Annotated in this window: 326 protein-coding genes, 1 other RNA gene, 6 pseudogenes and 1 riboswitch; of the genes and pseudogenes, 45 read left to right on the forward strand and 288 right to left on the reverse strand. The window is 41.9% G+C overall.

Translation table 11 applies throughout. The features are described 5' to 3' along the window. Positions 1 to 324, reverse strand: a pseudogene (locus AB5N96_RS00005) (transposase); the annotation flags it as partial. A gap of 6 nt (positions 325 to 330) precedes the next feature. On the opposite strand from AB5N96_RS00005, the gene AB5N96_RS00010 reads away from it, so the two are divergent. Both AB5N96_RS00010 and AB5N96_RS00015 read left to right on the forward strand, forming a co-directional pair. After that, positions 331 to 561, forward strand: coding sequence for a hypothetical protein (locus AB5N96_RS00010; protein WP_204589196.1), 231 nt, complete (start codon positions 331 to 333; stop codon positions 559 to 561). 339 nt (positions 562 to 900) lie between these two features. Then, positions 901 to 1,199, forward strand: a pseudogene (locus AB5N96_RS00015) (JAB domain-containing protein). Positions 1,200 to 1,741: 542 nt separating this feature from the next. Here AB5N96_RS00015 and AB5N96_RS00020 read toward each other — a convergent pair. Together AB5N96_RS00020 and copZ are read right to left on the reverse strand one after the other, a co-directional pair. Further along, positions 1,742 to 3,766, reverse strand: coding sequence for a heavy metal translocating P-type ATPase (locus AB5N96_RS00020; protein WP_499704351.1), 2,025 nt, complete (start codon positions 3,764 to 3,766; stop codon positions 1,742 to 1,744). Between the two features lie 133 nt (positions 3,767 to 3,899). Continuing rightward, a complete protein-coding gene (gene copZ / locus AB5N96_RS00025; protein ID WP_094942858.1) occupies positions 3,900 to 4,103 on the reverse strand; it encodes a copper chaperone CopZ in 204 nt (67 codons plus the stop codon). A 345-nt stretch (positions 4,104 to 4,448) separates the two neighbouring features. Here copZ and AB5N96_RS00030 point away from each other — a divergent pair, with 345 nt between their 5' ends. Further along, a complete protein-coding gene (locus tag AB5N96_RS00030; protein WP_203331975.1) occupies positions 4,449 to 4,781 on the forward strand; it encodes a four-helix bundle copper-binding protein in 333 nt (110 codons plus the stop codon). Between the two features lie 59 nt (positions 4,782 to 4,840). Here the strand turns inward: AB5N96_RS00030 and AB5N96_RS00035 are convergent. The 17 genes and pseudogenes from AB5N96_RS00035 to AB5N96_RS00115 form a co-directional block, all read right to left on the reverse strand. Beyond that, positions 4,841 to 4,942, reverse strand: a pseudogene (locus AB5N96_RS00035) (response regulator transcription factor); the annotation flags it as partial. A 9-nt stretch (positions 4,943 to 4,951) separates the two neighbouring features. Continuing rightward, a complete protein-coding gene (locus tag AB5N96_RS00040) occupies positions 4,952 to 5,860 on the reverse strand; it encodes a F510_1955 family glycosylhydrolase (RefSeq protein ID WP_499704352.1) in 909 nt (302 codons plus the stop codon). Positions 5,861 to 6,184: 324 nt separating this feature from the next. Further along, positions 6,185 to 6,729 (reverse strand): annotated as a pseudogene (resA, locus tag AB5N96_RS00045) (thiol-disulfide oxidoreductase ResA). Then, the gene (locus AB5N96_RS00050; protein ID WP_499704353.1) at positions 6,693 to 6,884 is read right to left on the reverse strand and encodes a hypothetical protein; all 192 of its coding nucleotides are present in this window, start codon (positions 6,882 to 6,884) and stop codon (positions 6,693 to 6,695) included. Before AB5N96_RS00050 ends, resA (AB5N96_RS00045) begins: the two are co-directional and overlap by 37 nt. 44 nt (positions 6,885 to 6,928) lie before the next feature. Further along, complete coding sequence (gene merA, locus AB5N96_RS00055; RefSeq protein ID WP_499704354.1) at positions 6,929 to 8,569, reverse strand: mercury(II) reductase; 1,641 nt, start codon at positions 8,567 to 8,569, stop codon at positions 6,929 to 6,931. A 2-nt stretch (positions 8,570 to 8,571) separates the two neighbouring features. Next, positions 8,572 to 8,973, reverse strand: a complete 402-nt coding sequence (gene merR / locus AB5N96_RS00060; RefSeq protein ID WP_499704355.1) for a mercury resistance transcriptional regulator MerR — start codon at positions 8,971 to 8,973, stop codon at positions 8,572 to 8,574. A 331-nt stretch (positions 8,974 to 9,304) separates the two neighbouring features. After that, a complete protein-coding gene (locus tag AB5N96_RS00065; RefSeq protein WP_499704356.1) occupies positions 9,305 to 10,663 on the reverse strand; it encodes an IS1182 family transposase in 1,359 nt (452 codons plus the stop codon). Between the two features lie 121 nt (positions 10,664 to 10,784). Beyond that, a complete protein-coding gene (rlmN, locus tag AB5N96_RS00070; RefSeq protein ID WP_204589191.1) occupies positions 10,785 to 11,852 on the reverse strand; it encodes a dual-specificity RNA methyltransferase RlmN in 1,068 nt (355 codons plus the stop codon). A gap of 71 nt (positions 11,853 to 11,923) precedes the next feature. Next, a complete protein-coding gene (locus AB5N96_RS00075) occupies positions 11,924 to 12,727 on the reverse strand; it encodes a sulfurtransferase (RefSeq protein ID WP_204589190.1) in 804 nt (267 codons plus the stop codon). A 10-nt stretch (positions 12,728 to 12,737) separates the two neighbouring features. Next, positions 12,738 to 16,280, reverse strand: coding sequence for a dynamin family protein (locus tag AB5N96_RS00080; RefSeq protein WP_499704357.1), 3,543 nt, complete (start codon positions 16,278 to 16,280; stop codon positions 12,738 to 12,740). Between the two features lie 13 nt (positions 16,281 to 16,293). Further along, positions 16,294 to 18,180, reverse strand: coding sequence for an ATP-dependent DNA helicase (locus tag AB5N96_RS00085; protein ID WP_499704358.1), 1,887 nt, complete (start codon positions 18,178 to 18,180; stop codon positions 16,294 to 16,296). 24 nt (positions 18,181 to 18,204) lie between these two features. Continuing rightward, a complete protein-coding gene (locus AB5N96_RS00090; protein ID WP_499704359.1) occupies positions 18,205 to 19,329 on the reverse strand; it encodes a THUMP domain-containing class I SAM-dependent RNA methyltransferase in 1,125 nt (374 codons plus the stop codon). 80 nt (positions 19,330 to 19,409) lie between these two features. Beyond that, an RNA gene (rnpB, locus tag AB5N96_RS00095) (RNase P RNA component class B) lies at positions 19,410 to 19,788 on the reverse strand. A 48-nt stretch (positions 19,789 to 19,836) separates the two neighbouring features. After that, on the reverse strand, positions 19,837 to 20,124 hold the full coding sequence (gene gpsB, locus AB5N96_RS00100; RefSeq protein ID WP_239584750.1) for a cell division regulator GpsB: 288 nt from the start codon (positions 20,122 to 20,124) through the stop codon (positions 19,837 to 19,839). A 66-nt stretch (positions 20,125 to 20,190) separates the two neighbouring features. Beyond that, the gene (locus AB5N96_RS00105) at positions 20,191 to 21,453 is read right to left on the reverse strand and encodes a ribonuclease H-like domain-containing protein (protein ID WP_499704360.1); all 1,263 of its coding nucleotides are present in this window, start codon (positions 21,451 to 21,453) and stop codon (positions 20,191 to 20,193) included. A 1-nt stretch (position 21,454) separates the two neighbouring features. Next, the gene (locus tag AB5N96_RS00110; RefSeq protein ID WP_499704361.1) at positions 21,455 to 23,713 is read right to left on the reverse strand and encodes a DEAD/DEAH box helicase; all 2,259 of its coding nucleotides are present in this window, start codon (positions 23,711 to 23,713) and stop codon (positions 21,455 to 21,457) included. Continuing rightward, entirely contained in the window at positions 23,688 to 24,068 is a 381-nt protein-coding gene (locus AB5N96_RS00115) for a YppE family protein (protein ID WP_204589184.1), read from the reverse strand. Before AB5N96_RS00115 ends, AB5N96_RS00110 begins: the two co-directional genes overlap by 26 nt. A 148-nt stretch (positions 24,069 to 24,216) precedes the next feature. On the opposite strand from AB5N96_RS00115, the gene recU reads away from it, so the two are divergent. Together recU and AB5N96_RS00125 are read left to right on the forward strand one after the other, a co-directional pair. Next, positions 24,217 to 24,834: a Holliday junction resolvase RecU gene (gene recU / locus AB5N96_RS00120; protein ID WP_204589183.1), complete on the forward strand. Its 618-nt coding sequence runs from the start codon at positions 24,217 to 24,219 to the stop codon at positions 24,832 to 24,834. A gap of 4 nt (positions 24,835 to 24,838) precedes the next feature. Further along, positions 24,839 to 27,442, forward strand: coding sequence for a PBP1A family penicillin-binding protein (locus tag AB5N96_RS00125; RefSeq protein ID WP_499704362.1), 2,604 nt, complete (start codon positions 24,839 to 24,841; stop codon positions 27,440 to 27,442). 209 nt (positions 27,443 to 27,651) lie between these two features. On the opposite strand, the gene nth is transcribed toward AB5N96_RS00125, so the two are convergent. The 15 genes from nth to AB5N96_RS00200 all read right to left on the reverse strand — a co-directional run bounded on the left by nth (position 27,652) and on the right by AB5N96_RS00200 (position 40,788). Then, the gene (gene nth, locus AB5N96_RS00130) at positions 27,652 to 28,308 is read right to left on the reverse strand and encodes an endonuclease III (protein ID WP_204589181.1); all 657 of its coding nucleotides are present in this window, start codon (positions 28,306 to 28,308) and stop codon (positions 27,652 to 27,654) included. A gap of 1 nt (position 28,309) precedes the next feature. Beyond that, positions 28,310 to 29,014: a DnaD domain-containing protein gene (locus AB5N96_RS00135; protein WP_499704363.1), complete on the reverse strand. Its 705-nt coding sequence runs from the start codon at positions 29,012 to 29,014 to the stop codon at positions 28,310 to 28,312. 12 nt (positions 29,015 to 29,026) lie between these two features. Beyond that, the gene (gene asnS, locus AB5N96_RS00140) at positions 29,027 to 30,322 is read right to left on the reverse strand and encodes an asparagine--tRNA ligase (RefSeq protein WP_204589180.1); all 1,296 of its coding nucleotides are present in this window, start codon (positions 30,320 to 30,322) and stop codon (positions 29,027 to 29,029) included. 13 nt (positions 30,323 to 30,335) lie between these two features. Then, positions 30,336 to 30,818: a cell wall elongation regulator TseB-like domain-containing protein gene (locus AB5N96_RS00145; RefSeq protein ID WP_392456467.1), complete on the reverse strand. Its 483-nt coding sequence runs from the start codon at positions 30,816 to 30,818 to the stop codon at positions 30,336 to 30,338. After that, the gene (locus AB5N96_RS00150; RefSeq protein WP_204589178.1) at positions 30,815 to 30,985 is read right to left on the reverse strand and encodes a YpmA family protein; all 171 of its coding nucleotides are present in this window, start codon (positions 30,983 to 30,985) and stop codon (positions 30,815 to 30,817) included. The genes AB5N96_RS00145 and AB5N96_RS00150 overlap by 4 nt, the downstream gene beginning before the upstream one ends. A 26-nt stretch (positions 30,986 to 31,011) precedes the next feature. Further along, entirely contained in the window at positions 31,012 to 33,687 is a 2,676-nt protein-coding gene (locus AB5N96_RS00155) for a helicase C-terminal domain-containing protein (protein WP_499704364.1), read from the reverse strand. 82 nt (positions 33,688 to 33,769) lie between these two features. Continuing rightward, positions 33,770 to 34,153: an aspartate 1-decarboxylase gene (panD, locus tag AB5N96_RS00160; RefSeq protein ID WP_204589176.1), complete on the reverse strand. Its 384-nt coding sequence runs from the start codon at positions 34,151 to 34,153 to the stop codon at positions 33,770 to 33,772. Further along, positions 34,146 to 34,991 (reverse strand): pantoate--beta-alanine ligase, encoded by an 846-nt coding sequence (panC, locus tag AB5N96_RS00165; protein WP_499704365.1) that lies wholly within the window; start codon positions 34,989 to 34,991, stop codon positions 34,146 to 34,148. Before panC ends, panD begins: the two co-directional genes overlap by 8 nt. Then, positions 34,988 to 35,824, reverse strand: a complete 837-nt coding sequence (panB, locus tag AB5N96_RS00170) for a 3-methyl-2-oxobutanoate hydroxymethyltransferase (RefSeq protein ID WP_499704366.1) — start codon at positions 35,822 to 35,824, stop codon at positions 34,988 to 34,990. The genes panC and panB overlap by 4 nt, the downstream gene beginning before the upstream one ends. A 193-nt stretch (positions 35,825 to 36,017) precedes the next feature. Continuing rightward, positions 36,018 to 37,010 carry a biotin--[acetyl-CoA-carboxylase] ligase gene (locus AB5N96_RS00175; RefSeq protein WP_499704367.1) on the reverse strand — a complete coding sequence of 331 codons (993 nt, stop codon included), beginning with the start codon at positions 37,008 to 37,010 and terminating at the stop codon, positions 36,018 to 36,020. Further along, a complete protein-coding gene (locus tag AB5N96_RS00180; protein ID WP_499704368.1) occupies positions 37,000 to 38,139 on the reverse strand; it encodes a CCA tRNA nucleotidyltransferase in 1,140 nt (379 codons plus the stop codon). Before AB5N96_RS00180 ends, AB5N96_RS00175 begins: the two co-directional genes overlap by 11 nt. After that, entirely contained in the window at positions 38,129 to 39,277 is a 1,149-nt protein-coding gene (gene bshA, locus AB5N96_RS00185; RefSeq protein WP_204589171.1) for an N-acetyl-alpha-D-glucosaminyl L-malate synthase BshA, read from the reverse strand. Before bshA ends, AB5N96_RS00180 begins: the two co-directional genes overlap by 11 nt. After that, positions 39,264 to 39,674, reverse strand: a complete 411-nt coding sequence (mgsA, locus tag AB5N96_RS00190) for a methylglyoxal synthase (RefSeq protein WP_204589170.1) — start codon at positions 39,672 to 39,674, stop codon at positions 39,264 to 39,266. Before mgsA ends, bshA begins: the two co-directional genes overlap by 14 nt. A gap of 11 nt (positions 39,675 to 39,685) precedes the next feature. After that, on the reverse strand, positions 39,686 to 40,456 hold the full coding sequence (gene dapB, locus AB5N96_RS00195; protein ID WP_499704369.1) for a 4-hydroxy-tetrahydrodipicolinate reductase: 771 nt from the start codon (positions 40,454 to 40,456) through the stop codon (positions 39,686 to 39,688). Then, positions 40,453 to 40,788, reverse strand: a complete 336-nt coding sequence (locus tag AB5N96_RS00200; RefSeq protein ID WP_499704370.1) for a nucleotide pyrophosphohydrolase — start codon at positions 40,786 to 40,788, stop codon at positions 40,453 to 40,455. Before AB5N96_RS00200 ends, dapB begins: the two co-directional genes overlap by 4 nt. Positions 40,789 to 40,878: 90 nt before the next feature. On the opposite strand from AB5N96_RS00200, the gene AB5N96_RS00205 reads away from it, so the two are divergent. Further along, positions 40,879 to 41,748 (forward strand): YitT family protein, encoded by an 870-nt coding sequence (locus AB5N96_RS00205; RefSeq protein ID WP_204589167.1) that lies wholly within the window; start codon positions 40,879 to 40,881, stop codon positions 41,746 to 41,748. Positions 41,749 to 41,958: 210 nt separating this feature from the next. Here the strand turns inward: AB5N96_RS00205 and AB5N96_RS00210 are convergent, their stop codons facing one another. The 30 genes from AB5N96_RS00210 to prsW all read right to left on the reverse strand — a co-directional run bounded on the left by AB5N96_RS00210 (position 41,959) and on the right by prsW (position 65,642). Next, positions 41,959 to 42,636, reverse strand: coding sequence for a zinc metallopeptidase (locus AB5N96_RS00210; protein WP_204589166.1), 678 nt, complete (start codon positions 42,634 to 42,636; stop codon positions 41,959 to 41,961). Between the two features lie 33 nt (positions 42,637 to 42,669). Beyond that, on the reverse strand, positions 42,670 to 43,278 hold the full coding sequence (gene lhaT, locus AB5N96_RS00215; RefSeq protein ID WP_392456442.1) for a lipoprotein heptaprenylglyceryl N-acetyltransferase LhaT: 609 nt from the start codon (positions 43,276 to 43,278) through the stop codon (positions 42,670 to 42,672). Between the two features lie 65 nt (positions 43,279 to 43,343). Continuing rightward, the gene (locus AB5N96_RS00220) at positions 43,344 to 44,123 is read right to left on the reverse strand and encodes a menaquinol-cytochrome c reductase cytochrome b/c subunit (protein WP_204589165.1); all 780 of its coding nucleotides are present in this window, start codon (positions 44,121 to 44,123) and stop codon (positions 43,344 to 43,346) included. Positions 44,124 to 44,162: 39 nt separating this feature from the next. Then, positions 44,163 to 44,837, reverse strand: a complete 675-nt coding sequence (gene qcrB / locus AB5N96_RS00225) for a menaquinol-cytochrome c reductase cytochrome b subunit (RefSeq protein WP_204589164.1) — start codon at positions 44,835 to 44,837, stop codon at positions 44,163 to 44,165. An 18-nt stretch (positions 44,838 to 44,855) separates the two neighbouring features. After that, on the reverse strand, positions 44,856 to 45,362 hold the full coding sequence (locus AB5N96_RS00230) for a QcrA and Rieske domain-containing protein (protein ID WP_499704371.1): 507 nt from the start codon (positions 45,360 to 45,362) through the stop codon (positions 44,856 to 44,858). A 174-nt stretch (positions 45,363 to 45,536) separates the two neighbouring features. After that, complete coding sequence (locus tag AB5N96_RS00235; RefSeq protein ID WP_499704372.1) at positions 45,537 to 45,977, reverse strand: DUF2487 family protein; 441 nt, start codon at positions 45,975 to 45,977, stop codon at positions 45,537 to 45,539. Beyond that, on the reverse strand, positions 45,978 to 46,529 hold the full coding sequence (locus AB5N96_RS00240) for a ReoY family proteolytic degradation factor (RefSeq protein ID WP_204589161.1): 552 nt from the start codon (positions 46,527 to 46,529) through the stop codon (positions 45,978 to 45,980). It abuts the gene before it with no gap. A 12-nt stretch (positions 46,530 to 46,541) separates the two neighbouring features. Continuing rightward, positions 46,542 to 47,786: a tetratricopeptide repeat protein gene (locus AB5N96_RS00245; RefSeq protein ID WP_499704373.1), complete on the reverse strand. Its 1,245-nt coding sequence runs from the start codon at positions 47,784 to 47,786 to the stop codon at positions 46,542 to 46,544. Between the two features lie 64 nt (positions 47,787 to 47,850). Further along, complete coding sequence (gene aroA / locus AB5N96_RS00250; RefSeq protein ID WP_392456430.1) at positions 47,851 to 49,140, reverse strand: 3-phosphoshikimate 1-carboxyvinyltransferase; 1,290 nt, start codon at positions 49,138 to 49,140, stop codon at positions 47,851 to 47,853. Between the two features lie 12 nt (positions 49,141 to 49,152). Then, a complete protein-coding gene (locus AB5N96_RS00255) occupies positions 49,153 to 50,241 on the reverse strand; it encodes a prephenate dehydrogenase (RefSeq protein ID WP_204589158.1) in 1,089 nt (362 codons plus the stop codon). A gap of 5 nt (positions 50,242 to 50,246) precedes the next feature. Continuing rightward, complete coding sequence (gene hisC / locus AB5N96_RS00260; protein WP_499704374.1) at positions 50,247 to 51,344, reverse strand: histidinol-phosphate transaminase; 1,098 nt, start codon at positions 51,342 to 51,344, stop codon at positions 50,247 to 50,249. 9 nt (positions 51,345 to 51,353) lie between these two features. Continuing rightward, positions 51,354 to 51,719 (reverse strand): chorismate mutase, encoded by a 366-nt coding sequence (gene aroH, locus AB5N96_RS00265; protein ID WP_204589156.1) that lies wholly within the window; start codon positions 51,717 to 51,719, stop codon positions 51,354 to 51,356. Next, on the reverse strand, positions 51,716 to 52,783 hold the full coding sequence (gene aroB, locus AB5N96_RS00270; protein WP_499704375.1) for a 3-dehydroquinate synthase: 1,068 nt from the start codon (positions 52,781 to 52,783) through the stop codon (positions 51,716 to 51,718). The genes aroH and aroB overlap by 4 nt, the downstream gene beginning before the upstream one ends. 1 nt (position 52,784) lies before the next feature. Beyond that, complete coding sequence (aroC, locus tag AB5N96_RS00275) at positions 52,785 to 53,957, reverse strand: chorismate synthase (protein WP_204589154.1); 1,173 nt, start codon at positions 53,955 to 53,957, stop codon at positions 52,785 to 52,787. A gap of 125 nt (positions 53,958 to 54,082) precedes the next feature. Next, positions 54,083 to 54,529: a nucleoside-diphosphate kinase gene (ndk, locus tag AB5N96_RS00280; protein WP_204589153.1), complete on the reverse strand. Its 447-nt coding sequence runs from the start codon at positions 54,527 to 54,529 to the stop codon at positions 54,083 to 54,085. A gap of 67 nt (positions 54,530 to 54,596) precedes the next feature. After that, a complete protein-coding gene (locus AB5N96_RS00285) occupies positions 54,597 to 55,571 on the reverse strand; it encodes a polyprenyl synthetase family protein (RefSeq protein WP_499704376.1) in 975 nt (324 codons plus the stop codon). 16 nt (positions 55,572 to 55,587) lie between these two features. Then, positions 55,588 to 56,286: a demethylmenaquinone methyltransferase gene (locus tag AB5N96_RS00290; RefSeq protein WP_204589151.1), complete on the reverse strand. Its 699-nt coding sequence runs from the start codon at positions 56,284 to 56,286 to the stop codon at positions 55,588 to 55,590. 16 nt (positions 56,287 to 56,302) lie between these two features. Continuing rightward, complete coding sequence (locus AB5N96_RS00295) at positions 56,303 to 56,950, reverse strand: heptaprenyl diphosphate synthase component 1 (protein WP_204589150.1); 648 nt, start codon at positions 56,948 to 56,950, stop codon at positions 56,303 to 56,305. A 15-nt stretch (positions 56,951 to 56,965) separates the two neighbouring features. Further along, positions 56,966 to 57,190: a trp RNA-binding attenuation protein MtrB gene (gene mtrB, locus AB5N96_RS00300; RefSeq protein ID WP_204589149.1), complete on the reverse strand. Its 225-nt coding sequence runs from the start codon at positions 57,188 to 57,190 to the stop codon at positions 56,966 to 56,968. Positions 57,191 to 57,243: 53 nt separating this feature from the next. After that, entirely contained in the window at positions 57,244 to 57,813 is a 570-nt protein-coding gene (gene folE, locus AB5N96_RS00305; protein WP_499704377.1) for a GTP cyclohydrolase I FolE, read from the reverse strand. 123 nt (positions 57,814 to 57,936) lie between these two features. Then, a complete protein-coding gene (gene hbs / locus AB5N96_RS00310; RefSeq protein WP_094941762.1) occupies positions 57,937 to 58,209 on the reverse strand; it encodes a non-specific DNA-binding protein Hbs in 273 nt (90 codons plus the stop codon). Positions 58,210 to 58,530: 321 nt separating this feature from the next. Further along, positions 58,531 to 58,761, reverse strand: a complete 231-nt coding sequence (locus tag AB5N96_RS00315; RefSeq protein WP_499704378.1) for a hypothetical protein — start codon at positions 58,759 to 58,761, stop codon at positions 58,531 to 58,533. A gap of 58 nt (positions 58,762 to 58,819) precedes the next feature. Beyond that, on the reverse strand, positions 58,820 to 59,533 hold the full coding sequence (locus AB5N96_RS00320) for a YphF family lipoprotein (RefSeq protein WP_338032421.1): 714 nt from the start codon (positions 59,531 to 59,533) through the stop codon (positions 58,820 to 58,822). Beyond that, a complete protein-coding gene (locus tag AB5N96_RS00325) occupies positions 59,530 to 59,733 on the reverse strand; it encodes a DUF2768 domain-containing protein (RefSeq protein WP_204589146.1) in 204 nt (67 codons plus the stop codon). Before AB5N96_RS00325 ends, AB5N96_RS00320 begins: the two co-directional genes overlap by 4 nt. A 15-nt stretch (positions 59,734 to 59,748) precedes the next feature. Beyond that, positions 59,749 to 60,768 (reverse strand): NAD(P)H-dependent glycerol-3-phosphate dehydrogenase, encoded by a 1,020-nt coding sequence (locus tag AB5N96_RS00330; protein ID WP_392456411.1) that lies wholly within the window; start codon positions 60,766 to 60,768, stop codon positions 59,749 to 59,751. 15 nt (positions 60,769 to 60,783) lie between these two features. After that, complete coding sequence (der, locus tag AB5N96_RS00335; protein ID WP_204589144.1) at positions 60,784 to 62,094, reverse strand: ribosome biogenesis GTPase Der; 1,311 nt, start codon at positions 62,092 to 62,094, stop codon at positions 60,784 to 60,786. Between the two features lie 89 nt (positions 62,095 to 62,183). Continuing rightward, positions 62,184 to 63,326, reverse strand: coding sequence for a 30S ribosomal protein S1 (rpsA, locus tag AB5N96_RS00340; protein WP_204589143.1), 1,143 nt, complete (start codon positions 63,324 to 63,326; stop codon positions 62,184 to 62,186). Between the two features lie 114 nt (positions 63,327 to 63,440). Further along, a complete protein-coding gene (locus AB5N96_RS00345) occupies positions 63,441 to 64,022 on the reverse strand; it encodes a lysophospholipid acyltransferase family protein (RefSeq protein ID WP_204589142.1) in 582 nt (193 codons plus the stop codon). Continuing rightward, the gene (gene cmk / locus AB5N96_RS00350; RefSeq protein WP_204589141.1) at positions 64,019 to 64,696 is read right to left on the reverse strand and encodes a (d)CMP kinase; all 678 of its coding nucleotides are present in this window, start codon (positions 64,694 to 64,696) and stop codon (positions 64,019 to 64,021) included. Before cmk ends, AB5N96_RS00345 begins: the two co-directional genes overlap by 4 nt. 205 nt (positions 64,697 to 64,901) lie before the next feature. Next, positions 64,902 to 65,642 carry a glutamic-type intramembrane protease PrsW gene (prsW, locus tag AB5N96_RS00355; protein ID WP_499704477.1) on the reverse strand — a complete coding sequence of 247 codons (741 nt, stop codon included), beginning with the start codon at positions 65,640 to 65,642 and terminating at the stop codon, positions 64,902 to 64,904. Positions 65,643 to 65,657: 15 nt separating this feature from the next. Here prsW and AB5N96_RS00360 point away from each other — a divergent pair, with 15 nt between their 5' ends. Next, on the forward strand, positions 65,658 to 66,644 hold the full coding sequence (locus AB5N96_RS00360; RefSeq protein WP_499704379.1) for an asparaginase: 987 nt from the start codon (positions 65,658 to 65,660) through the stop codon (positions 66,642 to 66,644). Between the two features lie 507 nt (positions 66,645 to 67,151). Here the strand turns inward: AB5N96_RS00360 and AB5N96_RS00365 are convergent. The 5 genes from AB5N96_RS00365 to AB5N96_RS00385 form a co-directional block, all read right to left on the reverse strand. After that, positions 67,152 to 68,129 (reverse strand): YpdA family putative bacillithiol disulfide reductase, encoded by a 978-nt coding sequence (locus AB5N96_RS00365; RefSeq protein ID WP_499704478.1) that lies wholly within the window; start codon positions 68,127 to 68,129, stop codon positions 67,152 to 67,154. A gap of 9 nt (positions 68,130 to 68,138) precedes the next feature. Further along, on the reverse strand, positions 68,139 to 68,861 hold the full coding sequence (locus tag AB5N96_RS00370) for a metallophosphoesterase (RefSeq protein WP_392456404.1): 723 nt from the start codon (positions 68,859 to 68,861) through the stop codon (positions 68,139 to 68,141). A gap of 57 nt (positions 68,862 to 68,918) precedes the next feature. Further along, the gene (locus tag AB5N96_RS00375; RefSeq protein ID WP_204589137.1) at positions 68,919 to 69,497 is read right to left on the reverse strand and encodes a LysM peptidoglycan-binding domain-containing protein; all 579 of its coding nucleotides are present in this window, start codon (positions 69,495 to 69,497) and stop codon (positions 68,919 to 68,921) included. A gap of 67 nt (positions 69,498 to 69,564) precedes the next feature. Next, a complete protein-coding gene (locus tag AB5N96_RS00380) occupies positions 69,565 to 70,968 on the reverse strand; it encodes a RecQ family ATP-dependent DNA helicase (RefSeq protein WP_204589136.1) in 1,404 nt (467 codons plus the stop codon). Beyond that, positions 70,961 to 71,974, reverse strand: coding sequence for a YpbB family protein (locus tag AB5N96_RS00385; protein ID WP_499704380.1), 1,014 nt, complete (start codon positions 71,972 to 71,974; stop codon positions 70,961 to 70,963). The genes AB5N96_RS00380 and AB5N96_RS00385 overlap by 8 nt, the downstream gene beginning before the upstream one ends. A gap of 94 nt (positions 71,975 to 72,068) precedes the next feature. On the opposite strand from AB5N96_RS00385, the gene AB5N96_RS00390 reads away from it, so the two are divergent. Continuing rightward, complete coding sequence (locus AB5N96_RS00390) at positions 72,069 to 72,317, forward strand: ferredoxin (RefSeq protein WP_204589134.1); 249 nt, start codon at positions 72,069 to 72,071, stop codon at positions 72,315 to 72,317. Between the two features lie 44 nt (positions 72,318 to 72,361). Here the strand turns inward: AB5N96_RS00390 and AB5N96_RS00395 are convergent, their stop codons facing one another. The 13 genes from AB5N96_RS00395 to AB5N96_RS00455 form a co-directional block, all read right to left on the reverse strand. Further along, a complete protein-coding gene (locus AB5N96_RS00395) occupies positions 72,362 to 72,946 on the reverse strand; it encodes an ECF transporter S component (protein WP_204589133.1) in 585 nt (194 codons plus the stop codon). Between the two features lie 154 nt (positions 72,947 to 73,100). After that, positions 73,101 to 73,227: riboswitch (FMN riboswitch) on the reverse strand. A 77-nt stretch (positions 73,228 to 73,304) separates the two neighbouring features. After that, positions 73,305 to 74,522, reverse strand: a complete 1,218-nt coding sequence (locus AB5N96_RS00400; RefSeq protein WP_499704381.1) for a hypothetical protein — start codon at positions 74,520 to 74,522, stop codon at positions 73,305 to 73,307. After that, complete coding sequence (sigX, locus tag AB5N96_RS00405) at positions 74,506 to 75,048, reverse strand: RNA polymerase sigma factor SigX (protein ID WP_392456394.1); 543 nt, start codon at positions 75,046 to 75,048, stop codon at positions 74,506 to 74,508. The genes AB5N96_RS00400 and sigX overlap by 17 nt, the downstream gene beginning before the upstream one ends. Before the next feature lie 47 nt (positions 75,049 to 75,095). Then, a complete protein-coding gene (locus AB5N96_RS00410) occupies positions 75,096 to 76,862 on the reverse strand; it encodes an ATP-binding protein (protein ID WP_204589130.1) in 1,767 nt (588 codons plus the stop codon). Further along, positions 76,855 to 77,571, reverse strand: a complete 717-nt coding sequence (locus tag AB5N96_RS00415; RefSeq protein WP_392456390.1) for a response regulator transcription factor — start codon at positions 77,569 to 77,571, stop codon at positions 76,855 to 76,857. The genes AB5N96_RS00410 and AB5N96_RS00415 overlap by 8 nt, the downstream gene beginning before the upstream one ends. 111 nt (positions 77,572 to 77,682) lie before the next feature. After that, positions 77,683 to 78,867, reverse strand: a complete 1,185-nt coding sequence (gene ccsB, locus AB5N96_RS00420; protein WP_499704382.1) for a c-type cytochrome biogenesis protein CcsB — start codon at positions 78,865 to 78,867, stop codon at positions 77,683 to 77,685. Next, positions 78,864 to 80,522 carry a cytochrome c biogenesis protein ResB gene (resB, locus tag AB5N96_RS00425; RefSeq protein WP_499704383.1) on the reverse strand — a complete coding sequence of 553 codons (1,659 nt, stop codon included), beginning with the start codon at positions 80,520 to 80,522 and terminating at the stop codon, positions 78,864 to 78,866. Before resB ends, ccsB begins: the two co-directional genes overlap by 4 nt. 12 nt (positions 80,523 to 80,534) lie before the next feature. Then, entirely contained in the window at positions 80,535 to 81,071 is a 537-nt protein-coding gene (gene resA / locus AB5N96_RS00430; RefSeq protein ID WP_204589126.1) for a thiol-disulfide oxidoreductase ResA, read from the reverse strand. A gap of 140 nt (positions 81,072 to 81,211) precedes the next feature. Next, positions 81,212 to 81,949, reverse strand: a complete 738-nt coding sequence (locus AB5N96_RS00435) for a pseudouridine synthase (RefSeq protein WP_499704384.1) — start codon at positions 81,947 to 81,949, stop codon at positions 81,212 to 81,214. A gap of 53 nt (positions 81,950 to 82,002) precedes the next feature. Then, entirely contained in the window at positions 82,003 to 82,146 is a 144-nt protein-coding gene (locus AB5N96_RS00440) for a hypothetical protein (protein ID WP_499704385.1), read from the reverse strand. Positions 82,147 to 82,165: 19 nt separating this feature from the next. After that, positions 82,166 to 82,510, reverse strand: coding sequence for a serine hydrolase (locus tag AB5N96_RS00445; RefSeq protein WP_204589124.1), 345 nt, complete (start codon positions 82,508 to 82,510; stop codon positions 82,166 to 82,168). An 88-nt stretch (positions 82,511 to 82,598) separates the two neighbouring features. Continuing rightward, a complete protein-coding gene (scpB, locus tag AB5N96_RS00450) occupies positions 82,599 to 83,198 on the reverse strand; it encodes an SMC-Scp complex subunit ScpB (RefSeq protein ID WP_499704386.1) in 600 nt (199 codons plus the stop codon). Then, positions 83,140 to 83,943, reverse strand: coding sequence for a segregation and condensation protein A (locus tag AB5N96_RS00455; protein WP_499704387.1), 804 nt, complete (start codon positions 83,941 to 83,943; stop codon positions 83,140 to 83,142). The genes scpB and AB5N96_RS00455 overlap by 59 nt, the downstream gene beginning before the upstream one ends. Before the next feature lie 53 nt (positions 83,944 to 83,996). Here AB5N96_RS00455 and AB5N96_RS00460 point away from each other — a divergent pair, with 53 nt between their 5' ends. Further along, positions 83,997 to 84,491 (forward strand): DUF309 domain-containing protein, encoded by a 495-nt coding sequence (locus AB5N96_RS00460; RefSeq protein WP_392456373.1) that lies wholly within the window; start codon positions 83,997 to 83,999, stop codon positions 84,489 to 84,491. 460 nt (positions 84,492 to 84,951) lie between these two features. Here the strand turns inward: AB5N96_RS00460 and lysA are convergent, their stop codons facing one another. The 7 genes from lysA to AB5N96_RS00495 all read right to left on the reverse strand — a co-directional run bounded on the left by lysA (position 84,952) and on the right by AB5N96_RS00495 (position 91,876). Beyond that, positions 84,952 to 86,274: a diaminopimelate decarboxylase gene (gene lysA / locus AB5N96_RS00465; protein ID WP_499704388.1), complete on the reverse strand. Its 1,323-nt coding sequence runs from the start codon at positions 86,272 to 86,274 to the stop codon at positions 84,952 to 84,954. A gap of 72 nt (positions 86,275 to 86,346) precedes the next feature. Then, positions 86,347 to 86,478 carry a sigma factor-like helix-turn-helix DNA-binding protein gene (locus AB5N96_RS00470; RefSeq protein WP_392456369.1) on the reverse strand — a complete coding sequence of 44 codons (132 nt, stop codon included), beginning with the start codon at positions 86,476 to 86,478 and terminating at the stop codon, positions 86,347 to 86,349. Positions 86,479 to 86,672: 194 nt separating this feature from the next. After that, the gene (locus AB5N96_RS00475) at positions 86,673 to 87,977 is read right to left on the reverse strand and encodes a pyrimidine-nucleoside phosphorylase (RefSeq protein WP_204589119.1); all 1,305 of its coding nucleotides are present in this window, start codon (positions 87,975 to 87,977) and stop codon (positions 86,673 to 86,675) included. A gap of 14 nt (positions 87,978 to 87,991) precedes the next feature. Further along, complete coding sequence (gene deoB / locus AB5N96_RS00480; protein ID WP_392456366.1) at positions 87,992 to 89,173, reverse strand: phosphopentomutase; 1,182 nt, start codon at positions 89,171 to 89,173, stop codon at positions 87,992 to 87,994. Positions 89,174 to 89,251: 78 nt separating this feature from the next. Then, positions 89,252 to 90,151, reverse strand: coding sequence for a site-specific tyrosine recombinase XerD (xerD, locus tag AB5N96_RS00485; RefSeq protein WP_392456715.1), 900 nt, complete (start codon positions 90,149 to 90,151; stop codon positions 89,252 to 89,254). Between the two features lie 445 nt (positions 90,152 to 90,596). Next, positions 90,597 to 91,037: a ferric iron uptake transcriptional regulator gene (gene fur, locus AB5N96_RS00490; protein WP_204589117.1), complete on the reverse strand. Its 441-nt coding sequence runs from the start codon at positions 91,035 to 91,037 to the stop codon at positions 90,597 to 90,599. Between the two features lie 296 nt (positions 91,038 to 91,333). Next, positions 91,334 to 91,876, reverse strand: coding sequence for an NUDIX hydrolase (locus AB5N96_RS00495; protein ID WP_392456363.1), 543 nt, complete (start codon positions 91,874 to 91,876; stop codon positions 91,334 to 91,336). Between the two features lie 66 nt (positions 91,877 to 91,942). Between AB5N96_RS00495 and AB5N96_RS00500 the strand changes: the two genes are divergently transcribed. Then, on the forward strand, positions 91,943 to 92,845 hold the full coding sequence (locus AB5N96_RS00500; protein ID WP_499704389.1) for an aldo/keto reductase: 903 nt from the start codon (positions 91,943 to 91,945) through the stop codon (positions 92,843 to 92,845). Between the two features lie 16 nt (positions 92,846 to 92,861). Here the strand turns inward: AB5N96_RS00500 and AB5N96_RS00505 are convergent, their stop codons facing one another. Further along, positions 92,862 to 93,116, reverse strand: a complete 255-nt coding sequence (locus tag AB5N96_RS00505; RefSeq protein WP_499704390.1) for a YqkE family protein — start codon at positions 93,114 to 93,116, stop codon at positions 92,862 to 92,864. 3 nt (positions 93,117 to 93,119) lie between these two features. Continuing rightward, complete coding sequence (locus AB5N96_RS00510; RefSeq protein WP_499704391.1) at positions 93,120 to 94,307, reverse strand: acetyl-CoA C-acetyltransferase; 1,188 nt, start codon at positions 94,305 to 94,307, stop codon at positions 93,120 to 93,122. Between the two features lie 74 nt (positions 94,308 to 94,381). Here AB5N96_RS00510 and AB5N96_RS00515 point away from each other — a divergent pair, with 74 nt between their 5' ends. Together AB5N96_RS00515 and AB5N96_RS00520 are read left to right on the forward strand one after the other, a co-directional pair. Continuing rightward, positions 94,382 to 95,239 carry a hydroxymethylglutaryl-CoA lyase gene (locus tag AB5N96_RS00515; protein ID WP_499704392.1) on the forward strand — a complete coding sequence of 286 codons (858 nt, stop codon included), beginning with the start codon at positions 94,382 to 94,384 and terminating at the stop codon, positions 95,237 to 95,239. Positions 95,240 to 95,286: 47 nt separating this feature from the next. Then, positions 95,287 to 96,231 carry an alpha/beta hydrolase gene (locus AB5N96_RS00520; RefSeq protein ID WP_392456354.1) on the forward strand — a complete coding sequence of 315 codons (945 nt, stop codon included), beginning with the start codon at positions 95,287 to 95,289 and terminating at the stop codon, positions 96,229 to 96,231. Between the two features lie 8 nt (positions 96,232 to 96,239). Here the strand turns inward: AB5N96_RS00520 and AB5N96_RS00525 are convergent, their stop codons facing one another. The 5 genes from AB5N96_RS00525 to yneA form a co-directional block, all read right to left on the reverse strand. Continuing rightward, entirely contained in the window at positions 96,240 to 96,476 is a 237-nt protein-coding gene (locus AB5N96_RS00525) for a YneF family protein (RefSeq protein WP_094941717.1), read from the reverse strand. Between the two features lie 130 nt (positions 96,477 to 96,606). Further along, entirely contained in the window at positions 96,607 to 98,592 is a 1,986-nt protein-coding gene (gene tkt, locus AB5N96_RS00530; protein ID WP_499704393.1) for a transketolase, read from the reverse strand. 71 nt (positions 98,593 to 98,663) lie between these two features. Next, the gene (locus AB5N96_RS00535; RefSeq protein WP_392456350.1) at positions 98,664 to 98,897 is read right to left on the reverse strand and encodes a DUF896 domain-containing protein; all 234 of its coding nucleotides are present in this window, start codon (positions 98,895 to 98,897) and stop codon (positions 98,664 to 98,666) included. Positions 98,898 to 98,979: 82 nt separating this feature from the next. After that, positions 98,980 to 99,630, reverse strand: coding sequence for a YneB family resolvase-like protein (locus AB5N96_RS00540; RefSeq protein WP_204589108.1), 651 nt, complete (start codon positions 99,628 to 99,630; stop codon positions 98,980 to 98,982). Then, positions 99,627 to 99,938: a cell division suppressor protein YneA gene (gene yneA, locus AB5N96_RS00545; RefSeq protein WP_499704394.1), complete on the reverse strand. Its 312-nt coding sequence runs from the start codon at positions 99,936 to 99,938 to the stop codon at positions 99,627 to 99,629. The genes AB5N96_RS00540 and yneA overlap by 4 nt, the downstream gene beginning before the upstream one ends. A 162-nt stretch (positions 99,939 to 100,100) precedes the next feature. Here yneA and lexA point away from each other — a divergent pair, with 162 nt between their 5' ends. Beyond that, positions 100,101 to 100,724, forward strand: a complete 624-nt coding sequence (gene lexA / locus AB5N96_RS00550) for a transcriptional repressor LexA (protein ID WP_204589106.1) — start codon at positions 100,101 to 100,103, stop codon at positions 100,722 to 100,724. A gap of 120 nt (positions 100,725 to 100,844) precedes the next feature. On the opposite strand, the gene glnA is transcribed toward lexA, so the two are convergent. From glnA to rny, 21 genes are all read right to left on the reverse strand, one after another. Further along, the gene (gene glnA, locus AB5N96_RS00555) at positions 100,845 to 102,179 is read right to left on the reverse strand and encodes a type I glutamate--ammonia ligase (RefSeq protein ID WP_499704395.1); all 1,335 of its coding nucleotides are present in this window, start codon (positions 102,177 to 102,179) and stop codon (positions 100,845 to 100,847) included. Between the two features lie 19 nt (positions 102,180 to 102,198). Continuing rightward, positions 102,199 to 102,591: a MerR family transcriptional regulator gene (locus AB5N96_RS00560; protein ID WP_100352677.1), complete on the reverse strand. Its 393-nt coding sequence runs from the start codon at positions 102,589 to 102,591 to the stop codon at positions 102,199 to 102,201. 86 nt (positions 102,592 to 102,677) lie between these two features. Further along, complete coding sequence (locus AB5N96_RS00565; protein WP_499704396.1) at positions 102,678 to 103,916, reverse strand: methionine gamma-lyase family protein; 1,239 nt, start codon at positions 103,914 to 103,916, stop codon at positions 102,678 to 102,680. Positions 103,917 to 103,974: 58 nt separating this feature from the next. After that, complete coding sequence (gene hfq, locus AB5N96_RS00570) at positions 103,975 to 104,202, reverse strand: RNA chaperone Hfq (protein ID WP_204589102.1); 228 nt, start codon at positions 104,200 to 104,202, stop codon at positions 103,975 to 103,977. A 29-nt stretch (positions 104,203 to 104,231) separates the two neighbouring features. Further along, on the reverse strand, positions 104,232 to 105,161 hold the full coding sequence (gene miaA / locus AB5N96_RS00575; protein ID WP_392456343.1) for a tRNA (adenosine(37)-N6)-dimethylallyltransferase MiaA: 930 nt from the start codon (positions 105,159 to 105,161) through the stop codon (positions 104,232 to 104,234). Next, the gene (locus AB5N96_RS00580) at positions 105,162 to 106,064 is read right to left on the reverse strand and encodes an alpha/beta hydrolase (protein ID WP_499704397.1); all 903 of its coding nucleotides are present in this window, start codon (positions 106,062 to 106,064) and stop codon (positions 105,162 to 105,164) included. It lies immediately after the preceding gene. Next, the gene (locus AB5N96_RS00585) at positions 106,061 to 107,695 is read right to left on the reverse strand and encodes a glycerol-3-phosphate dehydrogenase/oxidase (protein WP_204589099.1); all 1,635 of its coding nucleotides are present in this window, start codon (positions 107,693 to 107,695) and stop codon (positions 106,061 to 106,063) included. The genes AB5N96_RS00580 and AB5N96_RS00585 overlap by 4 nt, the downstream gene beginning before the upstream one ends. Continuing rightward, positions 107,692 to 109,203 carry a glycerol kinase GlpK gene (gene glpK, locus AB5N96_RS00590; protein WP_499704398.1) on the reverse strand — a complete coding sequence of 504 codons (1,512 nt, stop codon included), beginning with the start codon at positions 109,201 to 109,203 and terminating at the stop codon, positions 107,692 to 107,694. The genes AB5N96_RS00585 and glpK overlap by 4 nt, the downstream gene beginning before the upstream one ends. A gap of 12 nt (positions 109,204 to 109,215) precedes the next feature. Further along, on the reverse strand, positions 109,216 to 110,997 hold the full coding sequence (mutL, locus tag AB5N96_RS00595; RefSeq protein WP_499704399.1) for a DNA mismatch repair endonuclease MutL: 1,782 nt from the start codon (positions 110,995 to 110,997) through the stop codon (positions 109,216 to 109,218). 7 nt (positions 110,998 to 111,004) lie between these two features. Beyond that, positions 111,005 to 113,503, reverse strand: a complete 2,499-nt coding sequence (gene mutS, locus AB5N96_RS00600) for a DNA mismatch repair protein MutS (RefSeq protein WP_204589096.1) — start codon at positions 113,501 to 113,503, stop codon at positions 111,005 to 111,007. Continuing rightward, positions 113,445 to 113,879, reverse strand: a complete 435-nt coding sequence (gene cotE / locus AB5N96_RS00605; protein WP_499704400.1) for an outer spore coat protein CotE — start codon at positions 113,877 to 113,879, stop codon at positions 113,445 to 113,447. The genes mutS and cotE overlap by 59 nt, the downstream gene beginning before the upstream one ends. A gap of 74 nt (positions 113,880 to 113,953) precedes the next feature. Continuing rightward, a complete protein-coding gene (locus AB5N96_RS00610) occupies positions 113,954 to 115,969 on the reverse strand; it encodes a TRAP transporter permease (protein ID WP_204589094.1) in 2,016 nt (671 codons plus the stop codon). Next, positions 115,956 to 116,471 (reverse strand): DUF1850 domain-containing protein, encoded by a 516-nt coding sequence (locus AB5N96_RS00615; protein WP_499704401.1) that lies wholly within the window; start codon positions 116,469 to 116,471, stop codon positions 115,956 to 115,958. The genes AB5N96_RS00610 and AB5N96_RS00615 overlap by 14 nt, the downstream gene beginning before the upstream one ends. 118 nt (positions 116,472 to 116,589) lie before the next feature. Then, complete coding sequence (locus tag AB5N96_RS00620; protein ID WP_204589092.1) at positions 116,590 to 117,564, reverse strand: TAXI family TRAP transporter solute-binding subunit; 975 nt, start codon at positions 117,562 to 117,564, stop codon at positions 116,590 to 116,592. Positions 117,565 to 117,665: 101 nt separating this feature from the next. After that, the gene (locus AB5N96_RS00625; RefSeq protein ID WP_204589091.1) at positions 117,666 to 118,097 is read right to left on the reverse strand and encodes a YlbF/YmcA family competence regulator; all 432 of its coding nucleotides are present in this window, start codon (positions 118,095 to 118,097) and stop codon (positions 117,666 to 117,668) included. Beyond that, entirely contained in the window at positions 118,094 to 119,632 is a 1,539-nt protein-coding gene (gene miaB / locus AB5N96_RS00630; protein ID WP_499704402.1) for a tRNA (N6-isopentenyl adenosine(37)-C2)-methylthiotransferase MiaB, read from the reverse strand. Before miaB ends, AB5N96_RS00625 begins: the two co-directional genes overlap by 4 nt. A gap of 343 nt (positions 119,633 to 119,975) precedes the next feature. Continuing rightward, entirely contained in the window at positions 119,976 to 120,842 is an 867-nt protein-coding gene (locus AB5N96_RS00635; protein ID WP_204589089.1) for a 2-oxoacid:ferredoxin oxidoreductase subunit beta, read from the reverse strand. Further along, positions 120,843 to 122,582, reverse strand: coding sequence for a 2-oxoacid:acceptor oxidoreductase subunit alpha (locus AB5N96_RS00640; RefSeq protein ID WP_204589088.1), 1,740 nt, complete (start codon positions 122,580 to 122,582; stop codon positions 120,843 to 120,845). Positions 122,583 to 122,757: 175 nt separating this feature from the next. Beyond that, entirely contained in the window at positions 122,758 to 123,024 is a 267-nt protein-coding gene (locus AB5N96_RS00645; protein ID WP_204589087.1) for a stage V sporulation protein S, read from the reverse strand. Positions 123,025 to 123,097: 73 nt separating this feature from the next. Then, on the reverse strand, positions 123,098 to 123,892 hold the full coding sequence (locus AB5N96_RS00650) for a TIGR00282 family metallophosphoesterase (protein WP_204589086.1): 795 nt from the start codon (positions 123,890 to 123,892) through the stop codon (positions 123,098 to 123,100). A gap of 60 nt (positions 123,893 to 123,952) precedes the next feature. Continuing rightward, the gene (gene rny, locus AB5N96_RS00655; RefSeq protein WP_204589085.1) at positions 123,953 to 125,509 is read right to left on the reverse strand and encodes a ribonuclease Y; all 1,557 of its coding nucleotides are present in this window, start codon (positions 125,507 to 125,509) and stop codon (positions 123,953 to 123,955) included. 254 nt (positions 125,510 to 125,763) lie between these two features. Between rny and AB5N96_RS00660 the strand changes: the two genes are divergently transcribed. Continuing rightward, entirely contained in the window at positions 125,764 to 127,122 is a 1,359-nt protein-coding gene (locus AB5N96_RS00660) for an IS1182 family transposase (RefSeq protein WP_499704403.1), read from the forward strand. Positions 127,123 to 127,272: 150 nt separating this feature from the next. Here AB5N96_RS00660 and recA read toward each other — a convergent pair whose 3' ends face one another. The 72 genes from recA to AB5N96_RS01020 form a co-directional block, all read right to left on the reverse strand. Next, positions 127,273 to 128,331 carry a recombinase RecA gene (gene recA, locus AB5N96_RS00665; RefSeq protein ID WP_204589084.1) on the reverse strand — a complete coding sequence of 353 codons (1,059 nt, stop codon included), beginning with the start codon at positions 128,329 to 128,331 and terminating at the stop codon, positions 127,273 to 127,275. A gap of 170 nt (positions 128,332 to 128,501) precedes the next feature. Next, on the reverse strand, positions 128,502 to 129,755 hold the full coding sequence (locus AB5N96_RS00670; RefSeq protein ID WP_499704404.1) for a competence/damage-inducible protein A: 1,254 nt from the start codon (positions 129,753 to 129,755) through the stop codon (positions 128,502 to 128,504). A 12-nt stretch (positions 129,756 to 129,767) separates the two neighbouring features. Next, a complete protein-coding gene (gene pgsA / locus AB5N96_RS00675; RefSeq protein WP_204589082.1) occupies positions 129,768 to 130,346 on the reverse strand; it encodes a CDP-diacylglycerol--glycerol-3-phosphate 3-phosphatidyltransferase in 579 nt (192 codons plus the stop codon). A gap of 57 nt (positions 130,347 to 130,403) precedes the next feature. Next, positions 130,404 to 131,258 carry a helix-turn-helix domain-containing protein gene (locus tag AB5N96_RS00680; protein WP_499704405.1) on the reverse strand — a complete coding sequence of 285 codons (855 nt, stop codon included), beginning with the start codon at positions 131,256 to 131,258 and terminating at the stop codon, positions 130,404 to 130,406. Positions 131,259 to 131,276: 18 nt separating this feature from the next. Further along, a complete protein-coding gene (locus tag AB5N96_RS00685; RefSeq protein WP_204589080.1) occupies positions 131,277 to 132,077 on the reverse strand; it encodes a DUF3388 domain-containing protein in 801 nt (266 codons plus the stop codon). Between the two features lie 26 nt (positions 132,078 to 132,103). Beyond that, the gene (locus AB5N96_RS00690) at positions 132,104 to 132,829 is read right to left on the reverse strand and encodes an SDR family oxidoreductase (RefSeq protein WP_499704406.1); all 726 of its coding nucleotides are present in this window, start codon (positions 132,827 to 132,829) and stop codon (positions 132,104 to 132,106) included. Continuing rightward, complete coding sequence (gene yfmH / locus AB5N96_RS00695; protein ID WP_499704407.1) at positions 132,816 to 134,111, reverse strand: EF-P 5-aminopentanol modification-associated protein YfmH; 1,296 nt, start codon at positions 134,109 to 134,111, stop codon at positions 132,816 to 132,818. Before yfmH ends, AB5N96_RS00690 begins: the two co-directional genes overlap by 14 nt. Next, the gene (gene yfmF / locus AB5N96_RS00700) at positions 134,108 to 135,373 is read right to left on the reverse strand and encodes an EF-P 5-aminopentanol modification-associated protein YfmF (RefSeq protein ID WP_499704408.1); all 1,266 of its coding nucleotides are present in this window, start codon (positions 135,371 to 135,373) and stop codon (positions 134,108 to 134,110) included. The genes yfmH and yfmF overlap by 4 nt, the downstream gene beginning before the upstream one ends. A 103-nt stretch (positions 135,374 to 135,476) precedes the next feature. After that, complete coding sequence (locus AB5N96_RS00705; protein ID WP_204589076.1) at positions 135,477 to 136,439, reverse strand: ABC transporter permease; 963 nt, start codon at positions 136,437 to 136,439, stop codon at positions 135,477 to 135,479. Then, complete coding sequence (locus AB5N96_RS00710) at positions 136,440 to 137,489, reverse strand: ABC transporter permease (RefSeq protein ID WP_204589075.1); 1,050 nt, start codon at positions 137,487 to 137,489, stop codon at positions 136,440 to 136,442. After that, positions 137,479 to 139,026, reverse strand: coding sequence for an ATP-binding cassette domain-containing protein (locus AB5N96_RS00715; protein WP_204589074.1), 1,548 nt, complete (start codon positions 139,024 to 139,026; stop codon positions 137,479 to 137,481). Before AB5N96_RS00715 ends, AB5N96_RS00710 begins: the two co-directional genes overlap by 11 nt. 143 nt (positions 139,027 to 139,169) lie before the next feature. Then, a complete protein-coding gene (locus tag AB5N96_RS00720) occupies positions 139,170 to 140,252 on the reverse strand; it encodes a BMP family ABC transporter substrate-binding protein (protein ID WP_204589073.1) in 1,083 nt (360 codons plus the stop codon). Positions 140,253 to 140,297: 45 nt separating this feature from the next. Next, positions 140,298 to 141,026, reverse strand: coding sequence for a UTRA domain-containing protein (locus AB5N96_RS00725; protein ID WP_204589072.1), 729 nt, complete (start codon positions 141,024 to 141,026; stop codon positions 140,298 to 140,300). A gap of 146 nt (positions 141,027 to 141,172) precedes the next feature. Further along, positions 141,173 to 143,407: a DNA translocase FtsK gene (locus AB5N96_RS00730; protein ID WP_239584786.1), complete on the reverse strand. Its 2,235-nt coding sequence runs from the start codon at positions 143,405 to 143,407 to the stop codon at positions 141,173 to 141,175. A gap of 116 nt (positions 143,408 to 143,523) precedes the next feature. Beyond that, entirely contained in the window at positions 143,524 to 145,188 is a 1,665-nt protein-coding gene (locus AB5N96_RS00735) for a ribonuclease J (RefSeq protein WP_499704409.1), read from the reverse strand. A gap of 107 nt (positions 145,189 to 145,295) precedes the next feature. Continuing rightward, positions 145,296 to 146,204 (reverse strand): 4-hydroxy-tetrahydrodipicolinate synthase, encoded by a 909-nt coding sequence (gene dapA, locus AB5N96_RS00740; RefSeq protein WP_204589069.1) that lies wholly within the window; start codon positions 146,202 to 146,204, stop codon positions 145,296 to 145,298. Beyond that, complete coding sequence (locus AB5N96_RS00745) at positions 146,201 to 147,241, reverse strand: aspartate-semialdehyde dehydrogenase (protein ID WP_499704410.1); 1,041 nt, start codon at positions 147,239 to 147,241, stop codon at positions 146,201 to 146,203. The genes dapA and AB5N96_RS00745 overlap by 4 nt, the downstream gene beginning before the upstream one ends. Positions 147,242 to 147,346: 105 nt before the next feature. Continuing rightward, positions 147,347 to 147,463 (reverse strand): YlmC/YmxH family sporulation protein, encoded by a 117-nt coding sequence (locus tag AB5N96_RS00750; protein WP_499704411.1) that lies wholly within the window; start codon positions 147,461 to 147,463, stop codon positions 147,347 to 147,349. Positions 147,464 to 147,515: 52 nt separating this feature from the next. Continuing rightward, positions 147,516 to 148,733, reverse strand: a complete 1,218-nt coding sequence (locus tag AB5N96_RS00755) for a M16 family metallopeptidase (protein WP_204589067.1) — start codon at positions 148,731 to 148,733, stop codon at positions 147,516 to 147,518. Between the two features lie 59 nt (positions 148,734 to 148,792). Further along, complete coding sequence (gene pnp / locus AB5N96_RS00760; protein WP_204589066.1) at positions 148,793 to 150,907, reverse strand: polyribonucleotide nucleotidyltransferase; 2,115 nt, start codon at positions 150,905 to 150,907, stop codon at positions 148,793 to 148,795. A gap of 144 nt (positions 150,908 to 151,051) precedes the next feature. After that, positions 151,052 to 151,321, reverse strand: coding sequence for a 30S ribosomal protein S15 (gene rpsO, locus AB5N96_RS00765; protein WP_204589065.1), 270 nt, complete (start codon positions 151,319 to 151,321; stop codon positions 151,052 to 151,054). A 115-nt stretch (positions 151,322 to 151,436) separates the two neighbouring features. Then, positions 151,437 to 152,387 carry a bifunctional riboflavin kinase/FAD synthetase gene (locus AB5N96_RS00770; protein ID WP_499704412.1) on the reverse strand — a complete coding sequence of 317 codons (951 nt, stop codon included), beginning with the start codon at positions 152,385 to 152,387 and terminating at the stop codon, positions 151,437 to 151,439. Further along, the gene (truB, locus tag AB5N96_RS00775; RefSeq protein ID WP_499704413.1) at positions 152,384 to 153,316 is read right to left on the reverse strand and encodes a tRNA pseudouridine(55) synthase TruB; all 933 of its coding nucleotides are present in this window, start codon (positions 153,314 to 153,316) and stop codon (positions 152,384 to 152,386) included. Before truB ends, AB5N96_RS00770 begins: the two co-directional genes overlap by 4 nt. 50 nt (positions 153,317 to 153,366) lie before the next feature. Beyond that, the gene (rbfA, locus tag AB5N96_RS00780; RefSeq protein WP_204589062.1) at positions 153,367 to 153,702 is read right to left on the reverse strand and encodes a 30S ribosome-binding factor RbfA; all 336 of its coding nucleotides are present in this window, start codon (positions 153,700 to 153,702) and stop codon (positions 153,367 to 153,369) included. Positions 153,703 to 153,716: 14 nt separating this feature from the next. After that, the gene (locus AB5N96_RS00785) at positions 153,717 to 153,995 is read right to left on the reverse strand and encodes a DUF503 domain-containing protein (protein WP_204589061.1); all 279 of its coding nucleotides are present in this window, start codon (positions 153,993 to 153,995) and stop codon (positions 153,717 to 153,719) included. Next, the gene (infB, locus tag AB5N96_RS00790) at positions 153,992 to 156,301 is read right to left on the reverse strand and encodes a translation initiation factor IF-2 (protein ID WP_499704414.1); all 2,310 of its coding nucleotides are present in this window, start codon (positions 156,299 to 156,301) and stop codon (positions 153,992 to 153,994) included. Before infB ends, AB5N96_RS00785 begins: the two co-directional genes overlap by 4 nt. A 4-nt stretch (positions 156,302 to 156,305) precedes the next feature. Further along, positions 156,306 to 156,626, reverse strand: coding sequence for a YlxQ family RNA-binding protein (locus AB5N96_RS00795; protein ID WP_392456284.1), 321 nt, complete (start codon positions 156,624 to 156,626; stop codon positions 156,306 to 156,308). Then, positions 156,623 to 156,901: an RNase P modulator RnpM gene (rnpM, locus tag AB5N96_RS00800; protein ID WP_204589058.1), complete on the reverse strand. Its 279-nt coding sequence runs from the start codon at positions 156,899 to 156,901 to the stop codon at positions 156,623 to 156,625. Before rnpM ends, AB5N96_RS00795 begins: the two co-directional genes overlap by 4 nt. A 20-nt stretch (positions 156,902 to 156,921) precedes the next feature. Next, positions 156,922 to 158,043: a transcription termination factor NusA gene (gene nusA, locus AB5N96_RS00805; RefSeq protein WP_204589057.1), complete on the reverse strand. Its 1,122-nt coding sequence runs from the start codon at positions 158,041 to 158,043 to the stop codon at positions 156,922 to 156,924. 30 nt (positions 158,044 to 158,073) lie between these two features. Then, positions 158,074 to 158,547, reverse strand: coding sequence for a ribosome maturation factor RimP (gene rimP, locus AB5N96_RS00810; RefSeq protein ID WP_204589056.1), 474 nt, complete (start codon positions 158,545 to 158,547; stop codon positions 158,074 to 158,076). Positions 158,548 to 158,671: 124 nt separating this feature from the next. Beyond that, positions 158,672 to 162,991 (reverse strand): PolC-type DNA polymerase III, encoded by a 4,320-nt coding sequence (locus tag AB5N96_RS00815; RefSeq protein ID WP_499704415.1) that lies wholly within the window; start codon positions 162,989 to 162,991, stop codon positions 158,672 to 158,674. 58 nt (positions 162,992 to 163,049) lie between these two features. Continuing rightward, a complete protein-coding gene (gene rseP / locus AB5N96_RS00820) occupies positions 163,050 to 164,303 on the reverse strand; it encodes an RIP metalloprotease RseP (protein WP_204589054.1) in 1,254 nt (417 codons plus the stop codon). A 30-nt stretch (positions 164,304 to 164,333) separates the two neighbouring features. Continuing rightward, the gene (gene dxr, locus AB5N96_RS00825; protein WP_499704416.1) at positions 164,334 to 165,479 is read right to left on the reverse strand and encodes a 1-deoxy-D-xylulose-5-phosphate reductoisomerase; all 1,146 of its coding nucleotides are present in this window, start codon (positions 165,477 to 165,479) and stop codon (positions 164,334 to 164,336) included. 24 nt (positions 165,480 to 165,503) lie between these two features. Then, on the reverse strand, positions 165,504 to 166,295 hold the full coding sequence (locus AB5N96_RS00830) for a phosphatidate cytidylyltransferase (RefSeq protein WP_499704417.1): 792 nt from the start codon (positions 166,293 to 166,295) through the stop codon (positions 165,504 to 165,506). After that, on the reverse strand, positions 166,292 to 167,050 hold the full coding sequence (uppS, locus tag AB5N96_RS00835) for an undecaprenyl pyrophosphate synthase (protein WP_499704418.1): 759 nt from the start codon (positions 167,048 to 167,050) through the stop codon (positions 166,292 to 166,294). The genes AB5N96_RS00830 and uppS overlap by 4 nt, the downstream gene beginning before the upstream one ends. Positions 167,051 to 167,212: 162 nt before the next feature. Then, complete coding sequence (gene frr, locus AB5N96_RS00840; RefSeq protein ID WP_204589050.1) at positions 167,213 to 167,770, reverse strand: ribosome recycling factor; 558 nt, start codon at positions 167,768 to 167,770, stop codon at positions 167,213 to 167,215. Then, positions 167,770 to 168,495, reverse strand: a complete 726-nt coding sequence (gene pyrH, locus AB5N96_RS00845; protein ID WP_204589049.1) for a UMP kinase — start codon at positions 168,493 to 168,495, stop codon at positions 167,770 to 167,772. The genes frr and pyrH overlap by 1 nt, the downstream gene beginning before the upstream one ends. Positions 168,496 to 168,570: 75 nt before the next feature. Further along, positions 168,571 to 169,455 carry a translation elongation factor Ts gene (gene tsf, locus AB5N96_RS00850; protein ID WP_204589048.1) on the reverse strand — a complete coding sequence of 295 codons (885 nt, stop codon included), beginning with the start codon at positions 169,453 to 169,455 and terminating at the stop codon, positions 168,571 to 168,573. A 77-nt stretch (positions 169,456 to 169,532) separates the two neighbouring features. Next, positions 169,533 to 170,255: a 30S ribosomal protein S2 gene (rpsB, locus tag AB5N96_RS00855; RefSeq protein WP_204589047.1), complete on the reverse strand. Its 723-nt coding sequence runs from the start codon at positions 170,253 to 170,255 to the stop codon at positions 169,533 to 169,535. Between the two features lie 200 nt (positions 170,256 to 170,455). Next, complete coding sequence (codY, locus tag AB5N96_RS00860; RefSeq protein WP_204589046.1) at positions 170,456 to 171,232, reverse strand: GTP-sensing pleiotropic transcriptional regulator CodY; 777 nt, start codon at positions 171,230 to 171,232, stop codon at positions 170,456 to 170,458. An 81-nt stretch (positions 171,233 to 171,313) separates the two neighbouring features. Next, entirely contained in the window at positions 171,314 to 172,690 is a 1,377-nt protein-coding gene (hslU, locus tag AB5N96_RS00865; protein WP_204589045.1) for an ATP-dependent protease ATPase subunit HslU, read from the reverse strand. After that, complete coding sequence (gene hslV, locus AB5N96_RS00870) at positions 172,668 to 173,231, reverse strand: ATP-dependent protease subunit HslV (protein WP_204589044.1); 564 nt, start codon at positions 173,229 to 173,231, stop codon at positions 172,668 to 172,670. The genes hslU and hslV overlap by 23 nt, the downstream gene beginning before the upstream one ends. Before the next feature lie 12 nt (positions 173,232 to 173,243). Next, complete coding sequence (gene xerC, locus AB5N96_RS00875) at positions 173,244 to 174,134, reverse strand: tyrosine recombinase XerC (protein ID WP_204589043.1); 891 nt, start codon at positions 174,132 to 174,134, stop codon at positions 173,244 to 173,246. Positions 174,135 to 174,195: 61 nt separating this feature from the next. Continuing rightward, on the reverse strand, positions 174,196 to 175,506 hold the full coding sequence (gene trmFO / locus AB5N96_RS00880) for an FADH(2)-oxidizing methylenetetrahydrofolate--tRNA-(uracil(54)-C(5))-methyltransferase TrmFO (RefSeq protein WP_204589042.1): 1,311 nt from the start codon (positions 175,504 to 175,506) through the stop codon (positions 174,196 to 174,198). Between the two features lie 18 nt (positions 175,507 to 175,524). Further along, entirely contained in the window at positions 175,525 to 177,600 is a 2,076-nt protein-coding gene (topA, locus tag AB5N96_RS00885; protein ID WP_204589041.1) for a type I DNA topoisomerase, read from the reverse strand. Positions 177,601 to 177,696: 96 nt separating this feature from the next. Continuing rightward, positions 177,697 to 178,392: a DNA-processing protein DprA gene (dprA, locus tag AB5N96_RS00890; protein ID WP_499704419.1), complete on the reverse strand. Its 696-nt coding sequence runs from the start codon at positions 178,390 to 178,392 to the stop codon at positions 177,697 to 177,699. A gap of 206 nt (positions 178,393 to 178,598) precedes the next feature. Then, entirely contained in the window at positions 178,599 to 179,501 is a 903-nt protein-coding gene (sucD, locus tag AB5N96_RS00895) for a succinate--CoA ligase subunit alpha (RefSeq protein ID WP_204589039.1), read from the reverse strand. Between the two features lie 18 nt (positions 179,502 to 179,519). Continuing rightward, entirely contained in the window at positions 179,520 to 180,680 is a 1,161-nt protein-coding gene (gene sucC / locus AB5N96_RS00900) for an ADP-forming succinate--CoA ligase subunit beta (protein WP_204589038.1), read from the reverse strand. 94 nt (positions 180,681 to 180,774) lie between these two features. Next, on the reverse strand, positions 180,775 to 181,545 hold the full coding sequence (gene rnhB, locus AB5N96_RS00905) for a ribonuclease HII (protein WP_499704420.1): 771 nt from the start codon (positions 181,543 to 181,545) through the stop codon (positions 180,775 to 180,777). A 33-nt stretch (positions 181,546 to 181,578) separates the two neighbouring features. After that, a complete protein-coding gene (gene ylqF / locus AB5N96_RS00910) occupies positions 181,579 to 182,442 on the reverse strand; it encodes a ribosome biogenesis GTPase YlqF (RefSeq protein ID WP_204589036.1) in 864 nt (287 codons plus the stop codon). 10 nt (positions 182,443 to 182,452) lie between these two features. After that, positions 182,453 to 183,010 (reverse strand): signal peptidase I, encoded by a 558-nt coding sequence (gene lepB, locus AB5N96_RS00915; RefSeq protein ID WP_204589035.1) that lies wholly within the window; start codon positions 183,008 to 183,010, stop codon positions 182,453 to 182,455. Positions 183,011 to 183,145: 135 nt separating this feature from the next. Beyond that, positions 183,146 to 183,490 (reverse strand): 50S ribosomal protein L19, encoded by a 345-nt coding sequence (gene rplS, locus AB5N96_RS00920; protein ID WP_204589034.1) that lies wholly within the window; start codon positions 183,488 to 183,490, stop codon positions 183,146 to 183,148. A gap of 132 nt (positions 183,491 to 183,622) precedes the next feature. Continuing rightward, a complete protein-coding gene (trmD, locus tag AB5N96_RS00925; RefSeq protein ID WP_204589033.1) occupies positions 183,623 to 184,351 on the reverse strand; it encodes a tRNA (guanosine(37)-N1)-methyltransferase TrmD in 729 nt (242 codons plus the stop codon). Further along, positions 184,348 to 184,866 carry a ribosome maturation factor RimM gene (rimM, locus tag AB5N96_RS00930; protein WP_392456248.1) on the reverse strand — a complete coding sequence of 173 codons (519 nt, stop codon included), beginning with the start codon at positions 184,864 to 184,866 and terminating at the stop codon, positions 184,348 to 184,350. The genes trmD and rimM overlap by 4 nt, the downstream gene beginning before the upstream one ends. Before the next feature lie 65 nt (positions 184,867 to 184,931). Further along, positions 184,932 to 185,165, reverse strand: coding sequence for a KH domain-containing protein (locus tag AB5N96_RS00935; protein WP_204589031.1), 234 nt, complete (start codon positions 185,163 to 185,165; stop codon positions 184,932 to 184,934). Between the two features lie 14 nt (positions 185,166 to 185,179). After that, entirely contained in the window at positions 185,180 to 185,452 is a 273-nt protein-coding gene (gene rpsP, locus AB5N96_RS00940; protein WP_053590001.1) for a 30S ribosomal protein S16, read from the reverse strand. A 93-nt stretch (positions 185,453 to 185,545) separates the two neighbouring features. Beyond that, positions 185,546 to 186,901: a signal recognition particle protein gene (gene ffh, locus AB5N96_RS00945; RefSeq protein ID WP_204589030.1), complete on the reverse strand. Its 1,356-nt coding sequence runs from the start codon at positions 186,899 to 186,901 to the stop codon at positions 185,546 to 185,548. An 11-nt stretch (positions 186,902 to 186,912) separates the two neighbouring features. After that, a complete protein-coding gene (locus AB5N96_RS00950; RefSeq protein ID WP_204589029.1) occupies positions 186,913 to 187,242 on the reverse strand; it encodes a putative DNA-binding protein in 330 nt (109 codons plus the stop codon). A gap of 64 nt (positions 187,243 to 187,306) precedes the next feature. Further along, entirely contained in the window at positions 187,307 to 188,329 is a 1,023-nt protein-coding gene (ftsY, locus tag AB5N96_RS00955) for a signal recognition particle-docking protein FtsY (RefSeq protein ID WP_204589028.1), read from the reverse strand. A gap of 13 nt (positions 188,330 to 188,342) precedes the next feature. Further along, positions 188,343 to 191,888: a chromosome segregation protein SMC gene (gene smc / locus AB5N96_RS00960; RefSeq protein ID WP_499704421.1), complete on the reverse strand. Its 3,546-nt coding sequence runs from the start codon at positions 191,886 to 191,888 to the stop codon at positions 188,343 to 188,345. Between the two features lie 2 nt (positions 191,889 to 191,890). Further along, positions 191,891 to 192,625: a ribonuclease III gene (gene rnc, locus AB5N96_RS00965; protein WP_392456237.1), complete on the reverse strand. Its 735-nt coding sequence runs from the start codon at positions 192,623 to 192,625 to the stop codon at positions 191,891 to 191,893. Positions 192,626 to 192,741: 116 nt separating this feature from the next. Continuing rightward, positions 192,742 to 192,981: an acyl carrier protein gene (gene acpP, locus AB5N96_RS00970; protein ID WP_204589025.1), complete on the reverse strand. Its 240-nt coding sequence runs from the start codon at positions 192,979 to 192,981 to the stop codon at positions 192,742 to 192,744. Positions 192,982 to 193,033: 52 nt separating this feature from the next. Continuing rightward, entirely contained in the window at positions 193,034 to 193,777 is a 744-nt protein-coding gene (fabG, locus tag AB5N96_RS00975) for a 3-oxoacyl-[acyl-carrier-protein] reductase (RefSeq protein WP_499704422.1), read from the reverse strand. Continuing rightward, complete coding sequence (gene fabD / locus AB5N96_RS00980; protein WP_499704423.1) at positions 193,774 to 194,718, reverse strand: ACP S-malonyltransferase; 945 nt, start codon at positions 194,716 to 194,718, stop codon at positions 193,774 to 193,776. The genes fabG and fabD overlap by 4 nt, the downstream gene beginning before the upstream one ends. Beyond that, on the reverse strand, positions 194,715 to 195,707 hold the full coding sequence (gene plsX / locus AB5N96_RS00985) for a phosphate acyltransferase PlsX (protein WP_499704424.1): 993 nt from the start codon (positions 195,705 to 195,707) through the stop codon (positions 194,715 to 194,717). Before plsX ends, fabD begins: the two co-directional genes overlap by 4 nt. Continuing rightward, positions 195,704 to 196,282, reverse strand: coding sequence for a transcription factor FapR (gene fapR, locus AB5N96_RS00990; RefSeq protein ID WP_204589021.1), 579 nt, complete (start codon positions 196,280 to 196,282; stop codon positions 195,704 to 195,706). Before fapR ends, plsX begins: the two co-directional genes overlap by 4 nt. A gap of 87 nt (positions 196,283 to 196,369) precedes the next feature. Beyond that, the gene (gene recG / locus AB5N96_RS00995; protein WP_499704425.1) at positions 196,370 to 198,418 is read right to left on the reverse strand and encodes an ATP-dependent DNA helicase RecG; all 2,049 of its coding nucleotides are present in this window, start codon (positions 198,416 to 198,418) and stop codon (positions 196,370 to 196,372) included. Continuing rightward, the gene (gene sdaAA, locus AB5N96_RS01000; protein ID WP_499704426.1) at positions 198,408 to 199,307 is read right to left on the reverse strand and encodes an L-serine ammonia-lyase, iron-sulfur-dependent, subunit alpha; all 900 of its coding nucleotides are present in this window, start codon (positions 199,305 to 199,307) and stop codon (positions 198,408 to 198,410) included. Before sdaAA ends, recG begins: the two co-directional genes overlap by 11 nt. A gap of 11 nt (positions 199,308 to 199,318) precedes the next feature. Further along, positions 199,319 to 199,981 (reverse strand): L-serine ammonia-lyase, iron-sulfur-dependent subunit beta, encoded by a 663-nt coding sequence (gene sdaAB / locus AB5N96_RS01005; RefSeq protein ID WP_204589018.1) that lies wholly within the window; start codon positions 199,979 to 199,981, stop codon positions 199,319 to 199,321. A 103-nt stretch (positions 199,982 to 200,084) separates the two neighbouring features. Next, positions 200,085 to 200,297 carry a hypothetical protein gene (locus AB5N96_RS01010; RefSeq protein ID WP_499704427.1) on the reverse strand — a complete coding sequence of 71 codons (213 nt, stop codon included), beginning with the start codon at positions 200,295 to 200,297 and terminating at the stop codon, positions 200,085 to 200,087. Positions 200,298 to 201,044: 747 nt separating this feature from the next. Continuing rightward, entirely contained in the window at positions 201,045 to 202,688 is a 1,644-nt protein-coding gene (locus AB5N96_RS01015) for a DAK2 domain-containing protein (RefSeq protein ID WP_204589016.1), read from the reverse strand. 13 nt (positions 202,689 to 202,701) lie between these two features. Then, complete coding sequence (locus tag AB5N96_RS01020) at positions 202,702 to 203,064, reverse strand: Asp23/Gls24 family envelope stress response protein (RefSeq protein ID WP_204589015.1); 363 nt, start codon at positions 203,062 to 203,064, stop codon at positions 202,702 to 202,704. Positions 203,065 to 203,270: 206 nt separating this feature from the next. Between AB5N96_RS01020 and rpmB the strand changes: the two genes are divergently transcribed. Beyond that, entirely contained in the window at positions 203,271 to 203,459 is a 189-nt protein-coding gene (gene rpmB / locus AB5N96_RS01025; protein WP_010301642.1) for a 50S ribosomal protein L28, read from the forward strand. Between the two features lie 152 nt (positions 203,460 to 203,611). Here rpmB and AB5N96_RS01030 read toward each other — a convergent pair whose 3' ends face one another. The 12 genes from AB5N96_RS01030 to gmk are packed head-to-tail and all read right to left on the reverse strand — an operon-like array spanning position 203,612 to position 215,773. Beyond that, a complete protein-coding gene (locus AB5N96_RS01030) occupies positions 203,612 to 204,256 on the reverse strand; it encodes a thiamine diphosphokinase (RefSeq protein WP_499704428.1) in 645 nt (214 codons plus the stop codon). A gap of 1 nt (position 204,257) precedes the next feature. Next, entirely contained in the window at positions 204,258 to 204,905 is a 648-nt protein-coding gene (gene rpe / locus AB5N96_RS01035) for a ribulose-phosphate 3-epimerase (protein WP_499704429.1), read from the reverse strand. 2 nt (positions 204,906 to 204,907) lie between these two features. After that, entirely contained in the window at positions 204,908 to 205,783 is an 876-nt protein-coding gene (gene rsgA / locus AB5N96_RS01040; protein WP_204589012.1) for a ribosome small subunit-dependent GTPase A, read from the reverse strand. Between the two features lie 11 nt (positions 205,784 to 205,794). Next, positions 205,795 to 207,750: a Stk1 family PASTA domain-containing Ser/Thr kinase gene (pknB, locus tag AB5N96_RS01045; protein ID WP_204589011.1), complete on the reverse strand. Its 1,956-nt coding sequence runs from the start codon at positions 207,748 to 207,750 to the stop codon at positions 205,795 to 205,797. Between the two features lie 2 nt (positions 207,751 to 207,752). Next, entirely contained in the window at positions 207,753 to 208,499 is a 747-nt protein-coding gene (locus tag AB5N96_RS01050) for a Stp1/IreP family PP2C-type Ser/Thr phosphatase (RefSeq protein ID WP_204589010.1), read from the reverse strand. A gap of 15 nt (positions 208,500 to 208,514) precedes the next feature. After that, positions 208,515 to 209,846, reverse strand: coding sequence for a 16S rRNA (cytosine(967)-C(5))-methyltransferase RsmB (rsmB, locus tag AB5N96_RS01055; RefSeq protein ID WP_392456206.1), 1,332 nt, complete (start codon positions 209,844 to 209,846; stop codon positions 208,515 to 208,517). Next, positions 209,843 to 210,781, reverse strand: a complete 939-nt coding sequence (gene fmt, locus AB5N96_RS01060; protein ID WP_499704430.1) for a methionyl-tRNA formyltransferase — start codon at positions 210,779 to 210,781, stop codon at positions 209,843 to 209,845. The genes rsmB and fmt overlap by 4 nt, the downstream gene beginning before the upstream one ends. Next, positions 210,778 to 211,266: a peptide deformylase gene (gene def, locus AB5N96_RS01065; protein WP_392456202.1), complete on the reverse strand. Its 489-nt coding sequence runs from the start codon at positions 211,264 to 211,266 to the stop codon at positions 210,778 to 210,780. Before def (AB5N96_RS01065) ends, fmt begins: the two co-directional genes overlap by 4 nt. A gap of 16 nt (positions 211,267 to 211,282) precedes the next feature. Then, on the reverse strand, positions 211,283 to 213,682 hold the full coding sequence (gene priA / locus AB5N96_RS01070) for a primosomal protein N' (RefSeq protein ID WP_499704431.1): 2,400 nt from the start codon (positions 213,680 to 213,682) through the stop codon (positions 211,283 to 211,285). Further along, complete coding sequence (coaBC, locus tag AB5N96_RS01075) at positions 213,670 to 214,869, reverse strand: bifunctional phosphopantothenoylcysteine decarboxylase/phosphopantothenate--cysteine ligase CoaBC (protein ID WP_499704432.1); 1,200 nt, start codon at positions 214,867 to 214,869, stop codon at positions 213,670 to 213,672. Before coaBC ends, priA begins: the two co-directional genes overlap by 13 nt. Positions 214,870 to 214,927: 58 nt before the next feature. Continuing rightward, positions 214,928 to 215,152 carry a DNA-directed RNA polymerase subunit omega gene (gene rpoZ / locus AB5N96_RS01080; protein WP_204589004.1) on the reverse strand — a complete coding sequence of 75 codons (225 nt, stop codon included), beginning with the start codon at positions 215,150 to 215,152 and terminating at the stop codon, positions 214,928 to 214,930. Then, positions 215,153 to 215,773 (reverse strand): guanylate kinase, encoded by a 621-nt coding sequence (gene gmk / locus AB5N96_RS01085; protein ID WP_204589003.1) that lies wholly within the window; start codon positions 215,771 to 215,773, stop codon positions 215,153 to 215,155. It abuts the gene before it with no gap. A gap of 85 nt (positions 215,774 to 215,858) precedes the next feature. Here gmk and AB5N96_RS01090 point away from each other — a divergent pair, with 85 nt between their 5' ends. After that, positions 215,859 to 217,514, forward strand: coding sequence for an Rqc2 family fibronectin-binding protein (locus AB5N96_RS01090; protein ID WP_499704433.1), 1,656 nt, complete (start codon positions 215,859 to 215,861; stop codon positions 217,512 to 217,514). 241 nt (positions 217,515 to 217,755) lie between these two features. Here the strand turns inward: AB5N96_RS01090 and pyrE are convergent, their stop codons facing one another. The 43 genes and pseudogenes from pyrE to AB5N96_RS01305 all read right to left on the reverse strand — a co-directional run bounded on the left by pyrE (position 217,756) and on the right by AB5N96_RS01305 (position 257,968). Beyond that, entirely contained in the window at positions 217,756 to 218,373 is a 618-nt protein-coding gene (gene pyrE, locus AB5N96_RS01095; protein WP_499704434.1) for an orotate phosphoribosyltransferase, read from the reverse strand. Further along, entirely contained in the window at positions 218,370 to 219,071 is a 702-nt protein-coding gene (pyrF, locus tag AB5N96_RS01100; RefSeq protein WP_499704435.1) for an orotidine-5'-phosphate decarboxylase, read from the reverse strand. Before pyrF ends, pyrE begins: the two co-directional genes overlap by 4 nt. Next, positions 219,068 to 219,979: a dihydroorotate dehydrogenase gene (locus AB5N96_RS01105; protein ID WP_204588999.1), complete on the reverse strand. Its 912-nt coding sequence runs from the start codon at positions 219,977 to 219,979 to the stop codon at positions 219,068 to 219,070. The genes pyrF and AB5N96_RS01105 overlap by 4 nt, the downstream gene beginning before the upstream one ends. Further along, positions 219,976 to 220,743, reverse strand: a complete 768-nt coding sequence (locus AB5N96_RS01110; protein WP_499704436.1) for a dihydroorotate dehydrogenase electron transfer subunit — start codon at positions 220,741 to 220,743, stop codon at positions 219,976 to 219,978. The genes AB5N96_RS01105 and AB5N96_RS01110 overlap by 4 nt, the downstream gene beginning before the upstream one ends. Next, positions 220,740 to 223,937: a carbamoyl-phosphate synthase large subunit gene (gene carB / locus AB5N96_RS01115; RefSeq protein WP_499704437.1), complete on the reverse strand. Its 3,198-nt coding sequence runs from the start codon at positions 223,935 to 223,937 to the stop codon at positions 220,740 to 220,742. Before carB ends, AB5N96_RS01110 begins: the two co-directional genes overlap by 4 nt. Next, positions 223,930 to 225,018 carry a carbamoyl phosphate synthase small subunit gene (locus tag AB5N96_RS01120; protein WP_204588996.1) on the reverse strand — a complete coding sequence of 363 codons (1,089 nt, stop codon included), beginning with the start codon at positions 225,016 to 225,018 and terminating at the stop codon, positions 223,930 to 223,932. The genes carB and AB5N96_RS01120 overlap by 8 nt, the downstream gene beginning before the upstream one ends. Further along, on the reverse strand, positions 225,015 to 226,286 hold the full coding sequence (gene pyrC / locus AB5N96_RS01125) for a dihydroorotase (RefSeq protein WP_499704438.1): 1,272 nt from the start codon (positions 226,284 to 226,286) through the stop codon (positions 225,015 to 225,017). The genes AB5N96_RS01120 and pyrC overlap by 4 nt, the downstream gene beginning before the upstream one ends. Further along, complete coding sequence (locus AB5N96_RS01130; RefSeq protein ID WP_392456180.1) at positions 226,283 to 227,164, reverse strand: aspartate carbamoyltransferase catalytic subunit; 882 nt, start codon at positions 227,162 to 227,164, stop codon at positions 226,283 to 226,285. The genes pyrC and AB5N96_RS01130 overlap by 4 nt, the downstream gene beginning before the upstream one ends. Before the next feature lie 125 nt (positions 227,165 to 227,289). Beyond that, positions 227,290 to 228,570 (reverse strand): solute carrier family 23 protein, encoded by a 1,281-nt coding sequence (locus AB5N96_RS01135; RefSeq protein ID WP_392456178.1) that lies wholly within the window; start codon positions 228,568 to 228,570, stop codon positions 227,290 to 227,292. Between the two features lie 15 nt (positions 228,571 to 228,585). Then, positions 228,586 to 229,122, reverse strand: a complete 537-nt coding sequence (gene pyrR / locus AB5N96_RS01140; protein ID WP_204588992.1) for a bifunctional pyr operon transcriptional regulator/uracil phosphoribosyltransferase PyrR — start codon at positions 229,120 to 229,122, stop codon at positions 228,586 to 228,588. A gap of 206 nt (positions 229,123 to 229,328) precedes the next feature. Then, positions 229,329 to 230,237 (reverse strand): RluA family pseudouridine synthase, encoded by a 909-nt coding sequence (locus AB5N96_RS01145; protein WP_204588991.1) that lies wholly within the window; start codon positions 230,235 to 230,237, stop codon positions 229,329 to 229,331. Next, positions 230,234 to 230,725, reverse strand: a complete 492-nt coding sequence (gene lspA, locus AB5N96_RS01150) for a signal peptidase II (RefSeq protein ID WP_204589368.1) — start codon at positions 230,723 to 230,725, stop codon at positions 230,234 to 230,236. The genes AB5N96_RS01145 and lspA overlap by 4 nt, the downstream gene beginning before the upstream one ends. Positions 230,726 to 230,804: 79 nt before the next feature. After that, positions 230,805 to 233,558, reverse strand: a complete 2,754-nt coding sequence (ileS, locus tag AB5N96_RS01155; RefSeq protein ID WP_499704439.1) for an isoleucine--tRNA ligase — start codon at positions 233,556 to 233,558, stop codon at positions 230,805 to 230,807. Between the two features lie 290 nt (positions 233,559 to 233,848). Next, on the reverse strand, positions 233,849 to 234,358 hold the full coding sequence (locus tag AB5N96_RS01160; protein ID WP_204588989.1) for a DivIVA domain-containing protein: 510 nt from the start codon (positions 234,356 to 234,358) through the stop codon (positions 233,849 to 233,851). Between the two features lie 81 nt (positions 234,359 to 234,439). Beyond that, positions 234,440 to 235,225: a YlmH family RNA-binding protein gene (locus AB5N96_RS01165; RefSeq protein ID WP_392456167.1), complete on the reverse strand. Its 786-nt coding sequence runs from the start codon at positions 235,223 to 235,225 to the stop codon at positions 234,440 to 234,442. Positions 235,226 to 235,291: 66 nt separating this feature from the next. Then, positions 235,292 to 235,561, reverse strand: a complete 270-nt coding sequence (locus tag AB5N96_RS01170) for a YggT family protein (RefSeq protein WP_204588987.1) — start codon at positions 235,559 to 235,561, stop codon at positions 235,292 to 235,294. Between the two features lie 19 nt (positions 235,562 to 235,580). Next, positions 235,581 to 236,036 carry a cell division protein SepF gene (locus tag AB5N96_RS01175; RefSeq protein ID WP_499704440.1) on the reverse strand — a complete coding sequence of 152 codons (456 nt, stop codon included), beginning with the start codon at positions 236,034 to 236,036 and terminating at the stop codon, positions 235,581 to 235,583. 4 nt (positions 236,037 to 236,040) lie between these two features. Then, positions 236,041 to 236,703 (reverse strand): YggS family pyridoxal phosphate-dependent enzyme, encoded by a 663-nt coding sequence (locus AB5N96_RS01180; RefSeq protein WP_499704441.1) that lies wholly within the window; start codon positions 236,701 to 236,703, stop codon positions 236,041 to 236,043. Between the two features lie 52 nt (positions 236,704 to 236,755). Further along, positions 236,756 to 236,989, reverse strand: coding sequence for a hypothetical protein (locus AB5N96_RS01185; RefSeq protein WP_204588984.1), 234 nt, complete (start codon positions 236,987 to 236,989; stop codon positions 236,756 to 236,758). A 326-nt stretch (positions 236,990 to 237,315) separates the two neighbouring features. Next, complete coding sequence (gene ftsZ / locus AB5N96_RS01190) at positions 237,316 to 238,467, reverse strand: cell division protein FtsZ (protein WP_204588983.1); 1,152 nt, start codon at positions 238,465 to 238,467, stop codon at positions 237,316 to 237,318. A gap of 32 nt (positions 238,468 to 238,499) precedes the next feature. Further along, positions 238,500 to 239,795, reverse strand: coding sequence for a cell division protein FtsA (gene ftsA, locus AB5N96_RS01195; protein ID WP_204588982.1), 1,296 nt, complete (start codon positions 239,793 to 239,795; stop codon positions 238,500 to 238,502). Between the two features lie 91 nt (positions 239,796 to 239,886). Then, positions 239,887 to 240,243 (reverse strand): small basic family protein, encoded by a 357-nt coding sequence (locus AB5N96_RS01200; RefSeq protein ID WP_204588981.1) that lies wholly within the window; start codon positions 240,241 to 240,243, stop codon positions 239,887 to 239,889. A gap of 2 nt (positions 240,244 to 240,245) precedes the next feature. Continuing rightward, entirely contained in the window at positions 240,246 to 240,962 is a 717-nt protein-coding gene (locus tag AB5N96_RS01205; protein ID WP_499704442.1) for a DUF881 domain-containing protein, read from the reverse strand. Between the two features lie 13 nt (positions 240,963 to 240,975). Continuing rightward, positions 240,976 to 241,680 carry a DUF881 domain-containing protein gene (locus tag AB5N96_RS01210; RefSeq protein WP_204588979.1) on the reverse strand — a complete coding sequence of 235 codons (705 nt, stop codon included), beginning with the start codon at positions 241,678 to 241,680 and terminating at the stop codon, positions 240,976 to 240,978. Further along, the gene (locus AB5N96_RS01215) at positions 241,658 to 242,446 is read right to left on the reverse strand and encodes a cell division protein FtsQ/DivIB (RefSeq protein ID WP_239584744.1); all 789 of its coding nucleotides are present in this window, start codon (positions 242,444 to 242,446) and stop codon (positions 241,658 to 241,660) included. Before AB5N96_RS01215 ends, AB5N96_RS01210 begins: the two co-directional genes overlap by 23 nt. Then, positions 242,434 to 242,610, reverse strand: a complete 177-nt coding sequence (locus tag AB5N96_RS01220; protein ID WP_239584743.1) for an FtsW/RodA/SpoVE family cell cycle protein — start codon at positions 242,608 to 242,610, stop codon at positions 242,434 to 242,436. The genes AB5N96_RS01215 and AB5N96_RS01220 overlap by 13 nt, the downstream gene beginning before the upstream one ends. A gap of 22 nt (positions 242,611 to 242,632) precedes the next feature. Beyond that, positions 242,633 to 243,028, reverse strand: a pseudogene (locus tag AB5N96_RS01225) (FtsW/RodA/SpoVE family cell cycle protein); the annotation flags it as partial. Positions 243,029 to 243,175: 147 nt separating this feature from the next. Further along, the gene (gene murD / locus AB5N96_RS01230) at positions 243,176 to 244,534 is read right to left on the reverse strand and encodes a UDP-N-acetylmuramoyl-L-alanine--D-glutamate ligase (RefSeq protein WP_499704443.1); all 1,359 of its coding nucleotides are present in this window, start codon (positions 244,532 to 244,534) and stop codon (positions 243,176 to 243,178) included. Then, entirely contained in the window at positions 244,531 to 245,505 is a 975-nt protein-coding gene (gene mraY / locus AB5N96_RS01235; RefSeq protein ID WP_499704444.1) for a phospho-N-acetylmuramoyl-pentapeptide-transferase, read from the reverse strand. Before mraY ends, murD begins: the two co-directional genes overlap by 4 nt. 16 nt (positions 245,506 to 245,521) lie before the next feature. Further along, positions 245,522 to 245,884, reverse strand: a pseudogene (locus tag AB5N96_RS01240) (penicillin-binding transpeptidase domain-containing protein); the annotation flags it as partial. A 192-nt stretch (positions 245,885 to 246,076) separates the two neighbouring features. Then, a complete protein-coding gene (locus tag AB5N96_RS01245; RefSeq protein WP_499704445.1) occupies positions 246,077 to 248,290 on the reverse strand; it encodes a penicillin-binding protein in 2,214 nt (737 codons plus the stop codon). Continuing rightward, positions 248,287 to 248,643, reverse strand: a complete 357-nt coding sequence (ftsL, locus tag AB5N96_RS01250) for a cell division protein FtsL (RefSeq protein WP_499704446.1) — start codon at positions 248,641 to 248,643, stop codon at positions 248,287 to 248,289. Before ftsL ends, AB5N96_RS01245 begins: the two co-directional genes overlap by 4 nt. Next, positions 248,644 to 249,594 (reverse strand): 16S rRNA (cytosine(1402)-N(4))-methyltransferase RsmH, encoded by a 951-nt coding sequence (rsmH, locus tag AB5N96_RS01255; RefSeq protein ID WP_392456149.1) that lies wholly within the window; start codon positions 249,592 to 249,594, stop codon positions 248,644 to 248,646. Positions 249,595 to 249,611: 17 nt separating this feature from the next. Beyond that, a complete protein-coding gene (mraZ, locus tag AB5N96_RS01260) occupies positions 249,612 to 250,043 on the reverse strand; it encodes a division/cell wall cluster transcriptional repressor MraZ (RefSeq protein ID WP_204588971.1) in 432 nt (143 codons plus the stop codon). A gap of 143 nt (positions 250,044 to 250,186) precedes the next feature. Then, positions 250,187 to 251,806: a bacillithiol biosynthesis cysteine-adding enzyme BshC gene (gene bshC, locus AB5N96_RS01265; RefSeq protein ID WP_499704447.1), complete on the reverse strand. Its 1,620-nt coding sequence runs from the start codon at positions 251,804 to 251,806 to the stop codon at positions 250,187 to 250,189. Positions 251,807 to 251,869: 63 nt separating this feature from the next. Continuing rightward, complete coding sequence (locus AB5N96_RS01270; RefSeq protein WP_204588969.1) at positions 251,870 to 252,259, reverse strand: DUF3397 family protein; 390 nt, start codon at positions 252,257 to 252,259, stop codon at positions 251,870 to 251,872. Continuing rightward, on the reverse strand, positions 252,256 to 253,098 hold the full coding sequence (locus tag AB5N96_RS01275) for a ketopantoate reductase family protein (RefSeq protein ID WP_499704448.1): 843 nt from the start codon (positions 253,096 to 253,098) through the stop codon (positions 252,256 to 252,258). The genes AB5N96_RS01270 and AB5N96_RS01275 overlap by 4 nt, the downstream gene beginning before the upstream one ends. Positions 253,099 to 253,150: 52 nt before the next feature. Further along, complete coding sequence (locus AB5N96_RS01280; RefSeq protein ID WP_204588967.1) at positions 253,151 to 254,689, reverse strand: acyl-CoA carboxylase subunit beta; 1,539 nt, start codon at positions 254,687 to 254,689, stop codon at positions 253,151 to 253,153. 22 nt (positions 254,690 to 254,711) lie between these two features. Beyond that, positions 254,712 to 254,924: a biotin/lipoyl-containing protein gene (locus tag AB5N96_RS01285; protein ID WP_499704449.1), complete on the reverse strand. Its 213-nt coding sequence runs from the start codon at positions 254,922 to 254,924 to the stop codon at positions 254,712 to 254,714. Next, positions 254,921 to 256,279 carry an acetyl-CoA carboxylase biotin carboxylase subunit gene (locus AB5N96_RS01290; RefSeq protein ID WP_499704450.1) on the reverse strand — a complete coding sequence of 453 codons (1,359 nt, stop codon included), beginning with the start codon at positions 256,277 to 256,279 and terminating at the stop codon, positions 254,921 to 254,923. The genes AB5N96_RS01285 and AB5N96_RS01290 overlap by 4 nt, the downstream gene beginning before the upstream one ends. Positions 256,280 to 256,375: 96 nt before the next feature. Beyond that, the gene (locus AB5N96_RS01295; protein ID WP_499704451.1) at positions 256,376 to 257,134 is read right to left on the reverse strand and encodes an enoyl-CoA hydratase/isomerase family protein; all 759 of its coding nucleotides are present in this window, start codon (positions 257,132 to 257,134) and stop codon (positions 256,376 to 256,378) included. 114 nt (positions 257,135 to 257,248) lie between these two features. After that, positions 257,249 to 257,422 (reverse strand): 50S ribosomal protein L32, encoded by a 174-nt coding sequence (gene rpmF, locus AB5N96_RS01300; protein ID WP_094941571.1) that lies wholly within the window; start codon positions 257,420 to 257,422, stop codon positions 257,249 to 257,251. Positions 257,423 to 257,443: 21 nt separating this feature from the next. Then, positions 257,444 to 257,968: a YceD family protein gene (locus AB5N96_RS01305; RefSeq protein ID WP_204588963.1), complete on the reverse strand. Its 525-nt coding sequence runs from the start codon at positions 257,966 to 257,968 to the stop codon at positions 257,444 to 257,446. A 125-nt stretch (positions 257,969 to 258,093) separates the two neighbouring features. Between AB5N96_RS01305 and AB5N96_RS01310 the strand changes: the two genes are divergently transcribed. After that, on the forward strand, positions 258,094 to 259,287 hold the full coding sequence (locus tag AB5N96_RS01310) for a nucleotidyltransferase (protein ID WP_499704452.1): 1,194 nt from the start codon (positions 258,094 to 258,096) through the stop codon (positions 259,285 to 259,287). Here the strand turns inward: AB5N96_RS01310 and AB5N96_RS01315 are convergent. Next, positions 259,277 to 260,317 carry a SepM family pheromone-processing serine protease gene (locus AB5N96_RS01315; protein ID WP_204588961.1) on the reverse strand — a complete coding sequence of 347 codons (1,041 nt, stop codon included), beginning with the start codon at positions 260,315 to 260,317 and terminating at the stop codon, positions 259,277 to 259,279. The genes AB5N96_RS01310 and AB5N96_RS01315 overlap by 11 nt on opposite strands. A 347-nt stretch (positions 260,318 to 260,664) precedes the next feature. Between AB5N96_RS01315 and AB5N96_RS01320 the strand changes: the two genes are divergently transcribed. Then, positions 260,665 to 261,060, forward strand: a complete 396-nt coding sequence (locus AB5N96_RS01320) for a hypothetical protein (protein WP_499704453.1) — start codon at positions 260,665 to 260,667, stop codon at positions 261,058 to 261,060. Positions 261,061 to 261,070: 10 nt separating this feature from the next. Here AB5N96_RS01320 and coaD read toward each other — a convergent pair whose 3' ends face one another. Both coaD and rsmD read right to left on the reverse strand, forming a co-directional pair. Beyond that, positions 261,071 to 261,559: a pantetheine-phosphate adenylyltransferase gene (gene coaD / locus AB5N96_RS01325; protein WP_204588959.1), complete on the reverse strand. Its 489-nt coding sequence runs from the start codon at positions 261,557 to 261,559 to the stop codon at positions 261,071 to 261,073. Next, the gene (gene rsmD, locus AB5N96_RS01330) at positions 261,556 to 262,122 is read right to left on the reverse strand and encodes a 16S rRNA (guanine(966)-N(2))-methyltransferase RsmD (protein ID WP_392456127.1); all 567 of its coding nucleotides are present in this window, start codon (positions 262,120 to 262,122) and stop codon (positions 261,556 to 261,558) included. The genes coaD and rsmD overlap by 4 nt, the downstream gene beginning before the upstream one ends. Before the next feature lie 74 nt (positions 262,123 to 262,196). Here rsmD and AB5N96_RS01335 point away from each other — a divergent pair, with 74 nt between their 5' ends. Continuing rightward, positions 262,197 to 262,583 carry a DUF7147 family protein gene (locus tag AB5N96_RS01335; RefSeq protein ID WP_499704454.1) on the forward strand — a complete coding sequence of 129 codons (387 nt, stop codon included), beginning with the start codon at positions 262,197 to 262,199 and terminating at the stop codon, positions 262,581 to 262,583. Here the strand turns inward: AB5N96_RS01335 and AB5N96_RS01340 are convergent. Then, positions 262,578 to 262,850 carry a YlbG family protein gene (locus AB5N96_RS01340; protein WP_204588956.1) on the reverse strand — a complete coding sequence of 91 codons (273 nt, stop codon included), beginning with the start codon at positions 262,848 to 262,850 and terminating at the stop codon, positions 262,578 to 262,580. The two genes, AB5N96_RS01335 and AB5N96_RS01340, sit on opposite strands and share 6 nt — an antisense overlap. A 104-nt stretch (positions 262,851 to 262,954) precedes the next feature. Here AB5N96_RS01340 and AB5N96_RS01345 point away from each other — a divergent pair, with 104 nt between their 5' ends. Further along, on the forward strand, positions 262,955 to 263,863 hold the full coding sequence (locus AB5N96_RS01345) for a glycerophosphodiester phosphodiesterase family protein (protein ID WP_499704455.1): 909 nt from the start codon (positions 262,955 to 262,957) through the stop codon (positions 263,861 to 263,863). A 22-nt stretch (positions 263,864 to 263,885) separates the two neighbouring features. Here AB5N96_RS01345 and AB5N96_RS01350 read toward each other — a convergent pair whose 3' ends face one another. After that, entirely contained in the window at positions 263,886 to 264,335 is a 450-nt protein-coding gene (locus AB5N96_RS01350) for a YlbF/YmcA family competence regulator (protein WP_204588954.1), read from the reverse strand. A 52-nt stretch (positions 264,336 to 264,387) separates the two neighbouring features. Here AB5N96_RS01350 and AB5N96_RS01355 point away from each other — a divergent pair, with 52 nt between their 5' ends. Continuing rightward, the gene (locus tag AB5N96_RS01355) at positions 264,388 to 264,879 is read left to right on the forward strand and encodes a PaaI family thioesterase (protein ID WP_204588953.1); all 492 of its coding nucleotides are present in this window, start codon (positions 264,388 to 264,390) and stop codon (positions 264,877 to 264,879) included. A gap of 361 nt (positions 264,880 to 265,240) precedes the next feature. Here AB5N96_RS01355 and AB5N96_RS01360 read toward each other — a convergent pair whose 3' ends face one another. After that, the gene (locus tag AB5N96_RS01360) at positions 265,241 to 266,314 is read right to left on the reverse strand and encodes a CAP domain-containing protein (RefSeq protein WP_392456117.1); all 1,074 of its coding nucleotides are present in this window, start codon (positions 266,312 to 266,314) and stop codon (positions 265,241 to 265,243) included. Between the two features lie 132 nt (positions 266,315 to 266,446). Here AB5N96_RS01360 and AB5N96_RS01365 point away from each other — a divergent pair, with 132 nt between their 5' ends. Then, positions 266,447 to 266,812 carry a YugN family protein gene (locus AB5N96_RS01365; RefSeq protein WP_499704456.1) on the forward strand — a complete coding sequence of 122 codons (366 nt, stop codon included), beginning with the start codon at positions 266,447 to 266,449 and terminating at the stop codon, positions 266,810 to 266,812. Between the two features lie 62 nt (positions 266,813 to 266,874). Then, the gene (ytvI, locus tag AB5N96_RS01370; RefSeq protein WP_338032417.1) at positions 266,875 to 267,936 is read left to right on the forward strand and encodes a sporulation integral membrane protein YtvI; all 1,062 of its coding nucleotides are present in this window, start codon (positions 266,875 to 266,877) and stop codon (positions 267,934 to 267,936) included. Positions 267,937 to 267,976: 40 nt separating this feature from the next. Here ytvI and AB5N96_RS01375 read toward each other — a convergent pair whose 3' ends face one another. The 7 genes from AB5N96_RS01375 to cyoE all read right to left on the reverse strand — a co-directional run bounded on the left by AB5N96_RS01375 (position 267,977) and on the right by cyoE (position 274,932). Then, the gene (locus tag AB5N96_RS01375) at positions 267,977 to 268,438 is read right to left on the reverse strand and encodes a DUF420 domain-containing protein (RefSeq protein ID WP_204588949.1); all 462 of its coding nucleotides are present in this window, start codon (positions 268,436 to 268,438) and stop codon (positions 267,977 to 267,979) included. A 20-nt stretch (positions 268,439 to 268,458) separates the two neighbouring features. Then, positions 268,459 to 269,364, reverse strand: coding sequence for a cytochrome c oxidase assembly factor CtaG (gene ctaG, locus AB5N96_RS01380; protein ID WP_342525933.1), 906 nt, complete (start codon positions 269,362 to 269,364; stop codon positions 268,459 to 268,461). Positions 269,365 to 270,012: 648 nt separating this feature from the next. Beyond that, on the reverse strand, positions 270,013 to 270,348 hold the full coding sequence (gene ctaF, locus AB5N96_RS01385) for a cytochrome c oxidase subunit IVB (RefSeq protein ID WP_342525934.1): 336 nt from the start codon (positions 270,346 to 270,348) through the stop codon (positions 270,013 to 270,015). 1 nt (position 270,349) lies between these two features. Next, positions 270,350 to 270,982 carry a cytochrome (ubi)quinol oxidase subunit III gene (locus AB5N96_RS01390; RefSeq protein WP_204588946.1) on the reverse strand — a complete coding sequence of 211 codons (633 nt, stop codon included), beginning with the start codon at positions 270,980 to 270,982 and terminating at the stop codon, positions 270,350 to 270,352. After that, a complete protein-coding gene (locus AB5N96_RS01395; RefSeq protein ID WP_499704457.1) occupies positions 270,982 to 272,847 on the reverse strand; it encodes a cytochrome c oxidase subunit I in 1,866 nt (621 codons plus the stop codon). The genes AB5N96_RS01390 and AB5N96_RS01395 overlap by 1 nt, the downstream gene beginning before the upstream one ends. A gap of 18 nt (positions 272,848 to 272,865) precedes the next feature. Continuing rightward, positions 272,866 to 273,945, reverse strand: coding sequence for a cytochrome c oxidase subunit II (gene coxB, locus AB5N96_RS01400; RefSeq protein WP_204589366.1), 1,080 nt, complete (start codon positions 273,943 to 273,945; stop codon positions 272,866 to 272,868). A gap of 69 nt (positions 273,946 to 274,014) precedes the next feature. Continuing rightward, on the reverse strand, positions 274,015 to 274,932 hold the full coding sequence (gene cyoE / locus AB5N96_RS01405; RefSeq protein WP_204588944.1) for a heme o synthase: 918 nt from the start codon (positions 274,930 to 274,932) through the stop codon (positions 274,015 to 274,017). 302 nt (positions 274,933 to 275,234) lie between these two features. On the opposite strand from cyoE, the gene AB5N96_RS01410 reads away from it, so the two are divergent. Next, positions 275,235 to 276,155, forward strand: a complete 921-nt coding sequence (locus AB5N96_RS01410) for a COX15/CtaA family protein (protein ID WP_338032416.1) — start codon at positions 275,235 to 275,237, stop codon at positions 276,153 to 276,155. 261 nt (positions 276,156 to 276,416) lie between these two features. On the opposite strand, the gene pyc is transcribed toward AB5N96_RS01410, so the two are convergent. The 3 genes from pyc to AB5N96_RS01425 form a co-directional block, all read right to left on the reverse strand. Then, the gene (gene pyc, locus AB5N96_RS01415) at positions 276,417 to 279,857 is read right to left on the reverse strand and encodes a pyruvate carboxylase (RefSeq protein ID WP_499704458.1); all 3,441 of its coding nucleotides are present in this window, start codon (positions 279,855 to 279,857) and stop codon (positions 276,417 to 276,419) included. A gap of 21 nt (positions 279,858 to 279,878) precedes the next feature. Continuing rightward, positions 279,879 to 281,045 carry an FtsW/RodA/SpoVE family cell cycle protein gene (locus AB5N96_RS01420; protein WP_204588942.1) on the reverse strand — a complete coding sequence of 389 codons (1,167 nt, stop codon included), beginning with the start codon at positions 281,043 to 281,045 and terminating at the stop codon, positions 279,879 to 279,881. An 85-nt stretch (positions 281,046 to 281,130) separates the two neighbouring features. Continuing rightward, positions 281,131 to 281,415 carry an Fpa/YlaN family protein gene (locus tag AB5N96_RS01425; RefSeq protein WP_204588941.1) on the reverse strand — a complete coding sequence of 95 codons (285 nt, stop codon included), beginning with the start codon at positions 281,413 to 281,415 and terminating at the stop codon, positions 281,131 to 281,133. Between the two features lie 161 nt (positions 281,416 to 281,576). Here AB5N96_RS01425 and AB5N96_RS01430 point away from each other — a divergent pair, with 161 nt between their 5' ends. Both AB5N96_RS01430 and AB5N96_RS01435 read left to right on the forward strand, forming a co-directional pair. Continuing rightward, positions 281,577 to 282,074, forward strand: coding sequence for a peptidyl-prolyl cis-trans isomerase (locus tag AB5N96_RS01430; RefSeq protein ID WP_499704459.1), 498 nt, complete (start codon positions 281,577 to 281,579; stop codon positions 282,072 to 282,074). A 1-nt stretch (position 282,075) separates the two neighbouring features. Continuing rightward, positions 282,076 to 282,279: a YlaI family protein gene (locus AB5N96_RS01435; protein WP_499704460.1), complete on the forward strand. Its 204-nt coding sequence runs from the start codon at positions 282,076 to 282,078 to the stop codon at positions 282,277 to 282,279. Between the two features lie 35 nt (positions 282,280 to 282,314). On the opposite strand, the gene AB5N96_RS01440 is transcribed toward AB5N96_RS01435, so the two are convergent. Then, positions 282,315 to 282,638 carry a YlaH-like family protein gene (locus AB5N96_RS01440; protein ID WP_338032415.1) on the reverse strand — a complete coding sequence of 108 codons (324 nt, stop codon included), beginning with the start codon at positions 282,636 to 282,638 and terminating at the stop codon, positions 282,315 to 282,317. Positions 282,639 to 282,654: 16 nt separating this feature from the next. After that, a complete protein-coding gene (gene typA / locus AB5N96_RS01445) occupies positions 282,655 to 284,502 on the reverse strand; it encodes a translational GTPase TypA (protein ID WP_204588938.1) in 1,848 nt (615 codons plus the stop codon). A gap of 104 nt (positions 284,503 to 284,606) precedes the next feature. Here typA and AB5N96_RS01450 point away from each other — a divergent pair, with 104 nt between their 5' ends. Beyond that, positions 284,607 to 284,795: a YlaF family protein gene (locus tag AB5N96_RS01450; protein WP_204588937.1), complete on the forward strand. Its 189-nt coding sequence runs from the start codon at positions 284,607 to 284,609 to the stop codon at positions 284,793 to 284,795. Positions 284,796 to 284,823: 28 nt separating this feature from the next. On the opposite strand, the gene AB5N96_RS01455 is transcribed toward AB5N96_RS01450, so the two are convergent. Further along, positions 284,824 to 285,612, reverse strand: a complete 789-nt coding sequence (locus AB5N96_RS01455) for an inositol monophosphatase family protein (protein ID WP_204588936.1) — start codon at positions 285,610 to 285,612, stop codon at positions 284,824 to 284,826. Positions 285,613 to 285,708: 96 nt separating this feature from the next. Then, positions 285,709 to 285,900, reverse strand: coding sequence for a YkzI domain-containing protein (locus tag AB5N96_RS01460; RefSeq protein WP_204588935.1), 192 nt, complete (start codon positions 285,898 to 285,900; stop codon positions 285,709 to 285,711). An 87-nt stretch (positions 285,901 to 285,987) separates the two neighbouring features. Between AB5N96_RS01460 and AB5N96_RS01465 the strand changes: the two genes are divergently transcribed. After that, on the forward strand, positions 285,988 to 286,602 hold the full coding sequence (locus AB5N96_RS01465; RefSeq protein ID WP_499704461.1) for a YktB family protein: 615 nt from the start codon (positions 285,988 to 285,990) through the stop codon (positions 286,600 to 286,602). 14 nt (positions 286,603 to 286,616) lie between these two features. Here AB5N96_RS01465 and AB5N96_RS01470 read toward each other — a convergent pair whose 3' ends face one another. Next, positions 286,617 to 286,898 (reverse strand): UPF0223 family protein, encoded by a 282-nt coding sequence (locus AB5N96_RS01470; RefSeq protein WP_204588933.1) that lies wholly within the window; start codon positions 286,896 to 286,898, stop codon positions 286,617 to 286,619. Continuing rightward, a complete protein-coding gene (locus tag AB5N96_RS01475) occupies positions 286,898 to 287,857 on the reverse strand; it encodes a nitronate monooxygenase (protein ID WP_204589363.1) in 960 nt (319 codons plus the stop codon). Before AB5N96_RS01475 ends, AB5N96_RS01470 begins: the two co-directional genes overlap by 1 nt. Before the next feature lie 100 nt (positions 287,858 to 287,957). On the opposite strand from AB5N96_RS01475, the gene AB5N96_RS01480 reads away from it, so the two are divergent. After that, the gene (locus tag AB5N96_RS01480) at positions 287,958 to 289,427 is read left to right on the forward strand and encodes an aminotransferase class I/II-fold pyridoxal phosphate-dependent enzyme (protein ID WP_204588932.1); all 1,470 of its coding nucleotides are present in this window, start codon (positions 287,958 to 287,960) and stop codon (positions 289,425 to 289,427) included. A gap of 543 nt (positions 289,428 to 289,970) precedes the next feature. Here AB5N96_RS01480 and AB5N96_RS01485 read toward each other — a convergent pair. The 6 genes from AB5N96_RS01485 to AB5N96_RS01510 form a co-directional block, all read right to left on the reverse strand. Next, positions 289,971 to 290,789, reverse strand: coding sequence for a polysaccharide deacetylase family protein (locus tag AB5N96_RS01485; protein WP_499704462.1), 819 nt, complete (start codon positions 290,787 to 290,789; stop codon positions 289,971 to 289,973). A 67-nt stretch (positions 290,790 to 290,856) separates the two neighbouring features. After that, positions 290,857 to 292,269 carry a dihydrolipoyl dehydrogenase gene (gene lpdA / locus AB5N96_RS01490; RefSeq protein ID WP_392456099.1) on the reverse strand — a complete coding sequence of 471 codons (1,413 nt, stop codon included), beginning with the start codon at positions 292,267 to 292,269 and terminating at the stop codon, positions 290,857 to 290,859. A 5-nt stretch (positions 292,270 to 292,274) separates the two neighbouring features. Continuing rightward, the gene (locus AB5N96_RS01495) at positions 292,275 to 293,651 is read right to left on the reverse strand and encodes a dihydrolipoamide acetyltransferase family protein (protein WP_499704463.1); all 1,377 of its coding nucleotides are present in this window, start codon (positions 293,649 to 293,651) and stop codon (positions 292,275 to 292,277) included. Between the two features lie 20 nt (positions 293,652 to 293,671). Then, entirely contained in the window at positions 293,672 to 294,649 is a 978-nt protein-coding gene (locus tag AB5N96_RS01500) for an alpha-ketoacid dehydrogenase subunit beta (protein ID WP_204588928.1), read from the reverse strand. 3 nt (positions 294,650 to 294,652) lie between these two features. Beyond that, entirely contained in the window at positions 294,653 to 295,765 is a 1,113-nt protein-coding gene (gene pdhA / locus AB5N96_RS01505) for a pyruvate dehydrogenase (acetyl-transferring) E1 component subunit alpha (protein WP_499704464.1), read from the reverse strand. 258 nt (positions 295,766 to 296,023) lie between these two features. Then, a complete protein-coding gene (locus tag AB5N96_RS01510) occupies positions 296,024 to 296,653 on the reverse strand; it encodes a YkyA family protein (RefSeq protein WP_204588926.1) in 630 nt (209 codons plus the stop codon). A 107-nt stretch (positions 296,654 to 296,760) separates the two neighbouring features. Between AB5N96_RS01510 and def (AB5N96_RS01515) the strand changes: the two genes are divergently transcribed. The 3 genes from def (AB5N96_RS01515) to rnjA all read left to right on the forward strand — a co-directional run bounded on the left by def (AB5N96_RS01515) (position 296,761) and on the right by rnjA (position 299,475). Next, positions 296,761 to 297,339, forward strand: coding sequence for a peptide deformylase (gene def / locus AB5N96_RS01515; protein WP_499704465.1), 579 nt, complete (start codon positions 296,761 to 296,763; stop codon positions 297,337 to 297,339). A gap of 258 nt (positions 297,340 to 297,597) precedes the next feature. Further along, positions 297,598 to 297,804 (forward strand): DNA-dependent RNA polymerase subunit epsilon, encoded by a 207-nt coding sequence (locus tag AB5N96_RS01520; RefSeq protein WP_204588924.1) that lies wholly within the window; start codon positions 297,598 to 297,600, stop codon positions 297,802 to 297,804. A 3-nt stretch (positions 297,805 to 297,807) separates the two neighbouring features. Further along, on the forward strand, positions 297,808 to 299,475 hold the full coding sequence (rnjA, locus tag AB5N96_RS01525; RefSeq protein WP_499704466.1) for a ribonuclease J1: 1,668 nt from the start codon (positions 297,808 to 297,810) through the stop codon (positions 299,473 to 299,475). A gap of 42 nt (positions 299,476 to 299,517) precedes the next feature. On the opposite strand, the gene AB5N96_RS01530 is transcribed toward rnjA, so the two are convergent. Next, positions 299,518 to 300,177, reverse strand: a complete 660-nt coding sequence (locus tag AB5N96_RS01530) for a potassium channel family protein (RefSeq protein WP_499704467.1) — start codon at positions 300,175 to 300,177, stop codon at positions 299,518 to 299,520. Positions 300,178 to 300,291: 114 nt separating this feature from the next. Between AB5N96_RS01530 and AB5N96_RS01535 the strand changes: the two genes are divergently transcribed. The 5 genes from AB5N96_RS01535 to AB5N96_RS01555 all read left to right on the forward strand — a co-directional run bounded on the left by AB5N96_RS01535 (position 300,292) and on the right by AB5N96_RS01555 (position 305,389). Continuing rightward, positions 300,292 to 301,398: an ABC transporter ATP-binding protein gene (locus AB5N96_RS01535; protein ID WP_392456090.1), complete on the forward strand. Its 1,107-nt coding sequence runs from the start codon at positions 300,292 to 300,294 to the stop codon at positions 301,396 to 301,398. Then, complete coding sequence (locus AB5N96_RS01540) at positions 301,388 to 302,206, forward strand: ABC transporter permease (protein WP_499704468.1); 819 nt, start codon at positions 301,388 to 301,390, stop codon at positions 302,204 to 302,206. Before AB5N96_RS01535 ends, AB5N96_RS01540 begins: the two co-directional genes overlap by 11 nt. Further along, positions 302,193 to 302,996 (forward strand): ABC transporter permease subunit, encoded by an 804-nt coding sequence (locus tag AB5N96_RS01545; protein WP_204588919.1) that lies wholly within the window; start codon positions 302,193 to 302,195, stop codon positions 302,994 to 302,996. The genes AB5N96_RS01540 and AB5N96_RS01545 overlap by 14 nt, the downstream gene beginning before the upstream one ends. Next, the gene (locus tag AB5N96_RS01550; protein ID WP_499704469.1) at positions 302,993 to 304,072 is read left to right on the forward strand and encodes an ABC transporter substrate-binding protein; all 1,080 of its coding nucleotides are present in this window, start codon (positions 302,993 to 302,995) and stop codon (positions 304,070 to 304,072) included. Before AB5N96_RS01545 ends, AB5N96_RS01550 begins: the two co-directional genes overlap by 4 nt. Positions 304,073 to 304,186: 114 nt before the next feature. Further along, complete coding sequence (locus tag AB5N96_RS01555) at positions 304,187 to 305,389, forward strand: MFS transporter (protein WP_204588917.1); 1,203 nt, start codon at positions 304,187 to 304,189, stop codon at positions 305,387 to 305,389. On the opposite strand, the gene ccpC is transcribed toward AB5N96_RS01555, so the two are convergent. The 3 genes from ccpC to fadH all read right to left on the reverse strand — a co-directional run bounded on the left by ccpC (position 305,386) and on the right by fadH (position 307,586). Further along, the gene (gene ccpC / locus AB5N96_RS01560) at positions 305,386 to 306,264 is read right to left on the reverse strand and encodes a transcriptional regulator CcpC (protein WP_338032414.1); all 879 of its coding nucleotides are present in this window, start codon (positions 306,262 to 306,264) and stop codon (positions 305,386 to 305,388) included. The two genes, AB5N96_RS01555 and ccpC, sit on opposite strands and share 4 nt — an antisense overlap. Positions 306,265 to 306,317: 53 nt before the next feature. Beyond that, entirely contained in the window at positions 306,318 to 306,761 is a 444-nt protein-coding gene (cbpB, locus tag AB5N96_RS01565) for a cyclic-di-AMP-binding protein CbpB (RefSeq protein WP_204588915.1), read from the reverse strand. A gap of 66 nt (positions 306,762 to 306,827) precedes the next feature. After that, complete coding sequence (gene fadH / locus AB5N96_RS01570; protein WP_499704470.1) at positions 306,828 to 307,586, reverse strand: 2,4-dienoyl-CoA reductase; 759 nt, start codon at positions 307,584 to 307,586, stop codon at positions 306,828 to 306,830. A gap of 104 nt (positions 307,587 to 307,690) precedes the next feature. Here fadH and AB5N96_RS01575 point away from each other — a divergent pair, with 104 nt between their 5' ends. Beyond that, the gene (locus tag AB5N96_RS01575; RefSeq protein WP_499704471.1) at positions 307,691 to 308,164 is read left to right on the forward strand and encodes a YkyB family protein; all 474 of its coding nucleotides are present in this window, start codon (positions 307,691 to 307,693) and stop codon (positions 308,162 to 308,164) included. Between the two features lie 48 nt (positions 308,165 to 308,212). Here the strand turns inward: AB5N96_RS01575 and AB5N96_RS01580 are convergent, their stop codons facing one another. The 3 genes from AB5N96_RS01580 to ykzS form a co-directional block, all read right to left on the reverse strand. After that, a complete protein-coding gene (locus AB5N96_RS01580) occupies positions 308,213 to 309,079 on the reverse strand; it encodes an NAD(P)-dependent oxidoreductase (RefSeq protein ID WP_499704472.1) in 867 nt (288 codons plus the stop codon). Between the two features lie 145 nt (positions 309,080 to 309,224). Then, complete coding sequence (locus AB5N96_RS01585; RefSeq protein WP_204588911.1) at positions 309,225 to 309,389, reverse strand: aspartyl-phosphate phosphatase Spo0E family protein; 165 nt, start codon at positions 309,387 to 309,389, stop codon at positions 309,225 to 309,227. A 56-nt stretch (positions 309,390 to 309,445) separates the two neighbouring features. Further along, positions 309,446 to 309,622, reverse strand: a complete 177-nt coding sequence (gene ykzS / locus AB5N96_RS01590) for a protein YkzS (protein ID WP_392456080.1) — start codon at positions 309,620 to 309,622, stop codon at positions 309,446 to 309,448. A gap of 90 nt (positions 309,623 to 309,712) precedes the next feature. On the opposite strand from ykzS, the gene AB5N96_RS01595 reads away from it, so the two are divergent. From AB5N96_RS01595 to AB5N96_RS01605, 3 genes are all read left to right on the forward strand, one after another. Further along, on the forward strand, positions 309,713 to 309,904 hold the full coding sequence (locus AB5N96_RS01595; RefSeq protein WP_204588909.1) for a YkvS family protein: 192 nt from the start codon (positions 309,713 to 309,715) through the stop codon (positions 309,902 to 309,904). A gap of 63 nt (positions 309,905 to 309,967) precedes the next feature. Further along, a complete protein-coding gene (locus tag AB5N96_RS01600) occupies positions 309,968 to 310,576 on the forward strand; it encodes a CPBP family glutamic-type intramembrane protease (RefSeq protein WP_239584741.1) in 609 nt (202 codons plus the stop codon). A gap of 47 nt (positions 310,577 to 310,623) precedes the next feature. Beyond that, the gene (locus AB5N96_RS01605) at positions 310,624 to 311,250 is read left to right on the forward strand and encodes a hypothetical protein (protein WP_392456078.1); all 627 of its coding nucleotides are present in this window, start codon (positions 310,624 to 310,626) and stop codon (positions 311,248 to 311,250) included. A gap of 40 nt (positions 311,251 to 311,290) precedes the next feature. Here the strand turns inward: AB5N96_RS01605 and AB5N96_RS01610 are convergent, their stop codons facing one another. Both AB5N96_RS01610 and AB5N96_RS01615 read right to left on the reverse strand, forming a co-directional pair. Further along, entirely contained in the window at positions 311,291 to 311,740 is a 450-nt protein-coding gene (locus AB5N96_RS01610; RefSeq protein ID WP_392456076.1) for a MarR family winged helix-turn-helix transcriptional regulator, read from the reverse strand. A 67-nt stretch (positions 311,741 to 311,807) separates the two neighbouring features. After that, entirely contained in the window at positions 311,808 to 312,011 is a 204-nt protein-coding gene (locus AB5N96_RS01615; RefSeq protein ID WP_204588906.1) for an ATP-binding protein, read from the reverse strand. Positions 312,012 to 312,108: 97 nt separating this feature from the next. On the opposite strand from AB5N96_RS01615, the gene AB5N96_RS01620 reads away from it, so the two are divergent. Next, complete coding sequence (locus AB5N96_RS01620; protein ID WP_392456075.1) at positions 312,109 to 313,821, forward strand: B12-binding domain-containing radical SAM protein; 1,713 nt, start codon at positions 312,109 to 312,111, stop codon at positions 313,819 to 313,821. Positions 313,822 to 313,840: 19 nt separating this feature from the next. Here the strand turns inward: AB5N96_RS01620 and AB5N96_RS01625 are convergent, their stop codons facing one another. The 5 genes from AB5N96_RS01625 to AB5N96_RS01645 form a co-directional block, all read right to left on the reverse strand. Further along, positions 313,841 to 315,199, reverse strand: a complete 1,359-nt coding sequence (locus AB5N96_RS01625) for a TrkH family potassium uptake protein (RefSeq protein WP_499704473.1) — start codon at positions 315,197 to 315,199, stop codon at positions 313,841 to 313,843. Positions 315,200 to 315,264: 65 nt separating this feature from the next. Then, positions 315,265 to 316,026, reverse strand: a complete 762-nt coding sequence (locus tag AB5N96_RS01630; protein WP_499704474.1) for a TerC family protein — start codon at positions 316,024 to 316,026, stop codon at positions 315,265 to 315,267. 223 nt (positions 316,027 to 316,249) lie between these two features. Then, positions 316,250 to 319,312: an efflux RND transporter permease subunit gene (locus AB5N96_RS01635; protein ID WP_204588902.1), complete on the reverse strand. Its 3,063-nt coding sequence runs from the start codon at positions 319,310 to 319,312 to the stop codon at positions 316,250 to 316,252. Positions 319,313 to 319,432: 120 nt separating this feature from the next. After that, on the reverse strand, positions 319,433 to 321,001 hold the full coding sequence (locus tag AB5N96_RS01640; RefSeq protein ID WP_204588901.1) for a peptide chain release factor 3: 1,569 nt from the start codon (positions 320,999 to 321,001) through the stop codon (positions 319,433 to 319,435). A gap of 60 nt (positions 321,002 to 321,061) precedes the next feature. Then, positions 321,062 to 322,087 (reverse strand): M42 family metallopeptidase, encoded by a 1,026-nt coding sequence (locus AB5N96_RS01645; protein ID WP_499704475.1) that lies wholly within the window; start codon positions 322,085 to 322,087, stop codon positions 321,062 to 321,064. 112 nt (positions 322,088 to 322,199) lie between these two features. On the opposite strand from AB5N96_RS01645, the gene AB5N96_RS01650 reads away from it, so the two are divergent. Next, entirely contained in the window at positions 322,200 to 323,792 is a 1,593-nt protein-coding gene (locus tag AB5N96_RS01650; RefSeq protein WP_204588899.1) for a PAS domain S-box protein, read from the forward strand. Positions 323,793 to 323,820: 28 nt separating this feature from the next. On the opposite strand, the gene AB5N96_RS01655 is transcribed toward AB5N96_RS01650, so the two are convergent. Continuing rightward, positions 323,821 to 325,209: an aldehyde dehydrogenase gene (locus AB5N96_RS01655; RefSeq protein ID WP_499704476.1), complete on the reverse strand. Its 1,389-nt coding sequence runs from the start codon at positions 325,207 to 325,209 to the stop codon at positions 323,821 to 323,823. A gap of 199 nt (positions 325,210 to 325,408) precedes the next feature. Here AB5N96_RS01655 and AB5N96_RS01660 point away from each other — a divergent pair, with 199 nt between their 5' ends. Both AB5N96_RS01660 and AB5N96_RS01665 read left to right on the forward strand, forming a co-directional pair. Further along, entirely contained in the window at positions 325,409 to 325,558 is a 150-nt protein-coding gene (locus AB5N96_RS01660) for a hypothetical protein (RefSeq protein WP_204588897.1), read from the forward strand. A gap of 49 nt (positions 325,559 to 325,607) precedes the next feature. Beyond that, positions 325,608 to 326,297, forward strand: a complete 690-nt coding sequence (locus AB5N96_RS01665) for a thermonuclease family protein (protein WP_204588896.1) — start codon at positions 325,608 to 325,610, stop codon at positions 326,295 to 326,297. The last annotated feature ends 403 nt before the right edge of the window (positions 326,298 to 326,700 follow it).

Genomic DNA, 326,700 nt, shown 5'->3' on the forward strand with positions numbered 1-326,700 from the left:
TTTTTTTATCCCTCGAAGGGTCGTCCAACGCATACCATGCTTTTCTTTAGCATCCGCAAAGACACGTTCGATGGTCTCTTTACGGCGGTTATATACTTTTTTGATCTCGTGATGGTGACGCAAGTCCTCTGACAGCTCGAGGTAGTCCTCCCAAATATGCCGCTGGATCAGCTTCTGAGGCTTGGCTGCCTGCGTACAGTTCTGCAAGACCGGACAAACAGCACATTCTTTAGGATCCGACGAATACTGACGATATCCATCACGGGTGGTCGTACGATATTTCAGCACCTGTCCTTCAGGACAAAGGTAGCAATCAAAGTGCTGTATCCCTTGAAACTACAGAAGGCATGGCAATCCGAAGTATTCGGAGATTATGTGGAGCGTCATACAGCAAGTGAACCGGTACCAAGTTCAGTGAAGAAAGAGGCTGCATTCACGAAACCGCCCGTTTCACAGGTCACGGACACCGAGACAAACATAAACGGTGGACGTTTGGTCCATATCATCGAGGAAGAGATCGATCAATCTGACCTGTTCGACCTGACAGACGAGGGACTTTAAGAAGAATGGGAAGAACAGCAACAGAAAAGAGACGACCTCTCAGTCGAAGAACGTCTGAAACTTTTGCGCTGAGACCCTTGACCGGCCCTCTAGGTGGTGTATCCGTCTTCCTTACCAAAAGGCAAAAAATAATCCCTTTTGGGACTACTTCCGCCCGGCGGACCAAAATTGAAAGGGAGCGATACACATGCATTTTGAAAAAATCATTGAAATTACACGGATTAAACAGGAGATCAAAGAAATTGAAGAGTCATATAAAAGTTACCTACCGGAGAAGATAACGAACCCATAGATGCCATCAAATTTGTTCAGACACTCATAGGAGATGAAGACCGTGAGGTGTTCCTCGTCATTTGTTTAAACGCAAAGAACCAAGTCATTACGGTACACCGCTGTCCTACAGGGTCTTTAGGTGCCAGCATCGTCCCTCCCCGTGAGGTCTTCAAGACAGCCATTATGAACAATGCTCACAGCATCATCGTTGCCCATAACCATCCTTCGGGTCCCCGAGCATGGAAGATATCGCAGTATCGAAACGGCTTGAGGGATGCGGCGAGATACTCGGCATCGAATTACTCGACCACGTGATTGTCGGAAATGAAGGTGGCATTTCCTTAAAAGAAAAAGGCTATTTCTAAAATTCCCTCAAGTAAGGGCTGTTTTCCGCAGACTGCCGAAAACAATTGATCGAAAACAAGAAATGGGTCCGGAAAGTCCGATTGCCTTTCCGGTTTCATTTAAAAAAATGAAAAATTCCGGAATGGATTCATTTTATTGATTTACAGAAGCTGTAATCTCTGCGATTCTGAATATAAGAGAAATTCAAAAAACAAATCAGGAAAGAGTGTGAGGATATGAAAATCACCAGAAGTGCTGAAGCTGAACTGCCACATTTCCAATAAGAACGTTTGTTCCTATTATACCCATTTTAATTATTGATTGCTCTATTTTCGAAAACTTTTTATGTATTAAAAGAATCTAATAAGAAAAGAGAAGAAGCTTTTTTGACTTCTTCTCTTCCTATAATTTCTTCTATGTTAACTATATTTAACTATCCAAAGTCTTAAAACCTTTGTTTGACTTTAATCTCATTTAAAACGATACCTCAAAACTTAAAGAATTCAACTTTTGGGAGGCAGCACTTCTCGTGTACGACTTTTAAACACGGGGTTTGACAGGTCTAATTCTTTAGCTTTAATGTCATCGCATTAATAGCCACGATAACGGTGGATACGGACATCAGAACTGCTCCTACTGCAGGAACCAACGTAATTCCAATGAAAGCTAGACCCCCCGCAGCTATGGGAATGGCGATAAAGTTGTATCCGGCTCCCCACACGAGGTTCTGTTTCATTTTACCGGTTGTTTTGTTGGCCAATTCGATAAAGGATTCAATATCTCCTGGATCCGACTGAGTCAAAATCACATCAGCGGAATCAATGGCGACTTGCGTTCCCGCACCGACTGCAATACCCACGTCTGCTATTGCAAGGGATGGTGCATCGTTTACGCCGTCGCCGACCATAATGACCGTTTGTCCATTATTTTTCAGTGATTCCACTAAATCATATTTATCTTGCGGCGATTGATTGGCTCTGTATTCAATGCCCAGTTTCTCTGCTACTCCTTGGGCAGCCGTTTCATTGTCGCCTGTAGCCATAATCGGTTTTATATTGTAATGCTTCAATGCCTGTATCAGCGTTCTGCTCGTTTCTTTCAATTCATCGCCTAATGCGACCGTACCGATCGGATTCCCGTCCTCAACCAGTATACTTAATGTTGCCCCTTTGGGAACATCCACCGCTACATCTCTTCCAAGTGCCTTTTGGCTGATCAATTCGTATTTGCGGCCATTGGCGTTTCCTTCTATACCCGCACCCGACACAACATCAATCGAATCAAAGTGGACAGGCTGAACCCCTTGTTTCTCAGCGTATTGGACTATTGACTGGGCGATTGGGTGGCTGGATCCGCCTTCAATCCCTGCCATTAACGCCGCGATTTCGGCTTCGGTATGTTGACCATCCAGTGTTTCCATGTTCAAAACTTTAAATTCGCCAGTAGTCAACGTACCCGTTTTATCCAGTATCATTACATCAGCCTTACTTGCTAACTCCAATGCTTCGCGGTCTTTCACCAACAGCCCGCGGCTTGCACCTAAACTGGTGCTTCGTGCAATAACCAGCGGAATGGCAAGGCCGAGAGCGTGTGGACATGCAATGACTAATGTCGTAACCGTAAAAAGAATAGCGGTTTGAATGTCAGCAATGTACAGCCAAACGACAAAAGCGATGAAAGCCACCGCAATGGCGATATAAAACAGCCAGCCGGCTACTTTTTGAGCAAGATTTTCAGCTCTTGAAGGTTGATCCTGCGCTTGGCTTATCAGGGTTTGAACTTGAGAAATGAACGATTGGTCGCCGGTTTCCTGTACTTCAAGATATAAGATGCCTGCACCGTTCGTGGAACCGCCGATTACTTTGTCTCCGGCTCCTTTTTCAATGGGTTTAGATTCCCCCGTCAGCAAAGCTTCATTGATCCGGGAGGTGCCTCTTTTGATGATGCCATCGGCAGGGACATTTTCTCCGGCCTGAACCCGTACAAGGTCTCCGACTTTCAGCTCATTTACGGGACGCGTCTCAATGGCATCGTCTTCCAATACCACATGTGCATCTTTCGGCACCAATTCAGCGAGCGATTTTTGCGCGTCTCCTGCCTCTCCGACAGCCTTCATTTCGATCCAATGTCCAAGGAGCATGATCAACAGCAAGGAAGCAAATTCAAAGAAAAAGTCCATGATGTGTTCGCCAGTCACATAGCGTGCCAGCACCGCATAAATGCTATACAGATAGGAAACGGACAACCCTAAAGAAATAAGGGCCATCATACCCGGCGCTTTTTGCCTGAATTCTTCTATAGCCCCCTGAAAGAAAGGTTTCCCCCCATAAACCAATAAGATGGTTGCTAATCCTGCGACCACAATATCCGAGTATGGAAAAGTGAATTGAAAGGGAAGCCGAATGTCCATCATCGGCGACAATAACAGAATGATGATGCCAACCGGCAGCGACTTTAAGAAAATCTCTTTAAAATTACCGTGGTGATGATGGCCGTGATCATGCCCGCTATGATCGGAATGGTCCATTTTACTGTGATCTGCTTGTTCGTCGTGATGGTGGTGATGGTCTTTTTCACTTTTAACCATTCAGTACGCCTCCTTCAAAATATTGCTTCTTAATTCCAATTACCCTTATGACATTCTTAACAGCCACAAAGCCCCCAATATACTACCGCGGCGTATATTTCTTTTAAAAGTAAAGAGTGCTGTGAAAGCACTCTTATACGACGGCATATCCTTGTTCTTCAATCGCTTCCTGAATTTCGTTTAATGATGTCTTGCCAGCGTCATAATCCACTGCCACTTCACCTTTTTTTAGATCAACTGCCACAGATGAAACCCCTTCAAGTTCACCGACGCCAGTTTCAACCGAGTTTACACAGTGGCTGCAGGACATGCCTTGTACTTTTAATGTTTCAATCATTCTTATTCCTCCTAGAGTAGTATTTCCATAAACTTAACATACCTCATGAGGGTATATCAAGTTTTCAGTTTCATTTTTACTTTGTCTTTGTTTTCTGGACGCCCAAGGAATTTACTGTGACCAAAAAGAAAAAACCACCCTATTGATTTGATATTCGATTACTTTTCTATAAACGGCCGACAATGGGCTATCACCAGATATACTTTTTGTTTTTTTCGGAAGGAGTTTGCTGTTTCGCCAATAAATTTGTGCAGTTTCTATGGAGTTTCGGTATTTCCGTTTAGTCTGGAAAGTAGAGGGAATATTAGAAACGGAAGCAAAAATATAAAAAATGGAGGTTTTAGCATGGCTCATGAACAACATCAGGAATTGATTCAGGCATTGCACGATTGTGCGGCGGAATGTAACCATTGTTTTGATGCTTGTCTGCAGGAAGAAGATGTGAAGATGATGGCCCAATGTATTCGATTAGACCGTGAATGTGCAGACATTTGCGCATTTCTGGAACATGCAATTACCCGCAATTCGCCGTTCGTTTCCGAACTGGCAGCCGTTTGCGCAACCATTTGTGAAGCATGCGCAGATGAATGCGAGAAGCACGCCGACCATCACGACCATTGTAAACGCTGTGCGGAAGCTTGCCGCAGATGTGCAGAAGCTTGCCGTAACGTTGCGTAATTTACCCGAAAAGGCTCATTGGAGATATTTTCCGATGAGCCTTTTATCTTTATCTAGTATTATTCCATTTCATTGATCCATTTGTAGCCAATCCCCCACACGGTGATAAAATGGTCATTGATTGGAAATCCAGATTGCCGAATTTTTTCCCGCACATTCCGTGCTGGTTTCTACTTGGTTTTTCCCTCTTCCAGCAGCGTTTTCCAGGTCTGTAATCCGTCTTCCGACAAGTAGGCATTTCCTTCAAATGTGTAGATCGCCAGTTCCATTCCATCCATCGGGTTTTGTGCAATAAAAGCGATGGCATCTTGTGAAAGGTCCGGTGTATCCACCGGCTCGAGTTCTTCATTTTCCATAGTATACTTCACCAGAGCCGCCGCTGTCCCGTAGCTTCCGAAATACAACTGGTCTTCGGTGAAATGCACCGCTGTGCCTGTTTCATTTCCGGCTGTAATCGCTTCAAAAACTTCGCCGCCATCCTGCGAGAAATAAACCCCTGCAGCCGTAGCCGCAGCGACGAAGTTCGAATCAGTCGGGTGAAGGGCGAGCGCAGTCACTTCCCCATTCAACCCTTCAGCCTTCACAGGTTCCCACGATTCTCCTTTATCGTTACTTTTGTAAAATCCGGCTTCCAGCAAAGAGTTTTTTGCCGGATTGAGCAGGAAGATATCGTGACTGTTGTACCCTACCGCCATCGCATGAAAGTCCGTTTCTCCTTGGAATGCAATCTCTTCCAAAGTTTCGCCGCCATCTATACTTCGCTGAATCCCAAGTGGATTGGGCAAATCTGAATCTGCACTCGGGTGTCCTGAAGAATAGAAGCCCTCATCTACGGCGTTAAAGCCCATATAATCGTAAAAATTATCCGCTGTTTCAAACCACTCGCCATCGCGGTAAATTTTTGGCCCAGTATGTGATGCAAAGTACAGTCCGTTCTCTTCTCCTGCATAACCCATCCCATGGACATGGTTCAGTTCCCCTTCAAACGGCACTTCAAATGAATCCGTTGTATCATTGCTGCAGCCGGCCAGTAAAAGTAAAGCCGACAGTACCGCTATGCTCATTCTCTTTTTTTTCATGTAGATGCCCTCCGAATATGTCAATTTTCTATACTTTCCATAAGTATCAACCTCTTATAGCTTAACGAAAAAGTTTCGACTTTTTGTGCAGATATCTTGATTTCAAACAGGTAATTCATACCCTTTACTAATTGCCCTAAAAGAACAGACCTTCCAATCAGTCCGGTGTAGGATCTTTACCTGATTTTTGTTTATATATTTTCTACACCTGACATTGCTTTTCTTGTGGTTTAGTCCACTTTAAAGAAATGTCTTTTTCTCGTTTTTTCCTTGCATCAATTTTCAAAATACGTGGCTCGCACTATTCTGGGGAACTCAGTTGTATCAGCTCGGTTTGATCTGTTCCATATAACTCGCAATATCCTCTTCGGACATTTCACCCGTAATGATTTTCTCGATTTTTCCCTCTTGATTGACCAACAATGTAGTGGGCAATGGACGAATAGTATAGGCTTCCATAACACTTTTGTCCTTATCGATAACAATCGGGAACGTTAAATTTCGCTGTACAGCAAATTGTCTCACTTCATAATCGGATTGTGCAATATTGACAGCGAGTATCTCTACACCTTGGTCCTTGTATACTTGGTACTGCTTTTCCATCAGCGGGAACTCTTTTTCGCACGGTTTGCACCAAGTACCCCAAAAGTTCACGAACACCCCCTGCCCTTTGTACTCAGACAGCTGATCCCGTTCCCATTCAAATCCGTCAAAGCAAAATCGGGTGCCCAATCTCCAACTTGCAGCAATTCGTTTTTCTCTTTGGTTAATCCGTTGTAGATAGTAAATGCAATAACGACGACCAGAATGAACAAAATACTTGTCCTCATAATCAAGCGATTTCTCTTTTTATCCTTTTTAGCAGCCATAACCAAATCAAATAACCTCCGCCAATTTCAGCTATTCCTGCGATGACGAATAAGAAAATCGTATAAATCAACTTTAATGCTCCCTTCAACCTTTGAGTTCTATTGGCAAATAGTTTCTTTTCTGATTTCGATCTACTTAACCCTGACCATAGCAACTAGGGAATCCTATTTTCCATTAGAATTTACTTGTTTAACCCTTTTAACCGGCACAGCAAGACAGTTGGGAAACATCCTTGTCGAACGTGAGGGCAGCCAATTTCACCCCTTCCGCCATGGTTAAATACGGCGCAAAGGTGTCGCTAATGTTTTCGATGGTCAAACCGAACTTCACAGCAAGTGTCACTGCATAAATGACATCTCCTGCATTTTCCGCTACGATATGCCCGCCCAGCAGCTGGCGTGTTTTCACATCCGCCACCAGTTTGAACACGCCGGTCGTCTCCCGGTTCACTTGCGCTCGCGGAACAGCCTCCAACGGCAGGACGGAAGTGATAACGTCATAGCCGTTTTCTTTTGCCTGTTTCTCTGTCAAGCCGACGGTGGCAACCGCCGGCGCTGTAAACGTAACACCCGGCACAATGGCCAAATCCAACTTTTCCTTCTGCCCACCGAGCGCATTTCCTGCTGCCACTCGCCCTTGATAAGCCGCGACATAAACAAACTGAGGACCGAGCGTAACGTCGCCTGCTGCATAAATTCGTTCATTGGTGGTCTTGGCATAATCATCAATCCGAACTTCTCCGAGGCGCCCTGTTTCAACACCCGCCGCGTTCAAATTCAAGCTTTCCGTATTGGGCGTTCGGCCGGCTGCAATCAGCAGTTGATCGGATTCAATGATTCGCTTCTGACCGTCCACCTCGACATATACTTTTTTCACCTCTCCGTCCTGTTCAATTCGCTCGTACGTGGCACCGGTCACTAACCGAATGCCTTGCTCGGTCAAAGCTTTCGTGAGGGCTTCCGAGATTTCCGGATCGTATTCCTGGAACAGGCGCGAACTTCTTTGCATCAGTGTGACTTCGGATCCGAGGTGGTGAAATAACTGACCCAATTCCACACCAATATAGCCGGAACCGATGACCGTCAGGCGTTTCGGCACTTTCTTTAGCTCCAATAAGGTTGTGCTGGTCAAGTAATCCACTTCTTCCAGTCCGGAAATGGCTGGCATAGCCGGAGCCGCCCCCGTCGCAATCAGAAACTGTTTGGCAGAAAGCTTCATGCCGGCCACTTCAATAGTGTGTTCATCTATAAATCTGGCTTCCCCTTTGATCAACTCAAAACCGTAGTCTTCAACCAAATCGACATATTTCTTGTTCCGGAGATCCGTCACCAATTCCTCTTTCTGTTTGACCAGCGGAGCCAAATCCACTTCCCACGCTGAGGTGTGCAGCCCGATAAACGGATTATTCTTGGCCAAGTGATTGATTTCTCCGGCCCGTAACAAGGTTTTGGAAGGAACACAGCCAATGTTCACACAGGTACCGCCTACCGTTCCCCGTTCAATCATCGCCACTTTCGCCCCATGTTTCACAGCTTCGATGGCGGAAGAAAAGGCAGCGCCCCCGGAACCGATGATGATGTAGTCATACTCGCCTTCTTCATCTGGGCGGAGTGCTTCTTGGGCTCGGACTTCTTCTGCTTCCCCCGGCTGATAGTTGGCATCAGCAATTGCTTTTTGTGCCTTTTGAACCTCCATGTTTTCCGGCAGTTTAAATACAGCTTCACCTTTTCGAAAATCAGCTTGGATTTCTTTTGCGCCAATCGCTTCAAGCGCGACTACCACGTGTTCTTCGCATCCGGTACAGGTCATCGCTTGGACATCCACTCGATATTTTTTCATGTCTACTCCTCCTCCATCAAAACATCAATAATCGGGCATTCATGCAGCTCTTTTTCATTTGGACACCGCTCTTTCAACTCGCTCAGCATCCGTTCCGCACGCTTTAGATCCTCAATCTGCTTTCGGACTTTCACTTCTTTTGTGGACACAAAATCGAACATATCTTCACAGCGCACATCGTCTTTGTCGACCACCCCTAACAATTTATAAATCTCATTCAACGAAAATCCCAGTTCCTGCAGTCGCCGGATAAATCCTACCCGTTTGACCGTTTCCTTCGAATAAATCCGATACCCCGAATTATTCCGGACCGGTTCTTGCAATAGCTCTTTTCGTTCATAGTATCGGATGGTTTCCTTATTCACTTCACATAGGGTTGCAAGTTCACTGATTCGATAGCTCAATTTTCTTCACCTCAGAAAAAGTATAAACCATGTACTTAGGTACATGGTCAAACATCTACACTTCAATACTTTCTTTCTATATATAAAATTTCAAGTTACTAAAACTAGATTTAAAATAGTCGTTTATTAAAAATAAAGCGTTCGTAAAAGTAGACTTTTACGAACTAACTCTTGTAAGTAATAAGAAAAAGCTATCCTTAAAGGGATAGCACAGATTGTAGACAAAAGGATTCGAAATCTACCCGATTTCGAATCCTTTTTATTTTTTTTGCTATTTTTCCACTGAAATATCGTGAGCAGACTGGTTGTAGTGCTCGTATTTCCTATATTGTTAGGCCATCTGTGGACCTTTCCAGGTCCATGTAGCCAACTTCTTCAGGTTCATGGCAGCAAAAGTAAGCATCGCCTGCATGGACAATTTTTTTATCCCTCGAAGGGTCGTCCAACGCATACCATGCTTTTCTTTAGCATCCGCAAAGACACGTTCGATGGTCTTTTTACGGCGGTTATATACTTCTTTGATCTCGTGATGGTGACGCAGGTCCTCTGACAGCTCGAGGTAGTCCTCCCAAATATGCCGCTGAATCACATTCTGAGGCTTGGCTGCCTGCGTACAGTTCTGCAAGACCGGACAAACAGCACATTCTTTAGGGTCCGACGAATACTGACGATATCCATCACGGGTGGTCGTACGATATTTCAGCACCTGTCCTTCAGGACAAAGGTAGCAATCAAAGTGCTCATCGTATACATACTCTTGTTTTTTGAAATAGCCGGGGCGTGTCATCGGTCTTTTATAGGGAAAGGCCGGCAACATCTGGTTCTCTACAAGATAGTTTGCAATCGCAGGTGTCTTATAAGCGGCATCCGCTGCCACTACTACTGGTCTTTTTACATTTTCAATCACAGTGTCGATGATGGACAGGAAAGGGATACTGTCATGGACGTTGCCTGGTGTGACGAGATTCGCGAGCACAAAACCTTTTTCATCCGTGGCTGCATGGAAAGAGTAGGCGAACTGTTTGGTCCTCTCGTCTTTCACGTAATAACCGCTCTCTGGATCCGTTGTCGACTCTTTGATCTCCTTGAACTCTTCTTTCTCAAAAGAATCTGGTGAAAATGGTCGCTTACCGTGTTCCTGCCTGTCCAGGTTTAGCTCCAGTTGGAGCTTCTCTTCATAGGCACGCGCCTCTTTACGGACAGTCTTCTTCGTGAACTTGCGCTTATTCGCAGATGCCTTCACATGCGTCGAGTCGACGAAGACATGTTCACTGCTGAGTAGCCCTTGATCCATGATCTCCTTCAATATACGATAGAAGATCTGTTCGAACAGATCGGTATCAGCAAAGCGTCGTACATAGTTTTTCCCGAACGTCGAGAAATGCGGCACCTCTGAATGGAACCCAAAACCTAGGAACCAACGATAGGCCATATTAGTCTCGATCTCTTTGATCGTCTGGCGCATCGAGCGGATGCCGAATGTATATTGAAGGAACGTCATCTTGATGAGCACGACTGGATCGATACTTGGGCGACCTGTTGAAGAGTAGAGGTCCTCGACCAATGGATAGATGAACGAGAAATCGATTGCCGCATCAAGTTTACGAACTAAGTGGTCCTCAGGGACCAGTTGGTCAATCGTCAACATTTCAAGTTGGTCTCTCTGGTTACCGATATTCTTCGTCATCATGGTCGTGTTCCCCCTAAACAGTTATTAAATCTATTATAAAAAGAAAAAAGACTGCAGACAAACTCAATATTTCATGGGTTTGTCAACAGTCTGAGCAGAGATAATATCTCTGCTGACTCGATTAATTTGCAACTTTTTCTTTTTTGATTTGCTTACTACGAAGTTGTCCACAAGCTGCGTCGATATCCGTCCCTTGCTCCATACGAACACCACAGTTGATGCCGCGTTTTTTTAGCGTTTGGAAGAAGGCATCGATTGCTTCTGGTGTGCTTCGCTGGTACTGTCCGTGCTCATCGACTGGGTTGTAAGGAATCAAGTTTACATAGGACAAGTGCCGCTTATTCTCGAGAAGATCCGCTAACTGTTTCGCCTCTTCTACATGATCGTTCACGTCACGAAGCAAAATGTATTCGAACGTAATTCGACGGTTCGTTTTCTCTAAATAATAATCAACAGAATCCATCAATTTTTCAATTGGGAATGCTTTATTGATAATCATGATTTTACTGCGCAAGTCATCGTTTGGCGCATGAAGAGAAACTGCAAGATTCACTTGAGTCTGCTCATCTGCAAATTCACGGATTTTCTTTGCAAGTCCACTCGTGGACACTGTGATATGACGTGCTCCGATTGAAAGTCCCTTTTGATCATTAACAACTGTCAAGAAATTCATCAAGTTTGTATAGTTATCAAAAGGTTCACCAATACCCATAACTACGATATGGCTGACACGCTCTTGCTTCCCAGCAGCATCTAAATGTTCTTGTACTTTCATGATTTGACCAACAATTTCTCCCGCATCTAAGTCCCGGCTCTTTTTTAAGAGTCCACTAGCACAGAAGCTACAACCGATATTACAGCCCACTTGTGTCGTTACACATACGGAAAGTCCGTAATGGAAGCGCATAAGTACAGTTTCAATCAAGTTGCCATCTTCTAGTTGGAACAAGAACTTGATTGTCCCATCTGCCGATTCTTGTTTTACAGATTCTTTCAATGTCTGCATTACAAAATGTTCGCTCAGTAGTTGCAAGCATTCTTTGTTCACATTGTTCATTTCTTCAAACGATTGTACACGTTTAACATATAACCAATTCCACACTTGCTCTGCACGGAATTTCTTCTGACCACGCTCAAGTAACCAGTCTGTTAATTGATCCTTTGTCAGGCTATAAATTGATTTTTTCATTTTATGGTGTCCCTCATTTCATCCTCATTACAATTTTCCCATTATACTATAGGATTGGATGAGTGACAAGTTTATTTACTTGTCTCAATTTCATTCGTTTGAATCCAGTCACTGTAACTACCAGCGTAGAGACGCACGTTCTCTCTTCCACTCTCTAGTAGCGCAATGGTTAAGGGAGATGCTGTAACGCCACTTCCACAATAGGTCATGATTTCTTTCTCTTCAGGGAGATGGCGAAAAAGCGCTTCTGCTTCTGTACCTTTTAAAAGACCTCTGTCCGATTTCAATTGCTCCCAATCAATGTTTGCTGCCGTTGGAATATGTCCGGCAATCGCATCGATGGGCTCAGTCACTCCTCGGTATCTATCAGTAGAACGTGCATCAATCAACATGCCATTTTGAGCAATATGATTTTTCACATCCTGCTGATTCGCAAGAAGACCATCATGGAACTGTAGAGTTTGATTTGTTGAAGGATACCAAGCAGTGCCTCCTTCTAGCGGGAACACTTCTTTTAGACGGCCATATCCTTCACGCGCAATCGAGACATTCGTAAAACCCGCCCACAGCAGTAGTACAGCAGCACGTGCAGCAAATGGTGCGTTTCCTTGATCATAAATGACGAGTTCGTCTTCGTATGTTAATCCAGATGCTTGAATTAACTTTGTCATCCGTTGTTTTGACGGAACAGGATGACGGCCTTCAGAGCGAGACATATCCGAAAGATGATCCTCTAGGTGCCAATAGATAGCGCCTTGCACATGGTCTTGTTGGTATGCTTGCTCGCCCCAAGTGGGGTTTTGTAAATCAAATCGTGTGTCGATGAAACGAACGTGTTGTTTTGGAAGTTCATGCAAATCTTTAGTAATGATCATATTCATCCTCCTAAAGTAGTGTGCGTTTTTGTTTCCATTTCGTAAGCGTTTCGTGTTGTTCTAAAAGTTCTCGTTCTGCTTGTATCGTTGAAACTGATGATTGTAAGAGTCGCAACTTTATTTGATCCATTACTTCGCTGAAATAACTATCTGTCCAATTGCGCAAGCGTGACTTCTCAGCAGCAAATGGATTTTCTAAATCATCTTTGATCATGCGTTCGAGGTCCTGTTGCACAGCTTGTTTTTCATTCTTTTCGAAGAATCGTTTCGCGTTCTTGTATCCACTCTTTAACGAACTATAGTTTTCAACTTTTAGAGTAGGCTCTTGAAACTCTAAAAGTTTGGGTGCTTTGAGCTCTATAGGACTCACTGCAAATGCAGCAGGCTGTTCATACAAGAACGCAAGCTCTTGTCGCTCGTAATCCCGAACATTTTTGTCAGTTGCTTGTTGAAGGCGCAAGTTTGTGACGCGCAGCTCTTGCGCGGCATCAAACTGTATACTTGCAGCGACTTCACGTAACGCTTGTTCGAATGCTTGTCTTCCATCCTTACTAGCAAACCTTGACGGATTGAATGCTTCTTTAAAGAAGTCTGGATATCGGTAGAACAGTCGTTGTTTCAAATAATAAATAAGCGTGTCTACTTCATTTAATAGAGCAGTACGCATCGATTGTGAATGGGACTTTGTATAGCGTGAGCGCAACTGTTGTTCGAGTTCTGCGAGTTCTGCTAATCGTTGTGGTTTCCGTAGCATATTCTCCTCAGTAGAATCAATTAGCTTAGAGAATTGCTCGACTAACTCGTCCGCTTGTTCCGAAACGGCCTGTAAAATCACATCAAGAAGCTCATTCCTTAAAAACGCTTGGAAAGCATCTGAAAAAGCAGGCATACCACTCGTTAAGTTTTCGCCAGTCTGCTTCTCTTTTAAAGCTTGTAGACTAGACACCCCATATAAGCGTGGGAAGCGAATGCCGAACTGCGTCAGTTCTTGTCCCACATAGTCGATGACTTCTTGTTTTTCTTGTTCAGAACTTGCGAGGTCAATTGCATTGACTACGAAGAACATTTTATCGAGTTCAAAAGAATCTTTTACACGTCCAAGTTGAATTAAAAACTCACGGTCTGCTTTTGCAAATGCGTGATTGTAATAGGTGATGAATAGAACTGCATCTGCATTTCGAATGTAATCGAAGGCAACGCCAGTATGCCGTGCATTAATCGAATCTGCCCCAGGTGTATCCACTAATGTGACCCCTGCTCGAGTCAGTTCACAATCGTAGTAATAAGTGATTGTCTCAACAAAACAACTTTTTGATTCGAATGCGACATATTCAGTAAAGTTTTCATGATCTACTAGACGCGTGGTTCCAAGATAAATAAGTTGCTCGTCACTACCAGATAAGAATGCGCGAATGAAGGACTTTTTCGTTTCATCGAGAGGTTTAGTTAAAAACTCATTGGCTCGACTTTTGAATTCCTCAAGAGATTGACATTCTTTACCGTGAGGCGCAACCATGGCCTTTAATTCTGTGAGTAAATCTTCCTTTTTCTTGAATGCTACATCCGCGTGACGATGAGGTTTGCCCTCTGCAATAGGAGCGATTTTATTGATAGAAGCCGTTGTCGGGTTAGGCGACACTGGTAAAACTGCGTCTCCGAGCAAAGCATTTGAAAAACTAGATTTACCAGCAGAAAATGCACCAAATAGAGCAATAGTGAATGAGCGATTCGTCACGCGTTTGATTTTTTGTTTTAGCTCACGCACAGCATCTTTAAAGTTCGGTATGTCTGCCAGTTGCGTCGTAACATTTTGCGCCGTTGACAAGATTGCTGACTCGTCAAATGATGCCGCTTTTTCAGCTTCTTGCTCTTGCTTTTCATCGACCACTTTTTCAACTTCTTGTCCGAGTTTGAGCGGTTTGGCTTTGGCGTAAAACTCTGTATATTCCTCTTCCCATGTCTTTAACTGAAGCATGCGTGCAGCTTGTAACTGTTCATTTGGTGACTTCATTTGTAGCGAGTAATCGGCTAGACGTTCTTCACTTGCAAACCACTCATCTAGAGCTAGTTTTCGTCTCGTTAACGATTGTTTCTTAAGTTGATCGTCTTCTGATAAAATTGTTTCTCCATCTGACTCAGATAAACGTTCATCCGCCCAAACAAGTGTTGTCTGCACAATATATCGTTTAATAGCCTGTTCGATTCGAGACGAAAACTGAAGAAGCCCGTCTCCTGTTGCACTTGTGCCAGGTTTATACTCTGTAGCGATAAGTTTTGGATCCATATTAAAAGAAATATATGTCTCGTCCGACTGTACTACACGTGCATAGCGATCGATCACTCGTTGTAGTAGCGGTAAGGTCGTTTGATCAAACACTTCTTGCAAAAGTTGCGTTGCAGCTTTTAAACGATTGTCTCGCTCCTCTTCCGTCTTTTTCTTCGCGCCAAAAAAACCTACTTTGAAACCAGGTTGACTCGCCTCCGCGTATAGACGGATTCTCTCGCGGACATCAGGCGTCATCAAATAGGCCGTCGATAGCACTTCTTGGACATCATTTTGAAGTTCTTCTTTCCACTTGGTAAAATCCAGAAGTTCAAATGATTGAAGTGCAAGCTTTGTCTCTGAATAGGTCGTCTTTTTATCGAGCCATTCTTCTGGTGAAAAGAGCTCTTCATATGTAGCGGCTAAGTCTTCTTGATCTTCTTTTAAATAAGTAGCGTGTTCATCAATAAGTTTTTGAAGAGTGCCTGTAGTACTTTCTTCTAAAACCGTCTCCTTATTCTCGAGCGCGTGTTGGATGACATCCTGAACATCCTTCACTGGATAGGTTTTAGTATCACGAAGAGACGTAAAGAAAATTCCTTTTGGATGGACACCCCAGCTCTCAAATGCGGTCTTAACTGACTGTTTGTAATCCTCTAGTGAAAGTTCTTGTTCTCTGTGCTTATCCATTTGATTAATAATCAAGTAAACATTCGGATTTGTCCGCATCAAGTCTTTTGTGAAAGTAAAATTTAATTCTGATTGGACATGATTATAGTCCATCACATAAAATACCAAGTCCGCTAAATGCAACTCAGATTCTGTAGATAGTCTATGAGCATCGTCCGTAGAGTCCACTCCAGGTGTATCCATTACTACGATATCATTTGGCAATCGAGTATCTGGGTGAAACAATTCGATTTTACGAACGGATTGTCCGTCTTTTGCCATACGTTTAAGGTTGGCTACAGCCAATTCTTCCTCTGCTACGGCGACGTCTCCATTCATAAAGTGGATGTATGCTTTCCAATTCGTAGCTTTTTGAATCGTCACTATATTTGCAGATGTGGGAATTGGACTTGTTGCTAACAAGTTTTCACCTGTCAACGCGTTGATCATGCTGGACTTCCCCGCAGAGAAGTGCCCAGCAAACGCAATCGTCAGATTTTCCGTAAACAGTTTTTGACCAAATTTCTTCGCTTTATCAAATGTAGTAACATTCCCTTGCTGCTTCGTTACGACACCTAAAAGCGCAGTTCGTCTATACAGTTGTTGTCGTTGTTCATTCATAAACGCTACCCCTTTACTTTGGCGAGACAGGAAGTTCCTGTTCGAGCTCTTGTAAAAATGCTTTTTCAGATGCCGTCAGTAAAATCTCAATCGAGCCATGATCTTTTTCTGTACGAATCAAACGCCCGACCCCCTGCTTCATTCGCATCTTCATAAATGGTAAATCCACTTCTTCAAATGCATTGAAAGAAGCTGCACGCTTCGCATTGAAAATCGGATCATTCGGTGGGAATGGCAAATCGTAGACAATGACACGCGTCAATAAGTCTTGCGGAAGATCCAACCCTTCCCAAAGCGAGTAGGAAGCTAATACAGATGGTTTTTCTTTGTACGCCTCAATAAGCGAGCTCATTTCTTGTTCCCCTTCGAACAATATGTCCTCATGTCCATACATCAATTGGAACTGTTCAAACGATTCTTTTGTCGCAAACAAGACAAGTGTCGGCTCTTCTGATTTTAGAAGTTCGAGTACTTTTTCGCTTTTATCTACGGGTTCAGACACATGAATCGTCATGACTTCTTCGTAGTCAAATGGTGAAGCAACTTGAAGTGACTGATAGTCTGCAATCCCTAAATTGCCAGCTAAATAGTCAAACGTCTGCTCAACACTGAGTGTTGCAGAAGAGAAGATAATTGGTAGTGATCCATTAAACAATTTTTCAGCAAGTTGTTCGTCTACCAGTTCTGGCATGATGGCAAGCGTTTCAATCCCGTCTACCTCTTCTACCCAATCAATCGCTTCATTGTCTTCTGTGAACAACTGGAACGCTTGCAAGTAATCTTCCAAGTATTCTTCCATCAGTTTCATATCGTAGGATTCAATCGAGTACATTTCACCCTCGAATACAAACTCTTCTAGTAGAGCTTCTACTGTTCTGACAAGTAATCCACTCGCAGCTTTCAACTCATCGGTATGTCGGATTGTCATCTTTTCAAGCATGTCATTGTCAATAGAAGAACGTAACAGTTCAAAAAACGCTAAATGAGCTTCTTCTAGAACATCAAGATAGTGAAGTGTTTTAGGACGCAATCCTTCTACTCGTGCTTTCTCTAACAAATCCAATAATGATTCGCTTTGCACTTTTAATGTAAATGCTTCCTGCGCGGCAAATTCCACTAAGTGTCCTTCATCTAATACAATCGCAGAAGCTTCAGGAAGTAATGGCAATTGTTCTTGACGCTTGCGTGACTCTGCCGTCCACAAATGTTCCATCAAAAATTCATGCGAGCAAATCACTAGGTCAGTTGCTTGACGGTAGAATTGACGAGAGATGGTTTGTCCACATTGATTTTTGATGTCACAGATGGAACACTGTTGAACCGGATGATAATTGACAAGCTTCCACTGCTCGTCTGTAAGGAAGCTGAATTCTTTGCGATCTCCATACGGATACACTTTTTGAAGAGAAGATCCCCCAAATACAAACTCCGGAAGACGGTCATCAATCTCATCCACAAATTCTGGCACATCAAACCCACGACGTTGTTCATCTAATCGCTGCAGACACAAATATTCTTCTCGCGACTTTGCCAAACGTACATCAATCGATAAGTTGAGCAGCTCAGATAGGCGAGAGATATCCCCTTCTGGTTTGATCAGCTGTTCAATAAGGGCTTCATCCGAACAAGCTATAATTACAGGCTTACCTGTGTAGCGTGCATACGCAATTGATGGTAATAAATAAGCCATTGTCTTTCCAGTTCCTACTCCGGCCTCGGCAAAAAGAACGGATTTCGACTGTAATGCCTTTTCAATTTGGAAGGCCATATATACTTGTTCATCACGAATCTCGTATCCATTTTCCGGCAAGGTGTCATAAAAGACATCACCTAACCAGTTCGATAACGACTGATAAAACGATTGATCTTTGGATAATTCGAATGGAATATTTTTGCGCATAACTTCACTCTTTTCTAGACTAATTTAGACTCTTTGACCCCAGAATTGATAATAATCTGTACGGATAAATCCATTGAATAATTTGCGTTTTTTCGTTGCTTTCTTACCATAAACGGTTTCCAAGTTTTCCATAGAAGATAACAAATAAACAGACCACGATGGATATTTACTCATCACATAGCCAAATTGAGACAATGTCTTTTCAATCTCTTCAACTTCACCGATACGTTCTCCGTAGGGTGGGTTACTGATGACAACACCGTTATCTAAACGAGTTGTAAAATCTGCGGCTTGCATTTGCTTGAATGTAATGATATCCGCAAATCCTGCTTCTAATGCATTGGAATTCGCAATTTCAATCATACGGTGATCGATGTCCGTTCCAAGGATTGTGAGTTCTTGATCATAATCCGCTTGTGTGTCGGCTTCATCACGTATTTTTTCCCATACTGCTGGTTTGATCCAACTCCAGTGTTCTGCATCAAACTCACGATTATATCCGGGTGCAATGTTCTGACCAATCATAGCCGCTTCAATACAAAGTGTACCCGATCCACAGAATGGGTCGACAAATGGACGACTTGGACTCCACTTTGAAATTTTTACAAGAGCAGCTGCTAATGTTTCTTTTAAAGGAGCATCCCCTTGTGTCGTTCGATAGCCGCGTTTATGCAAGCCAACACCGCTTGTATCCATTGTGAGTAACACACGGTCCTTTAAAATGCTGACTTCGATTTTATAGCGAGCACCGGACTCATCAAGATAGCTCATACGTTTATATGCGGACTTTAATCGCTCAACGATTGCTTTTTTCACGATACTCTGACAATCTGGAACACTGTATAATGTCGATTTCACACTTTTTCCGCTCACTGGGAAGTTAGCATCAACCGGCAAGTACTTTTCCCATGGAATGGCTTTTGTTCCTTCAAATAGTTGATCAAACGTCTTCGCAGGGAACTCCCCTACAAGAAGTTTCACGCGATCCGCCACACGTAGCCAAATGTTCGCTTTTGCAATCGCTTCTTCGTCTCCTTCAAAAAACACTTTTCCGTTGTCTGTTTGTGTTTCAAAACCTAAGTCTTTCAATTCATCTGCAACGATACCTTCTAATCCCATTGCAGCTGTCGCAAGTAATTTATATGTCATAGTATCCACTCCTTTTTAGTCTATAAAGAGAAAAAACTCTCCGAAAAGGAGAGCTGTGCTGTTTATCATAAAACCTTCTATTCGATAAGCCATGTTTTGTCTCCCTTGTACTCAAACGGGAAATTCCCTCGTACATACTGGGCGGCAATCATCTATCTACGGACATGCCGTCTTCCAATCCGTTCAATTCCTTCATGGAAATGCCCCTACCATAATTTGGGTTTCTCACTCGTGGGGTTTACCGCGTTCCACTCTTACCGTTTCCGATAAGACTTCGTCACTGTGGCACTTTCAAGAGTACTGCACCATATCCCGTAAGACGTAGGTGGTTTCTCTGCCGTCAGCTGGCAGCTGCCCTCGTTTATGACTTCACGAGGCACGAACACTACAGTCATCTCAGAACTGTGTGAGCATGGACTTTCCTCTACACATTAGTATGTGCAGCGATTGCCTGAATAGAAGGCCACAATCGAGTATACGTTATTTTACTGGATTACACAAGAACTATCAGTCGTAAAGCTTCGCACCAAATACATGCTTCTCCAAATTAGACAAGCGCTTTAAAATGTCAAAGTTTGTAGATGACTGCGGAGCTGGTGCTGATTTTGGTGTATCTTCTAATTGCGTGCGAAGATCTCGGTTCTCTTTCTCGAGCTCTTGGATCCGCTTATCGAACTGCTCATAGTCTTTAATGACTTCATCTAAAAATGCATCGACTTCTTCTTGACTGTAGCCGCGCATTGTTGTTTTAAATTGTTTCTCTAAAATATCATTTGGTTTAAATTGAATCCCCATACCCATCTTCCTTCCATCCATTGGTGATTGGCTTCATTATAGCATAGGAACGCTTGACACACCTATCTATTTGTCGAAACTTGCGCTTTCCCGGGAAATGATTTTCCGGTCTAATCGTTCGTCCCTATTTTTCAATTCTGCCAAGTAGGAAGCCAATTTCTCACGCGTCAAGATTGCTGTTAATGATAACAACTGTGTTTTCGCTTGTTGGACGTAATTCTTCGCTTGGCCGAGATCTTTCATTTGATGCTCTGCAAGTTTTGCACAATGAATGAGTGCGTCCAATTTCTCAATTCCTACTAGTAATTCTGAAGCTGTCTCCATCAATTCAAGGCTTGATGCAAATTCTCCTTCACGCTTTTGTAAAAGAGACAAATAATAATAAGCGTGTGGTATATCTTGTTTCTCATAACGTTCAGTTACTTTTTCATAAAGCTCTCGACTGTTTGGCAACAATTTTAAATCACGCAGCCATTTTGCTAAATTTAATTCAGTTTGAGAAGACCGGGTCTCAGGTGCATCTACGAGATGACGAAGAGAGTGGATATACAATGCCACTAGAGAATACAAATCCCATTTGTTATGTTCTAGTATGCGATCCAAGTTTTCGGTTTTCCCCGATCTAACAGCGTCCATATAAACAATCGGAGCGAGATGTCCGGGCATGTCATCTTCCCTATGAAAGTTCAATTGTTCTCTTTCCATGTCTTGCAACTTATAACGCTCTTGTTGTCCTCTCCACAGTCGCTTACTTCCGTGAAGCAAATCAATTTGAAACACTTGAGGAAAACTTGGAAGAAGTTTTCGGTTCATCGTCCAACGCACTTCAAGCTGGGGCAAGTCAAAGCTTTTGCCGTTATACGTGATAATTGTGTCACGGTCTTGAAAAGGTAACGCTTTTAAAAATGCCAATTCATGTTGCGGAGAAGCCAAAATAAATTGATCGAGTTGAAACCCAGTGGCCGTTTCAAACAAGACGCCATTTAAAAAAATATGAACGCCGACACCTTTTAGACCCGTCGTTTCGGTGTCATAAAAAAAGAGGCGACTTGACTCTTCTGGAGTTAGTGGATGCCCTTTGAAATCGCGCTTTGCTTTCGCGACAAGGGAGGAGAGTTCTGAAAACTGAGTCCCTCCATGCTTAAAGTCATGCGGCAAAAGCGTTGAGATTTTATAGTAGACGCCTTGGTCTGTATGAACCAAGTCATAGTCCGACGAAGACCATTTCACAAAATCAGGACGATTCACTTCTTTGATAGGTTCTTTGACTTGTTCAGGTTGCTTTTTTATAAGGCCTTTCATAGCCAGTAATTTTTTTTCATAGGACATATCAGTCACGCACCAAGTTCGTTAGTAATAAAAGGACTTCTTCTTTTAAACCGACATTTGCTTCCTGCGCACCAATACATGCAGGACATCCATCCAAGCATGGACAAGAAGCTACTTGCGCATGTGTTTCTTCCACAAGTTCTTCAAATCGGTCTAACATTCGTTCAGATAAACCAATACCACCTGGATAACTGTCGTAAATGAAAAATGTTGGTTGCTGGTCTAAGATGGATTTCATTTGCGGAACGACATGCACATCTTTACGATCACAGTCTAAAAATAGTGGAATGAAAGAATGTAGCGCATAAGCTGCACCAACCATTGCATCTGAGAACAGATGCAGATTCCCTTCTTCCGGTTTTGAAAAAGTGATCCATGTTGCAGATGTATGAAGCTCAAGTGGCGGTAAATCGATTGTTCCAGATCCAATATTGTCATGCGTATCAAATTTGATTTTTTTAAAGAGTGTAGGGTGTGCGAGCACGATAATATCGCCATAATGCATCTCGACGTTCTTTTCGGTTCGGTGTTTATCTTTCGAAAGTACTTTCATTTCCACTGCAATGTTTGCATCCGTAAAATAATCTACATCTACTTCTGTGACAAATGCTTTTTTCTCATCCCAATCGAGAAGCTCTACTTGAAACTGAGTGCCTTGATGGAGATAGATCGCTTCTTCGTGTAACAATGTCATCGCACTAAATAAATCCATCTCTCCTATAACCCGCGTCTTGGTTGGAACGGATTGATCAATAATAATCACATTGTCCTGAGAGGCTGAACGCAAGGAGATATTACTCGCCGGAAAACTTTCAGCCATCCAATGCCATTTATCTGCTGTTTCTAACAAGACGCGTTCTTCTTTCAAAAGCTCAAGTAGTGGCGTCACATGATACTCCGCGTAGTCTTCTTGTTTCTCGAACGGTAATTCAAACGCTGCACATTTTAAATGGTCCATTAAAATCAACATGTTTTCCGGGAAAATACGGACTTCTTCTGGAGATTGGCCAAGTAAATACTCGGGATGGTCAACAACGTATTGATCCAGTGCTGTAGATTGTGCGACATAGACAACAAGTGACTCTTCTTGACGACGCCCCGCTCGTCCTGCTTGTTGCCATGCACTTGCAATATTGCCTGGATAGCCTGTCATGATACAGACTTGCAATTGCCCAATGTCGACACCCAGTTCTAAAGCGTTTGTACTGACGACTGTTCGAATGTCTCCGTCACGCAAGCCCTTCTCAATCTCTCTTCTTTCAGAAGGTAAATACCCTCCTCTATATCCTTGAATGGAGCGATCATTTAGTTTCTTACTGACCAATGCTTTCAAATAGGTGACGAGCATCTCTACACGAACGCGACTCTTCGCAAAAATGATTGTCTGTAAACGTTTTGCATACAATTCTTGCGCGAGGTCACGAACTTCTAGAACAGCACTTCTTCGCACGTTGTAAGTCGGATGGACGACCGGCGGATTGTAAAACATGAAGTACTTTGTTCCGGAAGGGGCACCGTTATTTGTGAGTACGACATGGTCTTCATGTGTGAGTGAATCCGCTAACTCTTTTGGATTTTGAATTGTGGCAGACGTACAGATGATGACCGGGTGGCTTCCGTAAAATGCACAAATTCGTTTCAATCGACGTATAACATGCGCTACGTGAGAGCCGAACACACCTTTATACGTATGCATTTCATCAATTATGATGTATTTCAAGTTCTCAAACATCGACACCCATTTTGTGTGGTGCGGTAAAACACCTGAATGCAACATGTCCGGATTGGTTAGAATGATATTGCCATTCGTTCGCACTTTTCTACGAATCCCTGGCTCTGTATCTCCATCATATGTAAAACTGTTGATTTGCTTGCCTGTGGCTTCAATCAATTTGTTCACATCTGCTTTTTGATCTTGCGCTAGAGCTTTCGTTGGAAATAAATAAATCGCCCGGCTTTTGGGGTCTTCAATAATCGACTGCAAAACTGGTAGATGATAGCACAATGATTTGCCAGAAGCTGTAGGAGTAATTGCTGTAAACGACTCTCCAGCACGAGCATGCATGTATGCACTCGCTTGATGTGTGTAAAGTTCTGAAATTCCTTTCGCATGGAGGGCAGCTATCAAACTATCATCTAAGTCTTGAGGAAACGGGACTGTTTTTGCTTCTTTTGGTTCTATGACATGTATCGACTGAATCTGCTGTTTTTTGGCAGGATCTTTTACCCATTCATCAAGTAGTTGGGATATTGTCGTCATTGCCCTCACGCTCCAATTCCGTCAGCAAAGTTTTCAGTGTGTAAAGAACGGCATGTACACTTTGATAAAATCTTTTCTTCGAAGTTTCTTTGAAAAAAGACTGTACACTATACTGTTTCATCCCATCTTCAGTTGCATCGATTTGGTTTTGGTGGATATACTTCGGTCGGTTAAGACGAATGTAGCGCTCGGCTTCTTGTTTCCACTCGCTAATCCATATATCCACTTTTGCAACATGAGGTTTTACTTCCTCGAAAAAATCAGGTGTGCGATCTTCGACACGTAGTTGTTCAAATCTTGCAAGACACGCTTCTGATTCACTAATCAATTTTTCTGTTAAGTCTTTAAGTTTCATCTGTGTCACTTCCTGTTCACTTCTATCCTTTTATCATATCAAAAGTTCACTACTTCAACTAGTTTTACGAACAAACATTCGAATGAAACATTCGGGGCATGTCAGGCGTCTAGTGTATATGCTACACTTAGGCACAGAGGTGTTGACTATGAGCATACGGTATCCGAATGGAAAACGGTACCAACCTACCTCCCCGAAAAAAACTGCGTCCAAAAAGGATTATTCTTTTAGTAATCGGGGAAAGACGTTAGAGGATGAAGTCAATGAAACGAATGACTATTACTTGCAACATAAAGTAGCAGTGATTCATAAAAAACCAATCCCAATCCAAATCGTAAAAGTGGATTACCCCGGAAGAGCGCGTGCAGTCATACGAGAAGCTTATTACCGTACACCATCCACAACAGATTACAATGGCGTATATAATGGATACTATTTAGATTTTGAAGCGAAAGAGACGAAGAATAAAACATCGTTTCCTCTTCAAAATGTTCACGAACACCAAGTCCTGCACATGCGACAAGTAGCAGAGCAAAATGGTATCGCATTTTTGGTTGTAGCTTTTTCAACTCTTGAACGCTACTTTTTCATGAGTAGTCAAACACTTGACTTGTATTGGGATCGAATGAATCAAGGTGGTCGAAAATCGATCACACTTGATGAGTTTGAACAAACTGGTATTGAAATTACTCCTGGGTATGCTCCGCGTGTACCCTATTTAGATGCTGTCGATCTTTATTTGACTGGCAAAGAAAGTGAGGAATGAGCTCGTGGCGAATGAACAGCGAACTCGGCAACAAATTCGATTAGAGCAACAAAAAAGCAAAAAGAAAACAAAAGGAAAAACTGGCAAACGGGGTATCTTCAAAAAGATATTCTTAGCACTAGTCGCAATTGGCCTTATTGGCTTACTTAGTGGTTTTGGATTATTTGTGTATTACGCAAGCTCTGCACCACCGCTTGATGAAGAGTCTTTAAAAGACCCGATTTCGTCCACTTTCCTTGATAAAAATGGCGAAGCTTTCTATACTTCTGGAACTGAAAACCGAATTTATGTCAATTTTGATGATATTCCACAACAGATGGAAGATGCGATTTTAGCTACAGAAGATGTTCGTTTTTATGACCATATGGGTATGGACTTCTTGCGTTTAGGAAGTGCCGTAATTGCGAACGTTACACAAGGGTTTGGAGCACAGGGTGCTTCTACTATTACGCAACAAGTCGTGAAAAACTCTTTCTTGCAAAATGAAAAGACATTAAAACGAAAAGCGCAAGAAGCTTGGCTATCGTTCCAATTAGAACGCGCCTATGACAAAGAAGAGATTTTTGAAATGTATTTCAATAAAATTCTTATGTCAGGTCGCAATTATGGTTTTGGAACAGCTGCAGATTATTTCTATGGTAAGGAATTAAATGAACTAGAACTACATGAAATAGCGATGCTTGCTGGAATTCCACAAAGTCCGAACAATTACAATCCGTTCAACAATCCAGAACTTGCTGAAAAACGTCGAAATACAGTCCTGCATTTAATGGAGTTACACGGAAAAATTACGACTGAAGAAGCGGATGCTGCTCGTGCAATTCCCGTTACAGAGACATTGATTCCAGAAGATCAACGTCAAGCTTCAAGCGAATTAAAATATGAAGCATTCATTGATATCGTGGAAAGTGAATTAAACAAAATTGACCCTTCTCTTCTATCAGAAGGTATCACTGTTCACACGACTTTAGACCCTGCTGTACAAACGAAAGTAGAAGAAGTGATCAACTCTGACATTTATGCTACTGAGAAACAACAAGCAGGTATCGCCGTCGTAGACCCGAAAACTGGAGCACTTGTTGCTTCAGGTGGAGCACGAAATTATTCAAATCGTGGTTGGAACTATGCGTATGATAATAAAGACCGTCAGCCTGGCTCTACGATGAAACCACTTCTTGCGTATGCGCCTGCGATAGAAAATCTGAACTGGTCAACAGGGCAAACTGTAGTCGATGAACAAATCACCTACACAGGTACTGACCAAGTTGTACGGAACTTTGTCGATCGTTATTTAGGTCCTATGACAATGCGCGAAGCATTATACCGCTCTCAAAACACACCTGCAGTCAAAACACTGCGCGAAGTGGGTCTTGATAACTCTCGAGACTTTATCAATCGTTTTGGGTTAGGCATTGAAAATGTTTATGAATCGTCTGTTCTAGGTGGTATTGAAGGAATTTCACCAATGACGCTTGCTGGTGCATATAGTGCATTTGCTAATGGCGGATACCACGCGGAACCTTATGCAATTGAAAAAATCGTCTATCGTGACGGAGAAACAGAAGACGTTTTGAAAAACGACTTAGAAACAGTCATGAAGGATTCTACAGCCTACATGGTGACGGATATGTTACGTGACGTTTTAGAAAACCAAAATGGTACAGGTCAAACCGCTGCAGTTCCTGGGATTGACTTGGCAGGTAAGTCTGGTACTTCGAACTATAGTGCCGACGAGATTGCAGCAAATAACCTCCCTTCTGGTTCGTTCCCAGATACATGGTTTGCTGGCTACTCTACGGATTATTCAGTAGCGATTTGGTCAGGAAATAGTAAACGAAGTGAACCGATGACTTCTGCTGAAGAGCGTCGTGTACCGCAACAAATGTTCAAGCAGATCATGACGACCATTTCTGCAAATGCTGCAGACTTTAGCCGTCCAAACTCAGTAGTGGAAGCTACTATTGAAGTTGGTACTTCACCCCTTCAATTAGCAAGTGAATTTACACCAAGTAACCTACGTCGTACAGAATTATTCGTTCGCGGTTCAGAACCAACGGCCGTTTCTGATGAATACGAGTTGACTGAACTCCCTGCTCCGACAGGATTAGCGGCAGATTTTGATGAGTCTAACGCGTCCGCAACACTTCGTTGGAACTATGAAGCTCCTGAAGGTGTTGAAGATGTAGAGTTTGTCGTATCTGTGAGAGTAAACGATGGTGGCGCTCAAGAGGTAGACACGACATCCGATACCGGGCTTATTGTTAGGGATTTACAACCTGGAAACACCTATACATTTAGTGTTGTAGCAACAGCTGAAGGTATATCCAGTGCCCCTGCCACAGTATCGATTACTCTTGCTGAAGAACAAGAGCCGGAGGAAGAAGAGCCTGCGGAGCCTACGGAACCTGAACCGGGTGAAGGTGAAGGTGACGAAAACGGCAACGGTAATGGAAACGGCAATGGCAATGGCAACGGAAATGGTAATGGTAATGGTAACGGAGATGAATCTGAGGAACCAACTGAGCCGGGTGAAGGCGATGGCGCTTCAGAAGAACCGACTGAGCCTACAGAACCTGGTACAGGTGAAGAAGAAACAAATAACAACTAAAATTCAGCTTGAATATGTATAAGAAAAAGGAGTTTCTCGTTATATGAGAGACTCCTTTTTTAAATGGTGTTATGTGTGTAGGGGAAGCGTTCCGCGGGCGCGGGCTGAGCCAAGGTCTCAGCTTCCGCTTTTTATCCCGCTGGAGTCACCCCTACCCACTATATAAGTTTGGTATCATACACTGCAATGCGTATAATTTGAGTTCTGTTTTAATCAGCTAATTTGCTTTTCATTCGTTTTTTACCTTCACGACATTTTTCGAGAAGTGGACATTCGGGACAATTTGGATTTTGCGCTTTGCAATGATACCGTCCGAAAAAAATCATTTGATGATGCGCTTTGGACCACAATTCTTTAGGCATCTTTCGCATCAGCGTCTCCTCTACTTGTAACGGTGAATCCTTCCACCTTGAAACACCTAGCCGTTTCGATACACGTTCAACATGTGTGTCTACGGCAAGAGCAGGTACTCCATATGCGACAGATACCACTACATTTGCCGTCTTTCTACCCACACCTGGTAGGCGCGTCAACGTGTCGCGATCTTCGGGAACCACGCCACCAAATTCATCAAGTAACATCTGACTCAGCTTTTGAATATTCGATGCTTTATTGCGATACAATCCGATTGATCGAATATCTTGTTGCAATTCTTCTAAAGGAACAGCTAAGTAATCTTCGGGTGTCTTGTATTTTTGGAAAAGATCTTTCGTTACACGGTTCACTAAGACATCCGTACATTGTGCGGATAGTAGTGTGGCAATGACAAGTTCAAATGCGTTGTCATGCACCAATTCGCAATGGGCATCTGGATACATCGTATCCATAACATCTAGAATTTCAAGCCACTCTTTCTTCGTTACCATCTTACTCCCTCTCTTCCAACCAATTATAAAACGGCACTTTTGGTCGACTTTCTGAAGACGGTGTTCGTTTTACCGTATATTTATGAAACCCTTCAGAATGCTTACGAATTTCTTCGAGTGTCGTCAGATTTTTTTTCTTCCATTCAAATAATATGCGGTCTATATACTTCAAACTTTTCTTTTCAGCAAGCACAGCTTCTACAAGTGCTTGCCTAATCACATCCACGCTGTGAAGATCTTCATCAATCCATTTTGAAATCGTCTCATATTCAAGTGGAGTGAATACCCTACCAAACTCTTCTTCAAAAGTACGGAATAACTCACCAATCTGTTGTTCCGATGTTTTTTTCTCTGATGCAGAATGTTCCTTCTCTAAACAATCTACAAGTCGTTCCCACAGCTGATATAACACATAAGACTCTTCTACCATCTTATCTGTATTGGATTGTTCGATAAACAATAAGCCCCTTTGCATCAATCGTTGTAAGATGGCTGCAACTTGATGTTCCGTGATTTCCATTCGAGAGGATATTTCGGTAGGCGTCGGGAAATGAATCCCAGCTTGTTGATACGATTGAATATGTAAAATCACCATGGCTTCTTGGTCGGAAAGCTCTAAAGCCCGATAATGAGTAAAAAAAAGCTGGGAAATGGTTACATTTCCCTGCTTCATCCACTGCTCCAGGCGACTCGACGTGTTTTTCACGTGATGTCCTCCTTATGGGTATAAACGATTTAATAGACGTGGGAATGGAATGGATTCACGAACGTGTTCCGCTCCACTGATCCATGCTACTGTGCGCTCAAGACCTAAACCGAATCCTGAGTGAGGTACCGTTCCATATTTACGGAGTTCTAAGTACCAAGCATATGCAGCTTCATCTAAGTTGTGTTCTTGTATACGTTGCTTTAATAAATCATAATCATGAATACGTTCTGATCCACCGATAATTTCACCGTAACCTTCTGGTGCAATCATGTCTGCACATAACACTACATCATCACGGTCTGGGTGTGGTTGCATATAGAAAGGCTTGATACCGGTTGGATAATGAGTGATAAATACAGGCTTGTCATAAGCTTCAGCAATCGCTGTCTCGTGTGGTGCTCCGAAATCATCGCCCCACTTAATGTCATCAAATCCTTGTTCATGCAAGAAAGTGATAGCATCATCATATGTAATACGAGGGAATGGCGCTTGAATTGCTTCTAATTTCGATGTGTCACGACCTAAACGCTCAAGCTCTAATTGACAGTTCTTCAATACCGATTGCACGATGTAGGATACATAATTTTCTTGCACTTCTAAGCTCTCATTAAACTCAACAAATGCCATCTCCGGCTCAATCATCCAGAATTCAATCAAATGACGACGCGTTTTTGATTTTTCAGCACGGAATGTTGGACCGAACGAGAATACTTTCCCCATTGCCATCGCTGCTGCTTCCATGTATAACTGACCGGATTGTGATAAGAACGCATCTTCATCGAAATACTTTGTCGCAAACAGTTCAGACGTACCTTCTGGAGCTGAACCTGTTAAAATCGGAGGATCCATTTTGACAAAGCCCTCTTGGTTATAGAATTCATAGGTCGCTCGAATGATTTCGTTACGAATTTTCATGATGGCATGTTGTTTACGAGAGCGTAGCCAAACATGACGGTTATCCATCAAAAACTCCGTCCCGTGCTCTTTTGGTGTAATCGGGAAATCTTCAGCGAGTGATAACACTTCAATTTCTGAAACTTGGATTTCACAACCAAAACTGTTGCGTGTATCTTCAGTCACTGTTCCGGTAATATAAACCGAAGACTCTTGAGTCAGACCTTTTGCAGTTTGGAAAAGCTCTTCTCCAACGTCTGCCTTCACTACAACACCTTGTACAAATCCAGTTCCATCTCGCAATTGTAAAAATGCAATTTTCCCACTAGAACGCTTGTTCGCAATCCAAGCCCCTAGCTTTACTTCTTCTCCGATATGAGAAGGCATTTGATTAATTGAAATTTTCTTCATGATTTCCTCCATCTTATAAATTCGAAATCCGCTTCCACCAATCTCCTGATTTAAAATCCAAGTACGTATAGCCAAGCGCATCATTCGTGTTCAAATAGGTGACTTCCCATACAGGTCCTATTTCTTCATGACCGAGTTTTATGGACATAATCTTCTCGACATTGCCTTCTGCGCGCGTTCGCTGTTCGGCTTCTTCAGCAGAAATCCCATCAGAGAGGTTTACTTCATACGCTGTTTGGTTTTCAGCTTTGTCGATGATGTACGCCACATCTTGCCCTTCAGAGGACTTTCCGATGACAGTTACATAACTCGTCACACTATTGTAGGCATAAACTTCTGAAACAGTACTAAGAAGACCCTGAGATTTGACGAGTTCTTCATACTTTGCAAATTCGTTTTGTTCAGGCTTCTTTGCCACTGTATAGAGAATTCCGAGACCGGAAATGACGACGACTCCAATTAGCAGCACTGTCGCTACGATCCATTTCATTTTCATGTGCGGTAAATTGTAAAGACCGCTTTTGATTCATCCTCTTTGTCAAGCGCTAAACCGAACATCAAATCATCGTGTTTCAATGAACGATTGAGTGCGTCTACTAGCTTATAGAGGTCGGATTGGTACGTTACGGTCACGGATTGGATGACTTCAATTTTTGATTCCATTGCAATCCCTGCTTTCTTCAATATACTTAGCTATTATACCAAGTTTCTAATGTATCGACCATCGTTTCAATGGAAACTTGTTTTTTTGGAACTTGTGGAATGGCATCTAAAAAATCTTTTCCGTACGATTTTGTTTCAATTCTACGATCGAGAATTATAAAAGCTCCTTTTTCTTCCGGGCTACGAATCAAGCGCCCAAACCCTTGTCGGAACCTTATAATTGCCTCCGGTAGTGCATACTGCGTAAAAGCATTGCGCCCTTGCTTCGTTAACTGATCTGCTTTTTGTTTAAAATAGGGATCATCAGGGCTTGTGAATGGCAATCGAACTAATAGTATTGTGGAAAGTGCATCTCCCGGCACATCGATTCCTTCCCAGAACGTTGTTGTTCCGAACAAAATCGCTTTCGGGAAGCGTTGAAAAGTACGTAACATGCGCATTTTGCTACCAGCATTCATACCTTGTGCGATTAATAAATACTCACTAAGTAAGTCAGTCTCTTCAATTAATTCAACCGTCTTTCTTAGCATATCTTGAGATGTAAACAATACAAACATACGGCCATTTGCTACTTGAGCAGTTTGAATGATGACATCTGCAATCGATTCGATAAACGTATTTTGATCCACTTGGGTAACATCAGGGACATCTTTGACGACAAAGACTTCGGCTCCTTTGTAAAAGTCTGGTTCTGCCTGAAAGCGTTGAATCGTCAGTTCTTTTGGTAAATACAATTGATCTAAAATAAACCACGGTTGCTTTGGCACGGTTAAAGTACCAGACGTCCAAATAAGTGCTTTTCCTTCACGAAGAGGAGCGAGCAGCTTCTCAGTCGTCAGCTGCTGATCAAGCTTTCGCTGATGAAAGACAAATGAACTCGGTAGACTTCGCTTGTCTGCCTCTACCCAACTTGCCTCATTTGAGAGCTGATCTACAAACTCTTCCCAATCATATGCAGCGATTCGTAACTCACGAACCCAGTACAACACATCTTCTTTTACAACCTTAGAAGATATGTCATTTTCATAAAGAAACGCATCATACAGGCTTACAAGACGATTGACTTCTTGTACGAGATCTACAAAAAGATCCTTATGATCTGTCAACTGCAGCTGGAGCTTTGAATTTCCAAGACTCGTCCGCTGTTGATTGGTCCAATCTGTCAACTGCTTTGTAAGCAGTTCAAAGACATCGTTCACAGTTTCTGTCTTGATTTTGATTTTTACTAATTTTGACGCGTACGATTCAATCTGTTCAAGCTTCCAGCCAATTTGCGTCTTGTCCACAAATCCAAACTGACTGAGTAAGTATTTCCACTCTGTAAATGAAATGACTTTTTCATTAAGCTTTTGAACCGCAGTTAAGAAATGATGCGCTTCATCAATAACAACTGCACCGATATCGTGATCAAGCGAGCGCAGAATTTCAGGTTGCCCTGCAAGCATCGCATGATTCGTTAAAATAATATCTGCATCTTTCGCGCGACGGTATTCACGCTCGTAAAAATCGTTTGCAAATTGTGGTGTTCGTTGATGTTTTCGGACTTTATCAAGCGTCAGTTGTCCACCACCTGTAGTATTCAATTCACTTAAGTCGCCTGTAGTCGTTTCTTCTAACCAGACGAGAAGCTGCATGAGCGCGAACGTTTCATCATACGATTCATCTCGACTTGCTAAACGTAACTCAAATAAATTCAAATCGAGATAATGTGTATAGGATTTTAGTTTAGACACACGGAAAGATTGTGGGAAATGACTCAACAGTGTCGCACATTCACCTTCGTATAATTGATCCAAAAGAGTGTTGGTATATGTTGAAATCACTACTTTTTTCCGAGATTCTTTTGCATAACTGATGCTAGGAAGTAAATAACCGATTGTTTTTCCGATGCCTGTTTCCGCTTCGAGTGCGACTTCTTTTTTACTAACTAGTGCACCATGGACCGCGTCCATATAACGGAATTGAGCAGGACGTTCCTGGGCTCCTGGATAAATTGTCGACAAAAGCTCCATTTTTGAAGAAGAGGAATCAGGATAAGCAGGCAACTCTCTCTCGATTGGTTGTGTGCTCTCCACTCGTGTTGTCAGCTGCTGCTGCTGTTTTTTCAATGCCTCAAAAAATAATGGAGCTAAATGTGATTTCAATTTAAAACAGCGCTTATGTAATTTCTCGATAGTTGGAAGAGATAGGGTCGTCAACTTTTTCGCGCATGACAAAAACAACTCTGCAGTTGCGTATGCATCCGCATCCGCTCTATGGGCATCTTCTAAAGGAATACCAAGTTCAACTGTGATTTCACTCAACTTGTAGCTAAGTGCTGTCGGAAACATGAGTCGTGCAAACTCGACTGTATCAATTTTTTTATTCTTTAAAGCGGGTTGTTGGATACGTTTCAACTCACCTTGAATGAACGGAAAATCAAAGTTGACGTTATGCGCTACAAAAATCGCACCTTCTAGTTGTTTTGCCACTTCGTGCGCGATGTCTGAGAACAAAGGTGCATGTTTGACATCGTCGTTCCCAATATGTGTAAGTGTCTGAATAAAGTATGGAATCGGTTTTTCTGGATTCACAAAAGAAGAGTAGGTAGAGACAATCTCCCCTTTCTCTATTCGAACAATACCGATTTGTATAATTCGGTCTCCATTTTTTGGTGAACTCCCTGTTGTCTCTAAGTCCACCACTGCATATACATCATTCATCTCGTTCACTCACAGTACTTTTAGATTCCTTAGAATTGTAACATAAAAGCGCCGGTTCACGTAGAAACCGGCGCTTTTTGTATTATAGAATTGTTGCTTCTGGTTCGTAGGAAATCAAGTCTCGAACTGAATTATCTTCGTTCATGATGGCTACAGTCGGCTTATGCGATTTTGCCTCATCATTCATCATATAGACATACGATAAAATAATGACAATATCCCCTCTTTGCACTAATCGCGCAGCTGCTCCATTTACACAAATGACACCACTGCCACGTTTTCCTGCAATAATGTATGTTTCAAAACGGGCACCATTATTGTTGTTCACAACATGGACCTTTTCATTCGGAAGCATGCCAACTGCATCCAACAGGTCTTGGTCGATTGTTATACTTCCTACATAATTTAAATCGGCTTCCGTTACAGTCGCTCGGTGGATTTTACTGTTTAACATCATTCTAAGCATGGGCATTCACTCTTTCTATTAATATATTGTCAATAAGGCGGGCTTTTGTGAAGAAAACGGCTGTCGCTAAAATTGAGAGTGGCGCATTTTCTTGCACTTCAAGATTTGGATAACTCAACAGCTCCACATAATCTACTCGGCCAGACGTATTTGTTTCAATCATCGCTTTCACAGATCGAATCACATCATCTGTCCGCGCTCCGGACTCCACTAATTCTTTTCCGTGTTGAAGCGCTTGGAAAAGGACAGCTGCTTCCTTGCGTTCCTTGTTATTCAAAAAAACGTTTCGAGAGCTTTTCGCCAGTCCATCTTGTTCACGAACTGTTGGGATACGGTGCACGGTTAAAGGAAAATCATAGGATTCAACAAGAGATTCAATTAGTGCAAGTTGTTGGGCATCTTTTTGCCCAAAATAAGCGTTTGTTGGTTGAACAATATGAAAGAGTTTTGTAACGATTTGCAGAACTCCATCAAAATGACCGGGTCTACTTGCTCCACAAAGTTTCGTGGCCATAGCACCTGGTTGAATAGAGAGAGTTGTTGTGGTGCTATACATCTCTTCTACTGAAGGATAAAAGATTGCATCTACACCGAGTGATTCAGCTAGAGCTTGATCCCTCTCAAAATCACGTGGATACCTGTCTAAATCTTCATTTGGACCAAACTGTGTGGGGTTTACAAATATACTGAGCACTGTTACATCATTTTGCTCTACAGATGCCTTTAGCAATTCAGCATGCCCCTCGTGTAAATAGCCCATTGTTGGAACGAAACCAACTGGCCCGCTCTGCTCTTTGCGCCATGCGCGTACTTGTTGTTTTGTTTTAAGCAGTTTCATTTCTTTCCTCCGTACAAGGCAATCGTTTCTTGTTCTTTCATAACAAATTGATGGGCTTCACTTGGAAATGTGAGAGACTTCACCTCATCCACATAAGTTGCCAATGCCTGTTGCATCGTTGGGAATACGGTCGCATACTGTTTCACAAATTTCGGTATATGATGCGTTCCGTACCCTATTAAGTCATGGAAAACAAGGACTTGACCGTCTACTTCTTTCCCAGCTCCAATACCAATTGTCGGAATCGTCAATGCTTCTGAGAGTTGTTTGGCGAGCTGATGAGGAATGCATTCCACCACGAGCATAAATGCTCCAGCCTGCTCTGTTTTTTTAGCATCTTCGAGTATTTTTAATGCTTCAGACGATGTTTTCCCTTGTACTTTGAATCCTCCAAGAACAGCTGCACTTTGTGGTGTCAAACCGAGGTGTGCAACAACTGGAATCCCAGCAGCCGTCAATCGCTCAATGAGCGGAATCATCGTTCCTGCCCCTTCAATTTTCACTGCTTCTGCACCCGTTTTCTGCATCATTGCAATCGCGTAACGGAGTGCTTGGTCCGTTGATAAATGACAAACACCAAATGGCATATCAACGACTAAAAATGTATCAGGTGCACCGCGTCTTGCGGCTTTCCCGTGATGAATCATATCATCCACAGTTACAGGAATCGTTGAATCATACCCGAGCACGACCATGCCTAATGAATCGCCCACTAGAATCATATCAATCCCTGCTTGTTCGGCTACTTTAGCAGACGGGTAATCATAAGCTGTGACCATCGTAATCTTTTCATTCTTCATTTTCATCGCTTTAAATTGAGTTGTAGATTTCACTGTTTTCCCTCCTTTAGTGTTCAGAAGGAAAAAACCATACTAAAAGCCCCTGCAAAAAGACGCAGGGGCAGAAAAATAGCCAGAATTGGTTTTTTCCGTCCCTGTCAGAAGACTGATCAAGGCGATATGTTAGGTTCAAGTCTTACAATAGGTATGGTTCTCAAAAGATACCATCCAATTTCAGTGTAGCATATTATGAAAATGTGTCCAGTTTTCCACTCAGTGTAACATCGCCTGAGAATAGCGTACGTACGCCGTCACCCGTTTGAACAAGTAATGCACCATGTTCATTTAAACCAAGGGCAATCCCCTGAATCGTTTCACGAACTGTTGTCGCTGTGACCTTCTTTCCTATCATAGTCGAGTGTCGTTCCCACTCTACTTGAAAGCGGCGAAAGCCCTGTGTTTCAAAAGTCGTAATGGCTTGTTCAAGTTCATTTGCCATAGCTGCAAGTAGTTTGCTGCGGTCAACAGGAGTGTCACATTCGATTGCGAGTGAAGTTGCACGTTTTGTTAAGTCCTGGTTTAATTCATCTTCTGCCTGCAACACATTAATACCAATCCCTAGTAAGATGGCTTCGATTTTATCAGGCGTTGCTTGTAACTCTGTTAAAATCCCACCGACTTTTTTCCCATCAATTAAAAGGTCATTGGGCCATTTAATATCGACCTGTATCCCTGTCGTTGAATGAATAGCTTTGGCAAGAGCTAGCGCCACCACTAATGTTATAGGTGGTGCTTCATGAGGGAGTAAGTCTGGTTTAACAATCCATGTAGTCCAAAGACCTTTTCCTTTTGACGATACCCACTGTCGATTTAAACGGCCTTTTCCCGCTGTCTGTTCTTCACTGACAACGACCAGTCCATGCATACCTTTGCCTTTTACTAGCAGTTCGTTCGCTACAAGTTGGGTAGAAGGACAGCTTTTAAGATAATACAAAGTACGTGCAAAGTAAGTTGTTTTTAAATAAGGTGAAACCGTCTCAACAGATAATTGAGACGACAGCTGCTTTAAAACATACCCTTTTTTCTTGATAGCTTCCACTTCGTGTCCATCTTCCTTCAACGATTTGATATACTTCCAAATCATTGTACGGGATACTCCTAATTGTTCTGAGAGATGTTCACCTGAAATTGGTTCTTCAGCGTTCATAAGAAAGGATAATAGTTGTTGTTTATTCGACATGTTCAAGCACCCACTTCTTTAAAGCATCTCGTGTATTTAGAATGTTGCCGGCTAAAATCTCGTCAGCCATCCGTTCATTCGTCTTTTTGATCCATGGACCTGAATTACGCTGTTTTAGTTGCATTAAGTCGTGTCCGGTCAGTGCAAGATCCTTTGGAAAGCGAATTGGTGCATCTTGAAGCCAACGAAGAAGGTGTTGTTTCGTAGCAAAAGGTTTGCTTTGTGAGATTTCCCAGCAAACTCGCACTGCACTCTCACTTGAATTAAAAACAGATCGATAGGTCCAACCTTCCTTTGATACACGCTTCATTAAAGCAACTACTTCTTTATTTAATCGCTTTTCGTCATTTGAATAAGGAAACTCATACGTGTCAGACTGGAAATAATGAAACCATGCCCATCCTTCGGCAGTAGATTCAAATGGTGTGTGACGCTCAGGAAGAATGGTAAAAACACCTGGCAAAAACTCATCAAAATGTGGGTGTTTTAATTCACGAAGCGAAATCTCAGGGTCAACCATGGTCCATATTCTAGACACTTCTTGCTTGATGCGTTCTTTTGCAATCCAAGGTAAGAGATGACTCGCCTCTGTCATAGCTTGCCGTGTTTGAGTTTCAATGGAAAAGCCGAGCTGACCTGCTAACCGAATACCCCGAAGAATACGGAGCGCATCTTCTTCGAAGCGCTCCTTTGGTTGACCAACTGCCCGAATAAGTTTATTTTGTAAATCTTCTTTTCCACCGTAGTAGTCTATAATTTCACCATCAATCCCCATTGCAAGAGCATTGATGGTGAAATCACGGCGGCTTAAGTCATCTTTCAACTCGCGCACAAAACGTACTTCGGAAGGTCTTCGTTTATCGATATACTCTGATTCCACACGAAATGTGGTCACTTCAATTGCATCACCGTGGAGCACCGTAACTGTACCATGTGCAATACCGGTTGCAAATGTCTTTGGAAAAAGTTCTTGAACGTTCTCTGGTAATGCATCTGTTGCTACGTCAATGTCTTTGCAAGCAATGCCAAGTAGATGATCGCGCACAGCTCCGCCTACAATATACGCTTGGTAACCTGCCTCTTGAAGGATCTTGACCACTTCAAATGCATGTGTCCAATTAGTCGTCATAGCGTGCTACCTCATAGTAAAGATTCTCATATTGAGAAATAATGGTGTCACTGTTAAATTTTGAGTGAACAGTTTGCAAAGCGTTTTCTTTAAATGTCGCAAACATTTCATCATTGGTTAACAGTTCAACTGCAAGCAATGCTGCGCGTTCAACTGCCCCTTCAGGAACGATAAATCCATTCTCACCGTGGTCGATGACTTCTGGGATTCCTCCAATATCTGTTCCAATACAAGGTACGCCACATGCCATTGCTTCTAATAGAACAAGCCCAAACGATTCTTTTTCTGACATCAACAAAAACAAGTCTGCAAGCGCGTATAATTCGGCTACATTCTCTTGTTTGCCTAAAAATAATATATCGTGTTCATAAGCCGTCCCTTTTGTTTGTTCTAAAATCGGATGCCGTTCCGGTCCATCTCCTACCAGCAATAATTTACACGGCATTTGTTTACGAACATATGAGAACGTTTCAACAACGTCTTGTACACGTTTGACTTTACGGAAATTCGAGACGTGTAAAATTATTTTTTCATCAGGGGCTATCCCAAGAATTTTACGTAGATGGCTTACATCTTGTGAATGATAATCAGCTGTATCAATAAAATTGTAGACAGTTCGAATTTCTTGGTTTGGTTCAATTAAATCCATTGTTTGATTCGCAAGTGAGTTTGAAACTGCCGTCACTATATCTGATTTTTCAATTCCGTACCGGATGGCTCCTTTTAAAGAAGAATCTACGCCAAGTACTGTAATATCTGTTCCATGAAGCGTTGTAACAATTCCTACATCACGCTTTGCCATATCACGAGCTAAAATTGCGCAGACAGCATGGGGGATAGCATAATGCATATGCAACACATCGAGTTGTTCATCATCAATGACCTCGGCTATCTTGTTTGCAAGGGCGATGTCATATGGCGCATATTGAAACACAGAATAATTATTCACTTCGACCTCGTGATAGGTGACAGATTGATAAAACCCTTTCAAGCGAAAGGGCATACTAGATGTTATGAAGTGGATTTCATGTCCACGTTCAGCAAGTTGTTTACCAAGTTCCGTTGCGATGATGCCAGATCCACCTACAGTTGGATAACATGTAATCCCAATTTTTAACTTTCTGCTAGTAGCGGTCACGACGATCCTCCAATAATCTCCAGTCCAAAAATCCTTCTTCGATACCTTTTAAAAGTACTTCTGCGGTGCCCATATTAGTCGCTAATGGGATTTGATAAACATCACATAAACGAATCAAAGCTGTTACATCTGGCTCATGAGGTTGAGCAGTTAATGGGTCTCTAAAAAAGATGACCATGTCCATCAAGTTATCTGCTATTGCTGAACCAATCTGCTGATCGCCACCGAGTGGGCCAGACTTAAACTTATGAATCGATACGCCGACTTCACTTTCGATACGACTTCCCGTTGTTCCCGTCGCGTATAAATCATGTTTTACTAAAGTATTTTTATAAGCTGTTACAAATTGAATCAAATCATCCTTTTTCTTATCATGTGCAATGAGTGCAATGCGCATATCGTCATCTCCTAATCAATCAGGTTTTCGAGCCCGTAAATAAGTTTTGTTGTTGTCATGACTTCTTTAATACATAGTGCAACCCCTGGCATAAATGAACCCCGTGTAAAAGAATCATGGCGCAATGTTAAAAGTTGTCCTTCTCCACCAAACAATACTTGTTGATGAGCCACTAACCCAGGTAGTCGTACACTATGTAATTTAATACCTTCTAAATCTGCACCGCGTGCGCCTTCGATAGACTCTTGTTCTTCAGGATGGCCTTGTTGATGCGCAGGACGATTATTTTGAATGAGCTCGGCAGTTTTTACTGCTGTACCAGAAGGAGCATCCAACTTTTTATCATGATGCATCTCAATGATTTCTACGTCTTGCATATAACGAGCTGCCTGTTCAGCAAATTTCATCATAAGAATAGCTCCGATTGAAAAATTCGGCGCAATTATACAACCGATTTGAGTCTTTTCACAAAGCTCTTCAAGTTCCGTTAAGTCCTGCTGTGTAAACCCTGTTGTTCCAACTACTGGGCGAACACCAGCTTGAATTGCTGCGGTTGTATGTTTCATACCTAGTTCAGGTGTGGTTAGATCAATAAAGACTTGCGGGTTCGTTTCCTCAAGTAATTGTTCAATTGATGTATATACAGGTACAGAACCTAAATCCAGACCTGACTGTTTTGAATCTAGGACGGATACAAGTTCAAATTCAGCATGTGCCACTACCATGCTAACAGCTTCTTCTCCCATTTTACCTCGAGGTCCTGCGATAGCTACACGAATCATTGTAGTTCCTCCTTCTTTGTCCAGCGGTCTTTATCACGCGTGTTAAATTTCTCCATTACTCGGTCTAGTGCTTGTTGCATATCAATATTTTGCGCATTCGCAAAACAGATGAGAACAAATAAGAAGTCTCCGAGCTCTTCTTCAATCGCTTTTTCCGTTTCCGTACTTTTCTTTTTTTTCATGCCATAAAGATGCTGTACTTCACGAGATAACTCTCCAAGTTCTTCCGTCAGACGTGCCAGCAATTCCATCGGAGGAAAATATCCTTCTTTAAATTGACCAATATATATATCGACTTCTTGTTGCATTTGATGCATCGTTTTTTGTTCCATTTCACCACTCCTTACTGTTTATCGTAGCTATTGAAAGAGTTGTTGTCAAAGCGTAGCAAATGACAGATAATGAGGATTGAGGTGGATGGAATGAAATTAGGATTAAAATTTAAAAACATCTTCTTTATCATGCTCGGGGCTGCGATTTTCAGCTTTGGGTTTGTTCATTTTAATATCCAAAATGAACTGGGAGAAGGTGGATTCTCAGGAATCACATTGATACTTTATTTTGTGCTTGGCTGGGACGTTGCACTCATGAACTTATTATTAAATATTCCAATGTTTATTATCGGCTGGAAGCTCTTGGGTCGTAAAGTATTTTTGTACACATTGATTGGAACTGTCAGTGTTTCAGTATTTTTAAAGATTTTTCAAGTGTATGAAGTACAAATCGGCTTACAAAACGATTTATTCTTAGCCTCACTGTTTGCCGGAGTCTTTGTCGGAGTGGGACTTGGAATCATTTTCCGGTACGGAGGTACAACAGGTGGCGTGGACATTTTGGCGCGACTTGTGCACAAATACGTCGGCTGGAGTATGGGAAAGACAATGTTCTTATTCGATGCAGGAGTTATTTTACTATCCTGGTTAACATTCTTAGACGAACGTTCAGTGATGTATACACTTGTTGCTGTATTTATCGGTGCTCGCGTCATTGATTTCGTGCAAGAAGGTGCTTACTCGGGTCGAGGGGCATTTATCATCTCTGATCACCAGGCGGAAATCGCAGAGCGTATCGGTAAAGAAATGGACCGCGGCGTGACAGTACTGGATGGGCACGGGTTCTATTCAAAAGCGAAACGAGAAATGCTCTACTGTGTCATCGGTCGAAACGAGATTGTTCGATTAAAGAGTATTATTACTTCTGTTGATCCACATGCATTCGTTTCGATAGTGGATGTACATGACGTCATGGGCGAGGGCTTTACGCTAGATGAGAATAAAAAGCCATTTGATTAACAAGAAAAGTGGAACAGGCTCGTCCAGAAATGCCGAGTAAATCTGGCGTGCCCGTAGAGACTCTTTTCGTCTCTGCGGGTGCGACTGATTTGGGAGTGTATTTCTAGCCTGTGGAACTAGACAATAAGAAAAGTGGAACAGGCTCGTCCAGAAATGCCGAGTAAATCATAAAAAAACTGCTCAGAGCAAAATGCTCTGAGCAGTTTTTATTTATTCGCTACGTTGCATACCTGTATAGATTAGAATCAAACGAAGTAACTCAAGTACTGCTACTGCCGCTGCTGCTACATACGTCATAGCTGCTGCATTCAATACTTTCTTCGCATGACGTTCTTCTTCATTGCGAATTAGGTTCAGACTGACCATTTCATTCATGGCACGACTTGAGGCATTGAACTCAACTGGTAAAGTTACAAGTTGGAAAACTACACCAGCTGCAAGTAAACCAATACCGACTAATAGCATTTCTGGTATTGTCGATAAAATACCAATTAGAATAAAGATCCAAGAAGCATTCGAAGAGATATTCGCAACAGGTACTAACTTGTGACGAATTGTTAAGAACGAGTACGCTTCTTTATGTTGAATCGCATGTCCAACTTCGTGTGCGGCAATCGCAGTTCCCGCTACAGATGCCTCGTGAAAGTTGTGAGACGATAAAGCAACGATACGCGTCATCGGGTTGTAGTGATCGCTTAAAAATCCTTTACTCTCAACGACTTGAACATCTTGTAGACCGTGTGCATCTAGTATCGTGCGTGCAACTTGTGCACCCGTCATACCAGATGTTGATCGAACTTTTGAGTACCGTTTATACGTACTCTTCACTTTAAATTGTGCATAAAGCGGTAAAATTAATAGGACAGCAAAGTAAATTAGAAAACCCACTGTTTTCCCCCTCTTTTCTGATATACCTCTATTTTATCGACTCTTGATCAAATTATCAAATGTCATGTATCGCTTCGTACTTATATTCCAAGCGGCGAGTGCTATACATCCTATTGATAACCAAAATGTAAAATAGCCGATTTGTGATGAAAATTCGAGAAGTGAACGATAAATAGGCATCTGCCCAAATACATAGTCAATCACATCATTATGCAGTGTCCAAATAGCTGCAATGCTCAATGAAATCCAGCCAAAGCGGTACCACGGGAAATAAAGAATCGCTTGAACGGCCATCCCAAAATGGGAAATCACAAGCATCCATCCGACAGGTCCGATGGGTCCATCTACTCCAATGGTCAGCAAATTCATGACAACTGCCCATAACCCATACTTTACAAGCGTGACTAGAGCTAACGCCTCGATTAGTCGCCAATTCTTCCCTAACAGCCAGCCTAATAAGGCAAGTGTGAAAAACAAACTTGCAGTCGGACTATCCGGAACGAAAATATAGTAGATGGGTTCCGTGATAGACAATTGTCCTTTATACCAATAATACCCGTAAATCGTACCCAGTAAGTTCACAACAAACAACAGCCACATAAACGGCTTTGCATACAATACGGAACGAATGAGTGTCATCATAACTCGTAGTCCTCTCATCAAGTGATAAAAAAAAGAGAGTCATGACTGACTCTCTTTTAGAAGTATTATTCTGCTGGTTCTAAAGTTGAGATGAATTCAGAAAGCTTTTGAAGCTCTTCATCTGTTCCTTGATAAGTTCCAGCTGGCATAGTACCTACACCGTTTACAGCGATGTCATAAATCTCTTCAGCTGATAGACCAGTACCAACTAGCGTTGGTCCAAGCCCACCTTCAAAGGCATTCCCGTGACATCCTATACAGGACGATGTGGAGTACAATTGATAGCCTTCGGAGTTTTCATCGAATTCTACAGCTACTTCTTCACGAATCTCACCTGCTGCACGTTTTGCATCCCAATCTACGTTCACTACAGACTCCCATGTTAGGAAGATCATAGACGCGATTGCAAGAAGCATAAAGCCAGTTGGTAGAGGACGCTTGAATGGACGACGTTCTTTCGACGTATCTAAGAACGGTACAAGAAGTAGTGCCATAAATGCGATACCTGGAATAATGATTGCACCAATAATGTTATATGGTCCTGATGCAAATTCATATTTCAGAAGTTGGTATAAGAATAAGAAATACCAGTCTGGTAATGCAGTATATGCAGTGTCAGTCGGATCTGCTTGACGCTCCAGCGGTGCTGGATGCGATACCGTTAAAATTAGATAACCTACTAAGAATACAGAACCAATCAACCATTCTTTTAGTAGAAAGTCTGGCCAAAACGCTTCTGTTTTCCCTGGATACTCAGAGTAATCTTTAGGTCCCTTTTTCTTACGGCTAGATGGATGCAGAACACGAGAGTCACCCACGAATTTTAAACCTTTTCCGCGATGCATGAAGTCCCCTCCTTGTTATCCTCTTTTTCCACTAACCTATTATAGTGGACCTGAAATACCTTGACGACGAATTAAGATAAAGTGAGCTGCTAATAATCCGAACAATGCTGCTGGTAAGAAGAATACGTGAATTGCGAAGAAACGTGTAAGTGTCTGCGCACCAAGGATTACTTCATCCCCTGCTAACAATGTCTTAATTGCTCCACCGATAAATGGAACCGAAGCTGCAATCTCAATACCTACTTTTGTTGCAAACAATGCTTTCATATCCCATGGTAACAAGTAACCCGTAAATCCAAGGCCTAACATAATACCAAAGATTCCTACTCCTACCATCCAGTTTAATTCACGAGGTTTTTTATACGAACCTGTGAAGAAAACACGCAATGTATGCAAGAACATCATAACGATAACTAGCGATGCTCCCCAGTGGTGCATACCCCGAACAATCTCTCCGAATGCCACTTCATTTTGAAGATAATAAACAGAGTTCCATGCATTTTCAATATCCGGCACATAGTACATTGTTAAGAACATACCTGAAAGAATTTGAATAACTGTAACAAAGAACGTTAATCCTCCGAAACAATACACAAACGCCGAAAAGTGGTGTGCAGGGTTTACGTGTTCAGGAACTTCATGGTCTGCGATGTCACGCCAAATTGGTGTAATATCGAGACGCTCATCTACCCAATCATAAATCTTGTTCAGCACGATGTCGTACCCCCTTTATTACACTAATGTATTCGGAACAACTGGACCTAACTCAAGTAGTCCATCTGCACTTTCACGTACTTCATACATGTCTAGCGGACCACGTGGCGGTGTTCCTGGAACGTTTTGCCCATTTTTTTCATACAATCCTGCGTGGCAAGCACAGAAGAATCGATTTGGATGTGCGCTGTCAGTCGCCCAGCCTACTGTACATCCCAAGTGTTTACAGATAGGAGATAAGGCAACAATTGTGTCTCCATCTCTATAGACCCATGCCGTGCTCGTTACTTCTGATGAATACCATGCATCAATTTGCTCGAAGTTGAAATCGACACGAGTCGGTTCTTCAGTAATATCAGCGACAGGTAGATCCGTAAGAACGAAGTCTGCACCATCTTTTTTCTGAAGAACAGGGTCAATTGCAAAACGAACCATTGGCATGAGCATACCTGCAGCCATGAATCCGCCAACACCAGTAAGCGTATAGCTTAAAAATTGACGTCTTGTTACTTTGTTGTTGCTCATCGGTTTCCCCCCTCTAACGTAAAGGTCAGTCCAAAGGACATACTTGCGTGAATAAAATAATACTAGGACAGTTCAATGATACTTTAACCTAGCAATAAAATCAATATTGGCTAGGGGTGAATTCGACAGTTTGTGAACATTTGTTGAATCCTATTGAAAAATAAAGAAATGCCGTTATGTAGACCATTTTTCAGCGATACGAGGAATGATTTGACGCACTTGATCATCCAATATTTTCATTTTCATTTTTGCGTCCATTGAATCCAATGGAATCGTTGGTGTCCACAGCACAGAATCATCGATTGCTAGCCATTCTGAATCCCCAGTGATAAATAAAACATGTTTAAATGGTGAATTCTCAAAAGCTAGCTTCCAATTACCATACAGGTCTTCTTTCTCTTGTCCTTCGACATAGCAAAAAGAAGGGAAAGCGACAACTCTCCCTTTAAACTGATTCTCCAATGCATTCACAAGTGATAACACATAATCGGATTGAGACGCTGCATTATGAAGCGTCTCTTTTTTCAATCCAATTGAAATCAAGGGTACAAGAGCTGTGTCAATAAACTCTGTTTGTTGAAGGAACTGTGTACTGTCTTTTCCGTTATAAAACATTTAGTCAACCTCCGACTGCAACTCATAATAGTGTTTAGAAAGTCTAGCAAATAGCTCTCTGTCTTGCGCATCAAGTGCTCGATCAATTGCTTTTTCAAGTTGTAACAGTTGATAGTGCTTTAAGGAGCTGTCGACCACTTGATCTGCTGTTACTCGATCCATCTTTTTCAGTTCTTCATTCATTGGCAAGAATGGGTTGTCTTCCAATACAGCAATGAACTGGGGAATACGTTTCTTATCTGGGAATTTTAACTCGATGTACATTGGTTCATCTGGATGTAAGCGCATATCATGAAAAGATTTTTCAGCATCTGCTGATACGATTGTTCCTTTATAGAAGCGGAAAGGTGCACCTGTAGATGACGTAGTCGAAATCATCATGCCACGGGGACAATGTTCCACCCCTTCAACAAAATGAACATTTTCGAGCAATTCTTCATGACTCACCAAGTAATTTAAAATCCATACGCTTTCACGCCGCTTCAACTGAAAATTCGACAGCAACCATTTCACAAAATCACGCTTTTCATTTGCTGTTACCGAAGCAGTCATAGCTAGTCCCTCCTATAAGTTATCTATCATTTCTCGCCACTCTACCGCTTGAGGATGTAAACTAAGCAGTTGCTCAATGACTGATTTCGCTTCTTTACGTTTCCCCTCTTCTAGTAAGAAGTATGCATATTTTTCAAGAAAATAGACATCTTCTTTTTGTTCAGTGTATGCGAGCTTATAGAAATCGTATGCTTTATTATAATTTTCTAATTCATGATGACTTTGTGCCAAGAATGGATAGAGGGAAGTCAATGTTGCTCCATCTGCTTGAACATCTGCTGCCAGTTGAACTACAGCTTCATACTCTTCTTGATGCATGTAAAGATGGACTAGGTGTAAAATGCCATCAATGTATTCTGGATCAAGAGCAATCGCTTCACTAAAGTAGCGTTGTGCTTTATCTTCTTGGCCTAATTTAAGTGCCAGTTTCCCTGCAACTAGATAATACTCTTTTTCAAAAGAGTCTTTTTCAATCCCTTGTTCTATTCTTTCAAGAGCTGATTGGTTCTCCTCGAGCATGCCATAAGCTTGTGCAGATAATAAATAAGCTGAATAGTAATCTGGGTCTGCCGCGAGTACTTCGTCTAATTGCTCAATCGCTGCTTTATAGTCACCGATCTGGAACAACGCATACCCATATTGGAATAGTTTATCAGGAGCTTCCCCCTGTGCTAAAGAATCTTTAAAATAAGGAATCGCTTCTTCGTACGCAGCTCCTGCTGAATAGGTTTCTGCTAACTTTTGGGACAAATCTATATGTGGAAGTTCTGAACGGAGTGGATACACTTCTTCATAGATACGAGCTGCTTCCAAATATCGACCTGTCTCGCGTTTTAGTTCTGCCTTGGCAAGTTTTAAAAGTGGCTCATCAGGCATCAACCGGGTTGCTTCTTCTAACTTTTGTTCCGCTACTTCATAAAGACCCGTCATTTGATAATAGTCTGCCATTGCAAGTAGTACTTGTGGATAGACTTCAGACTGTCGTGGAATTTCCTGGAGAATTGTGAGTGCCTGTTCTTCTCTACCTACCTCGAGCATCCAAATAGCTTGATCTACTTTTAACTGTTCTTCTTCCGGGAACAAGTAGACAAGATGCTCGAGCATACGAATCGCTTCTTCAACAAAACCATACGCTGCGAGTTGTTCAGAAGCTTGATAAATTTCATCTGGCTCTGCATTTAATAGATATGTCTCTAATTGTTCTTGCCAATCATTTTGACCCGTCTTGATTTGACGGAGAATTTCATTTAATGTCATTTCAATCACTTCTTTCTTGCCTTTAGTTTACACGAATTTCTAGAAAACAAAAAGAAGACAGACTCTAATGTGAGTCTGCCGTCAATTTTGAATAATGGTCAAAAAATGTAGGGTAACTTACGGCAATGCACTCTGGATCATCTAACTCAATCGGAGTCGATGTTAGTAGGGAAGCAATCGCCCCCATCATGCCAATTCGGTGATCACCGTACGTTGTTATTTTTCCACCGGTCAGAGGAGTCGGACCCGTAATAACCATACCGTCCTCCGTTGATTCAATGTCTGCACCTAATTTTTTCAGCTCTGTCACAACTGCATCTATTCGATTTGTCTCTTTTACTTTCAGTTCTTCTGCATCACGAATGATAGTCGTACCTTCAGCTTGCGTAGCTAGAAGCGCAATGATGGGAATCTCATCTATAAGACGCGGAATTAGACTTCCACCAATTTCTGTGGAACGTAAGGAACTTGTCCGAATCTTGAGTGTCCCAATTTCTTCGTGAGAAGGAGAGTCCGCTGAATCAAATGATAAGTCAGCTCCCATATTTTTGAGTACTTCCAAAATACCATCTCGCGTCGGGTTCAAGCCAACGTTCGCAAGTTCCACTTCAGAGTCCTTGGTGATCGCACCTGCTACAAGCCAAAAAGCAGCGGAGGAAATATCACCTGGTACGACGATGTGTGCCGGTGTCAGTGTTTGTCCACCCCGTAAAGAAATGGTTTTGTCTTGTTCATCAAGCTCCACTCCAAAGTGACGCAACATTTTTTCTGTATGGTCCCGAGTTTTTTCAAGTTCGGTAATAATAGTCGTTCCCTCAGCACGAATACCTGCTAAAAGAATGGCTGATTTCACTTGTGCAGATGCGACTGGCATCGGGTAATCAATTGCGGTGAGTTCGCGACCTTGAATAGCGAGTGGTGTGAAATTACCGCCTTTTCTACCAATAATATCTGCGCCCATTTGTCGAAGTGGATCTGTTACCCGTTTCATTGGGCGCTTTTGAATCGACTCATCTCCAATCATCACAGAAGCAAAATTTGTCGATGCGAGCACCCCTGAAAGAAGACGTGTTGTCGTTCCTGAGTTACCTGTATACAAAATTGTGTCCGGCTCAACCCAGTTCTCAATTCCGTCACTTGTTATTGTGACGGATTCGCCTTCTACTGCGACATCCACACCAAACTTACGCACACAGTCAATAGTGCTAAGGCAATCGTCACTTTGTAAAAAACCTTCAACGGTTGTCACACCTTTTGCCATCGCTCCAAATAGAATTGAACGGTGAGAAACGGATTTGTCTCCAGGGATAGAAAGAGTCCCTTTTAATCTACCAGTATGTTGTAAACTCTTCACACTATCACTTCCTTACGCAATATACGTTTCATAGGTTGTTTCTTGATGAATACACTCCATCGCACGCACGCGATCTTCATCAGACTGTAAACTAATCACTAAAATACCAAACAAATCATCCCGTGTCTCAATAATACGGATGTTTAAAATACTAATCTTATGGGATGCAAGCAAACCTGTCACTTCAGAAATCACTCCTGGATAATCGGGTACATCAATGTACAGGTCAAACGTGCTGTAAAGTGCCCCTTGTGTATGAATCGGTAAGATATCTCGTTCTCGTTTCGCTTCAAGGTAGTAGTTTTCAATAGCTGTAGCGTCCCCTGTAGCTACAAGTTGTCTCACGTTTTGCATCTCGTCTAGCCAACTGTCTAGCTGATCTAATAACTGATCTCGGTTTTGCAATGTAATATCTCGCCACATGACAGGATTCGCAGATGCAATCCTTGTCGTATCACGAAATCCACCTGCTGCTAGCCTCTTAGTCAAAGGGTTTTTCGCTTTTGTTGCCAACTGATGAACAAGTGAGGATGCAATAAGATGTGGAAAATGGCTTACTGTAGCCGTCATTTCGTCATGCTCTTCCGCTGTCACTTTTACCACCTTCGCTTTTGAAGGTGCAAGAAGCTTTTGGAATGTCTCGAGCTGTTCGTTGGAAGTTTGATTAGATGGACATAAAACAAAATAGGCATTCTCAAATAGATGAGCACGGGCTGCCTCTATTCCACTTTTATGTGAACCTGCCATTGGATGCCCACCAATGAACGGCAATTCTAATTCATTAGCAAGATCCACAATTTCTTTTTTTGTACTCCCCGTGTCGACTATAAAAGCACCCGGTTTCATCGTCCATTTTAAAGCTTCTTGAAGCAATTCTTTCGTCGTGTTCACTGGTGTCGCTAAAATCACAATATCCGCTTCACGAACGGATCGCGCAAGTGAGTAAGCCATTTCATCGATTACATCGAGCCTTCGTGCTGTTCGGACCGTGTTAGCGTCGACATCATAGCCTATCACATGACACTCTGTATTTCTTCGTAGTGCAAGTGATAGGCTTCCACCAATCAGCCCAAGTCCTACCACAACTACTGACGTTTTCATTTCAATCACACTTTCTGTTTTAAAACTAATTGCTCTAATTCTTGTAGAAGACCTTTATTTTGTTCAGGTGTGCCGATTGTGATACGCAGTGTTCCAGGAAGTCCTAATGCATTCCCACTACGTACAATATATCCTTTCGACATCAAATACTGGAAAGTTTCATCACTATCTTGCTCTATATCAATCAATATAAAATTTGTCTGTGTTGGAAAATATCGTAGCCCGTGCTTTTCACAAAATGCCACATAGCGCTGTTTTTCTTGTTTGTTTTGTTCTACTGTATGTGCAATAAACTGTTGATCTTGTAGAGCGACTTGCGCCACATCTTGACTTAGTGTCGTGTTATTGAACGGTTCACGTGTCGGTTCTAATTGCGCAATCACCTGTTCTGAGCCAATTCCGTAACCGATACGGAATGCTGCTAATCCATATGCTTTAGAGAATGTGCGTAAAATCAACAGATTTGGGAATTCTTCAAGCCACTGTATTGGATTTATATAGTCTTCTGCGTCTACATACTCGAAATAGGCTTCATCTACAACGACAAGAACATCTTTTGGTGCTTGTTGAAGAAACGAATAAATAGCGGATGAAGGCGTCAAAGAACCTGTTGGATTATTCGGGTTGCAAATCCACACAACGGCAGTTTGATCTGTCACCTTCTGAAGCATCGTTTCTAGATTGTGCGTACCATCCTCATTTAAAGCAACTGCGATGAAATCTGCACCTTCAATCTTGGCATTGTGCGCATATTGACTAAACGTGATATCCGCTGCAATCGTATTCACTTCTGGAGATAAAAGTGCTCGCGCAATTAGTAAAATCACTTCATCCGACCCGTTCCCAAAGATCAGTTGTGTCGGTTTTACATTCAAGTGTTCTGCAACTGCATCGCGAATCGTCTGCGCATACCCATCTGGATAGAGGGCAAAGTCGATGGACTGTGTTGCTAGATACTCACGGACTTTCGGAGAGGATCCTAGTGGATTTTCATTAGAGGCAAGTTTGATTACTTGATTTAAACCAAATTGCTTTTTTACTTCTTCCATCGTTCTTCCTGGTTTGTACGCTTGTAAACCCGCTAATTGTTTTTTAAACTTCATTGCAATTCCTCATTTCTTCACTAAGTCTGGGCGCAATGTCACTGCCTCATTCAAGTATATATGTTCTACTTGGTTTTGAGCTACTGTTGTATTGACATGCATCATAATTCGAATGCATCGTGGCAAACTCTCTGCAACAGACATTTCATGCATGCACATGACGGGCACATACTCCCACCCTTCAATCGTACGAACGGCTTTTGCTGGAAAAGCCGAAATGACATCAGGGGTTGTAGAAATAATTACAGATGCAACGTCTTCAGCCTGAATAGAATTTACACGGGCCATCTCCATCGCAAGTTCTTGAGTAGCGATGAGAATTTGGTCTGGCTGATCTGCTGGAATCGTAGTTGCTCCTCGCACTCCTCTAATCATGTTCGCTCCTCCTTTACTAAGTTTACTAAACGATCATGAGCCAATCGTATTGCTTCTTCATGAACGGTGCTCACATACGGTTTTCCAATTTCATGTAAAAGTACAAATTGGATATCTTCGCCGCTATTTTTTTTATCTTTTCGTATATACGTGATAATTTCTTCTATAGAAAACTGGGTTACAGCTTCTAGCGGGTAGCCAAGTTTTGAAAGTTGTTTAAACCAATTCGTCGCGAGTTGCTCTAGGCCACTCAAGTAGAACGTTACAACAAGACCAATCGCAACGGCTTCTCCATGCTTCAGACGACCAAAACCGGCAAGAGCTTCTAAGGCATGACCATAAGTATGCCCAAGATTGAGATACTTCCGCACAGAAGCCTCTTTCTCATCTTGTTCCACAATTTTTGCTTTTACCTGTATGCCTTTTGCTAGCTCGGCTTGCCAATCTAATTTGCGTAGAGAATTGATAGAAGTAATCGTTTGGAGGTGATTCGACCAAGTACCATCTGAAAGGAAAGCGTGTTTAATAACTTCTGAAAAACCTGAACGCACTTCACTATCTGGGAGAGTTTTCAGAAAAGTTGGATCGTACAAAACACCGAGAGGCTGATGAAAAGCTCCGATCATGTTCTTTCCAAGATTATGGTTGATCCCTGTCTTCCCTCCAACCGCACTATCGTGTGCAAGAATCGTTGTTGGGATTTGAATGAAGGGGATCCCTCTCATATAGGTCGCTGCGACAAATCCTGCAAAATCTCCGATAGCCCCTCCCCCAAATGCAATTAGCACAGACTTTCTTGACACAGCATTTTCAAGTAGGAATGTCATCGATTGCTCATAGTGAGTCAGTGTTTTTGCAGACTCACCCGCACGAACAAGATGTAAACTGAATTCCAAGTCGAGCTGTCGCTTAAATTCTTCTCCGTGCAGAGTCCAGACATGCTGATCTGCAAATACGACCAATCTGTCATACTGAGCAGGCAACACGTTTGAAATTGACTGAATTGCCCCTTCTTGCAGAATAACGGGATAAGCCGCACTAGCTGTTTGAATAGTAAGTTCCATTTTAAAACTCCTTTGCAGCCTTACGTCGCTCATTGACGGCATTTCGCAATTGATCTAGGTGATCTGCAGGGAATGTTTCTAACAACGCTTGGGCAACTTCCCAAGCAATGACATGTTCCGCAACGACTGAAGCAGCCGGAACAGCGCAAGCATCAGAGCGCTCAATACTTGCTTTGAATACTTCTTTTGTATCGATATCTACGCTCTCAAGTGGTTTGTACAAGGTCGGAATTGGTTTCATCACGCCTCGAACTACTAATGGCATACCTGTAGACATACCACCTTCTGTTCCTCCAAGACGATTGGTCTCACGTGTATACCCATCTTGTGCATTGTAACGAATCTGATCATGAACTTGACTACCAGGTAGATTGGCCATTTCAAACCCTAGACCAAGCTCTACACCTTTAAATGCATTAATACTCATCATTGCAAATGCTAGTCGAGCATCGAGTTTACGGTCGTAATGCACATAGCTACCAACACCTGCTGGCATTCCAGTCACACGCACTTCGACGACTCCACCAATCGTATCTCCGGCTTTTTTTGCAGCATCAATTGCAGCGACCATCTGTTTTGATACTTCTTCATCCAAACAGTAGACCGGGTTACCTGCTGCACGCTCTGCGATTTCAGCAGCTTCAAGTGTTTCTGGAATAGAGCGGTCGGCGTGAATGCCCCCAATCGTCGTCACATACGCGGTTACGTGAATACCCAATTGTTCTAGCATTTGTTTTGCTAGCGCACCAGCAGCAACACGTACAGTAGTTTCGCGTGCTGAAGAACGTTCCAAGACGTTGCGAAGGTCACGGTGGTTGTATTTAATCCCACCGACAAGATCTGCATGTCCTGGTCGTGGTCTAGAAATTTGTCGTTTCACTTCTGTATCGTCTTCTGGAGGTTCAATACCCATAATATGTGTCCAGTGTTTCCAATCATCATTTGTCACTTGCAAACAAATAGGAGACCCTAGAGATTTCCCGTGACGAACACCTGCTGTGATTTCGACTAAATCTTTTTCAATCTGCATACGTCGTCCACGCCCATGTCCTCCCTGGCGTCTACGCAATGAATCATTTAATTTTTCAATTGAGATTTCAAGTTGAGAAGGTAAACCTTCAATAATAGTTGTCAGTTGAGGTCCATGTGACTCTCCGGCAGTTAAGTAACGCAAAATAACTTTCTCCCTTCAACGTGCTAAAGTATATGTTTTTCACTATACCACAATCATACGTGAATCTGAAATGGTGTACACCTAGAAAAACAAAAAAGACACCCAAATGGATGTCTTTTAGCGGATTAGTTAATCCAGTCGTTTGAAGATTTCGTGTAAGAAACTAGCTCTTCTTCTTTAAAGAATAAACCGATTTCTCGCTCAGCAGATTCAGCAGAATCTGAACCGTGAATGATATTTTTTCCAACAGTTACTGCAAAGTCTCCACGTACTGTTCCAGGAGCTGAATCTTTAGGGTTTGTAGCACCCATCATAAGACGTGCAGTTGAAATTACATTCTCACCTTCCCAAACCATAGCGAAAACTGGTCCAGAAGTGATAAAGTCTACTAATTCGCCAAAGAAAGGACGCTCTTTGTGCTCACCGTAGTGCTCTTCAGCAAGTTCAGTTGGGATTTGCATTAATTTAGCCCCAACAAGTTGGAAGCCCTTCTTTTCAAAACGGCCAACGATTTCACCAATAAGGTTACGTTGTACGCCATCAGGTTTTACCATTAAAAATGTTTTTTCCATTTTAGTCGCTCCTTAAAATCAAGTTTCACACGTTTAAAATCGTACCATTGTCTTGACTGAAGTTCAATTAAAATTTGCGTTTACTCATAAATAGAGCAATATTTTGCAAAGATCGTTTAGCGGGGCTATTTGGAAGGCTACGCATCTCGTTCATTGCTTTCTCTAAATACAAGTTGCTCAGTCGTTTTGCTTTTTCTAAGCCTTCGGATTTACGAAGAACTGTGAGCAGTTCATGCCGCGTCTCTTCTGTCGTATCTCCTTGTTCGATGCGTGCTAATAATCTTGAAACGTTTGCCTCATCACGTGCATAGACGACCGGTAACGTAATATTACCGAGGAGTAAATCACTACCCGCTGGTTTTCCAAGCATTTCATCCGTTGATACAATATCTAAAATATCGTCGACAATTTGGAAGGACATCCCTACGTAGTAACCAAAATTCCGTAAATGAATGCGTGTCTTATCATCGACTTCAGAAGCAAGCGCCCCAAGTTCACAGGATACACCAATCAACAGAGCGGTTTTACGACGAATTCTTCGCAAATAGTCTTTCACAGACAAATCATATAAGCGTTTATCTTCCACTTGTTCAATCTCACCTATGCATAATTCGACCATTGTATCAGCAAGTAACTTGTGAGCATATGGCTTTTCGATATTCGCAAGGGAAGCAATTGCTTTTGAAAACAGGAAGTCCCCTGTATACATGGCCATGCGATTGTTCCATTCGGCCTTCACTGTTGGTCTGCCCCGTCTAGTGTCGGCATCATCGATTACGTCATCATGTACAAGTGATGCCATATGGATCAATTCAACAGGAACAGCTACATGTTTGATGCGTTCAATAGAAAAGTCCCCAAATTTCGCAGATAACAATACAAAAACAGGCCGAATTCGCTTTCCACCTGCTTGGAGCAAATGCAAAGAAGCATCTGTTAGCAGTGGAGCGTCGGATGCTACAGAAGTTATCAATTCTTTTTCGACTTGATCTAGGTCAGGTCGTAAATCGGCATATAAGGCTTTTAATTTCAACTTGTCCACTCAGTACCATTCCTAACTACATCTTATAGCCGATATGCCGAGCTGCTGCTCCTCCACTATAAGGCTTACTTGTCACATTTTTAAATCCTACTTCTTCAAATAGTGCTGTAAGTGCTTGTCGATTTGGGAAGTCTTTTTGCGATTCTTGTAACCATGAATATTCATCGTAACTTTTTGCAAATAACTTTCCAAATATCGGCATGATATAACGGAAATACAATCGAAAGAAGCTATTGTATAGTTTTGAATCCGGTTGAGATGTCTCTAAACAAACAACCATTCCTCCAGGTTTCACCACTCTATACATTTCACTTAACACTTTTTTATAATCAGGTACGTTGCGAAGTCCAAAACCGATTGTGACATAGTCAAATTCATTATCTGCAAATGGAAGCTCCATAGCATTGCCATGAATCAATTCAATTTGAGAAAAAGGTGCCGTCTTTTCACGTCCGACAGATAACATGTTTTGACTAAAATCGAGTCCAACTACTCTTCCTGATTCGCCAACATCTTGCCCTAATGCAATTGTCCAGTCTGCCGTTCCACAGCATACATCTAGAGCTGCAGATCCTGGTTTAACAGCCATAGCGTCCATAGTATCTTCACGCCATTTTTTATGCTGTTGAAAGCTAATTACGGCATTCATGGAATCATAGTTGGAAGAGATTTTTTCAAAGACTTCATGCACGCGTTGTTCTTTTTGTTTGGCCATAAGTCCACCTTCATCCTTACAATTTTGTCTCTAGTTCGACTTGTTCTTGAAGTAGAGACCGAATATACATTTTTAAATCGGAGGGTAGTTGTTCATACGCCTCGAGCTGACCCAGTAGGTCTGAAACGTCCATCTGCGGGAGTTGGCAAAAAGCGATTGTTTTTGCCAGTGGTACATACTTTGTCAGTCCTAGTTGTTGAAAAAGAGCTTGAGTAGGTGCAGTGACGATCGTCTGAGAAGCAGTTAAACGTTGCACTTCTGAAGTTTTGTCTACGCAAAGAAGCTGTGTGCGTGCTTCTGTCATAAGACGAATAGAGTTTGTTAACTGACCAATCAGCTCTGTTTTGCCTTCAACGGATAACAATTGATAATATTTACCACTATAATAATCTCCAGCAAGTACTTGTAACTGCTGACTTTTGTTTAAAGTCCCTCGCTCTATAACATCGTCATGACTTGACAGCGCAATATAGATAATCGCTGTTGCGTAGTAAGAAGTAAGTTCCTTTTCGTTTTCACCTACTAACAAAGGTAAAAACAACGAGGTCATCTGCAAGTCATTTAGCTTGGGTACCCCTGTATGTTTAACGAGTGACGGATGATACAGAATCTTCGCTATATCGTCACGCCAATTGTTTACTTGTTTTTGATAAATGTTTGTCATCTGTACGACCACCAACTATTTTGATTTCGACTCGCTAACAGCAACTCCATGAGCAGTCTGAATTTCAGCTTTTCCACGAATCTTTACAGCAGATGTGTGGTCTGTGAACTGTGCAATCATGACTTCTCCTGTATCGAGCTTTTCTGAATGATGGAACTTTGTATCCGTCCCACGCGTCAACCCGATTACATGCACACCATCTTCTAAAGCTTTAATTACAATAAATTCATTAGTCGCCATTGTCATGTCTCCTATCTGTATTTCTTAAGTTTACCATAGAGAGAACGTAATAATTAGGACATTTGTATGAAGGAATGAATTTCCGCACGTTTTACATCATCTTCTTGGAAAACGCCACGTGCAACAGCAGTAATTGTCTTAGCACCTGGTTTTTTAATTCCGCGCATTGTCATACACATATGTTCTGCCTCAATCACGACATATGCACCGTAAGGGTTTAGCATTTCCATAATATTGTCCGCAATTGTAGAAGTTATACGTTCTTGTAATTGAGGACGTCTCGCTGTCGTTTCTACAGCACGCGCTAATTTACTTAAACCTGTCACAACTCCGTCACGAGGAATATAGGCAACATGCGCTTTCCCGTAAAAAGGAACCAAATGATGTTCACACATCGAATGAAACGGAATATCTTTTACAAGCACTAATTCTTCATGGTCTTCATGAAAAATCGTTTTAAAATATTCTTTTGGATCTTGATGTAGACCTTCAAACATCTCCGCATACATTTTGGCAACTCGCTTAGGTGTTTCTATAAGACCTTCACGAGCAGGGTCTTCTCCTACAGCTTCTAAAATCATTTTTACTGCATTCTCTATTTTATGTAAATCGACCGTTGTCATCGCGGTTCCCCCTCGTACATTCATCATTAGAATCTTAACACAATGGGTAGTAATGGGGAAATTGTATATCTTGAATTAGAGCAAATAAAAAGAACAGCCACTAGGGCTGTTCTATGTAGACCATTATTTTACTGCATCTTTAAGTGCTTTCCCTGGTTTGAACGCAGGAACCTTAGAAGCAGCGATTTCGATTTCTTTACCTGTTTGTGGGTTACGACCTTTACGAGCCGCGCGCTCACGCACTTCAAAGTTACCAAAACCGATTAATTGAACTTTGTTTCCTTCTGCAAGAGCAGATTGGATGGATTCAAATACAGCATCAACCGCTTTAGAAGCATCTTTCTTTGAAAGAGAAGCTGATTCTGCTACAGCATTAACTAATTCTGTTTTATTCACATCATTCACCTCCTCTCAAGGAAGATACATTCAATCTGTAAAAAGAGTATCACAACGAAATAACGGATGCAACTCAATTTGCTACACAAATCGTTGTTATATAAGGATTTTGAGCATATTTCTGAGGGACTATTCAGCATTTTAATAAAGCACAACATTTGGAAATACGCAAATAGTTTCCATAATATTTTTATTGAAACTAAAAAAGAAGCCGTATAGGCTCCTTTCTTCTCACAAAATAAATGAAACCAATCCTTGTTGTTCTTGCTTCACTATTTTTTCAATTGTTCTTACAAGCCTATGTTTTACTTGTCCAACCAATCACTGCGTTTCTTCTGAAAAAGGTGATTCTGAATTAATCAACAATACAAACGGCTTACCAAGTGATTTTAGTTGTGCCACAATTTCTTGCTCGCCCTCTTCAATCGATGGGAGGACTAAATGCTCAAGTAATTTTGAAATCAAAGTGGATTTGCCTACGCGGACTGGTCCCACGACGCCTATATATCCATCTCCATTTGTTCGTTTCACTAGTTCATTGAGAGCGCTCATCGCCATCCCCCTTTCATAGTTCACACTATGAAAAAAAGACCCACAGTAGACCTGTGGATCATTCTGGCAACATAAAAATTGGTTCATTATCTTCATTCACGGTATATGGAAGTGAATATGCAGGAACAATCGGTGAATCGTCAATTAACAAGTACCGAATATCTGTACCTGGTTCAACCGGTTCATCGAGTTCTTGCAACTTCAAATTGAGTTCAAGTGAATAATCAATAAAAATTTCTCCCGTTCCAATAGCCACTAATGGCAATTGAGCGGTGGAATATGGACTTGGTACCGTCACTTCAGACGAGTATCCCATTTTTTCATAATCAAGTGCATAGACACCTTCTGCTAACGTTTCAGCAATTGGCGCATATCCATTAATAGAGCGGCGAAAGTTTAAATCCCGCAAGATATCTGTGGCGCGAAGATCGACAAGTTTAACAGTAGGATTCTCCTCTACATCCCAAATAATGTATTGATAGAATCCTCCAGCTTCAAAAGAGTTCGGTGGTACTTGTCCCATGATCGAAGGAACGATTTTCATGAAATCTACTGGATATTTGATAAATTGATCGACCGTTTGATCGCGTTCCTTGATAGGCAATAATCCCCCAGTGTTCTCACTGTACTGATCAACCGCTCTTTGAACTTGTTCAAGTTGCTCTGGATATGGATTGACGTTATCCGGTTGGTAGCCACTTTGGAATCCACAGGCTGATAGCAGGAGCATCGCACCAATAAGATAGATAAACAGCTGCTTTTGTTTCATCATGCTGTTCCTCGTGTTGGGTTAAATATGATATATAGCATGGAGACAAAACCAAGCAGCAGACAAACCCAGGCCACAATTCGGATTGGCCAAGCGACCCAGTTATTTTGAATTTTAGTGTTTACAAATAACATCAATAACATCGCAACAAACATAAATCCCATTGATCCAAAAGAGACCCACATTTTGTCTAATGACGACATGATAATCCCACTTTCTTAAAACGATTTAAAATCTTCTAGTTCGTGCTTCTTTGTACGAAGCATCAATTGATCTACACCTTCTTTAGGTGTTAACCCTTCAAACAATACTTTGTAGAGTGCTGTTGTAATCGGCATCTCGATGTCGTATTTTTGGGACAGCTGGTACGCTGCTTTCGTTGTGCGAACACCTTCCACAACCATACCCATATCTTCTAATACTTCTTCAAGAGAATTGCCTTTGCCTAATAGATTTCCTGCTCGCCAATTTCGGGAATGGACGGATGTACACGTCACAATCAAATCTCCCATACCAGTCAAGCCGATAAACGTATAAGGTTCTGCTCCCATTTGAATACCTAGTCGACTGATTTCCGCAAGTCCTCGCGTAATTAAAGCAGCTTTAGCATTGTCCCCGTAGCCTAAACCGTCTACAATACCAGCAGCCAGAGCAATCACATTCTTTAATGAACCGCCGAGCTCCACACCAATAATATCTTCATTGGTATAGACGCGGAAATAGTGATTCATGAACAAATCTTGTATTTTTTTTGCCGCTTCAATATCTGTGCTAGCCACAGTTACGGTAGTTGGATGCTTTAACACGACTTCTTCTGCGTGACTAGGCCCTGATAAAACAACGATACTTGATCGAAGTTCAGCTGGAATTTCCTCTTCCATAATTTCAGAAATTCGCTTTAAGGAATCTGGCTCAATTCCTTTAGATACGTGAACAAATGTTTTAGGCGTGTTTAAGAAAGGCATAAAGTTACTGATGACTTCCCGAAATGCTTTAGTAGGAACTGCTAGTACGATAACGTCAGAATGCGCAATCGCTTGCTGTAAATCGCTCGTTGCTTTCAGCGATTCAGGTAAAAGACGATCAGGCAAATATTTTGAGTTTGTGTGGTGGGAATTGATTTCATCTGATTGACTTTGTCGATGAGACCAAATCAAAGTGTTATGATCATTTTCAGCTAGTACAAATGCAAGAGCTGTCCCCCAACTTCCTGCCCCAATGACCGTGATTGTTTGCATTCTCTGCTCCCCCTTTTATGTGCGTGCACGCGCGATGATTTTAATTGGAGTCCCTTCAAAATCAAATGCTTCGCGTATACGGTTTTCTAAGAAACGGATATAAGAGAAGTGCATCAGCTCAGGTTCATTGACGAACACAACAAATGTCGGTGGACGAGTGGCAACTTGAGTTGCGTAATATATACGCAGACGCTTCCCTTTATCCGATGGAGCTGGATTTCGTGCTACTGCATCTTCTATTACCTCATTAAGAATAGAAGACTGGATACGCATCGCATGGTTTTCACTTACACGTTGGATAATTGGGAAGATGTTATGCACGCGTTGTTTCGTTAGAGCAGAAACAAAAACAATTGGCGCGTAATCTAAGAATAGGAAATGTTCACGAATTTGTTGTGTAAATACATTCATTGTCTTTTCATCTTTTTCTAAAGCATCCCATTTGTTTACAACGATAATGACACCGCGGCCTGCTTCATGCGCATATCCTGCAATCTTCTTGTCTTGCTCTTGAATTCCTTCTTCAGCATTCAAGACTACTAGGACAACATCTGAACGTTCGATCGCTTTCAATGCACGTAGGACACTGTATTTTTCAGTACTTTCATATACTTTCCCTTTTTTCCGCATTCCTGCCGTATCGATCATCACATATTCTTGATCATCAAATGTATAATGTGTATCAATCGCGTCACGTGTTGTACCTGCTACATCACTCACGATAACACGTTCTTGACCAAGAACCGCGTTAATTAGTGACGATTTACCGACATTCGGACGGCCGATCAATGAGAATTTAATGACTTCATCACCATAATCCTCTGCATCATCTTCTGGGAAGTGTTTTGCAGCTTCATCTAATAAGTCACCAAGTCCAAGTCCGTGAGAACCTGAGATCGGAAAAGGCTCACCCATGCCGAGTGAATAGAAATCATAGATCATATCACGCATGTCTGGATTGTCTATTTTGTTAACTGCAAGCACAATAGGTTTTTTAGTTTTGTAAAGAATTTTTGCCACGTATTCATCCGCAGCTGTGACACCTTCACGACCGTTTGTGAGGAAGATGATGACATCCGCTTCTTCCATCGCAACCTCTGCTTGTTGTTTGATTTGCTCTAAAAATGGCTCATCACTTAATTCAATACCACCTGTATCGATGATACTGAAATCATGTGTTAGCCATTCTGCTGAACTATAGATACGATCACGAGTAACACCTGGTGTATCCTCTACTATCGATACGCGTTCTCCTACTATACGATTAAAAATAGTCGATTTGCCGACGTTCGGCCTACCGACGATTGCTACTACTGGTTTTGTCATTTCGTTCATCCTTCCAACTTCATCTAAAAGGTATTATACACGAATACGGGCCAAAAAGAAAAAACAGAGGCATAGAAGCCTCTGTAACATTACTCTTTATTAAAATCTTTGAAACGGTCCCCTAACACATCAGAGATTGAAAAGCCTTTAGATTCTTCCGGCATTTCGTAATCTGAGAAGTCATCCGCCGTATTTTCTTGAAGCTCCTTGATGCTCAGTGAAAGTCTGCGCTCTTCAGGTTTCACATCTAATACTTTCACTTCAACTTCTTGCCCTTCACTTAGCACTTCGTGCGGAGAACCGATGTGTTGGTGAGAGATTTGTGAAATGTGCACAAGTCCTTCCACTCCTGGGAACACCTCAACGAATGCTCCAAATGAAGCAAGTCGTTTTACTGTACCTGTATGAACGGATCCGATTTGGGCTTTTTCTGATACAGTTTCCCAAGGACCTGGTAGTGTATCTTTGATGGACAGTGAAATTCGTTCTGCGTCACGATCTACTGATAAGATTTTGACATTCACTTTTTGCCCTTCACTTAAGGCACTCGCCACGTTATCTAAGTGATCGTGAGAGATTTGTGAAATGTGCACAAGTCCGTCAACCCCTCCAATATCAACGAATGCTCCAAATGAAGCAAGTCGTTGCACAGTTCCTTCAACTACACTTCCAACTTCAAGTTGATCAAGAGTTTGCTGTTTTAAAGAAGATTTCTGCTCCTCTACAACAGCTCGGTGTGAAAGAATGACTCGGTTTTTTTCTTTGTCGAGTTCAACAATTTTGAACTCTAGTGTCTTGCCTTTATAGTCATCGAAGCTTTCGACAAAATGATCTTCTATCAAAGAAGCAGGAATAAATCCTCGTACGCCGATATCGACGACAAGTCCACCTTTCACTACTTCTTTTACTTCTGTTTCTATAATTGTACCGTTTGTAAATTTCTCTTCAAGTCCGTTCCAAGCCTCTTCAGCTGCTGCTTTTCGCTTTGAGAGGACATAATTTTGCTCTTCTACTTTTGTGACCATTAGTTTCAGTTCATCGCCAACTGCTACTACGTCTGAAGCTTTTTCTACGTGAAGACTAGATAACTCGCTGATCGGTACAATACCGTTAAACGGAGCGTTCTCGATTGTAACTGTAATCGACTTTTCATCGACTTGTTCTACTTTCGCTTGAACAATATCGCCTTCTTTGAGTACTGGGATATCGTTTACATTCATTTCTTCTGTCATAAGATAATCCTCCTCCACTACGTCTATAGCTTATTTTAGTCGAAATTGGCTGATAATACAAAACCTAGCCATTACCTACTATATGGCAGGAGGGTCAAAAGTATTCTTAGAACTTTACTTATGTGCATCCAATAGTTTTTGAATTTCAGCCATGATAGCTGCTGTCACAACGTCTGCGGATGCACGTTGTTCACGAAAAGGTGTCATATCCATTGGTTTACCATAGATCACTTTAAGACGTTTGAACGGCTTATAAGGCCCTACGATAGCCGTAGGAATTACAACCGCATCTCCGCGTAGTGCAAAAAACCCTGCACCCGCTAGACCCTCTTTTAAAACGCCATCTTTTGAACGTGTACCTTCCGGAAAAAGACCGACCACATTCCCGTCTTTAAGAAGCTGGATTGCTTTTCTCATGGCTTCCCGGTCACTCATGCCACGTTTAACAGGAAAAGCATTTAATTTCGGAATTAAAGTTTTTAAAATTGGCGCATTAAATAATTCTTCTTTTGCCATAAAATGTACCGGTCTTGGTGCCAAAATTCCAACAACCGGTGGATCCAGTGCATGTATATGATTTGAGCAGACAAGTACTCCCCCTTCTTTCGGGAAGTCTTCTGTTCCATGAACATCGAAGCGATAGATAGGCGAAAGAGCACCATACACTACAGTTTTTGCTACTTGATATAAATTCATTGTTCAGACTCCTTTGCCTTTGCAAGCATATAAATCTCATCTACCACTTGCTCTATCGATAATTCAGTAGTGTCTAAATAAAGTGCATCTTCTGCTTGAACAAGTGGAGAGGCTTCTCTTTCACTGTCAAACTTATCTCGACGAATGATGTCTGCTTTTAGTTCTTCAAATTCAATATGAATGCCTCTTTTTTCATTGTCTACAAAACGTCTGCGAGCGCGCTCATCCGCTGATGCTGACATAAAGATTTTCAGTTCAGCGTCAGGTATGACATGCGTACCGATGTCACGGCCATCCATGATCACGCCTCCTGTATTTGCAAGTACCATTTGTCGCTTCACTAAATCTTCACGTACCAAAGCATGAGCGGCAACTTGTGATACATTTGCTGTCACATCCTGAGTACGGATAGCTTCCGATACATTCTCACCATCCAAATACAATTGTTGCCCGTTTTCAGAGGGTTGAAGCTCTATACTAGTCTCTTCTAATAGTTTTACGATTTCTTGTTCTGAAGAAAGATCAAGACCATTTTTTATTGATTTGTATGTGATGGCCCGATACATTGCTCCTGTATCAACATATGTATAATTCAATTTTTCTGCTGCTAATTTAGCAATTGTTGATTTGCCGGCACCCGCAGGTCCATCAATGGCAATACGTATAGTTTTCATCGTCAGTTTCCTCCAGTTCATCAGAAATAGTTTACCATAAAAACTCCTCTAGCTGTTGTTGAACTCATCCCTCTGAAAAGAGCAAGTAGTGCAACAAAGATAGCAGTTGCCCATTTTTTTTGAATCACAAAATCTCCTCCTTTTCTAGTAAAGGTGTGGAGAAAGTGAAAAACTATACAAAAAAACTTCCGACAAGTCGAAAGTTTTAAGAAGGCTTATTAGAGTCGTAAAACGGATGTTGCATAAGGCGATACTTTCTCGATAAGATGTGCGCTTGCTTAACACGTGACAGTGCGAAAATCCAAAGTCCTAACATGAACACAGACCATACCATTACTTCATCGTCTGCCGTATAAAGAATGGAATTATAGACAAAATGCAAAAGTAAGGGTGCAAAAAGAGCAAGCGTTAACTGTAATTTTTCACCTTTTTTCACAAACTGAGCTCTTCCTAAATAATAGCCCATCACAACTCCAAACAATGCATGACTAGAAACAGGAAGGAGTGCACGGATAAACGCATTATCTATCCCAAAACTAACCAAGAATAAGATATTCTCCACAGTCGCAAAGCCTAATGCAACACTAGCACCGTACAAAATACCGTCATAAGGATCCGAAAATTTTGTTTGGCGATAGATAGCGACAAGTAAGATCAACCATTTAAAGAACTCTTCTAACATCGCAGATAGAGAGCCACTCCAAAACGAGTTGTCTGTTAAAGCAGTTTCTTGCTGCACTATGTATTGAATGAAGAGAATCGGGAACGTTAAGATGGCTCCGTATATGAATGAATAAAAAAGTAATCTAGTTGGTTCAGACTCAATTTCTCGACGTAAATAGAAATAGCTGAGGAGAGCAAGAGATGGTGCAATTGCAACTGATACTAGTATGAACAGTTTTTTCTCCTCCTCTCGTGGTACTATATTCTTATCGTACCATTTTATATAAGGAGTGGGAAAATGAAAAAATTATTGTTGCTGCATACAGGTGGAACTATCTCTATGCATGCGGACGCAGAATCTGCTGCCGTCATGACATCTGAAAAAAATCCATTATCCGCAGAATTGGATAAATTAGCCGCGCTTGCTGAGATTGAAGAACTCGAAGTGTTCAATTTACCGTCCCCACATATTACGCCACAGCATATGCTTGAACTCAAATCGATCATTGAACAAAAACTAGAGACTTCTCATTTCGATGGAGTAGTTATCACGCATGGTACAGACACGCTTGAAGAAACAGCCTATTTTTTAGACTTAACGCTTCAGACGGATACACCTATCGTACTGACAGGAGCTATGCGCTCTTCAAATGAACTGGGGGCAGATGGCGTATATAATCTATTAACCGCCTCACGAGTGGCACTTCACAAACAAGCAAATGCAAAAGGAGTATTAGTCGTTCTAAATGACGAGATTCATACTGCTGAAGGTGTTACAAAAACTCATACTAGCAATGTGAGTACGTTCCAATCCCCTTCATACGGACCCATTGGACACGTCACAAAGAAAATTATTCATTTCCATCATACCCCACTTCGAACACCCTCGTTACCAATTGCAACTCTCGAGAAGCGAGTGGGCTTATTAAAAGTATATGCTGGAATGGAACCTGAAATTATCGAAGCCATATTTAATACAGGCTATGATGGGATTGTGTTAGAAGGACTTGGACAAGGAAATATACCACCTGCCCTCGTGCCCGAGATTGAGAAATTACAACATCGCGGAATTCCTGTAGTCTTAGTTTCACGCTGTTTTAATGGGATTGCTCTCGACGTCTATGGATATGCAGGAGGAGGACGTGATTTAAAAAATCGTGGCGTTCATTTTGCGCATGGTTTGAATGGACAGAAGGCTCGGCTTGCTTTGCTTGCGGCACTTCATCAAGATGATGTCGACAAGGCACTGTTCCACTTTTTCCAGTCTCCTTTTGAGGAAGACTAGTTAGATGTGGAGAACGCCACTCTAAACTGGAAAGCCCTCCACCCTGGTCGACATTTCCTGTGAGGATTTCCCCGAGCCTCCCCACGTAAGATGAAAGAAGGACACTTTCCTCTTCGTTGCCGGGTCTCGGGAAAACCCTGATGGCACGGGAAATGACGACCTGGGTTCCGGGCTTTGTTGGCACTAATTACTTTAACCATTGAATTTCTCTTAGTCTTACTTCAGTACCTGTACCATGTATGATACTTTATTTCCACTACGGGGCTGCTTTCCGTTGGCGCTGCGTGAGTTTCCTCGTCTCAGGCTCCTGCGCAATCTCACGGTGGAGCCTATGGACTTTAGTGCACTATCAGGTTGATTATTACATTAAATCGGTTGATTATGACGTTAGTGGCATCCATTAGTACAATAAGTTGCTCAATTGATACGGTAGCGGTTTTAATTATGACATTTCTGATAGTATGGAAAGTAATTATAAGCCTATAAACACGAAAAAGGCGTTTCTCGTCAAATGAGAAACTCCTTTTCATTATGCTTTTTTGCAATGTGTGTTGCGATTAACTCACCATGAAATCGTCCATTTTCGATAAAAATTTCGTTGGCGTTATTTCCTGCCGCTATGACACCTGCAATATACACGCCTGGAATATTGGTCTCCATCGTTTCATCATTTAAGTAGGGTCTGCCAGTCTCTTGATCGAATTCAATACCCAAGTCATATAAAAACTGTCGGTTTGGATGATACCCTGTCATCGCGAATACAAAATCAGCAGGTACTACGTTTTCTTCCCCTTGCTTTACTACACGTACACTGTCAGAAGTGATTTCTAACACTTCTGTTGAGAAATGCATCGCAATTTCCCCAGTTTTGACTGCCCCTTCAAACTCAGGTAAGACCCATGGTTTGATACTTGGAGAATAAGTATCCCCTCTGTAGAAAACGTCAACGAACGCGCCTGCTTTATTTAATTCTAATGCAGCGTCGATGGCTGAATTTTTCCCACCAATTACCACTACACGTTGCTGAAAATAAGGATGCCCTTCTTTAAAGTAATGGGAGACATGGTCAAGCTCTTCACCTGGAATATTCATATAATTCGGTTGATCATAGTAGCCAGTAGCTAAAATCAAGTTCTTTCCTTGATACGTGTCCTTGGATGTAGCAACTTCAAATACATCTCCTACTTTTGAAATTCTTTTGGCAGATTCAAATGTATTTATTTTTAACTCTTTACGTTTCACAACTTCTCTATAATAGACAAGTGCCTGATTCCTTCTTGGCTTTCTCTCCTCTACTAGAAAAGGAACATCTCCAATAGATAACTTTTCACTCGTACTGAAAAATGTTTGGTGCGTTGGGTAGTTATAAATGGCGTTCACTACGTTTCCTTTTTCAATACAAACATAACTAAGTCCTTGTTCTTTTACGGCAATCGCTGCGGCTAGTCCGCAGGGTCCGCCTCCTATGATGACAACATCATACATCACGTTCTATCACTTCTTTCCTACTATCTGAATGCTATGCACTTCACTTTCAGCGCCTAGGCGCAACGGAAGTGCTGTCGTACCAAAACCATTTGAAATTAAACTATGCCGATTATTTCTCTTTGTGAAAGTTCCAACTGGTTGAATGCCATAATTTAAAAATCGGATCTGTCCACCGTGGTGATGACCTGCAACTTCTAAATCAATACCCTCTATTTTAGAAAAATAATGAGGTGAGTGTGTCATAAATAGAGTGAAAATGGATGGATCAACATCTTCAAATGCTTTGTCTATATCTACTGTACCAGTATAGCCATCGTCAATCCCAACAATTTGCATTGGAATTGTTTCAAGTCTTTCAGTTCTATTTGATAATACCTTCACATCGTATTTTGAAAACAGCTGAAGAAGTTCGGGTTCCCCTACTTCTCTATCATTATTTCCAAAGACATAATAACAGGGACCAACTGTAGACAAGCGCTGAATATTTTTTTCGACGCGAGACAGCGGAACACCGCCTTCAACCAGGTCGCCTCCAATCAACACAAAATCATAGGACCATTTGGTGAACGACTTAGGAATAGTTCGTTGATGAACATCTGAGATAAATAAACATCGCACAGATTGTGAAAACTTCGATGTATGGACGACATGATGTTTGATATTGACTTCAGTCGCTAAACGTTTCATATAATACACGAGTTGAAGTCCTGTTTTCACTAAAACCAACATAGTTTCTCCTTCTTTCTTTAAGGAAACGAACAACTCGCCCCCCTAAGGAGCGAGCTGCTATGGCAATACGAGTTGTTGGCCCGTACTAATTTCATTGGAAGTTAAATTGTTTGCTTGCTTGATTCGGTCTACTGCACTTGGATCATTGTAATAAGTAACCGCTATACGATAAAGAGTTTCCCCTGCTTGAACAGTGTGTGTGCGAGCTGCTGGTTGTTGTGGCTCTGGTTGCTGCACAGGCTCCTGCACTTCTTCAACAGGCTCTTGTTCTACTGGTTCTTGTTCTACCGGTTCTTGCTCGACAACTTCCTCTACTTCTTCTACAGGTTGTTCTTCCTGCTCTTCTTCCTCCTCTTGCTGCACTGGAGTAACAGGTTGAACGTCTAATTGAATGACTTGTTGATTGGCAGGTACTTCATTTGCTAGTGGATTATAAAACACAGAAACATATACAAATAAAATGATTGGTGAAATAATCCCCAACGTAAACAATGTAGGCAAAAACCAACTACGTGGAGTTTTAGAAGATTGTTTTTTTATCTTCTTCTGGTGACGAGCTCTACGAGTGGCTGTTACAGGCTCGTCAATAGGTTTTCGATGCTCATCTAGCCTTTTTTGATAGTCATTATTTGCCATGATACTTGCCCCCACATGCGTTCTTTTGTCTAATTATGCCGAATTGAAGTGTGAAAGTAAATGATACTTAAGGGAATAATTGTGCGAGTCTTGTCGAATAATCCAATTTTGAGTTATCTATTTGACTCTGGTCTTTTAGTTTTAAGCTTTGCTTAGCTAGCAAAGTATTTGTACAGTTTGAACAGCAGATTTCTGGTCGCTCACTCAAAGATTCACCAAATGCTTCAACTAATGAACTACGGATGCAACGAGAAGAAGTTAGTAAATTATACAAAGAATAAATGTCTCGTTGTTTTGTACTTCGTATCCCTTCAAACAATTCTACAAGGTGTTTATCATCCAATTTTGTTTTCCAATAGTCTAAGATACGCTGCTTCTGTTCTCCAATCTCCATTTCACGAAACATCTGTATGTCCTGTTCATCAGGAATGTCCGAAGTTGCTATATACACGCTTTTTGAGACATCGTCAGGATGATAATAAAGTGTTGCAAAGGACTGCTTTCCATCTCGTGAAGCACGTCCAATCTCCTGCAAATAGTTGCTAACCGATGTTGGAATATGATCATGAATGACTTGCCGAATATCTTCTTTATGGATGCCCATTCCAAAAGCATTTGTTGCACATACCCAGTCTAGTTGCCCTAATGAAAACTGTTGCTGAATAAGCGTGCGATCCATCGTTTCCATCCCGCCATGATAAGCCGCTGCACGAATGCCTTTTTTTCGTAATTGTGCTGCGTAATAAACAGCCTTCTTTCTAGACTGGGTATAGAGAATTCCAGGTCCACTAAGCGTGGTAATTTGTTGAACAATTTCTTTTTCTCGAGATGATTCAGAGTCTACTACGATGGATTCTACTGCTATAGTAGGTCGATCAACTGACCTCACAACTTCTACCATATCCGGTCTTTTCAATAAATTTTTGATATCTTGGCGAGCTTGCGGAGAGGCTGTTGCCGTCAATGCAAGTAATGGTTTGTTAAATTCTTTATGTATCCATTCTGCTGCTCGCAAATAATCAGGACGGAAATCATATCCCCATTGTGTTAGACAATGTGCTTCATCAAATACAAAGTACCCTATATGTAAACTTTTTAAAGCATGCTTCACCTGTTCTGTTTGCATTACTTCAGGAGAAACAAATACATAGTCGAAAGTATGCAAGTTGCGTAAAGTATTTTTACGTTCACCGACTGATTGAAAAGAAGTAAGTGCTACTACTCTTTTGACGCCTTTTAAACGCAATTGTTCCACTTGATCCATCATTAACGAAACTAGTGGTGATACAATCACAACTGCCCCACTATAATAGGGCTTCGGAAATTGATAGAGTATAGATTTTCCTGTTCCAGTGGGCAGAACGGCTAACACGTCACGTCCCTCTAAGAAGTTACGAATGACATCTTCTTGCCCTATTCTAAAAGCAGGGAACCCAAATCGCTCAGCCAACTGTCGCTCTAAATTACTCATTCAGATCCCCTCCTAACGCAAGCGCTAGCCGAATTTGAAAATAACTAAATTGCGGCAACTGCTCTCTAAGCAACTTCAACTTATGTGTATTGAGTTGAAGTTGCTTCTTTTTGATTTTCATCACATCTTGTTCAGTAATATAATCTTGATAGTTAAAGCCGGTCGTATAACTGGCCAGTTCAATAATATGATCCTCAATTGTACTTAATTTTAAGCTTCGTACCATTGACACTTCCTCTAAGCTATACCCTTTTTGCAAAAGACTTTGCGTATTTTTTGCAGTTTCAGTCAATGGAGAGGGTGGCTCGAACAAGCGAACTAAGGGACTACGCTGTTGCTCAAGAAATCCATAAAATCGCAAGACGCTCTGTCGGTATACATACAGACAATCAATTGCTGCTGTATTAAATTGTTCCGCAAGTTGAGTCCACGTCAGTCCTGCCGTTTGATATCCGGTTATCCGATAAACGAACAGATTTTTCTCAAGCTCTGTTGATAATTCTTCAGTCACAAAACTATGTAGTGTCTTCTTCACTTCATTCGCTACTGTTGAAAGTGATGGCTGTGTATAGAACCATTCTTTTACACGGTGTTGAATTGTTTGATTATCTATAACGGGAATGTAGCGGTTATTCTCATATAAAGCATTGGATGCAAGTTGAGCAATCAAAAGAAGCGTTGCTTCGACAGAAAGCAGTGCTGGCGGGACTACACCTCTATGAAATAGAGTCGAAAATTCATCTAGTTGTTCTTTGCCTTTATCCGTCACTATAGGCTTTTCTATCGAATGAATCCACTTTAAATCAATCAATTCTTGTACATATTGATTATAAGATTCTTTCGAAAGGTCTTGACCCACACCAAAAAAACCAGCTACTTTATAGTAATGGATATCTTGTAGTGTCTGTCCAGATTTTTTACCTCGTAAGATATAATAAGGAGCCATGACAGAACGTTCCCCGTTCAATTGGTGAAATAGTGAAGTTAATAGTTTATGAAAAAACATAGCACACCTCATGTTTAATGGTTGAAATGCAGTCTTACAATCTATAAAATGAAAGCTATACGAAGAGTTGCTTGATAAAAAAGGAGAGACCGTAATGGCTAAATATACAATTGTTGATAAAGATACGTGCATCGCATGTGGTGCTTGTGGAGCTGCAGCGCCTGATATTTATGACTATGATGACGAAGGAATTGCATTCGTTATTTTAGATGATAACATGGGGACTACCGCTGTTCCAGACGAGTTATTAGAGGATTTAGAAGATGCATTCGAAGGGTGTCCGACAGATTCAATCAAAGTTGCAGACGAATCATTTGATGGAGATGCATTAAAATACGAATAGATATGAAGAAAATCGTCTAGTTCACTACGAACTAGACGATTTTTTTAGGCTACTTGATACGTTTTCGAAACTTTATCTAAATAAGGTTTTAGTTTCTTGAATAGTAAAACCATCACAACAGTAATCAGTGCTCCTTTAATCAAATTAAATGGCAAGATTCCATAGACTAATGTGTTCATTAAAGCTGAACCGCTTTCCATAGGGAAGTTCAAGAAATATGAATACATCGGTAAAAATACCAAGTAGTTCAGTAGTGTCATTCCAATCGCCATTGAAAGCGTTCCTGCTACTAATCCTACATACATTCCTTTAGACGATGTAACTTTTTTATAAATGAAATATACAGGTGCGATGAATAAAATTGATGTGACAAAGTTCGCCATATGGCCAACCGGTACACCTGTTGGACTTCCTGAGAAGAACCAATCCAAAACATTCTTTAAAAATGCCACCGCTACACCTGCTACAGGTCCCATTGTGATCGCAGCAATCAAAGCTGGTACATCACTAAAGTCCACCTTTAAATAGGCTGGTAGTGCTGGTAGTGGAAATGCTAACAACATCAAAATGAATGATAAGCTGCTGAGCATAGCCACCGCAATAAGCTTGCGTGTGTTGCTTTTAAACATGACTTTCCGCTCCTTTTGCGATTCTCTTCACAAGAGGAAAGGTTCACAGAATATGCGTACTTATTTGCGTGTAAAAGAAAACCCTTAAGCCAGGTTCGACTTAAGGGAGAAAGGTACACTTAAATAAGCGTTTGAGATCACATAAACGCTGCACCTTCACCTTCTCCCATCCAGACTATACTGTCGGCTCTGGAATCACACCAGAATCTGCCTTGCGGCTCGCGGGCTAGACTTTCGTCATTTCCGCCGGTCGGGAATTGCACCCTGCCCCGAAGATGAATCATATGATTAAATTTTACATACTAGTGTATGCATTGTTAATCATATCAGACAGTGTTTATTGTTGCAATACGTATGCTTATTCGCTTTGTAGGAATACACGATTCACTCCAATTAAAGAATTTGTATCTTCAGGTAGAGGGTAAAGTGTAGTATCCCAATTTTCTAGCAGTAGTGATTTGTTAAATGAAGCTGCTGTAGCAACAAGTGACTCGATCATAGCTACCATATCTCGTCTAGGCAATGCGTCTGCTGTAAGCATCTCAGCAAACTGAATAGATACAGCATCTTCTGTTTCTTCTACAGTAAATTCAAGTGAACTTGGAATAACCGCTTCCACTAAAGTATTGTCAGGTGTCTGTAACTGTCCAATTGCTTCTTCAACTGTTGCATATTGTGCACGTGTGTAAGGAATTAAATACGTCTCCCCTATAGCGTTTTGCATGACATTGTAGGCTAGATTTTCAGAGATAAGGTCAACTGGTTCCGTGAGTGGTCCCACTTGATCCCACTCAATTGGTTGCGAATTTTCATCTACTATAACTGCTTGATTGAAAGTTGATCCAAATACATCTTCTAAAGTATTGAAATAGACTTCCATAGTGGCAGAAGCCATATCGTAAGGATGGTCTGCTGGCAATGTAACACGCAGACTCTCGCCTTCTTCGTAATCCCCAACTAGTGGATGATAGTTATCAAATCCTAGTGCCTCTTCATCAATCTCTGCAGCGTAATTTTTATACAATTCGAGTTGTGTAGGTACACGGCCTTCGAAGTCTTGCTCGATACGTTCATTCGGGATGAGAACTGTGATCGGAAAGGCAATTGCTTGATAGTTCATCGAAAAATTCATAGCTGTAAAAGTTTCTAGAAGCGGATCATTTGTGAAAACTAGTGTTGAATCTTCAGCTAGTTGTAAAGATGCACTTTCTGCTTCACCTGTTGCAACTGCAGAGTCTGCGGATTCTTCACTTTCCTCGACAGAGCTCATAGACATGGATGATTCTTCTGTCCCAGCTTCATCCATTCCACCTTCTGACATATTTGCTTCCTGCGTCATCGTTGTCTCACTAGTAGAGTCAAGCGTGCTAAATAAGGATTGAACAAATAGCACTAAAACAAAAAGTGCCGCAACAGTGATAACTGCTGGTAACCACGGTTTTTTCTTCTTGATAGGAGGCTTTGCAGATTGTTTAATTGCTGCCCAGACCTCATCCTTTGAACGAGTATCGTGTTGAATTGGCATAGAAGATACCAACTCTTCAAGACGTTTGTCTGCATCAAATTCGTTCGTCATGCTGCATTTCCTCCTCTCGTGCACGTGACATCTTTTTCTTTAACTGTTGGATGGCACGGTGTTGCGTTGTCTTCACTTTTGATTCAGTCCAGCCAAGTGCATCTGCTGTTTCTTGAATGGATAATTGCTGAAAATAACGTAAGACAATGACCATCTTTTGATCACCTGTACATTCATTCAAAGTATCTAAAAGTTGTTTTTTCTCATGATCAAGCTGTACTAGCTCATCTGGTCTCATATCTGTAGATGTTAACTGTATAGCTTCCCAATCAAACGAATCGAACGTACGCTTTTTACGTACGTTCTGTTTTCGAAAGTGATCAATTGCTACATTTTTAGCAATTGAGAAAAGCCATGTTTTCTCAGAACTTTTACCTTGAAATGAGTCATACGAGCGCAATACTCGTATATATACTTCTTGCGTCAAATCCTCAGCTACCTGTCTGTTTTGCACCAAATAAATCAAGAATTGAAACAAATCTTGATGGTACGAATCATAGATTCGGTGAAAAACGGAGTCGTTCATATGATTTCCCCCCGTTCATTGCATTAGTCGTTTGAATTCGAAATAAGTTACATCTTTTTTAACTCGATTGTGAAAGTTGTTCCAGTACCGACTTCACTCTCTACCCAAATAGTTCCTTCATGCCGATCAATAATATTTTTGGCAATGGCAAGACCTAAACCAGTACCACCTTTCCCACGTGTTCTCGATTTATCTGCTTTATAAAAACGCTCAAAAACATATGGGAGATCTTCAGCTGGGATCCCGTAGCCAGAGTCTTGGATTTCGATTTGAATGGTTGATTGTGTTTCTTTCACAGCCACATTAACTTGTCCACCAGGTTCCGTATGACGAAGTGCATTTTCAAGCAAGTTTGTCAGAACTTGCTCAATCCGGTCTTCATCTGCATAAATGGCAACGGATTCGTCTACGAAGGACTGGAATGTCACTTGTATGTCCCGTTCCTTTGCCCGTTGAACAAATTTAGAGGTCATGCGCTCCACACTTTTGGAAATCGGCAAAGCCGCCTGGTAGATGCGCAAGTACCCTGATTCTAAGCGCGCTAAGTCTAACAGTTCTGTAACCAAACGCCCCATACGATTCGATTCGTCAGAAATAATACGGACCATTTCTTTCCGTTCTTCTTCCGTCTCTACCACATCATCTAAAATTGCTTCACTATACCCTTGAAGCATCGCAATCGGTGTTCGCAACTCATGGCTCACATTTGCAATAAAGTCACTACGCATTTTGTCTAGACGATGTTGTTCGGTCATGTCGCGAATGACGGCAACTGCTCCACGAACCATATTCTTTGAGTAAAGTAGGGATAAACTAATGCTGTAATAATGAGAATCCAATTCAAATTCTTCTTCTAACTCTTCTTCATTTTCTACCGTATGCTCTAACATATGGATGAGAGCTGCCGGTAACGGAGAGTCCGAATCTGTTGCATGGGTCGACCATCTCCGCAACAATTCATCTGCTGGTGGGTTACTTAATAAAATTGATGCATCTTTGTTAAATGTAATAACAGCATCCGTCATGGACGATAAAATATTCGATAGTTGTTCTTTATCTTGGTTAATGACTTCCACATTGTGTTTGATCTGCATACCCATACGGTTAAAAGCAGCTCCAAGCTCTCCTATCTCATCTCGTTGAGACGATGGGACACGCGTATGGAAATTTCCTTTTGCAAGCTCGTGAGCCCCTTCCCGCATCTTTCGGAGTGGTGATGTGATCTGAGTAGATAAGAAAAAGGATAAGAGGGTTGTTAGAATCATCGCTAGAAATCCTGAAAGGAACACGATTTTTGTCGTTTGATTCGAAGTATTGTTTACTTCTTTCAAGCTTTGATAAATAAACACAACTCCATGCGGCGAAGTAGTTTCGTCGAGTGGATAGGCAAGCACTAAAAAGTTTTCCATCCGGTCGGGCTCAGAGAGTGAAGGGAGCAACATCGTCTTCAGTGTGGCTTGATCACTTTCAAATGCACGTGTAAATAGTTCATTTGACTGCAATCTTTGCTCTGCTTCTTGTTGACCTAAGCCCTCATGAATGACATCTTGTAATTGTTTTTCCTCAGAAAAAATCATTAAATTCGTTTCATCAGCTAAAATTTCTTGTATATACGGATAATCAATCGATGATTGCTGATTAAAGATAGTAGTGATCAACGACGCTTCTTGACGCAATTTGTTTTCAGCTTGTTGCGTGTGAAAATCTTCTAAGAATTCGAGCATAAGTACAGTAACAATAAACAATACAAAGAGGACGAGAAGCATTATGGTTCCCCATAACTTCCCGACCACACTATTCCAAATTCTATTCATTTATAACCTCAAATTTATAGCCGACGCCCCATACAGTTACAATCATCTTTGCTGCATTTTCAGAAACACGGTTTAGTTTTTCGCGCAGACGCTTCACATGAGTATCGACCGTACGCAAATCTCCAAAGAAATCATAGTGCCAAACTTCTTTTAATAATTGTTCACGATCGAAGACTTTGTCAGGTGACTTAGCGAGAAAGTACAATAATTCGTATTCTTTTGGCGTCAAACTGACTTCTGTTCCGTCTGCAGTTACTCTGTGCGCATCATGATCAATTGTTATGTGAGGAAACACTACGATATCTTTACTCACGGATGAGTTTGATTGCGAAATGACAGTAGCCGACCTGCGCAGTACTGCTTTGATACGAAGGACCACTTCTCGTGGGCTAAAAGGCTTCACAATATAATCATCTGCACCCAGTTCGAAACCTTCTACACGGTTTGATTCTTCACCTTTTGCAGTAAGTAATAATATTGGTGTCGCACTCACTTCACGAATTTCTTTCATGGCTTCTAAGCCATCTTTCACTGGCATCATAATATCAAGTAAAATTGCATGAAAATCGTCTTGTGCTGCAAGTTCAACCGCTTGTTGACCATTTTCAGCTTCAACAATTTCATACCCTTCACGCTCTAGGTACATTTTCAATAAACGGCGGATACGCTCTTCATCATCCACCACTAGTAATTTCACGGATTCAGACATGTCGACACTCCCTTTTCTGTAATCACTTGTCTTCTCTTCATATTGTACATGACGACGTTCGGAAAGAAAACTTTATGAAAAAAGCTGCCACTTATGTGACAGCTTGTTGTGTTACGCGTAACTGTGAAGTCCAGCTATAATCAAGTTTACTACAATCAAGTTGAACATGATGATGATAAACCCAATCAGAGCAAGCCATGCACTCTTCTCACCTTGCCAACCTTTTGTTAAACGTAAGTGCAAGTAGACTGCGTAGAACAGGAAGGTAATAAGAGCCCAAACTTCTTTTGGATCCCATCCCCAGAAACGACCCCACGCCTCGTGTGCCCAGATCATCGCAAAAATCAATGCTCCAAGACTAAATATCGGGAATCCGATCAGTATAGAGCGATACCCAATTTCATCTAATAATTGTGAGTTCGTGCGCTTCGTGAATGGTTGAACCACTTCCGCAAGTCTGCGGCGGAAGACGAGACGCATCAACCCATACAAGATGGTACCAAAAATAACGGACCAAACGACTGTCGTCAGTTTATTCCCATTTACAAGCGCAGGAACGTTTATGAGTGGCTCCATAGCGCCTTCTGTAATAGCTTGAGATTCATTCATCCCAAACAGGGCAGGTTTTTTATATTCAATAACACTTTCGTTTCCTTCAGCATTTACATACGAATATTGCACCGGCTCATATGTTAAGGAGAAGACAGTAGTTGAAACGATAAAACCGATTGTTACGACAAGTACATACATTACTGCTTCGATCCAAAAACGTTGTTTTGATTTCTTAGTCATGTCGATATTTTTTAATAGCCAGATTAAACCGGCCACGGCACTAATTGCAAGAATCGCTTCACCTAAAGCCGCTGTAATAACGTGAATCGTCAGCCAGTGACTCTGTAAAGCAGGAATCAAAGGAGATACATCTGTTGGGAACATACTTGCGTACCCAATGATGATAACTGCGACTGGTAATGCAAATAGACCTAGAGCAGCAATACGATACATCGAATAGATCAGAATAAATGCTCCGACAATCATCATTCCGAATGCTGCAGTAAATTCGAATAAATTACTTACAGGTGCATGACCTGCTGCAATCCAACGTGTAATAAAGTAAACAAGATTCGCTATAAATCCGATTACCGTAATCGTTATACCGTAGAAACCCCATCGCTTATTGTAAGCTGATTTTTCTTTGGATGCAGATTTCACTGCACCTCCAAAGAAGATAGTTCCTAACAGGTAAGCCACGAACGCCAGATAAAGTGCCGCACTACTAATTTCAACTAAACTCATGACTTCTCGTCCCCTTCATCAAAGTCCATATCCGCTTCTGGGTCTTGTTGATCCACCGGACGTGGGATTTGAGTATCTTTCGTAACTATGTGCAAATCTTTCTTCACAGAGTTCCAGTTTTTATTTGTGTGCCCTGCTACATAGACTACACCATCTTCAGTCTGTTGTAACCAAATACGTCGATGATTCCAGTAGGATCCTTGAACAACACCAATCATAAAGATAATTCCACCCACCATTAGAATAGGGAGTGTGAGATCTTTCCGAACGGTTAAACCTGAAATATCACGTGTTTCGGCAGATTGAAACGCTATCTTGTATTCATTTTCACCAAATGGCTCAATCGTCTCACGAATTAATACAAAACTCGTTTCAGGCTGAGGATTGTCTGGTGTGAACATACGAATTAAAAATGCAGGATTGTTAGGTATTGGTGATTTAGATTGAGGCTCACCATCTTCAAATCCAGTAAAGTCCGCATAATAGTTTACCAGCTCAACTCGGTAACCGTCTCCTAAATCGTAATCAGATTCTGGATTCACTAAATCGATTGTAAATTGCTCACCAAATGCTTCTTCTGTTTCTTTATCTTGCAGTTGGAATGTCATGGATCGCAACTCATCTAAGCGGAAGTCCATTTGATAAATATTATACGACTCGAATTTAAACGGTTTGTTTACAATCGTAGGTCCTTCAGTAATCTTTGTTAATTCACCAGGATCACCAGTAATTTCTTCATTTTCACCACGATACAAAGTTAAATTTGTTTGGTAATTTGAAGCTATTGTGCCTACACGCTCGATTGCATCGGAGAATACTTCGTTCGAGTCAGTTGGATCATAGACATCAAACTCAAAGCTATTATTTTCTAAGTAATATCCAGGAGCTCCTGGAACTGCTAATGTTTCACCTTCACGGAGCCACATCGTTTCATCTACATACCAACCAGGTATCGCTCGAAACATAACTCCTCCAAGGAAGATGATAAGTCCTAAATGATTAACATAGGGACCCCATCTGGAGAAACGGCCTTTTTCAGCTAAAAGCGCACCATTTTCACGACGCACAGTATACTTCAGCTCTTTCAGCTTTTTCTCAGCATCTGTTAAAACATCTTCTTGAACACCTTCAGCTTTTGTGAATAGTCTTTGGCGTTGTAAAAATGAAAGATGTCGTCTAACTTTTTGCTTTTTCAAAGACTTATAAAGTGGAATGACTCGGTCCAAACTCGCAATAATTAAAGAGATTCCAAGCAATCCAATTAACCCTTGGAACCACCATGAGCTATATAAATCCGATAGCCCTAAATCATTGTAAATTTTTCCAAATGTGCCATAGACTCTCTCATAATAGGCCGCTGCTTGAGTAGCATTATTTGCAGGTATATAAAATACTTGAGGTAAAATCGTACCAATTGCAGCAGCAACCAAGATTGCCACTATAATCCACATACCTACCTTTACGCTAGAGAAGAAGTTCCATACTTTATCGATAATTGTTTTATTATACGTTTGTGATCGTCGAGCCGATCCTTCGTAACGCATATCCGCCAGTGGTTTATTGCGTGCCTCTTCTGTTAATGGGCGACCGCAACTCTCACATAATTGTGTACCTTCTGGATTGATATGGCCACATTTACATTCAAGCGTTTTCATTTCCCTAACTCCTTAAAGTGGCTTAATTTCTTCCATAAAGTTTGCCACATCTTGTTCCGTCATCTCACCCTGAATAATTCGGACAATTTCTCCATCTGGATTCACAAGGAATGTTGTGGGAAGTGGTCCAATATTATAAAGATCCATGACGTTTTTCTTTCGGTCGATAACGACTGGGAATGTCATGCCATATTGTTTTGTATAACTATTTACTTTAAAGTCGGATTCTGCAATATTTACTGCAATCGTCTGTACACCTTGATCTTTGTTCAATTGATAGTGTTTGTCGATGTACGGCATTTCTTTCGCACATGGTTTGCACCATGTTCCCCAGAAATTCAAAAATACGCCTTGTCCTTCATAATCCGAAAGCCTTTGAACGTTTCCTTCCATATCAACAAGTTGGAAGTCTGGTGCTTGATCTCCAACCGCTAGAACGGCATTTTTTTCTTTCGTGACATTCACATAAATGGTTCCGATGATTGCAACAACCAACACAGTTAAAATGGCAGTCCGAATGTAAAATCGCGTCTTTTTTGACTGAGCCATTTGCTGATGCCTCCTTTATACATAATTCTCTGGAATTCGTGCTACAGATTAGTATAACAAATATTTTAGGTCTCACAGTTTTCAGTTATGAAGGCTTTGTGAACGACAAGAAAAGTCTATACGAATATAGACTTTTCTTGTTAGATATGACCGACTTTTCCAGTATCCGCAAGCACGCGCATCTGCTTCACTTCATGCGTTGTAAGCTTCCGGTACTCACCTGCGTTGAGACCGTGTAATGTTAATAGTCCGAACTTCTCACGTTTTAACTTTTGAACAGGGTGACCGATTGCTTCGAACATACGACGCACTTGTCGATTTTTCCCTTCATGAATTGTAATTTCAACGATAGCTTTATCTTGTTTTTTATCTTCTGATAAGATCTTCACTTTTGCTGGAGCAGTTTTTCCATCCTCAAGCTGAATTCCTTTTTGCAATTGCTTAATTTTTTCACGGAAAGGAATTCCTTTCACACGCGCAACATACGTCTTATCGACTTTAAACTTCGGATGGGTTAATGCATAGGAGAAATCTCCATCGTTTGTCAAAAGAATCAAACCAGATGTATCGTAATCTAAACGACCTACTGGGAAAATACGTTTGTCTTCAAATTCGATAATATCAACGACTGTTTTGCGTCCTTTGTCATCTGTTGCAGCTGAGATTACTCCGCGAGGTTTGTATAGGAGATAGTAGACTTTCGTTTCCTTCTCAAGAACGACACCTTCTACCTCTACTTCGTCTGAGCTTGAAACTTTTGTTCCAAGCTCTTTCACTCGAACCCCATTCACTTTGACTTTTCCTTCTAAAATTAATTGTTCGGCTTTTCTACGAGATGCAATTCCTGCATTTGCTATTACTTTTTGTAAACGTTCCATTCTAAACCCTCATTCCATAGTATAAGTGATGGGAAATCGAAGGGAATCACTTTTTAATTTGATTTCCCACTCACCAGTTGTTTGTCCTTTTTTAAATAGACACTATTCGTTAGTTTTTCATCTTTTCTCTTCAAGAAAGCATAGGGCTCTTGAATCGATATCTTAATTCCATCTTGAGCACTATAGTCGCCATCCATAACAACCCTCTCAACTTCATTAAACACGCGAGTCTTCAAACTTCGATAACTCGACAAATGCTTCTTCGCTTCCCGCTACGTGTTCCGCTACTGCAACAGCAGCGTCATTTCCTGATTGTAACATAGTCGCATAAAGTAAGCTCTCTAATCTCCATACGTCGCCTTTCTTTAAGTATACGGAGGAGCCTTCTTGATTACTAGCATTTCGACTGATACGCACTTGCTCATCCGGTGTACTCTCTTGGAGCGCCACGTAGACTGTCGTTATTTTGGTGATTGAAGCAGGAGGCATCTTTACAGCTGCTTCTTGCTCGGCTAGTATTCGTCCTGATTCTGCATCGACCACTGCGAACGACGCTTGCACAGTTGCCGGACTACTTATGAAAATCCAAATAAAAAAACAGCAGGACCATATGCGCAGTCCCACTGAACACTTTTGTCTTACCAAACCTTCATCCCTTCTCTGTCGAGTTCAAATCAAATTGCTCTTGGAACTTTGATAAAAAGAGGTCTGTTTCATCTTCAAGTTCATTCGACTCTGGAAGTGGAGGCAAGTCGCTCAAGTTTTGCAGTCCGAAAACTTGCATGAATTCAGGTGTTGTTCCATATAATATGGCCCGACCCGTTCCTTCAGCTCTCCCTACTTCTTTGATCAATACGCGGGATACTAGTGTTTGCACCGCACTATCTGATTTCACACCACGAATTTCATCTATTTCAACACGTGTGATAGGTTGGTTATAAGCGACGATCGCAAGCACTTCCATCGCAGCTTGAGACAAAGATGTAGAGTGTGTTGTATCTACCATACGTTGAATGACTTCTGCATTTTGCCTTTTCGTAACAAATTGATAGTTGGAAGCGAGTATAACCAATTCGATTCCACGCGCTTCATCTTGTTTATAGTTCTCCATCATAGCATCTAAGTGAAACTTCACTTCATCTGCAGAATGCTCTGTAAATTTCAGTAAACTAGCAAAACTTAGTCCTTCATCACCTGCTATGAACAACAGGCTCTCGAGCTGACTCATCAAACTCTGATTCAATTTCACTTTCATGCACTTCCTTAACTAACTCTATTTCAAGGTTTTTAAAATTTTCGATTTGATGAACGAGCACTAGTTGCCGCTTCATCAACTCTAATACCGATAGAAATGTCGCTACTAATACGGAGCGCTCATTTGTATCGAACAATTCTTCAAATACCATCTTCCCATGAGCTGCTTGAAGCTTTGAGACAACTTCTTGCATTTGCGCTTTAATCGAAATCTCAGTTTTAGCGATACGTGTCGATAACGGTGCTTGCAGTTCTTTTCGTTTTAGCATTTTTTGAAAAGCACCTAGCAAATCATACGCTTCGTATTGTTGTTCTAGAACTTCAGCCACTTCGATTTCTTGTGTTTCAAAAACTGCTGGCAGTTTTGAAAAGTGTTGGCTGTGCGTTTGTTCACGTTCTTTCAGTTCTTGGGCTGCTTCCTTGAATCGTTTGTATTCAAGTAGTCTCGTCACGAGGTCATCCCGTGGATCATAGTCATCATATTCAGAATCTAAATCGAGGTCTACTGTCACAACAGGCAACAACATTTTACTTTTAATACTTAATAGCGTAGCCGCCATAACCAAGTATTCGCTAGCTTCATTTAGCTCCAGCACTTGCATGGCATGTACATGTTCCATATACTGAGAGGTAATCTCAGTCATTTTTATATCATAAATATCAATCTCTAATCGATTAATTAAATGGAGTAAAAGATCCAATGGACCTTCAAACGCCTCAACTTTTACTTCGTATGCCATCTACTCACCCTTTATTGCACAATGATTCTTATTATACCGGATGTGATGACACAATGCACCTTATGAAAAGACCTGAAATGGAAGAGTTTTTGTATCATTTTTATGTAACGAAAGACTATTTTGAATGCCATGAGATCGGCGAGGAGTTATGGAAAGAGGTCGCACCGCGGGAGAAGTCCCATTTTTTAGTGGGGTTTGTGTTGCTGGCGACGGGACTCTACCACTGGCGACGTGCAAATTTCGATGGGGCTTTGAGAAGTTTAGAAAAATCTTTGAAGCTACTTGTAACTAATAGAATTCTTTTAGAGGATTATTTAGATTTTGAAAAGCTTGATACATTGTTTTTGGAATTGATTCGAGAGGTAGCTAATCATTCTCCTTATGAATCAATCCAGTTACCTATTCGCGATATGGAGTTAAAAGCAAAGATTGCGTCGTTTCCTCCAGCGCTTCACGTAGGAGACGAGATCATTCATAGACACTCGACACGCGACCGCTCAGACGTCATCTTAGCTCGACAACAGGCTTTGTTGAAACGGCGGAAATAAAGTGGAAAGTCCCCTCACTCGAACAAAGGTTCAAGTGAGGGGACTTGTTTTTAAATCAGTCACCTTTAAGAAAGCTAGTCGGTATCAAACTGAGCGAACGTTCATCGGATGAATACGTAATTTATTCTGCACTAATCAGGATTTCTTCTACCGAAACTGATTTTTCTTCTACACTAAACGTGATTTATTCTACCGAAGTCATATTATGGAAACTAATACAAAACTCAGACCTGATTTCCTCGGAGTTTCTTGAGTTGCGCCTCCTAGAAATCCCGCAAAATGCCATCGCGGGCTATGAAGCAAAGAGCGCTTCACAGCCCACGCTGTCATTTCGCACAATTTCTGACCAGTCGGCTCCACATCTAAACTGTCGGCGCTATAAATATCCAGTACACGACTCCCCAGCCTAGTCCCATTACCAACAACAATACAAACAGCACTATGTTTCGATTTTTTAGCTTCACTGTCCTTCGACCTCCCCATAAAGAGACAAGTCGTTCCGTACTAAATCTTCAAGTGACTCACGTTTTATGACGAGGCGCGCCTTTCCGTTCTCCACAAAGACTACTGCTGGTCGTGTCAATCGGTTGTAGTTGCTCGCCATCGCATATCCATATGCTCCTGTTGAGAAGATTGCAAGAATGTCTCCTGCTTCTACTTCTGGCAACGTGATATCTTCGATCAATTTATCACCTGATTCACAGCACTTTCCGGCTACCGTCACCAGCTGAGTTGCATCCGCGTTCATGCGATTGGCTACACGCGCATCGTAACGGGCCTGATAGAGAGCTGGCCGAATATTATCAGACATTCCCCCATCAACAGCAATGTAATGACGAACATCCGGGACAGTCTTTTGGCTGCCAATTGTATAAAGAGTTGTTCCTGCATCCCCGACGAGAGAACGTCCAGGTTCAATCCAAATCTCAGGCATCTGATAAGCGGATTCCGACGAGAGGCGACTGATAGCTTTAATCATTTCTTCTACATATTTTTCAGGCGCAAGTGGGGCATCTTCTTCTGTATACCGGATACCGAAACCTCCGCCGAGATTGAGAACCGTACACGAATAATTTTGTGATTCACTCCAGTTTTGCATCTTTGTCAATAGTTTTTCTGCTGCAGCAACAAAACCTTGTGTTTCGAAAATCTGAGACCCAATGTGACAATGAAGCCCTAATAAGTTGACGTATGGATGATGTGCAACCGCCTCAAATGCATCGTCTGCTTGTCCGTTATTTAAATCAAATCCAAACTTCGAGTCTTGTTGACCTGTCGTGATGTAATCGTGGGTATGGGCTTCAATCCCTGGCGTTACACGGAGTAAAATCGAAATCTCTTGCTTTCGTTCTTCAGCTAGCTGCTTCACTAACTCGATTTCGTAGAAATTGTCGACTACAATACAACCAATTTCTGCGTCAAATGCCATGACCAACTCTTCCATACTTTTGTTGTTGCCGTGGAAATGAATTTTTGACGCGGGGAACTTGGCGTGAAGTGCTGTATATAGTTCTCCAGCTGACACTACATCTAGTGAAAGCCCCTCTTCTTTCATTACTTCATAGATTGCAATAGATGAAAATGCTTTTGAAGCATAAGCGACTTGTGCCTTTACATTATGTTTTTCAAACGTCTCTTTAAACTTACGCGCACGTTCACGGACTAGTTCAATATTATAGACGACAACAGGTGTACCATATTGTCTTGCTAATGCTGTGGCATCCAGCCCAGCAATCGTTAAATGACCTTGTTCATTTGTTGGATAGTTCAGTGTTTGGTTCATGCGAATCCCTCACGTTCCCTGGATTTTTACTACACACACTTTACCACACTGAAGTTCCGCTTTCAATGCGCATCATAGTCTATTCGCTGGAATCCAACCTCTTAGCCGCTCTAATATTCGCTTCTCCATTCGTGAAACTTGCACTTGAGAAACACCTAATCTATTCGCGACTTCAGTTTGCGTATAATCTGAGTAAAAGCGCATACGAATTAGTTTCTCCTTGTAGACGAACGATTAACGTTTGATCTCCGACTTTTTCAATAGTTGATAACATGAACATTCCTCCTTGTTTTCTGTGAATTTCGCAACGGAGTTCTTCTATTCCTGCTAGTCGACAAAACTAGAAAAAAGAACAAAAAAAAGACGCGAATCGATAAATCGATTCACGCCTTGTGGCTTTATTTTGTAATGATTTTATAAATCAGTGGTGGTGCATCTGTAGCTTGATCTGAGATTGTGATGTTCTCTAGGAACTTCGTTTTTGCATCTTCAATGTCCTCGCTATTTGCATAAAACGTTGCAAGTGCTTCGCCTTCAGATACAGTATCTCCAACTTTTTTATGAAGCATAATTCCAACTGCTAAATCGATTTCCGATTCTTTCGTTGCACGACCTGCACCAAGAATCATTGCTGCTGTCCCAATCTCATCTGCTTCCATAAAACTAATCGTTCCTGATTTTGGAGCCAAAATATCAATTTTATGTGCAGCTTGTGGAAGAAGTTTTGGATTGTCGACTACTGCTGGGTTTCCACCTTGCCACTTAATAAAATCTTTGAAGATTTGAAGTGCAGAACCATCTGCAATAACAGCTTCTAGCATTTTACGAGCTTCATCAAGAGTTTCTGCTTTTCCACCCACAACGACCATCTGGCTTCCAAGTACTAGACATAGCTCTGTAAGGTCTTCTGGGCCCTTACCAGACAATGTATCAATTGCTTCTTCGACTTCAAGCGCATTACCGATTGCACGGCCAAGCGGTTGACTCATATCCGAGATGATTGCCATTGTATTCCGGCCTACATTGTTCCCAATACGGACCATGGCTGTTGCCAGCGCTTCTGCATCTTCAATCGTCTTCATGAATGCGCCTTCTCCAGCTTTTACATCTAGTACAATTGCATCTGCACCAGCAGCGATTTTTTTACTCATAATCGAACTTGCAATCAGTGGGATGCTGCTCACTGTCGCTGTAACGTCACGAAGTGCATAGAGCTTTTTATCTGCAGGTGTCAAGTTCCCGCTTTGCCCGATGACGGCTAATTTCAACTCATTGACTTGTTTTGTGAATTGCTCACTTGTTAACTCCACATGGAATCCTTCGATTGCTTCTAACTTATCGATTGTTCCTCCTGTATGCCCAAGACCGCGTCCACTCATTTTTGCAACAGGTACACCGACAGCAGCTACAAGGGGACCAAGCACTAGAGTCGTTGTATCGCCAACGCCACCTGTGCTGTGCTTGTCAACTTTGATTCCTTCGATTGCGGAAAGGTCAATTTGATCTCCTGATTCGACCATCGCCATCGTTAAGAAAGCACGCTCTTGGTCGTTCATATCTTCAAAGTATATCGCCATAAGCAATGAACTCATCTGATAGTCAGGAATTGTTCCATTCGTATAACCTTCTACAAAAAAGCGGATTTCTTGTTCTGTCAATTCATGACCATCACGCTTTTTTTCAATAATATCGATCATTCTCATAGTCTTACCTCTCCTTAAACCAATTCAGATGAGAAGCTAGTTCCAAATGAAGTGGGGTTTGTTTTAAATAGATCTGTCAAAGTAGCACCAATGTCAGCAAACGTCTCACGTAGTGGCAATTCTTTTCCGCCTTCAAAGCGTTTTGAATAGACTAGAAGCGGTACAAATTCACGTGTATGGTCTGTTCCAGGCATTGTTGGGTCATTTCCGTGATCAGCTGTGATAATCAGTAAATCGTCTTCAGCTAATTTTTCAAGCGTTTCTGTCAAACGCGCATCAAATGCCTCAAGTGCAGATGCGTATCCTTTAGGGTCACGGCGGTGTCCATAAAGTGCATCAAAGTCAACCAAGTTCAAGAAGCTGATTCCTGTGAAATCACGGCCAAGAACTTCATGAAGTTTGTCCATTCCGTCCATGTTGTCTTTTGAACGAACGGCTTCCGTGATTCCTTCGCTATTGTAAATATCATCAATCTTTCCGATAGCAATCACATCTAGACCGTTATCTTTTAATTCATTTAAAGCAGTGCGACCGAATGGTTTCAGTGCATAATCATGACGATTTGTTGTGCGCTGGAAGTTGCCAGGCTCGCCGATAAATGGACGAGCTATGATGCGTCCGACTAAAAATTCTTCAGAAAGTGTTAATTCACGTGCAATTTCACAGATGCGGTACAACTCATCTAGTGGAATGATTTCTTCGTGAGCCGCGATTTGAAGCACAGGGTCAGCAGATGTGTACACAATAATTGCTCCAGTTTCCATGTGCTCTTTCCCAAGTTCGTCTAAAATTTCTGTTCCACTTGCAGGTTTGTTCCCAAGTACTTTGCGGCCTGTCTTTTCTTCAAGTTGCGTAATCAACTCTTGTGGGAATCCGTTTGGATACACTTTAAATGGTTGATCTACGTGAAGGCCCATGATCTCCCAGTGACCTGTCATCGTGTCTTTTCCAACAGATGCTTCTTGCATTTTTCCGTAATGTGCGAGTGGTTGTGAGACCGCTTCCACACCAGGAATCGTTTCGATGTTCCCTAGGCCTAACTTTTGAAGGTTTGGAAGGTGAAGTCCTCCTACTGCTTCTGCTGTATGAACGAGTGTATTCGACCCTTCATCACCAAAAGCTTTTGCGTCTGGAGCTTCTCCAATTCCGACTGAATCCATTACGATAACATGTGCTCGTTTGAATGAATATGACATCAAAATCCCTCACTTTATATGGTATACGGTAATAGTAGCATCTTTTATGGAAAAAATACACGTCAGACCTCTTACAAATTATGCACGTGGATGAAATTCATTGTAGACCTCTTTTAATCGCTTCTTGCCGATGTGCGTGTAAATCTGAGTTGTCGAAATGTCTGAGTGCCCAAGCATCTCCTGAACGGCGCGTAAATCTGCACCATTCTCAATCAAATGTGTCGCAAATGTATGACGTAACAAATGAGGCGTTATTTCTTTAGTCAGTCCCGCACGTTGCGCATGTTGTTTCAGCAGTTTCGCAATCCCTTGTCTTGTCAGTCGCTTTCCAGCTTGATTGATGAAAAGTGCCTTCTCATCTCCTCCTGGCTTGAATAATCTACCCCTTGCTGATTCTAGGTAACGTGTGATAAGTCGAATCGATGTTTGATTAAGTGGGATGATTCGTTCTTTATGTCCTTTCCCTGTAACTCGGACAAACCCCATCGATAACTGAACGTCCTCTTGATCAAGTTGCGTGCACTCGGATATTCGCATTCCTGTCGCGTACAACAATTCGATGAGGGCATAATCACGCATCCCTTGTGGCTTTTCTTTTGAAATGGCACCGGTGAGCTGATCGACTTCATCAATCGTTAGGAACTTTGGCAACACGCTGTCAAACTGGGGATGTTCGATTTGATAGGACGGATCATGATCAGTTACGCGCTCTCTTAGTAAAAATTGATGAAATGAGCGAAGTGCTGCGACTTTGCGTGCTATTGTACGCGCAGATTTCCCTTCTAGCTTTTGGCTACGCAAGTGGTGTGAAATGTCTTCTTTTGAAACGTTTTGGAATGATGTGATGTTCAGGTGCTCGAGTTGCTGTATGTAAGCGGATAGGTCTGTACGGTAGGCAACAAGAGTATTGTCCGAAACTTGTTTTTCTATCCTTAAAAAATGTAGGTAATCTTCAAGTGCTTCTTTCAAGACATTCACCTTTTTCATAGTAGGATTAGTGATTTTTAGTGGTTGATGCGGGTAATTAGTTTCCATACTATCATTACGGGCGCTAATTCGACTTTTACGGGCGTTAAAGGAGTCAATTGGGTCGCCAAATGAGCAGTTACGGGCGTTAATTGGCTTCACATGGTCCTTGAAGCGCATTGTCCAAAGATCTGATTTCGTAAGGTCTTACTAGTAAGATTTTGTGACTTTAACAATCGACAAGAGGAGGTAGTGAGTTCCTTTTTTCGACTCTGAATGAAATCAAGTTCCGAACGCCAGAAACACACTCCGGAATCTGTCGCACCCGTAAATGCTGAAAAGCGCCTTCACGGCCACGCCAGATTTCCTCGGAGTTTCTAGAGTGGCATTCTACACATCTAGTAATAAAAAAAGGATAGCACAAGTAGGCTATCCTCTTCGACTTTGACGTCATTGATTATTTTGAATGGCAGCGATGACAAATACCATGGAACGTCAAGCGATGATCTTTAATTTGAAAATTAAAGCGCGACTCCACGATTTGTTCGACATCTCCTAATAAATCTTCTTGAATTTCATCTACGGCTCCACACTCCATACATACTAAATGATGATGGAAATGAGCAGCGCCCTCTTGTCGTAAATCATAACGGGAAACTCCGTCTCCGAATTGGATTTTGTCGACGACATTTAATTCATTGAGAAGCTCGAGCGTCCGGTAAACTGTTGCAAGTCCGATATCTTTAGACTTGTCTCGTACCAATAAGAAAACGTCCTCTGCACTTAAATGTGCTTCTTCATTCTCAAGTAGAACACGTACAGTTGATTCTCGTTGCGGCGTCAGTTTATAGCCGGCGCCGGACAATTGTTTTTTGATTCGATCGATTCGGCCTTCCATACGACGCCTCCTAACATGAGACTAGTATACCAAATGACATTTTCAAGTGACAAGTGTAACTTCTTAGAATGCTTATTTTTTTATAATTATTCTAATTAAAAAGTAGCCACTGCGAACTGCCATGCCCGATTAGAACGGCTACAGTCAATAGACGCCAACCAATTGCTCACGAGTAAAAGAGAAGGCAGAAAAACAGCTACCTAAACTTGAGACTACAAACATCGTCAACCACTGGAGCAGCACATGCTGCATACACTCCCCCCTCTTGAGACAATGTATGCATCGTGCATGAAAAACTAGAACCTATGGAGTCGCCACCACTGAATCGCAAAAGCAGTCTTGGCATCGTATATCTTCTCATCTTGAATCCATTTTTCTGCTTCCGCAAGAGAACATTCATGAATCTCCACAAACTCATCTTCATCAAGTTGGCGATTTTCTGTAACTTTCTTTAATCCTTGTGCTACATAAATATGGATGATTTCATCTGCGAAACCGGGTGAGGTCGCAAAACTTTGAACAAAATGCAGGTCGGACGCTGTATAGCCTGTTTCTTCCTCAAGCTCTCGAAACGCAGTTTCCTTCGGATCTTCTCCTTGCTCGATTTTCCCTGCTGGAATTTCAACGAGTGTTCGTTCAAGGGCTTTGCGGTACTGCTCGACCAAAACAATTTTGTGGTCTTGGGTAATGGCAATGACCGCCACCGCACCTGGATGTTTTACGAGCTCTCGCTTCGATGGTTTACCATTCGGTAGCACAACATCGTCAACAGATAAAGAAATCACACGACCGGAATAAATCGGTGTCGTGTTTGTCGTTTTTTCTTCAAAGTTTGTCATCGTCTCGCTCCTGTTCTTTGTATAATTTCTACTCTCATTGTACCATTATGGAAAGGAGGAGAGCAGATGAAACATGTACAACTTGGAAATAGTTCACTTTCACTATCTGAATTATCTCTTGGAGGGATGACCCTTCCAAAAGATCAGGCGTCAACTGATAAAATCATTCATACTGCACTTGATGCAGGTATTAATTGGATTGATACAGCAGACTTGTATGAACAAGGAGCGAACGAAGAACGTATAGGAAAAAGTATAGTTGGAAGACGATCAGATGTTTTACTTTCTACAAAAGTCGGAAATCGATTTGAAGAAGGAAAAGAAGGCTGGACTTGGGATCCTAATCCAAAATGGATTGAAGAAGCAATTCACCACTCTCTAAAACGGTTGAACACGGATGTGATCGATTTGTATCAACTTCACGGGGGAACAAAAGAAGATGACTGGGACGCTATCATCGAAACATTTGAGAAACTCCAAGATAAGGGTTTGATTCGCCATTACGGGATTTCATCAATCCGACCAAATGTGATTTATCCGTACTTTGAAAAGTCACGCGCTGTCAGTGTGATGATGCAATATTCCGGTTTAGATCGACGACCGGAAAGTGTATTTCCATTTTTGGAACAACACGAAATCGGAGTACTTGTCCGGGGTGGCCAAGCTAAGGGTCTTTTAACAGATGCCGCACTCGAAAAGTTAGAAAAAATCTCTTCATTTGGGAGTAATACAGAAGAGGATCTTCCTACTATTGTTAAACAGTTGGCCCATGATATTCCAAACTTAGGTGCTGTAAGCCTGCACCATATTTTGAAGCAATCAGCAGTTAGTTCTGTTGTTATCGGAACGAGTAAGCTCAATCAGTTGCAAGACACATTAAAAAATTATTATCATTCTGTTACAGATGATGAAATTGCAACATACGTGGCGCTCACAAAGCCTGAGAAATACAAAGAGCATGTCGACTGATCGACATGCTCTTTTTTTAAAACTTTGACCCTTTATCGCCGTACTGCTCTAGAAGTTCTTCAAAGCTCATATTCTTTTCACGTTGTTTCTTCTCAAACAATTTACGTGCATGCTCTTCTTCTTCTTTCTTCTTTTGTTCTACTGACAGAGCCGTCTTAGCCGCTTGAAGCTTTGAGAAAACATCTTCTGAAAGTTGGTCTTTTAATGTGAGAGAATCATCTTGCTTCTCAACTTGACGGTGATTTTGAGTATGCTTTTTCTTCTTTTTCACGTATTACTCACCTCGGGAAACGATGGTTGCTACGCCTTGTCCTCCACCGATACATAATGTTGCAAGACCAGTCTTCGCATCACGCTTTTTCATCTCATGAAGAAGTGTGACAAATATACGTGTCCCACTGGCACCGATTGGGTGACCAAGAGCAATAGCGCCACCGTTTACATTCAATTTTTCTGCATCAAATTTCAATTCGCGATCTACAGCAAGCGCTTGTGCTGCGAAGGCTTCATTTGCTTCGACTAAATCCATGTCTGCAACTGTCAATCCAGACTTCTTCATTACTTTCGCAACCGCTTCTACTGGTCCAATACCCATGATAGATGGGTCAACACCTGCTGATGCGTTCGCCACAACCATTGCTAAAATTGGCACGCCTAACTCAAGTGCTTTTTCTTTGGACATCACCACTACAGCAGCTGCCCCGTCATTAATACCTGAAGCATTTCCTGCCGTGACAGAGCCGTCTTTTTTGAATGCCGGACGAAGTTTGCCAAGTTTTTCTGCAGTCGATCCATGTTTCGGGTATTCATCTACATTGAATACGATTGGGTCCCCTTTGCGTTGTGGAATTTCTACTGCCACGATTTCTTCTTCGAACTTTCCTGCTTCAATTGCAGCAGTCGCACGTTGTTGTGAGCGCGCTGCAAATTCGTCTTGTTCTTCACGAGTTAACCCGTAGTTTGCACAAAGGTTTTCTGCTGTAACACCCATATGATAGTCGTTAAATGCACACCATAGACCGTCTGAAATCATACTATCGACTGCTTGTTGGTTCCCCATGCGATAACCGTCTCGAGCACCCATTAACAGGTATGGCGCTTGGCTCATGTTTTCCATTCCGCCTGCTACAACAATTTCTGCATCCCCAGCTTTAATAGCTTGCGTCGCTAAATGAATTGTTTTCAAACCCGATCCACACACTTTATTGATAGTCATGGCTGGCACTTGTTGCGGAAGGCCCGCTAAAATCGAGGCTTGACGTGCGGGGTTTTGTCCAAGTCCTGCTTGAAGCACATTCCCCATAATCACTTCATCCACTTGGTCTTTTGAGATTCCCGCACGTGTTAGTGCCTCTTCAATAACGAGTGCCCCTAGCTTTGTAGCCGGCACATCTTTCAATGCTCCTAGGAAAGAGCCAATTGCTGTTCGGACAGCGCTTACAATTACAACTTCAGTAGACATCCCAATTCCTCCTTGTCATCCCTTGCGACCTGTCCCCACTTATGCGTAAACTACTAGTAAGGGGGATTGGTACCATGATTAGTTTACCAAATAAAGTGACAATTATCGAGGTCGGGCCACGGGATGGCTTACAAAATGAGAAGAAAAATGTAGCAACGGAGCACAAACTGAGGTATATAAAAGGGCTTCAAAAAGCAGGGGTCAAAGAAATGGAACTTACTTCATTTGTATCGCCAAAATGGGTTCCACAAATGGCCGATGCGGCTGATATAATGGCATCCGTTGAAAAGATCGGGCGCCAATTCGTGTTGACGCCAAATGCACGAGGAATGGAAAATGCAATAGCCGCTGGCGCAGAGTATGTGGCAGTTTTTGTCGGGGTTTCCTCGACGTTTAATCAGAAAAATATAAATAAAACTACTGATCAAGCCGTTGAACAGTTAGCGGAACCGATTCAACAGTTGCTTTCAAAGGGAATCTTTGTACGCGCTTGTATTTCGACTGCCTTTTATTGCCCTTATGAAGGAAAACAGGCCATTGAAGATGTCATACATCTGTGTCGCACTTTTGTGGAAATGGGCGTTCAAGAATTAAGCGTCGCTGATACGATCGGTAAGGCATCGCCACTTGAGAGCTATACCCTGTTCTCATTACTCAAAGACCAATTTCCAAACACACTGATTACTGCCCATTTTCATGACACAGAAAAAATGGCGCTTGCTAATATATTTGCTGCCATGCAAGCAGGTGTGGACCGGTTTGATAGTTCTGCCGGTGGGTTAGGTGGGTGTCCATTTGCTCCAGGAGCGACCGGTAATGTAGCGACGGAGCAAGTCGTGCATATGCTGCACAGAATGTCGATCGAAACAGGTATTGATGAGAACGTGTTACAACAAACAATTAAAGAAATCCGACCGTATGTGTCAATGTAAGCAGTTGTGGGTACAGTGAGATATAACGAATAGCGGAGATGATGGAGATGAAAAAGAGGGTCATCATTTGGACAAGTCTTGTCACGAGTCTCATCACGGCATTAACAACATTGATTGGATTTGTAGCGACAAATCGACTGATGTATATCAAACAAAAAGAACCGGATTTTGTATTAAACCGGGAGATTTCAGAAAAACGATTAGATCAATCTTGGTATGATGCCATAAAGAAAGAAGAAGTCTGGATTGAAAGTAAAAATGGGTATCAATTAAAATCGATCTTTATTCGACCGCATGATACGAAGAATTACGTGATCATATGCCACGGTGTCACCGAGAACAAAGTCAATTCATTGCGCTTTGTGCGTATGTTCGAACGTCTTGGATACAACAGTGTCATTTACGATCATAGGCGTCATGGTGATTCGGGAGGTAAGACGACAAGTTTTGGACATTATGAAAAAATGGATTTAGAAGCTGTTGTGGATGCGCTACGCGATCGCGTAGGTGAAGGTGGTGTCATCGGCATTCACGGAGAATCAATGGGGGCTGCAACGACACTTTTATACGCCGGTTCCATTCGAGATGATGCGGATTTTTACATTTCAGACTGTGCATTTTCTGATTTTGAACGTCAAGTGCATCATGTTATGATGCAAACAACGCCGATTCGGTCGATGTTTACAGTTCGTGTCGCGAATCTTTTCATGAAACTACGTGAAGGCTACACATTCCGTCTCGTATCTCCAATTGACGTCGTCGATAAAATTGAAAAACCTGTACTTTTTATCCATTCTAGACCGGATGACTTCATTCTTCCGGAGATGACTCAAGAGCTGTATGACAAAAAAATTGGCGCAAAAGAACTCAAATTTTTCGATAAAGGCGCTCATGCTAAATCTTTCAATGAAAACCCTGAAGAGTATGAACAAACCGTGTTAGATTTCTTAGTGAAATACGACTTATATACAAACGAAAAGCAGCTCAATTGAGCTGCTTTTTACTTTTGTTTACCTGGTTTAGTTTGTACGCGGTTCATTTGCGCCATCATTTGTTTGACTTGCTTCTCAGATGGTTTGCGTCCCATTTGGGCCATCATCATGCGAAGCATTTGTTCATTGATCGGCGGATTATCTTTTAGATATTTCATCATATATTGACGTGCTGCAAAGAATCCTCCAACAAGACCGAGAATAAGAGCAACGATAATCAACGTAATCGCAAGTGCTAAGTTCATGTATGTCATCCTCCTTTGCTGGCTTATCGACGTGTCTCAGACACCATTCACTAGTATACTACATGTTTCCTCAAATTGACTAGAGCTTGAAAAAAATAGAGCACCCTTTTTCGGATGCTCTACAAAACTCTTATAGTTTTAGGAAGCGGTCTGCAACATTTTGTGCTGTGAAACCAAACTCTTCCATGATTTTCTCACCAGGAGCACTTGCACCAAAGCGGTCGATTGCAAGTACATCTCCGTCAAAGCCAACATATTTGTGCCAACCAAGAGATGCACCCATCTCGATTGCAAGACGTTTCGTGATGGAGCGTGGAAGAACAGATTCTTTGTATTCTGCATCTTGTTTTTCGAATAGGTCCCAAGATGGCATAGAAACTACAGAAACTTCAACACCTTGCTCTTTTAATACTTTTTGCGCTTCTACTGCAAGACTTACTTCAGAACCAGTTGCAAGTAAAAGACCTGTTGGGTTCTCTCCAGCAGATACCACGTATCCACCTTTTGCAACACCTTCAGCTGCCCCCGAAACCGTTCCTTCAAGTACAGGTAGGTTTTGACGAGATAAGACAAGAAGTGTTGGTGTATCCTTTGATTCCACTGCAAGCTTCCATGCTTCTTGCGTTTCAACTGCGTCTGCAGGACGAAGGATTGAAAGACCCGGCATTGCACGAAGTGATGCTAACTGCTCAACTGGCTCATGGGTTGGGCCATCTTCCCCTACTGCGATTGAATCGTGTGTGAATACATATGTTACAGGTAAGTTCATGAGTGCAGATAGACGGATCGCTGGTCGCACGTAGTCACTGAAGACGAAGAAAGTTCCGCCGAACACAGTGAGTCCACCGTGAAGTGCCATACCGTTTAGTGCAGCACCCATCGCAAATTCCCGTACTCCGAACCAAATGTTTTTGCCTTCGTAAGAATCTGCTGAGAAGTCACCGGCACCTTTAATTGTCGTTTTATTTGAACCTGCTAAGTCTGCACTCCCTCCAAAGAATGACGGAAGGTTTTTTGCAATCGCATTGATTGCGTCACCAGAAGCAGAACGAGTCGCTACAGAAGCGCCTACTTCATACGTTGGTTTTGCAGAATCCCAGTCGATTGAGAATGTTCCATCAATTGCTTGCTTCAACTGGCTTGCAAGGTCCGCGTTTTGCGCTTCAAATTGTGTGAACAAGTCGTTCCACTTCGCTTCTTCTTCTGCACCAAGTTTGTCAGTGGCCTCTTTGAAAGTTGCATAAACTGTATCGTCCACATAGAAGTCTTCTTCAAATGTCCACTTGTATGCTTCTTTCACTAGTTTCGTCTCATCAGCGCCCATTGGAGCTCCGTGAGCATCCGCTTTACCGGAACGGTTTGGTGATCCAAATCCAATGACTGTTTTCACTTCGATAAGTGTTGGACGGTCTGATGTTTTTGCTTCTGCGATTGCGCGATCGATTGCGTCTACATCGTTTCCGTCTTCTACGAAAATATAGTTCCAGTTGTAAGACTCAAAACGCTTTTGAACTGATTCTGAGAAAGATTTGTCTAAATCTCCATCAAGTGAGATGTCATTGCTATCATAAAGAACAACCAATTTGTTTAATTTCAAGTGACCTGCAAGTGAAATAGCTTCAGCTGCAACACCTTCCATTAAATCTCCGTCTCCACATAACGCGTATGTGTAGTGATCAACGATATGATGTGTCGTATTATACGTCGCAGAAAGATGCGCTTCTGCCATTGCCATACCGACTGCCATACCAATTCCTTGACCAAGTGGTCCTGTCGTTGCTTCTACTCCTGCTGTGTGACCGTACTCTGGATGGCCAGGTGTCTTAGAATCCCACTGACGGAAGTTTTTAATTTCTTCCATTGGAAGATCATAGCCACTTAAGTGAAGCAGGCTATATAAAAGCATTGATCCGTGACCTGCGGATAGTACAAAACGGTCGCGGTTAAACCAGTTCGGGTTTTGTGGGTTATGGCGTAAGTGACGTGTCCACAATGTATAAGCCATTGGAGCAGCTCCCATTGGTAAACCTGGGTGACCTGAATTGGCTTTATCAATTGCATCGATCGATAATGTACGGATCGTATTGATTGCTAGTAAATCTTTTTCTGCTTGCATGAACGACATCCTCTCAAATTTGATTACTCTCTTAGTTTAGTCAACCTCGTGCCATCTAGCAACTACTTCTATTAATTGAGGCGGTTATTCTCTTTTGCTTGCTTTACCTTATCGGGCGTTACATCATTGCCTTCCGGATCCACAATTTTCACATTTTCAATTGTTTTTCGCATTGTGGAGCGGAAAGTCTCAAGATACTCTTTACGAAGAGATGATTGTTCTTTTGCTTCCACTTCAGTAAGCTTTTGCTTCTTAGATTTATTGGAAAGTTCGCTTATACGTGCGAGTTTTTCAGGACTTAACATTGTTCTACCTCCTTGCTTTCTACTACACGATAGGAGAAATTCATTAAAAGTGCAAGAAAAAAGGCATTCCAGCGCGGAATACCTAGGCTTGTTGTTTATATTCTTTGTAACGTCTATGGACAGTAGCTTTACTGATGGAGTGTCCAAGAGCAGATAAGGTTGTACTGATTTCTTCATAGGTGAGTCCAGCAACACGAAGACGCACGATTTCTTCGATGGGTACTTCAATACGTTCTCGCCCTAGTAGATTGCCTCTTGATTTTAAGTTGCGCTCTGGTTGATAGCCGTTTTGTACAGCTCGTTTCATTCCTCTTCGAATCTTTGCATTGTGAATTTTGCGTTGGTATTCTTCTACAACTGATAAGATACCAAGGACCATAGTATCGGTTTCCGAGAGAGCAAGAGCACCATCCTCACGTGCTGTTAAAATTTGCACATTTTCTTTTTCCAGCAAATGCAGGATTGCCATGCGTGCATGTCCACGTCCAAGCCGCGTCTCATCTTGAATTAGTAAATAATCCACGTCCTCTTCTTTAATTGTTGTAAGAAGGTCTAAGAGTCCTTCACGATCGACATCATAACCGCTCTCTTGATCGCTGTATTCTGCCAAGACGTGTAAATCGTGACTCGCTGCTAATGCATGGAGTTCTTCGGATTGACGAACAAGTGACGTTTCTTGTGCTTCTTTATCTGTACTGACACGACTATAAATAACTGCTTGTTTTGTTATCATTGTTCTGTCCCCGCTAACTGCGTTGGTTCTCCTAAGTAATTGAATTGTTCAGTTGATGGAATTGTAAGAGTTTGCCCAACGTGAATTTTGCTATCTGTCATAAAGTTCAACTTCATAACTTGATCAATCCAATGGACTCGTTCGTCTTTTTCCACGTAGCTCTCTGCTAAAGTCCATAGAGAGTCACCTTGTGAGATGACAATTTCGTTCGTTCCTGTAGTTTGATTTTTAAAATGAAGTGATGTGAAAGTAAAAAGTATAATGAGTACAAGACATGTAGTATAAACAATCGACAATTTGTTTTTCAAGATAATTCACTCCTTAAGAATGTATGTTCGTATATGTGTACTCATCATAATACGAACACACGTTTCTTGTCAAACCATTTTAGAACCTATGTTTGCATTTCATTGGTTCAAATGCTATACTTTAGATATGAAATAATGATCGTGACTTGGAGGGGAACCCTAATGAGAAAGGCTTCAAAAAGACAAGAAGATATACTCGCTTTTATAAAAGAAGAAGTACGAAAAAAAGGCTATCCGCCTTCCGTAAGAGAAATTGGTGAAGCTGTCGGTCTGGCTTCGAGTTCTACAGTTCATGGTCATCTTGCGCGTTTAGAAAGCAAAGGCTTGATTCGCAGAGATCCTACAAAACCACGTGCAATTGAAATTTTAGAAGAATTAGATGTAACAGATATTTCACCCGCTTCTGTTGTTCAAGTACCTTTAATCGGGAAAGTTACAGCAGGACAACCAATTACAGCTATCGAGAACATTGAGGAGTTCTTCCCTCTTCCGACGACATTTGGTACGATTGATGACCACTTGTTCATGCTTGAGATCATGGGAGATAGTATGATTGAAGCCGGAATTTTAAATGGAGATTATGTTGTCGTGAAGCAACAAAATTCTGCAAACAATGGGGATATTGTAGTAGCGATGACAGAAGAAGATGAAGCGACTGTAAAGCGGTTCTTTAAAGAGAAAAATTATTTTAGACTCCAACCTGAAAATTCATCACTTGAACCAATTATTGTGGATCAAGTAAGCATTTTAGGTAAAGTTGTCGGTGTATATCGCCATATTCATTAAAAAGACTTCGCTGGGTTTCTGTCCAGCGAAGTTTTTTTATTCCATCAATCTATTCCATTTATTACCTCCACAATTAAAAAACCTTCGCTGAAATTGCTTCCAACGAAGGTTTTGACTCTATTAATACATCTTCAAGTATTGCTCGCGCTCCCAAGGGTGTACTGTTGTACGGAACATATCCCACTCGATTTCTTTCGCTTCCACGAAGTTGTGGTAGATGTGCTCACCAAGACCTTGAATAACAGTTTCGTTCTTAGAAAGTTCTTTAAGCGCTGATTGAAGAGTTCCAGGAAGATTTGCGATTCCTACTTCTTCACGCTCTTTTTCATTCATGTTGTAAATATTACGGTCCACTGCAGGTGGTGGTGTCAATTTGTTCTTGATACCATCAAGACCCGCTTGCAAGATTACAGCCATTGCAAGGTATGGGTTCGCAGATGGATCTACAGATCGTACCTCAATACGCGTACTCAAACCACGTGATGAAGGGATACGAATTAATGGACTACGGTTTTGACCAGACCATGCTACATAAACTGGTGCTTCGTAACCTGGTACTAGACGCTTGTATGAGTTAACAGTTGGGTTAGTGATTGCTGTGAAGCCTTGTACGTGTTTCAAAACTCCAGCCATAAACTGCATTGCTGTCTCACTTAATTGCATATCTGCATTTTCATCAAAGAATGCATTTTCTTTGCCATTGAACAATGACAAGTTAAAGTGCATCCCTGAACCATTCACACCGAATAATGGTTTTGGCATAAATGTTGCATGCAAACCGTGTTTACGTGCAATAGTTTTAACAACCAATTTGAATGTTTGGATGTTGTCACAAGCCTCTACAGCATTTGCATATTTAAAGTCAATTTCATGTTGACCTGGTGCCACTTCGTGGTGAGAAGCTTCAATTTCGAAGCCCATTTCTTCAAGTTCTAAAACGATATCACGACGACAGTTTTCACCTAGATCCATTGGTGCAAGGTCAAAATAACCACCATGGTCATTCAATTCTAGCGTTGGTTCACCTTTTTCATCTAATTTGAATAAGAAGAATTCAGGCTCAGGCCCTAAGTTGAACGACGTGAATCCTAGCTCTTCCATTTCTTTTAAGACACGTTTCAGGTTGTTACGTGGGTCACCTTCGAATGGTGAACCGTCTGGACGGTTGATGTCACAGATTAGGCGAGCTACTTTCCCTTTACCAGTAATCCATGGGAACACTACCCACGTATCTAGATCAGGAACTAGGTACATATCAGATTCTTCGATACGCACAAATCCTTCGATGGAAGAACCGTCAAACATCATTTTATTATCGAGTGCTTTGTCTAGCTGACTCACCGGAATTTCAACATTCTTGATTGTCCCTAAGATGTCTGTGAACTGAAGTCGGATGTACCGAACGTCATGCTCTTTTACTAGATTCTTAATATCTTCTTTTGTGTACTTCCCCATTTTTTCACTCTCCTATTTATTAATAAGACTTGCCATTGTTAAAAAACCGTGACAAATCGCCTTGCCTTAAAGAGACACGCTGATTCAGTTGCGATTTCTTCAGCTCTTCTTTGACAATTGAGCGAAGTTCTACATCCGAGATCTTATGTACGGAGGTAGCAGCAGGTTGCTTTTTCATCTCAAAAATCTGTTTGATTCCTGCAATATTCACTCCACTAGCAAGTAAATCTTTGATTTCAAGAAGCGTATCAATATCATCTAATGAAAACATGCGTTGCTTCCCCTCTGTACGAGAAGGAAAAATCAATTCATTTTCTTCATAATACCGAATTTGTCGAGCCGTCAAGCCTGTCAATTGCATCACAATGTTCATCGACAGTATGGGCATCGACCGTCTCCACTGCTTTTCCATGCTGCACCTCCTCTCTTCATCTAAAAATAGTATATGTCATGTTAGCTTACATGTCAACAACATGTGAGCTAATCTGACATAAAAAATTAAAGTGAGAAGAGAGCCCGTATAACCGCAAGTTTAATATGTTCATATGTCAGTCCGCCCTGCACGTAAGCTGTATAAGGGGGGCGAATTGGACCATCTGCTGTCAGTTCAATACTCGACCCTTGAATAAATGTTCCAGCCGCCATAATGACATCGTCTTCATACCCAGGCATATATGCTGGAATTGGAGCGAACTTCGCGTTAATTGGAGAAGACGCTTGGATTTGTTGACAGAACTTTATCATTTCATCAGGCGTAGTGAAGATAACGGATTGAATTAGATCGGTGCGCTTTTCAGTAGAAGCTGGTGAAGCTGTAAATCCTTTATTCTCCAGTGCAGCTGCTGTAAAGTAAGCTCCTTTTACTGCTTGCAGGACGATATGTGGTGCCATAAAAAATCCTTGATACATATCTTGTAGCGCATATAGGGATGCTCCTGCCTCTCCCCCTATACCCGGAGATGTCATGCGAAATGCACATTTTTCAACAATTTCTTTTTTTCCTGCGATATACCCACCAATTTTCGCAAGTCCTCCACCAGGATTTTTAATGAGAGATCCCGCCATATAATCTGCACCCACTTCTGTTGGCTCTAACTCTTCAACAAACTCCCCGTAACAGTTATCTACAAAAATGATGGTATGCGGACTATAGGTTTTAATGAAAGTGACCATCTCTTTGATTTGTGCAATCGTGAATGAAGGGCGGTTCGCGTAGCCTCGAGAACGCTGAATCGCCATTACTTTTGGTGAAGAGCTACACGCCGCTTTCACGGATTCCCAATCAATTCCCGGTCCACCCACAAGATCAATATGGCGATAGCGAATACCGAAATCTTTCAATGAACCAGTATCTACTTCTCCCCCATCGACGATTGATGCTAATGTATCGTATGGTTTACCGGTAATATAGATGAGCTCATCTCCAGGACGTAAAATGCCAAAGAGTGCAATGGTAATGGCATGTGTACCCGAAATGATTTGCGGGCGGACCAAGGCTGCTTCTGCTCTAAATACATCCGCATAGACAGCTTCTAAGGTGTCCCGTCCTTCGTCGTCATATCCATACCCAAATGAAGGCGTGAGATGATGTTCACTCACTGAATGGTTCCAAAACGCATGCAAAACTTTTTGTTGGTTGTAAAAAGCAATACGCTCTGCTTCTTTTTGTTGTGGGGCAATCTCTTTCTCGATTTGTTCAATGTACTCTAGTTGTTGTGGTAATAAAAAGTGTGTCATACCTTTTTCCTTCCCTACTGAAAAGAAAGCCCGCCTCCGCTAGAGGACGAGCTCTCCATTAATTTGATGTTAAATTTAATTCTACGCGCTTACTTGGAGCAAATGTCGAAATCGCATGTTTATAAATCAAGTGCTGTTTCCCATCCGACTCAAGTAATACGGTGAAGTTGTCATACGATTTGATTAACCCCTTCAGTTGAAAACCGTTTAGTAAAAATACAGTCACAAACACTTCATTTTTACGCAACTGATTCAAAAACGTATCTTGCATATTTACATTCGCCATTAGAATCTCCCCTTTGTCCTCGTCTCTACCTACTTATTCGCTAATTCCTCGTTATTTTCCTTCAAAAACTTTTGGCAATCTTGTTCGATCTGAGTGATGTCCTTTTCAGGGTGATACCAGTTAACAGGCAATTTATTCCGGAAGTAGGTCAACTGCCGCTTTGCATAACGTCGAGTGTTTTGTTGAATCGTTTCCACTAAAAGTTGGCGAGGCCAGTTACCATCTATTGCTTCGATGACTTCCTTATACCCAATCGCTTTGAACGACTGCGCCTCTTTCGGTACATATGAAAGTAATTGCTTTACTTCCTCTAGTAGCCCTTGTTTTATCATCACTTCTACACGGTAATTGATCCGATCATAAAGTTCTTGTCGGTCACGGTTTAATCCGATGATGTAAAAATCATAATAGGGTTCATTGCCCGTATCTTGTTGCTGCTCTTTTTGCGTAATACCAGCACTCATGACACGCTCTAATGCACGAATGACACGCTGTTTGTTTTGATAAGAGATGGTAGTAGCTGCTTCTGGGTCAAGTGTGTCTAACTTGTTCCATAATGCGATAGCTTCTTCACTTTCCAACTCTTCACGTAATTCCATATCTTGTGGTGATGAATTAAAGCGAAAGTCATAGAGAATAGATTGGATGTACATACCTGTTCCCCCAACAATGAGAGGGACTTTTCCTCTTGCTGCGATCTCTTGTATTTTCTTTCTTACGATGGATTGATAGTCAGCAACTGAAAAAGCTTCATCTGGTTCTCTTATGGAGAGTAAGTGATGTGGAATACCTTCCATTTCCTCTTCAGAAATCTTTGCCGTTCCAATCGTCAATCCTTTATAAACTTGAAGCGCATCCCCATTGATGATTTCAGCGTTAATTGCTTTTGCAAGGGCAATACTTGTTGCCGTCTTCCCAACGGCCGTCGGTCCTATCAGTACTACTACTTTTTGTTTCATTTACAACCATCCTAAAATTTGATCAACGACCGTTTGACGCTCTTTACCATTTAAAATTTCATGGCGCTGCCCTTCAATCAAGACAAGTTTGACATCTTCACTACCTGCTTTTTGAAAACTTAGAGCAACTTTACGAACACCTTTCCCGTAATCCCCCACTGGATCATCTGTACCTGCAATCAGTAACACAGGAAGACTCTTTCTCATACGTGCAAGCTGGTCTGTCGCGTGAATCGTTTTTAATCCTTTTAATAAGTCTTGATATAGCTTATTCGTGGGTACAAAACCACAATACGGGTCAGCGAGGTAATCTCTCACTACTTCAGCATCAGTAGATAACCAATCCGACTCCGTCTCTGCATCTTCTATACCTTTATTGTAATTTCCAAAGGTTAACTTATTCATAAGTGTCCCCGGCTGTGTTGCACCTTCCCCGCGGGCCTTGAAAGTTGCAAGACGCTCCCCAAAAGCTCCAAGAAGTCCTGGGTCTCCTCCAGTGCCAATCAAAACAAGTTTATCAACGACAGCCGGATACTTTTGAACATATCTACGAGCGAGAAATGACCCCATACTATGGCCGACCAAGAAAATTGCACGTGACGGATAATCGAGGAGATGGTGCTGTATCAACTCATTTACGTCATCCACCACGCGCTCAAACCCATTTTCTTCCGCAAAATAACCAAGGCGGCCCGCACGTTCTCCAGTTTGGCCATGCCCCCGGTGATCGGGAACAAGTACATGATAGCCTTTGTCATTCAATTCACCAGCAAACTGCTCATAACGAGCCGAATGTTCTGCTAAACCATGTAACACGACGACTGTTGTAGTCGCGTCTTCAACAGGATAGTCGCGTACGAAAAGTTTTGACTGATCGGTCATCTCCATCCACTTTGTCGTCATACTCCAGTCCCCTTTGCTTCTTCTATGCGTTGTTTCAACTCGTCTTCTCCTGCTTGCTTTTGTTCATCGGAGAGTTGTAACTCCTGCGCTAGGATTGCACTTACCTCTTTCCACGTATACTCAACTCGGGCGATATCAAAATAAAGATAACCTGTTCTACGGATGAAGAAATCACTTAAATTCGTTACCATTTCGTTTTGAATCGTATAGTAAAGTAAGATACGATCTTTCAAACTAAGTGTTGGTGTTTCCCAGCTCTGAACATATGGAATATAACCGATTGCCACTTCACTATTTTTGCCTAAAAACGTCACGACGTTTTTAGCTTCAGAGAGTGACAAACCATAATAAATGAGTTGTTTTGAACGCTCATAAACATATTCATCAAAGTCGAGCAGTCCAAAATCACCACCCGATAACGGAAGCTGCTTAGTTGGTGACGATGGGATCTCGCGGGAGTAATTTCCTTTGATTGTATCAATCACATCTTCTGCCATCTTCCGGTACCCCGTCAATTTACCACCTGCAATCGTAACGAGCCCTGTGCTCGACACCCAGATTTCATCTTTTCGAGAGATTTCAGAAGCGGATTTGCCATCTTCTGAGATCAATGGTCGGACGCCAGCCCATGTGGATTCTACGTCCTCTCTTTTTAAATGGATGGAAGGGAAAAGTTGATTCGAAGCATCTACTAAATATGTGATTTCTTCTTCAGTCGCTATAGGATTAAGTGGATCTGCATCGTAAAACGTATCTGTTGTTCCGACATACGTCTTACCATCTCTTGGAATTGCAAAAATCATACGACCATCGGGTACATCAAAATACATCGCTTGCTGGAGTGGGAAGCGCTTTTGATCGACCACGATATGAACTCCTTTGGTAAGTTGAAGATGTTTATTATTTTCAAGACGATCTTTCCCACGCACTTCATCTACCCACGGACCTGCAGCATTGATGACAGTCGTCGTATGGATATCGAGTTGGTCACCCGATAGCATATCTTTCGCGCGCACACCGATTATTTTTTCATTTTGATAGATGAAGTTTTCGGCTTTGATATAGTTTAAGCACACTGCCCCAAGTTCAATCGCCTTCTTTACTACTTCAATTGTCAATCGTGCGTCATCTGTTCGATACTCTACGTAGTAACCGCCACCTTTTAACCCTTTCGTATTAATTAAAGGTTCAAGGTCAATCACTTCTTGTTTCGAAAGCATTTCACGTCGTTCGTCCTTTTTCACACCTGCTAAATAGTCATACACTTTCAGTCCTAAAGAAGTAGAAAGCGGTCCGAAGTTGCCTTTTTTATAAAATGGCAACATCATCCATTCTGGCGTTGTGACATGTTTTGCATTTTGATAAACAATATCTCGCTCTTTGCCCACTTCACTTACCATTTGAACTTCAAATTGTTTTAAATAACGGAGTCCACCATGAACAAGTTTCGTTGAACGTGAAGAAGTACCGGAAGCAAAGTCCTGCATTTCAATCAAGCCAACTGTTAGTCCTCGTGAAATAGCATCCAGTGCAATTCCAGCGCCAGTAATTCCGCCACCGATGACAACTACGTCAAAGTGATACGAGCCTAATGTGTCTTTTAAATATGCACGGTCTAAATACGATTTCATGAAACATCCTCTCCTTCAGTCGGTTTAAACGAGCGTGCAGCAGCAACTGCTTGTTGCCATCCTGAATACAATGTTTTTCGCGTTTTTTCGTCCATTTTTGGTTCAAATGTTTTCGTCGTTTCATGTAGCTCTGATAACTCATCAAGTGAACTCCAGAAACCTACGCCAAGACCCGCTAAATAGGCTGCACCAAGTGCTGTCGTTTCGTTGAGTCCCGCTTTTTCAATCGCTGCATGTAAAATATCCGCTTGGAACTGCATTAAAAATGAATTATCCACAGCACCTCCATCCACACGAAGCGACTCGATTGACACTCCCGCTGCTTGTTCCATTGCATCTAGCACGTCTTTCGTCTGATACGCAAGGGACTCCAGTACTGCGCGTATAAAGTGTTCTTTCTCCGTCCCTCGAGTCAACCCGAAAATTGCGCCACGCGTATCCGAATCCCAGTATGGTGTACCGAGTCCTACAAATGCTGGGACGACGTATACCCCATCCGTTGACGCAATACGCGCTGCATAGGCTTCGGAATCCGATGCCTTGCGAAGCATACGCAAACCATCTCTGAGCCACTGGATAGCCGATCCTGCGACAAATACGCTTCCTTCAAGTGCGTAATGAACTTTCCCATCTATTCCCCAAGCAATTGTTGTGAGGAGTCCATCATCTGAAGTTACTGCTTCTTCGCCAGTGTTGAGTAACATAAAGCATCCTGTGCCATACGTGTTTTTGGCCATTCCTTTTGTAAAGCATGCTTGACCGAACAAAGCTGCTTGTTGGTCCCCGGCAGCGCCTGCAATTGGCACTTCTTTCCCAAAGAATACCGACGGATCAGTCATTGCAATTTCTCCGGAACAATCGACAACTTCAGCAAGCATAGATTTTGGAATGTTAAACATCTCAAGAAGCTCGTCATCCCATTGTAAATCGTGAATGTTAAAGAGCAGTGTGCGACTAGCATTCGAATAGTCGGTGACATGCGTTTTGTTTCCGCTAAGCTTCCAGATGAGCCAGCTTTCAATTGTCCCGAATAACAATTCCCCATTTTCTGCTTGTTCGCGAGCTCCCTCTACTTCATTTAGAATCCAAGCGACTTTACTAGCAGAAAAATACGGGTCCAGTCGTAATCCAGTTTTTTCCGTCACTTGTTGTTCAAACCCTTGTTTTTTCCACTTCGAAATAATGCCATTCGTTTGTCTAGACTGCCATACGATCGCATGATAAATCGGTTTGCCGGTTTTCTTGTTCCAAACGACAGTGGTCTCGCGTTGGTTTGTTATACCAATCGCTTTCACTTGTTCCGGCTGGGCATTTGCTTCGGTAAGCACGCCTGCGATACAAGATAACACCGATCCCCAGATTTCTTGTGCATCGTGTTCGACCCAACCGGATTTCGGAAAGTGTTGCGTGAACTCTTTTTGAGCCGTATGCACAGGCTTCCCTTCTCGATTGAATAAAATCGCGCGTGAACTCGTCGTTCCTTGGTCAATTGATAAAATATAGTCCATATCCAGTCTCCTTTACATGACACGTTTGAACATTTTTTCAATCTCGTAACTTGAAAAATGAATGACGACCGGTCGACCATGCGGACAGGTATAGGGCTGTTCACAGTGTCGCAAATCCTCAAGTAATGTCGCCATCTGCTCACGTGGTAAGTAGTGATTCGCTTTAATCGATAATTTACAGCTCATCAAAATCGCTGCTTCTTCCCGTAATTTTGCTACATTTACGTGCTTTTTATCGAGCGCTGCTTGGAGCATTGTTTCGATAATCGTACGTTCTTGATTTTTCGGAAACCAAGAAGGGTATTCACGAACGACAAAGCTGGAATCTCCAAACTCTTCAACCCTAATACCCACCGACTCAAGTTCTTGTCGATTTTCTTTAATACGAAGCGCCTCATCGAGAGTAAAATGAAAGGTTAATGGGAGCAAAAGCATTTGACGCTCTTCATGATTCACTTCCCCTACTTTCGTTCGGTAAAACTCGTACTTGATTCTCTCTTGTGCCGCGTGTTGATCAACCAAATAAAATCCATCCTGCGCTTGACCGACTATATAGGTTCCATGAATCTGTCCGACGATGTTCATCTCCGGTAAAACCGGCGCAGATACGGCCTCTACACCTTCTTCTATAACATCAAGCGACTCTTGTGCACTCTTTTCAAAAATTTGCTCTACTGGTTGTTCGATATATTCTCGATTGACTATAGGTGGTGCACTATAGTCATAGGTTTTTGTCGTGTTTTGAAAAAAAGAGGTTTGAGTCGAAGGAGCTGGCTTTTCTTTTGGAACCGTCATTTTTGGGATATCTTGCTTCCCACGTAGTACTTCACGAAGTGTTTTTGTCACAAACAATTCTAGTTCTTTTTCCTTACTAATGCGAATCTGATGTTTCGCCGGATGCACGTTCACATCGGAAAGTAACGGATCTAACGTGATGGAAAGTAAAGTAATCGGATAACGACCAATTGGTAAAAACGTGTGGTATGCCTCTTCGATTGCACGATTTAACCCGAAGTGCTTGATCCATCTACCATTCACAAAAATCGTTAAATAGTTTTTTGATGCCCGAGTCACGGTCGGTTGTGACGTTAAACCCGTAATTTTGAAGTCTTCATTTTCAGCTTCAAACGCTATCATTTGCTTTACTGTACCCGTTCCGTATATAGACGCTGCCACTTGTTGAAGATTGCCACGTCCAGACGTCTGAAGAAGCGTTTGTCCATTGTGAATCAGAGTAAAGGCAATAGATGGATAGCTTAGGGCCAATTTATTGATCAAGTCGATTGAGTGACCTAGTTCAGTTTGTATCGATTTCACATGCTTCAAACGAGCCGGTGTATTATAAAAGAGCTGTTCGACACGGATGATTGTTCCTTTGCGTAGTGGTCCGTCTTGCACATTTATAGACCGACCACCTTCCATTGTCAATTGCGTGCCAGAGCCCTCTCCTGTTGAGGTTTGCATCCAGATTTTAGAGACCGCTGCAATACTTGCAAGTGCCTCTCCCCGGAATCCAAGCGAACGAATACGAAACAATTCATGTTCAGTCAATAGTTTAGACGTGGCATGCCGAGAAAATGCTAACTCCGCATCTTCTCGGTCCATTCCGTCCCCGTTGTCAGTGACTTCGATTTTTTGTAGGCCTGCTTCAACCAATTCTATTTGAATCGATGTGCTCCCTGCATCAATCGCATTTTCTACAAGTTCTTTCACAACACTGGAAGGACGCTCGACGACTTCTCCAGCTGCTATCTTATTGGATAACAGTTCATCCATTACTTTTATTTTCGTCACAGGTCCCTCACTCCTCTACAGATTGTTTGAGTGTGTGTAATAAATTCAGCGCTTGGAGTGGCGTAATATCCATCACGTCTAGTTTTCGCAGTTGAACCACAACGTCATGTTCTTTTAGTTTTGGCTCACTTGTCGCAGTGAAATCAAATAAGGATAATTGACGGTCTTCTTGTTCTTCATAATCCGATAACAACTGTTGCGCTCGTTCAATTATAGCTATTGGAAGTTCCGCTAATTCTGCGACATGAATGCCATAACTTTTATCGGCGGCACCGTCTTTCACTTTGTGTTGGAACACTACTTTTTTATCTTGTTCTGTCGCAGCTACATGCACATTTTTAAGGCGTGGCAACTGCCCTTCTAGCTCTGTAAGTTCATGGTAGTGTGTGGAGAAAAGGGTATTTGCTCCAATCTTATCGTGGATGTATTCCATCATTGCTTGCGCTAAGCTCATTCCATCATAAGTGGAGGTTCCCCGGCCAATCTCATCAAATAACAGCAAACTATTTTTTGTGGCACCTACAATTGCATTTTTTGATTCAACCATTTCTAACATAAACGTACTTTGTCCGCCTGCAAGATCATCAGCAGCCCCTATTCGCGTAAAGATTTTATCTGTAATCGGTAGGAGTGCATAAGATGCAGGAACAAACGACCCCATTTGCGCCATAATGATGGTGATGGCAACCTGACGCATATACGTACTTTTACCCGACATGTTCGGTCCAGTAATCAATAACATATTTTTCTCGTTCGTCAACACACAGTCGTTTGCGACATAGTGGTGGTTGTTCATCATTTTTTCCACAACGGGATGTCGTCCATCTCGAATTTCCATTTTCGTATCCGATTCAAATGTAGGGCGTGTCAATTGATAGTAGTTTGCACATGTCGCGAAAGATTGCAGGACGTCTAATTCACTTAGAGCATCAGCAAGCTGCTGAAGGACAGATATATGTTGTTTAATGTCATCCCGCACTTTTTCGAATAGTTCTGTTTCAAGAACTAATGCTTTTTCTTGTGCGGTTAGAATCATTGTCTCTTTTTCCTTCAATTCTTCGGTTATGAAGCGTTCAGCATTTGCAAGTGTCTGCTTTCGAACGTATCGTGCTTCATCTGCAAGATGAACCATCGATTTCGTTAACTCGATGTAATAACCAAAAATCCGGTTGTACCCAATCTTTAAGTTTTTGACTCCCGTCAACTCACGTTCGCGTTGCTCGAGTTCAGCTAACCAGTCTTTTCCGTTAGTAGCGAGATAGCGGAATTCATCGAGCTGTTGTGAAAATTGCTCGCGAATTACGCCTCCGTCCTTTAATGCAAGAGGGGGTGAATCGGCAATCGCCCTCTCCAAAAGCTCTCGACATTCAACCGGATCTGAAAGTTGGTGTCCCAATTGTTGTAAATGTGAATTTGTAGATTCGGATAAAATCTCTCTCAAAACGGGTACTTGTTGTAAGGTTTTTCTCAACTGCGCAGCATCTTTTCCGTTCAATGTACCGAAACTCACTTTTCCTAAAAGTCGTTCCATGTCATAAACCGTAGTTAATGCTTCTTTCACTTCCTCATGCACCATAAAATCATCTAAAAATGCTTCCACTTTGTCTAAACGTTTTTCAATGCCTGCCTGATTCGCAAGTGGCTGATGTACCCACTGCTTGAGCTTACGTGATCCCATTGCTGTCTTTGTCTCATCAAGTAACCAAGCGAGCGTTCCTTTTTGATCACCCGAGCGGATAGATTGAACAAGCTCAAGATTTCGTTTTGAAGCACTATCAATGGATAAAAATGCCGTTTCCTCGTAATGCTGAAACGTTTGGAGGTGAGTAAGCGTTCGTTTTTGTGTTGCATGAAGATAAGAAAGTAATAATTTACTTGCTTCATGAGATAAATCGCTATACCCGGACAATTCATCGGGAGTATGTATAGTCAAGTGAACATCGTATAGCTCACTAAGCTCTTCTACGAGCAATGCATCTTGTTCAAGGAGAACTAGCTCTTTTATGTTCAATTCATTGGCTTTTGCAAATAACGCTCTATGGTTCTCACGAATGCTCGTAGAGTAGGCCTCACCTGTCGCCACATCTAAGTAAGCGAGTTGTATTGGAGAACCTAGCAGTGCAGCTCCGACATAATGATTCGTAGCAGAAGAAATCGACTTACCTTCAAATAATGTTCCCGGCGTGATTACTTGAACTACTTCGCGCTTAACGATTCCTTTTGTAAACTTCGGATTTTCGACTTGTTCACAAATCGCGACACGGTGTCCCTTACTGACAAGCGTTTCGATGTATCCTGTTGCAGAGTGATAGGGAACTCCACACATCGGAATCCGTTCTTTTGCGCCAGCATCCTTGCCCGTCAGTGTGATTTCTAAAATAGATGCGGCTTGTTTCGCATCTTCAAAAAAAAGTTCGTAAAAGTCGCCCAATCGGAAAAATAGAAATTCATTTGGGTACTGTTTTTTTATTGATAAATATTGTTGCATCATTGGAGTATATGTCATCTGAAATCCGTCCTTCTCTTCGATCAATGTAGTGTAAGTATAGCAGACTTTTTGCGAGCATTAAAAAGGAACCTATCGCTAGGTTTCTTCTAAAAAGGGGATGAGCTCTCATCGTGGTGTGGGTGATGGGAACTATTCCTTTGTAATGAATGGCTTCCGCATGTACAGCTGTTTTTTTAGAACCACCAAATGCATCGAACTGGCCAACTACTTCAACGCTATCTGACACTTTTTTAACTTGGTAATGATGGTTCACAATCCAGCAGCCGAGAATCCGGTTGGGACGCTGAGGGAGTGAGATGACAGATTTGTTTTCAATCTTCTTTTTACCATGTCCGATGATCGCCTTCGTAATAATATGGCGATAGTTTTTCAAACACATGCCTCCTACACACACTCTATGCATAGAAAAACAAAAACGTGCATCTCAAATTTGAGATGCACGTAATTTTAGGCTTGTGCTGGTTTCGTTCCGAATTTATCTTTTGTAACAAATTGAATTGCAAGAAGGATGATAAACATCACTAAACCGATTGTATCGGATAATCCTTCTGGATAGATTAACAGTAGTCCTGCAATTCCCGCAAGGATACGCTCATACCAGAATACTTTGCGATACCAGAATCCGATGATTGCTGCACCAATTGCAATCATTCCAGAAATAGCTGTAAATAGAACCCATGCAATTTCTAATAACGTCGTATCAATCATCAACAATTGTGGCGAGAAGATGATCATGTACGGAATGATGAACGCGGCAATGGCGAGCTTCGAAGCATTGACCCCAGTTCGAATCGGATCTCCACCGGACACACCCGATGCGGCAAAAGCAGCAAGGGCAACTGGTGGCGTGATATCTGCTACAATCCCGAAATAGAATACGAAAAAGTGAGCAGATAATGCAATAACTAATGGTACAGCTGCACCTGCTGGCTCATCAAGCATTAACAACGTGATGATTGCTGGTGCCGCTATTGTCGATGTGATGACATAGTTCGCTGTAGTTGGTGAACCCATCCCTAGGATGATCGAAGCAATCATTGTAAAGAATAATGTTAATAAAATGCTTCCACCTGCAGCGGTAATTAAACCATTTGCAAGTCCTAATCCTAAACCAGTTTTCACAACTACACCAACGATAATACCAGCTGCAGCTGTTGCGGCTGCAACAGCAAGTGCAGTACGTGCACCATCTACCATCGCATCAATAATGTCTTTGAAGCTCATACGTGTTGATTTATCAAGCGCACTCAAGACGATTGCAATCACAATCCCCCAAAGAGCGGCTTGCATCGTTGGTACTCCGACAAATAGCATGATAATAATCGCTAAGATCGGACCTAATAGATATAACTTCTTTAGAACTTCTTTGCGATCAGGCATTTGATCATCTGGTAAGCCTTCTAGACCTACTCGTTTTGCTTCAAAATGCGTCATGATCCAAATTCCTGTGAAGTATAAAATCGCTGGAATCGCTGCGGCTTTTGCAATTTCCCAATACGTGATTCCGTTCCCAATAAATTCAACCATTAAGAAGGCAGCAGCACCCATAATTGGTGGCATGATTTGTCCACCTGTTGAGGCTGCAGCTTCTACACCACCGGCAAATTCTTTGCGGTAGCCGAGCTTTTTCATCATAGGGATTGTATAAGAACCGGATGTTACTACATTCGCTACAGAAGATCCTGAAATCGTACCTTGAAGGGCACTTGAGAAAATCGCAACTTTAGCAGGTCCTCCCGTTAATTTACCAGCGAATGAAACTGCTAAATCGTTGAAATACTGACCTACTCCCGTTTTTACAAGGAAAGCCCCAAATAGCAAGAATACGAAGATAAAGGTTGCAGATACACTTAATGGTGTACCTAAAATTCCATCTGTCGTAAAGAACATTAATTGAACAATACTTTCAATTGACTGCCCACGGTGAGCTAAGAAGCCAGGGAAGTACGGTCCAAAGAATGCATAAACAAGGAACACACTAGCAATGATTGTAATCGGTAAACCTACTGCACGTCTTGCCGCTTCAAGTGTCAATAGAATTGCAAGCACCCCAATAACAAAGTCAGCAGTTTGAAGATTTCCAACACGTAATACTAAATCGTCAATAAATAATGGCCAATACAATCCAACTACAACCGCTAAGAGCGCAAGTATGTAATCGTACCAAGGTACAGTCGATTTGACAGCCCATTTTTTTCGCGCTGGGAATAGTAGAAAGATTAATGCCAAAGCAAAGCCTAAGTGGACTGAGCGTTGTATGTAGGCAGTGAATTGCCCATTGATTGCTGTGTACAATTGGAACAAAGTAAAAGCGAGCAACGCAAAATACACGATTCTTCGCATAAGCCCTTGATGATCACGTGTATTAGATTCTGGATCATATTTAGCAAGTATGGCTTTTTGTTCTTCTTCAGAAAGTTGTTCTACGTCTTGATTGTCTAGTTTCTGTTTATTTTCTTCCATCAACCTTTTCTCCTTTCCAAAGATCTGCAATAGAAATCTCTACCGCTTCGATACGATAAGAACGACCAGTTGGTAATTCCGCCTTCAAATCGTAGATTGTATTATCGTACCGTACTTCAAGTTTTTTGTGAATGGATGAATTATACAGAGTGAAAGAGTCTGTATACGTGTCTTCTGAAGTCAACACCCATTTGCCATCTACAAACTCGAATGTTTGATTCTCTTCAGCATCCCCTGGCATGCCGACTGCCAAGTCTTCGTAAATCATTTGAAGAAATTGCAACCTTCCATCTTGCGTTATTGTATACGTCTCTGTGACATCTGATAAATGAATCGAATGCGTAAATGTCATCGCAAACTCTCGTTCCTCCGACAAAGCAATATAATATACGGAAGGTTCATTGGTACGCGTCTCAGTGAATACAAGAACTTGTTGGGTCGGAATGAAGGTGATAACTAAGAGAAACAGACCGATGATTAAACTGAATATACCTTTCAACATATACCCATACCCTTCAGGGTTATAAGCCCAAATCAAAAAAATTTCGAGTTTCGGCTTATAGCCTTTTCATAAGGATAAAAAAGCAATGGTCGAAACCACTGCTTTTTATAGTAGTTGATTATTGCTCGTCGAAGTAACGTTGTGCACCTGGGTGAATATCAATTCCAATACCATCTAATGCTGTTTCAGAACTGATTTGTGAACCTTTAGCATGTGTGATTTGATCTGTGTTACCATAGATGGCAGCTGTGATCTCATACACTAAATCTTCAGGTAGTTCATTAGAAACTGCAAGCATCGCAAGTACTGAAACTGTTGGAACATCTTCCGTTAAACCGTACGTGCCTGAAGGAACCATATCTTCTGCGTAGTATGGATATTTTTCAATCAGTTCAGCAGCCTTATCAGCTTCAACTGGAACGATTGTAACATCTGCTACTGCATTTAGAGCTTCAACAGCACCAGTTGGTGTTCCTGAAGTGATGAATGCCGCATCAATCTGACCAGCTTGTAAGCTTTCTTGAGACTCACCGAAGTCTAGTGCTTGTGCATCGACATCATCCATTGTCATCCCATGGATTTCAAGGATTTGCTCTGCATTTGCGTAAGTTCCTGAACCAGGAGCTCCTACAGATACTTTTTTACCACGTAGATCTTCAACTGATGTAATCCCCGTATTCTCAAGAGTTACAATTTGGATAGTCTCAGGATAAAGTGCACCAATTGCTGAGATATCTGTAATTGCATCCCCTTCAAACATGAACGTACCTTCTGTTGCATAAAACGCAACATCTGTCTGAACGAATGCGATTTCAGCATCACCGTTCTTAAGTGCAGTCATGTTTGCTGCTGAAGCTTGAGAAACCTCTGCAGTTGTCTGGATACCTGTTTCTTCAGTAACTAAGTTTGCGAATGTTCCACCAAGCGGATAGTATGTACCTTGTGTTCCGCCAGTAACGATACTTAAAAATGGAAAGTCGTCTTTCGTTTTCTCGCCTGAAGATTCTCCTCCGCCATCTCCGCCTCCGCATGCTGCAAGCAATAGTGCTGAAGCTGCAAGAGTAGTTCCTAGAAACTTAAACTTTTTGTTCATTTTGTTTCCTCCCTTTTCTCGAATAGGTTTTGGACCCGCTTTCATTTTACCATAAAAAAAAGGCAGTGTGTCGAACTAACTAAGACACACTACCTAAGCAATTAAGATTCTTGAGAGGGTTGGTTCTTTTTAAGTGCTGACCCTGTAACACCTTGTAAAAGATCTCCGTCTGTAGACTCAATAATTTCATTTGTTACCTTATTAGAAATTGCATGTGCTACAAGCTGAAGGAGGTTGTTCACTTCGCCTTGAGATTGTTTGAACTCTTGAACAATTGGAAATGCATCAATTTCTTCTTCAACTTTTGCGATTTTTGCTTCCGTCAATTTCAATGCCTTCTCTTTTTCTAAATGCTGAAAATTCACTGCTTGTTTTTGTAAGCTTTTTAAGCTTGCAATTTTTTCTCTGATTTTTTGGTTCGCATTGATTTGTGCTTCTGCACGTTTGAAAAACTCAACTTCTTCAGTCTGTGCAATCATCGTTGCTATTTCATGCGCTTTTTCGATAATGTCTTGCTTTGTATATTGACTCATACGAGTTCCACCTTTTCTGTGTTTGCCAGTTCTACGAATTCGCCAGTGAGTGACCACGTTTTCGCATCTGTAATTTTAACAAGGACAAGCTTTCCAATCAACTCTTTTGGTCCTGTGAAGTTGACGAGTTTATGTTTTCGTGTGTATCCAGCAAGTACATCTGGATTCTTTTTGCTTTCCCCTTCAACCAACACCTCGACGATTTCATCTTGATGTTTTACCATTGCTTGTGCGGAAAGTTCGTTCACTACAGCATTCAAACGCTGTAGACGATCTTTTTTCACATCCATCGGTACGTTGTCTTGCATCTTTGCCGCTGGAGTTCCGTCACGCGGGGAATAAATGTACGTATAAGCCAGTTCGAATCCTACTTCTTTGTATAAAGAGAGTGTTTCTTCAAACTGTTCTTCTGTCTCATTTGGGAATCCTACAATTATGTCTGTCGATAAGGACAGATTTGGAATACGTTCTTTCATACGACGAACAAGATCTAAATACTGCTCGCGTGTATATTTACGAGCCATAATTTTCAAAACATCGGATGAACCCGATTGTACCGGTAAATGAATATGCTCTACTAAATTTCCACCTTGCGCTAAAACGTCAATTAAATGGTCATCAAAGTCACGCGGATGACTTGTAGTAAAACGTATACGTGGAATATCAATCTTGTGTAGATCATTCATCAAATGCCCAAGACGATACGTGCCGTCTTCAAAGTCTTTTCCGTACGCATTCACATTCTGGCCGAGCAACGTAATTTCTTTATACCCCGCAGCGGCTAGCTCGCGCACTTCTTGGATGATATCTGCCGGACGACGACTCCGCTCTTTACCACGCGTGTAAGGCACAATGCAATATGTACAGAATTTGTCGCATCCGTACATAATATTTACCCAAGCTTTGATTTGACCTTTTCGTTCACGTGGAAGGTTTTCGATAACGTCACCTTCTTTTGACCATACTTCAACTACCATTTCTTTTGAAAGATAGGCTTCATTCAAAATTTGAGGTAACCGATGGATGTTGTGTGTACCAAAAATCATATCTACTTGATCATATGTTTTCAAAATTTTAGAGACGACGGCTTCTTCTTGAGACATACAACCACATACACCGATTAATACATCTGGATTTCTTCGTTTCAAGCTCTTTAAGTGACCGAGTTCCCCAAACACTTTATTTTCTGCATTCTCTCGAATTGCACAGGTGTTCAATAAAATGACGTTTGCATCTTCGACTGTATCAGTCGGCATATATCCAAGACTTAAAAACAATCCGGCCATGACCTCTGTATCATGCTCATTCATCTGACAGCCGTATGTACGTATATAGAACTTGCGATTCTGTCCCATTCCTTTAAAACGCTCTTCAATTGTGAAATCGGAATGGTAACTGATGGATTCTTTCCCACGCTTTTTTGCGTCTTTTAATGAAGGTGGTTGATAGACAGATTGAAAATACTGGCTGTAGTCTTTTTCTGGTTTTTGTGCAGGTTTGACTTGTGCGCTTTGTAATCTCGATTCTTCGTTCATCGCACCGAATCCCCTTTCATTCAGTTTCATCCTTTCATTATAGCGAATATTCTTTAGACTGCCTACAAAGTTCACAGTTTTGTGCAATTCAAATGCACTAAAAAAATCAGTATTTCTAACTCACCACTTGCGAGAGAAATACTGATTTAGAATTTTGATTTAAGATGCTGAACATATAAGTTAAGAAAATTATGGACGACATCTGAAACTCGTAAGCAAGGACGTCATTTCCCGGGCTATCGGAGTTTTACCGAGACCCCGCAACGAGACGAAGTCGATGTGAGGAGGCTCGGTGAAAGTCCCCCAGGAAATGATGTTCTGGCTGGAGAGCTTCAGATTCTAGTTATAGGAACTCAGCTTGTAAAGCTTCAAATTGCTCGCGGCTCATCGTTAAATTTTCCTCAACTAATGGCGTTTGTGCATAATCTGTTAAGCGCTCTTGATAAGAAGCTGTTTCTTTGTCTTGATAAATAATTCCCGTTACAAGACCTTCAGTTTCCATCACAACTTGCATCGCTTGCTCACGGTTCGTGTTGTCATAATCTTCACGCTCAGACAACTTCACTAAGTTCTCTTTGAACCAGTCATACGTATTAATTTTATTGTAAGTAACACATGGGCTGAAAACATTAATGAATGCAAAACCTTTGTGTTGAATTCCCGCTTCAATAATCGCTGTCAACTCTTTAATATCAGAAGAGAATCCTTGCGCGACAAATGTTGCGCCAGCAGATAACGCCATTTCCATCGGTTTAAGTGAAGGCTCGATTGCTCCACCTGGAGTCGATTTCGTTTTGAAGCCCGCTGCAGACCGTGGTGATGTTTGTCCTTTTGTTAAACCGTAGATCTGGTTGTCCATTACGACATACGTCAAGTCGATATTTCGTCGAATCGAGTGAACTGTATGGCCCATTCCAATTGCAAATCCATCACCGTCGCCGCCTGAAGCGATAACGTGCAAATCACGGTTTGCCATTTTCAAGCCTTGTGCGATTGGAAGTGCGCGGCCATGAATCCCGTGGAACCCGTACGAGTTAATGTACCCTGAAATACGACCTGAACAACCGATTCCTGATACAACTGCTAATTCATGAGGTTCAATACCGACATTTGCAGCTGCACGTTGAATTGCAGCTTGTACAGAAAAGTCCCCACAACCTGGACACCAGTTTGGTTTTACATTATTTCGAAAATCTTTAAATGTCGCCATTTAGAGCATCTCCTTTACTTGATTCTCAAGTTGACGTGGCAAGAAAGGTGTTCCGTCATAACGAAGCACGTTGTGAATCTTGTCATGCCCCCCTACATTCATTTTCACAATAGATGCAAGTTGACCTGTCGCATTATTTTCAACTACTAAAACTTTTTTCGCTGACTGCATAAGTGTTTGCATCTCTTGTGCAGGGAATGGATGAATCAAACGAATATGCGCATGGTTTGTGCGGATACCTTGTGCGTTTAGAGAACTTTGAAGTTCTTCAAGGACACCGCGCGTCGAGTTAAATCCTACTAATAAAACGTCTGCTTCTTCATGCGGTGCATTCGAGTAAATCGGTTGATCAAACTGGACAGATTTCATCTTTTTCATGCGCTTATCCATTTGATGCTGTCGATTGCCTGCTGCTTCTGACGGCTTCCCAGTCTCATCGTGCTCCACACCCGTTACGTGGTGAATCGCATTTTTCATCCCTGGTAAGACACGTGGTGAGATACCATCCTCTGTGATTTCAAAGCGTTTGAAATACGATTTGTCCTCGTTTTCAGGAATCTCTTCACCCGACAATAGTTTGCCTCGTGTTACAGTGATTGCGTCATAATCAAATGGCTCTACTGTCTGTTTTCCAAGTGATAATTGTAAGTCTGACAGAATGATAACTGGACATTGCAATTCTTCTGCAATATTAAATGCTTGGATTGTATCGTAAAATGCTTCTTTCCCTGTACTTGGAGCAAGCACTACTTTTGGTATATCGCCGTGTGTTCCAAAAATCATCTGCATCAAGTCCGATTGTTCTTGTTTCGTTGGAAGGCCTGTTGAAGGACCACCACGTTGTGTGTCAACGATTACAAGTGGTTGCTCTGTCATACCTGACAGACCGATCGCTTCCATCATTAAAGATAGGCCAGGACCCGCAGACGCTGTAAACGCACGTACACCCCCATAGTTCGATCCGATTGCCATTGTTGCTGCGGCAATTTCATCTTCTGTTTGAATGACAGTTCCACCAAACAATGGCAACTTTTTAATTAAATACTCCATGATTTCAGAAGCTGGCGTGATTGGATATGCAGCCATAAAGCGAACCCCCGCTGCAAGTGCGCCGAGTGCGATGGCGTCATTGCCGATCATATAGAGTCGGCGTTGACCGTCCGCTGCTTGTAAAGCGTAACTTCCCGCTTTTTCTGGTGTCATTTCAACGAGCTTTGCATATCCTTGCTCAATTGCTAACATGTTTTTCGCAACGACCTCTTCTCCTTTTTTCGAGAAGATTTCTTTTACGACCGCTTCAAACACAGCGACATCTAACTTTAAAAGTGCTGCTGACGCGCCAATCGCTACCATGTTTTTCATCAAAGACGTTCCAAGTTCAGAAGCAATTTCTGTAAATGGAATGGCGATGACAGGAGCCTTTGAGTCTTCTGGTTGTTCAGGTGAAAACTTAGCATCTGCTAAGATAATGCCTGACTCTGTTAATTCTTTATAGTTCAAATCAATAGTCTCTTGATCAAATGCAATGAGTATATCTAGATCGTCTGCAATCGTGCGAACTTCTGTAGGACGTACAGTAATTTTATTATTCGTATGTCCACCTTTAATTCGTGATGAGAAGTGACGGTAACCATATAAATAGTACCCAAGGCGGTTCATCGCCATTGAGAAAATCTCGCCGGTACTTTCGATCCCTTCACCTTGTTGCCCTCCAACTTTCCATGCGAGCTGCTGCAACATGTTAATCTCTCCTTATTGTATACGTTTCGAATCCTACATTAGTTTATCATGAAGAATTTGATTCCTCTATGTATTGCAATTGAAAATCAGCAATTTCAGTCTATAGGCGGATAAATCACAAGTAATTTGCCACAATCCCGTCAAAAAGCAGAGAACCGAGGCCCTCTGCTGCATCCTACTTTTTCTTTTTTTCCACAAACAGCTTCAATGCTGTGCGCTCTTGTCTACCAATCTCAATGTCCGCAAATGCTGGGCTACAATATAAATCCTGTCCACTTGGTGCTACAAACCCTCTGGCAATCGCAATAGCTTTCACAGCTTGATTTAAAGCTCCTGTTCCAACCGCCTGCATTTCGGCATAGCCTTTTTCTCGAATAACTGCGACCAGCGCACCTGCTACAAGATTTGGATTTGACCGGGATGATACTTTTAGTGAGTCCATTTCTCTTTCCTTTCCATTGAAGGCTTAGGACAGTATCCCTACTAGAGAATATGCGAAGAATTAGGGAGATAGACTAATTTGAAAAAGGCTGGTCTTCGTTAATGTAAATTCGCTCTTGATGCACTGCTTTTCCTTGCTCGTTCAGTTCTACAAAATAGCCACTGACAACTGCTCTACCTGTTTTGGGAACTTCAAAGCGTGCAGGCAAGTTAGTTTTAAACTTATAAAGCACATTTTCTTTACCCATCCCCAATACGCCATCATAAGGGCCAGTCATTCCTACATCTGTAATATACGCAGTACCTTCAGGAAGAATTCGATTGTCTGCTGTTTGAACATGAGTGTGTGTACCTACAACTACGGAAGCGCGTCCATCGAGATGCCAACCAAATGCAATTTTCTCACTTGTTGCTTCTGCGTGGAAGTCGACAAAGATATACGGACTTTTTTGTTTGGCTTCTTCTACAAGTTCATCTGCCATTTTGAACGGACAATCATGAGCTGGTAAGAATACACGGCCGTGAAGATTCATAACCGTTAATTGTTTACCATTCTTCTCGATTGTGACCATCCCCTTGCCCGGTGCTTCTTGTGAGAAGTTCGCAGGACGAATCAAATAATCTGCATCATCGATGAAATCAAAGATTTCTTTTTGATCCCATGTATGGTTACCCATTGTGATTACATCAACACCCATAAACAGTAGTTCATCATAAATCTTTTTCGTAATTCCACGACCGGCTGCTGCATTTTCTCCGTTTACAATAATAGCATCCGGTTGATATTTGCGTTTCAACCGAGGTAAATATGACTCCAGTGCATCCCGACCGATTGATCCTACAATATCCCCAATAAATAAAATTTTCATTACAATTTCCTACTCTCTAACATAAGTAAAACCATACGCAGGAATTCCTGCGTATGGTTGTTATTTTGCATATTCAACAGATCGTGTCTCTCGAATAACAGTGACCTTGATATGGCCCGGGTAGTTCAATTCTTCTTCAATACGTTTGCGTATATCGCGTGCAAGACGATGCGCAGAAATGTCATCAATAATGTCCGGTTTCACTATAATACGAATCTCTCGACCCGCTTGGACAGCAAACGATTTTTCAACACCATCATAAGACTCTGAAATTTCTTCGAGCTTTTGTAGGCGTTTAATATAGTTTTCGAGTGTTTCACTACGAGCACCTGGACGTGCAGCAGATAAAGCATCAGCTGCTGCCACTAATACCGCTATCACGGATGTTGCTTCTGTGTCGCCATGGTGAGAAGCAATACTATTAATGACGACTGGATGTTCTTTATATTTCTTTGCTAGTTCCACGCCAATTTCAACGTGACTACCTTCTACTTCATGGTCAATTGCTTTTCCGATGTCATGTAAAAGTCCAGCTCTGCGTGCAAGAGTGACGTCCTCGCCAAGTTCTGCAGCAAGTAATCCAGCTAAGAAAGCAACCTCTGTAGAGTGCTTTAATACGTTTTGCCCGTAACTTGTACGGTAACGTAGTCGGCCTAAGATTTTGATTAAGTCTGGGTGAAGGTTATGGATTCCCACATCAAATGATGTTTGTTCTCCAACTTCACGAATGTACTCATCTACTTCACGACGCGATTTGTCGACCATTTCTTCGATACGCGCTGGGTGAATGCGTCCATCTTGTACCAGTTTTTCAAGAGCGAGTCGTGCTGTTTCGCGGCGAATCGGGTCGAATCCTGATAAAATGACCGCTTCTGGCGTGTCATCAATAATTAAATCGATACCAGTTAATGTTTCAATTGTACGAATGTTTCGACCTTCACGACCAATAATACGTCCTTTCATCTCATCGTTAGGCAAATTCACAACAGATACTGTCGTTTCTGCCACGTGGTCTGCTGCAAAACGCTGCAAGGCCAGTGATAAGATTTCACGAGAGCGCTTATCGGCTTCTTCTTTCGCGCGTGTTTCAAATTCTTTTGTCATGACTGCAATATCTGTCGACAATTCGTTTTCCACTTCACGTAAGATGAGGCTGCGTGCTTCTTCTCGAGTAAGTGCAGAAATACGTTCGAGTTGAAGTTGTTGTTCTTGAACAAGCTCTTCCACTTTACTCTCTTTTTGTTCAATATGCTGTTGTCTTTCCGCCAACGCTTCTTCTTTTCGTTCAAGTCCCGCTTCACGCTTGTCAAGTGTTTCATCCTTACGATCAAGGTTTTCTTCACGCTGCACAAGACGATTTTCTTGCTTTTGCAGTTCAGAACGTCGTTCACGAATGTCGGCTTCTGCTTCTGTGCGCAATGTGTGTACTTCGTCTTTTGCTTCTAGAAGTGCTTCTTTTTTAAGTGCTTCCGCTTCACGCTTTGCTTCTTCTAGAATCAGTTCAGAGGACTGTTTCGCTCCAGTGACTTTGGAATCATTAAGTTTTTTAAGATACCAATACCCAACAACGGCACCGACAAATAGACCAAGCAAAGCGGGAATGATGATTTCAATCATGCAGACACCCCCTCTTGCTATTTGTTGTTTTCAGTCGGCTGACTTCTGTCTGCCTGGTTTCGTTTTAGCATGAAAATAATAGAAAATACAAATTCATTGTATCGATATAAAAAATCACTGTCAAGTTGATGGAAAAAAGCGCTCGTCAAAAGACGAGCGCTCAGACTGTAGACAAACTCATGAAATATTGAGTTTGTCTGCAGTCTTTTTTCTTTTTATAATAGATTTAACAACTGTTTAGGGGGAACACGACCATGATGACAAAGAATATCGGTAACCAGAGAGACCAACTTGAGATGCTGACGATTGACCAACTGGTCCCTGAGGACCACTTAGTTCGCAAACTCGATGCGGCAATCGATTTCTCGTTCATCTATCCATTGGTCGAGGACCTCTATTCTTCGACAGGTCGCCCGAGTATCGATCCAGTCGTGCTCATCAAGATGACGTTCCTTCAATATACGTTCGGTATCCGTTCGATGCGCCAGACGATCAAAGAAATCGAGACCAATATGGCCTATCGTTGGTTCCTAGGTTTTGGGTTCCATTCAGAGGTGCCGCATTTCTCGACGTTCGGGAAAAACTATGTACGACGCTTTGCTGATACCGATCTGTTCGAACAGATCTTCTATCGTATATTGAAGGAGATCATGGACAAGGGGCTACTCAGTAGTGAACATGTCTTCGTCGACTCGACACACGTGAAGGCATCTGCGAATAAACGTAAGTTCACGAAGAAGACTGTCCGTAAAGAGGCGCGTGCCTATGAAGAGAAGCTCCAACTGGAGCTAAACCTGGACAGGCAGGAACACGGTAAGCGACCATTTTCACCAGATTCATTTGAAAAGGAAGAATACAAGGAGATCAAAGAGTCGACGACGGATCCCGAGAGCGGTTATTACGTGAAAGACGAGAGGACCAAACAGTTCGCCTACTCCTTCCATGCAGCCACGGATGAAAAAGGTTTTGTGCTCGCGAATCTCGTCACACCAGGCAACGTCCATGACAGTATCCCTTTCCAGTCCATCATCGACACTGTGATTGAAAATGTAAAAAGACCAGTAGTAGTGGCAGCGGATGCCGCATATAAGACACCTGCGATTGCGAACTATCTTGTAGAGAACCAGATGTTGCCGGCCTTTCCCTATAAAAGACCGATGACACGCCCCGGCTATTTCAAAAAACAAGAATATGTATACGATGAGCACTTTGATTGCTACCTGTGTCCTGAAGGACAGGTGCTGAAATATCGTACGACCACCCGTGATGGCTATCGCCAGTATTCGTCGGACCCTAAAGAATGTGCTGTATGTCCGGTCTTGCAGAACTGTACGCAGGCAGCCAAGCCTCAGAAGCTGATCCAGCGGCATATCTGGGAGGACTACCTCGAGCTGTCAGAGGACCTGCGTCACCATCACGAGATCAAAGAAGTATATAACCGCCGTAAAGAGACCATCGAACGTGTCTTTGCGGATGCTAAAGAAAAGCATGGTATGCGTTGGACGACCCTTCGAGGGATAAAAAAATTGTCCATGCAGGCGATGCTTACTTTTGCTGCCATGAACCTGAAGAAGTTGGCCACATGGACCTGGAAAGGTCCACAGATGGCCTAAAAATATCGAAAAGATGAGCACTACAACCATTTTGCTCACGCCATTTTGGCTGAAAAATAGCCAAAAAAAGAGAAAGAATTCGAAATCGGGTAGATTTCGAATTCTTTTGTCTACAATCTGAGCGCTCGTCAAAAGACGAGCGCTTGCGTATTATTCTTTATCTAAAACTAATTCAAATTCTTCATCTTCCTCTTCTTCATGTGCAGCAATCGTGTATGAACTTGCAGCCATGCCAAGAGAAGCACGAATTTGAGATGCAATCGTATGCTTGATCGACTCATTTTCTTTCAAGAATTGTTTTGCATTTTCGCGACCTTGTCCTAAGCGGTCATCGTTGTATGCATACCAAGAACCACTTTTTTGAACGATATCAAGATCGGACCCCATATCGATGATTTCACCTTCTTGTGAAATCCCTTCCCCATACATAATATCAACTTCTGCTGTACGGAATGGTGGTGCTACTTTGTTTTTCACTACTTTAATTTTCGTTTTGTTCCCCATAATGTCTGTCCCTTGCTTGATTGCTTCAGCACGACGGACCTCTAGACGGATTGTGCTATAGAATTTAAGCGCACGTCCACCTGGAGTAACCTCAGGGTTTCCAAACATAACACCAACTTTTTCACGAATCTGGTTAATAAAGATTGCAATGGTATTTGATTTATTGATAGCACCTGAAAGTTTACGAAGAGCTTGAGACATAAGACGCGCTTGAAGACCTACGTGAGAATCTCCCATTTCACCTTCAATCTCAGCTTTTGGAACTAATGCGGCTACGGAGTCAATTACTAAAATATCTACTGCTCCACTGCGTACAAGTGCTTCCGCAATTTCGAGCGCTTGTTCTCCTGTATCCGGTTGAGATAGAAGCAACTCATCAATATTTACACCTAATTTTTGTGCATACACTGGGTCAAGTGCGTGCTCAGCATCGATAAATGCTGCTGTACCACCTGACGCTTGTGCTTCTGCGATAGCATGGAGAGCTACTGTTGTTTTACCTGAGCTTTCAGGGCCGTAAATTTCTACGATACGCCCACGTGGATATCCACCTACACCAAGAGCCGCATCAAGGGCTAATGAGCCACTAGAAGATGTCTGGATTTCGCGATCCGTCTTTTCTCCAAGTTTCATAACAGAACCTTTACCGAACTGTTTTTCTATTTGTTTTAAAGCCATATCAAGGGCTGCTTTACGATCTGCCAAATGAAATTCCTCCTAAGAAATCAAATGTTGTTTCTATACTTACTATACTCCTTTATTGAGAAAAATACAAGGAAAAAGCGAACGTTTATTCGTATTTCTTTACACAACTTCATTTTGGCAAATCTAAGTTTTGTAAATCAAAAACCGCAGCCTCAGCTACGGTTTTTTAACTAAATATTTGACCTGTTCTCGTTCATAATTATACGCAGAATATAGTGGATCGCAAATTTCACTGCACGGATTCGATTCGTATTACGCATTCCCGCTAAATGAAGTTCGTATGTGTGCACTTCTTCTTTATAAGTAATGCCAATCCAAACCGTCCCTGCTGGTTGTCCACCATGGCCTTCTGGTCCTGCAGCACCAGTTATACTAACGCCGATATCGGTTGCAAACTTTTCACGAACCTTTTTGGCCATCTCAGCAGCTACTTCTCGACTCACAACTGTAAATGTATCGATTGTCTCTTTATTTATGCCTAGATGCTTGATTTTAGTTTCTTCGTTGTAGACAACGACACCACCAACCAGTGCTTCAGCCATTCCAGGTATCGATGCGAGTTCAGCTTGGAACAAACCTGCTGTCATGCTCTCAGCAGCAGAAATCGTGAGATGATGTGCAATCAATGTTTGCTTTAGCTTTTGAGCCAATGAGTCATTGTTGTATCCGTACACGTACTTTCCTACGCGGTTCAAAATTTCCGCTTGTACGTCTTTAATTGCACTCCAAGCCTCATCTTCAGTTGCACCAGTAGCTGTCAATCGAATCGTCACTTCACTATCCGTAGCAAGTGGAGCAATTGTTGGGTTTGTTTGATTTTCAATTAAATCCAACAACTCCGTCTCTAATTCTGCCTCTCCTATTCCATAAAAACGAATGACATGGGAGAAAATGAGTTGATTATCCAATACTTGTTCTGCTAAGAGTGGCTTTGCTTCAAACTGAAACATTGGTTCTAACTCTTTCGGGGGTCCTGGAAGTAAAATATAGGTGTGCGTAGAAGTTCGATAAAACATCCCTGGTGCCATCCCATTTTCGTTCTTCAACACTTGCGCCCCTTCAAGGACCAGTGCCTGCTGACGATTATTATCCGTCATAGGCCGTCCTCGCTTTGCGAAAAAGTCTTCAATAAATGATAACGCTTGCTGATCAATTACAAGTTTTGCATGTAAATGGTCTGCAATTGTCTGCTTTGTCAAATCATCTTTTGTAGGTCCTAGTCCACCTGAAAAAATAATCAGGTCAGCGCGACCCTCAGCAATTCGAATCGCCTCTACAAGACGCCCCTTATTGTCACCTACTACTGTGTGGAAATGAATAGTGATTCCCATCTCAGCAAGTTGCGTAGAAATAAAGCGGGCATTCGTATTCACAATCTGACCTAATAGTAATTCTGAGCCTACTGCAATAATTTCTGCGCGCATACAATACCCTCCTTACTTTGAATCAAGTAAAACACGACGATTCAGATAGAAATAATCCCATCCTGACCATACTGTAAATACTAAACAAACATATAACATGATTGTTGCGAATGGGAAGCCAATCATTTCAAAACCAATGTTCCCCAGTAATAGCGCTGAAATTGCAACAGTCTGAGTCCACATCTTAATTTTACCTAGCTGATTTGCAGCAACGACTTCTCCGCCTCCTGCTAAGATCAAGCGAAGACCTGTTACCGCAAACTCACGACTGATTATGACAATCACTACCCAAGCTGGCGCCAATTCTAATGAAACGAGAAGAATAAGTGCTGCAGACACAAGCAACTTATCCGCTAATGGATCTAAAAATTTCCCCATGTTTGTTACTAGATTATGTTTTCGCGCAATATATCCATCGATAAAGTCCGTAATCGATGCAAAAATAAAGATTAACGCGCCAATTAGATGGCCCACTGGAATGGTTGCACCTAAAAGACTGACCTCTCCAAATCCAAAGTCCACTAACATAAACACCATAAAAATAGGAATTAAAAAAATGCGAAACACTGATATTTTATTTGGTAAGTTCAATTGGCTTACTCCTTTCTTTAAGAAAACAGGCCTTGCCCTTATCGGACAAGGCGTATACTAGTTCGTCCATGTGAAGAACAAGTTTTCTGAATTGCGACCCGTCTGGAAGTTCACTGGTTCATCGTTAACAAATACTTCTGCTGCAGATGTTACACCAATACGAATTCTGTAAGTTCCTTGTGATGGCATTTCAAAAGAGTACGATCCATCTTCTGTCGTGTATACTCGTGCAAGATCGAGTAACTCTTCTCTAGCCTCATTTTGAATCGATAGCCAAGAGTCTGCATTAAAGTCAATTCGGACTGTTACTTGATCAGTATCGGTCACATTGTAAAAAGAGTCTTCTCCTTGAAAACCTGTTGACATTATATTAATTTCAGGAGTTTCCTCTTCAGGTTCTTGTTCTTGTGACGAGTCTTCTTCGTTTTCTTCTTCCTCTTCACCAGATGGCGTTGTTTCTGGTTGCTGCGTTTCGATAATGATTTCAGATTCACCCACTTCATCCACTGGTGCATCTACTGGCGCTCGTTGAGAAAGTAGATAGGCAATCGCTAAAATAGCTACTACAAATAATGCGACCACTATCATTGGGAAGATTTCCATTAACCGGTTACCACCCCCACGATATGTACGACGACTTGTTGAAGCCTGAGTTGGTGTTGGTGTAGCTTTAGTCGCTACAGGTATTTCACTTTTATACGTATCAAGGATTTCATCCCCGTTTAATCCGACCGCTTCTGCATATTGGCGAACGAACGCGCGCACATAAAAAGGGCCCGGCATCGAATCATAGTTACCTTCTTCAATTCCATGCAAATAGCGCTTTTGTATTTTAGTTAATGCTTGAATATCTTCTATTGAGAGATCTCTCTCTGTTCTCGCCTGACGAAGACGAGCACCTAATTCTGACACATCATTCACCTGCCTTTTTTAAAATTCAAATCCGCCGAATCCACCAAATCCTCCAAAATCATTGTTTCCACGATTTTTTTCTAGGATTTCATATGAAATTTCTTCATCCGGTGTATGGCGTAACTCAATAATATAGTCAAAATCATCAATGGAATACTCCGAGTGTTGAACAAACATATCTGGATGTTCTACGACCTTAATCGTCTGCATCCGCATCATTTCTTTTACAAGCTGATGGTGGCGTTCATCCGATGATTTGCGGGTGACAATTCCATCTAAGATAAAGATATTTTGATTGCTGAACTCGTCTCCCATCAGTTGATTTCGGACTGTTTGTTTAATCATTGTCGAAGATAAGAAAATCCATTTTTTATTGGCACACACACTAGCAGCCACTACAGACTCTGTCTTCCCTACCCGCGGCATCCCGCGAATCCCAATCAGCTTATGCCCATCTTGTTTAAATATCTCTGCCATGAAGTCAACCAGTAAACCAAGATCATCTCGAACAAAACGAAACGTCTTTCGATCATCTAAATCACGCTGTATGTAGCGACCGTGGCGCACAGCCAAACGGTCTCGTAGTTTTGGCTCACGGTATTTTGTGAGTTGGATTGTTTCCATAGTGGAGATAATGTGTTCAAAACGGTCGATGCTTGCTTTAGACTGCGCGTTCAATAGCATGCCGCGGCGCCCCTGATCCACACCGTTAATTGTCACAATTGTAATTCGAAGCATTCCTAGAAGCGACGCAATGTCTCCAAGAAGCCCCGGTCTGTTGATTTGGATTTCATATTCAAAAAACCACTCTGTTGACATTGTCATCTCTCCATTTCTACTCTCAGTTATCCAATTAGATTCCATCCACCATCAATAGCAAAGGATTGTCCAGTAATAAAACTACTGGCATCAGACACCAAAAAGCTAACTCCATATGCTACCTCTTCAGCAGTACCTTTACGCTTAAGCGGAATCTGAGCTATGGATACTTGCTCATCTTCCTCAGTTAAATGCTTGTGAATGGAACTGTTGATATACCCTGCTGCTATCATATTGACTCGAATCGGGATCGCTGCCCACTCTCTTGCTAAGCTTTTCATAAGCCCTATTTGTGCTGCCTTAGCAGCACTGTAACTCACTTCCCAAGCCGCTCCTTTTTCTCCAAAAATCGAGCCAATCAGTACAACCGAGCCACCCTTTAATTTTGGGTAGAGCTTCTTAAGAATTTCTTGTGGCGCAAGTAGATAGGTCGTTAGTAAATTTTGCGTTGTTACAGTCGAGGTCGCTATAAATTCTTCATAAACCGTTTGTCCATGTGCAAACACAATAGCATCCAACTCAAATAGAAAAGGAAATTCAAGCTGTTCCAATAAACTTAAATCCATTTGGAATGGTATAAAGTGTTGATGTGGATACTGACTTGTCAATTCTTGTTGCAAGAAAGTCGCCGTCTTACTGGACTGATGGTAATGAAGATAGACGCTCCATCCCTCACTCGCAAGGCGTTTTACACATGCTTGACCAATGGATCCTGTTGCACCAAATATACAGACAAATTTACTTTTTGTCATTTGAAGGCAAGATGACAAACTGCGTGTGCGCAGATTGATTTTGTAAATGGTGATAGGCTTGTTGTAAGTCGCTCACAGTAAGCGATTCGACCACGGGCAACACTTGGAACAATTCCATCTCATTAAATTTATACCGTGTGAATTGATTGGCAATAAACTCAATTGAGTTCAATGAACGCATAAATGTACCAATTTTCCGTTTCTTTGTCCGCTCAAGTTGCTCCGAGATTGAAGTGTATTCTGAAAATGGAACAGTAAGTTGTTGTTTTATACGCTCAATCAACTCCTGCGGCTTATCCGTATCTGATCCAATCATAGAGAAGCCATAGCTACTTTCCATTGAGAAATCTGCTGAATACGATTCATCAATTAGACCGTCTTCATAAGCTTTTTCAAAGAATTCCGAAGATCTTCCAAATAAGCTATCTAAAACAGTTTGCAATGCCAGCTCGTATCGCAGCATCGCATTTCCTTGAAGAGACTGTGAAGGTGCTTTAATTCCAAACAAAACTTTTGGTTGCACTACGTCCATTTTCATTTCACGGTATGCGACGGCTACATCATCCGTCTCTTCAGGGAGGATATGGACGACTTCAGGCTTATTTTTAAACTGTTTTTCCGCTTGATTGTCTTTCACCAACTGAATGAAAGATTCTGGGTCAACAGCTCCAACTGCAAACAACACCATATTAGACGGATGATAGAACGTTTCGTGACAAAGATACAAGTGATCAGCAGTGATTTCTTGTATCGATTCAATTGTACCTGCTATATCGATTTTCACAGGATGTGCGTGATACATGTTTTCAATTGTACCAAAATACAACCGCCAATCGGGCATATCATCGTACATTGTAATTTCTTGTGCAATGATTCCTTTTTCTTTGTTGACAGTCGCTTCTGTAAAATATGGAATTTGAACAAAGTCTAATAACGTCTTTGTGTGCTGCTCGACATGATCTGTTGCAGAGAATAAATAGGCGGTTCGAGTAAAGGACGTAAAAGCATTTGCAGATGCTCCCGCCTCACTGAACTTTTGAAAAACATCTCCATCCTCTTTTTCGAACATTTTATGCTCCAGAAAATGCGCAATTCCGTCTGGAACGCGGACCTCTTCTTTTCCAGGAGGAATAAAGTGATTGTCTATTGAACCATATTTTGTTGTAAACGTGACATACGACTTGGAGAATCCATTCTTCGGTAACACGTACACTTCCAATCCGTTCTCAAGTTTTTCATAATAGAGAGTCTCATTCACTTGCTCAAAGTTCAACTTGTTCATGATGCTCCCTCCTTTGTAGTTAAAAAGAATGTATGCACTTTTGCAACTTTCTTTGCAAGTTCACTCACATCTTCTTTCGTAATTTCTGTCCATTTTTCTGCCCAGCCATCTAATGTGAAATTCGAATCAATTTCATGATACGACTCGTACACTTCGATTAAACCACGCGCAGAATCTTTAATCTCCATTAATTGGTTTTTTAACATGGATTTCGTTTGTAAAAATTCTCGGTCTGAAATGTTCCCATTTTGAATTTCAATCAACTGTTGATCAATAACCGCTTCTGCTTTTTCTTTTTCTACAGGGTCAATCCCGCTTACGGCAAATAACAATCCGTATGATGAGGCAAATGAGCTAGACGCATAATAAGCCAAACTTTCTTTCTCACGCACGTTTGTAAAAAGTTTGGAATGAGGATATCCACCAAAGACGCCGTTCAAAACTTGCATGACCGGAAACTCTTTTGATTTAGAAGTGACAGGTGTCTCATAAGCGATATGTAATTTCGCTTGTTTCATGTCCAACTTCTCAACAGTTTCTAAGTATTCCGTTGTCATAGCAGTATCGTTTGTTCTCGGAGATGTTTCTCTAGCTGAAAAAGAAAGATATTTTTTCAATACATTCTTGTAGGTTTCAGAATTCATATCACCTACGACATAGATAGAAATCTCATCGGATTCAATCATTTTGCTGTATTCTTGTTTCACGTCCTCTAAAGTTACGTTTTCTAATAAACTTTTCTCACCCATGGCAGAGATTGATGCTGGATGATTCGGACGAATGAGTTCTAGTAAACGATGTTGTGCGTAACGAGATTTATCCTCATATAAAGAATCCACTCGAGTCATCACTTGCTTTTTTTCACGCTCAAAAATACGCTGATCGAATGTATCTTCATTAAATAGAGGTTTGAACAGAACAGCTTGAATAAGTTCAAACACATCTTCTGTCAAATTACGATCTTGTAGATACGCATCATTCACGAAGTCTGCATTCAGATACACCGTATGTTGATCCCCACGCTTCATCGTGTCGAGATAAAGTGATGTACCATACAAGTCATCTAATTTTTTTCGAAACGCAGTTGTAGTTGGTGTTAATTGATTGCTAAATTGCAACAGGTTTGAAAGCACCGTTCGTACACCAGCATTTTCAGCAGTTAGTTTTGTGGTGAACTTAATGGAAAGTGTGATCGTTTTAAATTGTTTTGTTGGCATTGTATAAAGTCGCACACCAGGTGCGAGAGTAGAAGTAGTAAACACAGAATAAAGCCCCTTTCTCTATCGTTTAGTGTACCACTATCAAGTCACTACGACTATTGTTTCGGCATGAAAAAAGGCCTCCATAGCGGAGACCTTCTTAGTATTACCGTTTTCCTTTAATATATGGCTTACCAATTGCTTTTGGTGCACTTGCTTTTCCAATAAATCCTGCTAAAGCTAGAATCGTCAGCACGTACGGTAAAATATCCAGATACACACTTGGTACTTGACTAATAAAGTCGATGGATCCACCAACGATTTTGAGCGATTGTGCAAGTCCAAAGAATAAAGCAGCTCCCATTGCACCTAGTGGATGCCATTTACCAAAAATCATAGCTGCAAGAGCCATGAATCCTTGACCATTGATTGTCGATTGAGAGAACTCATATGAAATCGTCTGTGCATAGGCAGCTCCACCAATACCTGCAAGCATACCTGAGATGACAACCGCAATATAACGCATACGGTTTACTTTTACACCCATTGTATCTGCCGCCATTGGATGTTCACCGACTGAACGAAGTCGAAGTCCAAATGGTGTTTTGTAGATAACAAACCAAGCAAGAATAGCAATCGTAATTGCCAAAATAGACGTTGCATACACATCATTAAAGAACATTGGACCGATTACAGGAATTTCGCTTAATCCCGGAATATCAAAACGAATGAATTGTTGAGAAATATAATCCGTTTGTCCTTTATCATAAATCAGTTTTACAGCAAAGATCGATAATGCTACTCCAAGCATGTTGATGGCAACCCCTGAGATTACTTGATCTGCACGGAATGTAATGGATGCAACCGCATGGAGTAGTGAGAAAATTCCTGATACGACCATGGCTGCAAGAAGCGCAAACCAAATCGTCATTCCACCAAGCTGATCGGCAAATGTTAAGTTGAACACAATCCCAACAAATGCTCCCATCACCATAAGTCCTTCTAACCCGATGTTGACAACCCCTGACTTCTCAGAGAACACACCACCGATTGCTACAAAGATAAGAGGTGCTGCATAGGCGATCGAAACGGGGATAATGAAATAAAGTGCATCTAAAAAGGCGCTCATTTATTTCGCCTCCTTTTTCTTGCCGATTTTTTCTAAGAACAAACGAATGACATACCCAGATGCTACGAAGAAAATGATGACTGCAATTACAATCGATACAATCTCTACTGGTACACCCGCTTCGTTTGGCATGTTAAGAGATCCGTATTTCAATGCACCAAATAGGGCTGCTCCAAATACGACACCAAGTGGCGTGTTTGCGCCTAATAAGGCAACCGCAATTCCATCAAAACCAATTCCAGTGAATCCACCTTTAACGTTGGCATACTGGAAAGTTCCTAATGCTTCCATCGCACCTGCAAGACCAGCAAACATCCCAGCGATTACCATCGACATGATAATGTTACGGCTCACGTTCATACCTGCGTATTCTGAAGCATTTTGGTTAAATCCAACCGCTTTTAACTCAAACCCTGTTTTTGTTTTCTCTAAAATGAACCACATGACGAATACCATCGCAAGGGCAATTAGGATCCCGTAGTGTAAACGAGAGAAGTCTGTAAGTCCTTGTAAAAAAGGCGATGCTAGAGAAGCACTCTCTGCAATACGACCTGTATTGTCTCCACCATCTGAAATTGAGCGAATCAATGCGTTTGTAACAAATAGTGCAATGTAGTTCATCATAATTGTGACGATTACTTCATGAACTTGAAGTTTTGCTTTTAATAGGCCTGGAATCAATCCCCAGAACGCTCCCGCTAAAGCCGCTGCAATAAGTGCAAGTGGCAAATGCACAATTGTTGGTAGATCCGTAAATGTTACACCTACCCATGCTGCTGCAAACCATCCGACAATGAGCTGTCCTTCAACTCCAATGTTGAAAAGGCCCGTCCGGAACGCAAACGCAACTGCAAGTCCAGCTAAAATATACGGTGTAATTTGACGAATCGTCTCTCCCACGGCATACGCGTCTCCAAAAATACCCCTCCACAATGCTCCATAGCCTTCGATTGGATCATATCCACTGAAAAGCATAATAATTGCTCCTACAATAAGACCCAATACGACGGAAACAACAGGCACGAGGATGTTGATTACTCTATTCGACATGAGTTGTCTCCCCCTGTTTTGATCGTTTCTGCTTTGCTTGTCCTGCCATTAACAGACCAAGCTCTTGCTCCGTAGTTTGTTTTGGATCAAGTGTATCGATGATATAGCCGTCGTACATAACCGCGATACGATCTGAAACGTTCATGACTTCGTCCAATTCATACGATAGTAGTAATACAGCTTTACCGTTATCTCGTTGTTCAATTAAGCGTTGGTGAATGAACTCGATAGCCCCAACGTCTAGACCTCGCGTAGGAAGTGCAGCAATAAGAATTTCCGGATCACGATACACTTCCCGACCAATAATTGCTTTTTGCTGATTTCCTCCAGAAAGTGAGCGAGCTAATGCATCTTCACCTGTGGTACGCACGTCGTAATCAATAATAATTTTTTTCGCAAGTTCAGAAACTTTGTTGTAATTCATAATGCCATTTTTTGCAATTGGCTCTTTATAGTACGTTTGCAGGGCAATGTTGTGGCCAATTGGGAAATCCAAGACAAGACCATGCTTATGACGATCTTCTGGAATGTGTCCGATACCACTTTCCGTTACTTGGCGTGGCTTCAATCCTGTAATGTCCTTACCGTTAAGAGAAATCGTACCCGATTTAATTTTGCGAAGTCCTGTAATGGCTTCAATCAATTCACTCTGACCATTTCCGTCAATTCCCGCAAGTCCAAGAATTTCACCTTTTCGAACAGTGAGTGATAGGTTTTTCACTTTATCGATGCCACGGTAATCTTGTACTGATAGATCTTTAATAATAAGTGTATCTTCACCTGGAGTGGCATCTTTTTTCACTGTTTTAAATTCTACTTGGCGACCTACCATAAGAGATGCCAATTCATCAGGATTTGTTTCTGTTGTAACAACTGTTCCAATCCCTTGTCCTTTTCGGATAACTGTAACGCGATCAGACACTTCCATGATTTCTTTTAGTTTATGCGTAATTAAAATGATGGATTTTCCTTCTGCAATTAATCGTTTCATGATCTGAATCAAATCATCAATCTCTTGTGGCGTTAGAGAAGCAGTCGGCTCGTCAAAAATTAGAATTTCCGCTCCACGATAAAGCGTTTTCAAGATTTCGACACGTTGTTGCATACCGACTGAAATATCTTCAATTTTTGCATTTGGGTCAACATCAAGCCCGTACATATCAGATAGTTCTGTGATTTTTTTTGCAGCCACTTTTTTGTCTATGACGCCGCCCTTTGTCAATTCATTACCAAGAATAATATTTTCTGTTACCGTAAAGTTTTCCACTAACATAAAGTGTTGGTGAACCATCCCGATTCCCAAATCATTTGCGATATTTGGGTTTGCTATATTTACAGTCTGACCTTTTACACGGATTTCTCCGGCTTCAGGCTGATAGAGACCAAAAAGAACATTCATCAATGTGGATTTTCCGGCACCATTTTCTCCGAGAAGCGCATGGATTTCTCCCTTTTTTAATTGCAGGGTGATATTATCATTTGCTACGAAGTTCCCAAACTCTTTTCGGATGTTCAGCATCTCGATTACATACTCCACTTGTATCACTCCAATTCTACTTTCTAAATAACACATGAAAGATTTAGATGTCCTAGATCTTTCATCTATTATTTGGAATTTTAGCTAAAAAAAGAACATAAAGACCGATTAAAAAATCGGTCCTTATGATTCTTGCCGTTCAATTACTCCACTGTTTCAGGAACTGTAATTTCACCATCAATGATTTGTTGTTGGAACTCTTCGATTTGTGCCATTACATCCTCAGAGATTGCTCCACGAGAATCTGCAAGGCCAACGCCCTCTTCAGCTAAGCCATAAACTGTTTGCTCTCCACCAGGGAAGTTACCAGCTGCTGCTTCTTCAGAGATGCGGTAAACCGCTTGGTCAACACGCTTCAACATAGATGTTAAAGTTACGTTAGTATCGCCAACTGCACCCTCTTCGTATTGGTCAGAGTCAACTCCGATTACCCATACAAATGCGTCAGCATCTTTTGTTTTACGCTCTTTCGCTTCTGCGAATACTCCGTTACCCGTACCACCAGCAGCGTGGAAAATAATATCTACGCCTGAAGAGTACATGCGGTTAGCAGTTGTTTTACCAAGTGAAGCGTCATCGAATGATCCTGTGTACTGAACATCGACTTCGATTTCTGGGTCAACTGCTGCAACTCCTGCTAAAAATCCAGCTTCGAAACGCTCGATTACTGGAATTTCCATTCCACCAACGAAACCGATTTGCTTCGACTCAGACATTAAAGCTGCTGCAACTCCTGCTAGGAAAGCTCCCTCTTGCTCTTTGAAAAGAACAGATGCAACGTTTGGCTGATCAACAACAGCATCGATGATTGCTAATTGTGCATCCGGTTGCTGTACAGCGATGTCATTTACCGCTGATTCCATTAAGAAACCAATTCCAAACACGACGTCAAAGTCACGACGAACTAGGTTGTTAAGGTTTGTTACGTAGTCAGCATCTGAAGCTGATTGTAGGTAATCATAACCGCCATCGCCTTGCTCTAGGCCGTTATCTTCCCCAAACTTTTTAATACCTTCCCAAGCAGATTGGTTGAATGATTTGTCATCCACTCCACCTACGTCAGTAACCATTGCTACTGAGAAATCAGATGTTTCTTCTGTCTCTGTATCCCCACCAGTTGAACCAGTGTTGTTTTCTGTAGTTTCTTCATCAGAACCACACGCTGCAAGAAGAGTACCTGCTGCTAACATTACTGAAAGACCTAAACCGTATTTGCGTTTTGACACGTTAAAAACCCCCAAAATTAGTTTCTTATTAGTAGGAATTGACGATTACACCCGTTTACGAATTACGTGAAAGCTAAACTTATCTGCCCGAAAATAATTCTTCGAGTAGAGAACTACGCGATCTTGCTCATCGTAATGAAGCTGCTTCAACACAAGAAGTGCCGTTTCTGGCTCACAGTTTAATGTCGGTGAAGCCACATCATGGTAGCCCATTGGATCGATAAATGTCACAGCATGTGAAACGCGTAGTTCACCAGATTGTTCGAGTGCTGAGAAAAGTGACCCTTCTTGCCGGCTCAAGTAATCTTCCGGAAGGTACTTCGCTGGAACTTTATCAACACAATACACTACTGGGTCACCATCAGCGGTTCGTACACGCTCAATTGTGACGATTAAATCGTCTTCAGAACATCCAAAACGTTGAACATCTTCTTCTGTTGGAAGCGATTGCAAAGAACTTAAATAAATAACTCCAGGTTCCATACCGGCTTGCTTAATCATGGATGAAACGCTGGAAAGCTGCTCGATGCCAGATGTAAAGACAGGTTTTGAATTAATAAATGTCCCTACTCCATGGCGTCTGACAATTATGTTCTCTTCCTCGAGCAAACGAAGAGCCTCTCGCAAAGTGGCTCGGCTGACACCGAGCATTTTTGCGAGTTCGAATTCAGAGGGAAGTTTCTCCTTCTCTTTGAACACACCATTGTCGATATCTTTTTTGATACGATCAATTACCTGCAAATATAAATGTCGTTGATCAACCTTAATTGACACACACTACACCACCAATAACCAAAGAGATCAGACCTCTGATGTAAAACATTCCTACTAATCAGTCATACTATACCATTTAAAATCTTAAAAATAAATAGTTTTTTCACTTAAACCGCAAAACTTTTAATCTTTTTGTAATCATTTTGTCATACTTCTTCCATATCGTATGTCCCACGATTCATTAATACCTGACGTGGCTTAGACCCTTCGTATGGGCCAACTATCCCAGCTAATTCAAGCTGATCAATAATTCGAGCTGCACGGGAATAGCCTACACGAAAACGTCTTTGAATCATCGATACTGAAGCTGTTTGCATTTCCATTACCAGTTGTGCAGCGTCATCAAATAAATCATCGCGCTCTTCTTTTTGAACTGTTTCTTCCACTTCTGTCGGAATCATTTCTTCTACGTAGTTTGCTTTTTGTTGCTCAATTACAGCATCTACTATGCGTTCAACTTCAGAATCGGAAACAAATGCTCCTTGCACACGCACCGGTTTGGAATTTCCAGATGGGTGGAATAACATGTCCCCTCGTCCCAGTAATTTTTCTGCTCCTCCCATATCTAAAATCGTACGAGAGTCGATTGCAGAAGATACCGAGAACGCAATACGAGATGGAATATTTGCTTTGATAATACCTGTGATAACATCAACACTCGGGCGTTGTGTAGCGATAATTAAATGAATGCCGGAAGCTCGTGCCATTTGTGCAAGACGTGTAATAGAGTCTTCCACATCATTTGAAGCAACCATCATCAAGTCCGCTAACTCATCGACGAACACAACAATATAGGGAAGCTTTGCATGTTGCTCTTCATTCTCATTGTTCCAGTTCTCTACATATAGGTTGTAGCCTTCCATATTTCGTGTGCCCGTATGAGAGAACAAATCGTAGCGCCGCTCCATTTCAGAAACAATTTTTTTCAGTGCTTGTGAAGCTTTTCGCGGATCTGTTACAACAGGTGCAAGCAAATGCGGAATCCCATTGTATACATTTAATTCGACCATTTTTGGGTCAATCATCATCATTTTCACTTCATGCGGTTTTGCACGCATCATCAAACTGACAATAATCCCGTTCATACAAACACTCTTCCCAGAACCAGTAGAACCTGCCACGAGAAGGTGAGGCATTTTATTCAGTTCAGCAACAACTGCTTTTCCAGTGATATCGCGCCCGAGAGCCACAGCAAGTTTTCCAGGGTTGCCTAGTGAACTCTCTTCTAATACTTCACGTAAGCTAACCATCGCCACTTCAGAATTTGGTACTTCGATCCCAATTGCAGATTTTCCAGGAATCGGCGCTTCAATTCGAATATCACGTGCAGCAAGAGCTAGTGCTAGGTCGTCACTTAAACTAACAATGCGACTCACTTTTACTCCCACGTCAGGAAGTACTTCATATTTTGTCACAGCAGGACCAAGGTGCACTTGCGTGACTTTTGCCTTCACTCCAAAACTTAAAAATGTCTGTTCTAATTTCTTTGCGTTGGATTGAATTGCGCCAAGCTCAGAGCTTTGATCCGCATGTGGAGAAGGCGTTAATAATTCAAAACTTGGCAATAAATAATCTTCATTTTCAAGCTCTCCACCTGCAATCGTGATTTCCACATCTTTTACAGGTTCTTCTGGCTGTTTTTCCACGCTCGGTTTTGGTCGTTCATTGAAAGCCGAAATAATGGGTGCTTGTTGAGGAAGTTCTTCTATCTCTTCTTTAGTAGACAATTGCTCGTCATGCACACCAACTTGAATTGACTGCTCTGGAGTTGATTTTGGCTTTGCGTGCTGAGCCCTCTTTTTTGGTTTTTCAGATTGCGCTTGCATCCATCCTTTTACAGAATCAAAGCCTGCTACACTTGCTTGTTTTGAAAACGCAGCAAGCCATGGAATTAACGCTTTTCCAGTAATAATGATAAGTCCAATTGATAGGATAATCCAAGCGACGATCACGGCGCCAGTCGATGCAACTAAAGCACTTGCAGAAGCATACAACACACCACCTAAAAGGCCTCCTCCAAGGTTTGACGTCACTGTGTCAGAAAACAATACTGTCAGAGTTTCTTTCATAACAGAAGAATCTACAGCAAAGCCCATTTCGGTTCGTTGAGTAATCATAAAATGGTGGCTGAGCATCAAAATTCCCGTAAACACTAAAATCGAGCCACTAGTAATGCGATTTGTCCATTTTGGAAAGGTTTGCTTTACCATCATCCAAAGTGCATAGAGAATAAAGAAAAAGGGAAGTGCCATATGCCAGTTTCCAAATAACGCTTCACCCACAAAGTGAATTGCAGATCCAACAGGACCAAATTCGAACAAACCGATGACAGCGAGTCCAATTAATAAAAGACCAATCACTTCATACAACAAAGGATGCATGGGTGTTTTCTTCTTTTTTGTGGTCTTTCGTTTTGTTTGTTTTCGTGCCACTTCGCTCACCTCATTTTCATAAGTAAAAAGGGCCTCCTCCCCGGAAGGTGGAAACCCTGTACAATTTAATATTCCATAATGATCGGAATGATCATCGGGCGTCTCTTCGTTTGCTGGAAAAGATACGAGTGCAATGTATCCCGAATCTCTTGCTTGATATTCGTCCACTCAAACGATTCTTTCTCTGTATACTTTTCAACAACCGTTTTCACTTTTTGTTGCGCTTCGTGCAGTAGTTCTTCAGATTCGCGTACATACACAAATCCACGAGATAATACTTCAGGTCCACTGGCAATCTTACGCTTCTTGCGATCTAACGTCACGACGACAATGAAAATACCATCTTGCGATAATAATTTACGGTCACGAAGCACGATATTTCCAACATCTCCTACTCCTATCCCATCAATCAACACATTCCCTGCTGTAACGCGGCCACTCATGCGCACCTTGCCGTTTTTAAACTCGACAATGTCCCCTTTATCCGCAATAAAGATTTGAGACTTCGACATGCCTGTTTGTTGAGCCAGCTTTGAGTGAGCAATCAGCATACGATATTCACCTTGAACGGGAATGAAATGCTTCGGTTTTAAGAAGTTGATCATCATCTTCAAGTCTTCTTGACTACCGTGACCGGATACGTGGACATTTTTAGCAGATGTCAACACGCGTGCTCCCGCTTTTGCGATGCTATTCATCGTGTGGTACATGCTTACTTCCATACCTGGAGATGGTGTGAACGTAATCAGTACTGTATCATTTTCATTGATTTTAATTTCACGATGTTGTTTGCGCACCATTTTTTCAAGTGCTTCTAATGGTTCACCTTGTGTACCGGATACGATGATAACGAGGTTATCTTCATCAACTGAACTGATTTCTTTTAAAGGAATCAATACATCTTCTCCGACAATCATGTAGCCCAAGTCTATTGCGATCTTCATCGTCGTTTCTAAAGTACGTCCCGCAAATGCCACTTTTTTACCGGTTTCCTTAGCTTTATCTAACACTTGCTGGATACGGATAAAGTTAGACGCGTAAAGAGCTACAATAACGCGCCCTTTTGCAGCATAGAACGTGTCTGATAATTGGTTTGCAATAACGGTCTCAGACGTTGTATACCCTGGACGTTCTGCTTCTGTTGAGTCGGATAGCAACATAAATACACCTTGATCACCAAGCATTGCAAGTTTGGCTAGGTCTGGTGCGTATTTTCCTTGCGCTGACTGATCAAATTTGAATTCACTTGTGTAAACGATTGGACCTTCTGATGTATGGAACACAATCCCAAGTGTGTCTGGAATGCTGTGTGTCACATGGAAAAATGTCACGTGCGTACGACTAAAGTTCATGCGACTTGCGTTTGTTACTTCGAAAAACTTTACCGGTTGCTTTGGTTTTAAATCTTTTAAATGCGTTTTTGCAAGCGCGATTGTAAGTTTCGAACCATAAACAGGCGCTGATATTTTTTGAAGTAAGTATGCAATTGATCCAATCGCATCTTCATGACCATGTGTTAAAAAGATACCCTTTACACGATCTTTATTTTCTTCTAAATAGCTTAAATCAGGAATGACGATGTCGATCCCCAGCATTTCATTTTCCGGGAACATCAGTCCGCTGTCGACAACGAAGATTTCATCGTCAATTTCCACAACGTACATAGCCTTTCCGATTTCTCCAACTCCACCGAGTGGAATCACGCGAATTGATTCATTAACAGTTTTCAATTGATTTCCTCCTAAATAAGTACCCGCACCTTTTCACTAGTCTTCATTATAGCTTACTCGTTGCGTTTTAGAAAGTAGGGGTGAAACGAAAAAAAGACTGAGTTTCCTCAGTCTTGGATCGTGCGTGTTAATTTATTCCGGCCTTCTTCAAATTCTGCCCAAAGTGTATCAAAGTTTGCTTTCTCTTCGGCACTTAATGGAACGAGGGGTAAACGCACGTCCTCTGAAAAACCGTGCAGCTTTCCGAGTGCATATTTGACGACTGTTGGATTCGGAGATGTGAACAGCCCATCAAAAAGTGGTTGTAGAAGTTGATGATATGCTCTAGCAAGCGAGTGATTTCCTTGCTCAAAAGCTTGAATCATTTCTTGCATCTCTTTGCCGACAATATGAGATGCAACAGAGACGATACCACTAGCACCAATCGCATACAACGGCAATGTCAGACCATCATCTCCACTATATACTTTGAAATCTTTTGATGATTTACGGAGTATCTGTGTAATTTGGCCAACGTCTCCACTTGCTTCTTTCATCCAGTGAATGTTTGCATGCTTACTTAATTCAGCTGTAGTGTCAGCGGTCATATTGACAACTGAACGTCCGGGTATATTGTAGAGCATTAATGGCTTTGTCGCAGCATCAGCAATCGCTGTGAAATGGGCAATCATGCTGCGTTGATTTGGTTTATTGTAATAAGGTGCGACGACCATGCAACCATCAACACCGAGTGCTTCGACTTCTTTTGTGAAAGCAATCGTCTGTGCTGTGTTGTTTGAACCCGTTCCAGCGATTACAGGCACACGACCTGCTACTTGATTCACTACTGTTTGAATGACACGTACCTTTTCGTCATGAGACAACACTGGTGATTCGGCCGTAGTCCCATTCACTACAATACTTTCTGTACCTGATTGTAGCAAATGCTCTACAATTTTTTGTAGTTGGTTAACGTCAACTTCACCAGTCGATGTAAACGGTGTGATCAGTGCTGTTGAAACTTTACCTAAATTCACGAGGACACCTCTTTTTGTTCAATCATTTTTTCGGCAATCTGAATGGAATTCAGAGCGGCACCTTTTAACAGATTGTCCGCAACAATCCATAAATGAATTCCGGTCTTTTCAACTGGATCTTTACGAATTCTGCCGACGAATACTGGATCTTCATCTGTTGCGTAGAGTGGCATCGGGTACAGTTGAGCTGTTGGATCATCTTGTAGGACCACACCTTCAGCCGCTGTTAAAACGTCTCGAATCTCCTGTAATGATAGCACTTGTTCTGTTTCTAAATAGACGGATTCAGAGTGTCCTGTGACGACTGGAACACGCACACATGTAGCTGCAATTGAAAGGTCTGGCAAGCTCATGATTTTCTTAGTTTCGTTCATCATTTTCATCTCTTCAAATGTAAAACCATTTTCTTCAAACACATCGATTTGTGGGAGTAGATTCCCTGCAATCGGATAATGCTTTGGTTGACTCTTTACTGGTAACACTTGTGGCGACGGTTCCGAAAGTCCCAAAGCATGACTTTCTTTCGTCAACTCATCGATTGCTGCTGCACCCGAACCAGAAACGGCTTGATATGTCGAAACGATTACCTTTTTCAAACCTGCTTTTTGTCGAAGTGGTTCAAGTACACATACCATTTGAATTGTTGAACAGTTTGGATTCGCAATGATCCCGTTGTGTTCATGTAATGCCTGCGGATTCACTTCCGGCACCACAAGCGGCGTATCCGGGTCCATCCGAAAAGCACTTGTATTATCAATGACAACTGCTCCACGAGCGGCCGCTTCTTTTGCAAGCTTTCTGGAGACGTCTCCACCTGCTGAGAAGAACGCAAAATCCACACCATCAAACGCTTCCGGTTTCGCTTCTTCGATTGTATAGGTATGGCCACCAACTTTAGCAGTTTGGCCTGCTGAACGACTGGATGCCAATAATTTTATATGGGAGTATGGAAAATTCCTCTCAACTAGTTTCTCAGCTATTTTCTGTCCTACTGCTCCTGTTGCCCCTACGATGGCAACCTGGTATTGTTCACTCACTCTAAACTCCCCTTCCTGCATTCATAATGGCGATATTGTACCACAATTCGTATGATAATTCACGGGATTAAATAATTATTACTATTATTTTTAGAAGGCAACCTTTTAGACTAAGTCTCCTCTCACAGGTTCGACTACCAGTTCCGCATGTTCTAGCAGTCCATATTTCTTACCGTCTTGCACACCTACCAATTCTTTACGAATCAACTCCGATAAACACATAAACCCCCCTTATCCAGTACTATATGTTACTGGGAAAGAGGAGTTTCATGAATTATGAAGCATATGGTTTTAAAATAGAACAAGATTTTGGATTTTGGAACAATTGTGCGACACGCAAAATATCCTCTAGTGTGACAGCTTTGTATTTTTCTAAGTAGCTTTCTACTGAATGTTGCTCTCCGTATAAAATCTCGTTACGTGCGAGACGGTTCATCCATGTTGTAGAACTTTCTAAAGACAAAATTAAATTAGATTCAATTTGCGCGAGTGCGTTGTCGAGCTCTTGCGAAGTAAATCCAGTCGTGCAAATGTCTTTCACTATTTCATCGATTGCAGCAAGAAGCTCATTTACTTGATCTGTTGACGTCCCACCATAAATGGCAAAAACTCCTCCATCGATGTAAGAAGTATGATAACAATAGATCGAGTAGGCCAAGCCTTTTTCTTCACGTATCGTTTGAAAAAGTCGTGATGACATCGATCCACCAAGCATTGTCTGAAGCAGTACGATTGCATAAATATCTTCATCTAAAACAGAATGAGAATTCCAAGCAAGTGTCACATGGGCTTGTTCGATTTCTCGTTCATTCACGATTTCAACAGAATAGAACGGGGCTGGCAGCACTTCCTCCTGCTCTTGATTTTCCCACTCTACTGCACCGAATGTTTTCTCGATTTGCTGAATCAAACTGTCATTTACATTTCCAGCGACGGAGACGATGATTCGAGAAGGATGGTACATTTTGTTGTAAAATGCACAGACTTGTTCTCGTGAAAAAGAAGCGACAGTTTCACTCGTTCCAAGTATTGGACGTGCGAGAGGATGATTTTTATAAATTCCTTCCCACAAATATTCATGGACGATATCATCGGGTGTATCTTCTACCATATGAATCTCTTCAATAATCACTTGTTTCTCTCGTTCCATTTCTTCTGGGTCAAATACAGAGTTCCACAGCATATCACCAAGGAGTTCAATTGCCCGTTCCGCATAACGATCAACAACACGTGTATAATAACAAGTTTGCTCTTTCGATGTATACGCGTTACTATTGCCGCCAATTGTATCAAATGCAATCGCAAGATCTTTTGCTGACCGTGTCTTTGTACCTTTAAATAGCATATGTTCTATAAAATGAGCCATTCCGGACTCTTCAGGTTGCTCATGGCGTGACCCAACCTCGACCCATATCCCGATTGAAACGGAACGTGTGTGTTCCATTGGATGTGTCAATACACGGACACCATTCGGTAATGTTAATTTCGTCATGCTAATTCGACCTTTCAAAAAGACTAGAAAAGCCGCATGCCAATGCATGCAGCTTTCTCTTATTGTTGTTGTTCAGCGCGTTCTTTTTCTTCTTTCAACACGATTTTACGTGAAAGATTGACGCGTCCTTGGTTGTCGATTTCGATGACTTTGACTAGGAGCTCATCGCCCATTTTCAAGACATCTTCCACCGCTTTTGTTCGCTCTTCTTGAATTTCAGAGATGTGAAGAAGTCCATCTTTTCCTGGGAAAAGTTCAAGGAAGGCACCGAATTTTTCAATGCGTTTCACTTTCCCTAGATAGTATTCTCCGACAACTGCTACACGTACGATATTTTCAATCATAGCACGTGCTTTCGCAATCATCTCTTCATCTGAAGAAGCGATATAGATTGTACCATCTTGTTCAGTATCAATCTTAACACCTGTTTCATCAATGATCTTGTTAATCACTTTACCACCCGGTCCGATAACGTCACGGATTTTATCCGGATTGATTTTCAGTACATCAATTTTCGGTGCATATTGTGATAACTTCTCACGAGAAGCAGGAAGTGTTGCAAGCATTGACTCTAAAATTTGTAGACGGCCCGTTTTTGCTTGTGCTAGAGCTTCTTCTAGAATTTGACGAGATAACCCATCAATTTTGATATCCATTTGAAGAGCCGTGACACCTGCTGCAGTTCCAGCTACTTTAAAGTCCATGTCTCCAAGGTGATCTTCCATCCCTTGAATATCTGTTAACACTGTATAGTGCTCACCTTTTTTTATAAGACCCATTGCAATACCCGCAACAGGCGCTTTAAGAGGCACTCCAGCATCCATCATCGCAAGAGTGGATGCACAGATACTTGCCTGAGATGTAGAGCCATTCGATTCTAATACTTCTGAAACAAGTCGCATTGTGTATGGGAATGTCTCTTCATCTGGAATCACTGCTTCTAAAGCACGTTCACCTAATGCACCGTGTCCAATTTCGCGGCGACCTGGTGCACGAATCGGACCAGTTTCTCCAACACTGAAGAGTGGGAAATTGTAATGATGCATAAAGCGTTTTGATTCTTCAATACCGAGTCCGTCGATGATTTGAACATCGCCTAGTGGACCTAATGTACAAATGCTGAGTGCTTGTGTTTGGCCACGAGTAAATAGTCCCGAACCATGAGTACGTGGCAGAACGCTCACTTCAGAAGAGAGTGGACGAATTTCGTCTTGCTTCCGACCATCTGGACGTACTTTTTCTTCTGTGATCAAACGTCGAACTTCTTCTTTCACAAGCATATCAACAGTTTGACGCACTTGCTTTACTGTATCGGCGTCTGCTTCTTCAGCCTCGAATGTTTCAATTACGCGCGTACGTACTTCATTGATTGCTTCATCACGTGCAGCTTTTTCTGCTACTTGTACAGCTGTGTTTACTTCAACTTCAGCCATTTCACGCACTTTTGCCACGATTGATTCATCAAGTTGATAAAGTGTTACTTCAGTCTTTGCCTTACCGACTTCTGCAACAATCTTTTCTTGGAATGCAATCAACTTTTTAATTTCTTCGTGGCCGAACATGATGGCTTCTAACATGATTTCTTCAGAAACTTCTTTCGCGCCCGCTTCTACCATGTTAATCGCATCTTTTGTTCCAGCGACAACTAAATCCATTAATGAGTTTTCCATTTGCTCTGTTGTAGGGTTGATCAGAAATTCTCCGTCAACATATCCAACTTGCACACCCGCAATTGGTCCTTCAAATGGAATATCTGAAACCGATAGTGCTAGAGAAGATCCAACCATTGCTGCCATTTCTGAAGAACAGTTTTGATCAACCGACATGACGATTGAAATCACTTGTACTTCGTTACGGAAACCATCGGCAAATAGTGGGCGAATTGGACGGTCAATTAAGCGGCTCGTTAAAATTGCACGTTCTGATGGACGGCCTTCACGCTTGATAAAGCCCCCTGGAATTTTACCGACGGCATATAATTTTTCTTCATAGTTTACAGTAAGTGGGAAGAAATCTAAGTTCTTCGGCTGTTTTGAAGCAGTGGCTGTAGACAATACAGTTGTATCTCCATAGCGTACTAAAACGGCTCCATTTGCTTGCTTGGCAAGCTGTCCGACCTCAATCGTCAGCGGGCGACCTGCCCATTCATACGTATACGTTTTCTTTTCGGTCATGTGCGTACTCCTCTCAACATCCAAATCCTTGTTATGTATCCTCTTGTAGTGTATCAGACTACTCTATATGATGAAAACAACTTTCTATTAGCAGAAAGACTCAACCTGTATCACAAGTTGAGTCTACTAAATTGAATATTCGAATTAGCGGCGTAAGCCTAATTTTGCAATCAATTCACGGTAACGTTGAACTTCTGTTTCACGTAGGTACTTCAATAGGTTACGACGACGTCCAACCATTTTGAATAGACCGCGGCGTGAGTGGTGATCTTTTTTGTGTGTACGTAAGTGCTCGTTTAAAGAGTTGATCTCTTCAGTAAGCATAGCGATTTGGATTTCTGGTGAACCCGTGTCACTTTCGTGTGTACGATACTCATTGATCAGTTCATTTTTACGTTCTTTTGTAATTGCCATGTTGGTTTCCTCCTAGAAAATAAAATATCCCCTGTACCTGAGCAATCGTTGGAGAATCGAAAAGCCAAGATAAGGTTAAGTACAAGACGTACTGAATCAGTATAGCAGACTGCAGTTAGGGTTGCAAGCCTTCAGCGGCCAATAATCGAATCGCTTGGTCTTTGTCTTTTTCAATCTGAACTTTTAATGCATCAAGTGATGGAAACTTTTGTTCCTTGCGAATCGGATAGTACCAATGAATGCGCACTTCTTCACCGTATATATCGCGATCGAAATCGAACAAATGAACTTCAATTGACAATTTCTTCTCGGATTGGACTGTTGGTTTATAGCCAACGTTACATACTCCATCAATCCATTGGTCTTGTACTTTCATACGGACGGCGTAAACACCAGTTGCTGGTATGAATTGTCCTTCGTCTGGTTCTACATTCGCTGTGGGGAACTGAATAGTGCGGCCGCGCTTATCTCCGTGTACGACTACCCCATCAAGCTGGAATGGTCGTCCTAGAAGTTCACATACTTGTTGCATATTGCCCTCTTTTAATTCCCCGCGGATACGTGTAGAGCTGACCTTTTCACCATCTTGCGAAAATTTGTCAATCGTCGTGACGTTCAACTGTTCTGATTCGTACGTCTTCATAAGCTCCATAGAACCTTTTCCAAACGCTCCAAACGAAAAGTCAAACCCGCCAATGACATGACGCACATTTAAGCCCAAAATAAATTGCTCGATAAATGTCTCTGGTGATAACCGTGCAAAGTCCGATGTGAAACGAACAACAAAAACAGTGTCTACACCTTGCTCTTCAAGTAATTCAAGTTTTTGTTTAAGTGGTGTTATATAGAAGATATCTTCTTTTTTCCCCCCAAGTACGACTGAAGGGTGCGGATCAAATGTCATGACGGCACTACGCAGCGCATTCGTTTTTGCACTTTTTACCGCTTGGTTGATCAATTGTTGGTGCCCTTTATGTAATCCATCAAAAAAGCCTAGTGCAAGTGCATATCCTACTTTATCAGGAGCAGGCATTTTTGAGGGATAAGTGATGTACTGGGTAATCATTGGATTTCCATCTCCGGACGTGTAAACATTTTTTCAGGTTTCATGTAACCTGGCTTTTCTGGATGCGCTCGATAAACCGCATGCGCTACTCCATTTTTTCCAATTACAATCTTATCATGAATTTGTAAGTCCGTGTGAGCAGGAACAACTTGCCCATTTGAAAAAGCTTTTTCAAGATCTACCGGGATTTCATGATACGGCCACTCTTTTAACGAACGTTCAATGGGTTGTAACACAGATTGGATTTGATCATTTTCAAACAGTTCAGCGAGCTCAGCTAGTGTAACGGCTTCAGAGGATTCAAAACCGCCAGCATTTGTACGAACGAGCTTTTTCATATGCGCTGGAACACCGAGAAGCTCTCCTATTTGAACAGCAAGTGTTCGAATGTATGTCCCTTTGCTACATGCAACATCTACGACAAAAGTAAGTTCATCGCCACTCCACTGCTTAGGTTCTTCAATAAGTTCAAGGGTATGAATCGTCACTTCACGACTCGGACGATCGATCACTTTTCCTTCTCGCGCGTATTCATAGAGGCGACGACCATTCACTTTCACTGCTGAATACATGGGTGGAGTTTGGGTGATTGTGCCCGTAAGTTCTGCTAATGCAGAAAGCAGCTCCTCTTTTGTGATTGCTACAGGACCTTGTGCTCGCGCAACCACTTCACCAGAGGCATCTTCAGTAGTCGTAGAAGCTCCGAGTGACACTGTTGCTCTGTATGCTTTCCCTTGTGCCATCACATACTCCGCCACTTTAGTGGCTTGTCCTACACAAATAGGAAGTACACCTTCTACGTCCGGATCTAAAGTGCCAGTATGACCGATTCGTTTCATCTTTAAAATCTTACGTAATTTAAATACACAATCATGCGAAGTCATGCCCGATTCTTTCCATAGCGGCAAAATTCCTTCTAATTCATGCATACTACCCCTCCTTACAAAAAAGCCCGCCTCTAGTGGAGGCAGGCTTCAGATTAATCTTGCTGATTTAGTTTTCGCAAAAGGTTATCTATATGATTTCCGTAAGCGATTGATTCGTCAATCTGGAAAGCAAGCTCAGGTGTTTTGCGAAGACGGATACGTTTTCCTACTTCAGAGCGAACGATTCCTTTTGCCTTATCAAGACCTTTCAGTGCTTCCTGCTCGTTTTCTAACACAGTGACATAAACAGTGGCCTGTTGAAGGTCACCAGTTACTTCTACGTCAGTGACCGTCACAAATTCTACGCGTGGGTCTTTCACTTTACGCTTTAGGATATCTGCGATTTCCTTTTTCATTTGTTCCGCAACACGGTTTGATCTCATCGACATTTTCTTCACCTCAATTACAGCTCTAAAATTTGGTAATGAAGACATTCCCATTCAGAGTTTGATTCTAAAAACTCGAGCACTCGGTGGAGCTCGCGCTCAGAGTGACGACGGTCAGAAGAGACCGTCACAACTCCGACTTTGGTGCGTTGCCAGAGGTCTTGGAAGTCCAATTCACTGACAGCGACATTGTATTTTTGACTCGTGCGTTTCAACATTCGCTGAAGTACTGCCCGCTTTTCTTTTAGGGTGTGCACATTTGGCAGAATAAATTCACACTCGAGATAGAGGATCATTTACGTACGATTTCTTGCATGATGTAGGCTTCGATAATATCGTTTTCTTTTACATCATTAAATCCTTTGATTGTGATACCACACTCGTAGCCACGTGCTACTTCTTTCGCATCATCCTTAAAGCGTTTCAATGTATCTAGTTCGCCCTCGAAGATTACGATGCCGTCTCGAATCACACGGACGCCAGAGTCACGAGTGATTTTTCCTTCTGTGACATAAGAACCTGCAATGGTACCAACTTTAGAAACTTTGAATGTCTCACGAACTTCTGCTTGACCAATGATTTTTTCTTCGAATTCAGGGTCAAGTAGCCCTTTCATTGCGAATTCAATCTCTTCAATTACTTTGTAAATAATACGGTGCAAGCGAATATCTACGCCTTCTTCTTCCGCAGCACGTTTTGCGTTTGTATCTGGACGTACATTGAATCCGATAACAATTGCATTAGAAGCTGCAGCAAGTGAAATGTCAGATTCCGTGATTGCGCCAGCGCCAGTATGGATGATACGGACGTTTACGCCTTCGACTTCAATCTTCATGAGAGCAGCTGCCATTGCTTCCACTGTACCTTGTACGTCAGCTTTTACAATCAAGTTTAGCTCTTTCATTTCGCCTTGTTTCATTTGATCAAATAAGTTATCAAGTGTTACACGCGTTTTCTCTGAACGCTGTTCTTGAATCGCTGTAGATGCACGTGATTCACCAACTTGACGAGCAGTTTTTTCGTCTTCGAATACAACGAAACGATCTCCTGCAAGTGGCACTTCATTCAATCCTGTAATTTCTACAGGAGTAGAAGGACCCGCCTCTTTTAATCGACGACCTGTCTCATTGACCATTGCACGAACACGTCCATATGCATGACCTACTACGATTGGATCTCCAACACGTAATGTCCCGTCTTGAACAAGTAGAGTAGCTACTGAACCGCGACCTTTATCAAGTTGCGCTTCAATAACAGTACCGATTGCTTTGCGCTTAGCATTCGCTTTTAACTCAGCCACTTCAGATACAAGAAGTACCATTTCAAGTAATGTATCTATTCCATCACCTTTTAAAGCTGAAATTGGTACAAAGATTGTATCTCCGCCCCAATCTTCAGGAACTAAACCATGTTCCGTTAACTCTTGCATAACGCGATCTGGATTTGAAGATGGTTTATCCATTTTGTTTACTGCTACAATAATTGGAACTTCTGCAGCTTTCGCGTGGTTGATTGCCTCAACCGTTTGTGGCATAACGCCATCATCTGCTGCTACAACTAAAATTGTTAGATCCGTAACTTTTGCTCCACGTGCACGCATTGTAGTAAACGCTGCGTGACCAGGAGTATCTAAGAATGTAATTTTTTTGCCGTTTTCATCCGTTACTTGGTAAGCACCGATATGTTGTGTAATACCGCCTGCCTCTCCAGAAGTAACTTTTGAATTACGAATCGAGTCAAGAAGTGTAGTTTTCCCGTGGTCAACGTGACCCATGATTGTTACAACTGGCGGACGCTCTTTTAAATCCGCTTCGCTCTCTTCTTCGTTCTCGAAGTGTACTTCAAGGTCTGTAATATCGACTTTGATTTCTTCTTCTACTTCTACACCATAGTCCGCACAGATTAATTCGATTGTATCTTTATCAAGCTGTTGGTTGATGTTAGCCATAATGCCGAGCATAAATAACTTTTTGATCAGTTCAGCTGGCTCGCGACCTAATTTTTTTGAAAGTTCTTGTACAGAGAGCGACTCTGTGAACGTAATTTTTGCTGGTAGTTCACGCTCTTTACGTGGAACTGGTGGTTGAACTGGTGTTGAATTCTTTTTGCGTCGGTGTGGTCGATTGCCACCTGGACGCCCTTGGAATCCACCACGATTTCCGCCTGGACGGCCACCGCCACCTGAGTTCGGGCGATTCTGGCCTTGTGGACCGCGGTTAGGTGCAGTACCTTGGCCTTGTGGACGGCTTGGTGTTTGTCCTTGGCCTTGCGGACGTTGTTGTCCTTGACCTTGTGGACGCTGTTGTCCTTGACCTTGTGGACGCTGTTGTCCTTGACCTTGTGGACGCTGTTGTCCTTGGCCTTGTGGACGTTGTTGTCCTTGGCCTTGTGGACGTTGTTGTCCTTGGCCTTGTGGACGTTGTTGTCCTTGGCCTTGTGGACGGCTTGGTGTGAATTTAGAATCTAATTGTTTTACTGTATCGGATTCGATCGTTGACATATGATTCGTAACTTTCACATTTAATTTTTCAAGCTCTGTAATGACATCTTTGCTTGATTTATTTACTTTTTTGGCGTATTCATGAACTCTGATTTTCGTCATTCGCTCACCCCCGGTTATATTCGTTGATTAGTGATGCCAATTTTTTCGCAAAACCATTATCCATAATTGCTAAAACAACTCGGGCTTCTTTCCCGGTTGCATGTCCCAAATCATATCGATTTCCGAAGACACCTAAATCAACGTTGTATGATGCACACTTATCAGTCACTTTTTTTGCTGTATTAGCTGATGCATCCGTCGCTAATATGACCAGCTTGGCTTGTTGCCTTCTTACTTCTCGAATCACTAGCTCTTCACCTGTGACAAGTTTGCGAGCTCTAGTTGCGAGACCTATAAGGTTTGTAATTTGCTCTTCACGTGTCATTTTAACTTTTCACGCTCAATCAATACGATCAATTCATCATAGATAGAAGGTGGAATCGCGACTTCTAATTGATTGCCTAATGAATTTTTCTTTTTCGCCGCTTCAACCGCATCTAACGATTTCGAAAGATAAGCGCCGCGACCTGATTTCTTACCAGTCGGGTCTACAGAAACGTCTCCTTCTTTTGACCGCACAACACGAATCATTTCTTTCTTCGGAAACATTTCATTGGTTGCCACACATTTGCGCATGGGGATCTTTTTTTGGATTGCCATATGCAGACACCTTCTTTAACTTAGTCTTTATAAAAATCGAACTCTTCGTCTTGGACAAAGTCTTCGAGATCTTCTTGTTCTTCATACGCACGTGGGTAAATACCTAGTTCTCGTGCATCTGTTTCGCTCTTAATATCAATTTTCCAGCCAGTTAATTTTGCTGCAAGACGCGCATTTTGTCCGCGCTTTCCAATAGCTAGCGATAATTGGAAATCTGGAACAACTACTGTTGTAGATTTATCGTCGTCGTTTACTTGTACATCTAAGACTTGTGATGGGCTTAATGCATTTGCTACAAATTGTACTGGATCTTCAGACCACTCTACGATATCGATTTTTTCGCCACCGAGTTCGTTTACAATCGTTTGTACGCGAGCACCTTTTGCTCCAACACAAGAACCAACTGGATCTACATCTTCGTTATGTGCAACTACTGAGATCTTAGAACGGTCTCCCGCCTCACGTGCAATCGATTTAATTTCAACAATTCCATCGTAAATTTCTGGCACTTCCATCTCAAACAGACGGCGAAGTAATCCAGGATGTGTTCGAGAAACAAATACTTGAGGTCCGCGTGTAGTACGCTCAACTTTTGTGATAAACACTTTGATTCGGTCATGCGGACGGTATGTTTCTGAAGGAATCTGTTCATTCGCTGGAAGAACAGCCTCTACTTTACCTAGTCCTACGTAAATGTTTCGTGCGTCTAGGCGCTCTACAATTCCGTTGACGATATCTTCTTCACGATCCACATATTCTTCGTAGATCAATCCGCGCTCAGCTTCACGAACACGTTGTGTTACAACTTGCTTTGCTGTTTGCGCTGCAATACGACCAAAGTTACGAGGTGTCACTTCTTCTTCAATAACATCTCCAACTTGATAATGTGGATTGATTTGATGTGCATCTTCAAGAGAAACTTGTAAACGCTCATCTTCTACTTCTTCCACTACATCTTTACGGGAATAAACAATCATAGATCCAGAGTCAAGATTGATATCCACTCGCACGTTTTGCGCTTGATTAAAATTACGTTTGTATGCAGTAACAAGTGCTGCCTCAATCGCCTCAATCAATACATCACGCTTAATTCCTTTTTGTTGTTCAAGAGCCGTCAAGGCATCTAATAGTTCGCTACTCACAGCTATCACTCCTTATTTTACCTAGTATGCTTAAAAATCAATCGCTAGACGCGCTAGTGCAACCTTATCGCGAGGAATCGTAACAGTGCGGACACGTGTTTTATCACGATACTCGATTACTGCTCCCTCTTCCTTAGAATAACTTTTTAACGTACCTTCAAATTCTTTGCGGTTGTCAATCGGCTCATAGGTTTTGAAGAAAACATATTCTCCAACTGCTTGCACGTAGTCCTCTTCTTTTTTTAGAGGGCGTTCAGCGCCTGGTGATGACACTTCAAGAAAATAGTTTTCTTTTATTGGGTCTTTTTCGTCGAGTAGTTCGCTCACTCGCTCACTTACACGTGCACATTGTTCAATGTCAATTCCACCACCTGGAACATCGACATAAATGCGCAAAAACCAGTCACGGCCTTCTTTTACATACTCAACATCTACTAATTCAAGATTCATTTCGGCAACGATCGGAGCAATCATTCCCTCAATTTTTGTGGCTATCTCTTGCATAAAATCCTCCTTACTTTTGTCTTTAAACAACAGAAAAGAGCGGGAAATCCCACTCTTTGCGCAAAAGTTATCTACCATTCGTATGCCAATCATACCATATATGAGAGGCATACGCAAATTGTAGCTAAAATAAAGACAATTGATTCGCATCCGGCATTCCTTCTAAACATCCGAGGGAATCTAAATAGTCAATAATCGTTCGAGACACCTTGCCTCGTTGTTGTAAATCTTCTTTTGATAAGAATTCACCTGTTTCACGAGCACGGACGATTTGAAGTGCAACATTCGTACCAAGTCCAGGTACAGCATTAAATGGCGGGATCAGTGTAGTGCCTTCTATGACAAACTCTGTAGCCTTTGACTTATAAAGGTCCACTTTTTGCATACGAATGCCTCGCTCAGACATTTCAAGTGCAATTTCTAGTACGGTTAGCAAACTCTTCTCTTTCGGGCTAGCTTCCAATCCTTTTGCATTAATTTCTTGAATGCGTGCGCGAATCGTTTGCGAGCCATTGACCATTGCCTGCAAATCAAAATCTGATGCACGTACTGTAAAGTAAGCTGCATAATAGAGGATTGGGAAATGCACTTTAAAGAAAGCAATCCGAACAGCCATCAACACATACGCTGAGGCGTGGGCTTTCGGGAACATGTATTTGATTTTTTTACATGAGTCGATATACCATCCCGGAACATTGTTTTTCTTCATTTCGCCTTCAAACTCTGGTGTTAACCCTTTCCCTTTTCGCACGGACTCCATAATTTTAAATGCGAGTGACGGCTCTAATCCTTGATAGATAAGGTAGACCATGATGTCATCTCGACACCCAATTACATCACTTAACTGACATGTACCCGCTTGAATCAGTTCTTGCGCATTGCCAAGCCAAACGTCTGTCCCGTGAGATAAGCCTGAAATCTGGACAAGTTCTGAAAATGTCGATGGCTTAGTCTCTTCTAACATTTGACGAACAAAGCGCGTACCAAATTCCGGAATTCCAAGCGTTCCGGTTTTGCAGTCAATTTGTTCTTGCGTGACACCCAATGATTCTGTCCCACTAAAAATCTTCATAACTTCCGGATCATCCGTTGGAATGGTTTTTGGATCAATCCCCGAAAGGTCTTGCAGCATACGAATTACGGTCGGATCATCGTGACCGAGTATATCAAGTTTTAACAAGTTGTCATGAATCGAATGGAAATCAAAATGTGTCGTTTTCCAACTCGAGTCCTGTGCATCTGCCGGGAACTGAATTGGTGAAAAATCGTAGATGTCCATGTAATCAGGGACTACGATAATTCCACCCGGGTGTTGTCCAGTCGATCGTTTGACGCCGGTACACCCTTTTACAAGCCGGTCCACTTCCGCTCCGCGCATAATCAAATTATGATCGGATGCATAGCCTTTGACATAGCCATATGCAGTCTTCTCAGCAACCGTACCAATCGTCCCTGCACGGAACACATTGTCTTCACCGAACAGTTCTTTCGTATAATTGTGTGCTGTTGGTTGATATTCTCCACTGAAGTTCAAATCGATATCAGGGACTTTGTCACCTTTAAATCCAAGGAACGTCTCAAACGGAATATCTTGACCGTCTTTTCGATACAACACTTGGCAGTCTGGACATTCTTTATCCGGAAGATCATATCCCGAACCGACTGATCCGTCTTGGAAGAACTCCGATTTTTTACATTCTGGGCAGACATAGTGCGGTGGCAGTGGATTCACTTCTGTGATATCCGTCAAAGTCGCGACTAGCGACGAACCAACAGACCCACGTGACCCTACGAGATAGCCATCGTCGAGAGACTTCTTCACAAGTTTGTGTGAAATTAAATAAATAACACCAAAACCGTGACCAATAATTGACGTCAATTCTTTTTCAATACGAGCCGACACGATTTCAGGTAATTCATCTCCATATAGCTCTTTCGCCCGCGTATAGGTCAATTCTTTAATCTCATCATCTGACCCTTCAATCTTCGGTGCAAACAAATCATCTTTGATTGGTTTGACTTCTCCGATACGTTCGGCAATTGCTTGAGAGTTTTCTACTACGATTTGGTGCGCTGTTTCTGCACCTAAAAAATCAAATGCTTGTAACATCTCATCTGTTGTTCGGAAATGCACTTTCGGGAGCTCATGGCGGTTCAATGGGTTTGCTCCCCCCATACCACTCACTAAAATCTTTCTATAAATTGCATCATTTTCCGTTAAATAGTGAACATTCCCCGTGGCAACAACCGGTTTATTGACACGTTTCCCTAACTTGATCATTTTGCGGATGATGTCTTCTAAGTTCCATTCATCACGCACGAGTTCTAGTTCAATCAAATGCTGATATACTTCTTTCGGATGCACTTCTAAGTAATCATAAAACTTTGCTATTTGCTCCACTTGCTCGAGCGGTTTTTGCATCAATCCCTCAAACACTTCTCCTTTGTCACAGCCTGACCCGATCAGTAAACCTTTTCGGTATTTTTGTAAAGTAGAACGAGTAATGCGGGGGACACGATAGAATGTCTGAACGTGCGAAATCGATACTAGATGAAAGAGATTCTTTAATCCTTCGTCGTTTATGGCAAGAATTGTACAATGTGACGGCCGCCCTCGCTTATACGCGTCGCCTTCTCCTACGTAATCATTCAATTGATTGTGATTGGTGATTCCTTGTTGTTCAGCCTCTTTTAATAAATGAAGAAGTAAATAACCCGTAGCCTCACAGTCATAAATTGCGCGGTGAGCTTGTGTAAGTTCGATATTAAATTTCTTCGCTAAAGAACCAAGTCGATGATTTTTCATTTCTGGATGCAAAAAACGGGCAAGTTCTAATGTATCTATTACTGGATGGTCAAACGTCTCAACGCCACTTTGACGGTACGCCTCATATAAAAAGCCCATATCAAATGAAGCATTGTGAGCGACCACAATTCCAGAACCGATAAATTCATGGAATTCTTTTGTCACTTGAGCAAGTTCCGGTGCATCTTTCACCATATCATCCGTGATACCTGTCAACTCAATCGTCGTTGCGGAAAGTGTTTGATGCGGATTTACAAAGCGTTCAAACTTATCCACTATATTTCCATCTCGAATTTTCACTGCAGCAAGCTCGATGATTTTATCGTAAGTCGCAGAAAGACCTGTCGTCTCCACGTCAAATACGATGAACTCTGCATGCTCAAGTGACTGGTCGATTGCGTCATAGGCAATCGGCACACCGTCATGAACAAGATTCGCCTCTAAGCCAAATATAACTTTAATACCATTCGCTTTCCCAGCTGCATAGGCATCAGGAAACGCTTGGACATTCCCGTGATCTGTGATTGCAATTGCAGGATGCCCCCATTTGGCAGCTTGTTTGATAAGTTCCCCTACAGGCGTTACCGCATCCATCGCACTCATAGGTGAATGCATGTGGAGCTCTACGCGTTTTTTACCTTCAGGTGCTTTGTCTTGCTTCACTTCTGGGCGAATTTCCATCATGTCTTGAGACATCATAATCAAATCACGCACAAACGTATCGTTTTGAATCGATCCACGCGTTCGGATCCACATACCTTTTTTCAGTCGCTCCATCATCTGCACATCTTCCTTGTCTCGTGAGAACATTTTGACAAGAATGGAGTCTGTATAATCCGTAATTTTTGCTGTAAGTAGTGAACGACCACTACGAAGCTCTTTAATTTCAACATCAAATACAAAGCCTTCAACTGTAATACGACGTTCTTCATCTTGGATGCGTCGAATTTCTACGATAGGTTCATCCTGTTTAATTTGGACTCCTAATTGGAACGGTCCTTCAGGTACACTTGATTCACCCGAAGACTGCTCGCGGTTCATCTGGTCTTCAAGTGCTTTGCGGCTAAGCGCTTCTTCTTCTGCACGCTTTTGCTCATGGAATTGACGTTGCATCTCTGCAAGTTTTTCTGGATTCTCATCTAAAATACAATCAAAACGCACATTTTCAATGCCAAGCTTTTTATAGGCAGCTGCAAGATTAGGGAAATATTTGGTCTGCAACGTGCGAAGTTCCAGTTCTTGTGCGCATTTCACTTTGACTAGCTGGCCCTCTACTTGAGGCACTTGAGATGCAAGCAATTCTTTTAAAGGTGGACTCATCTCATAGAATGATTCTACAACATCTAACCAATAAGCCGGAATGACTTCTGCTAGTTGATAGTCACCTGTCAAAGCTATTTCAAGTTCGACAATGGCAATTCCTTTAAAGCGTTCGACTAATCGATTTTTGAATTCATGAAAAATAGGTCCTGGCAATGCTTTTTCACCCGTCAGCCGAAAACACCATACGCGCTCTTTTTTATGTACAGTCAGTTTCTCAAGCTCATAACTATCGAAAGCATCTAAATATGCTTCCTCTTCTAATTCTAATTGTTGCAAAAGTAGCAACATCTTCATTTTATTCGTTTGCACGAACATCCCCCCTTGCCGTAAAAATAAAGGAAAGTTCAACTTGTGAACTTTCCCTTAGACATCATTAAAAGAAAAATCGTTGGATATCATTCCACGTAACAACGATCATGAGAACCATCAGTAACATAATCCCGACAAAGTGGACCATTCCTTCACGTTGCTTATCAACGGGTCGGCCCCGAAGTGCTTCGAATCCGAAGAACAACAAGCGACCTCCGTCAAGTGCTGGAAGAGGAAGTAAATTCATAATTCCTAAGTTAATACTCAACACAGCAGTCCAGTTCATCAAATTAAAGATTCCGAACTTCGCTACTTCTTCTGTTGCTTTATAAATTCCTACTGGTCCTGAGAGATCATCGATAGAAAATTGACCCGTAATCAAGTTACCGAGAAGTTGGAAAATCAACACAGTCCATTCGTACGTTTGGGTTGCCCCGTACGCAAAAGAACCTAAAATCGACTTTTCTAGTGGACTTTGAACGCCGATTTGTCCAATGACTTGTTCCCCGTTCTCTACTGCATTGGGCGTTATTTCAAGAGATAGAGGTTGTCCATCGCGTTCCACATCAAATGTTAGAGGTGTCTCAGGATTCTCTTGAATGATAAGGGCAAGCTCTGACCAACTTGCAACAGACTCTCCGTCAATTGCTGTCACTTCATCGCCTTGAACAAGTCCTGCAACTGCCGCTGGTGAATCGTCAACTACCGAGCTAATCAGCGGCTCATCAGTTGGAATTCCGCGGAAGATTGCAAGTGCTGTAAACACAAGAAACGCTAAAATGAAATTGAATAAAGGTCCTGCAAAAATAGCTAGTGAACGCTGCCCTACCGTTTTCGAGTGGAACTGACGATCATACGGTGCAATTAATGAAACTCTGCCCGACTCATTCACTTTTGCATCACGAGCAATCGTGTAACGGACAAATGTTTCGGACTCATCGTATCCTTCAATGAACATGTCGTTCATTAAATCCGCACGTTCTATTTCTAAAAATTGCATGTCAGGCAAGTAATTCTTTTGATTTAAAACGAGTAAATCCACTTCATTTTTTTCATTTAGGCGAACACCAATCCGGTAACCCGGTTGTAATTCAATGGCATCCAGATCTTCACCCGCCATTCGCACATAACCACCGATTGGTAGCATGCGGATTGTATAAACAGTTTCACCTTTTGTATAGCCAAGTAGTTTGGGTCCCATTCCAATTGCAAACTCTCGTACCATGATTCCAGCACGTTTTGCAAAAATAAAATGCCCCAATTCATGGAAGAAGACAATAGAACCAAATATTAATATAAACGCAATTGCTGTTTCCAAGTTACCCCACCTTCATTTCTCACAGTACGATTAGTGTACCATTTTTTCGACGAATCTTCTCGTTTCAGCATCTACTGTCAAGATGGTCTCTAAGGTCGGATTAGCAGTAACTGTATGCGCTTCAAGAGCTTTTTCAATGAAGGAGTCAATCGCTAAAAACGAAATCTTCTGTTGCAAGAATAGTGCTACTGCTGCTTCATTTGCTGCATTTAAAACAGTCGTTGCTGTTCCACCTGCTTTTCCTGCTTCAATTGCGAGGTGAAGTGCCTTGTAACGCTCTAGATCCATTTTTTCAAAATGCAACTTACCGATTTCCACTAAATCCAAACTTTTCGCTTGTGGCAATGGAAGACGATCAGGATACGTTAAAGCGTACTGAATCGGAACACGCATATCTGGTGTACCTAACTGCGCCATGACACTTGTATCTACAAACTCAATCATGGAATGGATAATACTCTCACGGTGAAGTACAACGTCAATGGAACTGTACGGCATATCAAAGAGTACATGTGCTTCAATGACTTCAAGCCCTTTGTTCATCATCGTTGCTGAATCTATAGTAATCTTACTTCCCATCGACCAGTTCGGGTGATTGAGGGCATCTTGAACGGTTACACCTTCTAATTCCGCACGCGTTTTATCCCGGAAACTTCCACCAGAAGCAGTAATAACTAACTTCTTAATTTGCTTTGGATTTTCACCATTTAAAGCTTGGAATAAAGCGGAATGCTCACTATCCACAGGAAGAATGGCTACATTGTGTTTTTTTGCTGCTGCCATCACGAGATGTCCGGCTGTAACAAGTGTCTCTTTATTTGCTATAGCAATCGTAATGCCTTTTTCAATAGCGCGTAACGTAGGTTGTAGGCCAACACTTCCTAGGACTGCGTTGACAAGTAAATCCGCACCGGACTCACTCGCTACAGCTACTAAGCCCTCGCATCCCCAGACTACTTCTGTAGAAGGGAGATCTTCTTGTAGTGCTTTCACATCTGCTTGATTTGCTACAGAGAGCAAAGGCACCGAGAATTCTCGAGCGATTGCACGTGCTGCATCGACTTGTTGACCGACAGAAAAGGCGACAAGTTCGAATTGCTCAGGATGTGTACGCAATACATCTAATGTTTGTTGACCGATAGAACCAGTGGCTCCTAATAAACTAATTTTCTTCATTCATCTACTCCTCAGATGGTGACATTAAATAAAGTGTAAAAAGTGTAGTAAAGGAATTACGAATAATAAGGAATCGAATCGATCAAGGATACCACCGTGACCCGGTAGTAAAGTACCCGAGTCTTTCACGTGATAATGGCGCTTAATAGCGGACTCGGCAAGATCACCGAACTGACCAATAATAGAAGCCGTAATCGTCACAAGAACAAGTTGCAGAAGTGTATCTGCAAAAGGGAATAACCAGTTTAGCAAGAAAGCAAAAACTAGCGCTGCAACAACTCCACCGTAAAATCCTTCAACTGTTTTATTTGGAGAAATCTCCGGCCAAAGTTTTTTCTTTCCAATCTTTCTTCCGGTAAAGTAGGCCCCTGAGTCTGTCGTCCAAACTATAAGTAAAGCAAAGACCACATAAATGAGTCCATCCATACGTGTCTCAATTAAATAGTAAAAACAAATACCGATGTACATCATTCCAAAAAAGACGAATGCTGCGTCATCATATGTAAATGTATTTTTCACAAGTACTGCATACAACAAAAGCATGAAAACTAATACGTAAACAAAAGTCATTTTATCGTGACCTGTCCAGCCAAGCAACGTCTCTTCATATTGAGTTGGTACTAGTAGCACATATAAATTTATGAGTGCTAAGAACCCTGGAATTGATTTCAAACGAATTTGTTTCATTCTCAAAATTTCATAAAGAGCAATTGTAGCAATCAAATAGATCGCCACCGCAAAAACAATGCCCCCCACCCATATGATGGGAATGAACAGCGCCAGAGCAATTAACGCTGTAATAATACGTTCTTTCATTTCTTAGTTTCCTCCAGTCCACCATAGCGACGGTTTCTCGATTGATAAACCGAGACCGCTTCTCTTAAACAAGCTTCATCAAAGTCTGGCCACAAAACATCTGTGAAGAAAAACTCTGTATAGGCAAGTTGCCAGAGCATGAAGTTGCTTAGACGAACTTCCCCGCTCGTTCGAATCAATAAGTCCGGTGCCATCAAATCTTTCGTCATCAAGTGTTCTTCTATACAAGTTTCCGTAATATCTTCTGGTGCTAATTCGCCTGTTTGTACAGCCTCAGAAATTGTCTTCACTGCCTGTAGAATTTCTGCTCGACTTCCATAGTTCAGTGCAAAATTTAAAATCAGGCCGGTATTGTTCTTTGTTCCATCAATTGCTTTTTGAACAGCTCGTTTAGTGTGCTCTGGTAGTGAGTGAAAGTCTCCCATAATCTGAACACGAACATTTTGTTCAATCAGTTCCGGCAAATAAGTACCTAAAAATTCTTCAGGTAGACGCATTAAAAATTCGACCTCTTTTTTAGGTCGAGACCAGTTCTCTGTAGAAAATGCATAGAGCGTTAGTACTTGTACACCAAGATCATTGGCATATCGTGTGATTTTACGAACAGTTTTCATTCCCTCATGATGGCCTGCTATCCGTGGAAGGGCACGCTTTGTTGCCCAGCGACCATTTCCGTCCATGATGATGGCAATGTGGGACGGCACAGGACCTGTGACAGGCACCTCTTCCTTTTGAGTGAAAAGCTTTTTAAACATAAATTGGTTCCTCCAAACGCTCGTATCAAAACATATATATCCTATCATACCAAATTTCATACAGCATTGAGTTGTATTTTTTTACTTTCACCATATGAACGCGATTTTGAGCAGAAGGTTTCAAAGAAAAAGAAAAGCATCCTCCTAAGAGGACGCCTGAGATTAGATTTCCATGATTTCGTTTTCTTTTTCTTTTGCAAGTTCATCTATTTTCGCAATATAGGAATCCGTTAGTTTCTGAACGTCATCTTGGAAGCTGCGAAGATCATCTTCTGTAATTTCACCGTTCTTTTCTAACTTCTTCAAATCTTCATTTCCATCACGGCGGACATTTCGGATATGAACTTTTGCTTCTTCTGCTTCTTTCTTCACCTGTTTCGCAAGGTCTTTACGACGTTCTTCCGTCAAAGCAGGTACAGCTAAACGAATCACCGAACCATCGTTCGTAGGAGAAATCCCTAAATCAGATTTCATAATTGCTTTCTCAATATCATTGATCACAGTTTTGTCGTATGGTTGGATGACTAGAAGACGAGCTTCTGGCGTAGAAATACCAGCCATTTGATTAATTGGTGTTGGTGAACCATAGTAGTCTACTGTAATTTTGTCTAGTAGAGAAGCGTTGGCACGTCCTGCACGAATTGTTGCGATTTCACGTGAAAAGGCACCTACTGACTTTTCCATTTTATCTTTCGTTTGGTCAATTACTTGCTTCGTCATTATGAATTCCTCCTTACGACAGTCCCAATTGTTTCACCGAGTGCTGCCTTTTTAATATTACCGTTTTCCATAATTGAGAATACAATAAGATCAATATCGTTGTCCATACATAGAGTAGACGCCGTTGAGTCCATTACTTGAAGCCCATTTTGAATAACTTCTAAGAACGACAGATTCTCGTATTTCACAGCAGTTGGATCTACCATTGGATCAGCAGAATATACGCCATCCACATTATTTTTTGCCATCAAGATGACATCTGCTTCGATTTCCGCTGCGCGTAGTGCAGCTGTTGTATCTGTTGAGAAGTACGGGTTGCCGGTACCTGCTGCAAAAATGACAACACGCCCTTTTTCTAAATGACGAATCGCTTTACGGCGAATGTAAGGTTCTGCTACTTGACGCATCTCGATGGATGTTTGAACACGTGATTCTACACCTGTTTTCTCAAGTGCATCTTGTAGAGCAAGTGAATTCATAACCGTTGCAAGCATCCCCATATAGTCTGCTGTTGCACGGTCCATGCCCATCTCACTGCCTACTTTTCCGCGCCAGATATTTCCGCCGCCCACGACTACAGCTACCTCGATACCTAAATCTACTACCTCTTTCACTTGTTCAGCAACAGATTTAATGATGGCTGGCGATAAACCAAACCCTTGCTCTCCTGCAAGAGCCTCTCCGCTCAGCTTTAATACGATTCGTTTATATTGTGGTGTCGTCATTTATATCCTCCCAGATTTTGTCTTGAAAAATAGGGAACACACAGGTGTGTTCCCTACTGGCCTGTTGTTATTGAATTAGTTTCCTTTAACTTGGCTCATAACTTCTTCAGCGAAGTTGTCTTCACGTTTTTCGATTCCTTCACCAACAGCGTAACGAGTGAATGATACTAACTCTCCGCCAGTAGCTTTTACGAAATCACGAACTTTTTGATCTGGGTTTTTAACGAATGATTGATCAAGTACACATACATCTTCAAAGTACTTGCCAAGGCGTCCTTCTACCATTTTTGCAACGATATTTTCTGGTTTACCTTCGTTAAGAGCTTGCTCAGTTAATACTTTGCGCTCACGCTCAACTTCTTCTTCAGAAACTTCGTCACGTGAGATGTATTGTGGGTTTAGTGCAGCGATGTGCATTGCAACGTCTTTCGCTGCTGCTTCGTCAGTTGTTCCTTCAAGAAGTGCAAGAACACCAATACGTCCGCCCATGTGTAAGTATGGTCCGAAAGCATCTGTGTCTGTTTTTGTTTTGATTTCAAAACGACGAAGAGTGATTTTTTCACCAATTTTTGCTACAGCGTTAGAGATGTAGTTCTCCACTGTAGAACCGTTTTCCATTGTTGAAGCCAAAGCTTCTTCAACAGTAGCTGGCTCAGTAGCTAAAAGGTGAGCAGAAAGATCTTTAACAACCGTTTGGAAGTTTTCGTTTTTCGCAACGAAATCCGTTTCTGCATTAACTTCTACTAATACTGCTTTGTTACCTTGTACTTCGATTGCTGTAATACCTTCAGCAGCAATGCGATCTGCTTTTTTAGCTGCAGAAGAAAGACCTTTTTCACGTAAGAAATCAACAGCTGCGTCCATATCGCCGTTTGTTTCTACTAATGCTTTTTTACAGTCCATCATACCTGCGCCTGTTTTTTCACGTAATTCTTTTACCATTTGAGCTGTAACTGCCATGTTAAGTTCCTCCTAGTCAAGTTCTTAAAAAAAGGTGATAAGTGGGTTGGCCGCTTATCACCTGTTTGTGTTAAAAATTACTCAGCTGCTACTTCTTCAGTAGATTCAGCAAGTTCTTCACCTTGTTTTGCTTCAAGTAAAGCGTCTGCCATTTTACCAGTTAGAAGTTTTACAGCACGGATTGCATCGTCGTTAGCTGGGATTACGTAATCAATTTCATCTGGATCACAGTTTGTATCAACGATACCTACGATTGGGATGTGTAATTTGATTGCTTCAGCAACAGCGATACGCTCTTTGCGTGGGTCTACAACAAACATAACGTCTGGTAGAGATTTCATATCACGAACTCCGCCTAAGAATTTCACTAAGCGCTCGTGTTCTTTTTTAAGTTGAACTACTTCTTTTTTAGGAAGTACAGCAAAAGTACCGTCTTCTTCCATTTTTTCGATTTGCTTCATACGAGCAACACGTTTTTGGATAGTGCCGAAGTTTGTAAGTGTTCCACCTAACCAACGTTGGTTGATGTAGTAGTTACCTGAACGTTCTGCTTCTTCCTTGATTGCTTCTTGTGCTTGCTTTTTCGTACCAACGAATAGGACTTTACCGCCTTCTTCGCCAACTTGACGCATGTAAGCATAAGCTTCTTCTAATTTTTTCACCGTTTTTTGAAGATCGATGATGTAGATGCCGTTACGCTCAACGAAGATGTATTTCTTCATTTTCGGGTTCCAGCGGCGAGTTTGGTGACCAAAGTGTACACCAGCCTCAAGTAGTTGTTTCATAGAGATTACTGACATGATATTTCCTCCTATTGGTTTAAACTTCCGCCATTCTTCCTGTGACCAAACGACCCGTAGGCACCTGCTTGGCCATCTGAATAGCGTGTATAATCATACCGTCTTATAATGTACCATACATTGGACAAGTTGACAACAAAAAACCTTAGTTTTAAAACAAAAAACTCCCTCCAGCTATGGAGAGAGTAGAAACGTTAAAATTATAGTTTCATGTTTTCAAGTTCTTCTAAGAACTTGTTGTTAAGAACCTTGATATATGTTCCCTTCATACCCAAAGAACGTGATTCGATAACACCAGCAGACTCCAATTTACGCAGTGCGTTTACAATAACAGAACGTGTGATTCCAACGCGGTCTGCAATTTTTGAAGCTACTAATAGACCTTCATTACCATTCAACTCTTCGAAAATGTGCTCGATTGCTTCAAGCTCACTGTAAGATAGTGAATTGATTGCCATTTGCACAACTGCTTTGCTGCGTGCTTCAAGTTCAATCTCTTCTGATTTCTCACGAAGAATTTCCATACCTACAACTGTAGCACCGTATTCAGCAAGGATTAAATCATCATCGCCGAATGCTTGTTTGATACGCGCTAAGATTAAAGTACCTAGACGCTCACCGCCACCGTTGATTGGCACGATTGTAGTCAGACCTTCTTTGAATAAATCTTTATTTTCGACCGGGAACGCAGTAAACTCGCTCTCTACGTCCAAGTTTGAAGATGTTTCAGTAATTTTGAATAAGTTTTTAGTATACACTTCTGGGAACTGACGATCTTCTAACATACGAATCATACGATCGTTGTCGATTTGTTGATTGATATCAAACCCTAAAAGTTTCCCTTTACGGCTTACGATAAATACGTTACACTCAATTACTTGTGATAACGACTCAGCCATTTCTTTAAAGTTTACTTGTTGCCCAGCAGACGCTTGGAGCATCGAATTGATCTTACGTGTTTTTTCTAATAGATTCATTATGAACCTCCATTTTAAATTTTTTCTATTTATAAAATATTCTAAAGCTTTTTAATTGTTTTTAAAACAAAAAAGTTTCATTTATAAGATAAATTGTGACAAATCTTTGTTTTTTACGATATTTTTGAGCTTACTGTCCACAAATGCCGGTGTAATGTCTATGTGGGCAGGAGAAATGTCTGATGCCTCATAGGATAAATCTTCCATTACCTTCTCAAGCAGTGTATGCAAGCGGCGCGCCCCAATGTTGTCTGTCTCCTGATTCACTTCAAATGCAAGTTCACCAATCCGCTCAATCGCCTCATCCGTAAACTCTATTTCGATACCTTCTGTAGCAAGTAACGCAACATACTGCTGAATCAAAGAATGATTCGGCTCTTTTAAAATTCGAACGAAATCGTCTTTCGTTAACTTTTCGAGTTCAACCCGAATCGGGAAACGTCCTTGCAGTTCAGGAATCAAGTCGGACGGTTTTGCCATATGGAACGCACCTGCTGCGATAAACAAGATATAATCTGTTTTGACAGCTCCATATTTTGTGGCAATTGTTGAACCTTCGACGATTGGTAAGATGTCACGCTGCACACCTTCGCGCGAAACATCTGCACCTTGTCCAGATTTTGCAGCGATTTTATCAAACTCATCAATGAAGATGATGCCATCTTGTTCAGCTTTTTCAATAGCAGCTTGATTCACTTCATCGGTATCTAATAGCTTGCTGGCTTCTTCAAGAATCAATACACGTCTTGCATCTTTTACCTTCATTTTGCGTTTTTTCTTCTTTTTCGGCATGAAGTTTGAAAGCATGTCTTGCATTTGTGCTCCTTGCCCTTGATCCGCACCTGGCATCATATCGAATAGGGACGGTGTAGCTTCTGTTACACTAACAGTCACTTCTTCTTCCTCTAAAAGTCCGGCTTTTAACTTTTCAGCAATTTCACTACGTTTCAATCGTACGGATGAATCTTCCTCTTCTTCTTGCTCAACACGACCACCAAGCAATGCTTCGAAAGGATTCGACGGATTGGATTTCTTTTTTAATGAAGGCACTAAATATTTTACAAGTTGTTCTTCTGCTAAGCGCTCTGCTTGCGGACGAACTTGCTCAGTTTTTTCATCTTTTACAAGTCGAATAGACGCTTCTACTAAGTCTCGCACCATTGACTCCACGTCTCTACCCACATAGCCGACCTCTGTAAACTTGGTTGCTTCTACTTTAATAAAAGGTGCACGCGTCAATTTTGCAATTCGTCGTGCAATTTCTGTCTTCCCAACACCCGTCGGACCAATCATCAACATGTTTTTCGGTACAACTTCTTGTTGTAATTCTTCACTCAAGAGTTTCCGGCGATAGCGATTGCGCAAGGCAATAGATATTGCTTTTTTCGCTTCGTCCTGACCTATAATGTAGCGGTCTAAATAGGCTTTTGTTTGTTTAGGCGTTGTCTCTTTCGTCATGATCGATCGCCTCCAAAATAATATTGTGGTTCGTAAATACACAGATATCTGCTGCAGTTTCAAGAGCAGCATGTGCAATTTCTTTTGCAGTTAGGGCGTCACCGCTGAACTTCTTCAAAGCACGACCAGCTGCAAGCGCATAGTTTCCACCAGAGCCAATCGCTAAGATCCCATCATCTGGTTCGATCACTTCACCCGTACCTGATACAAGTAAGAGTGTATCTTTGTTCATTACGAGTAGCATCGCTTCTAATTGACGCAACATCTTATCTCCGCGCCATTCTTTTGCAAGCTCGACTGCGGCACGCTGAAGATTGCCGTTGTACATCTCAAGTTTCGCTTCAAATTTCTCAAAAAGTGTAAACGCATCTGCAACTGACCCTGCAAATCCGGCTACGACTTGCCCATTGAATAAGCGGCGTACTTTTTTTGCTGTATGCTTCATTACGACTTGATTTCCAAGTGTGACTTGCCCGTCCCCTGACATTGCCGACTGCCCTTTATGCTGTATCGCAAATATTGTAGTTGCATGAATTGTCATTCCGTGTGCCTCCTATGCGCGTGGATGCGAATTTTTATAAGTTGTAAGTAAATGATCTTTTGTTACATGGGTATAGATTTGTGTAGAGCTTAAGCTGCTGTGGCCGAGTAGTTCCTGAACAGTCCGCATGTCCGCTCCGTTATTTAACAAATGTGTTGCAAATGTGTGGCGTATCATGTGCGGATAAATCGACTTAGTTAACGTGCTCTTTTTCACAATTTCCTGAAGAATGTAGCGAACACCCATGTCCGTAAGTGGTTCGCCGCGATTATTCACAAATAGTTTATCGTGTTGCGTGTTCTTCATTAACCGAGGACGCGCTACTTCTAAATAAGTTTCAAGTGCACTTACTGCAAAGCTTCCAATGGGGATGTAGCGCTCTTTACGACCCTTTCCCATTACCCGGACGATTCCATACGGTAAATCAACCGCTGAAACTTCAAGTTCCGTCAGTTCACTAACACGCATGCCCGTTGCATACAACAGTTCAAGTAATGCTATGTTGCGAATATTAAGAGGTTTCTCCCCTTGTGCGGCTGTAAACAATGCTTCTAGCTCTTCCTCATAAAAGAACTGAGGAAGTTTTTTTTGTTGTTTTGGGTGGAACAGCGCTTGGAACGCATCTGAATTCACGTCTCGTTCTTTCGAAAGATACGTAAAAAATGTCCGGATGGCTGAAATTTTGCGTGAAATCGATGTACGTGCAAGTTTCGCATTATAAAGTTTTGTCACATACAGACGTGCATGCAAATATTCTACTTCTTCAAAGGATGTAATTGCTTCTTCATTCAAAAAAGTGATGAACTGATTAATATCATTTTCGTATTCTTTTACAGTATGCGGAGAATAGTTCTTATCAAGTTGAATAAATTCAATAAAATCACGTACTTCTGGACGTTCCATTGGTCATCCTCCTCCACGTAAAAACCCCTAAGATTATATCAATCTGTAGGGGCAACTTCAATTAAAGTGAATTAGTCTTCACAAAATTTTGAATTGTTGTAAGTGCTCGGTCAGCCAATTTTTCAGCTTTAACCTTCTTATCACGGATACGTTCAGGTAAGTTCGGGAACAAACCAAAGTTAATGTTCATTGGTTGGAAGTTCTTCGAATCTGCTTCCGTGATATACCGTGCCATACTGCCAAGCGCTGTTTCAGATGGGAATACAACTAACTCTTCACCTTGCACTAAACGCGCTGCATTGATTCCAGCTAATAAGCCACTTCCCGCAGACTCTACATATCCTTCGACACCTGTCATTTGACCTGCGAAGAAAATGTTGCGGTTAGCTTTCAACTGGTAAGTTGGCTCAAGTACTGTTGGTGAATTAATAAACGTGTTTCGGTGCATCACACCGTAACGCACGATTTCAACATTTTCAAGTCCAGGAATCAGTTGAAGGACTTCCTTTTGAGGTCCCCATTTCAAATGTGTCTGGAATCCAACAATGTTATAAAGCGTTCCAGCCGCATCATCTTGACGAAGTTGAACGACTGCAAACGGACGCTTACCCGTTTTCGGATCTTCAAGACCCACTGGCTTCATCGGTCCGAATAATAAAGTTTTACGTCCACGAGATGCCATCACTTCAACAGGCATACATCCTTCAAAATAAATCTCTTTTTCGAATTCTTTAAGAGGCACGACTTCTGCCTCTACTAAAGCATCATAGAAACGGTCGAATTCTTCTTCTGTCATTGGACAGTTCAAATACGCTGCTTCGCCTTTATCATAACGAGACTTCAGGTAGACTTTGTCCATATCGATACTGTCTTTTTCAACGATTGGCGCTGCTGCATCGTAAAAGTAAAGATAGTCTTGTCCAGTCAGCTCTTTCACTTTTTCTGCAAGTGCAGGCGACGTAAGAGGTCCCGTTGCAATAATAGTGATACCTTCTGGAATATCTGTCACTTCTTCGTTAACGATTTCAATATTTGGATGGTTACGAATCGTCTCTGTAACGCGTCCAGCAAAATCGTGACGATCGACCGCAAGTGCTCCACCTGCAGGCACTGCACTGTTATCTGCTGAATGAATAATTAATGAATCGAGCATACGCATCTCTTCTTTAATCACACCGACAGCATTCGTCAAATTATTGGCACGCAAAGAATTGGAACAAACTAACTCTGCAAATTTATCTGTATGGTGAGCAGGTGTTTGCTTCACAGGTCGCATTTCATAAAGTTTCACTTGAATACCGCGTTTTGCTAACTGCCAAGCCGCCTCGCTCCCTGCGAGGCCGGCTCCGATTACGTTTACTGTTTGAGTCATGAGGTAAATGCCTTCTTTCTAACTTTGTACTTCTTCTTTGTAATCACAAGATACACATTGAATTTGAACGCCTTTTTTCAGCTTCTTCTCAACAAGCATCTCTTCACACTTCGGACATGGACGATTGATTGGCTTGTCCCAAGAGACGAAGTCACATTCTGGGAACTGATCACATCCGTAGAAGATTCGCTTCGTTTTACTTTTACGCTCTAGAAGTTGACCTTTTTGACACTTCGGACAAGGTACGCCAATTTCTTTTACAATTGCTTTCGTGTTACGGCAGTCTGGGAAGTTGCTGCACGCCATGAATTTCCCGTAGCGTCCCAGTTTATAAACCATAGGAGATCCACATTTTTCACAGTCTTCGCCAGTCGGCTCATCTTTGATTTCAATCTTTTCCATCTCTTCATCTGCGTGCTTGACATGTTTTTCAAATCCACCGTAGAAACGGTCGATGAGTTTGATCCATTCGATCTGACCTTCTTCAATCAAGTCCAGATCTTTCTCCATTTGTGCTGTGAACTCGATATTGATGATATCTGGGAAGAATTCCGTCATTAATTCATGCACGATTGTTCCAAGTTCTGTTGGCACAAAACGTTTCGTTTCAAGTTGTACATACCCACGTTTTTGAATCGTATCTAAAGTTGGTGCGTAAGTCGACGGACGACCTATTCCAAGTTCTTCAAGCGTTTTCACAAGACGCGCTTCCGTATAACGTGGTGGTGGCTGTGTAAAGTGCTGCTTCGGATCGATCAGCGCTGCCTTTACTTTTTCACCCTCTGTAAGTTCTGGCAGAAGTTTATCTTTGTCATCAATTTGATCGTCCGATCCTTCAACATACACTTTCATGAATCCAGCAAACTTGACTTGAGAGCCGTTTGCTCGGAATAGTACGTTTTGATTCACAAGGTCAACAGCAACTGTATCTAAAACAGCTGATGCCATCTGACTTGCAATAAAACGTTCCCAAATCAATTTATAGAGGCGATATTGATCACGCGATAATAGAGATTTGACTTCATCCGGCGTACGAAGGGCACTTGTCGGACGAATCGCTTCATGTGCATCTTGTGTTTTTTTAGTTGATTTGGCAGCTTGGGCAGTCGATAAAAACTCTTTCCCATACTTGCCTTCAATGTAACCTGTTGCTTCTGCTTTTGCACTATCCGAGATACGAGTTGAATCTGTACGCATATACGTAATGAGACCTACAGTACCTTGTTTTTTACCTAAGTCGATTCCTTCGTACAACTGTTGTGCAAGTATCATGGTTTTTCGAGCACGGAAGTTCAATTTACGTGCTGCTTCCTGTTGTAGAGACGATGTTGTAAAGGATGGAGATGGGTTGCGTTTACGTTCTTTCTTGACAACTTTGTCCACTGTAAACTGCTTGCCCTTCATTGATTTTAAGACAGCATCTACATCTTCTTGCGAGGTCAATTTTTTCTTTTCGGATTTATCTCCGTAATAGACAGCTTCAAAACGACTTTTTCCTTTTTCAAACTCTGCCTCAATTGACCAATATTCTTCTGGAATAAATGCCTTGATTTCATTTTCACGGTCGATGATCAACCGCAATGCTACAGATTGAACCCGCCCTGCAGACAATCCTTTTTTGACTTTCTTCCATAGAATTGGGCTAATATTGTACCCAACTAATCGATCGAGTACACGGCGTGCTTGTTGTGCATCGACTAGATCACGATTTAGCGGTCTAGGATGTTTGAACGACTCTATGACCGCATCTTTTGTAATTTCATTAAATACCACACGACAATCTGAATCTGCATCGATGGATAATGCATTTGCTAAATGCCACGCAATTGCCTCTCCCTCTCTGTCGGGGTCAGCTGCGAGATAGACTTTTTTAGCTTTTTTAGCTGCTGTTTTCAGTTCTTGTAAGATGGGACCTTTCCCGCGAATGGTAATATACTTCGGTTGATAGTTATTTTCTACATCGACTCCCATTTGACTACGGGGTAAATCAATAACGTGGCCAACTGAAGCTTTTACTTTGTATTTCTTCCCCAAATATTTTTCAATTGTTTTAGCTTTTGCTGGGGACTCTACGATTACTAGATAATCTGACATAATTGGCCTCCTTTAAATAGAAGGTAATCCGCTTCACGATAAAAACAAATACCTGATGCAAAATGTATAACAGTTTTAAAGCGATTGCAAGGTTTTTCATTTCAAAGCTTTTGAACGTGGCAAGATTTGCTCTGAAAAATCTTCGCTAGAATGGACAAGTGTTGCCCCTTGTTGGACCAAGCTATGAGGGCCAGAACTGAGAGTAGAAAATATGGAACCAGGAACTGTATACACCTCTTTTCCAAGATCTAAAGCAAAGTCAACAGTTGACATCGTTCCACTTTTCAACTCTGCTTCAGTTATAAAAATCCCTTTAGAAAGTGCACTAATGACGCGGTTCCTTGCAATAAATTGATGGGGTTGAGGCGGTGTGTTCGGAGGGTATTCCGTGACAAGCAAATGATTTTTTGCTAGTTCTGAAAATAAAGCTATGTTTTGTTTCGGATAAGGATAGTGAAATCCTGACCCGAGTACAGCTACAGTATTCACACCATGTTCTATTGCAATTTTGTGCGCATGCGTATCCGCTCCAATTGCCAGTCCACTGCAAATGGTTAAATCGGCCGCTTTAAACTGTGGCATAAAGTAGTCGATGATATCGTGTGTATACGAAGTTGCTTTGCGAGAACCGATGATGGCAAGCATGGAATTCGTAAGGAGTTGTTTATTCCCTCTTAAATAAAGCACAGCTGGTGGGTCGTGAAGCTCTTTTAAAAGTGGAGGGTAGTCCGGGTCAAGATAAGTAACTACCGCTACGTCAGACGCCGCATAATAGCTTTCAAATGGAAACAAACTGGCTGTCCTATAGTTTTCTTTAACTATTGTGGGTAGATGATCCTGCAGATTATTAGCAAGAAAAGTAGAAATTTGGTTGAAACGGGGCCAAGGCCAAGGAATCAGACTATGGAGGGCGAGAAGTTTTTGGCGGTCGTTCACATATCACCTCGAGGTTAGATTTGGGGATAAAAAAAGATACGGCGTGTGCCGTATCTCTAATATTAGTGTGTTTTACACGCGTCGTAAAGACCCGCTTCTTTAATTGCTTCAATTAAAGTTTCACCGATTACAGATGGAGTTGCTGCAACTTTCATACCAGCATCTTTCATAGCGCTGATTTTGCCTTCTGCAGTTCCTTGTCCACCTGAGATGATAGCTCCAGCGTGACCCATACGTTTTCCTGGAGGTGCAGTTTGCCCACCAATGAATCCGACTACAGGTTTTTTCATGTTCGCTTTGATCCACTCAGCCGCTTCTTCTTCTGCTGTTCCGCCGATCTCACCGATCATTACCACTGCATACGTATCTTCATCTTCGTTGAATGCTTTCAGAACATCGATAAAGTTTGTCCCGTTTACAGGGTCTCCACCGATACCGACAGCAGTCGTTTGACCAATGCCTTCTTGTGTTAACTGGTGAACAGCTTCATACGTAAGTGTACCAGAGCGTGAAACAACTCCGACGTGACCTTTTGTATGGATGTAACCAGGCATGATTCCAATTTTACATTCGTCAGCTGTGATGACACCAGGGCAGTTAGGACCGACCAAGCGTGTCTTTTTACCTTCCATGTAACGTCGCACATTGACCATGTCAAGAACTGGAATATGCTCAGTGATACAAATTGCCATATCAAGCTCAGCATCAACCGCTTCTAAAATTGCATCAGCCGCAAATGGTGCAGGTACATAAATAACAGAAACATTAGCGCCTGTAGCTTTTACAGCTTCTTCAACTGTGTTAAATACTGGCACGCCTTCAACTTCCGTACCGCCTTTACCAGGTGTAACACCTGCAACGATTTTCGTACCGTACTCAATCATTTGTTTTGTATGGAAAAGAGCAGTTGAGCCCGTGATTCCTTGAACGAGTACTTTCGTATCTTTATTAATATATACGCTCATTTTATCTCCCTGCCTTTCTTATCCTACAAGTTTCACGATTTTTTGTGCGCCGTCAGCCATAGAATCAGCTGCGATGATGTTAAGACCTGATTCGTTCAACATTTTCTTACCAAGGTCTACGTTTGTACCTTCAAGACGAACAACAAGTGGTACTTGTAGTCCAACTTCTTTTGCTGCGATAATAACACCTTCAGCAATAACGTCACACTTCATGATTCCGCCAAAGATATTAACAAAAATACCTTTTACGTTTTTATCAGAAAGAATGATTTTGAATGCTTCTGTTACTTTCTCAGCTGTCGCACCGCCCCCAACGTCCAGGAAGTTAGCGGGTGATCCGCCGTAATAGCTGATCGTATCCATTGTTGCCATAGCAAGTCCGGCACCGTTAACCATACATCCGATGTTTCCATCTAATGAGATGTAGCTAAGGTCATATTTAGAAGCTTCGATTTCTTTTGCATCTTCTTCATCATAGTCACGCATTTCCATAATTTCTGGATGACGGTACAATGCATTCGCATCAAAGTTGAATTTTGCATCAAGCGCGATAACTTGATCGTCACCTGTCACAACAAGTGGGTTGATCTCAACGATTGCAGCATCTTTTTCAACATATACTTTGTAAAGACCCAACATGAATTTTACAGCTTTGTTGACAAGCTTAGCAGGAATGTTCATGTTGAACGCCATGCGACGCGCTTGGAAGCCTGTAAGACCAACAACTGGATCGATTTCTTCGTAGAACAAACGCTCAGGCGTGTTTGCTGCTACTTCCTCGATATCCATACCGCCTTCTTCAGAACCCATAAGCGTTACACGAGAAGTTGCACGATCTAATACAAGCCCGATGTAATATTCTTTTTGAATATCGCTACCTTCTTCGATATAAATGCGTTTTACTTCTTTACCTTCAGGACCTGTTTGGTGCGTTACAAGAACTTTACCGATCAGTTCTTTCGCGTATTCACGTACTTCGTCAAGATTTTTTGCAATCTTAACGCCGCCTGCTTTACCGCGACCACCTGCGTGAATTTGAGCTTTGACAACTGTTACTGCTGCGCCTAATTCTTTCGCTGCTTTAACTGCTTCTTCTGGTGAGAAAGCAACGATTCCGTTTGGCACTGCAACTCCATATTGACGTAGCAATTGTTTTCCCTGGTATTCATGGATATTCATTGTGCGTCCTCCAATCGAACTATTGAGTTTACTACCTTCCCCATTGTATAAAACCTGTCACAATATGTCCATAAAAGTCTGAAACTGCGAATTTTCAATCTTCTCTCATAAATTGAACGAGTGTTTTGATTGGCTCAAACGAGTGACGATGTTCAGGACAAATCCCATACGTATCGATTGCTTGAAGGTGAACAGCTGTGCCATACCCAGAATGCTTGTCAAACCCGTACTGTGGATAGTCTAGTGCAAGTTGCTCCATATACGCATCACGCGTTGTTTTAGCAAGAATTGAGGCTGCTGCAATCGACAAACTACGCGCATCTCCTTTAATCAAATCGTAGCATGGCTGCTCAATCGGAAGTGGCATTGCATCTGACAGGACGATGTCAGGTTTTACTTGTAACCCTCCGATTGATGCCAACATGGACTGACGAGTTGCCTCATAAATATTCAATCGGTCGATCTCTTGTCGCGGTTGGATATGAACAGCGTAGCTTACAGCATGCTCTTTAATTAACTCGGCAAGCGCTTCTCGTATTTTTTTCTTGAGCTGCTTTGAATCGTTGACATCGACGAGTGCCTCAGTGTTTTTTGGCAAAATGACTGCTGCTGTTACTACTGGCCCTGCAAGTGGTCCTCTCCCGGCTTCGTCGACTCCAGCAACGAGTCCTTCTCCAAACGTTGAATCAAATTCATGACGAGCTTTATAGTCTGACCATTTTTGTTGTTCTTTCTGTACTTTCCGGTCGAATGATGCCAGTAGTTTTTTTACACCTGTGCGTTCATCTGACCGAAGTGCTGTGATCCATTCCTCTTCACTGGTTGCAGCTACTAGCTTTTCTTTAATTAGTTTTAGTGATTCCAACTAGACTCCTCCTACATAAAAAACCCTTTGGAACTATTCCAAAGGGGCTTCGTCTTCTACAAAATCAAATGTCAAGCGACCAAGATGCTCATTTCGGACATCTCGAACGATAAGTTCTGCAACAGCGTCATAATCCACTTCTCCACCTGTTGCGTATACCTTACGTAGTTGACCGATATGATTAAACACTTGTTCTAAGTCGTCTCCCACTGTTTCAAGTTGAAAACGTTCTTGTAAACGTTCTGGGTAATGCGCTTCTAAAAATCGAAGGGCATATACGGCTAAGTCTTCCATACGAAGAACTGCATCTTTGATAGCGCCTGACAAAGCGAGTTTAAAGCCGATTTGCTGGTCTTCAAACTTTGGCCAAAGAATCCCAGGTGTATCTAGAAGCTCTAGTTCTTTTGCGATTTTGATCCATTGTTGCGACTTTGTAACACCTGGTGTATTTCCTGTTCGGGCGATATTCTTTTTCGCAAACCGGTTAATCAATGTTGACTTCCCAACGTTTGGAATCCCTAAAATCATCGCACGAATCGCGCGTGGTTTCATTCCACGAGACTTCATGCGGTCAAACTTTGGTTTCAAAAGTACACGTGTTTCTTTTAAAACTTTTTCAAGATCTTTTCCCTCAAATGAATTGATGGCAACAGCTTGTATACCTTGAGTAGCGTAGTATTCGATCCATTTAGCTGTCTCGCGCTCATCCGCCATATCAGCTTTCGTTAAAATCATCAATTTTGTCTTTTGATGAACAATTTGCTCGAGCATTGGATTACGTGAAGAAACTGGTAGACGTGCATCTACCAGTTCGAAAACGATGTCCACAAGCTTTAAGTTTTCTGTTACTTCCCGGCGTGCTTTTGCCATATGTCCCGGGAACCATTGAATCGTCATTGTGACACCTCTACTTTACAATACTAATATCTTCTAACGGCCAAAAAATCAAACTTGTCGTCCCGATGATTTCATCTTCTGGAACGAGGCCGATTGCGCGACTATCTTTTGAATAACGACGGTTATCCCCCATTACGAAGAAATACCCCTCTGGGATTTCTGAAAGCTGTGTAAGCTCCTCTAAAGTGAAGTTTTCTGTGAGTGTTCCTTCTGTAATCTCAGCTTTATACTGATCCAGATAAGGCTCCGGCACAGCTTCACCATTGATGTACAGTTGATCATCTTCATACGCAATATGGTCCCCTGGCAGTCCAATAATACGTTTAATGTAATTTTTCTGCTCTGGTGCGTGGAACACAACGATTTCAAAGCGCTCTGGCGTACCGATGTCGTAGCCAATTTTGTTCACGACCATACGGTCACCATTGTTTAAGGTGGGCATCATGGATTCCCCGTCAACTACGATTGGTGTGAATAGAAAGAAACGAATCAATGCTGCAATACTAAATGCAATTAAAATTGCTTTTGCCCATTCCCATACTTCATTTTTCTTTTTGGCTGTTTCCATTCGCTCAGCTCTCCCCTCACCTTCTATCTTACAAAAAATAGAGGGTTTTCTCTAGTTGTAACCATCTTATAATGTGTTAAGTCTTTATAAATAAAAATACTGCATGCTGTCTTACGACAACACACAGTATTCCAATTAGCGAAGTTCTTTAATACGAGCTGCTTTACCACGTAGGTTACGTAGGTAGTACAATTTCGCACGACGTACTTTACCACGACGAACAACTTCAAGACGTGCAATCTTTGGTGTGTGTACAGGGAATGTACGCTCAACACCTACACCAGAAGAAATTTTACGAACTGTGAAAGTTTCGCTGATACCGCCGCCACGACGTTTGATTACAACACCTTCGAATACCTGTAAACGCTCACGAGTACCTTCGACAACTTTAACGTGTACACGTACAGTGTCTCCAGGACGGAACGATGGAAGGTCAGAACGAAGCTGATCTTTTGTAATCTCTGAAATAATGTTTTGCATAATCATTTCTCTCCTTATACGAATGCTCTTACACGCTTATCCGCTGCAGCGGAACACCCAAAATAGATGCTTCTGTATAGAAGCACATCAAACATCATACCATAGACATTGACAAGTTGCAATACTTGTCAGCTAGTTTTTCAATGTTTCCAAAAAGGCCAAGTCTTGCTCCGTCAGTGTAGCTGACTCGAGCAAATCTGGTCTGCGTTCGAACGTGCGCTTTAAAGACTCTTCACGTCGCCACTGTTCAATTTTCGCATGATTTCCGGACAATAACACCTCTGGAACTTTCATGCCGTTAAAGTCAGCTGGACGCGTATAATGGGGGTGCTCAAGTAATCCTGTGGAAAAAGAATCTTGTTCGTGAGAAGCTTGCTTACCTAGAACGTCTGGCAATAAGCGCACAACACTATCGACTACTGTCATCGCTGCAATTTCTCCACCTGTCAGCACGAAGTCCCCTATTGAAATTTCGTCCGTCACAAGATGCTCACGAATGCGCTCATCGTATCCTTCGTAATGACCACAGATGATGATGAGTGCTTCTTCTTTCGCAAGCTCTTCTGCTTTTTGTTGAGAAAAGCGTTCCCCTTGAGGACACATTAATAGGACGCGAGGTGATTTTGCAGTTTGGTGCTTTACTGCATCCACTGCTGCAAATAAAGGTTCCGGCTTTAATACCATCCCAGCCCCACCACCATACGGATAATCATCGACTTGCTTGTGTTTCGACTCTGAATAGTCTCTAAAGTTGATGACTTCAAGTTTGGCTCTGCCAGATTCTTGCGCTTTTTTTAAGATGGACGAACCAAATACTCCTTCAAACATCTCTGGAAATAAAGACAGTACTTGAATCTTCATTCGCTCAGCAAACCTTCCATGACTTCAATCACGATTTTCTTTTCCTGTGGGTCAACTGATTTGACTACTTGCTCGATATACGGGATATAATGTTTCTTCCCTTTTACAGGCGTTACTTCCCACACATCGTTTGCGCCTGTAGCTAAAATTTCTGTGACTTTACCAATGTCTTCTCCGTCCGTCGAGACAACGTCGCAGCCGAGAATTTCATGGTAATAATAGGCATGGTCCTCAAGCTCCGTTAATGTGGCCGCATCTACTTTCAGAAAATGATCTTTGAATTTTTCAACGTCGTTGATTGATGGCATGCCATCGAATGTAACTAAGTCAAAGTTCTTATGCGTGCGATGGCTTGCAATCTTTACCGTTTGGATATGGTGATCCTCTTTGAATAATGCCAGCTCGCTGCCTTTTTTAAAGCGTTCCTCGGGAAAATCTGTCGATGCTAAAATTCGAACTTCTCCACGAATCCCATGCGTATTGACAATCTTTCCTACATTTAACCAATGTGTCATTGTACCGCTCCTTTGCTAGTCGTAGACGAACAAAAAGGAAGAACTAGTTGAGTTCTTCCTTTCGGTCAATCCAAAATATCGACAAATACACGTTTTGATTGGTGACTGCTTGCTGCTGAATACACAATTGTTCGAATCGCTTTTGCGACACGTCCTTGTTTGCCAATGACTTTCCCCATATCTTCTGGATGTACAGAAAGCTTATAGACAACCCGGTTCCCGGAGACCTGTTCTTGAATCTCAATGGATTCCGGATGGTCGACAAGTGGTGTTACGATCGTTTCAATCAGCTGCTTCATGCAATCACCCCCGATTATTTACCTAATTTTGCGTTATGGAATTTTTCCATGATGCCTTGTTCAGAGAACAAGTTACGTACTGTGTCAGATGGTTTTGCACCATCTTGAAGCCATTTCAATGCTAATTCTTCATTGATTTTTACTTCAGCTGGTTTAGTTAGTGGGTTGTAAGTACCTACTGTTTCGATTTGACGGCCGTCACGTGGTGAACGTGAATCAGCTACTACAATACGATAGAAAGGAGACTTTTTAGCTCCCATACGTTTTAAACGAATTTTTACTGCCATTTGTTAGTGCACCTCCGAATAGTTTCACACAAGATAGTATATTACCAAGCTTTTTTTAGTTTGTAAAGTGTTTTTTCTTAACACTACTAAAAGTTATCGAAATAACCCATCCATACCTGGGAAATTCATCTTTTTCTTGCCTTTTTGTTGCATACCAGACATTTGTTTCATCATCTTTTTCATGTCTTCAAATTGTTTCAAAAGACGATTTACTTCTTGAATAGAAGTTCCCGACCCCTTTGCAATTCGCTTTTTACGACTGCCATTGATGCTCTCGGGATGTGATTTTTCATGAGGCGTCATTGAATAAATAATCGCTTCGACGCGCCCCATCTGTTTCTCATCGACTTTTGCATTTTCAAGACCTTTGATTTTTCCAGCGCCCGGAAGCATCTTCAAAATCTCATCAAGCGGTCCCATCTTTTTCACTTGTTGGAGTTGCTCGATGAAATCATCAAACGTAAATGATTGCGTACGGATCTTTTCTTCAAGCTCTTTTGCTTTCGTTTCATCGACTTCCGTTTGTGCTTTTTCAATGAGCGACAACATGTCGCCCATCCCAAGAATTCGAGAAGCCATGCGATCTGGGTGGAATTCTTCTAAAGCGTCCATCTTCTCACCCATACCGACAAATTTAATCGGTTTTTGAGTAACGGAACGTATGGATAACGCAGCTCCACCGCGTGTATCTCCATCAAGCTTTGTTAATACAACGCCTGTGATACCGATGGCTTCATTAAAGTTGGATGCGACATTCACAGCATCTTGCCCTGTCATTGAATCGACAACTAAGAAGATTTCATCTGGCTCTTTTAAAGCACGGATCTGTTTTAATTCATCCATTAACGTCTCGTCTACGTGTAGACGACCCGCTGTATCGATGATCACCACATCATGATGCTCTTGTTTAGCGTGTTCAATGGCTTGTCTTGCAATCTCTACAGGTGATACCTCAGTGCCAAGCGAGAAGACAGGAAGCGATAATTGCTTACCCAGCGTCTCAAGCTGTTTAATGGCTGCTGGACGATAAATATCAGCCGCTACTAATAGAGGTTTTCTATTATATTTTTTACGAAGTACAGACGCAAGCTTACCACTTGTCGTCGTTTTACCGGCCCCCTGCAAACCGACCATCATAATGACTGTTGGCGGACGTGTAGAAAAAGCGATTTTACTTTGTTCGCCACCCATTAATTGCGTCAATTCATCTTTTACAATTTTGATGACTTGTTGACCAGGCGTCAAACTCTTCATAACGTCTTGACCAACCGCACGTTCAGATACCGTTTTGATAAACTCTTTGACGACTTTTAAGTTGACGTCTGCTTCAATCAAAGCAAAGCGGACTTCGCGCATCATTTCTTTGACATCCGCCTCGGAAATCTTTCCTTTACCTTTAATCTTTTGCATCGTCCCTTGGAGTCGTTCTGCTAAACCTTCAAAAGCCATGATTGCTCCTCCTATTCGACGCCTTTTAGTTGCTCTAATAAAGCGAGTACATTTTCAGGTGATTGATTTTGTTTCACAGCCGCTTCGAGTTGTTCAACCAACTGTTGGCGCTGCTGAAATTTTTCAAGAAGTGTTAGTTTTGTCTCATATTCTTCAAGCATCATCTCTGTACGACGTATGTTGTCATAGACCGCTTGACGGGAGATTTCGTATTCTTCTGCGATTTCACCTAGAGACAAATCATCTAAATAATAAAGTTCCATGTATGAGCGTTGTTTATCTGTTAAAAGTGATTGATAAAAGTCAAACAGGAAGTTGATTCGGGTTGTTTTTTCAATCATCTTGTCGCTCCCTTTCGGTTACACCCACTAGTGTAGTAGGTCGACCAAGTGCTGTCAAGTATTTTTACTTGTCTTGTTCGTTTTGTTGTTCTAAATCCAATCCTTCAGCAAATAAGCCATATACATATTTGTCTGCATCAAAAGGCTGCAAGTCGTCGATTTTCTCTCCAAGTCCTACATACTTTACAGGAATACCAAGTTTGTTACGGATAGCAAGAACGATTCCGCCTTTTGCTGTGCCATCTAACTTCGTCAACACGATTCCTGATACATTTGTCACTTCTTTAAATGTCTGGGCTTGAATCAATGCATTTTGACCTGTCGTCGCATCTAGAGCAAGTAACACTTCATGCGGCGCATCTGGCACTTCACGTGAAATAACGCGGTGAATCTTTTCCAGCTCATTCATCAAGTTGACTTTATTTTGAAGACGCCCTGCTGTATCACAGATTAAAATATCGACACCACGGCTTTTCGCTGCGCGCACTGCATCATACATTACAGCTGCCGGATCTGACCCTTCGCCTTGTTTAACGACTTCTACACCTACACGGTTTCCCCACTCCTGCAGTTGGTCAATCGCACCTGCGCGGAATGTGTCTCCCGCTGCTAACATGACGGTTTTTCCCTGTTGCTTGTACTGGTATGCAAGCTTTCCGATTGTCGTCGTTTTGCCGACACCATTCACGCCTACCATTAAAATAACGCCTAACCCTTCTTCTGGTAACGTAATTTCTGCTAGCTGCTCTTCTCCATCCTCATAAATTTCGACTAATTTCTCAGCGATGACGGATTGAATGCCAGATGTATCCTTAATATTTTTGCGTTGCACTTCATAACGCAGCTTGTCCATGAGTTCCATAACTGTTTCAAAGCCAACATCTGCTTGCAAGAGAAGCTCTTCTAATTCTTCAAAGAAATCCTCATCTACTTTGCGGTATTTTGCTACTAAGTCATTGACTTTAGATGTAAATTGGTCACGAGTCTTCGTGAGACCCCCTTTAAACTTTTCAGTAATGCTTTGTTTTTCAACCTGCTCTTCAGGCGTACCTGCCATTTTTTCTTTCCATTTCTTAAAAAAACTCATGTTAACCCTTCCCTTATACGTATTCTTCTAATTTTACTGAGACTAATTTCGATACACCAGACTCTTGCATTGTCACACCGTACAAAACATCTGCACCTTCCATCGTCCCTTTGCGGTGAGTGATAACAATAAATTGGGTATCACCCGAGAATTGCTTTAAATACTCACTGTATCGTACGACATTGGCTTCATCAAGCGCTGCTTCTACTTCATCTAAAATACAGAACGGTACTGGACGCGTCTGTAAAATGGCAAATAAAAGTGCAATCGCTGTCAGTGCACGTTCTCCACCCGATAGTAGCGATAGATTTTGTAATTTCTTGCCTGGAGGCTGTGCGACAATGTCGACTCCCGTTTCAAGCATATTTTCTGGATCGGTCAACACGAGATCCGCTTGTCCGCCTCCAAATAATTTACGAAAAACATCTCGGAAATGTTTCTGTATTTCAAAAAATGTACGGCTGAAACGTTCTGTCATTTCCTCGTCCATCTCTGTAATCGCTGAATGAAGCGTATCCTTTGCATCAATCAAGTCTTTGCGTTGTTCTGTTAAGAACTGATAGCGTTCGTTGACTTGCTCAAACTCTTCTATGGCAGCGATGTTTACCGGTCCCAACTCTTCGATTGAACGCTTTAACAATCGAACTTTAGAGCGCTCACGATCACTATCTTCCGGTAGTGAGAATGTCTGTTTCGCATCTTCATACGTCAGTTCATAGTCATCTTCTAACACAGAATAATAGCTCGCCAAGCTAGATTCTAGTTGTTCGTTTTGCATGTTCAACTTCTCGTGTTGCACGGATAGCGTGTGCAGACGTTCGGATACCGCTTCTTCTTCTAACTCGGCGGCGCGCACTTGATGATTTAGCTCTTTACGCTTTTCCCGTACGGACTGAATCGTTGTTTGCAAGGAATTACGAGAGATCACCAACTGCTCGATTTCTGCAGCTAATTCTTCGGCTGTTTGCCCTTCATGACCTGTTTGATACCATGCTAGTTCTTCTTCCCAACTTGTAATCTGTGTAGTCGCCTTCGCGATAGACTCAGACAATGCGGTTAATTCTCGATCAAGTTGGTGTGCCCGTTCACTTGCAAGCGCAACTTCTGTGATCACAGTTCCCAGTTGGTTTTGAATCGCGTCTTTCTGTTCCACCGTCTTAGACTTTAGAGCCGTCAACTCATCAATTTGACTCTGTATGGACTGCGCCTTCTGTGATCTCTCTGCTAGTAATTGCTCAATTTCATTTAAACGAGTTGTCGCTTGTTGTTGGTCATCTCCATGTTCTTGCTGTTGCAGATGAAACATATCTTTTTTGTCTTGCCATTTTTCGACTAAGTTTTCTGCGCTGGCAGCTTCAGAATAAACTTGTTGTTGATTGCTGCGGAGTTCTTCACCAGAGGACCGAAGTGTTTCAAGTTCTGTTTCAAGCTGGTCCTTCTTGCGTTTAAAATCTGCCACCTGTTGCTCAGCACGTGCGAGGTCTGCCTCTAGTTTCACAACGAGCGTAGAATAGTTCTCAAGGTCTGCTTTCCTTGAGAACACTGAACTTTGCTTTTTCGTAGTTCCGCCTGTCAATGACCCTCCAGGGTGAACGATATCGCCATCTAGAGTAACAATTCGTGCACTGTGGTTGATCAGCTTTGCCAGTTGAGATGCACCATTCAAGTCCTTTGCGACCACAATAGTCCCGAGTAGATTATCTCGAATAGGACGATATTCCGGTTCACAGGAAACTAGCGTATTTGCCGTTGCTACAAATGCCGCATGATTTTCAAGCTTTTTCAACTGAAAATCTGGAAGTTGACGTGGCTTTATAACATCCATCGGAAGGAATGTTGCTCTCCCTAATCGCTGTTGTTTCAGATAGGCAATTGCATGCTGCGCATCACGTGTAGTATCCGTTACAACATGTTGTGCTTGGCCTCCGATAGCTGTGTCGATGGCCGTTACATATGCTGTAGGGATATCTAATAGTTCCGCGACAGCTCCACGAATGCCGTTAAACCTCTCTTCATTTCGTTGTTTTAATAATTCTCTCACACCTTGGAAATAGCCACTGAATTCCGATTCTAATTCTACAAGGGAGTCTCGTTTTGCACGAAGCTGATGAAGTTGTTGATAGCCATCAAAGAGAAGTTGTCGTTTCTTTTCATACGATTGTGAAACATCATCATAGACCACTTTTTTTTCTTTAAATGCTAATAAGGCCTGCTCGAGCTTGTGATCGAGTTGCTCTTTTGAAGCATTAGCAAGGTTGTGGGCATTTCTCGCCTCGTCCAGTTGACGCTCGATTTCTTTTAAATCCGATGAGAAACGAGCATAATGGAGCTTTTGCTTTTCTGTTTGCTGTTCTAAAATTCGTTGCTCGTTCTTTAGTGCCGCGGATTCATTTAAGAGTTCTATATAATCCGCTTTTAATGTCTCTACTTGCACTTCTAAATCTTCTTCAGACGTATGTAGAATTTGCTCGAGCTGGTTACGTGTATCACGCAACTCTTTTATTTTTTTCGCTTGCTCCTTTTTTTGCATCTCTAGTTGTTCATGTTTCTCTTCTAGCTGTTTTGCTTCTTGTTTTGCGACCGCAAGTGAAGCTTGAAGCTTTTCTATTTGTTGTTTCCGATTATTTTGTTTTTCTTCTAAGACTAGCTTTCTTCCTTCTTGACGCTCTAAAGTTGTAGAAACTGTAACAGCCTCATCTTGAAGCGTATCGAGTGATTCTTCAAGTTGTGAAAGTTGTGAACGCGCTTGTGTAAGATGAAGAACGAGTTCTTCTTTTTGAGTACGTGTAGACTGGACTTCTTTTGCTACTTCTTCTGCATGTTTTGCAAGGACTTCCAATTGATCCTCAGCCTGTTCAATGTCGAATAAGGCCAAACTTACTTCACGTGTTCGAAGCTCTTCAGCGAATGCCAAATAATCCTTCGCAATGGATGACTGAATTTGAAGCGGCTCAATACGCCCTTCTAACTCATGCAAAATATCCAATACCCGGTTTAAGTTGTCATCTGTTTCAATTAATTTAAATTCTGCTTTTCGTTTCCGCTGTTTGTATTTTAGAACGCCTGCTGTTTCTTCGAATATCGCGCGACGATCTTCTGCCTTACTGTTTAGAATTTCATCGACTTTTCCTTGCGAGATAATCGAAAAGGCTTCACGCCCTAACCCTGAATCCATGAACAGTTCCGTAATGTCTTTTAAACGACAAGTTTGACGGTTCAGTAGGTAATCGGAATCTCCTGAACGGTAAACGCGTCTCGTCACACTCACTTCCGCATACTCGGTATGCAGCGCTTTGGACTGGTTATCTAGAACGAGCGTGACTTCTGCAAAGTTGAGTGGTTTGCGGGAGTCACTCCCTGCAAAAATGACGTCTTCCATCTTAGTTCCACGCAACGATTTAGCAGATTGTTCACCAAGTACCCAACGAATCGCGTCTGTAATATTGCTTTTACCGCTTCCGTTTGGTCCGACGACTGCTGTCACACCTGGAACAAAGTCCACTGCAATGCGTTCTGCAAACGATTTGAAGCCTACAATTTCAAGCCTCTTTAAAAACATACTTACTCATCCGCCTTTAATTTCTGTATTGCCAGTTGCGCAGCTTGTTGCTCCGCTTCTTTTTTTGACCTTCCGCTACCTTCTCCAAGAGGTTCTGCATCTAAAGACACCTGTGAGATGAAGATACGATTGTGAGCGGGACCTTTTTCTTCAATGATTTCATACTTCAATTGTCCAGAATTGTCTTGCTGGACAAGCTCTTGAAGTTGACTCTTGTAGTCCGAGACTTTTGAAAATGCTCCCACTTCAACTTTTGGGAACATCACAGTTTCCAGAAGCTCAGTGACTTTATCTAATCCTTGATCGAGATACAAAGCGCCTACTAATGCTTCAAATACATCCGCTAGAAGCGCAGGACGATTACGCCCACCCGTATTCTCTTCTCCTTTGCCAAGCAAAATATACGAGCCAAGATCCAACTCATTTGCCAAATGAACAAGGGACGGTTCACAGACAATCGACGCACGAAGTTTCGTCAACTCTCCCTCGGTCATTTTCGGATAACGATGGAAAAGGTATTGGGATACTGCTAGTTCGAGTACGGCATCACCAAGAAACTCCAACCGTTCATTGTCAATAAACGATTTTCTGCGGTGTTCATTTACATAAGATGAATGCGTGAACGCTTCAAACAATAGACTTTCGTTTGTAAATACAAATTCTGTTTGTTTTTGAAACTCGGCCACTTTTGCTTTTGCCTCTGCACTGTACACTGGTTTTTTCTTCGATTCCTTCATTTGCCTCAGCCTTTCTACATGTCTATCCTTCTTAGTTTACTGTTTATTACAAGCCTTGCATAGTCTCGGCCTAAAAAAGAAAAACCAGAGAGTCTGCACTCTCTGGCTACGTTTCTTTATTCGCCTAATTTACCTTCAATGTACGTTACTGCAGAACCTACAGTTGAAATATTTTCAGCTTCCTCATCAGAGATTTCCATGTCGAACTCATCTTCAAGCTCCATTACAAGTTCAACTACGTCTAATGAATCAGCGCCTAAATCTTCACGGAAAGAAGCTTCCATTTTCACTTCGCTCTCATCGACACCAAGGCGGTCTACGATGACTTTTGTTACGCGTTCTAATACTGTTGACATTTCATGTCACCTCCCCTCATTAGTATACGCAAAAACCTGCGTCTTGCCTAGATTACATGTACATTCCACCGTTGACATGGAGTGTTTGCCCTGTAATATATGTAGCTTCTTCCGAAGCTAAAAATGCAACAGCTGCTGCAATATCTTTTGCAGTGCCAAAATGGCCGAGTGGAATCTGTGCAAGCATTGCGGATTTGATCTCTTCAGGTAGTGAATCCGTCATCTCTGTTTCAATGAACCCTGGAGCAATCGCATTGACTGTAATATTGCGTGATGCAAGTTCGAGTGCGACAGACTTTGTCATGCCGACGACACCCGCTTTAGCAGCTACATAATTCGTCTGACCCGGATTCCCAGATGCACCGACGATTGAGGAGATATTGATGATACGTCCTTTGCGTTGCTTCATCATTTGACGCGTAACAGCTTTTGTCGTTAAAAACACACCTTTGAGGTTTGTGTCGATCACATCGTCCCACTCACTGTCTTTCATACGCATTAGCAAATTATCACGCGTGATTCCCGCATTGTTTACAAGGATGTCGATAGAACCGTATGCATCAAGTGCTGCTTTCATCAGTGCTGTGACATCATCTGCGTTTGAAACAGACGCTTGCACAGCAATCGCTTGGCCACCAGCTTGTGTGATTTCCGCCACAACGGATTCCGCTTTCTCTTTGCTCCCACTATAATTGACAACCACTTGAGCACCTCGTGCAGCCAAATCTTTTGCAATCTCACTTCCGATTCCGCGGGATGCACCCGTTACAACGGCAGTTTTTCCTTGTAAGCTCATTGTGAATCTCCTTTCAAATGGTACAACGTATTGGTGAGACTGAGTGTATCGAACACTGAATAAGTCGTTACAGATCGGTCAATTTTCTTAATTAATCCTGATAATACATTTCCTGGTCCACACTCAATGAATGTATCGACACCTAAATCCAGCATCGTTCGTATAGATTCTTCCCATCGAACAGGAGCCGTTACTTGTTCTATCAATAGTTTGCGAATTTCATCTGCACTTTCAACCGGCTTTGCTGTAACGTTTGCGATAATCGGCACTTTTGGTTCACGTAGTGGAATCATCGCTAACTCAACACCTAGCTTGGTTGCAGCTGGACGCATTAATGATGAATGAAAAGGCCCACTAACCGAGAGTGGAATTGCGCGCTTTGCTCCATGATCTTTTGCTCGCTCAGACGCTAATTTTACGCCTTCAGCAGTACCTGAAATGACAATTTGGCCCGGACAGTTCAAGTTTGCCACTTGTACAGAGTGACCTTCAGTAGTAACAGCTTCTGTTACAGTTGCTAAGTCGTCAGCGGCCATACCAAGAATCGCTGCCATTGCACCTTGTCCTGCAGGAACGGCTTCGTTCATGAATTTCCCACGTTTGTGAACGATTGATGCACCGTCTTGAACAGAGAGAACTCCCGCCATCACAAGTGCTGAATATTCCCCAAGGGAGTGCCCCGCCATATAGTCGGGCTTCAAGCCGTTTTCCATAAGAATAGACGCAGCGATTGTACTACTTAGAAGAAGAGCCGGTTGTGCGTGATACGTTTTTGTTAATTCTTCAAGTGGTCCTTCAAACATTATGTTCGAGATGGGAATACCCATTGCTTTTTCAGCTGTCGTCAAGTACTGGTCATACTTTTTAAAGTTCTCAACAAGGTCTTTTGCCATACCGACAGATTGAGAACCTTGCCCTGGGAATACAAATGCTACCTTCATTGTTCAGTTTCCTTTCGAATGGTTTCCGCGATCACGCCACTTACATCCCATTCCACCATCGTACGTGCTTGGCGAATGGCGTGGAAGATAGCATTTTCATTAGAAGAGCCATGTGCTTTGATCACGGGTGCATTGAGACCAAACAGGCCTGCTCCACCGTACTCTGTATAGTCCATCAACCCTTTTAAATCCGATAAATCATTTTTCACAAGAGCAGCAGCCAGTTTTGTCTTGGTTGACTTCATAAATGTTTGTTTCAACATTTTAAATAAACTACCTGCAGTTCCTTCGATTGTCTTTAGTACCATGTTGCCTGTGAATCCGTCCGTCACAACAACATCCGCTACTCCGTCCAACAGGTCACGTGCTTCAACGTTTCCAATGAAATGGATAGGTGCCTCTTCCAACAGTTTATAGGCTTGTTTTGTTAAGTCATTTCCTTTACCAGGCTCTGTACCGATATTTAGTAACCCTACACGCGGCTTTTCGATAGACCGAACGTTTTTAGCATAAATACTTCCCATCACCGCGTATTGCACTAAGTGCTCCGGCTTGGCATCCGCATTCGCACCAAGATCTAACATGACAAACCCCTTCCCATCTATAGTTGGAAGAGTTGGTGCTAGGGCAGGTCGCTCGATACCAGGTATACGGCCAACAATGAACAAGCCAGATGCCATTAACGCGCCCGTGTTCCCAGCAGAAATCGCAGCATGCACCTCCCCGTCTTTCACAGCTTGTGCCATCCGGACCATCGAAGCGTCTTTTTTGCGACGAATCGCACGAACAGGCTCATCCGTCGCTTCAATCTTTTCAGTTGTTGGAATTACTTTCAAGCGATCATGTTGTTTAAGATACGGCGTCATTTCTTGCTCGATACCATACAACATAATCTCAATATCTTGAAATTCATCGAGTGCACGGTAGGCGCCTTTAATAATTTCACCAGGTGCGTTATCGCCACCCATTGCGTCTAATGCAAGCTTCATTTTGTCACCTTCTCTTTGGATTGGGAAACGTGGTACATCTCAAATTCCCCTTCAAATACTTTTTCCTGATGAACTTTACTGATGACATGAATGATGGAGTTTCGTTCATTTGACCGCTCTAATACACGAGCTTTCGCAACTACTCGATCTCCTTTTTTCACTTGTTTGACGAAGTGTATGGTCGCCTTTTTCGTCAACGCAAGTTCATCATCCAGTAATGCGACTGCTAATGAGTTGGCTTGCGCAAACAAATGATGCCCTCGCGCAATGTTGCGGGTTTGGAAGACATGCTCCCCGCCAATCTCAAGCATGGAAATTGCCGATTCACCAAGTGATAAGTCAATAATCTCGCCAATCACGTCATCTTCTGTCAGAGAGCGTACCGTTGACAGCCTATCCGTTGCTACATGCTTGATCCGTTCACGAAGTTCGGGAATGGATAGTTCCATGCGGTCCAAACGAATCGTTTGTACACTCACCGTAAAATGTGTGGCAAGTTGTTCGTCAGTTATAAACGGGTTTTCATCCAACATCGTTTTCAGCCCCGATTGTCTTTCTTTTTTGGAATAGCGCATGATTATCACCTCTTTTAGCACTTGGTACTAATATCAGTATATAAATAGAAAAAAAAGAATGCAAGAACTGTTTCGTTCTTTGCATTCTCAATCGATTCGCTGGCCTTCCAAAATACCTGATTGCTCAAGCTTTGCCCGAATCAGACTCCACTCTTCTGAGTGCCAGAAATACTGGCTATCCACTAATCTTTCTGCGTCTTCCCGAGCTGTTTGGAGTGCCCGGTAATCATGCACAAGATCTGCTACTTTGAATTCAGGCATCCCACTTTGCTTTCTCCCAAAAAAGTCTCCAGGCCCCCGAAGTTCTAAATCTTTTTCAGCAAGCGCGAAACCGTCGGTCGTTTCTGTCATCGATGTCATCCGCTCTTTCCCCACTTCAGTCTTTGGATCAGCGATTAACACACAATATGACTGATGATCTCCTCGACCTACTCTTCCTCTCAGTTGATGGAGCTGTGCAAGGCCGAACCGCTCAGCGTCAAAAATCATCATGAACGTCGCGTTCGGAATGTTTACGCCTACTTCCACAACTGTTGTCGACACGAGAATTTGACTTTCATTGTCCGAAAACTTTCGCATGACAGCGTCTTTTTCATCGGAAGGTAATTTCCCGTGCATCAATTCCACTTTGAACTCAGGTTCATAATAAGCCTGCAATTCATGGAAGATATCGAGTACGTTTTGTAGATCCAATTTATCGGACTCTTCAATGAGAGGACAGATTACATACGCTTGCCTCCCAGCAATCAGCTCTTTTTTTAGGCGAGACAATAATGCAGGCAATTGCTGTTCTTTCACCCAATACGTTTCAATTGGCTTTCGACCTGCTGGCATTTCATCAACGATTGTTACATCCATCTCTCCAAACGCTGTGATTGCCAGTGTTCGAGGAATAGGTGTAGCGGTCATGAACAAGACATCGGGCTCTAGACCTTTTTGTTTTAACACGCGGCGCTGTTCTACTCCAAAACGGTGTTGCTCATCTGTGACGACTACACCTAAGTTTTTAAATTGAACGTCAGGTTGAATCAACGCATGCGTCCCAATGACGACATCGATCTCCCCTGTTTGCAACCCTTCTAGAATCTGGCGCTTCATCTTCGCTTTCGTCGAGCCCGTCAATAATGCAACCTGAATGCCAAGCGGAGAGAACCAATCAAAGAATGCGTTGGCATGTTGTTCAGCTAGAATCTCTGTCGGTGCCATGATGGCCCCTTGCATCCCTGCACTATACGCCGCAATGATTGTGATCGCAGCAACGACTGTTTTTCCTGATCCAACATCTCCTTGAAGCAATCGATTCATTTGGTAGGGCGCCCGTAAATCTTTTAAGATTTCATCCACGGCTCGATTTTGTGCACCCGTTAATTCATACGGAAGAGAAGCTACAAAACTCTTGATGAGTAGCGGATCATACTCGACGGGTCGACCGACATTCGCATCTTTTCGAATTTTTTTCAATGCTTGCATTTTTAATTGAAATTGCAACAATTCTTCATACACAAAACGTCGACGTGCATTCTTTGTCTGCGCTGCATCTTCTGGGAAATGGATAGCTTGAAGCGCTTCGTATAAGTTCGGTAACCGATACGACTCACGAACAGACTCCGGCAATGGGTCCACAAGTTCTTCTTTCGTTAATTCAAATGCTTGCGTCAGTAGTCTACGGAATACTTTTTGAGTCACACGCCCTTTTAAACTGTAGACAGGTTCAAAATCATGATCATCTGTACGAGGCCCAAGCTGATGCGCAGAAGCTTGAATAACTTGACGGCCTTTGTCCCATTTACCGGAAATCGTCACGATTTCACCTGGTATAAACTTGGCTTTTAAATAAGGCTGGTTAAAAAACACCGCTTTAATCAAGTGTCTTCCTGTCAGCACTTTCACTTGTAGTCTTGATTTTTTCCCCATAAAAAGGATAGTTGGGTCACTCTCAATCCGGCCTTCAATTGTTACTCGTTCATTGTGATCGGTCAGGGTCAGATCTTTTAATCGAAAATCTTCATGTCGGGTGGGAAATGTGAAGAGGACATCTTCCAATGTGGAGATGCCCAATTCTTGTAATGCTTCTGCAGTTGCTTTCCCAACACCTTTTAAAATGGTGAGTGGCTCATGCAAAAGGTTATTGTTCACGACTCGCGACGGCTCCACCGAAGATTTTTGCTTCTAACCAGCGACCTGTTGGTGTTGCAGCTAATCCACCTTGCGCAGTTTCTTTCAGTGCTGTTGGCATCGTCTGTCCGATTTTGTACATCGCATCGATTACCTCATCACAAGGAATGCGACTTGTTACACCAGCAAGTGCCATATCAGCTGCTACAAGTGCGTTCGCAGCACCCATTGCATTGCGCTTTACACATGGGACTTCTACAAGTCCGGCTACTGGATCACACACAAGGCCAAGCATGTTTTTTAATGTAATCGCAAAGGCTTCTGAACATTGCTGTGGCGATCCGCCAGCCATTTCTGTAATTGCCGCTGCAGCCATTCCTGCCGCAGACCCCACTTCAGCTTGGCAACCTCCAGCTGCACCTGAAATCGATGCATTGTTAGCGACAACAAAGCCAAAAGCCCCTGAAGTGAATAAATAGTTGATCATTTGCTCGCGCGTTGGGTTTAATTTGTGAATGACAGCAAACAAAGTACCTGGTACAACCCCAGCAGATCCTGCAGTAGGAGTCGCACAAATTGTTCCCATAGCCGCATTTACTTCATTCGTAGCGACGGCTTTGCTGACAGCGTCGAGTAATAGCTCACCAGATAAGGAGTTGCCTTTTTTCATATAGTTTTGAATAAGTACGGCGTCGCCACCCGTCAATCCCGATGTCGAACGTACTCCAAGTAATCCTTTTTCAACCGCTTCTTCCATGACAGTCAGATTGCGATCCATTTGTTTCATAATTTCTTCACGCTTGCGACCTGTCACTAATATTTCTTGTTCAATCATAATTTCAGATATTAATTTATTTTCATTTTCTGCACGTTCGACAAGTTCCCGAACATTCCGAAACAATACTTCCATTTTCGTTCCTCCTACTCTGCAATTCGTGTGACTTGCGTGATATTTGGCAATGTCGCGATTTCTGCTAAAACGGATTCACTGACAGTTTGATCTACTTCGATGACCATTAAAGCCATGTTTCCTTTTTCTTTCCGTGACACTTCCATATGTCCAATGTTGATGTGTTGATCTGCTAAACATTTTGCAACACTGGCAATACAACCAGATCGGTCTTCATGGACAACAAGAATTGCCGCTCCACCGCCAGATAGACGAAGAGGGAATCCATTCAATTCCACAAGCTCAACTTTTCCTCCACCGATGGAAATACCGACAATGGACATTTCTTGTTCGTCGTCTCCAATCACAATACGCGCAGTGTTCGGATGTTCTGTATGACCGGTCTCTGGAATAAATTCAAAATACAAGTCAAGGCGGGCTGCATCTTCAAATGCTGTTTTGATGCGCTCATCGTCTGTATCGTAGTCAAGTAGCCCCCCGATGATGGCCACATCTGTTCCATGCCCTTTGTATGTCTCGGCGAACGATCCATAAAGATGGATACGTGCCCATTTCGGTTGACGCCCAAATAAGTCACGCGCAATGCGTCCAATGCGAGCAGCACCTGCTGTATGAGAAGATGAAGGTCCAATCATGACTGGACCGATTATATCGAAAACTGATTTAAATTTCATACGTCATTCCCCCAAACCTTTATCCTTACTAGTTTACTATGAAAACGCTTTTACTTCTAGTTTATTAGATGTGGAGAACGCCACTCTAGAAACTCCGAGGAAATCAGACGTGCCCATGAAGGCGTACTTCAGCCTTTGTGGTGCGGCTGATTCCGGAGCGTGTTTCTGGCGTTCGGAACTCGATTCCAGTTAGATGTGGAGCCGACTGTTCAGAAATTGTGCGAGATGACAGCGTGGGCTGTGAAGCGTTCTTTGCTTCATAGACCGCGATGGCTTCTTGCGGGATTTCTAGGAGGCGTAACTCGATTCCAGTCAAAGTCGAAACCCCTTTAAAACGTTGAGTTCCACTGCGGGGCTGCTTTCCGTGGGCGCTGCGTGAGCTTCCTCGTCGCAGGCTCCTGCGGGATCTCACGGCAGACTTTGATCCCACTGGAGTCAACCCCTCCATTCCACTCAACTTTAGTTTTAGATAGGAGAACGCCACTCTAAACTGTAAAACCCTCCACCCAGGTCGCCATTTCCTGGGAGGATTTCCCCGAGCCTCCCCACGTAAGATGAAAGAAGTCCACTTTCATCTTCGTTGCCGGGTCTCGGGAAAACCCTGATAACCCGGGAAATGACGCCCTGGGTTCCGGGCTTTATTACCACTAACTGGTGAAACCATTGAAATCCTCTTATTCTTAACTTTGATGGCAGACACTATATGAAAGTCGCTTTCACACTGGCAGTTAATTAGTTGAGTGGAGAGCAGGGGCTGACTCCGGAGGGATCAAAAGCGGAACGTTAGACCCCGCAAGCGTGTTTTTCGCTGAGGAGGCTCACGACGCGCCCTCGGAAAGCAGCCCCGGAACGGAACTCAACTTTTATTTTTCGATGTGTAGAACGCTACTAACTTTGGCACACTACTAGGTTGATTATAACGTTAGTGGTCGCCATTATTACATTCCTGATGTTATGGAAACTAGTATAGTCGCCAAAACCCCTATTACTAAAGACACCATATAAAAAGAGAGTTTCTCAGTAATAAGAAACTCCCCCTTCTAGCATTACATTAAAACTATACTTATTCGACAGATAAGATGTATGGATACAGCGGCTGTTTACCGTTGTATACTTCTACTTCTACATCCGGATAATTTTCTTCAATCCACTCAGCAAGTTCGTTGGCATGCGCTTCTGTTGTGTCTTGACCATACAGAATTGTTAACAATTCCGCTTCATCGTCTACCATCTTATTTAATAGTTCTTTCGCAGCTGCGTCTAAATCCTTCGTTGACAGAATAATCTTACCTTCAGCAATCGCCATAAAATCATCTTTTGCAATCTCGACACCATCAATTGACGTATCTCGCACTGCATGTGTGATCTGTCCAGTCTTCACATGTGAGAAGGCTTGTGTCATCGATGTTTTATTGTCTTCAACAGATGCCTCCGGATTGAATGCAAGGACTGCTGCCATACCTTGTGGAACAGTTTTCGTTGGAACAACTGCCGCTTCAATATCAAGAAGTTCAGCTGCTTGTTCAGCTGCCATAATGATATTTTTATTGTTTGGTAAAATCAATACGCGCTCTGCACCGACTTCTTCAATCGCTTTCACGATATCTTCAGTAGACGGGTTCATTGTTTGACCGCCTTCGATCACTGCAGATGCCCCTAAACTTTTCAGCAATTCGCTAACTCCTGTGCCCATTGCAACCGTCACTACGGCATATGGATGTTTCACTGCTTTTGTTTGTTTCGGTTTATCACCCACAATATCTGTGTGTTGTTCACGCATGTTTTCAATTTTAATTTTAATGAGATCCCCGTATTGCTGCCCATAGTTTAAAACTTCCCCAGGCTGCTCAGAGTGGATATGGATTTTCGCGACTTCTTCATCTGAGATGACAAGTAACGAATCACCATATACACTTAAATCATTCCGAAAATCTGTCTCATCAAATGACTTTTTCGTTTCATCTAAACGAACCATGAATTCTGTACAGAAACCGAATTCAATCTCTGACGTATCCATAAAGCCTTGAACAGCCATGTGGTGTTCAGCACTCACCATTTCGTCCATTGAAGCAGCGGACGTTTTCTCAGGTAATTCTTCTCCTTTAAGAGAAGCTAAAAACCCTTCATATACATAGACTAGACCCTGTCCACCACTATCGACAACGCCTACTTCTTTCAATACTGGAAGTAAATCAGGCGTGCGTTTTAAAGAAGCCTTGGCTTCTTCTAGAGTAAGTGTCATGAGTTCATCGATCGCATCAACTTCTTTAGCTACCTCTACTGCTTTTCTCGCTGCATCTTTTGCAACAGTTAAAATTGTACCTTCAACTGGCTTCATCACAGCTTTGTAAGCTGTATCTACACCATACTGAAGTGCTGCAGCAAATTGTTCTGCTGTTACTTCAGAATAGCCTTCAACAGACTTACCGAACCCTCTGAAAAGCTGAGATAAAATAACTCCAGAATTACCTCGTGCGCCCATTAGCAAGCCTTTTGCAAGTGCTTGAGCTGTTTTACCTAGGTGTTCTGTTGTTCCTTTAGCTGTTTCTGTTGCACCTGATGTCATAGATAAATTCATGTTCGTCCCTGTATCTCCGTCCGGAACCGGGAAGACATTTAATGCATCTACATATGCTGCATTTTGAGCCAGGTGGTGTGCACCCATCTGCACCATTTCAGCAAATTGAATCCCATTAATCGTTTTCATAAATTTCTCTCCCTTACATTGTCGCAACGCGAACGCCTTGCACATAGACATTCACCGATTCGACAGCCATGCCTAAAGATTTGCCAAGCGTATACTTTACTTTTGATTGGACTTGGTATGCGATTTCTGAGATCTTTGTCCCGTAGCTCACAATGATATACATATCAATATGCACTTTTCCGTCTTTTTCACGAACAAGTACACCTTTTGTAAAATTCTCTTTTCGTAAAATGTCAGATAAGCCATCTTTCACTTGGTGTTTCGAAGCCATGCCTACGATCCCGTAACATTCAATCGCTGCTCCACCTGCGATTTGAGCAATCGCATCTTGTGAAATTTCAATCTGGCCAAAATCATTTTTTATTTCAATTGACATTGCAATTCCTCCCTAAGTCAAACTGACTACTCACCATTGTACTATACGAAGCGTGTCCTGAAAAGAAACGATTTACTGATGAGCTGTAAAGGAAATTTTCTTGATAACACTTGCGAACATAAAAAAAGTATGGTAAATTACTAAAGTATGTGAAATAACGAAGTAAAACAAAAAGCATAGCTTCTTGTTGTGAGGAGGGAATTAGTATGCCTAAACAATGTGTCATTACAGGCCGTAAGACTCGTTCTGGAAACAACCGTTCACACGCTATGAACGCTTCTAAGCGTACATGGGGTGCTAACTTACAAAAAGTTCGTATTCTTGTAGATGGTAAACCAAAACGCGTATGGGTTTCTGCTCGTGCATTAAAATCAGGAAAAGTGGAGCGCGTTTAATCGCCTCCCTTTTGTAAAGACCACGGCATATGCTGTGGTTTTTTCTTTGTACGTAAAAAACCGCCTTAGTGGCGGTTTTTTTTGGTATCTCGGAAGAACCATCTCAAAAGCTTTGTTACACTCGATGGAAGTTGAATTGTAATGACCTTCATTTAATCCCCACTTTCCTCGCGACTCTGTATACATAAACATATGCCGGAGGAAAATGAGATAGACCCAACTTGTTCGACAATCTCATTACTTGTAAAGCGCGCGCTGGTTTTACTGATCAAGTCGTTTTGCACGGGATATTTAAATCCAGTGAGAGAAACGTTTAGAACATCCCCTTGCCATGAAAAGAAAGAACAGTAGGTGTATTCATTTTTCTCAACCTCTGTAACGCCAGGTTGCAAAAAGAGAATTCTGTTATCGCGGTCTAGTAGTTCAAACTGAATAGACGGAAACTGCAGTTGAAAACGCAACATGTCATGCAAGACTGCTTGATAATGATCAAGTCTGCCTCCTGTGACGCCGACGAGTACGATTTGCTTTGGGAGCATTTCGACTGATCTTTCAAGTGCTAAATACGTATCTGTTTCGTCTTTCTCAGGTGAAACTTGCACGGCTTGCATCAACTGAGTCTGCCACTTTTCACGCTCTGCATTTTGAATAGAATCCAAGTCACCAATGATAAAGTCAGGTGTTATACCTTTCTCCAACAATCGAATGGCTCCACTGTCCGCTCCTATCCAGTAATCTGCTTCAAGAGTTAGAGGAAGTTGCTCACGCGGTCCTCCCCCACAAATCCCAATACGCATACTAGGCTTCCTTGATGTCACGAAGTGCTTGTGCTTTATCGGTAGCACCATAAATTGCGGAACCCGCTACAACGACTGTCGCGCCAGCAGCCACACACTCTTTAACGGTTTCTTTATTGACACCACCATCAATTTCAATTTCAAATGTATAGCCGTGCTGTTGTTTTAAATCAGCCAATTGTTTCACTTTCTTTAACACCGAGGGAATGAAAGACTGCCCCCCAAAACCAGGATTTACGGTCATGAACAACACGACATCAACTTCTTCAAGTACGTGTTCGATTGTAGAAATTGGCGTGTGTGGATTTAGCACAACTCCACACTGAATTCCTTGAGATTTGATATGTTGCAATGTTCGATGCAAATGACGGCAAGCTTCTACATGCACCGTAATAATATCCGCACCAGCTTTTACAAAGGACTCAATATACTGATCTGGATTTTCAATCATTAAATGCACATCGAGTGGTAGCTTTGTATGTGGACGAATAGCGTCTACTACAAGTGCACCCATAGTGATGTTTGGAACAAAATGACCATCCATAACGTCAATATGAATCCAATCCGCCCCCGCTTGATCGACGAGTTGGACTTCACTTTGAAGATTTGCAAAATCTGCTGCTAAAATTGAAGGTGCTATTTTTACCATTGTTAATACCTCGGCTTTCTATCCATAATTTCATGTAAAAATTGAAGATAATTATCATAACGATGCTCGGCAATTTCGCCTACGTCTACGGCATCTTTCACCGTACACCCTGGCTCTTTCAGATGAAGACATCCTCTGAACTTGCACGTTAATTTCCTCATTTCCGGGAAACATTCACCTAGTTCTTCTTTTTCAAGATGATCGAGTTCAAAATTACTAAATCCTGGAGTGTCGGCTAAAAGACCTCCTGCTACCTCTATTAGCTCAACATGACGGGTTGTATGCTTCCCGCGTCCTAAAGCCATAGAGATTTCGCCGGTCTTTAACTTCAGTTCTGGTAACAACGTATTGAGTAATGTCGATTTCCCAACGCCTGATTGTCCTGCTAGTACGCTAAGACGATTTGGTAACAACTTAGCGATACTTTCTGCAAGCAACGGGTCTCCCTTGTATGTGTAAATCAAAGGATAGCCAATTTGCTCATAATAAGAAGCTTGGTGTTCAACTTTCAAGCGCTGTTCGTCCGATAATAAATCCATTTTCGTTACAATCACGACAGGTTCAATTCCATACCCTTCGATGACTGTTAAAAACCGGTCAAGTAAATGTTCATTAAAATCTGGCTCAATCGCAGAGAATACGAGGAGCGCCTGATCGACGTTCGAAATAGGTGGCCGTACAAGCTCGTTTTTGCGTTCCTCTATCTCCGTCACGACACCGTCATTCTCTCCTTCGACTGTATAAGTTACCATATCACCCACGAGTGGCGACTGGCCTCTTTTGCGAAATACTCCGCGTGCCCGCGTTTGGATAACCGTACCTTGATCATAGACGTAGTAAAAACCACTTAATGCTTTTCTGATTTGGCCTGTTGGCATGCCATTCCTCCTTATGGTAGATCTGCGTAATTAATTGTTTCTTGTGCTACTACAACATTATCTACTTCGATGCGATACGCCCCTTGTGCACCTTCCACAATTTCTAACTGAAGTCGTCTTGTTGCGTCTTCCGTGATTGTAAATTCTTCAATCGGTTCTGCTAAAGTTCGCGTACGGTCCTGTACAAAAATTCGAACAGACTGCTCTACCTGCTCTTGACCTTCTTCTACTTCATACGGGATTTCAATGGACACGATATATAATTTGGTAGCTGCCGCTGCCGGCCCGTCTGAAATAACAACTGCTACTTCACTACCTGGCTTTAACATAGTTCCCGGTTCAGGGCTTTGTCGTATGACTTCACCTGCGGGTACTTCGGATGAATTTTCACGGGCAGACGAGTTAATGACAAACCCTGAAGACGCCGCGTAATCTTCAAGAGCTCGAGCATTGTAACCGCGTAAATCTAAAAGTTCTCGCGTTTCAGGTCCTTTACTAACAGTTAAAATCAACTCTGTTTCTAGTGCGTTGACTTCTTCACCAGCTTCAGGCTGTTGTGCAATAATCGTTCCAATAGGTTCATCCGAAAACTCTTCGTTTTCTGTAACTGATTGGAAGGAGTCGGCAACAAGCGGTCGAACTTGCTCGATACTTCTTCCTACATAATCATTTACTTTAATCGTTTCGGGTCCTTGCGATACATACAAATTGATTTCCGTTTCAGGATCACGCATTCTACCAGCCTCAGGAGTTGTGCGGATCACTTGTCCTTCTTCCACTTCTTCTGAATACTGTTCGCGTACTTCTCCAATAACAAATCCAGTGGCTTCGAGTTCTTCCGTTGCCTCTTCAAGTGTCATCCCTACAACATCCGGCACCTCAATTTTCGCAGGGCGGAACATACCAGGAAAAGCGAGTACAACAATTAACCCTATTAACAGTAACGCACCAATAATCAGAGCAATAATTTTACCCTTTTTCGATTTTTTCTTCACAGGAGCAGGAGCCGGATCAACTTTTGGTTTCCGGTCTTCTAGTTTACGCGTTTCTTGGATTTCATCGAGCGGAATCGGCTGTTTAATGACAGGCATCACTTTTGTCGCATCGTCATCCACACTCGGTACATACTTTGGTTCATTTAAATAGTCCGTATCCAAAGAACGTGCAATATGCGCATGCATCTCTTTTACAGAGACGTATCGGTCTTCAGGTTTTTTTGCTGTAGCTCGAAGGACTACGTTTTCTAAACTTTGGGGAATCGCTGCATTGATTGCTCGAACAGAAGGTGTCTCTGCTTGTAAGTGCTTGAGTGCAATCGAAACTGCTGACTCCCCTTTAAACGGAAGTTGACCTGTTAATAATTCGAATAATACAATTCCTAATGCGTAGATGTCGGACTTACGAGTTGCTGTGCCACCACGCGCTTGTTCAGGCGACAAATAGTGAACAGTACCTAAAACTGAATTCGTTTGGGTAAAGGATGTCGCAGATAACGCCATCGCAATTCCAAAATCCGTCACTTTGACATTGCCCTCTTCATCTAACAAGATATTTTGAGGTTTGATGTCACGGTGCACAATATGGTGCTCATGTGCATGTTCAATCGCTGATAACAGCTGCTTCATAATCGTCACTGCTTTTGCGGGTTGCACAGGCGCATTGTCAGCTATGTATTCTTTTAATGTTTGTCCTTTTACGTGTTCCATTACAATGTAATGGATATCCCCGTCCTCGCCTACATCATAGATTGTGACGATATTGTCGTGTGTCAGTGATGTGACAGAAAGGGCTTCCCGTTGAAATCGTCTGTGTAGGTCCTCTTCGTTTGAGAAGTCATAACGCAATATTTTAATGGCAACGTCTCGATCTAAAATCATATCGTGTGCTTGGTAGACATTGGACATGCCACCCCCGCCGATATGTTTCTCTAGTTTATAACGTCCACTTATCCGTTTTCCGATTAACATCGTTACTCACCTACCTTCAGGTGACTAAGAATGAGTGAGATGTTGTCCTCTCCACCCTGGTCGTTGGCTAGTGTGACAAGTGTATCCGCTTTTGCTGTAAGAGTGGCTTCAGTTTGAAGGACATGAACGATTTGTTCGGATGACAGCATATTGCTCAATCCGTCAGAACACATAAGAACATACTCCCCTTCACGCATTGTCACAGTTAAAATATCAGGATCTATAGAAATCTCTGTCCCAATCGCTTTCATCAGCATATTCTTTCTAGGATGTGTTTTCGCCTGCTCTTCATCAATCTCTCCCGAATCGAGCAAAACATTTACGTAGGAATGATCTTTCGTCAATGGATGGATTTCCCCTTTAGAATAGAGATACACGCGACTGTCTCCAATATGTGCAAACGTGACTTTTCTATCTTGGAACACTGCAGCAATCAGTGTTGTACCCATTCCTTTGCATGCAGGATCCGATTCAGCTATAGTGCTTATTCGGTCATTTGCACCCTCATAGGCTTCTGTTAACCATTTAGAAACATGTGTCTCCTCACTTTCAACTTGTAGAGAAGACTTCTGAAAGCGGTCTACTAAAAACCTTACTGCCAGTTCACTAGCAACATCCCCGGCATTGTGACCACCCATTCCATCAGCAAGTACTGCTAACGTCATACCTTTAGATTTTTCGAAGACTTGCAAATAGTCTTCATTGATTGCACGCTTTTTACCTACATCCGTGCGATGAACAAATTCCATTTTGTCACCCCTTGATTATGCTTTTTGAAGAGCTACTACATAAAATCCATCGCCGTCTGGATATGGAAGTACTTGATGACCTACTTTCGCAGCGCCATGCGGAAGAGCAGTAAATACATCCGGAAGAGAGAGTTCTTGCATATCTTGATGCAATTGTAAAAAAGCATCAATCACTTCATCATTCTCAGTCGGTTCAATCGTACATGTGCTATAGACCAGTATGCCACCAGGCGATAAAAGAGAGTAGGCTTCATTTAAAATAGCAAGTTGGATCGTAGCTAATCGTTCTGCATCTTGTGGTTTTTTTGCATATTTCATATCTGGCTTGCGACGAATGACACCATATCCACTACACGGTGCATCCACTAAAATACGATCAAATTGCTTTTGCTCTAAAACTTCTTGCGCTTGTCTTGCATCCGCCGCAACCGTCGAAATGTGTGTAAAACCAAGACGCTCGGCATTCTCATGAATGTACTTTAATTTATTCTCGTGAAGATCAAGTGCTGTAATATGACCCGTATTGGCAAGAAGTTGCGCAATATGTGTGGTTTTCCCACCAGGTGCTGCACACATATCAAGAACCGACATACCCTTTTCAAGTTGGAGTGCATGTGCTGGCATCATCGAACTCTCGTCTTGAATCGTAAACTGACCCGATGCGAAAAGTGCTGAAGTCGCTGCTGTTTTCCCAGCAACATGCAAGCTTTCTGGCAAGATTCCTTTTCGTACAGTAAACCCTTCTGACTCGAGCGCTTGAATTGCGTCATCAATTGATATTTTCATCGTGTTGACACGAATAGTCTGAGGAGGTGCGACATTGTTTTGGCGTGCAATTTGTTCTGTTTTTTCAAAACCAAATGCTTGGATCCAATTTTCTAGCATCCACTCTGGGTGACTAGTTTCTATTGACAAACGTTCTAATGGGTCTTTAATCGAATCAAAACTTGGCACACCTTCACGAAGAAATGCACGCAACACACCATTCACTAAACCTGAAACACCTTTGTGTCCGTGATACTTAGCGAGTTGAACAGCTTCATTTACTACTGCGTGGTTCGGAATACGATCCAGGTAGTGAATCTGGTAAACGGCCATGCGCAATACCCACTGAACCCAGTTTTCTAATTTTCCTTTGATAAAAGGAGCTAGGAAAAAATCGAGTGTCATTTTGTGTTGCAACGTCCCATACGTAAGTTCTGTCATAAGACCTTTATCAATACCTGCAATTTTGTGTTGATTCATATGTTTTGTGAGCAACAAATTACTATACGCTTGATTTTTATCGACATCCATTAGAACAAATAGAGCTGCGTCCCTAGGGTTGCCTAGTTGTTTTCGCTTCATTTAAATTGATCTCCTAGTTTGTATTGCTGCCCAACACCTCGTAAGAATTCGTCAACAGCTAATTTTTTCTTTCCTGCAGGTTGTACTTCAAGTAGTTCCAATGCTTGTCCGTCTCCTGTCTGTACAACAAAACGGCCTGTAGTATCAATGATTTCACCTGGTACAGCATGCGAGTTTCCGTTCACTTCACGTGCAGACCAAATTTTAAAACTTGCCTCATCAAACGTCGTGTACGCACCTGGCCACGGATTCAAACCACGAATTTGGTTGAATACCTCCCGAGCAGGCTTTGCCCAATCGATTCGTTCTTGTTCGCGTGAGATGTTTCGTGCAAACGTTACTTGATCAGGATTTTGAGGTGTTCGTGCGTTCGTTCCAGCAACAATCGATGGAAGTGTTTCCTTTAACAAGGATGTTCCTGCTGCACTGAGCTTGTCAAAGAGCGTTCCTGTAGTGTCTTGTTCTGTAATGGGAACTTCTACTTGCGAGATAATATCTCCTGCATCTAGTTTCTTCACCATATACATGATAGTGACACCCGTTTTCTCTTCCCCGTCTAGAACCGCTTGATGAATTGGTGCACCGCCGCGATATTTTGGTAGTAAGGATGCGTGGACATTAATGGCGCCTAATTGAGGAAGTGTTAGCACCTCTTCAGACAATAATTGACCAAATGCTGCTGTCACAATCAAATCTGGATTTAATTCTTGCAGTCTTTTTAATTCCGCACTGCCTGTTAACTTTTCAGGTTGTAGTACTTCGATTTCGTGACGAAGCGCTTCTTCTTTAACCGGTGGTGGCGTCAACACTTTTTTCCGCCCAACAGGACGATCAGGTTGTGTGACAACTGCTAAAACGTTATAGCCCTCTTCAACCAACATACGAAGAACGGGTGCAGAAAATGCGGGTGTCCCCATAAATACGATGGACGTCATTGTTCTTCACCTTCCTCCATGAATTCTTCAGGAGAGACATAACGAATAATTTTTGAAGTAAATAAAATACCATTTAAGTGGTCGATTTCATGTTGAATGGCACGTGCTTCATAATCTTCTGCTTCTAATTCATACAAATTGCCGTCACGGTCTTCCGCCTCAACTTTTACATAATACGGTCGTTCTACTTCTCCGTACAATCCCGGGAAGCTTAGGCAGCCTTCTACTTCAACTTCTTTACCACCAATAGCAACAACTTGTGGGTTGATCATTTCAATGACTTCTTGGCCTTCTCCCATATCTACAATGGCTATGCGTTTTGATACTCCGATTTGCGGAGCTGCAAGGCCGATACCATCTGCTGCCACCATAGTTTCATACATATCATCAAGCAATTTGCCTAGTTCTTCATTAAACTCTGTGACATCTGCTGCCGGAGTCGTCAAAATATCATTGGGATGTTCAACTATTTTTAATACTGTCATTCTTCGTTCCTCATTTCTATACAATCGTAGATGGGTGTAAATCTATGCTGATTCGCACCCCTTGCTTTTCCCATTGCGTTCGGGAAAGCTTTAATAACTGATGAAGCGCAGTCGTTAAGTTTGGCTCTCGCTTATATTTAATCATGCATTGATAACGGTACCGCTCTTGTATGCGGCTGATTGCAGAAGCAGTCGGACCTATTACAGCGGTTGATTGCGAAAGGTTTTCTCGCAACCACTCTGCCGTCTTACCCGCATAGTCTGCAGTCGTTATGACCTCTGGATGACTGATTTGAATATGGGTCAAATAATAAAACGGAGGGTATTGATAAGCTTTTCTCATTTGCATCTCTTGCGTGTAAAAGCCCAAATAATCATGTGTTTGGGCATTGACGAGTGCATAATGTTCCGGATCATATGTTTGGACGATGACGTGGCCTTTTTTCTCATGTCTACCAGCTCGACCACTCACTTGCGTAATCAACTGGAACGTTTTTTCGGCCGCCCGAAAATCCGCAAGATGCAAAGAAGTATCGGCATTTAACACACCCACTAAAGTCACTTCCGGAAAATCTAATCCCTTTGCAATCATTTGTGTACCTAATAGAATATCCGCCTGTCGTTGTCCAAAGTGATGCAGGATTCGTTCATGTGCACCTTTCGTACGCGTTGTGTCAACATCCATTCGCAGCGTTCGGGCTTCTGGAAATAGCTTTGTAATCTCTTCTTCTACTTTTTGAGTACCTGTGCCAAAAAATCGAATGTGCTCACTTTCGCAATGGGGACACTGGGTGGGAACTAGTTCTTCATATCCACAATAGTGACATCTTAAAGCTTCGCCCATCCTGTGATAGGTCAAGGAAATATCACAGTTCGGACATTGGACTGTCGTTCCACAATCGCGGCACAATACAAAAGATGAGAAGCCTCGTTTGTTTAAAAATAAAACAATCTGCTCTTTTTTTGCTAATCGATCTCGAATCGCATCAATCAATTCCATGCTGAACATGGAGCGATTTCCACCCTTTAGTTGTTCCCGCATATCAATTAAATCAACAGGTGGTAAAGCTTTAGCATTCGCTCGACTCGGGAGCTCAAGCAGTGTATAGACTCCTTTTTTTGCACGAGCATAGGATTCGATGGAAGGTGTTGCACTTCCTAAAATCACAGGACAATTTGCAAACTGCGCGCGCCATTTTGCGACTTCTCGTGCATGGTAACGCGGAGAATCTTCTTGTTTGTAAGAGGACTCATGTTCTTCATCGAGTATTAGTAACCCTACGTTTTCAAACGGTGCAAAAATGGCTGAACGCGCCCCTACTACTACTCGCACTTCTCGGCGATGAATTTTACGCCACTCGTCGTACTTTTCTCCGACAGAAAGACCACTATGCATCACTGCCACTTGATTCCCAAATCGCATTTTGAAACGCGTAACCATCTGTGGTGTAAGAGCAATTTCTGGCACAAGCATAATGGCTTCTTTTCCAAGAGCAAGTGCTTCTTCAATCGCATGTAAATAGATTTCTGTTTTCCCGCTACCCGTAATCCCGTGCAAAAGGAATGTTTCACTTTTTTGATTTTGTTGCGCACGGTTGATCGTCTCAAGAACTTCTTTTTGAGCCTCTGTAAGTGTGACCACTTTATCAATTGATGTATCTGCAAGTAATTCGATTTCACGGTACACTTCTTGTTTAGATTTTTTTAAAATCTTCTTTTCAACGAGCGCATCTAGTACAGGCGTCGTCACTTGGACATGTTTTTGAATGTCTACTATGGTGAAAGATTTTGAATTTGTCTCTAAAATCCAACCTACAACTTGTTGTTGCTTTTTCGCTTGACCAGAAAGCTCAATCGATGCATCGATGACGTGATAGACCGTTTGTAGTTTTGGTTTCGCTTTTTGACGAATTCGAGTTTCTATCGTGGCATTTCCCGTATCGAGGTGGACTTTCAGTTCTTGTATCAAGTGTTGTTTTTCAAGTGATGCAAAATCAACTTCTAGATCTTTGGACAATAAATTTTGAAAAGGCTCGGATAAAACTGAAGCATTTTCAACCTTAACAAGTTTTGTGTAATTTGCTCGGAGAGCTGCAGGAATCATCACTTGGAGCGCATCGTTATAGAAACACAACGTATCATCTTTTAGCCATTTACCTAGCTCGAGCATTTCTGCTGTCAATACCGGTTCAATATCAACTACTGATTCAATAGGCTTCAATTTTTTTTCATCAAGTTCTGTTTCATCTGACGTTGAAATGACAAACCCCTGCACTTTACGAGGTCCAAAAGGAATGTGTACACGAATACCTGGATGAATAAAACTTTCGAGTTGAGCAGGCACGTGATAATCAAACGGCCGGTCGATTGCCGCTGTAGAAACATCTACAATGACCTGTGCAATCACGAGTGCCATCCCTCCTGCTCAGCAACAAACTGTAGCAATTCAAGTGCAAGTTGTTGTTTCGGTAGGAATGGAAAATCTGATTTTCCTGATTTTGAAAACACAGTTACTTTATTTGTATCTGTGCCAAATCCAACACCTTGTTGCGTGACATCATTGGCTATAATATAATCGGCATTCTTTTTCACACGTTTTTTCTCCGCATACGCTTCAACATCATTCGTTTCTGCTGCAAAACCAATGACGACTTGGTTCGATTTGATCGAGCCCATATGCGCCAGAATATCAGTCGTGCGCTCCATCTCCAGTACTGTATCGCCATCTTGTTTCTTAATTTTCTGGTCTGCTTGAAGTTTCGGTTTATAATCGGCAACTGCTGCCGTTTTAATAAGGATATCTGTAGATGCAAAACGTGTCTCCACTTCACGTAACATGTCCGCTGCACTTTCAACATCAACACGCGTTACTCCGGTTGGCGTTTCTAATGTTACTGGCCCTGCAATCAATGTCACTTCTGCCCCAAGGTCTGCTGCTGCACGGGCCATCGCAAAGCCCATCTTGCCTGTTGAGAAGTTTGATACGTAGCGTACTGGGTCAATTCGTTCACGCGTAGGCCCAGCCGTTACTACGACTGACTTCCCTTTTAAGGGCATTGATTTTTGTTTACGATTCATGATGAGCTCTGTAATTTTTTCTGGCTCTTCTAAACGCCCTTTTCCGACGTATCCGCATGCAAGATATCCTTCAGAAGGCTCGATAAAGCGAACGCCGCGTTTATGGAGGGTATCAATATTTTGAAGTACCGCAGGATGACTATACATATGGACATTCATCGCAGGTGCCATCCATACTTCTTTTGTCGTTGCAAGAAGTGTTGTAGTGATCATGTCGTCTGCAATACCGTTTGCGTACTTGCCGATGACATTTGCAGTTGCCGGCGCAACTACAACTAAATCTGCCCAGTCTGCTAAATCAATATGAGCAATGACACGTGAATCTTTTTCATCAAATGTGTCAAAATAGACGTCATTGCGGGACATCGCTTGAAAAGAAAGTGGTTGGACAAATTCCATTGCTGATTGTGACATAATGACACGTACATCTGCACCCGCTTGTGTAAGTTTACTAACAAGCGCAATTGCTTTGTAAACCGCGATCCCACCTGTCACACAGAGTAAAATTTTTGTTGACCCAGTCATTCGAAAATCCCCTTTTATACAGAATGACCTCCCAAAGACAATCTTTGGGAGGTAGGTTTTATACTTCGTCTTCGTATACTACATTTTGGTCGGCGACTTCATTGATTAATACGCCTGTAGCGATTTCCTCAAGTGCTTTGCCAACGTTTTTATCAGAAACATACTTTACTAAACGCATGTTTTTCTCTTCTTGCATCTGGCGTGCACGCTTGGAAGCGATACTCACCAATGAGTACTTAGAATCAACTTTTTTCTTTAACGAATCCACTGATGGATATAACATTTAGAGTTCTCCTTTCAACATGGCCTTGTAGCGTTGCTCTACACGCTCACGCTTACAATGCTCAGCTGTCACAATCGCATTAATTTTATCACATGCACGCTCGACTTGATCATTTTCAACAACATAGTCGTACAAATCCATCATCGCAAGTTCTTCACGTGCTGCTGCAATTCGTGCTTGAATCACATCGTCCGTTTCCGTTCCTCTTCCGACTAATCGACTCTCTAGCTCCGACAAGCTAGGTGGCGCTAGAAAAATAAAGAGCGCATCTGGTGCTTTTTCTCGGACGAGCTTGGCACCCTGCACTTCAATTTCTAAAAACACATCGCGACCTGCGTCTAACGTGGCATTCACGTAATCAAGAGGCGTACCGTAATAATTGCCAACATAATTGGCATATTCAAGGAGTCTTCCTTGTTCAATCAATTCTTCAAACTGCTCTTTCGATTTAAAAAAATAATCAACACCGTCTACTTCGCCTTCGCGCGCTTTCCGTGTTGTCATAGAAATCGAATATTCATAATTTGTTTCTGGGGTGGAAAAGAGCTCTTTTCGCACCGTTCCTTTACCGACGCCAGAGGGACCGGAGAGAACAATTAAGATGCCGCGTTCTTTGTACATAATGACTCCTTCACATTCAACATACTTACTTGATTATAGCACATCATGTTAGAATAGAACAAAACGTTTTGAAAGAGGAATTAAAATGGCATTTGACGGATTATTCACAGCAGCAGTAAATCAAGAACTTCAACAGCTTAGAACAGGAAGAATCACGCGCGTTCATCAGCCGAACACCCAAGAACTGATGCTTCATATCCGTGCAGGCGGCCAAAACCATAAATTATTATTTTCAATCCATCCTTCCTATGCTCGTGTTCACTTGACGTATGAATCGATTGATAACCCTCCAACTCCACCGCTCTTTTGTATGATGATGCGTAAACACATCGAAGGTGGCTTCATTGAAAAAGTCGAGCAGATTGAAGCGGATCGGATCATTCAATTCACGATTCGAAGTAAAGATGAAATTGGAGACGATACTAGCCGCATTCTCATCATGGAAATTATGGGGCGTCACAGCAACTTAACACTTGTAAACGGTGATACATCAAAAATCATTGAGACGATGAAGCACCTTCCTCCTTCGATGAATTCGTATCGCACGATGATGCCCGGACAGGACTATATTTATCCACCAAAGCAAGACAAAGAAAATCCATTTACTTTAGCGAACTCTGCAGAACTACCTGCAAGTGCAGAAGAGTGGATGGCAAATTTTCAAGGAGTTGCGAAACTTCATGCGACAGAACTCGCTTCTCGAGATGGCCAAGACGCGTACGACTTTTTAATGAGCTTTATGCGCGGTGGCGATCAACCCGGTAGTACGGAAGTTGGCGGCAAAACCGTGTTTTCTGCATCCCCTCTCCTTCATTTAGAAACAGAGTGGATGCCTGCTGCGACATTGGGTCACTTGTTAGACCGTGTGTATTATCAAAAAGCAGAGCGTGACCGTGTGAAACAACAAGCTGGAGACTTAGAGCGCTGGTTGGTAAATGAGCGTAAAAAACTGACAACAAAAAAGAAAAAACTTCAAGCAGATCTAACACGCGCAGAGAACCTACAAGAAGATCAGAAAAAAGGCGAACTGTTGATGGGGAATTTGCATGCCATCACCAAAGGGATGAAAGAGATTTCGGTTATCGATTATTACGATGAGAATCAAGGGACCATTGTCATCGCATTAAATCCAAAAAAGACTCCCTCTCAAAATGCCCAAAATTACTTCCATCGATACACGAAAGCAAAAACAGCTTTACAAGAGGTACGGGCACAGATGGATAAAACCGATAGTGAGTTGATTTATCTTGATGAAGTGATGCGCCAACTAGAACAAGCATCGCCCTCTGATATTGAAGAAATTCGTGAAGAGCTAATGGATCAAGGGTATTTGAAGAAACGCGCGAAAGCAAAAGCTAAAAAAGAAAGTAAGCCGAAACCTGAAGCCTATATTTCGTCAGACGGGACGGCGATTTCTGTGGGTAAGAACAATAAGCAGAATGATTTCTTGACGTTTAAGCTTGCGAAACGGACTGATACTTGGCTACACACGAAAGACATACCAGGCTCACATGTAGTCATTCACGCGGAGTCGCCATCCGAAGAAACGATTCACGAAGCAGCGGTACTAGCTGCGTATTTCAGTAAAGCACGTGACTCATCCTCTGTCCCAGTTGATTTCACGGAGATTCGCCATGTCAAGAAACCAAATGGATCGAAGCCTGGCTTTGTGATTTATTTTGAGCAGAAGACAGTATTTGTGACGCCTGACCAAGAGGTTGTACGGTCGTTGCAGAAATAAGAGCTATGACTCAATAAAAAGAGGCAGGGACATAACTCAGTTAATTCCACAAATGAAGGTAAAGATAACAAAATGAAAAGTGTGTAGGGGTGACTCCAGCGGGATTATAAGCGGAAGCTGAGACCGAGGCTCAGCCCGCGCCCGCGGAACGCTTCCCCTACACCCAATAGAACATACAAAAAGGGAGTTTCTCATGACGAGAAACTCCCTTTGCTGGGTTTTGTCACAGCCTCTTTGATTTTCACTTTAAACTATTTCTCTTCAACTCTGTATGCCAAGATTCAATAAACGTCCGGTCTTCCGCTGATAAAGAAGTATCTTCCATCAATAAATCGTTTAGGGTAGTCAATGAGTAAGCAGGAACACCTACTTGTTCAAATGCTTCAGTAGCTTTTGGTAAATCGTACGAGAAAATACTGACGACACCAAGGACGTCCGCTCCTTCTTTTCTTAATGCGTCAACAGCCGTAATACTACTGCCACCTGTTGAAATCAAATCCTCGACTACTACTACTTTTTGCCCGCTCAGAAGTTTCCCTTCTATTTGATTTCCTCGACCGTGCTCTTTTGCTTTTGAGCGAACGTAGACCATCGGCAATTGAAGGTTCGTACTTACCCATGCTGCATGTGGAATTCCAGCAGTTGCCGTACCTGCCACCACTTCGCATTTAGGAAAATGGGTCTCTATTAAAGTAGACAGTTCACTTGCAACTTGTTCACGCAATTTCGGATACCCCATCAGCAACCGGTTATCACAATAAATTGGCGACTGGATGCCAGAAGCCCACGTGAACAAAGGCTCTGTTGATAGTTGTACTGCGCGTGCTTCCAATAAAGCTTGTGCCGCTTTTGTCTTCATTCTTCATGACCCCATTCTTTTAAAATTTGATGATAGACAGCAACTGGGTCTGCAGCTGCCGTAATTGCTCGACCTACTACTATGTGCGTAGAACCTATCTTTCTCGCATCAGTTGGTGTAGCGATTCGCTTTTGATCATGAAGGTCGCCACCAGCTAAGCGGATACCCGGGGTGACTTTGTAAAAACTTTCGCCTAAAGTGTCACGAAGAATGTTCGCTTCATGCACAGAACAAACGACACCGTCTAGGCCAGCTTGTTGCGTTATCCGCGCATAATGCACAACAGATTCTTCAAGTGATGTTTGAATCAATTGCTCTTGTTGCATTTGGCCCTCTGTCGTCGATGTGAGTTGCGTAACAGCAATCAACTTCGCCATATCTCCCTGAGCTCCTTCTGCCAAACCCTCTTTCGCAGCCTTCATCATGGCAATACCTCCTGCTGCGTGGACATTGACCATATCAACACCAAGAGTAGCTAGCCCCTTCATCGCCTTGTGAACTGTTGTTGGAATGTCATGTAACTTTAAGTCAAGAAAAATTGAATGACCGTCTTCTTTAAGTGAACGAATCACGTCTGGTCCATTTTGAAGATAATATTCCATGCCGACTTTTACATAGAGCTGTTCGTTGAATCTCCCTAAAAACGCTTCAACATCTCGTTGAGTTGCGAAATCGAGCGCCACAATTGGTTTTGTCATCGATGGGACCTCCCACTAATTTCTTCGACCGATGAGTAGCCAAGACTATGTAAAGCTTCTGGCAATTCGTCGATGAGTGTTGGGCAGACAAATGGGTCGACAAAATTTGCGGTACCGACAGCTACTGCTGATGCACCAACCGATAAGAAGTCGATAACGTCTTGTGTCGTCTGCACACCGCCCATACCAATGATTGGAATCGATACGTGTGGATACACCTCATGAATCATTCGAAGCGCAACAGGTTTGATAGCAGGACCAGAAAGTCCTCCCGTTTTATTTGCAAGTATAGGTTTACCAGTCTTTTCGTCTAGTCGCATGCCCAGAAGTGTGTTGATCATTGTCAGACCATCCGCACCCGCTGCTTCGACTGCTGTAGCAATCGATACAATATTTGTGACGTTTGGAGAGAGCTTCACATAGACTGGAACCTCTGAAACGTCTTTTACAGCCCGCGTTAAAGATGCTGCAATCTCTGGATCCGTCCCAAATGCAATTCCACCACATTTCACATTCGGGCAAGAAATATTCAGTTCAAGCGCATGGACATTTGACGCTTTTGAAATTTCTCGAGCCACGGCTACATAATCCTCTACTTCGGAGCCGGCGACATTGGCAATAATCGGCACGTCATGCTGCTCAAGCCACGGCAATTCATGAGCTAAAACATGCTCTAGACCTGGATTTTGAAGTCCGATAGCGTTTAACATCCCAGAAGATGTCTCCGCAACGCGGGGTGTCGGATTACCGAACCGACTTTCTTCAGTTGTAGCTTTGATCATAATCGCACCTAAAACAGCTAGGTCATAAAACTTCGCGTATTCTTGACCAAATCCGAAACAACCAGATGCCGGCATGATCGGATTGCGTAAATCAAGACCTGGTAATTTTATTGCAAGTGAATTCACGCAATCACCCCCGCTTGAAATACTGGTCCGTCTGAACAGACTTTCACATAGCTACCTTGTCCTTCAGTCGTCGGGCATACGCAAGCAAAACAAGCACCAATACCGCACCCCATGCGCTGTTCGTAGGATAAAAATCCTGGAATATTCGGCAGCGCCTTCTCGACTGCTTTTAGCATTGGATGTGGTCCACAGCTATAATAAATGCTCGGTACATCTTGCAAGAGTGCCATTTGATCCGTTACATACCCTGGTAGTCCATGCGTACCGTCTACTGTCGTAATAAATGTGTCTCCAAGTTCTCTAAATCGCTGTTCGTAGAATACATCTTTTTCAGATTGGAAACCCAGTATAATCGTTAGCTGGACTCCTGACTCTTTCAATCGTTTGGCAAGTTCATAGAGTGGAGGAACACCAATTCCCCCACCAATGAGCCATGCGCGCTCTTCGGGAGACGCGACGACCGGAAAGCCATTTCCTAGTGGTCCCATCACATCAATCGTATCTCCTGAACGTTTTGCTGCAAGCAACTCTGTGCCTCTGCCATCTACTCGAAAAATCATTGTAAACTCTAGAATGTCTTGATCAATCGAACAGATACTGATTGGACGGCGCAAAAGAGGTTCTGCGTGATCTGCAACCCGGATGTGTACGAATTGGCCAGGTGTTTGCATCGCAATCGTCTGTTGTCCAATCACCGTCATCTCGTATACGCGATCTGCAATTTCTTTATTTCGTACAACCTCCATCAAGCCGGTTCGAATCATCGGCGCACCTCCATTGGATTCATCGTTTCTGTTGTAAATGTCATCGATTCCATCACGCGCAAAATCGCTTCTGCTGTATCCAGTGATGTAAGAATAGGTACTCCATTTTCTACTGCTTCACGGCGGATACGGAATCCGTCACGAGCAGGTTGTTTTCCTTTTGTCAGCGTGTTGACGACGAACTGCGCTTTTCCTGACTGAATCACATCAACAAGTGTTTCACCTGAATCCCCAATTTTTTTGACACTTTGTACAGGTATACCTTGTTCTTCGAAAGCACGTGCTGTACCCTCAGTCGCTAAAACGCGGAAGCCAATTGCGTGGAATCGCTTTGCGAGATTTGCTGCTTCTTGCTTGTCCTTATTCGCTACAGTCATCAAAACTGTCCCATAAGGTTGTAATTCGAGACCAGCAGCGACAAGTCCTTTATATAATGCTTTTTCAAGTGTACGATCTTTACCGAGCACCTCTCCTGTTGACTTCATTTCAGGTCCGAGCGTCGTATCCACACGGCGTAATTTTGCGAAGCTGAAGACAGGAACTTTTACATAGACGCCTTCTTGGTTTGGAGCAAGTCCAGGTGTATACCCCATTTCGACGAGCTTTTCTCCTAAGATAGCTTTTGTTGCTAAGTTTGCCATTGGGATTCCCGTGATTTTACTTAAGAAAGGTACAGTTCGGCTTGCGCGTGGGTTCACTTCTAGCACGTAGATTTCATCGCGTGAAATGACATATTGGATATTTAGTAACCCAACTGTTTTCAATGCTTTTGCTAACCGTGTTGTATAATCGACCAGTTGCTCGATATGACGTGCTGATAAATTTTGCGGAGGATAGACAGCTATTGAATCTCCTGAGTGAACGCCTGCACGTTCAATGTGTTCCATGATGCCAGGAATAACGACCGAATCACCGTCTGAAATGGCATCGACTTCAATCTCTGTACCTGTGAGATAACGGTCGACAAGCACCGGATGTTCCGGACTCGCTTCAACTGCGTGCTCCATGTAATGCGTTAGTTCCTCTTCGTTGTAAACAATCTCCATCGCGCGGCCACCGAGTACATAGGAAGGGCGAACGAGAACCGGGAAGCCGATTTCTCTAGCATTTGCTAGCGCTTGATCAACAGACACGGCTGTCTTTCCTTCTGGTTGCGGAATACCAATCTCACGAAGAAGTGCTTCGAACTTATCACGGTTCTCTGCGCGGTCTAAGTCTTCTAAACTCGTCCCAAGAATTTTTACGCCTCGAGCCTCTAAGCCAGCTGCTAAATTGATGGCAGTTTGTCCGCCAAACTGAACGATAACACCTTCTGGTTGCTCAAGTTCCACGATGTGCATGACGTCTTCTAGTGTCAACGGTTCGAAATAAAGCTTGTCGGAAATTGAGAAGTCGGTCGAAACCGTTTCTGGATTATTGTTCACAATAATGGCTTCGTACCCTGCTTCTTTAATAGCCCATACAGAGTGAACCGTCGCATAGTCAAATTCAACCCCTTGCCCGATGCGAATCGGACCAGAACCAAGCACCATGACGCTCTTTTTATCACTACGGATGGATTCGTTTTGTTGCTCATATGTGCCGTAAAAATACGGCGTTTCCGATTCAAACTCCCCTGCACATGTATCTACCATTTTGTAGACCGGGAACATTTTTTCAGTCTTGCGTAAATCGTACACTTGTTGTTCAGTCCAATTCCAGAATTTTGCGATTGTTACATCTGCAAATCCCATGCGTTTTGCTCGGTAGAGAACGTCTAGATCGCCTATTTGCTCTTTAATTGTTGTTTCGAAATCAACAATGCCTTTTAATTTATTCAAGAAGAAGAAATCGATTTGACTCCACTCGTGAATGTCTTCGACAGTCATGCCGCGGCGAAGTGCTTCTCCAATGAAGAATAGACGCTCATCTCCAGCACGCTTGATTCGTTTAACAATCCATTCGTCCGTGATACGATCTGCATGCTTCATTTCAAGATGCATGTGACCCGTTTCTAAAGAACGAATTGATTTTAAAATCGCTTCTTCAAAAGAGCGACCAAGTGACATAACCTCACCTGTAGCTTTCATCTGTGTTCCAAGGTTACGCTTTGCTGACTCGAACTTATCAAACGGCCAGCGTGGAATCTTGGCGACGATATAATCGAGTGCTGGCTCAAAGCATGCAAACGTCTTGCCCGTTACTGGGTTCATCATCTCATCAAGTGTGAGACCGACTGCGATTTTTGCAGCAAGTTTTGCAATCGGATAACCCGTTGCCTTTGATGCAAGTGCCGATGAGCGACTGACACGCGGATTCACTTCAATGATGTAGTATTGAAAGCTGTGCGGATCGAGTGCTAACTGAACGTTACATCCCCCTTCAATTTTCAAGGCGCGAATAATTTTTAGTGACACATTACGAAGCATTTGATTTTCGCGGTCTGTCAATGTTTGAGTTGGGGCTACAACAATGGAGTCGCCCGTGTGAATGCCGACTGGATCAAAATTTTCCATGTTGCAGACAACGATTGCGTTATCTGCAGAATCACGCATTACTTCGTACTCAATCTCTTTGAATCCTGCAATTGATTTTTCAAGTAGGCACTGGGTTACAGGGCTGTACTTCAAACCACTTGTCACGATTTCCGCAAGTTCTTGGTCGTTGTGACAGATTCCTCCACCCGTACCACCGAGTGTGAACGCTGGACGGACAATGACTGGATATCCGATGTGTGCTACGAATGCTTGTGCTTCTGCAAGGTTGTGAATAATCGTACTTTCCGGTACTGGTTCTCCTAGTTCATTCATTAAGCTTCGGAACAAGTCGCGGTCTTCAGCTTGATGAATTGCATCAAGCTTGGTGCCTAAAATCTCCACATTCAATTCATCAAGAATTCCCGATGCGTGGAGTTCAATCGCCATGTTCAAGCCTGTCTGGCCTCCGAGTGTTGGAAGCAGGGCATCTGGACGTTCTTTGCGAATGATGCTTGATACAAACTCGAGAGTTAAAGGCTCCATGTATACTTTATCTGCCATCTCTGTGTCTGTCATGATGGTCGCTGGGTTTGAATTGACTAAGATGACACGGTAGCCTTCTTCACGAAGTGCGATACAAGCTTGCGTACCTGCGTAATCAAATTCTGCTGCTTGTCCGATTACAATTGGACCGGATCCGATGACTAAGATGGTTTTGATATCGTGGCGTTTAGGCATGTTGTTTCCCCGCTTTCGTCATAAGTGAAATGAATTGATCAAATAAATGGACGGAATCCTCTGGGCCTGCGGAACCTTCTGGATGGAATTGGACGCAGTACACTGGGTAGTGCTTGTGGCGAACGCCTTCGACTGTTTGATCGTTTAATGCGATATGTGTCAGCTCTAGGTCTGTATTTTCAAGTGATTTTAAGTCGATCGCGTAGCCATGATTTTGAGAAGTAAGTTCCGTGCGACCTGTCGTCAAATCTTTTACTGGATGGTTAGCACCGCGGTGCCCAAATTTTAATTTAAAGCTTGTTGCCCCGCTTGCTAGCGAGATCAGTTGGTGACCGAGACAAACGCCAAACATCGGTACTTCCGGAATTAGTTTTCTCACAGTTTCAATAGCTTCTGGAATATCTGTTGGGTCTCCAGGACCGTTTGATAACATCACGCCGTCTGGCTGCATCGCAAGAATTTCTTCAGCAGATGTAGTATATGGCACGATGGTTACGTCACAATCGCGCTTATTCAATTCGCGAAGTAGACCGTGCTTCATACCAAAGTCCATCATGACAACGCGGCACCCGCGGCCCGGACTTGGATATGGGCGTTGTGTTGACACACGAGATACTTCATCGTGCGGAAGAGACCATGCATTTAACTCCGCTACAACGTTTTCAACATCTGGCTGTTCACCCGCAGCTGTCAACTTTCCTCGAAGTGAGCCGTGTGTTCGAAGAAGTTTTGTTAGCATGCGAGTATCAATACCAGAAATTCCTGGTACATTGCGTTGCTCCATTAACTCTCCGAACGTTCGATTTGAGCGGAAGTTCGAAGGTTGTTCTGTCCATTCACGCACAACGACTCCAGCAAGTGTGATGGCCATCGCTTCAAAATCTTCTGGATTGATTCCGTAGTTACCTATCAGTGGATACGTCAGTGTTAAGATCTGTGCACAGTTAGACGGGTCTGAGATGAATTCTTGATACCCTGTCATTCCCGTTGTGAAAATCACCTCACCTGTACTCTCGTTTTGTGAACCAAAAGCCGTACCTTCAAATACTGTGCCATCTTCTAAGATCAAATAACGTTTCATTGGTTTTCCCTCCAGATACAGTTTCCATCAAACCATGTTTCTACTGGCCAGCCCTTACATGCCCAGTCACCAAAAGGTGTGTTTGTGCTTTTCGAGACAAATGTTGTCGGGTCAATTTGTTTTTCATCATGTAAATTGATTAGTGTAAATTCGGCAGGTTTTCCTAGTTCGAGTGTTCCGAACGGAAGACCAAACACTTCTGCAGGCTTCGATGTAAAATAACTTACAAGTTGCTGCAAAGACCATTTTCCTGATTCTACAAAATGCGTATAGAGAAGCGGGAACGCGGTTTCAAGTCCGACGATACCGAACGGTGCTTTTTCAAAACCGTGTGATTTCTCTTCAGCCGTGTGTGGTGCGTGGTCCGTAGCGATGAAGTCCAGTGTCCCGTCTTCTAGACCCTCAATCAAGGCTAATTTATCTGCATGAGCACGCAAGGGTGGATTCATTTTCCACTCTGCATTATTTTCAGGAATATCGTCTTCACAGAGCAAAAGGTGGTGTGGTGATACTTCAGCGGTCACGTGAATTCCCGCACGCTTTGCATCCCGTATGACGCGCACAGACTCTTTCGTGCTGACGTGGCAAACGTGGTAATGTGCACCTGTCGCTTCAGCGAGCAATATGTCACGTGCAATGTGGACTGCTTCAGATGCCGATAAAATGCCTGGAAGGCCGAGCTCTTTGTTTTTGGTACCTTCGTGCATGACACCACCAAACAATAAGCTGTTGTCTTCACAGTGCGCAACGACTGAAATTCCCTCTTTTGCTGCTTGTTTCATTGCTTCGTACATCATTCCAGCGGTTTGAACACCTACGCCGTCATCCGTTAGAGCAATAGCTCCTGATTCCTTCAACCGTTTCGCATCGGTCAGTTCTTTGCCCGCTTCGCGAATCGTGATAGATCCGTATGGAAGTACACGCACATGCGCAGTTTCTTTGATACGATTCATCAACGAACTCATCGTTTCTTCTGTGTCGGGAACTGGGCGTGTGTTTGGCATTGCACAGATTGTTGTAAACCCGCCTTTTGCCGCTGCTAGTGTCCCTGTTTCAATCGTTTCTTTGTGTTCTCCGCCTGGTTCACGTAGGTGGACGTGCACATCAATCAATCCTGGAAGGAGCAGTGCGCCGTTTCCATCAACTGTTTCATCTACATGTCCACTGTTGTTAAAGGATACTAGCTTCCCGTCTTCTATTAACAAATCTGTTGGAATCAAATCCCCCTGATCTGTTAAGCGTTGTAAGTTCGTATAAAGTCGTTTCATTCCGCTTCCTCCTTTAATAAAAACTCTAGTATAGCCATTCGCATGTAAACACCGTTTTTCATTTGCTCAAAGATTCGTGACTTGTCACCTTCTACCACAGCGTCAGCAATTTCGACTCCTCTATTAAAAGGTGCAGGATGTAACACGATTGCGTTGTCTTTCATCGCAGCCATCCGTGCTTCAGTGAGACCATATTCTTCGTGATACTGTTCTTTTGTGAACGACTGTGTGCCATCATGGCGTTCATGTTGGACCCGAAGAAGCATGATCACATCACTTGTTTCAATCGCCTCGTCTAAGCTAAACAAGACTTGAAACTCTGCCTGCCACTCGGGCGGGCTGACAAATTGGATTTGTGCGCCAAGTTTTGATAACACGTGAACATTTGAACGTGCGACTCGACTATGCGCCAGGTCCCCAACGATTGTCACCGTTTTTCCTTCTAATGTTTCAAACTCCTCAAGCATTGTCATCAAATCTAGTAAACTCTGGGTCGGGTGATTTCCTGTCCCATCTCCTCCGTTGATAATCACTGGTTTGACTTGATCAATGATTGGCTCGTAGTAGTTGTTTTCTGGATGCCGGATAACAAGCACATCCACACCAATCGCCTCAAGTGTCTTCACTGTATCGTAGAGTGATTCTCCTTTTGTCGCACTTGAAAATCCCGCTTCAAAGGGTAGGACCGTCAATCCGAGTTTTCGTTCAGCCATTTCAAAACTCATCTTGGTGCGGGTACTTGGTTCAAAAAACAAGTTTGCAGCAACCAATCCGTCCTTTACTTGTGGAGGACTTCCTGCCTTTAATTGTCGTGCTCGTTTGACAAGATAGAGCAGTTCGTCTGTTGTCAGGTGTTCGATAGATGTCAATGCGCGCATGTTTTCTCTCCCTTTCCTATAAAAAAACCCTTTCCGGTGTGGGAAAGGGTATGTGGAAAGACACGCAGTCTACAGACCCGTGGTTCTTCCCGTCCCTTTCTCACCTCTCGGATGAAATTAAAAGGTTATGATTCAGTTTTGGGTGGTGATTTTGGTAAGAGTAGATTCAATAGTACACCTACGATTGAAGCGAGTGCCATTCCTTCAATATGGAAGACCTCTGAAAACTTCACCATTGCTCCGCCGATTCCGATGATCAAGATGACCGATGAAATGATTAAGTTACGTGAATCGCCGAAGTCTACTTGACTCTCCACCAACATTCTTAGTCCAGAAGAAGCAATGATCCCAAACAACAGAATGGATATTCCACCAAGTACCGGTGCTGGAATTGTGTCAATGACGGCCATCAACTGTCCTAAAAAGCTAAAGATGATTGCGAATACTGCTGCGAGAAGAATTACGGCTACACTAAACACACGCGTCAGGGCAAGGACTCCAATATTTTCACCGTATGTCGTCTTTGGTGGTCCCCCGATCAGCGCACTTACAAAAGTCCCGAGCCCATCTCCAATCAGTGAACGATGCAAACCTGGATTTTCGATATAATTGCGATTGACAATTTTCCCTAAAACCAACTGATGACCAATATGTTCCGAGATAGTTACGATTGAAATCGGCACCATGATCCACAAGAGTTGAGAGGTGATAGTAAATTCATAATCAATCCCTGGTAGTAAGAATTCAGGCACTTGAAAGAATTTTGCTGACTTTACTACTGTGAAGTCGACAATTCCGATGATGACGGAATAGATGTATCCTACGATAATTCCTATAATTACTGGCATCAGAGCAAGCAAACCACGGAAGAAAAGCTGTACGATAATCGCTGTAGCTAGTGTCACTAATGCTGCCGAAAAATGCAGCATACTGTAGGTATCGCGGAGACCATCTCCGTTTGTATCGATGTTCATGGCCATGTCCACAGCTACAGGTGCCAGCGCGAGTCCAATGACCATAATTACCGGTCCGACAACAATCGGTGGTAACACTTTCATTATCCACTGATGACCTGTTTTCCAGATAACAAGAGCCGTTAGCGCATAGACAAGGGATACGAACATCGCACCAATCATCGCACTGCCAATACCACCTGTAGATGTTGCGAGTAAAATGGGTGCTATGAAGGCAAACGAAGAACCAAGATAGGCTGGCACTTGAAAACGTGTTACAAGAATAAAGATGATTGTTGCAATTCCGCTTGTCAGTAGTGCGATTGCTGGACTAAGGCCCACAAGCTTTGGCACCAGGATTGTTGCGCCAAACATCGCAAACATATGTTGCAGGCTTAACACTATCCATTTGTGAAGTACTGGTCGTTCATGAATCCCAATTTTTTTTGACACCGTAGTTCCTCTTTTCTATTCCGTGATAAGTACGCGGTCTTCTTGGTCACTTTCTATCATTCGAACGACGATGCGTTCTTCACTTGAAGTGGGGATGTTCTTTCCAACATAATCTGCCCGTATCGGCAGCTCACGATGACCTCGGTCAACAAGAACAGCCAGCTGAATTTGAGAGGGTCTACCAACATCCATAATGGCATCCATTGCTGCGCGAACTGTACGGCCAGTATAGAGAACATCATCGACTAAGATGATTTTTTTATTTGTCACATCATGTTGAATATCTACTTGTTTCACGAGCGGTTGTTGATCATCCGTTTTCACGGTGAGGTCATCTCTATACAATGTGATATCAAGTTCGCCTGTTTGAATGTCTTTCCCTTCAATGGCTGCGATGCGCTCTGCAAGTCGCTTAGCAATGAATGCACCTCGTGTTTTGATTCCAACAAGTACGCAGTCATCTATTCCTTTATTGCGTTCAATGATCTCATGAGCGATGCGAGTTAAAGCGCGCCGTATCGCTTGGTCATCGAGTAAAACTGCTTTTTCCATGTCGTTTTTCCTCCTTTTTGGGTACAAAAAAACCTCTTAAGCAGCGCTTAAGAGGTTGACTATGCATAGCAAAATGTATCAAATGACAGAAAACCGCAGTTTTCATGTGCATTTGAAGCCGTATGCCTTTTCAGCCTCTCTGGACTGTCTTTAAAGGACCCTTATTTAGTTATCTTAGTCAGTGTACACTACAAAGTGACAGATGGCTAGTTTTTCTTTAATTCAGATAATAATTGTTCAAATGGTTCTGGTAGTGGCACTTCAAACTCCAAGTACTCGCCAGAACTAGGATGGATAAAGCCTAAAACTCCTGCATGAAGCGCTTGACCACCGATATCCATTGTTTTCTTCTGTCCGTATTTTGGGTCTCCTACAAGTGGGTGCCCGATAAATTTCATGTGCACTCGGATTTGATGTGTACGTCCAGTCTCTAATCGGCACTCTACTAACGTATATGCGCCAAAACGTTCTCTTACTTCAAAGTGGGTCACAGCGTGCTTCCCTTTATCGACTACATTCATACTCTGACGATCTCGCGTATCACGTCCAATTGGTGCGTCTACTGTTCCTTTGTCATGTGCAATATGACCATGCACAAGTGCTGTATATTTGCGTGTAACGGATTTTGCTACCAATTGATCAACGAGTGATTGGTGAGCTTTGTCATTTTTTGCAACCATGAGTAGTCCACTTGTGTCTTTGTCAATACGGTGGACGATTCCAGGACGCATAATACCATTGATTCCAGATAAATCCTTGATCTGGTGCATTAAACCGTTAACGAGTGTTCCAGTCAAGTGCCCTGGAGCCGGATGGACGACCATCCCTTTAGGTTTGTTGATGACAGCAACATCTGCATCTTCGTAAACGATTTCGAGTTGTAAATCTTCTGCCTCAATCTCGTATACTTCCGGGTCTGGAATCTTTATGGTAATAACATCACCTTCGGATGCCTTGTAATTTGACTTTACAGCTTCGCCATTGACTAAAATTAATTCTTGTTTCATCAAGTTTTGAATCTGTGTTCGAGACCAATCAGCTTCAACCGGCAACAAAAGCTTATCTAAACGCTCTCTATTTTGTTCTCTTGTAATGATTACTTCGATTTCTTTCATTTCTTCACCTTTTTCTGCTTTCTTTCATCCAAAAGGATAAAAATAAATATAAGGACTACCCCAACTGTAAGTGCTGCATCTGCAACATTGAATATCGGGAAGTCATAGTTGATGAGGGGGATGAGGACATCAACAAAGTCCACTACCTCCCCACGAAACAGTCGGTCAATAAAATTCCCGATTGCGCCGCCTAATAAAACCATCAAGCCAAGTTGGAACAATGGCTGATTTTTTGCATGCGTATGAAAATAGTAAACGATTCCGATCACAACAATGGTTGTAATAATATAAAATATCCACATTTGGCCTTCTAATATCCCCCATGCCGCTCCTCGGTTACGGTGAGATAACAGACCAAGGTATGGGTCAGCAACTGAGATACGTTCGCCAAGCTCCATATTTTTTACGACGAGCCATTTTGTCCATTGGTCAACACCAATGATGATGATTGCGATTAAATAAAAAATCCACACAGTCAAACCCTCCATTTTCATGTAGTTAAGTGTACCACATTTTAAGTCGCCTCGATGCATGAAAAAACCTCTCCCGTCAAGGAGAGGTAGTGTATTACTTTGAAACAACTTCAGCGCAGCGAGCACATAGTGTCGGATGATCTGCATGTTGACCAACTGTTTCTGAAATCGTCCAGCAACGTTCACATTTTTCACCTTCAGCAGCAGAAACCACAACAGCTGAATGATCTAGCTGTACAGCCCCGTCTGGAGCTTGTTCAGTCGTTCCAGCAAGTGTGAAACCAGATACGATGAACAGTTGTGCATAATCGATGGAATCGTCCATGAACAAGTCCTTCACGCTGTCTTTTACGAATAGTTGAACGTGTGCTTCGAGTGACTTCCCGATTTGCTTTTCTGCACGTGCCATTTCAAGTGCCTTTAACACATCATCACGCACATCGAGAACTTTTTCCCATTTCGCAACAAGTTCCTCGGCTCCTGGCACTTCTTGTGCTTGTGGCATATCTGTCAACTGAACACTTTCTTGCTGTTCAAAGTCCATATAGCCCCATAGCTCATCTGTTGTATGCGGAAGAACTGGCGTTAATAGTTTCACTAGTGCAACAAGTGCATCGTACATCACTGTTTGCATTGCACGGCGGTCTTTATGGTCTTGTTCGTAGATATACACAACGTCTTTTGCTAAATCTAAGTAGAATGCACTTAGTTCTGTTGACACGAAGTTGTTGATTGTGTGATAAACCGTCGAGAACTCATAGTTTTCATAAGAAGTTATCACTGTTTGAATCATCTGTTGTAATTTTGCATACATATACTGATCTACTTCACGCATGTTTTCAACAGCTACACGGTCAGTTTGCGGATTAAAGTCGTGCACATTTCCGTGTAAAAAGCGCAATGTGTTCCGGATTTTTCGGTACACTTCAGATACTTGTTTCAAGATCGCATCTGATACACGCACATCTGCCGTGTAGTCAACAGATGCTACCCATAAACGAAGGATATCTGCACCTAGCTGATTCATTACTTTCGCTGGGATGATGACATTCCCAATCGATTTACTCATCTTACGCCCTTCACCGTCTAAAACGAATCCGTGGCTTAGAAGACCTTTATATGGTGCATGTCCAAACATCGCCACACTAGTGATTAATGAAGAGTTAAACCATCCACGGTATTGATCTGACCCTTCTAAGTAAAGATCTGCTGGGAACTGTAGGTCTTCACGTTCTGCCAACACACCTTGGTGTGTAGAACCAGAGTCAAACCAAACGTCCATGATATCTAGCTCTTTCGTAAACTTTCCATTTGGACTAGCCTCATGCGTGTAGCCTGCTGGTAATAAATCTTTTGTGTCCCACTCGAACCAGATGTTAGAGCCATGTTCTCTAAATAATTCTGAAACGTATTGGATTGTTTGCTCTTCGATGATTGGCTCTCCGTTTTCAGCGTAAAACACTGGAATTGGAACACCCCATACACGCTGACGAGAAATATTCCAGTCGCCTCGATCACGAATCATGTTGAATAAACGAGTCTCACCCCATGCCGGTGTGAACTTAGTATCACGAATTGCTTGTAACAACTCACCGCGGAATGCTTCAACAGATGCAAACCATTGGGTTGTCGCACGGTAGATGACGGGTTTTTTTGTACGCCAGTCATGTGGATACGAATGCGTGAAGAATGTTAGTTTCTCTAAAGCGCCCGCTTCGTCTAAAGCTTGCGTAATCGGCTTATTTGCTTCGTCATAGAACAACCCTTCAAATCCTGGAGCTTCTGCTGTCATGTCACCACGATCGTCTACTGGACACAATACGTCTAAACCATATTGTTTTCCTACGTGGAAGTCATCTTCCCCGTGTCCTGGTGCTGTATGAACACAGCCTGTACCAGACTCAGTCGTCACATGTTCCCCAAGCATAACGAGTGACTCGCGGTCATAGAGTGGGTGTTTCGCAACAATGCGGTCGAATTGTTTTCCTTCGAAAGTTTGCTCGACCTCATAGGCTTCCCATCCAAGCTCTTTGCTCACTTCTTCTAACAAGTCTTTTGCGACGACAAATGATTTTTCGTTCGCACGTACTTGTACATACGTGAAGTCAGGATGAACAGAGATTCCGAGGTTTGCAGGAATTGTCCAAGGTGTCGTCGTCCAGATGATGAAGCGAACGCCTGCATCTAAAACGCCTTTACCATCCGTCACTTCGAAACTCACATAGATTGAAGGTGATTTCTTGTCTTTGTATTCAATTTCCGCTTCAGCAAGTGCCGATTCTGATGAAGGTGACCAATAAACGGGTTTCAATCCTTTATAGATATAGCCTTTTTTCGCCATTTCACCGAAGACTTGGATTTGTCGTGCTTCAAATTTCGGCTCTAGTGTCACATATGGATTATCCCAATCACCTGTCACACCGATGCGCTTGAACTGCTCACGCTGGTTATTGATTTGCTCATATGCATACTCTTCACAGAGTTTACGGAACTCAGCAACTGTCATTTCTTTGCGCTTTACACCTTTATTCGTTAACGCTTGTTCAATTGGTAGACCATGCGTGTCCCAACCTGGAACATATGGCGCTTGGAAGCCAGACATCGATTTATAACGGACAATCATGTCCTTTAACACTTTATTCAATGCGTGACCGATGTGTAAATCTCCGTTCGCGTAAGGAGGGCCATCGTGCAAAATGAATTTTGGACGGTCTTTTGTGCGCTCTAGATTTTTGGCATAGATTTCTTTTTCTTTCCACATTTCTTGGATTTGAGGTTCTTTCGTTGGAAGACCTCCACGCATGGGGAAGTCTGTTTTTGGCATGCGTAACGTTGATTTATAATCCATAGTTATCTCTCCTTTTTTTGACAAACAAAAAATCTCCGCCCCTTGGAAAGGGACGAAGATCATCGCGGTACCACCCTAATTACAGATTGCTCTGCCACTTAGATGACCGTAACGTGGTCGAACGGGACTAGTTGTCTAGTCCGGCTCAAAAGTGATGGGCATTGTTTTAAAGGTCTGTCCAGGCTCTCACTATCCCTGAATCGCTTGTTTTCTTTTTAAAACTGCCGTCTTTGTCAGTGCCTTTTTTCTATGTGCTAATTATAAAGAGTGTTGTATGTATCGTCAAGACGTCAAACTTCTTCAGCTGTGATGCGCTCAAGCGACGTTGTATCAACATCTGTTTCCATCAAGTGGTCCCAGTCATCTGTATTGATCAACTCAAGTTGCGCTTCTACTAGCATCTTGAAGCGGTTTCTAAACACTTTAGATTGCTTTTTTAGCTCCTCGATTTCAAGAGCGATTTTACGCGCTTTTGTTAACGATTCATTTAAAATACGATCTGCGTTCTTCTCAGCTTCTTTGACGATGAGTTTCGCTTCTTTTTGCGAGTTGCGTCGTACTTCTTCAGCCGCTTCTTGAGCAACGACGATAGATTTTTGAAGCGTCGTCTCAATTGTTGTAAAATGACCGACACGCTCTGTAGTAGATTTCAATTGTGCTTCTAACTCTTTCTTTTCACGGATCAGTGTTTCGAAGTCTTTCATTACTTGCTCTAGAAATTCGTTGACCTCATCTTCACTATACCCACGAAATGATTTGCTGAAGACTTTTTGGTTAATATCCAAAGGTGTTAATGGCATATTTACAGCTCCTTTATCAAGTATGGCTATCTAGTATTATACCGTTCCCGGACTAGGAAATCAGTACAATTTCATAAAAATTCAACTTTTTTGCTCAAGCTTCGCGAGTTGTAAGCGAATTTTTTCTTTTTTTGTACGTCCCTCAATCAATCCTACCTGGAAACGACCGAATGTTCGGAGTGAAACCATATCCGATTCGTTCACTTGAAACGCGATATCTTCAACTACCGACCAATTGACTTTCACTTTGCCACCTTTAATAAATGCAGCGGCCTTTTGTCTAGAAATCGACCAAGCCGACGCCAAAACTGTATCCAATCGCATGGAACTCACGATATGTAGTTCGTCGACATATGTTTCCGGTTCGATAAAGACAACTTCATCTGAAGAGAGATCTTCAACTTGGACTTTTACTTTTCCAATAGACGTTAAGTTTGTTTTTACGTAATCAACGATTTCAGCTGCGACAGCAATTTGAACAAGTCCATCTTGCAACCGGATGTCACCAAATTTTGAACGGTCAAGTCCCAGCGACATCAATGATCCGAGAACATCGGAATGATTTAATGTTACGAATTTAATCGGATAGGATACTTTCACTAATTGAATTTGTGCATCTTCTAGTGCTGCTTCGTAATACGATGGCGCAACGAGCATACGTTGTCTTTCTGCACCATCAAATCCACCAAATGTGAACCCTATCAAGTCTCGTTGACGATAAAGCGTTTCAACGATAAAGCGTTGACGAGGATCAAGAAAATCTGTCAGTTTTGGCGCATAGCGGTCCTCGACATCGCGTGTCAGGCTAATCATGGCTTCAATAAATGGTTGTTCTTCTTTTCGAAAATGCTGGAAGATGCTGTCCATAGGTGTTCTCTCCTCATTGAAAAATCGCCCCACGGCTTTATAGCTCGTGGGGCGCATCTTTGCTTATTAGAAAATCCAGTATAGTACTTGAGTTAATCCTCGAAACGCAATCTGTAAAGCGAAAATTGCAATAATCGGTGATAGATCAATCATTCCAATTGGTGGAATGATACGGCGGAAGATTGACAAGTATGGTTCAACAACTGCAGCTAAAAAATTTCCGATTGCAGACTGTTGTAAACTTGGAATCCAAGACATGATGATGTAGCCAAGAATCATGAAAAGGTAAATATTCATGACTGAATATAAAATTGAAACTAAAAATGCAACTGACATGAAAGGCAATTCTCCTTACTTATTGATGTTCATCATAATAGTAGTCAGATATAGCTCCGTCTACTTCTATGGTATCTGGTGCACACAGGAATATATCTGTGCCAATACGCTGTATATCTCCACCTAAAGCGTACACTGTTCCGCTTAAAAAGTCGATGATTCTGATTCCTTGCTCCTTATCAATTCGTTGCAAGTTCACAATAACTGCCCGTTTGCCTTTTAAATGTTCTGAGATGTCTTGCGCTTCCGCATAAACACGCGGTTCAATTAAAATCACTTTTGAAGATTTTTGTACATTTTGAATACTCACTAGTTGAGGTGAAGTTTGTGGAGCACTTGAGATTTTACGTTCTCGCACAGATTTCACTGGTTGTTGTTTCGGTTGTGCTTCTGGTTGTTCTTTTTGTTTTGTCTGTTGCATATCTTGTTCCTCTTCTTCATCCAGTAAAAAGAATGAATTGAACCATTTTTTCATCGTCTCACTCCTTTAAACTTCCTACTAGTGCTGTTCCTATTCTGACAAAGGTTGCACCTTCTTCAACGGCTAGTTCGTAATCGCCTGACATCCCCATAGATAACTCTTTAAATTCAGGTCCAAGATTTTCTCGAAGTTCATCACGAAGCAGACGCAATTGATGGAACTGTTGTTTAATTTCTTCACGACTCGCTTCTAGCGGTGCCATGGTCATTAACCCGACCAGCTCAACTTTATCCATTGGTTTAACTTGTTCTATAAAGTCCTGAACATCCTTTACCGCTAATCCATGTTTCGAGTCCTCACCGGAAACGTTGACTTGAATAAAACATTTCACTGGTTTTGTAGCACGTTTTTGGATTTCTTGCGCCAAACTCATTCGATCAAGTGAATGTAAAAAATCAATATGGTCAATGACATCTCGCACTTTACGTGTCTGTAGTGAGCCTATAAAGTGCCAAACTGGTTCGTGTCCAAACGCTTCCACTTTTGGTAAAAAACCTTGAGGTCGGTTCTCACCTAAATGCTGTAGGCCAGCATCAAGAACGATTCGTGTTTGTTCGACAGATAATTGTTTCGTCACGGCAATGATTTCAACTTGATGAGCAGGCGTTTGTTTTGCTTGTTCTATTAGTGAATGAATGTTTTTAAGTTGCTGCTGTATCATACGGTACCCAACTTTACTTAGTGTTTTGTTAATTGTACCAATCTAGAAGCGTTTAATCAATGCTCGTACGGTTGACAAAGATGAAATCAGAACCAACGGAAGAGATTTCATGTACAGCTATCAATTTCGCATCTGCAGGCTTTTGAAAGAACTTTGAAGAAGCACTGACATAGTAGCCTTCGATTTTCCCAGTTTGCGGATTAATCATCGCATCTTGAATATAACCAATTAGTTGACGGGAACTTGTTCGATCAGTAATTTTTTTGTAAATCCGAAAAATACACACTATCACCTCCCTTTAGTATATGAGTGCTGGCGTTTTTTCACGACAAAAAAACTCGTCATAGTAAGGACGGGTTAAAGGTCATGCTGCAAAGCACTGTATGCACTTTTTTGTGTGATATGACAACAGAGTACTGCGGCCGATTCGTAGACAACAGATAGCAAAAATCACGGCTCCGATTGTCCAAAGCGGAGACTGTTGGTAAATTCTTGATGGTACTAAACTTGTCAGAGTAAGCGTAAATACCTCTCTTTTTCACGACAAAAAAATCAGTACTTTTTCTCGGATAAACCAAGAAAAAGTACTGATTTGTATATACCTTAAACTTATTATCGACGATTACGGTTTCGTAAGAAAGTCGGAATGTCTAAAGCGTCTTCTTCCTTAAATGAAGGCTGTTGCGGACGTTCTTGCACTGGCTCTTCTTCATAACGTGTTTCACGTTGTGGTGCTGCTTGCGGCGCAGGAGTTGCTGCAGGGCGCTTCATACCACCGCCTGCCATACGTGGCTGACGTTGTGTAAGAATCTCCTCGTTAAAACCAGTTGCAATCACAGTTACAACGATTTGGTCTTCTAAATCATCATTAATTACAGAACCGAAAATCATGTTGACTTCCTCATCAGAAGCACTTGCCACGATATCTGCAGCTTCTTGCACTTCAAATAGGGACAAGTTCGATCCACCTGTAATATTCATCAAGACACCTTTTGCTCCGTCGATGGACGTTTCAAGAAGTGGACTTGAAATTGCTTTTTTAGCTGCTTCTGCTGCGCGGTTCTCCCCAGAAGCAATCCCGATCCCCATTAACGCAGATCCTTTATTAGACATAATTGTTTTTACGTCTGCAAAGTCTAAGTTGATAAGTCCTGGAACAGCAATCAAGTCTGAAATACCTTGTACACCTTGACGAAGAACGTTATCCGCTTCACGGAAAGCTTCAAGCATCGGTGTGTTTTTATCTACGATTTCAAGAAGACGATCATTTGGAATGACAATCAGCGTATCAACCGCTTCTTTCATCATAGAAATCCCGCCAACGGCCTGAGTTGAGCGTTTGCGACCCTCGAATGTAAATGGACGTGTCACTACACCTACTGTTAATGCACCTAGTTCTTTTGCGATTTGAGCAATAACAGGTGCCGCACCCGTACCCGTTCCACCACCCATTCCAGCAGTAACGAATACCATGTCTGCTCCACGAAGTGCTTCTTCGATTTGCTCTTTGCTTTCTTCTGCAGCTTTACGACCCACTTCTGGGTTTGCACCTGCACCAAGACCACGTGTCAATTTTCCACCAATTTGCAGTTTCACTGGTGCTTTTGACATATTTAATGCTTGTGCATCTGTATTCACGGCAATAAAGTCTACACCTTGTACACCGTGTTCAATCATGCGGTTAACCGCGTTGTTTCCGCCGCCACCGACTCCAATTACTTTGATAATTGCTAAAGATTCATCATTCGTTTCAAAATGTAACATGCAATTGCCTCCTATAGTAGATTGCCGGTTTTTTATTCAAAGAACCGGTCGAAAAATTGTTTGATTTTTGTCATGCCGCTTTCTTTTGGCTCTTGATCTTCTGTTTTTTTCGGTTTTGCTTTTTGTTTTGGCTTGGACAGGGTAGCTGTGTCTTGACGAGCAGCTACTGCACTTGATGTAGTATTCGACAAACCATAATATAAATCCTCTTTATAAATGTACTGGATAAGTCCAATCGCAGTAGAGAATTGCGGCTCACGCACGCCAATATAATCTGGCGTGTAAATACGTACACGTGTCTGTAGCACGTGGCGTGCAAGTTGGGCTAATCCTTCGAGCTTAGAAACGCCACCACTCAGTACAATACCACCCGGTAAGTCGCGTACGCCGATGCGGTAAAGTTCTTCCATAATCATCTCAAAAAGCTCTTCAAGTCGAACACCAATAATTTCTGAGATGTATTTCTGAGAATATTGTTCTCGCATATCTGCTCCAATGACTGGAACTTCAAACAGTTCATCTTCAGAAGCATCATCATAAAATGCATGTCCATAATGACGTTTGATTTCTTCAGCATGTTCCGTTGGTGTCTTTAAAACAATGCTCAAATCTTTGGTCATATGATCGCCACCGACAGGAATAGTAGATGTGTGCGTCAAGTGTCCATCACGGAATACCGCAATCGTTGTCGCTCCACCACCGATATCGATATAAGCAGTGCCATGATTACGCTCATCTTCTGAGAGCGCAAATTGACCAGCTGCTAATGGCTGTAAGTAAATTTCACGAATCTGTAGACCTGCACGCTCTACGCAGCGCAGGAGATTATGTAAAATTGTCTTAGATGTTGTGATCATGTTGGCATCGACTTCAAGGCGTGTACCAATCATACCTCGTGGGTCGCTTATTTCCTCTACTCCGTCTAACACGTATTGCACGGGAATTATGTTCAGGTATTCTCGCTCTGGTGGAATCGACATCACTTTTGCTGAGTCGAGCACGCGCTCTAAATCTTTTCCTGTTACTTCTTTGTCTTCCGACTGGACAGCCACGACACCTTTCACATGGTGAATGGATGCTTGACTCGCTGGAATCCCTAGTACAACTTCACGTATTTCCATCCCTGCCATACGTTCGGCTTCTTGTACTGCTTTTTTAATAGATTGTACTGTGGCATCGATATCTACGATGGCTCCTTTACGGATACCTGTCGATTTTGCGTTGCCTACTCCGATAATATGAATAATTTGATTATTGATTTCTCCGATTACCACTTTAATTGATGATGAACCAATGTCCAGTGATACGTATAATTCTGATGAATTCACTATGTGGCACCTCCTAAAAAGGTATATACTTCTCATTTTAGAGTAAAGACCTTGTAAAGTCTAAATGTTTCTTACTAGTCAAACAATTATTTTATTTTGTAGAGACGTTTTTTTCTGCAAAACGAGAAAGCAAGATTCGTCTAATAACCGCAATGTTTTGAAATAAACGAACACCGAAAGCAAAAATCGCAGCCAAATATAGGTCTACTCCTAGGTGCACACCTAAAAAAGCGAGTGCTGCAGCTAACGCAATATTAAAGAAAAACCCTGAGACAAATACTTTGTCATCGTATACTTGTTGCAGTTGTGCTCGAATCCCTCCAAAGAGTGTATCGAGGGCTGCTAAAACTGCAATCGAAAGGTAATTTTCATATGCAGCAGGAATTTGAAAGTCTGTCATAAAACCAAGAACTATACCAAGTAACAGACCTAGCAGTGGTAGCCACATAATTAATTCCCTTCCTTCCATTCTGTAAGATGTGTGACAGCCACTGGCTGATCATATCCAACTAAAGTCAACTCACTCACCGGTTCTGCAATCGCAAGTTCATAGTTTTCAATATAAAAATCATCCGCTAAACCACTTGCACGTATTTGAGCTATCATTCGCTCCGTGGTCTCTAGGGAGTCTGTGGCGATTTTGATTTCGAATGGTGCAGAAGCAATCGGTAATGTATTTACTGTAGTTCGTCCATTAATATCGCGGATCGCACTGCTATAAATGAGGCGCTTTCCATCAATCTCAATTGCTTTTGCTTGGAAACGATTCATTTCATTAACAAACCGAACCAACAGCTCAGGCGACAACGGATTGATAGTAAACCCAAATGCTATAGCTTCGGCAGAAGGATTGACTGTGATAACAACGCCCGGCCCAGTGTAAGGGTCTAATCCGATTTCTTCTCGCAACTGACCGATTGTCTGCTCAACCAGACGCTCAGGTCGCTCAGCAGACTCTGTCTCGTATTGCGCTGCAAGTTGTTGCGCCTCACGAATTCGTGTAAGTAGTTCAGAATGATACGTCGCTTCTGTTGTCAACTCTTTACGAATCTCCCAAATATCCCGCGTATCTCTTTCCTCAGGACTTTGAATCGAATTGTATTGCACAGCGAGCATAAAGCCGATGACAAAGAGGATGAGTGTGAAACGTGAAATTCCTTTTTTCATACAACCTCTCCTGTTATGACCCGGAGTGCATCGATTGCATCACGAGCTCACTCAATTTTTGTGTTTCTATACGAATTTGTTCTGTTCGTAACTGGTCTAAAATTCCACCTGATAATTCTGCGGCATCTGCTAAAGTTTCCGGATTTCCGATTGCCTCAATCACAAATGGCGCGGGAAAGGTCTCACCGTCTACTGTAATAACGGGTCCTGTACACCGAATATAACTGGTCTCGTGGATTCGCTTACCATTTACACTGATGGCCTCTGCCCCTGCAATTTTCAACTCATTGATCACCATGTAGACATGTCCCTCATGTACGATGTAGTCGTTTGGATTGACTTGATTTGGATCATATTCCCCGTCTTGCAACTCCACCTTGTATCCAGGTCCCTTTACAGCGACTTCACCTGTAAGTAGTCGCAACGCCTCAGCAGTTTTTACAAGTTCCTCTAATGACGAGGTATTGCTACCTGCCTGTTGTTCATATTCTCGTATCTTTGTCTGTACAGCTTGGAGTTCTTCTGACAATTCCTTATTTCGCTCTTTTTGCTGAATCAACTGCTCTCGAACTTCTTCTGTTTGGTTAAAGGTGATTAAATCCACTTGTTCAGCAGACCGTTGTTGAGAAAGACTGTAGCTAAATGCCAAAATAAATCCGAGCGTGAGACTGACGAGAGAAAGTAAAATCTTGCCTCTATTCGTTTTCTTGTTGTTCATCGAGTTCTACTTCTTCTCCTTCCCCGCCGTAAATACTAGAATAACTTTCAAAAAACGTACCGACTTCCATATCGACAATCCCTTTTTCTCCAACAGGAATTTGTTGAAGTACAGAGGGATAAAACGATAATTTTTCAGAGAAATCAAGGGCACTGACAATAACTGTATTTCCGTCGTTCATGTAAAGGGTTACTAGGTTAGGGTCCGACGCACTTGGTGTAGAAGCAATTTCAGAAATTAAAAGGCGAGTTTGTTGCGTTAGTTTCCCCAGCTCCGAAATCAACTTTTGCTCTACCTCTTTATTGTCAAAGTTTTGTAGTGCAGGTCCAAAAAGACTGCCTGCAAATTGTGCGCTCATCTCTTCTCCGTTTTCCAGAAGTAATAGAGAATCATCAGTTTGTCGAAATGCAACGGGCTGATATTCCGATACTGTAACGACAACTTCAGACCATCTTTTACGGGAGACTTCTGCCTGTTCGATTCCAGGAGACTCTACTAAGAGGTCTTCTATGGCAGATGCACGAAATGACCATAACGACTGACCGATTTCTAATGATGAGGCATCCAGTAATTGTTGCTCGTCTACTATGTATGTCCCCTCTACTGTAATTTGCTGAATCTTACTAATAGAAGATTGCAAATAGAGTACTAGGAGCAATACCGTAAAGAAAAGAAACAGAAGAATAGAAAAGGTAAATGTCATTCTGCGTTTTCTTTTTCTTCTAAGGGCAGGTATACGATCTTCGATGTCGATTAGTTTTTCCATTCTTCCGCCTCCCTTCCTTGTATATAAAGTGTAGTAATCAGTGCTGTAATCATCCAGCATGTAACGAGTGACGAGCCGCCGTAACTGATAAAAGGTAACGTTACACCCGTAACCGGCAATAGACCGGTGACAACACCTAAATTGACAGTTGTTTGTACGATCATAAGTACCACAAACTCCCCATACTACTCCTGACAAAATAAGTCGGATGGAAATACCAGAAAGAAAAAGCAAGGCACTACATGTCGCTACAACGAGAAATGTGGAGCCAAAATCAGGCTGTATCATAAAAAGTGCACAAGGTAGCAAAATGACTACGCCAATTTTCCAATGGGAAGTTTTCTTGTAAATAAGAGCACTTGTATAAAGTAGCGTCGCGATTTTTGTAAATTCTGCCGGTTGAAAGTAGAAACCTCCGAGTGTCACCCATCCTCGTGCCCCATTTCGGACAATTCCGAGGCCAGGAATCCATACGGTTAACGCAACAAGAATACCTAGCCCATAGAAAATGGTGATCAAGCTTTTGGTGAGACGCACTCGCCTAACAGAGAAGACAACAAAAACTGCAATACATGCAAACACACACTCTTCACCCAAAACGGCAAGCTTGATGGATAATGGTCGGCCGACCAATAGCTGCTGGCACTGGCAATGTAAAAAATGCCAAGAGTCGTTAACATCCCACTTATGAAGAAAAGTGTAGTCTTTGCTTGCTCATAGAGCACTTCGTCATCCTTTCGCTATCAGTTGGTCTACTAAATGAATAAATTCATCTCCTCGGATTTCAAAGCTCTCATACTGATCCCAGCTTGCAGAAGCCGGTGATAGCAAAACCACATCTTGCGGTGCCGACAACTCAACTGCTTTTGAAAAAGCATCTGCTAAATTCTCGAACGGAAAGGCAAGTACGTCATGCGTTTTTGCAAACTGTTGCAGACGCTCAGAAGTTTCTCCAAAGTGACAAATAGCCTTGATGGATGGTAGATAAGGAATCAGCTCATCAAAGGAATGGTGCCGTTCTTTTCCGCCTGCAAGAAGAATGACAGGTCGTGTAAAACCTTCTAAAGCACTTTTTGTCGCCAATGCATTCGTTGCTTTTGAATCATTGTAGAACAGGCGGTCGTTCCATTCGCCAACATATTGTGTTCTATGTTTTACTCCTGCAAATGTAGAAACAGTTTCACGAATCTGTTCGAGTGGTGCACCGACTAGAAGTGCAGCAGCAGTCGCTGCCAATACATTTTCTAGGTTATGTTTTCCTGGCAGACGAATCTCTTCTCTCTTATAAAGAGGTTCGCCTTTCCAATACACCCATTCTGCATCTGCACTGATCCCATTTGCATTTTTGGCAGATACATAAAACGGTAGGAGTGTCGTATTCAACTTTTCTGCCCGCTCTGCAAGAACTGGTTGTTCTGCGTTGTAAATCAAGACGTCTTCAGATGTCTGATTTTTAGCAACTGTCAATTTTGCGTCAATATACTCTTCCAGATCAGAATGATAATCAAGATGCGCTTCATAGATATTCGTAATAATCGCAATCGAAGGTTTTAATTTTACCGTACCCATGAGTTGAAAAGATGACAGCTCTGTTACGATAATATTATTTTTTGTAGCATCCTTAGCAACAGACGTCGCAACTGTACCAATGTTCCCTGCAACAAGCGGTTGTAATGGGCCTTTTGCAAGCATCTCTGCAACTAAAGTTGTTGTCGTTGTTTTTCCATTTGATCCAGTGATGCCAATCATTTGTGCTTCACTAATACGATACGCAAGCTCAATTTCCGTCCAAATTGGAATTTCTCGCTTTTTTGCTTCCTGCAAGACAGGATTTGAGTAAGGAATACCAGGGTTTTTGACAATCAAAGAGAATCCTTCGTCCAATAAATTTTCAGGGTGACTACCACAAATCACTGTCATTCCCTGTTTTAATAACTGTTGTGCATGGTCGTTTTGTTCAAAAGGTTTTGCATCGTTGACTGTAACAAATGCCCCCAACTCATGAAGCATTTCAGCTGCAGCTGTCCCACTTTTGGCAAGCCCTAAAACTAGCACTTTTTGGTGACGTAATTCTTTTATATGGTTCATACAAAGACCTCCAGCATTAGGACAACAAGAGCTGCAACAAATCCAACTGTCCAGAATACATATACAACTTTTTGTTCCGACCAACCCGAAAGTTCAAAGTGATGATGGATTGGGCTCATTTTGAAAATACGCTTTCCTCTTGTTTTAAAGCTTATTACTTGCAAGATAACTGACGCCGTTTCCACTACGAAAATAATTCCGACCAGCAGAAGGAGAAGCTCAAGTTTTAGTATGATTGAAAGCATCGCTAATGCTCCACCTAGAGCTAGTGAGCCTGTGTCCCCCATAAATACTTTGGCAGGGTTTTTATTGAACAGTAAGAATCCTAAAAGTGCCCCAGTAACTGAAAACGCAAAAATTGCTGCATCGTTTTGATTGTAAAGCACTGCAAGTATTCCAAATGTCGCAAATGCAATAGAAGCTGTCCCGCTCACAAGACCATCTAGACCGTCTGACAAATTGACAGCATTAGAGAATCCTACGAGCCAAAAAACAATAAATGCTACATAAACTAGTCCAAAGTCTATAGACCAAGATGTAAATGGAATTGCAATCGATGTATCAAAAGGTCCTAACTGCAGTAAGAAATAAGCTGCAATAGAGAAAACGATTTGACCAATCAGCTTTTGAAGTGATGTCAGACCAAGGTTTCGCTTCATCACGACTTTAATAAAGTCATCAAGAAAACCAAGTACTCCAAAACCAACTAAAACTAACAATAGAACAACCGTCTGTGTTGTAAGTGTATCCGTGAAATACGATATTCCGAGCGTTGTTACAACAATTGCCACAAGAAAAATCAAGCCCCCCATTGTCGGCGTTCCTGCTTTTTTCATGTGTGATTGTGGTCCTTCTTCACGGATACTTTGACCAAATTTCATTCTTCTTAAATAAGGAATAAAAATAGGGGCAAGTAGTGCTGAAATGATAAATCCTAGCGCAATGGTTAGTGTGATAAATAGTAGTGACATAGTGAAACTCCTTTAATTAATTCGTGTAGAGATGCAGGGTATAAGGCGGTTTTGATGAGCTACCTGCTTTTGGAAGTTGATCAATCACCTGATCTCCATCTCCATGCCAAATCAAGTTGAATTGGTGTAACTGTGGTGTAATTTCTTTTTTAGTTTGGCCGATCAAGTTCGGGACTTCAAGTTCTCGCATTTCATCCCACGACCGCTCTTTTTCATGGATACGTGGAGAATCTTCAGCCAGCACTTCAAACAATTCCCCTACAATCGGGGCTGCAATCGTTCCGCCAAACTGACTAGGTCCTTTAGGTCCATCAATTGCGATGTAGATCAAGTACTCAGGTTCATCAATCGGAGCAAAACCGATAAATGACACAATATAGTCCCCATCAACATACTACCCGTTTTCGACCTATACGCTTTCTGATTCAAGAATCCATACTGCCAAAATTGAATATACAGCACTTTCAACAGAATGGCTAGAAAGACCATAATTACCGCAATTGCGAGAAATTTTGTACGACCAGTAGAAATAAAATTCCCTCCTGAAGCACTATATGATTACAGGAGTAGGTTATTCCCCTTCAACCGGTTCTTCAATAGGTTCTCCTTCGACCTCTATCGGTTCACTCGTATACACTTCTTCAGGACTGCCAAGTTCAATAACTAAAGGTGTGTCAGGGTTCAACACAGTTCCCGGTGTGACACTTTGACGAATCACAAATCCACTTCCTGTCATTTCAATTGGATACCCGGTAAATTCTTTGAATACACGCACTTCACGAGAGGACCATCCTGTCATATCCGGTAAACCGCTCTCGCCTTGAGATTTCAAAAATACTTTCGTACCCGTGACAACAGGTGTTCCTTCTGTTGGGAATTGTTCAGTTACTGCATCTTCTGCACCAACTGTCACAACTTCCAAGCCTTGTGCTTGCAGTGTTGATTGAACTGTCGCAACGTCTTGGCCTGCATAGTCCTCTAATTCGATGCGCTGACGTTCTACTGTTTCATCTGGTGAGATATTCATGTATTTTAATGAATTCTCTGTGACATAGTTAAAGATGTAGGAAGTCGGATCCGATCCCACTTCTGTAGCTTCAATTTTAGGTTTATGCACAGCTACATAGACGATTAATTCTGGGTCTTCGACAGGTGCCATTCCTAAAAATGAATAAAGGAACAATTGACGCCCCCATAAGTAGTTTCCATTTGAATCTGGAATTTGAGCAGTACCTGTCTTTCCAGCAGATGTGTACGAATCCAGTTTGAACTTTTGCGCAGTTCCTTTTTCACTCGTAACAGTACTCGCAAGGATATCTTTCACTTGGTTTGCAGTAGCAGCTGAGATAGGTGACTCTTTTGAAACGGGTTCATGGTTGAGTAGTTTTTCACCTGTGTTTGGATCTACAATTTCATCAATGATATACGGTTGATACATTGTTCCTTCATTCGCTATAGCCGTCATACCTTGAACAAGCTGAAGTGGTGTGACAGTTGTACCTTGACCGTACGTTGTAGTTAGACGGTTGATCGGGTAGCGGTCACTGATAATACCTGTCGCCTCATTCGGTAGGTCAATTCCCGTCTTTTCCCCAAAACCAAACTCTTTAATGTAGTTGATGAATGTCTCATCTCCTAGTTTCTCAAGCAAATAGGCCATTGATACGTTAGAAGAACGTTGGAAGCCTTCTAAATAAGTAATACTTCCCCACCCGACGACATTGTGATCATAAATGGTACGGTCGAGCAATTTATAGGATCCTGATTTATACCAAGCATTCGGATCCCACTTGCCTTCTTCAATGGCAGCAGCTAATGTGAAAATTTTCATCGTTGATCCGGGTTCGATCGTGTTTTCCACACTTTCATTTAACCAGTTCGTAGTGAGTCCTTCACGTGTATTAGGATCGAATGTTGGACGTTGCGTCATCGCTAGAATTTCGCCACTATCGGCTTTGACGACAAGAGCTGTAATTTTTTCAGGTTCATATTGTTCTTGCACATCTGATACAGCTTCTTCTAGGAAGTTTTGAATCGTTCGATCATTCGTTAATTTGACGTCAGCTCCGTGCAGCGGTTCTGTAATCAATTTTTCAGATGAAGGAAGCAACATACCACCTCGGTCTGTTTTGTACTCGACACGACCAGGCGTACCCGTCAAAATTTCATCGTAGATGCGCTCAAGTCCCATTTTTCCGACAAGACGCGTTTTGTTTTCTTCCACATCTTCTTTAATTGCAAAGCCAATTAAGTGGGATGCGAATCGCCCGTTTGTATAGAGACGCTTCAAATCTTTCTCAAAATTAATACCTGGTAAATTCAGCGCTTCAATCGCTTTCATCTCTTGGTGGGAGATATTACGTCCTTCTGCTCCAAATTCTACTTGATAGCGCTCGTTTGTAATTCCATCTTGCAAGCGTGTGGCGATTTCTTCTTTTGGTAAGTCGAGATGTTCACTCAAACGTGTCGCAGTTTCCTCAACATCCAGCACGTGGCGTGGATCATATGCGTGCGCAGTAGCCTCTTCACTAACTACCGCATACAGTTTGTATGTCAACGTATCCTCTGCTAGAACATTGCCATTCCGGTCTTGAATAGTTCCACGATGCGCTTCTAACACTTGCGCGCGACTATATTTTTCTTCCGCACGTTGTTGCAATACCTCACCATTTACTTCTCCCGTGACTTGTATGTAGATAAATCTACCTAATAATAGGAAAAAGAGCCCCCCGTATAGCAGAAATAGCAGGAAGGCTCCCCATTGAAAACGTACTTTTTTGTTCATTCACCAGACACAACCTTCACATTGTTCTCATTTAATGTTAAGCCCAGTTCCTTCGCTTTTAGCCAGATACGCTCGTAGCTTGAAAGTTCAGCGACTTGGATTTCAAGGTCAGTGTTTTCACGGTTTACTGTATCAATTTGTCGTTCCATTTGTTGAATCTGTACATCCACTGCTCGAACTTCGGTTTGTGTTTGAACAATGAAAACCATCAAGACGGCACAGACAGCAACGAATAGAGCAGCCAGCATTTTTTCCCCTTTTGAAATACGTTTGACAGGGGTTTTGTATGTATGTGGTACGGCAGGATTTTGCGGTTGGTGTAGCGGTTGGCTTTGATACTGTCGTAGCGCCATTTAATAACTCCCTTTCTCGTCAAGTTTTTCAATAATTCGTAGTTTCGCAGAGCGTGAACGATTGTTTACAGATAGTTCTTCCTCCGATGGTAAGATGGGTTTTCTCGTAATGAGCTTCATCTTCGGCTGCATCTCTTTTGGAATAACTGGAAGATTCGGTGGAAGTTCTGGAAGACTAGATGCTTCTTTAAACATTGTCTTCACTAAACGATCCTCAAGTGAATGGAATGTAATAACGGAGATACGGCCACCCGGTTTGAGTAACGTAAGGGCACTTTCTAATGACTCTTCCGCCGCTCCTAGTTCATCGTTTACTGCAATGCGAATCGCTTGAAAGATTCGTTTCGCTGGATGTCCACCTGTACGACGCGCTGCAGCTGGAATTCCGCGTTTAATTAAATCGACTAATTCAAATGTCGTTTGGACTGGTTGATTCTCACGTGCACGTTCAATTTCTCGTGCTACTTGTTTAGAAAACTTCTCTTCTCCGTAGCGGAAGAAAATTTTGACGAGCTTTTCATAGGGCCAGTCGTTGACTACGTGATAGGCAGTTAATTCACTTGTTTGATCCATGCGCATATCAAGAGGCGCATCATGGTTGTAGCTGAAACCACGTTCTGGTGTGTCCAGTTGTGGCGATGAGACACCTAAGTCATAAAGGATACCATCCACTTCTGTTACGCCTAGATTTTCAAGTTCTTCTTTTAAGTTCCGGAAATTTGAATGTATGAATGTTACACGATGTATGTAGGGTGCAAGTTTTTGTTTTGCATTTTCAATTGCGGTTGTATCTTGATCGAAACAATACAAGTGACCCGCATCGGATAATTGTTGGACTAAGTATTCACTGTGGCCTGCGCCACCTAATGTGCAATCTACGTATATTCCCTCTGGTCGAATCGCTAAACCATCGACTGTCTCAGTAAGTAATACGGTTGTATGGTTGAACAAACGATCCTCTCCTTCGGCTAAATGTTAAAGTCAATCATGTTTTCAGCTATTTCATTAAAGGATTCTTCTGATTCCTCTGCATAGCCGTCCCAAGCATCTTTTGCCCAAATTTCAAAGCGACTGGATACACCAAGTACGACACATTCTTTTTCCATCTTTGCGTACTCGCGAAGATTCGCAGGTAACATAATGCGCCCTTGTTTATCAATTTCGACTTCGGTAGCACCAGAAAAGAAAAAGCGAGTAAATGCGCGAGCATCTTTTTTGGTCATTGGTAGCTGTTTGAGTTTTTCTTCGAGTTTTCGCCATTCATCCATAGGGTATCCGAACAAACAATTGTCTAGTCCGCGTGTGATGACAAAGTTGCCTTCTAAGTGATCGCGAAACTTCGCTGGCACAATCAGGCGGCCTTTTGCATCAAGCGAATGCTGATATTCTCCCATGAACATGCTACTCACCCCACTTTATGAGTTAAACATACCACAATCCCCCACTTTCCTCCACTAATTTTCAAGAAAGTAGATAAAAAAATTCAAAAGTACTAGATGACTTGATTTTGAGACACAAAAAAGCCGCCACAAGGGCGACTTTGTTAACTCATATGCACAACATAATGCTTGCCGTCTAATTTATAAGGTACTGCCAGTAACTCATCGATCAATCCAAATCCGTACTTATTCAAATAGGCAAGTGGTGAATAAATACGCTCTTGAAGTGACCCAGTAGGTACTAATTCATTTTCAATCGCTTTATAAGCAGCAACATGAGTATCAAATCGTTGCAAATACACATCTTCGATTTGGTGCTCTAAAAATGTAAATTGTCGCTTATGAAGCGCTTTGTTCTTTTCAAGTAAAGAATCTATCTTAATAGACTCCTCATGTAGTGTAGATTGGAGCTCTTCATACTTAGCATCAAGCCACGCATTCATCTCGCGAATCGATGCCACAACTTGTTCATTTTTTTGCGCATCAATAAACGCATGCATCTGGCTCGGAAGATGACCTGCCCATGCATCTTCGACTGTCACTCCAAGATCTTGCATCTTTTTCTCGATTGAATTAGGAAGAACCGTAACACTGTAGCGCGGAGCGACAATGGGCATCTTTAAATCCATCACTTCAAATGCGTCTTTTAACAATGCCCAGTAAGCAATTTCTCCCGGACCTCCGACAAACGTATGCACAGGGAACAAGAACTGTTGCATGAGTGGACGCGTCACTACGTTGTGACTAATACATTCAGGATTCATTTCCACTTCATCAAGTAGTTGCTGTTTCGTCCAAGATTGTCCGAGTTCTTTGTTCGTAAATCCCGTTTCTGTCGCTTCAAGTAAGTAGCGATGGGCATCTTTTACATAGAACAAATGAGCATTTTCAATTCGGCACTGAATCGGGAAGCCAAACCCTTCGCTTGCCAATCTCTGTTCCGCATCGTAAACTGCACGTCTTAATTGATCATTTCGTTCAATTAACAGTTTTGTAAATGGCTTTCCTAGATGACGCATCCCTTGGTCAGAAGAATTGATAAACACTAGACCATAATTTTTAAAGAAATGCTGGAACGCTTGTAAAAAGAATTCTTTATAAGAGCCGTGTTGTTCTGAAAGCGTCACTAGAAAGTCCCACAATTCTTTTGTATACGCTGTCTCCGGCAATTCATGAAAGGCTTGACTAAGTAGACCTCGCAACTCTTGAGCATCGATTTGTTTATCTGCTACCATTTCAGTTGAGAGCTGTTGAACCGCTAATGAGAGCTTTGAAACATCTCGATTTTTTTCAATGAAGAAATGATTTACCTCTAAGATGTCATGGTCTTCACCTGCCATCCAGAAAACCGGCACTACTGGTTTATTTGTTTTAGCTGTTATCTGCTTTGCTAAATCAATAGCTGTGACTGCCTTGTGAATCGAATAGAAAGGTCCAGTTAGTAAGCCCGTTTGCTGTCCTGTAATGGTGACTGCTGCACCTTCTGAAAGCAACTGTAGCGACTCTTTTTGGCTAGTACTCAATGAAACAGTTTTCATAGAGTCTTGAATCGCTTCGACGAGCATACCTCGTCTTTCTTCTGAAAACCGCAGTTCTTGAAAACGACGCTCCCATTCCGTTTCTCCCCACGGGTATGCGAAGTAGTTCTCGACCTGATTAAATTTTGTTATATATGTAGAATAAAAATCCGATGCTTTTGGCTGCGGATGTGTGGTTACGTTCATAAGGACACCTCTTCTGAATTCAATACGTATACGAGTATAGCAAACAACTATCTTTAATTAAAACTATCCGCTTACATATTGAGAGATAGAACGAACAAGACCAATCACCCAACCTAAAAAGTACAATGTTGATAAAACTAAGAAGTAAATGCGCCAAAGTAAGCGCATGATGACTTGTGGTCCTACATCACTCTTGTTTTTCCATAAAATAGCGACAACTAGGATGGCAATAAATAAAAGAAGCAAGAGAAGATTTGTCCACGCGTTTGGGACGGATAGCCAGTCATAGACTGCAGCAACCGCAAAATATAGTACGACTGTTGTCACATCTGCGGCTATTCCTAAACGTTTTCTTTTCCGGATTCGAAGTAGCCGGCCAATGAACCATGCCCCGACAAACACTATCACCGGAAAAACAATCAATATAGATAAAATCGTTTGAATGGAACTCACTCCTTTTTAGATTGAATCATGGAATAGAGGTAAGAAGTGATAGGCAAGTATGCATTTCTAGCTTCTGCTTGCTCGAGTAGCGGCAGGACAATAGCTGAATTTTCTGTCTCTCTGCCAGCCTTGATATCTCGACGCATCGAAGAAGAATTGGTAGCTGTGCGTTTGATCAATTCAAACACTTCCTCCAATTGTACATAGTCTTCTAAAGTCGGAAATGCCATCACTAGTTCATCGTAATGAGCAATGACCGCTTGTTGCAACGAATCATTTACAGCCAGTTCACCATTGGGTACATCTAACAAAGCAGTTAATGGATTGATTAACGTATTCAATACAGCTTTTCGCATTAGCACCCGGTCAATATCATCCGCCCACGATACAACTGGAGCCAATTGCTTTATGAAAGGTTCATACAGCGGATTGTCACCGACACGAATAGAACCATTGCCGGTATGCACCAACAGGTCTTCTTCAATGCCTGCCCCGTGATCAATACTTCCAAATAAGCAATAGTCTTTTCCTAATGCGGCCTCAACCTGCTTACGAATGAGTCCATTTTGTAAAAATACAATTGGCCCGGTTCTATTGTGTAAAAGCGGATAAACACTCTCTAAATGATACGTTTTTGTCGCAACAAAAACGAGGTCAACTTCATTAAGTAATGTGGTATCTTGTGTCCCCATAAATGAGACAAGTTCTACTGAACCTTCTGGAGATTGATAGAGGACAGGGAACGACTTTTCAGATCGTGAGTACACCACTACTGAGTGTCCACTATCTTCTAGCAACTTCGTGACAAGTAATCCAATCGCTCCAGCTCCCACAACTGCAATGTGCATAGACTCACCTCTTCTCTGTTAGAAAAAAGCCTACCCCTAAAGGGTAGACTATTTAAACAGGAAATACTGGATGTTTACGTGGTGGTGCAGGAATGTGTTTCGTCGCATACAGCGCTAGACGATCCACAAGCTCTTGACGCAACTCAGATGGCGGGATGATTTCATCGACAATCATCTCAGATGCCAATTTGTAAATATCAATTTCCTTTTTATATTCTGCATGTTTTTCTTGTACATATGCAAGTCTTTCTTTTGGATCTTCAATGGATTCAATCTTGTTTGAATACACTGCATTCACTGCTGCTTCTGGACCCATGACAGCAATTTGGGCTGTCGGAAGCGCTAAACAGACATCTGGTTCGAATGCAGGGCCAGCCATTGCATACAACCCAGCTCCATACGCTTTTCGGACAACTACAGAGATTTTAGGTACAGTAGCCGAACTCATTGCTGCAATCAATTTCGCCCCGTGACGAATAATGCCACCACGCTCAACTTTTGTTCCAATCATGAATCCTGGAACATCCGCTAAAAACAAGAGTGGAATATGGAACGCATCACATAACGAGATGAACTTCGCGCCTTTATCCGCTGAATCAATGAATAGCACGCCGCCTTTTACTTTCGGTTGATTCGCAATGATACCAACAGGTTTACCGTCAATGCGGGCAAGACCCGTGATCAACTCGGACGCAAACAACTTTTTAATCTCAAAGAAAGTCCCTTCATCAATCAATTGATCAATGGCTTCGTACATATCAAATGGTGCATTTTGGTTTTCTGGAATAATCTCTTCAAGCGAGCGCCCCGCTTTTGGTTTCACAGCATCTACAACCGGAGGCTGCTCCAAGAAGTTGGCTGGGAAGAACGCAAGATATGATTTGGCAAGTTCAATCGCATGTTCTTCATTGTCAGCTAACACGTCTCCGCATCCACTAACTGAACAGTGCATGCGCGCCCCACCCATTTCTTCGAGCGTTACTTTCTCCCCGATTACTTTTTCGGCCATACGTGGTGAACCTAAATACATCGATGCGTTCCCATCGACCATGATGACAATATCACAGAACGCCGGAATATATGCACCACCTGCAGCGGATGGGCCGAACAATAAACAAATCTGTGGTATAAAACCTGATAGACGCACTTGGTTGTGGAAAATACGTCCTGCACCGCGACGGTTCGGGAACATATCTAACTGATCCGTAATACGCGCACCTGCCGAATCCACCAAATAGAGAAGTGGCAAACGGTTTTTTTCTGCGACTTCTTGGATGCGAATAATCTTCTCCACAGTTCGTGAACCCCATGAACCAGCTTTGACTGTCGAATCATTCGCCATGACACACACCATTTGGCCGCCGACTTTCCCCATCGCCGTGACCACGCCATCTGCCGGAAGATCGCCTGCCTCACTATTTGCAAACTTTGCGTCTTCTTTATACTCGCCATTATCAAATAACAGCGCGAGACGATCACGAACAAACATCTTGCCCTGCTCTTTCATTTTTTCATGGTATTTTGAAGCTCCACCCGCAAAGATTGTCGACACCTTTTCTTCTAAACGCTCATTATATGGTTTTGTGACCATACCCATCTCCCCCCTTGTTGTCTTATTCGAATGTGACGAGCGTGTCCCCTTCGTTTACAAAATCCCCTTCGTTTACGTGTACTTGCGTGATTTTTCCCGATTGTTCAGACTCCACAGGAATCTCCATTTTCATTGATTCAAGAACTAAAACGACGTCTCCTGTGACGACTTCTTCTCCGACTGCTTTATTTACTGTGAATACTGTTCCTGCCATTGTTGAAAGTAATGTTTTCATGATTGTTCCTCCAATTTGTGTTTTCTATAGTGATCGATTACATTCGTTGCATAACTTCCTTGCTCGAACTCTCTAAATGTCAGGAAGTCTTTAAAGAACGACAAGTTCGATTTAACCCCTTCAACTTGGACCTGTGCAAGAGCATCTTTCGCACGCTCGATTGCTTGTTCGCGGGAATCACCTGAGATAATGATTTTCGCAATCATTGGATCGTAATAAGGTGTGACAGAGGTACCTTGCGCATAGCCCCCGTCGATTCGAATCCCCTCGCCTTGTGGAAACTCAAGTGTCTCTAATTCCCCTGGTGATGGCATGAAGCGCTCTGAATCTTCTGCGTAGAGACGAAACTCGAGCGCATGACCTGCCACTGACAAGTCATCTTGACTACGAATTGGTAACTCGTTGCCCATTACTGTTAGTAATTGCCATTCAACTAAATCCTGTCCTGTAATCAACTCTGTTATCGGATGTTCTACTTGAAGACGTGTATTCATCTCCAAGAAATAGAAGTTTTCATCTGCGTCCATAATAAATTCGACAGTTCCAGCATTTTTATAGTTCACGGCCTGCGCTGCTTTAACAGCCGCTTCATAAAGTTTTGCTTTTGTTGCGTCCGATAATGCAGGTGACGGCGCTTCTTCGATGACTTTTTGATTGCGTCGTTGCACAGAACAATTTCGTTCAAACAAGTGATAGACGTTACCTGTTGCATCTCCAAAAATTTGAACTTCGATATGACGTGCCGGCTCGACAAACTTTTCTACGAACACAGCATCGTTGCCAAAGTAGTTTTTCGCGCGTGTTTTGATGCCAGTGAATTGTTGAGCGAGCGTTTGCTCATTTTCACATTTCACCATGCCAATACCACCACCGCCGCCCGATGCTTTAAGCATGACGGGATATCCGATCGAGTTAGCATATGTCACGGCATCTTCAGCAGTCGCCAATCCTTCTTCAGTCCCAGGGACAACTGGCACCCCAGCCAGTTTCATCGTCTCCCGTGAAGCAATTTTGTCTCCCATCTTATCAATGGTCTCAGCAGAGGGACCGATGAAGCGAATTCCTGCCGCTTCAATCTCCCGAACAAATTCTGCATTTTCAGAGAGGAACCCATAGCCAGGATGAATAGCGTCTACCTGCTCTTCTTTTGCAACACGTAGTATTTCTGCTTTATTTAAATAGGATTGGTTAACAGGTGCTGGCCCTATCAGATGCGCGACTGTTGCCTGCTTGACAAAAGGCATCTCTGCGTCAGCTTCTGAATAGACAGCCACTGTTTCAATCCCCATTTTTTCGCATGTACGTATGATACGACTTGCGATTTCTCCCCGATTCGCAATAAGTATACGTTTCAAAACATTTCTCCCCTTCCCACACGTTCTAAGTCTATACGAAACATGAAAGCGATTTCAACTATGAATTGACAAATTAATTCAAATTGTCCGCACTTTTTATTTCTTACGTGCTAAAAATCGGTCTACCGCTTCGTGGTGTGCATCCAGTTCCCATAACTTTGCACACATGCGCGCCTCATCTAGCACTCGTTCATATACTTCAGGCTTACGCAACTCAGTTGTTAAAAGAGTTTTATAAGACTTTGCAACGGACGGATGCAATTGCTTCATCTGTTTTACAAAGTCAGCTACTGCGGCCCACTTGTCGCCTGAATAAACGGAAGTCGCCCACCCCAGATCTTTTAGTTCATCTGCGGGTAGTGGCTTTGCCTCTGTTGTAAATTTCAATAATTTATCGTAAGGAATGCCCTTTAGCTGAAGGAATGTCGTACCACCCCACCCAGACGTGATAGCGAGGGTCCCTTGTACAAAGCCCGCTCGTGCATGTTCACTAACCAACCGGTAATCGCAAGCAGATGCGATCTCAGCACCGCCACCGATTGCGGTGCCGTTCACAAGCGCAATGACCGGTACAGGTTGAGTGGCTAATTTGTATAAAAGGGTCGCCATTCGTTCGTGGATTTCAAGAGCTTGTTGCTCCGTACGTAGAGAGTGGAACACAGATAAATCCCCCCCACTACAAAACGCCTTGTCCCCTTCACCCGTGACAACCCCAAACTGCACATCTTCCTGGGCGAGTTGCTCAATAAATAGAGCAAATCCGTCTACCACTTCATGATTGACGGCATTATGTATTTCAGGTCGTGTAATTTGAAACTGAACAATTCCATCTAACTTTGTGATACGAAAGCTCATGAAAAATTCCTCCCATAGAAAAAAGACTAGTAGAGAGCCATGGCCTCTCTGCTAGTCTTTATTATACGGATAACTCAGAAAGTTATCAGTATTAAGTGTGTCGCAAATACTGAATTATTTGCTTACAACTTCTTTCCCTTTGTAGTGTCCGCATGACTTACATACGCGGTGAGCCAATTTCGCTTCACCACAGTTTGGGCATGCTACCATACCAGGTACAGATAGTTTGAAATGCGTACGACGCTTTCTTTTTGCAGTTTTAGAAGTTCTTCTAAATGGTACAGCCATTGATGGCACCTCCTTACAGATCTATTCGTCTGTTTGATCAAAATACTTAGCTAATTCAGCAAGTCTTGGATCCGTTTTTTGTTCGCCAGCTTCCTTTTCCTTCAGTTCTTCTTCCGTTGCATAGCTCCAAAAGCTTCCACCCTCAGGTCTCGGCTCGTCTGCATCTTCTTTAAAAACTTGAAGAGGAATGGTTAAAAGAATCAGTTCCTCCAATACCGGGTCAACGTTGATGACTTCTCCTTCAACAGGATGGACATTATCGCTTTCCTCAGCATGCTCTGACCAATCAAACACTTCTGTTGAATCGATCGAATACGGAAACTCCACATCTTCCCATGTCCGAGAACTTGGTAAAATGAGGTGTCCTTCTAAATGAAAGTGGCAAGTTAAACTCGTTGCACCAACTGTACAACGGGCTTTTACATGTACGGGTGATACGTGCCGAATCTCAGGATTTCGCTTCATCAGTTCAGGAAGCTGAACTTCTTCGTCAATTTCCATATGACTACGACGGTATTTCGCCAATTGATGAATTGTCCATTTCATACGTTTATCACCTCAAGACAACAAAGTTGATTATATAACGTGCAGAAATAGATGTCAAGATAATTTCTTGTCACCTGTTTTCCCTGCGCGTATACTGTTACTAGTATACGAAGGAGCGATGAAAATTGAAAGCAACAGGGGTCGTTGTAGAACATAATCCTTTTCATAATGGACATGCTTATCATGTTCAACAAGCTAGAAAAGTTACAGGCGCAGACATTGTTATTGCAGTAATGTCCGGCAACTTCTTGCAAAGGGGTGAGCCTGCTCTAGTCGATAAATGGACGCGAGCAAAAATGTCACTATCTAGTGGTGTCGATGTTGTCGTCGAGTTGCCATACCGGTTTGCTACCGCATCTGCAACGGAGTTCGCACAAGGAGCCATTCATCTGGCCAATGAATTAAAATGTGACTCCTTTGTATTCGGAAGTGAGCACGGAGAAATTGAAGATTTTATCACGACATATCATCTAATTGCTACCAATCGAGAGTACTATAATTCACAAATTAAGCATTCCCTCTCCCAAGGAAAAAGTTATCCTATGGCGTTACAAGATGCTTTTCAAAGCTTACATCCTCATTCAGAAACGTCTGTTGACTTAGCGCAACCTAACAATATTCTCGGCTATCATTACGTAGAAGCCGCACAAGGAAAACCGATTCAACCTGTCACTATTCAGCGTATCGGGGCTGGGTATCATGATTTTATCGAAGAAGGCCAAACAATAGCGAGTGCGACTGGTATTCGCCATTCGTTGTTTAAGACGATGAGTATTCCAGGCGATCACGTACCAGCAGCTACCTACCGATTATTGAATGAATGGTATAACACCTACCAACAATTTGCGAGTTGGGAACAATTTTGGCCGACATTACGCTATGCCATCCTTTCAAAAACACCCGATCAATTAAGAGAGCATGCTGAAGTGACAGAGGGTATAGAATTTGCAATTCATAAACATGCGAAGACAGCCACAAGTTATCAGGAGTTTATGCAGTTGTTAAAATCAAAGCGCTATACATGGACTCGACTCCAACGTATGATGACCCATATTTATACAGGATTTCTGGAATCACAACGCACGAAAGAGATGCCAGACGCTGTTCGACTCCTCGGCATGACATCAGCTGGACAGGCGTACCTGAATCACCACAAAAAAGCCTTTGAGCTGCCGCTCGTCTCTCGTCTAGCCAGTAGCGATTCACTTTTCCTTGCCCACGATACCCGATCTTCGGATGTCTATTACTTAGGGTACTCATCTAAACAGCTTCATAACCAAGTAGGTCAAGAATATAAAAAGCTGCCCCTTAGGATTTAGGGGGCAGCTTTTCTAAGTAATCAAGTGCGTCGTCGATTGTTTTGACAGGCACAATTTCAATATCTAAACCTAGTTCTTCTTTTGTTTCTATGGCGGCTTGATAATTACTCAATAGGTTTGGGTTCGTTGCAAGAAGGTCTTCTGAAATCTCGTCATCTGGTGCAAACATAAAATCGACACCTTCTTCAGCTGCCGCTACGACTTTTAAATCCACTCCACCGATGCGACCCACTCGGCCGTCAGCCAGAATCTCACCAGTCCCTGCGATGCTATACCCTTTTGTTAAGTCGCCTTCAAGTAATTGATTCATGATTTCTAACGTGAACATTAATCCCGCAGATGGCCCCCCAATTTCGTCAGATTGGAATGACACTTCACGCTCTGTCGTAATCTCTTGATCTTGCTGATAGGAAATTCCAACAGCCGGACGGTCTGGAATCTCTGGGATGCTTCCTAAAGTAATTTCAACATCTCGTTTCTCTCCGTCACGATCAATTGATAATTGAATCGTATCGCCGACTTCTTTTGTTAAAATAAATTCTTGAAGCGCTTGTTCACTCACATCCGCGTTCCCGTCAATCGCTTGGATCCGGTCTCCAGGACGAAGCGTACCGTCTGCTGGACTTCCTTTGACAACTGAATAGATGAATAATCCATTGTTTATCAATTCATATGGTTCGTCAGTTTTGTCATATGCTACTTGTATAGCATTGAGTTGTGAATTCGACATCAGTTTTAACTGACGCACTTCGTAGGCTTCATCATCTTCATCTTCTCGCCGAATTTGATTAGCTTTCATTAAATGGTCTGGATCTTTCAATGACTGATAAATATAAGTAGCGGGCGTTGCTTTAGATAAAGCGATTGTCAATAGACGTAATTCACCCGTATCTCCCGCATCTTTATTTTCTACTTCTACAATTGGAGACAGTTCGTATGCGCCACCGGGTTTTGAAATATAATAATCCAGCGGATAAAACAAAACTAGTAAGGCTAGTACAATTCCAATTGGACCTGCCCATCTTTTCATCTCTTTTCCCCCTCTAGTAACTTGAGTAAGGAGCGAAGCCCATTCACCACATTGTGCAGGTCAGTTGCCTTACACTGATGTTTCTTGGTCTACTGTTTCCTTCTGCATCCTTTGATGGCGCCTCTAAAGGCGTTACTCTTTTTTTAACTGTACTCATTCCTTTCATGAAACAGTCATTGGAACGAGGCTATCTAAAATCCCCGTCTTTGCTTCTGGCTGCTTTACAATTCCCAAGTCCAATGTTTCTGCTGGCATTTGTAGGTTTAGAAAGTTTAGGTCATCGAACAATCGGCTTTCAACTTCTTCTGCTCATCCATAGTATTAATTTGAGTATAGTGGGTTTATGGATGCTTCGCAAAACATCTACAACTTCTCCTGTTGCTAAGCGTTCGGCTACCACAGCTCCATTTTTTCAATCAATAGCTGAGACATTAACCATTATTGCTGTGTCCGTCATTGTCAGTAGTTCAGCTGCTGAAGTAGTCATTCAAACCTTTGTCTTGCCAGATGCTATGGCCACTCTTCTTTATGGTCTACTTGAACTATCTGCTGGTATTGAGCAAGCATCGGTTACTGGCGCTACATTGCCTTACTATGGACTAGTTCTTGGTTTTACTGGAATGAGCATTCACTTGCAGAACTTGCTGTTACTTAGAGGTTCTGGGATATCATTTTTCCCTTACTTTATAGCCAGAATTTATACGATGATTGTTTTAGTGAGTGCTCTTTATTTTTTGACGTAAAAAAGAAGCACTAGGCTTCCGAATTCGTAAATTTTTCGCGCAGTGCTTTTTCAACAGGTGCAGGGACGAATTCATGGAGCTGTGCTTCATATTTGGCAACTTCTTTTACAATACTAGAACTCAAGAAGGAATATTCATTTTTAGTCATGATGAACAATGTCTCCACTTGATCGTTTAACTTTCGGTTCATTGACGTGATCTGCATCTCATATTCGAAATCCGATACAGCGCGTAATCCACGTATAATAGCTTGTGCATTTTCTTGTTTCGCATAATCTACTAATAAACCTGAAAAGGTGTCCGCTTCGACATTCCCAAGATGTGCTGTAGATTGTTCAATCAGGTTCATACGCTCTTCTACAGTAAATAGTGGGTTTTTCGATGAATTATTTAAAACGACTACTTTGATTTTGTCAAAAATCACCGATGCTCGCGTGATGATGTCTAAATGACCATTGGTGATAGGATCAAACGAACCTGGAACTACTGCAATTTTCATTGTGTCGAACTCCTTTTATGTTCAAAGAATGAGATGCTTAAACTTCCATATTGTTCTTTACGATAACAACTAGCAGACGGAATGAAATCTTCTACGTTTACTTCTTTTGCATGTTCACAAATAATGAGACCATCTTCTTTCAACAACCCCATCTCTATGATTGTTTCTGCCAAACTATACAACTTGATTTGCGCATAAGGAGGATCAAGAAAAATTAAATCAAATGCAACTCCTCGTACTTGCAAATCCTCTAAAACGCGCCGTGCGTCACCTTTCATAATCTCAGCTTGTTCAGTAAAGCGTGCTTTTTCTACGTTTTCTTGAAGAACTTTTACGGCTTTCCCGTTTTTCTCAACGAAGACTGCATAGTTTGCACCTCTACTAAGTGCTTCTAAACCAAGAGAACCCGATCCAGCAAATAAGTCGAGAACAAATTCTCCTTCAAAATAAGGTCCAAGAATATTAAATAAAGATTCTTTTACTTTATCTGTTGTAGGGCGTGTCGCATCCCCTGGTACTGCTTTTAATGGTATACTTTTGCGACTTCCGGAAACGATACGCATCGTGTTCCCCCTTTCCAAGTTGTGCGATATTTAGTAAATTAACATAAGAACTGTAACAAGAAAGGACGATTTTCATGATTCAGCGATTTATAGAGTTAGGCGAAGGGTATGGGGATGTGTTTGAGCTTTGTGAACTAGCAAAAACAAACAAACATCGAATTCTTCATGCGTTTATTTTACATGGCAAGAAAAATGACAAAAAAAGTGTCTCCTTGGCATTGGCATTGAAACCAGCTGGAGACGTACCATTTATCCCTATATATAGTTGTCGGGAAGGTATCCCTTTTCAAGAGCCGAAAACCGAAAGACAGCTCATGTTCGAACGTACTATGCACGAACTTGATGTCGTACCCGTCACACTTGAAGTAAAACATTCTAGTGAATTTGGATCGATTGATCATTACCATCAAGCACTCATTGCGATAATGCGTCTAAACCATTTGCTGCCGCCTTTATCATAATCCGATTTTATAATCGTATTCTTTCGCTTTATCAGGTTTCGAGTTTTCATATTCCGTATTAATAAATGGTCGTTCTGAAGGCATTAGCTTTTTCACGAACGGAAGTTTTAAAAGTCTTGTTGTAACAGACTCGATATCTTCTTGATTCATATACAACACTACGTATTTTAATTTTCTAGAAATATAGTAGACATGTCCGTATTTACGAAGTGTCTTCGCATGCTTTAAATGATTAACATAGACGATTAACCCTTGTCTTGGAATCATACAGATCCCCCTCTTCTAAATTTGCTCAAATGACGAATTCATAGTAAGTTTAGTCTACCACAGCAGGGAAATTCTGAAAACTGAATGTATTGGAGGCAATTTTTATGACACGTAAACGAACCATAGCTTTAGTTGTTGCTGCGGCAGCTGGTACAGCTTGGGCGGGAACGAAAGTACTCTCCAAACCGCAACCACGCCCGCAGAAATCTGTACTTGCAACAGAACAACCGATTGTATTAGCTCATCGAGGTGGCTCCAATAATGCGCCTGAATCTACTTGGCTTGCGTTTGAAAAAGCCGCGGAACTGGGTGTTCACGGCTTCGAAATTGATTTACGTATGACAAAAGATGAACAAATTATCGTCTTTCACGATGACACTGTAGATCGCACGAGCGGAGCTACAGGCTTAGTCAGTGAAATGACGCTTGATGAGATTCAATCCATCGACTTTAGTGAAAAGTTTGTAGACCGCGCAAAATTTTCATCCGAGGAACTTGAAAAAGCAAGAATCCTAACGTTACAAGAACTGTTGGATCGTTTTCCGTTTCTCTATATAAATATGGATATGAAAGACGCCCCTACCTCTTATGAAGGCTCACTGATGCCTTCTAAATTATGGCGCGTTATAGAAGAAGCTGGAGCACTGGACCGTGTAGTAGTGACGAGTTACTTCGACGAACAAATCGACCGCTTCAATCTGTACGCACAAAACCGGGTAGCGTTAGGGGCAGGGGAAAAGGAAGTACGAAAAGCATATACCGCTTACACGAGTCAGTTCAAACATCTCTATCACCCAAAAGCGGATGTATTCCAGCTACCTACGAAACATAAATCAATTCGCTTAGACACCGCCGGCTTTATTCGATTCTTGCATTCACTAAATATTAAAGTGCATTACTGGACCATTGATCAACAAGAAGACATGAAGCGTCTACTTGAAAACGGAGCGGATGGAATTGTGACCGACAGTCCAGAAGTGGCCGTGCAACTCATTCAAGGAGAAGGCCATTAAAAAAAAGCCCCCGTAGGAGCTTTTAAGCAGAACATGCACAACCAGATCCCGTTCCACATCCCGTACTACACGAGCCTGTCGCACTCTGAAAGAAAGGGTTGCTGACAGGTACTTTAATATCTGTTGAAACCGCGTGAGCAATAAGCAGACTGAGTTCATCTAGCAAATCTTGAACATCATTTTCAGCCGCTTTCAACTCTGCAACTTGTGGAATAAGGTCCATCTCTCGTTTTTTGATGCGGATTTTGGAATTAATAGTTTTATAATCTGGGTGATACTTTCCAAATCGTTGAACTTCTTCATACGTCTCTTTCAGACGTGAAAACTCATGAACTACTTTCGCCACTTCTGGGGACGCGTACACGTCCGTGTGGGCTTTATAATAAGCTGACACGATTTCAGAGTTCATGACGAACGTGTTAAGTTCATCTACTTCATCCAAGATCGTAAGCCAGTCAGATGTCATCTGCATGATGATCCCTCCCGCTTCATCATACCAAATTTTTATAAAGGGGAAAACCAACTTGCATACAACTTCTACCATTCAAAGCTTTTTAGAACAAGCTACAGAGACTGAAAGAAACTTACTGGAGACATTCGTCAACAGTCTTGAAGAAAAACGTCAAGGTCGTTATACGACATTTGTCAATGCAGCATTCCAGTTTGATATATCCTTTCCAGATGAGACGTGCCGAGTAGACATGCCGATCACACCTTTAACGGTCAATTCGTTCGGAATGCCACACGGAGGAATTGTAGCAACGTTAATCGATAATGCAATGGGCTTCTTAGTGAACAAAGATTTACGCCCGCAAGGAAAAGGCGCTGTTACCACGAATTTGACGATTCATTATACGAAAGCAACAACTGAGCCGTCTGTATATAGCATTGCCTCTTACTTACATAAAGGTCGTCAAACACTTGTATTGGAAGCTTCTGCATATGATGCAAAAGGGACAAGAATCGCGTATGCTACAGGCTCATTCTTTGTGATTGACCTGCCCACTCAAAAATAATGGCTTTATCATGAAAAGGAATGGAAACACCACGATACGCAATTTCTCGTTCGTTCCCTTTTCCAGCAATTATTATAGGTTCACCTACATTACTCGTCTCGAGCGCGTACCAAATCGCCACTTTTCTGTCAGGCATGACAAGTGCGTCTGGTGCGTTTTTTTCATGTCTAGCAGTGGCTGTAAAGGTTCTTCAAAACGTGGATTGTCTAAAGTGAATATAACTCTCTTGCATTGTTTTGATGCGATGCAACCAATCGTTCCCCTCTTCTTGCGGTCTCTGTCCCCTCCATATCCAATCACAATCGTACTATTAAAATACCGCTCACCATTTGGTCATTTATGACAGATGGCGGCGGTACTGTTATTCGGACTCCTCTTGAGCAATCTCTATAAAATTTTGCGTGTAATACTCTGAAAAGACTCCTACTCCAAGATGCGTATAAGTAGGTTCAAGAATCGTTTCTCTATGCACTTTTGAATTGATCCAACCATTGATGGCTTCTATAGGATCTCTGTAGAGGGCGGCACTATTCCCTCCAGCTCTTTTGAATGGGATTTCAAACTCTTCCAGTTTGTCTTCGTATTTAGAAAGCTCAAATTCCTCTTGCATCACTGTCTCACTCTTTGCAAGCTCTTGACTATATTCTCTAGCAATTTGAGCAAGCGCAGGATACGTATTTAAAGCTTCGACGCCATGACGCATACGATACAAATTGGTCAAGTCGAACAATTCTCGTTCAGCAGCTCGGTCCACAGCATTTTGAATTGCTGACGTTGGATACGTTGTTTCGACCATTTCCCCCTCGTAGTAGGTGTCGTATGCACGGTGCATCAACAATACTTCAGGAGTAATAAAACGCACCCCTTCTAATTGATTGTCGAAAGTATCAATGTAGAGTTGGGCGAATAAACCTTCGTATTGAACCAAGATTCGGCGTTGTGTATCGGAAGGACTCAATGACAGGACATAGGTGCTGTCATTTAACTCCAGTCCGATTTCAGGAAGCACTAATGTGAACCTATAAATCTCTTCGAGTGATTGCCCCACCTTATAAGGATTGACCTGTGCATCTTCTCCGGCAGCATATACTTGATTAATGATGCCATCTTCTACACCCACCATTTGATAACTGATCACATCATGTTTATAAATATGCCATTCATAATTATACAAAGAAGGTTCGATTCGAAGTGGATCACCATAAGCCTTTCGCCATTCTTCAATTGGTTTCCCTACAAAAGTCGAGACTCCTTCTTTCGGTCGCGAAAAAACATTGTAATCAGGAGTTGAGTCTGTCAAATTCTCTTGAGGCAATACTTGTCCTGTTTGTCTTTCTTCTGTTAAAAGCTCATTTTCTTGAACCGGTTGATCAAATAAGACGAAAGCAAAGACAACTATAACTGCTGCTATAAATAACTTCGCTAAATTGTTCATCTGCTCTCCTCCCTTTTCATTTTAGTATAGCAGTGAGCGCTGTTCTGACACAATGTTGTCATTGCATCAGATCATATTTTCCTATACTATTAAGTAGAAGAAATAGGGTGAAAACCTAAAGGAGGGTGTTCCATGTATTTTGAAAATACTGGTCTAGAGAATTTAGTAGTGGATTTGAACCTACTGGATGACATTATGAACAAACATGGAATGGTTCGTGCTGGTGCATGGGACTATGAGCGTGCTACGTATGACAAGAAGTTTGTAATTCGTGAGGGCACATATTACCTTCGCGTGTTTACGTATACAACGGATGGAGATGTCGGTGCACACGATGCGATGATGACTCTAATGAAGCCGGTTGTTGGAAAGCACTACTATCCACACGGTGTTGAATACGGAGAAGATGAAGTGTTCCCAAAACACTTACTAAAATCATGTGAACAAACGCTTGCATCTATCCGTGCTGACTTACAAGCATTTGAGATTCGCGCATAATTTGAAAGGAGTAGAGGTCACTCTACTCTTTTTTCTTACCTACTTCTAAAGGAGCGCATGCAGTGAAAGTGAAACGAATCGATCGTACACTAGTACGAAATATTATTTTACTAACTATCTTAGCTATTCTCGCACTTGTCATTTTGCCGGTCTCGGTACCTATCATTTTGGCATTACTTGTTGCCATTTTTGTTGAACCACTTGTACATTTTTCACAAAATCGCTTTAAGTTGAGCCGCAAAACTTCCGTAATAGTGAATTACACACTAACGTTCGGATTGTTTATCCTCTTATTTTACTTTATGATTACTTCATTAATTTCACGCATTATCGAATGGTCAAAAGCCTTCCCTTCTTACTTAAACGATTTGGGTGTTATATGGATCAATTTACAAAATCAACTTTTTGATTTAACTGCAGGTCTTCCCCTCGAAGTCGTGGAGTCCATTCAAACTGAAGTCGATGCCACTTTAAATAGTTTACAACTTTCACTTTTAGCAATTGTCAATTACGACAACATCACAAGCTTGTTGGCTGGAATTCCAAATTTGCTTGTAAGTTTTATTGTGTTTTTAATTGCTCTCTTTTTATTTATGTTAGATCTACCAAACTTGCGTGGGAAGTTTTTTAGTTACTTCTCTAACGAAACTGCAGATAAAATCTTATTTATGTATTCTGGAATTAAACGCGTTATTTTTGGTTTTATGAAAGCCCAAGTAATGGTGAGTTTCATCATTTTATTTGCTAGTTTAGTTGGCTTATATATTATTATTCCGGAATATGCATTAGTGATGGCCCTTATTATCTGGGTAATTGATGTAATCCCAATACTCGGCTCCATTATTATTATGGCGCCTTGGGCAATTGGCGCATTCGCGATGGGAAATATCGCACTTGGAACAAAATTAACTATTTTAGGAATTATTCTTCTGATCATTCGCCGAACAGTCGAACCTAAAGTTATGGGTGTTCAAATGGGACTCTCCCCACTTGCTGTTTTAATCGCTATGTTTATTGGTGCTAAATTATTTGGCTTGGTAGGCTTTATCGTAGGCCCATTGGTCGTTATCATTTTCACGACAGCTAAAGAAGCTGGCATTATTAAATTAGATTTCAAACTATAGTAAAAGCCTTTCCGATCAAAGTGATCGGAAAGGCTTTTTATTAATTCCCTAATATTGCTTTAAAAAGTGAAGTCGTTTCTCCACCCGTATAGAATACGTAAAGAAGACAATAGACAGCGACTCCTGTAATAGCTACAAAAAACCAGACTACTGATGTAATTGGTCCCCATTTGCGATGTTTTTCGATGTTGTTTTTGAGACCTAAGTAAAGTGTGGTAAGACCAAACACAGCACCTGTAGTCGCCAAAATAATATGGAAGATTAAAAATAGCGTGTAATAAATTTTGATATCGTCTGGTCCACCAAATGCTGTGTTTCCAACAAAAAGTGTGCGCGATACGTAAATAATAAAGAATGTTAATGCCGATGCAGCAGCAGCTAGCATCGTTTTTTTATGTGCTTCAATTTTTCTTTGCTTGATCAAGTACCAGCCAATTGCGACTAGTATAGCACTGAGTACAATAAAAAATGTACTGATTGTTGGCAATAAGGGTAGCGTCATTCCAATTCTCCTTTAAGTCTTTATACTCTCGTTTGAAGATCGCGAATAGCTTGTTCTGTAATTTCATCTGCTCGGTCTTGCTCATTACGGTACCAAGCAAAAAATACACTAGATAACAATACAGCATAAATGAGCTCTTGGATAATTTTCATAATGATTCCGCCAAGCTGTTGATCTTCATGAGCTGACATGCTTGTAAATAATTCTGGTCCAGATAAAGATAATTGGGAAAGAGTCGATGCTGGAACACAAAGCTCCATCGCTTTTTGCCAAGCATCTGCATCTGTATAAGTAGCATACATCGGGTCACTTGCAAAAATGATAAGCGCACAAGCGGGTGTAATTAATACGGCACTTCCTATAATAAATCCAATTTTTTTGAGCCCATGTAGCGTTTTTTGATTTTTCGTCACATCGACCACAGACCACCACATAAAGATGGCAGATAAGAATAACGCGAATGTCACTACGGTGTGTAAAATTTCATTCATTTTGATTTGATCAAAAATTAATGGAATGTGGTAGAAAGAAAAGAATGCACTAAATACAACTAGCGCTAGCAATGGCTTTGTTACAAAATTAAAGGGTTTTGCAAAAAGCGGTTTGCTGAGAAGCGTCTCCCAAATCCACCATGGAATCCCTTTCATCAGGAGGATCGGAATTAATAGTAACAGTATAGCCATTTGTGCCATATGTACCGAGAATAAAATATGACCTATCAAGTCAACAGGTGATCCTTTGACGATGTACAGAAGTAGCATACTCCCTACAAAGTATGAACGTTCTGAAGATGTTACTGGCTCAGACACAGCAAAGCGATGACGTCCTGGTCCGGTGATATAGAAATAGCCCGCTGTGAGTAGAGCTAGAATAACAAATAGATAGGGACTCCAGTTTGCGACAAAACCGAATTCTGAAATTGACAAGGTATCTCACCTCTCCTTATGCAGTCACTACTTGTATTATAGCCCCGAAATGCGTTCACATCAATGAACAGGGAGTGAACATTCTTATTAGATGTGGAGCCGACTGGTCAGAAATTGTGCGAAATGACAGCGGAGCCCGTGAAGCGTGTTTTGCTTCATGGGATGCGATGGCTTTTTGCGGGATTTCTAGGAGGCGCAACTCGATTTCATTCGAAGTCGAAACCCGATAACCCGAGATGTGGAGAACTCCACTCTAGAACTTTTAATGTCGTCAATCTCTGGCGCTACGGTAGTGAGTTCCAGGGGGAGCATACCGGAGCCTCCTCTTGGCATACGAGAAGCTTGCACTTCTCGCAGCCGAGGAGACTCACGACGCGCCCTCGGAAAGCAGCCCCTCCACTCCACTCTAGTCTTGGAAGAATCTGTGCCTGTCACCCAATCAAATGAAGTGAAATAAATAAATCCCAGCAGTTCCCAAAAGGTACCTGTCCCCCAAACAATTCCAACACAATTTATAAATATGTATATAATAACGAAAAAATCAGCTGTCAATTTGCATGATGAATGAATAGTCATGAATGTCAGAATAGTGTTTGGGACAGGTACCTATAAATAAAAAAAGACCCCCAAACCGGGGGCCTTTCTCACTTACCACCAAACAATCGTTAAGAATGTGATGACAAATGTAAAGCCGAACAATGCGCCACTGTATAAGAAGAACGCAGCCATGTTATGGCCTTTATCACTCATATGCATGAAATAATAAAGTTGAAGGACTACTTGTACTGCTGCAAGAAGCAAGATGATAGGTGCTACATAGAATGCAGACATGCCTGCAGCTACTGTTGCAAAAGCGATAAATGTTAAGAAAATCATAATCGCAAAAGTAACGACTTGCATTTGCATGTGATGTGAACGTTTGCGACGCGCGTATTCATATTGTGTCTTGTTTTTCGCTACAACAACATGTGTATCGTGACCCATCTTAACCCATCACTCCCATCAAGTAAACTACTGTGAAGATGAATACCCACACAACATCAATGAAGTGCCAGTATAGTGAAGCTGTGTAATACTTCTGCGCATTGTATACAGACAATCCGCGTTTTGCATTACGTAGCATAAGAAGGATGATCCATCCTAAACCAATCACTACGTGAAGACCGTGTGTTCCAACTAATGTAAAGAATGCAGAAGAGAAAGCACTCTGTGAGAAGTAGAAACCAATGTGTACATAGTGATAGAACTCGTAGATCTCAAGAGCCAAGAATCCTAGACCTAGTAATACAGTGATTGCCATCCATGTTTGCATACCACGGAAATTAAAGTTCTTCATGTGGTACATTGCGTAAACAGATGTTAAAGAAGATGTTAAAAGTAACATCGTCATAAGGAATACAAGAGGTAATCCTTCACTAAACAAAGACTGTGTCGTGAATGTCATACCTTCTGGACCTTTATCTTTCAACGCTAAATATGTTGCGAATAAAGATGCGAAGAGAACAGTCTCTCCACCAAGGAATAACCAGAAACCTAAGAACTTATTTTTACCTTCAAGATTAGCCGTTTCCGGATGTTCCGGCCACGTTTGTGGGGTATATTTAATTTCTTCAGCCATTAGTATTTACCCCCTTTGTCATCCATTAAATCTTCTTTATGGATATGATATCCGTGGTCATCTTTCCATGAACGGACACCCATAGAGATAAGTGTGATGGCTAGACCGATTACTAGTACCGGAACAGCCCACGTTTTTTCACCGTTGTAAAGTGCACCAAATGATGCGATGAACAGACCAAGTGACATTACAAATGGAATGAATGAGTTGTTTGGCATGTGAATATCGCTAAGTGGTTCAGCGTATGTCATACCTTCTTTATTTCCTTCTTGTTTCTCGATCCAGAATGTATCTAGACCACGAACAAGTGGTGTACGTTTGAAGTTGTAGAATGGTACTGGTTGTGGAATCGCCCACTCAAGTGTGCGTCCATCTTCCCAAGGATCCGTTCCAGCCGGTTTGTTTTGAACAACAGTTTTCACGATGTTCACCACTAACACGATAACTCCAAGTGCCATGAATACGGCACCACCAGAACTGATTGCGTTGAATGCGTCCCAACCTTGATCTCCTACGAATGTGAATACACGACGTGGCATACCCATTAATCCTAAGAAGTGTTGGATAAAGAATGTTGCATGGAAACCGAAGAAGAATAACCAGAATGTGATTTTTCCAAGTTTCTCATCTAACATTTGGTTGAACATTAACGGCCAGTACAAGTGCAGACCCGCTAAGATTGCTAGTACTACCCCACCTACGATTACGTAGTGGAAGTGAGCTACGATGAAGTATGAATCGTGTAATTGGTAATCAAGTGGTGCAGCTGCCTGCATGACCCCTGTTACTCCACCTGCTACGAATGAAGGAATAAATCCTAAAGCGTAAAGCATTGGTGTTGTGACTTTGATGCTACCGCCCCAAATTGTGAGGAGCCAGTTAAAGATTTTCACACCAGTTGGTACCGCAATTGCCATGGTCGCTACAGCGAAGATTGCGTTTGCTGTTGGCCCAAGACCTACTGTAAACATGTGGTGAGCCCATACCATGAATCCTAAGAAACCGATAAGAACTGTTGCAAATACCATCGCTGAGTAACCGAATAAACGTTTACGTGAGAAGATGGCAAAGATTTCAGAGAAAATACCGAATGCCGGTAAAATCAGGATGTATACCTCAGGGTGACCGAAGATCCAGAATAAGTGCTCCCAGATAATTGTGTTTCCACCCATTGTATGATCAAAGAAGTTCGCACCGAACATACGGTCAAAGATCAAGAAGAAAAGACCGATTGTAAGTGGTGGGAATGCGAATAAAATAAGTGCAGATGCGACAAACGTTGTCCACGTGAATAGTGGCATACGCATATATGTCATACCAGGTGCACGCATGTTAATGATTGTTACTAGGAAGTTAATCCCGGCAATATACGTACCGGCCCCAGAGACCTGAAGTCCAAGTGCGTAGAAGTCAATACCATTTCCAGGTGAGTAAAGCGAGAGCGATGCATACGATGTCCATCCAGCATCTGGCGCTCCTCCCATGAACCAAGATAGGTTAAGGAAAATTCCTCCGAAGAAGAACAACCAGAAACCAAGTGAGTTTAAGAATGGGAATGCAACGTCACGTGCTCCAATTTGAAGTGGAACTACGGCATTCATATATCCAAATAATATCGGCATGGCAGCAAGGAAAATCATTGTCGTACCATGCATAGTAAGGATTTCATTGTATAGACCGGCACTTAAGAAGTCGTTACCCGGTACAGCTAACTGGATACGAATCAGCATTGCCTCGATACCACCGACAATGAAGAAGAATCCACCTGATGCTAAATAAAGGATGGCAATTTTCTTATGGTCAACTGTTGTAAGCCAGTCCCATAATACGGAGCCAAAGCCTTTTTTCTGTGCGATTGCGCTCACAGTTCCTACCTCCTTCGACTATTGCTTATTTTCTACTGATAAGCCCATTAAATACGCAGCTAAAGCATCTAACTCTTCATCTGATAAGTTAGGGTACTCAGGCATATTGTTTCCTGGCTTGTATTCTTGTGGATTCTTGATCCAGTCTTTTAAGTTTTCTTCCGTGTAATCTAAGTAACCAGCTACTCGGTTACGATCGCCAAATGTCGCCACGTTTGGACCTTGTCCCTGTGCAACAGCTCCGCCAACTGCAGATACTGCGTGACATCCGATACAACCGTTTTGAACGAATAACTCTTCACCTTGAACTGCTAGATCAGATTCAGGTGCAGATGGTTCTTCATTCGCAGCTGCTACCCACGCGTCGAAATCTTCGCGGCTAACAGATTTTACTTTAAAGTCCATTAGTGCGTGAGACGGACCACATAGCTCAGCACATTTTCCGTAGAAAACGCCATCTTTTAAGCCTTCAGATTCAATATCAAATTCTAAGTAGAATTTGTTCATGTTTTCAACGTTTGTATCTAACTTACCACCGATTGATGGAATCCAGAAGGAGTGCTTCACATCTGCTGCCATCAAATTGAAGTAAACGCGTTCTCCAGTAGGAACGACTAACTCTTGTGAAGTTACGATGCCTAAGTCTGGATATTCAAACTCCCACCAGTAAAGGTGTGCGTTTACGTTTACAGTTAATGCTGTTTTGTTACCTTCTTCGTCTACTTCTTCCATTCCAGCTACTTCAGCTTGTGTATATGTATAATACACAGTCGGAACTGCCAAAATAACGAGTAAGATGATTGGAATAACTGTCCAAAGAATCTCAAGTTTAGTGTTTCCTTCTACTTGTTCAGGAATTGTATCTTCCCCAACTTTTGAGCGTCTGAATTTCATGAGTGCCATTACATAGACAACAACAACGACAATAATTACGAAGGTCATAATTGCAGTAGAAAGAATCAATAAGTTAAATTGTTCAGAAGCTACTGGACCTCGTGGAGTCAAAGTTGAAATTTGCTCTTGGCCACAGGCAGCTAGGAAAAACATAAGCGCCGCTAGCATTGAAAAGAGTCGCCATTTTTTTAGCCCTTTCATCATCGCTAAATCAAACCCCACTTTCATAGTTGTAATGTTCTTCGCTTACGGATGTGCTCTACATGGTTCTTATTAGATAAAGATTGCAAAGATCACAATCGATACGAATAAGATCGTCATGTAGTTTAGGGAATAAACAAACATTTTGGTTGCCCACTTTAAATCATCTTGCGTACGATAGCCTTTTAGAGCAAGCCATAGCCATCCAAGATTGAGAGCTGTTGCAAGGATTAAAAACCCTGTTCCTAATGAACTTAGTAAGAAAGGAACTGGTAACAATGCAAGTACCCAAATTAAAATGGAGCGCTTTGTGCGTTTAAAGCCTTTTACTACTGGTAACATTGGAATGTCAGCTGCTCGGTATTCTTCTGTTCGCTTCATAGCAAGTGCATAGAAGTGCGGTGGTTGCCAGATGAACATAATTAAGAATAATGCCCAAGCTTCCCAGCCAATCACAGGTTCAATTGCCGCCCACCCGATTAATGGTGGAATAGCTCCTGAAATACTTCCTACAACTGTATTGCTGACATGTTTCCGTTTTGACCACATAGAGTAGAGCACGACATAACTAATGATGCCGGCAAGTCCCCAAACACCAGCAGATGTAGATGCCATAAATAACAATATTTCGCCTACAACGAGCAAAGTCAGAGCAATCGTCAGAACCAACGAACTTGAAAAACGACCTGTTACTGTTGGACGCTTGCGTGTTCTCTTCATAATTGGATCAATGTCTTGGTCAATCCAGTTATTCATCGCTGCCGAACCAGCAATTATGAGTGCAGATCCTCCAATTGTCAGCAGTACTAGATCAAATTCCTGTATAAAGCTACGTCCCGTCAATTGAAAAGCCAACCACATACCTGTAAATGCAGTAATCAAATTGGAATTCACAATGCCAATTTTAATAAGTGCTAAAAAATCTTGCATCCACGTTGTCGATTCGACAGTCGGCTCAGACGTTGTAGCTAATGTCGTACTGTTCGACATGTTGCGCCTCCTTTCATTCATGTAAGCATAATCTGCTACTCTTAACTATAACTAAAAACCGTATGAATTTCTAGCGTGTTCCGAGAATTTCACAAATCTATGGCCTACATCGTCATTTTGTCATAACATCTTAATAGTAATGGATTTCTGTTGTCGAGTTGTGAAAAGGAAGGTACGAATTTATGAACAAAGTGTGAAATCATATAGCCGTCACAGGATGGTACCTGTTTGTTCGTTGTTTTTTAGTGCTTTTTTCGCTATCATCTAAAGAGCAGACAAGGTATAGAAATGAAGGTGAAGCAGTGAAAATACATCCATTATTAAAAGTCCTCTCGGTACTCTCGACACTTGGTATGTTGATGATTTTGCTTGGAGGGGCTCTCGTTACAAAGACTGAAAGTGGTCTTGGTTGTGGTCGGAACTGGCCAGACTGTAACGGAAATTTGATTCCAAAAGAAATTACAGCCGAAGTATTAATCGAGTTTTCACACCGCGCGGTCACATTAGCTGTCAGCGTTCTTATTCTCGCTCTTGCGATTTGGTCTTGGCGACGAATCGGACATGTGCGTGAGACAAAATTTTTAGCAATCACTTCTGTTTTTTTCCTAGTGTTACAAGCACTTATCGGTGCGGCTCAAGTATTATGGGGACAAGGTGATTTCATCCTTGCTCTTCACTTTGGAATTTCATTAATTTCATTTGCAGCAGTTTTCTTATTAACATTATTGGTATTTGAAGTAGATAAGAAGTTTGCTTCTAGCAAAATAGTGATCGATAAAAAGTTAAGATGGCATACAATCGGTGTTACGCTTTATTCCTATGTCGTCATTTATACAGGCGCTTTAGTTCGCCATACAGAATCGAGTTTGATCTGCCGCGATTGGCCGCTTTGTCGAAATGATGAATTTGCACTCCCTAGCAATATGTACGAATGGGTACAAATGGGCCACCGAGCTGCAGCAGCGTTGATTTTCATTTGGTTACTGTACATTATGATTTATGCCATTAAGAATTATAAGTCTCAGAAAGTGATTTACTACGGATGGATTATTGCTTTTACATTGGTTGCTCTTCAAGCAACGACGGGCATGTTATCTGTTTTGACTCGCTTAAACTTATATGTGGCTCTGTTCCACTCATTGTTTATTACGTTATTGTTCGGACTCCTTTGTTACATGATACTTCTTGTTTCACGAAGCCGAGCGTATTATACGCGCGATTAATAAATAGTAAAAAATCGAAAGAGAGTTCTCGCAATTGAGAATCTCTCTTTTTTAATTGTTTAGGGCGTGCAGGGGAAGCATTCCGCGGGCGCGGGCTGAGCCTCGGTCTCAGCTTCCGCTTTTAATCCCGCTGGAGTCACCCCTGCACTCTTTTCAAGAATGACACTTCTAAATTTTTTAAACACTATCTAGATAGGCTACTTCCAAAAAAAGCACCGCTCCTTGTACAGTTCACAAGAAGCGGTGCTTTTTATAGTTCTATTAAGCTTTTTCAATTTCGATTAGTAAGTCACCTGGTGAGATGGCTTCGCCTGCTACTACATGGATTTCTTGGATCACTCCATTAAACGGTGCTTGAACCGTCGTTTCCATCTTCATGGCTTCTGTGATCAACAGGTGCTCCCCACGTTTCACTTTACTTCCTTTTGCCACAGCGACTTTTAAAACAGTTCCTGGCATCGTTGCACCGATATGCTGCTCGTTGCCCGGCTCAATTTTACGCTTCGCTACATGGCTGACTTCCACATTGACATCTTGAATATAAATTTCACGTGGTTGCCCATTTAGCTCAAAGTAGATTGTTCGCTGCCCTTCAAGGTTCGCATCACTGATTGAAACTAGTTTGACCATCAGCGTCTTCCCTTTTTCGATTTCCACTTCAATCTCTTCTCCAAGTTTCATTCCGTACAAGAATGTTGGCGTATCGAGAACTGAAACGTTCCCAAATTGATCCACTGTCGCACGATACTCTTCAAAAACTTTTGGATAAAGAATGTGTGCAAGCACTTCATGGCTGCTTACTGGTCGGTTTAACTTGTTGAACAATTCATCGCGAACGGCCTCGAAATTCGCAGGCTCTAAAAGCTCACCTGGACGAACTGTGATTGGTTTACGATCTTTTAAGATGACATGCTGCAACTCTTCCGGGAAACCGCCATATGGCTGTCCAATGTATCCTTCGAAGAACTCGATGACCGAGTCTGGGAAGTCGAGTGACTGCCCTTTTGTTAACACTGTATATTCATCTAAATCGTTTTGTACCATAAAGAGTGCCATGTCTCCCACTACTTTAGAGGACGGGGTAACTTTGACGACATCTCCAAATAACAAGTTGACGCGAGAATACATGTCTTTTACTTCTTCCCAGCGCTTGCCCAGTCCAACAGCTTTCGCTTGCTGTTGCAAGTTACTGTACTGACCACCTGGCATCTCATGCACATAGATTTCAGAGTGCGGGCTCTTCATGCCACTTTCGAAGTCGCTGTAGTATTTTCGTACTTCTTCCCAGTACTGAGACAATTGCTCAAGTTCCCCAACATCTGTGCGTACTGTGCGATCCATGCCTTTTAATGCATAAGAAAGTGAGCTAGCTGAAGGTTGAGACGTGAGTCCGCTCATCGACCCTAATGCTGTATCCACGATATCTACACCAGCCTCGATAGCACGTGCGTATTGGAAGACTCCGTTTCCACTTGTATCGTGTGTGTGCAAGTGAATCGGTAAATCCGTTGTTTCTTTCAATTCGCTGATCAATCGATACGCAGCTTCTGGTTTTAAAAGCCCCGCCATATCCTTGATCGCTAAAATATGAGCTCCAGCAGCCTCAAGTTCTTTCGCCATATCTTTGTAATACTGAACCGTGTATTTTTGACGGCTGTCGTCTAATATGTCGCCTGTATAACAAATGGCTGCTTCTGCAATCTTGCCCGCTTGACGAGTCGCATCAATCGCTACTTCCATTCCTTTGATCCAGTTCAAGCTATCAAAGATTCGGAAAACATCAATTCCTGCATCTGCAGATTTTTGAACAAATTCACGGATGACATTGTCTGGATAGTTTTTATACCCGACAGCATTCGCACCACGAAGTAACATTTGGAACAATACATTTGGAATGCGTTCACGAAGAACTAAAAGGCGCTCCCATGGGTCTTCTTTCAAGAAACGATACGCAACGTCAAATGTTGCTCCGCCCCACATCTCTAACGAGAAGGCGTCTTTCATGCCATGAGCTGTTTGATTGGCGATTTGATACATATCGTATGAGCGCACACGTGTCGCTAGTAATGATTGGTGCGCATCACGGAAAGTAGTATCTGTAATCAACACATCGTTTTGCTCTTTGATCCACTTCACGACCGCCTCTGGTCCATGTTGATCAAGGAGCTGCTTCGTACCAGAAAGAGAGGATACATCGAATTTTTGGCTCGCTTGTGGCGGAATATGGAACACAGGCTTCGGTTTGCGCTCGATTCCTGGGAATCCATTCACTGATATATTCCCGATATAAGATAATAATTTTGTCCCGCGGTCTTGACGAGATGGGAACAAAAATAATTCAGGCGTCGTATCGATAAAACTTGTATTGAACTTTCCTTCGATGAAATTCGGGTGCTTGACCACGTTTTCTAAAAACGGAATATTGGTTTTGATTCCTCGGATTCGGAACTCTTGCAAGTTTCGGTCCATCTTCGCAGCCGCTTCTTTAAATGTCATCCCCCAAGTGGAGACTTTTACTAATAATGAATCATAGTAAGGCGTAATAACAGCACCTTGGAAGCCATTTCCGGCATCAAGACGCACTCCAAAACCACCACCAGAACGATACACCATTAACTTTCCTGTATCTGGCATGAATTGGTTTAATGGATCCTCTGTCGTTACTCGCGACTGAATAGCGTACCCAAACAATGGAATTTTGTCTTGTGCTGGTATACCCATCTCTTCACTGTCTAAGCTTAGATCGCAGGCAATTTTTATTTGTGCATGCACGATATCAATTCCCGTAATCATTTCAGTGATTGTATGCTCTACTTGAATACGAGGATTTACTTCAATGAAATAAAACTCATCATCTGTCACTAAAAATTCAACCGTACCTGCATTGACGTAATCAACGTTTTTCATCAGTTTGACAGCCGCATCACAAATCTCCATACGCAACTCATTGCTAAGTGCGTTAGATGGCGCAATCTCAACAACTTTTTGATGGCGACGTTGAATAGAACAGTCGCGCTCATACAAGTGAATCAAGTTGCCATGGCGATCCCCTAGTATTTGTACTTCAATATGTTTTGGTTTGTCGACAAATTTTTCAACGTACACTTCATCTGAACCAAAAGCTGCTTTTGCTTCCGATTTCGCACGATCATATGCTTCCTGTAAATCTTCTTTTGTAGGTACCACACGCATGCCTCGACCACCCCCGCCGAGTGCTGCTTTAATCATAAGTGGATAGCCGTATGTATCACCGAACGCTTCTAGTTCTTCTAGAGAGCTGACTGGACCATCACTGCCTGGAATGACAGGGATACCTGCTTGAATCGCTTGATCACGTGCCTTCACTTTGTCCCCGAACATATCGAGGTGTTTTGAAGTCGGGCCAATAAAGATGATTCCCTCTTCTTCACAACGTTTCGCGAACTCTAGATTTTCAGACAAGAAACCGTACCCTGGATGGATAGCATCCACGCCAGCTTCTTTCGCGATTTCAATAATGTTTTCGATGTCTAAGTACGCATCAATTGGTTTTTTCCCATCTCCCACCAGATACGATTCATCTGATTTGAAGCGATGAAATGAGCCGCTGTCTTCGCGAGAATATATGGCAACTGTACGAATACCTAGTTCGGTACAAGCTCGAAATACTCGAATTGCAATCTCTCCGCGGTTTGCTACTAAAATCTTATTAATTTTACCCATGTTTCATCGCCACCCTTTGCATCAATTTTTAGATTTTTCATACCGTGCAAACATCGATACATTTACTAAAATTCCAAGTGCTGCTGAAAATAAGATCAGTGCGGTCCCTCCATACGAGATGAAAGGTAATGGCACACCTGTAAGTGGAATAACTCCTAGCATTCCGCCTAAATTCACAAATGTCTGGAAGCCAAAAATGGATGCGATTCCAGCTGCTATCATTCGTCCATGTGGATCACGACCCGTAAGTGCAATCGAGAGGCCCTTAAATACTAGGAAGAAAATGCCGAGTAAAATAATCCCTACACCTATAATCCCAAGTTCTTCTGCAATCACTGCCATAATGAAATCCGTATGAGGCTCAGGTAAGTAGCCATATTTTTGATTGGAGTTTCCAAGACCAAGGCCTGTAAGCCCACCAGAACCAATCGCTAAGTAGCCGTTTACAATCTGGTAGCCGAAGGAATCCTCATAGGCAAATGGATTAAAAAATGCTTCGAGTCGACCAAGACGTTTTGGTGTAATTATTGACTCTCTAAAAAAGTATAGCAAAATACCAATTATCAGAAAAGCGCCAAAAATTAAGCCGAGTAATTTTGAGAACACTTTAAATTTTACGCCGCTTGCAACAATCACTGTAATACATACAAATGTAATGATCATAGAGTTCCCTACATCTGTCTCTAACATGATGGATGCGACCGCTGCTGCCATGATGATAATTGGCGGATAGATTGAATTCGTTAAATCATTTAAAGTCCCTTTTTGAATCTTCTTAGCAAACAAACCTGAGAAATACAATACGAGCACAATCTTTGCTACTTCAGAAGGTTGAAGGTTGATCGGTCCTATATATAACCAGCTCTGCGAACCAGCTGCTCCTCCACTTCCGATAAAGTGCACGAGTATGAGCAATAGGAACATCACACTGACCATCAACATCATCATATATTTATTTTTAAAGTGTTTGTAAGGAAATAAGGACATGAAGAAGAAGACGGGCACTGCAAGTAGCAGATTGGTTTTTTGTTGTTGGAAAAAGTGGTCGGGGGCCCAGTCATATTTTTCTACTGCCCAATAAAATGAAGAACTGTAAATCATGACGAGTCCGAAAATACACAACACCAAATAGACAAAGACAATTGAAAAATCTGTATAACTAAAATAACGTTTCAAATAAGTTTTCATTTAGAAGTCACCTTGCTCTTGTTCGTAATAGATTTTGTGTGCAGAATTTATGTAGTAAAAAAACTCAAACACGGACTGTTTGAGTTCATTTACGATCAGTATATGTTTCGTGTAAAAGTGACATTTCCTTTTCAAGTGACGCGAGAATTTCTTTGCCTTCTTCTCGTTGAATCAGGCCAAGCTTCACAGCAAAGTCAATCTCTCTAGAGAGACCAAACATTTGCGTATCTAATACCTCTTCATAAAGAGGACATTGCGGCATTGTTAGGTTGTCCAGTTGCACTTTAATCAACTGAGCAATTTTATCAGCATCGTTTTTCAAAAGCGATAGGGCCTTGTCACGATACGACTGCTCGATTTGTATATCCATATGAGGACGCCCCCATCTAAAAATTCTAGTTTGCCTTCTTAAAGTGTATCTTTCTACCACTAAAATTGCAAGCAGAGACGAGGTGCAGTTAAGGAAAAATACTTTGTTCCTCTTTCCTTTCACGGTATACTAACTACAGATAGAACTTGGAGGGAAAAACTATGGATATGATTATTCCAGTAAAAGGTGCTGTGAAATTTCCAATCACAATTGATCCTACAGTATGGATTTTTGATGATCGTAAAGTCGATCTAGATGAGTTTTTTAGTGAGCAATATCAAGAAGTGAATCAAGAAGATGAGTACACAGATGTAACATCAAAGCAGTGGTCTCGTGAGATTACAGAAGGTGCCGTATTTCCACCTACTTTAAAGTCTGAGAAGAAATACGAGCGTACAAAATTACTCACGAATTCATACGCTATGCCGCTAGAGTCATTTATCAAAAATGCCGAACCAGCTTCAGACGCTTCAAACTTGGTCATTGAAACAAAGGGCTCAGAAGTTCGTTATTCACTGGCAGACCTACCGACATTGCTTGTCCAATTTTCCAAGGAAGGAAAGCCATTAAAAGAAGATGGTCCCGTTTATCTGCTTCATAAAGATGGAAGCAATCTGAACGCCCCTCTCAAGTATGTTAGTGCTTTCCGGGTGGAATAGGATGCGGGTGAAATGTGTGATTTGTGACCGTATTGACCGCTTAGAAGATGATCTGCCACTAGCAAAGAAATTGCGAAATCGTTCAATCACGACCTATATGTGTCCGGAATGTGACGAACGTATTCGTGTGAAGACAGAAGCACGAGTAGCTACTGGAAACTTTCGATTCTTTAGAAGTTCTCACCCTACTGAAAATGAATTTTAAAAAACCTCGGAGAAAAATTTCTCCGAGGTTTTTTGTTATGCCGTCGTGCCTCGCTTTTCAAGACGCATACGGATTTTATAGATGATTAAGATCATCGCAGCGACAATCAAGCCCTCGACGATTGGCAGGAAAAATGCCAAAAACGTCAGTACTAGACAGCCAATGAACAAAAATAGATAGATCACAATGTTTTGTCCTAAGCGCAATCTTTTGGCGAATCCAAGTTTATAAACGAGAACAGACAAGGCGAAAATGATAAAAAACAAGACATACCCTGCCACATCAAAGTTAGGCATCTGCTCGTATATGAACCGGGATAGTGCTGACATCCGACCAAAGACAAATTCTTGTTCTTCCACTTAGAGTCTCTCCTTCCTAGGATTGCTCCGCGTACTTCAATTTCTTAGCAATACGCTCACGTTCGTTCTTATCAAGCACTTTTTTACGTAAACGAATCGATTGAGGTGTGATCTCACAGTACTCATCGTCATTCAAGTATTCTAACGCTTCTTCAAGTGTCATAATACGTGGCTTTTTACGCGTAGTTGTTGCTTCTTTGTTTGCAGAACGGATGTTGTTTGCAGCTTTTACTTTTGTAATGTTGACAGTTAAGTCATTATCACGCGTATGCTCTCCAACAATCATACCCTCGTAAATATCTGTACCTGGCTCTACGAAGATCGTACCACGGTCTTCTACTCCAAGAATCCCATACTCCGATGCTTTTCCAGTTTCCATAGAAACAAGAACACCTTTAGAGCGTCCACCAACACGGCCTTGCGCCATTGGTTGGTAGCTATCAAATGTATGGTTGATGATTCCGTATCCACGTGTAAGTGTTAAGAAATCAGTTGTGTATCCAATTAATCCACGAGCAGGAACCATGAAGATCAAACGAACTTGACCTGATCCGTTGTTGATCATATCAAGCATTTCACCTTTACGTTCACCCATTGATTCAATGATAGAACCAACGTGCTCTTCCGGAATATCAATTTGAACGCGCTCAACAGGTTCCATACGGACGCCGTCAATTACACGTACAATAACTTCTGGTTTCGAAACTTGAATCTCGAATCCTTCACGACGCATGTTTTCGATTAAAATCGATAAGTGAAGCTCACCACGACCTGAAACGACCCAAGCATCTGGAGAATCAGTTTCTTCTACACGTAGAGAAACATCTGTCTCAAGTTGTGCAAGCAAGCGTTCTTCAATCTTACGAGCTGTAACCCATTTCCCTTCACGACCTGCAAAAGGACTGTTGTTTACTAGGAACGTCATTTGAAGAGTTGGCTCATCAATACGCAGAATTGGTAGTGCTTCTGGTTGTTCAATCGGACAAACCGTCTCCCCAACGTTGATGTCTTCCATTCCAGAAACCGCAATTAGATCTCCAGCTTTTGCTTCTTGAATTTCAATACGCTTTAAGCCCATGAAACCAAACATTTTCGTTACACGGAAGTTTTTCACAGTTCCATCAAGTTTCATTAGTGAAACTTGTTGACCTACTGTCATTGTTCCGCGGAATACGCGACCAATTCCAATACGTCCAACATAGTCGTTGTAGTCAAGTAGTGCTACTTGGAATTGAAGTCCTTCGTCACTGTTGTCTACTGGTGCTGGGATTTTTTCAATGATTGCATCATAAATCACCTGCATGTTCTCTTCTTGATCTGCAGGGTCTGATGAAAGACTCGCAGTACCGTTCATGCCTGAAGCAAAAATTACAGGGAATTCTAATTGGTCATCATTTGCATCTAGTTCGATGAATAGTTCTAAAACTTCATCAACCACTTCTTCCGGACGAGCAAAGTCACGGTCAATTTTGTTTACTACAACGATTGGTTGCAGGTTTTGTTCTAGAGCTTTCTTCAATACGAAACGAGTTTGTGGCATACAGCCTTCGTATGCATCTACAATAAGAAGAACACCATCTACCATTTTCATGATACGTTCTACTTCTCCACCGAAATCGGCGTGTCCAGGTGTATCTAGAATATTGATTTTTGTATCTTTATACTGAATCGCGGTATTCTTAGCAAGAATCGTGATTCCGCGCTCTCTTTCAATGTCATTCGAGTCCATTGCACGTTCTTCTACATGTTCATTTGAACGGAACGTACCTGATTGTTTCAACAATTGGTCTACTAACGTTGTTTTTCCATGGTCAACGTGAGCAATAATAGCGATATTACGTAAATCTTGACGAGTATTAGTCATTTTTCCACTCCATATTCTTTTTTCGAGTCCATAACTGTGATATTATAGCACAGAAAGCATATAAAAAACACCTTTGAGTTTTTCCCTTAAGGAGGAAAAGTCCGATGAAATCGATTAAATGGGTATTCGTCCTATATTCAATCCTTGCTATTTTAGCGATGGCTTCTATTGGTATAGCTGTTTCATTCCGCAGTGTTCCTTTTGTCATTCTTGCAATTTTAGCACTTGCTGTAGTAATGGGCCTTGGTTTTAAAACTAAAAAAGAGTACCGAGAAAAAGGATTACTCGATTAAAAAAAGCTGCCGACTTTGGCAGCTTTTTCTATGAAATTAAATAATCTTTAACGAGTTCCTCGAATAATGCAGGATTAGCAATAATGAACGGCTGTTTTTTCAACAGATCAAATTCCCCGCCACCAAGCGTTCCACAAAGTGCTCCCACTTCGTTTGCAATGACCATTCCACCTGCTACGTCCCATGCTGAAAGACGCATCGAGAAGTACGCATCCAACCTTCCTGTGACGACATAGCTAATCTCAAGTGCAGCTGACCCATAAGATCTTGTACCACGAACACGTTTGATAAGCTTCGCGACTTGGTGATGGTCAATGTGACGGTTTGGTGCTACCCAAGAAGCATTGACGCCTAGTAAACTATCTTCAAATTCTACATTTTTTAACTGAGGCAAGAGAACTCCATTTTGATAAGCACCTTGGCCACGAATGGCTGAAATCAGTTCACCTGTCATCACCTGATAGATATAGCCGAGTTCGCCTACTCCGTCTTTATAGATACCAACCGTTATACAAAAATTGCGCTGTTGATTAATAAAATTTGTTGTTCCATCGATAGGATCTACAATCCAAACGTAGCCGTCCCAATCTGTAATGGTATCACCAAATCCTTCTTCACCAAGTAAACGGTGTTCAGGTAAAGCTTCACTCACTTCTTTCACAAAAAATTGTTCTGTCTCCATGTCAATATTGGTGACAAGATCTGAAGGAGAACTTTTTTCAGTGATTGTCATTTCTTTATGTAGTGATTGCTTGATGCGTTCTCCTGCTCGAATGATGATGTCTTGAGCAAGTGCATCTAGCTGGGATAAATTCATTTGTTCTCCACCTCCTGTACGTGGTTTTAGTGTAACAAAAAAAGCACCCTCTGGCATTAAAGTTGCAGTGGGTGCTTTACGTTATTAAGCTCTTCATTAGGTCGATAACTCCTTCAGTTCATTTGTGATTTCGAAAAGTCGGTGTTTTACGCCTTCTATCTCTTTTTTGTCTTGTCTCTCGATAGCATCATGCAAGGAAGCTAAGAAATAATCAAGATCTAGCTCTAGCATTTGCTTTCTCTGTTTGTCTATCTCATCTTTTCGAACAATGTGAATGACTTGGCGCATTGTAAGTCCCCCTTTCTGTCGAATACTTGTTACAAGATTTTTACCCGGATGTCATATAAACTAAACCTAGAGGAAAGGAGTTTTTTCATGAGTTATTGGACAAAAAAAGATTTCAACGTATTTAAAAAAGAAGGACTCGAGGCTAGAATGGAGGGACTTGACACACATATTCGACCGAAATTTCATGAGCTAGGGGCTCATTTTTCGGATGAACTTGCTGCAAAGCTTGGTCACGAAATGTTTCCACATGTTGCCAAGCATGCTCGCAGAACGGTCAATCCACCTAAAGATAGTTGGGTAGCCTTTGCACCTTATAAGCGCGGCTACAAAGCATTGCCACACTTTCAAATCGGATTATGGGAAAGTCACCTCTTTGTCATTCTCGCTGTGATTTATGAAGCGCCGACTAAATCGGCAATTGCGGATCGTCTCGGTAAAAAAACGTCTTTGATTACATCCTTGCCGAGCGACTTCTTGATTGCAGGTGATCATATGAAACCTGATGCAGAACCGATTACAAAATCCACGACGAGTCACTATTTGACACGTCTTCGTACAATAAAAAAAGGCGAGCTCGTCATCGGACGTCACCTAAACGTCGATGAAACAGCTGCCCTGTCGAAAAAAGAGTTTTATCAGTTTGTCGATGAAACATTTGAGGAGTTACTTCCACTCTATCGTGAAATGACTTCACTGAACTAAACGGCTTGTGCCGTTTAGTTCTTTTTCATGATTTTAATTTTTTCTTGCCCTTCTTTTGCAGCTTTCACCACTGGGTATGCAGCATACCCACTCACTCCCTCAAACTCTCGGAATGAAGTTTTTTCTTCAGCGATTGAACGCACCACTTCTTTGAAGCGTTTATAGTGTGTCATCACAGTATCACGCGTTGTCCCTTTTTCGTAAGCTGCCTCGACGACTTGATAAAACTCGATCACAGCAACGATTTCTTCTGTCGTCCAGTCGAATTCCAGCGGATAGCTATACTCATTTGCCATCAGTTACACCATCTTTCTTTTACATCATTGATTTGTTTCGAAATACGCTCAAAAAGTTCTTCGACGGATGGCACATCATCAATTAAGCCAACCGCTTGTCCCGCCCAGCCAAAGCCTTCATGCGCATGTCCTTCGTATATAAACTTTTTATTTGCTTCCCCACTAATATAGTTTTTAAGAGCTTCATATTCTGGCGTCTCACTCTCAATAGCAAGGATGCGCTCTGTCCATTCAGATTTCAAGGCACGTGCCGGCGCACCGATACTACGCTTTATGACGACCGTGTCTTGCTCACCCGCTGTGAGAATCGCTTGTTTATAAGTTTCTGATGCATGCACACATTCTTTTGTTGCAATAAAGCGTGTTCCCATCTCCACACCTTCTGCACCAAGTGCCAAGGCTGACATAATTCCATATCCATCCGCGATTCCGCCTGAAGCGATTACAGGTATATGAACCGAATCTGTCACTTTACGAATTAGTATTTGAGTAGAAACGTCATCGCGTCCAAGATGCCCTCCCCCTTCTTGCCCAACGACCATTACGGCATCTGCACCTAATTCTTGCGCTTTCACTGCTTGCCGAACAGCCGCTACTAGAACGAGCTTCTTAACAGGGACATCTCGTAACATGTCAAATAGTGGCGCAGGATTTCCTCCTGTCATGGTCACTACAGGAACCTCTTCATCAATTGCTACTTGTAGCATATGCTCAAACGGACGTCCGTGCTGCCCGATTGCGTAGTTTACGCCAAATGGTTTGTCCGTCAACTCACGAACGCGCTTAATCTCTGCTCGTAACTCTTCCGGCCCCGGCAAGCTCATGGCCGTGATTTGTCCGAGTCCACCAGCATTTGAAACGGCAGCACATAAATCGGAATAGGCAAGGTAGGCAAGCCCCCCTTGAATGATTGGAAATTCAATCCCTAATAATTCTGTAACACGTGTTTTCATCTCTATCCCTCCCTCTTTCAGTCTATCAATTTTTTACTTTCTTTAGTAGCATGGAAATGCTATACTTCACTTGTTTTCTATTTCAACAATAAAGGTGGTTAGCACGTTGTCACAATTAGAAACTCCCCTGTTCGATGCTCTTCTCAAGCACCGTAACAGGCATCCGATTCAGTTCCACATTCCTGGTCATAAAAAAGGACAAGGAATTGACCCGGCATTTCGAGAGTTCGTTGGCGATAATGTATTGTCGATCGATTTGATTAATATTGCCCCTCTGGATGATCTTCATTCTCCTAAAGGTGCCATTAAAGATGCCCAACATTTAGCCGCAGAAGCGTTTGGTGCTGACGCCACATTTTTCTCTGTTCAAGGGACAAGTGGTGCCATCATGACAATGATATTAACAATTTGTGGACCGGGAGATAAGTTATTAGTTCCTCGTAATGTTCACAAATCCATTATGTCTGCAATTGTATTTGCAGGCGCAATTCCAGTCTTTATTCATCCAGAAGTCGATACGGAACTGGGAATCTCTCACGGGATTTCTGCAGAATCTGTAGAACGCGCTCTAGATGCACACCCTGATGCTAGTGGCTTACTCGTCATTAACCCGACATATTTTGGATTTGCAGCGGATTTAAAGCGCATTGTCGATCTGGCTCATTCTCGTGATATTCCGGTCGTTGTTGATGAAGCACACGGCGTTCACATTCACTTCCACAATAAACTCCCGATTTCTGCAATGGAAGCTGGAGCCGACATGGCTGCGACATCTGTTCATAAATTAGGTGGTTCGATGACCCAAACATCTGTGTTGAACGTTCGTGAAGGACTTGTGTCATCAAAACGTGTTCAATCGATATTATCGATGTTAACAACAACATCTACTTCCTATCCACTGCTGGCGTCTTTAGATACGGCAAGACGTCAACTTGCGATTCATGGATATGATTTGATTGATCAAGCGATTAAGATTTCTAAAGATGCACGAAAACGTATTAATTCTATCCCTCACTTGTACTGTGCAGGAGTCGAGAAGTTACGCACATCAGCAACTTATGATATGGACCCTACTAAAATCTTGATCAGTGTAAAAGATTTGGGTATCACGGGCTACGATGCAGAAAAATGGCTGCGTGAAAAAGCGAACATCGAAGTTGAGCTTTCCGACTTGTATAACATTTTGTGTTTGATCACACTTGGTGACTCACGCAAAGAGGTCAATTTGTTGATCAATGCTTTGATACGTATGTCTGCTGCATTTGAGTCAGACGCTGAAATTAAAGAAACAGAAGTAACTTTGCCAGAAATTCCGGCTCTTGCGATGTCTCCGCGTGATGCATTTTATGCAAAAACAGAAACAATGAAGTTATCAGAAGCGGCAGGACGCATTTCTGCAGAGTTTGTAATGGTGTACCCACCAGGTATTCCAATATTCATTCCAGGGGAAATCATTACGCAAGATAATATCGACTATATCGCAATGAATATTGAAGCAGGTTTACCGGTTCAAGGGCCGGAAGACGATACGCTTGAGATGATTCATGTGATTAAAGAGACGAAAGCGATTTTTTAGATTTAGATGTGGAAAACGCCGCTTTAGAAACTCCGAGGAAATCCGGCTTGCCCGTGAAGGCGCTCTCCAGCCTTTGCGGGTGAGGCGGATTCCAGAGCGTGTTTCTGGCGTTCGGAACTCGATTCCAGTTAGATGTGGAGCCGACTGTTCAGAAATTGTACAAAGTAAAACGTTGAGTTCCACTGCGGGGCTGCTTTCCGTTGGCGCTGCGTGAGCTTCCTCGTCGCAGGCTCCTGCGGGATCTCACGGCAGACTGTAATCCCACTGGAGTCAGCCCCTCCATTCCACTCAACTTTAGATTTAGAAGCGAAGAACGCCGGCATACACCGATTTTGGTGTATGCTCGTTTTTTGTTTGTGGACTGAGCGGTCGTTCTTCTACCGAAACCATACTTTCTTCTACCGAAACTGAGATTTATTCTACCCAAATCCACATTTCTTCTACCGAAGTCATATTATGGAAACTAATTGTTAGACGTGGAGAACGCCGCCACGAAAAAAAACCAGCATTCCTCACTCAATTTGAGAAATTCTGGTTATAATTTTATTCCACACCTTGAATTTCATCCGGGTCTACAAACCCGTAACCCTTCTCCTGAAGGCCCGTTACGATCTGCTCTAGCGCCCCTGCCGTCCATTCCCGATCATGCATCAATAAGTTTGCACCGTTCGTTAAGTACGGTGTATTGACCATAATATCTGCAAGTGCGGAAGCTTCCATATAGTCTTTCTCCCAATCATATCCGTACGTCCAATTCATCAATAACATGCCTTCTTGCTTCACTAGCTCACGGCTAAAGTCTGTATTAACCCCAAAAGGTGCTCGGAAGAATTGTGGTTTCTCTCCCAACACGTCTTCGATGGTGTCATTTAATGCAAGAATTTCTTGTTGTTGCTGTTCTTCCGAGCTGTTTTTCAAATTTGGATGAGTTTGTGTATGGTTGCCGATAGCAAATCCAAGTTCATGAATTTTCTTTAACTTTTCTTTTTCTTCATCCGTATCTAAAAAGTGGCCATTTACAAAAAAGATGGCAGGTACTTCAAGTTGGGCAAGGGTTTCTGCCATTTCAAGACTATATGTATCCGGTGCGTCATCAATTGTAAGAAGTACTACTTTTTCTTCCGCTTGCTCAATAGGTACCAACTTCCAGTTTGCTTCATTCAATTTGTACAACGGTTCAGCAGCAACGGGCTCGACCACGTCTTCTTCGCCCCCTACTTCTTCAACTTCCTCCACCTCTTCAGGTCCCTCTTGCTTGACTTCCTGAGCGGGCTCTTGAAATTTAGGTTCTGCCGTCTGTTCATCACTACAAGCTGCAAGTAATAATCCAAGTGCAGCAACGCCGATCAGCTGTTTTTTCATAGATGACACACCCTTTCTGTAGCCAGTATACCAAAAAACCCTACCTTTTCAGGTAGGGTTTAGGAAATTATTTGCTTAAGATGTGGATAGGGTGACCCATTACAACTTCAGCAGCTTCCATTGAAATCTCACCAAGCGTTGGGTGAGCATGGATTGTCATAGCGATGTCTTCCACCGTCATGCCTGCTTCAATTGCTAGACCAAGTTCAGCGATCATGTCTGATGCACCTTGACCTACAATTTGAGCACCAAGTAGTAATCCGTCTTCTTTACGTGAAACAAGTTTCACGAAGCCATCTGTTGCATCAAGAGCAAGTGCACGACCGTTTGCGCCGAATGGGAATTTCCCAGCGTTCACTTCGTACCCTTCCGCTTTTGCTTGTTCTTCAGAAAGACCAACTGTTGCCAATTCTGGATCTGTGAAACATACAGCTGGGATTGCAAGGTAATCCACAACTGATTTTTCTCCAGCGATTGCTTCAGCAGCCACTTTACCCTCGTAAGAAGCTTTGTGTGCAAGTTGAGGACCTGCCACGATATCACCGATTGCATAGATATTGTCTACACTTGTACGGCACTGCTCATCTACTTCGATCAAACCACGCTCACCGAATTTGATGCCGATTTCTTCAAGACCGATTTCATCCGTGTTTGGACGACGACCAACAGTTACTAAAGCATAGTCAGCTTCGATTGTTTTTTCTTCTCCGCCAACTTCATAGGTAACTTTTACGCCAGTATCTGTCTCTTCAACACCTTTAGCAGATGCCTTTACCGCTACTTCGACTCCTTTTTTCTTAAGAGCTTTTTTCACGATTTGTGTCATTTGTTTTTCAAAACCAGCTAAGATGTCGTTTCCACCCTCGATGATTGTTACTTCAGAACCTAGGTTTGCATAAGCAGTTCCTAATTCTGTCCCAATGTATCCACCACCGATTACTACTAACTTACCAGGTACCTCATCAAGTGCTAATGCACCTGTTGAGTTAATCACACGTTTTGAATATTTGAAAGTCGGAATTTCAACTGGACGTGAGCCTGTTGCAATGATTGCATGTTTGAATTTGTAAGTTTGCGCGCTGTCTTCTTTCATGATGCGCACAGTGTTTGCATCGACAAAGTAAGCTTCACCGTCTACAACTTCAACACCATTGCCTTTTAAAAGACCAGAAACACCGTTTGTTAATTTCTTAACTACGCTGTTTTTGAACTCTTGTGCTTTAGAGAAATCAATTTTCACTTCAGAAGCAGTGATACCCATGTTATCTGAGTGTTTCGCTTGTTCAAAACGGTGACCTACAGAGATCAACGCCTTTGAAGGAATACAACCAACATTTAGACATACGCCACCGATGTGCTCTTTTTCAACAACTGTTACTTTTTGTCCTGTTTGTGCTGCACGAATGGCTGCAACATAACCACCAGGGCCTGATCCAACGACCAGTGTATCTACTTCGATTGGGAAATCTCCTACTACCATAGTTTTTACGCCTCCATTAATAGATGTTCTGGGTTACCCAGTAATCGTTTGATGTGATTCAGCGCATGTTGGGCAGTTGCACCATCCACCATACGGTGATCAAAGCTCAATGATAATGCTAACACAGGTGCAGCTACAATTTCACCATTTTTAATGACAGGCTTCTCAGAAATTCGACCAATTCCTAAAATTGCTACCTCAGGATGGTTGATAACTGGTGTAAACCATTGGCCTCCAGCTGATCCGATATTTGTAATCGAGCATGAAGCACCTTTCATTTCTTGTGGGCTTAATTTGCCCTCACGTGCTTTCGTCGCAAGTGTGTTGATTTCGTCTGAAATCGCAAACATCGATTTACGGTCTGCATTTTTAATAACTGGAACCAGTAGACCCTTTTCAGTATCTGCTGCGATTCCAATATTGTAATAGTGTTTGTGTACAATTTCTTGTGCATCATCATCGTAAGAAACGTTCAACGCTGGGAATTCACGAAGCGTGCTTACCAATGCTTTTACGACATATGGTAGGTACGTCAACTTGATTTCTTTTTCAGCAGCGATTTCTTTAAACTTCTTGCGGTGTGCAACTAGTTCTGTCACATCTACTTCATCCATAAGCGTAACGTGAGGAGCGGTATGCTTCGAGTGAACCATTGCTTTCGCGATAGCTTTACGGATTCCAGAGATTTTCTCACGCGTTTCTGGGAATTCACCTTCTGAAACTTGTGGAGCAGATTTTTTAGGTGCTTCTTCTTTAGCAGTTTCAGTCGCAGCTTCCGTCTCTGCAGCTGGTTCTGAAGCTTCAGCTTTAGGTGATTGATCCCCATTCATGAAGCCTTCAATATCTTCTTTCATGATTCGACCATTTTTCCCACTGCCTGAAACTTCACTAATTTCCACACCGTTATCACGAGCGAATTTGCGTACAGAAGGCATTGCAATGATGCGCTCAGAACCTTTTGGTTTCTCTTTTTGCTCAGCAGGTTCTGGCTGCTCTTTCGTTTCTTGTTTTTCAGTTTCTTTCGATTCAGCTGCAGGCGCTTTGTCTACGTCTTGTCCTGCTTCTGCAGTTGCTTGCACCTGTTCTTCAGTTTTAGAAGGTGCGTCCTCTTTATCGTCGCCTTTAAACTTCAAGTCTTCATAACCAGGAGCGTCAATTCGAACAAGTACGTCACCTACAACGGCAACCGTCCCTTCTTCAACCAACACTTCTTCGACTTTTCCTTTAACAGGTGAAGGAATTTCAACGACAGCTTTGTCGTTTTGTACTTCACATAGAATATCGTCTTCGTTGATTTCGTCGCCAGCTTTTACGAACCATTTAACGATTTCTCCCTCATGGATACCTTCTCCAATATCTGGTAAGCGGAATTCAAATGCCACTACGCGTCATCCTTTCTTAATTAAAATTCAAGTACTTTCTTAGCCGTTGCTACTACGTCTTTATAGTTTGGTAACCAAACAGTCTCAGCTTGAGAGAATGGATACACTGTATCTGGAGCAGTTACGCGGAGCACAGGTGCGTCTAGGCTTAAAATCGCACGTTCTGTGATCTCAGCTACAACATTTGCAGCAATCCCTGCTTGTTTTTGTGCTTCTTGAACAACCATAGCGCGATTTGTTTTTTCAACAGAAGCGATAATCGTTTCGATATCTAATGGTTGCACTGTTCGTAAGTCAATGACCTCAGCAGACTTGCCATCTTTTTCTAACTCGTCAGCTGCTTTTAAGGCTTCATGGACCATTGCACCATAAGCAATAATTGTAATATCAGTACCTTCGCGCTTTACATCTGCTTTTCCAAGTGGAATTGTGTACGATTCTTCCGGCACTTCTCCTCGGAATGAACGATACAATTTCATGTGCTCTAAGAAAATAACTGGATCGTTGTCGCGGATTGAAGAAATCAAAAGTCCTTTTGCATCATATGGCGTTGAAGGGATGACAACTTTTACACCTGGTGTTGACGTCATAAGCAACTCTAAGCTATCTGCGTGCATTTCAGGTGTGTGAACGCCTCCACCGAATGGAGAACGAATTGTTACAGGTGCATGGAAACTTCCACCTGTGCGGAAACGCATACGCGCAAGCTGTCCACTGATTGAATCCATCACTTCAAATACGAACCCGAAGAATTGAATTTCTGGAACTGGACGGAATCCTGTCATAGCTAGTCCGACTGCAAGTCCACCAATACCAGACTCTGCTAGTGGCGTGTCAAATACGCGATCTACACCGAATTCTTTTTGGAGTCCTTCAGTCGCACGGAATACCCCACCATTTACGCCAACGTCTTCTCCAAATACTAGAACGTTTTCGTCATCTTTTAATTCACAACGCAATGCGTCTGTGATTGCTTGAATCATGGTCATTTGTGCCATTGTTTAGTTCGACTCCTTTTCTGTGTAGTACGCTTTTTGCTCGTCTAAATTATATGGGTTTTCATCATACATAATATCGATCAAATCTGTAACTTTTTGTTTTGGAGCAGCATCTGCTTTCTTAACTGCTTCTTTAATTTCTTCTTTTGCACGTTCGATTACTTCGTTTTCTTTTTCTTCCGTCCAAAGACCTTTGTTTGTCAAGAATGTGCGGAAGCGGATAAGTGGATCACGTTTTTCCCACTCAGAATCCGTTTCAGATGTACGGTAACGAGTTGGGTCATCCCCAGCCATCGTATGTGGGCCATAACGGTAGCAAAGTGCCTCAATAAATGTTGGGCCTTCACCAGCAATCGCGCGCTCACGTGCTTGTTTTGTTACAGCATAGACAGCTAATGCATCCATACCATCCACTAAAATAGAAGGAAGACCAGCAGCTACACCTTTTTGAGCAATTGTCTTCGCAGCTGTTTGTAGAGAGCGTGGTGTTGAAATTGCAAATTGGTTGTTTTGCACAAAGAAGATTGCTGGCACTTTGTATGCTCCAGCAAAGTTTAGGCCTTCGTAGAAATCACCTTGAGAAGATCCACCATCACCTGTGTAAGTTACAGCGACAGCCTTTTGACCTTTCTTCTGGAAGCCCATTGCCACACCCGCAGCTTGGATGTATTGTGCACCAATAATAATTTGTGGTGGGAATACATTTACGCCTTCAGGAATTTGGTTCCCCATGAAGTGACCACGGCTGAATAAAAATGCTTGGTAAAGTGGTAGACCGTGCCATACGATTTGAGGTACGTCACGATATCCAGGTAAAATAAAATCTTCTTTTTCTAGAGCAAATTGAGATGCAAGTTGAGATGCTTCTTGTCCAGCAGTAGGTGCGTAGAAGCCAAGACGCCCTTGACGGTTCAAAGAAATCGAGCGTTGGTCTAATATACGTGTGTAGACCATACGAGACATCAACTCGACCAATTGTTCGTCTGATAAGTCAGGCATTAAATCTTCATTGACTACATTTCCTTCTTCGTCTAAAACTTGTACCATTTCGAATTTCTCTTCGATCTCATGAAGTACGTTTACTGGATCGAAATGATTGTTTTTGCTTTCCGCCATAAAACAACTCTCCTTTTAGTCTGTATTAAAATAAAATCACTTCCGAGTAATACACGTCAGTATCAATCCCTAGTATAGCCCACCTAAATAGCGTGGTCAATCGTTTGAACCGATACAAAAAAGTTCGAAAAAATTAAATAATAGTTGTCTGTATCAGTCACAAATTCAATCTGTATTATATCAGATTGAGACTGTGAAGTTATTTATATAACACAAAAGCAGCCCCAAAAAAGAGCTGCTTTTCATTTCTATCTATTCTTATTCCTCATTTTGCAATGATTCAAACACTTCATCTGTAGTTTGGTTAAATTGTTCTGTCTGTTCATTCATTGCAGTGACGTGTGTTTGCACCACTTCATTTTGTGCATTCACCTGCTGCACAAGATCGCGAATTTGATCAATCGCTACATCTTCTCTAGCCATTTCCGTATACAAATTCTCTTGTAAAGCAAGTAACTTCTCATATTCAGCATATAATTGTTCGTATGTAGCATATCGTGCATCATAAGCTTCGTCAATTTGAGTCACATAGGATTGATTCTCTTCCGGGATATCTAATGTGCTGAAATCACTTGCTTCTAAAGCTGCATCAATAGATTGCTTCTCAGTCGATAAAAGGTCTCTTCTTTCTGCAACAAGTGCAGAGAGTTCTTCAAGCTTTTCTGTAAGTTCATCTGTTTGTTCTTGTTCAAGTGCCAATACTTCTTCAAAAAGTGCGTATTCTTTTTGCTCAGCTTCATTTAAAGGGTCTTGTACAGAGCGATACTCTTCCTCTGCCGTATGCATTTGTTGTAGTACTTCTGAAAGTTGTTGCTCTGTTGAATCCCCGAATGTACACCCAGCTAATAACAAAGCACTAACTGATACTAACCCTACCCATTTTTTCATTTTACGACCTCCATTACTTCCATCACTATACCGATTTACCCAATTATTTTCAATAAGAACATTGACTTAGAATTTGGTATACTCTAGGTTAGAAAGGATTGATTTCTATGATTACTATGAACGAAATTATAAGAGATGGCCACCCCACTCTACGACAAAAAGCTAAAGAGGTTCCATTTCCACTTTCAAACGAGCATAAACGATTGGCAGACGACCTCTTAAATTACGTGATCATGAGCCAAGACAGCGAGTTGTCTGAAAAATATGGGTTGCGACCGGGAATCGGACTTGCCGCACCACAGGTGAATCGTCCAGTAAGAATGTTTGCTCTTCACATACAGGAAAATGACGAATTACTTAGCGAAGTGTTTATTAATCCTAAAATTAAAAGTCATTCCATCGAGAAGACCTATATTACATCAGGAGAAGGTTGTCTATCTGTCGATGAGGAAATCGAAGGGTATGTTCCTCGTTATGCACGCATCACAGTGACAGGTACTGATCGTGAAGGCAATGTGATGACACTCAGACTAAAAGGATTAAAAGCAATCGCTTTCCAACATGAACTGGATCATTTAAACGGCATTATGTTTTATGATCATATTAATAAGGAAAATCCCTATGAGCAGGTGCCCAATTCTGTACCGTATGAGAGAAAACCAAAAGAAATAGATAATTACGAGTGAATTATTTGACTTTTCCGAATAAATACTTTACTATGTTGTACTTTTCGCTTATAATGAATAAGTAAGGAGTGAGTACAATGTTGAAACGTTTACGACGGAAAATGCTCAAACGTCTCGGCGAAATTCTCGGTAAAAAAACAGTTGCCTAACCTTTACCCCTCTAGAATTTTTTTAGAGGGGTTTTCTTTATTTTCAAAGTTGCACATGCTAAGATAAAGAGAATTGTAATGAATCTGAACGTAAAAGAGGAGAATAAACATGATTTTCAAAGTAATGTACCAAGAAAACGCAACACAAGTTCCAGTCCGCGAAAACACAAAATGTCTATACGTAGAGGCAGAATCAGAACGAGAAGTGCGTGCTAAGCTTAGCGAACGTCCAATTATGATCGAGTTCGTACAACTACTTGAAGGTGCGCATTTGGCGTACGAGCAAGCTAGTGAGAACTACAAGGTTGAAGAATAATATATGAAATTTGTACGAAATGATCAAACAGCTGTTTTCGCTCTAGGCGGACTAGGGGAAATCGGAAAAAATACGTATGCTGTTCAATTTCAAGATGAAATTATCGTAATCGATGCAGGTATCAAGTTCCCAGAAGACGATTTATTGGGAATTGATTATGTCATTCCTGATTACACATATCTTGTGCGTAACCAAGATAAAATCAAAGGACTCTTTATCACCCATGGTCATGAAGATCATATCGGTGGTATTCCCTATTTGTTAAAGCAAGTGAACATGCCAGTTTATGGCGGTAAACTTGCATTAGGCCTTCTTCGCAATAAATTAGAAGAGCATGGTATCTTACGCCAAACAAAAATGACGGAAATCTCGGAAGAAGATGTTATTAAATTCCGAAAGACTTCTGTATCGTTTTATTTAACTACACACAGTATCCCAGATGCTTATGGTTTAGTTGTAAAAACTCCTTCTGGAAATATTGTACATACGGGTGATTTCAAATTTGACTTCACACCAGTAGGAGAACCTGCCAATTTAACAAAGATGGCTGAAATTGGGAAAGAAGGCGTTCTATGCTTACTTTCTGATTCAACAAATGCTGAGGTTCCAAACTTTACAATGTCTGAACGTAAAGTTGGAGAAAGTATGGACAGTATTTTCCGTAAAGTGGATACACGCATCATCTTTGCTACTTTTGCTTCTAATATCCATAGACTTCAACAAGTAACAGATGCAGCAGTTCGCTACGGTAGAAAAATTGCAGTATTTGGTCGGAGTATGGACAACGCAATCACTATTGGTCGTGAACTCGGCTATATCACAGCCCCAAAAGAAACATTTGTTGATACGAACACACTGAATCGCTTACCAGCGAATGAAGTGCTAATCCTCTGTACTGGTTCTCAAGGGGAACCAATGGCTGCCTTATCTCGGATTGCAAACGGTACACACCGCCAGATCCAGATTCAACCAGGAGATACAGTCATCTTCTCGTCTTCCCCTATTCCTGGTAACCGAGGAAGCGTCAATCGTACCATTAACTTGTTGTACCGTGCTGGTGCTGAAGTAATTCATGGTTCATTGAACAATATCCACACGTCTGGTCACGGTTCACAAGAAGAACAAAAACTAATGCTTCGTTTAATGAAACCAAAATTCTTTATGCCGATTCACGGGGAATACCGTATGTTGAAACTTCACAGTGAATTAGCTGTGGACTGTGACATTCCAGAAGAAAATACATTCATTATGGAAAATGGAGATGTACTCGCTTTAACAGCAGAGGAAGCTTCTGTTGCAGGACGAGTTCCTTCAGGGGATGTGTATATCGATGGAAGTGGCATCGGAGACATTGGAAACATTGTCCTTCGTGACCGTCGCGTCCTTTCTGAAGAAGGATTGGTCATCGTTGTTGTGACTGCAGATATGAAGAAAAAACGCATTGTTTCAGGGCCTGATTTGATTTCTCGAGGATTCGTCTATATGCGGGAGTCAGGCATGATGATCAATGAGGCGCAACAGATGCTCAATCGCCATCTTCGTGGCCTTGCTAAAGAAAATCCTGAAGGTTGGGATGATTTGAAGTCTGAAATCAGCAATGTTCTCGGACCACATCTGTATGATAAAACGAAACGTAAACCAATGATTCTTCCAGTTATTATGGAAATTTAATAAAAACAGTGATTTGTCCATTTGCGACAAATCACTGTTTTTTTAGTTAAATACTTTCTTTTCAAATCGATTGATATCCACATCAGCACCAATAATTATTAGAATATCATTTACCTGTAAAAATTCATCCGCTTGTGGGGAAACAATAATAGAGTCCCCTCTTTTGATGGCGACAATGTTAATACCATATTTTGCACGGATATCTAAATCAATCAACGTGTTACCAGCAAGTTTAGAGTTCACTATAAGCTCCATAATAGAGTGTTCATCAGATAGCTCTAAATAATCTAGCACATTATTCGATAAAATGTTGTTGGCAATTCGAATTCCCATATCACGCTCGGGATGCACTACATTATCTGCACCTATCTTAACGAGAACTTTTTCATGATAATCATTTTGTGCCTTCACTGTGATCTTTTTTACACCTAACTCTTTTAACATCAACGTAGTTAAAATACTTGATTGGATATTTTCTCCAATCGCCACGATCACATGATCAAAGTTGCGAATCCCTAAAGACTTCAACACTGCCTCATCTGTCGTGTCGGCTACTACAGCTTGTGTAGCTATCGGTGCAAACTCATCCACACGCTCACTTTCGATATCAATGGCCATTACATCGGCACCTTGTTCGATTAATTCTTTGACTATACTCCCACCAAAACGACCTAGTCCAATGACTACAAATTCTTTTTTCATTATGCTCCCCACTTCCTCAATCGAGCTAAATACATCATACATCAAAAACTTTCGTTATCGAAAGAAATTTATGATAAAATGAACCTTAATCTTTGTCAATATGGAGGTAACGCCGTGTCAAACACACCCATCATTCGTTTCGAAAATGTTAGTAAATCGTACGGAACGAACGAACCTGTTTTACATACAATTAATTTTGAGTTAGAACGTGGAAAGTTCTACACATTATTAGGTCCATCTGGTTGCGGTAAGACAACTATCCTACGTCTGATTGCTGGCTTTATTCAGCCCTCGTCTGGAGATATCTATTTAAATGAAAAGAAAATCAATGACGTTCCAGCAAACAATCGTCAGGTCAACACTGTTTTTCAAGATTATGCGCTCTTCCCTCACTTGAATGTATACGAAAATATTGCATTTGGTCTTCGAATCAAAAAACTAAAAGCAGCAGAAATCGATACAAAAGTTAAAGAAGCTTTAAAGTTCGTCAATCTCGAGGGCTACGAAAAACGCGAAATCAGTGAGATGTCAGGTGGACAGCGTCAACGTGTTGCTATCGCGCGTGCGATTGTTAACGATCCAGAAATCATCTTACTTGATGAACCATTATCCGCACTTGACTTGAAATTACGCACAGAGATGCAATATGAGCTACGTGAATTGCAACAACGTCTAGGCAAAACATTTATTTTTGTCACACATGATCAAGAAGAAGCACTTGCCATGTCCGATGAGATTTTCGTAATGAGTCAAGGTCAAATCATTCAAAGTGGGACTCCTCTCGACATCTATGACGAACCAATCAACCGATTTGTTGCCGATTTTATTGGAGAATCAAATATAGTCGAAGGTATTATGATTGCCGATTATCGTGTTCAAATTGGAACGAAAGAGTTCGAGTGCGTCGATAAAGGCTTGACTCCTGGTGAGAAAGTTGATGTTGTCATTCGTCCTGAAGATTTGGAAATCAAAGCTGTCGATCAAGGAAAGATGAATGTTCGTGTGGATACACAACTGTTCCGCGGTGTTCACTATGAGCTCTCGACTTATGATCAAGATGGAAACGAGTGGCTCGTACACTCCACTCGAAAAGCAGAGGTCGGCTCGACAATTGGACTCGACTTTGATCCAGAAGCAATCCACATTATGCGTTTGAATGAATCTGAAGAAGACTTTGATCGACGCCTTGAATCCTATGAGGTAGCTGCCAATGGAAACTAAGTCACGCACATTTTTGATGGTCCCCTACTATTTATGGATGGTCTTATTTGTAGTAGCACCAATTGTTTTAGTCGGCTATTACTCTTTCTTTGATATCCAAGGGAACTTCACATTAGAGAATTATCTAAACTTCTTTACAGGCACTTATCTATCACTGACTTTGAGCTCATTTTGGTACGCTTTTTTAATCACGATTTTCACGCTTCTGATTGCTTACCCTACTGCATACTGGATTACGAAAACAAAACAAAAGCAATTATGGCTCTTATTAATTATCATTCCTTCTTGGATCAATTTATTATTGAAGACCTATGCATTCATTGGGATTTTCGGAATGAACGGTTCTATCAACAATTTCTTATCATTTTTAGGATTGGAGCGTCAACAAATCCTATATACCGATTTTAGTTTCATCATTGTATCGGTCTATATTTTCATTCCTTTTATGATTCTACCAATATTTAATGCGCTCGATAAATTGAATCCAGCTCTGTTAGATGCATCCCGTGATTTAGGTGCTAGTCAATGGGTTACATTCCGCAAAGTCATTTGGCCACTTGCGCTTGGTGGAGTAAAAGCAGGAATTCAAGCGACATTCATTCCTGCCCTCTCACTGTTTATGATTACGCGGCTTATTGCTGGAAACAAAGTAATCACGCTCGGTACCGCAATTGAACAACAATTCCTAGTAACTCAAAACTGGGGAATGGGTTCAACGATTGCCGTCTTCTTAATTGTCTTTATGGTCATTATTATGGTTCTTACCGGTGACCGTGAGAAAGGAGTGAATCAGCGTGGGAACTACTAGTAAGCTCGCAAAAGTCTATTTAGCACTGGTGTTTGTGATTTTATATGCACCTATTTTCTATTTAATATTCTATTCGTTTAATAGTGCTGGAAACATGTCGAATTTTGAAGGATTTACTTGGGAACACTATGCTGCTGTTTTCCAAGATACGCGTTTACTAAGCATTGTCGTCAATACAATTATTGTCGCTTTGTTATCCGCACTGATATCTACTGCAATTGGGGTAGTTGGCGCAGTTGGAATCGTTTATATCACGAATAAACGCCTTCGCCAGTCGCTTTTATCACTTAATAATGTATTAATTGTTAGCCCAGATGTTATTATTGGTGCTTCTTTCTTGATTCTTTTCACGATGATTGGCGTTCGTTTAGGATTCGCATCGGTTTTAATTTCTCATATTGCATTTAGTGTACCGATTGTCGTAATTATGGTGTTGCCTAAGCTACAAGAAATGAGTTCTACTCTTGTCGATGCTGCACGTGATTTAGGTGCTACTCGTCGTGATGTCTTCACACGGGTCATCATTCCGTACATTCGTCCAGGTATTTTCGCAGGCTTTTTCTTAGCCCTCACCTATTCACTAGACGATTTTGCTGTGACATTCTTTGTTACTGGAAATGGGTTTGCTACACTTTCTGTAGAAATTTATTCTATGGCTCGCGCGGGAATTACTTTAACGATTAATGCATTATCTGGACTATTGTTTATCGTGACGCTCATTCTTGTCCTTGGCTATTACTTTGTTGTGAATCGGGCAAAAACGCCATTCCAAACGGGGGTGCCAAAATGAAATCATTACTCCAAATAACAGGAGTCTTACTAGTAGCCGTAGCTGTCCTGATTTATATCAACAGTCAGTTAACGGATACATCTAGTCGAGCAAGTAGTGATACCATTACTGTTTTCAACTGGGGAGAATATATCGATCCGGAGCTGGTCACTCAATTTGAAGAAGAAACTGGAATTCGAGTGATTTATGAAACATTTGATTCAAACGAAGCTATGCTTACAAAAATTCAGCAAGGTGGCACACGTTACGACATTGCTGTACCTTCTGAATACATGATTGAAAAAATGAAAGAAGAAGACCTTCTCCTTCCGATTGATCAATCAAAGATTCCGAACCTCGAGAATATTGATCCTTACTTTTTAGATTTACCATTTGATCCTGGAAATCAGTACTCCATTCCATATTTCTGGGGAACAGTTGGGATTGCATTTAACCCGACACTATTAGATGGTCAAACATTTGAGAGTTGGAGTGATTTATGGTCACCAGAACTTGAACAACAAGTCATCTTAGTCGATGGTGCCCGAGAAGTGATGGGCATGGGGCTGAATACACTTGGCTACTCATTGAACTCAACAGACGAACAAGAGCTTCGACAAGCAACCGATCGACTGAAAGAACTCGGACCTAATGTAAAAGCAATCATCGGGGATGAAATCGTTGAAACGATGCGTCGTGGCGAAGCTGCAATTGCTCTTGTCTGGTCTGGTCAAGCAGCAGATATTATGTATGTGAACGAAGATATCGATTACAGCGTTCCACAAGAAGGGTCTAATTTATGGTTTGATAACATGATCATTCCGAAAACAGCTGGAAATGTGGAAGGCGCTCATGCATTCATTAATTTTATGCTAGATGCAGAAATAGCTGCGCAAAATGCAGACTATGTAGGGTATTCTACTCCAAACTTGCCTGCGCTTGATTTGATGGACCCAGAAGTAACAGGCGATACACGCTTCTACCCAACAGAGGACATGCGCGAAGAACTTGAGGTTTATCGTAATCTAGGCCCTGTCATGCTTGGAAAATACAATGAGTATTTCTTAGAATTTAAAATGAGTATGAATCGTAACTAATTCTCTGTCCCCTTCCTACACGAAGGGGGCTTTTTTTGAGTCACGAAATTTTCGCAATGCGATTTCCTATGCTATACTTTCGCTATATAGAATCACAGGAAAGCAGGAATATATATGAAGAAAAATCCATTTGTCATTTACCTCTTAATGTTTAATATGTTTATCATAATGGCAGGTATTGGATTGATTGTACCGATTATGCCACGCTATCTCGAAACGTTCGGAGCTGCTGGACAGGCGCTTGGACTGATTATTGCGGCGTTTGCATTTGCTCAATTTGTGTTTTCACCTATCGCTGGAGACCTCTCCGATAAATATGGACGAAAAAAATTAATCGTCATCGGTCTAGCTCTCTTTGGTTTCTCTCAATTATGGTTTGGGATTGCTACACATGAATGGATGCTTTATGCTGCACGTTTCATTAGTGGGATTGGTGGAGCCTTCCTGATTCCTCCTACAATGGCGTTTGTAGCAGATATCACAACATATGAAGAACGAGGAAAAGGTATGGGCTACATTGGTGCAGCGATGAGTTTAGGATTTATGATTGGACCAGGAATCGGTGGCCTATTCTCAGCAATAAGTCTAAACTTCCCGTTCTATGTTTCAGCGGGAACCGCGATTGTTGCCATGATAGTTTCATTATTCGTATTACCCGACATCCGTAATAAAGAAGTAGCGGCGCCAGACAAAAAACGCGAAAACATCGTACAACAAATGAGACGATCTTTTCATACTCCGTATTTCGTCATGTTGCTCATCATCTTCGTATTTTCATTTGGTATTGCGAATTTCCAAGCAACGTTTGCTCTTTACATGAATTACAAATTTGACTTCACGCCAGAACAAATCGCAATTGTTCTGACTGCTGGTGGATTTGTCGGTGTTGTCATTCAAATGTTCTTAATTGATCGTCTATTCAAGCGCTTTGGTGAAATGACAATTATTTTAAGTAGCCTGGCATTTGCTGCTGTAACACTCTATGGCATGTTATTTGTGAATCAATTCTTCAGTATTTTATTGGTCGCTACATTATTCTCAATTGCTGTAACTTTAATTCGACCAGCTGTTAACACGGTCGTTTCGAAACTTGCAGGAGCCGAGCAAGGATTTGCAGCGGGGATGAACAATGCTTATATGAGTCTTGGTAATATGGTAGGTCCAGCGTTAGCGGGAATTTTATTTGATTTTGATTACAATTTACCGTTCACTGTCGGTGCCATCGTCTTGTTAGGTACATTCTTTATGACGTATATTTGGATGAAGAAAAAAGATATCAATCTACAAGCAACACAAACAGAGCATGGTCCCCTTTAAAAGGTACCATGCTCTTTTTCATTGCTTGCCATCTCAACAAAACTTGCAACTTGAGGAAGTTCGAATGCGGCCTCATAGCCAATCAACCATGTGTCGCGCGTCAATTCAAATGCTGGATCTTCATGATTGAGTGGGATTTTATTGATTTGATCATAATCTGATAAGGTAATAGATGGCAAAATCGCATAGCCCAAACCATTTAGTGCCATTTGTTTACACGTTTCGATTTGGTCGACTACAATTTGTTGTTTGGGTGTCATAGAAAAGTTTTTTTGCCACCATTGCTGGATTTCTTGGTAATAGCTCGAATCACTTTTAAATTGGATAAATGGTTTATTGGATTTTTTTACTTCCTCCAGTGATGTCATGTCCTGGTCGACTAAATAAAGCGTATCTTTGAATAGATGAATCTTTTTCCCTTTCCATTCTGTTTGCCCACGTACAATTCCAATATGTGCTTCACCCTCAACAAGTGAACGAACAATTTCTGAACTCCACCCGGTGTGAAGAGAGATTTTGGCTTCTGGATACGTTTGAACATATTTTTTCAACACCGTTGGGAGCCAGTTTTGGCCCACAATTGACGCACATGCTATTTTTAGCGTTCCGTGCACTTTTGACGACAACAACTGAACTTGTTCCATCGCCAATTCTTTCTTTTGCAATACATCTTGACTAAATGCGACTACAATTTCTCCAGATGGTGTGAGCATTAACCCTTTTTGAGAACGAATGAAGAGTTGTGTTCCCCACTCTTTTTCGATATTTTGCAAACGAAGTGAAAGTGCTGGCTGTGTTAGAAACAGCTTTTCAGCGGCTCTGCGCATGTTCTGCTCTTTTGAAAGGATAGAAATGATTTCATAATCGGAATACACACACATTCCTCCTTAATTTGACATATAAAAAGACCCTCTGCAGGGTCTTTTGGCTATTCTAATGACAAATACAATTGTTTTTTTAGTTGTTTCATAACCACACGTCGCGTCATAATACCAAGGAAAGTATCTTCATCGTCAACAACACAAACATACGGATGATTAATCAACAAATCTAGTGCACGTTGAAATGTATCACGTTCATAGATTTTGACAAAATCCCGTGTCATGACATCGTCTACTTTTAATGTCTCTAGCCGCTCGTATTCAATCCGGTCTAGACCTAATATTTCATCTGTAATTTGTTGAACACTTATCATACCATGCATCCGATATCTCATATCAAGTACAGGTATAGATGAATAGCCAGTCTTGGTCAGAACAAGCAAAGCGTGCTCTGTATTATTGCCGATTTGGACATGTGCTACTTTATCAGATGGAATAATGAAGTCTTTGATCGGCAGCTTAAGAAAATCTCTAGAGCTAACTGATAGCATTTCGATCTACTCCTTTTTTCTGCTCTTTCATCATATCACAGAAAAAAATGGAATACGAAACATTCGTCAAAATGGATGGCTATTTAACCATTGCCCACCGTCTAATGTCACTATCTCCCCATTCATATACTCCGCTTTATCGGATAAAATAAAGTTCGCAAGCTCTGCAATTTCTTCAGGTTTTCCTAAACGACCTAGTGGAACAGATTTTAACGTGCGCTGGGCAGCTTCTTCTGACTCCCACAACTTGTCCGCTCCACCAGTCCGCTCAATGGGCCCAGGTGCAATTCCATTGACGCGTATGCCGTACTTTGTCCCCCATTCAACAGCCAGTGTACGTGTGAGTGACATGACTCCCGCTTTGGCTGCCGCGGAGTGAATAACACCTGCACCTGCTCCCCATGCGTATGTAGCTAACATATTTAAGATAGACCCTTTTTTATTGTTTTCAATCCAGTAATTTCCGACAGCATGCGAACAGTAGAAGGTTCCATTCAAAACGATATCAATAACAGCTTTCCACCCATTTGGACTTAATTTCTCAGCAGCTACCAAAAAGTTACCGGCCGCATTATTTACTAGCCCGTCGACACTCCCAAATCGCTCTACTGTGAACGCCACCATAGCTTTTGCATGCTCAGGATCCCGCACATCCATCTGGAAACTATCAATTTCTCCAATAGATGAGAATTCGTCTTTCACTCCATTTAAACGTTCTAAATCTCTGCCTGTAATAACTACATTGTGCCCTTCTTGAAGCAGTTTTTGCGCCATATATTTCCCCATACCCGATGAGCCACCAGTAATGATAAACGTTTTCCCCATATCTACCCCTCCAAATTGAATGAATATTCACTCATAATTCTACAGGAGAATGTAAAAGCTTGCCACTATTTTCTGGTATACTGAAAATAGGAGGTGGTTTTCACATGAAGTTATCCAAGGACCAACAAGTACAGATTGCCCAAGCACTCTATATTGTCAACCGACATGCTAAAACAGCCCAAGACAAAAAACCACTTTATCAACTAAAGCAAAACGTAGTGAATAAACTTTTACATCAAAAGTATGCAAAAAAGGAAGGCTTACATTTTTCCGAGAATCCTAAGAATAGCAAACAGCACTCTACAACATTAGTCTCATTTGCTAACTATTTATTTCATATACCATCCAGTGCAGATGATAAATTACTTCCTCATCTCGGTAAATTGGACTTTACTTACCAAAATCCAGATGTGAAGATGAGTCTCTTTCAAGCAAAACAAATACTTATAGAGTATGTAGGTGCCCCTTCGACCACTTCAAAACGTAGTCCTTCTGAAAAAAAATTGCCGTTGCCTTTCAAATTAACACCTTCTCCTTCAGAATATCGACGTACTCAAAAAAATCCATTCAAAAAATAAAACAGTTCCTTCTCTTTAGAGTTAATCAAAGAGAAGGGACTGTTTTTTTTACCACTGTGTTTTGTAGTATCGAATAATTGCTTGAGTGCCATCCTCTTCGAACCCTTGCTCAATCAGCTCGTCATAAATAGACTTAGCGCGCGCAAGTCCAGGCAGATCTATATTCATACGAGAGGCTTCATCTAAAGCGATGCCCATATCTTTGACAAAATGTTTGATGTAAAATCCTGGTGCATAATCTTCAGCTATCATTTTTGGACCTAAGTTTGTTAATGACCAAGAACCTGCTGCTCCTTGCGTAATCGATTCAAGTACTTTAGAAAGGTTAAGGCCTGCCTTCTTTCCGTATGAAAGGGACTCACAAACCGCAATCATAGTAGAAGCAATGGCGATTTGGTTACACATCTTTGTATGTTGTCCTGCGCCGGGCTCCCCATGATACACAATATTCTTGCCAAATAACTCGAAGACTGGCAATAGATCCATCACCGTCTTTTCATCTCCACCAATCATAATGGAGAGCACACCATCACGCGCTCCAATATCTCCGCCTGAAACAGGTGCATCTATTACTGTAAATCCTTTTTCTTCGCCGACTTTTGCCAACTCTTCAGCAAGTTGAGGTGTAGACGTTGTCAGATCTATAAAGGTAGTAGCTTTAGCGGATTCAAATAATCCATTTTTTTCTTTATAAACTTGTTCGACATCTTTCGGATACCCAACCATTGTAAATACAATTTCGGATTGGTTTGCAACTTCTACGGGCGTTGCATACCAGGCCGCGCCTAACTCGATAAGTTCATCTGCTTTTGATTTTGTTCGTGTATAAATATGTAGGGTATGTCCTGCCTTTAGTAAATGCTTGCAAATGCTTGCTCCCATTACACCCGTTCCAATAAACCCTATATTCATCATAAGTCCCCTTTCAACCAACGTATTTCTTTAAGTATACACTACAAAAAAAGAGAACCATTCAATTGCTTGAATGATTCTAAAAAGGGGGAAATGAGAATGTTGCTGTGTTCTTTACTAGTATTTCCACAGAGCGTATGTATTAAACCTATTTTTCAAGATTTTTTTTAAATTCTTTATAGTATTCATTAATGAGTTGATCTAATTCTTCACTTAGTCGAATAGTAGATTCATCAGTTAGACCTTTTTCAGATGCACATTGAATCATGTCCTGTCTGACTTTTTCCATTCGTGTCATTAACCCATTTGTCATTGTGCACCTCCCATCCACTTTTTAACAGTGTACACTATTTGGAAATCAGATTTCAATTAAGTTCTCTGCATTTCACTCCAAATAAATTTCACTTTACCTCCAGGATACGCTGTACCAATAAAATGTTTGAAATCTGGACGCTGAACTAACTGTTCACGTAGTTGTAAAAATTCATCTTTCGATAGGATTACTTCCTTCAATTCTCCTGATTTTAACTGCTCAAAACGTTTCATACTACACCTCTTGACTTATTTTTAGAGTTTTCCCTTTACGTAGCCTTCTGTTTAAGGCAAACTGTGAGTATAGAGAAGGGGGATTTTTAGTTGAAAATTGCTGAAGTTGGAAACATCATAGAATTTAAAGATGGATTACAAGGAATCGTTGAAAAAGTGAATGAAAATTCTGTTATTGTTGACTTAACGTTCATGGAGAACTTTGATGAACTTGAAATGGAAGAAAAAACAGTCATAAACCATAAACGTTACAAAATCATTCACGGCTCCGAAGATCAATAAACCGCCTGACCATTATGGTTTTGCGGTTTTCTTTCTTCCTATACTTATGAAAGGAGAATACAGTTGCAATCACTACAATTTTATAAGGTTTTCATAATTCTTGCCATAGCCTATAGCTTATTTTATTTTACATTTCAAAATGCCTCAACATTTTGGTACTTTTATTCGTTTACCATTCTATTTTTGATGGGTGTTTCACTACTATACGCTAAAATTGAAGATGAAGTACAGACGCTTGAGTATCTTTTGTTAGGTGTTGGGTATGGAACACTTACTTATTTGTTTTTTGTAGCAAGCTATTGGCTACTAGATGTTTCTCCGTTCACATCCGTGAGTGAGATTCATCGATTTTTAGATCGCTATGGACCCACGAACATCTGGCATTTCATCTTACTATTTTTTATTATCGCTCCAGCAGAAGAATTCTTTTGGAGAGGATTCGTCCAACAGTATTTAAAGAAGTACCTTCCTACGTTTTATGCTGTGCTTGCAGCAGCCTTTTTATTTGCCGGAGCACTAGTAGTGGGAGGCTTTATTTATGGTGCTATAGCAGGACTAGTTGTAGGTATACTCTGGGGGTTCCTCTACGAATGGAAGAAAAGTATGCCTTTATTAATTGTAACGCATAGTACAGCCCTCGTTTTATTGTTTCTCATATTACCAATTCAATGAAACATTTAATTAAAAGGCTCGTCTACTAAAGTAAAGGAGTGATGAAAATGAAGGGAATTAAGGTTTTCGCCATTACACTCGCACTTATTCTATTATTAGCTGCATGTGGAACTTCTGAGGAAACATCTTCTACTGAAACAGAACAAGAAACAGAAGAAGCAACATCTGGCTCTGAGGAAACTTCAACGGATTCTGAAGAAGGATCTACTGAAGAAGAGGAAGCAACGGAAGATGAAGGTACGGAAGAAGTGACAATTGGTGAGCGAGTCAGTAGTGATAATCAACCATTCTCTATCGAAGTAATGGAAGGGTACACATTGACTGCTGAAGAGCCGAATCGTGATGTACTATTCTTTGATGAGAATGATTCCGTGTTTATGCGGATTGAAACATTTGCGAAAGAAGAAGCTGACCGAACAGCACTTGTTGACACACTAAAGCAAACTGTCCAAGCTTCCGATAGTACTGCCACTTTAATGGAGATTTCTACTCCTGCGAAGCTCCCAAATGTCGATATGCCTATTGGATATGAAATAGCGGTAGAAAATGGGAAGGTGACGGGTTATGTGTTTGAGACAGAAGCACATATGGTTCGTGTTATCATTTATGATGTAAGTGATGTTATGAAGACCGGTGATTATCTCGAAATGCTCTCAACACTTCAATCAAACTAAAAGAAAAGCACCCTCCGGTTTAAAACCGGTTGGGTGCATTTTATTCTGAAAGATTTTTTATGGAAAGTCCTAGCTTTCTCAATAATGTTGTTAATGTTTGCTTTTCTTCAGAGGTTAAAACATTTAGCAACTCAACAAGTTGAATCTCGTGTTTAGGGAATAGCTCTTCCATAAAGGCTCTTCCTTGTGGTGAAATTTCAGCGTATGTTACACGACGATCTTCCTCACTCGCAATTCGATTAATGAGTCCTCTACGCTCCAACTTATCCACTACATACGTAATCGATCCACTCGCTAACAATATCTTACTTCCAATTTTTTGTAATGCTTGTCTCCCCTTGTGATACAGCAGCTCCAACACTGCAAATTCTGTTGGATTCAGACCATTATCTTGAAAAAATTGATTTGTAGATTCATGAAGTACTTTGTGAGATCTAGAAAGTACAATAAATAACTTGAGAGCTTCTAAACGCTCATTTTCAGATACCATAATTTGTCCCACCCATCTCCATTTACGCTGAGTACAATTATAGAGGGTAAGGAATAAGATGTCAAAATCAGTTCTTTACTACACTAGGAAAATAGAAATAAAAACTTGCGCCTCCAGCTAAGTTGTTGGCTACTTCGATTCTCCCCTTCATTTCTTCCATTACGCGTGCAGCATGGGCAAGCCCCAAACCTGTACCACTCTTCTTAGTCGTGAAGAATGGATGGAAGTATTGCTGTAAGTTCTCTAAATCTATCCCAGTTCCCTGGGTCATGAATACTTATCTCTGCGTCTGAATGCGCATAGTATTATTTTCCTATATTGTCGACAGGGTCTGCCTGATAGAATAATAAGGATGAAAGGAAGATTCCATGAACATATTATTAACGACATTAAATGCAAAATATATTCATACAAACTTAGCCATTCGACACCTTAAGGCTTATTCTGAAGATGAGTTTTCGATTCAGTTAAAAGAATTTACTATCAAGGACCCTACACTCGCTATTGTAAGTGAGATTCATCAATACAAGCCTGATGTTCTCGGATTTAGTTGCTATATTTGGAATATCGAAGAAACGCTAAAAGTTGTGGCTATGTATAAGTTGATTTCTCCGCAGACTACAATCATATTGGGTGGTCCTGAAGTCTCCTATGACACAAATCATTGGCTAAAAAATCATCCTGAAGTAGATTACATTGTAGTTGGAGAAGGAGAAGAGACATTTAAACAATTTCTCCAGTATCAGTCGGGTACTCGCGAACTTGAAGAAGTTGCAGGCATTGCCTATATGGTGGATGGCAGATTTAAGATGCACGCTCTACCTGCTAAATTAGATCTTCGTACTTCCCCATCTCCTTACCGTGACCCAGCCGATATTGCAGAGTTAGGCAAACGTGTGACTTATATCGAGACTAGCCGTGGATGTCCATTTTCATGTCAATTCTGCCTATCATCCATTGAAGTAGGCGTTCGTTACTTTGCACGTGAGCATGTCAAAGAGGATATCCGCTACTTGATGAAAAATGGCGCTAAAGTAATTAAATTTGTCGACCGGACTTTTAACATCTCTCGAAGCTATGCTATGGAGATGTTCGAGTTCCTCATTACAGAACATCAACCAGGTGTAGTGTTCCAGTTTGAGATTACAGCAGACATTATGCGTCCCGAAGTAATTCAATATTTGAATGATCATGCACCTAAGGGTTTATTCCGTTTTGAAATCGGCGTGCAATCAACAAATGATCACACGAATGATTTGGTGAAACGTCGTCAAAATTTCGAAAAGTTAACGCGTACTGTAACGATGGTTCGAGATGGTGGCAAAATTGATCAACACCTTGATTTAATCGCTGGTCTGCCGGAAGAAGACTACAATTCTTTCCGTAAAACGTTTAATGATGTGTTTGCACTTCGTCCAGAAGAATTACAATTAGGGTTTCTGAAATTATTGCGAGGAACCGGATTACGAATTGATGCTGAAAAATATGGCTATCAGTATGTAGATCAGGCGCCTTACGAAATTGTAGGGAATTCTGTATTATCCTTTGATGAAATTATAAAAATTAAACAAGTAGAAGATATTTTAGAAAAGTATTGGAATAGTCAAAAGTTCCAGCGAACAATCGAGTATCTTGTAACGCATAGTTTTGAATCTCCATTTGATTTCTTCCAAAAATTTGGCGGATATTGGGAAGGTCATAATTGGTCTAGAATTGGTCATCAGTTCGATGACTTGTTTACTCGGTTGCAAAGCTTTCTACTATCAGAAAATCTATGGGACGATGCGATTTTGTCTGAAATGAAATTCGACTATCTCGCCCATCAAAAGTTTATTCCTCGCAGCGTTTGGTGGAACGAGACAATCAATCAGCAACAACGTTCAGAATTGTTACATGAGGTTTTACGAAGTCGGGAAAACTATGATTACCTCGTCACCAATCAGATATTCGAGCGTGAACTTTTCAAAAAAGCGTTTGTTACAGAAATGATGACAAATGATGGGATAGCTCCAATTCTATACTTTTTTGATACACCACATGTACATTTTGAAGCCCGAACAGAAAAAAAACCAGTTTCCTAAAAAGGAATCTGGTTTTTTATTAGCCAATAATTACGCGCTCTTTTGGATAATGGAATTTGGTTGAATTCGATTTACCTCCTAGAGTGAAAAGGAACGAGATAATGCCGACTCGCCCTATAAACATTAGCAACATGATTGTCACTTTTCCTACGGTCGATAACTCATCGGTAACCCCGAGTGACATTCCACACGTTCCAAACGCACTTGTAATTTCAAAGATCAGCGCGGGTATTGGAATAGTTGGTTCTGTAATTGTTAAAAGAATTGTAGCAAAAATCACCATCATTGCCGCAAGCAATATCACTGCATAGGATCGGAAAACATCAATTAAATGAATTTCTCGACCAAAGATTTGAATTTGGTTCTTCCCTCGTGAAAAGTTAATTAAAAATAATAAGGCAATCGCAAATGTTGTTGTTCGTATTCCTCCACCCACAGAGCTAGGAGAAGCTCCGATAAACATTAAGAAAGACATAAAAAAGTTTGTTCCTTGATTGAATAATTCCACATTCATCGTTGTGAGTCCACCTGAACGCGCAGAAACAGAATGAAAGAGTGCACCAAAAACTGCATCATGCCAACTTAAATAGCGGAATGTATTAAAATATTCGATGATAAAAATTCCGATGGCTCCGATTATCAACAATGCACCATATGTAACTGTAGTGATTTTAGTAAAAAGAGAAAAGCGGAACGTCTTATTTTTATTTGATAAAAACTCTTTTACTTCGATTAAAACAGGGAAACCAATGGCGCCTAAAATAATCAAGAGCATATGGATAGTTTGCACAAAGTAATCACTGCGAAAGGCTTGAAGTGAATCTCCATTTATATCAAATCCACCGTTTGTAGTTGCTGAAATAGTAGAAAACACACCATTTAATATGGCAAAACGTGTATCGTCATAAAATTGCATAAAATAAAGCGATAGAATAATAGCTCCAACCAATTGAATGAGAAGAAGAATTTTCACAATTTCTCGAATCAACTTGACGACTCCAGCTAATGTTGGTTGGTTATGGTCAATCATAATTAACTGTCGTTCACGTAATCCGATTTTTTTTCCTGCTAGCAACCAGATAAACGTACCGATTGACATAATGCCAATACCACCAAGCTGAAGGATCATCATAATAATGACGTAACCAAATGAAGTGAAAGTATCTGCAATATTTACTGGAGAAAGGCCTGTCACGCTGACTGCGCTAACTGCTACAAATACTTTGTCAATAAACGATAGACTTGCGTCTACTTCTTTTACTCCCGGTAAAGAGAGCAGTCCTACAGAAATCGCAATCGCTATAAAGTAATAGGAAACAATGATTTGTGCAGGAGTAAAACTTTTAGTATATGGAAAAGGTACTTGTTTCATGCTCATGTCTCCTTTCTCCTAGTATAGAAAACTGATGAAAAAAAAGATAGGAATTCTCCTATCTTTTTCTCTTACGCTTCTACTTTTCGGTTTTGTCGAACACCAAGCAAATAACCACCAACTGCAATCACTACTAGTACAGACCAGAAGATAAGTTTCCATTCTGTCGAGTGTGGGAAGTGATCATCAAGAATTTGAATGTCCGGATGGGACAGTGTAAGAACCAATAGTTTCACTCCTACCCAGCCGACAATCAAGAAAGCAGCAGTTTCAAGGGAAGGAAACTTTGCAAGTAGCTGAACAAACTTATGTGCAGCAAAACGCATAATAATTAATCCGACTACCCCACCGAAGAACATAACAGCAAATTGGCCGCCGTTGATCCCACCAATTACACTATTGCCGACTTCAGGAAGTGTAACAGCAATCGCTACAGCTGCCAGCATCGAATCGATTGCAAAAGCGATATCGGCTAGTTCTACTTTTAATACAGTCATCCAGAATCCTGAGCCTTTTGTTTCAAGTTTATGCGTGTCCGCTAATTCTTCCTTGTGCCTTCTTTGATCCCATATATGTTTTATGGAAATGAAAAGTAAATAAGCTGCTCCAAGTGCTTGCACCTGCCAGATATTCACTAAGAATGTGATTAGGAATAATGCAGCGAATCGGAAAATAAAAGCTCCCATTAATCCATAAAACAAAGCTTTCTTTTGTTGCTCTCGTGGTAAATGCTTTACCATTACGGCCATCACGACTGCGTTATCAGCAGCTAAAAGACCTTCTAACAAGATTAGTACAAGAAGTACCCATCCATATTCTAATAGTATTTCCATCTCGCTCACTCCTTATTTTTTGAAACAAAAAAGACCTATGCCTAATAAAAGGCAAAGGTCTTGCTAAGCAGATGTAATCTACCATTCATAACCGATGGCACAAGCCACGAGATGACGACTATGAAATAGGGTCTCCCCTAAAGCTACTCCCCTTTGACAAAGAGTCAAAGTCTATTTTGTTATGGGAATAGTATAGCATATCCACTTTTTTTGTAAACAAGAATTATACAGGATGGTTAGACTTTCTTCTCGTCTCCGTATCTAAGAAACTATAGATGATTGGGACGATATAAAGTGTAAAGAATGTGCTCGATGCGAGACCTCCGATTACAGCTATTGCCATCGGTTGGTTAATCTCCGTTCCTTCTCCAATACCCAGAGCTAATGGTACAAGACCGAGAATTGTTGTTAATGCGGTCATCAATATTGGACGAATACGATCTTTCGAACTTGAGACAATTGCTTCATAAGAAGGAATGCCTTGCGCTTTTCTTGAGTTAATCGTGTCTACTAATACAATTCCATTATTTACGACTATTCCGACGAGTATTAACACACCAATTACTGCCGGAATGCTAAGTGGTGTTGATGTAACAAATAATCCTATCCCAATACCTATAATGATTAATGGAACAGTAAATAATATGACAAATGGATACTTAAACGATTCGAATTGAGCTGCCATAACCAAGTACACTAAAACAACTGCCAAAATAATCGCCATTATCATGTCTGCTGCTGCATCTTCTAACAACTCACGATCTCCACCAAACGTGACTTCGACAGACTCGGGTAATTCTGCGTCTGCAATAATTTGATCTACACGTGCAGACATATCGCCTAATGTTTGACTAGATGCATACGTTAAATTGACTGTTACAGCGCGTTGTTGATCGACTTGACGAATTGAAACAGGTGAAGACACAGTTGAAATATCTGCTAGTTCATCAAGTGCTACGAATCCACCAGATGGCGCACGCAAATTAAAGTTTGCAAGTTCTCCTGCTGACTCGTACGTATTGTCTGGATACTGAGCAAAGACACTAAACACATCATCTTGCTCGGTGACAATTTGCGTGGCAAATACACCACGAGTTGCATCTGTAACGGTCTGTGCAACTTGCGCAGGTACAAATCCATAATCGAGAGCTTGGTCTCGATCAATTGAAATTACTACTTCATCTACAGTTTCAGATAAATCACTTGAAACTTCCGTCACAAATTCATCCTCTCGGATGTCAGACTCTACTTGTGCTACGGCTGCTTCTAAAGCTTGATTATCCGACGAAGTCATTGTAAACGTTAATGAGTTCGGTGTTGATCCTGCTGCTGTCTGAAGTGCAAATTCTACTTCAGCACGCTCTCCTATTTGTTCCTCTACAACCGGTTGCACTTCATCAACAAAAGCAAAGACAGAGCGATCTCTCTGATCAAGTTCTGTTAATTTCACATAAATCTCGGCTTCATTTTGTGAGCCTGATCCTTGAGATTGACCTTGTTGCGTGCTGCCGATTAAAGAAGTATAGACTTCTACATCCTCTTGCTGTTTAAATAATTCTTCTATCTCAGTGACAACCTCTTCCGTAGCATCCACAGAAGCTCCGTTCGGAAGTTCTACTTGGACGGTCACAAATCCTTCATCTGTAGCAGGTAAGAACTCTGTTCCTACACGGAATAAGCCAAATACAGAGAGAGCAATTAGAATTGTCGTAACTCCTACTAACACAAAACGATTTCGTAGTGCCCATTTAATTGATTTTTCATAATTATTGTATGTGCGCGAGCGTCTTCTTTTTGCTTCTATATTACCTTTAGGTTTTTTCAATAGAAGACTTGCCGCCATTGGAATAATAGTTAATGCGACTACTAAAGATGCAAATAAACTAAAGGATATCGTTAAAGCAAACTCTGTAAACAACTGGCCAATTAGTCCAGACAAGAAAATCACTGGTACGAATACTGCAATAGTTGTTAAAGTAGACGCTGTAATCGCTCCAGCCATCTCCTTTGTACCTTCAAGTGCTGCTTCTTTTCTATCTTTTCCTAGACCCATATGGCGTTCGATATTTTCAATAACGACAATAGAGTTATCCACAAGCATTCCAATTCCTAGTGCGAGTGCTCCGAGTGTCATGATATTCAAAGAGAAGCCGGTAAAGTACATCAATACAAACGTTACGACGACAGAGTACGGAATAGCAGCACCTACTATGATAGGACTCCGTATACCTCTTAAGAAGGCAAACAATACTAACATCGCAAAGACTGCACCAAATAGGAGAGACTGACCGATATTATTAATAGCTAATTTTACATAATCTCCTTGATCAAAAAGTATATTGGCTTGAACATTTTCATACTCTGGTTGACTCAATAGATCATCTAAATTTTCTTGGAAGTTCGTTGAAACACTCGCTGTATTCGCACTGGATTCTTGGAAGACCGATACTAAAATCGCTGGCTCGTCATTCGCTCGAGTGATTGTTGATTGATTTCGCTCACCAATTCGGACGTCCGCTACATCATCGACTGTAATTGATTCACCATCTAGTGGATTCACAGTAATCGCTAGAGCAGCCACATCTTCAGCAGAAGTCACACTTGAAACAACGCGTGTCGTTAAACTTTGGTTATCTTCTGTTTGAATGGGTTCCCCTGGTAACGAGACATTGGATACTTGAATCGCTTGTACAACGTCTTGCAAAGTCAGCCCTTGTTCTTCTAATAGAGCAGGATCTGTATCAATTAAGATATCTTCCACTACAGTCCCTGAAATACTTACACTTGCAACTCCTTCCGTTCGTAAAAGTTGCTGTTCGATTTCATCTGCAAGGTCTGCAATATTTTCTTCTCCTGTCGAATTGATGGCAAGTTGAATGACAGGAAATTGTGCTGGATCAAACTTTAAAAAACGTGGTTGCTGTGCACCTTCAGGTAAAGGGACTAAATCAATCCGTTGTAATATATCGAGTTGCACATCGTCAATATTTGTAGACCAGTCAAACTGAAGCAGGATAAAGTTTGCACCTTCTTGTGAGGTGCTACTTACCGTTTCAATACCTGGAAGCGTACTGAATTGGGATTCAAGCGGTCTTGTTAATTTTTCATTCACCTCAATAGGTGAAGCACCTGAATAATTTGTAACGACTACACCGATTGGTGGATTAAGGTTTGGGATTAACGTGACGGGTATGCGTGTTAAAGACACACCTCCCAGTATGAGAATGACCAGCATCGTTACCAATGTAAAGACTGGTCTTCGAATTGAAAATTTACTAAGGTTCATAAAACGGACTCCTTCCAAGTGCATTACTTTAATCATAGATTTATTACGGGAAGATTACAAATTGGAGTACTTGAAAGAGAAAAAAAAACGAACAACTTCGTCAAAAGTTGTTCGCATTTCTTATAATAAGTTGTATAACTTTAAATGTTCGTATTTATCTTGGAACCAGCGCATAGCAAAATCATTTTCAAACAAGAATACGTAACGGTCAAAACGATCGCGCACTAACATACTCCGCGGACCTGTCATTGACTCTTTTACTTCTTCTTCATTTTCAATCCACCGGGCTACTTTTGAACCAATTGGTTCCATCCGCACTTCAACATTGTATTCATTCTTCATGCGATGCTCAAATACCTCGAACTGTAGTTGGCCTACCGCTCCAAGAATTACATCTTCCGTATGCAACGTTTTGTAGTACTGGATAGCCCCTTCTTGTACTAACTGAAGAATCCCTTTATGGAAGTGTTTAGATTTCATTACGTTTTTAGCTGTGACTTTCATAAAGAGCTCAGGTGTGAACTGTGGAAGCTTCTCAAATTCAAAAGCTTTCTTCCCACCGACTACGGTGTCCCCAATCTGGTAGTTCCCCACATCATACAAACCGATGATGTCTCCAGCAACTGCTGAATCCACCGTTTCACGGTCATCTGCCAAAAACTGAGTAGACGATGAAACTTTAAAAGATTTTCCAGTTCGAGCTAATGTCACGTTCATGCCACGCGTGAATTCTCCAGATACGATTCGTACGAACGCAATTCGGTCACGGTGTGCAGGATTCATATTGGCTTGAATTTTAAACACAAAACCAGCAAAATCAGTTGAGTCTGGCTCAACAACTTCTCCATCATTTGTTAAACGCGCTTGTGGTTTTGGTGCAAAATCTAGATAGGTCTCTAAAAATGTCTGAACACCAAAGTTTGTTAAAGCACTTCCGAAGAATACCGGTGTAAGTTCTCCTCTTCTAACGCGCTCTTCATCGAAGTCATTTCCGGCCTCAGCTAAAAGCTGAATATCTTCCATTGCTTGCTTATAATAAGAAGTTTCTTTCATTGGATGAGCATTTACGAGCTCTCCCTCTTGATCTACTTCTAAAAAGCGGTCTTGTTCATCCGTTCTGAACTGTTCAATTCGATTGTTGTAGCGGTCGTAAATTCCTAAGAATTCTTTCCCCATCCCGATTGGCCAATTCATTGCATATGAATCAATTTCTAGGACTTCTTCGATTTCCTCCATTAACTCTAATGGTTCTTTTCCCTGTCGATCGAGCTTATTGATAAATGTAAAGATTGGAATTCCACGCATACGACACACTTTAAATAGTTTTAGTGTCTGTGCCTCGATTCCTTTTGCGGCGTCGACAATCATCACTGCGCTATCGACAGCCATCAACGTGCGGTACGTATCTTCCGAGAAATCTTGGTGACCCGGTGTATCCAGTATGTTAATTCGGTTCGAGCGGTAATCGAACTGCATCACGGATGAAGTAACAGAAATCCCACGTTGCTTTTCAATTTCCATCCAGTCGGATGTCGCAAACTTTCCAGTCTTCTTTCCTTTGACTGTACCCGCGTCACGAATCGCTCCACCAAAATAAAGTAGTTTTTCAGTCATCGTCGTTTTTCCAGCATCCGGGTGAGAGATGATGGCAAATGTCCGTCTTCTTTGTATTTCTTCTTTTGTATTCATTGTATATTCTCCTTCATTTTTGCCTATCTAATCATACGTATTTTTGCCGTATATAGCAAGTTACACTAATGGTGAGAGACAATACTTTTCTAGGAGTTGATACGTTGCTGTGATAGATTTTTCATGAGTTCGTTCATACGCATGTGAAGATTCAATACCTGCACCACACAATGCATGCTTCACGTCCACACCTGCAGACACAGCAGCAGAGGCATCAGAAGCATAATAAGGATAGATATCTACTTTATAAGGTATGTCGTTTTCTTTTGCCAAATTAATGAGGTGAGAAGTGAATTCGTAATGATAGGGACCAGAGCCGTCTTTTGCACAGATCGAGACCGTATACTCATCTGAAGATTGACCATCTCCAAGTGCCCCCATGTCTACAGCAAGATATTCCTGTACTTTAGCAGGGATTGACGAGTTACCGCCGTAGCCGATTTCCTCATTTGTAGATATATAAAAATAGGTATCGACCGGTAGCTTTTTGCCTTGTAACGTTTCAGCTAATGTGAGGAGTAATGCAATACTCACTTTATCGTCTAGATGACGTGATTTAATGAATCCAGAGGCTGTCTTCGTGAAGCGTGGTGCAAAACTGACGAAATCGCCTACAGCTATTCCAAGATTTTCAGTATCTTGACGAGAAGTCACGACTTCATCCAGACGCACTTCTATAGTGTCATCCGAACGTTCGGTTTGACCCGATTTTGTATAAACATGAACGGATGATTGATGCATTAAAATCGTTCCAGAATATTCTTTACCGTCCCGAGTTTGAATGGTACATGTTTCGTTTTCAACAGAGTTCCATATAAAGCCACCCACCTTAGTGAGTTTCAAACGTCCATCAGACTTCACTTCTTTCACCATCGCCCCTAAAGTATCTACATGAGCCGTAAGTAGACGCGCCTGTGTTGTATTTTCTCCAGGAAGTTTGATTAATAAGGATCCTTTATTTGTATGTTCAATTTCATAGTCTAATTCCTTCAAATAGGTAGTAACCCATCCCATGATTTTATTTGTATAACCCGTTGGACTTGGAATTGTAACTAATTCTTCAAGTAATACATATACTTTTTTCATGACGTACCCTCCATTCGTTGCTTCTCCAATCATACCAGAACGTATAGTCAACCGATATAATTCCTGCTACACTTCTTGTAGCATCATTCTACTACTCTGAAAGGAGGCTACTATGGATAAACAGCGTCAACTACAGCTTCGCATTCGCTATTTTGCGAGTCTAATTTGTATATTTGTTATCATTCATACGATATTTGCACTTTTTCATTCTCAAATACATTCCATTTATTTTTATATTTATTCTATTATTTACGTTTGTTTTTTAGTCGCACTGATTCGATTAAAGAAATTACCCAACTGGGCCCCGTATTTGTTTATTTTGACACTGAATTGTTACATCATGCTCGAGTATACAACTGAAATGACATATTCTTATGTGATTTTTCTAGCGTATCCGATATTCATCGCGACATTTTTTCAAGTCTTCCCTGTCATTTTCCTTGTTATCGCGGTTACATATGTAGAACTATTTTTTATCTTTACTCAGCTTTCAAGCAATTTCTCCAATCAACTGTCACGGCATGATGTTGAACTGGTATTGTTCTTTTTCTTCATGTTGTTGAGTACAACGATCCTCTATATGTGGGTCGAGAGAAAGATTCTTCAGTCTATCAATTCTCAAAACAGTTTGATGAAAAATCAGCTATTGAGTCAAGATGGCTATTTACGATTATTTTTTGATACTGCAAAAGACGGCATTGCCGTGTTCGACCTTTCAAACCGTTTAATCGACTTGAACCCTGCTTTCGAAGAATTGTATGGCTACTCAAGAGAAGAACTTCTCGGTCGCGAAATCTTTTTTGTGTCACAAGAATCTGAGGCTGCCGCTAGAGAACGGACTGAAAAGATTCGTCAAGGAAATGTCTTTCATTTTGAAACAACAGATATGAGAAAAGATGGCAAAATGATTGACGTCCTGCTCACACTGTCTCCAATTCATGATAAACGCGGCAAAATCATTGCAATGTCTGTAATTTCCAGAGACATTAGTTTTAAAAAAGAGACTGAAAAATTGAAATTGCAAACAGAAAAACTGCAATTAGCTGGTGAAATTGCGGCGGGTGTTGCCCATGAAATTCGGAACCCGATGACAGTTATATCTGGCTTCATTCAAATGATGAATTCAGATAAAAACTCACCCAGTTACCGCTATACGAAATTGATTGAAAGTGAAATCAAGCGGATCGAATACATCGTGAGTGAATTTTTACAACTCTCTAAACCCTCTCCTTCGTTAAATGAACGATTCTTTTTAAGATCTGTATTAAACGATGTAGTAAGTTTATTTGGACCAAACTTAGATTCTTCATCAATCAAACTCCACCATAAGTGGAACGCGCATCACATGTGGTTACGGGGAGATGAATCCCATGTTAAACAAGTATTTATAAATATTATTAAAAATGCTATTGAATCTATTGAAAGTTCTGGTGAGATTCATATTTATAGCTATTCAAAGAATCATGAAGATTATATCGTCGTGATTCGAGATACGGGCACAGGAATGACGGAGGAAGTTTTAGAAAATCTCTACAATCCGTTTTATACGACTAAGGCGGAAGGAACGGGCCTTGGCATGTTAATCAGTGAAAAGATCATGGCAGATGTAAACGGGAAAATTGAAGTGGATTCTGTATTAGGAAAAGGAACGACCTTCTTCCTACACTTCAAAAAAGTATCCCCTCCTGAAAATGAAGAAAGCTAGTCCGAATGAATTTCGGACTAGCTTTTTGTTATTTCAAAACTGAGCGCACTAATTTAACTTTCGATCTGTATGGTGGATACAACAAATTCATAGGAAGTTTCGTGCTCTTTTTGAAAATAGACTTTTGATGTGTAAATTGATCAAAGCTTGCTTTTCCGTGATACGCACCCATTCCAGATGTGCCTACTCCTCCAAATGGAAGACTGACGCTCCCTACATGGGAAATCGTATCGTTGATACAGCCTCCACCAAACGGGAATGCTTCGACAAAATAATCTTGAGCCCGCTCATGCTCACTAAAGAAGTAAGCAGCAAGAGGTTTAGGTAGTTTGCGAATGTCGTAGATGGCTCTGCTTAAATCTGAATACGTCAAAATTGGCAGTAATGGACCAAACAACTCATCTTCCATCAACGCGTGTTCAAAACTGTCCACTTCAAACAATGAAGGCTCGATATAAAGATCTTCTCGATCTGTAGCTCCTCCCTGAATCAAATCTTCACGAGATTTTTCTAGTAATGCTTCTAAACGATCAAACTGTTTTGTATTGACGATCCGACTGAAGTCTTGACTAGTTTGTACATTGTCTCCATAGAAAGTGGCAATCGTCTCTTTCACTTTTTGAATGAACGCCTCTTTCACATTCTCATGAATGACCAGATAATCCGGTGCCACACAGGTCTGACCTGAATTCATGAACTTACCCCACACTATGCGCTTAGCTGCAACATCAAGATTAGCAGTATGGTCTACAATTGCAGGTGATTTTCCACCTAGCTCAAGAACTACAGGCGTCAATCTCTCAGCTGCTGCTTTCATAACCACTTTTCCTACTTGCACACTTCCCGTGAAAAAGATTAAATCAAAGGGAGCATGAATCAAAACGGAAGTTTCCTCTTTTTCACCTTCAACTACACGAATATAATCCGGTGAAAACGTGTCTTCTATTAATAGTTTAACCACTTCTGCAACATGAGGAGTGGCTTCGGAAGGCTTCACAATCGCAGTGTTCCCCCCAACAATAGCACCAATCAAAGGCTCCATGACAAGTTGGAACGGATAGTTAAACGGGGCGATGATTAAGCAACTTCCATATGGTTCACGTACGGTATAACTTTTCGCAGGCTGTAACACTGTTGGTGTTTTAACCGCTTGAGGCTTTACCCATTCTGCTAAGTTTTTCTTCATATACGAAATAGATTCATATATAATACCGATTTCTGTTATGTATGCCTCAAACTCTCCCTTTCGTAAATCTTTATAGAGCGCTTCTACTATGGAAGATTCAAATTTCTTAATAGCACTTTTTAATAAATCAAGCTGTTCTAATCGAAATTCTACTGGTTTCGTCTCACCTTTGTATACTTTGAATTGCTGTTCTTTGATCCACTGGCTCACTTGTTGTTCTGTGAAATTCATCGTATTCCTCCCGTCTTGGTCTTATTTTTAGTATACGAGTAATTTTCATTGCATACAATGAATCAACATTCACTCCTAAGTCTTTGGACTTATTTTTAAGCATTCAGCGTTTAATTTGTAACTTTTAGGGGTAATTTTCAGACAACTACATATACCAATAACAAGATATAAAATAGATGTATGAATAGGAGGAAATACGATGAACGAAACGAGAAACTGGTGGGAAGAAGTATTTACAGGTCCTATTTCACTTGGACTAAATAAAGATCGCATGTTAGAACTTGAAGAAGAGCAATTTATCTACTTTTCGCAACTAGACGAATCAGATGATTTACAAAGACACTCCTAAGGGTGTCTTTTTGTTTTAATCGTATGGTATTCTTGAGCAGGTGATAACTATGAAACTAATTTGGAAATATGGCTTTTTGCTCTTAGTGACCCTATTTGTTAGTGGGTGCACATTTTTTGATGAGCCAGTCGAACAATCCTCAGCGGAACTGGTAGAGGTCGTCGATGGAGATACGATTCGCATTATATGGAATGGTAAAGAAGAAACGGTACGTTATTTGTTAGTGGATACCCCTGAAACCAATCATCCTCGATTGGGAAAACAGCCTTTTGGTGAAGAAGCAAAGTTGCTCAATGCGGAACTCTTAGAGGGAAAAGAGCTGACTATAGAGCTAGATATTGGGAATCAATACGATGATTATGGGCGGCTGCTCGCCTATGTGTATGCAGATGGCGAGCGCGTACAAGATGCCTTAATTGCTGCCGGACTAGCACGTGTAGCCTATGTCTACCCGCCAAGCACTCGACACTTAGATGCACTTGAAGCAGAGCAACAAGAAGCTAGAGAACAAGGCATTGGTATTTGGGAGTACGATTATTATGTAACGGATCGTGGTTTTGATGCAGCAAGTTATGACCAGCAAGGTTCAGAATGCATGATTAAAGGAAACATTAATCGTCAAGGTGAAAAAATCTATCATGTGCCTGATGGACGATTTTATTCACAGACGAATCCTGAAGAATGGTTTTGTTCTGAGCAAGAAGCCCGAGATGCTGGTTTCCGAAAATCTCAACAATAAACTAGCGGATTACATCCAAAAAAGGAGTTTCTCGAATTTTGAGAAACTCCTTTTATCTAGGTTTACTATAGAGTTGCGCTCTCCATATCTAAAAGTAAAGTTGAGAGGAATGAAGGGGTTGACTCCAGTGGGATTCCAGTCTGTCGTGAGATCCCGCAGGAGCCCGCGACGAGGAAGCTCTCGCAGCGCCCACGGAAAGCAGCCCCGTAGTGGAGCTCAACGTCTCACTTTACACTATTTCTGAACAGTCGGCTCCACATCTTAAAGTAAAGTTGAGTGGAATGGAGGGGTTGACTCCAGTGGGATTCCAGTCTGTCGTGAGATCCCGCAGGAGCCCGCGACGAGGAAGCTCTCGCAGCGCCCACGGAAAGCAGCCCCGTAGTGGAGCTCAACGTCTCACTTT

Source organism: Chryseomicrobium imtechense (assembly GCF_041475995.1).
Classification (GTDB): Bacteria; Bacillota; Bacilli; order Bacillales_A; family Planococcaceae; genus Chryseomicrobium; species Chryseomicrobium aureum.

Coding starts and splice junctions, on each gene's coding strand:
- AB5N96_RS00020 (WP_499704351.1), bottom strand. CDS start 3,766: ATGGTTAAAAGTGAAAAAGACCATCACCACCATCACGACGAACAAGCA.
- copZ (WP_094942858.1), bottom strand. CDS start 4,103: ATGATTGAAACATTAAAAGTACAAGGCATGTCCTGCAGCCACTGTGTA.
- AB5N96_RS00030 (WP_203331975.1), top strand. CDS start 4,449: ATGGCTCATGAACAACATCAGGAATTGATTCAGGCATTGCACGATTGT.
- AB5N96_RS00040 (WP_499704352.1), bottom strand. CDS start 5,860: ATGAAAAAAAAGAGAATGAGCATAGCGGTACTGTCGGCTTTACTTTTA.
- merA (WP_499704354.1), bottom strand. CDS start 8,569: ATGAAAAAATATCGAGTGGATGTCCAAGCGATGACCTGTACCGGATGC.
- AB5N96_RS00065 (WP_499704356.1), bottom strand. CDS start 10,663: ATGATGACGAAGAATATCGGTAACCAGAGAGACCAACTTGAAATGTTG.
- rlmN (WP_204589191.1), bottom strand. CDS start 11,852: ATGAAAAAATCAATTTATAGCCTGACAAAGGATCAATTAACAGACTGG.
- AB5N96_RS00075 (WP_204589190.1), bottom strand. CDS start 12,727: ATGATCATTACTAAAGATTTGCATGAACTTCCAAAACAACACGTTCGT.
- AB5N96_RS00080 (WP_499704357.1), bottom strand. CDS start 16,280: ATGAATGAACAACGACAACAACTGTATAGACGAACTGCGCTTTTAGGT.
- AB5N96_RS00085 (WP_499704358.1), bottom strand. CDS start 18,180: ATGCGCAAAAATATTCCATTCGAATTATCCAAAGATCAATCGTTTTAT.
- AB5N96_RS00090 (WP_499704359.1), bottom strand. CDS start 19,329: ATGACATATAAATTACTTGCGACAGCTGCAATGGGATTAGAAGGTATC.
- gpsB (WP_239584750.1), bottom strand. CDS start 20,124: ATGGGGATTCAATTTAAACCAAATGATATTTTAGAGAAACAATTTAAA.
- AB5N96_RS00105 (WP_499704360.1), bottom strand. CDS start 21,453: ATGTCCTATGAAAAAAAATTACTGGCTATGAAAGGCCTTATAAAAAAG.
- AB5N96_RS00110 (WP_499704361.1), bottom strand. CDS start 23,713: ATGACGACAATATCCCAACTACTTGATGAATGGGTAAAAGATCCTGCC.
- AB5N96_RS00115 (WP_204589184.1), bottom strand. CDS start 24,068: ATGAAACTTAAAGACTTAACAGAAAAATTGATTAGTGAATCAGAAGCG.
- recU (WP_204589183.1), top strand. CDS start 24,217: ATGAGCATACGGTATCCGAATGGAAAACGGTACCAACCTACCTCCCCG.
- nth (WP_204589181.1), bottom strand. CDS start 28,308: ATGGTAACGAAGAAAGAGTGGCTTGAAATTCTAGATGTTATGGATACG.
- asnS (WP_204589180.1), bottom strand. CDS start 30,322: ATGAAGAAAATTTCAATTAATCAAATGCCTTCTCATATCGGAGAAGAA.
- AB5N96_RS00145 (WP_392456467.1), bottom strand. CDS start 30,818: ATGAAAATGAAATGGATCGTAGCGACAGTGCTGCTAATTGGAGTCGTC.
- AB5N96_RS00150 (WP_204589178.1), bottom strand. CDS start 30,985: ATGGAATCAAAAATTGAAGTCATCCAATCCGTGACCGTAACGTACCAA.
- AB5N96_RS00155 (WP_499704364.1), bottom strand. CDS start 33,687: ATGAATGATGTATATGCAGTGGTGGACTTAGAGACAACAGGGAGTTCA.
- panD (WP_204589176.1), bottom strand. CDS start 34,153: ATGCTTAGAATGATGTTAAACAGTAAAATCCACCGAGCGACTGTAACG.
- panC (WP_499704365.1), bottom strand. CDS start 34,991: ATGAAACTGCTTAAAACAAAACAACAAGTACGCGCATGGCGCAAAGAG.
- AB5N96_RS00175 (WP_499704367.1), bottom strand. CDS start 37,010: ATGTCGAATAAACAACAACTATTATCCTTTCTTATGAACGCTGAAGAA.
- AB5N96_RS00180 (WP_499704368.1), bottom strand. CDS start 38,139: ATGACGACTAATTGGACACATGCATTTGAAGTGGTCAAGATCCTTCAA.
- mgsA (WP_204589170.1), bottom strand. CDS start 39,674: ATGCGCATTGCACTCATTGCACATGATAAGAAAAAGGATGATTTGATT.
- dapB (WP_499704369.1), bottom strand. CDS start 40,456: ATGATTCGTGTAGCTATCGCAGGACCTCGAGGTAAAATGGGAGAAGAA.
- AB5N96_RS00200 (WP_499704370.1), bottom strand. CDS start 40,788: ATGGAACAAAAAACGATGCATCAAATGCAACAAGAAGTCGATATATAT.
- AB5N96_RS00205 (WP_204589167.1), top strand. CDS start 40,879: ATGAAATTAGGATTAAAATTTAAAAACATCTTCTTTATCATGCTCGGG.
- lhaT (WP_392456442.1), bottom strand. CDS start 43,278: ATGATGACACTCATTCGTTCCGTATTGTATGCAAAGCCGTTTATGTGG.
- AB5N96_RS00220 (WP_204589165.1), bottom strand. CDS start 44,123: ATGCATCGCGGAAAAGGTTTAAAATTCGTGGGTGACTCTCGTGTTCTG.
- AB5N96_RS00230 (WP_499704371.1), bottom strand. CDS start 45,362: ATGAGCAACAACAAAGTAACAAGACGTCAATTTTTAAGCTATACGCTT.
- AB5N96_RS00235 (WP_499704372.1), bottom strand. CDS start 45,977: ATGTTTTATAACGGAAAAGACAGTACACAGTTCCTTCAACAAACAGAG.
- AB5N96_RS00240 (WP_204589161.1), bottom strand. CDS start 46,529: ATGACTGCTTCGGTAACAGCAAATGAAAAGCGTGATTTTGTGAAATGG.
- AB5N96_RS00245 (WP_499704373.1), bottom strand. CDS start 47,786: ATGACATTAAATGAAATTCTCCGTCAAATCAAGACGGGTCAAAATGAT.
- AB5N96_RS00255 (WP_204589158.1), bottom strand. CDS start 50,241: ATGAAAACGTCAGTAGTTGTGGTAGGACTTGGGCTGATTGGTGGAAGC.
- hisC (WP_499704374.1), bottom strand. CDS start 51,344: ATGAAGTTTAAAAAACAATTAGCGGGTTTACAAGCGTACAAACCAGGA.
- aroH (WP_204589156.1), bottom strand. CDS start 51,719: ATGATTAGAGGAGTGCGAGGAGCAACTACGATTCCAGCAGATCAGCCA.
- aroB (WP_499704375.1), bottom strand. CDS start 52,783: ATGGAACTTACTATTCAAACAGCTAGTGCGGCTTATCCCGTTATTCTG.
- ndk (WP_204589153.1), bottom strand. CDS start 54,529: ATGGAAAAAACATTTTTAATGGTAAAACCTGATGGCGTACAACGTAAC.
- AB5N96_RS00290 (WP_204589151.1), bottom strand. CDS start 56,286: ATGGCCAAACAAAAAGAACAACGCGTGCATGAAGTCTTTGAAAAAATC.
- AB5N96_RS00295 (WP_204589150.1), bottom strand. CDS start 56,950: ATGACAAACATTTATCAAAAACAAGTAAACAATTGGCGTGACGATATA.
- mtrB (WP_204589149.1), bottom strand. CDS start 57,190: ATGGCGACTAATGAATTTATTGTAATTAAAGCTTTAGAAGATGGTGTG.
- folE (WP_499704377.1), bottom strand. CDS start 57,813: ATGACAACGGTCGATTTACATAAAATAGAGAATGCAGTAAAAATGATT.
- AB5N96_RS00315 (WP_499704378.1), bottom strand. CDS start 58,761: ATGAGCGCTCTCAATGAACTAGTGAAACGAACAAATGGAGATGGATAT.
- AB5N96_RS00320 (WP_338032421.1), bottom strand. CDS start 59,533: ATGATGAAACAAAAGCAGCTGTTTATCTATCTTATTGGTGCGATGCTC.
- AB5N96_RS00325 (WP_204589146.1), bottom strand. CDS start 59,733: ATGTCGTCATTAGACAAAATGTGGGTCTCTTTTGGATCAATGGGATTT.
- AB5N96_RS00330 (WP_392456411.1), bottom strand. CDS start 60,768: ATGCAAACAATCACGGTCATTGGGGCAGGAAGTTGGGGGACAGCTCTT.
- der (WP_204589144.1), bottom strand. CDS start 62,094: ATGACAAAACCAGTAGTAGCAATCGTCGGTAGGCCGAACGTCGGCAAA.
- rpsA (WP_204589143.1), bottom strand. CDS start 63,326: ATGACAGAAGAAATGAATGTAAACGATATCCCAGTACTCAAAGAAGGC.
- AB5N96_RS00345 (WP_204589142.1), bottom strand. CDS start 64,022: ATGAATTTATATCAAGTAGCAAAAACTGTAGTGTATGGTGCTCTTTCG.
- cmk (WP_204589141.1), bottom strand. CDS start 64,696: ATGAAAACTATACGTATTGCCATTGATGGACCTGCGGGTGCCGGCAAA.
- AB5N96_RS00360 (WP_499704379.1), top strand. CDS start 65,658: ATGAAAAAATTATTGTTGCTGCATACAGGTGGAACTATCTCTATGCAT.
- AB5N96_RS00365 (WP_499704478.1), bottom strand. CDS start 68,129: ATGTATGATGTTGTCATCATAGGAGGCGGACCCTGCGGACTAGCCGCA.
- AB5N96_RS00370 (WP_392456404.1), bottom strand. CDS start 68,861: ATGTTGGTTTTAGTGAAAACAGGACTTCAACTCGTGTATTATATGAAA.
- AB5N96_RS00375 (WP_204589137.1), bottom strand. CDS start 69,497: ATGGCAAATAATGACTATCAAAAAAGGCTAGATGAGCATCGAAAACCT.
- AB5N96_RS00380 (WP_204589136.1), bottom strand. CDS start 70,968: ATGAGTAATTTAGAGCGACAGTTGGCTGAGCGATTTGGGTTCCCTGCT.
- AB5N96_RS00385 (WP_499704380.1), bottom strand. CDS start 71,974: ATGTTTTTTCATAAACTATTAACTTCACTATTTCACCAATTGAACGGG.
- AB5N96_RS00390 (WP_204589134.1), top strand. CDS start 72,069: ATGGCTAAATATACAATTGTTGATAAAGATACGTGCATCGCATGTGGT.
- AB5N96_RS00395 (WP_204589133.1), bottom strand. CDS start 72,946: ATGTTTAAAAGCAACACACGCAAGCTTATTGCGGTGGCTATGCTCAGC.
- AB5N96_RS00400 (WP_499704381.1), bottom strand. CDS start 74,522: ATGACGAACGAATTTGATGCAGACAAACGTCTTGAAGAGTTGGTATCT.
- sigX (WP_392456394.1), bottom strand. CDS start 75,048: ATGAACGACTCCGTTTTTCACCGAATCTATGATTCGTACCATCAAGAT.
- AB5N96_RS00410 (WP_204589130.1), bottom strand. CDS start 76,862: ATGAATAGAATTTGGAATAGTGTGGTCGGGAAGTTATGGGGAACCATA.
- AB5N96_RS00415 (WP_392456390.1), bottom strand. CDS start 77,571: ATGTCTGAATCCGTGAAATTACTAGTGGTGGATGATGAAGAGCGTATC.
- ccsB (WP_499704382.1), bottom strand. CDS start 78,867: ATGAGTTTAGTTGAAATTAGTAGTGCGGCACTTTATCTGGCGTTCGTG.
- resB (WP_499704383.1), bottom strand. CDS start 80,522: ATGAAAACGCTTGAATGTAAATGTGGCCATATCAATCCAGAAGGTACA.
- resA (WP_204589126.1), bottom strand. CDS start 81,071: ATGGCTCAGTCAAAAAAGACGCGATTTTACATTCGGACTGCCATTTTA.
- AB5N96_RS00435 (WP_499704384.1), bottom strand. CDS start 81,949: ATGGAACGTTTACAAAAAGTAATAGCAAATGCAGGAATTGCATCTCGT.
- AB5N96_RS00440 (WP_499704385.1), bottom strand. CDS start 82,146: ATGGATGGCGACTATAGTGCTCAAGATGGAATTAAGATATCGATTCAA.
- AB5N96_RS00455 (WP_499704387.1), bottom strand. CDS start 83,943: ATGGCATACGAAGTAAAAGTTGAGGCGTTTGAAGGTCCATTGGATCTT.
- AB5N96_RS00460 (WP_392456373.1), top strand. CDS start 83,997: ATGCACCTTATGAAAAGACCTGAAATGGAAGAGTTTTTGTATCATTTT.
- lysA (WP_499704388.1), bottom strand. CDS start 86,274: ATGAACCAAACACTGAACTATCCAACAAATGAACAAGGTCATTTAACG.
- AB5N96_RS00470 (WP_392456369.1), bottom strand. CDS start 86,478: ATGCGCTTTTACTCAGATTATACGCAAACTGAAGTCGCGAATAGATTA.
- AB5N96_RS00475 (WP_204589119.1), bottom strand. CDS start 87,977: ATGAGAATGATCGATATTATTGAAAAAAAGCGTGATGGTCATGAATTG.
- deoB (WP_392456366.1), bottom strand. CDS start 89,173: ATGTCATATTCATTCAAACGAGCACATGTTATCGTAATGGATTCAGTC.
- fur (WP_204589117.1), bottom strand. CDS start 91,037: ATGGAAGGCCGAATCGATCGAATCAAAAAACAATTGTCCGGCGCCGGC.
- AB5N96_RS00495 (WP_392456363.1), bottom strand. CDS start 91,876: ATGACAAACTTTGAAGAAAAAACGACAAACACGACACCGATTTATTCC.
- AB5N96_RS00500 (WP_499704389.1), top strand. CDS start 91,943: ATGAAACATGTACAACTTGGAAATAGTTCACTTTCACTATCTGAATTA.
- AB5N96_RS00510 (WP_499704391.1), bottom strand. CDS start 94,307: ATGTCTACTGAAGTTGTAATTGTAAGCGCTGTCCGAACAGCAATTGGC.
- AB5N96_RS00515 (WP_499704392.1), top strand. CDS start 94,382: ATGATTAGTTTACCAAATAAAGTGACAATTATCGAGGTCGGGCCACGG.
- AB5N96_RS00520 (WP_392456354.1), top strand. CDS start 95,287: ATGAAAAAGAGGGTCATCATTTGGACAAGTCTTGTCACGAGTCTCATC.
- AB5N96_RS00525 (WP_094941717.1), bottom strand. CDS start 96,476: ATGAACTTAGCACTTGCGATTACGTTGATTATCGTTGCTCTTATTCTC.
- tkt (WP_499704393.1), bottom strand. CDS start 98,592: ATGCAAGCAGAAAAAGATTTACTAGCAATCAATACGATCCGTACATTA.
- AB5N96_RS00535 (WP_392456350.1), bottom strand. CDS start 98,897: ATGTTAAGTCCTGAAAAACTCGCACGTATAAGCGAACTTTCCAATAAA.
- AB5N96_RS00540 (WP_204589108.1), bottom strand. CDS start 99,630: ATGATAACAAAACAAGCAGTTATTTATAGTCGTGTCAGTACAGATAAA.
- lexA (WP_204589106.1), top strand. CDS start 100,101: ATGAGAAAGGCTTCAAAAAGACAAGAAGATATACTCGCTTTTATAAAA.
- glnA (WP_499704395.1), bottom strand. CDS start 102,179: ATGGGGAAGTACACAAAAGAAGATATTAAGAATCTAGTAAAAGAGCAT.
- AB5N96_RS00560 (WP_100352677.1), bottom strand. CDS start 102,591: ATGGAAAAGCAGTGGAGACGGTCGATGCCCATACTGTCGATGAACATT.
- AB5N96_RS00565 (WP_499704396.1), bottom strand. CDS start 103,916: ATGACACACTTTTTATTACCACAACAACTAGAGTACATTGAACAAATC.
- hfq (WP_204589102.1), bottom strand. CDS start 104,202: ATGGCGAATGTAAATATGCAAGATACGTTTTTGAATCAGTTGCGTAAA.
- miaA (WP_392456343.1), bottom strand. CDS start 105,161: ATGAAACAAAAAGTAGTAGTACTGATAGGACCGACGGCCGTTGGGAAG.
- AB5N96_RS00580 (WP_499704397.1), bottom strand. CDS start 106,064: ATGACGACAAAGTGGATGGAGATGACCGATCAGTCAAAACTTTTCGTA.
- AB5N96_RS00585 (WP_204589099.1), bottom strand. CDS start 107,695: ATGAAATCGTATTTAGACCGTGCATATTTAAAAGACACATTAGGCTCG.
- glpK (WP_499704398.1), bottom strand. CDS start 109,203: ATGGACTATATTTTATCAATTGACCAAGGAACGACGAGTTCACGCGCG.
- mutS (WP_204589096.1), bottom strand. CDS start 113,503: ATGACATATACTCCAATGATGCAACAATATTTATCAATAAAAAAACAG.
- AB5N96_RS00610 (WP_204589094.1), bottom strand. CDS start 115,969: ATGGAAGAAAATAAACAGAAACTAGACAATCAAGACGTAGAACAACTT.
- AB5N96_RS00615 (WP_499704401.1), bottom strand. CDS start 116,471: ATGTTGAAAGGTATATTCAGTTTAATCATCGGTCTGTTTCTCTTAGTT.
- AB5N96_RS00620 (WP_204589092.1), bottom strand. CDS start 117,564: ATGAACAAAAAGTTTAAGTTTCTAGGAACTACTCTTGCAGCTTCAGCA.
- AB5N96_RS00625 (WP_204589091.1), bottom strand. CDS start 118,097: ATGAGTCAATATACAAAGCAAGACATTATCGAAAAAGCGCATGAAATA.
- miaB (WP_499704402.1), bottom strand. CDS start 119,632: ATGAACGAAGAATCGAGATTACAAAGCGCACAAGTCAAACCTGCACAA.
- AB5N96_RS00635 (WP_204589089.1), bottom strand. CDS start 120,842: ATGGCGACATTTAAAGATTTTCGAAATAATGTAAAACCAAACTGGTGT.
- AB5N96_RS00640 (WP_204589088.1), bottom strand. CDS start 122,582: ATGTTGCAGCAGCTCGCATGGAAAGTTGGAGGGCAACAAGGTGAAGGG.
- AB5N96_RS00645 (WP_204589087.1), bottom strand. CDS start 123,024: ATGGACTCACTAAAAGTATCATCCCGGTCAAATCCAAATCTTGTAGCA.
- AB5N96_RS00650 (WP_204589086.1), bottom strand. CDS start 123,892: ATGAAAATTTTATTTATTGGGGATATTGTAGGATCAATCGGTCGGGAT.
- rny (WP_204589085.1), bottom strand. CDS start 125,509: ATGATTGAAATCATCATTCCCGCTTTGCTTGGTCTATTTGTCGGTGCC.
- AB5N96_RS00660 (WP_499704403.1), top strand. CDS start 125,764: ATGATGACAAAGAATATCGGTAACCAGAGAGACCAACTTGAGATGCTG.
- AB5N96_RS00670 (WP_499704404.1), bottom strand. CDS start 129,755: ATGCGCGCAGAAATTATTGCAGTAGGCTCAGAATTACTATTAGGTCAG.
- AB5N96_RS00685 (WP_204589080.1), bottom strand. CDS start 132,077: ATGTCAACAGAGTGGTTTTTTGAATATGAAATCCAAATCAACAGACCG.
- AB5N96_RS00690 (WP_499704406.1), bottom strand. CDS start 132,829: ATGACAAAAAGTAAATTTGTCTGTATATTTGGTGCAACAGGATCCATT.
- yfmH (WP_499704407.1), bottom strand. CDS start 134,111: ATGAACAAGTTGAACTTTGAGCAAGTGAATGAGACTCTCTATTATGAA.
- AB5N96_RS00705 (WP_204589076.1), bottom strand. CDS start 136,439: ATGAGCGCCTTTTTAGATGCACTTTATTTCATTATCCCCGTTTCGATC.
- AB5N96_RS00710 (WP_204589075.1), bottom strand. CDS start 137,489: ATGTCGAATAGAGTAATCAACATCCTCGTGCCTGTTGTTTCCGTCGTA.
- AB5N96_RS00730 (WP_239584786.1), bottom strand. CDS start 143,407: ATGCATCCTTTGTTGTATGAAGTGATTGGTCTTTTATTAATTGGACTC.
- AB5N96_RS00750 (WP_499704411.1), bottom strand. CDS start 147,463: ATGTGTTTATCGGAGTTGATTCGTAAAGAATTGGTAGGTGTGCAAGAC.
- AB5N96_RS00755 (WP_204589067.1), bottom strand. CDS start 148,733: ATGACGAAATTAACATTACCGAATGGTGTCCGTGTATTGACACATCCA.
- pnp (WP_204589066.1), bottom strand. CDS start 150,907: ATGACCGAAAAGAAAACGTATACGTATGAATGGGCAGGTCGCCCGCTG.
- rpsO (WP_204589065.1), bottom strand. CDS start 151,321: ATGGCAATTACAAAAGAACGTAAAAATGAACTGATCAATGAGTATCGT.
- AB5N96_RS00770 (WP_499704412.1), bottom strand. CDS start 152,387: ATGATTACCCAGTACATCACTTATCCCTCAAAAATGCCTGCTCCTGAT.
- truB (WP_499704413.1), bottom strand. CDS start 153,316: ATGCATGAATTAGAAGGAATTTTGCCGCTATGGAAAGAATCGGGCATG.
- rbfA (WP_204589062.1), bottom strand. CDS start 153,702: ATGTCGATGAGATCAAACCGTGTTGCGGAACAAATGAAAAAGGAAATC.
- AB5N96_RS00785 (WP_204589061.1), bottom strand. CDS start 153,995: ATGATCCTCTATCTCGAGTGTGAATTTATTCTGCCAAATGTGCACACC.
- infB (WP_499704414.1), bottom strand. CDS start 156,301: ATGACGAAAATCAGAGTTCATGAATACGCCAAAAAAGTAAATAAATCA.
- AB5N96_RS00795 (WP_392456284.1), bottom strand. CDS start 156,626: ATGACACGTGAAGAGCAAATTACAAACCTTATAGGTCTCGCAACTAGA.
- rnpM (WP_204589058.1), bottom strand. CDS start 156,901: ATGGCAATCCAAAAAAAGATCCCCATGCGCAAATGTGTGGCAACCAAT.
- rimP (WP_204589056.1), bottom strand. CDS start 158,547: ATGCAAGAGATAGCCACAAAAATTGAGGGAATGATTGCTCCGATCGTT.
- AB5N96_RS00815 (WP_499704415.1), bottom strand. CDS start 162,991: ATGTTCGTGCAAACGAATAAAATGAAGATGTTGCTACTTTTGCAACAA.
- dxr (WP_499704416.1), bottom strand. CDS start 165,479: ATGAAGAAAATTAGTTTATTAGGAGCCACTGGTTCTATCGGTCAACAA.
- AB5N96_RS00830 (WP_499704417.1), bottom strand. CDS start 166,295: ATGAAAGAACGTATTATTACAGCGTTAATTGCTCTGGCGCTGTTCATT.
- uppS (WP_499704418.1), bottom strand. CDS start 167,050: ATGTTTAAAAAGCTTTTCACTCAAAAGGAAGAGGTGCCTGTCACAGGT.
- frr (WP_204589050.1), bottom strand. CDS start 167,770: ATGACGAAGCAAGTAATTGACCAAACGAAAGATAAAATGGAAAAGTCA.
- pyrH (WP_204589049.1), bottom strand. CDS start 168,495: ATGACGACACCACAATATAAACGAATCGTATTAAAGCTGAGCGGAGAG.
- tsf (WP_204589048.1), bottom strand. CDS start 169,455: ATGGCAGTTACAGCTCAAATGGTAAAAGAATTACGTGAAAAAACAGGC.
- rpsB (WP_204589047.1), bottom strand. CDS start 170,255: ATGTCAGTAATCTCTATGAAACAACTACTTGAGGCTGGTGTACACTTT.
- codY (WP_204589046.1), bottom strand. CDS start 171,232: ATGAATCTATTAGAAAAAACACGTAAGATCAATTCGATGCTCCAAGCG.
- hslU (WP_204589045.1), bottom strand. CDS start 172,690: ATGACGAAAGAGACAACGCCTAAACAAACAAAAGCCTATTTAGACCGC.
- hslV (WP_204589044.1), bottom strand. CDS start 173,231: ATGACAATTCATGCAACTACAATATTTGCGATACAGCATAAAGGGCAG.
- xerC (WP_204589043.1), bottom strand. CDS start 174,134: ATGGAACGTCCAGAAGTACGTGATTTTATTGAATTTATTCAACTTGAT.
- trmFO (WP_204589042.1), bottom strand. CDS start 175,506: ATGACTCAAACAGTAAACGTAATCGGAGCCGGCCTCGCAGGGAGCGAG.
- topA (WP_204589041.1), bottom strand. CDS start 177,600: ATGTCAGATTATCTAGTAATCGTAGAGTCCCCAGCAAAAGCTAAAACA.
- sucD (WP_204589039.1), bottom strand. CDS start 179,501: ATGAGCGTATATATTAATAAAGATACGAAAGTACTCGTTCAAGGAATC.
- sucC (WP_204589038.1), bottom strand. CDS start 180,680: ATGAATATCCATGAATACCAGGGAAAACAATTGCTACGTCAATATGGA.
- ylqF (WP_204589036.1), bottom strand. CDS start 182,442: ATGACGATTCAATGGTTCCCGGGACATATGGCAAAAGCACGCCGGGAA.
- lepB (WP_204589035.1), bottom strand. CDS start 183,010: ATGGAAACAGCCAAAAAGAAAAATGAAGTATGGGAATGGGCAAAAGCA.
- rplS (WP_204589034.1), bottom strand. CDS start 183,490: ATGCAAAACATTATTTCAGAGATTACAAAAGATCAGCTTCGTTCTGAC.
- trmD (WP_204589033.1), bottom strand. CDS start 184,351: ATGAAGATTCAAGTACTGTCTTTATTTCCAGAGATGTTTGAAGGAGTA.
- rimM (WP_392456248.1), bottom strand. CDS start 184,866: ATGACACATTGGTTAAATGTAGGAAAGATTGTCAATACGCATGGGATT.
- AB5N96_RS00935 (WP_204589031.1), bottom strand. CDS start 185,165: ATGAAGCAGCTGATTGAAACGATCGTAACACCACTTGTCGACCATCCG.
- rpsP (WP_053590001.1), bottom strand. CDS start 185,452: ATGGCAGTAAAAATTCGTTTAAAACGTATGGGAGCTAAAAAGTCTCCT.
- ffh (WP_204589030.1), bottom strand. CDS start 186,901: ATGGCTTTTGAAGGTTTAGCAGAACGACTCCAAGGGACGATGCAAAAG.
- AB5N96_RS00950 (WP_204589029.1), bottom strand. CDS start 187,242: ATGATTGAAAAAACAACCCGAATCAACTTCCTGTTTGACTTTTATCAA.
- ftsY (WP_204589028.1), bottom strand. CDS start 188,329: ATGAGTTTTTTTAAGAAATGGAAAGAAAAAATGGCAGGTACGCCTGAA.
- smc (WP_499704421.1), bottom strand. CDS start 191,888: ATGTTTTTAAAGAGGCTTGAAATTGTAGGCTTCAAATCGTTTGCAGAA.
- rnc (WP_392456237.1), bottom strand. CDS start 192,625: ATGAAGGAATCGAAGAAAAAACCAGTGTACAGTGCAGAGGCAAAAGCA.
- acpP (WP_204589025.1), bottom strand. CDS start 192,981: ATGTCAACAGTATTAGAACGCGTAACAAAAGTCATCGTAGACCGCCTT.
- fabG (WP_499704422.1), bottom strand. CDS start 193,777: ATGAGCTTACAAGGAAAAACTGCCGTTGTAACGGGTGCATCCCGCGGA.
- fabD (WP_499704423.1), bottom strand. CDS start 194,718: ATGAAGGTAGCATTTGTATTCCCAGGGCAAGGTTCTCAATCTGTCGGT.
- plsX (WP_499704424.1), bottom strand. CDS start 195,707: ATGAAGCTTGCATTAGACGCAATGGGTGGCGATAACGCACCTGGTGAA.
- fapR (WP_204589021.1), bottom strand. CDS start 196,282: ATGCGCTATTCCAAAAAAGAAAGACAATCGGGGCTGAAAACGATGTTG.
- sdaAA (WP_499704426.1), bottom strand. CDS start 199,307: ATGGAAGTATTGTTTCGGAATGTTCGGGAACTTGTCGAACGTGCAGAA.
- sdaAB (WP_204589018.1), bottom strand. CDS start 199,981: ATGAAATTTAAATCAGTTTTCGATATAATCGGTCCAGTCATGATTGGA.
- AB5N96_RS01015 (WP_204589016.1), bottom strand. CDS start 202,688: ATGAAAACGATTAATGGGATTCAATTTGCTGAAATGGTGCAGATGGGT.
- AB5N96_RS01020 (WP_204589015.1), bottom strand. CDS start 203,064: ATGTCAATTGAAATAAAAAATGATTTTGGCCAGATTGAAATTTCACAA.
- rpmB (WP_010301642.1), top strand. CDS start 203,271: ATGCCTAAACAATGTGTCATTACAGGCCGTAAGACTCGTTCTGGAAAC.
- AB5N96_RS01030 (WP_499704428.1), bottom strand. CDS start 204,256: ATGCGTATTGGGATTTGTGGGGGAGGACCGCGTGAGCAACTTCCTCTA.
- rpe (WP_499704429.1), bottom strand. CDS start 204,905: ATGGTAAAAATAGCACCTTCAATTTTAGCAGCAGATTTTGCAAATCTT.
- rsgA (WP_204589012.1), bottom strand. CDS start 205,783: ATGCCAACAGGCCAAATCAGAAAAGCATTAAGTGGTTTTTACTACGTC.
- pknB (WP_204589011.1), bottom strand. CDS start 207,750: ATGTTAATCGGAAAACGGATAAGTGGACGTTATAAACTAGAGAAACAT.
- AB5N96_RS01050 (WP_204589010.1), bottom strand. CDS start 208,499: ATGGAATTTGTTCATCGCACGGATGTAGGTAAAAAGCGTGCAATCAAT.
- rsmB (WP_392456206.1), bottom strand. CDS start 209,846: ATGAAGCGAAAACAACTAGGCAACCCTAGGGACGCAGCTCTATTTGTT.
- fmt (WP_499704430.1), bottom strand. CDS start 210,781: ATGACGTCCATCGTATTTATGGGGACACCCGCATTTTCTGCACCCGTT.
- def (WP_392456202.1), bottom strand. CDS start 211,266: ATGACAGTATTAAAAATAGTTGAACATCCCAATGATATTTTGACGACT.
- priA (WP_499704431.1), bottom strand. CDS start 213,682: ATGGCACTCGTGATTGCACAGGTCATTGTAGATGTTTCTACAGCGGCA.
- coaBC (WP_499704432.1), bottom strand. CDS start 214,869: ATGACTGGGTCAACAAAAATTTTACTCTGTGTGACAGGTGGGATCGCG.
- rpoZ (WP_204589004.1), bottom strand. CDS start 215,152: ATGTTATATCCATCAGTGGATTCGTTAAAGAAAAAAGTTGATTCTAAG.
- gmk (WP_204589003.1), bottom strand. CDS start 215,773: ATGTACAAAGAACGCGGCATCTTAATTGTTCTCTCCGGTCCCTCTGGC.
- AB5N96_RS01090 (WP_499704433.1), top strand. CDS start 215,859: ATGGCATTTGACGGATTATTCACAGCAGCAGTAAATCAAGAACTTCAA.
- pyrE (WP_499704434.1), bottom strand. CDS start 218,373: ATGAAGACAAAAGCGGCACAAGCTTTATTGGAAGCACGCGCAGTACAA.
- pyrF (WP_499704435.1), bottom strand. CDS start 219,071: ATGACAAAACCAATTGTGGCGCTCGATTTCGCAACTCAACGAGATGTT.
- AB5N96_RS01110 (WP_499704436.1), bottom strand. CDS start 220,743: ATGATTCGAACCGGCTTGATGGAGGTTGTACGAAATAAAGAAATTGCA.
- carB (WP_499704437.1), bottom strand. CDS start 223,937: ATGCCTAAACGCCACGATATCAAAACCATCTTAGTCATCGGATCCGGT.
- AB5N96_RS01120 (WP_204588996.1), bottom strand. CDS start 225,018: ATGAAACGTTATTTGATCTTAGAAGATGGCACAGTATTTGAAGGTACG.
- pyrC (WP_499704438.1), bottom strand. CDS start 226,286: ATGAAACGACTTTATACGAACTTACAACGCTTAACAGATCAGGGGGAT.
- AB5N96_RS01130 (WP_392456180.1), bottom strand. CDS start 227,164: ATGCGCGCATTGACATCTATCGAACACCTGACAACAGACGAACTGCTC.
- pyrR (WP_204588992.1), bottom strand. CDS start 229,122: ATGGAAAAAGCAGTTTTACTCGATGACCAAGCGATACGGCGCGCTTTA.
- AB5N96_RS01145 (WP_204588991.1), bottom strand. CDS start 230,237: ATGAAAGAAATCGAAGTAATCATTACAAGAGAACAAAATAGAGAGCGT.
- lspA (WP_204589368.1), bottom strand. CDS start 230,725: ATGGAGGGTTTGACTGTGTGGATTTTTTATTTAATCGCAATCATCATC.
- ileS (WP_499704439.1), bottom strand. CDS start 233,558: ATGGATTATAAATCAACGTTACGCATGCCAAAAACAGACTTCCCCATG.
- AB5N96_RS01160 (WP_204588989.1), bottom strand. CDS start 234,358: ATGCCATTAACACCTTTGGATATTAACCAAAAAGTCTTCAGCAAATCA.
- AB5N96_RS01165 (WP_392456167.1), bottom strand. CDS start 235,225: ATGGACAGCATCTTCCAGCATTTTCGAAAAGAAGAACAACCATTTATT.
- AB5N96_RS01170 (WP_204588987.1), bottom strand. CDS start 235,561: ATGTCAGTTGCATTTTTAGTTTCAATTTTATATTCAGTCATGAATATT.
- AB5N96_RS01175 (WP_499704440.1), bottom strand. CDS start 236,036: ATGAAAAAATGGTTCAATTCATTCTTTTTACTGGATGAAGAAGAGGAA.
- AB5N96_RS01180 (WP_499704441.1), bottom strand. CDS start 236,703: ATGATACAGCAGCAACTTAAAAACATTCATTCACTAATAGAACAAGCA.
- ftsZ (WP_204588983.1), bottom strand. CDS start 238,467: ATGTTACATTTTGAAACGAATGATGAATCTTTAGCAATTATCAAAGTA.
- AB5N96_RS01200 (WP_204588981.1), bottom strand. CDS start 240,243: ATGTGGCTACCACTGCTAGGTCTGTTACTTGGTATAGTTCTTGGTTTT.
- AB5N96_RS01205 (WP_499704442.1), bottom strand. CDS start 240,962: ATGAAAAAAGGAATTTCACGTTTCACACTCATCCTCTTTGTCATCGGC.
- AB5N96_RS01210 (WP_204588979.1), bottom strand. CDS start 241,680: ATGAACAACAAGAAAACGAATAGAGGCAAGATTTTACTTTCTCTCGTC.
- AB5N96_RS01215 (WP_239584744.1), bottom strand. CDS start 242,446: ATGGAAAAACTAATCGACATCGAAGATCGTATACCTGCCCTTAGAAGA.
- AB5N96_RS01220 (WP_239584743.1), bottom strand. CDS start 242,610: ATGATCGTACAAACAACTGTCAATTTAGGTGTTGTCACCGGTCTATTG.
- murD (WP_499704443.1), bottom strand. CDS start 244,534: ATGAACCATATAAAAGAATTACGTCACCAAAAAGTGCTAGTTTTAGGG.
- mraY (WP_499704444.1), bottom strand. CDS start 245,505: ATGTCACTACTATTTATCACACTAACCATTGCGCTAGGATTTATCATT.
- AB5N96_RS01245 (WP_499704445.1), bottom strand. CDS start 248,290: ATGAACAAAAAAGTACGTTTTCAATGGGGAGCCTTCCTGCTATTTCTG.
- ftsL (WP_499704446.1), bottom strand. CDS start 248,643: ATGGCGCTACGACAGTATCAAAGCCAACCGCTACACCAACCGCAAAAT.
- mraZ (WP_204588971.1), bottom strand. CDS start 250,043: ATGTTCATGGGAGAATATCAGCATTCGCTTGATGCAAAAGGCCGCCTG.
- bshC (WP_499704447.1), bottom strand. CDS start 251,806: ATGAACGTAACCACACATCCGCAGCCAAAAGCATCGGATTTTTATTCT.
- AB5N96_RS01275 (WP_499704448.1), bottom strand. CDS start 253,098: ATGCACATTGCAGTTGTGGGAGCTGGAGCGATTGGATTACTTGTCACG.
- AB5N96_RS01280 (WP_204588967.1), bottom strand. CDS start 254,689: ATGGTCACAAAACCATATAATGAGCGTTTAGAAGAAAAGGTGTCGACA.
- AB5N96_RS01285 (WP_499704449.1), bottom strand. CDS start 254,924: ATGAAAACATTACTTTCAACAATGGCAGGAACAGTATTCACAGTAAAT.
- AB5N96_RS01295 (WP_499704451.1), bottom strand. CDS start 257,134: ATGAGCTTTCGTATCACAAAGTTAGATGGAATTGTTCAGTTTCAAATT.
- rpmF (WP_094941571.1), bottom strand. CDS start 257,422: ATGGCTGTACCATTTAGAAGAACTTCTAAAACTGCAAAAAGAAAGCGT.
- AB5N96_RS01305 (WP_204588963.1), bottom strand. CDS start 257,968: ATGAAATGGACAATTCATCAATTGGCGAAATACCGTCGTAGTCATATG.
- AB5N96_RS01315 (WP_204588961.1), bottom strand. CDS start 260,317: ATGAAAAGATGGGCAGGTCCAATTGGAATTGTACTAGCCTTACTAGTT.
- AB5N96_RS01320 (WP_499704453.1), top strand. CDS start 260,665: ATGCTTCGCAAAACATCTACAACTTCTCCTGTTGCTAAGCGTTCGGCT.
- coaD (WP_204588959.1), bottom strand. CDS start 261,559: ATGAAAATTGCAGTAGTTCCAGGTTCGTTTGATCCTATCACCAATGGT.
- rsmD (WP_392456127.1), bottom strand. CDS start 262,122: ATGCGTATCGTTTCCGGAAGTCGCAAAAGTATACCATTAAAAGCAGTA.
- AB5N96_RS01335 (WP_499704454.1), top strand. CDS start 262,197: ATGATTCAGCGATTTATAGAGTTAGGCGAAGGGTATGGGGATGTGTTT.
- AB5N96_RS01340 (WP_204588956.1), bottom strand. CDS start 262,850: ATGATTCCAAGACAAGGGTTAATCGTCTATGTTAATCATTTAAAGCAT.
- AB5N96_RS01345 (WP_499704455.1), top strand. CDS start 262,955: ATGACACGTAAACGAACCATAGCTTTAGTTGTTGCTGCGGCAGCTGGT.
- AB5N96_RS01350 (WP_204588954.1), bottom strand. CDS start 264,335: ATGCAGATGACATCTGACTGGCTTACGATCTTGGATGAAGTAGATGAA.
- AB5N96_RS01360 (WP_392456117.1), bottom strand. CDS start 266,314: ATGAACAATTTAGCGAAGTTATTTATAGCAGCAGTTATAGTTGTCTTT.
- AB5N96_RS01365 (WP_499704456.1), top strand. CDS start 266,447: ATGTATTTTGAAAATACTGGTCTAGAGAATTTAGTAGTGGATTTGAAC.
- AB5N96_RS01375 (WP_204588949.1), bottom strand. CDS start 268,438: ATGACGCTACCCTTATTGCCAACAATCAGTACATTTTTTATTGTACTC.
- ctaF (WP_342525934.1), bottom strand. CDS start 270,348: ATGGGTCACGATACACATGTTGTTGTAGCGAAAAACAAGACACAATAT.
- AB5N96_RS01390 (WP_204588946.1), bottom strand. CDS start 270,982: ATGGCTGAAGAAATTAAATATACCCCACAAACGTGGCCGGAACATCCG.
- coxB (WP_204589366.1), bottom strand. CDS start 273,945: ATGATGAAAGGGCTAAAAAAATGGCGACTCTTTTCAATGCTAGCGGCG.
- cyoE (WP_204588944.1), bottom strand. CDS start 274,932: ATGTCGAACAGTACGACATTAGCTACAACGTCTGAGCCGACTGTCGAA.
- pyc (WP_499704458.1), bottom strand. CDS start 279,857: ATGGGTAAAATTAATAAGATTTTAGTAGCAAACCGCGGAGAGATTGCA.
- AB5N96_RS01420 (WP_204588942.1), bottom strand. CDS start 281,045: ATGAAAACTTATTTGAAACGTTATTTTAGTTATACAGATTTTTCAATT.
- AB5N96_RS01425 (WP_204588941.1), bottom strand. CDS start 281,415: ATGGATATACAAATCGAGCAGTCGTATCGTGACAAGGCCCTATCGCTT.
- AB5N96_RS01430 (WP_499704459.1), top strand. CDS start 281,577: ATGGATATGATTATTCCAGTAAAAGGTGCTGTGAAATTTCCAATCACA.
- AB5N96_RS01435 (WP_499704460.1), top strand. CDS start 282,076: ATGCGGGTGAAATGTGTGATTTGTGACCGTATTGACCGCTTAGAAGAT.
- typA (WP_204588938.1), bottom strand. CDS start 284,502: ATGACTAATACTCGTCAAGATTTACGTAATATCGCTATTATTGCTCAC.
- AB5N96_RS01450 (WP_204588937.1), top strand. CDS start 284,607: ATGAAATCGATTAAATGGGTATTCGTCCTATATTCAATCCTTGCTATT.
- AB5N96_RS01455 (WP_204588936.1), bottom strand. CDS start 285,612: ATGAATTTATCCCAGCTAGATGCACTTGCTCAAGACATCATCATTCGA.
- AB5N96_RS01460 (WP_204588935.1), bottom strand. CDS start 285,900: ATGCGCCAAGTCATTCACATTGTTCGAAAAGATGAGATAGACAAACAG.
- AB5N96_RS01465 (WP_499704461.1), top strand. CDS start 285,988: ATGAGTTATTGGACAAAAAAAGATTTCAACGTATTTAAAAAAGAAGGA.
- AB5N96_RS01470 (WP_204588933.1), bottom strand. CDS start 286,898: ATGGCAAATGAGTATAGCTATCCGCTGGAATTCGACTGGACGACAGAA.
- AB5N96_RS01485 (WP_499704462.1), bottom strand. CDS start 290,789: ATGAAAAAACAGCTGATCGGCGTTGCTGCACTTGGATTATTACTTGCA.
- lpdA (WP_392456099.1), bottom strand. CDS start 292,269: ATGGTAGTAGGAGATTTCCCAATCGAAGTAGATACACTGGTCGTTGGA.
- AB5N96_RS01500 (WP_204588928.1), bottom strand. CDS start 294,649: ATGGCACAAATGACCATGATTCAAGCAATCACAGACGCATTGCGTTGT.
- pdhA (WP_499704464.1), bottom strand. CDS start 295,765: ATGGCGGAAAGCAAAAACAATCATTTCGATCCAGTAAACGTACTTCAT.
- AB5N96_RS01510 (WP_204588926.1), bottom strand. CDS start 296,653: ATGAAAAAATGGGTAGGGTTAGTATCAGTTAGTGCTTTGTTATTAGCT.
- def (WP_499704465.1), top strand. CDS start 296,761: ATGATTACTATGAACGAAATTATAAGAGATGGCCACCCCACTCTACGA.
- AB5N96_RS01520 (WP_204588924.1), top strand. CDS start 297,598: ATGATTTTCAAAGTAATGTACCAAGAAAACGCAACACAAGTTCCAGTC.
- rnjA (WP_499704466.1), top strand. CDS start 297,808: ATGAAATTTGTACGAAATGATCAAACAGCTGTTTTCGCTCTAGGCGGA.
- AB5N96_RS01530 (WP_499704467.1), bottom strand. CDS start 300,177: ATGAAAAAAGAATTTGTAGTCATTGGACTAGGTCGTTTTGGTGGGAGT.
- AB5N96_RS01540 (WP_499704468.1), top strand. CDS start 301,388: ATGGAAACTAAGTCACGCACATTTTTGATGGTCCCCTACTATTTATGG.
- AB5N96_RS01550 (WP_499704469.1), top strand. CDS start 302,993: ATGAAATCATTACTCCAAATAACAGGAGTCTTACTAGTAGCCGTAGCT.
- AB5N96_RS01555 (WP_204588917.1), top strand. CDS start 304,187: ATGAAGAAAAATCCATTTGTCATTTACCTCTTAATGTTTAATATGTTT.
- cbpB (WP_204588915.1), bottom strand. CDS start 306,761: ATGCTATCAGTTAGCTCTAGAGATTTTCTTAAGCTGCCGATCAAAGAC.
- fadH (WP_499704470.1), bottom strand. CDS start 307,586: ATGGGGAAAACGTTTATCATTACTGGTGGCTCATCGGGTATGGGGAAA.
- AB5N96_RS01575 (WP_499704471.1), top strand. CDS start 307,691: ATGAAGTTATCCAAGGACCAACAAGTACAGATTGCCCAAGCACTCTAT.
- AB5N96_RS01580 (WP_499704472.1), bottom strand. CDS start 309,079: ATGATGAATATAGGGTTTATTGGAACGGGTGTAATGGGAGCAAGCATT.
- AB5N96_RS01585 (WP_204588911.1), bottom strand. CDS start 309,389: ATGACAAATGGGTTAATGACACGAATGGAAAAAGTCAGACAGGACATG.
- ykzS (WP_392456080.1), bottom strand. CDS start 309,622: ATGAAACGTTTTGAGCAGTTAAAATCAGGAGAATTGAAGGAAGTAATC.
- AB5N96_RS01605 (WP_392456078.1), top strand. CDS start 310,624: ATGAAGGGAATTAAGGTTTTCGCCATTACACTCGCACTTATTCTATTA.
- AB5N96_RS01610 (WP_392456076.1), bottom strand. CDS start 311,740: ATGGTATCTGAAAATGAGCGTTTAGAAGCTCTCAAGTTATTTATTGTA.
- AB5N96_RS01615 (WP_204588906.1), bottom strand. CDS start 312,011: ATGACCCAGGGAACTGGGATAGATTTAGAGAACTTACAGCAATACTTC.
- AB5N96_RS01620 (WP_392456075.1), top strand. CDS start 312,109: ATGAACATATTATTAACGACATTAAATGCAAAATATATTCATACAAAC.
- AB5N96_RS01625 (WP_499704473.1), bottom strand. CDS start 315,199: ATGAGCATGAAACAAGTACCTTTTCCATATACTAAAAGTTTTACTCCT.
- AB5N96_RS01630 (WP_499704474.1), bottom strand. CDS start 316,026: ATGGAAATACTATTAGAATATGGATGGGTACTTCTTGTACTAATCTTG.
- AB5N96_RS01635 (WP_204588902.1), bottom strand. CDS start 319,312: ATGAACCTTAGTAAATTTTCAATTCGAAGACCAGTCTTTACATTGGTA.
- AB5N96_RS01640 (WP_204588901.1), bottom strand. CDS start 321,001: ATGAATACAAAAGAAGAAATACAAAGAAGACGGACATTTGCCATCATC.
- AB5N96_RS01645 (WP_499704475.1), bottom strand. CDS start 322,087: ATGAAAAAAGTATATGTATTACTTGAAGAATTAGTTACAATTCCAAGT.
- AB5N96_RS01650 (WP_204588899.1), top strand. CDS start 322,200: ATGGATAAACAGCGTCAACTACAGCTTCGCATTCGCTATTTTGCGAGT.
- AB5N96_RS01655 (WP_499704476.1), bottom strand. CDS start 325,209: ATGAATTTCACAGAACAACAAGTGAGCCAGTGGATCAAAGAACAGCAA.
- AB5N96_RS01660 (WP_204588897.1), top strand. CDS start 325,409: ATGAACGAAACGAGAAACTGGTGGGAAGAAGTATTTACAGGTCCTATT.
- AB5N96_RS01665 (WP_204588896.1), top strand. CDS start 325,608: ATGAAACTAATTTGGAAATATGGCTTTTTGCTCTTAGTGACCCTATTT.